The organism is Nakamurella antarctica, from assembly GCF_003860405.1.
Lineage (GTDB): Bacteria > Actinomycetota > Actinomycetes > Mycobacteriales > Nakamurellaceae > Nakamurella > Nakamurella antarctica.
Genome location: NZ_CP034170.1, coordinates 861,600 through 1,322,972 on the forward strand (window position 1 = coordinate 861,600; position 461,373 = coordinate 1,322,972).

At 61.6% G+C, this 461,373-nt stretch carries 406 protein-coding genes, 5 tRNA genes, 6 rRNA genes, 17 pseudogenes, 1 CRISPR repeat array and 3 riboswitches (2 of these 438 running past the window's edge); of the genes and pseudogenes, 296 read left to right on the top strand and 138 right to left on the bottom strand.

Annotated features, from left to right (window positions below; all coding sequences use genetic code 11):
- The 3 genes in view from EH165_RS03730 to EH165_RS03740 are tightly spaced (at most 38 nt apart) and all read right to left on the bottom strand, a layout consistent with a single transcriptional unit that may run on beyond the window.
- Positions 1 to 633 carry the 5' portion of a DNA recombination protein RmuC gene (locus EH165_RS03730; protein WP_124798086.1) on the bottom strand. Its footprint begins 465 nt before the window's first position, so the window shows 633 of its 1,098 coding nt (coding positions 1-633); the start codon lies at positions 631 to 633; the stop codon falls past the left edge of the window.
- Between the two features lie 38 nt (positions 634 to 671).
- Positions 672 to 1,205: a methylated-DNA--[protein]-cysteine S-methyltransferase gene (locus EH165_RS03735; RefSeq protein ID WP_124798087.1), complete on the bottom strand. Its 534-nt coding sequence runs from the start codon at positions 1,203 to 1,205 to the stop codon at positions 672 to 674.
- Positions 1,205 to 2,683, bottom strand: a complete 1,479-nt coding sequence (locus tag EH165_RS03740) for an AlkA N-terminal domain-containing protein (protein WP_124798088.1) — start codon at positions 2,681 to 2,683, stop codon at positions 1,205 to 1,207. The genes EH165_RS03735 and EH165_RS03740 overlap by 1 nt, the downstream gene beginning before the upstream one ends.
- Positions 2,684 to 2,823: 140 nt before the next feature.
- Between EH165_RS03740 and EH165_RS03745 the strand changes: the two genes are divergently transcribed.
- The 7 genes from EH165_RS03745 (at position 2,824) to EH165_RS03775 (ending at position 8,240) form a co-directional block, all read left to right on the top strand.
- Positions 2,824 to 3,495, top strand: a complete 672-nt coding sequence (locus tag EH165_RS03745; protein WP_124798089.1) for a class I SAM-dependent DNA methyltransferase — start codon at positions 2,824 to 2,826, stop codon at positions 3,493 to 3,495.
- Entirely contained in the window at positions 3,489 to 4,763 is a 1,275-nt protein-coding gene (locus EH165_RS03750) for a glycosyltransferase 87 family protein (protein WP_164479113.1), read from the top strand. The genes EH165_RS03745 and EH165_RS03750 overlap by 7 nt, the downstream gene beginning before the upstream one ends.
- A 46-nt stretch (positions 4,764 to 4,809) precedes the next feature.
- A complete protein-coding gene (gene ychF / locus EH165_RS03755) occupies positions 4,810 to 5,889 on the top strand; it encodes a redox-regulated ATPase YchF (RefSeq protein ID WP_124798091.1) in 1,080 nt (359 codons plus the stop codon).
- A 112-nt stretch (positions 5,890 to 6,001) separates the two neighbouring features.
- The gene (locus EH165_RS03760; protein ID WP_124798092.1) at positions 6,002 to 6,235 is read left to right on the top strand and encodes a type II toxin-antitoxin system ParD family antitoxin; all 234 of its coding nucleotides are present in this window, start codon (positions 6,002 to 6,004) and stop codon (positions 6,233 to 6,235) included.
- Positions 6,232 to 6,522: a type II toxin-antitoxin system RelE/ParE family toxin gene (locus EH165_RS03765; RefSeq protein WP_124798093.1), complete on the top strand. Its 291-nt coding sequence runs from the start codon at positions 6,232 to 6,234 to the stop codon at positions 6,520 to 6,522. Before EH165_RS03760 ends, EH165_RS03765 begins: the two co-directional genes overlap by 4 nt.
- 203 nt (positions 6,523 to 6,725) lie before the next feature.
- A riboswitch (SAM riboswitch) is annotated at positions 6,726 to 6,846 on the top strand.
- Positions 6,847 to 7,182: 336 nt separating this feature from the next.
- A complete protein-coding gene (locus EH165_RS03770) occupies positions 7,183 to 7,440 on the top strand; it encodes a hypothetical protein (protein ID WP_124798094.1) in 258 nt (85 codons plus the stop codon).
- A 146-nt stretch (positions 7,441 to 7,586) separates the two neighbouring features.
- On the top strand, positions 7,587 to 8,240 hold the full coding sequence (locus tag EH165_RS03775) for an SDR family NAD(P)-dependent oxidoreductase (RefSeq protein WP_124798095.1): 654 nt from the start codon (positions 7,587 to 7,589) through the stop codon (positions 8,238 to 8,240).
- A 108-nt stretch (positions 8,241 to 8,348) separates the two neighbouring features.
- Here the strand turns inward: EH165_RS03775 and EH165_RS15635 are convergent, their stop codons facing one another.
- From EH165_RS15635 to EH165_RS03785, 4 genes are all read right to left on the bottom strand, one after another.
- Positions 8,349 to 9,119, bottom strand: a complete 771-nt coding sequence (locus EH165_RS15635) for a hypothetical protein (protein ID WP_206426086.1) — start codon at positions 9,117 to 9,119, stop codon at positions 8,349 to 8,351.
- A gap of 147 nt (positions 9,120 to 9,266) precedes the next feature.
- A complete protein-coding gene (locus tag EH165_RS03780) occupies positions 9,267 to 10,703 on the bottom strand; it encodes an amidohydrolase (RefSeq protein ID WP_338418506.1) in 1,437 nt (478 codons plus the stop codon).
- Positions 10,682 to 10,924: a hypothetical protein gene (locus EH165_RS15640; protein ID WP_206426087.1), complete on the bottom strand. Its 243-nt coding sequence runs from the start codon at positions 10,922 to 10,924 to the stop codon at positions 10,682 to 10,684. The genes EH165_RS03780 and EH165_RS15640 overlap by 22 nt, the downstream gene beginning before the upstream one ends.
- A complete protein-coding gene (locus tag EH165_RS03785; protein ID WP_124798096.1) occupies positions 10,921 to 11,649 on the bottom strand; it encodes a TetR/AcrR family transcriptional regulator in 729 nt (242 codons plus the stop codon). The genes EH165_RS15640 and EH165_RS03785 overlap by 4 nt, the downstream gene beginning before the upstream one ends.
- A gap of 238 nt (positions 11,650 to 11,887) precedes the next feature.
- Here EH165_RS03785 and EH165_RS03790 point away from each other — a divergent pair, with 238 nt between their 5' ends.
- The 5 genes from EH165_RS03790 to EH165_RS03810 all read left to right on the top strand — a co-directional run bounded on the left by EH165_RS03790 (position 11,888) and on the right by EH165_RS03810 (position 16,886).
- Positions 11,888 to 12,979: an ABC transporter ATP-binding protein gene (locus tag EH165_RS03790; protein ID WP_124800278.1), complete on the top strand. Its 1,092-nt coding sequence runs from the start codon at positions 11,888 to 11,890 to the stop codon at positions 12,977 to 12,979.
- Positions 12,976 to 13,914 (top strand): ABC transporter permease, encoded by a 939-nt coding sequence (locus EH165_RS03795; RefSeq protein ID WP_164479114.1) that lies wholly within the window; start codon positions 12,976 to 12,978, stop codon positions 13,912 to 13,914. Before EH165_RS03790 ends, EH165_RS03795 begins: the two co-directional genes overlap by 4 nt.
- Complete coding sequence (locus EH165_RS03800) at positions 13,911 to 14,771, top strand: ABC transporter permease (RefSeq protein WP_124798098.1); 861 nt, start codon at positions 13,911 to 13,913, stop codon at positions 14,769 to 14,771. The genes EH165_RS03795 and EH165_RS03800 overlap by 4 nt, the downstream gene beginning before the upstream one ends.
- Positions 14,764 to 15,870 carry an extracellular solute-binding protein gene (locus tag EH165_RS03805; RefSeq protein WP_124798099.1) on the top strand — a complete coding sequence of 369 codons (1,107 nt, stop codon included), beginning with the start codon at positions 14,764 to 14,766 and terminating at the stop codon, positions 15,868 to 15,870. The genes EH165_RS03800 and EH165_RS03805 overlap by 8 nt, the downstream gene beginning before the upstream one ends.
- A gap of 167 nt (positions 15,871 to 16,037) precedes the next feature.
- Entirely contained in the window at positions 16,038 to 16,886 is an 849-nt protein-coding gene (locus EH165_RS03810) for an IclR family transcriptional regulator (protein WP_124798100.1), read from the top strand.
- A 9-nt stretch (positions 16,887 to 16,895) separates the two neighbouring features.
- Here the strand turns inward: EH165_RS03810 and EH165_RS03815 are convergent, their stop codons facing one another.
- Positions 16,896 to 17,135, bottom strand: a complete 240-nt coding sequence (locus EH165_RS03815) for a hypothetical protein (RefSeq protein WP_124798101.1) — start codon at positions 17,133 to 17,135, stop codon at positions 16,896 to 16,898.
- A gap of 258 nt (positions 17,136 to 17,393) precedes the next feature.
- On the opposite strand from EH165_RS03815, the gene EH165_RS03820 reads away from it, so the two are divergent.
- Positions 17,394 to 18,890: an aldehyde dehydrogenase (NADP(+)) gene (locus EH165_RS03820; protein WP_277870545.1), complete on the top strand. Its 1,497-nt coding sequence runs from the start codon at positions 17,394 to 17,396 to the stop codon at positions 18,888 to 18,890.
- A 118-nt stretch (positions 18,891 to 19,008) separates the two neighbouring features.
- On the opposite strand, the gene EH165_RS03825 is transcribed toward EH165_RS03820, so the two are convergent.
- Positions 19,009 to 19,677: a YqjF family protein gene (locus EH165_RS03825; protein WP_206426089.1), complete on the bottom strand. Its 669-nt coding sequence runs from the start codon at positions 19,675 to 19,677 to the stop codon at positions 19,009 to 19,011.
- A 318-nt stretch (positions 19,678 to 19,995) separates the two neighbouring features.
- Positions 19,996 to 21,945, bottom strand: coding sequence for an RCC1 domain-containing protein (locus EH165_RS03830; protein ID WP_164479115.1), 1,950 nt, complete (start codon positions 21,943 to 21,945; stop codon positions 19,996 to 19,998).
- Between the two features lie 268 nt (positions 21,946 to 22,213).
- Here EH165_RS03830 and EH165_RS03835 point away from each other — a divergent pair, with 268 nt between their 5' ends.
- The 5 genes from EH165_RS03835 (at position 22,214) to EH165_RS03850 (ending at position 25,841) form a co-directional block, all read left to right on the top strand.
- Positions 22,214 to 22,780, top strand: coding sequence for a helix-turn-helix domain-containing protein (locus EH165_RS03835; RefSeq protein ID WP_124798105.1), 567 nt, complete (start codon positions 22,214 to 22,216; stop codon positions 22,778 to 22,780).
- A gap of 63 nt (positions 22,781 to 22,843) precedes the next feature.
- Positions 22,844 to 23,203: a hypothetical protein gene (locus tag EH165_RS15645; protein ID WP_206426090.1), complete on the top strand. Its 360-nt coding sequence runs from the start codon at positions 22,844 to 22,846 to the stop codon at positions 23,201 to 23,203.
- 191 nt (positions 23,204 to 23,394) lie between these two features.
- On the top strand, positions 23,395 to 24,453 hold the full coding sequence (locus EH165_RS03840) for a Mu transposase domain-containing protein (protein WP_206426091.1): 1,059 nt from the start codon (positions 23,395 to 23,397) through the stop codon (positions 24,451 to 24,453).
- Positions 24,453 to 25,235 (top strand): ATP-binding protein, encoded by a 783-nt coding sequence (locus tag EH165_RS03845; RefSeq protein ID WP_206426092.1) that lies wholly within the window; start codon positions 24,453 to 24,455, stop codon positions 25,233 to 25,235. The genes EH165_RS03840 and EH165_RS03845 overlap by 1 nt, the downstream gene beginning before the upstream one ends.
- A gap of 39 nt (positions 25,236 to 25,274) precedes the next feature.
- Positions 25,275 to 25,841 (top strand): sigma-70 family RNA polymerase sigma factor, encoded by a 567-nt coding sequence (locus EH165_RS03850; RefSeq protein WP_124798106.1) that lies wholly within the window; start codon positions 25,275 to 25,277, stop codon positions 25,839 to 25,841.
- Positions 25,842 to 25,984: 143 nt separating this feature from the next.
- Here EH165_RS03850 and EH165_RS16755 read toward each other — a convergent pair whose 3' ends face one another.
- The gene (locus EH165_RS16755; protein ID WP_124798107.1) at positions 25,985 to 26,413 is read right to left on the bottom strand and encodes a transposase family protein; all 429 of its coding nucleotides are present in this window, start codon (positions 26,411 to 26,413) and stop codon (positions 25,985 to 25,987) included.
- 34 nt (positions 26,414 to 26,447) lie between these two features.
- On the opposite strand from EH165_RS16755, the pseudogene EH165_RS03860 reads away from it, so the two are divergent.
- A pseudogene (locus EH165_RS03860) lies at positions 26,448 to 26,594 on the top strand (transposase); the annotation flags it as partial.
- 14 nt (positions 26,595 to 26,608) lie between these two features.
- Here the strand turns inward: EH165_RS03860 and EH165_RS03865 are convergent.
- The 4 genes from EH165_RS03865 to EH165_RS03880 all read right to left on the bottom strand — a co-directional run bounded on the left by EH165_RS03865 (position 26,609) and on the right by EH165_RS03880 (position 30,043).
- The gene (locus EH165_RS03865) at positions 26,609 to 27,199 is read right to left on the bottom strand and encodes a suppressor of fused domain protein (protein WP_124798108.1); all 591 of its coding nucleotides are present in this window, start codon (positions 27,197 to 27,199) and stop codon (positions 26,609 to 26,611) included.
- Between the two features lie 29 nt (positions 27,200 to 27,228).
- Entirely contained in the window at positions 27,229 to 28,572 is a 1,344-nt protein-coding gene (locus tag EH165_RS03870; RefSeq protein ID WP_124798109.1) for an HNH/ENDO VII family nuclease, read from the bottom strand.
- A 212-nt stretch (positions 28,573 to 28,784) separates the two neighbouring features.
- Positions 28,785 to 29,420, bottom strand: a complete 636-nt coding sequence (locus EH165_RS03875) for a hypothetical protein (protein ID WP_124798110.1) — start codon at positions 29,418 to 29,420, stop codon at positions 28,785 to 28,787.
- Positions 29,420 to 30,043 carry a hypothetical protein gene (locus EH165_RS03880; protein ID WP_124798111.1) on the bottom strand — a complete coding sequence of 208 codons (624 nt, stop codon included), beginning with the start codon at positions 30,041 to 30,043 and terminating at the stop codon, positions 29,420 to 29,422. The genes EH165_RS03875 and EH165_RS03880 overlap by 1 nt, the downstream gene beginning before the upstream one ends.
- Here EH165_RS03880 and EH165_RS03885 point away from each other — a divergent pair.
- From EH165_RS03885 to EH165_RS16425, 7 genes are all read left to right on the top strand, one after another.
- Positions 30,027 to 30,557: a hypothetical protein gene (locus tag EH165_RS03885; RefSeq protein WP_124798112.1), complete on the top strand. Its 531-nt coding sequence runs from the start codon at positions 30,027 to 30,029 to the stop codon at positions 30,555 to 30,557. The genes EH165_RS03880 and EH165_RS03885 overlap by 17 nt on opposite strands.
- Positions 30,558 to 30,606: 49 nt before the next feature.
- Positions 30,607 to 32,157: a glycohydrolase toxin TNT-related protein gene (locus EH165_RS03890; RefSeq protein ID WP_124798113.1), complete on the top strand. Its 1,551-nt coding sequence runs from the start codon at positions 30,607 to 30,609 to the stop codon at positions 32,155 to 32,157.
- Complete coding sequence (locus EH165_RS03895) at positions 32,139 to 32,708, top strand: hypothetical protein (RefSeq protein ID WP_124798114.1); 570 nt, start codon at positions 32,139 to 32,141, stop codon at positions 32,706 to 32,708. Before EH165_RS03890 ends, EH165_RS03895 begins: the two co-directional genes overlap by 19 nt.
- 68 nt (positions 32,709 to 32,776) lie before the next feature.
- Positions 32,777 to 33,085, top strand: coding sequence for a TNT domain-containing protein (locus tag EH165_RS16760; protein WP_164479116.1), 309 nt, complete (start codon positions 32,777 to 32,779; stop codon positions 33,083 to 33,085).
- Positions 33,060 to 33,626, top strand: coding sequence for a hypothetical protein (locus tag EH165_RS03905; protein WP_164479117.1), 567 nt, complete (start codon positions 33,060 to 33,062; stop codon positions 33,624 to 33,626). The genes EH165_RS16760 and EH165_RS03905 overlap by 26 nt, the downstream gene beginning before the upstream one ends.
- A 753-nt stretch (positions 33,627 to 34,379) precedes the next feature.
- Positions 34,380 to 34,736: a transposase gene (locus EH165_RS16420; RefSeq protein ID WP_124798117.1), complete on the top strand. Its 357-nt coding sequence runs from the start codon at positions 34,380 to 34,382 to the stop codon at positions 34,734 to 34,736.
- A complete protein-coding gene (locus EH165_RS16425; protein ID WP_124798118.1) occupies positions 34,711 to 35,196 on the top strand; it encodes a transposase in 486 nt (161 codons plus the stop codon). The genes EH165_RS16420 and EH165_RS16425 overlap by 26 nt, the downstream gene beginning before the upstream one ends.
- A 44-nt stretch (positions 35,197 to 35,240) precedes the next feature.
- On the opposite strand, the pseudogene EH165_RS03920 reads toward EH165_RS16425, so the two are convergent.
- Positions 35,241 to 35,729: pseudogene (locus EH165_RS03920) on the bottom strand (glutathione peroxidase).
- 167 nt (positions 35,730 to 35,896) lie between these two features.
- On the opposite strand from EH165_RS03920, the gene EH165_RS03925 reads away from it, so the two are divergent.
- The 6 genes from EH165_RS03925 (at position 35,897) to EH165_RS16075 (ending at position 43,424) form a co-directional block, all read left to right on the top strand.
- Complete coding sequence (locus EH165_RS03925) at positions 35,897 to 37,150, top strand: AGE family epimerase/isomerase (protein ID WP_124798119.1); 1,254 nt, start codon at positions 35,897 to 35,899, stop codon at positions 37,148 to 37,150.
- Positions 37,150 to 38,403, top strand: a complete 1,254-nt coding sequence (locus EH165_RS03930) for a glycosyltransferase 87 family protein (RefSeq protein ID WP_124798120.1) — start codon at positions 37,150 to 37,152, stop codon at positions 38,401 to 38,403. Before EH165_RS03925 ends, EH165_RS03930 begins: the two co-directional genes overlap by 1 nt.
- A gap of 8 nt (positions 38,404 to 38,411) precedes the next feature.
- Positions 38,412 to 38,522, top strand: a riboswitch (TPP riboswitch).
- A 44-nt stretch (positions 38,523 to 38,566) separates the two neighbouring features.
- Positions 38,567 to 39,703 (top strand): thiamine ABC transporter substrate-binding protein, encoded by a 1,137-nt coding sequence (locus EH165_RS03935; RefSeq protein WP_124798121.1) that lies wholly within the window; start codon positions 38,567 to 38,569, stop codon positions 39,701 to 39,703.
- A gap of 35 nt (positions 39,704 to 39,738) precedes the next feature.
- Entirely contained in the window at positions 39,739 to 41,460 is a 1,722-nt protein-coding gene (locus EH165_RS03940) for an ABC transporter permease (protein ID WP_124798122.1), read from the top strand.
- A complete protein-coding gene (locus tag EH165_RS03945; protein ID WP_124798123.1) occupies positions 41,460 to 42,473 on the top strand; it encodes an ABC transporter ATP-binding protein in 1,014 nt (337 codons plus the stop codon). Before EH165_RS03940 ends, EH165_RS03945 begins: the two co-directional genes overlap by 1 nt.
- A gap of 72 nt (positions 42,474 to 42,545) precedes the next feature.
- The gene (locus EH165_RS16075) at positions 42,546 to 43,424 is read left to right on the top strand and encodes a (deoxy)nucleoside triphosphate pyrophosphohydrolase (RefSeq protein WP_239020688.1); all 879 of its coding nucleotides are present in this window, start codon (positions 42,546 to 42,548) and stop codon (positions 43,422 to 43,424) included.
- An 88-nt stretch (positions 43,425 to 43,512) separates the two neighbouring features.
- Here the strand turns inward: EH165_RS16075 and EH165_RS03955 are convergent, their stop codons facing one another.
- Positions 43,513 to 43,749, bottom strand: a complete 237-nt coding sequence (locus EH165_RS03955) for a hypothetical protein (protein ID WP_164479018.1) — start codon at positions 43,747 to 43,749, stop codon at positions 43,513 to 43,515.
- Between EH165_RS03955 and EH165_RS03960 the strand changes: the two genes are divergently transcribed.
- The 6 genes from EH165_RS03960 to EH165_RS03985 all read left to right on the top strand — a co-directional run bounded on the left by EH165_RS03960 (position 43,748) and on the right by EH165_RS03985 (position 52,686).
- Positions 43,748 to 44,503, top strand: coding sequence for an ABC transporter substrate-binding protein (locus EH165_RS03960; RefSeq protein ID WP_206426094.1), 756 nt, complete (start codon positions 43,748 to 43,750; stop codon positions 44,501 to 44,503). The genes EH165_RS03955 and EH165_RS03960 overlap by 2 nt on opposite strands.
- A gap of 160 nt (positions 44,504 to 44,663) precedes the next feature.
- Positions 44,664 to 45,458, top strand: a complete 795-nt coding sequence (locus tag EH165_RS03965) for an amino acid ABC transporter permease (protein WP_124798126.1) — start codon at positions 44,664 to 44,666, stop codon at positions 45,456 to 45,458.
- Positions 45,459 to 45,464: 6 nt separating this feature from the next.
- The gene (locus tag EH165_RS03970) at positions 45,465 to 46,316 is read left to right on the top strand and encodes an ATP-binding cassette domain-containing protein (protein ID WP_124798127.1); all 852 of its coding nucleotides are present in this window, start codon (positions 45,465 to 45,467) and stop codon (positions 46,314 to 46,316) included.
- Between the two features lie 228 nt (positions 46,317 to 46,544).
- Positions 46,545 to 48,410, top strand: coding sequence for a translational GTPase TypA (gene typA / locus EH165_RS03975; RefSeq protein WP_124798128.1), 1,866 nt, complete (start codon positions 46,545 to 46,547; stop codon positions 48,408 to 48,410).
- Between the two features lie 33 nt (positions 48,411 to 48,443).
- Positions 48,444 to 50,516, top strand: a complete 2,073-nt coding sequence (locus tag EH165_RS03980; protein ID WP_124798129.1) for an ABC transporter substrate-binding protein — start codon at positions 48,444 to 48,446, stop codon at positions 50,514 to 50,516.
- Positions 50,517 to 50,823: 307 nt separating this feature from the next.
- Entirely contained in the window at positions 50,824 to 52,686 is a 1,863-nt protein-coding gene (locus tag EH165_RS03985; protein ID WP_124798130.1) for an ABC transporter family substrate-binding protein, read from the top strand.
- Here the strand turns inward: EH165_RS03985 and EH165_RS03990 are convergent.
- Positions 52,662 to 52,874 carry a hypothetical protein gene (locus EH165_RS03990; protein ID WP_124798131.1) on the bottom strand — a complete coding sequence of 71 codons (213 nt, stop codon included), beginning with the start codon at positions 52,872 to 52,874 and terminating at the stop codon, positions 52,662 to 52,664. The genes EH165_RS03985 and EH165_RS03990 overlap by 25 nt on opposite strands.
- Positions 52,875 to 52,884: 10 nt before the next feature.
- Between EH165_RS03990 and EH165_RS03995 the strand changes: the two genes are divergently transcribed.
- The 3 genes from EH165_RS03995 (at position 52,885) to EH165_RS04005 (ending at position 57,318) form a co-directional block, all read left to right on the top strand.
- Complete coding sequence (locus tag EH165_RS03995; RefSeq protein ID WP_206426095.1) at positions 52,885 to 54,399, top strand: ABC transporter permease; 1,515 nt, start codon at positions 52,885 to 52,887, stop codon at positions 54,397 to 54,399.
- A gap of 148 nt (positions 54,400 to 54,547) precedes the next feature.
- Positions 54,548 to 55,486: an ABC transporter permease gene (locus EH165_RS04000; RefSeq protein WP_422392127.1), complete on the top strand. Its 939-nt coding sequence runs from the start codon at positions 54,548 to 54,550 to the stop codon at positions 55,484 to 55,486.
- A gap of 143 nt (positions 55,487 to 55,629) precedes the next feature.
- Positions 55,630 to 57,318 (top strand): dipeptide ABC transporter ATP-binding protein, encoded by a 1,689-nt coding sequence (locus EH165_RS04005; RefSeq protein ID WP_206426096.1) that lies wholly within the window; start codon positions 55,630 to 55,632, stop codon positions 57,316 to 57,318.
- A 13-nt stretch (positions 57,319 to 57,331) separates the two neighbouring features.
- Here EH165_RS04005 and EH165_RS04010 read toward each other — a convergent pair whose 3' ends face one another.
- Positions 57,332 to 57,985, bottom strand: a complete 654-nt coding sequence (locus EH165_RS04010) for a hypothetical protein (RefSeq protein WP_124798134.1) — start codon at positions 57,983 to 57,985, stop codon at positions 57,332 to 57,334.
- Positions 57,986 to 58,287: 302 nt separating this feature from the next.
- Here EH165_RS04010 and EH165_RS04015 point away from each other — a divergent pair, with 302 nt between their 5' ends.
- From EH165_RS04015 to dapC, 8 genes are all read left to right on the top strand, one after another.
- Positions 58,288 to 60,057 carry a peptide ABC transporter substrate-binding protein gene (locus EH165_RS04015; RefSeq protein WP_124798135.1) on the top strand — a complete coding sequence of 590 codons (1,770 nt, stop codon included), beginning with the start codon at positions 58,288 to 58,290 and terminating at the stop codon, positions 60,055 to 60,057.
- Positions 60,058 to 60,194: 137 nt separating this feature from the next.
- Positions 60,195 to 61,121: an ABC transporter permease gene (locus tag EH165_RS04020; protein WP_124798136.1), complete on the top strand. Its 927-nt coding sequence runs from the start codon at positions 60,195 to 60,197 to the stop codon at positions 61,119 to 61,121.
- Positions 61,114 to 62,085 (top strand): ABC transporter permease, encoded by a 972-nt coding sequence (locus tag EH165_RS04025; protein ID WP_124798137.1) that lies wholly within the window; start codon positions 61,114 to 61,116, stop codon positions 62,083 to 62,085. Before EH165_RS04020 ends, EH165_RS04025 begins: the two co-directional genes overlap by 8 nt.
- Positions 62,086 to 62,102: 17 nt before the next feature.
- Positions 62,103 to 63,842: a dipeptide ABC transporter ATP-binding protein gene (locus EH165_RS04030; protein ID WP_124800282.1), complete on the top strand. Its 1,740-nt coding sequence runs from the start codon at positions 62,103 to 62,105 to the stop codon at positions 63,840 to 63,842.
- A 66-nt stretch (positions 63,843 to 63,908) separates the two neighbouring features.
- Positions 63,909 to 64,769, top strand: coding sequence for an N-acetyl-1-D-myo-inositol-2-amino-2-deoxy-alpha-D-glucopyranoside deacetylase (gene mshB, locus EH165_RS04035; RefSeq protein WP_124798138.1), 861 nt, complete (start codon positions 63,909 to 63,911; stop codon positions 64,767 to 64,769).
- Positions 64,762 to 65,346, top strand: a complete 585-nt coding sequence (locus EH165_RS04040; protein WP_124798139.1) for a hypothetical protein — start codon at positions 64,762 to 64,764, stop codon at positions 65,344 to 65,346. The genes mshB and EH165_RS04040 overlap by 8 nt, the downstream gene beginning before the upstream one ends.
- 183 nt (positions 65,347 to 65,529) lie before the next feature.
- Positions 65,530 to 65,856, top strand: a complete 327-nt coding sequence (gene fdxA / locus EH165_RS04045) for a ferredoxin (protein WP_124798140.1) — start codon at positions 65,530 to 65,532, stop codon at positions 65,854 to 65,856.
- A gap of 4 nt (positions 65,857 to 65,860) precedes the next feature.
- Positions 65,861 to 66,961, top strand: a complete 1,101-nt coding sequence (gene dapC / locus EH165_RS04050; RefSeq protein WP_124800283.1) for a succinyldiaminopimelate transaminase — start codon at positions 65,861 to 65,863, stop codon at positions 66,959 to 66,961.
- Between the two features lie 30 nt (positions 66,962 to 66,991).
- Here the strand turns inward: dapC and dapD are convergent, their stop codons facing one another.
- Both dapD and EH165_RS04060 read right to left on the bottom strand, forming a co-directional pair.
- Entirely contained in the window at positions 66,992 to 67,933 is a 942-nt protein-coding gene (gene dapD, locus EH165_RS04055; protein ID WP_124798141.1) for a 2,3,4,5-tetrahydropyridine-2,6-dicarboxylate N-succinyltransferase, read from the bottom strand.
- A gap of 62 nt (positions 67,934 to 67,995) precedes the next feature.
- Entirely contained in the window at positions 67,996 to 68,952 is a 957-nt protein-coding gene (locus EH165_RS04060) for a heavy metal transporter (protein ID WP_124798142.1), read from the bottom strand.
- A 136-nt stretch (positions 68,953 to 69,088) separates the two neighbouring features.
- Between EH165_RS04060 and dapE the strand changes: the two genes are divergently transcribed.
- From dapE to nusB, 8 genes and pseudogenes are all read left to right on the top strand, one after another.
- Positions 69,089 to 70,177, top strand: a complete 1,089-nt coding sequence (gene dapE / locus EH165_RS04065; RefSeq protein WP_124798143.1) for a succinyl-diaminopimelate desuccinylase — start codon at positions 69,089 to 69,091, stop codon at positions 70,175 to 70,177.
- A gap of 83 nt (positions 70,178 to 70,260) precedes the next feature.
- Complete coding sequence (locus EH165_RS04070) at positions 70,261 to 71,043, top strand: LOG family protein (RefSeq protein WP_124798144.1); 783 nt, start codon at positions 70,261 to 70,263, stop codon at positions 71,041 to 71,043.
- Between the two features lie 90 nt (positions 71,044 to 71,133).
- Positions 71,134 to 72,336: a chorismate synthase gene (gene aroC, locus EH165_RS04075; RefSeq protein ID WP_422392128.1), complete on the top strand. Its 1,203-nt coding sequence runs from the start codon at positions 71,134 to 71,136 to the stop codon at positions 72,334 to 72,336.
- An 8-nt stretch (positions 72,337 to 72,344) separates the two neighbouring features.
- Positions 72,345 to 72,866: a shikimate kinase gene (locus tag EH165_RS04080; protein WP_124798146.1), complete on the top strand. Its 522-nt coding sequence runs from the start codon at positions 72,345 to 72,347 to the stop codon at positions 72,864 to 72,866.
- Positions 72,863 to 73,978, top strand: coding sequence for a 3-dehydroquinate synthase (aroB, locus tag EH165_RS04085; protein WP_124798147.1), 1,116 nt, complete (start codon positions 72,863 to 72,865; stop codon positions 73,976 to 73,978). Before EH165_RS04080 ends, aroB begins: the two co-directional genes overlap by 4 nt.
- 146 nt (positions 73,979 to 74,124) lie before the next feature.
- Positions 74,125 to 75,210, top strand: coding sequence for a M24 family metallopeptidase (locus tag EH165_RS04090; RefSeq protein WP_124798148.1), 1,086 nt, complete (start codon positions 74,125 to 74,127; stop codon positions 75,208 to 75,210).
- A 124-nt stretch (positions 75,211 to 75,334) separates the two neighbouring features.
- The gene (gene efp, locus EH165_RS04095) at positions 75,335 to 75,898 is read left to right on the top strand and encodes an elongation factor P (RefSeq protein ID WP_124798149.1); all 564 of its coding nucleotides are present in this window, start codon (positions 75,335 to 75,337) and stop codon (positions 75,896 to 75,898) included.
- Positions 75,898 to 76,359, top strand: a pseudogene (gene nusB / locus EH165_RS04100) (transcription antitermination factor NusB); the annotation flags it as partial. The gene efp and the pseudogene nusB, both read left to right, overlap by 1 nt.
- Positions 76,360 to 76,500: 141 nt before the next feature.
- Here nusB and bldD read toward each other — a convergent pair.
- Entirely contained in the window at positions 76,501 to 76,983 is a 483-nt protein-coding gene (gene bldD / locus EH165_RS04105) for a transcriptional regulator BldD (RefSeq protein ID WP_124798151.1), read from the bottom strand.
- 205 nt (positions 76,984 to 77,188) lie between these two features.
- On the opposite strand from bldD, the gene pyrR reads away from it, so the two are divergent.
- The 8 genes from pyrR to pyrF are packed head-to-tail and all read left to right on the top strand — an operon-like array spanning position 77,189 to position 87,193.
- Complete coding sequence (gene pyrR / locus EH165_RS04110; RefSeq protein WP_124798152.1) at positions 77,189 to 77,806, top strand: bifunctional pyr operon transcriptional regulator/uracil phosphoribosyltransferase PyrR; 618 nt, start codon at positions 77,189 to 77,191, stop codon at positions 77,804 to 77,806.
- 26 nt (positions 77,807 to 77,832) lie between these two features.
- Entirely contained in the window at positions 77,833 to 78,750 is a 918-nt protein-coding gene (locus EH165_RS04115; protein ID WP_124800284.1) for an aspartate carbamoyltransferase catalytic subunit, read from the top strand.
- Between the two features lie 45 nt (positions 78,751 to 78,795).
- Positions 78,796 to 80,106 carry a dihydroorotase gene (locus EH165_RS04120; RefSeq protein WP_124798153.1) on the top strand — a complete coding sequence of 437 codons (1,311 nt, stop codon included), beginning with the start codon at positions 78,796 to 78,798 and terminating at the stop codon, positions 80,104 to 80,106.
- A gap of 52 nt (positions 80,107 to 80,158) precedes the next feature.
- Positions 80,159 to 80,716: a PH-like domain-containing protein gene (locus EH165_RS04125; RefSeq protein ID WP_124798154.1), complete on the top strand. Its 558-nt coding sequence runs from the start codon at positions 80,159 to 80,161 to the stop codon at positions 80,714 to 80,716.
- Entirely contained in the window at positions 80,713 to 81,846 is a 1,134-nt protein-coding gene (gene carA, locus EH165_RS04130; protein ID WP_124798155.1) for a glutamine-hydrolyzing carbamoyl-phosphate synthase small subunit, read from the top strand. The genes EH165_RS04125 and carA overlap by 4 nt, the downstream gene beginning before the upstream one ends.
- A gap of 3 nt (positions 81,847 to 81,849) precedes the next feature.
- Positions 81,850 to 85,266: a carbamoyl-phosphate synthase large subunit gene (gene carB / locus EH165_RS04135; RefSeq protein WP_124798156.1), complete on the top strand. Its 3,417-nt coding sequence runs from the start codon at positions 81,850 to 81,852 to the stop codon at positions 85,264 to 85,266.
- Positions 85,257 to 86,363 carry a quinone-dependent dihydroorotate dehydrogenase gene (locus tag EH165_RS04140; RefSeq protein ID WP_124798157.1) on the top strand — a complete coding sequence of 369 codons (1,107 nt, stop codon included), beginning with the start codon at positions 85,257 to 85,259 and terminating at the stop codon, positions 86,361 to 86,363. Before carB ends, EH165_RS04140 begins: the two co-directional genes overlap by 10 nt.
- The gene (gene pyrF / locus EH165_RS04145; protein ID WP_206426098.1) at positions 86,360 to 87,193 is read left to right on the top strand and encodes an orotidine-5'-phosphate decarboxylase; all 834 of its coding nucleotides are present in this window, start codon (positions 86,360 to 86,362) and stop codon (positions 87,191 to 87,193) included. The genes EH165_RS04140 and pyrF overlap by 4 nt, the downstream gene beginning before the upstream one ends.
- A gap of 89 nt (positions 87,194 to 87,282) precedes the next feature.
- Here pyrF and EH165_RS04150 read toward each other — a convergent pair whose 3' ends face one another.
- Positions 87,283 to 88,203, bottom strand: coding sequence for an epimerase (locus EH165_RS04150; RefSeq protein WP_124798158.1), 921 nt, complete (start codon positions 88,201 to 88,203; stop codon positions 87,283 to 87,285).
- Between the two features lie 147 nt (positions 88,204 to 88,350).
- Here EH165_RS04150 and EH165_RS04155 point away from each other — a divergent pair, with 147 nt between their 5' ends.
- From EH165_RS04155 to EH165_RS04170, 4 genes are all read left to right on the top strand, one after another.
- Complete coding sequence (locus tag EH165_RS04155; RefSeq protein WP_124798159.1) at positions 88,351 to 88,587, top strand: type II toxin-antitoxin system Phd/YefM family antitoxin; 237 nt, start codon at positions 88,351 to 88,353, stop codon at positions 88,585 to 88,587.
- Positions 88,584 to 88,955 carry a type II toxin-antitoxin system VapC family toxin gene (locus EH165_RS04160; protein ID WP_124798160.1) on the top strand — a complete coding sequence of 124 codons (372 nt, stop codon included), beginning with the start codon at positions 88,584 to 88,586 and terminating at the stop codon, positions 88,953 to 88,955. The genes EH165_RS04155 and EH165_RS04160 overlap by 4 nt, the downstream gene beginning before the upstream one ends.
- Positions 88,956 to 89,219: 264 nt before the next feature.
- A complete protein-coding gene (ahcY, locus tag EH165_RS04165) occupies positions 89,220 to 90,707 on the top strand; it encodes an adenosylhomocysteinase (RefSeq protein WP_124798161.1) in 1,488 nt (495 codons plus the stop codon).
- Positions 90,708 to 90,735: 28 nt separating this feature from the next.
- Positions 90,736 to 91,383: a dTMP kinase gene (locus EH165_RS04170; RefSeq protein ID WP_124798162.1), complete on the top strand. Its 648-nt coding sequence runs from the start codon at positions 90,736 to 90,738 to the stop codon at positions 91,381 to 91,383.
- 62 nt (positions 91,384 to 91,445) lie between these two features.
- Here EH165_RS04170 and EH165_RS04175 read toward each other — a convergent pair whose 3' ends face one another.
- On the bottom strand, positions 91,446 to 92,309 hold the full coding sequence (locus EH165_RS04175; protein ID WP_124798163.1) for a hypothetical protein: 864 nt from the start codon (positions 92,307 to 92,309) through the stop codon (positions 91,446 to 91,448).
- Between the two features lie 110 nt (positions 92,310 to 92,419).
- Between EH165_RS04175 and mtrA the strand changes: the two genes are divergently transcribed.
- The 8 genes and pseudogenes from mtrA to secA all read left to right on the top strand — a co-directional run bounded on the left by mtrA (position 92,420) and on the right by secA (position 101,911).
- On the top strand, positions 92,420 to 93,097 hold the full coding sequence (gene mtrA, locus EH165_RS04180; protein WP_124798164.1) for an MtrAB system response regulator MtrA: 678 nt from the start codon (positions 92,420 to 92,422) through the stop codon (positions 93,095 to 93,097).
- A 79-nt stretch (positions 93,098 to 93,176) separates the two neighbouring features.
- Positions 93,177 to 95,171: an MtrAB system histidine kinase MtrB gene (gene mtrB / locus EH165_RS04185; RefSeq protein ID WP_124798165.1), complete on the top strand. Its 1,995-nt coding sequence runs from the start codon at positions 93,177 to 93,179 to the stop codon at positions 95,169 to 95,171.
- A gap of 53 nt (positions 95,172 to 95,224) precedes the next feature.
- Positions 95,225 to 96,079: pseudogene (locus EH165_RS16975) on the top strand (LpqB family beta-propeller domain-containing protein); the annotation flags it as partial.
- Positions 96,080 to 96,432: 353 nt separating this feature from the next.
- Positions 96,433 to 96,564, top strand: a pseudogene (locus EH165_RS16770) (hypothetical protein); the annotation flags it as partial.
- A 6-nt stretch (positions 96,565 to 96,570) separates the two neighbouring features.
- Positions 96,571 to 97,044 carry a hypothetical protein gene (locus tag EH165_RS04195; RefSeq protein WP_206426099.1) on the top strand — a complete coding sequence of 158 codons (474 nt, stop codon included), beginning with the start codon at positions 96,571 to 96,573 and terminating at the stop codon, positions 97,042 to 97,044.
- A 246-nt stretch (positions 97,045 to 97,290) separates the two neighbouring features.
- A complete protein-coding gene (locus EH165_RS04200) occupies positions 97,291 to 97,815 on the top strand; it encodes a ComF family protein (protein ID WP_206426100.1) in 525 nt (174 codons plus the stop codon).
- A 246-nt stretch (positions 97,816 to 98,061) separates the two neighbouring features.
- Complete coding sequence (gene hpf, locus EH165_RS04205) at positions 98,062 to 98,706, top strand: ribosome hibernation-promoting factor, HPF/YfiA family (protein WP_124798168.1); 645 nt, start codon at positions 98,062 to 98,064, stop codon at positions 98,704 to 98,706.
- A 328-nt stretch (positions 98,707 to 99,034) separates the two neighbouring features.
- Positions 99,035 to 101,911, top strand: coding sequence for a preprotein translocase subunit SecA (secA, locus tag EH165_RS04210; RefSeq protein ID WP_124798169.1), 2,877 nt, complete (start codon positions 99,035 to 99,037; stop codon positions 101,909 to 101,911).
- A 104-nt stretch (positions 101,912 to 102,015) separates the two neighbouring features.
- Here secA and EH165_RS16775 read toward each other — a convergent pair whose 3' ends face one another.
- Entirely contained in the window at positions 102,016 to 102,822 is an 807-nt protein-coding gene (locus EH165_RS16775; RefSeq protein WP_422392117.1) for an Rv3235 family protein, read from the bottom strand.
- A 70-nt stretch (positions 102,823 to 102,892) separates the two neighbouring features.
- Complete coding sequence (locus EH165_RS04215; protein ID WP_124798170.1) at positions 102,893 to 103,918, bottom strand: LysM peptidoglycan-binding domain-containing protein; 1,026 nt, start codon at positions 103,916 to 103,918, stop codon at positions 102,893 to 102,895.
- Positions 103,919 to 104,075: 157 nt separating this feature from the next.
- On the opposite strand from EH165_RS04215, the gene EH165_RS04220 reads away from it, so the two are divergent.
- Positions 104,076 to 104,633: a hypothetical protein gene (locus tag EH165_RS04220; RefSeq protein WP_124798171.1), complete on the top strand. Its 558-nt coding sequence runs from the start codon at positions 104,076 to 104,078 to the stop codon at positions 104,631 to 104,633.
- A gap of 27 nt (positions 104,634 to 104,660) precedes the next feature.
- On the opposite strand, the gene EH165_RS04225 is transcribed toward EH165_RS04220, so the two are convergent.
- The gene (locus EH165_RS04225; protein ID WP_124798172.1) at positions 104,661 to 104,891 is read right to left on the bottom strand and encodes a helix-turn-helix domain-containing protein; all 231 of its coding nucleotides are present in this window, start codon (positions 104,889 to 104,891) and stop codon (positions 104,661 to 104,663) included.
- Positions 104,892 to 105,276: 385 nt separating this feature from the next.
- Here EH165_RS04225 and EH165_RS04230 point away from each other — a divergent pair, with 385 nt between their 5' ends.
- The 4 genes from EH165_RS04230 to EH165_RS04245 all read left to right on the top strand — a co-directional run bounded on the left by EH165_RS04230 (position 105,277) and on the right by EH165_RS04245 (position 109,508).
- Positions 105,277 to 105,921, top strand: coding sequence for an SAF domain-containing protein (locus EH165_RS04230; RefSeq protein WP_164479118.1), 645 nt, complete (start codon positions 105,277 to 105,279; stop codon positions 105,919 to 105,921).
- Complete coding sequence (locus EH165_RS04235) at positions 105,921 to 107,186, top strand: CpaE/TadZ family protein (protein WP_239020691.1); 1,266 nt, start codon at positions 105,921 to 105,923, stop codon at positions 107,184 to 107,186. The genes EH165_RS04230 and EH165_RS04235 overlap by 1 nt, the downstream gene beginning before the upstream one ends.
- A 47-nt stretch (positions 107,187 to 107,233) precedes the next feature.
- Positions 107,234 to 108,664 carry a WS/DGAT/MGAT family O-acyltransferase gene (locus EH165_RS04240; protein ID WP_124798175.1) on the top strand — a complete coding sequence of 477 codons (1,431 nt, stop codon included), beginning with the start codon at positions 107,234 to 107,236 and terminating at the stop codon, positions 108,662 to 108,664.
- Positions 108,665 to 108,983: 319 nt separating this feature from the next.
- Positions 108,984 to 109,508, top strand: coding sequence for a DUF6912 family protein (locus tag EH165_RS04245; protein ID WP_124798176.1), 525 nt, complete (start codon positions 108,984 to 108,986; stop codon positions 109,506 to 109,508).
- A 131-nt stretch (positions 109,509 to 109,639) separates the two neighbouring features.
- Here EH165_RS04245 and EH165_RS04250 read toward each other — a convergent pair whose 3' ends face one another.
- The gene (locus tag EH165_RS04250) at positions 109,640 to 110,212 is read right to left on the bottom strand and encodes a YceI family protein (protein WP_124798177.1); all 573 of its coding nucleotides are present in this window, start codon (positions 110,210 to 110,212) and stop codon (positions 109,640 to 109,642) included.
- Between the two features lie 360 nt (positions 110,213 to 110,572).
- Between EH165_RS04250 and EH165_RS04255 the strand changes: the two genes are divergently transcribed.
- The gene (locus tag EH165_RS04255) at positions 110,573 to 111,364 is read left to right on the top strand and encodes an SGNH/GDSL hydrolase family protein (RefSeq protein ID WP_124798178.1); all 792 of its coding nucleotides are present in this window, start codon (positions 110,573 to 110,575) and stop codon (positions 111,362 to 111,364) included.
- A 98-nt stretch (positions 111,365 to 111,462) separates the two neighbouring features.
- Here EH165_RS04255 and EH165_RS04260 read toward each other — a convergent pair whose 3' ends face one another.
- From EH165_RS04260 to aroA, 3 genes are all read right to left on the bottom strand, one after another.
- Positions 111,463 to 115,470 carry an FtsK/SpoIIIE domain-containing protein gene (locus tag EH165_RS04260; protein WP_124798179.1) on the bottom strand — a complete coding sequence of 1,336 codons (4,008 nt, stop codon included), beginning with the start codon at positions 115,468 to 115,470 and terminating at the stop codon, positions 111,463 to 111,465.
- Between the two features lie 118 nt (positions 115,471 to 115,588).
- Positions 115,589 to 116,632 carry a ribosome small subunit-dependent GTPase A gene (rsgA, locus tag EH165_RS04265; RefSeq protein ID WP_239020692.1) on the bottom strand — a complete coding sequence of 348 codons (1,044 nt, stop codon included), beginning with the start codon at positions 116,630 to 116,632 and terminating at the stop codon, positions 115,589 to 115,591.
- A complete protein-coding gene (gene aroA, locus EH165_RS04270) occupies positions 116,602 to 117,855 on the bottom strand; it encodes a 3-phosphoshikimate 1-carboxyvinyltransferase (RefSeq protein WP_124798180.1) in 1,254 nt (417 codons plus the stop codon). The genes rsgA and aroA overlap by 31 nt, the downstream gene beginning before the upstream one ends.
- A gap of 288 nt (positions 117,856 to 118,143) precedes the next feature.
- On the opposite strand from aroA, the gene EH165_RS04275 reads away from it, so the two are divergent.
- Positions 118,144 to 120,420: a serine/threonine-protein kinase gene (locus tag EH165_RS04275; RefSeq protein ID WP_206426101.1), complete on the top strand. Its 2,277-nt coding sequence runs from the start codon at positions 118,144 to 118,146 to the stop codon at positions 120,418 to 120,420.
- A 28-nt stretch (positions 120,421 to 120,448) separates the two neighbouring features.
- On the opposite strand, the gene ybaK is transcribed toward EH165_RS04275, so the two are convergent.
- The gene (gene ybaK, locus EH165_RS04280; protein ID WP_124798181.1) at positions 120,449 to 120,931 is read right to left on the bottom strand and encodes a Cys-tRNA(Pro) deacylase; all 483 of its coding nucleotides are present in this window, start codon (positions 120,929 to 120,931) and stop codon (positions 120,449 to 120,451) included.
- Positions 120,932 to 121,369: 438 nt separating this feature from the next.
- Here ybaK and EH165_RS04285 point away from each other — a divergent pair, with 438 nt between their 5' ends.
- Complete coding sequence (locus tag EH165_RS04285) at positions 121,370 to 121,969, top strand: sigma-70 family RNA polymerase sigma factor (protein WP_422392129.1); 600 nt, start codon at positions 121,370 to 121,372, stop codon at positions 121,967 to 121,969.
- Between the two features lie 4 nt (positions 121,970 to 121,973).
- Entirely contained in the window at positions 121,974 to 122,279 is a 306-nt protein-coding gene (rsrA, locus tag EH165_RS04290) for a mycothiol system anti-sigma-R factor (RefSeq protein WP_124798182.1), read from the top strand.
- A gap of 73 nt (positions 122,280 to 122,352) precedes the next feature.
- Here rsrA and EH165_RS16780 read toward each other — a convergent pair whose 3' ends face one another.
- Positions 122,353 to 122,427 (bottom strand): 50S ribosomal protein bL37, encoded by a 75-nt coding sequence (locus EH165_RS16780; protein ID WP_420814074.1) that lies wholly within the window; start codon positions 122,425 to 122,427, stop codon positions 122,353 to 122,355.
- A 163-nt stretch (positions 122,428 to 122,590) separates the two neighbouring features.
- Between EH165_RS16780 and EH165_RS04295 the strand changes: the two genes are divergently transcribed.
- Together EH165_RS04295 and EH165_RS04300 are read left to right on the top strand one after the other, a co-directional pair.
- Positions 122,591 to 122,806 (top strand): biotin/lipoyl-binding carrier protein, encoded by a 216-nt coding sequence (locus tag EH165_RS04295; protein ID WP_124798183.1) that lies wholly within the window; start codon positions 122,591 to 122,593, stop codon positions 122,804 to 122,806.
- Positions 122,807 to 122,879: 73 nt separating this feature from the next.
- A complete protein-coding gene (locus EH165_RS04300; RefSeq protein WP_124798184.1) occupies positions 122,880 to 124,361 on the top strand; it encodes a sensor histidine kinase in 1,482 nt (493 codons plus the stop codon).
- 140 nt (positions 124,362 to 124,501) lie between these two features.
- Here EH165_RS04300 and EH165_RS04305 read toward each other — a convergent pair whose 3' ends face one another.
- On the bottom strand, positions 124,502 to 124,753 hold the full coding sequence (locus EH165_RS04305) for a WhiB family transcriptional regulator (protein WP_124798185.1): 252 nt from the start codon (positions 124,751 to 124,753) through the stop codon (positions 124,502 to 124,504).
- Between the two features lie 420 nt (positions 124,754 to 125,173).
- Positions 125,174 to 126,112: a diacylglycerol/lipid kinase family protein gene (locus EH165_RS04310; protein WP_124798186.1), complete on the bottom strand. Its 939-nt coding sequence runs from the start codon at positions 126,110 to 126,112 to the stop codon at positions 125,174 to 125,176.
- A 72-nt stretch (positions 126,113 to 126,184) separates the two neighbouring features.
- On the opposite strand from EH165_RS04310, the gene EH165_RS04315 reads away from it, so the two are divergent.
- On the top strand, positions 126,185 to 126,616 hold the full coding sequence (locus tag EH165_RS04315) for a hypothetical protein (protein WP_124798187.1): 432 nt from the start codon (positions 126,185 to 126,187) through the stop codon (positions 126,614 to 126,616).
- Here the strand turns inward: EH165_RS04315 and EH165_RS04320 are convergent.
- From EH165_RS04320 to EH165_RS04335, 4 genes are all read right to left on the bottom strand, one after another.
- The gene (locus EH165_RS04320; RefSeq protein ID WP_124798188.1) at positions 126,573 to 127,061 is read right to left on the bottom strand and encodes a GNAT family N-acetyltransferase; all 489 of its coding nucleotides are present in this window, start codon (positions 127,059 to 127,061) and stop codon (positions 126,573 to 126,575) included. The two genes, EH165_RS04315 and EH165_RS04320, sit on opposite strands and share 44 nt — an antisense overlap.
- A 77-nt stretch (positions 127,062 to 127,138) precedes the next feature.
- The gene (locus EH165_RS04325) at positions 127,139 to 127,741 is read right to left on the bottom strand and encodes a histidine phosphatase family protein (RefSeq protein WP_124798189.1); all 603 of its coding nucleotides are present in this window, start codon (positions 127,739 to 127,741) and stop codon (positions 127,139 to 127,141) included.
- 47 nt (positions 127,742 to 127,788) lie between these two features.
- A complete protein-coding gene (locus EH165_RS04330) occupies positions 127,789 to 128,397 on the bottom strand; it encodes a dTDP-4-dehydrorhamnose 3,5-epimerase family protein (RefSeq protein WP_124798190.1) in 609 nt (202 codons plus the stop codon).
- Positions 128,398 to 128,429: 32 nt separating this feature from the next.
- Positions 128,430 to 129,293: an IclR family transcriptional regulator gene (locus EH165_RS04335; protein ID WP_239020693.1), complete on the bottom strand. Its 864-nt coding sequence runs from the start codon at positions 129,291 to 129,293 to the stop codon at positions 128,430 to 128,432.
- A gap of 80 nt (positions 129,294 to 129,373) precedes the next feature.
- Between EH165_RS04335 and hutH the strand changes: the two genes are divergently transcribed.
- The 7 genes and pseudogenes from hutH (at position 129,374) to EH165_RS04370 (ending at position 137,118) form a co-directional block, all read left to right on the top strand.
- Positions 129,374 to 131,002: a histidine ammonia-lyase gene (gene hutH, locus EH165_RS04340; protein WP_124798191.1), complete on the top strand. Its 1,629-nt coding sequence runs from the start codon at positions 129,374 to 129,376 to the stop codon at positions 131,000 to 131,002.
- A gap of 2 nt (positions 131,003 to 131,004) precedes the next feature.
- Positions 131,005 to 132,666: a urocanate hydratase gene (locus tag EH165_RS04345; RefSeq protein ID WP_124798192.1), complete on the top strand. Its 1,662-nt coding sequence runs from the start codon at positions 131,005 to 131,007 to the stop codon at positions 132,664 to 132,666.
- A 41-nt stretch (positions 132,667 to 132,707) separates the two neighbouring features.
- On the top strand, positions 132,708 to 133,937 hold the full coding sequence (locus EH165_RS04350) for an allantoate amidohydrolase (protein ID WP_124798193.1): 1,230 nt from the start codon (positions 132,708 to 132,710) through the stop codon (positions 133,935 to 133,937).
- On the top strand, positions 133,934 to 135,250 hold the full coding sequence (locus tag EH165_RS04355; RefSeq protein ID WP_206426102.1) for a formimidoylglutamate deiminase: 1,317 nt from the start codon (positions 133,934 to 133,936) through the stop codon (positions 135,248 to 135,250). Before EH165_RS04350 ends, EH165_RS04355 begins: the two co-directional genes overlap by 4 nt.
- Entirely contained in the window at positions 135,247 to 136,416 is a 1,170-nt protein-coding gene (gene hutI / locus EH165_RS04360; protein WP_124798194.1) for an imidazolonepropionase, read from the top strand. Before EH165_RS04355 ends, hutI begins: the two co-directional genes overlap by 4 nt.
- Before the next feature lie 104 nt (positions 136,417 to 136,520).
- Positions 136,521 to 136,720, top strand: a pseudogene (locus EH165_RS16785) (toxin HicA).
- On the top strand, positions 136,717 to 137,118 hold the full coding sequence (locus EH165_RS04370) for a toxin-antitoxin system HicB family antitoxin (protein ID WP_124798195.1): 402 nt from the start codon (positions 136,717 to 136,719) through the stop codon (positions 137,116 to 137,118). The pseudogene EH165_RS16785 and the gene EH165_RS04370 overlap by 4 nt, the downstream one beginning before the upstream one ends.
- A 155-nt stretch (positions 137,119 to 137,273) precedes the next feature.
- Here EH165_RS04370 and EH165_RS15650 read toward each other — a convergent pair whose 3' ends face one another.
- The 3 genes and pseudogenes from EH165_RS15650 to EH165_RS04380 all read right to left on the bottom strand — a co-directional run bounded on the left by EH165_RS15650 (position 137,274) and on the right by EH165_RS04380 (position 138,863).
- A complete protein-coding gene (locus EH165_RS15650; RefSeq protein ID WP_338418508.1) occupies positions 137,274 to 137,909 on the bottom strand; it encodes a Type 1 glutamine amidotransferase-like domain-containing protein in 636 nt (211 codons plus the stop codon).
- Positions 137,910 to 137,975: 66 nt separating this feature from the next.
- A pseudogene (locus EH165_RS16430) lies at positions 137,976 to 138,116 on the bottom strand (recombinase family protein); the annotation flags it as partial.
- 387 nt (positions 138,117 to 138,503) lie between these two features.
- On the bottom strand, positions 138,504 to 138,863 hold the full coding sequence (locus tag EH165_RS04380) for a hypothetical protein (RefSeq protein ID WP_124798196.1): 360 nt from the start codon (positions 138,861 to 138,863) through the stop codon (positions 138,504 to 138,506).
- A 67-nt stretch (positions 138,864 to 138,930) separates the two neighbouring features.
- Between EH165_RS04380 and EH165_RS16790 the strand changes: the two genes are divergently transcribed.
- The 5 genes from EH165_RS16790 to EH165_RS04400 all read left to right on the top strand — a co-directional run bounded on the left by EH165_RS16790 (position 138,931) and on the right by EH165_RS04400 (position 140,765).
- Positions 138,931 to 139,323, top strand: coding sequence for a helix-turn-helix transcriptional regulator (locus EH165_RS16790; protein ID WP_124798197.1), 393 nt, complete (start codon positions 138,931 to 138,933; stop codon positions 139,321 to 139,323).
- A gap of 41 nt (positions 139,324 to 139,364) precedes the next feature.
- Positions 139,365 to 139,724 carry a DUF5655 domain-containing protein gene (locus EH165_RS04390; protein ID WP_124798198.1) on the top strand — a complete coding sequence of 120 codons (360 nt, stop codon included), beginning with the start codon at positions 139,365 to 139,367 and terminating at the stop codon, positions 139,722 to 139,724.
- 251 nt (positions 139,725 to 139,975) lie between these two features.
- A complete protein-coding gene (locus tag EH165_RS16435) occupies positions 139,976 to 140,104 on the top strand; it encodes a hypothetical protein (RefSeq protein ID WP_277870522.1) in 129 nt (42 codons plus the stop codon).
- Between the two features lie 57 nt (positions 140,105 to 140,161).
- Positions 140,162 to 140,446 carry a nucleotidyltransferase family protein gene (locus EH165_RS15655; RefSeq protein ID WP_206426104.1) on the top strand — a complete coding sequence of 95 codons (285 nt, stop codon included), beginning with the start codon at positions 140,162 to 140,164 and terminating at the stop codon, positions 140,444 to 140,446.
- Positions 140,447 to 140,636: 190 nt separating this feature from the next.
- On the top strand, positions 140,637 to 140,765 hold the full coding sequence (locus tag EH165_RS04400; RefSeq protein WP_277870547.1) for a HepT-like ribonuclease domain-containing protein: 129 nt from the start codon (positions 140,637 to 140,639) through the stop codon (positions 140,763 to 140,765).
- A gap of 409 nt (positions 140,766 to 141,174) precedes the next feature.
- Here the strand turns inward: EH165_RS04400 and EH165_RS04405 are convergent, their stop codons facing one another.
- Complete coding sequence (locus EH165_RS04405) at positions 141,175 to 141,468, bottom strand: hypothetical protein (protein WP_124798200.1); 294 nt, start codon at positions 141,466 to 141,468, stop codon at positions 141,175 to 141,177.
- A 310-nt stretch (positions 141,469 to 141,778) separates the two neighbouring features.
- Between EH165_RS04405 and EH165_RS04410 the strand changes: the two genes are divergently transcribed.
- The 4 genes from EH165_RS04410 (at position 141,779) to EH165_RS04420 (ending at position 143,393) form a co-directional block, all read left to right on the top strand.
- Positions 141,779 to 142,105, top strand: a complete 327-nt coding sequence (locus tag EH165_RS04410; RefSeq protein WP_239020695.1) for a PadR family transcriptional regulator — start codon at positions 141,779 to 141,781, stop codon at positions 142,103 to 142,105.
- Positions 142,106 to 142,609 (top strand): hypothetical protein, encoded by a 504-nt coding sequence (locus tag EH165_RS04415; RefSeq protein ID WP_124798202.1) that lies wholly within the window; start codon positions 142,106 to 142,108, stop codon positions 142,607 to 142,609.
- Positions 142,610 to 142,846: 237 nt separating this feature from the next.
- Complete coding sequence (locus EH165_RS16440; RefSeq protein ID WP_277870523.1) at positions 142,847 to 142,975, top strand: hypothetical protein; 129 nt, start codon at positions 142,847 to 142,849, stop codon at positions 142,973 to 142,975.
- A gap of 220 nt (positions 142,976 to 143,195) precedes the next feature.
- Entirely contained in the window at positions 143,196 to 143,393 is a 198-nt protein-coding gene (locus EH165_RS04420; protein WP_124798203.1) for a hypothetical protein, read from the top strand.
- A gap of 231 nt (positions 143,394 to 143,624) precedes the next feature.
- Here the strand turns inward: EH165_RS04420 and EH165_RS16795 are convergent.
- The 4 genes and pseudogenes from EH165_RS16795 to EH165_RS15370 form a co-directional block, all read right to left on the bottom strand.
- Positions 143,625 to 143,864 (bottom strand): annotated as a pseudogene (locus tag EH165_RS16795) (toxin).
- A complete protein-coding gene (locus tag EH165_RS04430; RefSeq protein ID WP_124798204.1) occupies positions 143,861 to 144,124 on the bottom strand; it encodes a ribbon-helix-helix protein, CopG family in 264 nt (87 codons plus the stop codon). Before EH165_RS04430 ends, EH165_RS16795 begins: the two are co-directional and overlap by 4 nt.
- 205 nt (positions 144,125 to 144,329) lie before the next feature.
- Positions 144,330 to 144,959, bottom strand: a complete 630-nt coding sequence (locus EH165_RS04435; protein ID WP_124798205.1) for a hypothetical protein — start codon at positions 144,957 to 144,959, stop codon at positions 144,330 to 144,332.
- Between the two features lie 221 nt (positions 144,960 to 145,180).
- Positions 145,181 to 145,567, bottom strand: coding sequence for a hypothetical protein (locus EH165_RS15370; protein WP_164479120.1), 387 nt, complete (start codon positions 145,565 to 145,567; stop codon positions 145,181 to 145,183).
- A 503-nt stretch (positions 145,568 to 146,070) separates the two neighbouring features.
- On the opposite strand from EH165_RS15370, the gene EH165_RS16445 reads away from it, so the two are divergent.
- Entirely contained in the window at positions 146,071 to 146,196 is a 126-nt protein-coding gene (locus EH165_RS16445) for a hypothetical protein (RefSeq protein WP_277870524.1), read from the top strand.
- Between the two features lie 671 nt (positions 146,197 to 146,867).
- Here the strand turns inward: EH165_RS16445 and EH165_RS04445 are convergent.
- The 3 genes from EH165_RS04445 to EH165_RS04455 all read right to left on the bottom strand — a co-directional run bounded on the left by EH165_RS04445 (position 146,868) and on the right by EH165_RS04455 (position 148,348).
- The gene (locus EH165_RS04445) at positions 146,868 to 147,221 is read right to left on the bottom strand and encodes a type II toxin-antitoxin system HicB family antitoxin (RefSeq protein ID WP_124798207.1); all 354 of its coding nucleotides are present in this window, start codon (positions 147,219 to 147,221) and stop codon (positions 146,868 to 146,870) included.
- Positions 147,218 to 147,445: a hypothetical protein gene (locus EH165_RS04450; RefSeq protein WP_239020696.1), complete on the bottom strand. Its 228-nt coding sequence runs from the start codon at positions 147,443 to 147,445 to the stop codon at positions 147,218 to 147,220. The genes EH165_RS04445 and EH165_RS04450 overlap by 4 nt, the downstream gene beginning before the upstream one ends.
- A gap of 294 nt (positions 147,446 to 147,739) precedes the next feature.
- Entirely contained in the window at positions 147,740 to 148,348 is a 609-nt protein-coding gene (locus tag EH165_RS04455) for a hypothetical protein (protein WP_124798208.1), read from the bottom strand.
- A gap of 321 nt (positions 148,349 to 148,669) precedes the next feature.
- Here EH165_RS04455 and EH165_RS04460 point away from each other — a divergent pair, with 321 nt between their 5' ends.
- Positions 148,670 to 149,140: a nucleotidyltransferase domain-containing protein gene (locus EH165_RS04460; protein ID WP_124798209.1), complete on the top strand. Its 471-nt coding sequence runs from the start codon at positions 148,670 to 148,672 to the stop codon at positions 149,138 to 149,140.
- 79 nt (positions 149,141 to 149,219) lie between these two features.
- Positions 149,220 to 149,462, top strand: a complete 243-nt coding sequence (locus EH165_RS04465) for a HepT-like ribonuclease domain-containing protein (RefSeq protein ID WP_164479121.1) — start codon at positions 149,220 to 149,222, stop codon at positions 149,460 to 149,462.
- A 179-nt stretch (positions 149,463 to 149,641) separates the two neighbouring features.
- On the opposite strand, the gene EH165_RS04470 is transcribed toward EH165_RS04465, so the two are convergent.
- Positions 149,642 to 150,412 carry a sulfite exporter TauE/SafE family protein gene (locus tag EH165_RS04470; protein WP_124798211.1) on the bottom strand — a complete coding sequence of 257 codons (771 nt, stop codon included), beginning with the start codon at positions 150,410 to 150,412 and terminating at the stop codon, positions 149,642 to 149,644.
- 419 nt (positions 150,413 to 150,831) lie between these two features.
- On the opposite strand from EH165_RS04470, the pseudogene EH165_RS16085 reads away from it, so the two are divergent.
- Positions 150,832 to 151,883: pseudogene (locus tag EH165_RS16085) on the top strand (GGDEF domain-containing protein).
- 226 nt (positions 151,884 to 152,109) lie between these two features.
- Here the strand turns inward: EH165_RS16085 and deoD are convergent.
- The 3 genes from deoD to EH165_RS04495 form a co-directional block, all read right to left on the bottom strand.
- Positions 152,110 to 152,829 (bottom strand): purine-nucleoside phosphorylase, encoded by a 720-nt coding sequence (deoD, locus tag EH165_RS04485; protein ID WP_124798212.1) that lies wholly within the window; start codon positions 152,827 to 152,829, stop codon positions 152,110 to 152,112.
- Positions 152,830 to 152,931: 102 nt separating this feature from the next.
- Positions 152,932 to 156,717 (bottom strand): multifunctional oxoglutarate decarboxylase/oxoglutarate dehydrogenase thiamine pyrophosphate-binding subunit/dihydrolipoyllysine-residue succinyltransferase subunit, encoded by a 3,786-nt coding sequence (locus EH165_RS04490; protein ID WP_124798213.1) that lies wholly within the window; start codon positions 156,715 to 156,717, stop codon positions 152,932 to 152,934.
- Between the two features lie 167 nt (positions 156,718 to 156,884).
- Positions 156,885 to 160,694, bottom strand: a complete 3,810-nt coding sequence (locus EH165_RS04495; protein WP_239020697.1) for an ABC transporter ATP-binding protein — start codon at positions 160,692 to 160,694, stop codon at positions 156,885 to 156,887.
- A 124-nt stretch (positions 160,695 to 160,818) separates the two neighbouring features.
- Between EH165_RS04495 and EH165_RS04500 the strand changes: the two genes are divergently transcribed.
- Both EH165_RS04500 and EH165_RS15670 read left to right on the top strand, forming a co-directional pair.
- Positions 160,819 to 162,057, top strand: coding sequence for a phytoene desaturase family protein (locus EH165_RS04500; RefSeq protein ID WP_206426107.1), 1,239 nt, complete (start codon positions 160,819 to 160,821; stop codon positions 162,055 to 162,057).
- Positions 162,054 to 162,395, top strand: coding sequence for a hypothetical protein (locus EH165_RS15670; RefSeq protein ID WP_206426108.1), 342 nt, complete (start codon positions 162,054 to 162,056; stop codon positions 162,393 to 162,395). Before EH165_RS04500 ends, EH165_RS15670 begins: the two co-directional genes overlap by 4 nt.
- A 754-nt stretch (positions 162,396 to 163,149) precedes the next feature.
- Positions 163,150 to 166,978: direct repeats of the CRISPR family, unit length 29 nt; unit sequence GGGATCACCCCCGCGTGTGCGGGGAACAT.
- Between the two features lie 44 nt (positions 166,979 to 167,022).
- Here EH165_RS15670 and EH165_RS04505 read toward each other — a convergent pair.
- The 6 genes from EH165_RS04505 to cas3 form a co-directional block, all read right to left on the bottom strand.
- The gene (locus tag EH165_RS04505; protein ID WP_124798214.1) at positions 167,023 to 167,646 is read right to left on the bottom strand and encodes a type I-E CRISPR-associated protein Cas6/Cse3/CasE; all 624 of its coding nucleotides are present in this window, start codon (positions 167,644 to 167,646) and stop codon (positions 167,023 to 167,025) included.
- Positions 167,619 to 168,548: a CRISPR-associated protein Cas5 gene (locus EH165_RS04510; protein WP_164479122.1), complete on the bottom strand. Its 930-nt coding sequence runs from the start codon at positions 168,546 to 168,548 to the stop codon at positions 167,619 to 167,621. The genes EH165_RS04505 and EH165_RS04510 overlap by 28 nt, the downstream gene beginning before the upstream one ends.
- Complete coding sequence (locus tag EH165_RS04515; RefSeq protein ID WP_124798216.1) at positions 168,545 to 169,873, bottom strand: type I-E CRISPR-associated protein Cas7/Cse4/CasC; 1,329 nt, start codon at positions 169,871 to 169,873, stop codon at positions 168,545 to 168,547. The genes EH165_RS04510 and EH165_RS04515 overlap by 4 nt, the downstream gene beginning before the upstream one ends.
- Positions 169,874 to 170,007: 134 nt before the next feature.
- Entirely contained in the window at positions 170,008 to 170,631 is a 624-nt protein-coding gene (locus EH165_RS04520; RefSeq protein WP_124798217.1) for a type I-E CRISPR-associated protein Cse2/CasB, read from the bottom strand.
- Positions 170,632 to 170,667: 36 nt separating this feature from the next.
- Positions 170,668 to 172,410, bottom strand: a complete 1,743-nt coding sequence (locus EH165_RS04525) for a type I-E CRISPR-associated protein Cse1/CasA (protein WP_124798218.1) — start codon at positions 172,408 to 172,410, stop codon at positions 170,668 to 170,670.
- Positions 172,407 to 175,319 (bottom strand): CRISPR-associated helicase Cas3', encoded by a 2,913-nt coding sequence (gene cas3, locus EH165_RS04530; protein ID WP_124798219.1) that lies wholly within the window; start codon positions 175,317 to 175,319, stop codon positions 172,407 to 172,409. The genes EH165_RS04525 and cas3 overlap by 4 nt, the downstream gene beginning before the upstream one ends.
- 314 nt (positions 175,320 to 175,633) lie before the next feature.
- On the opposite strand from cas3, the gene EH165_RS04535 reads away from it, so the two are divergent.
- The 6 genes from EH165_RS04535 (at position 175,634) to EH165_RS04560 (ending at position 181,409) form a co-directional block, all read left to right on the top strand.
- Complete coding sequence (locus EH165_RS04535; protein ID WP_124798220.1) at positions 175,634 to 177,265, top strand: ABC transporter substrate-binding protein; 1,632 nt, start codon at positions 175,634 to 175,636, stop codon at positions 177,263 to 177,265.
- 62 nt (positions 177,266 to 177,327) lie between these two features.
- Positions 177,328 to 178,299: an ABC transporter permease gene (locus EH165_RS04540; RefSeq protein WP_124798221.1), complete on the top strand. Its 972-nt coding sequence runs from the start codon at positions 177,328 to 177,330 to the stop codon at positions 178,297 to 178,299.
- Positions 178,296 to 179,198 carry an ABC transporter permease gene (locus EH165_RS04545; RefSeq protein WP_124798222.1) on the top strand — a complete coding sequence of 301 codons (903 nt, stop codon included), beginning with the start codon at positions 178,296 to 178,298 and terminating at the stop codon, positions 179,196 to 179,198. Before EH165_RS04540 ends, EH165_RS04545 begins: the two co-directional genes overlap by 4 nt.
- Positions 179,195 to 179,971 (top strand): ABC transporter ATP-binding protein, encoded by a 777-nt coding sequence (locus EH165_RS04550; protein WP_124798223.1) that lies wholly within the window; start codon positions 179,195 to 179,197, stop codon positions 179,969 to 179,971. The genes EH165_RS04545 and EH165_RS04550 overlap by 4 nt, the downstream gene beginning before the upstream one ends.
- On the top strand, positions 179,968 to 180,750 hold the full coding sequence (locus EH165_RS04555) for an ABC transporter ATP-binding protein (RefSeq protein WP_124798224.1): 783 nt from the start codon (positions 179,968 to 179,970) through the stop codon (positions 180,748 to 180,750). Before EH165_RS04550 ends, EH165_RS04555 begins: the two co-directional genes overlap by 4 nt.
- Positions 180,750 to 181,409, top strand: coding sequence for a TetR/AcrR family transcriptional regulator (locus EH165_RS04560; protein ID WP_124798225.1), 660 nt, complete (start codon positions 180,750 to 180,752; stop codon positions 181,407 to 181,409). The genes EH165_RS04555 and EH165_RS04560 overlap by 1 nt, the downstream gene beginning before the upstream one ends.
- Here EH165_RS04560 and EH165_RS04565 read toward each other — a convergent pair.
- Both EH165_RS04565 and EH165_RS04570 read right to left on the bottom strand, forming a co-directional pair.
- Positions 181,381 to 182,379 carry a nucleoside hydrolase gene (locus tag EH165_RS04565; RefSeq protein ID WP_124798226.1) on the bottom strand — a complete coding sequence of 333 codons (999 nt, stop codon included), beginning with the start codon at positions 182,377 to 182,379 and terminating at the stop codon, positions 181,381 to 181,383. The two genes, EH165_RS04560 and EH165_RS04565, sit on opposite strands and share 29 nt — an antisense overlap.
- A gap of 30 nt (positions 182,380 to 182,409) precedes the next feature.
- Entirely contained in the window at positions 182,410 to 182,619 is a 210-nt protein-coding gene (locus EH165_RS04570; RefSeq protein ID WP_124798227.1) for a hypothetical protein, read from the bottom strand.
- Positions 182,620 to 182,797: 178 nt separating this feature from the next.
- Between EH165_RS04570 and EH165_RS04575 the strand changes: the two genes are divergently transcribed.
- From EH165_RS04575 to EH165_RS04590, 4 genes are all read left to right on the top strand, one after another.
- On the top strand, positions 182,798 to 183,577 hold the full coding sequence (locus tag EH165_RS04575; protein WP_124798228.1) for an electron transfer flavoprotein subunit beta/FixA family protein: 780 nt from the start codon (positions 182,798 to 182,800) through the stop codon (positions 183,575 to 183,577).
- 14 nt (positions 183,578 to 183,591) lie between these two features.
- Positions 183,592 to 184,548 (top strand): electron transfer flavoprotein subunit alpha/FixB family protein, encoded by a 957-nt coding sequence (locus tag EH165_RS04580; RefSeq protein ID WP_124798229.1) that lies wholly within the window; start codon positions 183,592 to 183,594, stop codon positions 184,546 to 184,548.
- A 125-nt stretch (positions 184,549 to 184,673) separates the two neighbouring features.
- Positions 184,674 to 185,462: a GNAT family N-acetyltransferase gene (locus tag EH165_RS04585; protein WP_206426109.1), complete on the top strand. Its 789-nt coding sequence runs from the start codon at positions 184,674 to 184,676 to the stop codon at positions 185,460 to 185,462.
- A 107-nt stretch (positions 185,463 to 185,569) separates the two neighbouring features.
- Positions 185,570 to 186,451: a lysophospholipid acyltransferase family protein gene (locus EH165_RS04590; protein WP_164479123.1), complete on the top strand. Its 882-nt coding sequence runs from the start codon at positions 185,570 to 185,572 to the stop codon at positions 186,449 to 186,451.
- Here the strand turns inward: EH165_RS04590 and EH165_RS04595 are convergent.
- Positions 186,337 to 186,762, bottom strand: coding sequence for a Fur family transcriptional regulator (locus EH165_RS04595; RefSeq protein WP_124798231.1), 426 nt, complete (start codon positions 186,760 to 186,762; stop codon positions 186,337 to 186,339). The two genes, EH165_RS04590 and EH165_RS04595, sit on opposite strands and share 115 nt — an antisense overlap.
- 145 nt (positions 186,763 to 186,907) lie before the next feature.
- Between EH165_RS04595 and EH165_RS04600 the strand changes: the two genes are divergently transcribed.
- The 4 genes and pseudogenes from EH165_RS04600 to EH165_RS04615 all read left to right on the top strand — a co-directional run bounded on the left by EH165_RS04600 (position 186,908) and on the right by EH165_RS04615 (position 192,018).
- Complete coding sequence (locus EH165_RS04600; RefSeq protein WP_124798232.1) at positions 186,908 to 188,413, top strand: catalase; 1,506 nt, start codon at positions 186,908 to 186,910, stop codon at positions 188,411 to 188,413.
- 156 nt (positions 188,414 to 188,569) lie between these two features.
- Positions 188,570 to 189,772: a cysteine desulfurase family protein gene (locus EH165_RS04605; RefSeq protein ID WP_124798233.1), complete on the top strand. Its 1,203-nt coding sequence runs from the start codon at positions 188,570 to 188,572 to the stop codon at positions 189,770 to 189,772.
- A gap of 76 nt (positions 189,773 to 189,848) precedes the next feature.
- Positions 189,849 to 190,918, top strand: a pseudogene (gene mnmA / locus EH165_RS04610) (tRNA 2-thiouridine(34) synthase MnmA).
- Entirely contained in the window at positions 190,918 to 192,018 is a 1,101-nt protein-coding gene (locus tag EH165_RS04615) for a uroporphyrinogen decarboxylase/cobalamine-independent methonine synthase family protein (protein ID WP_124798234.1), read from the top strand. The pseudogene mnmA and the gene EH165_RS04615 overlap by 1 nt, the downstream one beginning before the upstream one ends.
- A gap of 346 nt (positions 192,019 to 192,364) precedes the next feature.
- Here the strand turns inward: EH165_RS04615 and EH165_RS04620 are convergent, their stop codons facing one another.
- Positions 192,365 to 193,183, bottom strand: coding sequence for a bacteriorhodopsin-like (locus tag EH165_RS04620; RefSeq protein WP_206426111.1), 819 nt, complete (start codon positions 193,181 to 193,183; stop codon positions 192,365 to 192,367).
- Positions 193,184 to 193,329: 146 nt separating this feature from the next.
- Here EH165_RS04620 and EH165_RS04625 point away from each other — a divergent pair, with 146 nt between their 5' ends.
- The 10 genes from EH165_RS04625 to EH165_RS04670 all read left to right on the top strand — a co-directional run bounded on the left by EH165_RS04625 (position 193,330) and on the right by EH165_RS04670 (position 203,843).
- Entirely contained in the window at positions 193,330 to 193,917 is a 588-nt protein-coding gene (locus EH165_RS04625; RefSeq protein ID WP_124798235.1) for a MarR family winged helix-turn-helix transcriptional regulator, read from the top strand.
- A 144-nt stretch (positions 193,918 to 194,061) separates the two neighbouring features.
- Complete coding sequence (locus EH165_RS04630) at positions 194,062 to 194,841, top strand: DUF6928 family protein (protein WP_124798236.1); 780 nt, start codon at positions 194,062 to 194,064, stop codon at positions 194,839 to 194,841.
- A 96-nt stretch (positions 194,842 to 194,937) separates the two neighbouring features.
- Entirely contained in the window at positions 194,938 to 197,214 is a 2,277-nt protein-coding gene (gene ligA, locus EH165_RS04635) for an NAD-dependent DNA ligase LigA (protein ID WP_124798237.1), read from the top strand.
- A 276-nt stretch (positions 197,215 to 197,490) separates the two neighbouring features.
- Positions 197,491 to 198,486, top strand: a complete 996-nt coding sequence (gene fmt / locus EH165_RS04640; protein WP_124798238.1) for a methionyl-tRNA formyltransferase — start codon at positions 197,491 to 197,493, stop codon at positions 198,484 to 198,486.
- Positions 198,486 to 199,898 carry an RsmB/NOP family class I SAM-dependent RNA methyltransferase gene (locus EH165_RS04645; protein ID WP_124798239.1) on the top strand — a complete coding sequence of 471 codons (1,413 nt, stop codon included), beginning with the start codon at positions 198,486 to 198,488 and terminating at the stop codon, positions 199,896 to 199,898. The genes fmt and EH165_RS04645 overlap by 1 nt, the downstream gene beginning before the upstream one ends.
- A 54-nt stretch (positions 199,899 to 199,952) precedes the next feature.
- Positions 199,953 to 200,609: a ribulose-phosphate 3-epimerase gene (gene rpe / locus EH165_RS04650; protein ID WP_422392130.1), complete on the top strand. Its 657-nt coding sequence runs from the start codon at positions 199,953 to 199,955 to the stop codon at positions 200,607 to 200,609.
- Positions 200,610 to 200,738: 129 nt separating this feature from the next.
- Entirely contained in the window at positions 200,739 to 201,416 is a 678-nt protein-coding gene (locus EH165_RS04655; RefSeq protein ID WP_124798241.1) for a riboflavin synthase, read from the top strand.
- Complete coding sequence (locus tag EH165_RS04660) at positions 201,413 to 202,762, top strand: bifunctional 3,4-dihydroxy-2-butanone-4-phosphate synthase/GTP cyclohydrolase II (RefSeq protein ID WP_124798242.1); 1,350 nt, start codon at positions 201,413 to 201,415, stop codon at positions 202,760 to 202,762. The genes EH165_RS04655 and EH165_RS04660 overlap by 4 nt, the downstream gene beginning before the upstream one ends.
- The gene (gene ribH / locus EH165_RS04665; protein WP_124798243.1) at positions 202,759 to 203,253 is read left to right on the top strand and encodes a 6,7-dimethyl-8-ribityllumazine synthase; all 495 of its coding nucleotides are present in this window, start codon (positions 202,759 to 202,761) and stop codon (positions 203,251 to 203,253) included. The genes EH165_RS04660 and ribH overlap by 4 nt, the downstream gene beginning before the upstream one ends.
- 2 nt (positions 203,254 to 203,255) lie before the next feature.
- Positions 203,256 to 203,843, top strand: coding sequence for a PH domain-containing protein (locus EH165_RS04670; RefSeq protein WP_124798244.1), 588 nt, complete (start codon positions 203,256 to 203,258; stop codon positions 203,841 to 203,843).
- Between the two features lie 70 nt (positions 203,844 to 203,913).
- Here EH165_RS04670 and EH165_RS04675 read toward each other — a convergent pair whose 3' ends face one another.
- A complete protein-coding gene (locus tag EH165_RS04675) occupies positions 203,914 to 204,252 on the bottom strand; it encodes a DUF1844 domain-containing protein (protein WP_124800296.1) in 339 nt (112 codons plus the stop codon).
- 406 nt (positions 204,253 to 204,658) lie between these two features.
- On the opposite strand from EH165_RS04675, the pseudogene infC reads away from it, so the two are divergent.
- From infC to EH165_RS04695, 4 genes and pseudogenes are all read left to right on the top strand, one after another.
- Positions 204,659 to 205,330, top strand: a pseudogene (gene infC / locus EH165_RS16800) (translation initiation factor IF-3); the annotation flags it as partial.
- Between the two features lie 571 nt (positions 205,331 to 205,901).
- Positions 205,902 to 206,096: a 50S ribosomal protein L35 gene (rpmI, locus tag EH165_RS04685; protein ID WP_124798246.1), complete on the top strand. Its 195-nt coding sequence runs from the start codon at positions 205,902 to 205,904 to the stop codon at positions 206,094 to 206,096.
- 96 nt (positions 206,097 to 206,192) lie between these two features.
- On the top strand, positions 206,193 to 206,582 hold the full coding sequence (gene rplT, locus EH165_RS04690; RefSeq protein WP_124798247.1) for a 50S ribosomal protein L20: 390 nt from the start codon (positions 206,193 to 206,195) through the stop codon (positions 206,580 to 206,582).
- Between the two features lie 140 nt (positions 206,583 to 206,722).
- Positions 206,723 to 207,583 carry a TrmH family RNA methyltransferase gene (locus EH165_RS04695; protein WP_124800297.1) on the top strand — a complete coding sequence of 287 codons (861 nt, stop codon included), beginning with the start codon at positions 206,723 to 206,725 and terminating at the stop codon, positions 207,581 to 207,583.
- Positions 207,584 to 207,710: 127 nt separating this feature from the next.
- Here EH165_RS04695 and EH165_RS04700 read toward each other — a convergent pair whose 3' ends face one another.
- On the bottom strand, positions 207,711 to 208,178 hold the full coding sequence (locus EH165_RS04700; RefSeq protein ID WP_422392131.1) for a type II toxin-antitoxin system PemK/MazF family toxin: 468 nt from the start codon (positions 208,176 to 208,178) through the stop codon (positions 207,711 to 207,713).
- A gap of 301 nt (positions 208,179 to 208,479) precedes the next feature.
- On the opposite strand from EH165_RS04700, the gene pheS reads away from it, so the two are divergent.
- The 3 genes from pheS to EH165_RS04715 are packed head-to-tail and all read left to right on the top strand — an operon-like array spanning position 208,480 to position 212,733.
- Positions 208,480 to 209,556 (top strand): phenylalanine--tRNA ligase subunit alpha, encoded by a 1,077-nt coding sequence (gene pheS, locus EH165_RS04705; protein ID WP_124798249.1) that lies wholly within the window; start codon positions 208,480 to 208,482, stop codon positions 209,554 to 209,556.
- A gap of 5 nt (positions 209,557 to 209,561) precedes the next feature.
- Entirely contained in the window at positions 209,562 to 212,084 is a 2,523-nt protein-coding gene (gene pheT / locus EH165_RS04710; protein ID WP_124798250.1) for a phenylalanine--tRNA ligase subunit beta, read from the top strand.
- Between the two features lie 34 nt (positions 212,085 to 212,118).
- Complete coding sequence (locus EH165_RS04715; protein ID WP_124798251.1) at positions 212,119 to 212,733, top strand: DUF5998 family protein; 615 nt, start codon at positions 212,119 to 212,121, stop codon at positions 212,731 to 212,733.
- A 41-nt stretch (positions 212,734 to 212,774) separates the two neighbouring features.
- Here the strand turns inward: EH165_RS04715 and EH165_RS04720 are convergent, their stop codons facing one another.
- From EH165_RS04720 to EH165_RS04730, 3 genes are read right to left on the bottom strand one after another with little or no spacing between them, the layout of a single operon-like run.
- Positions 212,775 to 213,794 carry an NAD(P)/FAD-dependent oxidoreductase gene (locus EH165_RS04720; protein WP_124798252.1) on the bottom strand — a complete coding sequence of 340 codons (1,020 nt, stop codon included), beginning with the start codon at positions 213,792 to 213,794 and terminating at the stop codon, positions 212,775 to 212,777.
- Complete coding sequence (locus EH165_RS04725) at positions 213,791 to 214,300, bottom strand: isoprenylcysteine carboxyl methyltransferase family protein (RefSeq protein ID WP_124798253.1); 510 nt, start codon at positions 214,298 to 214,300, stop codon at positions 213,791 to 213,793. Before EH165_RS04725 ends, EH165_RS04720 begins: the two co-directional genes overlap by 4 nt.
- Positions 214,294 to 215,358, bottom strand: a complete 1,065-nt coding sequence (locus EH165_RS04730; protein ID WP_124798254.1) for a type III polyketide synthase — start codon at positions 215,356 to 215,358, stop codon at positions 214,294 to 214,296. The genes EH165_RS04725 and EH165_RS04730 overlap by 7 nt, the downstream gene beginning before the upstream one ends.
- Positions 215,359 to 215,489: 131 nt before the next feature.
- Between EH165_RS04730 and EH165_RS04735 the strand changes: the two genes are divergently transcribed.
- The 14 genes from EH165_RS04735 (at position 215,490) to EH165_RS04800 (ending at position 233,556) form a co-directional block, all read left to right on the top strand.
- Positions 215,490 to 216,335: a UbiA family prenyltransferase gene (locus tag EH165_RS04735; protein ID WP_124798255.1), complete on the top strand. Its 846-nt coding sequence runs from the start codon at positions 215,490 to 215,492 to the stop codon at positions 216,333 to 216,335.
- Positions 216,336 to 216,748: 413 nt separating this feature from the next.
- Positions 216,749 to 217,777 (top strand): N-acetyl-gamma-glutamyl-phosphate reductase, encoded by a 1,029-nt coding sequence (argC, locus tag EH165_RS04740; protein WP_124798256.1) that lies wholly within the window; start codon positions 216,749 to 216,751, stop codon positions 217,775 to 217,777.
- The gene (gene argJ, locus EH165_RS04745; protein ID WP_124798257.1) at positions 217,774 to 218,925 is read left to right on the top strand and encodes a bifunctional glutamate N-acetyltransferase/amino-acid acetyltransferase ArgJ; all 1,152 of its coding nucleotides are present in this window, start codon (positions 217,774 to 217,776) and stop codon (positions 218,923 to 218,925) included. Before argC ends, argJ begins: the two co-directional genes overlap by 4 nt.
- On the top strand, positions 218,922 to 220,007 hold the full coding sequence (argB, locus tag EH165_RS04750; RefSeq protein WP_124798258.1) for an acetylglutamate kinase: 1,086 nt from the start codon (positions 218,922 to 218,924) through the stop codon (positions 220,005 to 220,007). The genes argJ and argB overlap by 4 nt, the downstream gene beginning before the upstream one ends.
- Complete coding sequence (locus tag EH165_RS04755; RefSeq protein ID WP_124798259.1) at positions 220,004 to 221,206, top strand: acetylornithine transaminase; 1,203 nt, start codon at positions 220,004 to 220,006, stop codon at positions 221,204 to 221,206. The genes argB and EH165_RS04755 overlap by 4 nt, the downstream gene beginning before the upstream one ends.
- Positions 221,203 to 222,135 carry an ornithine carbamoyltransferase gene (gene argF / locus EH165_RS04760; RefSeq protein ID WP_124798260.1) on the top strand — a complete coding sequence of 311 codons (933 nt, stop codon included), beginning with the start codon at positions 221,203 to 221,205 and terminating at the stop codon, positions 222,133 to 222,135. Before EH165_RS04755 ends, argF begins: the two co-directional genes overlap by 4 nt.
- 4 nt (positions 222,136 to 222,139) lie before the next feature.
- Positions 222,140 to 222,652, top strand: a complete 513-nt coding sequence (locus EH165_RS04765; protein ID WP_124798261.1) for an arginine repressor — start codon at positions 222,140 to 222,142, stop codon at positions 222,650 to 222,652.
- Between the two features lie 244 nt (positions 222,653 to 222,896).
- On the top strand, positions 222,897 to 224,324 hold the full coding sequence (argH, locus tag EH165_RS04770) for an argininosuccinate lyase (RefSeq protein WP_124798262.1): 1,428 nt from the start codon (positions 222,897 to 222,899) through the stop codon (positions 224,322 to 224,324).
- A 67-nt stretch (positions 224,325 to 224,391) separates the two neighbouring features.
- Positions 224,392 to 225,033, top strand: coding sequence for a DNA-3-methyladenine glycosylase (locus EH165_RS04775; RefSeq protein WP_124798263.1), 642 nt, complete (start codon positions 224,392 to 224,394; stop codon positions 225,031 to 225,033).
- Positions 225,034 to 225,071: 38 nt separating this feature from the next.
- Positions 225,072 to 226,370, top strand: coding sequence for a tyrosine--tRNA ligase (gene tyrS, locus EH165_RS04780; protein ID WP_239020703.1), 1,299 nt, complete (start codon positions 225,072 to 225,074; stop codon positions 226,368 to 226,370).
- Between the two features lie 748 nt (positions 226,371 to 227,118).
- Positions 227,119 to 228,636 (top strand): 16S ribosomal RNA (locus EH165_RS04785).
- Between the two features lie 428 nt (positions 228,637 to 229,064).
- Positions 229,065 to 232,182, top strand: a 23S ribosomal RNA gene (locus EH165_RS04790).
- A gap of 117 nt (positions 232,183 to 232,299) precedes the next feature.
- A 5S ribosomal RNA gene (rrf, locus tag EH165_RS04795) occupies positions 232,300 to 232,416 on the top strand.
- Together the 16S, 23S and 5S rRNA genes form the textbook arrangement of a ribosomal RNA operon.
- A gap of 876 nt (positions 232,417 to 233,292) precedes the next feature.
- Positions 233,293 to 233,556: a hypothetical protein gene (locus tag EH165_RS04800; protein ID WP_124798264.1), complete on the top strand. Its 264-nt coding sequence runs from the start codon at positions 233,293 to 233,295 to the stop codon at positions 233,554 to 233,556.
- 855 nt (positions 233,557 to 234,411) lie between these two features.
- Here the strand turns inward: EH165_RS04800 and EH165_RS16805 are convergent.
- Positions 234,412 to 234,687 carry a recombinase family protein gene (locus tag EH165_RS16805; RefSeq protein ID WP_124798265.1) on the bottom strand — a complete coding sequence of 92 codons (276 nt, stop codon included), beginning with the start codon at positions 234,685 to 234,687 and terminating at the stop codon, positions 234,412 to 234,414.
- A 954-nt stretch (positions 234,688 to 235,641) separates the two neighbouring features.
- Here EH165_RS16805 and EH165_RS04810 point away from each other — a divergent pair.
- From EH165_RS04810 to EH165_RS04920, 25 genes and pseudogenes are all read left to right on the top strand, one after another.
- A 16S ribosomal RNA gene (locus EH165_RS04810) occupies positions 235,642 to 237,159 on the top strand.
- Between the two features lie 428 nt (positions 237,160 to 237,587).
- Positions 237,588 to 240,705 (top strand): 23S ribosomal RNA (locus EH165_RS04815).
- 117 nt (positions 240,706 to 240,822) lie between these two features.
- Positions 240,823 to 240,939, top strand: a 5S ribosomal RNA gene (gene rrf, locus EH165_RS04820).
- A 377-nt stretch (positions 240,940 to 241,316) separates the two neighbouring features.
- The gene (locus EH165_RS04825; protein ID WP_124798266.1) at positions 241,317 to 242,873 is read left to right on the top strand and encodes a hypothetical protein; all 1,557 of its coding nucleotides are present in this window, start codon (positions 241,317 to 241,319) and stop codon (positions 242,871 to 242,873) included.
- Between the two features lie 135 nt (positions 242,874 to 243,008).
- Positions 243,009 to 243,143 (top strand): hypothetical protein, encoded by a 135-nt coding sequence (locus EH165_RS16450; protein WP_277870525.1) that lies wholly within the window; start codon positions 243,009 to 243,011, stop codon positions 243,141 to 243,143.
- Positions 243,144 to 243,154: 11 nt separating this feature from the next.
- A complete protein-coding gene (locus EH165_RS04830) occupies positions 243,155 to 244,168 on the top strand; it encodes a tetratricopeptide repeat protein (protein ID WP_124798267.1) in 1,014 nt (337 codons plus the stop codon).
- Positions 244,165 to 245,223 (top strand): HAD-IIA family hydrolase, encoded by a 1,059-nt coding sequence (locus EH165_RS04835; protein ID WP_124798268.1) that lies wholly within the window; start codon positions 244,165 to 244,167, stop codon positions 245,221 to 245,223. Before EH165_RS04830 ends, EH165_RS04835 begins: the two co-directional genes overlap by 4 nt.
- A gap of 432 nt (positions 245,224 to 245,655) precedes the next feature.
- Positions 245,656 to 246,462 carry a TlyA family RNA methyltransferase gene (locus tag EH165_RS04840; protein WP_124798269.1) on the top strand — a complete coding sequence of 269 codons (807 nt, stop codon included), beginning with the start codon at positions 245,656 to 245,658 and terminating at the stop codon, positions 246,460 to 246,462.
- On the top strand, positions 246,459 to 247,343 hold the full coding sequence (locus EH165_RS04845) for an NAD kinase (RefSeq protein WP_124798270.1): 885 nt from the start codon (positions 246,459 to 246,461) through the stop codon (positions 247,341 to 247,343). Before EH165_RS04840 ends, EH165_RS04845 begins: the two co-directional genes overlap by 4 nt.
- 57 nt (positions 247,344 to 247,400) lie before the next feature.
- On the top strand, positions 247,401 to 249,257 hold the full coding sequence (recN, locus tag EH165_RS04850) for a DNA repair protein RecN (RefSeq protein ID WP_239020704.1): 1,857 nt from the start codon (positions 247,401 to 247,403) through the stop codon (positions 249,255 to 249,257).
- Between the two features lie 88 nt (positions 249,258 to 249,345).
- On the top strand, positions 249,346 to 250,515 hold the full coding sequence (steA, locus tag EH165_RS04855; RefSeq protein WP_124798271.1) for a putative cytokinetic ring protein SteA: 1,170 nt from the start codon (positions 249,346 to 249,348) through the stop codon (positions 250,513 to 250,515).
- Positions 250,515 to 251,456 carry a copper transporter gene (locus EH165_RS04860; protein WP_124798272.1) on the top strand — a complete coding sequence of 314 codons (942 nt, stop codon included), beginning with the start codon at positions 250,515 to 250,517 and terminating at the stop codon, positions 251,454 to 251,456. Before steA ends, EH165_RS04860 begins: the two co-directional genes overlap by 1 nt.
- 254 nt (positions 251,457 to 251,710) lie before the next feature.
- Positions 251,711 to 253,444, top strand: a complete 1,734-nt coding sequence (locus EH165_RS04865; protein WP_124800300.1) for a CTP synthase — start codon at positions 251,711 to 251,713, stop codon at positions 253,442 to 253,444.
- 5 nt (positions 253,445 to 253,449) lie between these two features.
- Entirely contained in the window at positions 253,450 to 254,136 is a 687-nt protein-coding gene (locus EH165_RS04870) for an NUDIX domain-containing protein (RefSeq protein ID WP_239020705.1), read from the top strand.
- A complete protein-coding gene (gene xerD, locus EH165_RS04875; protein WP_206426112.1) occupies positions 254,133 to 255,074 on the top strand; it encodes a site-specific tyrosine recombinase XerD in 942 nt (313 codons plus the stop codon). The genes EH165_RS04870 and xerD overlap by 4 nt, the downstream gene beginning before the upstream one ends.
- A gap of 167 nt (positions 255,075 to 255,241) precedes the next feature.
- Positions 255,242 to 256,398, top strand: a pseudogene (locus EH165_RS15685) (ParA family protein).
- Positions 256,395 to 257,309 carry a segregation and condensation protein A gene (locus EH165_RS04885; protein ID WP_239020706.1) on the top strand — a complete coding sequence of 305 codons (915 nt, stop codon included), beginning with the start codon at positions 256,395 to 256,397 and terminating at the stop codon, positions 257,307 to 257,309. Before EH165_RS15685 ends, EH165_RS04885 begins: the two are co-directional and overlap by 4 nt.
- The gene (scpB, locus tag EH165_RS04890; protein WP_124798273.1) at positions 257,306 to 257,953 is read left to right on the top strand and encodes an SMC-Scp complex subunit ScpB; all 648 of its coding nucleotides are present in this window, start codon (positions 257,306 to 257,308) and stop codon (positions 257,951 to 257,953) included. The genes EH165_RS04885 and scpB overlap by 4 nt, the downstream gene beginning before the upstream one ends.
- A 5-nt stretch (positions 257,954 to 257,958) precedes the next feature.
- Entirely contained in the window at positions 257,959 to 258,759 is an 801-nt protein-coding gene (locus EH165_RS04895; RefSeq protein ID WP_124798274.1) for a pseudouridine synthase, read from the top strand.
- On the top strand, positions 258,756 to 259,466 hold the full coding sequence (gene cmk, locus EH165_RS04900; protein WP_164479124.1) for a (d)CMP kinase: 711 nt from the start codon (positions 258,756 to 258,758) through the stop codon (positions 259,464 to 259,466). The genes EH165_RS04895 and cmk overlap by 4 nt, the downstream gene beginning before the upstream one ends.
- Positions 259,467 to 259,477: 11 nt before the next feature.
- Positions 259,478 to 260,143, top strand: a complete 666-nt coding sequence (locus EH165_RS04905) for a lysophospholipid acyltransferase family protein (protein ID WP_124798275.1) — start codon at positions 259,478 to 259,480, stop codon at positions 260,141 to 260,143.
- Between the two features lie 96 nt (positions 260,144 to 260,239).
- A complete protein-coding gene (gene der / locus EH165_RS04910; RefSeq protein WP_124798276.1) occupies positions 260,240 to 261,703 on the top strand; it encodes a ribosome biogenesis GTPase Der in 1,464 nt (487 codons plus the stop codon).
- Positions 261,704 to 261,854: 151 nt separating this feature from the next.
- Positions 261,855 to 261,989 carry a hypothetical protein gene (locus tag EH165_RS16455; RefSeq protein ID WP_277870527.1) on the top strand — a complete coding sequence of 45 codons (135 nt, stop codon included), beginning with the start codon at positions 261,855 to 261,857 and terminating at the stop codon, positions 261,987 to 261,989.
- The gene (locus EH165_RS04915; RefSeq protein ID WP_124798277.1) at positions 261,986 to 262,576 is read left to right on the top strand and encodes a PRC-barrel domain-containing protein; all 591 of its coding nucleotides are present in this window, start codon (positions 261,986 to 261,988) and stop codon (positions 262,574 to 262,576) included. The genes EH165_RS16455 and EH165_RS04915 overlap by 4 nt, the downstream gene beginning before the upstream one ends.
- Positions 262,576 to 263,007 carry a PRC-barrel domain-containing protein gene (locus tag EH165_RS04920; protein ID WP_124798278.1) on the top strand — a complete coding sequence of 144 codons (432 nt, stop codon included), beginning with the start codon at positions 262,576 to 262,578 and terminating at the stop codon, positions 263,005 to 263,007. Before EH165_RS04915 ends, EH165_RS04920 begins: the two co-directional genes overlap by 1 nt.
- Before the next feature lie 4 nt (positions 263,008 to 263,011).
- On the opposite strand, the gene EH165_RS04925 is transcribed toward EH165_RS04920, so the two are convergent.
- Both EH165_RS04925 and EH165_RS04930 read right to left on the bottom strand, forming a co-directional pair.
- The gene (locus EH165_RS04925; RefSeq protein WP_124798279.1) at positions 263,012 to 263,470 is read right to left on the bottom strand and encodes a DUF2231 domain-containing protein; all 459 of its coding nucleotides are present in this window, start codon (positions 263,468 to 263,470) and stop codon (positions 263,012 to 263,014) included.
- Positions 263,471 to 263,585: 115 nt separating this feature from the next.
- Positions 263,586 to 264,353: an ABC transporter permease gene (locus tag EH165_RS04930; RefSeq protein ID WP_124798280.1), complete on the bottom strand. Its 768-nt coding sequence runs from the start codon at positions 264,351 to 264,353 to the stop codon at positions 263,586 to 263,588.
- A 143-nt stretch (positions 264,354 to 264,496) separates the two neighbouring features.
- Here EH165_RS04930 and EH165_RS04935 point away from each other — a divergent pair.
- Positions 264,497 to 264,570 (top strand) — tRNA-Pro (locus EH165_RS04935).
- Between the two features lie 35 nt (positions 264,571 to 264,605).
- On the opposite strand, the gene EH165_RS04940 is transcribed toward EH165_RS04935, so the two are convergent.
- The gene (locus tag EH165_RS04940; protein ID WP_124798281.1) at positions 264,606 to 265,811 is read right to left on the bottom strand and encodes an IS481 family transposase; all 1,206 of its coding nucleotides are present in this window, start codon (positions 265,809 to 265,811) and stop codon (positions 264,606 to 264,608) included.
- A 435-nt stretch (positions 265,812 to 266,246) separates the two neighbouring features.
- Here EH165_RS04940 and EH165_RS04945 point away from each other — a divergent pair, with 435 nt between their 5' ends.
- Together EH165_RS04945 and EH165_RS04950 are read left to right on the top strand one after the other, a co-directional pair.
- Positions 266,247 to 267,068, top strand: coding sequence for an SDR family oxidoreductase (locus EH165_RS04945; RefSeq protein ID WP_124798282.1), 822 nt, complete (start codon positions 266,247 to 266,249; stop codon positions 267,066 to 267,068).
- Positions 267,069 to 267,294: 226 nt separating this feature from the next.
- Positions 267,295 to 268,962, top strand: coding sequence for a hypothetical protein (locus tag EH165_RS04950; protein WP_124798283.1), 1,668 nt, complete (start codon positions 267,295 to 267,297; stop codon positions 268,960 to 268,962).
- 486 nt (positions 268,963 to 269,448) lie between these two features.
- On the opposite strand, the gene EH165_RS04955 is transcribed toward EH165_RS04950, so the two are convergent.
- The 4 genes from EH165_RS04955 to EH165_RS04970 all read right to left on the bottom strand — a co-directional run bounded on the left by EH165_RS04955 (position 269,449) and on the right by EH165_RS04970 (position 273,951).
- Entirely contained in the window at positions 269,449 to 270,693 is a 1,245-nt protein-coding gene (locus EH165_RS04955) for a sugar ABC transporter permease (protein ID WP_124798284.1), read from the bottom strand.
- A complete protein-coding gene (locus tag EH165_RS04960; protein ID WP_124798285.1) occupies positions 270,690 to 271,508 on the bottom strand; it encodes an ATP-binding cassette domain-containing protein in 819 nt (272 codons plus the stop codon). Before EH165_RS04960 ends, EH165_RS04955 begins: the two co-directional genes overlap by 4 nt.
- Before the next feature lie 40 nt (positions 271,509 to 271,548).
- Positions 271,549 to 272,679, bottom strand: coding sequence for a substrate-binding domain-containing protein (locus EH165_RS04965; RefSeq protein WP_124798286.1), 1,131 nt, complete (start codon positions 272,677 to 272,679; stop codon positions 271,549 to 271,551).
- Positions 272,680 to 272,769: 90 nt separating this feature from the next.
- Entirely contained in the window at positions 272,770 to 273,951 is a 1,182-nt protein-coding gene (locus tag EH165_RS04970; RefSeq protein WP_124798287.1) for an ROK family transcriptional regulator, read from the bottom strand.
- 66 nt (positions 273,952 to 274,017) lie between these two features.
- Between EH165_RS04970 and EH165_RS04975 the strand changes: the two genes are divergently transcribed.
- On the top strand, positions 274,018 to 274,590 hold the full coding sequence (locus EH165_RS04975; RefSeq protein WP_124798288.1) for a cupin domain-containing protein: 573 nt from the start codon (positions 274,018 to 274,020) through the stop codon (positions 274,588 to 274,590).
- Between the two features lie 16 nt (positions 274,591 to 274,606).
- Positions 274,607 to 275,218: a TetR/AcrR family transcriptional regulator gene (locus EH165_RS04980; protein ID WP_124798289.1), complete on the top strand. Its 612-nt coding sequence runs from the start codon at positions 274,607 to 274,609 to the stop codon at positions 275,216 to 275,218.
- 132 nt (positions 275,219 to 275,350) lie between these two features.
- Here the strand turns inward: EH165_RS04980 and EH165_RS04985 are convergent, their stop codons facing one another.
- Together EH165_RS04985 and EH165_RS04990 are read right to left on the bottom strand one after the other, a co-directional pair.
- On the bottom strand, positions 275,351 to 276,463 hold the full coding sequence (locus EH165_RS04985) for a Gfo/Idh/MocA family protein (RefSeq protein WP_124798290.1): 1,113 nt from the start codon (positions 276,461 to 276,463) through the stop codon (positions 275,351 to 275,353).
- Positions 276,460 to 277,272, bottom strand: coding sequence for a sugar phosphate isomerase/epimerase family protein (locus EH165_RS04990; RefSeq protein ID WP_206426115.1), 813 nt, complete (start codon positions 277,270 to 277,272; stop codon positions 276,460 to 276,462). Before EH165_RS04990 ends, EH165_RS04985 begins: the two co-directional genes overlap by 4 nt.
- A 385-nt stretch (positions 277,273 to 277,657) precedes the next feature.
- On the opposite strand from EH165_RS04990, the gene EH165_RS04995 reads away from it, so the two are divergent.
- The 7 genes from EH165_RS04995 (at position 277,658) to EH165_RS05025 (ending at position 285,958) form a co-directional block, all read left to right on the top strand.
- Entirely contained in the window at positions 277,658 to 278,674 is a 1,017-nt protein-coding gene (locus EH165_RS04995) for a LacI family DNA-binding transcriptional regulator (RefSeq protein WP_206426116.1), read from the top strand.
- Positions 278,675 to 278,690: 16 nt separating this feature from the next.
- The gene (locus EH165_RS05000) at positions 278,691 to 280,214 is read left to right on the top strand and encodes a sugar ABC transporter ATP-binding protein (protein WP_124798292.1); all 1,524 of its coding nucleotides are present in this window, start codon (positions 278,691 to 278,693) and stop codon (positions 280,212 to 280,214) included.
- A 167-nt stretch (positions 280,215 to 280,381) separates the two neighbouring features.
- Positions 280,382 to 281,467, top strand: a complete 1,086-nt coding sequence (locus EH165_RS05005) for an ABC transporter substrate-binding protein (protein WP_124798293.1) — start codon at positions 280,382 to 280,384, stop codon at positions 281,465 to 281,467.
- 121 nt (positions 281,468 to 281,588) lie between these two features.
- Entirely contained in the window at positions 281,589 to 283,169 is a 1,581-nt protein-coding gene (locus tag EH165_RS05010; protein ID WP_124798294.1) for a sugar ABC transporter ATP-binding protein, read from the top strand.
- Positions 283,166 to 284,236, top strand: coding sequence for an ABC transporter permease (locus EH165_RS05015; RefSeq protein ID WP_206426117.1), 1,071 nt, complete (start codon positions 283,166 to 283,168; stop codon positions 284,234 to 284,236). The genes EH165_RS05010 and EH165_RS05015 overlap by 4 nt, the downstream gene beginning before the upstream one ends.
- Positions 284,233 to 285,270, top strand: a complete 1,038-nt coding sequence (locus EH165_RS05020; protein ID WP_124798295.1) for an ABC transporter permease — start codon at positions 284,233 to 284,235, stop codon at positions 285,268 to 285,270. Before EH165_RS05015 ends, EH165_RS05020 begins: the two co-directional genes overlap by 4 nt.
- Before the next feature lie 223 nt (positions 285,271 to 285,493).
- Positions 285,494 to 285,958 (top strand): VOC family protein, encoded by a 465-nt coding sequence (locus tag EH165_RS05025; RefSeq protein ID WP_124798296.1) that lies wholly within the window; start codon positions 285,494 to 285,496, stop codon positions 285,956 to 285,958.
- A gap of 58 nt (positions 285,959 to 286,016) precedes the next feature.
- Here the strand turns inward: EH165_RS05025 and EH165_RS05030 are convergent, their stop codons facing one another.
- Positions 286,017 to 286,655 (bottom strand): DUF2249 domain-containing protein, encoded by a 639-nt coding sequence (locus tag EH165_RS05030; RefSeq protein ID WP_124798297.1) that lies wholly within the window; start codon positions 286,653 to 286,655, stop codon positions 286,017 to 286,019.
- A gap of 125 nt (positions 286,656 to 286,780) precedes the next feature.
- On the opposite strand from EH165_RS05030, the gene EH165_RS05035 reads away from it, so the two are divergent.
- Together EH165_RS05035 and EH165_RS05040 are read left to right on the top strand one after the other, a co-directional pair.
- The gene (locus EH165_RS05035; RefSeq protein WP_206426118.1) at positions 286,781 to 287,467 is read left to right on the top strand and encodes a helix-turn-helix transcriptional regulator; all 687 of its coding nucleotides are present in this window, start codon (positions 286,781 to 286,783) and stop codon (positions 287,465 to 287,467) included.
- Positions 287,464 to 288,024, top strand: a complete 561-nt coding sequence (locus tag EH165_RS05040) for a hypothetical protein (protein WP_124798298.1) — start codon at positions 287,464 to 287,466, stop codon at positions 288,022 to 288,024. Before EH165_RS05035 ends, EH165_RS05040 begins: the two co-directional genes overlap by 4 nt.
- Before the next feature lie 27 nt (positions 288,025 to 288,051).
- On the opposite strand, the gene EH165_RS05045 is transcribed toward EH165_RS05040, so the two are convergent.
- The 3 genes from EH165_RS05045 to EH165_RS05055 form a co-directional block, all read right to left on the bottom strand.
- Entirely contained in the window at positions 288,052 to 289,518 is a 1,467-nt protein-coding gene (locus tag EH165_RS05045) for a cryptochrome/photolyase family protein (RefSeq protein WP_124798299.1), read from the bottom strand.
- Positions 289,519 to 289,603: 85 nt separating this feature from the next.
- Positions 289,604 to 290,095 (bottom strand): hypothetical protein, encoded by a 492-nt coding sequence (locus tag EH165_RS05050; RefSeq protein ID WP_124798300.1) that lies wholly within the window; start codon positions 290,093 to 290,095, stop codon positions 289,604 to 289,606.
- A gap of 85 nt (positions 290,096 to 290,180) precedes the next feature.
- The gene (locus EH165_RS05055) at positions 290,181 to 290,399 is read right to left on the bottom strand and encodes a hypothetical protein (RefSeq protein WP_124798301.1); all 219 of its coding nucleotides are present in this window, start codon (positions 290,397 to 290,399) and stop codon (positions 290,181 to 290,183) included.
- A 139-nt stretch (positions 290,400 to 290,538) separates the two neighbouring features.
- On the opposite strand from EH165_RS05055, the gene dinB (EH165_RS05060) reads away from it, so the two are divergent.
- The 5 genes from dinB (EH165_RS05060) (at position 290,539) to EH165_RS05080 (ending at position 295,220) form a co-directional block, all read left to right on the top strand.
- Positions 290,539 to 291,747, top strand: a complete 1,209-nt coding sequence (gene dinB / locus EH165_RS05060) for a DNA polymerase IV (protein ID WP_206426187.1) — start codon at positions 290,539 to 290,541, stop codon at positions 291,745 to 291,747.
- Between the two features lie 51 nt (positions 291,748 to 291,798).
- A complete protein-coding gene (locus EH165_RS05065) occupies positions 291,799 to 293,052 on the top strand; it encodes an alpha/beta hydrolase (protein WP_124798302.1) in 1,254 nt (417 codons plus the stop codon).
- Between the two features lie 162 nt (positions 293,053 to 293,214).
- Positions 293,215 to 293,670 carry a hypothetical protein gene (locus EH165_RS05070; RefSeq protein ID WP_124798303.1) on the top strand — a complete coding sequence of 152 codons (456 nt, stop codon included), beginning with the start codon at positions 293,215 to 293,217 and terminating at the stop codon, positions 293,668 to 293,670.
- A gap of 117 nt (positions 293,671 to 293,787) precedes the next feature.
- Positions 293,788 to 294,555, top strand: coding sequence for a CoA transferase subunit A (locus EH165_RS05075; protein ID WP_124798304.1), 768 nt, complete (start codon positions 293,788 to 293,790; stop codon positions 294,553 to 294,555).
- On the top strand, positions 294,555 to 295,220 hold the full coding sequence (locus tag EH165_RS05080; protein WP_124798305.1) for a 3-oxoacid CoA-transferase subunit B: 666 nt from the start codon (positions 294,555 to 294,557) through the stop codon (positions 295,218 to 295,220). Before EH165_RS05075 ends, EH165_RS05080 begins: the two co-directional genes overlap by 1 nt.
- 90 nt (positions 295,221 to 295,310) lie before the next feature.
- Here the strand turns inward: EH165_RS05080 and EH165_RS05085 are convergent, their stop codons facing one another.
- The 3 genes from EH165_RS05085 to ald form a co-directional block, all read right to left on the bottom strand.
- A complete protein-coding gene (locus EH165_RS05085; protein ID WP_124798306.1) occupies positions 295,311 to 295,946 on the bottom strand; it encodes a 1-acyl-sn-glycerol-3-phosphate acyltransferase in 636 nt (211 codons plus the stop codon).
- A 78-nt stretch (positions 295,947 to 296,024) separates the two neighbouring features.
- Entirely contained in the window at positions 296,025 to 297,500 is a 1,476-nt protein-coding gene (locus EH165_RS05090; RefSeq protein ID WP_422392132.1) for an SDR family NAD(P)-dependent oxidoreductase, read from the bottom strand.
- Between the two features lie 605 nt (positions 297,501 to 298,105).
- On the bottom strand, positions 298,106 to 299,224 hold the full coding sequence (gene ald, locus EH165_RS05095) for an alanine dehydrogenase (RefSeq protein ID WP_124798308.1): 1,119 nt from the start codon (positions 299,222 to 299,224) through the stop codon (positions 298,106 to 298,108).
- Positions 299,225 to 299,365: 141 nt separating this feature from the next.
- Here ald and EH165_RS05100 point away from each other — a divergent pair, with 141 nt between their 5' ends.
- On the top strand, positions 299,366 to 299,911 hold the full coding sequence (locus tag EH165_RS05100; protein ID WP_124798309.1) for an Lrp/AsnC family transcriptional regulator: 546 nt from the start codon (positions 299,366 to 299,368) through the stop codon (positions 299,909 to 299,911).
- 8 nt (positions 299,912 to 299,919) lie between these two features.
- Here the strand turns inward: EH165_RS05100 and galU are convergent, their stop codons facing one another.
- Together galU and EH165_RS05110 are read right to left on the bottom strand one after the other, a co-directional pair.
- On the bottom strand, positions 299,920 to 300,846 hold the full coding sequence (gene galU, locus EH165_RS05105; RefSeq protein ID WP_239020708.1) for a UTP--glucose-1-phosphate uridylyltransferase GalU: 927 nt from the start codon (positions 300,844 to 300,846) through the stop codon (positions 299,920 to 299,922).
- A 139-nt stretch (positions 300,847 to 300,985) separates the two neighbouring features.
- The gene (locus EH165_RS05110) at positions 300,986 to 302,035 is read right to left on the bottom strand and encodes a chorismate-binding protein (protein WP_124798311.1); all 1,050 of its coding nucleotides are present in this window, start codon (positions 302,033 to 302,035) and stop codon (positions 300,986 to 300,988) included.
- A 134-nt stretch (positions 302,036 to 302,169) separates the two neighbouring features.
- Between EH165_RS05110 and EH165_RS05115 the strand changes: the two genes are divergently transcribed.
- The 13 genes from EH165_RS05115 (at position 302,170) to EH165_RS05175 (ending at position 314,962) form a co-directional block, all read left to right on the top strand.
- Complete coding sequence (locus EH165_RS05115; protein WP_206426119.1) at positions 302,170 to 302,751, top strand: NUDIX domain-containing protein; 582 nt, start codon at positions 302,170 to 302,172, stop codon at positions 302,749 to 302,751.
- A gap of 147 nt (positions 302,752 to 302,898) precedes the next feature.
- On the top strand, positions 302,899 to 303,618 hold the full coding sequence (gene clsA, locus EH165_RS05120; RefSeq protein WP_124798312.1) for a cardiolipin synthase ClsA: 720 nt from the start codon (positions 302,899 to 302,901) through the stop codon (positions 303,616 to 303,618).
- Positions 303,611 to 304,516 (top strand): DUF881 domain-containing protein, encoded by a 906-nt coding sequence (locus tag EH165_RS05125; protein WP_124798313.1) that lies wholly within the window; start codon positions 303,611 to 303,613, stop codon positions 304,514 to 304,516. Before clsA ends, EH165_RS05125 begins: the two co-directional genes overlap by 8 nt.
- A gap of 81 nt (positions 304,517 to 304,597) precedes the next feature.
- Complete coding sequence (locus EH165_RS05130; RefSeq protein ID WP_124800310.1) at positions 304,598 to 304,945, top strand: small basic family protein; 348 nt, start codon at positions 304,598 to 304,600, stop codon at positions 304,943 to 304,945.
- Between the two features lie 122 nt (positions 304,946 to 305,067).
- Positions 305,068 to 305,772, top strand: a complete 705-nt coding sequence (locus EH165_RS05135) for a DUF881 domain-containing protein (protein ID WP_124798314.1) — start codon at positions 305,068 to 305,070, stop codon at positions 305,770 to 305,772.
- A gap of 118 nt (positions 305,773 to 305,890) precedes the next feature.
- The gene (gcvH, locus tag EH165_RS05140) at positions 305,891 to 306,271 is read left to right on the top strand and encodes a glycine cleavage system protein GcvH (RefSeq protein ID WP_124800311.1); all 381 of its coding nucleotides are present in this window, start codon (positions 305,891 to 305,893) and stop codon (positions 306,269 to 306,271) included.
- Between the two features lie 238 nt (positions 306,272 to 306,509).
- Positions 306,510 to 306,965, top strand: a complete 456-nt coding sequence (gene odhI / locus EH165_RS05145) for an oxoglutarate dehydrogenase inhibitor Odhl (protein WP_277870529.1) — start codon at positions 306,510 to 306,512, stop codon at positions 306,963 to 306,965.
- Entirely contained in the window at positions 306,962 to 307,687 is a 726-nt protein-coding gene (ftsR, locus tag EH165_RS05150; protein ID WP_124798315.1) for a transcriptional regulator FtsR, read from the top strand. The genes odhI and ftsR overlap by 4 nt, the downstream gene beginning before the upstream one ends.
- Positions 307,688 to 307,806: 119 nt before the next feature.
- Positions 307,807 to 308,334: a bifunctional nuclease family protein gene (locus tag EH165_RS05155; RefSeq protein ID WP_124798316.1), complete on the top strand. Its 528-nt coding sequence runs from the start codon at positions 307,807 to 307,809 to the stop codon at positions 308,332 to 308,334.
- Positions 308,335 to 308,531: 197 nt separating this feature from the next.
- Positions 308,532 to 309,110: a MerR family transcriptional regulator gene (locus tag EH165_RS05160; protein WP_277870530.1), complete on the top strand. Its 579-nt coding sequence runs from the start codon at positions 308,532 to 308,534 to the stop codon at positions 309,108 to 309,110.
- A 170-nt stretch (positions 309,111 to 309,280) separates the two neighbouring features.
- Positions 309,281 to 310,642, top strand: a complete 1,362-nt coding sequence (locus EH165_RS05165) for an MFS transporter (RefSeq protein ID WP_124798317.1) — start codon at positions 309,281 to 309,283, stop codon at positions 310,640 to 310,642.
- A gap of 79 nt (positions 310,643 to 310,721) precedes the next feature.
- Positions 310,722 to 310,826, top strand: a riboswitch (glycine riboswitch).
- A gap of 189 nt (positions 310,827 to 311,015) precedes the next feature.
- Positions 311,016 to 313,877: an aminomethyl-transferring glycine dehydrogenase gene (gene gcvP / locus EH165_RS05170; RefSeq protein WP_124798318.1), complete on the top strand. Its 2,862-nt coding sequence runs from the start codon at positions 311,016 to 311,018 to the stop codon at positions 313,875 to 313,877.
- A gap of 134 nt (positions 313,878 to 314,011) precedes the next feature.
- The gene (locus EH165_RS05175) at positions 314,012 to 314,962 is read left to right on the top strand and encodes a hypothetical protein (RefSeq protein WP_124798319.1); all 951 of its coding nucleotides are present in this window, start codon (positions 314,012 to 314,014) and stop codon (positions 314,960 to 314,962) included.
- 8 nt (positions 314,963 to 314,970) lie between these two features.
- On the opposite strand, the gene EH165_RS05180 is transcribed toward EH165_RS05175, so the two are convergent.
- A complete protein-coding gene (locus EH165_RS05180) occupies positions 314,971 to 316,842 on the bottom strand; it encodes a hypothetical protein (RefSeq protein ID WP_124798320.1) in 1,872 nt (623 codons plus the stop codon).
- A gap of 390 nt (positions 316,843 to 317,232) precedes the next feature.
- On the opposite strand from EH165_RS05180, the gene EH165_RS05185 reads away from it, so the two are divergent.
- Both EH165_RS05185 and pspM read left to right on the top strand, forming a co-directional pair.
- Entirely contained in the window at positions 317,233 to 318,063 is an 831-nt protein-coding gene (locus EH165_RS05185; protein ID WP_124798321.1) for a PspA/IM30 family protein, read from the top strand.
- A 165-nt stretch (positions 318,064 to 318,228) separates the two neighbouring features.
- A complete protein-coding gene (gene pspM / locus EH165_RS05190) occupies positions 318,229 to 319,050 on the top strand; it encodes a phage shock envelope stress response protein PspM (RefSeq protein WP_124798322.1) in 822 nt (273 codons plus the stop codon).
- Positions 319,051 to 319,079: 29 nt separating this feature from the next.
- Here the strand turns inward: pspM and EH165_RS16460 are convergent, their stop codons facing one another.
- A complete protein-coding gene (locus EH165_RS16460) occupies positions 319,080 to 319,181 on the bottom strand; it encodes an MYXO-CTERM sorting domain-containing protein (protein WP_277870531.1) in 102 nt (33 codons plus the stop codon).
- A gap of 108 nt (positions 319,182 to 319,289) precedes the next feature.
- Between EH165_RS16460 and EH165_RS05195 the strand changes: the two genes are divergently transcribed.
- From EH165_RS05195 to rny, 4 genes are all read left to right on the top strand, one after another.
- Positions 319,290 to 319,493, top strand: coding sequence for a DUF3046 domain-containing protein (locus EH165_RS05195; RefSeq protein WP_239020709.1), 204 nt, complete (start codon positions 319,290 to 319,292; stop codon positions 319,491 to 319,493).
- A gap of 245 nt (positions 319,494 to 319,738) precedes the next feature.
- Positions 319,739 to 320,779: a recombinase RecA gene (gene recA, locus EH165_RS05200; protein WP_124798324.1), complete on the top strand. Its 1,041-nt coding sequence runs from the start codon at positions 319,739 to 319,741 to the stop codon at positions 320,777 to 320,779.
- 163 nt (positions 320,780 to 320,942) lie between these two features.
- Positions 320,943 to 321,875 (top strand): regulatory protein RecX, encoded by a 933-nt coding sequence (locus EH165_RS05205; protein WP_124798325.1) that lies wholly within the window; start codon positions 320,943 to 320,945, stop codon positions 321,873 to 321,875.
- Positions 321,876 to 322,222: 347 nt separating this feature from the next.
- The gene (gene rny, locus EH165_RS05210) at positions 322,223 to 324,070 is read left to right on the top strand and encodes a ribonuclease Y (protein ID WP_124798326.1); all 1,848 of its coding nucleotides are present in this window, start codon (positions 322,223 to 322,225) and stop codon (positions 324,068 to 324,070) included.
- Positions 324,071 to 324,173: 103 nt separating this feature from the next.
- Here rny and EH165_RS05215 read toward each other — a convergent pair whose 3' ends face one another.
- The 4 genes from EH165_RS05215 to EH165_RS05230 form a co-directional block, all read right to left on the bottom strand.
- Positions 324,174 to 325,106: an amino acid ABC transporter permease gene (locus EH165_RS05215; protein ID WP_124798327.1), complete on the bottom strand. Its 933-nt coding sequence runs from the start codon at positions 325,104 to 325,106 to the stop codon at positions 324,174 to 324,176.
- The gene (locus EH165_RS05220; protein WP_422392133.1) at positions 325,103 to 325,723 is read right to left on the bottom strand and encodes an amino acid ABC transporter permease; all 621 of its coding nucleotides are present in this window, start codon (positions 325,721 to 325,723) and stop codon (positions 325,103 to 325,105) included. The genes EH165_RS05215 and EH165_RS05220 overlap by 4 nt, the downstream gene beginning before the upstream one ends.
- Before the next feature lie 172 nt (positions 325,724 to 325,895).
- The gene (locus EH165_RS05225) at positions 325,896 to 326,702 is read right to left on the bottom strand and encodes a glutamate ABC transporter substrate-binding protein (protein ID WP_422392134.1); all 807 of its coding nucleotides are present in this window, start codon (positions 326,700 to 326,702) and stop codon (positions 325,896 to 325,898) included.
- Positions 326,703 to 326,992: 290 nt separating this feature from the next.
- Positions 326,993 to 327,721, bottom strand: a complete 729-nt coding sequence (locus EH165_RS05230; RefSeq protein ID WP_124800314.1) for an amino acid ABC transporter ATP-binding protein — start codon at positions 327,719 to 327,721, stop codon at positions 326,993 to 326,995.
- A gap of 387 nt (positions 327,722 to 328,108) precedes the next feature.
- On the opposite strand from EH165_RS05230, the gene miaB reads away from it, so the two are divergent.
- Positions 328,109 to 329,701 carry a tRNA (N6-isopentenyl adenosine(37)-C2)-methylthiotransferase MiaB gene (gene miaB / locus EH165_RS05235; RefSeq protein WP_124800315.1) on the top strand — a complete coding sequence of 531 codons (1,593 nt, stop codon included), beginning with the start codon at positions 328,109 to 328,111 and terminating at the stop codon, positions 329,699 to 329,701.
- A 20-nt stretch (positions 329,702 to 329,721) separates the two neighbouring features.
- On the opposite strand, the gene EH165_RS05240 is transcribed toward miaB, so the two are convergent.
- Together EH165_RS05240 and EH165_RS05245 are read right to left on the bottom strand one after the other, a co-directional pair.
- Entirely contained in the window at positions 329,722 to 330,363 is a 642-nt protein-coding gene (locus EH165_RS05240) for a nucleoside/nucleotide kinase family protein (RefSeq protein ID WP_124798330.1), read from the bottom strand.
- Between the two features lie 6 nt (positions 330,364 to 330,369).
- Positions 330,370 to 331,923 (bottom strand): DUF349 domain-containing protein, encoded by a 1,554-nt coding sequence (locus EH165_RS05245; protein ID WP_239020710.1) that lies wholly within the window; start codon positions 331,921 to 331,923, stop codon positions 330,370 to 330,372.
- 243 nt (positions 331,924 to 332,166) lie between these two features.
- Between EH165_RS05245 and EH165_RS05250 the strand changes: the two genes are divergently transcribed.
- The 5 genes from EH165_RS05250 (at position 332,167) to tatA (ending at position 336,864) form a co-directional block, all read left to right on the top strand.
- On the top strand, positions 332,167 to 333,066 hold the full coding sequence (locus EH165_RS05250) for a class III extradiol ring-cleavage dioxygenase family protein (protein ID WP_124798331.1): 900 nt from the start codon (positions 332,167 to 332,169) through the stop codon (positions 333,064 to 333,066).
- Positions 333,063 to 333,977 carry a tRNA (adenosine(37)-N6)-dimethylallyltransferase MiaA gene (gene miaA, locus EH165_RS05255; RefSeq protein ID WP_124798332.1) on the top strand — a complete coding sequence of 305 codons (915 nt, stop codon included), beginning with the start codon at positions 333,063 to 333,065 and terminating at the stop codon, positions 333,975 to 333,977. The genes EH165_RS05250 and miaA overlap by 4 nt, the downstream gene beginning before the upstream one ends.
- 25 nt (positions 333,978 to 334,002) lie before the next feature.
- The gene (dapF, locus tag EH165_RS05260) at positions 334,003 to 334,881 is read left to right on the top strand and encodes a diaminopimelate epimerase (protein ID WP_124798333.1); all 879 of its coding nucleotides are present in this window, start codon (positions 334,003 to 334,005) and stop codon (positions 334,879 to 334,881) included.
- Between the two features lie 169 nt (positions 334,882 to 335,050).
- A complete protein-coding gene (gene hflX / locus EH165_RS05265; RefSeq protein WP_206426191.1) occupies positions 335,051 to 336,469 on the top strand; it encodes a GTPase HflX in 1,419 nt (472 codons plus the stop codon).
- An 86-nt stretch (positions 336,470 to 336,555) separates the two neighbouring features.
- Positions 336,556 to 336,864 carry a Sec-independent protein translocase subunit TatA gene (tatA, locus tag EH165_RS05270; RefSeq protein WP_124798335.1) on the top strand — a complete coding sequence of 103 codons (309 nt, stop codon included), beginning with the start codon at positions 336,556 to 336,558 and terminating at the stop codon, positions 336,862 to 336,864.
- Positions 336,865 to 336,970: 106 nt separating this feature from the next.
- Here the strand turns inward: tatA and lexA are convergent.
- A pseudogene (gene lexA / locus EH165_RS05275) lies at positions 336,971 to 337,582 on the bottom strand (transcriptional repressor LexA); the annotation flags it as partial.
- 568 nt (positions 337,583 to 338,150) lie between these two features.
- Between lexA and EH165_RS05280 the strand changes: the two are divergent.
- Together EH165_RS05280 and nrdR are read left to right on the top strand one after the other, a co-directional pair.
- On the top strand, positions 338,151 to 338,810 hold the full coding sequence (locus EH165_RS05280; RefSeq protein WP_164479125.1) for a LysM peptidoglycan-binding domain-containing protein: 660 nt from the start codon (positions 338,151 to 338,153) through the stop codon (positions 338,808 to 338,810).
- A gap of 234 nt (positions 338,811 to 339,044) precedes the next feature.
- Positions 339,045 to 339,497: pseudogene (gene nrdR, locus EH165_RS05285) on the top strand (transcriptional regulator NrdR); the annotation flags it as partial.
- Positions 339,498 to 340,203: 706 nt separating this feature from the next.
- Here nrdR and EH165_RS05290 read toward each other — a convergent pair.
- The 3 genes from EH165_RS05290 to EH165_RS05300 form a co-directional block, all read right to left on the bottom strand.
- The gene (locus EH165_RS05290) at positions 340,204 to 340,812 is read right to left on the bottom strand and encodes a GNAT family N-acetyltransferase (RefSeq protein WP_124798338.1); all 609 of its coding nucleotides are present in this window, start codon (positions 340,810 to 340,812) and stop codon (positions 340,204 to 340,206) included.
- Positions 340,809 to 341,087, bottom strand: coding sequence for a hypothetical protein (locus EH165_RS05295; protein WP_124798339.1), 279 nt, complete (start codon positions 341,085 to 341,087; stop codon positions 340,809 to 340,811). The genes EH165_RS05290 and EH165_RS05295 overlap by 4 nt, the downstream gene beginning before the upstream one ends.
- Positions 341,088 to 341,181: 94 nt before the next feature.
- Complete coding sequence (locus EH165_RS05300; RefSeq protein ID WP_124798340.1) at positions 341,182 to 341,445, bottom strand: hypothetical protein; 264 nt, start codon at positions 341,443 to 341,445, stop codon at positions 341,182 to 341,184.
- Positions 341,446 to 341,566: 121 nt separating this feature from the next.
- On the opposite strand from EH165_RS05300, the gene EH165_RS05305 reads away from it, so the two are divergent.
- Entirely contained in the window at positions 341,567 to 341,875 is a 309-nt protein-coding gene (locus EH165_RS05305; protein WP_164479126.1) for an SAV_6107 family HEPN domain-containing protein, read from the top strand.
- Positions 341,876 to 341,922: 47 nt separating this feature from the next.
- Here the strand turns inward: EH165_RS05305 and EH165_RS05310 are convergent, their stop codons facing one another.
- A complete protein-coding gene (locus EH165_RS05310) occupies positions 341,923 to 342,699 on the bottom strand; it encodes a ParA family protein (RefSeq protein WP_124798342.1) in 777 nt (258 codons plus the stop codon).
- A gap of 75 nt (positions 342,700 to 342,774) precedes the next feature.
- On the opposite strand from EH165_RS05310, the gene dinB (EH165_RS05315) reads away from it, so the two are divergent.
- Together dinB (EH165_RS05315) and EH165_RS05320 are read left to right on the top strand one after the other, a co-directional pair.
- Positions 342,775 to 344,061 (top strand): DNA polymerase IV, encoded by a 1,287-nt coding sequence (gene dinB, locus EH165_RS05315; protein ID WP_124798343.1) that lies wholly within the window; start codon positions 342,775 to 342,777, stop codon positions 344,059 to 344,061.
- A 416-nt stretch (positions 344,062 to 344,477) separates the two neighbouring features.
- Complete coding sequence (locus tag EH165_RS05320) at positions 344,478 to 344,852, top strand: DUF3040 domain-containing protein (RefSeq protein WP_124798344.1); 375 nt, start codon at positions 344,478 to 344,480, stop codon at positions 344,850 to 344,852.
- Positions 344,853 to 345,079: 227 nt separating this feature from the next.
- On the opposite strand, the gene EH165_RS05325 is transcribed toward EH165_RS05320, so the two are convergent.
- The 3 genes from EH165_RS05325 to EH165_RS05335 are packed head-to-tail and all read right to left on the bottom strand — an operon-like array spanning position 345,080 to position 350,044.
- Complete coding sequence (locus tag EH165_RS05325) at positions 345,080 to 347,548, bottom strand: transglutaminase TgpA family protein (RefSeq protein WP_124798345.1); 2,469 nt, start codon at positions 347,546 to 347,548, stop codon at positions 345,080 to 345,082.
- Positions 347,545 to 348,936, bottom strand: a complete 1,392-nt coding sequence (locus tag EH165_RS05330; protein WP_164479127.1) for a DUF58 domain-containing protein — start codon at positions 348,934 to 348,936, stop codon at positions 347,545 to 347,547. Before EH165_RS05330 ends, EH165_RS05325 begins: the two co-directional genes overlap by 4 nt.
- On the bottom strand, positions 348,929 to 350,044 hold the full coding sequence (locus EH165_RS05335; RefSeq protein WP_239020712.1) for an AAA family ATPase: 1,116 nt from the start codon (positions 350,042 to 350,044) through the stop codon (positions 348,929 to 348,931). Before EH165_RS05335 ends, EH165_RS05330 begins: the two co-directional genes overlap by 8 nt.
- Positions 350,045 to 350,565: 521 nt before the next feature.
- Between EH165_RS05335 and EH165_RS05340 the strand changes: the two genes are divergently transcribed.
- From EH165_RS05340 to ileS, 17 genes are all read left to right on the top strand, one after another.
- Positions 350,566 to 351,003: a division/cell wall cluster transcriptional repressor MraZ gene (locus EH165_RS05340; RefSeq protein WP_239020713.1), complete on the top strand. Its 438-nt coding sequence runs from the start codon at positions 350,566 to 350,568 to the stop codon at positions 351,001 to 351,003.
- Positions 351,004 to 351,342: 339 nt separating this feature from the next.
- Entirely contained in the window at positions 351,343 to 352,299 is a 957-nt protein-coding gene (gene rsmH / locus EH165_RS05345) for a 16S rRNA (cytosine(1402)-N(4))-methyltransferase RsmH (protein WP_124798347.1), read from the top strand.
- 171 nt (positions 352,300 to 352,470) lie between these two features.
- Entirely contained in the window at positions 352,471 to 353,283 is an 813-nt protein-coding gene (gene ftsL / locus EH165_RS05350) for a cell division protein FtsL (protein WP_124798348.1), read from the top strand.
- Positions 353,280 to 355,391 carry a peptidoglycan D,D-transpeptidase FtsI family protein gene (locus EH165_RS05355; RefSeq protein WP_206426121.1) on the top strand — a complete coding sequence of 704 codons (2,112 nt, stop codon included), beginning with the start codon at positions 353,280 to 353,282 and terminating at the stop codon, positions 355,389 to 355,391. The genes ftsL and EH165_RS05355 overlap by 4 nt, the downstream gene beginning before the upstream one ends.
- 68 nt (positions 355,392 to 355,459) lie before the next feature.
- Positions 355,460 to 357,013: a UDP-N-acetylmuramoyl-L-alanyl-D-glutamate--2,6-diaminopimelate ligase gene (locus tag EH165_RS05360; protein WP_206426122.1), complete on the top strand. Its 1,554-nt coding sequence runs from the start codon at positions 355,460 to 355,462 to the stop codon at positions 357,011 to 357,013.
- A gap of 3 nt (positions 357,014 to 357,016) precedes the next feature.
- Positions 357,017 to 358,480, top strand: a complete 1,464-nt coding sequence (locus tag EH165_RS05365; protein ID WP_124798350.1) for a UDP-N-acetylmuramoyl-tripeptide--D-alanyl-D-alanine ligase — start codon at positions 357,017 to 357,019, stop codon at positions 358,478 to 358,480.
- Positions 358,477 to 359,571 (top strand): phospho-N-acetylmuramoyl-pentapeptide-transferase, encoded by a 1,095-nt coding sequence (gene mraY / locus EH165_RS05370; RefSeq protein ID WP_124798351.1) that lies wholly within the window; start codon positions 358,477 to 358,479, stop codon positions 359,569 to 359,571. The genes EH165_RS05365 and mraY overlap by 4 nt, the downstream gene beginning before the upstream one ends.
- Before the next feature lie 186 nt (positions 359,572 to 359,757).
- Positions 359,758 to 361,533: a putative lipid II flippase FtsW gene (gene ftsW, locus EH165_RS05375; protein ID WP_164479128.1), complete on the top strand. Its 1,776-nt coding sequence runs from the start codon at positions 359,758 to 359,760 to the stop codon at positions 361,531 to 361,533.
- The gene (gene murG, locus EH165_RS05380; protein WP_124798353.1) at positions 361,530 to 362,639 is read left to right on the top strand and encodes an undecaprenyldiphospho-muramoylpentapeptide beta-N-acetylglucosaminyltransferase; all 1,110 of its coding nucleotides are present in this window, start codon (positions 361,530 to 361,532) and stop codon (positions 362,637 to 362,639) included. Before ftsW ends, murG begins: the two co-directional genes overlap by 4 nt.
- Positions 362,636 to 364,063, top strand: a complete 1,428-nt coding sequence (gene murC / locus EH165_RS05385; protein ID WP_239020714.1) for a UDP-N-acetylmuramate--L-alanine ligase — start codon at positions 362,636 to 362,638, stop codon at positions 364,061 to 364,063. Before murG ends, murC begins: the two co-directional genes overlap by 4 nt.
- Positions 364,060 to 364,818 carry a cell division protein FtsQ/DivIB gene (locus tag EH165_RS05390; protein WP_124798354.1) on the top strand — a complete coding sequence of 253 codons (759 nt, stop codon included), beginning with the start codon at positions 364,060 to 364,062 and terminating at the stop codon, positions 364,816 to 364,818. The genes murC and EH165_RS05390 overlap by 4 nt, the downstream gene beginning before the upstream one ends.
- Before the next feature lie 229 nt (positions 364,819 to 365,047).
- The gene (gene ftsZ, locus EH165_RS05395) at positions 365,048 to 366,232 is read left to right on the top strand and encodes a cell division protein FtsZ (protein ID WP_124798355.1); all 1,185 of its coding nucleotides are present in this window, start codon (positions 365,048 to 365,050) and stop codon (positions 366,230 to 366,232) included.
- A gap of 6 nt (positions 366,233 to 366,238) precedes the next feature.
- Positions 366,239 to 367,000, top strand: coding sequence for a peptidoglycan editing factor PgeF (pgeF, locus tag EH165_RS05400; protein WP_124798356.1), 762 nt, complete (start codon positions 366,239 to 366,241; stop codon positions 366,998 to 367,000).
- Between the two features lie 78 nt (positions 367,001 to 367,078).
- Entirely contained in the window at positions 367,079 to 367,744 is a 666-nt protein-coding gene (locus EH165_RS16090) for a cell division protein SepF (RefSeq protein WP_124798357.1), read from the top strand.
- Between the two features lie 38 nt (positions 367,745 to 367,782).
- Positions 367,783 to 368,082, top strand: a complete 300-nt coding sequence (locus tag EH165_RS05410; RefSeq protein WP_124798358.1) for a YggT family protein — start codon at positions 367,783 to 367,785, stop codon at positions 368,080 to 368,082.
- 182 nt (positions 368,083 to 368,264) lie between these two features.
- Complete coding sequence (gene wag31, locus EH165_RS05415; RefSeq protein ID WP_124798359.1) at positions 368,265 to 369,026, top strand: DivIVA-like cell division protein Wag31; 762 nt, start codon at positions 368,265 to 368,267, stop codon at positions 369,024 to 369,026.
- Between the two features lie 420 nt (positions 369,027 to 369,446).
- Positions 369,447 to 372,632 (top strand): isoleucine--tRNA ligase, encoded by a 3,186-nt coding sequence (gene ileS / locus EH165_RS05420; protein ID WP_124798360.1) that lies wholly within the window; start codon positions 369,447 to 369,449, stop codon positions 372,630 to 372,632.
- A 96-nt stretch (positions 372,633 to 372,728) separates the two neighbouring features.
- Here the strand turns inward: ileS and EH165_RS05425 are convergent, their stop codons facing one another.
- Together EH165_RS05425 and EH165_RS05430 are read right to left on the bottom strand one after the other, a co-directional pair.
- On the bottom strand, positions 372,729 to 373,145 hold the full coding sequence (locus EH165_RS05425; RefSeq protein ID WP_124798361.1) for a hypothetical protein: 417 nt from the start codon (positions 373,143 to 373,145) through the stop codon (positions 372,729 to 372,731).
- A 222-nt stretch (positions 373,146 to 373,367) separates the two neighbouring features.
- Entirely contained in the window at positions 373,368 to 374,057 is a 690-nt protein-coding gene (locus EH165_RS05430; protein WP_124798362.1) for an iron-dependent transcriptional repressor DtxR, read from the bottom strand.
- A 174-nt stretch (positions 374,058 to 374,231) separates the two neighbouring features.
- On the opposite strand from EH165_RS05430, the gene EH165_RS05435 reads away from it, so the two are divergent.
- Entirely contained in the window at positions 374,232 to 375,083 is an 852-nt protein-coding gene (locus EH165_RS05435) for a sulfurtransferase (protein ID WP_124798363.1), read from the top strand.
- Between the two features lie 28 nt (positions 375,084 to 375,111).
- Here the strand turns inward: EH165_RS05435 and EH165_RS05440 are convergent, their stop codons facing one another.
- On the bottom strand, positions 375,112 to 375,498 hold the full coding sequence (locus EH165_RS05440) for a DUF3224 domain-containing protein (protein WP_124798364.1): 387 nt from the start codon (positions 375,496 to 375,498) through the stop codon (positions 375,112 to 375,114).
- Between the two features lie 47 nt (positions 375,499 to 375,545).
- On the opposite strand from EH165_RS05440, the gene EH165_RS05445 reads away from it, so the two are divergent.
- Both EH165_RS05445 and EH165_RS05450 read left to right on the top strand, forming a co-directional pair.
- Positions 375,546 to 376,745, top strand: a complete 1,200-nt coding sequence (locus EH165_RS05445) for an acetoin utilization protein AcuC (RefSeq protein WP_124798365.1) — start codon at positions 375,546 to 375,548, stop codon at positions 376,743 to 376,745.
- A gap of 6 nt (positions 376,746 to 376,751) precedes the next feature.
- A complete protein-coding gene (locus EH165_RS05450) occupies positions 376,752 to 379,511 on the top strand; it encodes a bifunctional acetate--CoA ligase family protein/GNAT family N-acetyltransferase (RefSeq protein WP_124798366.1) in 2,760 nt (919 codons plus the stop codon).
- 54 nt (positions 379,512 to 379,565) lie between these two features.
- On the opposite strand, the gene EH165_RS05455 is transcribed toward EH165_RS05450, so the two are convergent.
- The 3 genes from EH165_RS05455 to EH165_RS05465 all read right to left on the bottom strand — a co-directional run bounded on the left by EH165_RS05455 (position 379,566) and on the right by EH165_RS05465 (position 382,888).
- Positions 379,566 to 380,537 (bottom strand): sigma-70 family RNA polymerase sigma factor, encoded by a 972-nt coding sequence (locus EH165_RS05455; RefSeq protein WP_124798367.1) that lies wholly within the window; start codon positions 380,535 to 380,537, stop codon positions 379,566 to 379,568.
- Between the two features lie 319 nt (positions 380,538 to 380,856).
- On the bottom strand, positions 380,857 to 381,282 hold the full coding sequence (dtd, locus tag EH165_RS05460; protein ID WP_124798368.1) for a D-aminoacyl-tRNA deacylase: 426 nt from the start codon (positions 381,280 to 381,282) through the stop codon (positions 380,857 to 380,859).
- A gap of 85 nt (positions 381,283 to 381,367) precedes the next feature.
- Entirely contained in the window at positions 381,368 to 382,888 is a 1,521-nt protein-coding gene (locus tag EH165_RS05465; protein WP_239020716.1) for a DUF7782 domain-containing protein, read from the bottom strand.
- Positions 382,889 to 382,963: 75 nt separating this feature from the next.
- Between EH165_RS05465 and EH165_RS05470 the strand changes: the two genes are divergently transcribed.
- Both EH165_RS05470 and EH165_RS05475 read left to right on the top strand, forming a co-directional pair.
- Positions 382,964 to 383,554 (top strand): HhH-GPD-type base excision DNA repair protein, encoded by a 591-nt coding sequence (locus EH165_RS05470; protein ID WP_124798369.1) that lies wholly within the window; start codon positions 382,964 to 382,966, stop codon positions 383,552 to 383,554.
- A 168-nt stretch (positions 383,555 to 383,722) separates the two neighbouring features.
- Complete coding sequence (locus EH165_RS05475; protein WP_124798370.1) at positions 383,723 to 384,091, top strand: DUF3099 domain-containing protein; 369 nt, start codon at positions 383,723 to 383,725, stop codon at positions 384,089 to 384,091.
- Between the two features lie 29 nt (positions 384,092 to 384,120).
- On the opposite strand, the gene EH165_RS05480 is transcribed toward EH165_RS05475, so the two are convergent.
- Positions 384,121 to 385,032, bottom strand: a complete 912-nt coding sequence (locus EH165_RS05480; protein ID WP_124798371.1) for a carbohydrate kinase family protein — start codon at positions 385,030 to 385,032, stop codon at positions 384,121 to 384,123.
- A 231-nt stretch (positions 385,033 to 385,263) separates the two neighbouring features.
- Between EH165_RS05480 and EH165_RS05485 the strand changes: the two genes are divergently transcribed.
- A complete protein-coding gene (locus EH165_RS05485) occupies positions 385,264 to 385,434 on the top strand; it encodes a DUF3039 domain-containing protein (protein WP_422392135.1) in 171 nt (56 codons plus the stop codon).
- Here EH165_RS05485 and EH165_RS05490 read toward each other — a convergent pair.
- On the bottom strand, positions 385,404 to 386,573 hold the full coding sequence (locus EH165_RS05490; protein WP_239020718.1) for a YihY/virulence factor BrkB family protein: 1,170 nt from the start codon (positions 386,571 to 386,573) through the stop codon (positions 385,404 to 385,406). The genes EH165_RS05485 and EH165_RS05490 overlap by 31 nt on opposite strands.
- Positions 386,574 to 386,926: 353 nt before the next feature.
- On the opposite strand from EH165_RS05490, the gene EH165_RS05495 reads away from it, so the two are divergent.
- Complete coding sequence (locus EH165_RS05495) at positions 386,927 to 388,678, top strand: DEAD/DEAH box helicase (protein ID WP_206426123.1); 1,752 nt, start codon at positions 386,927 to 386,929, stop codon at positions 388,676 to 388,678.
- Between the two features lie 64 nt (positions 388,679 to 388,742).
- On the opposite strand, the gene EH165_RS05500 is transcribed toward EH165_RS05495, so the two are convergent.
- The 3 genes from EH165_RS05500 to EH165_RS05510 all read right to left on the bottom strand — a co-directional run bounded on the left by EH165_RS05500 (position 388,743) and on the right by EH165_RS05510 (position 391,636).
- A complete protein-coding gene (locus tag EH165_RS05500; protein ID WP_124798373.1) occupies positions 388,743 to 389,252 on the bottom strand; it encodes a hypothetical protein in 510 nt (169 codons plus the stop codon).
- 210 nt (positions 389,253 to 389,462) lie between these two features.
- A complete protein-coding gene (locus EH165_RS05505; protein ID WP_124798374.1) occupies positions 389,463 to 389,690 on the bottom strand; it encodes a DUF7455 domain-containing protein in 228 nt (75 codons plus the stop codon).
- Between the two features lie 506 nt (positions 389,691 to 390,196).
- The gene (locus EH165_RS05510) at positions 390,197 to 391,636 is read right to left on the bottom strand and encodes an RNA polymerase sigma factor (RefSeq protein WP_206426124.1); all 1,440 of its coding nucleotides are present in this window, start codon (positions 391,634 to 391,636) and stop codon (positions 390,197 to 390,199) included.
- Between EH165_RS05510 and EH165_RS15695 the strand changes: the two genes are divergently transcribed.
- Positions 391,566 to 392,039 (top strand): hypothetical protein, encoded by a 474-nt coding sequence (locus EH165_RS15695; protein ID WP_206426125.1) that lies wholly within the window; start codon positions 391,566 to 391,568, stop codon positions 392,037 to 392,039. The genes EH165_RS05510 and EH165_RS15695 overlap by 71 nt on opposite strands.
- Positions 392,040 to 392,208: 169 nt before the next feature.
- On the opposite strand, the pseudogene ppgK reads toward EH165_RS15695, so the two are convergent.
- Both ppgK and EH165_RS05520 read right to left on the bottom strand, forming a co-directional pair.
- Positions 392,209 to 392,966, bottom strand: a pseudogene (gene ppgK, locus EH165_RS05515) (polyphosphate--glucose phosphotransferase).
- Positions 392,967 to 393,084: 118 nt separating this feature from the next.
- Complete coding sequence (locus EH165_RS05520; RefSeq protein WP_124798375.1) at positions 393,085 to 393,885, bottom strand: LytR C-terminal domain-containing protein; 801 nt, start codon at positions 393,883 to 393,885, stop codon at positions 393,085 to 393,087.
- Positions 393,886 to 394,463: 578 nt separating this feature from the next.
- On the opposite strand from EH165_RS05520, the gene EH165_RS05525 reads away from it, so the two are divergent.
- The 4 genes from EH165_RS05525 to EH165_RS05540 all read left to right on the top strand — a co-directional run bounded on the left by EH165_RS05525 (position 394,464) and on the right by EH165_RS05540 (position 396,483).
- Entirely contained in the window at positions 394,464 to 394,763 is a 300-nt protein-coding gene (locus EH165_RS05525) for a DUF4193 domain-containing protein (protein ID WP_124798376.1), read from the top strand.
- A 41-nt stretch (positions 394,764 to 394,804) separates the two neighbouring features.
- The gene (locus EH165_RS05530) at positions 394,805 to 395,266 is read left to right on the top strand and encodes a pyrophosphohydrolase domain-containing protein (RefSeq protein ID WP_124798377.1); all 462 of its coding nucleotides are present in this window, start codon (positions 394,805 to 394,807) and stop codon (positions 395,264 to 395,266) included.
- A gap of 63 nt (positions 395,267 to 395,329) precedes the next feature.
- Positions 395,330 to 395,698: an OB-fold nucleic acid binding domain-containing protein gene (locus EH165_RS05535; protein WP_124798378.1), complete on the top strand. Its 369-nt coding sequence runs from the start codon at positions 395,330 to 395,332 to the stop codon at positions 395,696 to 395,698.
- On the top strand, positions 395,695 to 396,483 hold the full coding sequence (locus EH165_RS05540; protein ID WP_239020721.1) for a DUF3159 domain-containing protein: 789 nt from the start codon (positions 395,695 to 395,697) through the stop codon (positions 396,481 to 396,483). The genes EH165_RS05535 and EH165_RS05540 overlap by 4 nt, the downstream gene beginning before the upstream one ends.
- An 18-nt stretch (positions 396,484 to 396,501) precedes the next feature.
- Here EH165_RS05540 and EH165_RS05545 read toward each other — a convergent pair whose 3' ends face one another.
- Together EH165_RS05545 and EH165_RS05550 are read right to left on the bottom strand one after the other, a co-directional pair.
- Entirely contained in the window at positions 396,502 to 397,155 is a 654-nt protein-coding gene (locus tag EH165_RS05545) for a potassium channel family protein (RefSeq protein WP_124798379.1), read from the bottom strand.
- Complete coding sequence (locus EH165_RS05550) at positions 397,155 to 397,820, bottom strand: potassium channel family protein (RefSeq protein WP_124798380.1); 666 nt, start codon at positions 397,818 to 397,820, stop codon at positions 397,155 to 397,157. Before EH165_RS05550 ends, EH165_RS05545 begins: the two co-directional genes overlap by 1 nt.
- A 178-nt stretch (positions 397,821 to 397,998) precedes the next feature.
- Here EH165_RS05550 and EH165_RS05555 point away from each other — a divergent pair, with 178 nt between their 5' ends.
- Together EH165_RS05555 and EH165_RS16100 are read left to right on the top strand one after the other, a co-directional pair.
- Entirely contained in the window at positions 397,999 to 400,011 is a 2,013-nt protein-coding gene (locus EH165_RS05555; RefSeq protein ID WP_124798381.1) for an APC family permease, read from the top strand.
- 81 nt (positions 400,012 to 400,092) lie between these two features.
- Positions 400,093 to 401,420: pseudogene (locus EH165_RS16100) on the top strand (class I SAM-dependent RNA methyltransferase).
- A 29-nt stretch (positions 401,421 to 401,449) separates the two neighbouring features.
- On the opposite strand, the gene EH165_RS05565 reads toward EH165_RS16100, so the two are convergent.
- The gene (locus EH165_RS05565; RefSeq protein ID WP_164479129.1) at positions 401,450 to 402,232 is read right to left on the bottom strand and encodes a glycerophosphodiester phosphodiesterase; all 783 of its coding nucleotides are present in this window, start codon (positions 402,230 to 402,232) and stop codon (positions 401,450 to 401,452) included.
- 236 nt (positions 402,233 to 402,468) lie between these two features.
- Between EH165_RS05565 and dxs the strand changes: the two genes are divergently transcribed.
- Genes dxs through EH165_RS05580 form a run of 3 tightly spaced genes read left to right on the top strand, consistent with a single transcriptional unit; the run spans position 402,469 to position 406,410 of the window.
- Positions 402,469 to 404,445 (top strand): 1-deoxy-D-xylulose-5-phosphate synthase, encoded by a 1,977-nt coding sequence (gene dxs / locus EH165_RS05570; RefSeq protein WP_239020723.1) that lies wholly within the window; start codon positions 402,469 to 402,471, stop codon positions 404,443 to 404,445.
- Complete coding sequence (locus tag EH165_RS05575; RefSeq protein ID WP_124798384.1) at positions 404,445 to 405,119, top strand: response regulator transcription factor; 675 nt, start codon at positions 404,445 to 404,447, stop codon at positions 405,117 to 405,119. Before dxs ends, EH165_RS05575 begins: the two co-directional genes overlap by 1 nt.
- Position 405,120: 1 nt before the next feature.
- Positions 405,121 to 406,410, top strand: a complete 1,290-nt coding sequence (locus EH165_RS05580; RefSeq protein ID WP_124798385.1) for a sensor histidine kinase — start codon at positions 405,121 to 405,123, stop codon at positions 406,408 to 406,410.
- 94 nt (positions 406,411 to 406,504) lie between these two features.
- Here EH165_RS05580 and EH165_RS05585 read toward each other — a convergent pair whose 3' ends face one another.
- The 9 genes from EH165_RS05585 to EH165_RS05625 form a co-directional block, all read right to left on the bottom strand.
- Complete coding sequence (locus EH165_RS05585) at positions 406,505 to 408,619, bottom strand: 3-hydroxyacyl-CoA dehydrogenase NAD-binding domain-containing protein (protein ID WP_124798386.1); 2,115 nt, start codon at positions 408,617 to 408,619, stop codon at positions 406,505 to 406,507.
- Between the two features lies 1 nt (position 408,620).
- Positions 408,621 to 409,859, bottom strand: a complete 1,239-nt coding sequence (locus EH165_RS05590) for a thiolase family protein (RefSeq protein WP_124800328.1) — start codon at positions 409,857 to 409,859, stop codon at positions 408,621 to 408,623.
- Positions 409,860 to 410,018: 159 nt separating this feature from the next.
- Positions 410,019 to 411,275 (bottom strand): HRDC domain-containing protein, encoded by a 1,257-nt coding sequence (locus tag EH165_RS05595; protein WP_206426195.1) that lies wholly within the window; start codon positions 411,273 to 411,275, stop codon positions 410,019 to 410,021.
- Positions 411,276 to 411,378: 103 nt separating this feature from the next.
- Positions 411,379 to 412,038, bottom strand: a complete 660-nt coding sequence (locus EH165_RS16465) for a response regulator transcription factor (protein ID WP_277870532.1) — start codon at positions 412,036 to 412,038, stop codon at positions 411,379 to 411,381.
- A gap of 216 nt (positions 412,039 to 412,254) precedes the next feature.
- Entirely contained in the window at positions 412,255 to 412,845 is a 591-nt protein-coding gene (locus EH165_RS05605; RefSeq protein WP_124798387.1) for a DUF3000 domain-containing protein, read from the bottom strand.
- A 55-nt stretch (positions 412,846 to 412,900) separates the two neighbouring features.
- Positions 412,901 to 413,311, bottom strand: coding sequence for a peptide-methionine (R)-S-oxide reductase MsrB (msrB, locus tag EH165_RS05610; protein WP_124798388.1), 411 nt, complete (start codon positions 413,309 to 413,311; stop codon positions 412,901 to 412,903).
- Between the two features lie 99 nt (positions 413,312 to 413,410).
- Positions 413,411 to 413,752 carry a hypothetical protein gene (locus EH165_RS05615; protein ID WP_124798389.1) on the bottom strand — a complete coding sequence of 114 codons (342 nt, stop codon included), beginning with the start codon at positions 413,750 to 413,752 and terminating at the stop codon, positions 413,411 to 413,413.
- Positions 413,740 to 414,900: an alpha/beta fold hydrolase gene (locus EH165_RS05620; protein WP_124798390.1), complete on the bottom strand. Its 1,161-nt coding sequence runs from the start codon at positions 414,898 to 414,900 to the stop codon at positions 413,740 to 413,742. The genes EH165_RS05615 and EH165_RS05620 overlap by 13 nt, the downstream gene beginning before the upstream one ends.
- A gap of 469 nt (positions 414,901 to 415,369) precedes the next feature.
- Positions 415,370 to 416,116 carry a pyrimidine reductase family protein gene (locus tag EH165_RS05625; RefSeq protein ID WP_164479130.1) on the bottom strand — a complete coding sequence of 249 codons (747 nt, stop codon included), beginning with the start codon at positions 416,114 to 416,116 and terminating at the stop codon, positions 415,370 to 415,372.
- 103 nt (positions 416,117 to 416,219) lie between these two features.
- Between EH165_RS05625 and zapE the strand changes: the two are divergent.
- Positions 416,220 to 417,238 (top strand): annotated as a pseudogene (gene zapE / locus EH165_RS05630) (cell division protein ZapE).
- Positions 417,239 to 417,241: 3 nt separating this feature from the next.
- Here zapE and rocD read toward each other — a convergent pair.
- The gene (gene rocD / locus EH165_RS05635; protein WP_124798392.1) at positions 417,242 to 418,465 is read right to left on the bottom strand and encodes an ornithine--oxo-acid transaminase; all 1,224 of its coding nucleotides are present in this window, start codon (positions 418,463 to 418,465) and stop codon (positions 417,242 to 417,244) included.
- A gap of 234 nt (positions 418,466 to 418,699) precedes the next feature.
- Between rocD and EH165_RS05640 the strand changes: the two genes are divergently transcribed.
- The 4 genes from EH165_RS05640 to EH165_RS05655 are packed head-to-tail and all read left to right on the top strand — an operon-like array spanning position 418,700 to position 421,359.
- Positions 418,700 to 419,662, top strand: coding sequence for a polyphosphate kinase 2 family protein (locus tag EH165_RS05640; RefSeq protein WP_124798393.1), 963 nt, complete (start codon positions 418,700 to 418,702; stop codon positions 419,660 to 419,662).
- Positions 419,663 to 419,708: 46 nt separating this feature from the next.
- Positions 419,709 to 420,422, top strand: coding sequence for a CofC family guanylyltransferase (locus tag EH165_RS05645; RefSeq protein WP_124798394.1), 714 nt, complete (start codon positions 419,709 to 419,711; stop codon positions 420,420 to 420,422).
- A gap of 51 nt (positions 420,423 to 420,473) precedes the next feature.
- Entirely contained in the window at positions 420,474 to 421,007 is a 534-nt protein-coding gene (locus tag EH165_RS05650) for a hypothetical protein (RefSeq protein ID WP_124798395.1), read from the top strand.
- A 40-nt stretch (positions 421,008 to 421,047) separates the two neighbouring features.
- The gene (locus tag EH165_RS05655) at positions 421,048 to 421,359 is read left to right on the top strand and encodes a DUF3817 domain-containing protein (RefSeq protein WP_164479131.1); all 312 of its coding nucleotides are present in this window, start codon (positions 421,048 to 421,050) and stop codon (positions 421,357 to 421,359) included.
- Between the two features lie 99 nt (positions 421,360 to 421,458).
- On the opposite strand, the gene msrA is transcribed toward EH165_RS05655, so the two are convergent.
- The 5 genes from msrA to EH165_RS05680 form a co-directional block, all read right to left on the bottom strand.
- Positions 421,459 to 421,968 carry a peptide-methionine (S)-S-oxide reductase MsrA gene (gene msrA / locus EH165_RS05660; protein ID WP_124798397.1) on the bottom strand — a complete coding sequence of 170 codons (510 nt, stop codon included), beginning with the start codon at positions 421,966 to 421,968 and terminating at the stop codon, positions 421,459 to 421,461.
- A gap of 150 nt (positions 421,969 to 422,118) precedes the next feature.
- Positions 422,119 to 422,193: transfer RNA gene (locus EH165_RS05665), tRNA-Val, on the bottom strand.
- Positions 422,194 to 422,261: 68 nt separating this feature from the next.
- A tRNA-Cys gene (locus EH165_RS05670) sits at positions 422,262 to 422,332 on the bottom strand.
- 69 nt (positions 422,333 to 422,401) lie between these two features.
- Positions 422,402 to 422,473: transfer RNA gene (locus tag EH165_RS05675), tRNA-Gly, on the bottom strand.
- Between the two features lie 113 nt (positions 422,474 to 422,586).
- Complete coding sequence (locus EH165_RS05680) at positions 422,587 to 423,045, bottom strand: SsgA family sporulation/cell division regulator (RefSeq protein WP_124798398.1); 459 nt, start codon at positions 423,043 to 423,045, stop codon at positions 422,587 to 422,589.
- Positions 423,046 to 423,421: 376 nt separating this feature from the next.
- Between EH165_RS05680 and EH165_RS05685 the strand changes: the two genes are divergently transcribed.
- The 14 genes from EH165_RS05685 (at position 423,422) to EH165_RS05750 (ending at position 443,188) form a co-directional block, all read left to right on the top strand.
- Positions 423,422 to 423,496: transfer RNA gene (locus EH165_RS05685), tRNA-Val, on the top strand.
- Between the two features lie 768 nt (positions 423,497 to 424,264).
- Entirely contained in the window at positions 424,265 to 425,296 is a 1,032-nt protein-coding gene (locus tag EH165_RS05690; RefSeq protein ID WP_124798399.1) for a DNA cytosine methyltransferase, read from the top strand.
- 212 nt (positions 425,297 to 425,508) lie between these two features.
- A complete protein-coding gene (locus tag EH165_RS15710; protein ID WP_206426126.1) occupies positions 425,509 to 426,501 on the top strand; it encodes a hypothetical protein in 993 nt (330 codons plus the stop codon).
- Positions 426,498 to 428,012: a hypothetical protein gene (locus EH165_RS05700; RefSeq protein ID WP_124798400.1), complete on the top strand. Its 1,515-nt coding sequence runs from the start codon at positions 426,498 to 426,500 to the stop codon at positions 428,010 to 428,012. Before EH165_RS15710 ends, EH165_RS05700 begins: the two co-directional genes overlap by 4 nt.
- Positions 428,009 to 429,706: a nuclease-related domain-containing DEAD/DEAH box helicase gene (locus tag EH165_RS05705; protein ID WP_124798401.1), complete on the top strand. Its 1,698-nt coding sequence runs from the start codon at positions 428,009 to 428,011 to the stop codon at positions 429,704 to 429,706. The genes EH165_RS05700 and EH165_RS05705 overlap by 4 nt, the downstream gene beginning before the upstream one ends.
- Positions 429,703 to 433,161 carry a helicase-related protein gene (locus EH165_RS05710; protein ID WP_124798402.1) on the top strand — a complete coding sequence of 1,153 codons (3,459 nt, stop codon included), beginning with the start codon at positions 429,703 to 429,705 and terminating at the stop codon, positions 433,159 to 433,161. The genes EH165_RS05705 and EH165_RS05710 overlap by 4 nt, the downstream gene beginning before the upstream one ends.
- 11 nt (positions 433,162 to 433,172) lie before the next feature.
- Positions 433,173 to 435,077, top strand: coding sequence for a DUF1998 domain-containing protein (drmB, locus tag EH165_RS05715; protein WP_124800332.1), 1,905 nt, complete (start codon positions 433,173 to 433,175; stop codon positions 435,075 to 435,077).
- A gap of 410 nt (positions 435,078 to 435,487) precedes the next feature.
- Positions 435,488 to 437,554: a threonine--tRNA ligase gene (gene thrS / locus EH165_RS05720; RefSeq protein WP_124798403.1), complete on the top strand. Its 2,067-nt coding sequence runs from the start codon at positions 435,488 to 435,490 to the stop codon at positions 437,552 to 437,554.
- Complete coding sequence (locus EH165_RS05725; protein WP_239020728.1) at positions 437,547 to 438,089, top strand: HIT family protein; 543 nt, start codon at positions 437,547 to 437,549, stop codon at positions 438,087 to 438,089. Before thrS ends, EH165_RS05725 begins: the two co-directional genes overlap by 8 nt.
- Positions 438,090 to 438,172: 83 nt before the next feature.
- Entirely contained in the window at positions 438,173 to 438,811 is a 639-nt protein-coding gene (gene pgsA, locus EH165_RS05730) for a phosphatidylinositol phosphate synthase (RefSeq protein ID WP_124798404.1), read from the top strand.
- Positions 438,795 to 439,727 carry a phosphatidylinositol mannoside acyltransferase gene (locus tag EH165_RS05735; protein WP_124798405.1) on the top strand — a complete coding sequence of 311 codons (933 nt, stop codon included), beginning with the start codon at positions 438,795 to 438,797 and terminating at the stop codon, positions 439,725 to 439,727. The genes pgsA and EH165_RS05735 overlap by 17 nt, the downstream gene beginning before the upstream one ends.
- Positions 439,724 to 440,854 (top strand): glycosyltransferase family 4 protein, encoded by a 1,131-nt coding sequence (locus EH165_RS05740; protein ID WP_124798406.1) that lies wholly within the window; start codon positions 439,724 to 439,726, stop codon positions 440,852 to 440,854. Before EH165_RS05735 ends, EH165_RS05740 begins: the two co-directional genes overlap by 4 nt.
- Positions 440,854 to 441,837 carry an NUDIX hydrolase gene (locus EH165_RS05745; protein WP_124798407.1) on the top strand — a complete coding sequence of 328 codons (984 nt, stop codon included), beginning with the start codon at positions 440,854 to 440,856 and terminating at the stop codon, positions 441,835 to 441,837. Before EH165_RS05740 ends, EH165_RS05745 begins: the two co-directional genes overlap by 1 nt.
- A 196-nt stretch (positions 441,838 to 442,033) precedes the next feature.
- The gene (locus EH165_RS05750; RefSeq protein WP_124798408.1) at positions 442,034 to 443,188 is read left to right on the top strand and encodes a DUF3048 domain-containing protein; all 1,155 of its coding nucleotides are present in this window, start codon (positions 442,034 to 442,036) and stop codon (positions 443,186 to 443,188) included.
- Positions 443,189 to 443,203: 15 nt separating this feature from the next.
- On the opposite strand, the gene yczR is transcribed toward EH165_RS05750, so the two are convergent.
- The gene (yczR, locus tag EH165_RS05755; RefSeq protein WP_164479132.1) at positions 443,204 to 444,697 is read right to left on the bottom strand and encodes a MocR-like transcription factor YczR; all 1,494 of its coding nucleotides are present in this window, start codon (positions 444,695 to 444,697) and stop codon (positions 443,204 to 443,206) included.
- 61 nt (positions 444,698 to 444,758) lie between these two features.
- Here yczR and yczE point away from each other — a divergent pair, with 61 nt between their 5' ends.
- The 10 genes from yczE to EH165_RS05805 all read left to right on the top strand — a co-directional run bounded on the left by yczE (position 444,759) and on the right by EH165_RS05805 (position 455,796).
- Positions 444,759 to 445,511, top strand: coding sequence for a membrane protein YczE (gene yczE, locus EH165_RS05760; RefSeq protein ID WP_206426128.1), 753 nt, complete (start codon positions 444,759 to 444,761; stop codon positions 445,509 to 445,511).
- A 53-nt stretch (positions 445,512 to 445,564) separates the two neighbouring features.
- On the top strand, positions 445,565 to 446,320 hold the full coding sequence (locus EH165_RS05765; protein ID WP_124798410.1) for a YebC/PmpR family DNA-binding transcriptional regulator: 756 nt from the start codon (positions 445,565 to 445,567) through the stop codon (positions 446,318 to 446,320).
- Positions 446,321 to 446,465: 145 nt separating this feature from the next.
- Positions 446,466 to 447,122 carry a crossover junction endodeoxyribonuclease RuvC gene (ruvC, locus tag EH165_RS05770; protein WP_124798411.1) on the top strand — a complete coding sequence of 219 codons (657 nt, stop codon included), beginning with the start codon at positions 446,466 to 446,468 and terminating at the stop codon, positions 447,120 to 447,122.
- Positions 447,119 to 447,736, top strand: a complete 618-nt coding sequence (ruvA, locus tag EH165_RS05775; protein ID WP_124798412.1) for a Holliday junction branch migration protein RuvA — start codon at positions 447,119 to 447,121, stop codon at positions 447,734 to 447,736. Before ruvC ends, ruvA begins: the two co-directional genes overlap by 4 nt.
- Entirely contained in the window at positions 447,733 to 448,818 is a 1,086-nt protein-coding gene (gene ruvB, locus EH165_RS05780; protein WP_124798413.1) for a Holliday junction branch migration DNA helicase RuvB, read from the top strand. Before ruvA ends, ruvB begins: the two co-directional genes overlap by 4 nt.
- Positions 448,819 to 448,990: 172 nt before the next feature.
- Positions 448,991 to 449,356 carry a preprotein translocase subunit YajC gene (gene yajC / locus EH165_RS05785; protein WP_124798419.1) on the top strand — a complete coding sequence of 122 codons (366 nt, stop codon included), beginning with the start codon at positions 448,991 to 448,993 and terminating at the stop codon, positions 449,354 to 449,356.
- A 192-nt stretch (positions 449,357 to 449,548) separates the two neighbouring features.
- Positions 449,549 to 451,420 (top strand): protein translocase subunit SecD, encoded by a 1,872-nt coding sequence (secD, locus tag EH165_RS05790; protein ID WP_124798420.1) that lies wholly within the window; start codon positions 449,549 to 449,551, stop codon positions 451,418 to 451,420.
- 2 nt (positions 451,421 to 451,422) lie between these two features.
- Positions 451,423 to 452,748, top strand: coding sequence for a protein translocase subunit SecF (gene secF, locus EH165_RS05795; protein WP_206426129.1), 1,326 nt, complete (start codon positions 451,423 to 451,425; stop codon positions 452,746 to 452,748).
- A 3-nt stretch (positions 452,749 to 452,751) separates the two neighbouring features.
- Positions 452,752 to 453,324 (top strand): adenine phosphoribosyltransferase, encoded by a 573-nt coding sequence (locus EH165_RS05800; protein WP_124798424.1) that lies wholly within the window; start codon positions 452,752 to 452,754, stop codon positions 453,322 to 453,324.
- Positions 453,325 to 453,516: 192 nt separating this feature from the next.
- On the top strand, positions 453,517 to 455,796 hold the full coding sequence (locus EH165_RS05805) for a RelA/SpoT family protein (protein ID WP_422392136.1): 2,280 nt from the start codon (positions 453,517 to 453,519) through the stop codon (positions 455,794 to 455,796).
- Positions 455,797 to 456,026: 230 nt separating this feature from the next.
- Here EH165_RS05805 and EH165_RS16470 read toward each other — a convergent pair whose 3' ends face one another.
- Together EH165_RS16470 and EH165_RS05815 are read right to left on the bottom strand one after the other, a co-directional pair.
- Entirely contained in the window at positions 456,027 to 457,961 is a 1,935-nt protein-coding gene (locus EH165_RS16470) for an HNH endonuclease signature motif containing protein (RefSeq protein ID WP_124798426.1), read from the bottom strand.
- A gap of 504 nt (positions 457,962 to 458,465) precedes the next feature.
- Positions 458,466 to 459,425 (bottom strand): peptidylprolyl isomerase, encoded by a 960-nt coding sequence (locus tag EH165_RS05815; protein WP_124798428.1) that lies wholly within the window; start codon positions 459,423 to 459,425, stop codon positions 458,466 to 458,468.
- A 178-nt stretch (positions 459,426 to 459,603) separates the two neighbouring features.
- Here EH165_RS05815 and EH165_RS05820 point away from each other — a divergent pair, with 178 nt between their 5' ends.
- Together EH165_RS05820 and hisS are read left to right on the top strand one after the other, a co-directional pair.
- Complete coding sequence (locus EH165_RS05820) at positions 459,604 to 460,281, top strand: MBL fold metallo-hydrolase (RefSeq protein WP_124798430.1); 678 nt, start codon at positions 459,604 to 459,606, stop codon at positions 460,279 to 460,281.
- Between the two features lie 39 nt (positions 460,282 to 460,320).
- Positions 460,321 to 461,373, top strand: partial view of a histidine--tRNA ligase gene (hisS, locus tag EH165_RS05825; protein ID WP_124798431.1) — the 5' portion only. It continues 213 nt past the right edge of the window; only the first 1,053 of its 1,266 coding nucleotides appear in the window; it begins with the start codon at positions 460,321 to 460,323; its stop codon lies off the right edge, out of view.

The window sequence follows — 461,373 nt, forward strand, 5'->3', positions numbered from 1 at the left end:
CAGTTGCCAGTACGACTTGGCCGCGAGCGCGTCCACGTGAGCGCGGACTGCCCGCGAATGTGCGGTGAGCAAGGCAGCCGCTTCTGGCCCCTCGCCGCGGTCCATCGCCTCGAGCCACGCGGTGAAGGGCACCTTTGCATCGACGGGGATATGCCTATCGCCTGACAGGTGCACCACCAAGTCGGGACGAGATCTGGTGAACGTGCCGTCTGCGTGGGCGACTCCCGTTGTCATCTGGGTATCAAAATCACAATGTTCAGCCATCCCCGCGAGCTCCACGATCCGCTCCAACTGAATTTCTCCCCAGCGCCCCCGCACCTGCGGGGTTCGCAAGGCCCCGGCGAGGGTCTTGGTCTGGTGCGTCAGGTCAGCGGAAGTGCGATGCAGGGCGCCGATTTGCTCTCTCAGTGCGGCGTAGGCACCGACCCGATCGCGTTCGATGTCTCGTATTTGAGACTCCACGCGCACGAGGGCGTCCGCGGCTGGGGCCAACAGCGCGCCCACCGTGACGGCGTCGGTGCGCTCAGCCTCTGTGCGGCCGGCGGCTTGGCCCGAGAGTCGCCCTAGATAGAAGCCGCAGGCAAGACCCACACCCAGCAGGAGCAGCGCAATCACGGCGGTAGAAAGATCCATGGTTGCCAGCATGGCGGGCCGCACCGACAGTCGCAGTTTTATCCCTTGCCGGCGACCGATGTATCGGCGACCCGCTGCGATTCGTGGTCAAGGAGCCACTGCTTTACGGGCAGGCTCCAGCGGAAGCCGCCGAGGCTGCCGTCGAGGCGGAGCACCCGATGGCAGGGAACAAACAGTGCCGCCGCATTGCGCGCGCACGCTGTGGCAGCGGCCCGGATCGCCAGCGGCCGCCCAGACCGGGAGGCGTATTCGGAATAGGTGATGGGAGCGCCAGCGGGAACCATGCGCAGGACTTTCCAGGCGTGCATCATGAACGGCCCGGATTCCTGGTGCACTGCAAAGGAGTTGACCACGTCCAGATCTCCCGAGTGATAGGCGCCAACCGCCTGATCAATGTCCTTCAACTCGGCCACTCGCAGCAAGGTCGGTCTCAGGGTTGAATGCACCTGCGGGAGTAACTGAGCAGTGTCGGCAGTCCAGCCAGCAGCCAGAACCGTCAGTTCGTCATCGGCGGTAATGGTGGTGAATGCGCCCGCCGGGGTGATCTGGGTGTGGGTGAGAGCTGTTGTCATTACGGGCCTTTCGTCGTGGTGATGCTAGCCGCCCGCCACAGATGCATGCCCGCGTAGGAGGAGAAGGGGCGCCAGCGTGCCCCGCGCGCGCGTAGTGCGGCGGGGGAACTGCCAAGCCCCAAGCGATTGGCTCCCTGGCGTTGCACCAGGTCCGTTGCCAGCAGCACATCGGGGTCGCCGAGCACGCGCATGGCAAGGTAGCCAGCTGTCCACGGGCCGATGCCGGTACGGGCGCAGAGTTCGACCTGTAGGTCAGCAGAGCGACGGCCAGGGTCGATCACGAGTGATCCACTGGCGAGGTCGCGGCAGGCGTGCAGCAGTGTTGCCGCGCGCTTGCGCGGACCACCGATGTCGACATCGGCAAGTTCGGCAAGTGCAGCTGAGGTGGGGAAGAGGTGGGTGAGTCCGGTGGCTGTCGCTAGCTCTTCGGGAAGTCGGTGCCCCACCCGATGAGTCAGTTTACTGGCCGCCGTTCGCGCAGCCACAACCGAAACCTGCTGACCCAGAATCGCTCTGACCACAAGCTCGGCGCCGTCGGAGGTGCCCGGCACTCGAATTCCGGGAATCGCGGCGACTCTGGGCGCGAGCACCGGGTCCGCACTGAGAAGTGCATCGATACCGACCGGATCGGCATCGAGATCGAGAATCCTGCGGCAGCGCTCTACCGCCGGTGTGAGGTCAGCCAGGCTGCCCAAGTGAAGTTTCGCGAGCACCGAAGCCTCGGCGCGGGACGGCATGGTCAATTCGACCACAGCTGGCGCTCCCGGCAATTGCATCGACCTCGTGTACGAATGGGTGTGCACTTTCTCGACCCCGGCAATAGCGCGCAGTGCGAAGAAGGCAAGCAGCCCCTTGCCGTCAAAGGGCTGGCGAACGGGCAGTCGTAGCGTGATGACACCGGGACCCCCTGGCTGCGACAGGCGATCGCGTCGAAGCTCGGAGGGCGCTGTGGCAAAAATTTCCTGCACCGTTTCGTTGAATTGGCGAATGCTGGAAAAGCCTGCTGCGAAGGCTATCTCGCTGATGGGTAATGAGGTTGTTGTCAGTAGGAGGCGGGCAGTGTGGGCGCGACGCGCCCGCGCCAGAGCCAATGGCGAGGCGCCCAACTCCGCGAGCAGCATGCGGTTGAGGTGGCGCGAGGTGTAGCCGAGCCGCGTCGCTAACCCGGGGACGCCTTCGCGGTCGATGACGCCGTCGGCTATCAATCGCATCGCAGCCCCGACTGTATCGGCGCGTAGGTTCCACTCCGGCGAGCCCGGCGCGGCGTCGGGAAGACAACGACGGCAGGCGCGAAAGCCCGCGGCCTGCGCGGCGGCTGCGGTGGGGAAGAACGCGGCGTTGCGACGCAGCGGCTTGCGAGCTGGACACGCTGGTCTGCAATAGATTCCTGTCGTCCGCACCGCGAGGATGAACTGCCCGTCGAACCGGGCGTCTCGAGTTTCTACTGCCCGGTAGGCGACGTCGTCATCCAGGATCATGCGGCCTACTGTGCCACCTGCAGACTCGTCCTACTAGCGGAAATCGGACACGGCTTCGTGCCTGTGTGAGCTCACACGTCAGGTGGGAGTTACGCATGAAATTGTGCGTGAAGGAGTATCGCCATGGCACGCTGACACTTATGACCTCCGACTCCAGCCCGGCGACGCCGACCGAGGCATCTGCGTCTGCGGCCACCCGCTGGGAAAACGAAATCGTTGGCGAGCGCTGGGACGACTACGTCGCCAAATTCCAAACAATGTTCGACGAAGGCAGCGACCTAAGCGGTGAAGCGCGATTCGTCGACATGATGGCGCCGCGCGGAGCCGACCTGATGGATGCCGGCTGTGGCATGGGCCGTGTTACCGCGGCGCTGCACGCGGCCGGGCATCATGTAATCGGAGTCGACAAAGACGTGGGGCTGGTAAAAATCGGGCGGGAACGTCATCCGGAAGCCAATCTGATTGCACACGACCTACTCACTGTGAGCTCCGCTGTAATCACCGCCGCCGGGGGCCCTGCCAGTTTTGACGTAATCGCGGTGCCGGGGAACGTGATGGTCTTTCTCGCACCTGGGACCGAGCAGGCGGTGCTGAGCAACTTGCTGGTTCTTCTGAAGCCAGGCGGACGAATCGTGACAGGCTTCTTCACCACAAGGGAATACACGGTTGCCGAATTCGATGACGCAGCAAAAGCAGTCGGTTTGACCCTCGAACATCGTTTTGCGACTTGGCATCTCGATCCGTTCGTTGCCGAGTCGGAATGGGCTGTGTCCGTGCTGCGCGCGCCGGGCGAAGCGAGTGCCGCGTGTTAGGAAAGCCTGAAGCTGATACCGCTGCACGGCGGTTCGTCAGGTGGCTCGGCACGAACTCTGCCGCTGCGTATGCGGGTGCAGCGCTGCTGGTCCTGTTGGCAGCAGTGGCGACTTACGGCGCAGGACGCGGCCTTGGGTCGCCGCGAAACCAGTTCGACCTGCATATTTATTATGACGCGGTCTCCTACTGGGCGCGCGGGGGATACCTCTACAGCTATTCGCAACCGGATGTGCTGAATGGCAGTCTCGGGTTTACCTACCCACCCATCGCCGCCGTGCTGATGTGGCCGATGACGTTATTGCCCTGGCATGTGGTGCAGGTTTTGACGCTGGTGCTGATTATTACGGCGGCCGTGGCTTTCGTGTGGCTCTGTGTGCGAGATTCCGTCCGCATCAACGGGGCCACTGGCCTAGTTCTGCTGGGGCTCATCACCTGCGTCGCGTTTCTTTATGAGCCGATGCGCCTGACGTTGTCGTTCGGGCAGGTCAATATTTTCCTTGGTCTTTTTGTGGCCTTCGATCTGTTGTTCCTGCAGCGCAGGGGATCGAAGTGGATGGGGATCGGGATAGGCCTCGCGGTGGCCATCAAGATCACACCAGGCATTTTTATCGTCTATCTGCTGTGCACCGCCCGCTGGCGGGCTGCCATCGTTGCGTCCGCAACTGCGGCGGTGGCTTCTGTGGTGGCAATAATTTTTGCGCAGAAAGAGGTGTTGAACTTCTACACCGAAGTGCTGTGGGACACCTCCCGAGTGGGCCTGGTCGACACCCGCGGCAACCAGTCGATCAACGGACTCCTCGCTCGGTTGGCCTCGCCCGAAGCGCCCAGCAAAGCGGTGTGGGTGTTACTGGCCGGCATCGTGGTGGCATTCGGATTGTGGCGTGCTCGCAGCGCCTTCCGCGCAGGCGACGAAATGGCGGGGATGGCTTTGGCGGGTATGGCCGGCCTGATGGTCTCGCCGGTGACCTGGGTGCACCACGCGGTGTGGGTGATCCCCGCGGTGATCGTGCTAGCCCACCGACTGGTCGAGTTGCGTGGAGCGCCCAAGACGAGGGAGTTCTACTCAAGCGTGGCTTTGTTGGTGGTCGGTGTGGGGTGGCTGGTGTCGTTGGATAAATACGTGGCCGACTACGCCCCGAACTGGTCTGGCGCGGGTTGGTGGGCTCAGTTGATGGGCAACCTGCCAATATTGTGGATCCTCGCGGCGCTGGCGTTCCTTCCTGCGCGCAAACAAATTCCCTTGCTCAAGCAGTTCCTTCCCGCCTGATCGAGGTGGCCCTGCGCGCCCCGCATCACGCCTAGAATCATCTCTCGTGACCCTGACTCTCGGAATTGTCGGCCTGCCCAACGTTGGCAAGTCCACCCTGTTCAACGCCCTGACCAAATCGGACGTGCTCGCCGCGAACTACCCGTTCGCGACCATCGAGCCCAACGTTGGTGTGGTCCCGTTGCCAGATCCGCGGTTGAACAAGCTCGCCGAAGTCTTCAATTCCCAGAAGCTCGTCCCTGCCGTGGTGTCGTTCGTTGACATCGCGGGCATTGTAAAGGGCGCCAGCGAAGGCGCCGGGCTTGGCAACAAGTTTCTGGCCAGCATCCGCGAAGCCGATGCGATCTGCCAGGTGGTTCGCGCCTTCGATGATGGCGATGTGGTGCACGTCGACGGACGGGTTGATCCGTTCTCCGATATCGAGACCATCAACACCGAGTTGATTCTCGCGGACCTCCAAACCCTGGAGAAGGCAATTCCGCGGCTGGAGAAGGAAGCGCGGCTGTCGAAGGAAAAAAAGGCGATGCTGGAGACAGCTCTGATCGCCCAGACCCTGCTGAACGAGGGCAACACGCTCTTCTCTGTCGGCAAGAAAGTGGACATTGCGCTGCTGCGCGAACTTTCGCTGATGACGGCTAAGCCGTTCCTCTACGTGTTCAACTCCGACGAGGGCGTGCTGACGAACGAAGAGAAGAAGGCCGAACTTCGCGCCGCAGTTGCCCCGGCCGACGCGGTATTCCTCGACGCGAAGGTCGAATACGAACTTCTGGAACTCGATGACGAATCCGCAATGGAACTTCTCGAATCCGTCGGGCAAGACGAACCAGGGTTACATGCGCTTGCCCGCGCGGGCTTTCACACACTCGGACTCCAGACCTACCTGACGGCCGGGCCAAAAGAAGCCCGCGCCTGGACGATCCACCAGGGGTGGACGGCGCCGCAGGCAGCGGGTGTCATCCACACCGACTTCGAAAAGGGCTTCATCAAGGCCGAAGTTATTTCTTTCGAAGACCTTGTCGCGCTCGGCTCGGTTGCCGAGGCGCGTAAGGCCGGCAAAGCTCGGATCGAGGGCAAGGAATACGTGATGGTCGATGGGGATGTTGTGGAGTTCCGGTTTAACGTCTAGTCGCGTTCCGACCTGACGTCTGAGCAGAGGGTATCTCGAGTGCATAGACCCCCGAGATTCACTCACAGAGCGTTGAGATACTGCAACTTACCAACCTTTGGTACTATTCGGCATGGCGCAAAACACCTCAATCAGCTTGGACGACCACTTCGCAAGCTTCCTCTCCCGTGAAGTCGCGACCGGACGGTACCGGTCTGCCAGCGAAGTCGTCCGCGCCGCCCTGAGGTTGCTGGAAGATCAGGAAGCGCAGATGGCGGCGCTCAGGGGCGCATTAGTAGCTGGCGAAGAGAGCGGTGCACCGGAAGAGTTCGACTTCGACGAGTTTGTAGAGTCGAAGAGGTCGTGAAGAGTTACCGCCTCACGCCGGCCGCGCGGCAAGATCTTTCATCGATGTGGGACTTCACTCAGGAGCGCTGGGATTCCAACCAAGCCGAGATCTACATCTTCGAGATTAGGGCAGCGATCGAGCGGATCGCCGCTGATCCACTTCGAGGACGGGCGTGCGACGAAATTCCTGGCCAGTACCGTCGCTACAGCATCGGTAGCCACTTGGTCTTTTACGTCGAGAGCACCGACAGTGTGGACGTGGTCCGGATTCTGCACCAGCGGATGGATCCGACACGGCACTTATAGATGATGACGATGGCTGTTGGCGGGATCGCATGTATCGGTGTGACAGACGGCCGGGTAGAACGCTGACATCGAGCAAGTATTGGTCTTGGGTCTGATTTGGTCCCGTGATCGTTCCTTCCTCCGTGACCGCATGCGCGATCTGTGTTCATCCCCTCCGAAGCTGGGACGCACATTGTCGGTGGCTTCTGTCAGTTTCTGAGTCAGCTCCAGAGCGGATGGCAGTTCGGGTACTTGGCCCGTCATCCCGGCAACCGCGCCATTTCCACTGCACGGTGCCCCAAGGGAAGAGCCGGCGGCTAGCACCTTCAGCCGCAAGAGGTGGGTCAACGTCCGCACGCGACGTTCCCAGAACGGCAAATCATATCGAACGACCATGCGCTGCATATTCTCTGCGGCGGCATCCAAAGAACCAGGACGGTCCCGCAGGGTAGCGACGAACCTATTGTGCGTTTTCAAACCTGCCGCTGCGATGCGGAGAGGGAGAAATGGCCCAAATGTGACGTGGCACGGATGGTTGATGTCTGCACTCTCTGCGCGAGGGATACCGCCGGCGGACCCATCAAATTTTCTTGGCTCGCCTGCAAAACGTGCCGCGACCACAACGATGCTTTGGCTCCCTTCTATGGAAGGAGGCCGCTGCCGCTGGGGAGGCATTCGATCATGAACGGCCGAAGCGTGCCGATGGGATTGGTGGACGAAAGGCTGGAGGTGGCAATAGGGAGCTTGGTAGGAAGCTTTGGAGTGTGGTTGGCATTGAATAAGTGGATTCCGATGCAGGTGCACAAGATCGCCGCTGCGCATGGAATGGATCTGAGTCAATGTGTCAGCCTTGACGAGTGGCTATCGAAAAATCCCTCGTCTCCTGCAACGTCAGCGGCGGCGTTCAGCGATTTTTTCAAGTATCTGTCTGAGAGCTGACGCTGTATTACGCGGGTGCCGAGGGCAGATCAGCCCTCGGCATCTGGCCGGTTCGCTTTTTGGCCTGAATTGACTGCGAGCGATAAGTGCGCCGCCCGCAGCTCGTCTCAGCAACCCCCCACCGCGGCAAGCTCTACCCTGGAGTGATGACAACACTTGAAGGTGCAGTAGTCCTGGTCGCTGGCGCGAGCGGAGGTTTGGGATCTCGTATCTCATCCCAGCTTGAAGCAGCGGGCGCCACCGTAGTACGAGCTTCCCGCTCTACTGGATCCGATTTCCGTACGTCCGCTGCAGCAGAAGAAGCGGTCTCAGGTGTCCTGGCTCAGCACGGCAGGCTCGACGGTCTCGTCGTTGCCACTGGTGTCGTCGCATTCGGCGCCGCCTCGGAACTTGAACCCGCGACACTGGAGGAGCTTTTCGCCGTCAACACCATCGGACCCGTTTTGCTGATCACCGCGAGTGCGAAACATCTTGCAGCGTCAGCGAAAGAGGGCCGCGAGCCTTTCGTGATCACGCTGAGCGGCGTCGTTTCGGAAATGCCAATGGCGGGTCTTGCTGCCTATTCCGCGTCGAAGGCTGGTCTTGCGGGGTTCGTGGTTGCTGCCTCTCGCGAATACCGTCGCGTCGGTGTCCGCTTGGTCGATGCCCGTCCTGGCCATACCGCGACGCAGCTTTCAGAGCACCCGATCGCAGGCTCAGCACCCAAGTTCGGCCAGGCGTTAGACCCGGACCGGGTCGCGGAGCGCATCCTGAAAGCGATTGTGGATGGCGAAAAGGACCTGCCAAGCACGGAGTTCTAACCCCAGGGCGCAGGCACTGATTGGGTGAAAGGTCGGGTGTTCCGGACGGCACGAGCGGCGGCGAGAGCGTTCGTCATCAGCCAGTCACGACGCCGCTGGCGCCCTTGGTCAGAACACATCTCCGGTGTTTTGCACGGTCCAGCTTTTACTCAGGTGAGAGCCGTCGGTGCCGACCAAAGTAATCGTGTAGGTGCTGCTATCCGTCCCACAGGCAAATTGGATCTCGAACGGGAAATCGGCTTGGGTGCCGTTTACCGGGATCTGCATATATCCGGAGTCTGCGGCGTCGCTGGTCCCTTGTACAAACCATGCCTGCGCTGCCTTTGTGCTGGTCCAACTCACCTTCACAGGTGGCCGAGTGGGATCGAAGCCGGGGCCACCCATGGAACAGCTGGCTTCCGTCATCGGTGTGGTGAGAGTTTCGAAAGTGGGGCCCGCGGCGGTTGTCATCGTTGGAGTAGATGTCGTAGCGGTCGGTGTCGTAGTGGTGGTGTAGGTCGCGGCGGTGGATGACGCGGTGGTGAGGGTCGCGGCGGTGGAGGACGCGGCGGTGGAGGACGCGGTGGTGGGGGTCGCGGCGGTGGAGGAGGCGGCGGAAGATGACGGTATCTGGCTGGCTGCGACAGTAGTGCTGGATGAAGCCAAGCTGGCCGGCGGTGCCGCGCTTACCGGAGTTCCCGTCCCCAACCTCGTGGCTGTTGAGGGTGACGTCCCGGGGGAGGCGCTCTCGTCCTTGGTCTTCAACAACAAAACTAGAAGGACGATTCCGGCGACGAGGAGCGCCCCGAGGATCCCCAGAATCACGAAGAGGAGAGTCCGGGACTGCCTTTCGCGAGGGGGGTTCTCGGCGAACGGATCCATCGGGTTGTCGGTGCTCATCGGACCCGCCCTTCGGTCAGTACCGGATGGCTAGCAACCTATAGGCAATCAGTGTCCACGACTAGGAAAACAGACAAACTTCCTTAATCCGTCTGCAGAAATAGGTCCCCTCAACACAAACCCACCCTGGTGGAATCCGCGTTAAGCTCACGCCCTCGGTTCGGCTTCGAAGACGATCTCCCCGTCAAGCGTGGTCAGCACGTTGCGCGTCAGGTAGATGTCAGAAGCCGGGCCAGCAAAAGGATCTCGATCAGCGATTGCCAGATCGCACACTCCGCCGACCTCAATCACGCCACCGGGCATCCCTAGTAGATCGTGCGAACCGCGGGTGTAGGCGGTCAAGATGGAGGCCAACGAAAGTGCTTCGTGGGGGAGCAGGGGCTCCGCCTCGGTCTCCCCAGGGGCGCGGCGATTGACCGCCACGTGCATGCCCTGCCAAGGGTCAGAGGTAGAAACGGGCCAGTCAGACCCGCAGACAATATTCGCCCCAGCACGCTCGAGAGAGGCGAATTGGTACTGCCACTGGCTGCGGAGCTCGCCCATCAGCGGCAACGTCATAGTCGCCATCTGTGCATCTAGGCAGGCCCACAGTGGCTGGATGTTCGCGGTCACGCCCAGGGCGCCAAAGCGAGCGAGATCGTCCGGGTTGATGACCTGGAGGTGAGCAATATGGTTGCGGACGGATGCACGATCTGTTGCGGGCACCCCCTCGACGGCGTCGAGGCAGTAGCGGACAGCCCGGTCGCCAATAGCGTGAAAGTGGGCGGAAATGCCGCGAGCGTTGAGCAGCGGCACCAGCTCGCAGAGTTGCTCGGCATTGAAGTAGGAGAGGCCCCGACCGCCGGTGCACGAACATTCCGCTTGGTAGGGCTCTTCCATAGCCGCAGTTTCGTTCTCCGGGACCCCATCGACCATGATTTTCGCGGTGTCGAGGCGCAACCCGGCGCGCGCGTATTGGTCGCGGCGTCGCTCAAGGTCTGCGACGAATTCAGGAATGGTCATGCCGTCGAAATCGCGCGATACCCACAGCGCTCCGCTCACGCGTCCCCGCAGAAGCCCCTCGTCAAGCAGCTCTCGGTAGTAAGGGGTGAAATCTTCGTAACCCGCGTAGCTACCTAGAATGGCCTCCTCCCAACCGGTGATACCGAACCCGAAAAGGACACGTTCCCCGGTCAACACCCCGGCGCGAACCTCCTCGCTAGTGGTGGTGGGCAGTACGGCTCCGACGATGTCAGCGGCCCCCTCGTGCAACATTCCGCTCGGCACGCCATCGGAGTCGCGGTCGATCCGCCCATCCTCGGGATCGGGCGTCGTCGCATCAATGCCTGCCAGCTCGAGCGCTGTGCTGTTGACCCACGCGCCGTGGTGATCGGTATTGATGAGAAACACTGGCCGATCGGGCACGATTTTGTCGAGATCCTCGCGGCGCGGGCTTCCGCCGGGGAAGAACGGCATCCGCCACCCTCCGCCCAGGATCCATGGGAGGTCGGGCTCCGAAGCGGCGTACCTCGCGATCTCGGCGTACACCTGTTCTGCGCTGGCGCACTTGGTGAGGTCGCACCTCAGTGCCTCGATGCCGCCGATGGCGGGGTGCGCGTGTGCGTCGACAAAACTGGGCGTGACAAGGCCGCCCCCGCGTCGATAACCCGGCTAGCCGCATAGTTTTCCCGAAGTTCCTCTCCGCCCAGCGCGAGGATCCTGCCGCCATCGGCGACGAGCGCCGAGTGCTCCAGCATGGCGCCGTTCGACCAAACGCGGGCAGAGTGGATCAACAATTGCGCAGGGGTACGGGTGGGGTCGGTCACGAGTGGGGTCCTTTTTCCGAGTCGGTGGACGTCATGGGGTGATGCGGAAAGGCGTGGACTGCGGCGTCCTCGAAGTCGCGCCGCAATATGTCGATGTAGCGGTTGAGCAGGCCAAGGAAGCTTGTTTCGGACACTCCGTCTTGGTCCGTGCGGCTCCGAGTTGCCTCTGCGAGTAGCGGCGCACTGAACGTTTCAACAAAGGAGGGGTCGAGCAACACCTCTTCGGCATTCGCTGCGTAAGCGAACCCGAGCGCGAGATTCTCCAGCTCGATCAATGCCCCCAACGCGCGGCCGATCTCACCCCCGCCGCCAACGAAAACCCGGACGAATGTCTCGTACATCCCGACGGTGTCGGCGTCGCGCACCGGGGTCGTACTGAGCACCTGGATGGTGTTGGGATGCGCTGAGAAGACTCGGTAATAGGCAATCGCGAATCGACGGATCGCCTCATCCCACGGCAGGTCGACAATGGTCGGGTCGTGAATCTGGGTGACGATGAGCGCGCGCACCAGAGAGACCAAGGCGCCTTGCCCGTCGATGTGGTGGTAAAGCGAAGGGGATCGGACCCCAAGACTCTGCGCGAGGGCCTTCATAGTGCAGTTGTGCCAACCCTTTTCGTCAATAATCGCGAGCGCCCCCCGCGCAATGTCGGCTTGGGTAAGCAGGGCTTTGGCCGGTCGGCCCGGGCGTCTGGGGGCAGCTGCCGGCTTGTCTTCCTCAGACATGAGCGACCTCCTTGGCTGTATGCGGGAACTGCGCCGACGGCATGTTTCAACTTGGTTAACGAAACTTTCGAATGCTTGCGCGAGTCAATCTAATCGCATTAGGTTTACCGAACACAACAGCACCCCAGGGTGATCACCAAGTTCTCGCGAAGGAGGCAGCCAGGTGCCGACGCCAACGTCTACCCCGACAACAAGAGGGCTCGACCGTAGTGACGCCCCGGAGTCTGGGTCGCAGGACTTGGTTATTGCAGGGGCACGCAAAACCTTCATCACGCCTGAAAAGACGTACGTCAATGCAATCGATGATGTGTCGTTCACCATCCGTCAGGGCGAGTTTTTTGTCATGCTCGGTCCCTCGGGGTGCGGGAAGACCACCCTGTTGCGGAGCATCGCGGGGCTGGACACGCTGGATGGCGGCGAAATCCACTTGGGCGGTCTCCGCATAGACCTGCTTGCCCCACACGAGCGGCCGGTGAATACGGTGTTCCAGTCGTACGCACTTTTCCCGCATCTGACCGTTGCGCAGAATATTGCCTTTGGTCTCGAGATGGAACGTAAACCCAAGGCTGAGATTGCGCGGCGCGTCACTGAGATGCTCGACCTGGTGCGGTTGTCGGAGATGGCCAACCGTAAGCCCGACCAGCTCTCTGGCGGTCAGCAACAGCGGGTCGCGCTCGCCCGGGCGCTGGCAAAGCAACCGAAAGTGCTGTTACTTGACGAGCCGCTGGCCGCGCTCGACCTCAAACTGCGACGGGGCATGCAGGCCGAATTGAAGCGTCTGCAGCGGGCCACCGGTATTACGTTCGTCTTCGTCACCCACGACCAAGACGAAGCGTTGAGCATGGGCGATCGCGTTGCCGTCTTTAACGAGGGGCGGCCCGAGCAGATTGGCACCCCGGAAGAGATCTATGAGCAACCCGTCAGCCGATTCGTGGCCGACTTCGTGGGTGAGACCAATTTTGTAGTCGCACCGGCGACCCGGGTCGGTGCTGGGGCTGACGAACGTCTGGAAGTGCTACTGCCCAGCGGCGATTCGGTGTACCTCAGCTCCGTGGTGCCGACTCCCGACGGCACAGTCACCCTGGCCATTCGTCCCGAGCGCCTTACCTTTTCTCCACGGGAGGTGCACTTCGCCGCCGGTGTCCTTGCCAAGCTCGTCTACATGGGCACAGACCTGCGATGCTCGGTCGAACTGGCGGACGGCACGGAAATCGCCATCCGGGTGCCCCCGCCCTTTGACGTCGACATCCTCCCTGGCGCCGAAGTGGCTCTATATACCGATGTCACGTCGCTGCGAGCTTTGATTCCCGAAACTCAGTCTGCGTCGTGAGCACCGACCTTTCTGTCCGCACCGAGGCAAAGCGGCGCCAGCCGACGCATTTACGCGGACAATTCTCGTGGCCGGGCACAACGCCTGCTCTTCTAGTCGCAGCACTGTTCACTGTGGGCCCACTCGCAATCATTTTCTTGTTTTCATTCTTGTCTCGCCCCGCCCAGGGTGGCGGTGTCGTCTACAAGTTCACGCTGGAGCCCTATATCAGCGCTTTGTATCAGAGTGATTTTGTCGGCAAAACCGTTTTCGACGGACGCTACCTACGCGTTTTCGGAGATTCCTTGCTGCAAGCACTCATCACCACTGCGGTGTGTCTGGTGCTCGCGTTTCCTATCGCGCTATGGATTGCAACTCGGCCCCAACGGCTGCAGAACTTGCTCGTGCTCCTCATCACCATCCCGTTTTGGACGAACCTTCTCGTTCGCACCTATGCCTGGATTCTGATTCTCAATGAAAACGGTATCGTCAACAGTGGTGCGACCGCTCTGGGACTGCCAAAAATGGAACTTCTATACACACCACTGGCATCGCAAATAGGCCTTATTTACACATTTCTTCCATTTATGGTGCTTCCCATTTACGCCTCGCTCGCAGGCTTCGATTTCCGCTTGGCGGAGGCTGCCTACGATTTAGGCGCTAGAAAAGTAACGGTTTTGCGGCGAATTATCGTGCCGTTGGCCGTCCCCGGTATTCTATCGGGAGTCTTGCTGGTCTTCATGCCGGCATTCGGTTCTTATGTCCAGCCGGTACTGCTTGGTGGGGGTAAAGTCTTACTGGTCGGAAATCTCATTGCCTCTCAATTTGGTGACGCTCGGAACTGGCCGTTCGGCGCCGCGCTCTCGGTGATCATCCTGATAATGCTGATGCTCGCACTGATGGGTATCGCTGTCTATTCTCGAAAAGCGGGCAAGAAGGTGGAGATTTCGCTATGAGTTCTCAACCCGTCGAACCCGGCAGCCTTGAGCGTGCCGTGATGCCGGTTCGCAAAGCCGCGCGCGGACTCAGGCTCCGCGACTTTCCCGGCGTAGGCCCAGTCGCAATTTTGGGCATGGTATTTCTGTATGTTCCGATTCTGATCACGTCCGTCTACGCGTTTAATGACGGTGACTCGGCGCTGATTTGGAAGGGTTTCAGTCTTCGCTGGTTCAGTGACGTGGCGCAGAATGCCAACCTGTTGAAGTCCGTTCGAGTGTCGCTGGAGATTGCCACGGTGGCAACGATTTTTGCCACCATCTTTGCCCTGCTTTTTGCGCTCTCGGTAGATCAGTTGCGGGCTAGGGGCAGTGGTATTGCCACCGCTGTCCTCACAGCGCCGCTGGTGATCCCCGAAATTGTGCTCGCGGTCGCGACGTTGGGCTTTATCCGGATCATCGGGTTGCAACCCGGGATGGCTGCTCTGATGCTGGCGCACACTTCGTTCTGCATCCCATTTGCGTTAATGCCGTTGCGTGCACGCCTCAAGAGCCTTGGCACTATTTATTTTGAGGTCGCTACAGATCTTGGTGCGAGCGCGTGGCAGACATTCCGGAGAATTATGTTGCCCTTGTTGGTTCCGGGCATTATCTCCGGAGCCATTCTGTCGTTCGTCATCTCGCTCGATGATTTTATTATCTCGAATTTCTTGGCAGGTTCGGGCTCTACCCCGCTTCCCGTGTTTCTATTTGGCCTTATTCGTAAGGGTGCGAGTCCCGCAGTGAACGTCATTGCTCTGATGCTCCTACTACTCGCAATCATCGTTACCACCATTACATTTTTGCAATCTCAACAAAGGAGAAAACGGCATGGCTAGTACTAGGTTTGGGCGCAGATTCGTCTCCGCTCTCGTCATTCCTGTCGTGGGTGCGTTGGCCCTCGCATCGTGCAGCGGCGGTTCCGACGCGTCGAAAGGCACAGACTCGCCCAAAGGATACGTCGAGGCCACCAGCGGAGAGGTCAATCTCTACACGTGGAGTGACTACTACCCCGCTGATCTTATTAAGAAGTTCAAGACTGATACTGGGATTACGCTTAATGTTGACTATTATGATTCTAATGAGAATCTTGAAGCAAAGCTGCGCGCCTCAAATGGCGCAGGCTATGACGTAGTGGTACCGACCGACTACATGGTGAAGATTCTGGCAGATTCCAATTTGCTTCTCCCTTTCGATGCTAAGAGCTTGCCGAACGGTGTCAACATCAAAGATTCATTCTTTGACGTCTATTTTGATCAGGGCCGTAAGTATACGATTCCTTACCTTTACGGCACGAACTCCATCATGTACGACAGCGCGGTGATCACCGAAAAGATAGATTCATGGGCGGATTACTTCAACCCGCCCGCATCGGCGGGGAAGGTCGGCATCCAGAACGACCAGGTTGAGGCGGTCAACGCTGCCTTGCGCGCCACCGGCGCACAACCCTGCACCAAGGATGGCGCACAACTGCAGGCGGCGCAGGATCTGCTCAAAAGCTTCAAGTCTCGTGTGAGCACCATCAACAGCGACGGCATTCTGGAACGGCTCGCCACCGGCGAGGAGAAGATGGCGATGATCTACAGCGGCGCCGCCTATCGAGCAGCCTTGGAGAGGCCTTCGCTCAAGTACGTCTATCCCAAAGAAGGCGTGAATCTGTGGCAAGACAACTTCGCGATTCCAGTCGGTGCTAAGAATGTTGACCAGGCCAAGACCTTTCTGAACTGGATGCTGAAGCCAGAGAATATGGCGGTTGCGGTGAACTTTCAGGGCTACGCATCGGGTGTGAAAGGTACGGATGAGCTGATGAAACCCGAGCTTGCTAGCAGCCCCGCGATCGTAATTCCGCCGGGCTACGACTTGGCAAAGCCCGTCCCGCCCTGCGACAACGAGGCGACTGCTAACTACTCGAAGATCTTCGAGACGTTTAAGGGCTGACCGGATCAGAAGGAGAGCCCGCGCGATCACTGAGAAAGGTCGCGCGGGTGAGTGGCAGCGCCATATCTACTCAAGCGGTGAACTTCAAGCGTTCATCTTGGTTCCGAAAGCCGTGGTCATCTTGACCTGACCCATTCGCACACTTAGGCTGTTCCATAGGTAAAACAGTGTTCGAAATATCGAACTCGCGAGATGGAGATGGTCATGGGCACGCAGGCAGTGGCTGCGCGGGCAAAGCGCTGATGCGCGTGGTCCCCGCTTTAGACCGCGGTCTGGAGATCCTGGAGTTTCTGGGCTCCGTTGACGGCCCCGTCCGTCCGGCCGAGATCATCGCGCGCCTGGGGTTGCCTCGAACCGCTGTGTACGAACTGATCCACACACTTCGAGAACGCGGTTTTGTGGAACCAGTGGGGGAGGGCCACCTGTGGCTGGGCGCACAACTTTTCTCGCTGGGCAGCAAATACGCAGGAAAACTCGACGTCGCCAGAGTGGGACAAGAGATCGCTGCCTTCGTGACGCAGCAGGTGGAAGAAACCGTGCAGGTAGGCGTGCTCCGAGGGCGAAATGTGCTCTACATCGCGCGATCTGACCCTGATCGAATAGTTCGGCTCGTTTCCGCCGTCGGACGCCAACTGCCAGCTCACTGCACAGCCTTGGGCAAAGTACTGCTGTCCGAGCTGACGACAGCGGAGCTGGAAGCACGGCTCGGCAACGGTGAACTCGAGGCTCTCACCGCTCGGAGCATTACCGATCCTGCGGTGCTCAGGACCGAACTAGCGACCATCCTGCAGACGGGGGTGGCATACGACGATCGTGAATCGAACCTCGAGGTGAACTGCATCGCGGCGCCCGTCAGGAACGTCGTCGGTGATTGCGTTGCTGCTATCAGCATCTCGGTTCCATTGGCCCGAATGACGCCGGATCGGACCGAAATAATTCGGGACGCGGTACTGGCGGGCGCCCAACGAATCTCGTCGCGGCTTGGCTATTCGCCAGTCGCGGGCACGGCTGGCTAATGCGGTCGATCACGCCCCCACCGGGCGCGCCACCAGAGCCCCCACCGGGCACTCTCCCTCCGCGAAAGACACCATGATGTCCGCTGCAGCCGTCTTCGGTGAGCGGCAGCTGGTGCCCGATTCGGGCTGGCGTTTACCCGAGGGCCGCATATGGCCGGTAGAAACCTCCAGCGTCGAAAGGCCACATGCGGTCGAGGCAGTGATCTCGGGCGTAACGACGCCCGACGTCTCGTTCCTATCTCCGGACACCGTTGGCAGATTCCGGCAGTACCACGAGACGGCCGACGCAAACAGCCCCCCCGCACCACCCAATTTGACGTTTAGGCTGCGAAGCGCTTCGAGTAGCTGCCTGAGCGGCGCATATCTCCAAACCCCCCTGCCGTCGATTGCAGTAGATCGCGTTCGGCACCCACGTCTTGGACTGGACATCCTGGAGAGAACCGCACACGCAGGACAAACTCCTCCCACCATGAGTTCCATCGGCTCTCGCGAACCACCATCCCTCACCTGGCTCGGACCCCTTTCACCAACAAAAATCAGGAGCACACCATGACAGCCAGCACCGCTGCGGACACCGCAGCTCTCATCGAGGCAGCGCACTCGGCATTCCTCAAGGGGCAGGCTGCCTCCCCCGCAGAACGAGCCGAGTGGCTCACCGCGATCGCGACCACACTCGATGCCAACGCGGAAGAATTAATCGGGTTGGCCGCCGAGGAAACTCACCTCGCCACAGCGCGGCTCACCGGCGAACTCACGCGGACAGCTTTCCAGTTACGCCTGCTTGCCGAGGAGATCACAGCCGGATTCCACCTCGATGCCACGATCGACCACAGCGACGCATCATGGGGAATGGGACCGAGGCCCGACATTCGGCGAATGAATGTCCCGCTGGGTGTCGTCGGTGTATTCGGCGCCTCCAATTTTCCGTTCGCGTTCAGCGTTATTGGTGGCGATAGCTCATCGGCCCTGGCCGCTGGCGCCGCTGTAGTCCATAAAATCCACAGTGCCCATCTGAAGCTGGGGTTGAGAACGAGCGAGCTGGTCAGCGGAGCCCTCGCCGCGGCGGGCGCTCCGCAAGGCCTCTTCGGCTCGGTGGTGGGCCGCGCGGCCGCTGAGATGCTCGTCGATCATCCCCTCGTGAAAGCGGTGGGGTTCACGGGTTCAACGGCTGGTGGTCGCGCGTTGTTTGATCGAGCTTGCGCTCGCCCCGTCCCCATCCCGTTCTTCGGAGAACTTGGCAGCATCAATCCCGTCGTCGTCACCCAGAAGGCCTGGGCAAGGCGAGGGGACCAGATCCTTCGCGAGTTTGCCATGTCATTCACCATGGGAATGGGGCAATTCTGCACAAAGCCGGGCCTCCTATTCGTACCGGCGGGTGATTGGGATCAGATCAGTAGCGCACTCAGTGGCGCGCTGCTGGGATCTGCGGGGACCGAAATGCTCAGCGACGGGCTCCATGAGGCGTTCGAAGAATCGCTCCGCGCCGTCGCTGCAGAAGACGGGGTATCCGTCATTGTGCAGGGCCGCAACGCACCAGTGCCCTTACCCAGCGTGCTCGGCACGACATCGGCGGTGGTTCGGAATAATCCGAGCATCCTGCACCGTGAAATGTTTGGCCCTGCTTCACTTGTCGTCCAATACGAGACGGAAGACGAGTTGCCAGCGCTGGTTGAACTGCTCGAAGGCCAGTTGACGGCAACGCTGCAGGCCGAGGACGATGACGACCTTGGCGACCTCGTGGGCTTGCTTCGGGAGAAGGCCGGTCGGTTGCTGTGGAACGGCTGGCCCACGGGAGTGACGGTGAGCTACGCACAACAGCATGGTGGACCTTATCCCGCTACTACTTCGGCATCAAGCTCGGTGGGTACGTCGGCGATCGCACGGTTTATGCGCCCTGTGGCCTTCCAGTCGTTCCCGGCCCAACGACTACCAATGGCCCTGCGCGATGACAATCCGTGGCGGGTTGTCCAGCGCGTCAACGGTAGCGTTGCCAGCCAGGGCTAGGCGACGTTGCGCTGGGGCGCAGTGACTCGGTCGGACATTCGTCTTGAATTCCGCTCGGCAGACCGGTGACCGACGTTTCTTGCCACCGCATCCACTGGCGCTAGCGCATGCACTGGTGCTAGCGCAGCTGTGGCGCCGCAAAGACGGTGGTGATCGCGGAGGCGTACAGCACTGATTCGGGGGCTCGGTCGGCTAGGCCTTCGAAACCCGCGGCGGCCATCAGAGAGTCGTTGAGGTACACAAGTTCGGCGCGCTGTAGCGGCCAGGGCTCATGGTGATTTCGGCAGTAAATCGTCCGGCCCAGATGCCTCTCGTGGAACGCCCATCGAGCGGTGAGGAAGGTGGAAATCGGGTCGCTGGCCAGTTCTGCGTTTGCTGCGACGTCGTGACCTGGGCGCACGATGATGTGCGAGGAGGCTGCGGGGTTGCCGTGACGGGAGGTGCGGTAGGCCACTTTGCCGTCGCGCTGGCCGATCCGCATGGAGGCCCACTGGTATTTAAGACCGAAGACGGCCCGGGCAACGAGTACGGGTATGAGGTGCGATGCCTCCAGGCTGGCGAACACCACGCCTCGCCGGCCGTGCTCATCAATGGAGTAGAGGCGCACGTTTACCTCGGGAAAGTTGCCCAGCCACGGCACATTTGGGCTGCCAAAGAACGAACTCTGTGACATTTGGAAAGCGATGATCCCCACCCAGGCGCTCCCGTCGATGACGTCAGGACGGCACCCCGCTGGCATATGCGGCGCCACCACGCTGGGATCAACGCGCCAGTGCAAGAACGTCACTTCGCTCCACCGTTGCTGCAGAACTGGGGAACTGCCCAGTGGCGGGGCATGTGTCGGAATTGAAGCTGGGTGCGTCATTTTCGTCTCGTCGTCACACTCGCGGCAGGGCTGCCTGGAAAAAATTCGCACTGAGAGGGGCCCTAGAGCCCACTTCCTTCGAAGCGGTCGGTGCACCAGGTCTGGGTGTGCTGGCGTGTCCAGGCTACGCGCGCCCCGCGCAGAGGCATTTTGGTTGCAGAGGTCTTGCACCCGGAAATAGGGGTGCCCGCGTGCACCCATTCCGAAGGCGAGGTGAACGCGGGCACGAGAGAGCAAGTGCTAGATGCTGTTTCGGCTCCTGTTCGCAGGCCGGGAGAGGAATGTTGTGGCTCCACCAATGAGTAGCAGAGCAAATGCGGACAGCATGAGCGGAAGTACGGGTGCACCGGTATTAGCAAGCAGGTTGCCAGCATTCGGCGGGCTTGCGGGCTTGACAGGGTCTGCCGGCTTGGGCGGGACCACGGGGTCTGCCGGCTTGGGCGGGACCACGGGGTCTGCCGGCTTGGGCGGGACCACCGGGTTGACGACGGCTGCAGCCACGGTGACCTGAGCGGATGCGGACAAGACCTGTCCATAGCAGTTGGTACCTGCGGCTCGGATAAAAGTCGTGTTGGTGATGGGTAGCGCGGAGTTCGCTGACGTAGCGCCTGCGATGTTGGTCCACGGGTCTGCGCCGGTGACGGAGGACTGCCACTGCACTGCTGGTGCGTCGTCTCCGGAGAAGGCGACGGATGCGGCGAAGTTACCGCCGCCGGCTGGGAGCGCGCCAGCGATTGGCTGTGTGGTGACAGCAGCGGCGGTACCGAAAGTGAACGCAGCCGGGAATACCTCAGCGGGCAGGGTTTGATCCATCAGGCGGTACTGCACGGTGACGTCGACTGGGCCGCAACCGGCCGGGGTTACCGCAGTCCAAGTGGCGTCATCACTATTCGCGAGCGCTGTCGCAGCGTTAGCCCCGTACAGAACCGACGTCGCTACGACATCGGAGATGACGTCCGGAACGATGCTGGCTAATTCGGGGCCATTGCCGAGCGCCCCGTTGGAGTCCTCCCCGTAGGTGTAAATCTTGAGGTCGGAGCCTAGCGCGACGGTATGTTGGTCGCCGATTGCGACCTGGGTGAAGGTGACCCCGGTGGGGGTCTGGACCACCGTGGGCAGAGGCCGATCATCGGAGGTGCCGTCGCCGAGCTGCTGATAGTTACCACTACCCCAAGCATAGTTTTTACCGTCCGAGCCCAAAGCCTCCGAGACATACGGGCCGGTCGTTATTTGGCTGAAAGTTACACCCGCCGGGAGAGTCACAGATTGTGGGGTGGAGTAGTCCGTGCCAACGTTCCCGTTGCCGATTTCGCCGTACTGGTTGTTTCCCCAGGTGTAGGCATTCCCTGCGGCGTCTACTGCCCCGGAGTGGCTGTCACCAGCAGAAACTTGGGTAAAGACGACTCCTACGGGGAAAGGCACAACAGTCGGGTTTTTCACTGAGGTGACCGGGTTGCCATCGCCCAGCTGTCCGTTGACGTTGTGACCCCACGCGTACATTTGGGTGTCTGAACCGAGGGCCAACACAAAGTTGGCACCGGCCGAGAAGGATGTCAATGTGACGCCAACGGGAAGGGGAACCTCGACGGGGACTGCCCGGTTGGTACCGCTGCCACTGTCGCCCTGGCCGAGTTGCCCCAAGAAGTTGTCACCCCACGCGTAGGTTTTCCCGTTTGACCCGCGTGCAACGGTGTAGTAATTACCAGAATCGATGCTGGTGAAAGTTGCGCCTGCTGGAAGCGTAACTTCGACAGGGACGGAGCTGCTGGCGGTGAGCCCGTTGCCCAGCTGCCCGAAGTCGCCGTAGCCCCACGCGTAGGTCTTGCCATTATTGCCCAACGCCACGACGTGCCGTGCGCCGGAGGAAATCTGGGTGAACTTGACGCCCACGGGTGCTGGGACCTTGGCCGGGATAAGACTGTCTCCCAGGGTATTGTTGCCCAATTGTCCGTCATCATTCCAGCCCCAGGTGTAGGCGTTGCCAGCCGAATCCAGTGCTGCCGAAAAATAGGTACCAGCGCTTACCTGGGTGAAGCTGAGAGTGCTGACCGGAACTATCCCGCTCACAGCGGTCCCGCCAGCAGCGGGGCCGGCGACCGGCGCCGGGTCGGCGAATGCTGTTGCTGGTGCGAAGACCAGTCCTAGCGCTGCAGTGACTGCCACCGCGCCGCGCATCAATGATTTGTTCACAAGGACCTTTCGAGGTTTTGCTGCCACCGACGGGTGACATCTCACAATCAAGCAATATTTGCACGGATTGGGCGATTTCCCGGCAGAGTTGCAAAATTTTCGTAAAGTTCGCGGGATCTTTTTAAGCATCCAGAACCGAAGGTGCCCTGTCCCAACGCACTTTTACGGGCTCTCCACCGTTCCGCGTGATGGTGGATCCGTGCCCGTGGCCCTTGCTGTTGACTGCTTGTTACCACACAAAGGAAGTCGACTTCGAAGGACCACGAGCGTGCCCCGTGCTACTTCTGTTCGCCGAGATCCGGCGACGGTGCTGTTCCACCTGCCCGATTTCCACGTGATCGACGCCCGGCGAAGTGCCACCGGGCGGGACGTCGTCATCGGTACCGGGATCACCCAAATGTGTTGCCCTGTATGCCATGTGCCTTCGACTCGGGTACACGTCCGCAAGCTCCAACGGGTACGGGACATCCCGGCCGGCGGCGGCCCGGTCACCGCCTGGTGGTACAAGCTCCGATTCCGGTGCGGCAACACCGGGTGCGCGAAGGCCACGTTCACCGAACACACCCCGCAGGTCCGGCCGTACGCCGGGTCTACCAGCCGGCTCGCCAACACGGTGGTCGACGCGGATGTCCTGTCGGGCCGTTCGATCGCCGAAACCGCCAGGGCTCACCGGATCGGCTGGTGGACCGTCCAACGCGCGTTGACTGCGCGGGCCGCCGTCCTGCCGGACCCCGGCCTGTCGCCTGCCACGGTCAAGGGACCGGGTGGGCCGGATTTCTGCCATTGGGATGGGACCACGGTTTCGCCAGTTATGGGACCACCCGGCGTGTGCTGACACGCTGGGTTTGGGGGTGCCCGTTTGATGTTCATGTCCTGTTTGGTGACATGGAGGTCGTTGATGGCGTTCCGGGAGGTCGACGTGGTTGAGGTTCGTGAGGTGCTGCGGGCTTGGTTGGATGGTGGTGGTCTGCGGACGGTCGCCCAGCGCGCCGGGGTGGACCGGAAAACGGCCCGCCGTTATGTGCAGGCTGCCGGCGAGGCGGGCCTGGCCCGGGGCGCCGGGGCGGCAGCGCTGTCGGATGAGTTGATCGGGGACGTCATTGCCAGGGTCCGCCCGAACCGGCCCGGTGGTCACGGCGCGGCGTGGGATGTGTTGCTGGGCAGGCAGTCCGACATCACGGGGTGGGTGAATCAGGGCTTGTCGTTGGTGAAGATCGAGGTCCTGCTTCGCCGGTCCGGCACGGTGGTGCCGTACTAGGACGTTGCACCGTTTCGCCACCGGTGAGTGCGGCTTCCGACCGCGGGACACCACGGTCCGGGTGGTGGATGGTGATCCGGGGGTGGAATGCCAGATCGACTTCGCCCAAATGGGTTTCATCAACGACGCGGAAACCGGACGCAGGCGGAAGGTGCACGCGTTGATCTTCACCGCAGTGAAGCCAGGCACACATGTTCGTATTCCTATCTTTCTCCCAAACCCTGGCGACGGTGGTCGCTGGCTGCGAAGCAGCCTGGTCGTTCTTCGGCGGTGTGTTCAAGGTTGTGGTGCCGGACAATATGAAACCTGTTGTGGCGAAGGCGGATGCGGTGAATCCGCAGCTGTCTGTGGGGTGGTTGGACTACTCCCAGCACGCCGGGTTTCACACCGATACCGCCCGGGTTCGCTCGCCGAAGGACAAACCGAAGGTGGAACGGGTGGTGCAATACGTGCGGGGGAACTTCTTCGCCGGCGAAAACTTCCTCAGCATGGAACAAGCCCAGGCCGCGGCAACGAAGTGGTGCACCGAAGTAGCCGGGATGCGGATGCACGGCACCATCGCTGCCCGACCACTGGACGTGTTCCGGGAGACTGAACTTGTTGCGATGCAGGATGTTCAACCCGCCTACGATGTGCCGATCCTGCGAGCGGTGAAAGTGCATCGGGACTTCCACATCGAGATCGGCAAAGCGCTGTACTCCGTCCCAGGCGAGTTCATCGGACACACCCTGGACGCCCGCGCCGACAGCCAGCTGGTGAAACTGTTTCACCGCGGACAGCTGGTCAAAACCCACCCCAGGGAAAAACCCGGTGGTCGGCACACCGACCCGGCCGACCTCCCCGCCGAACGCGTCGGTTACGCAATGCGCGACCTGGACAAACTGGTCGCCACCTGCGCAGGTCACGGCACCAACATCGGGATCTACGCCGAAAGGTTGTTGGATGATCCGCTGCCGTGGACCCGGATGCGCGCCGTCTACCGGCTTCTCGGCCTGGTCCGCCGGCACGGACCGCACCCGGTTGATGCGGCGTGCGGCACTGCGCTGGATCTGGATGTCGTGGCGGTCGGGAAAATCGACGCGATGCTCACCAAAGCATTGGAGAACACTCCGCCGGTGTTGCCGGCCGCGGCTGGTCACCCAGCAGGCAGGTTCTCCCGCCAACCCGACGAATTCCAAGCAGGCAGAGCAACTCTCACCCTCGTGCCACCCATCCGCAGCGCAGCCGACCCAGCGAAAGGCAACAACTGATGACCACCACCATGACAGCCCCGGCCGACCCGATCGGCAACGACCTCACCGCACTGCTGCGGTCGTTGAAGCTCTCCGGGATGAAAGACACACTGCCTGAACGACTTTCACTGGCCAAAACCCGCAACCTGAGTCATCACGCGTTCCTGGAGTTGCTGCTGTCCGATGAGGTGTCGAGGCGGGACACCAGATCGGCGGTGCTGCGGGCGCAGAACTCCGGGCTGATGCCGCTGCTGCGGCTGGAAACGTGGAACGAACTGCCCGACCTGACCTACGACCGGCGGCTCTGGTCGGACCTGACGACCCTGCGGTTCACCGAAAACAACACCAACACAATCATCCTCGGGCCCGTCGGGGTCGGCAAGACCCACCTCGCCACCGCACTCGGGCACATCGCAATCCGAAGAAGAAAAACCGTGCTCATGGCCAGAGCTGACCGGCTTTTCACCCGACTGCGGGCCGCCCGCCTGGACAACACCCTGGACGCAGAGTTCCGCCGACTGGTCCGGTTGGATTTGCTGATCCTGGACGACTTCGCCCTCCGCCCGCTGGATTCCACGACCACGAATGACTTCTACGAACTCATCGTCGAACGGCACCGCAAAGGATCCACGATTTTCACCTCAAACCGCGAACCGGTCGAGTGGCTCACCATGACCACAGACCCGATGCTCGCCCAATCCGCCGTCGACCGGCTCACGTCCGGAGCGCACACCCTCATCGTCGAAGGACCGACCTACCGCCAACGAAACACCGTAGCTATTGACCAGCAGCACCAATGAATGGCACCCTCACATCACCACCCAGGTGGTCCCATGCCCGTGGCGAAAGCCTGGTCCTTTCATGGTGGCAAGCGACAAACAGCTTTTTCAACTTTTGCTGTAACATGTATTCACACTGAAATTCGTGACGCTTGGGAAGCAGCCCTACCACTTTCGGTGCCTTTGGGTCGTAAATCTAGAGTTATTAGAGCAGCTGTGGAAGCTTTCGCAGTGAAAAACGTTCCGGTTGATTATGACCAAATCGCCGTAGACGTGAATTTAACCGTGGCAGATGTGAAGGAAATTCAGGCTGTAACCGCTGTTCAAGCGTCCCTGGAGTTTCAATACAGCAATGGGGCGACCCTGAAGGATAGTCTTTCAGGTGTTGCTGACACCACTTGGGATGAGGTGTTAGCTGAAACCGCCGCTGAAACTCTTTATAGCAAGCTTTTGGCAAAATGTGATTTGACCAGTTTACGGTGGCCGGAAGTTTCTGTTGATGCGTTCCGACTGTTTTTCGGCGGCATAACCGATATGGGTTTAATCGGGGCCACTTTGGGGGTTTCAACCCAGCAAGTCAAAGAAGGTGTGGCGGCGATTCAAACCCTTTTACGTGAAGAGGCCTGAATCCAGGCACCCCCTGATTGCTGTGAGGGAAAAGGATGGGCTACCCAGAATATGAGATTTTTGCGGATAGGTAAAAACGAGTTTCAGATTTATTTAACCGAATCTGCCGCCATCCCTACCGTTCGCACCGTTCCGAAGCCAGACTAACCCGCCGAGGGTAGCTCCCGAGTCGTGATCCGGGCCCTGGCTGGGACCTGCCCGTGCAGGTTTTCGGTGAACACCTTCCGCACACACTTAGCGACCCGGCAGTGCCACTTCTGCTTGCGCCACAACAACAACGGGGAATCCGAGCCGAACGGTAGATCCCGCGGCCTGGTAGTCACGCATCCCCGCGGCGACCTCGACTGCTGCCGACACGACGGACACCACCCCTCCAACACCAGTTCCGTCCGGCAACGCACCACCCGCCGACCGGAATCGTCGTGAACGACCCGCTCAACGAGGAATCCGTCAATACCTAGCAGAAGCGAACCACTCTGGCCAATGGCTCGTGGTCTTTCGATCTGGTCGTGTGAGAATAACCAGTCACAAGCGCCGCGATCCCCTATCAGACCCAACACGCCAAAAAGCACATCACCAGTTAAGTCCTACTAAGTCCGAAGGGCCAGTAACGGCCCCACCGAAGCCATCAACGGCCGACTCGAACACCTAAGCAGCATTGCCCTCGGCTTCCGCAACCTCACCAACTACACCGCTCGATCCCTATTCGAAACCGGCGGATTCAGACCAGGCCTACACAGTCAATTGCGATGAGCCCCCTTAAAGACCTACATTATTGATGTTCTGTGCAAGTCAGATACATCGATGCCAGCTTCGACGAATCGATCCTCTAAAGCCTCTGCGCCGAACTTTTCCCAGTAATCAAATTCCTCACTCGAAACCGGCACGGCTTGTAGCCAAGTAATGACATGACCGTCACTCACGATATCTGGAATCTCCATCTCGTCCCATAAGAATGGAGTCACAAAAAGGATATGTTTCATTTCAATATTACCTGCATAGTCGGAGACGATATCTCGAAAAATCACGCCAGGAGCGACGCCAAACTTACCAGTCGCCAGATTGAATGCGCAGGAAGCGAGCATCTGGCCGAATTCGTCACTTCCTGAGCTGCAAACACCTATAATCTCAACTCTCAGTGAGCGATTACCAATCCGATTCTTGGTGCTGAACTTCGACATCCCCACTGTGCCCCAGGAACTAACGCCGACCGTAGGCAGGTCCCGCGACTCGATCACATCGACCCAAACATCATCATTGTGGTCACTAATAAAACGGCGCACCATCGGCCGTGCATCCTGGAACAGCCGGGCCTCAGATTGCGCGATCTTTTTGAGGTCTATGCGCTCATCGGACACGGGGGGCCTCTAACAGCCTGTCGGCAGAATCATGGGCCAAAGTACACGTCATCCGGCGCCTCTCCTTCATGATTTGCATTCGAAGCGGGTAGCTCCGGACGGTAGTGAGTTGGATTATTATGTTCGTCTAAAAATTGGGTTCGCGGAATTCCCCGGACTTCAGAACTGGCTCTGTGCTTTCTAAATTCGAATCCATACTCATGACCCATCTGCCATGGGTCACCTGGGTGAATCACTACGCCCGTCCGGTCGTACACGACGCCGTTGACGTCGCGTGCGTTCTCCCATACAGTACTCCTGACATCCTTTCGGAAGCTGGTTGGGCGCTTGTAACTCACAGGACCCGACGCCCGTGTGGCCACCTGCTTGCTTACTTCTTTTTCGACAGTCTGTGTCGTAGAACCATTTAGGCGATTTACCTGGTTTGTTAGGTCATGTGTGGTTTCTGTGCCGAATTGTTGACCGCCTCCCGCCGCGGCTTTACTTTCGCCCTTCGCAGCGGATCCAGCGTAGCGGGACAGTCCCCTACCCACTGCTCTGTTTACCGCGAAGTCGTCGACGCGTTGGTTGGCTTTGGCTAATGGTCGGCGGGCTGCGGCGAGTGCTTTGGCTGCGCGCGCGGCGGCGGCAGATCCTTTGACACCAGCGCTTGCTGCGGCGAGAGACGTTCTGGCTGCTGCAACGGCTGTGGGGGCGAGTTTCTCAGCGGCGCGTACGCCTTGAGCGGCGCCCTTGGCTGCGAGACCGCCAGCCCGAGCGTAAACGCCGCCCGGGATCACGCCGAGAGCGTCCATGGCAATTTCTCCCCAAGACACGTCTTCGCCGGCAATTTTGCGGCCGGAGTCCACACCAAGTTTGGCTGCACTAGCTGCCATCAACGCACCGAACGCTAAGGGCGCCAAAGCGGGCATCAACACAACTGCCACGACAGCCACCACGATTAGCACAATCGTCAGCTTGCCTAAGGTGTCGGAGACGCCTTCCCAGAAGTGCGACCAACCAGACCTGTTGTGCATCCCCATGTCCTGCGCGTTGTGCAGCGTGCCTTTTACTTTAGAGTCAGCGCTCCTGCGGTCGTCAGCTAAGGCGCGGCGTTGTTCCAGTGCGGCTTGCACTCGGGCTTGCGCGGCGGCTACCTGCTCATCGTGGGGGTTCTTACTGGCTGCCGGATCAGGCGCGGTCAGCAACACCACCGCCGGGTCAGCGGGCGGCGGAGGTCGCCAACCAGCCTGCGCCGAAGCAGCAGATGAGTGAGCGTGTTCAGCGGAACTCAATTCTTGATTGACAACCCCGGCTCGATATTGGATCTCTTCAACATCATTGGCGTAGGTCCGCATCCCCTCGGCGGCCTGAGAATACGAATCATGCAACATCACCAAATGCGAAGGCAGATCCGCGATCCGTCCACGGAACGCGTCAGCGGAGTCGCCCCTCCAAATCGCATCAGAAGTGTTGTCATGCAACTACTGCAAACGCGTCCGAGCCGAATCTGCATCTTCAGCGACAATTCGAAGCTCCTCCGCAACAGCCCACGTAGCATCCACACTGCCCAACTCCGGAACATCCTCAGTCCACGACGCAGCACTCATTCCGCACCACCGGAAACGGAAGTACCCGTCGACTTACTGTCCGGCGGCTGGGCGGTGATGGGGTCCTCGAAGGTGAAGGAGTCCACAATTTCTCCGAAAAGTTCGTTGAAGTCATTTTCAAGGATCACTGACGGTGTGCTTGCTGTAACAACAGCAAAGCCCCGATCGTCAGGGGTCGGGATAAACCATTGCCACACAGCAGATTCGAACTTCCCACCGTATTGCGGGTGAGTGCCCACATCCCGATATCGGGAATGCACTACCGCTGCGTCGATGTCAGTTAAACGCACTACCTCGACTTTGGCCTTGGCCTTGCGAGTGAGTTGTGACATGAGCACCGCCGAATCGTCACCAGAGGGCCTATCCACCATGGCAACGGTCAAGTTAGCGACTATGGGAAGGTCTTCGGACCAGGTGCCCCACATTGCCATGAAGGTCAAGTCCTGTCCCCGCGCGGTCCGCAACGAGTCCCGTACCAGTTTCTCCAACTTCCCCCGGTGGGCAGCTACAGCTGGATCTATCGCAGCGGTCTGATTGAGCAAGCGCTCAACCTGATCAGAAATTCGGTCGGATTCAAGGTCGAAGAGCCACCAGTCATCCGGCAACCAAACACTAAACTGATAGCGCGACATCAGTTGCCACCACTGCGCACCTCTGTGGTCTTGACACCGGACTCAGCAAAGTTCGACGACACCCCAGATTCCATGGCGACGTAGTCGTCTAAAGCACCGTCGACTCCGCCTTTTAGACTCTCGATCTCCTCAATGATTTTCTGTCGTCCGTCTTTCCACCCGTCCTGGAATTCATCGAGGGCAACGGCGACGTCGGTCGAGCCAAAACTGTCCCATTGGCTGCGGAAATCACCGTACACCAGCTCGGGCTCGGAGCATAACACAACATCATCTGCCGAATCCTCTTCAGCGGTGCTCTCGTCTGCCGTTGCCCCCGAATCGGGCGCAGGCAGTGTTAACGCACTGCCCTTGGCGACGGAGGCATCAACGGCGAAAGCTGAAGGCAACGGCATTGAAAAGTCCGAAGGACCATCTATTCTGGCTGCCAGCTTCACTTCTGCTACCCAGACCAAAGGTGTCCATGTTAAGGGCACATATACAGCTTCAGCGGCCGCCTTCGACGAAGCGCTCGGAACCCCCGCCGTACCTACAAGCGCGTTATCACCATTCAGCGGGAACTCGCCTTCGGCTGCGTCGTCGGTGGAGGGCTCAGCGGCTGGAAAGCCCTTGAACTCAGCCGCCATTGATACCAAAGGTACCCAGGACGTATACACGGCAACTTTGGTCATCGGTGACCTTTCCGCTGATGTCATTCATGACGCATCAGGTGTATATGTAAAGGGCAATAAAGAGATGGCAGAGCGAATCGAGCAGCCAGACCTTACGAACGGTTGGGTGCATTGGGCCAATTTGGATCCCCGTGCGCAGAGTCTGATCGCGCTCACTTCTCCCGTGTCTTTGATCGGAATCGCGCTTAACAACCCCGAACCGTTGCTCAGCTATACAACTGGCTCGCTGACCGCCGGAGTTGAGGGGGAGGGAGTTCAGGTGCTGCTTACCGAGCAAAATGTACTTGTCGGAACGATTCTCGTGTCGACCATTGGCGCGCCATGGCCCTTACACGCGTTGATCTCTGATCCCACAGGCTCGATAGACCTGAGCATGACCGAATGGGATACCCCGATCACTGTTGCTGCTCCCACCGCGCTCGTTGAAGCCAAGCCTGATGCGCAATTGAAGCAGGCACCGACATCGTGATTGACAGTGAGCCTGACGGCTCAGGCGAGTCCGTTTCCGGTGGTGCGGAATGAGTGCGGCGTCGTGGACGGAAGATGATCCGGAGTTGGGCAGTGTGGATGCTATGTGGGCAGTTGCGGAGGAGCTTCGAATTGTCGCTGAAGATGCAGATTCGGCTCGGCAGCGTTTGCAACAGTTGCATGACAACACTTCTGATGCGATTTGGAGGGGCGACTCCGCTGATGCGTTCCGTGGACGGATCGCAGATCTGCCTTCGCATCTGCTGATGTTGCATGATTCGTATTCTCAGGCCGCCGATGGAATGCGCACCTACGCCAATGATGTTGACGAAATCCAGTACCGGGCCGGGGTTGTCAACCAAGAATTGAGTTCCGCTGAACACGCTCACACATCTGCTGCTTCGGCGCAGGCAGGTTGGCAACATCCCCCACCTGCTGATCCGGCGGTGGTGTTGCTGACCGCGCCGGATCCGGCAGCCAGTAAGAACCCCCACGATGAGCAGGTAGCCGCCGCGCAAGCCCGAGTGCAAGCCGCACTGGAACAACGCCGCGCCTTAGCTGACGACCGCAGGAGTGCTGACTCCAAAGTAAAAGGCACGCTGCACAACGCGCAGGACATGGGGATGCACAACAGATCTGGCTGGTCGCACTTCTGGGAAGGCGTCTCCGACACATTGGGCAAGCTGACAATTGTGCTAGTCGTGTTGGCTGTCGTGGCAGTTGTGTTGATGCCCGCTTTGGCGCCCTTAGCATTCGGTGCGTTGATGGCAGTAAGTGCAGCCAAACTTGGTGTGGACTCCGGCCGCAAAATTGCCGGCGAGGACGTGTCTTGGGGAGAAATTGCCATGGACGCTCTCGGCGTGATCCCGGGCGGCGTTTACGCCAGGGCGGGCGGTCTCGCAGCCAAGGGCGCCGCTCAAGGCGTACGCGCCGCTGAGAAACTCGCCCCCACAGCCGTTGCAGCCGCGAAATCAACCCTCGCCGCAGCGAGCGCCGGTGTTAAGGGCTCCGCCGCCGCCGCCCGCGCAGCCAAAGCACTCGCCGCCGCACGAAGACCATTAGCCAGCGCCAACCAACGCGTCGGGGACTTCGCGGTAAGCACAGCAGCAGGTAGGTCACTGGGTCGTCTAAGCGGTTTTTCAAACCCTTTCCGGCCAGAGATGGGTGTGCCCTCAGCCTATTCAAGAGGGTACGAGCGCTTCGGGGGGATGACGGAAGCTAAGTTCCGGCAAACTTTTGTTGAGCCAGCCGGGACTCCGGTCTGGCCCGCCCATAACGGATCGGCGCCGGGCACCACCGAAGTTAAGACTCATTTGCCGACCGGAACTCAATTCGACCGATTCGGTAGCGAACGGGGGGCCTTTCTGGGCAAGCCGGGCGACCTCTTCACCGCTCGTTCGATTCCTCCCGAGAGTCTCGGCAAAGCTTATAAAACCTACCAAACAACCGGAAAGGCGCTACCGCCGGGCTCACATGTTGAGCAATCGATAATCGCGCCGTGGTTCGGCCAGGCGGGGGGCGGCACGCAATACGTAGTGATTGATATTTCCGGCGAAAAAGTATCCGTGGAGAAACTGCTCGAGTGGGGATTCATAAAATAATGGTCAAAGATGGCGGCAATTCTACAGTACTTCCAGAGTTTGTGGAAATTGAGGCTCGGCTAGCTCCATGGCGCATGATCGAAACCAGTCGAACTCACAGACAGATCAGTCCACCTACTATAGACAGCGACGGATTCCAGGTCTTTCATTCGGAAGATTTGGAATATGCGATTCAGCCATCAGATACTTCGTTTTATTTAAGGACACAAGAAAGAGGAGCTTCAAGAAACGTCGTGAAATTCAGTCGGCTCTTGGAGCTAGAGAAATTTCTCCTCTGGGAAACGTGTGCCTCCGCAAGGGGTGTTCTTGGGCTTCCGCGGCTCGATGCTGACCTGTACGTGTCAGACATAAACCCAGGAATTGAAGCCACGGACGACGGGGCTACCATATCCCTTGTGCTGCCAGGAGAACCAAAAAGCCTGACGACACTTGGTCACTCAGATGCGGCAAGATTCAGTAACATCATGCCTCTGTCGCTGGACGAGATCGAGGAGCGTATGGGCTCAGGGGTCAGTCGCTGGCAATGGTTCTGGAGTCGGGTGACGGCGTAATAAATCTAACGATCCGACCTAGTTTCCAACCATGGCTCAAACCCTTGCTTACGGGGTAGACTATGTTTATGTTTCGCAAAACCAAAACTTCGTCTTCTCAGTTCGACAGACTAGGTGAAGATACGGGCCGATTTTTCTATCCTAAGGGCGAGCAGCTTCGAATGAGGTCGTTGCCTCCGGACGCCGCCAGTCGGCCGTATCGGACGTACGAATCCACGGATGCCCCATTACCTGAGGGCTACAGCCTCGCACAGTCAGTGATTGCGCCCTGGTTCGCGCAGCCTGGGGGTGGGACACAATTTATGGTAATTGGCCCAGAAGGCTACGAAGCACAAATATTGGACCTGATAGATGCGGGGTATCTTCGTCATGTTTGAGTATAAAAATACGTTCAACGGAGATAACAGGTATGAGGTCCTACCTGAGTTTTTTGAACTCGAAACTAAACTCTCAATGTGGCGAAATTTGGAAAAGCAGTTGGGGCCTGGAGCGAGTGAACCGCCGTTCGTAGACAACGACGGTTACCAGGTATTTTGCATCGGAGGCTTGGCCTACAGGATCGGCACTTCGGAAGACCGACTAAATTTGAGCACGCAGGAGCCTGATCGCGGCACACTCGCGGTTGCCGGCCGATTCAATCGCCGCTTCGAAATTGGAAAGTACCTCGTGTGGAAAGCAGGCGAGTCCTTGCGTGCAGCGGCTGGAGTGACGCGCGTGAGTGCTCCCTGGTTCTCCCAAGGAGTGAACGGGCTGGTCGAAAGTGTCGACGATGGCTACGTGAAAACCATTTTCCTTCAAGGACAAGAGGAAAGTGCTTGTACTTTTGCTTACATGGAAGCGATCCGGTTTAGCCATGTGATGCCGATGTCAATGCCCGAACTGGAAGATGTGCTTCGGGCGGGCCTTCCACACGCCTAGATTGGCACGCACGCATGGCTCCGTACCGCTAGGCGCTGGATGCGGTGCAATTTTGCGCCACAACATTTTTGGACTGCCATAAAACGGAACTTCCAAGCCGAACTCTCGTACATGACAGCGTGCGACACCGGCACAAGTCACTTCTCTCATGGCGGCTCTTCAGCCTTAGTAGGCCTTTGCTGGTGATGTGCGCGTTGGCGTGTTGGGCCTTGCCAAGGCTCGTGGCCTTTGAGGCTGGTTGTTCTCACACGACCAGATCGAAGGACCACGAGCCTTGGGCCAGAGTAGTTCGCTTCTGCTAGGTATTGACGGATTGCTCGTTGAGCGGGTCGTTCAGGACGATCCGGGCGGCGGGTGGCGTTGTGCCGGACCGACCCGGAGTTGGTGGGGTGGTGCCCGTCGTGCTGGCAGTAATCGAGGTCGCCACGGCGGTGGGTGACGACTCGGCCGCGGGATTTACCGATCGGCCCTGATATCCCATTGTTGTTGTGGCGTAAGCAGAAGTGGCATTGCCGGGTCCCGGAGTGTGAGCGGAAGGTGTTCACCGAAAACCTGCCCGGGCAGGTCCCAGCCAAGGCCCGGATCACCACCCGGACCCGGCAGCAGGCGGGTAGGGCGATTGGGGATTGTGGCCGGTGGCTTCGGTCGCCGCCGAGTTAGGGATGGATTGGCGGATCGCGCATAACGCGTTCATCGCCCACACTCAGCAGGTCCTACCCGATGCGCCGCCTGCTGTGACGGTGTTGGGGATTGATGAAACCCGTCGCGGGAAAGGCAAATACGAATTCGCCCCCGATACCGGGGTCAGGGAAGTGGACGGACCGCTTCGACACCGGCCTGGTTGATCTGGGCGGTAACGGTGGACTGTTCGCGCAGGTGAACGGCCGGAACTCCGAGGTGGTGATCTCCTGGTTGCAGGCCCAAGACCCGACCTGGTTGGCCGGGATCACCCACGTCTCGATGGATCCGTCGACTGCATACGCACGGGCGGCGAGGCTTGCGTTGCCGAACGCGGTGGTGGTCGTGCACCGGTTTCATTTGGTGATGCTCGCCATCCGAGCAATCACTTCAATACCGGCGGGAGTTGGCCTGGACCAGGCGCGGCCGTAGGGGCCGAAAAGTTGATCCTGAGTGGGGTCAACGTAACCGGCTGCTGCGGGCCGCGAAGAACCTCACCGAAGATGAGCTGACCAAGATGCTCACCGCAATTCGCGCCGCCGACCCCACCGGTGGGTTGGAAAAGTGTTGGCAAGCAAAGGAAAAGCTCCGCTCGGTGCTGTCCCTCGCTGGGACTAACCCGGGCAGATCTCAGGTCTGGAACCTGCTTATCGATTTTTACCAGCACTGCGCCGACGCCGACGTTCCGCAACTCCGCCGCTTGGCGTGGACCATCACCATCTGGCAACCATCGATCATCGCCGGCATCAACACCGGAATCAGCAACGGCAAAACCGAACGCTACAACCGCATCGTCAACTCCATCGCGGCTACGCCCCCACAGCGACGGCTCGAGCGTAGGCAGTGTCGCATTCGGGTCCAGAAATACCGAAAACCACGAACGACGAATTAGATTCGCTTGCACCCGAGCATCGCGCCGGGAGCCAACCAGAACCGCTAAGTCCTACTAAGTCTGAAGAGCCCACAATCCGGCGCGTCTGGCGAGGTGGCAGGGCGGAACCGAGCGATGACCCTGCCATCGGCACCCACCAGAAACTTTTCACAGTTCCAGGACACATCACCGGCCTCCCCGTCGGCGTCGACCGCCCGGGTGAGCGACGGTTAGATAGCATCGCGGTCAGCGCCGTTGACGTCGATTTTTGCGGACATCGGAAATGTGACCCCGTAGGTAGCGGAGCAGAACTGCGCGATCTCCGCGGACGTTCCGGGCTCTTGGCCGCCGTACTGGTTCGACGGGAATCCAATCACAGTAAATCCGCGGCCTGAAAAGCGCGCTTGCAGGGCTTCTAGCGCCGTGTATTGCGGGGTCAAGCCGCAGCGGCTCGCCACGTTGACGACCAAAGCGAGCCCACCGCGGGTGAGAGCGCCGAGGGTGGTGGCCTCGCCGTGCACGGTGGTGACTGGAAATTCAGAGAAAGACGACACGGGAACAGTCCTTCTTCCATCGATAGGCGCCCGGAGTCGGGCGAGGACCCTTATTCCTGAGCAGCTGCTTGTGGGCGCCGCTGCTCTTTTGAGCCGCCGCCACTGTCCTGGACTGCTGACGTTGCGCAGTGTTTACCCGCCGCAACCCGGTGATAAAGAATGAGTCAATGACCCACCACCTCCAGACCCCTCGCTCGTCGTGGCTGACCCTGCCTTCCCACGTGGCGTGGCTCAATAATCAAGTCAGCCTGCAGTTCCAATTCGCTGCCAACGCACGACTGGCCGAGGGTGGATTCGGGTATTTGGGCGCTGATGGCCGGGTGGATCGTGGTCGGAAGCGCGAGCTTTACATCACCTGCCGCACCACCTATGTCGCGGCGCTGGCGCACCTGCGCGGAGAACCGGGCGCTCTCTCGCTCGTCGATCACGGCATTAGCGCCTTACAGTCGCACTTTCGCGACGCAGAGCACGGCGGGTGGTACAGCGCCATTACTGATGACGGGGCGCCCGTCCCAGGTCGTAAATCTGCTTACGACCATGCTTTCGTCCTCCTCGCCTGCTCGTCGGCGGCCATAGCCGGAAGGCCGGGTGCGGACGAACTACTGCGCGAAGCACAAGGTGTGATCGACGACCATTTCTGGGACGAAGAAGCGGGCCTGGCGCGAGAGTCCTTCGCCGTTGACTGGAGTGACTGCGAGGACTACCGCGGCGCCAATTCGAATATGCATTTGGTGGAAGCGTTCCTCGCAGCTGGCGACGCGCTGGGCGATCCGGCGATCACTGCCCGTACTGTCCGCATCTGTGATTTCCTGATCAACCACGCTGCGAGAGCCAACAACTGGCTCCTGCCAGAGCATTTCGATGCCACGTGGAACGCGTTACCGGACTACAACAAAGATCTGCCAGCGCATCCGTTTCGGCCCTACGGCGCCACTCCGGGCCACTTCCTCGAGTGGGCAAGGCTTCTCGTCCAAGTGGATGCGTCGAATCCGGGCGCGGGGGAGTGGATGATCCCTGCGGCGAAGGCGTTGTTTGACCGCGCCATCGAAACCGGATGGCACGCCGATGGCCGTGACGGCTTTGTCTACACCGTGGGCTGGGACGAAAGCGTCATTATCGATTCGCGGCTGTTCTGGGTGCTTGCCGAGGCGATCGGCGCCGCAGCCCTGCTGCTGCGGGTCACCGGCGATCCTCAGTATTCGGACTGGTATGAAAAGCTTTTCGACCATGCCGCTCGATATTTCGTGGAGCCCACCCGGGGTACCTGGATACATGAGCTCGACAACAATCTCGTCGAGTCCGGATTGGTGTGGCCCGGAAGGCCCGACTGCTACCACGTCACGAACGCTCTGCTCCTCCCGCAGCTGCCGCTGACTCCGGCGACGGCCTTGGCGTTAGCGCAGATCGCCAACCAGTACTGATGCGGCATCTTCGGTGGATTGTGGCATCGTCTTGGGCGCCGTGGGCACTTCTGGCTCTTGCGGTGCTCGCCCAAGTGGGCGCTACGCTTGCCGGCGCGGATCCGTACAAAATGATCGACCTTTCGGTCTACATCGACAGCGTCGGTTGGGCATTTGACGGCTCGCTCTATGACGCCACCAGCAACTCCATTTCTGGGTCAGGCAAGCCGGTCAACTTGCCTTTCACTTACCCACCATTTTCAGCGGTCCTGTTCACGCCGCTAGCGGCGTTGAACCTGACCGTCGCACGCATCGCCTGGCAGTTGGCCAGCCTCGCCGCGCTTGCCCTCATCATCTATTTCACGTTGCACCTGATGGGCCGCGCGGGCAAGGACGCTGCCAAGCCCGTCGCCCACCTGCGCGGTGTCCTAATTACTGCAACCGCATGTGCGTCGTGGTTGGAGCCGGTCCGAACGACCTTTAACTATGGTCAAATCAATGTGTTCTTGGCGGCACTTCTGCTCGCCGGCGCGGTGACCGCGAAGCAGTGGTGGGCAGGGTCCAGCGTCGGGATCGCCGCGGGCATCAAGCTGGTGCCCGCCATCACGGGCTTGTATTACCTGATGCAGCGCAGGTGGCTCGCGGCACTATGGTGCGTCCTCGGGTTTGCCTCTACCGTCGGCTTTGCCGCGATCTTCCTGCCCTCGGAAACCAAGCGCTATTTCACGGAGTTGATCTTCGACCCCGCCCGCACCGGCCCCATATTTGGTGCCATCAACCAGTCGTGGCGCGGTGCGTTGGCGCGCCTTGCTGGCCAGGATGATCTGCCCACCGGATGGATTGTTGCCGTCGTTTCTACAGCGGCGCTTGCTATCTGGGCGCTGATGAGGGCGTTGAAAGCGCAAGATCGGACGGCGGCGTTCCTCGTGGTGCAGTTCTTGGGTCTGTTGGTCTCGCCGATCTCATGGTCTCATCACTACGTCTGGATTGTGCCGCTGCTGATGTGGTGTTTCTTCGGCCCGCACAGCCGAAAGCGCGCGGTGCGAATCCTGGCGATGTCGTGGCTGATCGCCGCCTACAGCTACGTGGTGTCAATTTTGGTCGCACAGCCCAATAATTACGAGATCTCCTCGCGCCCGGGGTGGGCGTCGGGCCTTGCTCTGATCTATGTCGTTCTCGGCATGGCCACGATCGGCGTGCTGGGCTGGGTCAACCGTGGGGTGGCGAGCGCCGCCGCACCCTCCGAGGCTGGCGCCGCCGCGCGCACGCGCTAGCATAGAAGTTGTAATGACACGGGAGTCCGGTGCGCCGGGCTGAGATAGGGGCACGAATCCCCTGACCGTCGAACCTGATCCAGATCATGCTGGCGCAGGGACGTCGTAATCTCGCAGTATTTTTCCCCTCCCGTGCTACCGATGCGACCCGCTAGGAGCACACATGTTGTACAACAGCATTTCTCACAGTTTTCGACGCAGCAGGCCAGCGTCTTCCAGGCATGCCCTGGCGACATCGCTGGCCGTGTGTTTCGCCGCTATCGTGGCCGGATGCGCTAGTTCGGATCCCGCGGTTTCAGCAAACTCCGCAGCAAACTCCCCTGCGAACTCACCTGCAGGAGTGGGGTCCAAGCCGGCGGCGGTCACCCTTGTGACACACAACTCGTTCAGCGTCGATCCGAAGGTGCTCGCTGATTTCGAGGTGGCAAACAATCTCACGGTGACGGTCCTGGCGCAGGATGCACTGGCCAACCAGTTGGTGCTCACCAAAGACAACCCGCTGGGCGATGTCTCTTACGGCATCGACAACACCTTCGCCTCCCGAGCCGTCCAAGCGGGAGTATTTTCCCCCTACACATCCCCGCTACTGCCGATGGGCAGCGACAAGTACGCGTTTGACGCCGACAACTCCTTGACGGCAGTCGACTTCGGCGACGTGTGCGTCAACGTCGACCACGCATGGTTCAGCGCCAAAGGTCTCGCGGAACCGACCAGCCTCGAGGACTTGATCAAACCCGAATACAAGAATCTTTTGGTGGGACAATCTGCTGCGACATCCAGCACCGGTCTGGCGTTTCTGCTCGCAACCATCGGGCACAGCGGCGTCGACGGATGGCAGAAGTACTGGACAGCGTTGAAAGCAAACGGCATCAAAATCGAAGCTGATTGGGAAAGTTCTTACAACGTCGACTTTTCTGGCTCTTCCGGCAAGGGGGACCGCCCGCTGGTGGTGTCCTATGGTTCGTCGCCGCCGGCAGAGGCTCCCCCCGGCGCTGCGACGGCGCCGACCGGCATCGTTGCAGGCACGTGTTTTCGGCAGGTCGAATACGTGGGAGTGCTCGCGGGAGCGAAGAACCCTCAAGCAGCCCACAAGGTGGTCGACTTTATGCTGTCCCCGGAGTTCCAGGCGGGCTTGCCCCAACAGATGTACGTCTATCCCGTCGATAAGGCCACCACGCTGCCAGCCGACTGGGTGAAGTTCGCGCAGGCCCCGGCGGACACTATTGCCCTTGACCCGGTGCTGATTTCGAAGGACCGGGATGTATGGATACAGGACTGGTCGGACTTGGTCGAGGGCTGAGGTCTGAAGGCTGAGGGCGAAAATAAGCGCAGACCATGAACGACAAGCCACCGCTTCGGGCCCACCCTGAAGATCGGGTAGGAAAGCTGCTCCGCCGAATGGGATTGGTGCTGGCCGCGCTGATTCCGCTCGGTATTTTTGCCGCCTTCTTTTTCTACCCGGTGGTGGCCTTGGTGGGCCGCGGACTTGTCGGACCTGGCGGCGGCGGCCCTACCGGAATTGACCTCACGGGCTTTGCCGATGTCGTGGGCAGGCCCCGATTTTTCAAGGTCGCCTGGTTCACGCTATGGCAGGCTGCGGTCTCCGCAGGGCTGTCGGTACTGCTAGGTATTCCCGGGGCACACTTGCTGTACCGGAGGAGCTTTCGCGGTCGTAGTGCCCTGCGGGCACTGGTAACGATCCCATTCGTGCTCCCCACGGTCGTGGTAGGGCTGGCGTTTCGAACCCTGTTCGCCAGCAGCGGTCCGCTTGGATCCTGGGGGCTCGACGGCACCGTGTGGGCGATTCTGCTCGCCCAAGTGTTTCTGAACTACGCGGTGGTGGTGCGGACGGTGGGGACCACCTGGGCGCAGCTGGACCAGCGACCAGAGGAAGCGGCACAAGCCCTCGGCGCGAGCCCGACTCGGGCGTTTTTGACGATTACGCTGCCAGCTCTGGGCCCAGCGATCGCCGCAGCGGGGACCCTGGTCTTCCTGTTTTGCGCTACGAGTTTTGGCATCATGGTCGTGCTCGGCGGCGGAAAGTTCAATTCTCTGGAAACTGAGATCTTCCGGCAGACCACGCAAATGCTCGACCTGCGCACCGCATCGGTGCTCTCCATTGTTCAAATTCTCTTGGTAGGAACAGTTTTGGGGATAGCCGCTCGCATTCGTCATCGCACCGAGTCCACCCTGCGCCTGCAATCGCACGTTGGTGCGAAACCCCGGGTGAGTGCCGCGGATTGGCCGGTCGTGCTCGTGACAGGGGTGGTCGTGGCGTTGCTGGTTGCTCCGATGGTGACTCTTCTGGGCAGGTCGCTGCACACCGAAACAGGTTGGGGTTTCGGTAATTTCGATGCTTTAGCCAGCACCGGCGACTCGCAATTGTTGATCGTGTCGGGCTGGACGGCGCTCGGCAATTCCGCCAGTGCCGCCGCAATCGCGGCGGCACTGGCCATCACACTTGGCGTGTTGCTGTCGATGGTGCTGGCGCGAAAGCCGAGGCAGGCGGCCGCGCGCAGATCACTAACAGTGCTCGATGGATTTTTTATGTTGCCATTGGGGGTGTCCGCGGCGACCGTCGGCTTCGGGTTTCTCATCGCGCTCGACAAGCCGCCCTTGGACTTTCGCGGATCTGCACTGCTCGTGCCCATCGCGCAGGCGATGGTGGCGACGCCGCTCGTAGTCCGGATGATCCTGCCTGTGCTCCGCGCCACCGACGACCGACTTCGTCAGGCCGCTGGCATGCTGGGCGCATCGCCGGTGCGGGTGTGGCTTACGGTTGACCTCCCCATCATGTCCAGGGCGCTGGCCGGGGCCACCGCCTTCGCGTTCGCGGTGGCGCTGGGCGAATTCGGGGCCACCAGCTTCGTCGCGCGGCCGGAACGGATCACCCTGCCGATACTGATTGGCCGCCTCATCTCTCGCCCCGGGGCGGGCAACCTGGGCATGGCTTGCGCGGCGGCCATCATCCTGGCGGCCGTATGTGCCGGCGCTGTCTTCCTCGTAGATAGATCGGTAGGCGCCAGGCGAGGCGCCGCCGGGATAGGAGCATTTTGATGGCACTGCGAGTAGACGGTGTCAGCGTTACCTACGGCCCCCAAGTTGCCGTGGACGACGTCACGTTGGAAGTGTCGAGTGGCGAGATCCTCGCACTTCTGGGGCCGTCCGGTTGCGGCAAATCCACGTTGCTCCGCGCCATAGCGGGCCTGGAGCCCGTGCGCCACGGAGTAATCTCCTACGACGCAACCGATTTGGCCGCAATTCCGTTGCATCGCAGGGGCTTTGGTCTGATGTTCCAAGACGGGATGCTCTTCCCGCAGCAGAACGTCGGAGCGAACGTGGGATACGGGCTGCGAGTAGCGGGCATGAACAAGGCAGACCAACGAGTCCGGGTTCTCGAACTGCTTGAAGTAGTGGGTTTGGGCGGATTTGAAAGCCGGCAGGTGGCCACACTCTCGGGAGGTCAGGCCCAACGCGTGGCATTGGCAAGGGCGCTCGCGCCCACGCCGCGTCTGATGCTGCTGGACGAACCACTTGCTGCGCTGGATAAGTCGCTGCGCGAAAGCCTGCTCATCGACCTCGGCAGCATCCTGCGCACTACCGGCACGAGTGCCATCTTTGTCACCCATGATCAAGGAGAGGCGTTCGGAATCGCGGATTCGGTGGCGTTAATGAACGATGGCCGTATCAGGCAGCAGGGTGCCCCTCGCGAGGTCTGGGATAACCCTGTCGACGAATGGGTGGCGCGTTTCGTCGGCTATACCTCGGTGCTGCCAGCGTCGTTGCTCATGCCCTACCTGTCAGATTCCGAGCTGCGTACAAGCGTGATGCAGGGTGGTGATACTTCCCAGCGAATGGCGCTGCGCCCCAATGCTTTACGCCCGGACCCGGCGGGTCTCATTAACGCGCTCGTTCAGTTCGTCACGCTGGCCCCGGACCACGCATTGGTGCGGGTCGACGTCCGGGGGTGGGGGAATATGACCGTGCTGGTCGATGCTGATTCGGCAGTAGCCCCGGGTGAGCACATCACGCTTCGGCTCGACAGCGCGGGCTGCGCGCTGATCCCCTGACCGCAGCAACCCCCGCGGCTGCGCCGAAGCCCACGAACCATCTGGCGCAGCAAAGAGTGGCACGCTGAAGGCGTGACTTGGCAACTAGCACCGCTGCGTGCTGCAACCCTGCTTGAAGTGGACCCGGAACGTATCCGACGGGGGCTGCTGCGAATCGATGTGTGGCAGCGAACCGCCGGCGCCCTCGGGTTCGAGCTCGATATCGCTCCGAGCTCCGCTGGACCTGCCGCAGCCTCCGCGCCAGGGGGCAGCGAGACTCCGTGGGTAGGCGGCGAGACGGTTCGGTTCCGGCAGGGACATGCCAGCGCCGGGCTGGCTCACGTCGTCATCGTTGATGGATTGCCGCAATTTCAGGTCATTACCGGGACCGCGACTGACGCTTGCGTGCGGGTGCGCATGGGTTCCACCGGCGCGGGAACGGTGGTGACCGTCGAGCTGGTGTCTTCGCGGAGCGCGGGCGCTTCGACAGGTATTTCCCGCGTTCTTCAAGGGCGGTTTCGTCGCCCCGTGGTGTTTGCCCTCCAGACCCTGCTCGGCATCGTGACGCTCGTGATGCACGAGAACGTCGTGGTGGTGGGCGCGGCGGTAATACGCGACGGCGCGGTGCTGGCGGCGCGCCGGACGTACCCACAGTCGTTAGCAGGCAAGTGGGAGCTTCCAGGTGGGAAGGTTGAGCCGGGGGAGTCTGACAAGAGTGCTCTGGTCCGCGAGATGCATGAAGAGCTCGGAATGGCTGTCGAGGTGGGCGAGCAAATCGGCGACGACGTGGCCCTTGACGTTGAGAAGATCCTCCGTGTCTATCGCGTCACGCTACTAGCTGGCGAGCCCCTGCTGACCGAGCACGACGAGGTTCGGTGGTTGCGTGCTGATCAATTGGGTGAAGTGGATTGGCTCCCCGGGGACGTTGTGGTTCTTCCGGCCCTGGCGGCTGCCCTCAATGCGAACCTGTGATGTGCCTGTCATCACTTCGTCACACAACGCATGGCAGGATGCGAGCCACACACTTTTTATGTTCGCGGGGGTCGACCTGACCCCAACATCACAGATTTGGAGTTCTCGTGACCGTTTCCACCACGCGTTCGACCCGCACTTGGCTGATCGCCAGTGCTGCGGCTGGCGCACTGCTGCTGTCCGCATGCGGCTCGTCAGATGCCAAGACAGCCGCGTCGACTCCTGCTTCGAGCAGCTCCGCCATGGCGTCCACGCCTGAGAGTTCCGCCATGGCGTCGACGACGGAAAGCTCCGCCATGGCGTCCACGCCTGAGAGTTCTGCCATGGCCTCCTCAGCGGGCTCCGCCGGTGCTGTCGACCTCGACGCTGCCAAGGCCACCCTGATCGCCAGTGGCAAGCTCACGGTCTGCACCCACCTGTCCTACGCCCCGTTCCAGTTCGACGACGGCACCGGCAAGATTGTCGGCTTCGACGTGGACATCATGGACGCCGTGGCGAAGAAGCTTGGCGTGGAGCAGACCATTGTCGACACCCCGTTCGAAGGCATCAAGGCCGGTGTCGACACCAAGGCTGGCAAGTGTGACGCCTCTGCCGCGGCAATGTCGATCACCCCGGAGCGCGAGAAGGTGATCCTGTTCTCGGAGCCGTACTTCAACGCAACCCAGGCAATGATCATCCGTGCGGCCGATGACTACCCGGACCTTAAGTCGCTCGCCGGCAAGCGCGTGGGCGGCCAAGCTGGCACCGTGGGCCTTGACTACCTGAATGCAAACTCGGCGGCGAACGGCTACGAAGTTGTCGAATACCCGGATCTGCCGTCGCAGGGCACCGCCTTGCTGACGAACCAGATCGATGCCGCAGTCAACGATTCCCCAGTGTGGAAAGACCTGGTTGACAAGAACGCGGGCAAGTTCAAGGTCACCGCTTCTTTCGACACCGGCGATCAGTACGGCATCGGCATGAAGCTTGGTAATGACGCCCTCAAGGCTGTCGTTGATGCCACCCTCGAGGAACTCAAGGCGGACAAGGCTTACGACGATATCTACAAGAAGTGGATCGGCGACGTTCCTGCGAGCTGATTGGTGTACGCCGGGCGGTCCCGGGTGGTGTAAAACCACTCTGGGCCGCCTTTTGTCTCACCCCGCTGCTCGCACCGGTTGCTTTGAGGTGCACCATAACGGTGCGCTCAATGCGTCCCGCCCACCCTGAGCCGTCCTTCGTAGAAATATCGGAGCTCCCATGGCATTGACCAGACGTCAAAAGCTGCGCGTTACCCGCCTCGTTCAAGGTTTAATTGGACTGGCCGTCATAGCCGTAATTGTGACGGTCGCGGATTGGCAGGCTTTCGCGAAGTCTTTCCTGAACTGGGATGTGGCGAGGGGGATGTTCCCGAGGGTCATCACGACCGCTCTGATCAATACCTTGCTCTACACAGCTTGCTCATTCATGTTCGGGTTGGTCCTGGCGATAGTCCTGGCATTGATGCGCTTGTCAAGTTTCATGCCGTATCGCGCTCTCGCCATGGCCTATGTCGAACTCTTCCGCGGATTGCCAGCGCTCGTGGTGCTGTTTCTCATTGCTTACGGGATTCCTATTGCCTTTGCTGGGTTTACGCTGCCGGGAGGACTCCTCGGTTCGGTGACGGTGGGGCTCGGCCTCACCGCTGCCGCCTATATGTCCGAAACCCTGCGCGCTGGTATCCAGGCCGTCCCGAAGGGCCAAGTCGAAGCTGCTCGTACGTTGGGAATGTCCTCGGGGCGCACTCTCGTGACAATCGTTCTCCCGCAGGCCTTTAGGATCGTGATCCCGCCGCTGACCAACGAGATGATCTTGCTTGTCAAAGATTCGTCGTTGGTCTATGTCTTGGGTTTGACCCTGAAGGAGTACGAGCTCACCAAGCTGGGCCAGACCGTCCTCACCTCCCAGGCGAGCGCCACCCCACTCCTGGTCATCGCGATTCTGTACCTTGTCCTCACACTTCCGTTGTCCCAGTTGGTGCGACGGCTCGAAATCAAGCACGCAAGGGCCAGGTGAACCGAAGTGACGACCCCCTCGACTTCAACAGCTAGTGCAATTCCTGCGATTTCCATCCAGGGCTTGCGGAAATCCTTTGGACCCGTAGAGGTGTTGAAAGACATCAGCTTGGACGTTAACCACGGTGAAGTGGTGTGCGTCATCGGGCCCTCCGGTTCAGGAAAATCGACCCTGCTCCGCTGCGTCAACCTGCTCGAACAGCCCACCGCGGGCAAGATTTTCGTCGGCGAGGCGGAGATGACTGATCCCGACGTCGATATCGATGGCGTCCGTCGCAAGATCGGCATGGTATTTCAGTCCTTCAACCTCTTCCCGCACCTCTCGGTCCTGGAAAACCTTACGGTTGCCCAGACCAAGGTGCTCAAGCGCTCCAAGTCCGAGGCGGACACGATCGCTCGGAGCAACCTCGAACGCGTGGGCATGTCGCATAAGGAAGATGCCTTCCCCGCACAGCTTTCCGGCGGACAGCAGCAGCGGGTCGCCATCGCACGATCGTTGTCGATGACCCCAGACCTGATGTTGTTCGACGAACCGACTTCGGCCCTCGATCCCGAATTGGTAGGCGAGGTGCTGGCAGTGATGAAGGGTCTCGCGAAAGATGGGATGACGATGATGGTCGTTACGCACGAGATGGCCTTCGCGCGCGATGTTGCCGACCGCGTCGTCTTCATGGACGGCGGGTATCTCGTGGAGGAGGGCCACCCGGACCAGGTAATCGGGAATCCGCAGCACGAGCGGACGAAGTCGTTCCTCTACCGAGTGCTCAACCCCACCCAGGTCGAAGAGGGCGACGAATTCCCGGCTCCTCCCGTAGCTGTGACGCCCGTTTCGGTGATGAAGCCCGGAGAGCGCATTTAACCCAAAGGATTTCTACGGCTGCCTTCGTGGCGGTAGAGGAACACCGCAGATGCTCCAGTGCAGGTGTGACGTATCTAGCTGCGCCAATGTGGGACCAACACCGGTCACCAACGGGTAGTCTTTGAAAGCTGCGCTGTTCGGCTTGGGCCTGAGAGTAGTGGCCCAACCATGCACCATTACAGCGCTTCCGCGAGTTTCGCGGCGGCCAAACCGCTGGGAGCTTCACGCGTGACATCTGCTTCAACCACGAAAACCGTTCGATCTGATCTGCGAAACGTCGCCATCGTCGCGCACGTCGACCACGGTAAAACCACCCTCGTTGACGCCATGCTGTGGCAGTCCGGCGCATTCCGCGAAGGCAGCCTCCACACAGACCGCGTCATGGACTCCAACGACTTGGAGCGCGAAAAGGGCATCACCATTTTGGCCAAGAACACCGCGGTCCGCCGCGGCGACATGGTCATCAACATCGTCGATACCCCCGGCCACGCTGACTTCGGCGGCGAAGTCGAACGAGCCCTCATGATGGTTGACGGCGTCGTCCTGCTCGTGGATGCGTCCGAAGGCCCATTGCCGCAAACTCGTTTCGTGCTGCGGAAGGCGCTGCAGGCCAACCTGCCAGTCGTATTGGTGATCAACAAAACCGACCGCGCCGATGCCCGCATCGACGAAGTTGTGGACGAGACCTACGCATTGTTCTTGGACCTCGACGCCACTGACAAGCAAATCGAATTCCCGATCGTCTACTGCGCCTCCCGCGCGGGCCGCGCATCGATGAACAAACCGGCGGACGGCGAGATGCCGGACCACGAAAACCTCGACCCGCTCTTCGATACCCTCCTTGCTGCTATTCCCGCCCCGCAGTACACCGAAGGCGCACCGCTGCAGGCGCAGGTTACCAATATCGACGCCTCCCTGTTCCTGGGCCGGATCGGCATGTGCCGGATCATCGAAGGCACCATGCAGAAGGGCCAGCAGGTTGCCTGGATGAAGGCCGACGGCACAGTCGTCAAGACCAAAATCACCGAATTGTTGATCACCGAAGCGCTGGATCGTGTGCCGGTTGATACCGCCTACGCGGGCGACTTGATCGCCGTGGCAGGTTTCGCCGAGATCACCATCGGCGAGACCTTGGCCGATCCGGATAACCCCGTAGCGCTTCCACCCATCACCGTCGACGAACCTGCCATCTCGATGACGGTAGGCATTAACACGTCGCCGCTGGCTGGAAAAGACGGCGGCAAGAAGCTCACCGCACGTCAGGTGAAGAACCGGCTCGACGCCGAACTGATCGGTAACGTCTCTCTTCGGGTTCTCAACACCGAACGACCGGACACCTGGGAAGTTCAGGGCCGTGGCGAATTGGCGCTGGCGATCCTGGTGGAAACCATGCGCCGCGAGAGCTTTGAGCTCACTATCGGCAAGCCGCAGGTCGTCACCCGCGAAGTGGACGGCAAAGTGCATGAGCCGTTCGAGCGCCTCACCATCGACGTTCCCGAGGAATACCTTGGCAACGTCACCCAGCTCTTGGCGGTGCGCAAGGGCCGGATGGAAACAATGACCAACCATGGCACCGGGTGGGTGCGTCTCGAGTTCCACGTCCCCTCGCGTGGCCTGATCGGATTCCGCACAGAGTTCCTCACCGACACCCGCGGCACCGGCATCGCGTCCGCCATCTTTGACGGCTACGGCCCATGGGCTGGCCCGTTGCGCTCCCGCCCCACGGGCAGCCTCGTCGCCGACCGCCCGGGCAAGGCCACCCCGTTTGCAATGTTCAGCCTGCAGGAGCGCGGCACCATGTTCGTGCCGCCGACCACCGAGGTCTACGAGGGCATGGTTGTCGGCGAGAACTCGCGCGCCGACGACATGGACGTCAACATCACGAAAGAAAAGCAGCTCACCAATATGCGGAAGTCTTCTTCCGAGGAATTGGTCCACCTCGTGCCGCCGCGCGCGCTGTCGTTGGAGCAGGCACTTGAGTTCTGTGCCGACGACGAATGCGTGGAGATCACCCCGGTGTCTGCTCGTATCCGTAAGGTCAACTTGAACGCCAACGAGCGGGCCCGTACCCGTAGCCGCACCAAGAAGCAGTAAGTATTGCTGGGCGCAAACCCTAGAGTGACAAGCGTGAACATCACCCGCCGCCGCAGCCTCGAAGAAGGTCGCGGTCGGCGGGTGTTGTTATTCCTCATGCTGTCCGTACTGGTATCCGGATGTACCCCGCCAGGGTTGCCGGCGGCGTTGCCCCCGTTGGTGAGCGACACCGCTCCACGGGCCCCCGTAGTCGACGACCTGATCTCAATCGGCACCGACAGTGTCATTAGCGGATTCAATCCCTATGTGGCGCAACAGTTTTCACCGGCTGCCAGGGCGATTGCAGGTTTGGTGTTGCCCACTGTATTCACCCCCGGCAATGACGGTCCAGGGGCGGCGCCGACTGCGCTGGTGGATCGTGTTGCCGTGACCTCGCTCGACCCCTTCACCGTCACGTATTCGTTGAACAGGGGGGCGGCATGGTCTGACGGGACGCCCATTGCCGCGGAAGATTTCAGTTATCTGTGGCAACAGATGATCGACCCCGAGCTAGCGGGTTCCGTGGTGAGTCCTGGTGGCTACCAGCTGATTTCGGCCATCACCTCGGCTGATGCCGGTAAAACGGTGATCGTGCAGTTCGCGAAGCCCTATGCGCAATGGCGCACCCTGTTCTCACCGCTGCTGCCTGCCCGAAGCGTGAAAGATAATCCGGGCGGCTTTCTCGCAGCGCTGACCGGTGGTTTCGCGGTGGCCGGCGGACCGTACAAAATGACCTCGTATGACGCGGTGGTAGGTGAGATAAAGCTGGCGCGAAACGACAAGTACTGGGCGAAGCCACCCGGGCCGTCAGCGGTCGTCCTGCGCACCGGGTCCAGCGAAGATTTGCTGAATGCATTTACCCGCGGCGACGTCAATGCGCTCTACCTGAGCCCCGACGCCGTCACGGCCAGCACGCTGGAGCAGGCCGCGGCGAACACCGTCGGCGGACCGGGGGCGGTCCGGCTGCAACCCATCCCGCAACCCTCGCTCACCTCCTTGCGGTTCAACACCTCACCCGGGCGGCTGACCGCGAACCCGGCCATCCGCCGCGGTGTGGCCGCGGCCTTGGACGAGGAGAGCCTGCAGTCGTCGATCTCGCTGGGGTGGGCTGCGGGTTCGACGGCTCCGGTGTCCCAGCTGCAACTTCCAGCCGATCCGGTCCACGTCGCAACATCGGCTGGCAACACCGGCAGCGTCGCGTCCGAACTGGGTGATGCGGGCTATCAGCGGTCGGGACTGTATTACCGCCAAGATGCGGCTGTGCTGAGTATCACCCTCGGTTATCCGGTCGACGACATTCACCTGACCGCAGCGGCTGTGCGAATTCAGTCCCAGCTTGCAGAAAACGGCATCGTCGCAAACCTTTTGCCGTTGGCGCCGGTCGATCTTGCAGCGGCGCTGGCCGTCGAAGCCCCGGCGGATGCGCTCCTGCAGACCGTGCCGAGGAGCGCTTCGGACGCAGCGGAGGCGGTGTCGCAATTGGGCTGTGGCGCCGCGCTGAACCCTTCCGTAATAGCGCTACCCTCGCTATCGGCATCGTCCCTGCCACCTTCGTCGACACGGCCGAGCGCGTCCTCGTCCACTGCAGCACCAACACCCACTGCAACACCCATCAGGACCCCTATCGGGACGGCGCCACCTACGACAGTCGCAGGCCCTCTCGGCAACGGCGGCGAGGACCCGTGCCCAGACCCGTTGCCGTTTCAGCTCACGGCCTTGCTGGGCGGTGACCAGCCGATCGTGGTGCAGCCGGAAGTAGGGCTACCGGAAGCGGCGCAATCGGGGGAGTCCCCGGTAGCCGCGACGACCACGGGCACACCGGCCGCGGGCGGTTCTTCCACCGCAAGGGCAGCCGAAAATCCGCCTATGTCCTCGCCCCTCCCCACCGTGGGCACCGTCAGTACCTACGCCCGCCCCGGTACCAGTGCGATCACTGCGGCCCAAGCATTCACACTGATTGATGACGAGTTGTGGCAGCGGATGGATTCGATCCCGCTGGCGCAACCGGTGCTTCTGCTGGCTCTCGGCCCCGCGCTCGCGAAGTTTCAGGTCGAACCCGCTGATGCGTCCGAGCAGTTGTGGGGCGGGCCGCTGCTCGACCTGCCACAGTGGCCGACGTCCAAATAACAGTGCCGTAGAAAATTCCGGCAAACATTTTTGGCGTATGGGGCACCCTCAGCCGCACATTCTTGTGACGATGTGCTACAGGCCCAAAGGTTTTGCGCCGGCATCTAACGGTGTCCCACTTTCGGGGTTCCATTAGTTAGCCAGGGTCACCTTTCGATCACGATCCGAACCCTCGCGTACACAGATAACCCACAAGTTCGTAAGGTTCGGGTGTCACACAGACGAGAGGTTGCTAGTCGGCTCATGCGCTGACGGTCGACGGGGACCGTTCACGAGGATCGATCCGGTAACTCCGGGAGGACAAGAGATGAAAAGAACACGAGCACTCAGCTTGACCGCGCTGGTCGCGGGCACGGCACTAGTTCTGTCCTCCTGCGGGGGTTCGGTAGGAGGGAACTCGGCAGCGACGCCTGCCACCACAGCTCCCAGCGTCGCTGCGACTAGCTCCAGCTCCGAGGCGTCATCAGGTGCGATGTCGAGCGACAGCTCCGCTGCTCCCACGAGTAGTGCGGCATCGGACTCGCTCGCGGACACCATCAACATTGGCTACGAACAGGCCACCGGTGGATATAACTGCAACACCGCAGCCACCAACAGCGTCTACTGCGCCTACGTGGATAACGTCACGCAAGGCGCCTTCGTCCACGTGCAGCCGGATGGCTCGATCAAGCCGGACACCGAATTCGGTACCTACGAAAAGACCTCCGACGACCCGCTGACTGTCAAATACACGTTTGCGGACAAGGCTGTCTGGTCGGACGGCACTCCTATCGACTACGACGATGCCCTCCTGGCATGGGCGGCATACTCGGGCACTCACCCGGGCGGCAAGGACGCCGATGGCAACGCCACCGACCTCTTCCAGGCAGCCAGCACCAACGGCTGGGCCCAAGTCAAAATGCCCGAAGGCAAAGCTGGCGACAAGTCGTTCACCATGGTCTTCACCGACCCGTACGCAGACTGGGAGGTGCTGGGCGCGGGCTTCATGCCGGCGCATATCGCCGCCAAGGGAGCCGGACTAAGCACTGACGGTGATGGGGCTGCGCTCGTGGCCGCGATCCAGAACAACGACACCGCCACCATCACCAAGATCGCTGACTTCTGGAACACGGGGTGGGATTACGAGGTTGACCTACCCAAGCTTCCCGATACCGCGATCCTGCCGTCCTCCGGGCCGTACAAGGTTCAGAACGGCTCCAACGGCAACCTGACGCTGGTGAAGAACGACAAGTGGTGGGGAACACCGGCAAAGACGAACACCTTGGTTTTCAAGCTCGTCAGTGACCAAGAGTGGGTGCAAGCGATGGCCAACGGTGAGATCGACTCGTTCGATCCGTCCAACGTCACGGGCGACATCGTCGACCAGTTGAAGGCGAAGCCGGACGCCATCTCCTACAAGGTGGGTGAGGGCTACACGTTCAGCCACATCGACTTCGACACCTCGCCGGAAGGCAAGCTCGCTAATCCCAAAATCCGCCAGGCTTTCATGAAGTGCGTGCCCCGCCAAGAACTCGTCGACAAGTTCGCCAAGCCAGTTTTTGATGGCGCACAAATTCTTAATCTCCGCGAGTTCCTGCCGGCCCAAGGCAATTACAAGGACATCTTGAGCCAAGTCCCCAGCGCAACGCTGTACGACAAGGTCGACATCGCTGGCGCCAAAGCACTTCTGACCGAGGCGGGAGTTACTCAGCCCTACGACATCCGCTTCATCCGCTCGGGAAAGTCTTCGCTGCGCGGCGATCAGGTCCAGGTCATCAAGGCCTCCTGTGATCAAGCGGGTTTCAACATCATCGACCAGCCGGATGACGATGTCTTCACTACTTTGACCACGCGCGGAACCTGGGACGTTGCAGTGTTCGGCTGGTCCGGCTCGGGGCTCGTAGCATCCGGTCAGTCCATTTACGTGACCGGTGGCAGCCAAAACTTCGGCGGCTACAGCGACCCGATCGTCGACGCGGCGTGGGACAAGGTCGTCCGCACCGTTGATCGGACCAAGGCAGAAGAGCTTAAGGTTCCGATGGAGGAGCAACTGTGGGCTAACCCCTACAACTTGACCCTGTACGCAAACCCGGGCCTCGTGGCCTTCAGCTCCAAGCTTTCGGGGGCTGTCTACAACCCGACGCAGGCCGGGGTCACGTGGAATGCTTACGAGTGGACGAAGACGAAGTAACTGCTTCCTGTCAGATCGGCTGAGTGGCAGCGCTCGCTCAGATGTTCTCGGGACACAGCGGCAGTGCCGGTGGGGCGCCAGATCTTCAGGCGTCCCACCGCCTTCTCATCCACACCCAAGGCAGGCTGGGCGCAAATATCGCGCCCGGCCGGGCCACCCGCTAGGGGGAGACGCGTGCTTGTCTTCATTGGGAGACGTTTGGTCGTTTCCTTTTTCATTATTCTGGCCTCTACTGCTTTGACCTATGTACTGGTGGCGTTTTCTGACAACCCGCTCAAAGATCTGCTCGAACTTCGAGGATCGTTGCGAGAAACGAAGATCGCGGCGCGCACGATCGCGCTCAACCTCGACACCCCGGTACCTGGGAGATATTTCCTCTGGCTCGGCGATGTCGGGAAGTGCCTGTGGCCCTGGTCGGATACCTGCACCCTCGGTTTGAACCGCGACGGGAAACCTGTACTCCCGCAGCTACAATCGGCCATCGGCTCGACCTTGCGGCTCGTTATTGTCGCGACGCTGCTCGCCCTGGTGCTCGGCGTCGTCACCGGCGTCGTGACGGCCCTTCGCCAGTACAGCGTCTTCGACTACACCGTGACATTCGTTGCCTTCCTCTGCTTCTCGCTCCCGGTCTTCTGGGTGTCGACGCTGCTCAAGCAGTACATTGCCATCGACCTGAACACGTGGCTCGGCAGTCCGACGCTGACCTACGGGGGAATAGCGCTGCTCGCCGCAGTGGCTGGACTCTTCTGGGCCCTCATCATCGGCGGAACGCGACGGCGCTATCTCACAGTTTTCGGGGCCGGGTTTGCCGCTACCTTCCTGGTGATCTATCTGCTGCTGTCCACCAACTTTTTCGTCACCCCGTACTTCGGCGTCATCGGCGTCGCGGTGTTCGGGCTTGCGGCAGCTCTCGGGTGGAGCGCGCTCTTTGCTGGTCTCGACGCGCGCAATCGTCCCGTGCTGTATTCCAGCCTTGCAACGGTGGTGGTGGGCGTCGTCATCTCGATAGCGGGGAAGTCACTGCTCGATGAGGCGAACTGGTTGACCGTTATCGGCATGCTGGTCCTGCTCATGCTGATAGGTGTCGTCAGTGGTCGCCTGCTCGGTGGTCAGAGCACCAAGTTGGCCGGAAGAGTGGCTGCCACCACGGGTTTCACCGTGGGCATCCTGATTGTCGTCGACCGGCTTCTTCGGTCCTACCCAGCACTGTTCGCTGCTACCGGGGGCCGGCCAATCAAGACGAATGGCTCGGAAACGCCCAACCTGAACGCAGACTTCTGGACCACCAACCTTGACTACCTGATGTACCTACTACTCCCCACCATCGCGATCATGCTGATCTCCTTCGCCGGGTACACCCGCTACACGAGGGCGAGCATGCTGGACGTAATGAGCCAGGATTACGTCCGTACCGCGCGCGCCAAAGGACTGAACAACAGGACCGTGATCGTGCGGCATGCGTTCCGGAACGCACTGATCCCGCTAGCCACCCTGGTGGCTTTTGATTTCGCGGGAATTCTGGGCGGCGCGGTGATCACCGAGACAGTCTTCGGCTGGAGTGGGATGGGAAAGATGTTCACCACCGGCATCACCAACGTGGACCCGAACCCGGTGATGGCGTTTTTCCTCATCACGGGCACGGCGACGGTGCTGTTCAACATGTTGGCAGATATCGCTTACGCCTACCTCGACCCACGTATTCGATTGGGATGAGCACATGACAGATGACCGCACCACCTCAGATCCACTGGAGCCAGAAGTGGATCCACTAGAACCGGATGCCGTGGCGGCGGCCAGTCGCGTCCCCGTAACGGAACTGGAAATGACGACCCTGGCCAGCCAGGATCAATCGTTGGTCCGAATGGAAGACGGCCCTTCCGACCTCGGCGGTCCGGTTGCAGCGCAGACCGAGTTCCGTTTGGTATTCAAACGTTTCGTCAGGCACAAGGCCGCGATGATCGCGCTGGTGGTCCTAGTGCTCATCGTTATTACGGCATTCAGTTCCATCGGATTTGGGCCCATTGGCGGCTGGTGGAAACACAAGTACACCACCTTCGAACCTGCACTCACCGACGGCGGGAAGCCGACATTAAAGGTCTGGCCGCCAAGCCTCGGTGATCACCCATTCGGTCAAGACTCTTCCGGCCGCGACTACTTCGCGATGACGATGCGGGGGATGCAGCAATCCATCATCATCGCCTTCATCGTGGGCATTGTCGCCACCGTGGTCGGGACCGTCATCGGCGCTTTGGCCGGCTATTTTCGCGGCTGGATCGAGGCGGTGCTGATGCGGATGACGGATGTCATCATCACCATTCCGCTCCTTGCTGTCGCAGCTGTAGTTGGCCACAAAGTGAGCGGCAGCAGCATCGTGTTTCTTGGCCTGTTTCTGGGGCTTCTGACATGGACCGGGCTCGCGCGCATCGTCCGGGGCGAGTTCCTCTCCCTGCGCGAAAAGGAGTTTGTCGATGCTGCGCGTTCGGTGGGGGCATCCAGCCGCCGGATCATTTTTCGACATATCCTGCCGAACACCATTGGCGTCATTACGGTCTCGGCCACGCTGGCGATTTCTGGGGCGATCTTGCTCGAGACTGCTCTGAGCTTCCTCAGTTTTGGCGTCCAAAGCCCGGATACATCCTTGGGATTGCTGCTCGAGCAGAACCGGCAGGCCATGGATGTCCGGCCCTACCTCTTCTGGTGGCCGGGTCTGTTCATCGTGGCGATTTCCCTTGCCATCAACTTCGTCGGAGACGGGCTTCGGGATGCGTTTGATCCCCGCCAAATCCGTTCCAAGGCTTAAGGAACCATGTCATGGTATTTGATCTAGGCCCCGCGGGGCCTCGCGCATCTGCACCCAAGGGGGCGCATCAGACTGGATCGAAGGACCCCATACTCCGGGTTCGGGGGTTGGGTGTCGACTTCTCGGTTGACGGAACCTGGGTGATGGCTTCGGAAGATGTCGATTTCGATATCTTGCCCGGCCAGGTGCTTGCGGTGGTGGGGGAGTCGGGGTCGGGCAAATCAGTGTCCGCGATGGGGATCCTGGGGTTGTTGGCTCCCAACGCGCGGGTGCAAGGTAGCGCCACATTGCGCGGCACGGAGCTGATCAATGCGCGTGAGCCGCTGCTGAGATCCGTTCGCGGAAAAGACATAGGCCTCATTTTTCAGGAACCGATGACGGCACTGAACCCGGTGCTCACAGTGGGTTTTCAAGTTGCCGAGGTGCTGCTGAGCCATTTCGATGTGAGCCCGGCCAACGCCAAAGCTCGCGTGGTCGAATTGCTACGACTGGTCGATCTGCCCGATCCCGAAGGTCGCTACAACCTGTATCCGCATCAGCTCTCGGGCGGGCAACGTCAGCGCATCATGATCGCGATGGCGATTGCCTGTGATCCCGTCCTCTTGATCGCGGACGAACCGACTACCGCCCTCGATGTGACCGTCCAAGCCGAGATCCTTGACCTGCTCAGGGATCTCCACCAGCGCCTCGACTCGGCAATCTTATTGATCACGCACGACATGGGGGTGGTCGCCGACCTCGCAGATCACGTTGTGGTTATGTGCCAGGGACGCGTCGTCGAGGCCGGAACGGTCCGCGAGATCTTCGCTCACCCACAGCAGGAGTACACCCAACAGTTGCTGGCCGCAGTTCCGCATTTGGGCGCGGAAGTGGCTCTTACCGAAACACGGGTGAGTGCCGCTGGCCGGGTGGGGGTAGGTGGGGCGGTCGTGACGGGATCGGCTTCGCTACGTCCGGCAGGAGCCGCAAAGCTCGAAAAGCAAAGCACCGCAACTGTTCCCGCGCTCAAGGTATCGAATCTGACTATTGAGTACCCGGGACGGGGAAGGGTTCCAGCATTCCGGGCAGTGGAGGGCGTCTCCTTCTCCATCGAGCAGGGCCAGGTGATGGGATTGGTCGGCGAATCCGGCTCGGGCAAAACAACTATCGGCCGCGCGGTAGCCGCGCTACTTCCTGTCACGAGCGGCAGCGTCGAGGTAGCGGGCACCGAGATCAAGGGCCTCACCCAAAAGCAGCTCCGGCCGTTGCGAAGCAAATGCGCAATCGTGTTCCAAGACCCCGCGGCTTCGCTGAATCCGCGGATGAGTATCGGCGAATCCATCGGAGAGCCGCTCTACCTGCACGAGAAACTGCGAAAGTCCGCCCTGAATGCGCGCGTTGAGCAACTGCTGGAATCGGTGCGCCTGCCGCAGTCCTACCGAAATCGGTACCCCCACGAGCTCTCCGGCGGTCAGCGTCAACGGGTAGGGATTGCCAGAGCGCTCTCGCTGGGGCCGGAGCTGTTGGTGGCGGACGAGCCAACGAGTGCACTCGACGTCTCCGTGCAGGCGCACGTGCTCGAGTTGTTCAAAGATTTGCAGTCGCAGTACGGGTTCGCATGCCTGTTTGTCAGCCATGACCTCGCAGTGGTGGAGATCCTGGCGAGCACCATCGCGGTGCTGCATCGAGGCTTGTTGGTGGAACTGGGAACCCGGGAGGAGATTTTGCTGCGTCCACGGGACCCCTACACTCGTCGCTTGATAGCAGCAGCGCCGGTACCGGACCCGGACGAACAGGCTGCCCGCAGGGACGAGCGACGAGCGCTGCTGGCCGCAGGCGCCGACTCGGATTAGACCCGGGCGCTCGTTACAGCGCGAGCACCACCACGCTTGCGAGCAATGTTGCCGCCAACGAAACAAGCACGGGGGCCGACCACGAAATAACGACCTTTCCCGGGGTTGGCCCAATCTCGACAAGAGCCGCACGCGCCACCCGCCAGTTTCTACGGACAATGGCGGCAGCGGAACCGGAGTCGCTCCGCAAGCTCGCGCTCGCAGGGACGGGGCCATCGGACTGTTCGTCCCACCCAATGGTTTTCACATCAGATTCGGTGGTTCGCGCGGTGCTGTACCTGCTTGCCGCAGGAGCGGCCCATGCGACAAATTTTTGCCCCTGGGTGGTGAGCAACGTGAGTGCGTACTGCGTGTGGACGGCTTCGAGTTGGCTGAAGGGCACCTCGACGTCACGAATGATGTTGCGAAGCAATACTTTTTCGCTTCCGACAATCACGCATGGTCGGCCGCAGGTGGCGTAGACCAGCACGCCCATGAAGCTGGCAGGGGCAATTTGCCAGAGCCCGGACAACCCAGCATCGCGAATCGCCAGCACAATCCACGCAACTGCTAACACCGCCCACAAACCGCAGGCGAAGTAGCCGACCCGTGGCCGAAAAACGAAGTCTGCGGCCACAGCTGAGTTGGAACCGCGGTCAGGATCAGGGTCGGCGCGAAAGGATTCCACACTTCCCATGCTGCCACGTGCGGATACTCCCCTCGCCCTACGCGGGTAAAGACGAATTTTACGCGTAGAGGGGTGCTTTTGCGGAAAACCTCCCGTGGAGGTTGCCCGGTGGCGGCAGGCTTCCGTAAGTTACCCTTCGGTCACAATGAGTGGCCAGACGGCGCTCTCGGACGCCGTTGTTCGTAGAGTCAAGAAGTCACCAGTCGCCAGAACTGAAGTCGGGCAGTTCGGCTTTGGGCGCTCGGCAGTCAAACAGGCTGCCCCCGCCGCAATTTCGGCCCGTCCAAGGAGGAAATGAGTAGATGAAAAGACAACTTTCAGTCGTCACTGCGCTCGTAGCGGGAGCAGCCTTGCTTCTCAGCGCGTGCGGCAGTGACTCGAAGACCACGAGCAGTGATTCGAGTGGCCCAGCCGCCACCGGATCTTCGGCAGCGGGCACCGAATCTTCCGCAGCGGGCAGCGACGCTGGCAGCAGCAGCGCAGCTCCGGCTGAAGCCACCGGCGGCGTCATTCTCGCCAACGGCACCGAGCCCCAAAACCCCTTGATACCCAGCAACACCAACGAGGTGGGTGGCGGCCGGATCATCGACAACATTTTTGCCAAGCTGGTGTACTACGACGCCAAGGGCGAAACCCACATGGAGGCCGCTGAGTCGATCGAGACCACCGACTCCAAGACCTTCACCGTCAAGCTCAAGGCTGGCCAGAAGTTCACCGACGGAGAGCCAGTAACCTCGGCGTCTTTCATTGACGCCTGGAACTTCGGCGCCGATGTCACCAACGCACAGCTGAGCTCGTACTTCTTCGACCCGATCGAGGGCTTTGCTGACGTCAACTACTGCGAGAAGGACGCTGGCCCGCCGGACAAGAAAGGCAAGGCAACATGCCTGCCGGCGCCGAAGGCAAAGACCATGTCGGGCCTGAAGAAGGTCGACGACACCACCTTCACGATCACCTTGACCGAAGCGCAGTCGGACTTCCCGCTGCGCCTTGGCTACTCGGCCTTCGCTCCTCTGCCCACCTCGGCCTTCAAGGATATAAAGGCATTTGGCGAGAACCCGGTGGGTAACGGTCCGTACATGCTCAGTGGCCCCGGCTCATGGGAGCACAATGTCAAGATCGACCTGGTGCCGAATCCGGACTACACCGGCGATCGCAAGCCGCAAAACGGCGGCTTAACGTTTACTTTCTACCAAGCCTACGAAGCGGCCTACTCCGACTTGCAGTCCAATCTGCTGGACGTCATTGACGGTATCCCGCCAGGCTCGTTGACCAGCTATGAGACTGACCTACCCGGCCGCAGCGTCAACCAGCCAGCCGCGGTGTTCCAGTCCTTCACCGTTCCGGCCCGCGACCCGCACTTCTCGGGTGAAGAAGGCAACCTGCGTCGCCAGGCCATTTCGATGGCCATCAACCGCGACGAAATCACCAAGATTATTTTCAGCGGCACCCGCACTCCCGCCAGCGACTTCACCTCCCCGGTTATTGCCGGGTGGAGTGACTCGCTCAAGGGCGCAGATGTGCTGAAGTTCAACGCGGACGGTGCCAAGAAGGCCTGGGCAGCAGCCAACGCCATCTCCCCGTGGGACGGCAAGTTCACCATCGCCTACAACTCCGATGGTGGGCACAAAGAGTGGGTCGATGCCGTTTCTAACAGCATCAAGAATACTTTGGGCATTGATGCCGAAGGCAAGCCGTACGCATCCTTCGCAGAATTGCGGACCCAGGTCACCGACCGCTCCATCGAGGGCGGCTTCCGCACCGGATGGCAAGCGGACTACCCCAGCGTTTCCAACTTCCTCGGACCGATCTACAAGACCGGAGCCGGCTCGAACGACGGCGACTACTCCAACCCGGAGTTCGACAAGCTGCTCGGCGAGGGTTCAGCTGCCAAGACCGTCGAAGAGGGCAACAAGTTTTACGAGCAGGCCCAGGAGATCCTGTTGAAGGAACTCCCCGCGATCCCGCTGTGGTACTCCAACGTGACCGGTGGATTCTCCACGAACGTCTCCAACGTGCAATTCGGTTGGGATAGCCAGCCGATCTACTACGCGATCCAAAAGAAGGCCTAGTTTTATCCGACCCGGCGCCGCGCTCCCGAAAAGGGAGTTCGGCGCCGGGTTAGTGCTTTGATTGAGGCGGATGCCGCGTTAAGCTGCTGCCTAAACTTCGCTGTCCTTTACATCTGCCTTAAACGGAAGAGGCATCCATGCTGTGGTACACCGGTCGGCGACTCCTGCAGTTCATCCCAGTATTTCTCGGGGCGACGCTGCTGATTTATGCAATGGTGTTCGCGCTACCAGGAGACCCGGTGGCCGCATTATTCGGCGACAAACCGGTGAATCCGCAAGTGGCCGCGCAGATCCGCGCCCAGTATCACCTCGATGTGGGCTTCTTCCAGCAATATTTGTACTACCTCAAAGGAGTCGTGACGTTCGACTTCGGCAAGTCCTTCTCCGGCCGCCCAGTGCTCGAAGTCATGCAAAGCGCCTTCCCCACGACGATCAAATTGGCCTTTATGGCGTTGGCAGTAGAGGGCATTCTCGGTATCGGCCTCGGACTGCTGGCAGGACTGCGTCGCGGCGGATTCTTCGACGGCACGGTGTTGATTTTCTCCCTGCTGATCATCGCCATTCCGGTCTTCGTCCTCGGCTTCGTCCTGCAGTTCGTTTTCGGTGTCAAGCTCGGCTGGGTTAATCCCACCGTGGGTGGCAACGCCACGTTCGCCAACCTTCTCCTGCCCGCGTTCGTTTTGGGCGGGGTCTCGCTGGCCTACGTCCTGCGGCTCACGAGGACGTCCGTGGCAGAAAATCTCACCGCCGACTTTGTCCGCACCGCCACCGCCAAGGGATTATCTCGGCGAAGAGTCGTGACGGTGCACGTGTTGCGGAACTCGATGATCCCAGTGGTGACGTTCCTGGGCGCAGATTTGGGCGCGTTGATGGGCGGCGCCATCGTCACCGAGGGGATCTTCAATATCCCGGGGGTCGGCAACGCCCTTTACCGGGCGGTGAGAGCAGGGGAGGCCCCCACGGTTGTTTCGATCGTCACGGTCTTGATCCTGGTGTTCATCGTGGCCAGCTTGCTGGTCGACCTGCTGTACGCCATTCTCGACCCGAGGATCCGCTATGTCTAACAGTCAAGGGCCAGAAGGCCGCGCACTCCACCGCCCCGGCCAGGAACATTTTGTGGCCAATGTCGACGAAACCCCGCTACTGGCCACCGATTCGCTGGACGAGTCCCGAGCCCCGGCCAGTCTGTGGATGGAAGCCTGGAAGAATTTACGGAAGAACCCAATCTTTATTGTGGCCGCAGTGCTTATCCTGTTTATTTTATTTGTGGTTGCTTTTCCCAGCGTTTTCACCAAGGAAGACCCTCGATTGGGTATTCTTTCCCGGTCCCTCGGCAATCCCGAACCGGGCCATCCATTTGGATTTACCAAACAGGGATACGACGTTTTTGCCCGGACGATTTATGGCGCTCGGGCCTCAGTTGCCGTCGGCGCCCTCACCACCGTGCTGGTGGTGATAGTCGGCGGAATCCTCGGGGCCATCGCCGGATTCTTCGGTGGCATTGTGGACACGCTGATTTCCCGGCTGACGGATATCTTCTTTGCCATTCCGCTGATCCTGGCCGCCATCGTCTTGCTGCAGCTTTTCAAAGGCGGAACGACCATCTATAGCGTGGTGTTAGTCCTGTCCGCGTTCGGATGGCCCCAGGTCGCGCGCATTACTCGCGGCGCGGTGATCTCAGTGCGCAACTCCGAATTCGTGGTGGCGTCAACGGCACTGGGCAACTCCCGGATGAAGAACCTGCGCAAGCACGTACTGCCGAATTCGCTGGCGCCCGTCATCGTGATCGCCACCCTCTCGCTCGGTATCTACATCGTGGTGGAAGCGACGTTGTCGTTCCTCGGGTTGGGCCTGCCGCCAAGCGTGATGAGTTGGGGTAATGACATCAGCACCGCGCAAGCCTCCATCAGGGACCAGCCGATGGTCCTGTTCTATCCGGCGGCAGCGTTGGCGCTGACCGTGCTCGCGTTCATCATGCTGGGCGATGCAGTCCGAGAAGCGCTAGACCCGAAAGCAAGGAAGCGATGACGGATACTTCTGTTTCGATGGCCAAGCAACCCACCCAGCAGCGCGATTATTCCAACGCTGAACCCTTGCTTCAAATTCAAAACCTGGATGTCGGTTTCCAATCTGAGCGCGGGATGATTCCAGCCGTTCGAGGGGCGAACCTGACCGTGTACCCCGGGCAGACTGTGGCCATCGTGGGCGAGAGCGGATCGGGGAAGTCCACGACCGCGCACGCCATCATCGACCTACTACCCGGCAGCGGCCAGGTCACCGGTGGAAAAATCCTGTTCGAGGGCAAAGAGATCACCGGTATCTCCCGGAAGGCAATTGTCGCACTCCGGGGATCGTCCATCGGACTGGTCCCGCAGGACCCGATGTCGAATCTGAACCCGGTGTGGCGCATCGGATTTCAGGTCAAAGAAGCGCTGAAGGCCAACGGATTGGGTAAGGGCAAAGGCGCCGATGCCCGAGTGGTGGAACTCCTCGGCGAGGCGGGCTTACCCGACGCGGCGAGACGCGCCAAGCAGTATCCCCACGAGTTTTCCGGCGGAATGCGGCAGCGTGCGCTGATCGCCATCGGGCTGGCGGCTCGGCCGAAACTGTTGATCGCTGACGAGCCGACTTCAGCGCTCGATGTGACGGTCCAGCAACAGATTCTTACGCACTTGGACAAGCTGACGTCCGAGCTGGGGGTTGCCGTACTCCTCATTACCCACGATCTGGGACTCGCCGCAGAGCGTGCAGAGCAGTTGGTCGTGATGTACAAGGGGCAGGTGGTGGAATCGGGGCCAGCTCTCGAGCTGCTCCGAAACCCGCAGCACCCGTACACGCAACGACTCGTAGCATCTGCTCCGTCGCTCACTTCGAGGCGGTTGCAATCCACGGTCGCTCGGGTCGAAGGCGGTGCCCGCACTTCGACGCATGGTTCCAGCGGCGACGGCTCGGTGTCGGATGCAGCTAAAGCAGCACGCGGCGATAACGTGATCGAGGTCGAAAACCTGACCAAGGTTTTTAAAATCCGCGGCGGCGCCCCGGGCTCCAGTAATTCCTTCACCGCGGTCGACGATGTCTCGTTCGTGGTGCCGCGGGGTACCACCACGGCGATCGTGGGGGAGTCCGGGTCGGGTAAATCGACCGTCGCGCTGATGGTGCTGCGCCTGCTGGATCCCACCAGCGGCAAGGTATCCATTGATGGCCACGACATTGCCGCTTTCAAGGGCAAGGAGCTGTTGGCGATGCGGCGCAAGATGCAGCCGATTTTCCAAAACCCGTACGGCTCCTTGGACCCGATGTATTCGATCTACCGCACAATTGAGGAGCCCTTGCGCACTCATGGCATCGGTGACAATAAATCGCGGGAGAAGAAGGTGCGAGAACTTCTCGATAAGGTGTCGTTGCCGTCCACTGCCATGAGGCGATTCCCCAACGAGCTCTCGGGCGGTCAACGGCAGCGGGTTGCGGTCGCTCGGGCGCTGGCGTTGGATCCGGAGGTGGTGATCTGCGATGAGGCTGTCTCTGCCCTTGATGTGCTGGTCCAAGCCCAGGTGCTGAACCTTCTCAACGACCTGCAGGCCGAACTTGGCTTGAGCTACTTGTTCATCACCCACGACCTGGCTGTGGTCCGACAAATTGCCGATGATGTTTTGGTGATGAAGGACGGGGCGATCGTAGAAAAGTCGAGCACCGATGAGGTGTTTGCGCATCCGAAACAGGAATACACCAAGGCGTTACTCGCAGCGATTCCGGGCTCGGGGCTTGATTTCAGCGGTAATTCCTAAGCCCTTCGGGGCCCTCCCGGGTGGCAGCGGACACAGGTTCGTGCTCGAAGCCTCTAGGCTGCGGGTATGACGTGGCGACTTCTGGCGGTGCATGCGCACCCTGACGACGAATCGATCACAATGGGTGGCAGCCTGGCCCATTACGCCCGAGCGGGAGTCGAAGTCACCATCCTCACCTGCACTCTTGGCGAAGAAGGCGAAGTTATCCCACCCGCACTGGCCGGGCTGGTCGCCGCTGAAGCCGATCAACTCGGCGGCTACCGCCACGGGGAGCTGGCGGCTGCCTGTGTCGCGCTGGGCGTGCGGGACCACCGCTATCTGGGCGGCATCGGTGCGTTCCGTGATTCTGGAATGGTGGGCACACCGTCGGCGCACCACCCGCGCGCATTTACCCATGCCGCAGCGGGGGGAGTCGACCATAGTCGCGCCGTCGCCGCGCTAGCCCGGGTCATCGAAGAGATTGCTCCGCACGTGGTGCTGACCTACGACTCTGACGGTGGGTACGGCCATCCGGACCACGTTGCGGCCCACCAGGTAACAGTCGCAGCGGCGCTCAGCGCCGGGGTACCCCGAGTGTTGGCGGTGGTTCGGCCTGACGAAGCTGCGCGAGCAGCGCTCGCGGCGTTCGTGGTTCCCGATGGCTACCTGCCCGGCGTGCCGGCAGATCTGGGGTACCTGGCGCCTGCAGAGCAGATCGTGGTGGAAATAGATCTTGGCCATGTTGAGAGGGAGCGGCGGGCTGCCTTGGCCGCTCACGCTACCCAGGTGGAATTGCTGACTGACGGTTTTGCGTTGTCGAACCGAATTGCGCAGCCGCTGATGAGCCGGGAGTACTTCAAGCTGCTCGCTGGCGTTCCGGTACCGCGCGTCGACTCGCACACTCAGGTGGCCGCTGACGATATTTTTGCCGGGCTCAGCGATGACTGATCCGCTGGGCGTCATTGAGGTTTCGGCGGCTGAGACCAGCCGGACTGGCGAGGCCAACTCCATGAATGGCGGGGGAAACACGCCCGCACACCCCGGCGCGGCAGGGGCTGATCCGGTTGTGGTGGACAGTGCGCCTGCGGCTTCGCGGAGCGCCCCCTCCCGGGCGGCGGGGATTTTGTTGGCGCTTTTTTTGGCACTGCTGAGCGGGGCTACGGCGCTTTTTGGGGTGTTTTTTCTCCCCTGGTATTGGGCCGGAATTCCGCTTCCCATCACTGCCTTGCTGGGGGCCGGCGTGATCTTCTGGTCCATTCGTTCGGCGTATGCAAGCACTGAATCCCTGCTGCTGGCCACACTCCCCTTCGCATCGTGGTTGCTGGTGTCATGGTGGCTCAGTCGTACCGTGACGCTGGGCTATCCCGTTTTGCCGGGAACTGTGGGGGGAGCTATTCAATGGCGCAGCGTGATCCTTTTGGGCGCCGGGGTGCTGGCCGGGGCGGTCGCGCTCGGAGGGAGCTGGGGCAAGCGTGAGATAGCGAAGTACGCCACCGTGAAGGCCCCACCTACAGCAGTTGCTTAACTCCCCGACGCCAGGCCGGTTTCGCAGCCGGGGCCTCGGAAGGGGATACTGGGAAGTCGGCCAGCATCACAACGCGATCGGGCAGCGCAAAGCGCTTACGTGCGTTAATTTTGGGCGGTGTCCGAGCGTCAGGCCGATGTGATTGAAGAGAAGTAATCCCGAGATAAGCCGTGGAGTGCTGCTGTGACCTATGTGATCGCCGAACCATGCGTGGACGTTCTCGACCGTGCATGCGTCGAAGAATGTCCCGTTGACTGCATTTATGAGGGTGAACGGATGTTGTACATCCACCCCGATGAGTGTGTGGACTGCGGTGCCTGCGAGCCGGTGTGCCCGGTGGAAGCAATTTTTTATGAAGACGACGTGCCCGAGCAGTGGAAAGAGTACTACCGGGCCAACGTCGACTTCTTCGAAGATTTGGGCTCGCCCGGCGGCGCCTCGCGTACCGGCAAAATCCCGAAGGACCACCCCCTGATCGCCGCGCTGCCCCCGATGGGCGAGGGTCATTGATGTGATGGATCCAGACTGGCAATCTCGGTTCCCGGCATTTCCGTGGGATTCGATTGCGGCGGCGAAGGCGAAGGCGTCCAAGCATTCTGATGGCCTTGTCGACCTTTCCATCGGTACTCCGATCGACAAGGTACCCAACGCAGTGCGCGCGGCTCTCGCCGCTGGGTGTGACACGCCCGGGTATCCGACCACCCACGGGAAATTATCGCTTCGCCGGGCTTACTCGGGCTGGCTGCAGCGCACTCACGAGGTTCCCGACCTGGACCCCGAAGCGGTGCTGCCCACCATCGGGTCGAAGGAGCTGGTAGCGACCTTGCCGTTGCAGTTGGGTCTCGGCGCGGGCGACGTTGTCGCTATCCCGGAACTTGCCTACCCGACGTACGAAGTCGGAGCGATCGCCGCTGGCTGCGCCGTGGTGCGAGGCGACACGCCATCCGATTACGGCAATGTCACTGTGGCCTTGCGCTGGATCAACTCCCCGTCCAACCCGACCGGAGCAGTCACCTCTGCTGCAGGATTGCGGGAAACGGTGGCGTGGGCTCGAGCGAACAACACGATCCTCGTCAGCGACGAGTGCTACATCGATCTTGGGTGGGACGCCCACCCCCTTTCGATCTTGAATCCGGAGATCTGCGGCAAGGATCACTCGGGTTTGCTGGTGGCACATTCGCTGTCCAAGCGGAGCAACATGGCCGGGTACCGCGTCGGCTTCCTCGCCGGCGACCCCGATCTGGTGGCGAAACTGCTGCAGATTCGCAAACAGTTCGGTTCAATGGTTCCGTCGCCTATGCAGGCGGCGGCGATTGCCGCGCTCGACGACGATGGACACGTCATCGCTCAGCGCTCTCGTTATGCAGGTCGGCGCGAGGTCTTAATCCGGGCTTTGGGGGATGCTGGTTTCCAGATCGACCACTCCGAAGCTGGGCTCTACCTCTGGTGTACCCGCGGCGAAGATGCGATGAAGACCGTCGACGATCTTGCCGAAATGGGCATACTGGTCGCCCCCGGTACCTTCTATGGACCCGCGGGAAGCAAACATGTCCGAGTGGCTCTGACTGCAAAGGACGAACGGATCGCAGCCGCAGTCCAGCGTCTGGCAGCCTGAGCCTTCCCACCTTCAAGGTGGCTCACGGCGCTATTGACCAGCGTGCAATGCGACGTTGAGTCCCCCCCAGGAGCCAGCGCGAGGCAGGGCTTCGACACTGCCGTTGATGGAGTTGCGGCGAAAGAGCAATCCCGAGCGACCCGACAAGTCGGCAGCCTTCATCACCCTGGTGGATTTGCCTTCCAGGAGGTGCAGTTTTGTGCCGGCTGTGACGTAGAGGCCAGCTTCCACGATGCAGTCGTCGCCAAGGCTGATACCGACTCCCGCGTTCGCACCGAGGAGGCAGCGCTCGCCGATCGACACGACTGTGCTGCCGCCGCCGGACAATGTTCCCATAATCGAGGCGCCGCCGCCGATGTCGCTGCCGTCGCCGACTAGTACCCCTTGCGAAATTCGTCCTTCCACCATGGAGCTACCGAGTGTCCCGGCGTTGAAGTTACAAAAGCCCTCGTGCATGACGGTGGTTCCCGCAGCGAGATGCGCGCCCAGCCGCACGCGATCGGCGTGGGCGATCCGGACCCCGGAAGGCACGACGTAGTCCGTCATCCGAGGGAACTTGTCGACACCGTAGACAGAGAGTCGAGTACCCGCAATCGCTGCTGCCAGACGCACAGTATCGATGTTCTCCGCAGGGACGGGGCCAAGATTTGTCCACACGTTGTTGGGCAGCAGGGCAAAGATACCGTCCAGGTTGATGCTGCGCGGCTTTACTAATCTTGTCGAGAGCAGGTGCAACCGGAGATAGACGTCGGCAGTGTCGACTGCGGCGTCCGCAAGGTCGGTGATCTCGGTGCGGACCACACATAGCCGCACCTCGCGAATGGCATCGGTGCGTTCTGCAGCGGAAAGATCAATGTGGGCATCGGCGGTTTCCCTGCCCAGCACCGGCTTGGGATACCAGACGTCAAGAATTGTCCCGGCGGCGGTGACGGTGGCGAGTCCGACGCCGAAGGCGCCCTGCAGATCGGTCATACGCCGTAGGTTACCGACATCCGGCGCGCCGGCGACACCTACTCAGCTGGGAAGTCGCTGTACTAGCCAGCGACACTAATCCGGACCTGACCAGCAGGCAGCGCGCTTTCCGTTGCGCCCCAGGAACTTCCCTGCCAACGGGCACCCGCGACAGCAACCAAATTAAGTCGTCCGGACGCGGCGTGCGCTACCGTCCACAGCGCCAGCGTCATTGCTGCCCTGTCGCTGTCAGCCAGGACTGGGACATCGATGGTAACGACCACTTCCTTCCCATCTGCTGAGACCGCCACTACCGCAATGGTTCCCAGCTCAGCATTTGCCGCTGCGATCAGGGAGGCCAGACCCGGCGAGGCCGCTGCCATCAAGGTGGGGACAGCTCGTGGGGGCACAGGCGCGGTGGAGGCCGCGGCCCCGTCACGACAGGAGAGTGCCGTGCCCCAACCCCCAGAAAGGGCTCCAACCAGTTGCGCCGCTTCGACTTCCCACTTGGCGTACGCCTCTGGATGTCCTGAGTACTGCACCTCTTGAGCTGCCTCGGTGAGCGGTCGTGACTCCCAATCCGGAACCTGGAGCAGTCGGTCGTAGAATATGCCGGCCGAGTAGACCGGGTCACTGATTTGCTGCACAGTTCCCCAGCCCTGGCTAGGACGCTGCTGAAAGAGGCCGACCGAGTCGCGATCACCGCCTGGCAGGTTCCGTAAAGAAGACTCTTGGAGTGCCGTCGCCACCGCGATAGTCCGGGCCCGGGTACTCAGCTGCTTGGCCAGACCGACCGCATTGATGGTGGATGCATGCTGTAACTGCACCGCAGCCAAGGCAATGGGCGCGGCCACCTGGGTGGCAGATCCGAGGTCAACCACGGGCCGGTCGGTGGCCGGCGCCTTGGGGTCGCTCTGCACCACACATTCTGGGCCAACCGCTGCATCGGAACCCAACAACGCACGAACTCCGAATACTGCGCCAGTGGCGATCAGCGCTAGGACCGCGAGCGCGATCAGGATTTTGGGAAGCGTTCGCATTGCTTCCAGTTTAGTCAGCGAGATCATTTTTCTCAGCGGGATCATTTTTTTCAGGGGCTCATTTTTGACGGACGTGCGAGTGCGCGTGCGGTTGCAAGGACAGGCAGTTCCATCGCCGCCGGTAGGCTCAGATCCCATGAGCCAGTCCGTTTCTGCCGCCCCGAACCTCGACCTCACACTGCAACCTGCAGCTCTCACCCAGGTGTTGGTGGACATTCCGTCAGTATCAGGAACGGAGGGGCCGCTCGCCGATGCCATCGAGGCTGCGCTCAGACGCGCCGCGCACCTGGAAGTAGTCCGAATCGGAAATTCGGTAATGGCTCGGAGCAACCTGGGGCGCGAGCAGCGGGTTCTGCTAGCGGGTCACATTGACACGGTGCCGATCGCAGACAACGTGCCCTCACGCCTGGACGGCGACATTCTGCACGGCTGCGGCACCACAGATATGAAGTCTGGCGACGCGGTGCTGCTTACCCTTGCGGGGACGTTACAACCGTCTGAGATGACCAAGGACCTCACCTTCATCTTTTACGAGTGCGAAGAGATCGAGCACGAACGAAACGGGTTGACCAGGATCGAACGCGAGCTACCGGAGTGGTTGACTGCGGACCTGGCCATCCTGGGCGAACCCACCAATGGCGCCGTCGAAGCTGGATGTCAGGGCACCGCCGCGCTGCAGATCGCGTTCGCTGGCAAACGGAGCCACTCGGCTCGCTCCTGGATGGGCGTCAACGCTATCCACGCCGCGGGGGAGGTGCTTGCCCGGCTGGCGAACTATCAGGGGCGCGACGTCGACATCGATGGCTGTCTCTACCGCGAGGGCTTGAACGCGGTAGATATTGCAGGCGGTGTGGCGGGCAACGTCATCCCTGATGAGTGCGTGATTCGGATCAACTTTCGGTTTGCCCCCGACCGGGACGCCGCCAACGTGACTCGTTATCTTGAAGAATTTTTCGCGGGGTTTGACGTCGAAATACTCGAAATGGCCATGGGAGCCAAGCCCGGACTGGCTGCTGCCGCCGCCGCTGAGTTCGTCGCGGCTGCGGGCGGCGTCGCGGTTGCGAAATTCGGCTGGACCGACGTGTCCAGATTCTCCGCGCTGGGCATCCCCGCCATCAACTACGGACCAGGCGACCCCTCGCTGGCCCACACCCGCGAGGAGCGCGTGTCACTGCAACAAATTGGCGAGATGGCAGCGGTGTTGCGCGCTTATCTGACCAGCTGACGGCGTTTTGCCGGAGGGTATTTTTCGGGGTTGACTACCGTGGCCTCACCAGAGCATTTCTTGACCGACGAATTGAGACGCCAGTGCCAGTGGATGCAGACAAGCCCGGAGCGGCGGAGCTCCCCGTCGAAGAATCGTTTCGTGGGCCCTTGGTGCTCCGCGGCGACCAGCGCACGCAGTCCAGCACCACTGACCAGCGATTGCTCGATACCCGCGGTCAGACCGATTGGGTGCATACCGATCCCTGGCGGGTGCTGCGGATCCAGTCCGAATTTGTCGAAGGCTTCGGATCCCTGGCCGGGCTTCCGCGCGCGGTGTCGGTTTTTGGCAGCGCGCGAACCCCTCGCGACCATCCGCAATACGCGCAGGCCAGGGCAATAGGTGCGGCTCTGGCCAATGAGGGATACGCCGTTATTACCGGCGGCGGGCCCGGCATCATGGAAGCGGCTAATCGCGGCGCCAAAGACGTGGGCGGGCAGTCGATCGGGCTCGGCATCGAGCTGCCCTTCGAGCAGGGGATGAACCGCTACGTAGATCTCGGCATCAACTTTCGTTACTTTTTCGTCCGAAAGACGATGTTCGTCAAATACTCCCAGGCTTTTATTTGCCTTCCGGGTGGTTTCGGCACTTTGGACGAACTCTTCGAATCCCTCACCCTGGTCCAAACCAAGAAGGTCACGAAGTTCCCGGTGGTGCTCTTCGGCTCCGAATACTGGGGCGGCCTCGTCGACTGGATTCGCAACACGGTGCTGGCTGATGGGAAAATCAGCGAGAAGGACCTTGACCTCATCCACGTCACCGACGACGTCGACGATGCGATCAAGGTCGTCCACGACGCCATGGCCGCCTGGGATGCGGCGCACTAGTCTTCCGGGAGGCGGTGGGTGGACTTTCCTACCGCCCGTGGTTGTGCTCACGTCCCGCAGTGGCGGGGACCCACTATTAACCGTGGGAGAATTGACCTCGTGTTGCGTTGGATAACTGCAGGCGAATCCCATGGCCCGTCTCTCATCGCCGTCCTTGAGGGCCTACCCGCTGCTGTTGAGATCACCAGTTCGGAGATCTCGACCCAGCTCGCTCGTCGGCGCCTTGGCTACGGCCGTGGCGCGCGGATGAAGTTCGAGCAGGACGTGGTCAGCGTGCTCGGCGGAGTCCGGCACGGTGTGACCCTGGGCGGCCCCATCGCTGTGCAGGTCGCTAACTCGGAATGGCCGAAGTGGCAGACCATCATGGCTTCTGATCCGGTCGACCCGGAAACCCTTGCAGGCCTTGCCAGGAACGCCGGCTTAACGCGGCCGCGCCCCGGCCACGCAGACCTCGCGGGAATGCAGAAGTACGGTTTCGACGACGCCCGGCCGGTGCTGGAACGCGCTTCGGCGCGCGAAACCGCGGCCCGGGTTGCCCTGGGGACCATCGCGCAAAACTTTCTCCGGCAGGTGCTGGGCGCCGAAGTAGTTTCCCACGTCGTGGCAATCGGAGAAGCCGACGCCGTCGACGGAACGTTGCCGACCCCCGCCGACCGGGACGCCATTGATGCCTCCCCCACCCGCTCGCTCCATCCAGATTCGACCGCAGCGATGTCTGCCGAGATCGAAGCCTGCAAAGAAGACGGCGACACCCTAGGCGGCGTGGTAGAAGTACTCGTCTACGGACTCCCGCCAGGGCTCGGTTCATTCGTCTCCGGCGACCGCAAACTCGATGCTCGGCTCGCGGCGGCATTGATGGGTATCCAGGCGATCAAGGGTGTCGAAATCGGTGACGGCTTCCGCACCGCACGTCGACGCGGCAGCGCGGCCCATGACGAAATGGACCCGGTCCACCCGGGTGTCAGGCGCCGCAGCAACCGTGCCGGCGGCATCGAAGGCGGTATGACGAACGGCGAAGTGCTGCGCGTTCGCGCTGGCATGAAACCGATCTCGACTGTTCCCCGCGCACTGGCCACGATTGATGTCAGCACCGGCGAGAGCGCTGTTGCCAACCATCAGCGCAGCGATGTGTGTGCGGTTCCGGCTGCTGGCGTGGTTGCCGAGGCGATGGTGGCACTCGTGGTTGCGCAGGCGGTTTTGGAGAAGTTCGGTGGTGACTCGGTTCCGGAGACCAAGCGGAATGTTGCCGCCTACCTCGAGACGATCGGCGCCACCGCGCCGGTCGCTCAGTAGGTCCTCTCGTGGCTGGCCGTCCGTTAGTCGTCCTCGTCGGCGCCCCCGGAGCGGGCAAAACAACGGTGGCGGCGGCACTCTCGCGCAGGCTCGGGGTTCCGTTCCGAGACACGGATCGAGATATTGAGAAAGCAGCCGGCCGCGATATCCCCGACATCTTCACCAACGACGGCGAAGCAGCCTTTCGCGCACTTGAAACCCAGGCATTGAGAACAGCTTTGGCCGAACATGACGGCATTTTGTCCCTGGGCGGCGGCGCGATCCTAGCCGAGGAGAACCGGCGGGCGCTTAGTGGGCATGCGGTGATTCACCTTGCTGTGTCGATGAACCAAGGTGTCCGCAGAACCGGCATGGCGGCCAACCGGCCACTGCTGGTCGGGATCAACCCTCGTGCCACGTTTAAGACGCTGCTAACCGCCAGAGTGCCGTTGTATCAAGAGGTGTCAGTATTCGAAGTCAACACTGACCTGTTGGCGGTCGATCAGGTGGTGGACGCCATCGCGGCCTGGTTGGAGGAGCAGAACACATGACATCAACGGCGCCCGTAGTGGTCCGCGTAGAAACCCCTGCGCCCTACAACGTGACCATCGGACGAGGGCTGCTTGGCGAGTTGGTTGAAGCCGCTCGGGGGAGCGCGAAAGCAGCGCTAATTCACACTGAAACACTGAAGGCCACGGCCGAAGTGGTTCGCGAGGCGATGATCGAAGCGGGCATCGACACCAACATGGTGCAGGTGCCCGATGCCGAAGATGGCAAAAACCTTGAGGTGCTCGGGTTCTGCTGGAACGTTTTCGGCCAAATGGGTTTGGGCAGAACCGATGTCGTCGTGGGGCTCGGCGGCGGCGCCGTCACCGACCTCGCCGGGTTCGCCGCGGCAACGTGGATGCGCGGCATCAAGATCGTCCAGGTACCAACAACCCTGCTCGCGATGGTTGATGCTGCGGTCGGTGGGAAGACCGGTATCAACACTGACGCTGGCAAGAACATGGTGGGTTCTTTTCACGAACCCAGCGCGGTGATCGTGGATCTTGCAACACTGGAAACGTTGCCGCGCAACGAGTTGGTTGCGGGGATGGCGGAGATCGTCAAGTGCGGGTTCATCGCTGACCCCATCATCCTGGACATCATCGAGGCAGGCCCCGAGGCCGCCGTTGACCCGACTGGGCCACAGTTGGCCGAACTGGTGCAACGCGCTATCACCGTCAAGGCTGAAGTAGTAGCAAAGGACTTGAAGGAATCTGACCTTCGCGAAATTCTGAACTACGGTCACACCCTTGCCCATGCGATAGAGAAGCGGGAAAAGTACCGGTGGCGTCATGGCGCCGCAGTATCCGTGGGGTTGGTCTTCGCCGCCGAACTCGCTCGCGCAGCTGGCCGTCTGGATGACGAAACCGCCGACCGACACCTCACGGTGCTGCACAGTCTCGGCCTGCCCACCACCTATGACCCGGGTGCGTTCTACGACCTGGTGAAGATCATGGGCTCGGACAAAAAGACGCGCTCGGGCATGTTGCGGTTCGTCATCCTCGACGGACTCGGCAAGACCTCCCGCCTCGAAGGCCCCGACCCGATGTTGCTCGCGGCGGCGTATTCCGTGGTGGCCGGCCAAAAACCGTCGCCGGGCCTCGTCTCCTTGGGCTGACTCGCTTCGTATCCCGCTCCTTGTGACTACATTTGCTCGGTCCTGCCCCACCGCACGCCCAGCGCTGGGTATGAAGTACCGCTGCGTGGCCCATTAGTGCGTTCGGCTACAAGGCGCACCGTCACCGCGCGTGAAAGTATGAAGTAATGCCAGCTATTCACGCCGCCCGCCGCACGACCCTCCGAGCCAAAGCCGCGGCCCTCGGGCTCGATGCTTTCCTTGTCACCGACGTCCTCAACATCCGCTACCTCACGGGGTTCACCGGTTCCAACGCGGCGCTCCTGGTCGGCACGGCGTCCGAGGAAGCAACCGTTTTCTGCACCGACGGCCGGTACGTGACGCAGTCTTCCGAGCAGGTGGCAGACCTGGAGCGGGTCATCGATCGGCCCTGCGATCTGGCTCTGATCACGAGGGCCGCAGGAGGCGTTATTGGTTTCGAGGGTGATGCGGTATCCGTCAACGGACATGCGGAGCTCTTACACGCTGCGGGTGAGTCGGTTGCGCTGCAGGCGGTGTCGTATCTCGTAGAAGATTTGCGTGCGGTCAAGGACGCCGGCGAAATTGAACTTCTCCGACAGGCGTGCGCGGTGGCCGATACCGGACTCGAGGACCTTCTGAGTGCGGGGGAACTTCGCCCGGGCCGCACCGAGCGGGAGGTGTCCCTGGACCTGGACGAGCGGATGCGCCGGCTCGGCGCTGAGGACGTCGCGTTCGAGACCATCGTGGCCGCGGGCGCTAACAGTGCGATCCCACACCACCGGCCCACTGTCTCCGTCATCAACACTGGGGACTTCGTCAAAATCGACTTCGGCGCGCGGTTCGCGGGCTACCACTCCGATATGACGCGCACCTTCGTCATGGGTGAACCCGCCGACTGGCAGCGTGAGGTTTATGACGTGGTGTCCGCAGCGCAAGAGGCAGGTCGGCTGGCCTGTATGCCAGGGTCCGCATGCACCGAGGTAGACGCCGTTGCAAGGCAGGTCATCGAGAACGCGGGCTACGGGGAGTTTTACCTGCACGGCCTTGGGCATGGCATTGGGCTCGAGATCCATGAAGCACCGACGATCGGCAGCGTTTCAACCGGTATTATTGCCTCCGACATGGTCGTCACCGTTGAGCCCGGTATCTATCTGCCGGGCCGCGGTGGTGTCCGGATCGAGGACAGCGGAGTGGTTCGCCCGGGCGGGTATGAGCTGCTGACGTTGACCACGAAGGATCTTGTGGTGCTCTAAGCCACGGGCGCGCCGCACCGGCGCAGCCTGCGCGGCGAAAAGTGGCTTCCCGGTCTGGCGAAGATCCGCAACGCCGGTCGCAGTGACACACCAGCACCAATTTCGTATCAATGAGGAGTGATTAATGGCGTCGACCAACGATTTGAAGAATGGCCTGGTTCTCAACCTTGAGGGACAACTCTGGACTGTCACCGAGTTTCAGCATGTGAAGCCAGGCAAGGGACCCGCTTTCGTGCGGACCACGCTCAAGCACGTGATGACCGGCAAAGTCGTGGACAAGACGTTCAATGCTGGCCTCAAGGTCGACACCGCGACCGTCGATAAGCGCGATATGACGTTCCTCTACCGTGATGGCGACGACTTCGTTTTCATGGATCAAGAAACGTTCGACCAGATCAATATCCCGGCCATGGTTGTCGGGAGCGCGGCGGACTACCTGCTGGAGAACGCACAGGCGATGGTTGCTACCCACGAGGGCGTCGTGCTGTTCATCGAAAATCCGGTTTCCGTTGAACTGATTGTCTCTCATACTGATCCCGGCTTGCAGGGCGACCGTTCCACCGGCGGCACCAAGCCCGCGACGTTGGAAACCGGCGCCGAAATCCAGGTGCCGCTGTTCCTCAACACCGGCGACAAGATCAAAGTGGACACTCGCGATGGTCGTTATCTCGGTCGTGTCAACAGCTAATGTCGGCCAGAACAAAAGCCCGAAAACGCGCCCTTGATGTCCTTTTTGCCGCCGATGCTCGAGATGTTGATCCCATCACGGTTATGACCCAAAGGGCGGAACAGGCCGAGGCGGTCCCCATGGGCGAATACGCAGAGGAAATTGTGCGCGGCGTCGCTGAGCATCATGGCCGGATCGATGCGTTGCTCTCGGAGTACTCGGAAGGGTGGACGCTGAGCCGGATGCCAGCAGTGGACCTCGCGATCCTGCGGATCGCGGTCTATGAACTGCTGTATTCCCTCGATGTGCCCGAAGCGGTTGCGGTGGACGAGGCCGTGGAACTCGCGAAGACGCTCTCGACCGACAACTCCCCGCGCTTCGTCAACGGTGTGCTGGGCCAGATCATGGTGTCCGTGCCGCGAACTTCGCCAAAAACGGTGGGATCCCACGGTGCCGATACCCACGGTGCCGATACCCACGGTGCCGATTCCCACGGTGCCGATACCCACGGTGCTGATACCCACGGTGCTGATTCCTTGGGTGCTAACCCGCAGCAAGACTAAGCAAGAACAACGAAAAGTGCGGCCGTCCCATTGGGGCGGCCGCACTGTGACATTGGGGTGTCAGGAGAGCTCGGAGCCTTCCGGCAGCACTTCCCACCGCACCAGTTGGTCAACGAGATCTTCGGGAGTCATGTCGTAGATCACTGCGAGGGAGCGCAGATCTTCAGCACGGATGGTGAGGATCTTGCCGTTGTAGTCGCCGCGCTGGGACTGGATGGCGGCGGCATACCGAGCAAGGGGGCCCGCCAGATGCGTGGGCAGCTCACCGAGGCGGTGTAGATCGATCTTCAGTTTCTGAGTGGCGGGGCCGCGCCTGGCAGCGCGCGCATCTGGCAGCAACTCGGCAACGGGAACTCCGTAAAATTCGGCGAGTTCGGCTAGTTTGGCCACCGAAACGGCGCGGTCACCCCGCTCGTACGAACCCACCACCACGGCTTTCCAGCGGCCCTCCGATTTTGCCTCGATGCCATGCAAACTCAGGCCCTGCTGGGCGCGGATGGCCCGTAATCTGGCTCCGAGTGCGCGGGCATAATCTTCGGACATGACAGCCTTTCGTTGACGCGGGGAACAATTGCGGTTGCGCTCCGTGATGGTGAACAGTCTCGACAATCACCAAAGCGGGTAACGATTACATAGAGTCGCGCAGGGCTACTGTACGTCATGGTGCGGGAGAGCTAGTCGTGTTCGGTAGAGTCGGTATAGAAAAGAAATCCTTTAAAGCCGTCCAGTGAGGCGGGAAAGGAAATTCATGACGGTTCCACCACGCATCGCCGGTGCTGATCGGTCGCCCCCTCCGGCTAATACCGCTACCGATCCCGCAGAAATTTCAGCGCAAAGACTGCTGCTGACGCCCAGCGAAATCGCCCGCGTCGTCGATCGCATCGCCCATCAAATTTTGGAGCGCACGGCAGATTCATCGTCTCCGCCAATCCTCCTGGGCATTCCCACTCGGGGGAGCGTTCTTGCTGTGAGGTTGGCCCAGCGACTCGAGGTATTCAGCGGAGCACCCCCCATTTGTGGGTCCCTCGACATCACGCTTTACCGCGATGATCTGCGGCATAAGGCTCCTCGAGCTCTGGAGGAAACCTCCATGCCCGTCGGCGGTATCGAAGCAGCGACTGTCATCCTCGTCGACGATGTTCTGTTCTCCGGGAGGACCGTGCGAGCGGCTCTGGACGCGCTGCGCGAGTATGGCCGGCCCAGTGTGGTGCAACTCGCCGTCCTGGTGGACAGAGGACACCGACAGCTCCCCATCAGGGCCGACTATGTCGGTAAAAACATCCCGACTGCGGCGGGCGATTCGGTGGACGTCCGGTTCACCGAAACAGATGGTTATGACGCGGTTGAGCTAAAAAGGGCGCCATGAGCACACCTACAGCCCAATCGCCCGGCTTGCCTCGGCACCTGTTGTCAGCTGGCGACCTGACCAGGGAAAGTGCGCTGCATATCCTGGACACCACTGAGCGGATTGGCCAAGCAATTGCAGGCCGCGAGGTCCGAAAATTACCCACCCTGCGTGGTCGCACGGTAGTCAACCTTTTCTATGAGGATTCGACGCGCACGCGCCTTTCGTTCGAGGCCGCGGCGAAGCGACTTTCCGCAGATGTGATCAACTTTTCGGCGAAGGGCTCGTCGGTGTCCAAGGGCGAGTCTTTAAAGGACACGGCGTGGACCCTGCAGGCCATCGGCGCCGACGCCATCGTGTGCCGGCACTCGTCCTCCGGCGCCCCGCACCAACTGTCCGGCTGGGTGGACGGCCACGTCATCAACGCAGGCGACGGAACTCACGAGCATCCCACTCAGGCGCTTATCGACGCGTTCACGGTGCGCAAGCATTTGGGGGATGTCGAGGGTAAACGAATCGTGATCGTCGGCGACGTCATCCATTCCAGGGTTGCGCGATCCAACGTGCTGCTGCTGAGCACCCTCGGGGCACAGGTGACACTGGTGGCGCCGCCAACGCTGCTCCCGAAAGGGATCGAAAGCTGGCCCGTGACGGTAGATTACGACTTCGACCGCGCGTTAGCGGGGGTGGACGCGGTGATGATGCTGCGTGTTCAACGCGAGCGGATGGGCGACGCGTTTTTCCCGACAACTCGCGAGTACAGCCGCCAGTACGGGCTTGACGACCGGCGTCGCGCACTGATCGCCAATCACGGCATCGTTATGCACCCGGGGCCCATGGTCCGCGGTATGGAAATATCGCCCAGCGTCGCCGACGGCCCCGGCAGCGTCATCGTCGAGCAGGTGGCCAACGGCGTCATCGTTCGGATGGCCGTCCTCTACCTCCTGCTGTCCGCCCGAACCTGAGAACGCCCGTCATGACCACGTTTTCTCAAATGAAAGGAACCGGGCATGTCTGCCGACCTCGCAATTCTGATTACCGGCGCCCTCCCCTACGGGGAAGAGAGCCAGGATCTGCTCCTCGTTGATGGGATCATTGCCGCGATGGGTCAGGACGCGGTTACGCATCCCGATGCTGCGGGTGCCCAACGCGTTGACGGCGCTGGCTTGATCGTGCTGCCCGGGCTGGTGGACTTGCACACGCACCTGCGTGAGCCTGGTCGGGAGGATGCCGAAACGGTCGAAACAGGCTCGGCCGCAGCGGCTTTGGGCGGTTACACCGCAATTTTCGCGATGCCGAATACGGACCCTACCGCCGATACCGCGGGCGTGGTGGAGCAGGTGCTGCGGCTCGGCCAAGCGGCCGGGCTGGTGGATGTACAACCGATCGGCGCGGTCACGGTTGGCCGCAAAGGCGAACGACTTGCCGAACTTGCGGCCATGGCGCATTCCGCGGCGCAGGTGCGAGTGTTCTCAGATGACGGCGACTGCGTGTCCGACCCGCTGCTGATGCGTCGCTCGCTGGAGTACGTCAAGGCCTTCGACGGTGTCATCGCCCAACATGCGCAAGAGCCCCGGCTTACCGTCGGTTCGCAAATGCACGAGGGCGCGGTGTCGGCCACGCTGGGGATGACAGGGTGGCCGGCGGTAGCGGAAGAGGCGATCATTGCGCGCGATTGCCTGCTCGCTGACCACGTCGATTCACGGCTGCACATCTGCCACCTTTCCACCGCAGGATCGGTGGACATCGTTGCCGCGGCGAAAGCTCGCGGCACCAAGGTCACGGCAGAGGTCACGCCGCACCATTTGCTGCTCACCGATCAGGCAGCGGTGGGGTACGACCCCGTGTTCAAGGTGAATCCGCCGCTGCGCACCAGCCCCGACATCGACGCACTCAGGCGTGGTCTGGCCCGCGGTACGATCGACATCGTCGCGACCGACCATGCCCCACACGCTATCCAGGACAAGGAATGCGAGTGGGACCAGGCCAGCCCTGGCATGCTCGGCCTTCAAACTGCGTTGTCGATTGTGGTGCTGACCATGGTCGAACCGGGCCTGCTCGACTGGCGTGGGGTGGCCAGGGTGATGTCGGAGGCGCCCGCCACCATCGGTGTGCTTGCTGGCCACGGCAGGCCCATTGCGGTGGGGGAGCCAGCAAACCTGGTGCTGGTGGACGCGAAGGCGCACTGGACAGTTCGTGGCTCCGATCTCGCGAGCCTCTCGCGCAATACGCCCTACGAGGGGATGGAGTTGCCGGCTCCGGTGATGGCAACCTTCTTGCGGGGACGCCCCACCGTGTTGAACGGCCAGTTGGTCGGCTGAATTTTGGTGGTGCCTGCGGTACGAAACATCTGGAATCACGAAAGAGGTAACCATGGATTGGCCGCGCTTGTGGTGGACGCTGGGTTTGGCGGTGTTGTGCGTTGTGATAGCAGGGCTGCTGCTGTTGGGATGGCGTAACCGTGGGAAGCGTCAAACCGAATTTGGACCGCGTCCGGTAGCACCGCGGGAGGCAGGCGAGCCGCTGAGCCCGGATCTGACCGGGGTCTACATCTCGACTACCTACACCAGTCGCTGGCAGGACCGCGTGGTGGTGCAGACCGTCGGACGTCGTGCCAAAGCCGCGGTGCGAGTCAGCCCGCTCGGAATCCTGATCGACCGTATTGGCGAGGACGCGCTCTGGATCCCGGCGGCCGACGTCGTCGCGATCTCGGCTGGCCCCGGTGTCGCCGGAAAGGTGATGGGGATGCCTGATGCGATCCTGCTCATCACCTGGAACTGGGGCGACACACCTGTCGATAGTGGCATTCGCACTGACGACCTTTTTGCCCAGCGGGGTTGGATCGAAGCGGCAAGAACCCTCGTTACGTCTCACAGCAGCAGCACGACCACCACCGACAGCACACCCGAAAGCAATGGAGCCACAGCATGAGCAAGATCCCGGCCGCCCTCGTGTTGGAGGACGGGAAGGTCTACGGCGGAACTAGTTTCGGCGCCGGTGGCACCACGTTCGGAGAGGCAGTTTTCGCCACCGGTATGACGGGCTACCAGGAAACGATGACCGATCCGTCATACCGCCGCCAAGTGGTCGTGGCGACCGCGCCGCAGATCGGCAACACCGGCTGGGTGGAGCAGGACAACGAGTCGTCGGGCATTCATGTTGCGGGACTGGTGATCCGCGATTTGTCGCCCGCGCCGTCGAACTGGCGGGCGACCGGCACTTTGCCGCAGGAGATGGAGAAGCAGGGCATCATCGGGATCGCCGGCGTTGACACCCGAGCCTTGACGCGTCATTTGCGGACCAATGGAGCACTGCGATGCGGGATTTTCAGCGGGGACGCCCTCGGCACGCCGCAGGAGATGGTGGCTGCAGTGCAGGCTACGCCCGGCATGGTGGGAGCTAATCTGACCAGCGAGGTCAGTACAACAAAGATGTACACGGTGCCAGCGATAGGGGAGCAGCGATTCACCGTCGCCGCCATCGATCTGGGCATCAAAGCCAACACCCCTCGCAGCTTTGCGCAACGCGGGATCACTACCCATGTGCTGCCAGCGGAAACGACCATCGAGGAGATCGAGGCCCTGGGAGTCGACGGGGTGTTCCTCTCCAACGGCCCGGGTGACCCGGCCACCGCCGACGCAGCAGTCGCACTCACAGCTCAGATCCTGAAGCGCCGCATCCCCCTATTCGGCATCTGCTTCGGCAACCAAATCCTTGGCCGGGCACTGGGTTTCGGCACCTACAAGCTCAAGTTCGGGCACCGAGGGATTAACCAGCCGGTGGTGGATCACGCCACGGGACAGATCCTCGTGACGAGCCAGAACCACGGGTTCGCCGTCGACGCTCCTGCTGGCGACGTGCTGCAGACAGCTTTCGGGGGCGTTCAGGTCGGCTTCAGCTCCCTCAATGACGGCGTCGTTGAAGGCTTGACATGCCATGACGTGCCAGCGTTCTCGGTGCAGTTCCACCCCGAGGCCAGCGCTGGGCCGCACGACGCAAGCTACCTGTTCGACCGTTTTATTCTCCTCATGTCCGAGAACGTTTCCACGAAGGCAGTCTGAACTATGCCCCGCCGCACTGATTTGAAGCACATCCTCGTCATCGGTTCCGGTCCGATCGTCATCGGGCAGGCCTGCGAATTCGATTACTCCGGCTCGCAGGCGTGTCGGGTACTGCGCGAGGAAGGCCTGCGGGTCAGCCTGATCAACTCCAACCCGGCCACCATCATGACGGACCCGGAATACGCCGATGCGACGTACGTCGAGCCGATCACCGCCGACTTCGTCGAGAAGGTCATCATGATGGAGGCCGCCGCAGGCTTCCCGGTGGACGCGATCCTTGCAACCCTGGGAGGCCAGACCGCGCTGAACACCGCGATCGACCTGGATCGGGCGGGCATCCTCGCCAAGCACAACGTGGAACTGATCGGGGCCGACATTCCGGCGATCCACCGCGGAGAAGACCGACAGATCTTCAAGGACATTGTTCGCGAGATCGGCGGCGACGTGCCGAGATCGGCTGTGTGCCACAGCATGGAAGAGGTCCGGGCGACAGTGCTGGATCTCGGTCTGCCCGTCGTCATCCGGCCGTCATTCACCATGGGCGGCTTGGGTTCTGGGATGGCCTACACCGACGCGGATATCGAGCATTTGGCGTTTATCGGGCTGTCCGCTTCGCCCGTCACCGAGGTGCTTATCGAAGAGTCCGTGTTGGGTTGGAAAGAGTACGAGCTCGAGTTGATGCGTGACAGTGCCGACAACGCTGTCGTGGTGTGTTCGATTGAAAACATCGACCCGATGGGTGTCCACACCGGAGACTCGATGACGGTGGCGCCGGCGATGACGTTGACCGACCGCGAGTATCAGCAGATGCGCGATATGGGTCTGAAAGTGCTGCGAGCAGTGGGCGTCGCGACCGGTGGCTGCAATATCCAGTTCGCGATCGAACCCGCAACGGGCCGAATGATCGTCATCGAAATGAACCCGAGGGTCTCTCGCTCGTCGGCACTTGCCTCGAAGGCTACGGGTTTCCCGATCGCCAAGATTGCTGCCAAATTGGCCATCGGCTACACACTCGGCGAGATCTCCAACGACATCACCAAGGCCACCCCGGCCGCATTCGAGCCAACGCTTGACTACGTGGTTGTCAAGATTCCCCGGTTTAACTTTGAGAAGTTCCCGGGCGCCGACACCACGCTCACCACCACGATGAAATCGGTGGGGGAGGGCATGTCGATCGGGCGGTCCTTCGCCGAAGCGTTCGGCAAAGCTCTCCGCTCGATGGAGACCAAAAACCTCGGATTTTGGACCACCCCCGACCCGGAAGGCGCGAGCGTCGAAGTGGCGCTGTCCCTCGCGGCGATCCCCACCGACGGTCGAATCTTCCACGTGGAGCGGGCTTTGCGTCTCGGCGCCTCCGTCGCTCAAGTGCATGAGGCCACCGGCATCGACCCATGGTTCCTCGATCAGATCGTGCTGATCCAGTCCATCGGCAACGCGATCAGCAACGCCGAGTCCGTGGATGCCGACCTGCTTCGGGAGGCCAAGCGGTACGGCCTCTCCGATGTCCAGATTGCTTCTTTGCGCGCTGCAGCGGGCGATACCGAGTTGGGCACCGAAGTTGCGGTGCGCGAGCTGCGCTGGAAGCTCGGCGTCCGGCCCGTGTACAAAACGGTGGACACCTGCGCCGCCGAGTTCGAAGCTGCGACGCCTTACCACTATTCGGCCTACGAAACAGATCCAGCCGCCGAGACGGAGGTGGCATCCCAGGCCACTCGGGACAAGGTGATCATCCTCGGTTCGGGGCCGAACCGGATCGGTCAGGGTATTGAGTTCGACTACTCCTGCGTACATGCGGCGATGGCGTTGCGGGACGCTGGCTTTGAGACCGTGATGGTCAACTGCAACCCGGAGACCGTGTCGACCGATTACGACACCTCCGACCGGTTGTACTTCGAGCCGTTGACGGCCGAGGACGTGCTCGAAGTCATTGCCTCCGAACAGGAATCGGGCTCTGTCGCAGGCGTCATCGTGACATTGGGCGGACAGACACCGCTGAAGCTGGCGGGCATCCTCGACGAAGTCACGATCGTCTCGCGCGACGGCTCCGGCGTCCGGATCCCCGTGACCCTGCTTGGCACCCAACCCGATGCCATCGACATGGCCGAGGACCGCGGGCTTTTCGGCGGGTTGTTGAAGGCAGCCGGACTGCCCGCCCCCGCGTATGGAATGGCGACTTCCTTCCCCGAGGCCCGAGAGGTAGCTACTGCTATCGGCTACCCGGTGCTTGTCCGACCCTCGTACGTCCTCGGCGGCCGGGGAATGGAAATTGTCTATGACGAGGCCTCATTGGCTGACTACATTTCGCGGGCGACCGAGATCACCGACAGTCACCCCGTTCTCGTGGACCGCTTCCTGGATGATGCGATCGAGATCGACGTCGATGCGTTGTGCGATGGCACGGAGGTCTACCTCGGCGGCGTGATGGAGCACATCGAAGAGGCGGGAGTTCACTCCGGTGACTCGGCGTGTGTGCTGCCGCCGATTACGCTGGGCCGGGCCGACATTGCGAAAGTGCGCGAGTACACCGAAGCTCTCGCCTTCGGGATCAAGGTGCACGGACTGATGAACGTGCAGTACGCACTGAAGGACCAAACTCTCTACGTGCTGGAGGCCAACCCGCGCGCCTCCCGCACGGTGCCGTTCTCGTCCAAAGCCACTGCTGTGCCTCTGGCGAAGGCCGCGGCGCGCATCATGACGGGCAGCACCATCGCCCAGCTGCGCGCCGAAGGCATGCTCTCGCCGATCGGGGACGCGGGCACGTTGCCACCCGAGGCGCCGGTGGCCGTCAAGGAAGCGGTCATGCCGTTCCACCGGTTCCGCCGCGCGGATGGTGCGGGCATGGATTCGGTGCTCGGTCCCGAAATGCGCTCCACCGGTGAGGTTATGGGGATCGATGCGGCCTTCGGTGCTGCGTTCGCCAAGTCCCAGGCGGGCTCCTACGGGTCGCTGCCGGTGGGCGGGACTGTCTTCGTTTCCGTCGCCGATAAGGACAAGAGCGCCCTCGCCTTCCCGATCAGACGGCTCGCCGATCTCGGATTCACGGTGCTGGCCACCGATGGCACCGCAGAGATGCTGCGCCGCCACGGGATCACGGTTGAATCGGTGCGCAAACATCACGAAGGTCCCGGAAACATCGTGGAGATGATTAAGGCTGGCCGCGTCGACCTGGTGATCAACACTCCTTACGGTCAGTCCGGCCCCCGGATGGATGGGTATGAGATTCGGACGGCCGCAATTTCTGCCGACATCCCGTGTATCACCACCATTGCCGGCGCCGCCGCTGCGGTGCAGGGGATCGAGGCCCTGATGCGCGAGGATGTAGGGGTTGCCTCCCTCCAGTCCATCCAGAAGTTGCTGACCGACGCGGTTCTCGCACAGGCAGCCGCTGCGAGCCAGGACGAAACGTTGTCATGGGAGTAGCCAACTTCGGCTACCAACGGCTGGCGAAACCGATGCTCTTTCGGCTGGGCGGCGGTGACGCCGAAGTGGCCCATCACCGCACCCTCGCCTGGCTGGCGAGTATGTCGGGAAACTCCGGCGGTGTGACGGCACTGCGGCTACTCGGCAGGGCAAACCGTGCGCCGCGCACCGTATTTGGCATTGACTTTCCGTCCGTTGTCGGGCTCGCCGCCGGGATGGATAAAGACGGTGTTGCGCTGAAGGCTTGGCCCGCACTGGGTTTCGGGCACGTTGAGGTCGGCACCGTGACGTCGATGCCGCAACCGGGAAATGAAAAGCCTCGGCTGTTCCGGTTGCGAGATTCCGGCGCCCTCATCAATCGAATGGGATTCAACAACGCCGGGTCGCTGGCGCTAGCTGACAAGCTGGCCGGGATTGGTCCCATCGGTGTGCCCCTGGGGATCTCACTCGGTAAATCCAAGGTGACTCCGGTGAGTGAAGCGAGCGCCGACTATGTGCTTTCAGTTCGCAGGTTGCTTCCCCACGCTGATTACATCGCGGTGAATGTCTCCTCGCCCAACACTGTTGGCCTGCGGTCGTTGCAAGATAAGGAACCGTTGACGGAACTTCTCGCAGCTCTGACGACCGAGGCATTCGACAGCACGGTGCGCGAGCGCGCCATTCCGGTGCTGGTGAAAATTGCGCCTGACCTGACGGACCAGGCTATAGCCGAAGTGCTGCAAGCCTGCTCCGATACGGGGGTGGCCGGCGTTATTGCGACCAATACGACGCTTGCCCGAGATGGCCTGGTGGCCAGGGACGCTCGCGCTGCCGCGGAGGTCGGCGGCCTTTCCGGTGCGCCCCTCACCGTCCGTTCGCGGGAAGTGGTGAAGTTCGTCGCAACCCACTGCGATCTGCCCGTCATCGGCGTCGGTGGCATTATGACACCGGCTGACGGGTTGTCTCTGTTGGACGCGGGCGCCAGCTTGCTGCAGGTGTACACCGGTTTCATCTACGGCGGCCCGGGACTGATCGCCGGCATCAACGAGGCCGTTGCAGCGATGGACAAATTACAACTCGGTTCACCCCGTTCACAGCAAACCTTGGACGACAAATGATCGAGCCTTTTGGCGCCCGGCTGGCGTCGGCAATGGCCAACCGCGGACCGTTGTGCGTCGGTATTGACCCGCATCCAGCACTGTTGGCGTCCTGGGGGCTACCGGATTCTCCTGTCGGTCTCCAGCAGTTTGTCGACATCACGGTGGCCGCGCTCGGGGAGCAGGTGGCGATCTTCAAGCCCCAGTCGGCCTTTTTCGAGCGCTTCGGCAGCGCTGGAATTGCAGTCCTGGAAAGGCTTCTCGTCCAGGTGCGAGAGACTGGGGCCTTGGTGTTGATGGATGCGAAACGCGGTGACATCGGTTCGACGATGGGCGCGTACGCGCAGGCCTATCTTTCTGATGGCTCACCGCTGGCTTCCGACGCAGTGACCATTTCGCCGTATCTGGGCTTTGGCTCCCTGCAGCCCGCGTTAGATATGGCCGCTCAGACGGGGCGCGGGGTTTTCGTGCTGGCGTTGACGTCTAACCCCGAAGGACCTCAGCTGCAGCATGCCGTCCAAGCTGACGGTCGCATGGTGGCGCAGGCGATCGCCGACGCCGCTGGAGCCGCCAACGCTGGAGCTTCTCCGATGGGTTCAGTGGGCTTAGTAATCGGCGCGACCGTGGGGGTTACTGGCGTTGACGTCTCCGGCGTCAACGGCCCGCTATTAGCGCCCGGGCTGGGCGCTCAGGGAGCGACCGCCGAAGATTTGCGGACAGTTTTCGGCTCCGCGCTAGCCAATGTTGTCCCCACCACCAGCCGTGAGGTGTTGTCCGCCGGGCCGAGCGCCGCCGGGTTGCAGGACGCAGCGGCGCGCATGCTTGAGCAGATCCGACAGGTGTTGGGTTAAGGCACTGGCCCAGCGTATGTCTGTGGCCCACCTTGATTCCCTGACCCAAGCGCGGTCCCTGCAGCAACGCCCGCTGCGGGCCGTGAAACCTAGCCCAGTATGTGCGTGACAGCTGTATCAAGATCGGGATACCGGAAGGTGAATCCTGCATCTTTCAGGACCGTCGAGGTGACGAAGCGTCCGGTCAGCGCTAGCGCCGGATCAGTGCGCAGAACGATAGCCCCGAGCGTGACGAGCGCCGAAGGGGTAGGGATACCGCGACGGCCGAGGTGTGATCGCAGAGTCGCCATCAATTCACGGTTACGTACCGGGTGCGGACTCGAGGCAACCACCACGCCTTGGGGCGCTGCGAGTTGCGGGTCGAGGCCAAGAGCCACCATTGCTATGCGCAGCCAGTCCTCAATGTGAATCCAACTCGTCCACTGTTGGCCGCGACCTACGGTGCCGCCAACGCCCCAGCGGACAAGTAGGGTAAGCCGGTCCCAGGCAGGGCATCCCTGCGCGAGGACGATGGATGTCCGCAGGATCGTTTTGCTAGTGGTATTGGCTCCTTCGAGAGCCGCTTCCCACGCTGCCGCAACGCCCGTCATCTGGGGTAGTCCGGGGGAGGGGAGATCTGATAATTCGTCGAGGTGCAACTCACCCGCATCCGAATAGATTGCCGTTGTGCTGGCTTGAAGCCAGTGGGAGACAGGCTCTTTGCGAAGTTGCGACGCCAGCACGAGAACCCGAGTTGCATCGACTCTGGAGGTTCGCAGGGCAGCGATGTTGCTTGCGGTGGGGCGGCAGTCGACAAGTTTCCCGGCAAGGTTCGCGACCGCTACGGGGCCAATTTCGGTCAATGCCTCGGTCCATTGGCCGAGGGTCTTGCCATCCCATTCCAGTTGTTTGAAGGGGACGGCAGGATTCACCGTGCGCGTCAAAATGATCACGTCGTGGCCCGCATCGACGCACCGCCTGGCCAGTTGCCTTCCTAGAAAACCGGACCCCCCGGCGATGATGACGCGCATGTGGCGATGCTACCCACGGTGGAGGGTCAGCGAACAGCGAGCAGCGTGCAGCGGGCGCGTCGAGTCCCATCATCGTGATCCCGATTCGAGATCTGATGCGACTTGACTAGACCTAGTCAAGTCAAGTCAAGTGACGATAATGGGCCAATGGCGGAGACAGTAAACATTTATGACGCAAAAGCGCGCCTCTCTCAACTCATCGCTCAGGTCGAGGCTGGCGAGATCATCACCCTCGCGCGAAATGGGAAACCAGTAGCTCTGCTGACTCCGCTAGGCACCATTCGTCCTGATCGGGTTTCAGGGTCCCTGAAGGGCATGATCGTCATTGCTGAAGGCTTCGATGACCTTGGCCTCGGCGAAGACGAGCAGGGGTATGGCGAATGAAGGTTCTCGTTGACACCCACGTACTGCTTTGGTGGCTTAGCGGGGATGACGCACTCTCGGGATCGCACCGGGAAATCCTCACCGATGGCAGCAACAAAATTTTTGTATCCTCAGTGACGGTTGCCGAGATCTCGATCAAGCGCTCGGTGGGGAAACTGACGGTGCCGGAGGGAATAGCCAGCGCGATTCTCGACGCTGGCTTTGACGAACTTCTATTTACATTCGGGCATGCGGAACTGTTGCGGGCGCTGCCCTTTCACCACCGTGACCCGTTCGACCGGATGCTGATCGCCCAATGTCAGGCGGAAGCCCTGAAGTTCGCGACCGTCGACCCGCGAATGGCGCCGTACGACCTCTCCGTTGTCTAGCAGCATGTGTGGTGCCCGCCGAGTGGTCACCCAGCCCCGGAAAATTGGCGCATCCCGGGTGTGAGCGACCACTCGGCAGAATGTAGGCAGGATCGGCGGGCACGGAGGCGTTATCAAGGCCGGAACGGGCCCCAGGCCGCCCCAGCCGGTATCCTGAAGCCTGACATGCACGCCCCGCGGGGGCGTCCGGTGCAGGGTGAGATCCCGAGTCCGGCCGAAGCGCCGCGATAACGCGGCGCCACACCGTTGAGGGAGTGGACTGAAGTGACGTCAACCATCCCGGCCCCAGTGGCCGACCGCATTGGCAATCTGGACTTTAAGGTTGCCGACCTGTCGCTGGCCGAATACGGCCGCAAGGAAATCAAGCTAGCCGAGCACGAGATGCCGGGCCTGATGGCGTTGCGCCGTGAGTACGCAGAGGTGCAGCCGCTCAAGGGCGCCCGGATAGCCGGCTCCTTGCATATGACGGTCCAAACCGCAGTGTTGATCGAGACCCTCGTCAGCCTCGGCGCCGACGTGCGCTGGGTGTCCTGCAACATCTTTTCGACCCAGGACCATGCCGCGGCAGCCACCGTCGTAGGCCCCACTGGTTCCCCCGAAGAGCCCAAGGGTGTCTCGGTGTACGCGTGGAAGGGCGAGACCCTCCCGGAGTACTGGTGGTGCACCGATCAAATGCTGCGCTGGCCGGCAGGCGATGAGACAGTGACCGGACCCAACATGATCCTGGATGACGGCGGCGACGTCACCATGTTGGTGCACAAGGGACTTCAGTACGAAACCGCAGGAGTTGTCCCGTCCGCTGACGAATCAGATTCCGAAGAATGGACCGTCATCCTCGACCTGCTCCGCGAGTCGCTGAAGACAGATGCCACCTACTTCACCCGGATGGGCCCGAACATCCTGGGCGTCACCGAGGAGACCACCACCGGTGTGCTGCGCCTGTACCAACTCGCTGCCGCCGGCGAGCTCTTGTTCCCGGCCATTAACGTCAACGACTCTGTCACCAAGAGCAAGTTCGACAACAAGTACGGCTGCCGGCACTCCCTGATCGACGGCCTCAACCGCGCCACCGACGTCCTCATCGGCGGCAAGGTAGCCCTGATCGCTGGCTACGGCGACGTCGGAAAGGGCAGCGCCGAGTCCCTGCGCGGCCAGGGCGCACGCGTCATCATCGCGGAGACCGACCCGATCTGCGCGCTGCAGGCCCTCATGGACGGTTACCAGGTCGGCACCATCGACGACCTGATCGGCGACGCCGACTTCGTCATCACCACCACCGGCAACAAGGACATCATCACGACCCAACACATGTTGGCGATGAAGCACCAGGCGATCCTTGGCAACATCGGCCACTTCGATAATGAGATCGATATGGCAGGCCTTGCAAGGATTCCTGGGATTTCCAAGATGGAAATCAAGCCCCAGGTCCACCTGTGGACATTCCCGAGTGGCCGCACCATGCTTGTACTGTCCGAAGGTCGCCTGCTCAACCTGGGCAACGCGACTGGACACCCGTCCTTCGTGATGTCTGCGTCGTTCTCCAACCAGGTGATCGCGCAGATCGAGCTGTACACCAAGCGCAACGAGTACGACCTCGAGGTTTACCGCCTGCCCAAGGCTCTGGACGAGAAGGTTGCCAAGATCCACGTCGAGGCACTCGGTGGCAAGCTCACCAAGCTCACCAAGGAGCAGGCCGAGTACATCGGCGTCGATGTCGAAGGCCCGTACAAGGCAGATCACTACCGCTACTAGCAGTTCGAGCACGCAAAGGGGGACCGCGGTGGGCAGGCTGATCGTTGTCGAAGGACTCGACGGATCGGGTAAAGCAACGCTCACCGCGAGCTTGGCCCGCAAGTGGGGTGAGCAGGGCAGAACCGTTGCCCGGCTTGCATTCCCGCGGTACGGAATGAGTGTCCACGCGGATCTAGTGAAAGACGCGCTGTATGGCCGACTCGGAGATCTCTCCGAGTCGGTCTACGGCCCGGCATTGCTTTTTGCGCTGGATCGCCAAGGCGCTGCCGAAGACATTGAAGCGGCCCTTGCGGAGAATGACATCGTTCTGCTTGACCGATACATCAGCTCCAACGCGGCCTACGGCAGCGCTCGCCTCGGCGGGCCCGCACACCCCAATGACTTCGCGCAGTGGGTCGCGGACCTCGAAGTCGATCGGTTTGAGATCCCGCGCCCGGACCTGCAGATCCTGCTTGACGTGCCGGTGCTTCTTGCCGCCGCACGTGCACGCGGTCGGGCCGCGGGAGACAATAACCGTGCGCTGGATAGCTTTGAATCAGACAGCGCGTTGCAAGCGCGCACGGCTGCGATGTATGCCGAACTTGCTGCAGGGCAGTATCTTTCGCCGTGGCGAATCTTGAAGCCGGAGGCAGATGGGTCCGTCGCCATCCCGGCAGATCTGCTCGGACCGGCCTAGCCGACACCCGTGCGGGATGACCCCGGTCCACACCTGCCCAGACTCCTACCGGAGATCGCTATTTACTGGCGTGCATCAGCGGCCGCCTGCAGGGTAGTGGCCAGGTTCTCCTTGCGCATCCTTGCGTCGATGTACAGCAATGCGATGACACCGGATGTCCAAGGCGTCATAAACGCACTGATGAGCGCGCTAACGCCTAGGCTCAGAGCGAGTGATCCGAGATCGGTGGGTATCGGCAGCACCACCATCGACACGATGAATCCGACCCCCACCGTGATGGATGCGGCGCCGAGAATGCGCCACCGCAGCCCGGAGCTCAGTCGCCAGGATCGCCGCAGCGAATCCCGCACCCCGCTCTTCTCCATCACAGAAATTGGCACGGCAAACGTGGTTGCTGCAAAGATGATGATTCCTGGGATCACGAGGAGGAATATGCCGAGAGCGGTTGCTGCAACGGTGATCACAGTAATGAGAACTAAGGAAAGCCACCTCCCGCGGAGTCTCTCGCGCAATCCAGCCAGGTTAACCCGGCGGCCCAGGGACGCCTCGGTGGCGTACACGGTTGTGATCCCAGAAATGATGCAGTTACCCAGTACGCCCACGATCAAGGAAATCAGCAGCGGCAGGTAGACCGCGCTCGGGATAGAAGTGGACGTTCCATCGGCAATGTTTTGCACCCAGCTGCCGTCGAAGTAGGCGGCGCGGCTATCCAAGTTCGCGACCACCAAAAATTCAGTGGCGGCTCCCAGCGCGCTGACGAGCAGCGCCAAGGGCAGCAAGACCGCTGCGTGCGTTCGCACCAGCACCACAGCAGAGGTCAATATTTCGCTGATTCCCAATGGTCGAAGCGGTATCAACCCAGGCCACGGCGCTCCGAGGTGGTCGATGTGCTTTTTGGGATCGGGGGTATGAGGAGTTGATGTCACCTGGCAATCGTGTCATGATCTCGGCCGCTCCGGGCTCGCGTCGAAGCTGCCCGACTCGCCCGGATTGCCCTCATCTGCACCCATCAGTCCGCGGGTGGCACCATAGGGGGATGAGATCGCGCGTTTTAGTAGTGGATGACGACCCGGCGTTGGCAGAAATGCTCACGATTGTGCTGCGTGGGGAGGGATTCGATACCGCCGTTGTTCGCGACGGCGCCAAGGCAGTGGAAGCTTTCCGCGAAACCCACCCCGATCTGATCCTGCTCGACCTGATGCTCCCAGGGACATCCGGGCTGGAGGTCTGCAAGGAGATCCGCGCCGAGTCCGGCGTGCCGATCATCATGTTGACCGCGAAGACAGACACCGTTGATGTCGTACTCGGGCTTGAGGCGGGCGCTGACGATTACGTCATGAAACCGTTTAAGCCGAAGGAACTCACGGCCCGGATCCGGGCCCGTCTGCGCCAGACCGATGTGGGGGCTGCTGAACGCCTTCGAGTGGCTGACATTGATATCGACGTCCCTGGCCACCAGGTGATCCGAGACGGTGAGCAGATTGCGCTGACGCCACTGGAATTTGACCTGCTCGTTGCGTTAGCTCGCAAACCCCGGCAGGTTTTCACCCGTGAGGTGTTGCTGGAGCAGGTCTGGGGTTACCGTCACGCCGCCGATACCCGTTTGGTCAACGTGCATGTTCAGCGTCTGCGTTCGAAGATCGAAAAGGATCCAGAGCGCCCCGAGGTGGTCCTTACCGTCAGGGGGGTCGGCTACAAGGCGGGTTCGCTGTAGCTGGCAGCATCGCGAAATCAACTGCGAGAGGGCGACGGTGGGAGATGGCAGCTCAACCCGCCGAGGATAATGACGATTGATGAGTAAGAAGCTGCCGAGGGACGACTTTGACGACGTGCCCACTGGGCCGATCGATCTGTCAGCTGTGCGCGCCGAGCTCGCGGCCGAAAGTTCACCGGGGTCCCGCAGCCGGGGGTCCCGCAGCCCCGGGTCACCCAAGCAGTCGCGGGCGGCCTTCTCACGTCGACGGTTTAAAGAACTCTTGTTTTTTTGTGCCCGATCCTTGAGGGTCCGCGTCATCGTTGCCACCTTTATCCTGTCCGGCGTTGTCATCGTCGCTCTGGGGTTTGTGTTGCAGAACGAGATCACCAGTCGGCTTCTGGAAAACAAGCGCGACGCCGCTATCGCTGAATCCGAGGCGCTTCGCCCTGATGTCGGCGCAGCCTTGGATGGCGCGGACACCGACCCCAGCCAGCTCAAGCGATTGATGAACCGGACGCTGGACGTGCTAACGGTGCCCGGAACCGCCGACAGCACCTCGCAGGGTTCCACGGCAGGTGTCTACGAACCGGCGCTGGCCTCTACGCGGGGACTTGTCGGCGAAGTCGATGTGGGGCCAATCGCCGATGTTCCTGCTGCGCTTCGGCAGCGGGTGGTGGAGGGCTATTTGTCGACGCAATACACCTCCGTGGTTCGGAACGGATCGACGGTACCCGCACTCGTCGTGGGGGTACCGGTGGTAGCCCGCGGTGACACCACATTCGAGCTCTATCTGATCTATTTGCTGACCGCCGAAACCGGGTCGGTAGCAGTGGTGCAAAATCTGCTCCTTGCCGGTGGTGGTGTGCTGGTGGTCCTGCTGACCGGTATCGCCGCTCTCATTGCGCACCAAGTCGTTCGGCCCGTTCAGTTGGCCTCCGCCGCAGCCGGACGGCTAGCGGCAGGCGCACTCGACGAGCGAATGCCGGTGCAGGGGCCCATCGAGATCTCCCAACTCGCAGGATCTTTCAATGGAATGGCCGAGGCGATCAAGGTTCAGATTCGGCAACTCGAAGAATTTGGCGCACTGCAGCGACGGTTCACCTCAGATGTTTCCCACGAGCTTCGGACGCCGCTGACGACAGTTCGGATGGCAGCGGACCTCTTATTCGACGCCCGCGCCGACCTCCCGTCCTATCTGACCCGTTCTACAGAGTTGATGGTGGACGAACTTGACAGGTTCGAAGATCTGCTGGCAGATCTCTTGGAGATCAGCCGATACGACGCGGGGATGGCGGAGCTCAGCGCCGAACCCATCGACTTGCGTTCAACGATCGCCAACAGCGTTGCCGCCGTGCGGACCATCGCCGACAATGCTGGCGTTCACATCGTGGTTGACGTTCCAGAGGCTCCCACGCACAGCGAGATCGATTCCCGCCGAATCGAGCGCATCTTGCGAAACCTCTTGGCGAACGCCATCGATCACGCGGAGGGCAACCCCATCCTGATCCAGCTCGCAGCGGATAGTCAGGCTGCGGCCATCTCGGTCACCGATAGCGGAGTGGGACTCAATCCTGGGGAGGCCGGCTTGGTCTTCAACAGATTCTGGCGGGCCGACCCGTCACGGCAGCGTCAAACGGGCGGAACGGGCTTGGGCCTGGCCATCGCCATGGAGGATGCCAAGCTGCACGGAGGTTGGTTGCAGGCGTACGGACGCCCCGGAGTCGGCTCACGCTTCCGGCTAACGTTGCCCAGAGTGAGTGGCACACTGCTCACCGAGTCGCCGCTACCGCTGGCACCCGAAGAATCCGGCGCAGAAGGTGAATCTGAGGACCACACCAGATTCGCCGCCTCCTCGCCGGAACGTCGTTATTTGGAGGACGGTTTGACCTTCGCAGCAGTCTCGCCGGTGGCTCTCGTTGCGTCAGCTGCGGCAGAGCAGCCCAGCATCGTTTTGAAGGCACACATGCCAGCAGAAACTGCGTGGGCACGCTCTCAGCACAACTATGACCCCGAGCCAGCCGCACTCCATGATTCTGGCCTGGACACAGACGCGGAACCTTCTCTGGACGAAGAGCGGAGGGGGACGGTATGACGCACTACCCGTCTCGCGCACAGCAGCGTTCGTGGAAGACGGTAGCGCTGGGGATGCTGATCGCTGCGACTGTGGGTCTTGCGAGCTGTACGGGCGTGCCCTCCGCCGGCGCCCCGGTGGATTACACGCAGCTGCCGGGCGCGGGACCTGCGGCTAATCCCGTGAACGTCGCGCCGGGGCTGACCCCGTTGGAAATCGTGCGCGGCTTCTACCAAGAAGCTATCAAAGTCGACCAGGACCAATATTTGACCTCAGCCCGGGCGTACCTGACGACAGCAGCCAAGGCGAGTTGGCAATTGGCTGATACCAGCAGCAGGGTCATAATTTTAGCGGCCAACCCGCGCATCGAACCTGACGCGAAGGATGAAAATAAAGTTCTTCTGAGCGGGGTCACGGACGGCTATCTGGAGGCTGATGGTTCTTATCAGTCCACTGAAAGCCTGGGGTATCAGGTGACGATGACCTTGGCCCAAGAGGACGGTCAGTGGCGAATCGACACCCTACCCGCCGATCTCATCATGACGGTGGCCGATTTCAACGTTGCTTACACGCAACGCGAGGTCTACTTTCTCGACCACACGGCCTCCGTTGTTGTTCCTGACCGGCGCTGGATCGTGAATGCGAATCAGCAGCAACCCGAACTCGTCGCGGACCTTCTGGTGGACAAAATGCTGCAGGGGCCCAGCGCATTCCTCAAACCAGCTGTGCGGAGCGAGTTCTCGGGTCTGCGGGTTAGCAAAAACATTAAGGCCAATGATCAATCCGTGCTGCAGGTGGACCTGCAGGTGGACACGGCTACCATCAGCGCCCGCCCGCAGTTCACCGCAGCCACGCGCAGAGCGCTTGCGGCGCAATTGGTGTACACACTCTCCCGCGACGCGGTGAACATCGCGATCACTCTGGACGGTGAGCCGCTGGATCCCAAACAGCCGGTGTGGACCGCGAGCTCGCTGAGTTCGTTCAACCCGAGCGCTGTCCCGGGAACCGATGCTGCGCCGGTGCAGGGCTACTACGTGGCAGAGGGTGGGATCGCGTCGCTGGACGGACAACCGGTGTGGGGTAATGCCGGCAGCGGTTACCTCAACCTGACCCAAGCGGCGATGTCCGCGTCCACCGGTGCGCTCGCTGCAGTCGGGGCGACTGGCGACGAATACAGGTTCTATATAGGCGCCCCCTGGAGCGGGAGTCTCTGGAGGTCAGATACACCTCGGCTGCTCCCATTACCGCCCCCAGCTTCAACCGCACCGGTGACGAGGCGTGGATTCTCGTCAACGGTGCGACCAAACCTTCGGTGCAGCGGATGCTCACTTCGGGTTCCCTTTTGCCGGTGGATAGCGCCGCGCTGGCATCAATCAAGGGCCCGTTTACCGCGCTCGCGCTTTCGCCCGACGGTGTTCGAGTGGCCCTCATCGCCGGTCAGCAGCTCTATATGGCTGTCATCGTCTATTCCGACGGGGCAGACGTAAGCGGCGATGGCGCCAGCAGCGGCGAACCGAACGGCTCGCCTGTTGGGCCCGCTGGCGGTCTCGGCTCGAAGGCGACGATCCTGAACGTCACCAACATCCGTTCCGAGCTCCAGGTGGCCTCTATTGCTTGGCAGGACCCTCTCAATCTTCTGGTGGCTGGTTTTGACAGCTCCACCAGCCCCTACCGAATTGTCTTTTCCATCGGCTTAGACGGCAGGCGGCGGACCGCTCTGAGCACCAAGGGACTCATCGGCGACGTCACGGCCATCGGTGCAGGCACCCCGACGCTGGTCGCGTTCGAAGGGCGAATTTGGGCTCTTGTCGGCGAGGATTCGAGCGCCAGTTGGGAAACCGCTGGGTCGTTTGGGCAAGTTCTCACCGGTACGTATCCGTTTTATCCCAGGTAGAAAATTCTCGGGGGGCGGATATCCACAAGGCGGATTCGATCCACATCGGCATCCGAGGCTGCCCGCTCGCCCCGGTGGGGGTGCATCCTTCACAGCGTGATCAAGACGGTTCTCGACCTAGTGCTGCCCCGCACCTGTCCCGGCTGCGGAGCTCCAGTGCCGTGGTGTGCCAACTGCGCGTCGACGCTGTCCGCAAGGCCGCGCCGAGTGCTCGTGCCTGAGTCGTCAGCGATCAGCCTCCCACCCGTGTACGCATTCGCCAGGTACCGGGGGCCGGTGCGCGCTGCTGTCCTGGCGGGGAAGGAAAAAGGTCGCCGCGACCTACCGGCGCTTCTGGGGGAGTCGTTGGGATTGGGCGTACTGAGGCTGCTCAGTATCTCCGTGCTCACTACGCCGCTATGGCTGGTTCCGGCTCCCTCTCGGGCGTGGGCTGCACGGGCTCGCGGCGGTGACCCGGTAACCGCTATGGCGGTGGCGGCAGCCTCGATTCTCTCTCGTCACGGGTCAAATGTGGGAGTAGCGCCCTGTTTGTCGACATCGCGGGCAGCGCGGGACTCCGTGGGTTTGGATGCTGCAAGCCGAGTACGTAACCTGCGGGGCCGGATAATCTGCGACGTGAGAGCTTGCCCCCCGCCCGGCGCTGCCGTGGTGCTGGTCGATGATGTCTTCACCACGGGTGCCACGAGCGCCATTGCGAGCGAGGCCCTAGCCCAATTCCAATTGTCGGTGCAGGCGATTCTTGTCCTTGCCACCGCCGCGCCATTTAGCTGATCCGAAGGTGCTGCCACCCAAGCCCTGCTAGGAGTGAGACCGCAGAAAACTGTTCTCGGTAAAAATGTTTTTACGATGGGCTGGGGCCGGTCTATGCGTTCGTTGAAGGGTCGAGTAGTTTGGGCTGGACATCCCGGATTCTTCTGGCGAGCGTCGAGCCCGGCAGGATGTTTCGGGATCGAAGTTCCATTTGCATGGGTGCACCGACTGCTGAGGTCGGGCAAAGGCTAACGCCAGGAGGCAAAAGTGGACATCGTTGTGACCGGACGTAATGTCGAAGTCCCGGAGCACTACCGCGCCAAGGTCGCGGACAAACTCGATCGCTTGGAACGCTACGACTCCAAAATCGTGCGAGCCGAGATCGAACTTGCCCATGAGACGAATCGCCGGCAGGCCAAAGTTTGCCAAAAGGTCGAAATCACCCTGGTGACCAAGGGCCCCGCCGTTCGCGCTGAGGGCAAGGGAGAAAATTTCTACGCCGCCCTCGAAAAGGCCGTGGACAAGCTAGAGACTCGGGCCCGGCGAGCGGCGGATCGCCGGCACGATAAGCAGCACGAGCGAACACCGATCAGTGCGATGGTGGCCCCAGACGAGGCCCTGCTGGCGCTACCAGAGACCAGCAGCGTCGATGAGAGCGCTGATCACCGTGACCACAGCGCGTTTTCCGATGAGTTAGATGACTCCGATTTCGCACAAGGCGCCGACGGTGGTCCAGGCCGGGTGGTTCGCGTGAAGGATCACCCAGCAGAACCAATTACCGTCGATCAAGCCTTGTTCCAAATGGAACTTGTCGGGCATGACTTTTACCTTTTCAATGACGCTGATACCAGCTTGCCGACGGTGGTTTATCGTCGACACGGCTTCGACTACGGGCTGCTGCGGCTTTCCTGACGCAGGGTGCGAAGGCTGGGAGGCTGAGCGCTGAGAGACGCGCTGTGGGTGTGGGCAAAGGCCGTGACGGTGGCCGCTAGGGTGATTCCATCAGCCGGTAGCTGAGAGGAAGCAGCATTGCGGACCGGCCATCACGGCTTTTGCGCGAATTGGGCCTGACGCCCGTGGGTCATTGGCCCCAATGCGCGGACGCTCATCACGATTGCGCCTACCATGGACAGGCCGGGGTTGCCCTCGGTTGATGGGCCTTTTGCACGTCCAGTGCCTCACCACACGGGTGGTGGTTGCTGACCAAACGAAAATTCACGAATGACGACAGGGTGAACACGTGGTTCTGTCCCGACTGCTGCGCGCAGGCGAATCCAAGACGGTCAAGCGACTGCGATCAATCGCTGACCACATCAACCAGCTCGAGGCTGATTATGTCGACCTCAGCGATGCCGAACTGCGGGAGTTGACCGACAAGTTCAAACAACGCGTCGCCGACGGTGAGACCTTGGACGACCTGCTGCCTGAGGCGTTTGCAGTGGTCCGCGAGGCTGCCAAGCGCACGCTGGGCCAGCGACACTTCGATGTCCAGCTCATGGGCGGCGCCGCGCTGCACTTGGGAAACATCGCAGAGATGAAAACAGGTGAGGGCAAGACACTCGTGTCCACCCTGCCTGCGTATTTAAATGCGCTGTCCGGCAAGGGCGTGCACGTGGTCACCACGAACGACTATCTCGCCAAGCGAGACAGCGAGTGGATGGGGCGCGTCCACCGCTTCCTGGGCCTGAAGGTCGATGTAATTTTGTCGCAACTTTCGCCAGCCGAGCGCAAGATCGCCTATGAAGCCGACATCACCTACGGCACCAACAACGAGTTTGGGTTCGACTACCTGCGCGACAATATGGCGTGGGGCCATGATGGTCTCGTCCAGCGTGGCCATCATTTCGCAGTGATCGACGAAGTTGACTCGATCCTCATCGACGAGGCCCGGACACCCCTTATTATTTCGGGACCGTCAGACCAGTCTTCCAAGTGGTACAGCGAATTTGCTCGGCTTGTCCCGCGGTTGAAGAAGGAAGCCGACTACGAGGTCGACGAATCCAAGCGCACCGTGGGTGTCAGTGAAGAAGGCGTCGCCAAGATTGAGCAAGCGTTGGGGATCGACAACCTCTACGAATCCGTCAACACCCCGCTGGTCGGATTCTTGAACAACGCGCTCAAGGCCAAAGAGCTCTACAAGAAAGACCGCGACTACATCGTGGTCTCCGGCGAAGTCCTGATCGTGGACGAGTTCACAGGCCGCGTGCTGCATGGCCGTCGTTACAACGAGGGTATGCACCAGGCCATCGAGGCTAAAGAAGGCGTGGAAATCAAGGCAGAGAATCAGACCTTGGCCACCATTACTTTGCAGAACTACTTCCGACTCTACGAGCGCCTTTCCGGTATGACGGGAACAGCGCAGACCGAGGCCGCCGAGCTGTCCCAGACTTATGGTCTCGGTGTGGTGCCGATTCCGTCGAACAAGCCAGTGGTCCGTCTCGATGAGGCGGACATGATCTATAAGTCCGAAGACGCCAAGTTTGATGCGGTCGTCACCGATATTGAGTCTCGGCACCAAAACGGTCAGCCGGTGCTCATCGGAACCGCCAGCGTGGAGAAATCCGAGCTGCTCAGCAAAAAGCTGCTCCGCGCTGGAATCCCGCATGAGGTGCTCAACGCCAAGAATCACGCACGAGAAGCGGCCATCATCGCCCAAGCTGGCCGGGCCGGATCCGTCACTGTCGCCACCAACATGGCTGGCCGTGGCACCGACATTATTCTGGGTGGCAACATCGAATTCGCGGCTGACATCGCATTACGCGACAAGGGACTGAGCCCCACTGAAACCCCGGAAGAGTACGAGGCCGGGTGGCTTGATGCTGTGGAAGAAGCCACCAAGAAAACCAAATCAGAAGCGGAAAAGGTCCGTAAAGCGGGTGGCCTTTACGTTCTGGGAACCGAGCGGCACGAGTCCCGCCGCATCGACAACCAGCTGCGGGGGCGCTCCGGCCGTCAGGGGGATCCTGGCGAATCGCGGTTCTACCTCTCGCTGGGCGATGACTTGATGCGCAGGGTCGGCGGTCAGACCGTAGAAATGCTGATGACCAGGTTGCGGATGCCCGAGGACATGCCGATCGAACACAGCTTTGTGTCGAAGGCAATCAAGAATGCCCAGACTCAGGTTGAACAGCAGAACTTTGAGATCCGCAAGAACGTCCTCAAGTACGACGAGGTGATGAACAAGCAGCGCACCGTCATCTATGAAGAGCGTCGCCGCGTCCTTGCTGGCGAGGACCTGCACCAGCAGGTCCAGAACATGGTTACCGACGTGGTGAACGCCTATGTGGTCTCAGCTACCGGTACCGGGTACGCCGAGGACTGGGACACGGACACTCTCTGGGCTGCGCTCAAGACCCTGTACCCGATCAGTGTGACGCCTGAGTCGATCGCCAAGGAGCATGGAGAACTCAGCGCCGAAACCGTCAAGGCCGCTGTCTTGGCCGATGCCCGCGAGGCTTATGCCAAGCGGGAAGAAACGCTGTCCGCACCCATTACCCGTGAACTTGAACGTCGCGTGGTGCTGTCGGTTTTGGATCGCAAATGGCGCGAACATCTCTACGAAATGGACTACCTCAAAGAGGGCATTGGATTGCGGGCGATGGCTCAGCGTGATCCGCTGGTCGAATATCAACGTGAAGGTTTCGACATGTTCCAGTCGATGTTGGAGGCGTTGAAAGAGGAGTCGGTTGGCTTCCTCTACAACCTGCAAGTTCAGGTAACTCAGCCGGGCGAACAAGCTCCTAGCCAAGTGAGCCAAGCCCCCCAGGTATCTTCCACCCAAGGCGCAGCGGCGGCACCAGCGGCGGCGCCGGTTGTCCAGCAGCGCCGCAGGCGCCCGATGGAGGCCCTGCCGACCCAGCAGAAGGCAGCGGTTGCTCCCGCTGCAGATTCTGCCCCGGTATCGTTGCGGGCCAAAGGTTTAGGTGCCCCGGTGGGTAAGCAGCAAGCGTTGACGTATTCCGGACCTAGCGAATCTGGCGGAACCGAGACCACCGGCACCACCAAGTCAAAGTCTGGAAACAGTGGGGCTGATAAGGAAGTCGGCCGAAACGCGCCGTGCCCGTGTGGCTCCGGCAAGAAGTACAAACAGTGCCACGGACGCCCCAGCGGCGAGTGACAATGGCTAGGACGCCCCGCCACCGAAGGAGATCACATTCCACGGCTGGCGGGGCGTTCTGTCTTAACGGAAGTCGCATTCCACGGCTGGCGGGGCGTCCGGCTTTAGCCGATCTGCAGGGCGGTAATTCGCCATCTGCCGTCGATGCCCTGCAGCCTGAATGCAAGAGCTGCGGTGCGTTCTTGACGCCGAAACACCGCACAGGCCTCCACAACGCCGTCGGCGGGTTCGCTAGAGCGCACGGACACAAGCCGGGGCGGCGTGCCTGCCGGCGTGATCATTCGAGCCAGACCGGCGAAAACCGTTGGAGCACAATGGACTCGTAGCTGGGCTAGTTGGCGATAACCTGTCATTACCTCGACCACCGCGCGGGAAAGGACTCCCGCGATTTCACGAGCGGGGGGTAGATCTCGAGTTGGCGTCCGAGTAATACCGCAGTCCGATTCCTCAGACCAACTTGGCACCATCGCATCTATGACGGTCGTAGGCGCCGCTGGCCCTGATTTGACGCCAGCCGACTGCTGGGAAGTAGGTGCGGCCCAACGTGGGGCACTATCTGTCAAAGTTGCTGGTGCACAAGCCTTTGCGTTCGCTGCGGGTGCGGCTTCTCGAACCTGGACCGCAGAAAAGGTCCCTGGTGAATGCGCCGTCACCCCGCGAGGTGGAGGGCTCGGAGCTGCACGCCGGGACGGCTCAGAAAGTGGCTGGAATCGGGAGCTCGGTGGGGCACCGCGCCCCACAGGACCTCGCGGCCATCCAGCGTTCGCGGGATCGTCGTCGAAGGGCGGTTCGCATGCGGGGACAGCGCACAGGTAAGGGCGCGTGGTGACGAGCGTGCGAGGTTGGTGCTCATCCCTGGGCGGTAGCGGAGAACTTAGTAGGGCAGTGGTGTTGAAGGCTGCTGTAGTCATGATGGTTCGCAATCACTAGGAAACGAGGTGACACGTGGTTGGGTGAAGGAGGCGCGCCTCGGGCCGGGAATCATGCGCTCACCGTCGGTGGCATCAGTTTCATTCCGACGTCGATCGCGTCAGGGGAGGGGCCGATCACGGTGCTATTCGCGACATACCATGCCCGCCAACAACTATCGATTTGTTCGTCGCTGGCCCCCGGGGAGAGGTGGTCGGCCGCTATCGACCACAAAGAGTCGCCGGCCAGGACGGTGACGGGGTCTAACGATGTCGCCCCTTCGATCAGAGGGTCTGCGGCGTCGGCAGTGCTGGTGTCACCAGCGCCGCCAGCAAGATCGGTGGCGCCCGAGACCGCTGCCTTTGCTCCGTCGATTCCGTCGGGTGAGGTGGCCTGCGTCGCTGGCGATGTAGGCCAGTCGACGTCAGCAAGTGGAGGAGGTGGTGTTGGCCCGACTTCTGCGGCAGCCGGTTGCGCATCTTGGATGGCAGGCGCTGCCTCGATGCCAACCTGATTAGCCGCCGATGGCCAATCCGCGTTCCACAGGAATGTTTGACGATCAGGTGGGACCCCGCCCGGCCCTGCGTGGCCTAGTGACTCCTCGCCGGCGGTGGCGCTCGCGGATTGGGGTGCTACGAGCGAGAAGCTGTCGTTGTTTGACGCGGGTGCGCACGCTGTGAGGCCTGCCACCGCCCCGGTGCCGATCGCCATCAGAAGCATGCGTCTGGCGGCCAGGGGTGTGACGCGCCGTAGGAGTGCACCCGCGACGACAGCAGAAGTTCGGGGCAGCGCGGTCACCATCAGCGCTAGGCCAGCGCTGAGCGTCAACCAGCAAAGCAGCAACCACACGGTAGCGCAAGCGAGCAGCAGAATTGCGGTCTCGAGGGCTGCATTCGCGCCGTGAACAGCAGTTATGTCCGAGCTTCCAGTGCCCGCGTAAAGGAGTGCGCTCGGCGAGGGCAACTGGGTGGTGATGGCAAGCAGTAGTGCGACCGTCCCTGCAAACGTGGCACGAGCGGACCACGTCTGATGGCGGGGGGTACTGATGTGCTTCTGCGGAGCATGCTGCGAATGATGGTGTATGACATCGTTTGACATAATTTGAAGTAAATAGGTGACGATGAACTGCTGTCAAGGACGGTGGGCGGCTTAACTGAATCGCCCCGTTATCTCGTACTCGTCGGTTCCGTGCGATTAATCCTCATTGAGAACTGCGCATTGACGTGAAGCGCAAAATCTGGTTCGGTGTGGCGTCATGCGCTGGGAACATCTTTTTGCTGACCTCGAGTACCAACTCGCAGAACTGGAGCAGGCCCAGGATCGCTCCGAATTGGCGGATGCCGAACGGGTAGCCGTCGGAGCCGTGAGACTTGTCGAGCGGCTCGCGGGGTCGGTGGGATCGCCGATTCGAATCGGATTGTCCTCCGGAGGCGCCGCATCAGGGGTGCTAATTCGGGCCGGAGTCGATTGGTTGCTGGTGAACGAAAGTCATGGGGTGGACCTGATGGTCTCGCATGCAGCCGTGAATTTCGTGGAAGGTTTGAGGGCGGCTACCGGTGCCGCGCCATCCGGAATTGCCACCAAACTAGATTTCCGCAGAGCACTTCGGGCCGTGGCGCGCGATCGTTCACCCGTCACTGTGTCACTCGGGGGTGGAGGGGAAATTGCTGGCACGCTGGATCGTGTCGGCGCAGATTTCATTGAGGTGGCAGTCCATGCGCCTTGGGAGAGTAGGCGTTCTGCGGCTGTGCAGTCCGTAGTAACGGTTCCGCTAGCTGCAGTGGAGGTGGTGCGCGCCAGGCCTCTGGGTTAACCCCAGATCGGACCGGCGCGCCATGATTTATGCATCAGCTGGAAGTGTCGATGGCAGGTCGTCTAATGCCGCTGCCGATCGGACGTACGCCTGGTCGATGTATTCCTCGAGCTTTGCCCGCTCCACCCGCCACTGATTGCGGCCACCGATTTGGATCCCTCGCAAGTCTCCGGACCGGACGAGTGCATAGGTTTGGCTGGCGGAGATATTGAGAATCTCCGCCACGTCGGCCAGCGTGAGGAATCGCTGTTCTGTCATTGGATGACGGCCGATACGTAGGAATCGCTATGGTCCCCAGCGATTCCGGCAGGAGGTAGGCACGCCGAGGCGGATAGTGGCCGGTGGCCAGGCTCTAGGCGCAGCTGGTCCAGGTGAGCTAGGGTCAGTTTGTGGGTGGGGGGCATTCGGAACTCCAGTGACAGGGTGTCGATTTAAGGTAATCGCGTGACGGTCGGGGACCAGCTTTATTTTCGATTGAATTGATTTGACCGCATTGGAACCCGATCGACCCATTCTTGCACGATCAGAATATGTTTATCGCGTTTTGCGCACATGGGGGAGCCGTCAAGGCTGAATGGGGGAAACAGTGTCAATGCACCGAGAGAGTCCTGGCTCCGCGCTTTCTAGCAGTGGTGCTGAAGGCGTGGGGGAACAGCCGCCGACGCCGCGTCGGTTGGCCTCGCGAAGTTGGTTCGACCCGAGAATCATCGGCGGTGTGGTTTTGGTGGTGCTGGCCGTCGTCATCGGAGCCAAAGTTGTCAGTGCCAGTTCCCAGACGTCTCCGGTGTGGGCGACTACGCGAAGCCTCGCTGCGGGCACCGTTTTGGCAGCTGGTGATTTGGTGGCCGTTGAGGTCAATTTGGCGCACACTGCGCCTCGTTATTTCGCCGCTGTTGACCCGCCCATTGGCGCAGTCCTGGCTGTCGCGGTCGGAGGGGGGGAGCTTTTGCCGAGCAGTGCAATGGGCGAGACCGAGCGTGGCCGGATTGTCGTTATTCCGGTACAGCCCGAGGCGATGCCACCCGGGGTGGGGCACGGATCGACGGTGGATCTGTATTTGACTTCTCCTGCCTCACCGAGCGGTTCGACCGGCGGGGAGCGAACCCGTTTGCTGCAAGCCGATCTCACCGTTCAGTCAGTGACGGCGCCGTCATCCGGAGGGCTTTCGGGTGCTGGCGCCAACCGCTACCAGCTGGCAGTGTTACTCAGCTCCAAGGACGCGGACCGGCTCGTTCGCACGCTGCCCGACGGTAGCGCGGTGGTGGTGCTCGTGGCTGGAGGTAGTTGATGGGCGGCGTCTTGACCGCCGGCAGTGGCCAGGCATGGGAGTCCGAGTTGGTAGCGATTCTGGATCGGCCAGACTCGGCGATGACCGTGGTGCGTAGGTGCGCCGACATAACCGAGGTCCTGGCATCGGCGGCCACCGGTCGGGCCCACATTGCGGTGCTGGACAGCAGCCTGCGCAAGCTGGATACCGAAGCCATTTCGAGACTGCGACTGTGCGCAGTCGCCGCAGTGGGCGTCTATCCAGCGGGAGAGGAATCAGCGCGGGCGCGCCTGCTGGCTTTGGGCATCACCGCACTCGTTGCCGACGACGCGGGTGTCCAGAACATGATTGCTGTCGCAGACGAAGCCGTGGCCGAGTTGGCTAACCACCCCGAAAGTGCCGTGGGGCAGTCTGATTTAAGACGCTCACAGCCGCCCATCAGCCCGGAGGTTGCCCCCGCCAAGGCCGCTTCAGGCAGGGGCGTCGGCATTGTTGTCGCTGTCTGGGGGCCGACGGGAGCTCCGGGGAGAAGCACTGTCGCGATGGGAGTCGCCGACGAGTGCGCACTACTTGGTCATCGCACGCTGCTGATCGATGCAGATGTTTACGGCGGCGTGCTCGCTAGTGCGTTTGGTCTCCTCGACGAGTCGCCCGGGCTGGCCGGTGCGTGCAGGATGGCTGCCAACGGACGGCTGGATGCTGCCGAATTGATCCGACACTGTTGGTCGGTCACCCCTAATCTCCGGCTGCTGACTGGAATCTCGCGTGCTGATCGGTGGCCAGAGTTACGCCCTTCAGCACTACCGAAGGTTCTCGGACTCGGGTCGAAGATGGCCGATCTCACCGTGGTGGATTGTGGTTGGTCGCTGGAAGCGGACGAGGAGATCAGTTTCGACACGATGGCGCCACGACGCAATGGTGCGACTTTGGCTGTGCTGAGCGAGGCTGATGTGGTCCTCGTGGTGGGCTGCGCCGATCCGACCGGGATGGACCGGTTGGTGCGCGCACTCGCCGAGCTCAAGGAGGTGGCCCCGCAGCCGCAGGTTATGGTCGTGCTCAATCGAATCCGCAAAACCGGCTGGTCCGCTGGCCAGGCTAGCGCAGCGCTGGAGCGCTTCAGCGGGGTTCGGCCTCTACAGTCGCTGCCCGAAGACAGGGCGGCAACGGACGCCGGATGGAATCTGGGACTCGCGCTGTCGGTAGCGGCGCCGTCATCCGGTTTGCGTAAAGCTTTGATGTCTTTGGCGCTCCAAGTAGCCGCGGCGCGGTCGGAGTCCGTGGCGTAAATGATGCGACGCGATCATGGTGGGGAGAAATGTGCCACCATGGCGCCATGAGCGAGCGGCTTTCCCCGTCGGATGCGGGATTCCTTTACACCGAGGACCTGACCACACCCATGCACGTGGGAGGGGTGGTGGTGCTCCAACCCAGTCGCGCCGATTTCGACTACACCGATATCTACGACCTGATCGCTTCAAGACTCTTTCTCGTGCCGCGTTACCGGCAGAAGGTGAGATTCATCCCCGGGCGCATTGCCCGGCCAGTGTGGGTCGACGATGAAGAATTCGACCTGACCTACCATGTTCGCCGTTCGGCGCTGCCGCGGCCCGGCACCGACGAGCAGCTTGCAGAGTTGGTGGGCAGGTTGATTTCACGACCGCTGGATAGGTCGCGGCCGCTGTGGGAACTGTATGTGGTGGAAGGCCTTTCGGGTGGTCGGGTAGCACTGATCAACAAAACTCACCATGCGATGGTCGATAGGGTCGGCGCTGTCGACGTTGCTGCGGCGATCCTTGATGTCTCGTCGCACCCCAAGCAGTTGCCCGAGCAGGTTTGGCTCCCGGCACCCTCGCCGAGCGACATTGATCTGGTGGTGGACGCGTTGGCCGACATCACGTCTCGTCCCGCTGAAGTTGTTGACGCTCTCCGCCTTACCGCGTTGGATGCGCGGACCGCCGCATCCGGTGTGGCGAATACATTCTCTGAACTTTTCCGGATCGCTAGCCGAACCATTCGACCCGCCCCGCGGTCGACGCTGAACGTAACGGTGTCCGGGCAACGTCGTTTCCACGGTGTTCACATCAGCTTGACCGAAGTGAAAGCAATCCGGAAAGCGCACGGCGGCACGGTGAACGACGTAATTCTGGCCATCATCGCCGGCGCACTGCGGTCCTTTCTCCTCTCGCGGGGAGAGCCCGTCATTGCTGGGACAACGCTGCGCGCGATGGTCCCCATGTCGGTGCGCCAGCCGGCCGCTGTCGACCCAGCAGCCGAGACGGTCAGCGAGGCCGTGCCGATCATCACCCACTTGATTGATTTACCCGTCTCGGAGCCAAACCCCGTGATGCGGCTCCACCAAGTCTCGTTCGCGATGGCAAGCCACCATGAGTCGGGCCAGGGAATGGACGCCGATTCGCTGATGGAATTGGGGAGATTCGCGCCGCCGACCCTGCACGCGTTGGGGGCCCGCGTGGGTTCCGGTTTGTCCCGACGGCTCTACAACGTGCTCATCACCAACGTTCCCGGACCGCAGATCCCTCTCTATGCGGCGGGGGCCCCGGTAATCGCCATGTACCCCGTGGCCTCGCTTGCCAAGGGGCAAGCGTTGGCGATCTCGATCACCTCCTACAACGGCGGAGTATTTTTCGGACTGACAGCCGATCGGGATGGGCTGCCGGATATCGCAGAGTTGGCTCAGCTGCTGGTCGAGTCGGTGGATGAGCTGTTCGCCATTCGGGGGGATCTAGCCGGCTTCGCGGGTTGAAAACAGGCCCTGCACCGGTGATGGGTGAGGAACCCGTAACGGCCCCGGCCCCGGCCCGCAAAGCTCCAGCCCGTAAGGCCTTTTCACCGGCGACCTCCGGGCCAAAGGCTCCTGTCCCGCAGGGTTCCGGGGCGCAGATCGCAGTATCTCAAATCCAAGCCGCCAAGAAGTCGGCTTCCGTTCGGCCCGCGCCCAAGCCCGCGCCCGCCCGACCTCAGGCGGCCCCGCCGGATCCTGCCGCGGCGCTGTCCACGGCGCCGGATCCGCGACCAGCTACCAGTCGACGTGGCTCCACTGACAGACCTGGAAAGAAGTCAACGTGAGGATTTATTTGCCCAGTACCTTAACGAACTTGGCCGCTGATGTCCGGGATGGCTATCTGCGTCCACCGCATGGAACGGCTTTCGCAGTCACGCCGGGGCTGACCGCCAATTACCCCGAAGCTGATATTGAAGAGCTGGAGTACCTCGCGATGCAGGATGCAGCGCGGGCATCCCTGCGGCTGATCGCCTCGCAGGAAAGCAGCACCGAATTGGGAGAGCCCCGTCTGGCGTTGCGAGTGGTGGTAGCCGCGGACGTCTCCGAGGTAACCGTGCGCGATGACCTTGATCGCGGAGTGGTGCGCGTGGCCGGCCCGGTGCCGTGGAATGTGGTCGCATCCGTTCACGTAGACGGAGCGGACGCCTCAGATGCGGTGGCTGCGGCCGTGACGGTGATCGACGCTGCGGATATGGGCGATTTGGATGCCGAGTTCGTGTTGGGAAGCGCACAGGATTACGAGCTTGGCTGGTATGCCCCGAACGAGATTTCGTACCTCGTAGCTGAACTCGGGTTTGACGGCTGACCAAGTCGCACATCCACGCAAGCCCCCGTTCCCATTTCGTCGGAAGTGGGTACGGGGGCTTACCAAGGCTGTGAGAGTCAGGCGCCGGTGCTCACGAAGGCAAGCAACCGAGATGTCAGGCCCTAGTGAAATCAGGATGCGTCTTTAACAAATTCCAGCTCGAGGGAGATCTCAATCTTGTCGGCGACAACGGCATTACCTGCGCCGAAGCCCATTTCGATGGAGATGCCGAAATCTTTGCGGTTGATGCTCGTGTGCGCTGAGAAGCCGGTGCGGGTCGCGCCGTAGGCATCGACGGTCTCGCCGAGGTATTCGGTTTCGAGGGTGACGGCCTTGGTGACTCCGTGCAAGGTGAGGTCGCCCAGAAGTGAGAAGGTTTCGCCATCAAAGTCTTTGACCTGTGTAGAGGCGAAGGTCATCGTCGGGAAATTGTCGGTGTCCAGGAAGTCGGCGGAGCGGACGTGCGCGTCGCGGTCTGCGTTCTTGGTGACGACGCTCGCGGCATCGATGACTGCGACAACAGACGCGGAAGCGATACCGTCGGCGCCTACGGTGAGCGTCGCGGACGTCAACGCGAAGGTTCCTTTGGCCTTGCCGACAGCCATATGACGAACCTTGAAGGCGACGTCGCTGTGGACGGTGTCAGCGGTCCAGGTGCCGGTGGTCAACGCTGATGATGCGGGTGTCGTTGCGGTGCTTGTCATGGTGAATCCTCCAAGTGATGTGGGCGGTACTGCGCTGGGATATATGAACTCTCAACAACTACTGAGCAACACTATTCCACACGACGCGAGGAAACATGAACTTTCATGCTTAATGCAGGAGTGACTTGGGTCACATGAGATGTTGCGGAAGCGTGCAGGGTGTTACTGATCGGTAACTTGTCGGCTATAGTCACGAATTGTCTTATTCGGCACTGCTGCTGGGTCCCTGTGATCTCAGCGAGGTCGCCAGGGACGCCGCTAGAAATCGGTGGTGCCGCCCATGGGGGTACCGACGCTCGCAGCAGCGGCGTTGGGCGGTCAGCGTGAGCTGACCCACCGAAGGAAAGTGGAGGTAGTTCCATGACGATCAGCAGGTATGTCGCGCTGGGTGACAGCTTTACCGAAGGTGTGGGCGACCCCCGGCCGGATGGAACTATGCGTGGTTGGGCCGACTTGGTGGCGGGTGAACTAGCCAAGGTGGACGCTGTGCAGGACTCCAAATTCCACTACGCCAACCTTTCTATCCGCGGCAAACTGCTCGGCCAGATCGTCGATGATCAAATGGAACTTGCTTTACAAATGGCGCCCGACCTCATTACGTTTGCCGCCGGTGGCAACGACATCCTGCGTTTGGGTTCAGATATCGCCTCCCTCCTTCGCTTGTGCGATCAGGTGGTGGCGCGGATGGTGGACCATGGGATCCGCGTAGTTCTGTTCACCGGCGCCAACCCATCGGGTCATCTACCGCTCGGACGCGTCATTCGTTCCTACGGAGACAGATTTTGCAGTGGCGTCCGAGACATCGCACTCAAACGTGGAACTGACCTGGTGGATATGTGGGACGAGGCGCAACTGCAGGACTCACGATATTGGGACCTAGACCGCCTGCACCTCAATGCAGCCGGCCACCAGCAGGTCGCTGCCCGGGTACTGCGAACGCTGGACATTCCCTACCCGGTGGAATGGACCGAGGAGGCGCCAGCCTTGGCCCTGCCCGAACACCCACTCCTGGCGCAAGCCGAGTATTACCGGGGGCATGTCCTGCCCTGGGTGCAGCGTCGGCTGAGCGGTAAGTCCTCGGGCGATGAGATGGGCGCCAAGCGCCCCGAGCTCGCCCCGGTCGCCAGCGAGGTCCACCACGAAGCGTGCTGAACGCATGTCTCAACCTCCCAGCTTCACCACGTCGCCGAGTGCAACCTGAACAGGGGTGGCGGTCCCCGCATCGACGAATACCCCTCTGCCAGGAGGCGTTACCCCCTTCGCCGCGGCAGTTGGACATCCAGGCTTGCGCCGTCTTGGCCATCAGGCTGCAGCAGAATGCCGCGTCGGTAGGCGGCGACGTCGGCAATGAGCCCCCGAAAGGTCCTGGCGAGCCGGTCGGAGCGCACCCCCATGACGAGGTTCTGGCCCGGACCAGCCGCAGTAAGAAAACGGGTGAGGACTGTGCCAGCAGGATGATCCTGGAGGTCGTGCCCGTCGTCAACAATCACCAGCAGCGGGCCCTCATGCGCGGCGAAAGCGTGTTCGAGTGCTGCTGGGCCAGCCCGCAGATCTACCCAGACAAGAGGATTTCCAGGCCAAGTGAGAGCCTGATTTTCCGGACTCAGCCTCCCCATACCCGTTGCTAGCACTGGAATCGAAGCGTGCAGTGCAGCCTGGGTGATGGTGCGCAGCGCGCTACTGATACCGCTGCGGCGTGGCCCGGCGATCAACATTGATCCTTGATCGATTGCTGCGTTGAAGGCCACGGGGCGCCCGTCGTCATGGCCCAGCCCCCAGTACAGAGCATGCTGTGTGGGGGAGGGCAGGGCGGAGCGTGAGACCGAAGTGGGGAGCGAACGCACCGTGATCACCGCGGTTGCTGGCAGTGAGCCAGTGCCAGGGATGTCGTTGGTGGGCGCCATCAATTGAAATTGCGCACCGCCGGGAGTGCTCCCGCGCCCCGGCACCGCTGCTTCGTCAGGGAGGGGCGCGCCGTCGACGCGGTGCTTCCGGGAGGACGCCCCGGGGTCATCGAAATCCCATCGCGAGGCAAATCCGACCGCTGCTCTGGTGTGCTGAAGCCGAGAGCTGGCACCAGCCGCCACCAGAATTGCACTGGTGGGTCCTCGCGCGGCAAGTTCGGCGAGTTTGGTAGTGCAGGCGCCGAAGTCGACGGGGTCCATGACGGCCGCGGTCGCCTCCCAGTTATCGACAATGACCAGCACAGGTGTGGGGGAGTGCTCGGCACCCGATCGGCCGATCAGCTCCTCGGTGAGCCGGTCGGTGACCCGAGCCAAAAGTGCCGGTTCACTTCCAGTGAGGTACGTAGTGCATGCTGGCCACGAGGCGAGGTCGCGCAGTCCACCAGTGCAGTCCAGCACGATCAATTGGGTCAGCGGATTACGGTGTAGGTGCGCCTGCGCCAGGGTGCGCAGAGCGCTGCTGCGGCCGCTTCCGGCGGGGCCGAGAAACAGTGCTGAGCCGTCGGGTAGGGATAGGAGTTCCTGTCGGCCAGCATGCGGAATGTCGAGCATTCCTAGTGCGCCGCGGGCATCTTCGCCACCCGTGAGATGAGCGGCGGTTGCCCGGTCCAACAGCGGTGGTAGCGGCGGTAGCCAGGGGCGCGGCACTGGTGGAAGGTCGGCAGCGGCACTGAGGCAATGCGCTACTAGAACCCCCAAATCGGTCAGGTCATCCGGCGCGCGAACCGCGCAGTCAGCCTCCGGGTGCATCGTTCCATCCGGATTGCGCAGCCGGACCATCACGGCCTCGGCGTCAGGGTCTGTCCAGGGGCCGGCAACCCGGCCGGTTTGGAAGGCAACCCGCTGGTTTTTGGCGCTGCGCAAGTAAGCGCGGCCTGGTGTAACGCGGGAGATGGAAGCCGCGATGGGTGCGTCGATGACGTCGGTGGAATCCATATCGTCGGCGACACGTAAGCAGATCCGGCCGGTGATGTTTGCCTTAATGGCTGGGCTTACGACGCCTGCCGGGCGCTGGGTAGCAAGGATCAAATGGATTCCTAAGGACCTACCTCGCTGCGCGACGTCGACCAGCCCGGTCAGGAACTCTGGCAGTTCGGCGGCCATAGCCGCAAATTCGTCGACGACGATCACTAATTTGGGCGGACAAGTCTCGGGGCACACAGCGCGCCATCGCAACAAATCGGGAAGGCCCAAAGCAGCCAAATCCTTTTCACGCGAACGGATCTGGGCCCGAAGGCTGGTCAGTACCCTAGCCGCCGAGCGAGGGTCGAGGTCGGTCACGAGACCGGTGGTATGCGGGAGTAATGCGGCGTGCGCGAACGCAGACCCGCCTTTGTAATCCACTAGCAGGAAAGAGGTTACTTGCGGCGGAGCCGCGGAAGCCAGCGACGCCACCAATGTTTGCAACAGTTCGGACTTTCCAGATCCGGTGGTGCCGGCGACGAGAAAATGGGGTCCGTCTGCGTCGAGGTCGAGGGCCAAGTCTGCATCGCGTCCGCGTCCAATGACGCACCGGACGCTGGGCCGAGACCAGCGATTGCGCAACGCTTGAGGGCCAGCGACCTTGTGAAACACCTCGGGAATCAGAATCGACAGGCCGATCTGTTGCGGCAGGGAGCCCCCGGCCGCTTCCCCGGCGCTCAACGGGGTCAGGTTGGCCACGAGATCCAACAGCCTGCGCTGACTGACACCGTCGGCCTCGGCTTCTACCGTCCCCTCGGAGTCAGACACGACGACTCGGCCGTTGCTGACGTGAACCAGTGTCCGGCAGTGGGAAGGAAGCTTCCGGGCATCATCCTCCAGGCAAATAAAGAGGACCCTTGACTCCTCACGGGGAGCCGGCGTAGCACTCCGGGCCCTACCAGCGCTCTCGAGGAGCGCCGCCAAACCCGGGATAGCGCGCAGACGATGCGCATTGTCGAGAATTACGACAGTGGTGCGGCCAACAGGCTGCTCACACCGAAGCGCGGCAATGGTCGCGGCTGCTGCGTCGAGTGAGCTGACCACCGAGCCAAATCCCGCCCCTGGAGCGCGTGAATGGGGCAGATCGCGGAGCGCGTAGAAGTCGGGATCACGGGTGATGATGACGATGCGAAGCTGCGCGGGCGAATGAAGCACGGCCAGCTGGGCCAGGATCGAACGTAGTAAGTCCTGGCTTTCGCCACTCACGCCGACTGTGCCCGCCCGCGCCAGGTCCAAGGTGATGGGAACGTCGGCTACATCGGGCGGCTCCGGCATCGCGCATCGGGTCTTCCGAGTACCGACGCCCACCCGCAGGAATAACCACTCGTCGTCGGAAGGTCCGCGTTCCCAGAGCCGTGCCGAGGGTCCAGCTGCCCGCGTGAGGACTTCTGCCGGATCTGGGAACCGATCCCAGGCATCCTCTCGATCAGATTCCATTGCCGCGTTCAGCGCGCCGATGTGGTTGGCGAGAAGAAGCGTGTGGTCCGCGGTTTCTCGTCTGTGAGATTTGCGGCCGTTGACGCGGTCAGCCACCGCGGTGCTCAGCATCATCAGCGGGCCGAGCGCGGCGAGCAGTAAAAACGTCCAGTAGCCGGTAATGACGGCGATGCCCACCCCTAAAGCTGCGCCCATTCCGGCCGCCAGGAGGGGCAAAGCGCGCCGTGCTCGAGTGGGGGCGGGCCCGGGCACTGTGAGCACGGGGGACCGCCACGTGGTGCTGACCCTGCCGGGTTTGGTCACCTCCCAACGGCCTCGGCCATCGGCTGTCAGGATGGCTGCTCGCTGGCGCATCAATCGAACGCGAAAGAGACTGCCGCCTAGGCGAATGAGCGACTTTTCGGTGATGATCGCGGTATCTGCGATAGCGGCGTCGTTGACGATAACGCCATTGGTGGAACCCGTGTCGCGTATTTCGATGGTGTCTGTGGAGAGGGCGACGCTGGCGTGTCGCCACGACATCTGCGGATCGTTGACACTCAAATCGGCCGCGCTATCGCGGCCGAGAACGAGTTTCCCCGGCTCGAGAGGAACTTCGCCGCCAGCATCGGGGCCGCTGACGCAGCACACACCGATGACGCCCACGGCATCGCCTCGGTGGGTCACAGGCTGCGCAGTAAGTCGAACTCCAGTGAGCAAAGGGGCCGCTCCGAGTGCCCAATCGGGCTGCGCCATTCTGCCTCCGACGAACCACGAAACCCCGGAGGCAACTCCACCCAGCAAGCACACTCGCTCCGACACGCTGCCCCACGTGGTGCCTACCGGGCAGGTGATGACGAGGGACTGGATACCCGTCAAAGACTCGAGCGTGATGGGCAGATTGAAGGAGTGCACCACCTTACGATCCACTCTTGCCAGAACACTGATGGTCGATCGAACAAAGATGTGGACAAACCGCTGGCGGTTTCCTGGATTGTGAACAACCGCGGCGGGTCGAGCTGGAAGGTGCTACCTAGAAGTCTGTTTCGACTCCGGCCAACGAGGACAGCAAACGACGAAACGACGTCAAGCGGGCATCGGTGGCGCCGCCAGATGCGACGAAAGCATCCAATGCGCAGCTCTCGCTTTCGCCGTGCCCACAGCCGGGTGGGCACCGCGTTGTGGCCTGCAGGAGATCCTCGAACGCAACGAGCAGGTCGTCAGCGGTGACGTGCGCCAATCCGAACGAGCGCACACCCGGCGTGTCTACCACCCAGCCGCCTGTGGGTAGCTGCAGTGCGAGCGCGGATGTGGAGGTATGGCGTCCTTTGCCCACCCCGCTGAGTCCACCGACAGCGCGATCGGCATCCGGGACCAACGCGTTTACCAGGGTGGACTTGCCCACGCCCGAATGACCCACTAACACAGAGACTTTGTGCTGCAGCAGCTTTCGAAGATCTTCGATCCCTTCGATCACATCATCGTGTTTGGCGGTGAATTGGATCGAGAGTTTCACATCCGCATAGGCGGCGATCAGCTCGGCAGGGTCTGCCAAGTCGGCCTTTGTCAGCACCAACACCGGATCGAGGTGCCCGGCATAGGCCGCGACCAGGCAGCGGTCGATGAATCCTGTTCGCGGTACCGGATCAACAAGGGCGCAGACAATGACGAGCTGGTCGGCATTGGCGACCAGGATCCGCTCTGCGGTGTCGGTATCGTCGGCGGATCTACGCAATACCGAAGTGCGGTCGGCGATGCGCACAATTCTGGCTAGGGTGTCGGAATTTCCGGATGCATCGCCGACGATGTTCACCACATCGCCGACGGCCACCCCGCGCCGGCCCAATTCTCTGGCGCGCATGGCTGTCACCAGCCGCTGTGATTTCCTTCCTTCGTCGACCAGACAGGTGTAACGGCCGCGGTCGACGGTGATCACAAATCCGTCGACGGCGTCGTTGTGGTCGGGCCTGGTTTTGGTGCGGGGGCGTGAACTGCGCCCAGGGCGGACCCGGACGTCATCGTTATCCCATCGATCTCCGAGGGATTTCAGGACACGCCGCCAAGCAGATCGTCCCACATGCGGTCAAAATCGGGCAGAGTCTTTGCGGTGGAATCGATGTCGTCGATACAAACACCGGGAACCAAGAGGCCGACAATGGCCCCCGCCGTCGCCATCCGATGGTCGGCATATGCGGGCCACGCGCCACCGTGCAAGGCGCGGGGGGTGATGTGCAGCGCGTCGTGATCGGCACGCACATCACCGCCGAGCGCAGTGATGTTGGCAGCGAGGCCTGCGATCCGGTCAGTTTCGTGCCCTCGGATGTGGCCGATCCCCCGCAGGTGGGAGGGGCCAGCGGCGAAGAGCGTCAACGCTGCGATGGTGGGCGTCAGCTCGGCGATGTCGTGTAGGTCGATATCGATGCCTTGCAATTGTGCGGGACCGGTGACCGTCAAATCGCCGTCGACGAGTTCGACGGAGGCGCCCATCCGCTGCAGCACCATCCTGATTTCATCGCCCGGCTGGGTCGTACTTGACGGCCAATTTTTGATAGTCACCGCCCCGCCGGTAATGGCGGCTGCGGCGAGAAACGGAGTGGCATTGGACAGGTCTGGTTCGATGATGGTGGTCCATGGCGACACGGGACCGGGGCGCACCGTCCAGCGGTTGGGTTCACTGTCGTCTACCTCAACACCGACGTGACGCAGCGCGAGGACGGTCATCTGTATATGCGGAAGTGAGGGCACCGGATCGCCCCGGTGAATCACGCTGACGCCACCAGCAAACGAGGCGCCGGAAAGCAACAGCCCGGAAACAAACTGGGAGGACGCGGCAGCGTCAACCGTGACGACGCCGCCAGCGAGCGCGCCGTGGCCAGCAATGGTGAAAGGCAGGCCTTCGCCGGCGATGTCGGCGCCAAGGTCGCGCAGCGCATCTAGCACTGTCGCCATCGGACGCGTCCTAGCGTGTGGGTCGCCATCGAAACGCACCACGCCGCGAGCGGTCGCGGCCAGCGGCGGCAGGAAACGCATCACCGTGCCGGCTAGACCGCAATCAATATCGGCTGGCCCGACAACGGGCCCTGGTGTCACGAGCCAACTACCGTCCTCGTGGTCTTCTATCGAAATGCCCAAGGCCCGCAGCCCGGCAGCCATGAGGTTGCTATCCCGTGAGCGCAGCGGCGCAATCAGTATGGAGGGGCCAGTGGCCTGCGCAGCCAAGATGAGAGCGCGGTTGGTGATCGACTTGGAGCCCGGAACACACACTGTTCCGATCACCGGTCGAGTGGTGGTGGGCGCCATCCAGTCGCCTGCGCGGGAACCTGCGCGGGAAGCCACTACTTGCCCGCTCGGGGGGCGCGGCTGGCAGTGCGACAGCTAGCGGCGCGATACTGAGCAGTGGAAGCGCTGCGGACAGTGGGAGAGAAGGGCATACCGCCATAATCGCGCATCGAGGGCCGTGCGGGCGAACCGATGCTGCCACGCTGAGGGACCAATGGGATCACGGTTGCCGCTTCAAGCACGACAGACCGTCCACGTCTTGGCTATTGTGAACAGGTTCAGCGAACTGGGTGGGAGCAAAAACATACCGTGGATTATTCGCCGGGGCAGTCCTTTGCGGGCTACACCATCGAGTCAGTGCTGGGCGCTGGCGGCATGGGATCTGTCTATCTTGCCCTGCATCCCCGGCTGCCACGCAGAGACGCGCTGAAACTTTTAAGCTCCGCTTTGTCCACCGACGACAGCTTTCGCGCGCGGTTTGAGCGGGAAGCAGACCTCGCGGCGAGATTGATTCATCGCAACATCGTGGCCGTGTACGACCGCGGGTCGTATGAAGGCCAGTTATGGATTGCTATGCAATACGTCGCTGGCTCCGATGCCGCGCAGGTGGCAGCGCTCAACGACGGGTCGATGACGCCAGCGCGAGTGGTGCACATCATCAGCGAAACCGGTGCGGGCCTGGACTTCGCGCACCGCAACGGCCTGTTGCATCGAGACGTCAAGCCGGCGAACATTCTGCTGGCGCCGCCGGATGATGCGGGTGACCCGGAAACTGTGCTGCTCACTGACTTTGGTATCGCGAAGCCCCTCGATGAAACCCAACAACTCACCGGTGGCGGCAACTTGCTCGCGACGCTAGCGTATGCCTCGCCCGAGCAAATTGAAGCAAAACCTGTCGACCGACGCAGTGATATCTACGCCCTTGGATGCGTGCTGTACGAGTTACTCACCAGGAGTGTCCCGTTCCCTGAACAGACCCCGTTCGCGACGATGACGGCGCATCTGAAGAAGCCACCGCCAAGGCCTTCGGAGGCGATTCCGGGGTTGCCTATCGGGTTTGACGCCGTCATTGCCAAAGCACTGGCCAAAAACCCCGAGGACAGATACAGCACCTGTCGCGAGTTGACCACTGCGGCGAAGGCGGCTTTGGCGGGAGGTTCACCGGGCGCGAGCGCTGGTGATTCCCACGCATCGCGGGAGCAAGCACCGATAGCTACCGCTGCTCCCGGGCTCGGTGCGGCGCCCCACGCGCTCGCTGCTGCAGGGGTGGCTGGCGGCGCGAAAGGATATCGTCCGCCGTTTCACATCACGGTGCGCAGGGTGACAAGCAGCACTGGGCCGACTGCGCCCGGGCGAGTCACAGAGCTGGGCCCCATCTTGACGCAGAACCTGCCGGGCGCTGATCGCGATGTGATCGAAGGGTTGATTAATCGCGCTCGATTTTTCGATCTACCACCGCGACTTCCGTTGGAGCGCCTCGTTAATGGTGACGAATTCATCGAAATCACCGTCGGTAGCGGGCAGGATTACAGGAGCGTCGGGTTTGAGAAGTTGGGGTCTCGACATCCCGCGGAACTGGACCACCTCGTTGCCGGGTTGGAGCGCATCCTCCCGTGGCGCGCTGCTGGGGCTGGCTTCGACACGGGCCCCTCCCGCTGGTCTCTGGGGACACCCCCACCGCCCGAGGCCGCACCTTCAACGACGTCCGGGCTCATCAAACATGCGGCTGCCACGAGTGGGGATGACGTCGGGTCCTCGGCAGCGTCGGGGCGCCGGGGTGGCCGTATCAAGTGGCTCGCTCTCGGGCTCGTTGCGGTGTTGGTGATGGCGGCAACGGTGGTCACGTTGGTACTGATCAGCAACAAGTCCGCCACTACCGCTGCCGATATCCCAGCGACGCCATCGAGCGCTGCTCAGGCAATTCCTGCGACGCCCAGTGGGCTGGTGTCTTCCGAGAACGGCAGGACGGTCACGATGTCGTGGGACCTGACCAAGGGCGCCAGTGAGTACGTCGTTATGCGTAACGGCGAGCAGGTCTATTCGGGCGCAGCTAACAGTTTCACCGAAAAGAACTACGTGCCCGGTAGCTACAACTTCCAGGTCGCGGCTAAGAACGCCAGCGGCACCTCGGGTTTCAGCGACATCGTGGCAGTCACCGTGACCGCTCCCTGGGGTGCGCTCGCGTACATGGTCGATGAGTTCAGCTCCTTGCTGCCGGCCACGCCTGACGATAAGGGCTATGCCGGCATGACGTGCGACATCTCCACCACCGCCAACAGCGTGGGCTCGGATGGTTTCATCACCTGCACCGATGTGGATAAAGTCGCCATCGAATTGGTGCACTTTCCGTCGAAGAAAGCCAAAGCGGATTTCCTCGCCACCCAAAAATTCGCTCTTACCGAGCCGTGGACCCGCAATGACGAGACGGCGGGCACTCTTTACCGTTCGGAAGATGCGTCGAAACCCGCTGAACTGTGGACCGATTTCCTCGCCGGTCCCCGCGACTCTTATCTACTTGTCGCGACCTGGAAGGACCACACGACTCGCGAGCTGATCGACAGCTGGTGGACCCCCGCAGTTTTCTAACTGCCCACGGTGAATCACGCCGGAATTGTTAGTCGAATGCTGCTATGGCAGCGCTACGGGCACTGGTGAGGGTGATGAGGTCGGCTGGCCGCAACTCGACTTGGAGGCCCCGTTTGCCGGCGCTGACGAAGACGGTCTCGAAGCCCAGTGCCGAAGCGTCGATGACGGTAGTCAGCGCCTTGCGCTGTCCCAACGGCGAGATCCCGCCGGCGACGTAGCCACTAGACCGCTCGGCTTCGGCTACCGGAGCCATCGCGCCCTTCTTACCGCCTACGGCGCTAGCGAGGGCTTTGAGGTTCAAATGCGCGGCGACGGGCACAATACCGACTGTCAAAGATCCGTCGACCTGTGCGACCAGGGTCTTGAAGACGCGCCGGGCGTCCAGGGCGAGAGCTTGCACCACTTCGTCGCCGAACGCGGTAGAACGAGGGTCGTGCTGGTAGGGGTGGAGAGTGTGTGCGATTTTGGCGCGCACCAGGGCTGCTACTGCGGGAGTTGAAGCGCTGGCCATGAAACCGGATCGTAGAGGCACAGTTGCGTAGTTGCCAATTCAGCCCGTCGGCGGGGCTGCTGTGCGGGGGCGGAATGTCCGGGGGCGGAATGTCGAGGCACCGGTCGACGTTGAACAGAAAGGAAATCATAGGAGGCCCATCACATGAGCGTGGCTAGCACGAAACAGCGTCCGCACGCTGCCGTCATCGATGCCCCAAAGGTCTTTACGCTGCCAAAGGTCTTTACGCTGCCATGTGACGTGGCGCAGTCGATGGCGCGGTTCGAATCTCGGACACGGGTACCCTCGCCTGGTAGGTATCCGCCCGACCTTGGTGGGCGGGCAATCCCAGAGGAGCGGATGGACATTGTGACGGACTCTGCGAAAGCCAGGCATGCTGATAGGCCAGCGAACGGACCGCAGGAATCGGAACTGTCGGCCAGGTTCACTACAGAGGCGATGCCGATGCTGGATCAGCTCTACGCGGCGGCCATGCGCATGACGCGCAACCCCGCCGATGCTGAAGACTTGGTCCAAGAAACGTTTCTCAAGGCCTACGCAGCTTTTGCCTCGTTCCGCGAAGGCACCAACTTGCGGGCGTGGCTCTATCGGATCTTGACGAACACATTCATCAACGGCTACCGCAAGAAGCAGCGCCAGCCCAAGGTCTCGCCGACGGATGAAATCACGGACTGGCAGCTCGCCGCCGCTGAGTCGCACACCTCCACCGGGTTGCGGTCGGCCGAAATGGACGCGTTGGACCGCCTGCCGGATAGCGATGTCAAGAACGCACTTCAGGAACTCCCGGAGGAATTCAGGATCGCTGTCTACCTAGCGGACGTCGAGGGGTTTGCCTACAAAGAGATCGCCGACATCATGGACACACCGCTGGGCACAGTGATGTCGCGGTTGCACCGGGGCCGACGCATGTTGCGGGAACTTTTGACGGACTACGCCAGGGAAGCCGGGTTTATCCGTACCCCCGTGGATTCGACCCTCCCCGCCGCGTCTGAATCACCTGCAAACCTGTCAGCTGCGACTATGAAAAGCGGTGTGTGACCCCATGACGACACATGAGACGAGCGCACTGCCCGAGCCGGAAACTGTGGCGGGAAGCGGCCACACGGTGCTGAAGCCGGAGTGCCTGCACGTACTTTCTGAATTGTGGGTATTTTTGGATAACGAACTAGATCCTGATGAGCGGGCACGGATGCGGGCGCATTTGGATGATTGCCCTCCGTGTCTGGATCACAGCGACGTGGGTGAGAAACTCAAAGCATTGCTGCATCGCAAGTGTGGTGGGGACGCGGCACCGGAAGTGTTGCGAGAGAAGCTTTTGCAGGCTCTGAAGGCTGGCCCTCCGCGCTGAGGTGTAGGTGCCTCCCAGATGCAGAAAACCCCGCTCTCCCCAAAGAGGGGGGCGGGGTTTTTGGCGTCCTCGGTCAGGCGTTGGGACGCTTACCGTGGTTGGCGCCGCCCTTCTTACGGGACTTGCGCTTACGTCCGCGCTTGCTCATGGCTGCTCCCTTCGCTGTTCGAGTGATCTTGGCTGCCTCTATGGTGCCACGTTTGGCGACCCGCATTCGCCATTCGTGATTGGATTGACGACGCTGCCGCAAATTCCTTTCGGCAACGTCAACAACTTTGGTGCGGTGTGATTCCGCGGTGGGAGGTACGGCGATGGCCGAGGAAGTGCGCGCCGAAATGGTAGCCAACGTCTGGAAAGTACTGGTCGAAGTGGGGGACACTGTCGCAGACGGTGACACTCTGGTGATCCTGGAATCCATGAAGATGGAGATCCCCGTTATCTGCGAAGTGGACGGTGTTGTTTCTTCGATCGCTGTCAGCGAAGGTCAGGTCGTCCAAGAAGGCGACTTGATAGCCGAGATCTCCTGATCTCGGATCACCATGGCCCAGCGCACCTACCGCGCCTTCGATGATCATTCGGGCGTCTAGGCGCTGATAACCGATGTCAACTCTCTCGGATCTCCTCGCCGAACACACCACGCTTCCAGGCTCGGCGGTGGCGCACCTCCAACGGCTGGTGTCGGAATGGCAACTACTTTCCGATCTGTCTTTTTCCGACGTTGGCATGTGGGTGCAGGTTTCTGCGGGCCGGTTTCTCTGCGTCGCCCATGTCAGGCCCACCACAGGCAAAACCGCCTGGGTGGACGATTTGGTGTCGAGGGTGGTGTCGGCCAAAAACTATCCGGCGGCGACTCTCGCCAGATCTGAACAACGCATCACCACAGAGCCGGAAGTGGAGTTGCCCGGCGGGGTGCTAGCGCGCCGAGCGGTGGTGCCGGTGCTGCACGAGGGAACGGTGATTGCGGTCATGAACCGGGATACCGTCATCGCGCAGGGCCGGCAGTCGAGCGGGCTCGAACTCGCCTACCGGGAAGCCGCCGACGATCTCTTTCAGATGGTTGCTGACGGGAGCTTCCCGCCGCCGGGGCAATCTTCGGAAATTCTCACCGGGCCGAGGGCGGGCGATGGACTGGTGCGACTCAACGCCGCGGGCTTGGTGACGTACGCCAGTCCCAACGCGGTGTCCTCCTACCACCGGATGGGTCTCCAAGATGCACTAGTGGACGCTGATTTGACCGCTCGGACGCGAAAACTCATCAGCGACCCGTTCGACGGTGCGGAGCTTGCTGCGCGTATAGCGGGGGCTCTCCAGGGCCGTCAGGCTCTTCGGATGGAGGTCGAGGCCCGCGGAACCACCGTTCTGTTTCGCTCGCTTCCGCTCAGGCCACAGCAGCGCAATGCCGGCGCCCTCGTACTGCTGCGGGATGTGACGGAAGTTCGTCGCCGCGACCGCGCGCTTCTGAGTAAGGACGCCACCATTCGGGAGATCCACCACCGCGTCAAGAACAACCTGCAGACGGTGGCGGCGCTGCTCCGGTTGCAAGCAAGGCGGAGTGACCAACCGGCCGTGCAGCGAGCGTTAAGCCAATCCACCCGACGGGTCACGACGATTGCGATGATCCACGAGACCCTGTCGACTTCCGCCGACGACAGGGTTGACCTCGATCACATCGTGGACCGGTTGGTTCCGATGCTTTCCCAGGTCGCCGCTGCGGAGACTTCTGTCAGCGTGCGCCGCGTCGGGTCGTTTGGTGTGCTGAATACCGAACTTGCCACCCCGATGGTGATGGTCTTAGCGGAGGTCGTGCAAAACGCTGTTCAGCACGCTTTTTCTGCGGACCACCCGGGGGGAAGCGTGACACTCACGGTAGATAGGTCAGCGAAATCGCTCGACGTCGTGGTCGCCGACGATGGTGCGGGGATGCCAATCGGATTCTCTTTGGAGAAGGCGACGGGCCTGGGTCTGCAGATCGTCCGCACGTTGGTGGATGCGGAATTGCGCGGTTCGATCAGTATGCGTCCACGCGAGCACGGGGAGGGCACCGAGGTGACGCTGCACGTTCCGCTGCTCCACCGCGGCTGAGGTATTCAACGCGGTAGTCCGTGCACCACCACTAAAGCCGTAGAGACAGTCAAAAACCCCCGACGGCAGAGGGCTATCGGGGGTCCTTGAGTAGTCGATGTTGCGGTATTTCGTGATGAAGCAAATAGAACTTTGACGGGTTACAGGCTGCGTGCGCGTGCGCGAGCGCGGCGACGCTTGAGTGCGCGGCGTTCGTCCTCGCTCATGGCGCCCCACACACCGGCATCTTGGCCGGTTTCGATTGCCCAGCTCAGGCAATCGCTGGTCACGGGGCAGCGCTGGCACACGGCCTTAGCTTCGGCGATCTGCAGTAGTGCGGGCCCGGAGTTCCCGATGGGGAAAAACAGCTCGGGATCTTCGTCGCGGCAGATTGCGCGGTGGCGCCAGTCCATGATGGGTTACTCCTTGGTTGAGACGTGATTGCGGGGATGCCCGCGAGGGTGGGGAATCGCTGGTGGTGGTGCCTAGTACATCGTCGTGAGATTCTCTAGGTGTTCTGTTCTGTTTTGTTCGTGTTCGAGTGGTACGCATCGATGGAACTATGGCAGCTCACGAAGGCTACGACCCACTTCGATCGATGTGCCGAACGAAGCTGGGTTATACCGCTTTGAGTGCGTGGTTCCTAATGCAGACCTTGTGAATGCTTTCACGCTCTCAGCAGATGTCAAGGGTTTTGGTGTTTGAGGTTGCGTATCTCACGTTTGCCCCGCGCTACGGACTTTTAGCGCTAGCAGCCGGTGGGATCGATTCAGCTGGTTTCCAGTGGGCCTGCGGAAGGCCGGTTTCCAGTGAGAAATTTGACAATCAGGACATTAAACAACAACCCGAAGTGCGTTTTTCACACTGACGAACTCGACACGGGAAAATTGACCCAGGTAGTCGCCGTCCATCTGAAAGTCGACGGGGGTGTTGGTGGTCACTTTTACGCCACTGACGTTATCGACCCGAAACAGCTTGCGACTTCGGGGGTTTCCTGCCTTGCGCAACATGGACAGGCCGATACGAGTGAGGGTAATCGGCTTGAGGCTCCGGGAGGCAAAGACTCCTAATCCACCTGCGAGTGTGGTGGTGGGATTCGTCCGGATGGCGCGATTGCCGAAATATGTCCATGGATCCACATTTGAGACAAAGACCATCCGGCAGTCCGGTGCGCTCTCACCGGTTGGTAGCTCCACCTGCAACGAGTGCGGCCGGCGACCCGACCCCAGGTAGAGCTTGATGGCTTCGCGAACGTGCATGGCGTTGGAGATCGATCTGCCCGTGGCACGATGTTTTTCTACCTGGGACACCACGCTGGCGTCGATGCCGAGGCCAGCATTGAATGTGAAATAGCGACTGGCACCGCCGTCCATGCGAGCCAGCCCGAGCGATACGAGAGTGCTGCGCCGTGTCGATAGCGCCTCCAAGATTTGGGCCGTCGCCTCGGTGGGGTCCGCGTCCATCCCCAGAGCTCGCGCAAAGACGTTGGTCGACCCGCCCGGCACAATCGCCAGCTGCGGAACCTTCTCCGGAGCCGTTCCCGACGTCAGCAGGCCATTGACCACTTCGTTCACCGTGCCATCTCCTGCGTGCACCACCACCAGGTCAAATCCGGCTGTCGCCGCGTGTCCAGCAAGTTCGGCCGCATGGCCGCGGTTTTCCGTGTGGGCGATTCGTAGCTTCATTTGGCTGGCCAGCGCATGCGAGAGAAAATCGCGTCGGCGAGCGGTGGTGCCGGTGGCGTGGGGGTTGACTATCAAGAGAGCGCGCATCGAGAGTGAAGTTTATGCGTGGGGCGCAACCGGGAGCAGTCAGGCTCGCTGGCGCGGCGCTAATCTGGACCGGTGAGCGCTCCTGTTGATCCACCGCCGCTGTCCATCCTGCCGCCGCCGACGGTGCGAATCGTCGCACTGGTCGCTGCATTCGAAGCATTCGCAGTCTTAGTGGTGGCGGGCGTGGTGATCGCCGCGCGCAAAGACGCCGACCTCAAATGGGCGTTGGCCACCGCTGCGTACTTTGTGGCACTCACCGTGTTGATCGCAGCTGTCAGCAAGGGATTGTTCCAAGGGCGAAGGTGGGCGAGAACCCCAGCGCTTGTGATCAACCTGATCGTCCTGTTGGTGGGCTTTTATCTAGCTTTCCCGAGCGGGCAGCTGGCTCCGGGGTTGGCGATGATGGTGTTGGGCGGCGCGAGCGTGGGACTTCTCGTCAGCAAATCCAGTTCTGAGTGGATTAAGAGTTTCCCGCCGCTATTTGGGCCAATGGCTGACCAGTGAGCCGGAAGACGCTCCACCCCTGCATCGGCACCGCACCGAGCGAGGAGTAAAAGTCAATGGAGGGGGTGTTCCAGTCCAACACCGACCACTCCACTCGGGCGTAGCCGCGTTCGGCGGCTATCGAGGCGAGGTTGACCAGCAGCGCCTTGCCAAGTCCCGAGCCGCGGTGCGCGGGTGATACATAGAGATCCTCGAGATAGATCCCATGCACGCCCTCCCAGGTGGAGTAGTTGAGGAACCACAACGCATACCCGACGACGACGTTACCCACGACGGCAACGTGGCCGTAGACGGCGGGGGAGTCGGCGAATACGCACGCGATGAGTTTGTCCGTCGTCAGGAAGCACAGCTGGGGCAGCTTCTCGTAGTCGGCGAGGTCGTGCACCAGCTGGACGACCGCGTCCACATCCTGTAGCTGGATCGGTCGAATGCGAGGGTCGGACACGATGAGGCCTTTCGGTGAAAACGGTGGGTGAGTCAGAAAGTTCAAACCTTGGGGCTGCTTCGATTGCGCAGTAACTCTTAGACGACGTGGGTGAGGTCTGGGACATTGGCGTGTTCGATGATCCGAAAGCCGTTGTGGTCTCCGAGAACGGTAATTGCGGCCGGGTCAAGGGCGATGCCTTGTGCTGCCTGAACCGCCAGCTCAATCCACCGAACGGCTAGAACCCGCGAAATGTGGCCATGACAGACCAAGGCGACATCGCCGTTCGCCATTGCCGCCCTGGCCCTGCCCAGCACTCGGTCGGCGCGAGCTTGCGCTTGTGCAGGACTTTCGCCGGTTGGTCCGGCGCCCCCGTCGCGAAACACCGACCACGCCGGGTTCAACTCACGTATCTGGGGTGTGGTGAGGCCTTCGTAGTCGCCGTAGCCGAATTCGACGAGTTCGTCATCGGTCTGTGTCACCGCCAGACCGGCCAGCGCCGCCGTCCGTTGGGCGCGCAACCGCGGGCTGACGAGCACTGTTGTGGGCGCAATACCCAGCCGCTGGAGAACCCAGGGGATTCGTGTGGCCTGCTCCTCGCCGAATGCCGTCAGGTCGATGTCTGTGACCGATGTGTGTCGCCCCGACTGGCTCCACTCGGTTTGCCCGTGCCGAATGAGGGCGATGCGAGAGTTGCTCAAGAATGGCCTTTCTCGGGGTGGCGCCAAGGGCTGAGGGAGTGGTGGGTCTAGTGACCGCGGTGCCGCAGGCTTTCCTCGTACGCCATGCAGACCTCATACGACGGAAGAAGGCCAGAGGCCTGCGCCTGCGCCAAAGTGGGAGCAGCCTCGTCCTTGCCGGACAGGGTGAACTCCATTCCTTCTGGCCATGGCAATTTCAGAGCCGGATCGAGGGGGTGGATCCCGTGTTCGCCGCCGGGGTTGTAGCCGGTGGAGCAGAGGTAGGTCAGGGTCGAGTTGTCCTCGAGCGCTAAGAATCCGTGGCCAAGGCCCTCGGCAAGGTAGACCGCCCGACGGTCCACCGAGTCCAGAAGTACTGCGTCGACAGCACCGAAAGTTGGTGACCCCAACCGGATGTCGACGATGACGTCGAGCACGGCGCCCGCAGGGCACGTGACATATTTGGCTTGGCCCGGGGGAACATCGGCGAAGTGGATCCCGCGCAGGGTCCCGGCTCGGGAAACGCTCAGATTTGCCTGGGCCAGTTCGAGGGGGTGGCCGATAGCGGCGGTGAGATCGGCGATCTTGAACCATTCCATGAACACGCCACGGTCGTCGCCATGCTGCTGCGGGGTGAATTCGAAGGCGCCTTTGACGGCCAACTCGCGAGTAATCATGGTCAAACTTTAGCCGGTGCACCGCGCGGGTCTCACACTGGCGAGTGGCCGCCCAGTGCTGCGGTGACGGCGGCGGTCGCAGCCTGCACGGTGGCCGCGAGTTCGGGCCATCGTTGGTCACAGGGAGTCTGCGCGTCCGCTGGCACATTGGTGGCGGACTCACTTGTTGCCAGCCGGGCCGGCGTCGGCTGGCACAGATGGGCGAAGGTGACCCCGATCGACGCCACGGCCATCGAACGGTGATCGAAAACAGGCGCCGCGACCGACGCCATCCCAGCACTCACCAACCCGTCCTCCACAGCCCAGCCGGATCTTCTCGTTGCAGCAAGCGAACGGCGAAGCTCCGGCAAGGATCGGGCGCCGCGGCCGGTGCGGTCGACAAAACTGTCCGTCCCCGGCAGTAAAGCTCGGACCTGCGCTGCGGGCAGGAAGGCAAGAATCGCCAGACCGGTGGCCGTGAGATGGCTGGGTAACCGGACCCCCACCTCGGTAACGAGAGTGGGCGGCCGGAAATTGCTCGTCGGTTTTTCCTTCACCACATACAGGGTCTGAGCACCGTGCAGCACCCCCAGGTGAGCGGTCATGGAAACTTTGGCGGCTAGCTGGTGCAGGATCGGGCGGGCAACGCGCTCCAGCGGCTCCTGTCGCAAGTATGCGGTTCCAACCTCGAACGCAGAAACTCCAAGACCCCAAAGCCGTTGGGAGGCAATGTGAACAGCGAATCCTGCCGCCGCCAATTCGGTGAGCAAATCGTAGGTGGTGGATCGGGGGAGCCCGAGCTCGCGAGCGATGGTCGCCGCCGATTGCGGGGTCGCGCGGGAGGCGAGATAGTTCAGGACACAGAGCCCTTTCCGCAGGGCCGGAGCTCCGCCCTCCCTGGGGTGCATTGATGCCATACTGCTGATTGTCCGGTATTCCGGACACCAATCTCGCCAGACCCCTTTTGGTAGCCACGTGAAGGGCGTCGAATACAGGGATGAACACCCCCGTCCCCGCAGCCGGCGTTCGCCCCAACACGGTCCCACCGTCACTACCAATTCCCCTCGTGGAGGGTGCGGAGATCTCACTGGGAAAGGTGTCGTTGGGCACGGATGGGGTGTCGCCAGCTGACGTGTGGTCAGTAGCGCGCGCGGGCCTGGGCGTCGTAATCACAGATGATGCTGCGGCCGCAATTACCGCTACCCGCGCTGTTATCGATGCGCTGGCAAGCGATGTCAACCCGCACTACGGGATTTCCACCGGTTTCGGGGCGCTCGCGACAACTCACATTCCTCTTGAGCGCAGGGCTGCGCTGCAGACCTCACTGATCCGGTCGCACGCCGCGGGCAGCGGTCCAGCGGTCGAGGTCGAGGTGGTGCGCGCCATGATGCTTTTGCGGCTGGCGACGCTGGCGAGTGGCCGGACGGGCATCAAGCTGGAAACCGCCACGTTGCTGGCGGGTTTGATCAGTGCGGGCATTACTCCCGTTGTCTCCGAATACGGTTCGCTGGGTTGCTCCGGCGACCTCGCGCCGCTCTCCGCCGTGGCATTGACACTGCTGGGCGAAGGTGAGGTCGACGATGTTCGAGGCGTCCGGATGCCCGCGGCCCAAGCCCTGGCCGCAGCAGGTCTGGCCCCTGTGCAATTGGCCGAAAAGGAAGGTCTTGCGCTCATCAATGGCACCGATGGCATGCTCGGCCAGCTTGTGCTGGCTGGCGCCGATTTACAGATGTTGCTCGACACGGCCGACATCGCCGCCGCCATGAGCGTCGAGGCGCTGATGGGCACCGACCAAGTCTTCAGCGCTGATCTGCAGGCACTTCGGCCGCACCCCGGTCAAGCGACCGCGGCAGCCCGGATCGCCGCGGTTCTGGCCGACTCGCCGATAGTCGCCTCGCACGCCGGTCCCGACGACACACGGGTGCAGGACGCGTATTCGCTGCGGTGCGCGCCAGCGGTACACGGCGCCGCCCGCGACACGCTGGACCACGCAATGACGGTGGCAGGGCGAGAACTTCGCTCCACCATCGATAACCCGGTGGTACTGCCCGACGGCCGAGTGGAATCGAACGGTAACTTCCATGGCGCGCCCGTGGGGTACGTCCTAGACTTCCTTGCTATCGCAGCAGCTGACGTTGCTTCGATCAGCGAACGCCGCACCGACCGGATGCTCGACAAAAGCCGCAGTCACGGGCTACCCGCTTTTTTGGCCTTCGAGGTGGGCGTCGATTCAGGCCACATGATCGCCCAGTACACCCAGGCCGGAATCGTGTCAGAGATGAAACGACTGGCGGTACCCGCATCGGTGGATTCGATTCCGTCGTCGGCGATGCAGGAAGACCACGTGTCGCTCGGCTGGCATGCGGCGCGCAAGTTGCGCAAATCCGTTGACGGACTCACGCGGGTGCTTGCCATTGAGATCCTCACTGCCGCTAGGGCTTTGGACTTCCGCGCGCCCTTGCAGCCCGGCCCCGTGACGGGCGCGGTGCGGGACCTTGTGCGTACCAGGGTGGCGGGCCCGGGGCCGGATCGCCACCTCGGAGCTGAAATTGATCTTGTTGTAGAACTCGTTGCGTCCGGCCGTGTCGCCCAACTTTTTACCCGAACCCAAGAATCAGGAGTTTGACCATGACCTCAGGTCCCCGTCCCGTCCGCGCCGCCCGCGGTACCACCCTCACCGCCCGCTCGTGGGCCACCGAGGCGCCGCTGCGGATGTTCCACAACAACCTCGACCCCGATGTGGCTGAAAACCCGGACGCGTTGGTGGTGTACGGCGGCACGGGTAAAGCCGCACGCGACTGGAAGTCCTTCGACGCCATCACCCGCACCCTGACCGATCTCAAGGAGGACGAAACCCTCCTCGTCCAGTCGGGCCGGCCTGTCGGCGTCATGCGTACCCACGAGTGGGCGCCGCGGGTCCTCATTGCCAACTCAAACCTGGTGCCCGATTGGGCGAACTGGCCGGAGTTCCGTCGGTTGGAAGCCATGGGGCTCACCATGTACGGCCAGATGACGGCTGGCTCCTGGATTTACATCGGCACCCAGGGCATCGTTCAGGGAACGTACGAGACCTTCGCCGCGGTGGCGGACAAGAGGTTCGGCGGAACCCTCGCCGGTACCTTGACTCTCACCGCTGGCCTCGGCGGAATGGGTGGTGCGCAACCGCTCTCGGTCACGATGAACGGCGGTGCGTGCCTCGTCGTCGAATGTGACCCGTGGCGGGCGAACCGCCGAGTCGAGACCCGCTACCTCGATGTGGTCGCCGATAGCCTCGACCACGGAATCGAACTCGCCGTCCAGGCCAAGAACGATCGCAAGGCGCTTTCGGTCGGCGTCATCGGTAATGCTGCGGAGGTCTTCGCGGAACTGTTGAGGCGCGGCGTCCCCATCGATATCGTGACCGACCAGACCAGCGCCCACGACCCGTTGTCCTATCTGCCCACCGGCATCGAGGTGGAGGATTGGCACGAGTACGCAGCGAAGAAGCCGGAAGAGTTCACCGACCGCTCGCGCGATTCGATGGCCGCGCATGTCGAGGCCATGGTGGGCTTTATGGACGCGGGCGCCGAGGTATTTGATTACGGAAACTCCATCCGCGGCGAAGCCCAATTGGCCGGGTACAGCAGGGCTTTCGACTTCCCGGGCTTCGTCCCGGCCTATATTCGTCCACTGTTCTGCGAGGGCAAGGGCCCATTCCGCTGGGCCGCGCTCTCCGGCGATCCTGCCGACATCGCCGCCACCGACAAGGTGATCATGGAGATGTTCCCGGACAACGACAAGCTGCAACGCTGGATGCGGATGGCTCCGGAGAAGATCGCCCATATGGGCCTGCCGGCGCGCATCTGCTGGCTCGGCTACGGCGAACGACACCTCGCCGGGATGCGGTTCAACGAAATGGTTGCCTCCGGGGAACTTTCGGCGCCCCTGGTCATCGGCCGCGACCACCTTGATTCCGGTTCGGTGGCTTCGCCGTATCGCGAAACCGAAGCGATGGCCGACGGTAGCGATGCCATCGCGGATTGGCCGTTGCTGAATGCTTTGGTGAACACCGCATCTGGCGCCACCTGGGTATCCATTCACCATGGCGGCGGCGTGGGAATCGGCCGCTCCATCCACGCCGGCCAGGTCACCGTCGCGGATGGCACCGCGCTGTCCACTCAAAAACTGGAACGAGTGCTGACCAACGACCCGATGATGGGCGTTATCAGGCACGTGGATGCAGGCTATGAGGAAGCAGAGGCCGTGGCTGACGCAAAGGGCGTCCGGATCCCGATGCGCGAGGGCGAATAGCACTGACGTGCCAGAGGGTTTTAGTCAACGAGAGGTGAGAGATGAAGATTGCCGCGGGTTCTCAGAACAGCAGGTTTACTTCGACGTGGTCAGATCTGGCCGCGATTGGGAGGGACCAGACCCGCGGCGGTTATTCGCGCCACCTTTTCGATGACGCCGAAATGGCCCTACGCAGTTGGTTCGTCGAGCAGGCCCAGCGGCGCGGCCTGGAAGTTGAGACCGACCGCAATAGCAACGTCTGGGCATGGTGGGGCAGCCCCGGCCCCGGGGCCGTCGTGACCGGGTCGCACCTGGATTCAGTTCCCGGCGGTGGCGCGTTTGACGGTCCGTTGGGGGTCGTGTCATCGCTGATGGCGGTGGACGAGTTGCGGCTTCGCGGGCATGTCCCCACCAAACCCATCGCCGTAGTCTGCTTTGCCGAAGAGGAGGGCGGTCGGTTTGGCCTGCCGTGTCTGGGGTCTCGCTTGATGGCGGGGATAAGTGATGCCGACCACGTCCGGCGGTTGCGTGATCCGAATGGCATCTCGCTAGCCGATGCCGCTCGCAGGGTGGGCATTGATCCGGCCGAGTTCGGTCCGGATCCGGTGCGTCTGGCGATGATTGATTCGTTCGTCGAACTCCATGTCGAACAGGGGCGCTTGCTGCAGCAGGTCGACCCGCAGGCGGCGATCGCCGTGGGCAGTCAAATCGTGGCGCACGGGCGATGGCGCTTCACCTTTACCGGAACCGGGAACCACGCTGGCACCACTGTCCCGGCGGACCGCAAGGACCCGATGCTGCCAGCGGCCGCAACGGTGTTGGCAACCCGCAGGCTGCTGGCAGAACACGCGGGTGCGGTAGCGACCGTGGGCCGGTTGGTACCCGTTCCGGGTGGCTCCAATGTGATTGCCTCCAGCGTCGACCTCTGGCTTGATGCGCGGGTTCCGGGCGCCGCTGCCACTGCGGCCCTGGTGGATGCGATTGTCGCGGCGGCCCGGATTGAGGCCGAATTGGAAGGGTGCTCGTTGGTGGTGCGGCGCGAGTCCTTCTCCGACGACGTTATTTTTGATCCGGCGCTGGGTCTGGAATTGAATGGAGTGTTGAAGGTTCCCACCATTACCACCGGGGCCGGGCACGACGCGGGGGTGTTGGCGCCATTCCTCCCAACGGCCATGCTGTTTGTACGTAACCCCACTGGCATCTCACACTCTCCGGCCGAACACGCCGAGACAGCGGACGCCCTCGTGGGGATCGACGCGCTGGCAGACGTTCTCGCAAAGCTAACCCGGTGACGGTGTATCGGGCGGAGCTGGCCTGGGTCACTGGGCTGGCGGGCGGCGAACTGGTGGGGCCTATCGACATCCATTGCACCGAAGGCGTTATCACATCGATCGAGCCAGCAATGGCCCCTGCTGCGGTTCGGCTGCCGGGGCTGGTGCTGCCAGGATTTGCCGATGCGCACTCTCACGTTTTTCACCGTGCACTCCGCGGCAGAACTCATGCAGCGAGCGGTGGCGCAGGCAACTTTTGGACCTGGCGCGACGCGATGTACGAATTTGCAGATCGCCTCAACCCGGACACCATGTACGAGTTGGCGGTAGCGGCCTATACCGAAATGGTCTGCGCCGGCATCACCGCGGTGGGGGAGTTCCACTATCTGCATCACGGCGCGGGCGGTGTTCCGTATTCGGACCCGAACGCCATGGGCTTAGCCGTGACTGCAGCGGGCGCCCGGGCCGGCCTTGCCGTCACGCTGCTCGATGTTGCCTACCTGGCAGGCGGTTTCAGCCAGCCGGTCGGTGAGATTCAGCGGCGATTTTCAGACGGCAGCGTTGGTGCATGGGCTGACCGCGTTGCCGCGCTGCCAGCAGATCTCCGGACCGGTGTAGCGATCCACTCCGTGCGCGCGGTGGGCGAAGACGCACTTCCCGCCGTCGTAAGCACAGCGAGCGGGCGAGTGCTGCACGTTCATCTGTCAGAGCAACCGGCCGAGAACGAGGCCTGCCAACAGTTTCACGGCGTCAGTCCCACGCAGTTGTTAGCGCGTAACGGCGCGATCACCTCCCGAACTGCGGCCGTGCATGCCACTCATCTCTCACCGGCCGACATCGCGCTTCTGGGCGATGCCCACGCATCTATTGTCATGTGCCCGGCCACCGAAGCTGACCTGGCGGACGGTATTGGGCCGGCGCGATTGCTCGCCGACGCGGGCGCAGTGATCTCGCTCGGCTCGGATCAACACGTGATCACCGATCCGTTCGCGCAGGCACGTGGGCTCGAGTACGGAGAGCGGCTCGCCACCGGGATTCGCGGACGCTTCTCACCCTCGGAGTTGCTGCACGCTGCAACGGTTTCCTCCCATGACGCCATCGATTCGCCGGCGGGCCGCTTGCGGGTGGGGGCGTCAGCAGATCTGGTTGCCGTCCGGCTCGACTCGGCGCGCACCGCTGGCAGCGACCCCGCCCAAGTTCTGATGTCGGCAAGCGCCGCAGACGTGGCGGTCGTCGTCATCGGTGGTCGGGTGGTGGCGCGGGACGGCATCCATGTCGATCTGGGTGACCCGGGTCCGCTCCTTGGTAAGGCAATCTCGAGGATTAGCCCATGACATCGACTGTGCTGACGGGAATCTCGCGCCTGGTGACGAACGACTTGCAGTTCGGTGCGCCGCTGGGTTTCATCGAGGACGCCGCCTTGGTCTTCGAGGGCGAATCCGTGGTGTGGGTGGGGAGCGCTATCAATGCCCCGGAAGCCGATACCGCCGTGGATCTCGGCGGGCGCTGCGTGTTGCCGGGATGGGTGGATTCCCATTCGCACCTCATTTTTGCCGGCGATAGGTCGGCGGAGTTCTCTGCCCGGATGGCCGGAGCGCCGTACGCAGCGGGTGGGATTATGGCCACCGTCGGGCCAACGCGCGCCAGTTCTGACGGCGCGCTGTTGAGCCGCGCCCAACGCCTTATCGCAGAGATGGCGGCGGGCGGAACCACCTGCGTCGAAACAAAAACCGGCTACGGCTTGACGGTCGAGGACGAGATCCGGTCGGCGCGAATTGCCCGCGCCGCAGGCGTCGACGAAGTGACCTTTTTGGGCGCGCACCTGTTGCCGCCGGAGTACAGCCACGACGCCCAGGGGTACGTGGACCTGGTCTGCGGCCCCATGCTGGAGGGCGTGCGGGAGTACGCGGGCTGGATCGATGTGTTCTGCGAGCAAGGAGCATTCGACGAGGCGCAGTCCCGTCAGGTCCTCACCGCTGGCGCCGCCGCGGGCCTCGGATTGCGGGTCCACGGCAACCAACTCGGCGCTGGACCGGGGGCGGCTTTGGCGGTCGAACTCGGCGCCGCATCGGTGGACCACTGCACCTATCTCAGCTCAGCAGATCTGGAATTACTGGGAAGCTCGGACACGGTGGCGACACTGCTGCCCGCCTGCGACCTCTCCACCCGGCAAGCCGCAGCGCCCGGAAGGGAGCTGATCGACGCCGGCGCCACCGTCGCGTTGGCCTCCAATTGCAATCCCGGCTCGTCGTACACCACGTCGATGGCGCTGGCGGTTGCCCTTGCGGTCCTGCAGTGCCGGATGACGGCGGCGGAGGCAATCTGGGCGGCTACCGCGGGCGGGGCAAAAGCGTTGCGGCGCAGCGATGTGGGCCACCTGGGGGTCGGTGCGCGGGCTGACATCCACGTGCTGGACGCACCTTCGGAGGATTATCTGGCCTATCGGGTGGGTGTTCCCCTGACGCACGCTGTGTGGCGCAAGGGAACTCGCGTGCGCTGATGAGTCAGTGTGATGTGTCGATGGGTGAAAACGCCTGTCACCGTGAGAAGGACCGACCCACTGCTTGGTGGTACCGCGCGCGGCTCCATCGTTGACTCCAAGCGCTGCCAAGATCGTCGGAGGCGTGCGGTGTGTACTTCGGCGAGCTTCGTACGACCGGTGGTTCGCACGCGGTTTTCACGATGCCCTGGTCGGGCGAGCCCAGAGTGAACATCCAAACGACCAAGGCAAAGCGAAGGCGTACAAAGTCCGTCAGGTCTTGACGGCCATCGAGAAGTTAGAAGAGGAAAAGAAGCAGCGATGAGCCAGGCTCCAGTTTCTCCGAGTCTGGTGGATCGGTTTTCCTACTCGGTTTTCTACTCGACAGATGACGGTGGGTTTGTGGCTCCTGTCGCCGAGTTTCCTTCACTGTCCTGGGTAGAGAAGGAGCGGCGGGAAGTTGAGGACGGCCTCCTCGCTGTGGTTGAAGAGGTGCTCGCGGAAATGGAGCACTTCGGCGAGCGAGTGCCGGGGCCTCACGGCGAGCGCGTGTTCTTAGGGAGGTTCAATCTGCGGTGGCCAACCAGTCTCCACCGTGAGTGGGCACTGAGAGCCGAACGTGAGCACCAGAGTTTGAACACCGTCGTGGTCAGCTGCTATCTCGCCGCGGATAAACCCCGCAGCACCTCAACCACGACGTCCGTAGCCGGCGATCGCCAGTGATCAGCTGAATAGTTCGCGGTGGCCCCAATCCCGTGTGTCGGCCTATTCAGGGGCCGGATGTGTCAGTCCCTAGGGGGTGCGGCGCACTTCGGTGATGCGACTTCTTGACATTGACCCGTGCCCGAGAGGACCGCAGCCCGGATCACCCGTCGCGGTCAGGACTGAATGAGCGAGCTGAAACCGTCGACGACTAATGCTTGGCCGTCGCGGAGGGGCCAGTAGCGAATATCCTTCGCGTCATACCGTTTGGCGATTGCCCCAAGGATGTTTGTCTCGGGGTGATCGGACGACTGAAGATGCGGGACAACGGCGCGGTCCAGGACAGCTAATCCGGCGAAACGAACGTCGCCGTATTCCGCACGACAGTCAACGACCGAATCGCAAAGTTCCAGCCCCAGCAGGCTCGGAGCTAGGACGCAGGCGCCCGCGCTAAACCCTGCGTAGACGAGATCGTCGGCGGCGAGCCTGGCGACGATGAGGCGATCGAATGCCGAGCGTGCCATCGCCATGCGAAGGATGAACACATTGCCGCCCCTCACCCACACAAAGTCAGGGTGCCCAAACGCCGCCTCTACGTCGTCGGGAGTGAAGTTCCGTAGGTCGAAGTTCTCAGCGGTGAGCCCGATCGATGAGAGGTTTTGAATCTGACTCTCAACGTCTGCGAGGCGTCGATCGTCATCGACGCCGTCGAGTGCGTTCGCGATCAGCCAGCCCCGTTTGCTTCCCCTCACTAGCGCGGAGAACAGTTCGGGGTGATCACCCAGTTGGTAGGAGGACAGGTAAAGGCGCACGGTCAACAGCGTGGCACCTGATCCGCGATCCCCGAATACTCGAGCCGATCGCGTGCTTACCGCGAGAGTGTTGCCTTCGATCAGCGCGTCGAAAGCTTGAGTCAACTGGGGGCGTAACGCTTGCGCACCGGAGACTCCGTGATCGATGTAGAGGTCATCGCGCCGAATCCCAGCGGTTTTGAGATCCGCTTGTTGACGATTAGTGGAGTGCTGAGATGCTGTCCTACAGGTGTCTCATAAGTAATGGTGTGTTGGCAGTTTCAATCAGAAGGTTGCGAGACATAGTTACGAGAATCGCGGTACGTGGAAACGCGTGCTGAACTGCACGAAAAATGGCCGGTCAGCACCCTGCGTTCTAGGCTGGCCGGTGAGTCACCTCGTATTCCTAGGGTTGTGAGACTGCCTGTTCCCGGCCAGCTCGAGCGCAGGACGCTCGCTCATCGGGGTTAATGTCGAAACGCCTAAACGGGCACCTGTAGGCAAGTCGGTGGGTTCACCCAACCACCAGCGGGGAAGCGTCAGGCTGTCCGGTTTACGGGCGGTCCTTGCAGACAGAACCGCGGGTTGCAATGGAGAATCATCAGGCTCGAGGAGTTATTCGTCCAGCGCGGTGAGAACTGCGATTCTCCACCCATCCTCCGAATTGACCAGTTGGTACATCATCCGTTCGGTGGTGTCGTTGTCGTGATGCCAGGTGACGTCGGCCCACACACTGTGTTGGGTTCGTGCGACCACATTGATGTCGGTGGTGGTGTGCTTGATGCCGTCGTATTGCTCCCACGCTTGGAGGAAGAAGTCGGCGGTCTGGCTGGGTTCGGAAACGGCGATGGATTGACCCGGAAAAAGGATCAGCGCGGGTGTGGCGTACAGGCTGCTCACTACGTCCGCGTCGCGGGCAACGAGGGCGTGTGAGTACGTGTCAAAGAAGTCGTCAGCAATCGTGTCAGCGTTCATGGGGCTAGGCTAACAATCAACCAAGACAAGCCGGTGTCATACTTTAAGAGGGATTCGTATCGACAGCATGATTGCTGCAGCCGCCTCACGCGACAACCATCTGGTGTTGCGCCGTGTGGAGCGACATCAGCAACTCGTCGAGATATTGCACCGCCGAGGCGACCGTGTCTCGTTCCGCGAGCTCAGTGACTGGTTCGGCGTCTCCCGCCGAACGATAGCCCGCGACGTTCAGCGTCTTCGCCACTCGGGTGTTCCCATCGATGTGCGGGCCGGGCGACGCGGAGGCGCAAGCCTCCCCCGCCTGATCCATCGAGCGAATATCTGGTTCGACATTGCGGAGCTGACAGCTCTAATGTCGAGCCTTTCCGCACTCGGTCCAACTGCGTCAGAATCCGCCGCGTCCGCCATGCATAAGCTCGTGACGGCCCTAAACCCTGACCGCGGAGATCTCGCCGAATAATCACCATGGCATTGGTTGGATGCGCTCTCTACAGTCAGGGAATGGCCAATGCTCACTGGGAAGAGTTCACCGACGGACTCGACGAAGACGACCTCGCCAAGATTTGGGCTTTTCGCAGTTTCTGCCGGAAGCTTCCCGATGTCGAGGAACGGATCCACTCTGCCGACGTCACCTATGCACGCAAGCGGTCTTTCACCTCCGCGTACATCAAAAGCCACTACCTCGAGATCGGCATCGAACTCCAGCGCGCTGTCACTAATCCCAAGCCGAGAACATCCTTCTCGACCTCGAAGAAGGTGACAATGCATCGATACAGTCTCCGCCAGCTCGAAGACTTCGATGACTCGATCCAAGACCTCATCATCGAAGCCGCGGAAACTGTCGGTCCAGGAACGCGGTAGACGTTCAGCTTCCGGGCGGTATCAGCTCCGATGAGCCCGAGTTAGGTCCGCCCAGTGTCTCGTAACCGAAGTGTCTCGAAACCTATGGGTTGCAAGACGGCATAAAGCCGATTCATTGTGCCTGGACTACGCCGTGGAGCCCTCAAGCAGGACCCTCATTGCGGCGAGCGCGACCGCCCGTCTGACCAGTGCCTTGTCTACAACGAATAGTCACTCCGATCTACGGATATAGCATTTGCTATCTTGGTCTTATGGCCACCCCGCTGGTGGAGGTAGCTAGTCACGCCGATGAGATTACTGCTCTAGCTCGCGCCGAGCTCGTCCGCGCGGTCAGGCAGGCTGATGCACAAGGCATGACGCAGTCTCAGATTGCCCGGTAAATCGGTCGGAGCCAGCCAGAAGTATCACGGCTGCTGCGTTTCCACGGTAGGACGCCATTGGCACGAAATCTTCGTCGCAACGCTAGCCAGGTTCGGCAGCTCGTCGCCGAAGCGGGCGGCACCCGGGTGCGTGTCTTTGGGTCGGTAGCAGTGGGCAGCGATCACCCCGGCTCCGACGTAGACCTGCTGTTCACGATGACGGGCCCACTCAGCTTGATGCAGCTGGGCCGACTAGAACAACGGATCTCGGATCTGTTGGGCGCGCCGATCGACTTGGTTCCTGAGTCGGCTCTTCGGCCCGATCTGCGTGAGCGTGTCTATGCCGAGGCGGTGTTGTTGTAAGCCGACCGGCGCAGGAACTGTTGCGCGAGGCGCTGGTTCATCTGAGGTTGGCCAACTCGTACGCGGCCGATGAAAAATTGGACCAACTGGTTATTGATGCCATCTGCATGAGGTTGTCGGCCGGAATCGAGGTACTGGCCCGGCTCGAGTCGCAGGTGAGGACCGACCTGTTCGGTGCCAATTGGCGGTCATGTGGGGGATGCGCAATCGCATCGCTCACTGCTACCTCTTGGTGAACTCTGACATCGTTCGTCAGACGATCCAGATAGACCTGCCAGAAACTGTCCGGATGATCGAACGCGAGTTCTCCGACACCTGATCACCTCGCCGCAGACAGCCGGACCTTGATCGGGCACGTGAAGCACACCTTTGCTGCAGTCCGGTGTTTCATCACCTATGCGCCTCGTAACCCATGGGTTGCGACACAATCTGGCCGGCTCACCATCTCCCTAGGCACGGTCAGACATGTCGGTGACGCTTGAATGCTGGTCGTTCTGCAGTCCACATCGACATCCAACTGGGCGACTTCGAACATTGAAATGCCGGGCGCTTTGGCCCGGATTGCTTCGGACCGTAGACACGGCCCTGGGCCACCCCATTCCCAACGGCGCAGTCACCCAGCCACCTAGACTCACGTCAGCCTTGGGGGAGTGTCCTAGAAGGGATCGGCAACCGGGCGCTGATCTGCGGGTCGGCGAGCTGTCCAGTTGTTGCTCAGACGGTCGGCGTTAGGGGGCTCGTCTCGTCGAGCCCACCCGGAAGCCGATAGCACCTGCGAGCATGATCAACCCGAGCACGGCAAGAGAAATACCAACGAGGTGTCCGTCGGTGAAATATGTCGGCGTGGAGTAGTCAGGGCTCGACGACAGCGGCGTGTAGGCGGTCCAGCCGAACGCAGGCACAGTGGTGGGTGCGAGCAGGAAAACTACTGACCCGACAAGGACAGTGACCAAGGCTGCTAAGACCAGGGCGTTTCGTTTCCACCACGACCACATGCTCGTGGACCGGTCCTTGAATGTCATGCGGTCAGTATGGCTGCATCTGAGGCGTGCGATGCGGTTCAGCGCCCCGCGACTTGCTGGCAACTGCAAATGCTGACCAGTTGGTGTAGTGGTTCACTGCGTTCTCCGCAGCGAGATATTCCGGCGTAAATAAGTCCATAGAGTCGTAGGGAGACCTTGGTGACGGCGACGACCGGGTTTGCGCTGCTAGGAGACAGATTTCTTCGGATTTTGGTGTGTCCTCGTACGCTCCCGCGGTTATCGCAGTCCCTCTATCGGGGGGTGGTGAGCATCTACAGATCGAGGTATCTTGTATTACATGGTACCTGGATTGCCGGTCTCGGCTCAAATGCGCAAGGGCGTTCTCGAGTACTGCGTGCTCGCCTGCATGATCTCCGGGCCCACTTACGGGTTGGCGATCGCGAAGCGACTCGCGGTTCATCCGGACCTGTTGACAAGTGAAGGCACCCTGTACCCACTGCTGTCGCGGTTGCGCAAACAAGGCTTGGTCGAAACGACCTGGCAGGAGTCGCCTACCGGGCCGCCTCGGCGCTACTACTCGCTCACAGCACAGGGCCTCACATCCGTGGCCGGTTTCGCTGCCGGGTGGGGGCCGTTCAGTAAAGCAGTTTCCGACGTTCTACGGGAGGCGATGTAAATGAGCGGTACGAGAGCTCGAGAATTGGGTGCGCGCCAACAACAGTTGGTCGATACCTACCTGGGCGACCTTCGACGATCGATGGCCTCCAAGGATCCGGAGGAGGCGACCGAGGTTATGGAAGCGGTCCGTGAGCATATCGAATCGGCTCTTGCTGAAATCGAGTCGCCGACACTTGCGCAGGTGCGAGGCGTCCTGGACGACCTCGGTCCGGTCGAGCGCATTGTCGATCTGTCCACCGACGCCCCAATCGAACTGGGCTGGGGGCGAGTCCTGGCGCCTCTGTCGCTGGTCGTGCTGGCCCTGCTGGCGGTGCTGCTCGCTGGGTTCTGGTTTCTTGCGGTGCCCCTCGGCCTTGCTGCGGCGATCACGGGATTAATCCAAGGCCGGCGCTCCGGAGGGCAGGTTCGCGTGCTGTATCAGATTGCCGCGGCAATCGGTGCGGCCGCGGTCCTTGCGGCGGCGGCCATCGGGGTGCTACTGGTCAGCGGTTCGTCAGGCTGACCCTACATGGGCTGTCGGGGTAGGGGCCTTTGCATCCTTGCTAATGCCGGGTGCCCGCAAAGCAACCTGGCAACAGGGCCGGGAAAACTGAAGAAGGCCATCACGATGAGGAAACTGCTCACCACGCAGTTTGTGACCATGGCGATCGGGCTGGCTAATGTGGTACCGGCTGGTGCAACGAGTTCCGCTCCAGAGGGAGCAAGTGCTGCACGGGGCCTGACGCTCGCTTAAAAGGTAGTGGGCGACACGGATCAGAAGGCCGCGTTCGACAAGCTCAGCGCAGCCGATCAGAAGGCTCTGGTGGACTCAGTGACGCCCGTCACGGACATGCTGTTCGAGGAGCGCGTCTCCACGAGGGCTGACTAGGGGTGCGCTATATCCACTGTTCAGCGATAAGAGATACCTGTTCCACGCGGTTACTGCCTGCGAGGCCGAGCAGATCAGCGTCGCTATTAACGGAGCAGCGCTAAAAACAGGCCTCTTAGCCTACTTCGACGCGACCGCGACGCATGGAAGCAATGAGCCTCTGCTCCTCCAGGCTCCGGCTGTTCTAAGCGACGAAGCTGCGGCCACTCTGCTGCGTGTCGTGGGCGGCGCCGAACCGCGCACCGACCTCAGCGCTCTCCAGCCTGTGATGGCGCCCGATGACCTCGACGCACTCACAGACATTCTCTCGGCAGCGTTTGAGCGAGCGGCTCTTGCCATCGCATCCGGCGCACCCCGCTTGCCCTATGAGCGGACGGTCGAGATATTGATCGGCTACACCGCACCACACCGCATATGAGAAAACGCAACGATGAGACCGCTATTAAGGTGAGCTGACACAGCCACACAGCTACGTCTTCCAGACCGCTTAGAGAGCCAGATGATGCGTCCGCAAGACGTTCGGCTCGCGCGCGATATTGTCTTCTGCCGACTCGAGTTGAGGCCCTCTGCTTCCCCGTAACCCATGTGCCTCGAAACCAATGGGATTCAGGACAGTTGCGACTTAGCACCGCCCTCCGCAGGTCGGGAACTACGGAAGCAGGTCGAGCATTTGGGGTCTTGCTTTCATGGGGTGAATGACGAGTTCGTTTCCGCTGTCACACGTGAGCGCCACCGTCTCGAGGAGCCTGCCCTGGGTGTCGAAGCCTCAACGAAGCTGTCGTGTGGGGGAGTCAACGTCGAGATCCTTGATCCAGATTGGACACGATGCCGCCTGTGTTGCGTCCTCAGGTGAGACCCCATGTTTGAGTGCCGTGTTGTGAACTTTCACGCGGCGTACTTCGCCAGCGCCTCACGAATAAGTTCTGAACGTGTCTTGTGCTCTCGCTCAGCAACAGCGTCGATGCTCGCCAGCTCGTCGATGGTGAGACGCAACGCGACAACCTGCGACGGTTTCGCGCCTCTGCCTGGACGTCCACGGCCGCGCACTTTCAAAGCCTCGATGTTCGGGTTTGCCTCAGCCTCCACGACCCACTCAGAGATCTGCTCTTCAGAGACCGCCACACCATTAGTCGTATCGTCCAGGCTCATAGGTTTAACGTAATACGAAATCAGCGCCGGGACAATGGGGCTGCTTCCTGCTGTGTACCCTCCATCTTTTAAGGTCATCCCCAGTCGGGGTCCCTTGGCCCCAGCGGTGTCTCACAACCAAAGTGCCTCAAAACTCATGGGTTGCGACACAACTGCCCTAGGTCATCATCCGAGCGCGTAGAACGAGACACTTAATTTCCCACGGTTACTGGTTCGGGCCCCTGCCCTGGAGGATGGCTGTGGCTTCTATACCCAATTGAGGATCGTGGGCCAGCGGTTCTACGACCGCTCGCCCCAGCCCTGCTGAGATTCGGTTGCCTATGCGATTGACGGGGCGCAGGAAGTAGATCCGCGAAGTGCCGAGGCGATCCAACTTGAGGAACGTCAACAGGTCTGGGTAGTGCTCCCTCCGGGCGACGAGGCTCATGGCTCCAGCAACCCCGTCCTGTATGACTGTCCTCGTCGAGCTCAGATACAGCTCCCTGAGTTCGACCCAATGCAGCCGTGCAGAATTGTGTTGGAGTGCCGTCGCAATATCCTGAAGCGCCCGATCCGGGTAGTCCCGTTGCAGATGGTCCATCAGGACGGGAAATGCCACGGAGATCGCACCCGGAATCTTGTGCAGGTCCCAGACTGAATCAACGTCGAGTCCCGCGGAGCGAAGATCTTCAACCACGGGTCGAAGCGCAACGTCGAGTGCGGCCCGAGCAGCGCTCCGGTCTGACGCGGCTTGTTCCTGGGCCGCCCGAAACTCGGGGTCAGAACGCAGGCGCTCGGCAACTTCTGCCATAATTTCTGTCGCGGATCTCGGTCCCGACTTCGGTCTGTGCGCCATTCGGCCACATTACTGCCGCGGGTCGCTTCTATCGCGCCTTTGAATCCTCAATTCCGGCAGATCGGTGGATCGTAGTGCCTCGCCTCCCATGGGAATGAGGCATACGGGCACGAGTGTGTTGTGCAGTCGTCTTCGGAAAACGAGAGCTGACGACTGCAGGCAGAAAATATGATTCGACTACGAATATCGGCCCTGCCGATGGAGTCGGTAAGGGGACCTGTTTACGAAATGCGCGAGAGTGGTGCGACGACGACTTGGACGTCGTCGTCGTAAAGCACGCGTCCAGGGTTCGGGGCCTGGCGCCTGATGCAACTAATCTCGTGGCGCTGATGTAGCTGCAGATAGCCGTCGATTTGGTCGAGCAGGTGTGTGGCCGTGTCTTTGAACCAGCAGGTGACTATCGGGTTTTTGGTCCGGTCAAACAGTGTGGGGTCGACAGTGGCTGCGTCCGGGTACGCGGCATTGAACCAGTCGTTGTTTGAACGCCACCACGACCATTCGTTGGCGCTGAGCCGCCCGGATCGAGCGAGGCCGTTAGTCAGAGCAAATATCCCTATATGGGCACCATGACTGTTTGCCGTCGGTGACTCGAAGCGGATATAGAGCACTTAGGCAGTATCGTCTGTCCTCCCAGGAATGTCGCTCTGCCCCGGCGGTGATCGGCCACCGCAGAAGGTTTATGTCCCGGTCCGCACCGAACCATGGGGGCAGGTCATCGCGCGCTTTCAGTCTCCCGATGGCGTATTGCTTGGTGTCTGATTCATACCCACAGCTCGCAGACGCCCAACTTCTCCGCAGGTAGCGGGCGTCCCGCGAAAAGAGTTCCGTGGTCACCGACGACGAACCTGCGCAGCGAGCGAAAAGCACGTCCCTGTACGGCGATCGGCTCAACTGAAGCGACAATTTCCGTAGATCGGTGTCTCATAACCAAAGTGCCCCGTAATCCATGGGTTGCGACACAGTCGCGCTGACTCATCGTCAGCTTAGGCCCGGTAATGCACCTCGTAACCCTTCGGTTGCGTGACTGCCTGACGGACAATTGTTCGCGACGTGAGTGAACGCCCGCACTGATAGAGGGCCCCCACGAATCTTCGATCACAGCAGTGAAGCCATGACCCGGCAGCAGTGCCCTATTCTGGAGGACGCCATGATTAAGGACGCCTCGCTCGTCAGCCACGCCATCGTCGTCTGGACTGGTTGGGACGCTGCTTCATGGCCGTCCCGCGACGATGCATAGTTAGCCCAACGGTTTGGTAGTAATCAGGCAATGGAATTGATTCCAATCGTAAAGCGGTTAACTGAAGAGTTTTATGAGTCTAGCGCGAATAACATTGCCGCCGATCTTGTACAAATGGGCGAAATGGCTGCGGAGCGATTTCGCGAACTGTATCCCGAAATCTCGAACGGTGCCGTTTGCGCCCTCGCTTGCTGTTATACGTTCGATTACAATTAATAAGAATCTCGGTGCGGTATTATGGCTGCTGAATGTTGTTTCCGTAGCTAACGCTGACTGGACCAACTGGTGCAGATGGCGCCGCCCTAAGTGGCCGGTATCGCTTGCCGTTTCGTCGTGAGGACCGCGCTACAAGTTCGGGCATCGGTGTCACCCTGGGTCCCTTCGACGCCTCGCAGCCAACTCCGAAAACGAAGCGCGGCAGACCTGTCTCGTAACCAAAAGTGCCCACCATCCCGAGCGAATCGAGGCGTACGAACAGGAGAGTCCTATGCAGTCGGCTTCGGACTTCGACAATGAGAGATTACCTGAAAACGTTGCAATTGCTCCTGAAACGTCTGCTGGCCGTTCCGCTTGATGACACGTTTCAGTTAAGGTGCGGCAGTTTTGGCAGGTCCCCGGGTATCGAGCCACGGCGAACTATGCATGTAATCGCGGCGTGCAGACCTAGGGGTTTAGGTGCGGCGAGATAGCAGGCTGACCACGACTGTGTTCAAGCTCTGATGCTCACGTTCGGCTCTCAGCGCCAACTCTCGGTGGAGACTGGTCGGCAACCGCAGGTTGAACTTTCCTGAAAACACGCGCTCGCCGAAAGGCTGCGGCACAGACTCGCCGGAGTGCTCCATATCCAAGAGAACTTCCTCGACCACAGCGACGAGGCCGTCTTCCGCTGCACGCCGCTCCTCGGCGATCCAGGACAACGATGGGAACTCAGCGACGGTAGCCACGAAACTACCGTCGTCGGTCGAGTAGGAAACCGAGTAAGAGAACCGATCCGCGAGACGCGGCGTACCTACAGCCTTGCTCATGGCTTCTTCCCATCATCTTCGAACTTCTCGATGGCTGCCAAACCCTGACGGACCTGGTAAGACTTCGCTTTGCCTTGGTCGTTTTGAATATTCATCCTTGGGTCGCCGACCCAGGGCATTTTGAAAACCGCATGCGAACCTCCGGTCGTACGCGACTCGCCGAAGTACTCAACGCAGACCTTCAACAGATCCTGATAATCCACATTTTTCGTACTCCGCTGCATCGCTTCGAGGATCTTGGCGACACTGGGCAGACGCCATGGTACCGCGCGCGGTACCGTCAAGCAATGGGTCGATCAATCCCTCAGCCGAACGCCACATCGGACAAACGCCACATCGGAACTTTGGCCGAATCTCAGCACAGGTGCTTCGTAACCAAACTGCCTCGTAACCTATGGGAGTTAAGTCATACGAACATGAGCGCGCTGTGCAGTCGACTTCGGACATTCGTGCAGGCCTTTTCGAATGTCGACAAAGTGCCGGTAACCGATCTGTAACTCGCCCAGATCGGTGACCGATCAGTCTGGGGGGCATTGTCGGGCGAGCCAGTCCGGTCGCGGATTCAATATGTTGCCGCACCAACTCAAGTCGTCTTCGTACTCGACGACGAACGACTCCAGCCTGACATCAGCAAGAATCGCATCGGTCATGTCCGTCGACCCGGCGACCAACGTGCTGTCCCAATCGATCTCCGTCGCAATGCACCACGAATTGTCCGCCGGCCAGATCAAATTGGCCGACTGCGGCCAGCTGGGACTCATTCCCGGCCACGTCGTGATCGCTGCCTTCGCTGTGGCGAAAAGCCGGTATTCGCGCCCACCCCATCCTGGCAACACGGGTTCGCCATTCCATCGGTAGGTCCAGGTCCCAAAACCGAGCCAGACTCCCTGAACGACGTTGCCATCGCACAAGCAGTGATCGAGAATGGCCGTCAGGGTCCCCACAGGTACCGACCCCTCATCAGGGTCGACGTTGCCGCTACGTCCGTTGCCGTCACGAACGACTCGCTGGAACCCGGTGGGGATTACGGACCGCACCCGCGAACCCATAGAGGACTCGCCGCGAACCAGGCGCGCATTAATCCAGTCCCCGACACTCGGGTCCAGCAGTCGCCGCGGTTCGTCCATTCCTGAATCATTCACGATCCCCGCGTATGCGGGTGTCCCTCAAGCAGCAACAACTATCGGAATTTCGCTGTGCTGTAGAGCGACCGACTATCGGGGCAACTGAAGCGACAATTCCGGAAGATTGGTGTCTCATCAACTAAGTACGTCGTATTCCATGGGTTGCAAGACGGCATAAAACCGATTCGTTGTGCCTGAACTGCGCTGTGGAGCCCTCGAGCAGGACCCTCGTTGCGGCGAGCGCGACCGCCCGCGTGACCAATGCCTTGTCTACAACGAATAGTTGCTCCGGTCGACAGATATAGCATTTGCTATATTGGCCCTATGGCCATCCTGCTGGCGGAGGTAGCTCGCCACTCCGATGAGATTACTGCGCAAGCTCGCGCCGAGCTCGTCCGCGCGGTCAGGCAGGCTAATGCACAGGGCATGATGCAGTCTCAGATTGCCCGGGAAATCGGTCGGAGCCAGCCAGAAGTATCACGGCTGCTGCGTTTCCACGGTACGACGCCCTTGGCACGAAATCTGCGCCGCAACGCTAGCCAGGTTCGGCAGCTCGTCGCCGAAGCGGGCGGCACCCGGGTGCGTGTCTTCGGGTCCGTCGCAATGGGCAACGATCACCCCGGCTCCGACGTGGACCTGCTGTTCACGACGATGGGCCCACTCAGCTTGATGCAGCTGGGCCGACTAGAACAACGGATCTCGGATCTGTTGGGCGCGCCGATCGACTTGGTGCCCGAGTCGGCTCTTCGGCCCGACCTGCGTGAGCGTGTCTATGCCGAAGCGGTGTTGTTGTGAGCCGTCCGGCGCAGGAGCTGTTGCGCGAGGCGCTGATTCATCTGGAGTTGGCCAACACACATATGCGGCCGATGAGAACTTGAACCAACTGGTTATTGATGCCATCTGCATGAGGCTGTCGGCCGGAATGGAGGTACTGACCCGGCTCGAGTCGCAGGTGAGGACCGGTCTGTTCGGTGACAATTGGCAGTTCATGTGGGGGATACGCAATAGCATCGCTCACGGCTACCTCTTGGTGAACTCTGACATCGTTCGTCAGACGATCCAGATGGACCTGCCAGAAATTGTTCGGGTGATCGAATGCGAGATCTCCGACACCTGATCACCTCGCCGCAGACAGTCGGTCCTTGATCGGGCACGTGAAGCACACATTCGCGGCAGCCCCGTGTCTCATAACCGAAGTGCCTCGTAACTCATCGGAATCAAGACAAACGAACACAAGAGCGCGATGCAGTTGACCTCGGACATTCGTGCAGAAATCTTTGGGCACCGAAATGAAGATCAGGTGCCGAGCAGGTCTATCGCTCCCTTGCAGACCGTCAGAAGGCTCCCGCAGTAGGCGACGACGATCAACGCCGTCCGCGCCTGCGCCGGTTTAACCCGCCGCGAGGCCCAGTCGCCAAAGGCCACACCGGACAGTAGCGCGCCGCCGATGAGGGCCCAGATCCACCACTGCAGGGTGGGCACTGAGCCCTCGATGAACAGGTATTTACCCAGGACAGCCGAGAAGGCGGTAACGGCGAAATAGGGCTGGACCGTCGCGGCGAACTTTGTCTGCGGCCAGTTGCTCAGCACCGCATAGACGCTGACTGCCGGGCCGCCCACCCCCGCGGTGTAGCTCATCAACCCGGAGAAAACCCCCGTAGTGGCAAGCGGCACCGTGCCGCTTATGTGCCGGCGCGAGCGAATGAGCAGCGAGATGGAGAGCGAAATGGCGACCATTAACCCAATGATGATCTCGAGCCAGGCGATCGGCGTCGCTTTTGCTACCCCGATGCCGATCCCGAGCCCCACGAATGCCGCTGGCAGGAGCACCGCAACCTTGCGCCACTCCACGTCTGCCCACACTCGCGACAGGATCATCATCGATGACGTTCCGCCGCAAAGGTTTGCGATCAACACCCCGCTGACGGGGCCGAGGACGATCACCAAAAACGGGGCCGCCACCAGCGAGAACCCCATGCCTGTGATCCGTTGCGAACTTCCACCGAAAAATACGAAAAACATGACGAGCCCCATGACGACAGCGTTGACGCCCAGGCCAGTGTGCACCGGCTCAGCGTATCGGGTCGCTGCATCGCTCAAAGGTTCGCCTCTGCCCGCTGTGCATGAGCACAACCGACGTCAGGAACAGGATTTCGGCATCGCTGAAACGTTCAGCAAGATCACAGGAGAAGAGCAAAGTTCGGACCAGCCTTTGCCCACAGCTATATGTAGCCGCGTAGTACTAGCCCGCTGTTGCCTCATCGGGTCCTGCGGGGGGCAAGGAGGTTGTTTACCTGGTGCGTGCGGAATAAGGTTGCACGGTGGTGGGTACTCGTGCACACATCGGCTCTCTGATCAGGAGCTTCGCTGCCCTCGTGGGGGGTCCAGCTCCTGTGCCTGACGGGGCTGCGGTGCATGAAGAGACTGCGGTGCCTAGCGAGACTGCGGTGCCTGAGGAGGTGGTGGCGCTCCGGGTGTTGCAGCAGGTGACCCGGCGGGTCCACGCCAGCCTGGATCTGACTGAGACGTTGGACGCTGTGAGTCGAGGCGTGTTGGAGGCCACCATCTTTTCCGTGGTGGGGATTAACCATCGCAGGCCCTCCGGTGATTTCGAAGTCGTATCGGTAGAAGGATCGGACGAGGCGCGGACAGCGCTGCTGGGCAAGGTGTCACCCGGTGACTACTGGGCGACGATGTTTGGCCGGTTGGCGCAGGAGAGCGATTCTGAGCGGTGGGGGAGACTGCTGTTTTCCGACCACCGGCTCATCCCGCCGGAGGATCAGGCCAGCAATTGGTGGGTACCGGATCTGGAAGCAACCGACGACCCCGAAGCGTGGCACCCGTTGGACGCGCTGTTCGCACCGCTGGTGGCACCGTCCGGCCTTTTGCTGGGAACGGTGAGCGTCGACTTGCCCCGCGACGGTCGCCTCCCCTCCCGCGAGCAGTGCGCGATACTCGAGCTATTTGCCGAACACGCCGCTGTTGCGGTCGAGCACGCCAGGATGACCGAGGCGCTGCAGACCAGCAGGGATGAGATGACCTATGCCGCCCAGCATGATCCGCTCACCGGGCTCGCCAACCGGGCCCTGCTCATGAAGCGGGGCGCCGAGGCCGTCGCAGAAGGTGGCCGGGTTGGGGTGGTCGTAATGGACCTCGACGATTTCAAGGCGGTCAACGACACCTTCGGACACCGTGCCGGCGACGATGTCCTCCGGGTGCTCGCCGCGAGGATGCGTTCCTGTGCCCGTGCGGAGGACCTGGTGGCCAGGACCGGGGGGACGAGTTCGCGGTGATCGTCCCGATGCTCCCGGGGGTGGGCCCTGAAGCCTTGGAGGCGCTCGCGAACCGCCTCCGCCAGGTCTTCGACGAGCCGGTGTCCAGCCACTGCAACCGCCACCTGGTCGGCGGCAGCGTCGGTACTGCGATGATCCAGATCGGTTCGAGCTTCGAGGAGACGCTTGCCGCAGCCGACACCGCCATGTTCATCGAAAAGCACGCCAAGGGCGCCGCACGAAGTGTGCGCACTGCGGCAAGCTGACTACGCTGCGGGTGTCGGCCCCGCACCGCCCAACGGAATGATCAGCTAGCTTTCCTTCGGGCATCGCGGGCGATGCGGACATATCCGTTAACACCGCTGATCGGCCGCGTTGCTGCGCCGCCGTCAGCAAAGAAAAGCAGCCCGCAGCAGACGCAGATCGCTGACATCGGTGTGTCCATTCAAAGAGCTGGACACACCGTAGCGAGTGGGCGCACCTACACCGCTGTCAGGAGTTCTTGAAAGCCGCTAGGCCCAGCGACACTGCCGTGAGAAATTTGGATTCGCGATCATCGGACGACATGCCCTCGCCGGTGGCGATCAAGTCGGTCACAGTGACGATCGCCAGTGCCTCGGCGTCGAACTCGGCAGCCACTGCGTACAGCGCAGCGGCTTCCATCTCCACCCCCAACGTCCCGTACGCGGTGAGTCCGGCCATCAGCTCCGGCCGGGACAGGTAGAAGTGGTCGCTGGAAAATAGTGGACCGGCGTGGACTTTGGACCCATCAGACGAGGCTGCCGAAGCGGCCGCGACAGCTGCGGAAGCGAGGGCGAAACTGGGGGCGTGGCTGTAATGCACGCCGGGGATCCGCGCCGCCGTCATCGCCGAGTCGGTGTGTGCGCTCGTGCCGACCACGACGTCGCCGATGGCCACCTTCGGCGAGAGGCCGCCCGCAGTGCCGATCCGGATAATCCGCTTCGCGCCGAGGAACTGGAAAAGCTCAGTGGCATAGATCGTGATGGACGGCTGGCCCATACCTGATGCCATCACCGACACCCGGCGAGATTCGAACGTGCCTGTGTAGCCGAGGATTCCGCGCACATCGGTGATGAGTCGGGCATCGGTGAGGACGTCCTCCGCGATCCTTTTGGCGCGTCGGGGGTCGCCCGGCATAAGGATGTCGGGTGCAAAATCGCCCAGTTCGGCGGCAATGTGCGGGGTAGCCATGGGGAGCCTCTTTTCGTCGTTTCGGGATACGGATCTGACATAAAGCGAGGGCCCGACCAAACGTGCCTGGTCGGGCCCTCGCCCTTGAAAAACTACAGCGCACTAGCGCGCGAACGCGCCTTCAATAACCTGCTTCTGTTCGACTTCGTGCACGCGAATCGAACCGGCCGACGGGGCTGCCATAGCGCGGCGGGAGACCCGCTTGACGCCGAGTAAGCGCGGTATCGATTCGGGCAACGCCTCGACCATGTACGGCCAGGCGCCCTGGTTCTTCGGCTCTTCCTGTACCCAGCGGAAATCTGTGGCGTTGGGGTAATGGTCGAGGACGTAGGCGAGCTTCCGCTTGGGTAAAGGGTAGAGCTGTTCCACTCGCACGATCGCGGTGTCGGTGATGTTGTTCGCCGCTCGGTGAGCCTCAAGCTCGTAGTAAATCTTGCCGGTGCACATTACTACGGACGTGACGGCTGACGCGTCCTGCACCTGCGGGTCGGCAAGTACGGATTCGAACTTGCCATCGGTGAAGTCGGCGACGGATGAAACCGCGGCCTTATTACGCAGCATCGACTTGGGTGTAAAAACGATCATCGGGCGGTGGACGCCGTCGAGCACGTGACGACGCAAAAGGTGGAAGTAGTTTGCGGGCGTCGAGGGAACCGCAACCGTCATCGAACCTTCGGCGCACAGGAGAAGGAACCGTTCGATCCGCCCCGAGGTGTGATCAGGTCCTTGACCTTCGTGACCGTGCGGGAGTAGCAGCACCACGCCGGACTTTTGATTCCACTTGGCTTCCCCGGACGAGAGGTACTCATCGATCACCGACTGAGCGCCGTTGACGAAGTCACCGAACTGGGCTTCCCACAGCACCAACGCATCCTGGTTCACCGACGAATAGCCGTATTCGAAGCCCAGCGCCGCGTACTCCGTCAAAGCGGAATCGTAGGCAAGGAATCGCTCTTGATCTTCCGAAAGATGTTGCAGTGGAAGGAATTCTGCTCCCGTATGCCAATCAATGAGAGCCGCGTGTCGCTGCACAAACGTGCCGCGCCGAGAGTCCTGGCCAGCTAGCCGCACCAGTCTGCCGCCCATAACGGTGGCGCCGAAGGCGATCAGCTCGCCAAAGGCCCAGTCGATGCCGCCTTCGCGGGACATCTGGACGCGCCTTTCCAGCACAGTCTTTACTCGCGGATGCGCCACGAACCCTTCGGGGAGTTCGAGGTGCGCGTCAGCGATGCGATGAAGTGTTTCGAGGCTGATCTTGGTATCAACCTTTGGCGGTATGGGTTGTTCCTCCTCTACCGAAGGCGAGACCACCGCGACGCTCTTTTCGAGCTCTTTGACCTCGTTGAAGACGCGCTCGAGTTGGCGGTGATAGTCCTTGAGGGCCTCTTCCGCCTCTTCCGGCGACAGATCGCCGCGGTCGATCAGGGCCTCGGTGTAAATCCGGCGGACCGACTGCTTGCCATCAATGATCTGGTACATCAATGGGTTGGTCATCGAGGGGTCATCACCCTCGTTGTGGCCGCGTCGCCGGTAGCACACCATGTCGATGATGACGTCGTTGCCGAAGGTTTGGCGGTATTCCACGGCCAGTTCTGCGGCGAGAACGGCGGCTTCGGGGTCGTCGCCGTTGACATGGAAAACGGGCGCCTCGATCATCTTTCCGACGTCGGTGCAATATTCCGAGGATCTGGAAGCCTCGGGTGCGGTGGTGAATCCGACCTGGTTGTTGATGATGACGTGCACGGTGCCGCCGGTGCGGTAACCGCGGAGTTTGGACAGGTTCAAGGTCTCTGCGACCACGCCTTGGCCGGCGAATGCGGCGTCGCCGTGCAGAGCAATCGGCAGCACGGTGAAACCACTTTCGCCGCGATTGATGATGTCTTGCTTGGCTCGCACAATCCCTTCCAGCACCGGGTCCACAACCTCGAGGTGGGAGGGGTTAGCCGCCAGCGTCACGGTGACCTGGCCTTCACCAAACGGGCGGACGTACTTGCCTTCCGCGCCTAAGTGATACTTGACGTCGCCGGACCCGTGCGTCTGGCCCGGGTCCATATTGCCTTCGAATTCGCGGAAGATCTTGGCGTACGGTTTGCCCACGATGTTGGCCAACACGTTGAGCCGGCCACGGTGGGCCATGCCAATGACGACCTCGTCGAGGTGGTATTCGGTGGCCTTATTGAGCACTGCATCGAGCAGCGCGATGACGGTCTCGCCGCCTTCGAGGCTGAACCTCTTTTGCCCGACGTATTTTGTTTGCAGGAAGGTCTCGAAAGCCTCCGCAGCGTTGAGGCGCCCGAGAATGTATTTTTGGCGCTCGGGCGACGGGTTGGAGCGTTTGGCCTCGACCCGCTGCTGGATCCAGCGACGGCGGGCCGGGTCCATGATGTGCATGTATTCAACGCCAAGGGTGCGGCTGTAAGAATCGCGCAACACCCCAAGAACATCGCGCAACTTCATAAACTGCTGCCCGTTGAACCCGCCCACTGGGAACTCGCGGTCCAGATCCCAGAGCGTCAACCCGTGCGAGAGCACGTCAAGATCGGGGTGTTTGCGTTGCCGGTAGTTCAGTGGGTCGGTGTTCGCCATCAAGTGGCCGCGGGTTCGGTAGGCGTCGATGAGTTCTAGGACGCGTGCGGTCTTGTCGACAGCGCCATTGCGGCCGGGGTGGATGTCGGTGACCCAGCGGACCGGCTCATACGGCACGCGCAGGGCGGTGAAAACATCATCGAAGAAGCCGTGTTCGCCCAGCAGCAACTCGTGAATCCGCTTCAAGAACTGGCCGGATTCGGCGCCTTGGATGATCCGGTGATCGTAGGTCGAGGTGAGGGTAGAAGCCTTGGAAATGCCGAGGTCCGCTAGAGACTGCTCGGAGGCACCCTGGAAAGCAGCCGGGTATTCCATCGCGCCGACACCGATGATGGTGCCTTGGCCCTTCATCAACCGCGGGACGGAATGCACCGTTCCGATGCCACCGGGGTTGGTCAACGAAATGGTGGTGCCCGCGTAGTCCTCGGCGGTCAAGGCCCCAGAGCGCGCCTTGGCGACGACGGCCTCGTAAGCCTTCCAGAACTCGACGAAGTTCATAGTCTCGCAGCCCCTGATGGGAAGCACGACGAGGCTGCGCTGACCGTTCTTGCCGGGGAGATCGATCGCCAGTCCGAGGTTGACGTGACTCGGCGAGACCATGACGGGCTTACCGTCGGTGTCATCGAAGTGCGCGTTCATCCCCGGGAACTCATCGAGCGCCCTGATGATGGCGTAGCCGATCAAGTGGGTGAAGGAAATTTTCCCCCCACGCTGACGCTTCAAAAAGTTGTTGATGACGATGCGGTTGTCCCACAACAGTTTCGCCGGGATGGTGCGCACCGATGTTGCGGTGGGGACCTCGAGGGATGTGGTCATGTTCTTGACCACGGCAGCGGCCATACCGCGGAGCGGAGCGCGTACTTCGGGCTTATCGGGCGTCACCGCCTTGGGCGGTGTCGAGGTAAGGGCGGCAGCTTTGGGTGCAGCGGAATTTGCGGGTGCAGCCGATTTTATGGGCGCAGCCGAGGCTGGTGCGGCTGCTGCTGGTGCTGGCGGCTTTGCTACCTGAGGCGCGGCCGGTACAGCTGCCGCCGGCTTTTCTGCCACGGGCGGAGCAGGTGTAGCGACCGGAGTTGCTGCGGGGGCAGCCTGTGCGGCGGGATCTGCCGCTGTTGCTGGAGAGCCACCGCCTCCGTTTTCACTTCCACCAGCGGGCTTGGCAGCAGCCGACGGCGCCTTGGAATTGGCGAAGAACTCTCGCCAACTCTCGTCGACGCTGTTCGGGTCTGCTGTGAACTGCAGATATTTTTCTTCAACGAACCAGTCGTTGGGGCCGAATTCGGGCACGGTGGCTGACGACACTGTCGTTCTCCGCCTGTTCTGGAATCGAGGAAAGTTGGCCCCCCGAATCTAGCCCTTTTGGCCAGCGGATGCAGGATGGACTCTCCCGTTGTGTCGCACTCGTCACCTTTGGCGCGGCCCGGGGTCAATCGAGACTGAAAAAGGTTCGCGCGTTTCGGGCGGGCTCATCAGTGTCCGAAGGTGTTTCCCCGATCGGTGTTGCTCGCATACAGCTTGGAATAGGGACCACCAGCGGTCAAGAGATCCTGGTGACGGCCCATTTCCACGATCCGTCCGTGTTCCATCACAATGATCCGTTGGGCCGCTGCGGCCGTGGTCATGCGATGAGCGACGACTATCGTCGTCCGGCCGCGGGATAGCCGGCTGGTCGCGTCGAGAACAGCCGCCTCGGCCGCGGGATCCAGCGATGCAGTGGCTTCATCCAGCAAGAGCACATCGGGGTCGACCAATTCGGCCCGAGCCAGCGCGATCAGTTGGCGCGCGCCAGCTGCCAGGTTGCGCCCGCCCTCTTCCACCTGGTGCAGGAAACCGTCACTGAGCCTAGCGATGACACTGATGGCGCCGACGGCACGAGCGGCAGCTTCGACTTCGGCATCCGGTGCGTCCGGCCGGCCGTAGGCAATATTGTCCCGGACCGTCCCGGCAAAGAGGTAGGTCTCCTGCGGCACCAACCCCAATCTGCGGCGGTAGCCGGAGAGCTCGAAGTCCTTGATGTCGATGCCATCCACTTCGATCGTGCCGGAAGAAGCGTCATAGAACCTGGCGATGAGCTTGACGAGGGTCGATTTACCGGCGCCCGTCGTCCCCACGACGGCCACTGATTCTCCGGGCGCTATTCGCAGGTCGACGTCAATCAGTGCTGGGCTGGCTGCGGCGCCGTACTGGAAGCTGACCTTGGTGAGGTCGATCTCGCCGCGTAGTCCTGAAGCCGACACCGGCTGCGTACCGCTGGGGGTGCTGATGGGCGTCGCCAACAGATCACCAATGCGGGCAAGGCCGACACTGGCCTGCTGGTAACCGTCAAAAACCTGCGACAGCTGCTGGATGGGGGAGAAGAAGGAATCCAAATACAGAACGAACGCCACCAGGGTTCCGATGGTCAGTGCCCCGCCGACCACCCGCTCCGCACCCACCCACAAGACCAGCGCTGTGGAACCTTCTGCGAGGAATGCAATGAAGGGGAAGTACACCGAGATTGCAGTCTGGGCGCGCATTCTCGATCGCCGGTAATCATCGCTGCGGGCCGAGAAGGCCGCTGCGTTCGACTGAGACCTACCGAGAGATTGGGCCACCCGCAGGCCAGCGACGTTCTCGGCCAGGTCAGCGTTGACGATGGAGACCTTTTCACGTGCATCGTTGTAGGCCCGAGAGGATATTCGCCGGAAGACAAAAGTCGCAAGAATGATGACGGGGATGGCGGCAAACGCCACGAGGGCGAGCTCAATGTCCAGAACGAGAAGCACGACGATGATGCCCCCGAAGGTCACCAGCGACACCACCGAGGTCGTCAGGCCAGTCTGTAGGAACGTTGACAGAGCATCGATGTCTGTCGTCATCCGGGTCATGATGCGGCCCGTCATCTGCCTTTCGTAGTAGTCGAGGCCAAGCCGCTGCAGGTGGGTGAAGGACCGCATCCGAAGTTGGTAGAGCACCGATTCGCCGGCTCTGCCCGCGGCGATAGCTTGAAGACGCTGAATGAAGAGGTCGGCGACGGTGACGGCCAAAGCGGCCAGCGATGCCCACCAAATGACGGAAAGCACCCCGCCCGCGACGCCGTTGTCGACTCCGGTTCGGATCAGGATCGGCAACGCCAGACCGGCTAGGGCATCCAGGACGACGAGAGCAATAGCGACGAGCAGCAACGGCCGCACGCCGCGCAGCGCACTTCCCAATCTGAACCGTGCGGCCGACTCGTCGACCACATCCACCGGAGGCGGGCTATCGAGGGCCGGAGGGAGTGCATCGACTTGAGCTAACAACTCCGGGGTGGCGGGCAGCCCGCCGAGAAAGCCTCCAGCGAAACCACCCGGGCCGCCGCGACCGCCGCCGCCCCGACCAACTGCGATCTGGTTCGCCGCTGAGGTTCTGGAAACAGAACCCGTCGGGACAGGATTACTTGTTATGGCTGCGGGCCAGAGAACGGCGTCGTCGACGGGAGTGGCCAGGTCAGTGTTATCTGTCGTTGAGGTCGTGCTCATCGCGCCTACCAGCGACCGATACAGAGCCGATCGATGGAGCAATTCGTGGTGGGTCCCGCTGTCAACGACTCGTCCGCGATCGACGACGGCGATGCGATTCGCCAACGACAGTGTCGAGAGGCGATGCGCGATCAGCAGTGTCGTCCTGGTGGCAGTGACAGCGCGGAGTGTCGCGTGGATGGCGGCCTCGGTGGCGGGGTCGACGGCGCTAGTCGCATCATCCAAGAGGAGAACGCGTGGATCTGTCAACAGCGCTCGTGCGAGGGCCAGTCGCTGCCGTTGCCCGCCGGAGAGCGTGAGACCGCGTTCGCCTATTACGCTCTGGTACCCGTGCGGTAGTGCCTGAATGAACTCGTCGGCCTCTGCGCCGCGCGCCGCGGCCTCAATTTCTGCCGCGGTGGCATCCGGCCGGCCGTAGGCAATATTGGCCGCCACCGTGTCGGAGAACAGGAATGCCTCCTCGAAGACCACGCCAACAGCGGCGCGCAGATCGCCGAGCAACAACGAGGCGACTGGGTGGCCGCCCACTTCCACTGCCCCGGACTGAACGTCATAAAAGCGTGGCAGCAACAGCGAAATGGTCGACTTCCCCGACCCGGACGGGCCTACAAGGGCAACAGTTTCCCCCGGTGCGAGTTCAAGGCTAAAACCGTTGAGAACCTTTTCATCTGCTAGATAGCCGAACACTGCGTCGTTAAGTCGCACGCCCAGCGGGCCGTCCGGCAAGGTTGCGGGATGTGCGGGATCGACGATGCCCGCCTTGGAGTCGATGACCTCGAAAACCCGCTCCACCCCAGCTCTGGCCTGCTGGGCAATGATGAGAAGCGAGGCAAACGAGCGGGTGGGTCCGACGATTTGCGCCAGGTATGCGGAAAATGCGGTGAACGTGCCGAGGCTGATGCTGCCCTGATAGGCCAAGAAGCCCCCGAGTGCGAGCACCCCCACCTGGCCCACACCAGTGACCGCCTGCAGAGCCGGGCTGAATTTGGCGGCCAAGCGGATGCTGCGAAGCCGCTGCCGGTAGAGCTCGGATGCGGCTGCTCGGAGTCTGCCGATCTCTCGATCTTCTTGCCCGAATCCTTTGACGACGCGGACCCCGGTGATGTCCTCCTCCACAATTTCGGCGACTTCGGCTGCCCGCTGCTGCGCAGCCCAGGTCGCGGGAAACACCGTTAATCGAGTGGCGCGAGTGAGTACCACCACCAAAGGCACGACGGCGAGCGCGACGAGCGTCAAAAGTGGGGAGAGGAACACCATGATGATGAGAGAGAAGACGAACAGGACTACCTGCCCTGCGGTCAACGGAACCATCGAAAGCAGCCCTTGGACCAGTTGCAAGTCGGAGTTTGCGCGGGAGACCACTTGGCCTGTCCGGAGTCGGTCTTGCATCGCGCCGTCGAGCCGCTGCAGGGCAGCGAAAACAGCCGTCCGCAGATCGTGCTGGACGTTGAGGGAGAGCTTTCCGCCAGACCACCGCCGCAAGAAGGCGGCGCCGAACTGGACGCAGGCGAGGGCGACGAGCGCGGCGATCACCCAGCCCAGCGAGGCGGTGGAACCCGCACGGGCGTCATCGATGACGAACTTTGTCAGTAATGGCCCCAGCGCGCCGATCCCGATTCCGCCGAGTGCAGCGGAGCCCGCGAGCACGGTGATGGCGCGGTGCTGCCAGCAGGCCCGCCACAACCTGCGGATCCAACCGTGGTGTGTAGCAGGGGTCGAAGGGTCGGACTTCTGCAGAGAAGCAGGCACGGGGTTAGCCAAGGCAGTATCAGCAAGCACGTCCGACACTGTAGGCCGGTGGGCCGACAGTTGCCGAGCGGTTGTCTACCCTGAAGGCGAAGCTGCGGCGGACCATTCGCGGCGTATGCACGCGTGAGCATATGCCCTACGGCGCACTAAGAAGGTGAGCAAACCGGTGGCCGGACATGATGTCGTAGTGGTGGGTGGTGGTCACAATGGCTTGGTGGCAGCCATTCTGGCAGCGAGCGGCGGGCAGTCGGTCCTGTTGCTGGAACGTAGTCCGCATCTGGGCGGGGCGACGCTCGGGGAGCCCGTCTTCGCCGGCCGGCCGACCCGGCTGAGCCGCTACTCCTACCTGGTGTCGTTATTCCCGGACGACCTCGCCGCCGAACTCGGCATCGCACTGCCCCTGGCTTCACGAATCACCTCCTCCTACACCCCGACGGTGCGTGACGGCCACGCGAGTGGGCTGCTGGTGGAGCGCTCACCGGGTGCGGCTACCGAGGCATCGTTTGCAGCATTGACCGGCGGCGCCAGCGAGTTCAGGGCGTGGCAGCAGCTCTACGGCGAACTCGCTGCGATGGCGGCGGCCCTCGCCCCGCACCTTCGCGGCCCGATGCTCCGTAGGACGCAAGTGCAAAAACGAGTAATAGGCGCTGCGGGACAACAACTATGGACCGATCTTTTCGAGCAGCCATTGTCGGAAATGCTGTTGCGCAGGTTTGCCGACGACACGGTGCGGGGGATAGTTGCCACCGATGCACTGATCGGCACTTTCACGTCGCTGACGGACGAATCCCTCCTCGCAAACCGGTGCTTTCTCTACCACTTGATTGGTCGCGGAACGGGAGAGTGGCAGGTGCCGATCGGCGGAATGGGCGCACTCAGCGACGCATTATGGGAGCGCGCGCGGGCGGTGGGGGTGCAGATCCGCACTAATTTCTCGGTGGATGCGGTCACGGAGACTGCGGAAGGCGTCGTCGTCACCGGCGAAACGGTCCGCGGTGGCCGGCTGAACTTTCCCGCCGCGTACCTGCTGGCTGCTGTTGCGCCAGTGGTACTGGACGGTTGGCGCGGCGTTGACTCTGTCAAGCCTGTCGGCTCCCAGCTCAAGGTCAACATGTTGCTGGATCGGTTGCCCCAGTTGGCCTCCGGTATTGATCCCGCTATCGCCTTCGCTGGGACCATGCATTTGGAGGAGGGCTACGAGCAGCTGGAACAGGCCTACCGGGCCAGCGCCGCGGGAGAGGTCGGCGAACACCTGCCGTCGGAGGTTTACTGCCACTCGCTCAGCGACACTTCGATCCTCAACGGCGAGAGGGCCCACACGCTCACCCTTTTCGGTCTGCACACCCCCCGTCGTTGTTCGAAACAGACCCGGCGGGGGCCGCTGGTGAGGTGACAGCTGCCGCGCTCGCGGGATTGCAGCGGCACCTCGCCGAACCGCTGGCAGATTGTTTGGCCCGGGACGAGACGGGTTTGCTGTGCGTGGATGTTGCGACCCCACTCGACCTGGAAAAATCGTTGAACATGCCGGGCGGCAACATCTTTCACGGCGACCTGTCCTGGCCATTCCTCGATGACGACGAAGAGGCGTTCGCTCCGGCGCAGCAGCAGGGTGTTGCTGTCGAAGGGAGTAGTCGAATCCTGTTGGCGGGAGCGGGATCTCGGCGTGGGGGTGGAGTTTCCGGGCTTGGTGGAGCCGCGGCGGTTGCGGCACTGAAAGCGATGGTGGAGTAGACGCTAGGTTCCTCAAATAGTGCACTGCCGCACTCGTTGATGGTTCGCGAAGGATCTGCAGGCAGATGCACGCTCAAGCGCATATCGGCCCGAGCGCAGAAGAATGGAGCGTCCCACCATCCATGTTCGAAGGCCCGCCGGGGGATGGGGTTACAGCCGAATAGGAGATGAACATCTCGCCCTGTCCTTTCCTCGATGCTTGACGGGGTATCACTCCTGCGTGTGCAGGGAACATACGTCGATCACCGCGGCAGCGGACGAGCAAGAGGGATCACCCCCACGTGTGCGGTGAACATTCGGTGGTGACACCGAATTGGCCTGTCCAGCGGGGATCACCCCTGCGTGTGCGGTGAAGATTTACCGGAGTCGGCACCGTCGGGACTACCGGCAGGATCAGCCCCGCGTGTGCGGGGAACACGCAGGCACGGACGACGGCCTCAAAGAGGGCCCGGGATCACCCCCGCGTGTGCGGGGAACACAGGGCGACGTCGGCGGACTTGGCGGCGTCGTCGGGATCACCCCGGCGTGTGCGGGGAACGCTGGAGTTTCACATTCCGGCGCTGACTGTAGGCGGGATCACCCCTGCGTGTGCGGGGAACGCGAGCTGGCAGGGCCAGCCGCTCAGGCCGAAACGGGATCACTCCCGCGTGTGCGGGGAACGCGAGCTGGCAGGGCCAGCCGCTCAGGCCGAAACGGGATCACCCCGCGTGTGCGGGGAACATGATCATCGGGACGGGAAGTTTGTGGACTACACAGGATCACCCCCGCGTGTGCGGGGAACATTTGGGCGCCGCCGGGGTGGCCCCGGTGTGGGTAGGATCACCCCCGCGTGTGCGGGGAACATGCGGCCGACTGCCTGAGTAGCACCACTCCGCAGGGATCACCCCCGCGTGTGCGGGGAACATGATGACACCCCGCCCGGATTCGGCGCTGGCCCGGGAGCACCCCCGCGTGTGCGGGGAACATCACGAGGGCCACCGGGAAGGTCCGCAACCGGGGGATCACCCCGCGTGTGCGGGGAACATTGTGCGGGGAACATGGTGGGGGTGTCAGCTTCGGTGAGGATCCGCAGGGATCACCCCCGCGTGTGCGGGGAACATGCCCGCAACCGTTCCAGCTCCAAAGCACTGTCGGGATCACCCCCGCGTGTGCGGGGAACATCACGGACCCGTTGGCAACGATTGTCGCTGACGGGGATCACCCCCGCGTGTGCAGGGAACATGCATTACCTGCCTGCCGCACCTGCTCCCGTTTGGGATCACCCCCGCGTGTGCGGGGAACATTCCTGGTATTGAGTTGAGAAAGAGCGGCGAGCGGGATCACCCCCGCGTGTGCGGGGAACATCGCCAGCTCTAGGGCTGCGACGACGTGGCCTCGGGATCACCCCCGCGTGTGCGGGGAACATCACTCCGCAGACTCGCGGGTCGGGCCAAACGTGGGATCACCCCCGCGTGTGCGGGGAACATTAAGTCCATCTCTGGGCTGGCCGAGGGTGTCGAGGGATCACCCCCGCGTGTACGGGGAACATTCGGTTAGTCAGTCGTCTGAGCTGCCGCCGCAGGGATCACCCCCGCGTGTACGGGGAACATGGTTTCCTTCGCTTCGGTCTTTCCGTCGCGGCAGGATCACCCCCGCGTGTGCGGGGAACATGACGTCCACCCCGGCATGTTCGCTGTAGCCGTTGGGATCACCCCCGCGTGTGCGGGGAACATGGCGGACCGGGCCAGGACTCGGCGAAGATGCTGGGATCACCCCCGCGTGTGCGGGGAACATCGGCGGCTTTCGCTGCGGGATGCTTCGATGGGGGGACAACCCCCGCGTGTGCGGGGAACATGGCAACGTCAGGGCACCGGGCGAGTAGGCACTGGGATCACCCCCGCGTGTGCGGGGAACATGCGAACTCAGCGGCGCCAAGGAAACGGTTTGTGGGATCACCCCCGCGTGTGCGGGGAACATCGGCGCACCACCCGCGACATGGGTGGGGCGCCGGGATCACCCCCGCGTGTGCGGGGAACATCCCTTGCCCAGAGATGCAGCGATGGCGGTCGAGGGATCACCCCCGCGTGTGCGGGGAACATTTCGCGGGCCATGAGTTCATCCATCCAATCTGGGGATCACCCCCGCGTGTGCGGGGAACATCGGGTTGCCTGGGAGATCCGCGACAGGCGAGCGGGATCACCCCCGCGTGTGCGGGGAACATACATCGGCCCCCGACTTGGAGGTACGTGATGGGGGATCACCCCCGCGTGTGCGGGGAACATGACTCCCCGTCGAAGTGGGGCCGCGTTTTTGTGTGGATCACCCCCGCGTGTGCGGGGAACATAGGCCAACCTGTTCCACGGCGACCACACAACCGGGATCACCCCCGCGTGTGCGGGGAACATAACAAGTTCGGGCAGCCGGTCGATCTGGGCGAGGGATCACCCCCGCGTGTGCGGGGAACATAGACCCGACACGCCGCCCGCGCCGTAAGTGCGGGGATCACCCCCGCGTGTGCGGGGAACATTGTTTCCCTCGTCGTTAGGTGGTTGTCATGATGGGATCACCCCCGCGTGTGCGGGGAACATTCGTTAGGTTGCGCTGCAACGGTTTAGCCGGCGGGATCACCCCCGCGTGTGCGGGGAACATGCGGGGCCACCCTCCGGTGTAGAGGGGTCAGGGGGATCACCCCCGCGTGTGCGGGGAACATGGCGTCGGGGACTGACCGGGCCAACCGATCGAGGGATCACCCCCGCGTGTGCGGGGAACATGAGCCGGTTGAGTTTGGCGAGATTGCTTTCTGCGGATCACCCCCGCGTGTGCGGGGAACATCGCAACCTCGGAGACGGCCTCTTCGATGTGGTGGGATCACCCCCGCGTGTGCGGGGAACATCCCTACGCCATCTTCATGCAGATGGTCCAACAGGGATCACCCCCGCGTGTGCGGGGAACATTATCGGCCAACAGGTCCGGCTGGACCGACCGAGGGATCACCCCCGCGTGTGCGGGGAACATCCCAACGACGTATTCGACGCCAACGGCAACCAGGGATCACCCCCGCGTGTGCGGGGAACATGGTAGATGGTGAGTGTCTGCTCAGACTGAAGCGGGATCACCCCCGCGTGTGCGGGGAACATCGGCTGGCGGCACGTGTAGCCGAGAACGTCGCGGGATCACCCCCGCGTGTGCGGGGAACATAAGGCCATCTCGTCGTCGTGCGGCAGCTTGTAGGGATCACCCCCGCGTGTGCGGGGAACATATCCCGTTGTCCTGGTAGGCGCAACCTCCTTTGGGATCACCCCCGCGTGTGCGGGGAACATTGAAATGAGTTCACCACCGACCACCAACACCTGGGATCACCCCCGCGTTTGCGGGGAACATGAGTTCTTTCACCGTCACCGACCCGAACGTGCCGGGATCACCCCCGCGTGTGCGGGGAACATGATGGTGGTTGTCGTCCGGAGAGTTTGGGGGAGGGATCACCCCCGCGTGTGCGGGGAACATTGATCGGCTCTGCGGAAGGGCTGTTCCAGCGCAGGGATCACCCCCGCGTGTGCGGGGAACATCAACAGGTGGCGCTTCCCGGAGAACGTCGAGAGGGATCACCCCCGCGTGTGCGGGGAACATGGATCAATAGATGCGACCATGCGATCCCCGAGGGGATCACCCCCGCGTGTGCGGGGAACATCGACCATCGTCGCGGCTCCAACGGCGAGCGTGGGGATCACCCCCGCGTGTGCGGGGAACATCCTGTGCGATGTAGGTTGCCTTGCGTTCCACCGGGATCACCCCCGCGTGTGCGGGGAACATTTGACCCGCGAGACTACGAGACTCCGGAAGCGGGGATCACCCCCGCGTGTGCGGGGAACATTGCGGTGTGGGCACGCCGGATAGGCCGGCGACGGGATCACCCCCGCGTGTGCGGGGAACATTCGCTATCCGTGGTGATGGGCGTCGTGCTTTTGGGATCACCCCCGCGTGTGCGGGGAACATACTTGCTGCGCCGCGTCGAGGCGGCCGTCGCCGGGATCACCCCCGCGTGTGCGGGGAACATCCAACCTTGAACCGGGCACCCTGCCACGGGGCGGGATCACCCCCGCGTGTGCGGGGAACATCAGCGGGTGTCCGCTGATGTGTTGCAGAACGGTGGGATCACCCCCGCGTGTGCGGGGAACATGCGCCCCGCCGCCATCGACTGGCTCAGGTGAAGGGATCACCCCCGCGTGTGCGGGGAACATACAGGGACCGACACCACCGGGTCCGGGACCGAGGGATCACCCCCGCGTGTGCGGGGAACATTGGGCCGCGATGGTGTTGCGTTGACTGTGGAGGGGATCACCCCCGCGTGTGCGGGGAACATGCATCTACGAACCCCGAGTCCTCTTCGAAGTTGGGATCACCCCCGCGTGTGCGGGGAACATGTGGGCCTGGCTCCGAGGTTGTTGACGTAGTTGGGATCACCCCCGCGTGTGCGGGGAACATCGTTCGTCGCGTACACCGATCTCGTCTGATTCGGGATCACCCCCGCGTGTGCGGGGAACATCATTCCGCAGACTCGCGGGTCGGCCCGAAGGTGGGATCACCCCCGCGTGTGCGGGGAACATGCTTCCTGATCTGCAAAGATACCAGCCCTAGTGTAGTTTTAGCATCACTTTTGGATGGTGAGAAGGCCAGCCCCAAAAGCTTTTGCTCGGCCCACGCCGTTTGTCACAAAGTCAGCCAGTGCTTCCCTCTTTGTGACCGTGGCGATGCCCGTGATGCTGGAAATTACCAGCGCCCCGGACATTGCCGAGGTGGTGATCTTGATGTCTTCAAGTTTGGCGTCCTGTACCCACAGGGCTGGCGCTAACTTCTTCCTCGCCCATTCCACCGGATCGGCTGCCGGGGTTCGGAAGTTGGACCGGGACTTGCTGATGACCGCGTTGACCGCAATCTGGAAAGTGACCTCCGATCCGACATCGGCTACCAGGCCGCCGTCGGTGATCACTGCCGCACCTGATGGCAGGTTGATCGGCTTCACCTTCGACTGCACCAACACAACGCCGCGAGCACCTGGTCCGCTGCGAAATAAGATCCCAGCCTCGGCGCGACGGGTGCTCGGGTCACCTTCGAACTGGCCGAACAGACCCATGACGGTGCGGTGATCAGCTCCGTGATCCCGCCCCCAGTTCATGCCCTGGGTGATCGGGATGGCTGCCAGGAATAAACCCAGGTTTTCCTGAACTATTGATGCCTGTTCGGTGTTCAGCGACTCAATCGTGGCGATACCCATGCGAGTTGCTCCTTCGTATCTTTGACCACCGGAACTTGAACAGATCCGCTGGTGGGGTTGATGTTTGAGGTAATTCGGTGGACTGACAACGATGCTTGTTCCGGTTTGCGGTTCGAAGCGGTGACCCTTTGAATAGCCCCCATCGGGTCAAGTTCATCGGTATCATCGTCGAAGCCTGTCAGCGAGTCACTGGGGGCCTGCGAGAGCAGCTTTCTGAGCTTCTGGTTGCGTCTGGTGGTCGGCAAATCGGTCAGCAGTTGATCAGCGCCGAGATCAGAAACACCCAACACAAATGGGAACCTCGGTAGGCATGCCTTGCGACCCAAATAAGTGGCGAAAACCGGGTTGCTGACCGACTGTAGAAGCTGATCGGTGATGCGATCATCAGGATGCGAAATGGCAACCATGAACTCGGCATCACTGAGATAGTGACGCCGGGAGATGGCGTTTTCACCAATCCATTTCACCCCGGCTGGCGTCAGAACCGTATGGTTGGAAACGGGGTCGAATTTAACAGAAGACAGCTTGGTTCTGTTCTCGGTTTTGTTCTTGTTTTCTATATCTTCGAAATCCACCGAATCGGCTGTAATTTCCAGCCCTTTCCAGAACCCTCTGCTGCCCAGAACTTTTCGGTGCTGCCGAGTGATCAGATGAAAATCCTCCAGCGGGGCACCAAACCGATCGGCTCGCACTGTGATGCTCAATTCGGGGAACCACTCAGGGAAATCGGTCATCCGGGTGGCATCAATGCGGGGGTCGAACTTGCGAAACACCCCCAATCCACAAGCTAGTAAACCTTCAATTCCGCTGCGGGTCGGAACCTTCTCGGTGGGGTAAACCGCGAAAGTTGCTGGGGCTCCCCACGATTGGCGTCCACTGAACCGCAGCAGCAAAGTGCTCACGCGGCTTCTTCCGTGGCAGGCTCCAAGATCCAGTTGGTGACAAACTCAACGAGGTCGTCGCGGCTCTTCTTCTCGGCGCTGATGTCCACGGCCCCATCAGGGGCGGCGAAAGCCGCTAAGTCGGTGCGGCGCGGAACGGTGAAAACATAATCGCCGAAAGCTTTCGGGCTGAAATCGCGGGCCGCATCGAACTCCGAACGTAAAGCCGTCAAAGACGGACCGGAGAAACCACCACCGCCGGTGCCATCAGCGGCGCCGTTAGCTGCGTAAACAGGTGTTTCGAAAGTGTAAGCAGTCGGGCAAGACTGCTGTTCGGCGATCACAATGTGCGGCACTGGGGGAGCGTCAGCACTGTTTGATCCACCGGTCGGCAAAGCCAGGATCAGAGCATCAATGAAGTCAGCCACATCAACCCGATCAGCTTCCGTGTAGCGGCTCCAGGAACGTCGAAGCTGCTCCCGATCAATAGTCATGGTCGAGTAGTACGTGCCGGAAGTTTTGAGCTTGACACCCATGTAGGCGGCGGCGTTGGTTTCACCAAGATTGTCCTCGGTGATGTACTCATCCAAGGTTTCGTCAGCCAGGTGAGTGGTGGTGGCGTTGCCGACACTGACAGCAGCCTCAACGTTGATCTTTGACTGGTTGGCGAACATCCGGCCGAAAGCGGAAACAGCAAGGGACTGAGTTGAGAAACTCATTCCGGATTCGGAAAAAATCTGCTCGACGGCAGCCTGGAAATCAGTGATTTCCTTGGCTGGCACACTGCGGCTTCCACGCCCAGTGAAACGTGAGAGATCGGCGATCCGAGTAGCGATAACACCTGCCAGAGCGTTGATTTCGATCTCGGAAATCCACACCGCAGTTGACTTCGGGTCGTTGTCATTGCCGCCGTTGCTGTTGCCCCCGTCAAAGTCGCCGCCATCGGAGGTCTCCGGCGTTGCTGTGCCCGATTCAGGTGAAACCTCGGCGGACTCTTTACCTTTGGCGTTCTTCGCGGCGGGCTTTTTGGTCTCCTTTTCGCCCGCTGTGAGAGTGCTGACGAACCGCTCGCACAGCTCTTCAACTGCCACCTTGTTTACCGTGTCGGCCGGGTTCTTCCGGGTGAGTTCCGCAGTCACCAGGTCGCACAGAAGTGGAACGAACACCTTGGAGCGAATTGACTTTCGCTGCTCGGTGGTTTCAAACAGAACCCGGGCGTTTCGCTTGATCGACTGGGAAGAAAGGTAGGAGCGGGACACCCCTCCCTCCTCGCACTTCTTCGGGGCGCCATCTGATCCACGGTTGCGTTGATGGCTGGATAGTGACCGCAAAATGTGCAAGGTCATGTAGTTGCGTTTTGACACTGTGCTTCTCCAAATCGTCGATACTGCATAAGTTTTGGTGGGTTTCACCACTGCTGGTCACTGTGTGTGGTGCGGTGCCAAAAATTCTGTTTGACCCGAATGTTGACGGATATTTTCTAGCTGGCCTCGGCGAAATCCTTCGCCGATTTGCTGGTGGGGTAGCTGGCCCGGGAGCAATCCTTAGCCAGCCGATCAAGGGCTCTCTTAGCGGTCTGTCCACCAATGTGGAGATTGATCACTAGGTGACCCAAAGACGCTGCGTTCCAGGGGATTCCGAGGTCTTCGCACCTGCTGAGCATTCGGTTGATGAGCATCACTGCATTTTTTGGGTTGGAGGTGTTCAACATTGAGATCATCGTCTGGGAGGTGTCACTGTTGGTTCGGGTTTGGGCCACAAGCTTGCCGAGCGAGGTTCCGATTGAATCCTTCGAGTCAATCTTCGATCGTGGATGACTGGCAATCAGCCCCAGGGCGCGAACCAGGCCAAGATTTTTGGCATCTGGCCTACCCGGAATACCGTCCACCCTTTTGAGTTCAACCTCGTTGTAAACCTTCGCTGAGATGTGATCTCGTAAACCTCCGGACAACGCCACTCGAACTCTGGCATTGCCGACAGAGTTTCGTGTTCGATGCCCCACCCACATCAGGTATCGGCCCAACTCGGACCAGGGGTTCGCAGTTTGCGTTTCGGAATCACCCCTGGGTACTACCGCGCTTAGTGCGGATTGCGCTGCGGTCATTGGCTTCTCGCTTCCTTTGTTAGTTGATATATGCGTTCAGTTCGAGACCGGAGCGAACCCGGCGGCATGAGCTTCGCCCAGCAGGTGGTTGAGCGCCCTGTACTTCTTTGTGGAAAGTCGCCCACGGTTGAGGCCAGCGGTGTTCTCGTCAAAGATGCGAGCTGTCATTAGTCGCCACTGTTTGACAAGCTCCCTGTCCACCTTCAAGCCCCGCTCCGAGTCTGCGAGAGCCTTATCGAGCAACTGTTCCCCGGAGCTGTAAAAACCGGCCATCACTCGTTCTTTCAACGAGGTTGATTCCGGAGATTTCACCGCCAGTCTTCCGGGGGAAGGAGGTTTCGGTGGGTAGATTATTTCGGCTGCCCTCTCAACACTGAGAACAATCGAACTGGATTTCTCCGTCTCCCCGATGATGTGACAAACCAGCTCCACCAGTGCATCCCGATGTGGTTCGGTCATTGTGTCGGGGTTTTCGATGCCGGCAGAAATGCCCGCCACCAAAGATGCGTAGGTGTACACAGGACCGTTTGAAGTGCCACCACCTATCAGCAGCAGAACTTGTAAATCCGCGCTGGTAGAAGAGGCGACAAATCTGGTGGTTTCCTCCGGTTCCCCCTTGGAAATCTTCAACCATTCCCTCATGTGGTGTGTCGAGTGACCCGGAAGACCAAGTCCGCCCATGAAAACGCGAACCAGCTTCTTATGCTTGTTCAGGCACTGACGGGTCAGATGCAGGGGATCAGAAATACGAGCCAGCTCCAGGAAGGAAGATCCCAGCGACTTGGTTTTGAGGTCAGCACTTTTCGAAGCTGCCTGAGCCACATCGCGCAAGAACGAAACGTGGGGATGAACGGACCCGCCGACACAAACATGCGTGACAGATGATGGATCATCTTTACTAGCCAAAAACTGAACGGAAACACCGGAGAATCCAGCAGCCCACACCGATCTCGGATCGGTGCTCAACTCTTGGCCTGATATTTCCGCATCCCTATCCAGATAGGCGGGGAGCCCTGGTCCCACCCAGCGATCAGGGGTGTTCAACAGAACCGACTGGGCCAGGTTTGAGCCGGTTCGCCAAAACTGATTGATGTTTCTACCAGCGCCGGCCAGAGTTTTGGAGAACCCGATCGACCCCGCTGATTTGATCGCTTCCCCGTCAATGGTTTGCTGCGCATTGCCGGGAGGTGAGTAGAACCAAGCGGTGACAAGCGATTTAGCAAGATCTGCAGGATCTGATGAGGTGAGGGAGTATTTCCCGGTTCGCCAAAACTGACCACTTGCAGTTGGCGCACTTGCATGGAGGGTCAAAAATTTGGGGTTCGCTTTCGCGTCGATCTTGTTGACCTGCATGAAGGGGTTGTCGCCGGTCAGGTTGAATTTACCGGCGAGCTCGTTGAAGAATTCGTCAACCGCATTGGGACAGAAGCCGTTTCGGGAAATCCCTCGGCCATCCGAAACCCCAGGTCGGTCGCTGTTAAGAGACTGCCGGTACACCAGGACCGGAGCGATGGTCATCAGAATCCGGTAGACGGAGAACAACTCCACCGGGTTCGGCAGCTTGATGCCGTTGATCAAATGGGCGTTGCGAAAAAGTTCATGAAGCCCCACCTGCCCGTGAGTGGAATCGAGGTAGGTAACCGGAATCCACGGCGACAAAGCAAAGTTGAAGTCCACCTCGGCCGGGACAATCACGTCGGCTTTATTCTTCTTGTCATCCCTTGTCTCATCCACCGGTGTGTCTTGCACTGGTATGCCCTGCCCTGTTGCCACTGTCATGCCGTTGCCTTTCTGGTAAGTCCGAAAATTGGGTCGTAAAGGAGTGTGGAAACCTGATCTAGTTGCACGGGTCGCAAATTTGAGAGCAACCTGCTTTGGGGCCACCACTTCGCGCCCTCCAAGAGCTTTGCACTTGCCACCGACATCAGCTCCAGCGTTCTTCCCGACACTTTCAGCGAGGCGCCAATAGCGTCATTGACTTGAGCTTTCGACAACTTGCCACCTAACTGGTCCACCGTCATTTTCGAAGCGAACCTGTTGGTGCCACTGGGGTCCAGCAGTACAAAACCGAACGACGGCAAATCTTGAAACCGGGTGTTCTGGTCCTGGTCATCTCCGTTGTGATCACAGTTCGTGGTCATCTCCACCAAGTCGAGATGATCTGTCGAACGAACTGTGTGTGGCGGACTGATCACAATCTTCTTCGCCACATCCCACCGCTTCCACGCACTCGCGAACTCGAAATTGTGAGCCGGATCCTTGCGGTACCGGTTGATGTCGAACGCCGCCGCATCCACCAGTTCTTTCACCCCGGTCGGAATAGCAAGTAGACCGCCGGGCAGGGCGTTCAACGCGTCCCACGTTCGTTCCTGTTCGGCGAACAAGTAAGGAAGCTGATCCCGAACAGACAAAGTCGCCCCGGTGAACGCAGCCGCAACAACCAGCGTTCTCAAAGATGAACTAGGAATCCTGCCGGCGCGAACACCCGCACCACCGAACCGCCACAACCGGCCGGCCCGCTGAATCAACGAGGCGGCCGGGGCCAAATCGGTTCGCATCAAATCGAAGTCGATGTCCAAACTCGCCTCGATGACCTGCGTTCCGACCACCACCACACCTTGACCGTTGCCGTCCTTCCCCAGAAGTGGAACCAGTTTCGACTCCACATCCAGCCGGTGATTTTCAGTCATCCGTGAATGCAGCACCAACGCGGAGATGCCAGCCGCACGAAGCCTGGTGCCGACCTCGATGGCATGATCAACCCGGTTGATGACCACCCCGATCCTGGCCCGGGGGTTTGCTGCCAACTCCTTGATAACCCAGTCAGCGTGGGAGCTGGGCTGGTCGGACACCTGCACAGTGTCGAAGATGAGGTTCTGGACGGGGCCCGGCGCCGTCTGGGTGACAGCACACGAGCCTCCATCCACTAGTGACTGAGATGGGTAGCTGGCTGCGCGAGCTGTTTGCTGCGCCGAAGTATCGCCGCCATACGCCTTCACCAACTTCTGTGACTGCTCGGAAGACAGCGTCGCCGACAGCAGCGTCACCCTAGTGTCAGTGCGCCCGCACCACTGCAGAACCGGCTCCAGCAAACGCATTTGGTAATGGTCGTAGGTGTGAACCTCATCCAGAACGATGTGGTGATTAGCTATTGCCAGCAGCTGCACGGCCTTGTTTCGGCCACGAATGCCAGATTTCAAAACCTGGTCGCATGTGGTGACAGTGATCGGAGCTATCAAGTTCTTCCCCGGACCGGTGAGGAAAGAAAAATCCTCCGGGCAGCCGATGCATCCGCTGTGCGTGTGAGCAGAACCCGGTGCATGCGAGTTCACTGCGCTGGTGCTGGCCGCGTTGATCCCGGACCGGCCATGAACAAGACGAACCGGGAGATTGGCATGGGCGTAAACACCGTCGATTCGTTTCACCATCGAATTGGCGGTAGCCCTGGTCGGCAACGCAAAGATGAGACCCTCGGCGTGCGTGGTGTTCCCATGCCGAATAAGAGCTGCCTCCGTCTTGCCCCGGCCTGTTGGCTCGGCAACAATCCACATACCGCGCACTACTGTGAGAGCATCGGCTTGAATCTGACGGGGACTGGCTGCGTGCTTACCTAAAACCGAGTCCAACAAGTTCGGGATCTGCACCGCAACACCGACTGTTTCAACGATCCGGCGGGTCATCTCCAACCGGCGGAAGGCAACCCAGCCGGGGCCGTCAGCAGCTGGATCCAACTCGCAATCGGGGTCTTCCAGTTGTTCGGACGCAAACGCCGCGTGATCGGATGCAATCCAGTCGGCCAACATGATCAGCCCGGTAATCAGAATCAGCACATCGTGTTTTTGAGGTTCGGTGCCGACCATCGGGCTGAACAAATTGTCCTTGGTCACGCCCACCGAACGCAGCACGTGTTCACGATGAAGATCGGCTTGATCAGTCCAAGGATCAGTGAAAAATTGGGCCGCAATCTTGGAAACCAGGATGTTCTTCAACCCCACCGTCATCTGCGTGTTCTTCCAAGATCCGTGGTGCCCGGCAACCACAAAAGCAGGCCATTCAGAGCCGGTAACCGGGTCGTCCTCGGCAGGGAAAGCCTTCAGAAGGTGATGCAGGCCGAGGTAATCGTGATGGGCGAAAATATCCCGAAGATCCTTGTTCTCAGACCTTGCCGGGGCCAACGTGTAGCCGCCATCAATAAGCCGTGAAGCAGCAGCTTTACTACTGGCCAAGTCATGCCCGGAATGCCAGCTGCGTGTTTGGAACGCCGGGGTGATCTTCCCCAGATCATGAATGCCTGCCACCGCCGCAATCTTGGTTTCGGCCAAAACGACATCACCACCGGCGACAGCGTCAGCGATCATTTGCTTCAAACCTGGACGCAGCCACTTGTCGAAAAGGGCTTGGGCCGCTGCCGCACTATCAAGCAGATGCGCAATGAGCGGATAGTTGACAGCTGAATCGTCGTTGATTTTCCGCACTTCACGGTTCCAGGAGTTTCTCTCCCCGGGTACAGCTTCTTGCCCCAAAGGTCTTGGTCTAGCGTCGTTGGTGTCCTCATCAGGGGAGTATGCATCGATTGACAACGCTGTGGGCCGGATTTTGGGGTGCGTACGTTCTCTCGGCCAAAATTTCTGAGACAGATCGTTCACCTCACATAAATCCAGGCTGGCTAGCTCCAGCGGCATCGTCATGCGGACTGCGTAGGCGCGCTCCTATGAATCCGCTCAGGAAAATCTGGCTGAGAAGCGTGAATTGAGCTATCAGATTCCTTCCGGTTGCACGGCATCGAAGAATGCGCTCAAGACACCGCGACACGCGCCCCGCGCGGCTGGTCCTCCAGTGGCGGTCACCCTCGTCACAAACGTTTGACACTTCCAATGTAACGGCCTTACAGTCGGCCTGTCCGATCGTTGAAAGACCCCAGCGTCGCAGCGCGCGGTGTCGCCATAGTGCAGACATGGGACAACCTCGTGTTCCACCCTTCCCTCGATTGGGGCCTTTAAGAATGTTGGCACTTCCAGGACGCCGCAAGCACTATCGGCTCATCGCCGCGGTCGCTGCCGTGGCCATCTTTGTCAGCGGATGCAGCGGTAGCTCCGACGCCGCTACTAGCGCAGCGCCATCTGGAGCGGCAGATCCGCAGCAACCGGCAGGCAGCAGCGCGTCGGCCGCCGGGACATCTGCTGGCGTTGCGCAGGCCGGTGGCACCATCACGTTCGGACGCACACAGGCTCCCACTTCGCTGGATTTGCATAATCAGATCACCGCCAACAACGCCTTCGCCATCGATAAAATTTTCGAATCTCTGGTGTCCTTCGATGCAGACGGCGCTTTGGAGCCATGGCTGGCCAGCAAATACGAATCCAGCGCTGACGGGCTCACCTGGACGTTCACGCTTCGCGACGGGGTCACTTTCTCCAACGGCGCCCCGCTCACCCCGGCCGACGTCGTATTCTCCCTAAACCGTCACTTCAAGGTTGGCGGGCCGCTTCCGTTGGCGGCGCCCATCACCAGCATTGCGGCGGAAGGCGCTAACACCGTCGTCATCAAGCTTTCTGCTCCTTACACACCGTTTCTCGCGGAGCTGGCAGGCTTTTCGAATGGGATTTTGCCTGCCGACTTTGGTGGGGTGGCCGAGGATAAATTCTTCTTGAAGCCGGTCGGCACCGGACCGTTCGTCGTCGCCACCTGGGACCAGGGGGGCGATTTGACCTTCACGGCAAACAAGAAGTACTGGCAGCCGGGCAAGCCCTACGTCGACTCGCTGATCTACCGCTTGGTGCCGGAAGACACGCAGCTGATCGCCCAGTTGCAGGGCGGCCAAGTTAACGCGATCGACCAAGTCTCACCGGCGAACGTCGCGGAGCTGGAGTCGAATTCGAAGCTTGCGGTGAGCAACACGCCAGGCTGGGAGATCGAGACGCTGTTTTTCAACAATCTGGACACCCATTTCAGCGACCGGTTCGTTCGACGAGCGGTTTCTTACGCGCTGGATCGTCAAGGGTTAGTTCAAGCGACCAGTTTTGGCACCGCCACCGTTGCTGGGTCGTTGTTGCCGCCAACAATTCCGGACTACAACGCGCAGACCAAAACTCTCAACTTCAACGTTGACGCGGCCCAGAAAGAATTGAAGCAATCAGCTTTCCCAGACGGATTCAGCACCAAGCTGATGGTCGCAAGCGGGAACAGCAAGCGCGCTCAGGAAGCCCAGATCATCCAGGCCGCCCTCGCCGAGATCAACATCAAGGTCGAGATTGAATCCATTGACCTTGCGGCTTTCCGGGAACGCTTTCGAGCCTTTGATTACTCGATGATGATTAATAGCGCGCTGAGCGATGTGGCCGATCCTAATGGAATTATCAGCTTTCAGGCCGACCCTGATGCTGGCACCAACGCGTACTGGACGCACTACAACAACCCGGAAGTCACCGCGCTGATCCAGCAGGGCCGCACGAAGGCCGAAGGTCCGGATCGGGCAGCGATCTACGCCCAGATCCAAGATCTCATCGCGGGCGATGCGCCTTACATCCCGCTGGCCTACACGCCCAATATCAAAGCAACCTCTGCCACCGTTCACGGCCTCGTGGTCTTACCGAACGGCAGCGTACGTTTTCAGGACGCCTGGATTTCGAAGTAGGAGTGCAGAGGTAGGAACAGAGTAAGTAGCTCGAAGATGACGTCAGCAGGGGAGGCGCTGCGATGATCGGTGAGGCCTTCACTCTCCCCACACCTGGCGCCCTGCGCTGGGCTCGGCGCACGGCTTTCACCGTCATCCCTGTCGTGATCGGTGTCGTCCTTGCTACTTTCTTCTTACTCCGTCTAGTCCCGGGGGATCCGGCGGCGGCCATCCTGGGGGATCAGGCCAGCGACGCGTCCTTGGCGGCGCTCCGGGAGAAGATGGGCTTGAATAGCTCGATCGGTGCGCAGTTACTCGATTTTATGGGCCAGGTCTTTTTTCACGCTGACACAGGCAATTCGTTGGTGTTCGACGTATCGAGCAGGCAACTGATTGCAGCTCGTGCAGGAATCAGCATGAGTCTCGTAGCACTGTCAGTGGTCTTCACCGCTGTGATCGTGGTGCCGATGGCGCTGCTCGCGGCGACACACCGCGATCGCCTCCTCGACCAGCTGATCCGAATCATTCCAGCAATCGGCCTATCCATGCCTATCTTCTGGATAGGACTCCTGCTGGTCCTGGTGTTTGCGGTGCGCCTCGGGTGGCTCCCGGTCGGGGGGAGCGTCAACGGGTTTGCCTCGCTGATCCTGCCAGCATTGGCAGTGGCGATCACGATTGCCCCCCCGCTGATTCGGTCGTTGCGCGCCCAATTGCTGGAGGTTTTTCAGGCAGATTTTGTGTCCACCCTGCGGGCTGCTGGGCTGCCCTCCCGTCGGATCCTCGTCAGGCATGTTTTGCGCAACGCCGCCCTGCCAACTCTGACATTGTTTGGGCTCAATGTCGCGTACCTGGTCGGTGGCACCCTCATTGTCGAGAAGGTGTTCGCCATCAACGGGTTGGGAGCGCTGATGTTTGAGGCCATTGGCAACAGAGACTTCCCCGTGGTGCAGGGAATAGCCCTGTTCAGTGCGGTGGTGGTTGTCGCCGTCACCCTCGTGACCGACTTCGCGGTGCACCGTCTCGATCCACGCAACAGCCGGCCGGGTGCGCAATGACGGAAAACCAGAGGTCACCACTTCCATCAGCAGCAGCCCCTGCGGGGCCTTCACAGTGGAGCGCAGCCCATCAATCAGACACGGTGATGCGCCGGATGCGCCGCACGCCCGCCTTCGTGGCCGGACTCGTGATGACGGTGACGGTGGTGCTGGCAGCAGTGTTCGCGCCGCTGCTTTCCGGTAGTAACCCTCGCCAGCAAAACCTGAGCGGCGGCTTGCTACCACCTTTCAGTCCCGGCCACCTGCTGGGAACCGACCAGCTCGGCCGAGACATCCTCTCCCGCTTGCTGTTTGCAGCACGGACGGACCTCGCTGTGGCCGGAATTGCAGTGATCACGCCATTTGTCGTGGGCGTCCTAGTGGGGACCCTCGCCGGATATTGCCGGGGCTGGGTCGACTGGATTATTAGCCGAATCGTCGAAACCGTAGTCGCGTTCCCGTTCTACGTCATTGTCATAGCAGTGGTCTTCGCCGTCGGGGCGGGCGAGAGGGGTATCTACGTAGCGTTGGCGCTCGTGGGGTGGGTGACCTACGCACGAGTGCTCCGCGGTACGACCGGAGCCTTGAGAAACTCGGAATGGGTGATCGCCGCACGCGGGGGCGGACTCAGTCACCCCCGCATTGTGCTGCGACACATCTTGCCCAACACCATCACCCAAGCCGTAGTACTCCTGATGAGCGACATGATCTTCGTCATTGTCGCCGTCGTGACCCTGAGTTATTTGGGGTTGGGGATTTCGCCGCCGGTACCCGATTGGGGGACGATGATTAATGACGGGCAGGCTTTCGTCGCGACCAAGTGGTGGATCTGTGCGATCCCCGGTGCCGCCGTGGTCTTCACGGGCATCGGCTTGTCCTTGCTGGGCGACGGAATCTCAGATGTCTGGCGGGTGAAATGAAGGCCGCTTTAGCCACTGCTTCCGTAGACGTCTCGGATCTGTTCGTCTCAGCTGGCAACACAGAACTTATTGCCGGCGTCAGCTTTTCGGTTGCTGCTGGGGAGTCAGTCGCCATAGTGGGGGAGTCAGGCTCGGGCAAAAGCCTGACCCTGAAGTCGATCGCCGGCATACTTCCCGCGGGAGTGCGGATCACCAGCGGCAGCGCGGGCGTCGGCGGCCGCGCTGCTTTGATACCCCAGGAACCGCTGAGCGCCCTCGACCCACTCATGCCCGTCGGAAAGCAGATCACCGAAATCTGCCGTTACGTCGCAGGTCTCGACAGAAAAAGAGCATCCGCACGGACTCGCGAACTCTTGGAGCAGGTGGGGCTGGGATATCTTCAGGCACGCACTGCCGCTTACCCCCACCAACTCTCCGGCGGTGAGCGACAGCGCGCACTCATCGCGATGGCCCTTGCCAGCAACCCAGATGTACTGCTGTGTGATGAGCCCACCACCGCACTCGATGTCACGGTGGCCGCCCAGGTACTTGGTCTGATTGAAAGGCTGCAACGAGATTTGGGCTTGACTATCCTCTTCGTCAGCCACGATATTGCTGTGGTCAGCCATGTGTGCAGCCGAATCTTGGTGATGCGTGCAGGTGTAGTCGTCGAGGACGCGCCCACTGGGCAGTTGGTGGACCATCCTGCGCACCCCTACACCAAGCAGTTGCTGAGCGCGGTGCTGGAAGTTCCCGAACTGGGGCCTCGCCACGAGGAGGGGACCACCCTATGACGAATCCGATGCTCGATATCCGCGGGCTCACTCTCGCCTACGGCGGTGCCATCGCAGTGCGCGGCGCCACACTGAGCGTGGCGTCCGGTGAGATCCACGGAATCGTAGGGGAATCCGGGTCTGGTAAAACGTCGCTGGCCAAAGCGGTTCTCGGGCAACTGCTTCCGGTTGCAGGGCAGGTTCGGCTTGCAGGCGTGCTGCTTCCACCGACGCACCGCTCGGTGAAGCAGCGCCGCGCGGTGCAAATGGTCTACCAAGATCCTTACTCTTCGTTAAACCCGAGAATGACGGTGGGCCAGGTTCTTTCAGAATTACTGCGAGTTCACGACATCGTCGGGAAGAGGCAGATTACCGCTCGCAGCCGCGAACTCTTAGATCTGGTGCAGCTCCCGGCAGGTGCACTGGGTGGTTACCCCGGGCAGTTCTCGGGTGGGCAGCGTCAGCGGATAGCTATCGCGCGCGCTCTCGCGGTGCAGCCCACCGTCCTGGTGGCTGATGAGCCCACGTCCGCGCTGGACGCGTCATCCCAGGCCAGCATCTTGGCGCTGTTTGAGAACCTGCGGAAGGATCTGGGACTGACCGTGCTGCTGATCACCCATAACCTGGCGGTAGTGAACTACCTCTGTGACCGAGTGAGCGTCATGAAGAGCGGGCAGATAGTGGAAACCGCAGACGTAGGAACATTTTTCACTGATCCGCAGCACCCTTATTCCAAACAAATGTTGCTCGCAGTACCCCGGATGCGCCGCACCACTGCTTCTGCCGAAACGGAAATCTGATGTCTACCGCGCCCGACCACACTGCTGCACATGCGGATACAGGCATGTCCGGCCGATCCGAGGAACTTCTTAATGGAATCCTTCGCTACATCAGACTCCATGGGGTGGAGCAATTCTCACTTGCCACGGTGGCTGATTTCCTGGGCACCAGCAGTCGAATGTTGATTTACCATCTGGGCAGTCGCGACGAAATTTTGATCAAAGCAACGTCCCTGCGTCGGATGACGACCAGTGCATTCCTTCGGGAGAGACCAGTAACCGGTCTGGCTGAATCTGCTCGGCGAATGTGGGAGCACTACCTGAATAACTTGTGGGAGATGCAACTGTTTTTCTTCGTCTCGACGCGCGCCTTTGCCCAGCCGGTGGCCTACGCGCGTTTTGCCAGAGATTCCCGAGACGTGTGGATGGAGTACTTGACCGACGGCTGCGCCAAAGATGGAATCAACTACGAGAGTGCAGTTCCCGTAGCTGGCCTGTGCCTTGCGGGCTTGCGGGGATTGTTCTTGGACCTGCTGTTGACGGGTGATCGAGAACGTGCGGAAAGCTCATTCATCGTGCTGGTCGAACAACTCGAAAGCGCTAGAGTGAGCCGATTCAAGAATCCAGAATATCCAGTGAATGAAAACGGATCTATCTCGACGGCGGCGCGAAGGAGCTGAGCCACACGTTGGCATGCCGTTCGCCGTCGACATCTAGGGCAACGTCGATATGTGCACCCACCGTCACAGTGGGATCGTCTGCCTTGTCGCCTGACCAGGCTCGGCGGTCCACTACTGTCTGGCCCCTGGTGTGCATCCCCGACGTCTCGACCCGCACAGAGTAGTTAGAAGTGGTCACACCTTCAGGATCAATGACGGCGCATACCGCGCCAGCATCGCCGATCGTGGCATCGTCCAGGCCGAAAACCCGCATTTGGTTCTCGAGCAGTGCGCCAGCCAACTGAGCCGCAGGGTCGCCGGAGTCACGCATAGCGTGGGCGCGCTCGCGGCCGATCCGCACATCGTTGAAAACATCGAGGCCGTACATGGTGATCGGGATGCTGAGTTCGCCAGCCGCGGCGATGGCTATGGCAGCTGCTTCGGGGTCGGCGAAGACGTTGAATTCGGCAACCGCGGTAGCGTTCCCGGTCTGAGCCGAGCCACCCATAAAGACGATTCGTGCAATTCCCGGGGCAACCTCCGGGTAGGTGCGAAGCAGGAGCGCAATGTTTGTCATCGGCGCGAGGGGGACCACTGTGATGGCGTCCCCTGTTCCGATGGCAGCCATCAGCTCGCGCCGCAAGAGATCGATGGCGTGCATTCCGACTACTCGTCGATCGGATGGCCGGGAGAATCCACCGAGGCCGTCCGGGCCGTGGACGTGCGTGGCGTGATGGGGCGGCACCAGCAACGGCCGTGTGGCGCCTCGAGCGACGGGCACATCCCCGGCTCCGGCAGCATCCAATACGTATTGGGTGTTGGCGACCACTTGATCCACATTGGTGTTGCCAGAGACGCACGTCACTGCTCGCAAGTCGAGCATGGGGTGTCGGACAGCCAGGATCAACGCCAGGGCGTCGTCAACTCCGGTATCCACATCCAGGATTACCGGGATCACGTCGGGTGAGGAGCTGTGCGGTGCGGTCGTCATCGGCCCACCGTAACTAATCGCCGCTAGTAGTTACGGCCGGGGTCCAGTGGGACGGTCGCGGTACCAGATGGCTACCAGCCCGACCAGCGGAATCAGGATGGCGATGGGGATGAGCCAGACATAGAAAGGCGGCTGAAAGGTGAAGCACAGCAGGACGGCGACGAACAGGGACATGAGTAGGACAAAACGCACAAGAGAGATGACGGGGATGACGGCATCTTTGTTTTTCTCGTTGATCATCTATCAAGAGTGACACGTTCCACTGAGTGGGCGCTCGACTCAGCTCGACCTAAGCGATAGCTTAGGGATAGATGGGCAGAAGCAAAGCGATCGCTTAGTTTTCGTCCGAGCCCTTCGCGGGGCGCGCTTCAGGCCTGGCAGATCGTCGGCGCCGACACCTACTGAGAGGACTCACGGCATGGACATCGTGGTTCTGGTCAAGCAAGTGCCCGACACTTATTCCGAGCGAAAGCTGCGTGAGGCCGATGGCATTCTCGATCGCGACGCCGTCGACGCCATCATCGACGAAATCGACTCACGGGGGGTGGAGACCGCCCTACAACTCACCGAAACCCACGGTGGTGAGGTCACGGTTCTCACTATGGGCCCCGACCGCGCCACCGAGGTGCTGCGCAAATCCCTTGCGATGGGCGCGCACAAAGCAGTGCACATTAACGACTCGGCCTTGGCCGGATCCGACGCCCTTGCGACCTCGAAAGTGATTGCCGCCGCCTTGGGAACTCTCACTTTTGACCTTGTCATCGCGGGCAACGAATCCACCGACGGCAGAACCGCCTCCGTACCGGCAATGCTCGCCGAACGTCTGGGAATCCCGCAGGTCACCTTCTCCCGGTCTGTAGAAATTAACGGCACCAGCTTGAAGGCCGAACGCGTGGTCGACGGCGGGTACAGCGAAATTACCGCCACCATCCCCGCAGTCATCTCCGTGACGGAGAAGATCGCCGAGCCGCGCTACCCCAACTTCAAGGGCATCATGGCGGCGAAATCAAAGCCGGTGACCACCCTGACACTGGCTGATCTAGGGCTTTCGGCCGACGAAGTGGGGAGTGCCAATGCGTGGTCAATCGTGATCGACGCGGCTCCCCGTCCGCCGCGCACCGCAGGTGAGAAGGTCGCTGACGAAGGCGAAGCCGGAACCAAAATTGCGGAATTCCTGGCCGCATCGCGATTGATCTGAGAGGCAGGACGAACATGGCTGAAGTACTAGTACTCGTAGAGCATTCTGAGGGCGCACTCCGGAAGGTCACCGGTGAATTACTGACTGCCGCCGCCCGAATTGGCAGCCCGTCAGCGGTAGTGGTGGGGATCCCCGGAACCTCTGATCCACTCGCGGCCGAACTGGCAGCGCTGGGCGCGGAAAAAATCTATGTTGCAGAGTCTGACGACGCGGCGACCTACCTGATCACCCCGGCGGTTGCGGCGTTGGCCGCGGCGTCTGCCCTCGCCTCACCGGCGGCAATATTGCTGTCCGCGAGCGTCGACGGGCGCGAAATCGCGGGACGTCTGGCGGTTCGCCTCGACTCCGGAATGCTTGCCGACGTCGTCGATATCGATTCCGACATCGTTGGCACCCACTCGGTTTTTGGCGGTTCCTACACCGTTCACGCGAAGGTCACTCGGGGCATCCCCGTAGTCACCATTCGCGCGAATTCGATCGATGCGGCGCCGTCCCCGGGCGCCGGTACACGGGTGCCAGTGGAGTTCTCGGTAGACCCAGCGGCTTCGGCCGTAGTTGTCGCCGTGCACGTTGAGCCAGCGGGCGACCGTCCGGAACTCGGCGGCGCAACTGTGGTCGTGTCCGGCGGGCGCGGGGTGGGCTCGGCAGAGAACTTCCCCGTGGTGGAAAACCTGGCTGATGCACTGGGCGGCGCCGTCGGCGCCTCGCGGGCGGCGGTCGATTCGGGGTACTACCCGCACCAATTCCAGGTGGGGCAAACGGGAACCACGGTGTCGCCGCAGCTTTACATTGCGCTGGGGATCTCCGGCGCAATCCAGCATCGGGCAGGTATGCAGACCGCGAAGACAATTGTTGCTGTCAATAAGGATTCGGACGCACCGATCTTCGAAATTGCCGACTATGGCGTTGTGGGCGACCTTTTCAAAGTTGCACCGCAGCTCACCGAAGCGGTCGCGGCGCACAAGGGCTGACCATCGCCAGACAGGGCCCGGCCGATTCGTTTCGGCCGGGTCTTTTCTGTCGTTCATGGAGTTTTCACTCCCTTGACGGGTGGTAGCCAACGGGCGTGCTTGTAGCTCTGTGAACGTTGTCAAGTGTGACCACCAGTGCGCTTCTTCCCGCAATTACTGCTCACCAGTCGACCCCGTACCAGCTCCGGCCGGCCACGTCGTCGGCGGAAGTCCTTGCTGCCCAACGTCTGCGTTTCGTCGTCTTCGAACGTGAGGGCGGGGCATCGACACCGGGCCCGGCGCAAGTGGACGCCGACGAGTTCGATGACATTTGCGACCATCTCATCGTCTGGTTCCAACTAAGCCCAGACATGCAACCCGAGGCGGTCGCGACCTACCGGCTGCTTCCTCCGCATGCCAACGACGCGCACCCGCGCAGTAGCGGCCTGTACTCAGCCGCCGAGTTTGATCTTGCTGCCTTAGAGTCCCTGATGCCCGCCACTGTCGAAGCTGGCCGCTGCGCAGTGCATCCGGATCACCGGAACGGCACAACGATGGCGCTCCTTTGGGGTGGTATTGCCCGGTACATGTTTCTCTCCGGCTACCGCTATGTGATCGGATGCGCATCGATTTCATTGGCTGATGGCGGTGCTCAGGCCGCACATGTGTGGGATGTGGTGCAGGCCAAGCACTTGGATCCTGAGGGAAGGCGATGCGCTCCCAGACTTCGGTGGAATGACCTTGCAGTCACGCGGCCACTGCGAGCGCGCGTACCCGCACTGCTGAAAGGTTATTTACGTTTGGGTGCAGTGGTACTGGGTCCGCCCGCGTGTGATCCAGATTTTAATACGGCAGACCTTTTGGTGCTGCTCGATCTAGAGCGGACCGAAAAGCGTTATCTTGGATATTTTCTCGGCATGGTCGAGGCGGGATGAAGACACACGCCGCTAGTTCTGCGATCTGGCCGACGCGGCGAATGTCGTGCGCCGGAAGCACTACGCATCTACCGACGTGCATTTCACGCTGTGCTGCGGGGGATTTCGTGCGCGCATCGACGCCGCGAGCACTTTTCCGGATAGTGAGAGCTGCAGTTGCGGTAGCCATTTCGATACTTTTGGTCGGAGCTCGGACCGGGTGGCGCGGCCATGGCCGACGCGCCCGCGAGTCTGCGGCGCTGCGGTCGATAGCGGCGCGCATGCTGCGCGCGTTGGGGATCAGTGTCCAATCAATCGGCGCACCGAGGAGTGGTCCTTCCCTAGTGGTAGCCAATCACCAGTCGTGGTTGGACATTCTGGTGTTGAGCGCCGCCGCTCCTATGGTTCCGGTGGCGAAATCGGAGGTCGGGAACTGGCCGGTCATCGGCTGGTTGGCTCGAAAATGCGGAACGCTGTTCGTGCGTCGCAGCTGTTGGCGCGACTTGCCGTCGGTAGTGGCACAGATGACGCTCGCAATGCGGCAGGGCCACCGAGTCCAAATCTTCCCGGAGGCGACCACGCGCTGTGGGGGAGCAGTCGACGAGTTCTACCGATCGGCGTTCCAGGCGGCTATCGACGCGGCCGTGGTGGTGCAGCCCGTGGCGCTGCAGTACCGGCAGGGCCATCAGAGCACTACTGCTGCAGCGTTTGTCGGTGAAATGAATGTGATGGCTTCTGTGCGCCGCGTCCTCACGTGCAGGCAGCTCACAGTCACCGTCAACTGGTTACCGGCGATACCCGCGATCGCGGGTACGGGGGTGGCGGCCGTAGATCGCAGGCGGCTATGTGAGCTCGCATTTAACGCTGTCGCACGGGCGCTCAACCAGGACGTGATCTACCGGCAGCAAGCGCACCGGCCGCGGAATATCACGTCAGCCGATTCGATTACGAATCCGGGGGCAATCGCCGCGACGTCAGCAGTGTTGGCAGACGGCAGCACCTCTGCTTGAACGTCAAAGATCGAACTGCATACTTCGCACACTAAGTGGTGGTGCGTTTTTGCCACATTGGGGTCGTAGCGGGTGACGCGGTCGCCGACGTTGACGGCAAGTACCTCGCCGGCGTCCACCATCTCGCCGAGCGTGTTGTACACCGTTGCGCGGCTGATCTCCGGAAGGACCGCGACCGCACGTTCGAGAACGTCGTCGGCGGTCAGGTGAATATGTTCCGCGCCAGCAGCGTCGAAAACCCGCGCGATGACGCGTCGCTGCGCCGTCATGCGCCAACCGCGGCCAGTCAGCCGCTGCGTCAGGGTTTCCATTCCCTCAACCTACCCGGCAACCCTGCTAGATCCGACCTTGTCCAATTTTGGACTATGTCTAAGATAAGAGACGTAGGTCGGGCTCGGTACGCATTCGCGCTCGTAGACAAGGCTTACTCATTTTCGACATACCAAGGATGTGCTGATGACCGACGCCAGGCTGACCACCGCTGCGGGTACTCCCGTAGCCGACAACCAGAACTCGCAGACCGCAGGCCCCAATGGCCCGATTCTGCTTCAGGACCACCACCTCATCGAAAAGCTCGCGCACTTCAACCGGGAACGCATCCCGGAGCGCATCGTGCACGCGGTGGGTAGTGGAATGCATGGTGAGTTCGTCGTCACTCACGATGTCACGCAGTACACCCGGGCGGCATTCCTGTCTGAGATCGGAAAGACCACAGAGGTTTTCGCCCGCTTCTCCACTGTTGCCGGATCCCAAGGTGCACCTGATACAGCCCGCGACCCTCGTGGTTTCTCGGTCAAGTTCTACACCGAGGAGGGCAACTACGACCTTGTCGGCAACAACACCCCGATCTTCTTCATCCGCGACCCCCTCAAGTTTCCCGACTTCATCCACACCCAAAAGCCCGATCCGCGCACCAAGGTGCAGGAGCCGGACAACGTCTGGGACTTCTTTGGCCTGTCCCCGGAGCTGACGCATCAGTTCACCTGGCTCTTCGGTGACCGTGGTCGGCCGGCCACCTTGCGCCATATGGACGGCTTCGGCTCGCACACCTTCCAGTGGGTTAATGGTGAGGGCAAAGGCGTCTGGATCAAGTACCACTTCAAGTGCAACCAGGGCATCCAAAACCTGCACGACGACGAACTGCTCGAAGTCACCGAAGGTAATCCGGAGTATCACCTGAACGACATGCGCGACGCCCTCGACCGAGGCGAATTCCCGTCGTGGACGTTGAAGGTGCAGATCATGCCGTTCGAGGATGCCCCCACCTACAAGGTGAACCCCTTTGATCTCACGAAGGTGTGGTCGCAAAAGGATTACCCGCTGCACCAGGTGGGGGTGCTGACCCTCAACAAGTGGCCGGACAACTTCTTCGTCAATACCGAGCAGGTCGCCTTCAACCCGGCTCACTTCGTGCCAGGCATTGGTCCGAGCCCGGACAAAATGCTGCAGGGACGTCTCTTTGGATATGGCGATGCGCATCGCTACCGCGTGGGCATCAACCACTTCCAAATTCCGGTCAACGCGCCGCATTCCGCGCCAGTCAACAATCACCTTCGCGACGGAGCCGCAGCCGTCAGCACCAACGGCGCAGGTACCAAAAATTACGAGCCCAACTCGTTCGGCGGTCCGTCTGAAACTGGTGAGGCGCTCTACACCGGCATCAACACTGACGGCCCCGCGGGTTCCTATCCGGCCGAGCACAGGTACGCCAATGACGACTTCTCCCAGGCAGGCGATCTGTACCGGTTGATAGACGAAGACTCCAAGACCCGTTTGGTCAACGCACTTGCTGGGTCCATCAGCGGCGTCTCTCGCCAGGACATCGTTGATCGGGCTGTCGCGCACTTTGCGAAAGCCGATGCCGAGTATGGCGCCCGCGTTGCTGCCAAAGTTGCGGAACTTCGTGCACTACCTGCCAGCAACGACCCGGCCGCCGACCCCGCTGCAGTGCTGGTGCCATAACGCACATGTCTGAACAGGGTCCGGCTTAGCTCCGCGTGGAGCCAAGCCGGACCCTTGTATTTTGCCTTCTTTCGTAGGTGCAATCGCGGTCCGCAGGGGTTGCTCAGCATCAGTAGTTCCACCAAATTCTCGCGGGGCGACTACTCTGGAGCAGCGATGGCCTATCTCGATCACGCTGCGACCACCCCGGTTCTCCCGGCGGTCATAGCTTCCCTGACCCAGGCATTGACCCTGACCGGCAATGCCTCCTCGTTGCACACCTCCGGCCGCGCGGCCCGTCGCCGGGTGGAGGAGTCGAGAGAGTCGATTGCCAAGCATCTCGGGGCTCGCCCCAGCGAGGTCATCTTTACCTCCGGCGGCACAGAATCGGACAACCTTGCGGTGATGGGGATATTCCGTGCGCGCAGAGCCGCCGACCCCGCGCGGACCCGCATTCTGGCGAGCGCCACTGAGCACCACGCGGTACTCGACGTTGTCGAGTTCCTGGAAAAGCACGAGGGCGCCACAGTCGGTTGGCTGGAGGTGGACGATTATGGCCGCGTGCATGCCGACACCCTCGCCGCCGCCATTGCCGAGAACCCCGCTGATGTGGCGGTGGTGTCCGTGATGTGGGCAAATAATGAAGTCGGTACGATCAACCCGATCCGCGAGCTTGCCGAGGTCGCACACTCCAAGCAGATCCCTCTGCACACTGACGCGGTCCAAGCACTGGGGCAGATTCCTGTGGACTTTGCAGAAAGCGGCGCGGATGCCATGACGGTCACCGGGCACAAAATTGGCGGACCCACCGGTGTGGGGGCACTGTTGCTGCGGCGCGACGCGACCATCCAACCGATCGTGCACGGAGGCGGTCAGGAGCGTGGAATACGTTCTGGGACCTTGGATGTCGCGGCCATCGTAGCGTTTTCAATCGCCGTCACCGATGCCGTAACCCAGCAGGCGGCCAGGGCCGAGATGCTCACAGACCTGCGGGAGGCGTTGATTAACGGCATCAGAGAGCAGATTCCGGATGTAGTGCTGGCTGGCGATCCGGGACAGTCGCGCGTCGGTGAAGGTCCCAGTCGGTTGCCCGGCAACGCACACTTGCGGTTTCCCGATTGCGACGGCGATTCGCTCTTGATGCTGCTGGACGCTCGCGGTATCGAATGCTCGACTGGGTCGGCGTGCACTGCGGGTGTCGCCAGACCCTCTCATGTGCTCCTCGCCATGGGCGTGCCCGAGGAAGAGGCAAAGGGCGCAATTAGGTTCTCCCTCGGCCATACTTCGACTATTGCCGACGTCCGGGAGGTTCTCGATGCTATCGGCCCCGTGGTGGAGCGCGCCCGTCGGGCATCCCTAGCAGCTTCTCGCAAGCGATGAGCTGGGCAGGCGGTGCGCAATTTTGCCACCTGATGATCAACGGTCCGCACTCGATCCCGGAAGTGAAGAACACACCATGAAAGTCCTCGCAGCGATGAGCGGCGGTGTCGACTCAGCAGTGGCCGCAGCCCTGGCAGTCGAGGCTGGGTATGACGTCACCGGCGTGCATATGGCTCTGTCCAGGCAACCGGGCACACTCCGCACTGGATCCCGCGGCTGCTGCACCATCGAAGACGCCTCGGATGCGAGGCGAGTGTGTGATTTGTTGCAAATCCCTTACTACGTATGGGATTTGTCAGCTGATTTTGTGGAAAACGTGATCGCCGACTTTCTCTCCGAGTATTCCGCAGGCCGCACACCGAATCCCTGCTTGCGATGCAATGAGAAAATAAAGTTCAGTGCGTTGCTTGATCGGGCGCTGGCTTTGGGCTTCGACGCTGTTGTCACCGGACACCACGTCCGGATCGAAGACGGGATCCTGCGCCGCTCGGTCGACGAAGCCAAGGATCAGTCCTACGTGCTTGCTGTCCTGACGAAGGATCAGTTGGCTCACAGTATCTTTCCGCTGGGGGGCACTAACAAGGAGTGGGTGCGAGCAGAGGCCGCGCGCCGGGGATTTTCTGTCGCTTCTAAGCCTGATTCGTACGATATTTGCTTCATCCCGGACGGCGACACCAGGGGCTATTTGACCGAGAAGCTCGGCGCCAAGCCGGGCCCGGTGGTGGATATTGAGACCGGCGAGGTCTTGGCTCAGCATGAAGGCACCTATGGCTACACCATCGGTCAGCGCAAGGGCCTCGGTCTGGGGCGCCCCGCTGCGGACGGTAAGCCCCGCTACGTGCTGGACATCGAACCAATCTCGGGAACCGTGACCGTGGGTGCCTCGGCGCGGCTTGATGTTTCCGTCATTGTGGCTGGAGTACCTGTCTTCTCGGCAGGGGTGGCCCCCAGTTTCCGCTGCGCACGGTGGTTCAGGTTCGCGCACACGGGGGCACTATTGGTGGCAGCGCCGACCTCGTCGACGGCCAGGTCCGGGTCAGCTTAGACGAACCGGTCCGCGGTATCGCCCCAGGCCAAACTGTCGTGTTGTACGACACGAGTAACGAGTACGTCATTGGGTCGGCCACGATTGTGCGTGCGGCTTGATGGTTTCCCGCCGAAACTCATCAGAGCTCGACGGCTCACCCGCGAGGCCCTGGCATCTCGGCGCCGCGACCGGACTCGGCCCCATGCCGGGAACTGACCCGGCAGAAACCGCGCGGATAGTGGCGGGTGAAATGCCCGAACTTCCCTTCCTTGCCGAACTGCCGGGCCGCGGCGTAGGCGCAGACCAAGTTGGCCGGACCGCGGGGCTGTTGGTCGACATTTATGCCGAAGTGGTGCCGTCAGGATGGCGTATCTCCCGCAGGCCCACGCGAGAAGGTAGGCGTGCCAAGGACTTTCTATCCTGGGACTTGGACGCGATGGAGCAAACGTACGCCGGCGCCGAATACGTGAAAATTCAGATCTGCGGCCCCTGGACACTAGCCGCGATGATGGAAGTGCCTTCCGGGCATCGCGCGTTAGTAGATTACGGAGCGGTGGACGATGTGGCAGCCTCGCTTGCCCAAGGCTTGAGCTCACACGTCGCGGACATCGAGCGCCGGCTGCCTGGGACACGGGTCGTCGTCCAGATCGACGAGCCCGCACTGCCCCAGGTGTTGGCCGGAACGTTGCCCACCGCAAGCGGTTTCGGCACCGTCCGCGCCGTCGCACACCATCGGGCGGGAGAGATTCTCACAGGGTTACGGGATGCGGCGGGAGAGCGGTCAGTGGTGCACTGCTGCGACTCTGCGGCGCCGCTCCGGCTCTTGGCAGAAGCCGGTTTCGCCGCTCTTGCAACGGATTTCACCCTGATCGGATCGCAGACGACTACTCTCGACGCACTCGGCGAATTGATGGAATCCGGCATAGTTTTTTTAGCGGGGACTATCCCAAGCACTCGCCCGGCTGGTCTGCAAGGCGCCGACGCGAAGGATTCCGACCCTCGCATGGGCCGTCGGGATACGGCGACGACTGCACTTGCCGAATGGGCTAAGCCGATAACCGAACCGACGGGCAAGCTGGGGTTCTCAGCGCTCACGGTGGCCCAGCAGGTGGTGCCGACACCTACCTGTGGGCTGGCCAACGCAAGCGCGGATTGGTCTACACGCGCATTAACACTGAGCCGAGATGTCGCGCGGCTGCTGGGCGACGCTCTCAACTAAACCTGCGGCCGGGCCGATGAACATAATCGGTGAGAAGCCGATGTAGGTGTTCGCGGAACCACCGCGCGGCCAGCGGCGTGATTGACGACCTTGCGGCGTTGGCGAGGGGGCAATCGATCAAACGATCCGGTCGAGGGATTGTTGCCAGTGGCCTGATCGGCACTCCTAGAGTGCCCTCTGCCATGCAAGCAACGCTTCGCAGTCGAAGCCCGATGCTGTGCCCATAGGTCTGCGCTTCAGTTGCGCGGGTAAACAAGAGCGCGCCCTCCCCGTTACCGGGTGAGGGCGCGCTCTTAACTATCCGTCATACGGGAGGGTCGAAGAACGTGACCCTGCCTAAAGTTCTTTACTTACGTCCTTTGACAGCGTCTTCGTGTGAGCGCTCTGACGCAGCAAATTCCGAGCTGTCCTCGTAGGACTTCGCCTTGGCCACACTAAAGATGATCAGCGCGTACACGGCCTTGGCAACGATGTCAGCCACCGAGTAGCCCACCTGCTTTGACACCCAAGCGTCGCCGCCGCCAGCGTTGAACAGTGGCAGAACGTAGGCAATGGGGTACACGATCCAGCTGATGACCAACAGGTAGCGAAGGCGGCTCAACGTGGTGCGCACTGATGCGGGCTGGCTTGTCAGCGACTTGCTGAGCTGAACGAACAAAATGTACAGGATGTAGGCGAACGGGATCATGGAGAGCAGGCCGAAGATGATGCGTAGCGAGTTCTCGCCGCTAATTTCGCCGGGGTAGCCGAGCGCGATCATCAAGGCAGCCGCAGGCACGAGGCGCATCAGAAGACCGGACTGAACCTTCCGCGCGAGCGCCAACACCGCGATGAGTTCCACGAGCAGCAGTGGCACCGTCAAGAACCAGTCGACGTAGCGGTAGCCCTCATTAAATCCAGTGCCCACGGCCTGCGTGTAGTCGCCGGTCCCCCCGACGGAGGTCGTCACGAAGGCTTCCTTGAAAGAGTCAAAGATGCGGAAGTAGTGGTAGGCGGCGATCCCACAGACGATGATCGCCACGGTGATCGCTTGTCGGTAGCGGGGCAGGATCCGCGGTAGCGAGATCAGTAGAAACAATGCGGTGAACAACTGCGACGCGATGACGAGCGACAGGAAGTTGTACACGGTGTCGTACTGACCGTGCGACAGGATGTCGGGAATCACTGGATCCTCCTTGAACGGATGGGGAACTGCTGAGGGCTGTAACTTAACTACTAAGTTACTTATAAAGTCAACAGTTTGTCACGGAGTGCGATGTAATCTGCTTCACCCCCGTTAGACTGGGTTTTCGCAAGGGACTGGAGGGCGCCGTGAGTACGCACACCGGGCTCTCCCATACCCTCGTCGGATTTCCAGGAGCGGCAGTCGAGTTCGTGAACGTCATGCAGCGAAATCGCGAGCGAATCGGTCAAAATGCAGAGCTCTCGCCAAGTGAACTCCGAGCATTATTTCGGGTGGCTGCCGAGATCAGCGTGACACCGAAGGAACTGGCTCGGTATCTGGATATGACAACCGCTGCAGTGACGTTTATTTCGCGGCGCCTTGTGGATGCAGGGCTCCTGCACAGAGTGGACCACCCAAACGACAGACGCAGTTTGTATCTTGAACTCACGCCGCAGGCGCACGAGATGATGGCCGAGGTCCACCGCGATTTTGTAGACCTGCTGGAGGCCGCGACGAGTGAGCTCAGTGCCGCGGAGCTCGATACGTTTACCTCAACATTGCAAATGGTCGCGCGTTCGATAGTTCGAATTAGCACCTCGCCTGGCTCCGCCGTTGCTGGAAACCTGAACGGTGCTGGAAACCTGAACGGTGCTGGAAACCTGAACGGTGCTGGAGACGAGAGTGGTGCCGGAAACCTGAATGGTGCTGGGTTAGTGAGCAGCACTCACCTGTGATCTAGTTGCTCGACTCGGCGGCGGTGCGCCACTTCGCCGCTTCGCCGCTTGAGTAGAGCGGACTTGGATTCAGGAATCCCGCGGGAGGTCTACGCTAAGCCTGCGGTAGGAGAGTTCTTTTCGAGCCGGCAGGAGCGTCCAAGAGTGGGTTCGAAGTTTGAGATTCTCGCGTTTTCTGCGCAACTGCCGCGCCTGGATCTGGCTTACCGCCCCCTCGGCACCGAGCAAGTCGCGCGCAGCACTGCGGAGCAGGTCTTCCCGGGAAGGATAGGCGCTGCGAAAGGCACCGTTTCGTTGATCCAAGCGTGTGCAGGAGTGCCAAACACGATCTGTGCAGGGACGTTCGGTGAAACATCGTTGATCGTGGGTACCGATGTCACGGATTTAGTCGATCTGCCGGGATCTACTGCCGTGGTCGCGGGTGGCCGGTCTACCACCAGGTTAATGTCCAGCAGCATCGTTGATGCTGTGGCGCTGGAGGCATGGGCTGCGGGCGGCGCCGTCATTCGAGAGCTTCTTCTTACCCCGGCAGCAGGCGTGGTTATCGACGAAGGCACACAGTCACACTTTGAGGCCCCGTTTTGGGCGGGAGAATACGGCTCCGATTGCGATCTCGAGGCCGAGCTACCTTTCAAGCTCAGTGACTTTGGCGCTGAAGCACTCCGAACCTACTTCGGATTCGCAATCGGCGGGCCACCCCATAGTGACGATATTCCAGCTGATCAGATAATGGTGTACGCATTCACCCTCGCGCCGCAGCAAGCTGGGGCCACATTGTTGGGAGTGGCAGATCCCACGGAACTGGCCAGTGAAGATACAACTGCTCACCCGCGGATCGGCGACAGAGCCACCGCTGCTGAGACAGAGCCGCGGGCGCCGGGATGGTGGCGCCGGTTGCTTGCTACTTTCTTGGGGCAACGATAGAAAACGTTGTAGTCTGCGCCCGACGTTGGTGAGCTGGGTGAGCCTGCGGCGACTGGGCGCTCCACCCTTGTCGGTGCCGACAGATATTCTCGGCAAGTGAGTGAAGATAAACAGCAGCCAGAGTCAGCTGCGGCGCAGGTCGAGGCCGCACGCCGGCATGCCGAGCTAGCGGACCAAATTTCGCGCCATCAGTTCCGCTACTACGTACTTGATTCCCCGGTCGTTACAGATGGCGAATTCGACGTACTGCTCAATGAGTTGGCTGCCTTGGAGCGTGACTGGCCCGCCCTGCTTACCTCCAACTCGCCCTCGCAAAGAGTCGGCGGCGATTTTTCAACAGAATTTGGCTCGGTCGAACATGCTGAGCGAATGCTCTCGCTGGACAATGCGTTTTCACCCGAGGAACTGGCAGCTTGGCTCGAGCGCGTCGCTCGGGACGCCGGTGGCCGCGTCCGATGGCTGACCGAAGTGAAGATCGACGGGCTCGCCATCAACCTCACCTACCGACACGGCAAGTTGGTTCGAGCTGCCACCCGCGGCGACGGCCAGACGGGGGAGGACGTCACGCTGAACGTGCGGACAATTGCCGAAATCCCAGAGCAGCTTCGAGATGACGGTGGCCACGATATTCCCGAATTGGTCGAGGTTCGTGGCGAGATTTTTTTCCCGCTGCACGCCTTTGCAGAACTGAATGCCCAGCTGGTCGCTGCGGGGAAAGCCCCGTTTGCGAATCCCCGAAATTCTGCAGCCGGATCGTTGCGGCAAAAGGATCCTCGCATCACCAAAACCCGCAAACTCTCAATGCTGTGCCATGGCATCGGCGCGCGGCAGGGGTTCGAAATTGAATCGCAGTCGCAGGCTTACGAGCGGCTGCGGGCGTGGGGTTTGCCTATTTCTCCGCACAACCTGGTGGTCGACACTCCAGCCGAAGTGCTGCAACGGGTGGCCTACTGGGGCGACCACCGGCACGACGTCATCCACGATATAGACGGGCTTGTAGTCAAGGTAGATGAGATCGCGACCCAGCGACGCCTTGGTTCAACATCGCGGGCGCCGCGGTGGGCAATTGCCTACAAGTACCCGCCGGAGGAAGCCACGACCACACTCCGCGATATCGCGGTGAACGTGGGCCGTACGGGCAGAGTCACCCCGTTCGCAGTCTTGGAACCGGTACTGGTTGCTGGTTCAACGGTAAGCATGGCGACGTTGCACAACGCCAGCGAAGTAGTGCGCAAAGGAGTACTGATCGGAGACACCGTCGTCATTCGGAAGGCCGGCGACGTCATTCCCGAGGTTTTGGGACCAGTTGCAGACCTTCGAGACGGTTCGGAGCGGGCCTTTGTGATGCCCACCCAATGCCCGGAATGCGGCACAGAACTCAAACCAATGAAAGAGGGCGACGTAGATATCCGCTGCCCCAATGCCCGAAGTTGTCCGGCGCAGCTCAGAGAACGCCTTTACCACCTGGCGGGGCGGGGGGCCTTCGATATTGAGGGAATGGGCTACGAAGCCGCAGCAGCGTTATTGAAGGCGGGCGTCGTCCAAGACGAAAGCGATATTTTTGCGTTGACCGAAGCGGACCTCATCGTAGCGCCGCTGTTTCGCACGAAGGCGGGCGCGCTGTCAGCTACCGGGACAAAATTGCTCAAGAACCTGGAAATCCAAAAACAGCAACCCCTCTGGCGGGTAATCGTTGCGCTTTCTATCCGCCATGTAGGACCCACCGCAGCTCGTGCTCTCGCCCAGCACTTTGGGCGACTGGCTCCAGACGAAGGACTCGCGCAGCTGCGGCTGGCCGGCTCAGATCGGTCTAGCGAGATTGTGAATGGGCCTGATGGATTGGCTGGCACTCCGGATGACCGCGGGATAGCGGAGGTTCGAGGCGAAGCCACGGAGCTACTTCCTGTGCGGTCAGCCTCGATTGCCGAAGCGAGAGAGTCGGAGCTTGCCGCCGTCGACGGAGTAGGCCCGACGATTGCAGCGGCAGTCGTGGAGTGGTTCGGAATCGGATGGCATCGCGCCATTATCAACAAATGGGCCGCAGCCGGCGTCCGCATGCAGGACGAGGTCACAGAGCGGGCCGAACAAACTTTGGCTGGCCTGTCGGTGGTAGTGACCGGCTCTTTGATCACTTACAGCAGAGACGAAGCCAAAGCCGCATTACTCGAACGCGGCGCGAAGGCCGCGGGGTCAGTTTCCAACAAAACGGCGTTCGTCGTGGTGGGCACCGATCCGGGGTCGAAATATGACAAGGCGATCGCCTTGAAGGTGCCGATACTGGACGATGCAGGTTTCACGGTTCTCCTGAAAGACGGTCCGGCGGCGGCTCTGAAGCTGGCGAGAATCGGTGACCAGGAGGCGCCCGCGGGGTGAACGGGTCAGAAATTGTCGGCGCAGCGAGCTCGTCCCCGACAATGAAGGGTGTCAGCTGTTCGGCCCGCTCACCTCGAGTGACAAGGCATCCCATCCCGGTGCCCGGTTCGACACCACTCCACGGCACAGACGATAGCTTGAGAGTCCGTAGACTTTGCGGGCGGCCCTGCCCTGCAGCCCGGGCTGGGCAGAGCTGCGTGTGAGTGGCACTCGTCCGGCCGTTGCCTACCGCTGTCAGCGTTAAAGATCTGACAGCTTCAATGAAGGAGTATCGCCCTGCGCATCATCTTCGCCGGAACTCCCGAGGCAGCGGTACCTGCGCTGCTCGCGCTGATGAGCTCCGCGCACCAGGTGATCGCGGTGGTGACGCGTCCGCCGGCTCGGTCTGGCCGCGGAAGGACTCTCATCCAGAGCCCGGTCGCCGCTGCTGCCGAGGAACTCAATCTTCCTATCCTCACCCCGACATCTGCGAGCGACCCTGAGTTCCTCGCGCAATTAGTCGCGCTAGCGCCTGACGCGGCCGCAATTGTGGCCTATGGAGCACTTCTCCCGCCGGCGATTTTGACAGTACCCACTCACGGGTGGATCAACCTGCACTTCTCGTTGCTGCCCGCATGGCGCGGCGCCGCGCCGGTGTACGCAGCGATTCGCTACGGCGACGAATTGACGGGAGCCACGACGTTTCGACTCGAAGCTGGATTGGATACTGGTCCGGTGTTTGGCACTGTGATCGAGTCAATTCATCCGTCGGACACCGCCGGCGCTCTTCTCGATCGGATCGCGGTATCCGGGGCGCAGTTGCTGGTACACACCCTGGACGGAATCGACAACAATTCGTTGGTTCCGGTTCCGCAACCGTTCGATGGCGTAAGCCACGTGGGCAAAGTGAGCGTCGCCGATGCTGAGATCGACTGGTGTGTTCCCGCTTTTGCGATAGAGCGATTGATTCGCGCACTCACTCCGGAGCCCGGCGCGTGGACTACTTTCCGCGGGCAACGGCTGGGAGTTGGGACGGCCCAGGTCCTCGATGGATCGGCCCCGGAATTACGCCCCGGCGAGCTGCAGATCTCCAAACGAGAAGTGCTGGTAGGCAGCAGTTCTGGCGTTTTAAGACTCGGTTTCGTTCAGCCTCAGGGTAAGAACGTGATGGGTGCGGCGGATTGGGCGCGAGGCGTCCGGCCACGCGAAGGCGAAGCCTTCGCGTCTGTTCAAGAAAAGATAGCCATGAGGAATGAGACCATCGAGTCCAACGAGATCAACGAGGCGAACTAATGAGCAGACCCATCGGTCCGGCCCGTAAGGGAAGTACTCGGCCTCCGCAGCGGCCCAGCACCCAGCAGCCACCGACTCCAGACCCCGCACGGCAAGCCGCCCTCGATCTCCTCAGGGCTGTGCGCGAAGACGGGGCCTATGCCAATCTCGCGCTACCGAAGATCTTAAATGATCGGCGAATCTACGGCAGGGACGCAGGCCTGGCAACTGAACTTGCCTACGGGACCTGCCGGGCCATGGGACTGCTGGATGCCATCCTCGCGCAAGGTTCGGGGCGGCCGCTCGCCGAGTTGGATGGCGCCGTACATGATGCGTTGCGATTGGGCGCCTATCAACTCCTTCGGACGAGAATACCTGCGCACGCTGCAGTGTCGGCGACGGTGAACTTGGTTCGCACTGGGCCGAAACCTGGGGCAGCCGGATTTGTGAATGCGGTACTGCGTCGCGTCAGCGAGCGCGAAGAGGGGGAGTGGGTGGATTTGCTGGCGCCACCTATCGCGACCGACCCGATCGGCCATTACGCGATGCAAACCGCGCACCCCAGATGGATAGCAGAGGCGATCAATGACGCCCTCGGTGCTGAATCTGACGAGTTGCTCGAGGCGCTGACCGCCGACGACCAGCGACCTCAAGTTCACTTGGTGGCAAGGCCCGGGCGGATCAGTGTGGCTGACCTCGTCATAGAATCTGTCGGCGAACTCGCGCGGTATTCCCCGTACGGGGTGTACTTGCCAGACGGCGACCCCGGCCGGTTGCGAGCTGTGGCGACAGGCTTGGCCGGCGTCCAAGACGAAGGATCCCAGCTGGTGGCGCTTGCGCTCATCAACGCGGAAATTGAAGGCCCGGATAGTCGCTGGCTGGATCTGGCAGCCGGTCCCGGGGGCAAGGCGGCAGTGATCGGTGCGCTCGCTGCGGAGCGGGGCGCACAGGTGGACGCGATAGAGATCACCCCGCACCGGGCGGAATTGGTGCGGCAGGCGGTAGCCGGCCTCCCCGTGAAAGTTCACGTGGCGGACGGTCGCTCGACGACGTTGCCGCCCGAGACCTATGACCGTGTATTGCTTGATGCACCGTGCACAGGGTTGGGCGCGCTGCGACGCCGGCCCGAAGCAAGGTGGCGTCGCTCACCCGCATCGGTGGCCGAACTGGTGGAGCTGCAGACGGAACTACTGATCTCCGCGGCAGCCCTCGTCCGTCCCGGTGGCTTGATCGGATACGTCACCTGCTCACCGCATTTGGCGGAAACCGCGGATATCGTCGCAGCTAGGCCTGCAGGACTCGACCTTGTCGACGCCCGACCTTACCTGCCGGGTGTGCCCAAACTGGGTGCTGGACCGACTGTTCAACTGTGGCCACATCGACAGGGAACGGACGCCATGTTCTTGGCGATCATGCGTAAGTCTGTCCGCTGATCATCCGGGCAGACCGAGGGGACGAACTAGGCTGGCATGGTGAGTAAAAATGTGCTGATTGCCCCCTCCATCCTGTCGGCTGACTTCGCCAAACTCGGCGTGGAAGCAGAGTCGGTGCGGGGGGCCGATTGGCTGCATGTGGACGTGATGGACAACCATTTCGTGCCTAACCTGACGCTGGGATTACCGGTAGTGAAGTCTCTGCTCGCCGCCACGGATATCCCATTGGACTGTCACCTCATGATCGATGATCCGGATCGCTGGGCTCCGGCCTACGCCGAGGCCGGAGCGTACAACGTCACCTTTCACGCGGAAGCGGCGTCGAATGCGGTTGCCACTGCGAAAAACCTTCGAGCAGCGGGCGCGAAGGCGGGCCTTGCTCTGAAGCCGGGGACATCCCTGGCGGACTGGGCTGAAATTTTGCCCCATTTCGACACGCTTTTGGTGATGACAGTGGAACCGGGCTTCGGCGGCCAGTCTTTTATTTCTGAAATGGTGCCCAAAATTGCGTTGGCGCGGCACTTGGTGGATACCGGGCACCTCACAATCGTGGTCCAGGTCGACGGGGGTATCGCGGCACACACCATCGAGGCCGCAGCAGAGGCGGGTGCTGATTGCTTTGTCGCCGGCTCCGCGGTATTCGGCGCCCAGAACCCGGCGCTAGCGGTGGCCCAACTGCGCCAGATTGCCCAGGCTGCCAAGATTCCTTAAGTTTTGGATCTCCGTGAGTATTCGACCTAGCCGCACTGAAGTAGTCGGAATTGACGGGCGCACCGAGGCCAGCCACGAACAAATAACGAAAACACCATCAGAGCAGACAGCACCGAGGAAGGCACAGCGATGTTCACGGGAATCGTCGAAGAACGTGGCGAAATCATTGCACTGGCAGTTGCCGCCGACGGCAAGGATGCACGGATCACCGTGCGCGGCCCGCTGGTGACAACCGATGCGGGACACGGGGACTCCATCGCGGTGTCCGGTGTGTGCCTCACGGTGGTGGATCAGTCCGAAGGTACCTTCACCGCTGACGTAATGGCGGAGACACTGATCCGGACCACAGTCGGAGCTCTGAAAGCGGGCGATTTCGTGAACCTGGAGCGATCGGTTACTGCAGCGACCAGGCTTGGCGGGCACGTCGTGCAAGGCCACGTCGATGGCATCGGGCAGATCATGTCTCATGTTCACTTCGAGGCCTATGACGAAATCCGGATTAGCGTTCCGGTGGCGCTCGGCAAATATATTGCGAGCAAAGGATCGATCGCGGTGGACGGGATTTCGCTCACGGTCATTGATGTCGCGGACACCGCACGCGGATCCGAGTTCACGGTTGGCATCATCCCGGAAACACGAGAGGCTACTACTCTGGGACGTCATGGGGTGGCGGCGCTGGTCAATATTGAGGTTGATGTGATGGCCAAGTATGTCGAGCGCTTATTGACCGCCCATCCTGGGCTCGCTGAGCCGCTAGTCGCGTCGGTCGTCGACGAGGACGTACACAGAAACCAGACCACATCATGAGCACACCAGAATCAAGGGGCCAAACAATTTCCGAGCGCGCCTCGACAGCGGCTGGCTTCGACTCGATCGAGCACGGGATCAGCGAAATTCTTGCTGGGCGAGCCGTGGTGGTGGTGGACGATGAGGACCGCGAGAACGAAGGTGACCTCATCTTCGCCGCCGAATTAGCGACGCCGCAGCTGGTCGCATTTACCGTCAGGTACTCCTCCGGGGTGATCTGCGTGCCTCTCGACGCAGCCGATTGTGACCGTTTGGAACTCTCCCCGATGACACGGGTCAACACCGACCCTAAACAAACCGCTTACACCATCTCGGTGGACAGCAAGATCGGTGTGAGCACGGGTATCTCTGCATCGGATAGGGCGCAAACCATTCGCGCGCTGGCAGACCCAGCTACGCAGGCATCTGACCTGAGCAGGCCAGGGCATGTGTTTCCCCTGCGTTCCCGCGAGGGCGGCGTGCTCACGAGACCGGGACACACGGAAGCTGCGATCGATCTGGCAGCTCTCGCTGGCCTGCGACCTGCGTGTGCGATCGCTGAAATCGTCAACGACGACGGCTCGATGGCCAGGCTGCCCGAGCTTCGTATTTTTGCCGAGGTGCACAAACTGGCGCTGATTTCCATTGCCGACTTGATTGCCTATCGGCTCCGTACCGAAGTGCAGGTGGAGGAAGTAGCCAACGCGCGGCTTCCGCTGCCGCAGGGGGAATTTCGGGCCGTCGGCTTTCTCAGCAAAGTGACCGGTAAGGAACTTATTGCTTTGGTCCACGGGGAGATCGGCGACGGGGAGGATGTGCTCGTCCGTGTGCACTCCGAATGTTTGACGGGCGACGTGCTGGGATCGCTGCGATGCGACTGCGGCCCCCAGCTCCATGCGGCGTTGGATGCGGTAGCCGCCCAAGGTCGGGGTGTCGTTCTGTACATCAGAGGGCACGAAGGCCGAGGTATTGGGCTTTTGCAAAAACTACGCGCCTACGAGTTGCAAGATAACGGCGCCGACACAGTAGATGCCAACTTGCAACTCGGCCTACCCGCTGATAGCCGAGAGTATGGCTCTGGCGCCCAGGTCCTGGCCGCATTAGGGATTCGCTCCATGCGCTTGCTTACCAACAATCCTGCCAAGCGTGCAGGGCTCGAAGGGTACGGGTTGCGAATTGTTGAGCGGGTGGCTTTGCCCGTCCACGCCAACCCGGAGAACATCCGCTATCTCACCACTAAGCGAGACCGCATGGGACACGACTTTCTCGACCTGGACGAGCCAGACGAGCTGTGGTTGGCCTCTTCGGACCTTCCGGAAGCAACCACTGTGGCCCACTCACCTCTGACCCCGAAGGAGCGCATATGAGCGGCGAAGGACGTCCGGCGCTAGCTATCCCGAACGCGAGCGGCATCAAAGTGGCGATCGCTGTCGCCCAGTGGCACGGCGAGATCACGGACCAGTTGCTTACCCGCGCACTGGCGGTCGCTCTCGAAGCCGGCACAGCGACTCCGACTGTGGTGCGCGTCGCAGGCTCGGTCGAACTCCCAGTGGTGGTGCAACAGTTGGCGTCCAACCACGATGCGGTGGTGGCTTTGGGCCTCGTCGTGCGCGGTGGGACGCCACATTTTGAGTACGTGTGCGACGCGGTCACCTATGGTCTGACGCGCGTGGGTCTGGATACCGGCGTGCCAGTGGGAAACGGAGTACTCACGGTGAATTCGCTTCAGCAGGCGATCGACCGAGCGGGCGGCGTGGACGCCGCCGAGGATAAGGGCGCTGAATCGATGGTGGCAGCCCTTGCGACAGCACTGACCCTTCGCGAACTTCGCGCGCCTGCGGCACGAGTGGGATTTTAATAATGACTACGACAAACAACCCCGTACTACTGACCGTACGGCCCCGCAAAATCACCTACTTTGCAGGTGTAGGCGCTGCGATCGTCGTCGCTGTCACCGCTGTGGTTGGTGTGACGCTACGGTCGGACACCACCGGCGTCTATTTCCGTACTGCGGACGCGGTTTCCATGATCGTGTTGGGATTACTGTTCGCCGGCGGGATGATGCTGGTCGCTAGGCCCCGTTTGCGGGTGTACGCCGATGTCGTCAAAGTCCGAAATATTTTTGGTGAGAAAACCATTGAATGGCCGTTGATTCACCGGGTGGCTTTCCCCGAGGGGTCGCAGTACTCGCAACTGGAGCTCGCCGACGACGAGATGGTGGCCGTCATGGCGATTCAAGCAATGGATAAGGAGCGAGCAGTCGCAGCGCTTCAACAGTTCCGCGCACTCTTTAAACAATATGGCTCGCCGCCGCCGGTGGTTTCTCCTGAGGCAGCCGCACGAAGAGTGGCAGCGCCAGACCCCCACCGGCCGCTCGGTCGACTGGAGCAAATTGACCTGCAACGGGCTGCCGAGGGAAAGACTAAGAAGCGATTCGGTGGTCGCTGATGTGGCAGCTGTCAGAGCCGCTCCCGGTGTGACCCGCTGAGCGCCGATCCGTCTACAACGCCCTGCGCGTTTAGCGTCGGCGTGTCTCGCCGGGCCCGGATCCGGGCTCGTCTGGGTAGAGCGAGTACTCGCGAAACGCGCCTTGAAGCCCCGCTAGTCCATCCCGGAAGGCCGCAGCGTGTGGCCCCAGGTCTGGTGCTGCTGCATTGACCAAACCGGCAAGAGCGGTAATGAGATGCCGGGCCTCGTCCAAATCCCGATGAGCAGGATTGTCGGGGTCTGGAGAAGAAAGTCCTAACTGTTCTGCAGCTGCGCTCATCAACATCACAGCAGCCCGCGAAATTACCTCCACTGCTTGAATATCGGCAAGGTCGCGAACGTCGCCGCGGTGGCTGTGATCAAGAGGGATCCGCCCGGGTCCGTCAGCTGGAGCACGAAGGCCAACTTCACGGTCCGATCCACGATGCGGATCGATGGGGTCAAGAGCGGCAGGGGTCGGATGTTCGGAGGGGATTCGTTCTTCAGGAGTCACGTGTAGTAGCCTTGCAGGTGCGACCACTCTGAGGGAAACCGAAGAGCAAGCAAGTGGAGTCCGACTCCCACCCGAAGCTGCTCACGCGGCCGGGTACGGTCCTGCAGCTTCACTGCTTTTCTGCTTGTCGCCAAGCAGGGTGCTGGCTGCGGTGCGCGTCCGCCTTTGAGGCGTTCGCCGATCGCGCGCTCGGATCCCGTTGCCAAGGCAGCGGGATTTTTTGTTGTTGAAGGGCAGTACAAGTACAGATGAACGAGAAGGCCCTGGCAGGGTCCAATCGGTCTTGAACCCGGCACGCAAGTGCTGGCAACTAACACACAGTCTTCAGGAGGACTCAATCAGCGTCGAGCCACGCATTAATGACAGGATTCGCGTCCCTGAGGTCCGTTTAGTCGGACCCGACGGCGAAATGGTCGGGATCGTTCCGATCGGTAAGGCGCTGGATATGGCTGTCCAGGCAGATCTCGATCTGGTCGAGGTTGCGCCGACGGCCCGTCCGCCGGTTGCGAAGATCATGGATTACGGCAAATTCAAGTACGAAAACGCACAAAAGGCCCGTGAGGCCCGTCGCAATCAGGTGTTGACCGTCATCAAAGAGATGAAGCTCAGACCAAAAATCGATGGGCACGATTACGAGACTAAAAAAGGTCACGTGGTCCGGTTCCTCAAGGTTGGCGACAAGGTCAAGGTCACGATCATGTTCCGCGGTCGGGAGCAGTCCCGTCCGGAACTGGGCTACCGCTTGCTGCAGCGGCTCGCTGGTGATGTCGCGGAGCTCGGCTTCGTTGAGAGCGCGCCGAAACAAGATGGCCGCAACATGATCATGGTGCTCGCACCGCACAAGGCTCCGGCGAAAACGCCCAGGGCGCATGCAGAGCCGGAAGTTCCTGCGAAGGTGCGCGGGGCTGCTCGGATGCCCGCTCCCGCGGACGCGCCCCCTGCGATGCAGGGTGAAAACGTGACCTCGACTGAGGCGGATGACGGTACCGAAACCGCAGTACTGGAATCCACCAGTGTGGAAACCGAAGCTGTGGAAACCGAAGCTGTGGAAACCGAAGCTGTGGAATCCGAAGCTGTGGAAACCGAAGGTTCCGAGCTAGCCAATGCTGACGCAGAGAACTCCGACTCGCCTGCAGTGGACGTTGGGCCGGAAGTGGCCGAACCGGTCGAGCTCAAAGCTTCGGAAGCTGCTGCGGCGCCATCACTAGCGGCGCCGAAACCGACGGCCGCAAGGACGCCGGCACCTAAGCCCGCAGCCGCAAAGCCCGCAGCCGCAAAGCCCGCAGCTGCAAAGCCTGCGGCCGCAAGGACGCCGGCACCTAAGCCTGCAGCCGCAAAGCCTGCAGCTCCAAAACCAGCGCCCAAGCCCAAACCGGCCGCGAAACCAGCGGCTACACCGGGTAACTAATTCACAATGACTTCAGGGAATGTCCGTCACCGGAGTCTCCCTACCGTGCCGGTGGAATTCATCGGCACCCGTTCCTCGAACTCGGGGGGCGGGATGCACGCAGATCAGCGAGGAAGAAATGCCTAAGCAGAAGACACATTCGGGGATGAAGAAGCGGGTCAAGATGACCGGCTCCGGCAAACTCGTTCGCGAACAGGCCAACAAGCGCCACTTGCTCGAGGTCAAGTCCTCGACCCGCAAGCGTCGTGTTGATGGCATGACCGATGTTGCCAAGGTTGATGTGCCGCGCGTCAAGCGCATGCTCGGTATCTAATACCGCATCAGCAGTAAGTATTTTCCAGACTTCCCCTTCCCGAATGTCCATGCGCGAGTTGCGAAGCTCGCGTCGAAGTAGAAAGACAGGTGTGCCGTGGCACGCGTCAAAAGGGCGGTAAACGCCCATAAGAAGCGCCGCACAACTCTGGAGCGCGCTGCGGGTTATCGCGGCCAGCGTTCCAGGCTGTACCGCAAGGCTAAAGAGCAGATTCTGCACTCGCTCAACTACGCCTACAACGACCGTCGCAAGCGTAAGAACGATTTCCGCAAGCTCTGGATCGCGCGCATCAACGCAGCGGCCCGTGCACACGGCATGACGTACAACCGTTTCATCCAGGGGTTAAATCTTGCAGGCGTTGAGGTTGACCGCAAGGTCCTCGCCGAACTGGCCGTGCACGAAGACGTTGCCTTCGCCGCTTTGGTGAAGATCGCTCGTGAAGCAGTGCCCTCGGTGGGCGATGCAAATGCTGAGAGTGCAGCCTGAGCGCCAATGAGCGCCCCCGCCGACGCCCGACCGGTACTCCGGCCGGGCGTTCGGTTTCTTTGGGCCGCTCCGACTCGGGTCGGGATTTCTCAGGCCTGCCGGTAGGTAAGTCCGCGTCCTCATCAAGGGACGCCGAATTCCTGCATGAAGGACCTGATCTGGAGGCCGACGACGTCGTCGATGGCGCGCTCGGTGAACGTAGCCCGCGGATCGCGGCGGCTCACCGATTGCTCCGTCGATCGCGCAGGACCGAGGCCGGGGAGTTCTTGGCCGAGGGAGCGCAGGCAGTCGGCGAAGCCATTGCCTATGCAAGGAACAACCCGGGCATCGTGCACGAGCTCTACATGACCTCGGATGCTGCGACCAAGCACGTAGATCTGGTGCGGGCAGCGTTCGCGGCCGGCATTGAAGTCACGGTTGTCACCACGCGGGCTGCGTCTTTCCTTTCGGATACTCAGGCACCGCAGGGATTATTCATTCGGAGCAAAGCCATCGATGTTTCGCTGGCCCAGGCGGTCAGCAGCGGCGTCAAGCTCGTTGCTGTGCTCGTGGATGCCAACGATCCCGGCAATGCCGGAACCGTCGTGCGTCTCGCCGACGCCTCGGGGGCAGATGCGGTGATCTTCGCGGGCGATTCGGTGGACTTTTACAATCCCAAGGCCGTTCGCGCCTCCGCGGGTTCAATATTTCACCTGCCGATCGTCCGTGCGGGTGATCCATTGGAGCTCATGGCGGAACTGTCAGCTGCAGGACTAAGTGTTCTGGCCACTACTGGCGGTGCTGAAGTGGATCTGGATCAAGCACGCAATGACGGGCTTTTGGACCTGCCCACCGCATGGATCTTCGGATCGGAAGCCCATGGCCTGCCCGAGTCCGTGATTGAAGCAGCCGACGAGGCAGTCAAGGTCCCAATCCATGGCAAGGCAGAGTCGCTGAACCTGGCGACAGCTGCCGCCCTGTGTCTTTACGCCTCGGCGTCAACCCAAAGACACCAGGGCTGATCGTTCGGAGCTCGCGGAAGAGTTGTCACAGAGGGAGAAACAGCGGTGCGGGCCCCCGGGCGCCGCACCGCTGCACTCTGCACCGCTGCACTCTGCGCCGGGCACCGCTGCACTCTGCGCCGGCCGCCTAGCTCCACCGATAGCGCGTTGTCAATGCCGCCTTCACGAGATCGAATCGAGGCCTGTCGAGCGACGCAGCTTCGCGCCGCATGCCTTGGGGGTGTACCGAGAAGACGCGATCGATGTTGATCCAACTCGGACGGCCTTCGCCGTCCCAGTTGCCCGAACCGATTGATACGAACTCCGAATCCCCGTCATGCTGCTTACTCGTCAGCTGCACAGCCAGTACATTTCCCGTCGGCAGAGTGGCTACTACCAGCACCGGGCGGTCTTTACCGCGGCCATCGCGTTCCTCGAAGGGCACCCAGGTCCACACGATTTCTCCCGGGTCGGGATCTCCATCCACCTTGGGCGAGTACGTCATTCTGACGGCTCCCACGTTCGATGGATCTACCTCCAACGTCGCTGTAGGACCATAGCGACCCGATTCGGCTTGGTCAGCAGGGGATGCATGGGTGGCGCCGGTCGGCTTCACCTGGCCCTGCCTGGGAGCTACCGGGGGCCTAGGTGGTGGCGGCTTTCTCGACGTCGGCGCTGTCAAGGTCTCGACTACGGAGCGAAGGAGTTTGGCCAGGAAGCTACTGGTACTAGACATAATCGACGACCCTACCGGCCGCAAGGAGCAGCGAGTGGGAGTGGTGTGGTGGCAGGATCAATTATGCTCACGCGGTCTGATTAACGCACTAAGCGCTCACGAGGCCGGTGGGTTACGAGCGCGTGATGAAAGTCCTGGTTCGTAGCGATGCGGGAACTAATGTGCGGGGAACGGGAACACGATGACGAGCAATGATGGGTCCCAAGATATTCAGCTGCAGCTGAATGAGGCATCGGAACAGGCGGTGGCGGCGTTTGCGGCTGCGCCTGACCTGTCTTTGCTGACGGCGGAAAAAGTGGCGCATCTGGGCGATCGCTCACCGGTGTTGTTGGCTAGGCGGAACCTGGGAACGCTACCCGGTTCCGAGAGAGCAGCCGCGGGCAAGGCAATTAACGCTGCGCTGGTATACATCACGGCCCAGCACGCGGAGCGTTTGGTGGTGCTCACCGCTGAGCGCGAGGCCAGCATGCTCGTGGCAGAGAAAGTTGACGTCACCCTGCCGTTCGATCGCCAGCCTCGAGGGTCACGGCACCCTATTTCGTTGATGATGCAGCAGACCGCTGACACCTTCATCGCCATGGGATGGGAGGTGGCGCAGGGCCCCGAACTCGAGGCCGAGTTCTTTAACTTCGACGCGCTGAACTTCCCACCGAATCACCCGTCGCGCGCGACCGCTGACACTTTCTATCTCGCTGACTCACTCTCGCAGGTAGGCGCCAGCCCGGACTCGGAATCCGGCTTGGTGCTGCGCACCCACACGTCCCCGGTTCAGGTCCGGGCGATGTTGGAGCGAACTCCGCCCATTTACGTGGTGTGCCCAGGTCGGGTGTATCGCACGGACGAGCTCGATGCGACCCACACCCCGGTGTTCCACCAGATCGAGGGCTTGGCGATTGATCGTCATTTGACGATGGCACATCTCAAGGGAACCCTGGACCACTACGCCAAGGCGATGTTCGGACCCGATTCCCGGACCCGTCTGCGGCCGCACTTCTTCCCATTTACCGAGCCCAGTGCAGAACTGGACGTCTGGTTCCCCGAGAAGAAGGGCGGAGCTGGCTGGGTGGAGTGGGGTGGCTGCGGCATGGTGGACCCGAACGTGCTCATCTCGTGCGGGTTGGATCCAGCCGAGTACAGCGGCTTTGCGTTCGGAATGGGGGTGGAGCGCACGCTCCAGTTCCGCAATTCCATCCCCGACATGCGGGACATGATCGAGGGCGACGTGCGATTTAGCGCGGCCTTCACGACGGAGGTTTGATTTCGATGCGCGCGCCCCTGGAATGGCTACTCAAGTACGTGGCACTGCCCGCTGACACCACTATTGAACAGATCAGTGATGCCTTCATTCGGATGGGCCACGAGGTCGAGGGTGTGCACACGCCGCCGCCCACCGTGGGCCAACTGGTGATCGGTCATGTCCGCAGCATTGAGGAGCTCACCGAGTTCAAGAAGCCCATCAGGTTCTGTCGTGTTGCGGTCGGCGCTGGCAACGGCGAGCTCGGCGAGGATGGCACTGCAACGGACGAGCGCGGGATCATTTGCGGCGCAAGGAATTTCGTCGAGGGCGACAAGGTGGTGGTGGCGCTACCGGGCACCACGCTGCCAGGAGACTTCACTATTGCATCCCGTTCGACGTACGGGCGGATTTCCGACGGCATGATTTGCTCGGCAGCCGAGCTGGGGGTCGGGACCGACCACGACGGCATCATTGTGCTCGACGACGACGCCGAGGTTGGCAGCGACGCCCGGGAACTAATCGGCGGCTCCGACACCACCTTCGAACTGGCGGTGACACCGGATCGTGGCTATGCGCTGTCGATCCGGGGGCTTGCCAGGGAATTGGCTGCAGCCTTTGCGGTTCCGTTCACCGATCCCGCTCGTGTCGCGCTAAAGACAGAGGTGAAGACAGAGGTAACCGGCGACCATGCGTGGCCGGTCCGGATTGACGACCCGCAGGGCTGCGACAGGTTCGTGATGGTCAGGGTTTGCGATGTCGACCCGCAGGCGCGAAGCCCGTACTGGCTACGCAGGCGGTTGGCCGCGGCAGGAATTCGGGCGATCTCGCTCGCTGTCGACGTCACCAATTACGTGATGGTCGAGTTGGGTCAACCACTGCACGCTTTTGACGCGGCAGCACTCTCCGGCGACATCGTGGTCCGGCGAGCGGTAGCGGGGGAGATGCTCAGCACCCTGGACGGGGTCACCCGCACCCTGCGCGACACCGACCTGGTGGTGGCCGACGATTCAGGCGCCATCTCTATCGCCGGTGTCATGGGCGGAGCGAGTACCGAAATTTCTGATGCGACTACAGACGTCCTGATCGAAGCGGCCCATTGGACCCCTCCGGTCATCTCCCGGACTGCCCGCCGACTCAAATTACCCTCCGAGGCATCCCGTCGTTTCGAGCGGGCGGTCGATCCTGCTATCACCGCTGTTGCCGCCGAAGCCGCCGCCGCTTTGCTAGTGGCCCACGGAGGCGGGCGGGTGTGGTCGAACCGTACCGACGTCGGTAATCCGAAGGCTTCGGAAGTCGTCGTGCTTCCTATTGGCGAGCCCGAGCGCATTGTGGGCCGCCCTTTCGGCCCGGGCGTGACAGCGCGCCGGCTGTCTCAGGTGGGTTGCACCATTGAGGCAAAGGCCGACGAGACCGGTTCGTCGATCCTGTTGGTGACACCGCCCACGTGGCGTCCAGACCTGTTGCGCACCGCCGATTTGGTCGAAGAGATCGCCCGGCTCGAAGGGTACGACTCCATTGATTCGATCTTGCCGGTCGCGCCTGCTGGCACAGGGCTGACCCCGACGCAGCGCCGAGAGCGCGCCGTCGCGTCGGATCTAGCTTCCGCAGGTTTAGTGGAGATACTCGCCTTCCCGTTCGTGGGTCCGAAGGACTTCGATCAGCTCGGTTTGCCAGCAGATGACATCCGTCGGCGGGCGGCTTCGTTGCTCAATCCCCTGGATTCGGAACGGCCGTCCATGCGAACGACTCTGCTGCCGGGTCTGCTAGAAACCCTGACACGCAACCTTTCTCGCGGATCCAAAGATCTCGCTCTGTTCGAACTGGGCACAGTGTTCTTACCGAAGTCGAACGCACCCAGGCCGCCGCAACTGTCCGCCGGACAGCCACCAACCCCGCAGGAACGCGCCGTGTTGGATGCGAGCATTCCCGCTCAGCCGCAGCACGTGGCGGCAGTGTTGGTGGGCAACGTTGATCACTCCGGCTGGTGGGGCGCGGGGCGACCGGCCACCTGGTCAGATGCTATCGAATTGGCGCGTCGCATCGGCCGTGCCGCAGGCATCGAATTGTCGGTGGTGGCCGCCGACAATGCGCCGTGGCACCCGGGCAGGTGCGCGAGCATCAGGGTGGGCGACTGGCCGGTGGGATACGCCGGCGAGCTGCACCCCGCCGTAGTGGAGCGCTTAGGCTTGCCACCCCGCACAGTGGTGCTGGAGCTCAACCTGAGCGCACTGCCCGTGAGAACAGCGCCGGTGCCGCCAGCAATCACCAGCTTCCCCGCGGTCAACATGGATGTTGCACTGGTGGTGGATGAGAGCGTGACCGCAGCGGCGTTGACGGCAGTTTTGCTTGACGGAGGGGGTGATCTGCTCGACTCCGTTCGACTCTTCGACGTCTACCAGGGCGCCCAAGTGCCCGTTGGCCAGAAGTCGCTGGCGTTCGCGTTAGTGATTCGATCCAGCGAGCGCACATTAACCGCAGCCGAGGCGACTCAGGTCCGGGACAGCGCCGTTGCCGCCGCTGCAGCTGCATTCAAGGCAACCCAACGATGAACACTGCTGGCGGTAGAACTGGTGGGAGGCTGAAATGAACGAGACATTTACGTTGCCTCGAGAACTGACCAAGCGGATTGACGCGGCGGGGTACTACCCGGCCTTCGTGGCCGATGTCCTTGACATTGCGGTGGCCGGCGAGCAGGTTACGGACTTTCTCGTGCACGGCGAGACAACCTTCGATAGTGAGTCGATTCGTCGCCATCTGTCTGTCTTGGTGCTGACACCCACGCGCCTGGTATTTGTTCACGCAGACGACCACGGAGACGATCTCAATCCCGGCGACGACATGCCGGTGCCCGCGCCAGCGGCGCATGGCGTGGCAACCTCGGAGGCGGTGCCTCTGGACTCGGTGCGGACGGTGATGTTGACCCATGTTGTTGCCGATCCCGCGAAGTATCGCAGCGGTGGATTGGGCCGCGAGATGACGTTAACCATTGGCTGGGGTGGAGTTGCCCGTGTCGATTTGGAGGCGGCGTCGTGTCCGGATCCAAATTGCGACGCCGACCATGGCTACACCGGAACGCTCACGGGTGACGATCTAGCGATCCGGATCAGCGCCGATGCGGAAGGCACGGGCGCCGTTGCTGATGCTCTGCGCTTCACACGTTCGCTCTCAGCGGCGACTGCGCGCACCGCTGGTCGGTGACGTTCCCTGGTGGCCCCCCAGCCTCGCTTCCTCTGATGTAGTCAGCGAGCAAGTCGATTCACCACATGACGAAACACTGCGGGAGCCACGCCAGCGGCCGGCACAATGGCGGGCCGAAGGACAGGATTGCGGGCGACGGCAAGAAGCGTATGGGTAATGCGGCGGTAGTCCCTCGTGGATTTCGCGTAGGCGGCCTCGTAGAGCTCGGGTGAGCCAAGAACGAGGCAGTCAACCAGCTTCTCTGCGCATTTGACGGCGGTGGAGATCCCGTCGCCGGTCAGCGCGTCGATGTAGCCGGCGGCATCGCCCACCAAAAGTATTCGGCCCGCCGTCTGTCCGCTGGCTCGTTGCAGCAGGGGGCCGGCGCCTCTGGTGGTGGTGGCGGCATGGGCGGGCAGGCGCTCCAACAGTTGCGGAAAATCAGCGAGCTGGTCGGAAAACGACCGACGATCGGAGCTGAGAACGGCTACCCCTACCAGGTTGTCGGCAACCGGGGTGACGTACGCTTCGCTCCTCTTGCCCCAGTACACCTGCACCATGTCAGACCAGGGCGCGCATTCGTAGTGTTGGCGAAGCCCCCACCGTTTGCGCCGAGGCGCAGGCTTGAGCGTCATCCCGAGCCGGTCGCGGATGGGGGAGTGCAGGCCGTCGGCGGCGGCGAGATATCGCGCGCTGATACCGCCGGCACTGACACTGCTCGAATTCTGGGTTAACGGCAGTGCCGATGCCCTTCGCACTTCGATGCCAGCGTCTTGGACGGCGTGAAGCATGGCCGTTTGCAGTGTGGTGCGGCGAACTCCCATCCCCGTCCCATCGCTGAAAGGCGCTATGGCGGTGCGGGAGTGGTTCGAGAATTGAATGCCTCGCAGCGGCCGACCGTGAAGCGATATTTTGAGATCCGTCAGCGCGCGCACTCCGGCGGGCATCAGCCCTTCGCCACAGGCTTTGTCGATCGGGGGCTGCCGAGTTTCCAGAACGAGAACCTCAAGTCCGGCGCGGTGTGCGTACAGCGCGGTCGCTAGTCCAGCCGGGCCCGCACCCGCGATCAGCAGATCGATCATGTTCCGGCCAATGCACGGTTCTCGGCCTTGATGCGGACAGTGAGCAAACCGGCGTTGAGCAGGGTGAAAGCTGTTGCGGTGATACGTGCATCAAACACCAGCGGCAGAGCAACGCCTTCGGCAATGACCGCGACGTAGTTGGGGTGGGAGAAATATCGGTAGGGGCCGCTGCGGACTAGCGGCGTGCCTGGTACCACCACGATTTTGGTGCTCCACGAGCGGCCCAACGTGGTGATGCACCACCATCTCAGCCCTTGCGCAAGCACCGCAACGGACAACATTGGCCAGCCTATTCGCGGGCGAAACTTCCTTCTCTTCGCCAGCGCCTCGATGGCGCATCCCGCGAGCAAGCCGGAGTGCAACGCGACCATCACAGGGTAGTGACCCGAGCCGGTTTCGCGCCCGCCCCGAGCCAAGCTCCACGCGATGTTTCGTTTCGAGACACGGAGCTCGATGAGCCGCTCGACGCCGGTTGCAGCGACGAGCGCCAAGTACGGTTTCACCATTGCAGTAGCACCAGTTCTGAGCAGAAACCGGGGCCCATCGCCATGAGCACGCTGGAAGTTCCGGCTTTCGGACGTCTTAGCCGCCACGTGTCGTCCAACACGTGAAGGACGGAGGCGGAGGATAAATTGCCGACCCGGCTCAGGGACTCCCAGGTGAGTTGCAACGCCGCCGGCGGCAAGTCGAGCTCGGTTTCTATTGCTTCGATCACCTTCGGTCCACCGGGATGGGAGACCCAACAACCGATTCCGTCAACTTCCAGATCGTGTTCCTTCAGGAACAAGCGCACATCTTGCCCAAGGTAGCGGTGGACAAGTTCCGGCACTTGGGCGTCCAAAACGATCTTGAGCCCGCTGGTGCCCACGTCCCACCCCATTGTTCGTGCACTGCCAGGGTAAAGATGGCTACGCGAGTCGATGACGCAAGGACCAGTCACTCCTGTCTGAGCTGCCCGGTCGGCGCCTACGGCAACCACTGCAGCCGCGCCATCCCCGAAAAGTCCGCTGGCCACCAGGTTTGCCATGGATCGATCGTCGCGCTGGATGGTGAGCGAGCACAATTCCACCGATAACAACACTGCCACCCCGGTCGGATGCCCCAGCAAAAAGTCGTGCAGACGGGCGATACCCGCGGCGCCGGCGACACAGCCGAGGCCGAAGAGTGGCAACCGCTTCACGTCGGGTCGCAGTCCGACCTGCGAGGCGACGAGCGCATCGATGGAAGGCGCAGCTACCCCGGTGATAGTGGTGAAGATGATGAGGTCTACCTCGTGGGCGCCGATCCCGGCACGTGCCAGGGCTCCGACGACAGCCTGGCTGCCCAAGTCCACCGCAACCGCGATGTAGGCGTCATTAGCCTCGGAGAAGCTATCGAGCTCGCGATATCGGTGCAGGGGCAGCGCTAGGTTGCGGGAGTTGACTTTGGTATTGGTGTGCAGCCTTTTTAGCACTTCAACGTTGTCGCCGGGGCGCATACAAACCTCCGCGAAAGCCTGCGTGAGTTCTTGTTGCGAGTAGCGATGCTGCGGAAGCACCGGGAAGACCGCGGCCAATGACGTCATGCGGTCAGCGTACGCACGTACCCCATTTACAGGTGGTCAGCGATGAGCAGTCGCGCAGAAGTCGGTTTGCCAGAGCGTTCAAGCTGTATCGCGGTCCGGTCACGTAATTCGATAATGCTTATGATCACGGGATGAGCCGGCATCCCCTGTTGCACAGTGCTCGGCTGCTGGCATTGAGTTCACATCCGCTTCCAACGTGCGCGGTGACGGTGTTTGCAGGTGGGTTGGGGCTCCTGGCCGGAAACAGCATCGCGCGTTCGTTGCTCATCGCAGTGTGCGTCTTGGCTGGGCAACTCTCGATCGGCTGGTCGAACGATTTCCTGGATCGCGGTCGAGACGCCGCGGTGCTCCGTGCGGACAAACCCGTGGCTCTGGGCGAGGTTTCCTCTCGGCTGGTTCTCAACTCGGCTATCGCGGCGGCAGTACTGGCGCTGTTATTACCCTTGACCCTGGGGATCGGTGCAGCGGGTGCTGCGTGGGTGATCGTCATTTCGGGGTGGGGTTACAACCTTGGTCTCAAAGCGACGGTGTTTTCATTCCTCCCCTATGTGACCGCTTTCGGCGCACTTCCAGCGATTGCCACGCTCGCCTTGGCCGATCACGCGTTCCCCGTGTGGTGGGCGTGGGCAGCGGGATCGCTGTTGGGAGTGGCGGCCCACTTCGCCAATGTGCTCCCAGATTTACTTGCCGACGAGGCCACGGGGGTTCGCGGATTACCGCATCGACTCGGTGCGCGCGGCAGCGCAATCGTTGGCCCGCTGCTGTTAGTGGCGGCGACGGGCGTTTTGCTGCTGGGACCGTCGACGTCGTGGTCGTGGTGGCGGCTAGTAATTTTGGCTGCGGTCGGAGCGGGCGCTGTCGTCGGTGCGGTCGTGGGCGTGCGGCGGCCCGGGCGCCGTCCCCTTTTTGCGGCAATGATCGCCGTGTGCGCCTTGGACCTGTTGCTCTTTGCGGTCTCCGGGGGAACTCTGCGCTGAGTTCACCCTGCGTTTCACTTGGTGCGGCCGGTGAGCTCGGGCCGGTGAGCTCGATCCGGGTACCTGGCGAGTTACCGGGGCATAGTGTGCGCGGGCCACTCAGGTTCGACGCCTGGTACCAGCGGAACATCGGGGACAGGATTAGGGGTGGGTGCAGATCCCGGCTGGGGGACCTGCGGTGCATCTGGCGGGGGAATGGACGGGGTTGTTTCCGGAGTTTGCGTCATGGTGGGGTTATGCCCTTTCCTGCGGGGCGGGTAAACGTACGCGCAAAAATTGCGGATGACACGCGCCACGACTATGTATGACAATACAGTGAAGTGTATAGTTTGGCGGGTAGACGGGACCTGCGAATGGGCGGTCTCCCGACACCAATGATGGTGTGTCTGGCACCAGGGACGAGGGACGAGTAGATGACGTTGCGTGTCGCGGTTGCTGGAGCCAGCGGATATGCGGGCGGGGAGTTACTCCGCCTTTTGCTGGGTCATCCCGATGTCGAAATTGGAGCGTTGACCGCGAACTCCAACGCTGGCAGCACCCTGGGTGAACACCATCCGCATCTGGTACCTCTCGCCGAGAGAGTGCTGAGCGAAACCTCTGCCGCTGTGCTCGTTGACCATGACGCAGTTTTCTTAGCGCTACCGCACGGGCATTCCGCGGAGATCGCCGCGCAGCTCCCGTCATCGATCGTTGTTATCGACTGCGGCGCCGATCATCGTCTAGTCAACCCAGCCGCGTGGGAGCGCTTCTACGGAGGGGCGCACCCAGGAACGTGGCCGTACGGAATGCCAGAGCTACCGGGAGCGCGGGACAACCTGCGCGGCGCTAGGAGGATCGCGGTGCCGGGCTGTTACCCGACCGCCGCATCATTGGCTCTGGCGCCTGCGTTGGCAGCCGCACTCGTCGAGCCCGCTGTAACCGTCGTGGCGGTTAGCGGGACATCGGGCGCTGGCAAATCTTTAAAGACGAACCTGCTTGCCAGCGAGGTGCTGGGCTCAGCATCGGCGTATGGCGTGGGCGGAACTCATCGCCACACACCGGAAATGGTCCAGAATCTTTCCGCAGCAGCCGGAAAGCCCGTCACGGTATCGTTTACGCCAGTACTCGTGCCGATGAGCCGCGGCATTCTTGCCACGGTGACAGCGCCCGCGATGCCGGGGGTCAGTGCCAGCTTGGTGCGGCAAATCTACGACAATGCCTACGCTGCAGAACCTTTTATCCATTTGCTGCCTGCGGGCCAGTGGCCTGTAACAAAAGCAACCCTGGGGTCGAATGCGCTGCACCTGCAAGTTGCCTTAGACCCTGACGCCGGTGTCCTTATTGCTGTGGCTGCACTAGACAATTTAACCAAAGGGACTGCGGGCGCGGCAGTTCAGTCCTTCAACCTAGCCCTGGGACTCAGCGAAACTGCCGGGCTGACGACAGTGGGGATTGCGCCATGACGGTAACCGGACCAGCAGGATTTAGGGCGGCGGGCGTTACTGCAGGGCTGAAGGCATCGGGGAAACCCGATGTAGCTTTGGTGGTCAACGATGGCCCAAGATATGACGCCGCAGCGGTTTTCACGTCAAATAGGGTCAGGGCTGCGCCAGTCCAATGGTGCGAAAGCATTATCGGGCGCGGCGTCATCTCGGCCGTCTTCCTAAATTCCGGTGGCGCGAATGCGTGCACGGGCCCGGGCGGCTACGGCGACACCGCTGACACAGCAGCGCACGTCGGCGCTTTACTCGCTGTGCCGGCAGAGCAGATTGCAATTTGCAGCACTGGTCTCATCGGTGAACGGTTACCGATGGACAAGATCGCCGCGGGCGTGCTCGCTTCACACGCTGCGCTCAGTGCCACAGGCGGGTCGGACGCCGCCATCGCCATCATGACGACGGACTCCGTGCCGAAGAATATTCTGATCCAGGGCCCGGGTTTTACCGTCGGTGGGATGGCCAAAGGTGCGGGAATGCTAGCCCCCGGGTTAGCCACCATGCTGGTCGTGCTCACTACGGATGCCGAAGTAGGTAGCGCCGACCTTGACGCCGCTCTGCGGGCAGCAACTCGGGTCACATTCGACCGCGTGGATTCAGACGGTGCGACCTCAACCAACGACACCGTGCTCCTGTTGGCCTCCGGTGCGTCCGGAGTTCGGCCTCCTCAGCCCGTCCTACAAGCGGTAGTGACGAAAGCCTGTGCCGGCTTGGCGCATCAATTGATCGCCGACGCAGAAGGCGCCACCAAAGAGATCTCGATTCAGGTGGTCCATGCAGCTACCGAGGATGACGCGGTCGAAGTCGGTCGCGCCGTGGCTCGCAACAATCTGGTCAAGACCGCGTTCTTTGGGGGCGATGCCAACTGGGGCCGGATTCTGGCAGCAGTGGGCACCACCCGCGCTGCTTTCGATCCACACCAGATCGACGTCGCCATCAATGATGTCTGGATCTGCCGGGGTGGCAGCGTTGGCGACGACCGAGCAGGGGTGGATATGAGCGGCCGCGAGGCGAAAGTCACCATTGACCTGCACGCGGGCACTGAACAGGCGAGGATCGTCACTAACGATCTCTCGCACGCCTACGTCCACGAGAACTCGGCGTACTCAACATGAGTGCGAGCTCGTTTGGCAACAGCTCTTCTAGCAATAATGCCGCCCAGGCGGATTCGACCCCTGCCTACGAGCAGGCAACTCCCCGGACCGAGGGACGGGGACGCGTGGAAGCCGTGACGGCAGCAGCGCGTGCCGGCTTCCTGGCAGACTCTCTGCCCTGGTTGTTGAAATGGCGAGGCCAAATAGTGGTCGTCAAGTACGGCGGAAACGCAATGACAGATGAGCATCTGAAGTCCGCGTTCGCAGCAGACATGGTGTTCCTCCGCACCGTGGGGCTCAAGCCTGTCGTGGTCCACGGCGGCGGGCCACAGATCAGCGCCATGTTGAAAAGGCTTAATGTGGCGGGAGAGTTCAAGGGCGGATTCCGGGTCACTACGCCGGAAACCATGGACATCGTTCGAATGGTATTGGTCGGGCAGGTGGGCCGGGAGTTGGTGAACCTCATTAACGCGCACGGTCCATTCGCCGTGGGCATGTCTGGCGAGGACGCCAATTTATTGACCGCCGCACGCCGGACGGTCTCAGTTGACGGCGTCCAAGCCGACATCGGCCTGGTGGGCGATGTAGCCAGCGTCAACCCTGACGCGGTTCTCGATCTGGTCGCCGCGGGCCGGATCCCCGTCATCGCGACCGTGGCGCCCGACATCGACGGTGTCGTGCATAACGTGAACGCCGATACCGCCGCCGCTGCGCTAGCGATCGCGTTGGGCGCGTCAAAGCTGTTGATGCTGACCGATGTTGAGGGTTTGTACTCGAACTGGCCAGACCCCGCTTCGCTGCTGTCCGTGATCACCGCAGATGATCTCGAGGTGCTCCTGCCCACTCTGGAGGCGGGGATGGTGCCCAAAATGGAAGGTTGCTTGCGGGCCGTGCGCGGCGGGGTACCCCGCGCGCATGTGATCGATGGCCGTACCCCGCATGCGGTGCTGCTCGAGATCGTCACCGACGCAGGGGTTGGCACGATGGTGATCGACGGCGCCAGATCAGCGGCCACTCAGGACAACGCCCAGATCCGCACTGCGCCGATCGCCGCAGGACCTCTCAGCAGTGAACTCCCAGTGACTGAAACGGACGAGTCGTGACAACCCAGAACCAAGACGCTGCCGTGCGGTGGCAGCGCTCGTTGATGAATAACTATGGAGTGCCAAAGGTTGAGTTGGTCAGCGGCGATGGCTCTTACGTCATTGACGCTGAGGGCAAGCGCTACCTTGACCTTCTTGGCGGTATCGCAGTGAACGCGCTGGGCCACGCACATCCCGCGATTGTGGAAGCGGTCTCGCGCCAAGTGGCGACACTCGGCCATGTCTCAAACTTTTTTACCCATCCCACTGTGATTGCGCTCGCCGAAAAGCTCCTGGAAATCGCAGGTGCCATCGACGACGGCAAAGTCATCTTCTGCAATTCGGGGGCAGAGGCCAATGAGGCTGCCTTCAAGATGGCGCGGTTGACCGGGCGCCCCCGCATCATCACCGCCGAGGGAGCTTTCCACGGCCGGACAATGGGCGCCTTAGCTCTCACCGGCCAGCCCGCTAAAAGGATCCCGTTTGAGCCGGTTCCCAGCGGAGTTGAATATATTCCTTACGGCGACATCGACGCTCTAGCTGGCGTTGTCGACACAGATGTGGCAGCAGTCTTTCTGGAGCCGATCATGGGCGAGGCTGGCGTTGTCCCGGCGCCGGATGGGTATCTCGCCGCCGTGCGAAAGATCACCGCAGAGCGTGGCATCCTGCTCGTCGTCGACGAAGTGCAGACCGGCATCGGCAGAACGGGGAGCTGGTTCGCCCATCACAGTGCGGGTATCCGTCCGGACGTCATCACGCTGGCCAAGGGGTTGGGGGGTGGCCTGCCGATAGGCGCGGCCATTGGTATTGGCAGCGCCGCCGACCTGATCGGGCCGGGTCAGCACGGTTCGACTTTTGCCGGAAATCCGATATGTGCTGCTGCCGCTCTAGCAGTGCTCGAAACCATCGCAGCAGAGGGACTTTTGGATCACGCCGCGGCGTTGGGGAAGCACTTCATTAGCAGCATCGAGAGCGTGCAGCATCCGCTGATCGACCATGTTCGCGGTGCAGGGTTACTGCTCGGAGTAGTCCTGACATCTCCCATCGCCGCTCACGCGTCGCTCGCCGCCCAGCACGCTGGCTTCATCATTAATGCGCCAGCTGCACACGTCCTCCGGCTTGCACCGCCCCTGAATCTGACGCTTGCGCAAGCGGATACGTTCATTCAGGCCCTTCCAGCCATCCTCGACAGCATCGACACCCCAGGGACTCCTACATGATTCGGCATTTTCTTCGCGACGACGACCTTTCTCCCGAGGAGCTCTTGACCGTCTTGGATCGCGCAGATCTCTACAAGAGAAACCGCACCGGCTTCACCCCGCTGGCGGGTAAAGCCGTCGCCGTCGTGTTCGAGAAGAACTCGACCCGCACGCGGTTGTCATTCGAGATCGGAATCGCGCAGTTGGGCGGTCAGCCCGTAATCGTAGATGGGCGCACCTCGCAGCTTGGCCGCGAAGAAACCATCGAGGACACTTCGCGGGTGCTGTCGCGCTACGTGGACGCCATCGCTATTCGCACGTTCGCGCAACGTCGCATCGATGCTTTGGCCAGTGTTTCCACCGTGCCGGTCATCAACGCGTTGACCGATGAGTTCCACCCCTGCCAGGTACTTGCCGATTTGCAAACCATCAGGGAGCGCAAGGGAGCACTGGCCGGGCTTACCCTCACTTACCTCGGGGACGGCAACAACAACATGGCCCATTCGCTGATGTTGGGAGGCACGAACGCGGGCATGCACGTCCGAGTGGCGTCCCCCGACGGGTTCGAGCCGCTGCCCCAGGTAGCAGTTGACGCCAAGGAGAGGGGCCATCTCACTGGTGGGTCCTACACCCAGATCGTCGATCCACAGGCAGCTGTCGACGGTGCGGACGTATTGGTCACGGATTCTTGGACCTCGATGGGCCAAGAAAATGACGGGCTGGACCGAGTCGGCCCCTTCCGGCCTTACCAAGTCAATGCGGCCCTGCTTGCCCGCGCCGAAGCCGGGGCTATCGTGCTGCACTGCTTGCCAGCCCACCGCGGCTTCGAGATCACCGATGAGGTCCTTGACGGTGCGGCTTCTGCAGTGTGGGACGAGGCCGAAAACCGGCTGCACGCCCAAAAAGCTCTACTCAGTTACCTTCTCGAGATCGCGGACCTGGGGCTGTAATTTTATGACACATGCGCCGGGATCGCCGGGGACCAAAGCCGCCAGGCTTTCTCGGATCACAGAAGTGATTCGGGAGCAGGCCGTCCGATCGCAGGCTGAGCTAGCTGCTCTGGTGGCTGCGCGGGGGTTTGACGTCACACAGGCCACGCTCTCGAGGGATCTCGAGGAATTGGGGGCGATCAAGGTGAGGGGTGTCGACGGTGGCGCGCCGGTGTACGTGATCCCCGAAGACGGCAGCAAAAGACCGATGGCGGGTGGCACATCCCGACTCTCGCGGCTCCTCGCCGAGTTGCTGGTCTCCTACGACGGCGCAGCAAATTTGGCTGTTCTCCGCACACCACCGGGCGCCGCTCAATTCCTGGCCAGCGCAATCGATCGGGCCAGCCTGGATGACGTGGTGGGAACGATTGCCGGTGACGACACCATTTTTGTGGTCGCAAGGGACGGACTTACGGGAGCAGCCTTGGGCCGCAGACTTGCCGATCTTGCGCACCCCCCGGGGGCGGGGGGCGCCTAGATGCGGGGTGTCGATGCTGTCGCGGTGGGCAACAGCTGTCACGATATGGGCAGCCACCACCCGATAGCAGCACCACCCGATCATCAGTTCTTTATCAATAGCACCGAAAAGAATGAGCAGGAGTACACCACCACATGACGCAGTGGACCGCCAGTGTGAGCGGCGACAACGAGCATCAGAGTTATGATTCCGCCAGCCTGATTCCCGGACGTGCAGCAGAAATTGTGCGCTGCCAGGTGGGCGAATGAGTACTCCGGGCCAGCCCTTGAAGCTGTGGGGCGGCCGGTTTGCCGGCGGCCCTGCGCCTGAGATGGTAGCGCTCAGCGCCTCCACTCACTTCGACTTTCGTTTGGCGCCCTACGATATCGCCGGGTCCCGTGCGCATGCCAAGGTGCTCAATGCCGCCGGATTGCTAACGGCGCAGGAGCTTTCAGGGATGCTTACGGCGCTCGATGAGCTCGCTGCCGATGTCGAGTCGGGCAGATTTGTTGCCACGGCAGCGGACGAGGATGTGCACACCGCTTTGGAGCGCGGCCTCATCGAGCGCGCTGGCGTTGATCTGGGCGGAAAGCTTCGAGCTGGCCGTTCCCGAAACGACCAGGTAGCAACGTTGTTTCGGGTGTACCTGCGGGACGCAGCGCGCCGAGTGGCTGTGCTTGTCACCGATTTGCAATCGGCGTTCCTTGACCAAGCTGAGCGACATCACGCAGCTGCGATGCCGGGCCGAACGCACTTCCAGCATGCTCAGCCGGTGCTTCTCGCGCATCACCTTGCTGCTCACACCCAAGCATTGGCCCGCGATATCGACCGGATTCGAGACTGGGACAAGCGAGCGGCTATCTCCCCGTACGGTTCAGGCGCGCTTGCTGGTTCATCGCTGGGTTTAGATCCTGCAGCTATCGCCAAGGAGTTGGGCCTCGACGTTCCCTCCGCTAATTCCATCGATGGCACTGCCTCCAGAGATTTTGCTGCCGAGCTGGCGTTCGTTCTCGCTATGTTGGCGGTCGACATCTCAAGGTGGGCAGAGGAAGTCATCATTTTCACCACCGTCGAATTCGGGTACGCGAAGTTGGATGATTCCTACGCCACCGGATCTTCCATCATGCCGCAGAAAAAAAACCCGGACATTGCGGAATTGGCACGTGGAAAGACGGGTCGATTGATCGGAAACTTGACCGGCCTACTCGCCACACTCAAGGCGCTTCCCTTGGCATATAACCGGGATCTGCAGGAGGACAAGGAGCCACTCTTCGATTCGCTGGAGCAGCTGGAGCTATTGCTTCCAGCGGTCACCGGACTCACTGCCACCCTGACCTTCAACCTGCCACGAATGGCCCAGATGGCTCCGGCGGGCTTTTCCCTTGCGACCGATATCGCCGAGTTTTTAGTACGTGGTGGTGTTCCGTTCCGAGTTGCCCACGAGGCGGCCGGAGAGTGCGTGCAGCTGGCCGAGTCGTCCAACCGGGAGCTGAACGACCTGACCGACGCAGAGTTCGCGGCGATCAATGGGGGACTCACGCCCCAGGTCCGAGAGGTGTTGACTGTGGCTGGTTCGATGGCTTCGCGCGATTCGGTGGGCGGCACGGCGCCAGCGCGGGTTGCCGAACAAGTGGCTGATCTGCGCGTCCGAATCGAAGGGGATCGAGCGTGGCTTGCACGATCCTCGCTGTAGGGCCGGGGCAAGAACAACTGCCCTGAAACGTATCTGCACCCACGGGAGGTAGAAGTTGGCGACACCGATGGGTCCCCGCCTGACTCGGCCGTTCTTCAGCAGGCCCAGCATGGAGGTTGCGGCCGACCTACTTGGTCGCATCATCGTTACCGGCGAGTGGGAGGACCGGGTGGCGGTGCGGATTACCGAGACCGAGGCATACGGGGGTGCAACAGATCCCGCGTCGCATGCCTTCCGAGGACTGACTCCACGCAATGCGGTGATGTTCGGACCGGCCGGTCATCTGTACCTGTACTTCATTTATGGGATGCATTGGTGCGCCAACATTGTGACAGGTCTGCCCGGTGAGGCGAGTGCGGTCTTGCTGCGCGCGGGCGAAGTGATCGATGGGGTTGATACAGCTCGGCGCAGGGGCTCGGCAGGTGTTGCGGACCCCGCATTAGCATCCGGTCCTGCGCGTCTGACGAAGGTCCTGGGACTCGGAGCTGCGCAGGTGTCAAGTGCCCCGAACGGCGGTGACCTGTGTGCGCCGGCGTCGCCCATGAGGCTGATGGGTGGAACCTTCGCAGGGCCAGTGAATACCGTGACCGGCCCGCGGGTCGGAGTTTCTAGTGCCCATGACCTACCTCTGCGTTTTTCGATTGCGGGAGAGGCCTCCGTTAGCCAGTACCGTCGTCACGTTCGCAGGACGCGGCTTAGCTCGCCGTGACGCACTCCAACCGCTAGCTGTGAGGCAGGATAGGACCTGTGAACGAGCAGCAAACACCTCAAGTACCCGTGACCAGCGCACTTTTTGACGAACTCAGTTGGCGCGGGTTGATCTCGCAAACAACGGGAGACGACGATCTCCGCGCGGCTTTCGAAGCTGGCCCCTTGACCTTCTATTGTGGCTTCGACCCCACTGCGCCAAGCCTGCATATGGGAAACCTCGTACAGCTGATCACCGCGCGGCGCATCCAAAACTATGGGCATTTCCCATTGGGCTTGGTGGGCGGTTCCACTGGGCTCATCGGTGATCCGCGGATGTCCGGCGAGCGGGTCCTCAACAGTTCTGAGCAAGTGGCCGTCTGGGTTGACCGCATTCGTTCTCAGGTGGAGCGCTACTTGGACTTCGAGTGCGCCAATGCGGCCCGCATTGTCAACAACCTCGACTGGACAGCGCCCATGAGCGCCATCGATTTCCTCCGGGATGTCGGAAAACATTTCCGGATGGGCCGCATGCTGGCCAAGGACACCGTGGCCACGCGACTGCGGAGCGACGAAGGATTGTCCTTTACCGAATTTAGTTACCAGATTCTTCAGGGGATGGACTTCCTCGAATTGAATAGGCGCTACGGCTGCACATTGCAGACGGGAGGCAGCGATCAGTGGGGCAACCTCACCAGCGGAACCGAATTGATTCACAAGGTTAACGGGGCAGACGTGCATGCCCTGGCGACGCCGTTGATTACGAAGGCTGACGGCACCAAGTTCGGGAAGACTGAAGGCGGTGCCATCTGGCTCGACCCGGATATGACCAGCCCGTATGACTTCTATCAATTCTGGATCAACAGCGATGATCGCGACGTCGACCGCTTCTTGAAGGTGTTCACATTCAGGAGTCGGGAGGAGATCGCCACACTTGCCGAATCAACGGCCGCGCAGCCTCAGGCCAGGCAGGCACATCGGGTATTGGCTCAAGACGTTACGACTCTCGTCCATGGCGAGGACACCACTGCACAGGTGATTGCCGCCAGTACCGCCCTTTTCGGACGGGGCGACATCAACGAGATCGATGAACCAACTCTGGCAGCGGCACTGTCGGCGGTGGGAGTACTCGAGCTCGATGGGGACCTACCGAACATTGTCGCGTTATTGCAGCGAAGTGGATTGGTCACATCGAATTCAGAAGCACGCCGCACCATTGCCGAGGGTGGGGCAAATATCAACAACGTACGAGTCACAGATCCGGACCACGTGCCGGTGATGACGGACCTGCTCCACAGTAGCTGGCTGGTGCTCCGACGCGGCAAGAAATCAGTCGTCGGAATCAAGGTGAAGTACTAGGTCCCTGCCTCGGTTCCCTCTGGCCAGCCACTCGCCTCACGACATGTTGTGTCTGAAGCCACAGTGAAAATTCACCACGCATTAGCCGCTCAGAGCTCATTTGCATCACGGGAGCACCCGGCTGAACTGCAGCGACATGCCGGAGCAATAACCGAAACAGGGGATTTGACTCGCTGTTCATCAGCCCGTAACTTTCTGAGTGCACCACGGATCACCGAGCAAGTGACGCAAGCCGCAAGGCGGGCGGATAGCTCGCGCCGAGGTCCAATCCGCAGTCCAACTCCTGAGGGAGTGGGGAGTCCGCTCCCGTTCGGCGGGGATTGAATTAAAGTTGGCGTTAGGCTTGGCAGTCCGATTAGCACTGGGAATACACTTCCCGGTGTTCGTTTGACACCTAAGGCTTCGACAACTACGTTTGAAAATGAAGTGCACCCCGGATGTGGCTTAGCGGTCATGGGTGGTGTGTGTTTGTTATTTGAGAACTCAACAGCGTACCGAAAGTCAGTGCCAATTGTTTTATCTTGGTGCGCTCTCGTTGTTTTCCTGTCCTGGCTTGTGTGCCTGGGGTGGGTGTGGGGGTGTGTTGGGTTGTTTTTGGTTTCGGATTGTATTGGCGAATTCAATTTTATTGTTTTTGTCAGTGTTTTTTCGATTCAGTGATCGCAGGCTTTTGAGTTGCCTGTTTTCTTTCTTTTGTTGATCATTGCTCGTCTTCCTTTTCTGGTTGGTGGGTGTGGTTTATATACATTCAATGGAGAGTTTGATCCTGGCTCAGGACGAACGCTGGCGGCGTGCTTAACACATGCAAGTCGAACGGAAAGGCCCGCTTGCGGGTACTCGAGTGGCGAACGGGTGAGTAACACGTGGGCAACCTGCCCTCAGCTTTGGGATAACACAAAGAAATTTGTGCTAATACCGGATAATAAACGGCCGCGCATGTGGTTGTTTTGAAAGTTTTTCGGCTGGGGATGGGCCCGCGGCCTATCAGCTTGTTGGTGGGGTAATGGCCTACCAAGGCGACGACGGGTAGCCGGCCTGAGAGGGCGACCGGCCACACTGGAACTGAGACACGGTCCAGACTCCTACGGGAGGCAGCAGTGGGGAATATTGCGCAATGGGCGGAAGCCTGACGCAGCGACGCCGCGTGAGGGATGAAGGTCTTCGGATTGTAAACCTCTTTCAGCAGGGACGAAGCGCAAGTGACGGTACCTGCAGAAGAAGCACCGGCCAACTACGTGCCAGCAGCCGCGGTAATACGTAGGGTGCAAGCGTTGTCCGGAATTATTGGGCGTAAAGAGCTCGTAGGCGGTTTGTCGCGTCGAATGTGAAAGCCCGGGGCTCAACTCCGGGTCTGCATTCGATACGGGCAAACTAGAGTTCGGTAGGGGAGTCTGGAATTCCTGGTGTAGCGGTGAAATGCGCAGATATCAGGAGGAACACCGGTGGCGAAGGCGGGACTCTGGGCCGATACTGACGCTGAGGAGCGAAAGCGTGGGGAGCGAACAGGATTAGATACCCTGGTAGTCCACGCCGTAAACGGTGGGCGCTAGGTGTGGGGGACTTCCACGTTCTCTGTGCCGCAGCTAACGCATTAAGCGCCCCGCCTGGGGAGTACGGCCGCAAGGCTAAAACTCAAAGGAATTGACGGGGGCCCGCACAAGCGGCGGAGCATGCTGATTAATTCGATGCAACGCGAAGAACCTTACCAAGGCTTGACATGTACAGGAAAGTTCCAGAAATGGTTCCCCCGCAAGGTCTGTATACAGGTGGTGCATGGTTGTCGTCAGCTCGTGTCGTGAGATGTTGGGTTAAGTCCCGCAACGAGCGCAACCCTCGTCTTATGTTGCCAGCACGTGATGGTGGGGACTCATAAGAGACTGCCGGGGTCAACTCGGAGGAAGGTGGGGATGAGGTCAAATCATCATGCCCCTTATGTCTTGGGCTTCAAGCATGCTACAATGGCCGGTACAAAGGGCTGCGATACCGCGAGGTGGAGCGAATCCCAAAAAGCCGGTCTCAGTTCGGATTGGGGTCTGCAACTCGACCCCATGAAGTCGGAGTCGCTAGTAATCGCAGATCAGCAACGCTGCGGTGAATACGTTCCCGGGCCTTGTACACACCGCCCGTCACGTCACGAAAGTCGGTAACACCCGAAGCCGGTGGCCTAACCCCTTGTGGGAGGGAGCTGTCGAAGGTGGGATCGGCGATTGGGACGAAGTCGTAACAAGGTAGCCGTACCGGAAGGTGCGGCTGGATCACCTCCTTTCTAAGGAGCAACTGACCAGCAGGCCGGCAACGTTCGTTGTGTGTGTGTTGGTACAGGACGCCATTTCGCAACCGTTCGTGTTGTGGTGGTGCTCATGGGTGGACGCTGACTAGTTCGGGATTTCTCGTAGTTCAATCTGTGTCTAGTACAGGAGCTCTTCTGCTTGCAGGGGGTTTCAGGAACGGGCAGTGTTGGCCGGGGGGTTTCGTAGGTACGCTGTTGGGTCCTGAAAGAATAAACAGGAACTTTCCCAATGCCACTTGTGGCGGCGGGGTTTTTGTTTGTTGTTTCTCGGGCCAACCTACGTGTCACATCGACATACTGTCCTTTTCCCTTTGTGGGGTGGGGGTTTGTGTGTGCTGGTGGTGCTGTTGGGGTTGGGTTCGTCTGTTTTTTGAGAACTGCACAGTGGACGCGAGCATCTTTGTGGTCAAGTTAATAAGGGCACACGGTGGATGCCTAGGCATTAGGAGCCGATGAAGGACGTAGGAGGCTGCGATAAGCCTCGGGGAGCTGTCAACCGAGCTGAGATCCGAGGATTTCCGAATGGGGGAACCCGGCAGGAGTCATGTCTTGTCACCCTGGCCTGAATATATAGGGCTTGTGGAGGGAACGTGGGGAAGTGAAACATCTCAGTACCCACAGGAAGAGAAAGCAACCGCGATTCCGTGAGTAGTGGCGAGCGAAAGCGGATGAGGCTAAACCTGATGTGTGTGATAGCCGGCAGGTGTTGCATGTTGGGGGTCGTGGGACCATTCAGTGGAGGCTGCCGCCTTTGCAGGGAGTAAAAAATTATGGTGTTAGGCGAATGGTTTGGAAAATCCAGACGTAGAGGGTGAGATCCCCGTAGCCGAAAGCACTGTTTCTCCCGAGTGGGATCCCAAGTAGCAGCGAGCCCGTGAAATTCGCTGTGAATCTGGCGGGACCACCCGCTAAGCCTAAATACTACCTAATGACCGATAGCGGACTAGTACCGTGAGGGAAAGGTGAAAAGTACCCCGGGAGGGGAGTGAAATAGTACCTGAAACCGTGTGCTTACAATCCGTCGGAGCGATCAACTTGTTGGTTGTGACGGCGTGCCTTTTGAAGAATGAGCCTGCGAGTTAGTGGTATGTGGCGAGGTTAACCCGTGTGGGGAAGCCGTAGCGAAAGCGAGTCCGAATAGGGCGACCTGAGTCGCATGCTCTAGACCCGAAGCGAAGTGATCTACCCATGGCCAGGATGAAGCGTGTGTAAGAGCACGTGGAGGTCCGAACCCACTTCAGTTGAAAATGGAGGGGATGAGCTGTGGGTAGGGGTGAAAGGCCAATCAAACTTCGTGATAGCTGGTTCTCCCCGAAATGCATTTAGGTGCAGCGTCGCGTGTTTCTTACCGGAGGTAGAGCACTGGATGGTCTAGGGGGCCTACAAGCTTACCGAAATCAACCAAACTCCGAATGCCGGTAAGTGAGAGCGCGGCAGTGAGACTGTGGGGGCTAAGCTTCATAGTCGAGAGGGAAACAGCCCAGATCGCCGGTTAAGGTCCCTAAGCGTGTGCTAAGTGGGAAAGGATGTGGAGTCGCCCAGACAACCAGGAGGTTGGCTTAGAAGCAGCCACCCTTTAAAGAGTGCGTAATAGCTCACTGGTCAAGTGATTCCGCGCCGACAATGTAGCGGGGCTCAAGCACACCACCGAAACCGCGGCATTCACACATACAGATCCGCCTCAACTTGTTGGGGTGCAGTCGTGTGGATGGGTAGGGGAGCGTCGTGTGGGCAGTGAAGCAGCGGAGTGATCCAGTTGTGGAGCCCACACGAGTGAGAATGCAGGCATGAGTAGCGAATGGGGAGTGAGAAACTCCCCCACCGAATGACCAAGGGTTCCTGGGCCAGGCTAATCCGCCCAGGGTAAGTCGGGACCTAAGGCGAGGCCGACAGGCGTAGTCGATGGACAACCGGTTGATATTCCGGTACCCGCGAAGAACCGCCCATGGCGAACGATTTGATGCTAAACGCCCAAAGCTAGTTGGATCCTTCGGGTGAAGGCGACGTGGAGCGCGTGACCCTAATTTCTAGTAGTTAAGCGATGGAGTGACACAGGAAGGTAGCGCCGCCAGTCAGTGGTAATACTGGTGTAAGGGTGTAGGGAGTTCTGATAGGCAAATCCGTTGGAACATTAATCCTGAGACCTGATGCATAGCCGATTGAGGCGAAGTAGCGTGATCCTATGCTGTCGAGAAAAGCTTCTAGCGAGGTTCTAGCGGCCCGTACCCCAAACCGACACAGGTGGTCAGGTAGAGAATACCAAGGTGCTCGAGCGAACTATGGTTAAGGAACTCGGCAAAATACCCCCGTAACTTCGGGAGAAGGGGGGCCGGGTGCTGTGAAATCCCATGCGGGTTAGCGGTGTCCGGCCGCAGAGACCAGGGGGAAGCGACTGTTTACTAAAAACACAGGTCCATGCTAAGTCGCAAGACGACGTATATGGACTGACGCCTGCCCGGTGCTGGAAGGTTAAGAGGACCGGTCAACTACTTCGGTGGTGAAGCTGAGAATTTAAGCCCCAGTAAACGGCGGTGGTAACTATAACCATCCTAAGGTAGCGAAATTCCTTGTCGGGTAAGTTCCGACCTGCACGAATGGCGTAACGACTTCCCTACTGTCTCAACCATAGGCTCGGCGAAATTGCACTACGAGTAAAGATGCTCGTTACGCGCGGCAGGACGGAAAGACCCCGGGACCTTTACTACAGCTTGGTATTGGTGTTTGGTTCAATTTGTGTAGGATAGGTGGGAGACTGTGAAGCGATTACGCCAGTAATTGTGGAGTCAACGTTGAAATACCACTCTGATTGTACTGAACATCTAACTTAGGTCCATGATCTGGATCAGGGACAGTGCCTGGTGGGTAGTTTAACTGGGGCGGTTGCCTCCTAAAGAGTAACGGAGGCGCCCAAAGGTTCCCTCAGCCTGGTTGGTAATCAGGTTTCGAGTGTAAGTGCACAAGGGAGCTTGACTGCGAGAGGGACATCTCGAGCAGGGACGAAAGTCGGGACTAGTGATCCGGCACCACCTTGTGGAAGGGGTGTCGCTCAACGGATAAAAGGTACCCCGGGGATAACAGGCTGATCTTGCCCAAGAGTCCATATCGACGGCATGGTTTGGCACCTCGATGTCGGCTCGTCGCATCCTGGGGCTGGAGTAGGTCCCAAGGGTTGGGCTGTTCGCCCATTAAAGCGGCACGCGAGCTGGGTTTAGAACGTCGTGAGACAGTTCGGTCCCTATCCGCCGCGCGCGCAGGAGTTTTGAGAAAGGCTGTCCCTAGTACGAGAGGACCGGGACGGACGAACCTCTGGTGTGCCAGTTGTTCCACCAGGAGCACGGCTGGTTGGCTACGTTCGGAAGGGATAACCGCTGAAAGCATCTAAGCGGGAAGCCTGTTTCAAGATGAGAACTCCCACCCCATGTGGGTTAAGGCCCCCGGCTAGACCACCGGGTTGATAGGCTGGAAGTGGAAGCACCGCAAGGTGTGCAGCTGACCAGTACTAATAGGCCGAGGACTTACCACAAAAATGCTACGCGTCCACTGTGCAGCTCTGAAAACACAGAGCGAAGCACCCACCTTTCACACTTGACCGTGTGGGTGGGTGCCCAAAAAATCACTCTCACAATGTTTTCGCAAAGTTACGGCAGTCATAGCGTAGGGGAAACGCCCGGTCCCATTCCGAACCCGGAAGCTAAGCCCTACAGCGCCGATGGTACTGCACCCGCCAGGGTGTGGGAGAGTAGGACGCTGCCGGACAAACATTCCCAAAAAAGGGGAAACCACCACGTGGTTTCCCCTTTTTTGCACCCAAAAACACCAACGTCATCCTTGGAATAATGTTGGCTGCTTACTTGTTTGGAATCTGTTATTAATTGCTTCCACTAGCGCGATCTTTGGTCCTAGATATCAGTACCTGTATTTCCTGTTGCTACTGCATGATGGAACTACCAAGCCTCCTGCTAAGAGACTCTGAAGCGGCTGTGTGCTCGGATGAAAGAAGTTTGTCAGGCTACGGTACAACACCGCTGCAATTACGGACGTTGAACGGACCCGCGGACACAGATATCTGATTCAGAAGAATTCATTCGTGCCTCCCTGGCAGATCGGCCCGCTCCGCGGAGCGGTGCTCGCCGGGTTCGAATAAGACAACAAGGTGCGTCTCCCGCTGGCTAAGGTTGAGCCAACGAAGTTGGGCCATACCGAATCCCCGGTTCCTGGCCGTCCCGAAAAATTTGAATGTCGGCACTTGCCACAACTGTGGCTCGCGCTGGCACCGCAGCCGCCAAACGCTCGGTGGCGTAACCACAGAGCCCGTCGATTTTGGCTGTATCCCAGACTGCCCTCACCGGTGCGAAAGTGGCCCCTCGGCACCACTGCCTCCGGGTTGCCGGTGAGACACCGCGTATCCCAGCGGTTACGAGACACAGCCAGTGGTGGGCTTGGCGTCGTCAACCTGATGTCTGCGTCGAAGTGGACGGGGCAGTCGAAGTCAACTGATGCAACCGCTGCGGAGGACAAAGCCGCAGACTCGGTAGTCGAAAGCCTGAACACCGGACAGCGCACGAGGTGCCGTCGAAGTGACCGCCCACCCGCAGCAGCCAATAGTGGTCAGTCGCTGCAAAGGTGACCCGCATGAACGTGCTGGGCGTCGTAGACGGTGTTGGTGTGGTCAGCCCAGCCGAATATATGGGTCCCGGGTTGGAGCCGCCGAAGCCGTCCCTACATTTCACGATCGACGGAGTAAGCCTGCAGGAGCTGTTCGATCTTCCTCACCACTTAACGCGTCTGAGCTGGGGAAATTTTGACAGCGAGACGCGCTCGGAATGCTTGCTGCGACTGCTGGGCGCTCCCGTCGCGGCGCCAGCCCCTATATTCATTCCGCCGCACGCGCCTTGATCGATGGCGTCGATTGCCCGGATGCCACTACGTTCCCAGGGAGTCAGCGTTCGAGGACGGGCGGGTTGGTCTGTTGTTCTGCCCGTGCTCGTCCCTTGGTTGAGGAGTGCTGTCAGCGCGCGTGCCGTTTCAAGAGGACTCTGTTGTCTGGAGCGAGCTCGGTTGGCAGACGGACTACGAACCTTTTCTGCCGCCCGCACCCGGGGATGCAGTGACAACTGCAATATTTGAACGCGCAGTTCGTATGAAGCTGATTCGCTCTCTCCTCGGGCACGATTGGAGCACCGGAAACCCCATCATCGTCAAATGAGGCCCGCACTCGATGATCGATGAAACCCACGCGGACCGATTCTGCCTGTCCCAGCCCGGGGACCTTCCGACGGGATCTGAAGTAGCCCAGAGCCAGACCGGTGACTTGTTTGACCACACTGAGTCGTATCCCAGATGAATCGAGACGCGAGGGCGCTGTGCAGTCGCCTTGGGACTTTCGTGCAGTCGACTTCGAACATGGGCAGTACGTGACGGGGACACGCGGCTTGTGGACCGGTTCGTCAGGCGTTCGAGCAAAAATGCCCGGTCAGATTCTCATCCGGAGAGCTCAAACCATCGTCGATCGGATCCATCACGGTCCCAGACGAACCCATTGGATGGTCCCAGAAGGGTCCAGCCCTCGGGGGTAGGTGGAGAAGCTGCTGGAGCTTGATCGAGATTTCGACAGACAGGGGCTGGTGACACCGAATTCGGCGGCAAACAGGGGGAAGGCACAGTTGGTTTTGCGGACATCTCCGACTTGGTCCTACATCCGCAGCGCCATCTTGATCTAGTGGGGTCTGAGTGAGGGTTTTTACCCTCCGATCAAGCCGCATGCCCCAGCAGCGGTGAGCCCGTTGTGAAGTCCCTCCGACCTGAGGGCACGCTCGAACACGGCAATCGTTCCAAGCATTTGGAAGAGCATCCGGCAGATGGCGATATGGTGTCGATGCTTTGGTCCAGCTGCACCAGGTCGATTCCGCGAGCATATAGCTGTTTGGACTGCCCCGAGTGGTGGTGAATGGATCGACCCAGCCGGTCGCGTTTGTTGACGACAATCTGGCAGCCGGCGCGGTTGGCTGACCGTAACGGTTGATCCAACTGCTGGCGACGGGCTAGTCACCTGCTGGCTGGTGGCTCGCCACCTGTCCCGGCTGGTGCGAAGGGCGGCGATCGCCCTACGCGCGGCTGCGTGGCACTAGGTCCCAGGATGACTCAGGCAGGCAGCAAAAAAACTATTGGCGCTGCAGTGCGCGGGTTTGATGCTCATGAGTGTGTTTGGCCGAGGGGAAGTCAGCTTGACGTTGAGCCATTGCGCTTATTGGTCAAGCGGATCGGCACCTGATATCGATGACACCCCGCTTGCTTCCCTGGCGATACAGGGGCCCATGCTCACAGCGGTCCATGTCCACAGCGGGCAGGCCTGGAGGACGAGCCGACCTAATGACCTGCTGGGTTGACGAAGCCTGGATCACCCCCTAATGTTTAACAAGTTGCCCCGCCCGAGTTCGCGTGAAGACGTCACAGTCTGATCAGCGAGTCGGCCCAAGCGTTAGACGAAAGTTTGGACCATGGGGGTAGCCAACCCCAGGAAGTCGAACTCCGGTCACGGAGTGGGGCGGAGCTTGTTTATGACAAGCTTTGGAGAGCGTCCATAATTGAACTTGCCGGTCACGAAGCATCAGTGAAATCCAGTGTTTGACACTGCAGGACACAGCATGTAACGTCGACAAGGTTGCCCCCAAGATGGCTTAGTTGTCGTTGGTGGTGTGTGTTTGTTCTTTGAGAACTCAACAGCGTACCGAAAGTCAGTGCCAATTGTTTTATCTTGGTGCGCTCTCGTTGTTTTCCTGTCCTGGCTTGTGTGCCTGGGGTGGGTGTGGGGGTGTGTTGGGTTGTTTTTGGTTTCGGATTGTATTGGCGAATTCAATTTTATTGTTTTTGTCAGTGTTTTTTCGATTCAGTGATCGCAGGCTTTTGAGTTGCCTGTTTTCTTTCTTTTGTTGATCATTGCTCGTCTTCCTTTTCTGGTTGGTGGGTGTGGTTTATATACATTCAATGGAGAGTTTGATCCTGGCTCAGGACGAACGCTGGCGGCGTGCTTAACACATGCAAGTCGAACGGAAAGGCCCGCTTGCGGGTACTCGAGTGGCGAACGGGTGAGTAACACGTGGGCAACCTGCCCTCAGCTTTGGGATAACACAAAGAAATTTGTGCTAATACCGGATAATAAACGGCCGCGCATGTGGTTGTTTTGAAAGTTTTTCGGCTGGGGATGGGCCCGCGGCCTATCAGCTTGTTGGTGGGGTAATGGCCTACCAAGGCGACGACGGGTAGCCGGCCTGAGAGGGCGACCGGCCACACTGGAACTGAGACACGGTCCAGACTCCTACGGGAGGCAGCAGTGGGGAATATTGCGCAATGGGCGGAAGCCTGACGCAGCGACGCCGCGTGAGGGATGAAGGTCTTCGGATTGTAAACCTCTTTCAGCAGGGACGAAGCGCAAGTGACGGTACCTGCAGAAGAAGCACCGGCCAACTACGTGCCAGCAGCCGCGGTAATACGTAGGGTGCAAGCGTTGTCCGGAATTATTGGGCGTAAAGAGCTCGTAGGCGGTTTGTCGCGTCGAATGTGAAAGCCCGGGGCTCAACTCCGGGTCTGCATTCGATACGGGCAAACTAGAGTTCGGTAGGGGAGTCTGGAATTCCTGGTGTAGCGGTGAAATGCGCAGATATCAGGAGGAACACCGGTGGCGAAGGCGGGACTCTGGGCCGATACTGACGCTGAGGAGCGAAAGCGTGGGGAGCGAACAGGATTAGATACCCTGGTAGTCCACGCCGTAAACGGTGGGCGCTAGGTGTGGGGGACTTCCACGTTCTCTGTGCCGCAGCTAACGCATTAAGCGCCCCGCCTGGGGAGTACGGCCGCAAGGCTAAAACTCAAAGGAATTGACGGGGGCCCGCACAAGCGGCGGAGCATGCTGATTAATTCGATGCAACGCGAAGAACCTTACCAAGGCTTGACATGTACAGGAAAGTTCCAGAAATGGTTCCCCCGCAAGGTCTGTATACAGGTGGTGCATGGTTGTCGTCAGCTCGTGTCGTGAGATGTTGGGTTAAGTCCCGCAACGAGCGCAACCCTCGTCTTATGTTGCCAGCACGTGATGGTGGGGACTCATAAGAGACTGCCGGGGTCAACTCGGAGGAAGGTGGGGATGAGGTCAAATCATCATGCCCCTTATGTCTTGGGCTTCAAGCATGCTACAATGGCCGGTACAAAGGGCTGCGATACCGCGAGGTGGAGCGAATCCCAAAAAGCCGGTCTCAGTTCGGATTGGGGTCTGCAACTCGACCCCATGAAGTCGGAGTCGCTAGTAATCGCAGATCAGCAACGCTGCGGTGAATACGTTCCCGGGCCTTGTACACACCGCCCGTCACGTCACGAAAGTCGGTAACACCCGAAGCCGGTGGCCTAACCCCTTGTGGGAGGGAGCTGTCGAAGGTGGGATCGGCGATTGGGACGAAGTCGTAACAAGGTAGCCGTACCGGAAGGTGCGGCTGGATCACCTCCTTTCTAAGGAGCAACTGACCAGCAGGCCGGCAACGTTCGTTGTGTGTGTGTTGGTACAGGACGCCATTTCGCAACCGTTCGTGTTGTGGTGGTGCTCATGGGTGGACGCTGACTAGTTCGGGATTTCTCGTAGTTCAATCTGTGTCTAGTACAGGAGCTCTTCTGCTTGCAGGGGGTTTCAGGAACGGGCAGTGTTGGCCGGGGGGTTTCGTAGGTACGCTGTTGGGTCCTGAAAGAATAAACAGGAACTTTCCCAATGCCACTTGTGGCGGCGGGGTTTTTGTTTGTTGTTTCTCGGGCCAACCTACGTGTCACATCGACATACTGTCCTTTTCCCTTTGTGGGGTGGGGGTTTGTGTGTGCTGGTGGTGCTGTTGGGGTTGGGTTCGTCTGTTTTTTGAGAACTGCACAGTGGACGCGAGCATCTTTGTGGTCAAGTTAATAAGGGCACACGGTGGATGCCTAGGCATTAGGAGCCGATGAAGGACGTAGGAGGCTGCGATAAGCCTCGGGGAGCTGTCAACCGAGCTGAGATCCGAGGATTTCCGAATGGGGGAACCCGGCAGGAGTCATGTCTTGTCACCCTGGCCTGAATATATAGGGCTTGTGGAGGGAACGTGGGGAAGTGAAACATCTCAGTACCCACAGGAAGAGAAAGCAACCGCGATTCCGTGAGTAGTGGCGAGCGAAAGCGGATGAGGCTAAACCTGATGTGTGTGATAGCCGGCAGGTGTTGCATGTTGGGGGTCGTGGGACCATTCAGTGGAGGCTGCCGCCTTTGCAGGGAGTAAAAAATTATGGTGTTAGGCGAATGGTTTGGAAAATCCAGACGTAGAGGGTGAGATCCCCGTAGCCGAAAGCACTGTTTCTCCCGAGTGGGATCCCAAGTAGCAGCGAGCCCGTGAAATTCGCTGTGAATCTGGCGGGACCACCCGCTAAGCCTAAATACTACCTAATGACCGATAGCGGACTAGTACCGTGAGGGAAAGGTGAAAAGTACCCCGGGAGGGGAGTGAAATAGTACCTGAAACCGTGTGCTTACAATCCGTCGGAGCGAGCAACTTGTTGGTTGTGACGGCGTGCCTTTTGAAGAATGAGCCTGCGAGTTAGTGGTATGTGGCGAGGTTAACCCGTGTGGGGAAGCCGTAGCGAAAGCGAGTCCGAATAGGGCGACCTGAGTCGCATGCTCTAGACCCGAAGCGAAGTGATCTACCCATGGCCAGGATGAAGCGTGTGTAAGAGCACGTGGAGGTCCGAACCCACTTCAGTTGAAAATGGAGGGGATGAGCTGTGGGTAGGGGTGAAAGGCCAATCAAACTTCGTGATAGCTGGTTCTCCCCGAAATGCATTTAGGTGCAGCGTCGCGTGTTTCTTACCGGAGGTAGAGCACTGGATGGTCTAGGGGGCCTACAAGCTTACCGAAATCAACCAAACTCCGAATGCCGGTAAGTGAGAGCGCGGCAGTGAGACTGTGGGGGCTAAGCTTCATAGTCGAGAGGGAAACAGCCCAGATCGCCGGTTAAGGTCCCTAAGCGTGTGCTAAGTGGGAAAGGATGTGGAGTCGCCCAGACAACCAGGAGGTTGGCTTAGAAGCAGCCACCCTTTAAAGAGTGCGTAATAGCTCACTGGTCAAGTGATTCCGCGCCGACAATGTAGCGGGGCTCAAGCACACCACCGAAACCGCGGCATTCACACATACAGATCCGCCTCAACTTGTTGGGGTGCAGTCGTGTGGATGGGTAGGGGAGCGTCGTGTGGGCAGTGAAGCAGCGGAGTGATCCAGTTGTGGAGCCCACACGAGTGAGAATGCAGGCATGAGTAGCGAATGGGGAGTGAGAAACTCCCCCACCGAATGACCAAGGGTTCCTGGGCCAGGCTAATCCGCCCAGGGTAAGTCGGGACCTAAGGCGAGGCCGACAGGCGTAGTCGATGGACAACCGGTTGATATTCCGGTACCCGCGAAGAACCGCCCATGGCGAACGATTTGATGCTAAACGCCCAAAGCTAGTTGGATCCTTCGGGTGATGGCGACGTGGAGCGCGTGACCCTAATTTCTAGTAGTTAAGCGATGGAGTGACACAGGAAGGTAGCGCCGCCAGTCAGTGGTAATACTGGTGTAAGGGTGTAGGGAGTTCTGATAGGCAAATCCGTTGGAACATTAATCCTGAGACCTGATGCATAGCCGATTGAGGCGAAGTAGCGTGATCCTATGCTGTCGAGAAAAGCTTCTAGCGAGGTTCTAGCGGCCCGTACCCCAAACCGACACAGGTGGTCAGGTAGAGAATACCAAGGTGCTCGAGCGAACTATGGTTAAGGAACTCGGCAAAATACCCCCGTAACTTCGGGAGAAGGGGGGCCGGGTGCTGTGAAATCCCATGCGGGTTAGCGGTGTCCGGCCGCAGAGACCAGGGGGAAGCGACTGTTTACTAAAAACACAGGTCCATGCTAAGTCGCAAGACGACGTATATGGACTGACGCCTGCCCGGTGCTGGAAGGTTAAGAGGACCGGTCAACTACTTCGGTGGTGAAGCTGAGAATTTAAGCCCCAGTAAACGGCGGTGGTAACTATAACCATCCTAAGGTAGCGAAATTCCTTGTCGGGTAAGTTCCGACCTGCACGAATGGCGTAACGACTTCCCTACTGTCTCAACCATAGGCTCGGCGAAATTGCACTACGAGTAAAGATGCTCGTTACGCGCGGCAGGACGGAAAGACCCCGGGACCTTTACTACAGCTTGGTATTGGTGTTTGGTTCAATTTGTGTAGGATAGGTGGGAGACTGTGAAGCGATTACGCCAGTAATTGTGGAGTCAACGTTGAAATACCACTCTGATTGTACTGAATATCTAACTTAGGTCCATGATCTGGATCAGGGACAGTGCCTGGTGGGTAGTTTAACTGGGGCGGTTGCCTCCTAAAGAGTAACGGAGGCGCCCAAAGGTTCCCTCAGCCTGGTTGGTAATCAGGTTTCGAGTGTAAGTGCACAAGGGAGCTTGACTGCGAGAGGGACATCTCGAGCAGGGACGAAAGTCGGGACTAGTGATCCGGCACCACCTTGTGGAAGGGGTGTCGCTCAACGGATAAAAGGTACCCCGGGGATAACAGGCTGATCTTGCCCAAGAGTCCATATCGACGGCATGGTTTGGCACCTCGATGTCGGCTCGTCGCATCCTGGGGCTGGAGTAGGTCCCAAGGGTTGGGCTGTTCGCCCATTAAAGCGGCACGCGAGCTGGGTTTAGAACGTCGTGAGACAGTTCGGTCCCTATCCGCCGCGCGCGCAGGAGTTTTGAGAAAGGCTGTCCCTAGTACGAGAGGACCGGGACGGACGAACCTCTGGTGTGCCAGTTGTTCCACCAGGAGCACGGCTGGTTGGCTACGTTCGGAAGGGATAACCGCTGAAAGCATCTAAGCGGGAAGCCTGTTTCAAGATGAGAACTCCCACCCCATGTGGGTTAAGGCCCCCGGCTAGACCACCGGGTTGATAGGCTGGAAGTGGAAGCACCGCAAGGTGTGCAGCTGACCAGTACTAATAGGCCGAGGACTTACCACAAAAATGCTACGCGTCCACTGTGCAGCTCTGAAAACACAGAGCGAAGCACCCACCTTTCACACTTGACCGTGTGGGTGGGTGCCCAAAAAAACACTCTCACAATGTTTTCGCAAAGTTACGGCAGTCATAGCGTAGGGGAAACGCCCGGTCCCATTCCGAACCCGGAAGCTAAGCCCTACAGCGCCGATGGTACTGCACCCGCCAGGGTGTGGGAGAGTAGGACGCTGCCGGACAAACATTCCCAAAAAAGGGGAAACCACCACGTGGTTTCCCCTTTTTTGCACCCAAAAACACCAACGTCATCCTTGGAATGCGGTGAGAAACCCTCAGCGAACTTTTCAAGGCTCAGTGGGTAAGATGCCAGTTTCGCTGGGAGTTCCCACTTCGGGTGTGTAGCGTCAAGGCGGTCTAGTTTCCGCGCTCGGCGATGGTGTTCCACGTCCAGTCTCGGTGAGGCTAGTGAGCGTCACCAACGGCATCCTGCGGGTACCGCGGGTGCAAGATAGACCCAGACATCGATCTGTATCAGGGTCGTCAGAAGTCTTAAATCAACAGTGCTGGCAGAAAGTTCAGGAGTGAAGTGCTATGAGCCCCTTCGACAAAAACAAGGGTGATCGTGCCCGACGCGATCGTGACGATCGCCCGAGCGGCGGCTACCAGGCGCGAAGCTCCAACAACGACAGGCCCAGCTACGACCGCCCTAGCGCCGACCGCTCGAGTGCCGACCGACCCACTGGTGACCGCCCCACTGTCGACAGGGGCCAGGGCGAAAGGTGGCAGTCCGGTAGAGGTGACGGTGCTCGCTCGTCGTTTGGTGGTCAAACGGGGTCACCCCGCGACTCGGGCTTTCGGCCACGGCGCGATGACACCGACGCCCGCAGTAACGACGGCGGCGGGTATCGAGGATCGGGTGCTCGCGATAGCGATCGCGCTGCAGGCGGATATCGTGGTGGTTCTGGCGCAACCGGGGGATACCGCGGGGCTTCCGGCGGCCGTGATGATCGTTCGGGTGGCGGCTACCGCGGAGCTGGCGCTGGGCGTGACGATCGCACTAGCGGTAGTTACCGTGCACCCGATCAGCGAGATGGTCGCCAAGGTGTCGCGCGGGCCAATGGGTACCGGGACGTCAACCCGGACGGGCGGAATACTGGCCAATCCGCCGATGGCGGATTCCGGCGTGATAGCGGCAGCCGACCGGAATCTGCTGGCTACCCAGCCGGGGCATCTGCGCGGGGTGCGGACAAGCCCCGAGGTGGTGATCGGTCAGCCCCCAGTAGGGGATTCGGCGAGAGAGCGAACGGCCCGCGACGCGATGGCGATCGCCCGACTGGAACCCGCGGACAGGACGCAGGTGCAGGCGGGTACAGGGGGACAAACGGGCGTCAAGGGCGCGAGTCGATTGATGACCGGGCCCCTCACCCCTTCGGTGCGGAGCGAGCCCCGCGCCGTGATGGCGACGGCGGTGGATATCGAGGCACAAACACTTCCAATCGCGGCGATGACCGGCCAGGTTTTGGCGCAAGGAGCGGATTTGACCGTGGTCAGGCAGGCGATGGCGGCGGGTTCCGGCGCGAGGGTGGTGCGGGCGCCGGCCGTAGCAACTCCCATGGCAGTAACTCGACCGGGCGGGGCAGCGAGGGATCTGGTTACCGCGGTCGAAGTGAAGGTTTTAACGACCGGCCGCGACGTGACGGCGATCGTCCGACCGGCGGGAGCTCCTACTCCGATCGCAGCGGTGGCCGTGACGGTGGCGCAGGCGGTTACCGCGGCGCTTCGAGTTACTCCGTCCGACCCCAGCGTGACTCGCGGCCACCTCGTGATGACCGAGGACCGCGGCAAGACTCTACGACCGGCGGGTTCAAAGGCCAAGCAGGTGCGCCTCGCAGTGAGGATGGGGCCCCTCGGGGCCGTTCTGATGATCGCGCTGCACGCGCTCCGTGGCAGGACCGTTCGCCCCGAGATGACCGAGGACCGCAGCAGGATCGCGTCGCACGTAAGGAGCGGTCACCGCGTGAGAGCCACGTGCCGTGGCAGGAGCGAGAGCCACGCGAGGACCGAGCTGTACGGGAGGGGCGACCAGCGCCCCAAGACCGTCAAGCCCCCAAGGACCGGTCTGTCGGTGACGAACAAGCTCGCGCACCTCGGACCCCTTTCGGCGGCGACTTGAGCCAAAGCTTTGCCGCGACTGCGGATTCACCCCGTAGCTTCCAGGTACCGCAAGAAACCTTCCAGGAGCGGGAACCCCACGCTTACCGTCGCGATCAGCGCGACGCTCACGTCCCTTTTAAGGAGCGTCCTCTCCGTGAGCCTTACGCGCCTGAAGATCGTGGCGATCGGGGTCAGCGTCGAGCGCAAGAGCGCGGATCTCGCATTCGCGATGAAGACATTAACGAGAACTGGCCGGAACTGCCTGAATGGGCTGCCCCTGGTGAATTAGATAAAGAAATAATGCGCGACCTTCGCGGTCTGAGTAAGGAAGGCGCTGAATTTGTCGCCGTTCACATGGTCGCGGCCACCGGTCTATCGGAGGAGGACCCTGAATTAGCGTGGCGTCATGCGCGAGCTGCTCGCTCGAAAGGCGGCAGGATCGCGGTGGTTCGAGAGACGGTCGGTTTGGTCGCCTACCGCGCGGGAGAATGGGCCGAGGCAATTTCAGAACTGCGGGCCGCACGCCGGATGGGCGGGGGGCCTGGGCACGTTGCAATCCTGGCAGATTGCGAGCGCGCTCAAGGTAATCCGGAACGCGCTCTAGAACTCGCCCGAAGCGACGAAGCCCTACAGCTTGACGCTGAGGGTGCGGCGGAACTGCGCATCGTAGTTGCAGGAGCGAGGGCGGACATGGGTCAACTGGACGCCGCACTTGCGCACCTTCATCAAGGTAGCGGTTTCGATCTTGCCAAGCCTGAAAGCTTCAGCGCGCGGCTCTATTACGCCTATGCAGATTTGTTGATCGAGGCAGAACGGAACGAAGAGGCTTTGGAGTGGTTCATCCGCGCCAACGACGCCGACTTCGATGAGGAGACTGACGCGCCTGATCGCATTGCCGAATTGCTCGAGGCTCGGGAGGAAGCGGACGCGGCGCTCGCGGCGATGGGTGGGGCTGATAGCGGGCCAGCCTTGCCTGACGTTCGAGAGACCGGAGCAGCGGTCGCCGGCAGTGCAGGTCGAGAAGGCAAATCTTCGACGCCTGACGAGGAGTCAGCAGGTGAGGAGTCAGCTGTGGTTGATGATTTTCATCAAGACTCATCGAATGGCGACAACAGCGACGCAGACCCTGCGATCAGCAACGACATCCACCAAGAGGCGACCGACCATGCGGCACCCTCACACATCGTGAATGCTGCAGAACGGGAGCATCCTGCTGTAGCGGGTTCGGACGCAACCCTGTCAATCCCGCTGTTCTCCGACGCTCCGGGCAGTTATGGGGCGACGGCGGCTGGGGACTCGACGGTAGCTGAATGAGCGGACTGGCAGATAACTTCGACGCCATTTTGCTCGACCTCGATGGCACTGTGTACCTCGGGCACCGACCCATCCCCTTCGTGGCTGACACCCTCAAAACGGTGTTAGCTTCGGGGTCCCGCCCTATGTACGTGACGAACAATGCCTCGCGGCCACCTGCAGTCGTGGCGGCTCAACTCCGCGAAATGGGGCTCACGTTAACTCAAGACGATGTCCTGACGTCGCCGCAAGCGGCAACTGCCCTACTGGTTCAGCGGCATCCTCCGGGGTCGGTGGTCCTTGTCGTCGGAGCTCCCTACCTGGCTGACGAGGTTGCTGCGGCAGGCCTCGTTCCCGTACGAGAGGCGAACGCGGACGTTGTTGCGGTAGTGCAGGGCCACTCGCCGGACACGGGATGGGCGATGCTTGCTGAGGCCTGTGTGGCGATACGAGCTGGCGCGGACTGGGTTGCGGCAAATGTCGACACCACGCTCCCCACGGATCGGGGATTGCTCCCTGGTAACGGCGCAATGGTTGCCGCGCTAATGGCGGCCACGGACTGCCATCCCAGGGTGGCAGGGAAACCAGCTCGGGCAATGATTGACGAGGCCATCCTCCGATCGGCCTCTGTTGCCCCGCTGGTGGTGGGCGATCGTCTGGACACTGATATCGAGGCTGCCGTGTCTGCTGGTGTTGCTGGGCTTCTGGTGTTTACCGGAGTAAGCAGCCCCGCCGATTTACTCACCGCATCGCCCGCGCGCCGTCCGACCTTTGTCAGCTTCGACATGCGCGGGTTGGTCGATTCGCACGCAGTGGTGGAGGTGCTCGGAGGAGGTGCAGGGTGGCAGGTGGATGAGCACGACGACACACTTATCCTGAGGGCCGTGGCAAGCGCTGGCGCCGATTCTTCCGATAGAGCTCAAGACAATGCGGCGCTGCATGCTCTAGCGGCGTTGGCACAGGTCGCATGGAACACCCGGGTGTCAGCGGTGACTGCGGGTGATGAAAGGGCATCCGTGGCACTGGCGCGGTTGGGAATCGGTGCTGACCAGTTCACGGGGTCCGCAGCGCCTTAACACAGCACTGCCACCCGGACCACACCTTCAGATCTGTCGGGGTCACACCGTCAGATACCGTGGGTGCTTCACCAAGTTTGCTCAACGATGGCGACATTAATTCGTCGTGTGACCGACAGATTGACGATGCGAGACTCGACATCCGAGAAAGGGCAAGGCGTGGACCCCAGGCCGCATGAGATGAATCCGTTCACCGGAATCGACGAAGACTTGGCAGCACTAGCTGACCTTTCACTCCAAGACCAAGTGCCAGTCTTCGCGCGCATCCATGCTGGCCTGACCGCAGCGCTGGCGGCGACTGTATCGAACACAGAGGTATCAAACAGAGCGGTATCGAACACAGAGGTCGGCCAACATGTTTCCCTTGGGCAGAAGGCCGCCCGGAACACGCCGAGCCATCGCAGTTTCCCTGCCGGCAGAGGGGAGCGTTAGGTGCGTCGTGCTCGGTTGGATGCCGAGCTGGTACGTCGTGGATTGGCCAGGTCCAGGGAACACGCCGCGGACCTTGTTCATGAGGGTCGGGTGAGCGTCTCCGGCCAGAAGGCGACGAAACCGGCTACCGCAGTAGCGCCAGGCGACGCGTTGCTGGTGACCGATGACCAGACCGATGAGAACTGGGCCTCTCGAGGAGCCCACAAATTGATCGGCGCGCTCGACAAATTCACCACGGTGCAAGTGGCCGGTGCGCGTTGCTTGGACGCGGGCGCCTCGACGGGAGGTTTCACCGACGTGCTGCTGCGGCGCGGAGCGACCCAGGTGGTTTGCGCGGACGTTGGATACGGTCAGCTGGTGTGGAAGCTGCAAACCGATGACCGTGTGGTCATCCATGACCGCACTAACGTGCGGACTCTTACACCTGAAATTATTGGCGGCACAGTAGATCTCGTAGTGGCAGACCTATCGTTTATCTCGTTGACGCTGGTGCTACCAGCGCTGACGGGATGCGTCACTGATGAAGGGGATCTCGTGCTGATGGTGAAACCTCAATTCGAGGTAGGCAAGGACCGCCTCGGCGCAGGTGGTGTTGTCCGAGACCCTGCTTTGCGGGCGGGAGCTGTAGTGCATGTGGTGACCTCCGCGGCGTCGATTGGCCTTGGCCTCGCCGGTGTCGTGGCGTCCCCTCTGCCCGGACCCAGCGGCAATGTTGAGTTCTTCATTCACCTCCGAAAAGACACCCCCATCGAACCCCAAGCTGTTCTCGAAATGGTGGAAACCGCTGTGCGACAGGGACCCTCGTGACCACTACCGATACCGGCCGCAGAGTGCTCCTGGTTGCGCACACCGGCCGCAGGGACATCGAAGAGTTGGCTACCCACGCGAAGGACAGACTGGCGGCAGCGGGCGTCGACCTGGTGGCGCTCCCTGGGGAGGACGAAGCGCTGGGACTGGCCGCAATTGGAGTACCAGCCCAGTCGGTAGAACTCGTGCTGGCCATGGGCGGGGATGGAACATTGCTGCGAGCCGCGGAGGTAGCGCGCGCTATCGGGTCCCCAATTTTAGGGATTAACCTGGGCAGGGTCGGGTTTCTGGCGGAGGCCGATGCCGACGAGGTCGACGCCGTGGTGGATGCCATTTGCTCTCATGACTACTCGGTGAGTAGCCGGATGACGGTGGAGGCAGTCGTTGAGCACCACGGCGAAGTAATCGGTACCGGTTGGGCGCTGAACGAAGTGAGTCTCGAGAAAGCAACGCGTGAACGCATTCTCGACGTGGTCGTTGAAGTTGACGGGCATGGAGTGTCGGCCTACGGCTGCGACGGAGTTTTGATTGCCACTCCCACAGGCTCGACGGCGTACGCCTTCTCGGCAGGAGGCCCCATCCTGTGGCCATCGGTGGAGGCGTTGCTGCTGGTTCCATCAAATGCGCACGCACTTTTTGCTCGGCCGCTGGTGGTCGCGCCGGACGTAGAAATAGGCCTACACATTGATCCGTTGGGACATGCTGCAGTCTTGGCATGCGACGGCAGACGAATCCTCCAGGTTCCCGCTGGAGCGCGAGTGTTAGTGCGTCGGGGCGAGCAGGCCGTAAAAATGGTGCGGCTAGGGGAGCAGCGCTTCTCGACACGATTGGCTCGAAAGTTCTCGCTGCCCGTTCAGGGATGGCGCGATAAACGGCGTTAGGTTGTCAACACTTGGACGTAGACCAGCGCGTTATTCGATCTGGTGTACTACGTTGAAATGGTGCTGACAGAACTCCGGATCACAGGCCTAGGCGTCATCGATGACGCAGTCTTGGAGTTGCATTCGGGGTTGACCGTGGTGACGGGCGAAACCGGCGCGGGGAAAACGATGGTCGTCACTGCGCTCGGGCTAATCGCGGGCGGTAGAGGCGACGCAGCGCGGGTTCGGATCGGATCCGAGAAGACAACGGTGGAAGCGCGTTTCGAGGTCGGGGAGGGCAGCGCAGCCGGCGCCATCGCGGCCGCGGCCGGCGGGCAACTTGACGACGACGGTTCGCTGATTGCGCTTCGGACCGTGTCCTCAGATGGGCGTACGCGTGCTCACCTTGGTGGCCGCTCGGCGCCGGTGGCGTCATTGACCGAGGCCATCGACACCCTTCTCGCGATCCACGGCCAGTCAGAGGCGATCACCCTGCTGCGCCCAACCCAGCAGCGTGCGGTCCTTGACCGATATGCGGGGCTGCACGATCTTCTCGGCCAGTACCGGCAGCTTCGGAAGGAGTGGCTGAGTGCGCGGGCGGAGTTGGCGGACCGGGTCGCGCGGATTCAGGAACGCGCGCAACGCGAGCAGGTGCTGCGGTTGGGTTTGGAGGAGATCGCCAAAATAGCCCCTCTCCCCGCAGAGGACCGCGAGATCGCAGCAGAGTCACGACGTCTGGATAACGCGGACGCATTGCGTTCGGCGGCCGACGAGGCAAGGGTGTCGTTGGTGGGCGGCGAGGATATGAGCGACGCGGCGCAGGCGGTAGGGATGGTTGAAAGCGCCCGCAAGCTTTTGGAATCCTCTGACGACGAGCGCTTACAACAGATCGCAGCAGGGTTGCGGGAATCCAGTGCAATATTGACCGATGCTGCCATGGAGCTGTCAGCGTACTTAGCGGACTTAGACGCAGATCCGGAGCGGCTACAGGAGCTCCTAGCGCGTCAGGCTGCACTCAAGGCCCTGACACGGCGTTATGGCTCCGACGTGGACGACGTGCTGCGCTGGTCAACGGCGGCGGCACAAGAACTGGCAGACCTGGATAGCTCGGAGGAGGTGTTGGAGGGGCTGCGCCAATTGCAGCAGGAAAAGGCGGTCAAAGTGGCGAAGGTAGGAGCCGAGCTCACCGCCCACAGGTCGGCCGCGGCAGCGAAATTGGGCCGGCTCGCGACGTCCGAGCTGGAGAACCTGGCTATGGGTCGGGCCACCCTGCGGATCGGAGTGTCGCAGCAGGAAGTCGCCGTCAGCCACGAGGAGAGCGTGACCGTGGGGAAGAGGCACCTTCTTGCGGGACCGGAGGGTCTCGACAGCGTCGAAATTCTTCTCACATCGCATGCGGATGCACCGGAACTGCCACTTCAGCGCGGCGCCTCCGGTGGCGAACTCTCCCGGGTAATGCTCGCCCTTGAAGTCGTGCTGGCCGAGGCAGAACCGGTGGGCACGTTGGTCTTTGATGAAGTTGACGCAGGTGTCGGCGGCAGGGCGGCTACTGAAATCGGCCGGCTTTTGGCTCGGTTGGGTCGTACGCACCAAGTGATCGTGGTGACCCACCTTGCGCAGGTCGCTGCCTTCGCCGACCGGCAACTAGTAGTCAATGCCACGGAAGATGGGGCCGTGCGCTCCTCGTCTGTTCGGGCGGCCACCGGATCTGACCGCGAAACCGAACTTGCCAGGATGCTCGGCGGCACCGATACGGCAACAGCTCGCGCACATGCAGCCGATCTTCTCTCGGCCGCGCGTGCCCAGATTGCCCGAGATGCTCGCACGGCAGTGGGGGTAGAAAGCCGCGTACCTGCTAACGCGGGGGAGGCGGTCAGCAAGTCGGGTGTTCCCGCAAAGCGCAAGTTGGCCAAGAACCCGGCGTCCCCGCTTTAACGTGCTGGCCTGACCCGGGGTTTCTTTTCTTCAGGACGCGCCCACGAATCTCCCCACTAGACAGGGGGAGAGCTGTCACCATCGGAGCATGAAACTCTTGTCACGCGCGTCCCGCGAGTTGCCAGGAGTCACAGGCGTCGCCCGAGTTGCCCGGCGCAGTGACACCTTGCTGAGCCGTGTAGGTAACGGCGACATTGTGGTGATCGACCACATGGACATTGATCGCAAGACTGCCGAAGCACTGGTTCATGCCGGTGTGACGGCGGTGATCAACGCCTCCCCGTCGATTTCCGGTCGGTACCCCAATCTCGGTCCCGAGATTCTGGTGAGCTCCGGCATCATTCTCGTCGACGAGATAGGCGACAAAGTCTTCTCGCGACTGAAAGACGGCGCAAAGGTGCGTCTCGACGAAGGCACGCTGTACGCGGGCGAGGACATCATTGGCACCGGCACCGTTCAGACTCCGGAAGCAATTGCCGACCTCTTGATCGACGCCAAGACCGGTATGGCGGCGCAACTAGAGGCGTTTGCTGCCAACGCGATTGAGTACATGAAGCGGGAACGCGGACTGCTGCTTGACGGTGTGGGGATACCCGATATCACCACCGATCTGAAGGAGCGCCAAGTTCTTCTCGTCTCCGCCTCGGCGGAGACGGCGAAAGAGCTCAAGGGGCTCAAGAAGTACATCGCCGACTACCGGCCCGTGCTCATCGGCATCGACGCTGGAGCGGACGCACTTCGTGAAGCGGGCTACAAACCTGATCTCATTCTGGGAAATCCGGAGTCGATCTCCTCGGAGACGCTGACGGCCGGCGCCGAAGTAGTGATTCCAGCCCACACCGACGGACACGCTCCGGGTTTGGAGCGTGTCCAGGATCTGGGAATTGGCGCCGTCACGTTCCCGGCTAGCGGCACCAGTGAAGACCTGGCGCTGCTGCTGGTGGATGCGCATGAGGCAGCCCTCATCGTCACGGTGGGTATGCGCACCACCTTGACCGACCTGCTTGATCGCGGTCGCGGCTCCACAGCCTCGACCTTCCTGGTTCGGATGCGCGTTGCGAACAAGGTTGTCGAGGCCGCTGCGGTGTCGAAGCTCTATCGGGCCAGGATTTCCTGGTGGGCGGTCTTGTTGTTGATCGTGGCAGCGGCGACCGCAATTGTGGTGGCACTGCTGGTTTCCGATGTTTCCGGCACCTACGCCGATCTGTTCCGGGATTGGTGGAGCGAATTCACCACCTGGGTTAAGGGACTTTTCTGATGATTTCCATGCGGTACCACATTGTTTCGCTTGCTGCAGTGTTCTTGGCGCTGGCTTTGGGCATCGTGCTCGGCGCGACCAAGATCAGTTCCCCCCTGTTGGCGGGGTTGCAAGGCGATGCCAACTCGTTGACGGCTGAGCGCGATGCGTTGAAGAAGGAAAACGCTACGTTGAGCGCTGGAGCGGCTTCCTCGGAAGATATCGCTGCCGCAGTGGGCGATGTTGCCGTCCGCGGGATATTTCGCCCGAGCCCGACGGTGGTCCTCATTACGACCGCCGACGCTAATTCCGCCGACCGCGACGCTGTGCTCGCTCTGCTGGGCAAAGCGGGCGCAGTCTTGGCCTCACAAGTGCAGCTCACCGCAGACTTCACGGACCCCTCACGGGCTCAGGAAGTACGAAGCCTCGTGACGTCGAATATCCCGGCGGGACAGAAGCTTCCGGAAGTACAGGATGTGGGGACCTTGATGGGATCGCTGTTAAGTCTGATTTTGGTGGCGGACGAGAGCGGCTCCAGCAAGGCGACCGAAGCAGAGGCGACGCAAGCCATGTCTGCGCTGACAACCGCTGGTTTCATTCGATCGTCGGGCGCTCTCAAAGCGGGTCGTCTGGTGGTGGTGCTGACAGGCGGCGCCGCGACCGGCGGATCCGAGGGTGATCGCGCTGCGGCGGTTGCTTCGCTGGCAGCCCAGCTCAAGACGACCGCCAACGGTGTGGTGCTGGCGGGCCGGCAGGGGAGTGCCACAGCGCCGACTGGCGCCGTCGGCGTCATCCGTGCAGACACGGCGGATAGTGCAAGCGTGACGACCGTCGACGATGTCGATCTGGCTTCTGGCAGGCTGGCCACAGTGCTCGGACTTGCTGAGCAAGACCTTGGCAAGGCGGGCCGATACGGAAGCGACGTCACCGCTCAGGCGCGGATTCCCAGCCTCGCAACCTGAACCATCTCCTTGTAGGCCCGCAGGCCCGGTTTCGCGCGAGCGAACCGGGCCTGCGGCGTCAACGGCGACCGGGCGGGCTCGCGCGAGAGACTCGTCACAGATCGTGCTGACCTGGTAGCCACAGGCCTGATCCGAAGGCCTCGCCACGCCGATTGCGAGCTCGGCCTGCCCATAAATTCTCATAGGCTGTTAGGGTGAAACCCCGTAAGTGATTGCCAAAAGGTCGTCGCATTCTTACGGATCCGGGAGTCGTCTTGGCGCCATCAGCGCGTTCGACAAAGCACATCTTCGTCACCGGCGGGGTGGCATCATCGTTGGGGAAAGGTCTGACGGCTTCGAGCCTCGGCCAGCTCCTCACCTCGCGTGGTTTGCGGGTGACAATGCAAAAGCTCGACCCTTATATCAACGTGGACCCGGGCACGATGAACCCGTTCCAGCACGGCGAGGTGTTCGTGACGGAAGACGGAGCCGAATGCGACCTAGACCTCGGTCACTATGAGCGCTTTCTCGACCGGAACCTGACGGCGGACGCCAACGTCACCACGGGCAAGGTCTACTCGCGCGTGATCGCCCGCGAGCGACGCGGTGAGTACCTGGGCGACACTGTTCAGGTAATTCCCCACATCACCAACGAGATCAAAGAGCAGATGCTCGCGATGTCGGCCCCCGACTCGCAAGGCGGTCAACCCGACGTCGTCATCACCGAGATCGGCGGTACCGTCGGCGATATCGAGTCGCTGCCATTTCTCGAGGCAGCGCGCCAGGTGCGGCACGACCTGGGCCGGGACAACGTTTTCTTCCTACACGTGTCGCTGATTCCCTACTTGAAGCCCTCCGGCGAATTAAAGACCAAGCCGACCCAGCACTCCGTGGCCGCACTGCGCAATATCGGTATCCAGCCCGACGCGTTGGTCTGCCGCAGCGACCGCGACATCCCCGAGGGGATGAAAGCCAAAATTTCGATGATGTGCGACGTGGATCTTGAGGCTGTTGTCTCGTGCCCCGACGCAGCCTCGATCTACGACATCCCCAAGGTCCTGCACACCGAAGGTCTCGACGCCTACGTGGTGCGGCGGCTGAACCTCTCGTTCCACGACGTGGACTGGACAATTTGGGGCGACTTGCTTGACCGCGTACACAACCCCACCGAGACAGTCCGAATTGCCTTGGTGGGTAAGTACATCGACCTGCCAGACGCTTACCTGTCGGTGACCGAGGCGCTCCGTGCGGGTGGTTTCGATAACCACACGCGGGTGGAGATCAAGTGGGTTCCGTCTGATGATGCTCTGACGCCAGCGGGAGCAGCGGCAGCATTGGGTGACGTGCAGGGCATTCTTGTCCCGGGCGGATTCGGTATCCGCGGGATTGAAGGCAAGCTGGGCGCTCTGACCTACGCGCGGACCAACCGGATCCCGACGTTGGGGCTGTGTCTGGGGTTGCAGTGCATGGTCATCGAGACCGCGCGCAACCTGGCGGGTCTTGGCGGCGCCAACTCTGCTGAATTCGACGCCAACGCCGCGGACCCCGTGATTTCCACCATGGCCGATCAAGCCGACGTCATCTCAGGCGAACGAGATATGGGTGGCACCATGCGGCTGGGTGCCTACCCGGCGGCACTCACAGAAGGCTCGCTTGTCGCCGAGATCTACGGCAGCACACTGATTTCCGAGCGGCATCGCCATCGCTACGAAGTCAATAACGCCTACCGTCCCCAGTTAGAAGCGGCGGGTCTGCACATCTCCGGTACTTCGCCCGACGGACACCTCGTCGAGTTCGTTGAGCTGGACCGGCAATTGCACCCGTTCTACGTTGCCACCCAGGCGCACCCCGAGTTGAAGTCCAGGCCGACTCGTCCACATCCGCTATTTAGTGCCTTTATTCGCGCATCGCTTGATTACCTCAAGGGCGAGCGGCTTCCCATGGAGTCGGACGACGCGCCTACCGCCGATGCCACCGAATTGGCCTCTGCCGAAACCGTGGCGGGATAGCGCCGGTGGGGACCTCCGACGCTGACGTGGCGCCCGCGATCTTCACCGTCCTCAATTCCCGGCGGGTCTTTGAGGGCAAAATCGCGAAGGTCCGCGTGGATGAAGTCTCGATGCCAGGCGGTGGTAGTGCCCTCCGCGAGGTCGTGGAACATGATCGGGCCGTGGCTGTGGTCGCGGTGGATGACGAGGGCCACGTGGTGCTTGTTGAGCAATACAGGCACCCGTTCCGGCGCCGACTCTGGGAGCTGCCGGCCGGTTTGCTCGATATTGCAGGGGAGGGGCCGCAGGCCGCCGCCGCTCGGGAACTTGCCGAAGAGGTGGGGTACGCCGCGCTCGAGTGGCGGGTGCTCGTCGATGTCGCCGCCTCGCCCGGATTTACCGATGAGGCAGTCCGGGTTTTTCTCGCCACGGGGCTGAGCATTATTGGTCGTCAGGGTGAGATCACCGATGAAGAGGCGGATCTCACTGTGGTGAAGGTGCCGCTGGCCGTGGCCGTGGCGGCGGTGATGAGCGGCGACATCGTCAACGGAGCCACTGTTTCAGGGCTCCTTGCAGCACACCTTGCGATGCATGACGGATTGGATTTACGGCCCGGCGACGATCCCTGGGTTACCGGACCGGCAGTGCCCCGCGAACACCACGAAGAACTGGGTGACGCAGGCGGGATCATTGCCCGCTCTCAGGGTCGGTGACCCTGCCGACGTCGCCAGCGCCGGCTCTGAGTGCCGCACTGGCGACCTATCTTGACCATCTTGCGGTAGAGCGGGGGATGGCGCAGAACACCTTGGTGTCCTACCGCCGAGACTTGGAGAGGTATATCCAGTACCTCACGGCCGCCGGGGTGTCCGAACCCGCCGAGGTTTCCCCAGCTATGGTTGCCCAATTCTTGGCTGGTTTGCGTGCGGGGGACGATGGCCGAGTGCCGTTGGCTGCCTCATCAGCGGCGCGAGCGGTAGTAGCTGCACGCGGGTGGCACAAATTCCTGGCGATGGAAGGTGTGGTGGCACTGGATGCCTCCCGCGATGTGCACCCTCCCAGCCCGGCGAAACGACTTCCCAAGGCGCTGCCGGTGCACGAGATTACTGCGCTGATCGACAGCGTCATCGGGGACGAACCCCGACAACTGCGCGACCGTGCGATCCTGGAGTTTCTCTACGGAACGGGTGCGCGGATCTCCGAAGTGATCGGACTCGATATCGGCGACGTTGATCTCGACCAGCAGTCGGCGAAGCTTCGTGGCAAGGGATCCAAGGAGCGCTATGTACCCGTCGGGTCGTACGCGAAGGCGGCGCTTGCTGCGTATGTGGTCCGGGGTCGCCCCGCATTGCTGGCCGCAGGTGGCCGGAGTAATCATGCGGTGTTTTTAAATGCCCGCGGTGGTCGGTTGACGCGGCAGGCTGCATGGACGATTTTGCGCTCCGCAGCAGAGCGCTCGGGTGTGGTCAGTAGAGTTTCGCCGCACACCATGCGCCACTCCTTTGCCACGCACCTGCTCGAAGGCGGCGCCGATATCCGCTCGGTGCAGGAACTCCTGGGGCACGCATCAGTCACGACGACCCAGGTATACACACTTGTCACGATTGAGGCCCTGCGAGAGGTGTATGCCACTTCGCATCCGCGAGCCCGCTGAGGGTCCCTGCCGCGTGGTCTTGGCCGGGATTATTTTTACATCCGCAGTTGTCGACGCGCCGCGTTGTCTGCGTCGCCCCGACCCGCCTACTGTAGTGAGAGCACGCCCCGCTTGTAATCACGTGACCTGGGGTTTTCTGTTTTCAGGTAGAGGGAGAAGTTACGCCGATGAGCGCACCGGACGACGCATCCTGGATTGCGGCTGCCGGAGCGCCAAGCCGATTCCAAGAGCGTTCCGCCGAGTCCACTCGCTACGAGAGTGCCCCCGCGTCCGCCGCGCCCGAGGCGAATGGCGAAACGGCCACGCGCGAAGCGCGCACGGATGAAGGCGCCAGCGAGCGCGAGAGCCACGAGGACGCCCTCTTCGCGCAGCCGACGGCCATCGCGGGCGGCAAACCCGACCACGCGGGTACGGGGCAGCTCGGCCGCATTGGCGCTATCTCCGCCCGGGCGCGCGAACGAGCAGCTGCGAAAGCCGCGGCCGAAGATCTCGAACCGGTGGTCGGTCCCACAGGCCGACCGATCAAGGTGATCCCGGAGCCGGAGCCGTTGGAGCACCACGGGCCCGCACGAGTGATCGCGATGTGCAACCAAAAAGGCGGGGTTGGGAAAACTACCTCCACCATTAATCTCGGAGCCGCATTAGCCGGCTACGGCCGTCGAGTGCTGGTTGTCGACCTAGACCCCCAAGGCGCGCTCTCCGCGGGGTTGGGGTGCCGTCCCATCAACTGGACCGCACGATCTACAACCTGATGCTGGAACGTTCGACGTCGATTTCCGACATCCTTGTACCCACCAAGGTTCCGGGTATGGACCTGCTTCCCGCCAACATTGATCTTTCTGCAGCGGAAGTGCAGCTCATCAACGAGGTAGGGCGCGAACAAACCCTGGGCCGCGCGCTGCGCCCCGTACTGCACGCCTACGACTACATCCTCATTGACTGCCAGCCATCGCTCGGTTTGCTGACGGTCAACGCGCTGGCCTGCGCCAACGCCGTCGTCATGCCGGTGGCAGCGGAGTACTTCGCGCTCCGCGGGGTGGCGCTGTTGATCGACACCATCTCGAAGGTTCAGGATCGCATCAACCCCGACCTCACGATCGACGGCATTCTTGTCACGATGTTCGACGGCCGCACCATGCACTCGCGCGATGTCATCGCTACCCTCGTGGATCAGTTCGGCGATCAGGTGTACGACACCGTGATCTCGCGGACGGTGAAGTTCCCGGAGACCACCGTCGCCGGTGAGCCGATTACCAGCTACGCGCCGACATCTGCTGCAGCACAGGCCTATTTGCAGTTGGCGCGGGAAGTGATTGCTCGATGATGTTCGCGCCGCCGGATGCATCGCTACCCGCCGGGGCGCTCGCCGAGACGAGAGAGACTGACGCTCGTCACGCATCTGGGGCATCCGGCGCGGCGCTTGAAGCCGTAGTCGGACCGGCGCGAAAGCAGACCAGTAAGTCCTTCCACATCAGTCTTGCAAACTTCGACGGCCCCTTCGACTTGTTGCTGCAGTTGATATCCCAGCACCGGATGGACGTCACCGAAGTGGCACTGCACACCGTGACGGATGAGTTCATCAGCCACCTGAAAGCTCTGGGCAATGACTGGGATCTTGGGCAGGTCACCGAGTTCTTGGTTGTTGCAGCAACCTTGTTGGACTTGAAGGCTGCGCGGTTACTGCCTGATGCCGATGTCGAGGACGAGGCCGATCTGGCACTGTTGGAAGCAAGGGATTTGCTCTTCGCGCGCTTGATGGCTTACAAGGCGTACAAGCAGGTTTCGCTATTGTTCCGCGAACTGGAGGCCACCGCGCAGCGACGTTATCCGCGTGCGGTCACCCTCGAGGCCAGGTATCTCGGTCTATTGCCGGAGGTCAACATCGGCTTAGACGCGGCTGGTTTTCACGACATGGCCTCTCGCGTCTTCGCGCCGAAGCCACCCCCGGAGCAGGTATCCCTACTTCACATCCACAGCTCACCGGTGTCGGTCGGTGAGCACACCCAGATCATCCGGGACATGCTTGTTGCCAGCGGCACCTTGACCTTTTCCGAGTTGGTAGAGGGCTGCACCGAAACACTGGAGGTGATCGCTCGTTTCCTCGGTCTGTTGAACCTGTTCCGGGAGGCTGTGGTGCTCTTTGACCAACCAGAACCGTTGGGGGAGCTGAAGGTTCGCTGGACCGGCGAGGAATATGCCAGCGCCGGAATAACCACCCGTGAGGAATACGAATGATCGAAGCAGACGAATGCGGCGTGCTGCAGGTCGCCTATGGTGAGTTGACAGCCGAGCCGGGCGAGGATGACGACAACGAACTGGTCCCCGAGCCAGACACCGCTGTTGCCGAGGACGATCTGCCGCACGCGATCGAGGCGATTCTGTTGGTGGTCGACAACCCTGTCTCTGAAACCGCGGTGGCGTCCGCGGTAGGTTTTTCTGCCACGCGGGTTCGTGCGGAGCTCGATGCTTTAGCCGCCGAGTACACCAGAACTTCCTCCGGAATCGAATTACGAGAATTCGGCGGGGGTTGGCGGTTTTACACCCGGGACCGTTTCGCACACGTGGTCGAGCGGTTCGTATTGGACGGCCAACAAAGCAGGCTCTCGCGGGCCGCATTGGAGACTTTGGCCGTCATCGCCTACCGTCAACCAGTTACCCGTGCACGTATTGCCGCCGTCCGAGGCGTCAACGTGGACGGCGTCATCCGCACCCTGACGGCTCGCGGACTGGCCGAAGACGTGGGAACGGACGCCGAAACTGGCGGAATGTTGTACCGCACCACGGAACTGTTTCTCGAGCGTTTGGGGTTGTCCTCCTTGGACGATCTGCCAGCGCTCGGACCCTTGCTCCCGGAAATTGATGCAGTAGAAGATGAGTGATCGAGATGGCTGAAAATACAAAGTTCGAGTGGGACGAAGCCGACTTCGCCCACACCAAAAAGGGCGCGAAAGCCCAAGAGCCTGAAGGTGTTCGCCTGCAAAAGGTGCTTGCCCAAGCGGGAGTCGCCTCTCGGCGTCATGCAGAAGATCTGATCCGAGCAGGCCGCGTCAAGGTGGACGGTTTGATCGTCCGCGAGATGGGTATGCGGGTCGACCCAGAGAACGCCGTCATTCATGTCGATGGCAACCGGGTGGGCTTTAGTGAGAGCCAGGTGTACCTGGCTCTGAATAAAGAACCCGGCATGCTGTCGACGATGTCCGACGACCTGGGCCGCCCGCATATCGGCCAGCTGGTGCGAGATCGGACCGAGCGGCTGTTCCATGTGGGGCGCCTTGACGGCGACTCCGAGGGCCTCATTTTGCTGACCAATGATGGTGACCTTGCCCACCGTTTGACGCACCCGTCCTACGGCGTCTCGAAGACCTACATGGCAGAAGTTCCTGGCCCGATCCCGCGCGACCTCAGTAGGAAACTGCTCAAGGGAATTCAGCTCGAAGATGGGCCCGTCAAGGTCGACTCCATTGAGATCGTGGACCAGCACAATGGGCGCGCAGTCCTCGAGCTCGTCATTCACGAGGGCCGGAACCACATCGTCCGCCGGATGCTCGATGAGGTCGGCCACCCGGTCTCGCGCCTAGTGCGGACCAAGATCGGTGACGTGCAACTGGGACACCAGCGTCCGGGAACTATTCGCAAGCTCAACCCTGTGGAGATCGGCCTGCTCTATCGGGCGGTCGGACTGTGACGCAGGCGCCAGGGAATTCTGACCGCTTCGTCATCGCCGTCGACGGCCCCAGTGGCACCGGCAAGTCAACGGTGTCGCGCAAGGTAGCAGCGGCGCTGAACGCTGGGTATCTCGATACCGGCGCCATGTATCGCATCGTCACCCTCGCCGTACTCAACGCTGGCATCGACCCAGCTGACGAAGTCGGTGTGGCAAACCTATTGCCGTCATTGATGTTTGCCTCACCCGTGGACCCGGCCGAGCAAGTTCACACCCTTGCCGGCGAAGACGTGGGACGCAGCATTCGCTCAGTCCACGTCACAACGGCGGTGTCTGAGGTGTCTGCGAATCCGGCGGTGCGGGAGTGGCTCAAGGAACGGCAGCAGCAGCTTGCAGGTGCGGGCCGCATGGTGGTCGAGGGTCGCGATATTGGGACCGTCATTGCGCCCGATGCGGCCCTCAAGATCTACCTGACGGCCTCGGAGGAGGTCCGGGCCAGCAGGCGTTATAAAGAAGTGGGAGCCGCTGGAAGGACCCCGGATCTCGCAGTAGTCCGTGCAGCGATTGCGCACCGGGACAATTACGACTCGAACCGCCTACACGCACCGCTGCAGGCGGCTGCGGATGCGATCGTGATCGACTCCACCGACCTGGATATCGCCCAGTCGGTGGAGGCAGTGCTGGTGCTCGCCGCACAACGCGGCATCAGATGGGACGGCATCAGATGAGGCGGCAGTAGATGCGGTGGCATCACTTGGGCGGTGCGTCCGATCCGGTACCGCCGAACACCAAGGCGCACGCGGTAGATCGCGGACGCCGCATCGGAATCGTGTTGGCGCTGCTGGTCTATCGGATGCGGCTGCAGGGCGTGGCCCGGATCCCGCCCACTGGGCCCGTGATCTTTGCGGTCAACCACTCCAACACGTTGGACGGCCCGATCCTGTTCGGCGCATTACCCCGCCGGGTATCGTTTCTGGTGAAAGCTGAGATGTTCCACGGGCTTCTGGGCTGGCTACTGAAGGCCGTCGGCCAATACGGACTCAACCGCGATGTTCCCGACAGGGCGCCGCTGATGAGTGCGCTGGCCCAGTTGAAGGCCGGCGGCAGCATCGGAATTTTTCCTGAAGGAAGCCGCGGCGACGGCGGTGTCGAGTCCGTGTTCAACGGGGCTGGTTGGTTGGCTGCCCGTTCTGGTGCCTCGGTGGTACCGATCGCGATGCGCGGCACCCGTCGTCCAACCGGAACGAGTCGCCGGTTTCGTCCGAGGGTCGAAGTGCTCATCGGCGAGGCGTTTGCGGTCTTGCCTGGAGCGGGCAGGACGGCAGTGAATGCGGCGACGGCGGAAATTCGTGAGAAACTAAAGAGTCTGGTCGAAGAGTTGGACCAGGCTGAAACATCGCAGTAGGTCTTCACTCAGCTGTACCGCGCCGGCATCGGGTGGCGCGGATTCGGTCGAAACGCTGTCACGGCGTGTTCGAGAACCGCACATTAAGGAAATAACGTGACTGAATTTAGCGAAGCACGCCCGCTCGAAGAAGCGGTGCCCGGAGACGGAACCTGGGCCGACGACGGGGATCTCGCCAGCTGGGAAGATGGCGGCGACTACGAATTAGACGCCACCGGCGAGCACGTCGAGGCTGTTCGAGTCCCCACTCTCGCCATCGTGGGCCGGCCCAACGTCGGTAAGTCCACCCTTGTCAACAGGATCATTGCGCGCCGTGAGGCAGTCGTGCAGGACATCCCCGGTGTGACCCGTGACCGCGTTTCGTACGACGCGTTGTGGCGCGGCCGCCGCTTCACCGTGGTCGACACCGGGGGTTGGGAGCCCAAGGTCGACGGGCTGCAAGCCGCAGTCGCGCTGCAGGCCGAGTACGCGATGAAGACATCCGACGCAGTTCTTGTAGTGGTCGACGCCATGGTTGGCGCTACCGAGACCGACGAGGCCATCGCCCGGGTGTTGCGCCGCTCCAAGAAGCCCGTCATTCTTGTTGCTAACAAGGTCGATGACGAGCGCGCGGTCTCTGATGCCGCGCAGTTGTGGAACTTGGGTCTGGGCGAGCCGTTCGCGGTCTCCGCGCTCCACGGCCGCGGCTCCGGCGACCTGCTCGACATCATCCTCGACAAGCTGCCGGAAACCCCGGAAGAAATCTGGGACGCCGTCGGCGGGCCGCGGCGTGTAGCGCTGGTAGGTAAGCCGAATGTCGGAAAATCCTCGCTGCTGAACAAGCTCACGGGTGAGAACCGCGCCGTAGTCGACTCTGTCGCCGGCACCACGGTCGATCCGGTCGACTCGCTCGTCGACTTGGACAACGAAGTCTGGCGATTTGTCGACACTGCCGGTTTGCGTAAGCGCGTGAAGTTTTCCGGCGGTATGGAGTATTACGCGTCGCTTCGGACCCAGGGAGCCATTGAGTCTGCCGAAGTCGCCGTGGTGCTGGTCGACTCGTCAGAGCCGCTGAGCGAGCAGGACCAGCGGGTAATTTCGATGGTGGTCGACTCTGGCCGGGCCGTCGTGATCGCTCTGAATAAGGCAGACCTGGTGGACGAGGAGCGCCGCGACCAGATCGACAAGGAATTGGAACGGGATTTGGTGCGGGTGCCGTGGGCAGCCGTGATCAATATTTCTGCCATGACGGGGAGTCGGGTTCACCGGTTGGCCCCCGCGCTCCGCACGGCCCTTGCATCCTGGGATAAGCGCATCCCGACAGGTCAGCTCAACTCTTGGCTGGGGGAAGTGATCGCGGCCAATCCACCACCCGTGCGTGGCGGACGTCAGCCGCGGGTGCTGTTTGCGACGCAGGCGGCAAACCGTCCGCCGACATTCGTGCTGTTCACCAGCGGTTTCCTGGAGGCGGGATACCGGCGATTCCTGGAACGTCGACTGCGCGAAGAATTCGGGTTCGAAGGGTCGCCGATCCGCATCAACGTGCGCGTCCGCGAGAAGCGGGAACTGCGCAAGAAGTAGCCCTGTGTGTTGCTGCGCCGATGCACCGCGATGTGCGGGTGTGTTTTTTTAGTTCACATTGTGGTCTCGGCGCAGCTGCCAGGTGTAGTACTCCGTAGGCTGGGTAAGTCGTTCGTGGTCAGTCCAGTTCAACGGAGCAAAGAGGTGCGCAATGGCGTGGTGGGGTTGGTTGATCATCGTGGTGATACTTCTGGCGGTGTCGTTCGCCGGATTCGTCGCGATCCAGAAGAAGCGCAGGCAGGGCGGCGTGATCATCGCCGGACGCACTCCTAAGAAGCGCACATGAGCACGTTGATGCGCGCGAGCGAGATCGCCAAACGGCCCGTGGTGACCTTCGACGGCGAAGACATCGCTGAGATTAAGGACATTGTCTATGCCGCTCACGGCGGTCATGTGGGTGGTTTTAGCCTCAACGGCAGGTCATTCTTCGCCGGAAAAATGAAAACTGCTCTCCCGTGGGCATCCGTTGCGGCCCTGGGACCAGATGCGGTCATGGTCGCCAGCGAGGAGTCCCTCGTGCCGCTGGCCGATGTGCTGGCCGAGGCGGAAGCTTCTGGAACGTCCTCCCGTGGAGACATTCTCGGGTCGCAAGTGTTGACCGAGGACGGCACCGCGCTGGGCAAAGTCGTCGATGTGATCATTGAGGTGGCCGACAACCCGGGCGAAGCCGCAGACGTAGTGGGATATGAAATCGAGCCGTCCGAGGGGATGGGCGAGAGCGGTCGGCTGTTGATCCCATTGCCTGACACGTTGTCAGCGTCCGGGGAGCACCTGATGGTGCCAAACGCCACCCGCGAGTTTGTTTCTCATGATTTGGCGGGGTTTGGCGCTGCGGTCATCGCTTTCCGGGCACGTTTGGAAGGACAGATCTGATGAGATTCTCCGAAGGAAAAGGTCACAAGGTTGTCAGCACCGGCAACGCGGAAACTGTGGGTAAGGTCGCGGCTTTCGTCGTCGATCCTCAGACTGCGACCGTGGCTGCGCTCACCTTGGCGAAGACCGGTGAGTTAGGTACGTCGCTCGCTTGGCCGAATATCACCGGCTTTGGCCCTGATGCAGTGACAGTCGCTGGCGCCAGCGCGCTCCAGATCGCTGATGAGCGCATCGCTTATCTGGCCGACAAAAGCCGCGAGCTTGTGAAGAAGCAAGTGCTGACGCAGGCGGGTCGCCGGCTGGGTGTTGTCCAGGACGTGGATTTCCACCCGGGTACTGGCCAGATCGCGACGCTTCTGCTCGACACCGGCGAGATCGAGGGAAACCGGCTTGCTGGGATCGGATCGTATGCGGTGATAGTCCGTTCTTGACCGGTTAGTTGGTGGTAGAGCCCCACACTGCTTCAGCGCCGCTGTCCCCGGTTCGTACTACATGGACAACAGTGCCGATCCCGCCCACCAGCGAAAGAATGATTGCCGTAATAGGTAGCCATTTGGGTACCAAGTTGGATGATTTCCGCTGCCTGTTCAAGTAATAGACGGCGACGGCAGCCACGAGCAGGCCGAGCGCCCACCACAGCATCGAGTCGCCGAGTTCGGCATGCTTGCCGACATTGATGCCAAGTCGCGACTGGAGGGTTTCGCCTGATTCTTTCGCGACATAGGTAAAAACCACTCCCAGCGTGGCTATAGCCAGTGGACCCCAACCGGCCCATTTGCGAAACCGTGGCCACAGTGACGCCAGGACTACCGAAACTGCCGCCAAGGGGAGGAACACCACTGCGGCGTGGACGACCAGGGGGTGGACCGGGAGTCCGAAGATGGTGTCAAACATGGATGCCTCTCAGGGCGCCAAAGTCACACGCTCAGGCCGCCGTCTCTTTCCCCAGCGTATCGATACTGGGATGTGGTTGGCGCCAAATTGTTCTGTGTTGATCCGGGAACCGGATTTATTCAGGAACTGGTCCGTCCGGTCCTGCTATCCGGCCAGCGGCTACCAGTTCCACAGTGATAACGCTGGCGAGTGAGCTGACCAGTAACAGCGAGATAAGTACCAACAGCTGCGCTGCACCGGCTTGCACAGGGCTGGCGCCGGCGAGGAGCACACCTACAAAAGCTCCCGGTAGCGTCACCAGCCCGACCGTCCTGGTCTGGTCGAGAATTGGTAGAAGTGCAAGAGCGGCAGCGGGTTTGGCCACCAAATGTACGGCGTCCCGGCGAGTGAGGCCGAGAGACAGCGCAGCTTCGTACTCGCCTTTGCGGGCGTGTAGTTCTTCGGTGGCCCGTTTTCCGGTCAACGAGGTCACCGTCATGGCGCCGCCGATGATGATGCCGGCCACGGGCAGCACACCCAGGGGTTTGAACGGCACCGCGGTGCTGAGAAGGATCAGCGCCACTACGGGGATGACGGCCAACGCGATCGGAGCCAGAGTCCACCAGGCCCGCGGGCGATAGTTCCGTGACACTCTGCCTGCCGACGTCCCGGCGGCGATGACGATCATTGATGCGACAAATACCAGCGTCCACAGCATGGACTTGAGCACCCAGGCGATGACGAGGGAAACAGCGGCCAACTGGACGGTGGCACGTACGGCGGCAATGACGATCTCGGAGCCTTTGGTGAGCAAAGTCAGGTGCACCAGGAGCGCTGCCGCTGCGGTGAATATGACCAACAGCGCGATCAGCAGCGGACCAAGGTGGACGTTCGAATCTGACATGCCGGGCCGCTCCCTCAAGTGGATGAGCCGATTGTCCCCGCCCCGGGCGTGATTGTTCAAAGCGTCCGGGGCCGGGGCGCGGTTGGTCAGAATCGGGGTGGCTGCTGAGGTAACCTGGAACACGCCTGGCTTGCCAGGCAGGCCGGGATGTGGCGCAGCTTGGTAGCGCACTTGACTGGGGGTCAAGGGGTCGCAGGTTCAAATCCTGTCATCCCGACAATGTGATGTCTCGGGACATCGGAATGGCTGAACCTACAGATCTGTAGGTTCAGCCATTTGTCGTTGTGGGATGGGTTGGTAGTCGCGGGTCGGGTCCAAGGTGAGATCGCGGATGATGTGCCCGGTGGTGGCGTCGGCGATGCTGATGTTCAGGTCTTGGATGAGCAACTTTATGTAGGTTCCGGCGTAGGTTCGGCCAATTCCAATGTGGTGCAGCTTCCCGTTATGGCGCAGGGTGACGGTTCCTGCTTTGCTGACACGGTCATCGCGGACCCGGTCGTGGGTATCGGCGGTGCGGTTGCTGGTCGGGGTGGCTTTGGGCCGTAGGGCGTATGCCGCCGCGGGGGTGGCGTGGTGCGGCAGCGATCGGTGTGGGCGGTGGTGGTTGTAATCCTTGGCGAACGTGTCCAGCAGGGTTTGCAGGCCCGGGACGGTGGATGGTTGCTGCGTCTGAGCGCGTAACCACTTTTTGAGGGTTTGCTGGAACCGCTCGACTTTGCCTTGGGTTTGCGGGTGGTTGGGTTTGCCGTTTTTCTGGGTGATGTTCAGGCGCCGCAGTTCGTTTTCGAAACCGTTGCGTCCGCCTTTGCCGCCAGCGAATCGAGCGGTGTAGACCATGCCGTTGTCGGTCAGCGTGCACGCTGGGATTCCATGCGCGGCAATGGTTTCGCCGAATGTGGTGGTGACGACCATGCCGGTGATCCTGGCGTGCGCGGATAGATGCAGAACGTAACGTGAGTGATCATCAAGCCAGGTGATGATCTCAACATCTGTCCCGGGGGCACCGTTCGTTTGGGTCAGTCGGTAGTGGGTGAAGTCGGATTGCCAGCATTCATTGGGTTGTTCGGCGGCGAAGCGGATGTAGGAAGATTTCGGTCGCTTTTTTGGCTCGGGGGTGATGAGTCCGGCGCGGGCGAGGTGGCGGCTGATCGTGGCTCGGGACACGGTCACATCATGATGCTGGGCCAGGTGCCATCTGATGGTGTCCGGTCCGGCGTCTAAGCCTTGGCCCGCTAACTGTTCCCGCAGTTTTACGATCAACGTGAGAGTGGACTCCAGTGTGACGTTCGGCGACGACTTCGGCCGTCGAGAAAGCGGTTGGAATGCGATATCACCTTCGGCGTGGTAGCGGACCATCAGTCGGCTGATCCACCCCTGGGACACCCCGTAGGTGCAGGCAACCTCAGTTTGCGAGGTGCCGGTCAGAACGGCGGTGATCACAAGCTTCCTTTTCGACATGTCCTGGATGTACCGGGATGAGTATTCCGATGACGGGAGACACACCCATTCCGATGTCTTGAGACACCCCATTCCGATGTCCTGAACCAAGACACTGTCATCCCGACAACGGCTTCAGGACCGTCCACCGAACAGGTGGGCGGTCCTTTTTTATGGGCGCTGATGGATTGAAGATTGAAGGTGGTTCGAACGCTCACTGATCCCAAACATGGCGCTGGATAGTGCTTCTTGCGGTTCTATCGCTGGTCTTCGGAATAGCTTGTGTTGTCGTTTTTGGATTCTGTCGCGACTTCGAAGGGCGCACTATTGCTTGCGGAGACCTCAGTGATCAATGGCGCCATGGCAGTCCGGTGGCGACGAGAGCGGCGAGCTGGCAACTAGTCGAGACTGGGGCTCTGACCAAAAATAGCTATACCGACGGGATAGGGGATAGTGATGAGCAGGAAGAACACTCGTGGGCTCGCATTGCGCGGAGCCAGGGTCTTAATCACCGGTGCTGGTAGTGGTATCGGTCGGCAGATGGCGCTTGAAGCGGCCCGCCGGGGCGCAAGCGAAGTCATCCTCTGGGATCTCTCATCCGAACGCGCTGAGGCCGTGAAGGGCGAGATCCAGACGGCCGGTGGCGTGGCTTCCGTCGGGATCGTCAACGTCGCCGACCGTGCCGGGGTCGCCGAAGCCGCGAAGTCGATCCTTCCGGTTGATGTGCTTATCAACAATGCTGGCATCGTTACCGGCGCTGACCTGCTGGAGGCCACTGATGAGGACATCATCCGTACCTTCGATGTGAACACCCTTGCCCTGTACTGGACCACGCGAGCGTTCCTGCCGGCTATGCGCGACCGCGACCGCGGGGTTATCGTCACCGTTGCCTCCGCTGCCGGCCTCGTGGGGGTAGCCAAACAGACCGACTACTCCGCCAGTAAATTCGCCGCGTTCGGCTTCACCGAGTCGCTGCGCAACGAACTCCGCGCCCGCGGAAGTAACGTTTCCACGTTGATATTCGCCCCCTATTACATCAACACGGGCATGTTCGACGGCGTCACCACAAAGTTTCCTCGCTTGTTGCCCCTCCTTGACGAGAACGACGTCGCCCGCCGTGTCCTTGACGCCATTGAATCCGGTAGCCAGCAGCTGATCCTGCCGCGACTGGCCCGCATCATGCCAGCCACTCGCCTGCTGCCGGTGCGGGCCTTCGATCGTGTGGTGGACTTCTTCGGAATCAACCAGACGATGGATCACTTCACGGGCCGGCGTTAAATTTTCCCCCGGGTCCATTAAGCGCGCTGTGACTCCGTCGTCCGCGGGGCCCCATCACCGCCGGGGTCTCTGCCCCCGATCTCCGCCCGCGCGGTCCAACGCTGCGCAAGAGTAGAAGGGGGCCGCGTTATGAGTGCGCCGGATCTATCCGCCATCGGCCTTACCTGGAGTCCCCGAAGCCTGCTTCAATAGAAATTAAAATTCCAGACGGAAAAAAAGGGAAATAATGGAGTTCGAAGTCTCCTACCAGTTCGGTGACCACCCTGCGGTGCCCATTGAAGCCCGCGATTCGGCTATTGAGTTCTCGCCTGCTGATGGCACTATCTGCGTCAGCGAAAAAGCGGGTCTGCTGTGCACGCTCGTTGAGAGTGATCTGACTTGGCGATCGGATCTCCTCCTTACCGCCACAATCCGACTCGATGAGCCTCCATCCCGCGCCCTGTGGCCACGGTATGAGGGAATCTTGGAGGAGACCTCAAATCCGGATCGGAGCACCTTCGAGTTCCGAGGACCGGGTTGGAACTCGATACCCCGCAGCGGTGAGCGCCTCGGTATTCCGGCGCTCATTCTCGAGGACGCGGTCGGGTACCTGGTGATCGGCACCGATCCCGGATTTACTACCTTTGTGAGTCTCGACCTGAGCGCATCCGCCGTTCGCGTCACCTGGACGTATCGAAGCGAAGCGGGACCGCACCGCCTGATGGAGCGCAGGGTCTTTGCCCAACGCGCCGAGACGATCGAAGATGCGCTGATGGTGTGGTTCGAGATGGCGACACCGGATGTCCCGGCAGGCCCGGTCTGGCTGCACGATATCGATTGGCAGCACTACGATTTCATGTCAAAGAACGGTCACGGCTGGTTCGCGGACATCGACTCGATGTGTGAGATCGTGTCGCCGGAGGATAGGCACAAAATAGCGTTCACGCTGCATGCCTGGTACGACAGCTGCGGGAGGTACAGCTACGACCGGGACACCGGAATGCTCGACGATTCGTGGACCGTGTTCTCACACATCGCCGACCCCCGCTTGCTTGAGCGAGAAGGCACACCCGAAGCTGGCAATCAACCGACTAGTTATACGTTCCGCAACCTGGCCGATTACCGGCCGTTGCCCATGGACTGGGCCGAGATTGCCCGCCGAATCGCGTACGCGAAGGACCGCGGTTTCCGCGTTGCTTTCTACCTCATCACCGGCCTGATCGACGTCGGTTCCCCGGCCGAGCACGCTGTACTCGGCGATGGGCTTGAGAGTGCGAACGTGCCGCTCTGGATCGGGCCGGACGTCGTTTCTGATACCTACCTGGCCAATCCCCTCCACCCAGATGTCCGCCAGCGCTACCTGGGGCTGACAAAAGCCGTACTCGCGAAGGTGGGCGATCTCATCGATGCTCTCGTCATAGACGAGGCCTATTACATTGGATACGGCCAGCTCGGGCCGACGAGTGCACCGGGGTATGCAGATTTGGCCCAAGCAACGCTGATCAAATCTATAGCGGATCTATGCCACGCCCATCGCGCCGATATTGCGTTGCTTAGCGCGGATCATCTCGGTACTCAATCACTGCTCGGCCAGGCATATCCCTACAGCCTGTACGCGGATGGGATCTACCACGATGCTTGGAACCACGCGCAGGCGCACGAAGCCGCCCGGTTTCCGGCATGGCGCAACACTGTGTGGAGCTGCTTATGGGCTCCTTCAAGCGCGATCGAGAACACCCGCTGGGCTGTTCTGGCCTACGACGCACCGATCAGCACGAGCAACGGCTGCTTCGGAGACGACGTCAGTATTCAGGATATGGGGGAAGCCGAGATGGCCATCCTCCGGGAACTATGGGAGATCAAACGCAGCAGATCCTTCCGCCAGCGTCCGGCCTTGGTGATACCCGACCGCTGAAGCGAAATGAGCAAGTTCGCGGGACGTACTTCGCAGTAGTACATAGGGGCGCAATACGCGAATTGCCCCTATGTAGGGTGCCGTACAGCCGTGGACGGCGTCCACGTCACAACTAGCCTCGATACTTCATCGAATTGAATGGCGGGGGTTTTGCCGGGAAGGAGGGAAGGTGCTCCGACCGTTTCTACCCGCCTTTGCTCGTGGACATCCTCGCGAAGAACTTGGTGTCGTGGGCCTGAGCTGTTGTGCTGGCCTAAACAGCCCGCAAGATCGCCTTGGACCGGGAACTGACTTGTGAGTTGGCCTCGCGGAGGCGACCGTGTGCTCCGGTGTCGCGTTCGGCCACCATTGTGGCCGTCGAGAAAGCCGCCGCAACGACTACAGACGGTTTGAGAGGCCCATTTCATTGCTGATGTCGGCGCCTGCAGAGCGTTGAATCTCCTGGGCCGGTAGGCAGCGCATCGTAATCGCCTTCGAATCGGTCCATCATGTGGTTCCATGACGGGCGCGAGATCGTCGTGAAATCGAATCTATAATGACGGCGAACAGAAGTACGGCGCCTGTGATCATATAACGGACCGACGAATCGAAGTTGAGGAGAGTGAGGCCACTGGAGATTGACTGAATAACGACGATTCCGAGCAGTGCAGCCCACGCGCTGCCTCGACCGCCGAAAAGGCTGGTCCCGCCAATCACCGCCGCAGCGATCGCGTTCAGGTTGACATCGCCCGTCCCACTCGACAGACTCGCCGACGTCAGACGCGCTGCGGCGAGCAGCCCGCCGAGCGCCGCAAATGTTGAGCAGAGGACGAACACGCTAACGTATACCCGGACAACGCGGATACCCGAGCGCCGCGCCGCTTCAACTGAACCGCCCACCGCAAAGACGGATTTGCCCCAGACCGTGCGGGTCAGAGCAAAGTTCATCACTACAACAAGAACTAGAAAGAGCAGAAACATTGCTCCCACGCCGCGTCCGGTTTCGAGGTACCACACCGTCGCTGTGAGGAATAGGAACAGGCCAGAAGCCTTCAGCACGATAGCGGGAATCGATCCCGTGCTCAGGCCGCCCCTCCGCCGCCGTTCGGCCCTCCTCGAGTGAGTCACAAAAAATCCGATCGACGCGATCGCAGCTAGCGCGTAGGCAAGCCACGAAGGAAGGAATGCCGTTTGCGCGAATTGGACGATCCATGATTCGTAAGGAAGGTTAATCGAGCCGTTGGGTCCGAGTATCTTCAGCTGCAGACCTAGAAAGCCAAGCAAACCCGCCAGGGTGATCACAAAACTCGGCACTCCAAAGCGACTGAAGAGCAACCCGTACATCAGGCCGATGGCTGCTCCGGCAAGAATAGCTACCACTACGGCAAGGAGAACCGGCCAGTGGAGTTGCACCATGCCGACGCCAAGGATTGCGGACGATAGGCCACTGACGGAACCCACGGAGAGATCGATCTGGCCCAACAGAAGGACGAGGACGACGCCGATGGCGATTGTGCCGACGGCTGCGCATTGCATGGTCAGGTTGACAAGGTTGTCAGCGGAGAGAAAATTCGGATTCAGCATCTGGAAGACAATCCACACAACGGCCAGTCCTATGACGACGGGCATCGATCCCAAGTCGCCGCCGCGAACCCGACTCTGGAGCGACCTGACGGCACCGCCGAAGCCAACGTAGCGCGTGAGTCGCTCGTCGAGCAGGTCGGTAGGAGTGTCTGCTGGCAGTTTCGTCATTCCGCAGTTTCCTTCTGTGTTGTTGCGCGTGCGCGCCGGGTCACCACGTTGTCGCTCGCACCGGTGATGGCGGAGATTATTTCCTCATAACTCACATCTGGGACTCGAAAATCGCCATTGTTCTTGCCTAGCCTCAGTACGACGACGCGATCGGCAACGGCCTGAACATCGGCCATGCTGTGACTGATCAGCACCACCCCGAGGCCGCGCTCGCGAAGACGCTCAATAAGGTTGAGGACCTCGGCTGTTTGTGCGACTCCGAGCGCCGCTGTCGGTTCATCGAGTATGACGACGCGAGGATCGCCGATCAACGACCGTGCGATGGCAACTGTTTGCCGCTGGCCGCCAGAGAGGGAGGCGACGGCGATCCGAACTGACGGGATCTTCGCCGACAACTGTCGGAGTAGTTCCCAGGCCCGCTGCTCCATCGCCTCCTCATCCAGCGTAAAATTTGCTATTTCGCGGCCCAGAAACAGGTTTGACACCACGTCGAGGTTGTCGCAAAGCGCGAGATCCTGAAACACTGATGCGATCCCCAGCGAGCGAGAGGCTGCTGGCGACCCTATTGTGACTTCTGCGCCGTCAAGGAGAATCGTGCCGGCGTCGGGGCCATGAACGCCGGCCAATATTTTAACGAGCGTGGACTTTCCCGCGCCGTTGTCACCGACGACGGCTACCACCTCGCCGGGGTAGACGTCGAAATTAATCCCCGAGAGTGCGCGCACCGCCCCGAAACTCTTCGAAACGTTCCTTAGCCTCAGCACAGGTTCCAGAGGGTCTTCGCGAGTTTCCTTGAACTCCGGGTCAGTGTTCACATATTTACCGTTCAGCTAGTTGGAATGAGACCCGCCGTTGTTACTTGACGCCCCACTTTGCGCAAGCCTCCGCGTAAGCGCTGGTGCAGATGTCGGTGGCAGCAGAGAACCCGTCACTGACGACTGTGTCCTGAATATTGTTGGCTGTGACCTTCACTGGTGCGAGCACGATTGAAGGTGTGTCGTCGCCATCGCTTGTCTTCAGTGTGGCGTCCGCTTTCTGTTTTTTGCCATTGGTGAGATCAATTGCCAAGCCGGCAGCGCGCTCTGCTTCGACCCTTACCGCACGGTAGATCGTCATGAATTGTTCTCCCGCGAGAATCCTCTGGAGCGCAGCATTCTCGGCGTCCTGACCCGTGATCGGTGGAAGATCCGTGACGCCAGCACCCTTAAGTGCGGCAATGGCACCTCCGGTCATGCCGTCGTTCATGGAATAGATGCCCTTGATTTCGGCGCCGAACTGAGTGATCTGGCCGGTTACCCAGTCCTGAGCCTTCGCAGGGTCCCAACCCGGGGTGTCATACGTGGCCAAAATCTTATAGCCGCTGGCGTCTAGAACCGCCTGAGCACCGACCTTGAAGGCTTTCGCGCTGTCGTCTGGTGCACCGTTGAGCATGAGGATGCCGCCATCGCCAGGTTTCACACCTCGTGCCTTCATCTCTTCAATGAGAGATTCGGCCTGAATCTTTCCGATCTGCTGGTTGTCGAAGGAGATGAAATATTCGAGGTCTGGGCTGTTGATGAATCTGTCGTAGGCAATCACGGGAACATTCTTAGCCTTGGCGCTCGCCACGATGGCTGAAGCAGCTTGGGTGTCGACAGCAGACATGACCAACACGTTGATGCCTTGGGTGAGCATGGACTCGGCCTGCTGTTGCTGCTTGGCAGCATCGCCATCGGAGTTCGCGTACAGCACCTCGCAGCCGCTGCAAATTTCTTTGACCTTCGCTGTGAAAAGTGGGCGATCGGCTTTCTCGTAGCGGGCGGTCAGGGATTCCGGAAGAATGAAGCCGATTTTTGCCGCAGCCGTGCTGGCCGCCTCGCTGGAAGCTCCGCTGCCTATGCTGCTGCTCTTGCCAGAATCGCCGCTACTGCCGCATGCGGTGAGTACGGCGGTCGCAAGGCCTAGCGCGCACATTGCCGCTATGGCTCTCTTCGTAGGTGTTCTCATGCAAGCCTCCCTTGGAGCCACCGTCGTTGGTGACTGAGGCGAGCATGACATTCCTCACTCTTGGCGTCAAGTATTGAAACCAATGATTTTCTAAAGTCGCAGTGCGCTCCGGGCTATTTCGATGTGGTCAATAGCTAGCAGTATGGACCCAAGTACTCCCGCTCGAATTCCGACCTGTGCCTGGATGATTTCGGGGGTTGATCCCTCGCCAGCCAGGAATGATGTCTCGACCTCGCGTCTGATCGGACCAAGCAACAGTTCCCCGGCGCGGCTCATCTCTCCGCCAATGACGATGCGTGCCGGGTTGATGAGCATGCACATGGTCACTGCCGCGACTCCGATACTGCTTCCTGCCTCGGCTATCGCTCGGATGCAAGCGTCATCACCTGCCATCGCCCTCGCCAGTAGGTCGCTGAGCTTGAGGTTCCGATAGGTATCCTTGAGCCGTTCGAGCACCGCGCCTCCGCCGGCCACCGCGTCGAGACAACCTCTGCTGCCACACGAGCACTTTGGCCCGTTCTCCCGGATCGTCATATGTCCGAATTCGCCAGCGGTGCCGGAATTACCGATGAACAAGCGGCCGTCAATAATGAGGCCAGCGCCTACCCCCTCGTTGATGTCGATAAAGATGCCATGCTCAGTGCCTCGCAGCGCTCCCATTCGTAGCTCTGCGAGCGCTGCAAGATTGCTGGCATTCGCGACCCACGCGGGCTTTCCGAGTCCTCTTTGCAGTATTTCTGCGATGGGGACGCGTTCCCAGCCACGGAGTTCACCGTGCGCCATGACAGTTCCCGAGTGTCTTTCCACTGGCGCGTTGATTGCGACCCCGACGCCGAGCAGTTCGTCTGAGGATGCACCGACAGCGTCGAGCATGTCTGCGATAAGGAGCAGGCTCTTCCGCAACTCGTTGTCAGCGCGGTGGTCCTTTCCGAGAGGCATCTCATGCTCGGCGATGACGGTCTTGGCGACGTCCGACAGAACGATTCGAAGGTGCCTCCGTGAGATGTGGATTCCCGCAACCAGCCCGAGTTCCCTAGCCAGCGTTACGAACACAGCTCGTCGACCGCTCTGCGTCGCGTCGACCGTGTGGAGGATGCCAGCCGAAGAGAGCTCTTTTACGATGTTGTGAACGGTGCCCGCTGACAAACCCGATGCTCCCGCCAATTCGGCTTTGCTGAGCCCGCCGTGTTTGTGTAATGCTTCCACAATCCTGCGCCGATTGGCTTCACGAAGTGAAGCCTGCGAGCCCGGAGTGCGCGTCTGATAGGTCACGTTCATAAGGTACCGCCAGCCGCCGCCGCGCGGCGGGGCGAGGTAGAGGAAGGGGAGGGACCCGTTGTGACTATCGATAATGTGCGGGTGATTGTGCTGGGGGAGTCGAAACCTGACGAATCGGAATTCGTGCAGGTCACCCCCGTGAAGCCGTTTCTAATGGGACCAACGCAGCGATGGTGGAACGCCTGGGGATGGGATGCGCCTATTGAGCTGCCGTGGCACTCCAAGGAGGTCTACACGCCCTTGAGCCATTTTCCGCTGCCAGGCGGAGCCCGCGTCATGGTCGCTAGATTTCCTGAAGCCGACATCTATCTCGACGAAGCTCCGGTAACCCCAGAGCACCAAGCCGACCACGACAGGGTGATCGACATGCTCTCTGCTGTTGATGTGGCAATGACCGCTGTTGGTCCGCATCCGGCTATGCATCGAACAGACACCGTCGACCTGGGATTCGTCGCAGAGGGCGAGGTAGACCTCGAAGCGAGCGACGGAACGGTGGTAACCCTCCGGGCAGGTGACATTTATGTCAACAGTGGCGCCGTCCACGCGTGGAAGGCGCGACAATCCGGCGCGACTGTCTTCTTCGTATTTCTGGGGGCAAATCGAAAGTCAGTTCCAGGTCCTGTAGGACCGTGACGCCTACAATCGTGGGATGGCGCCCGAAACGCACACCAAGCAGACTTCGTACGGACGCAAAGGTGAACAGCGACGCATCGAGATAATCGAACGAGCGATCGCGCTTTTTGCTAGGCGGAGCGTAGGAAGTTCGCTCCGCGAGATCGGCGAGGAGATTGGTGTTTCCCATGCGGCCTTGCGGTATTACTTTGCCACGCGCGACCAGCTGCTAGTGGAAATCTATCGGACCCACGAGGCTGCATTCCGGTCGGAACCCATCCCGCTGAAACTTTCCGCAGTCTCGGCGATGGATCGGCGTGCTGCGCAGAATGCTGCTATTCCAGGTCTGGTGGCACTGTACGCAACCCTGTCTACCGACGCGTTGCAGCGAGACAACCACCCTGTGACGCGCGAATTCATTCAGCGCAGATTCGTTCGGGTCCGATCTCAACTCGCGGAACGGGTTCGTGAGGGGCAACGTCTTGGCTTGGTTGCGAACACGCTAGATCCGCATGACGTCGCGGCACTCATTGCGGCAGCGTCCGATGGTCTCCAGCTACAGCAATTACTCGATCCGGAGGCGGTCGACACTCGCAGGTCACTCAGTATCCTGGAGCATCTATTAAGCCCGTCAGCGCAAGCTAGCTGAAGCCGGTTAGTGCATTCAGGGCAGATGCACGCAGTCTCATACCGCGCCGGTTCAAAGTGCAGAATCCGAAATGGTGCGCGTGGACGCCGGCAGAAAACCTTCCCGAGTCCACGCGCTCCCTTCGCCGAGAGACTAAGAGACAGCTTGCGTGGGGTCGAAGTCCAGCGGAAGTAGCGGGACGGCGGCAGCGCTAGATGTGATTTCCACAGCCGAACCAGAATGTGCCGCATCGCTGATCCCAGTCATGATCTCTAAGACATGCGCCGCGAGCGCGCCGGAAGCTCTTTCGGCGACGCCAGCACGAATGGAGCGGACGAGATCTACCACCCCGGTACCCCTGCCACCGCTGGCGCCTTGCGCTGGAATGACGAGTGGTTCGTCGCGACCATAACTCCATAGCAAACTTTCTCCGTCAAACAGGTTCGGATCAGGAAGCGTCAATGTGCCATTTGTACCGTTGACCTCGATATGGCCCGCCTTCCGGCGCGCATGTTGGAAAGAGAAGGTGGACTGCGCTGATCTGCCGCCAGTGAACTCAATCAGCGCTGAATGGTGTGTCGGGACGAGAACCGGAAAACTGTCGCCTGCTCGCGGCCCGGTGCCGATGATGCGAGAGGACTGGGATTGCGACGAGGTCGCGTGTACCCGAGTTGCTGACCCGAACACATGAATCAGGGCGGTGAGGTAGTACGGCCCCATGTCGAGGAGCGGTCCAGCGCCGTCAGCAAATAGGAAGTCAGGGTTCGGGTGCCAGCGATCCGGACCCGGCACGTGGAACGTTGTGATGGCCGTGAGTGGTTCGCCGATGTCGCCACGTGCGATCGCCCGAAATGCCGTTTGCAGACCGGCCCCCAACACTGTGTCGGGCGCGCATGCAACTCGCAATCCTGCGGCGGTTGCAGTGCTGAGAAGCAGTTTCGCAGCTTCGGTAGTCGTCGCGATGGGCTTTTCGACCCATACATGCTTCCCTGCCTCGAGGATGAGTTGGGTTATCTCGGCATGCGCGGAAGGGATGGTGAGATTGACTACGACGTCGACGTCTGTCCTAGCCAGAAGCTCTTCAACCCGGCCCGATTCTGGAACACCGTGTGCTGCCGCCTGCTCTGCCGCGCGCTCAAGGTCGATATCAGCGATGAAACGGACTTCGACGTCCGGGAAGCGCTGAAGATTCGTGAGATATTGCGTCGAGATCACGCCCGCTCCAATGATCCCGACTCCGACCGGTGCATTGTCCACAGGGCTCATGCTGAGACCTCAGTGTCGTTATCGCTCAACCAGACGAATGATTGGGCGATACCGTCGAAGACATCACCAGCGAAGGCGTCAAACTCGATCACTCTCAGCGCGCGCGGGGCCGCAGCCAGAAGGTCGGGCAGGGCGACCTCTCCTTGACCTGCAGGAGTCTGTCGCTCGAGCGCCGCCTGGAAACGAGCCGGATCAAGCGATTGCTGTTCGCTGCGGGGCAAAACATCCCGAATGTCTCCCGTCACATTCCCATCCTTGACGTGCAGCGCGGTGACTTGTGAACCGAGGGAACGAAGAATGTCCATTCCGCTCCCGCCTCCTACTGTCAACCAAAACAGGTCAACCTCGAGCAAAACCTCGGGCGCTAGGTGTTGGACAAAGACCTCATAAGCGGGACGGCCTTCTATCTGGTTTGCAAACTCCCACTGATGGTTGTGGTAACCGACGTTCAAACCGTGTTCAGTCGCTTTGGCGGACAGGGAGTTAAGACGGTCCGCCGTGACTTTGACATCCTCAAGGCTCTTCCATAGAGACGCCGGCACGTGGGGCTCGATCACAGTAGAAATGCCCAACTCAAGTGCTGCCTCGAATATTCTTTCCGGTTCTGATGCCGCGACGAGCGCAGCGTGACCAGTGGGCGCGCTGATGCCGCAATCTGCGAAAGCCTGCCGGTACTCGGGAACGCGGTGCTGAAATCCGTAAGGTTCGACGTGGCGGAATCCGATGTCGGCAAGGCGAGCGACCGTTCCCTGTAGGTCGTCATCGATCGCACTTCGTACGGAAAATAGCTGGACGGATGGGGCTGACACGGTTGGCTCCTGTTCTCCGCGCATGGATGCTGCGGCTCTTCGAGCGATGTTAGCGGATTTTCTTACAATGGAAGAATTTTACGTCCCCAGTTCTGTACCTTCACCGCTACGAGAGTTAGACCCCGGAATAGATCACTCGCCCTGCGCCCACGGCGGGAGTTTGGCCGCGGCAAAGGTCTGGACCGTGTTCTCATGCGACAGCCGAGCGCGCCGCGAAACGACTATGGCGCTACGACTATGGCGCTGATGCATCGACTGGAGTATGGACGAGGGCCGGAAGTCGAAAGCATAGGGTGATTTCGGCGCCGGCGCCCCGCCGTGAAACGGGATCGGATCTCTGTCCAAGTCGTTATACTTGGGGTCACCTATCGCGGTTGGAGTCGACGTGAGTTCAAGTGCACGCCGTGATCCGAGCATCAAAGAAGTAGCGTTGGTGGCGGGTGTGTCGCACATGACGGTTTCGCGCGTCATGAACGACTATCCGGGAATTAAACCGGAAACCCGGCAGCGGGTGCTTGATGTCGTCGAGCAAATGGGATACCGCCCCAACATGGTGGCGCGTTCCCTCGCCACTCAGCGCACCAAACGAATCGGCGTGCTCGTCGAGAGTGCGGTCGAATTTGGCGAGAGCGACATGGTTCGCGCTATCGAGACCGCCGCGAGGGCCGTGGGTTACTCGGTGACATCCGTAGCAGTCCGGGACAACGATATGTCCCCTCAGGACGCAATTGCGCATCTGACGTCGCAGGGCGTGGATGCTCTGTGTGTGGTGGCACCGCGGTCTTCTTCAGTGGCCGCCCTGCGACAGATCACAGTATCTGTCCCCGTGCTGGTGGTGAAGTCTGATAAGGACCCTACTTTTCTCACTGTCTCTGCGGATCAGCAGCAGGGCACCAATCTCGTCGTAGATCACCTTGCAGGCTTGGGTCATCGCGATATTCTGCACATCGCGGGCCCCCTCGACTGGCTTGACGCGCGGGGGCGGGAGCGAGCATTTCACGCTCGGGTGAAGTCATGGGGAATGCGGGAGCGAGCGATCGTCATAGGCGATTGGACAGCCGACTTCGGGTACGACTTCTCCAGGACCATCACTAAGGTTCCGGAGTACACCGCTATCTTTGCAGCAAACGACGACATGGCCTTGGGCGTCATCCATGGGCTGCACGATAATGGAATCAGTGTTCCCAAAGATATGAGTGTCGTAGGCTTCGACGACCTCCCAACTTCGCGGCACTTCTTACCCCCATTGACGACCGTTCGCCAGGACTTTCGCGCTCTGGGCGCGAAGGTGATGGACGTTCTCCGCGCCGCTCTTGAAAATCGCGAGATCCCACAGCGCTCCAAAATTGCCACTGAACTTATCGTTCGCCAGTCCACTGCCCAGCCCAGGCACCTTTCGTGAAGCAGGAGTGAGAAGTATGGTTTCTGCGGTCATAGAAATGTCTGGGATCAGCGTGAGCTTCGCGGGATCGCCAGCCCTTCAGCAGGCGAGCCTGCGGTTGTTTCCAGGCGAAGTCCATGCTCTGATGGGCGAAAACGGAGCCGGTAAATCGACGCTCATTAAAGCTCTCACCGGCGTTTACTCGCTGGACGAGGGCGAGATTCGTATTGACGGCGACCGTAAGCGCATGACTGGGACGGCTGACGCGGAAGCGGCTGGTATTGCGGTCGTCTATCAGGATACGTACCTCTGTTCAAACCTGACGGTGGGTGAGAACGTCATGCTCGGGCACGAGATTCGTGGGCGGGCGGGGATTAACTGGAAAGCCACTCATCAACGGGCGTCCGAGGTTCTGGGGGAGCTGGCGCTTGACGATTTGGACCCACGCCAGAGGTTGTCGTCACTTCCGATTGCGGTGAGACAGCTCGTAGCCATTTGTCGAGGGATGGTCACACGTCCTCGCGTACTTGTTCTGGACGAGCCAACCTCGAGTTTGGACGATGGAGAAGTAGCCAGACTTTTCACGGTACTTCGGAAGCTGTGTACGCAAGGGGTAGCCATCCTCTTCGTCTCACATTTCCTCGAGCAGGTCTACACGATCAGCGATCGCATGACCGTCCTCCGCGATGGAGAGATGGTGGGTGAGTTCCTCACTAGAGAGCTTGACCGCTCCGAACTCATCTCCACGATGATCGGGAAGGACATCGCAACACTGCGAGCAATAGGCTCAGAGAGGCGCTCTCATCGTGAGGAGCCCACCGGGCCCGCGATCTACCGCGCCGAGGGTATCGGTCGGCGAGGGGTGCTCGTTCCGACGAACATCGATATTCATCAGGGCGAAATTGTCGGGTTCGCAGGGCTGAGGGGCTCCGGACGAACCGAATTTGCCCGGCTTCTTGCGGGCGCGGAGCGATCCGATTCGGGAACTGTGACACTTCGTGGTCAGGTCGTCACATTGCCTTCTCCTTCCGCTGCCCTCGCACATCGAATTGCTTATTCGAGTGAAAATCGACGCGATGACGGAATCATCGAAGATCTCAGCATCAGAAAGAACATCCTGCTGGCACTTCAGGCTGTTCGCGGCTGGTCACGACCACTGTCCAAGATGGAGGGCGACGCGCTCGTCGGTGACTACATGGAATCTCTCGGCATCGTTCCGGGCGATGCGGACATGCCAGCGAAATTTCTGTCCGGAGGTAATCAACAGAAAGTACTGCTCGCCCGCTGGCTGGTTACACGACCCCGCGTCCTCATTCTTGATGAACCAACTCGCGGTATCGACGTCAGCACAAAGGTGCAGTTCCAAGCTCGCGTTGCCCAACTGGCGCGGGAGGGGGTGGCGGTGGTTTTCGTATCTTCCCAGCTCGAAGAAGTCGTGCGCTTGAGTGATCGGATCGTAGTGATGAAGGATCGGCAGAAGATCGGCGAGGTCAGCAACGGTCCCGGAGTCAACGTGAACACGATCGTCGAAATGATCGCGGGGGATACCGAAGACACCTGAATTCGACATGAAAAAAACCCTTGTGGTAATCAAATGTTCGCGCTAACATTTCGAACAACACGCAGTCAGCGTGTTTTTCAACACAGCGTCTCGCCACATCGGCGACAACATGTGGCGACAACATGTAGGGCTCGCAATGGCTGCCCTATATCTCAAGGAGGAGATTCATGTCCATAGGAAAGCGATTCGGTCGAATGATCGGTCTAGCGACGGTGGGCGCTCTGGCCGTCGGGCTTTCGGCTTGTTCGTCCAGTGACGCGCCAGCGGCAAACTCGTCGAGTGCAGCGCCAGCCGCCAGCTCGTCGAGTGCAGCGCCTTCGAGTGCGGCCCCGGCCGCAAGTTCGTCCAGTGCAGCGCCAGCTGCCAACGGCAAGCTCATCACAGTCGGCTTCGTGGCGGTGGGCCCTGAGGGAGCGTGGCGCAAGGCCAACGAAGCGAACATTCAGGACACCTTTACGAAGGAGGCAGGATTCGACCTCAAGTACGCACCGGCGACGAACTTGGATCAGAAGTCGCAGATCGACGCTTTCACGTCGTTCGTCGACGAGGGTGTCGACGTGATTCTGTTCTCTGCCACCGAGAGCTCGGGCTGGGAAGCGACGCTCAAGCGCGCCAAGGAGGCTGGTATTCCGGTGATTCTTCTCGACAGAGGAATCACGCCAGACGACCCGAGCCTGTACACCAGCAAAATTGCACCTGACAACATCGCCGTGAGCAAATCAGTTGCCAACTGGGCACTCGGAGCTTTCCCGGAGGGCGCCAACTACTTCACCATCGAGGGTCCCGCTGGCGTCTCTGGTGTGAACGAGCGCAACCAGGGCTGGAACTCCGTATTCGATGGTAAGGACAAGTTTAAAAAGCTCGGTGCTCAGACAGCCAACTGGTCAACTGAGGAAGCGAAGAGCGTCTTCGAGACAGTTCTGAAGTCCAACAACAACAACGTCCAGCTCGTGTTCGCTCAGAACGACGAGATGGGACTGGGCGCAGTTCAAGCTGTAGAAGAAGCTGGACTGGTTCCCGGAGTTGACGTGAAAATCGCAACGATTGACGGTACCAAGAATGCTCTTCAGGCACTGTCCGACGGCAAACTCAGCTTTGTAGCTGAATACAACCCGCTGTTTGGTGAGACCGCCTTGGGTGTCGTCAAGAAGGTTTTAGCTGGCGAAAAGGTTGACTCCGCCATCGTCGTTCCGAGCATTACCTTTGATTCGCCTGCGGCAGCGGCAAAAGCGCTCCCCACGCGCAAGTACTAAACACGCCCGACCCGCAAGGGTCTCGCACAAGTAGTGCTGGGTGGGGTCACCATCAGGTGGCCCCACCCAACTATGCGCGCTGGCTTTTGCGCCACGCCCAAGGCAAAGAAGGGTCAGAGAAATGACGGAGACGGTCCCGATCGTCGAGATGACCAACATCTCAATCTCGTTTCCCGGAGTAAAGGCGCTTGATGCTGTCGACTTCCGGCTGTTTCCCGGCGAGGTCCACACACTCATGGGAGAAAACGGAGCCGGTAAATCGACGCTTATCAAAGCGCTCACCGGCGTGTACAGGGTTGATGATGGTCAGATTCTCATTGCCGGCGCGGCTCGCAGGCTAGGTGGAACTGCGGACGCGCAAGCCGCAGGCATCTCGACGGTGTATCAGGAAGTAAATCTGTGCACAAACCTCACCATCGGCGAGAACGTCATGCTGGGCCACGAGGTACACGGCCGCTTCGGTATTAACTGGTCAGCAACATTCCGAGCGGCTACTGACGCGCTTGACAAACTCGGACTGGGCCATCTTGATCCTCGACAAGCGCTCTCGAGTTTGTCGCTAGCGCTACAGCAACTTGTCGCCATAAGTCGAGCCATGGTTGCTAACTCCAAGGTCCTTATCCTCGACGAACCGACGTCCAGCCTTGATGCGAACGAGGTCGAGGGACTCTTCGTCGTTATGCGTCGGCTGCGCGATCAAGGTGTCGCCATTCTCTTCGTCTCCCACTTTCTGGACCAAGTGTTCGCAATCAGCGACCGTCTCACGGTGCTGCGAAACGGCCAGTTTGTCGGTGAGTACCTCACACGAGAGCTTGATCGCACCACTCTCATCTCGCGCATGCTCGGCAAAGATCTTTCTGCCCTCCAGTCACTCGAATCCGAGCGTGCTGTGCAAAACCACGTCATCACGTCCGAGCCCCTCTATAAGTCGGTAGGGATCGGCCGGAAGGGGTCTGTCGAGGCCATGGATATCTCGCTGCATCGCGGGGAAGTGGTCGGTTTAGCGGGATTGCTGGGCTCGGGACGCACCGAACTAGCCCGCCTCATCTACGGCGCAGACAGGCCCGACTCCGGTGAAATCTGGCTCCGCGGCAAAAAGACAGATGTTTCGAGTCCCTCGGCGGCGCTTAGTAAGAAGATTGCATTTTCGAGCGAGAACCGGCGGGACGAGGGCATCATCCGCGATCTGAGTGTTCGCGAGAATCTCGTTCTTGCGGTGCAGGCTAAGCGCGGCTGGGCCCGGCCCCTCTCGCGCAAGGACAAGGATGAGATTGTCTCTAAGTATTTGGTCGAGTTGAACGTGCGCCCGGCAGATCCAGAGCGCCCCATCAAAAATTTGTCCGGCGGAAATCAGCAAAAGGTCCTCTTGGGCCGGTGGCTCGCTACCAAACCAGAATTGCTCATACTGGACGAGCCGACGAGGGGCATTGACGTGGGGGCAAAGGCAGAAATTCAGGAACAGGTTGTCGCCCTTGCAGGGGAGGGGGTTTCAGTCGTATATATCTCTTCTGAGCTCGATGAAGTGGTCCGCCTGAGCGATCGCATCATCGTATTGAAGGACCACCGTAAGATTGCAGAGATTACAAATGGGCCCGGGGTGACCGCAGCGGCAATTGTTGACACGATAGCTGCGGATGGAACGGGCGACGAACTCGCGGGTAACCGAGTAGGCGCGATGTCTAAGGAGATCACTCAGCCATGATGGAAAAGAGTACTGGTATTCGGACAGTTCTGGAGGTTATTCGCAAGCCCTACTTCTGGGGAATCATTGCAATTGTATTGCTTCTTGCGATCAACACGGCAAAGGATTCCAGCTATCTCACCGTCACCATCAACCCCGTAACGGGGAATCTTGTCGGAAATCTCATCGACATACTGCGGGCGTCCGCTCCGGTGATGATGGTTGCCGTAGGTATGTGCCTCGTCATTGCTACGGGAGGAATTGATCTATCCGTGGGGTCAATCATGGTAGTAGCGGGAGCAGTATCGATGGAGTTTCTCAAAAATTTCGATAACTCCACTTCGACCATGGCTGCATTCAGCGCAGTGGGTCTCGCTCTCCTTATCGCGACCATTCTTGGCGCTGTCAATGGATTGCTCGTCTCCGTAGTCGGTCTTCAGCCGTTCATCAGCACTCTCGTGATTATGCTTTCGGGGCGAGGTCTTGCGAAGGTCATTACCTCTGGCCAGAATACGACCGCGTCCAATGATTCATTCCGATGGATCGCCAACGGATATTTGGTCGGTGTCCCAGTGGTCTTTTTGCTCGCCGTGTTGATAGTAGTAGCGGTCGGCCTACTTGTCCGAAGGAGTGCACTGGGACTGATGATCGAAGCAATCGGGATGGATCCCAAAGCGGCGCGGCTCGCGGGCGTAAATCGTCGGGGTCTCCTGATCACGGCCTACGTTACTAGTGGTTTACTCGCCGGAGTTGCTGGCATATTTGCTACTGCGAGCGTCATGACGGTGGACGTTTCTAGAACCGGATATCAGCTCGAACTCGATGCCATCCTTGCTGTTGTTATCGGGGGAACTTCTCTTGCTGGCGGTAAGTTTAATATTCTTGGATCTGTAGTGGGCGCTGTTCTCATCGCCACTTTGGACAAAACAGTAGTCTTCCTTGGCGTGTCCTCATCTGCTACTCCGGCGTTCAAAGCGATTGTGATTGTTGTGCTATGTCTGCTCCAGGCTGATCGCGTGCGTGCACTGTTCGAGAAACGTCGTCTTCCGAGTTCGTCTACTCCGAAAAGGGAGGCTCAGACCATATGAAAACCACTGAAATTCAGACTTCGCCCCTTGATCAGAAGCTTGGTGACCACAAAACTCATCGCTTCCAGCTTCGGCTCGAGTCTTTGCCGACTGTCGCGGCACTCGTCATTTTCGCTGCAATGATCGTTTACGGGGAACTTTCCTACGGTCGTATTCTCCAGTACAACACTTTGTCAAACCTGCTTATCAACAATGCGCACCTCGTGATAATTGCCGTGGGAATGACGTTTGTCATTCTCTCGGGAGGCATTGACTTATCGGTGGGTGCTGTGATTGCTTTCACCAGTGTCTCCGGTGTGATGCTGATGAACGCGGGTCTCAATCCATGGATTGCCACACTATTTATGATCGTGGTTGGAGGAATATTCGGTCTCACATCCGCGATATTAATCCAATATTTCAATGTGCAACCCTTTATCGCCACGCTCGCGATGATGTTCTTAGCGCGTGGACTCGCGTCGATGCTAAGCACAGTTCCTGAGCGTCTTCCTGACGACTCGCCATTTCGGTTTCTGGGCAAGCAAGTCAAAATAATCGACGGCCCAAAGGTTAATGACCTAGTGCTCACCGCCGGCGTAGTTATCGCAGTTGTCGTTGTCTTGGTTGCATTTTTTGTGCTCCACCGGACACGTCTCGGACGCACGGTCTACGCGACCGGTGGCTCCGAGCAGTCTGCAGTCCTCATGGGCCTGCCCGTCAATAGAACTAAAATCTGGGTCTACGTCATTAGCGGTGCTCTCGCTGGTCTTGCCTCAGCCGTCTATACCGCGAGACTGGGCATCGCCCAAAACATCACTGGCAACGGTTGGGAGCTCGACGCAATCGCAGCCACAGTGATTGGAGGAACCCTGCTCACCGGAGGGGCTGGATATGTGCTGGGCTCCGTAGTGGGAGCTTTGGTACTGGGGCTGATGAACGTGCTGATTACCCGCGACGGCAGCATCCCGCCCGAAGCAACGACCATCATTACCGGTGGGATCCTGCTTGTATTCGTGCTGCTCCAGCGAGTAGTAGGGGCTCGGCAACGGAAATGACGTAGCAGGGTTGCTGCCGGAATCACGTTGTCGGGCTCCTGCTGGCTGAATTGCTCACACAACGCTGAGCGAAAGCCACGGCCCCACAGGTGTGGTGGCGTCACATCTAGCGGTCCGAGCAGGTCGCAAGCAACGAGCCAATGGTGACGGAAATTCTTGGTTCCGACAGGCTATGAGACCCTAGCCGGTACCACTTTTTCCCGGCACTTCGAGGGGGCAAACAATGAGCAAACCCACCTTCACCTCCAGCCTGCATTACCGGGATCCCCAGACGGCGGTTCGGTGGCTGGAACGGGTCTTTGGCTTCGAGACAGTCATGTCGATAGAAGGGCCACCGGACGCACCCGAGATGTGCCACTACGAAATGGCCATCGACGGCGATGGCCGCGTCATGATTGGCGCCGAATGGGCTGAGTTCACTAAGAGCCCGGGCGCCGTCGGCGGCGCCAATACCCAGCGTGTGCATGTGCAGCTCACGCACAGCGTCGACGAGCATTACGAACACGCCAAGGCTGCGGGCGCCGTCATCGTCCAACACCCAGAAGATCAGTTTTATGGTGACCGGGCGTACCGGGTCATCGACCTCGAGGGTCATCATTGGACCTTTGCCCAAACCACTCGAGAGGTCAGCCGTGAGCAGGCTGAGCGGGCACTCGGATTGCCAATTATCGCTACCCAGTGGCCGTGAAAAGCGTTTCAGGGCAACTGCTTTCGTAAACGGTGAAGATTGAGCTGCCGAGGTGCACTCACTCTGCGGCAGGCGCGCTCACCCTGCTCGCTCCGAGCACCAGGGACTGGCGACGTTGGTGCACGGTGAAATACCGCAGGCCCTGCTCGCCGGCGGTGAATTGACGGCGCGAACGGCGCGGCATCCACAGCAGGACACCCGGGGTGAGATCGATAGCGCCGAGCTCAGTCGTGAGCTGGCCGCTGCCAGCTAGAACATGGATGATGACGTCGAGTTCCGGCCCCGTGTGCGCATCGATGGTCCCGCCAGGTGGCAGCGCGATGACGTTGGAATCCAAATCTCGCTGCCTGGCCTCGAGCTTCCACACCGCCCCGCTGACATCGGCCGCAGATGTGTCGTTCGTGATTGTTGTGGTGTCTACCAACACTCGGGGCAGAGGCGTGCTGGCTAGTTTGGTGATCTTGATCCGCCAGTCACGTATCTCCCGGTTGACGTAGTCCCAGTTAAAACTGCCAGCATGGTCCGCCTCGAATTCTTCGCGCAAGTGCTGCGGATCGTGGTCGTTTACCAAAACTAGTGATTTTCCCACCGCCAACGCGGCGTACGCGGCAAAGATCGTTGGGTGCTTGTCCGGTTTCTTCATCCCTCGGACGTCCAGTTCGAGCGAGCCAGGTGCGTTTGTGATCGAGGACGACATCAAAATCCCTTCGATAGTTTCTACAAGTTTCGCTTGTGTAAACTCTAGGGCACGGCAATCACCTTCACTGCAGCGGGAGGAAGACTCGTCCCTTTGCCTCACTCCTACTTTCCCTGGGGAACTTGATGAACACGTCGACCGAATCGGGCAATGCCCTGGCACGACGCCGCGACCAAGTACTGCACAGATTGCGGGACTCAGCCGATCCTTTGACAGTCACAGACCTCGCGGGGCAGCTGGCAATTCACGTCAACACCGTGCGTTTCCACCTCGGCACCTTGGTGAGCGCAGGCCAGGTCGAAACAGTGCGAGCGGCGCAGGGTGGTGCGGGTCGGCCACCTCAACTTTTCCGCCCTGTGCGCGGAATGGATCCGAGGGGCCGCCGAGACTATCAAGTGCTGGCAGGGGTTTTGGCCATTACTCTCGCAAACCAGTCCAATCCCGCTCAGCGCAGCGCGGAAGCGGGACGGGCGTGGGGTAGCAAGCAGCGAGGTGGCGCAGCTGGCCTGAACCCGCTCGAAGTGACACCTCTCGATCCTGCCGACGCGGTGATCCGGCTGACAGACATGCTTGATGAGTTCGGATTTTCCCCCGAACAGCCTCCGAATGGCGTGCCGTCACACATCAACCTCAGGAACTGCCCTTTTCTTGAGCTGGCAGTGGATCGCCCTGACGTTGTGTGCAGCATTCACCTGGGAATCATGCAAGGAGCGATCGAGGCGTGGAGTGCGTCCCTCGCTGTGGAGCGACTGGAGCCATTTGCCGCGCCAGATCTCTGCGTCGTACACCTCAGCGTGATTGATGCGCCATGACGAACGACCCGCCAAAGGTGACGCCCGCCGATCTGGCGGCCATTGACTTGCAAGCCAGGGTCGGGTCCGAACGCGCAGAATCCAACACCAACCGGCGGTGGGTTCCAGCTGTCGTGTTGGCCGGAATTGGTTGGTGTTGCATCATTCTCGGCGGGTTGGTTGCCGCTGTGACAAGCCCGTTGGCCCTGGAGCACGGAAGCTGGCTAGCCGCGTATTTGGTGCTGGTCGCCGGTCTCGCACAATACGTCATGGGTGCTGTTCGCCGCTTATACCGCCATGAAGCTGGCACGCAGCGAGGGGGTTGGGCGCAAGCCGGAGCATGGAACCTCGGCAACGTCGGGGTCATCACGGGGGTGCTGGTGAGCGCGCCCTTGCTCGTCGACCTAGGCTCCGTGCTCTTGGTCATTGCACTGGCGATTGCGTTGCGCGCAGACTGGGGCCGACCCGACTCCCCGCGGCAGGTCACGGTGGTTGATTGGACCTATCGGACACTGTTACTCGTGTTGGCGGTCAGTATCCCTATCGGCATCGTGCTCGCGCACCTGAGGAACCCGTAAAGGCCCGACGGTGGTGGCGAACCAGGCCTAAAGACCTTCGCGATATCGCTCTTGCTCGACGACCTGCTCCCGGTCGGAAAGTCGCGCGAGCCCGGCGAGTGGTTGCGCCATCCGGAAGTTACCGCGCAACGAGGGCGCGGTGCGGTCCAGAAACGCCCAATACCCCGCGGTGTAGGGGCAGGCCTTGTCGCCCAGGCGCACTTTCGGGTCGAACCGGCAGGAAGCGCAGTGGTCAGACATTTTTTTGATGTATGCACCGCCGGAGGCATACGGCTTCGTCGCCACGATTCCGCCGTCGGCGTGCTGTGACATGCCGATCACGTTGACCGGCATCACCCACGGCGTGCCATCGACGAACATGTCGGTGAACCATCGCTCAAGTTGGCGCGGATCGTAGCCGCGTTGCAGGGCCCAGTTCCCGATCACCATCAAGCGCTGGATGTGGTGCGCCCAGCCGTTCTCGCGCACCCCCTTGATGGCGTGGTGCAGACAGTTGGCCTCGATCGCGGCGTCGTCGAGTTCGATGAATTCGCGGGGCAGATCACGGTGCGCGCCCAGGTAATTGTTCTCGGTGCGGTATCCCTCACCCAAGTGCCAGTACAGGTGCCAGACGTAATCGCGCCAGCCGATCACCTGCCGAACGAAGCCTTCGACGCTCGCGATCGGGGCGCGGCCGGCGTGGTACTCGGCGACGACGGTTTCGACCACGTGGCGCGGGTCAAGCACCCCCAGGTTCATAGGGGCGCTCAGCAAGGAGTGCGCCATCGTCCAATCCCCGGCCAGGGTCGCATCCTCGAAGGGGCCGAATTGCTGCAGCCGCTCGCCGACGAATGCAGTGAGCGCAGCTTCGGCCTCTGCGCCGGTGACCGCGAAACGTCGAGGCCCGTCATCTCCCACGAGATCGAGAAAACCTTCCGCCTGCCAGCGGTCGAGGTCCTCCCGTACGCCGGCGTCGATGTCGTCTTCTTCAGGCCACCACGGCTCAGGCAGTCCGAGCGTTCGGGCGCCCTTCGGCGGAGCGCCCCGATTGTCGTGGTCGTAGTTCCACTGCCCACCGGCAGGGCTCTCGCCCTCCATTAAAAGGCCGGTACGTACTCGAACCTCCCGGTAAAAGTCCTCCAACAAGAGCCTGCGTTTGCCGCGCTTGCCGGCCCATGCGGCGAACTCCGCCTCGGTGGTGACGAACCCGCGAGAGGGCAGCACTGCCATCCCATGCGCCCGCACAAAACGGCGGGCGCCGTAGGAGGTGGGGTCGATCACCTCGAGATTGCTTCGGCCGTCAACTACTTCGGCGTAGTTGTTGACTTGGTGGAACTCGACGCGTGAGCCGAGCTCGTCGGCGCGATGGCGCAGCGAGGACAGGATGAGATGCGCCTTTGCGCGGTGCATGCGGCGTCGAGCGAAAACAGACTTGGCCTCGATGATCATCATTGGTCCGCCGTCGTCGAACTCGGCGCCCAGCTGACCGACCATGATCCAGCGAGTGAGCGTCATGGGACGAGTTTAGGACGATGTGCGGTGGTCGGGGACGGAGGCAACTTGTGCTTGTGGTGGTGATGCAGATGCAGCCGCTGGTCCATTACCGAATGGGACGTGTGCTCCGGGTCCTACTGCGTAGTCCGCGCGGCCGGACGGATGAAACCGGGATCCGCCGCTGAGCTAGGTCCGCGGATCCCAGCACGCTGATCCCGCCCGAATGACTGAGGTACACCCCGTGCACTTCCAGCGTTGAGACAAAGGCGAGTCTGTGGATTGCCGCGGCCCACATCCGGTCGCTAGCAGTGACAGAGCGAGAGCCCATGCGCTCTAGGACGTAGACGATGCTAGCAGCGCCGGCGGGAGGCAACGTCTCTCGCACGGACATCATCAGGTTGTGCATCATGGTGGCTGTAGGGCGCTGCGGTATCCCGGCGACGGGAATGATAATCGGCAGCTGGCAATGATTTTCGTCCAGCGGCAGGATCCATAACTGGCCGGGATTGCACGCTTCGCCAACGATATCGGTGAGGCGCTCGATAGTGTCAGCTTCTGAGATGAGTGGGCGAACTGATGCTTCTTCGGGGGTGATCATGTGCCAGATACTGGCTTAAAACTCTAAAGCCACTTCGGACTTATCCACACCGAGGGGGAAGCGGGCTTGGCGGCGGCGTGGGGCTTCAGGCCAGAAATGTGATGAGTGAGGCGATGAAAAGCAGCGCCACCACGAGGCTCAACGAGCCGACAACAATCCACCGGCGAGGGGCCTTTCGTGCGGGCTCGGGGACACCGACAGCCGTTGCTTTCACGGCGCGAGCTCTGCTGGCCCCCGGGTTGTTCCGCCGTGAGAGCGCCACACTCGAGGACCTTTTTGGCTGACGCTTTCGGGGTGAGGGCATGCATCGCAGTTTATCCCGCGACCCTTTTATCCCGTGGCGCGAGAAGTTGCCGTGGCACGTAGTCGCAGTTCGGAGCGCCATCGGGTTGCGCTTCTCACCGTCGGCAGCGCTATTCAACAGCCGCCAAGTGTGCGAACATGTGTTCGTGTCCGGCACCGCGAGCATCCTCCATGCCGACCTTGATGCATTCTTCGCCTCCGTCGAACAGCGCGATAATCCATCCCTGCGGGGCCGCCCGGTAGTAGTGGGGCTGGGGGTAGCGATGGCCGCGAGCTACGAAGCGAAGCGCTTCGGGGTTCGGACGGCGATGAGCAGCTATCACGTCCGCAGGGTCTGCCCGCAGGCGATTTTTGTTCCGCCGCGCATGGACGCCTACGCCGCCGCCTCACGGGCTGTGTTTGACGTTTTCCGGCAGATTTCACCCCTGGTAGAGGGGGTTTCCATCGATGAGGCTTTTCTCGAGGTGGGCGGTCTTTGGCGGACTCGCGGCACACCTGAGGCCATTGCCGCGGATCTACGCAAGCGCGTTTTCGATGAAGTGGGTCTGCGCATCACAGTAGGGGTCGCCCGAACCAAATTCTTGGCCAAGGTCGCCAGTGGTGTTGCCAAACCGGACGGTCTGCTGGTGGTTCCGGTAGCGGGAGAGAGAGATTTCCTCTACCCATTGCCGGTGGAGAAGCTCTGGGGCGTCGGCACGGTTACAGCGCAGAAGTTGCATTCCCACGGGCTGCGAACAGTCGCGCAGATAGCCGATATTGACGAGATGACGCTCGCCTCTATCGTTGGCAACGCCTCGGGGCGACACCTTTACGCACTGGCGCACTTTGAGGATCCGCGGCAGGTGGTCACCGGCAAGCGACGTGGGTCCATGGGGGCGCAATCGGCGATGGGTCGCGGGCTTAAATCGCCGGGAGACATTGACACCACGATGGTGGCGCTGGTGGACCGAGTCACGCGGCGCTTGCGTGCGAGCGAGCGGCGGGGACGAACCATCCTGCTGCGCCTGCGGTTTGATGATTTTACGCGGATCACCCGGTCTCACACGCTTTCGCGTTCCACCGATCAAACCGCCCCGATCTTGGCAGCGAGTCGGCAACTCCTCGCCGAGTCGATGCCCCTGATCCGGGAACAAGGACTGACTCTCGTCGGAATCTCAGTCCACAACTTTGACGATGACGAAACCGCGGACCAGCTGGAGCTTCCGTACGAATCCTCGCCGGGCAAAGCTCTGGACAAGGCGCTGGATGAAGTGCGACTAAAATTTGGCGACGCTGCGGTGACACGAGCGGTGTTGCTCGGGCGAAGGGATGGCATCACACTGCCGGTGCTGCCAGAACATCAGGATTAAGACGGGAGCGCCACGGAAGAAGGGAGCGGTGTTGTGGGGGAGACTAAAAGCATGCCGAATGCCCGCTCACCGCGAACGTCTTCGGCCTATCGCAACGCGCTGATTGCTGCGGGGTCGATGCGACAGGTGTCAACGGCGGAGTGTGCGACGTCAAAGACGATAGCGGGTGCGAGAACGGAAGCCGCCCAACGGAAGTCTCGTGCTCGAAGATCGTGGTGGTACCCGCTGCAGTTGGTGGTCCTGACATTTGCTGTCCTGCTCGGCGGTCTCCAGCTTGACCAGCGACTATCCGAGCTTCTGATCTGGCCGACCCAAGGCGCGAAGTTCGTCGAAATCGGTCAGCACTATGACGCAGCGGTCCAGTTACCCAAGATGGTCATTGTGGTGGCTGGTTTCAACCGCCGCGACGCTGATGCGATTGCGAGGGCGTTATTGCCGTCCCTGCAGGATTCGCAGACCCGGGTCTTCTCGCTGCAGTACGGGTCCGGAATTTACGAAGGTGACTTTGCGCGGAAATTTGATGCGCTGTACGAGCTGTACAGACCCGAGCGGATTAGTTTGTTCGGCTCCTCGATGGGGGGCGACGTGGCCCTGCGATTGGCAGCGCATATCAACCGTACTTATCCCACCGGACTATCGCCCGACACTTCGGGGACGGCGGTGACCAACTCGGCAACCGCGGGTGGCTTGACGACAGCGGCTGCACTGAAAACCAAAGAGGAGCCACCAGCACCGCTGCGACTGGACACGATTTATCTGGATTGCACCCCGCTGTCGGACCAGAATTTGCGGTCGGAAAGTAGGTCGAAGGCGGAGCTTTTACGCGGACTCACTGAAGGTTTGCAGACAGACGGGGGAGGGCTGACCCGAATCGCGACGGAAATGTTGGCGCAGAAAAACAGCTGGTTGCACGGGTTTCCACCATCGGTTCAGATCAACGGCGACAGATTCTGGTACATCTTCCACGAGATTCGGCGCGAGAAAGTGAATCTACGCGGTGCCTCGACGTTGCTCATCAAGGATCAATACGCGGTAATCCGGCAGTTCGACGCAGCCCAAACGCTCGGCGCACTGGACCCGGCTACCGACATCGTGTATTTCTTGCCCCAAAACCGAGAAATGGACACCACGGTTAATGTGGCAGCGGCGACGTCCGACCTTGCTGGGTTCGCGGACGAGTTCGGCCTGCCGGTGCAGATTGTGGCTATTGAAGGTGGTTTTCACGCCAGCGCTACCCGTAACGCACCGCAGTACAACAAGGCGATTGGGAGCTATCGGGCTGCCTCCGACCGACTCGCCCACTAGGTCCGCTGGAGTGCCCTTGTCGCGTCGAGCGCTCATGTCGGGCCAGCGATCTTTCGGGCGGCCTCACGGTCACTGGTAGCGTCCAGCTCCGTCTTGGTCGCGCTTGGGTGGATGCACAAAGCGAGGCTGCCTCAGGGGCCCAACAACAGCAAGGAGTATGACGTGAGCCGGCTGACCGAGGTGGGCGAGCGGGAGAATTGGCGATGTTGGATCTGCGACCGCCCAGTGGACGAAACGATATCCTCCAACGACTCTCGCGGTCCGACGATAGACAACATCAACGCGGCCACCAAGGGCTCTAAAAGCAAAGCTGGTGACGAACGGCTGGCGCACTTGGGATGCAACACCAAGCGGGGCGCCGTCAAACCGGTGATTCCATGGCCGAGCGAACTCATCGTGGCCGATCAAGCAGTCATCTTGACCACCGTTGAGCGCCTGTCCCGAAAGGGCGGCCGTGAAGTTGTCGGCAGATGTATGGACCGTAAAGATGCCCAGGAAGCCGCAGAGTGGTTGCTGGACCGGATCTCTCGGTTGGCTCCAGAATTGGCGCTCGAGTTCACGATCGAACAAGGCGGAGGCCAATACATGATCGCCTTAACGGCGGGCCGCGGCCGCTGAGTGCGTAGCCCCCTTGACGGCGCTGCGGGTAGCTCGGTTTAGGCTCGGGGTTAACGGGGTCTTCGCGTCGCTCACCGCGGGCTTCCCCTGACGGGTGACGAGGACTGGAGCTTCACGGTGGACAAAGTTGTCGCCAGCGCTGCCGACGCAGTAGCGGATATCCCTGCAGGGGCGAGCCTGGCGGTGGGTGGCTTCGGCTTGTGCGGTATCCCCACCGTGCTGATCCGTGCGCTTCTGGCTCAGGGCGCAGACCGCCTGCACGTGGTCTCCAACAACTGCGGCGTGGATGGTGCTGGCCTGGGCCTCTTGCTGGAGGGCAACCGAATCTCGCGGGTCATCGCGTCCTACGTCGGCGAGAACAAAGGGTTTGCTCGCCAATTTCTCTCCGGTGAGCTCGAGGTCGAGCTCACCCCCCAGGGCACGCTGGCTGAGCGGTTGCGTGCCGGCGGCGCCGGCATCGGCGCCTTCTTCACACCCACCGGAGTCGGCACACAGGTCGCCGAGGGTGGCCTGCCGTGGAAATATGCAAAGGACGGGTCGGTCGCCGTAGCCTCACCGGCCAAAGAAGTCCGAATCTTCGGCAACAGACACATGGTGCTGGAAGAGGGCATCGTCACCGACTACGCATTGGTGCGCGCAGCGAAGGCGGACCGGCAGGGAAACGTGGTGTTCCACGCATCGGCGCGGAACTTCAACCCGCCCGCAGCGATGGCGGGCCGCATCACCATCGTGGAGGCGGAGGAAGTGGTCGAATTGGGTGTGTTGACGCCGGACGAGATACACCTGCCTGGCGTATTCGTGCAGCGGGTGGTAGCGCTGACTGCCGCGCAGGCCGCGGATAAGAGCATCGAGAAGCGCACTGTCGCGCCCCAAGGCGCGCTGTGATGCCCCGCACCCGCAGCGAGATGGCGGCCCGCGCGGCCGCAGAACTTGTCGATGGTCAGTACGTCAACCTGGGAATCGGGTTGCCTACCCTCGTGCCGAGTTTTCTTCCGCCGGGTATGACGATCATGATGCAATCGGAGAATGGCATCCTCGGCGTCGGGCCCTACCCAGACGATGCCGACGTGGACCCTGACCTGATCAACGCTGGCAAGGAAACGGTGACAACCGTTGCGGGAGCATCATTTTTCGACTCAGCTCTCAGCTTTGGCATGATCCGCGGGGGGCACATCGACGTGGCGATCCTGGGAGGGATGCAGGTCTCGTGTTCCGGCGACCTAGCCAACTGGATGATCCCGGGAAAGATGGTGAAGGGGATGGGCGGCGCCATGGATCTTGTGCACGGCGCGCGCACGGTGATCGTCATGATGGAACACCGTGCCAAGGACGGCGCTGCCAAGCTGCTGACTGTTTGCGACCTCCCGCTGACCGGCCGCGGCGTAGTGGATCGAGTGATCACCGACCTTGCCGTGCTCGACGTTGCCGGCGATCACTTTGACGTTGTTGAGATCGTCGACGGGGTGAGTTGGGGCGAATTAACGGCAGCCACTGATGCACCGTTGGTCGACTGCCGCGGCTCCCTTCACGGAGTCACCGCGGTCCCCTAGCAGAACTCCTTACACCCGGAGCGCTCGGATATTCGGCGCCTGCCCGGATATTCTGCGCCTGCAGCGGCGGCTGATCAGACGCGCACTCGATCAGCCAGGCGGGGTATCGCCGGCGCGGCCGCTCTCGTCGCGCAGGCGCGGTTCGGTGCGATTCTTTGGGTGGATGCCGAATTTGTCGGCGTAGTACGCCCGAATCAGGTCCATATCGGCGCCCACATTGCCCGTGGGCATGAAACTCGGGCCCAAGCCACCGCTTTTCGTGGTGCGGTCAACAAAACCTAGGGTGATCGGCATCCCCGTCTCCAGAGCAATGCGATAGAAGCCAGACTTCCAGTAATCACCGCGAGCCCTCGTGCCTTCAGCTGCCACGACGAGGTAGAACTGGTCGCCAGCTTCGACTCTGCTCACAATCTCCGACACGACCTTGCTCGGGTCTTTGCGATCGACAGGGATGCCCCCCGTCGCGCGAGCGAGGAAGCCCATCGGGCCACTGAAGAGCTCCTGCTTACCTAAGAACTTCGGCGTCAGGCCAAGGCGCCACGTGATGGCGAGCATCACGACGTAGTCCCAGTTTGAGGTGTGCGGGGCGCCCAGCAGGATGCCGTTCTTCGCCGAGGGAACCTCGCCTACAAAGTGCCAGCGGCTGAGCTTCCAGGCGAGCTTGACCAGCTTCGCACGGGCACCCTTGGCGGGGGCCGGCGGTGGGATGGCGCTGGGGGTGTTCATTGCCGAAGGCTACCGGCGTGACGTAGCTACTCGTAAGTAACTTAGCCTGCAGAACTTGACCGCGGGTGTGATCCGGCACTACCAGGCTGAAGGCTCAAAATCTTTGAGGAAGCAGCCGTGCAGATCTTCCCCCGCCTCCCCGCGAACGATGGGGTCGTAGACCCGCGCGGCACCGTCGACCAAGTCTAGAGGGGCGTGGAAACCCTCGTCTGCCAGCCGAATCTTAGTGAAATGGGGTCGCTCATCAGTAATCCAGCCCGTGTCGACGGCGGTCATCAAAATGCCGTCGGTAGCAAGCATCTCGCCGGCGCTGGTCCTCGTGAGCATATTCAACGAAGCCTTCGCCATGTTGGTGTGCGGGTGGCCCGGCCCCTTGTAGGCGCGGCTGAATTGGCCCTCCATGGCCGACACGTTAACAACGTACTTGCGCCGAGCTGTCGAGCCCGCCATCGCCGGCCGCAGCCTGCTGACCAATATGAACGGAGCGGTAGCGTTGCACAGTTGTACCTCCAACATCTCTAACGCATCAACCTCGTGCACCACCTGGGTCCAGCTGTTCTCGGTGTGCAAGTCCGGAACCAAGCCGCCTGCATCGATGGCCAGGTCTGCGGCGATTCGCTCGGCTGTGGTTGAACCAGTAGTGAGGGCCAGTGCAGTGATGTCGGCGGCAGTGAGTTTCGACCCGGGAGCGGGAGTCGACGTGCCCGGGCCCGACGTCAACGCACGCTGCGCGTAGGTCGATGGCAGGTCGTCATGGGGGACGGTGCCGTTCAGCGCAACCGGGTGCGCGTCGTTGGTGTGGCCAAAGCTGATCACCTCAGGTAGCGGGCCGCTTGGCAGTGCTTCCGATTCCGCCTGCACCAACGGAGCATAGGAGCCGGGGGAGCGGCGAACGGTCTGCGCGGCATTGTTGATCAGGATGTCCAAAGGCCCAGCTGCCGCCACCGAATCTGCCAGCGCGATTACCTGCGCCGGATCGCGCAAGTCAATACCGACAATCCGCAGCCGATGCAGCCAGTCGGCGCTGTCCGGCATCGCGGTGAATCGACGGGTGGCATCGGCCGGGAAACGCGTGGTGATAGTGGTGTGTGCCCCATCGCGCAGGAGCCGCAGGGCGATGTACATGCCAATCTTTGCCCGACCGCCGGTGAGCAGCGCTCGCCGCCCGGTGAGGTCGACACTCGCGTCGCGGCGGCTGCGGTTCTTCGCCGCGCAGTCTGGGCACAGCTGATGGTAGAAGGCGTCGACCTGGGTATACCGCTGTTTGCAGGTGTAGCAGGGGCGGGCTCTGATCAACTCGCCGGCGCTGGCCCCGGCGACCGCAGAAACCAGCGGGATACCCTGGGTCTCGTCATCGATGCGGTCGGGGGAGCCGGTGGCTGTTGCTTGGATGACGGCTCTATCCGCGGTGGAAATTGCATCGCGTTTCTCAAGACGCCGTCGTTTCTTTATCGATTTGAAGAGCTTCGCGGTGGCGCGCCTGATGGTGATGTAGTCAGGGTGCTCCTCGTCGAGGGCGTCAATTTCGGCCAGAACATCCAGGGCCAGCGCCATCCGTTCGGGAGCCACCCGGGCGCCGACATCACCTGCCGTGCAATGATTCTCGATAGTAGAATCGGCGGCCGGAGGCGGCTGCTTACAGGTACTGGAAGGGTCCGTCATGGGTGTCTCAAATTTCGTATCTGGAACGTGGGTAGCTCGAGGGTTCGCCAACCTGGGGCAGTAGGTCGGGCCCAGGGAACTCTACGGGGACAATGAAAGGGGCGAGTGCCCCGCTCTTCCTCAAGGCCCCCATTCCAGGAGGCCGGGATCCCACTCCCCGCACACCGAGCCGATGCCGTGCCAGGTGATCCACTCGGGGTGGTAGGCACACGGCGGCCAGACAAGAACCTCGGCGCAGCTCGTGCACATCCAGAGGCGGTGTGAGAGCCCGGAGTGAGCGCCCGGGGCGACCGAACACAGACAAGGCGAGGAGCCCACCAGCACCTTTCCAGGGCCGAGTGCGTGGCCACGTGGGCAAGCCTCCGGCGCGAGTTCTGCCATCCCCTGGCCCGCGCGTTGAAAGTGCCGAAAATCCATAACGGAAGGTTAGGCAGGCTCACCGACAATCGGCCCCGACCTGGTCAGGGCGGACCCGATCATCAGTGTGCCGAGAGTGTCTACATCGAGAGCGCGGCCGACACATCGCTGCAAGGAAGACCGTGCGCCTGCGCCACCGGTTCGTTCGTGAGGTGGCCAGCATGTGTGGTGAGACCAAGGGCTAACGCGCCGTCAGCCTGGAGAGCTTTCGACCACCCGTGGTTGGCCAGCGCGGTGACGTAGGGCAGCGTCGCGTTGGTCAAGGCGTAGGTAGAGGACCGCGGCACCGCGCCTGGCATATTGGCCACGCAGTAGAACACAGAATTGTGCACGGCGAAGGTGGGGTCATCATGTGTGGTCGGGCGAGTGTCCTCGAAACACCCGCCCTGATCGACAGCGATGTCGACGAGCACGGATCCGGGCTGCATCTGGGCAACGAGTTCGTTGGTGACCAGCTTCGGTGCTTTGGCGCCCGGGATCAACACAGATCCGATCACCAGATCTGCGGCCTTCACCGCCTCCGCGATGGTGAAAGCGTTGGAAGCCAGCGTCTTCACCTGGCCGCCGAATTGGTTGTCCAGCCGCCGCAGAGCCGGCAGCGAGACATCGAGAATCGTGACATCGGCGCGCATACCGAGTGCGATCGCCGCTGAGTGCATTCCGGCGACACCGCCGCCGAGCACCACCACCTTGGCGTTATCGACTCCGGGGACGCCCCCGAGCAGCACTCCGCGGCCGCCTTCGTTGCGCATGAGATGGTAGGCGCCGACCTGCGGTGCGAGTCGACCGGCAATCTCGCTCATCGGGGCGAGCAACGGCAGGCTGCGATCGGGCAGTTGCACCGTCTCGTAAGCGATGGCGGTGGTGCCGGCTTCCATCAGGCGGTCGGTCAGTGGCCTGTCGGCGGCCAGGTGCAGGTAGGTGAACAGGACCAGGTCTTCCCTGAGCTGGTGGTATTCCGACGCAATCGGCTCCTTGACCTTGACGAGAAGCTCAGCGCTGTGCCATACCTCGTCCGCGGTGTCGACGATGGTGGCTCCTGCGGACCGGAAATCGTCATCCGTTATTTGCGACCCAGCACCAGCCTGGGTCTGGACCATCACCTCGTGTCCGGCTTGAACCAAATGGTGGGCACCGGCTGGCGTCATTGCCACGCGGTATTCATGGTTTTTGATCTCGCGAGGAACGCCAATTCTCATTTATGTACCTTTCGGGGGGTGCCGCTGTTCGATGCTGACGCCAAGTGGCCAGCTTCGTATCTGCTTAAGGAGCGAAGCAATTATGAAACTTAGAAAAACCAAATCGGAATACTTCCGCTGATAATTCGGTAGATTGCCCCTATGACGTCGCAAGGTTCGACAGGCGCGCAACGACCAGCGCCTGGTTCGCAGAATATTCGCCCCACGAACGGTCTCGCTCGGGGTGAGCAAAGTTTGTCGGCCGTCGATCGGCACATTCTGCTGCTGTTGGCGCGAGATGCCAGGATGCCCAACAATGCACTTGCGGCGGAAGTAGGCATCGCTCCGTCGACCTGCCTCGCGCGGATCAGGGCGATGCGCGAGAGCGGGACCATTCGCGGGTACCACGCCAACATTGATCAAACCGCGCTCGGTCAGGGACTCCAAGCCCTGATCGCGGTCCGGCTGCAGTCCGGGGCGCGGGATCAAATCGAATCGTTTGTGGCGCGGATCCGTGAATGTCGGCAGGTGCAGAGCGTGTTCTTTCTAGCCGGGGCGAACGATTTCCTCCTGCATGTCGGGGCTGCCGATGCGCAGGATCTGAGAGACTTTGTGGTGCAGGAACTTTCGGCTCATCCGGAGGTGGCGCTGACCGAAACCAATTTGATCTTCGAACATCAGCGAGGGGTCAACGCCACGACGAGATGAGCGCGCCATCAGCCTTTTTCAGCGATGAACTCCTTGAGCCAATCGGTGAAAGGCACACCGAGATCCTCTCGCTCGGATGCCAAGGTGACGATGGTTTTCAGGTAGTCGAGTTTGTCGCCAGTGTCGTACCTGCGCCCACGAAAGACGATTCCAATGATGCCACCACCAACCGCTGGAGGCAGGTCCATCAACGTGGCAAGTGCGTCTGTCAGCTGGATCTCGCCGCCTCTTCCGGCCTCGGTCTCGTGCAGGACATCAAATACTTGCGGTGTCAGAACATAACGACCGATGACGGCGAGGTTGCTCGGCGCGCTAGCGGGATCAGGCTTCTCCACCAACGCCGTGACTTGGGAGACCTCAAGGCTCCGCAGCTCTTCTGGTAGGGGCAGCGAAAGTGGCGCCACCGCAGCACATCCATACATCCCGATCTGAGACGGCGGTACCTCGATCAGCGCAATAACGCTCTGACCCGTGGCTTCATGTACCGCGATCATTGACGCAAGCAGCTCATCCCGGACGTCAATCAGATCGTCGCCAAGAAGCACAGCGAACGACTCCCGCCCCACATGTTGTTCCGCGCAAAGTACCGCGTGACCAAGACCTTTCGCATCCCCCTGCCGAACATAGTTAATGGTTGCGAGCTCACTGGATTGATTGACCAGCGCGAGCTTGGCGTCCTCACCTTTGGCTTTGAGCAGCGTCTCCAACTCGAAATTTCGATCGAAGTGGTCCTCCAAGGCTCGCTTATTTCGCCCACTGATCATCAAAATGTCGGAAAGACCCGCATTCACCGCCTCTTCCACGACATATTGAATAGCTGGCTTGTCGACGACCGGAAGCATCTCTTTAGGGACAGCCTTAGTAGCTGGCAGAAATCGGGTTCCCAGCCCGGCAGCAGGGATAACAGCCTTGGTGACGGTGTGCTGTGAAGCCACAGGTATTTCCTCCCCTAAGGTCGCCGCATTCTGGGCGAGCGTTGTGAGCGAATGAGGCGGCAGACGAAAACTTACCGCGAGAGCGAATCGTCCCATAAGGGCGTGGATGTGGCAGGTTTTGCCACTGTTGAGCTCAATGTCACCCAGATGAACGCGGCTCCTGAGGTGGCTGCACCAGTGCCATGAGGCGCGCGGCCTTCAGCTCCGTTTCCTCCCATTCGGCGAGCGGATCCGAAGGAAAGGTAATGCCAGCGCCGGTTCCGAAGTTGATCCGCCGCCTTCCTGCGTCATCTGTCGTACTGAAAAATGAGCGGATTCCCACAGCCAATTCTGCCGTGTGATTATCGGCGTCGACATACCCCACGGCGCCGCAGTAAGGACCCCGCGGAACCGGCTCGAGATCCGAGATCACCTGCAATGCGCGGATTTTTGGAGCACCCGTCACCGAGCCAGGGGGGAAAGTAGCGGTAAAAATATCTGCCCATCCCACCCCGCCGCGCAGGGTGCCAGCGACTGTGGACACCAGGTGCGCCAGTCCCGGATGGGACTGCGTCTCCAGCAGCGTTTGCACCCGCACGGATGTGGGTGTGCAGATTCGATTCAGGTCGTTTCTTACCAAGTCCGTAATCATGATGTTTTCCGCAATGTCTTTGTAGGCGAACGTATCGGGCGTTGGCGCAGTGCCTTTGATGGGCGCCGACGTGATCGCGTCGCCGTTCCTGGAGAGATACAACTCGGGCGAGGCCGTCACCACCCACTCTGCGCCGTTGAAAATCGTCCCTTGGTACGGTGCCGGATTCCCATCGGCAAGAATCGCGGCGAGGGCGGCGGGGTCGGCGTGGTCAGCGGGCGGTAGCTCTGCGGATAGCACCCGGCACAAGTTGACTTGGTAGACGTCCCCGGATCGGATGTTTTCCCGGATCGCCCTCACACCGGCCAGGTACGCGGTGCGGTCCAACGACGACCGCCAACTCGCCGAAGGAATTCCCGACCAAGTTCCCGAAGCAGCGGGGAGGGGGCCCGGAGCTACCCGCGCGAAACGATAAGCGCGCAGCTCACCTTCAAATGTTGCGGCCACCGCCCACCACCCGCCGCGCTCCAAAGCCTGCGGATTTTTTTGTAGGTCGACCGAGTCAACGAGGTCGGTGGCAAGCAGACCATCGAAGTACGCCCAAGGCCTTGCTGCCATGGAACGTGAGGCTAGTTGGCCGTGATTGCGATCAGCGAATCCACGGGCAGGACCGCCTCGAGAAATGTGGTTGATCACTACCTTGCGATAGCGGTGAAGCAGTGCGGGACACTCGGGCGCGGGATACTCGCACCATGACCACAAGCGCTGCGACAGGACCGAGCACCCCGCCAATCCGGCAGGTCGATTCGAAAGTCGTGTACTCCAACGACTGGATGACCGTGTGCGAGGACAGCATCGAACTGGCAGATGGCAGCAGGAGCATCTACTCGCTCGTGGTGAAATCTGACTTCGCCGTCGTTATCGCCTACCAGGACGGCCACTTTCACTTGGTGGAACAGTATCGGTACGCAGCGGGGATGCGTTCGTGGGAGTTTCCCATGGGCAACTGGCCAGCGGGGAAAGGCGGCACTCCCCTGGAGCTGGCGCAGGCGGAGCTTCGGGAAGAGACCGGTTACACCGCAAAGACTTGGACCCATCTGGGTCGGATTCGGCCGGTTGGCGGGTACAGCGCTCAGCGATTCGATACCTATCTGGCCACCGGCCTGACGCCCGGGGCCAGTGCGCTGGAAGACACGGAATCAGACTTGATTACCGCCCGGGTGAGCGAGACTCAGTTCCGCGCGATGATTCGCAGCGGACAAATCTGCGATGGTCCCACTCTCGCTGCTTACGCACTTTTCCAGCTCCATCGCGAGCTACCCGAGGAGTTCTGACACGCAGCGGCCAGCAATCGGCTGCTGCTGTCGGTCAGCGGCTTTAGACTGAGCCGAAGATGGATGGGCAAACCTAGCCGTTGGGGCGTTGCTGACTTGAGCGCTGGCACCCGACTAAGAGCGTAAGAAGAACGGGGGGCTGGGAGAATGTCTCACCACTCCGAGACCGACCCGCTTGCGGTGGCCCCCCATGTCGGCGCAGGGGTTCACGAGGCTGGCGCAGGGGTTCACGAGGCTGGCGCAGGGGTTCACGAGGCTGGCGCAGACCGGATTCTGACAGTCCCCAACGCTCTGTCCTTCCTGCGGCTCCTGGGCGTACCCCTGTTCCTGTGGTTGTTACTCGGACCAGAAAAGGACGGCTGGGCGTTCACGGTCTTGGCGCTGTCCGCTATCAGCGATTGGGCCGATGGGAAACTGGCGCGACTGCTCAACCAGTACAGCCGCCTGGGCGCCATTCTTGACCCGGCAGCTGATCGCCTCTACGTGATCGCGACTCTTGTGGCCTTTGTGATCCGAGGGTTCATTCCATGGTGGTTGGCAGCGCTGATCATCGGCCGCGACGTCATTTTGGCGATTGCGCTTCCCGTCATGCGCCGTCATGGCTATCCGCCTTTCGAAGTCCACTACCTCGGTAAAGCCGCCACTTTCTGCCTTCTGTACGCGCTCCCGCTGTTGTTGCTGGCCCAGGGCGATTCGTCTGTTGCCGCGGTGGCCAGGCCTCTTGCATTGGCTTTCACCGGTTGGGGCGTCCTGTTGTACCTGTGGTCGGCCGCGCTCTATCTGCGGCAGGCTGCCTGGGTAATTCGTAACACGCCGGTGGTGCCGATCGAAGCGCGACCAACGGTGAAAAGCGTGACGGGTGGCTGAGGAATCGAAGGAACGAGCGCAGCGCGAGGCCGCCGGAGGAAATCCCCGGGTGGCTCGGACTGCGCCGCCGCCGATGCTCGACTCTCTTCTCAACGACATCCTTGACCCTGGCTATGCAAAAGCCGCAGCGCGCAAAGCCGCGCCCCAGACGCACGCAGCCCGTTCGCCACGCTGGCCCGCCATCGTGTGGATTGTCGTTGGTGCGCTGCTGGTGGGGTTGTTGCTCGGCGTTGCCGGGCGGAACACGAGGGACAATGCGCCAGGTATCCAACAAGCGCGTGACGCGCTGAACCTCGACGTTGCCCAGGCTCAGGCGGATGAGTCCGGGCTGGCCGCGTCAGCCAGCTCGCTGGCCACCGAGGTGCGCTCGCGCCAAGCCGCAGTGGGTGGTGGGAGTGGACAACGCACCCTGGACATATTGGAGGCCATGAATGCATTAACCCCGGTTGCGGGGCCGGGACTCCGGGTCAGCGTTACTGACCCAGATGCAGCAGCAGGAGAGGGCGCGGTCTTCGACCGAGATATCCAAGTGTTGGTCAATAGCCTGTGGGCCAGCGGCGCCGAGGCTATTGCGATCAGCGGCGTGCGCCTTCGGTTGACGAGCGCGATCCGGCAGGCGGGCGGCGCCATCTTGGTCGACAATCGACCCGTCGTGTGGCCCTTGGTGATCGAGGCTATCGGCAACCCCGCTTCGATCCACCAGAAATTCATTAGTACCACTGGATACGGACGATTTCAGGGCTTCGGCCAGCTTTACGGGGTGGGCTTCGACGTACTTGCTGTGGATTCCCTGACGCTGCCGGCTGCAGCGGCTATTGACAATCGGTACGTCGAGCCCCCGCCTGCTCAGACTGCTCCAGTCAGCGCAGCATCGACCCAGACCTCACCAACCCGATGAAACACCCTCGCTGTGCTGGAAATCCACCTCAATCCCATCGAGACTTACTCGGTGGAGTGGTTGCAGAACATTCGCTCAACCATGGGAGACGATAATTTGTACGCCGTCATAGCGTTGGCCATCGGTATTGCCATCGGAGTTATTACCTCACCCACGGTTCCGGATTGGCTCGGGCCGTATCTGCCCATTGCCGTGGTAGCTGCACTCGATGCCGTACTCGGGGGACTACGTGCCAAACTGGGGAACATTTTTGATGCCAAGGTTTTTGTCACCTCCTTCGTTGCCAACGTCCTTGTAGCCGCGTTCATTGTTTTCCTTGGTGACCAGTTAGGTGTCGGATCGCAGCTGTCGACCGCTGTCGTGGTGGTGTTGGGGATCCGAATTTTCGGAAATGCAGCGGCCATCCGACGCCACCTGTTTAACGCCTAATGGGCCAGCACACGTCCTCTCGCACCCCGGAGACGCCGAACCAGGCGCGGGGAGAGGGGGCGAATGAAGAAGAGACACAGAGTGCGACGGCACGAGAGCAGCCGCTCGAAGAGGACCACGAAATGCCGGCGGCGTCGCCCTCTCGGCGTTCGCGCGCGGCGTCACACTTACTGATTGCGGCGCTGTGCGCCATCCTGGGGTTCGGCATCATCGTGCAGGTCCAGCGAATCTCCGACGGCGATTCCCTCGCCACTGCCCGCCCCCAGGATCTTGTCGTCATCCTCGACGGCTTACAGCGGCGCAGCGCCGATCTGACTTCTGAGATAGCCGAGCTCCAAGCCACGTTAACCACCCTAAAAAGTGGGGGAGCCACGTCGGCAGCGGCGCTCGCGGAGGCACAACGAAGGGCTCAAACCCTCGCAATTTTAGCTGGCACGGCCACGGCTGTTGGCCCGGGTGTTCAAATGACGATCGCCGACCCAGGCAGTGCCATTCCACCGGAAGTGCTTCTGGCGGCGCTCCAAGAGCTTCGCAACGCTGGCGCCGAAGCCGTCCAGGTGGGGGCGGTGCGCGTGGGGGTCGATTCCGCCTTCACCGGAACCAATGGCCAGATATCACTCGACGGGGTACAGCTCACTGCCCCTTACAAAATTATGGCCATCGGGGATCCGCCAACATTGACAGCTGCGATGAACATTCCGGGTGGCGTCAGCGACACGGTGCGAAGAGCCACCGGGACTATCGAAATCACCCCTTCGGATCGAGTCGTCGTTGACGCCTTGCGGCCACTGCGCTCTAACACCTACGCTCAGCCAGCCGGAGGCTAGTTTTTTTTCGCTGCTCTTGGCGGAGGCAGAGATGGTCGCCGCGTTGTCAGCGAAGCCAGCACTTGTGGCAGGCAATAATGGGAAATAGATGCCACACACTTCAGAGAGGTCAAAACCCGTGATACCTGATGAGCTGCGGTACAGCGCCGAGCACGAGTGGGTCCGTACAGGAGAAGAAAACGTGGTGCGAGTAGGCATCACGGACTTTGCGCAGGGCGCCCTGGGGGACATCGTGTTTGTGCAACTGCCAGACCTCGGCGCCGCAGTGACGGCGGGGGATTCAGTTGGCGAGGTGGAATCAACTAAGTCTGTCTCTGAACTCTTCACCCCGCTGTCAGGGACTGTCGTTACTCGCAACGAGTCGCTGGACTCCGCGCCGGAACTGGTGAACTCCGATCCCTACGGCGAAGGATGGATGTTCGAGCTAGAGATCGGCGAAGTCAGCGCAGTCGATGACCTGCTGGATTCCGACGCGTATGCGGAAATCACTGGGGAGTAGGGCTTCCCCTTAACAGCTTCGCCACAGGGCCCCGCTTGCTACCCAGCGCGACCGGCGGTGCGCTGGACTCGGACGGCACTGTACGGTCGGTACCTGACAGTATTGGCGGCGCACGGCAAAAATCTGGTGTGCGCCGAAGATTCTCGCCCCGTTTCCGGACCCGGTTCGGAATCGAGGGGATCGAAGAAAGCTAAAGATCATCGCGGGAAACTGCGAGTGACGATAAGAGGAGCACCGCGTGACGGAAAGCGATCGCGACAACCCAGTGGAATCGACTTCGATCTTCGCGGGTGGATTGTTGGGCCAAGCAGAACGCGAAGCCGCCGAACCAGTGGCTGCCCCGGAGACGATGACAGGTTTGGAATCGTTGGCGAGCGGCACTGCGCTGCTGGTGGTGAAACGAGGACCGAATGCAGGGTCCCGCTTCGTCCTGGATAAGCAGGTTGTCACTGCGGGCCGACACCCGGAAAGCGACATATTCCTAGACGACGTCACAGTCTCGCGCAGGCATGCAGAGTTCACCCGGACCGACCAGGGCTACGAAGTCGCCGACACCGGATCGCTGAATGGCACTTACGTCAACCGCGAAGCGGTCGAGTCCTCCGCCTTGGCCAACGGCGACGAGGTCCAGATTGGTAAGTTCCGTCTGGTGTTCCTGTTCGGAAGCCCGGCGGAGAACAACAGCGGCTCATGACCGCAGCGGGCCTCCCCGCTGGTGGGGTGCTGAGCATAGGCGCTGTGCTGTCCCGCTTGCAGCCCGAATTTCCTGACGTCACCATTTCCAAGATTCGCTTCCTGGAGTCTGAAGGGTTGGTGACACCTCAGCGAACACCGGCTGGATACCGGCAGTTCTCGCATGCTGATGTGGAACGGCTGCGGTATGTGCTTGCAGCGCAGCGGGAGCAGTATTTGCCCCTCAAGGTGATCAAAGATCACCTTGAAGCGATTGACCGAGGAGTGACACCGGATTCTGGTGGCGGCCGTGTGCCCCGCGGTTTGGCGCTGGCGGGCGCAGCAGACCTTCCAGACTTCGCCTCGCGTTCCATCGTGCGGATGACCCGCGCCGAGTTGCTGGCCGAATCTGGATTGGCGGACGCCCAACTGTCCGAAATCGAGCAGTTCGGTCTGCTCCATCCCGGTGCGGGCGGCTTTTATGACGCTGATTCGGCGATCCTGGCCAGAACAGTGGGAGAACTGGTCGAGGCGGGGATCGAACCACGGCATCTGCGACCGTTCCGGGCTGCCGCAGATCGCGAAGCTGCATTGGTGAGCCAGATGGTTTCAGCGCAGGCGCGGCAGAAAAATCCGGACGCTCGCGAGCGCGCTGAACAAGCCGCCGGCCAACTAGCGGCGTCCTTGCTCAGGTTGCACGCGCTACTGGTGAAATCCGGTATCCACCGAGAACTGGGCAACTGAAAGCCAGCTTCGCGACTAAGCGTTGAGCGAAAGCGGGCCGTTGCCCGGATTTTCGCCTGCGGGAGGAGAGCGCGGTTGTGTAGCGTTGTGTTTGCCAAGCGGGAGGTGAGCACTACCTGATGATCAAAATGCGTATCGTCGGCGTTCGCGTCGAAATGCCCAGCCAGCAGCCAATTCTGATCCTGGTCGAAGAGGAAGGGCAGCGTAGTCTGCCGATTCTTATCGGCTCCTCAGAAGCAACTGCCATCGCGATGCATCTGCAGGGGGTCCGGCCGGCCCGTCCGTTGACTCACGATCTGCTGGGACAGGTGATCACGGCACTCGGCCGCACGGTTTCCCAGGTGCAAATCGTGGATTTCCGTGAGGGCACGTTCTTTGGCGAGCTAGTTTTCGACGATGGAACGACCGTGTCCGCCCGCCCGTCGGACGCCATCGCCCTGGCGGTCCGCGGCGAGATTCCAGTCTTCGTCAATGCGGCAGTTTTGGATTCGGCGGGCATCGTGGTCACCGAATCCGATGATGACGACGCCCTAGACGATGAGGCGGCCCTCGACGAAGAGCAGAGCGAAGAGGAAGTTGAACGGTTCAGGGAATTTCTTGACACCATCTCTCCCGATGATTTCGGGGCAGAGAAAAACGAAGAATGATTGCTCCTGCCGGCTCGACGAGAACGACTGATGACTTGCGGGTTGAAAGTAACCCTAAAGTTAAGGTTTAGGACACGCCGAGGCTGACCGTTGACCGACATGCCCATGGCGCCTAGCGTCAACCGCACAAGGTCATCGCTGCGATGACTGATCGGTGAATTCTTTGCCGAGGCTGCAGATCTCTGGCAACTCGGACCATGACAGTGATGGCGGAAGGCGGCTGCGCGATGCGCGAGAGCGAACAAGGTGCGCTCTTCGAGAACACCGCATTGCCCGACGAGTTTGTTGGATACCGCGGCCCCACAGCGTGCCAGGCAGTGGGTATCACCTATCGCCAGCTCGATTATTGGGCCCGCACCGACTTGGTAGCACCCACAGTGCGAAGCGCAACCGGCTCGGGTACCCAGCGGCTCTACTCATTCAAAGATCTGCTGGTTCTCAAGATCGTCAAGCGACTGTTGGATACGGGCGTGTCACTCCAAAACATCAGGGTTGCGGTAGATCATTTGCGGGCGCGGGGGATCGAGGACCTGGCCGGGGTCACCTTGTTCTCCGACGGAACAACGGTTTATGAGTGCACGTCTGCTGAAGAAATTGTGGACCTGCTGCAGGGCGGCCAAGGCGTATTTGGTATCGCCATCGGCGGCACCATGAAGGAAATGACAGGACACCTCGCGGACTTCCCCAGCGAACGAATCGAAGGCAGCCCGCCGGTCACCACACCTGCTGCTGATGACGAACTGGCGCGGCGACGCCGCATTCGATCTGCGGTCTGACGACACACTTTATGACTAGCCCCGCTGCCCCTGTGGGCGGCGGGGTTTTCTTCTGCCGTGCCGAAGCCACTTTGTTAGCGAAGGTAAGGAGATAAGGTGGCGACAGCGCGCGTGACGTGAAGGCGCGACTGGTGAAGCCAAGAATACGAACGATGTGAAACGGCACGAAGATGACCCTGCAGAAGAAAACGACAGCCGCAGACGGTAGCGGATACCGGCGCCCGATTGACGATCCGCTTCAGGAGCAGACCTCCACGCAGATATCAGGGGAGCGGCAGCACACGTTCGCGTCTCTGAAGGTGCGGAACTACCGCCTCTACTACTCAGGGCAGGCAGTATCCAATATCGGCACCTGGATGCAGCGAATCGCGCAGGACTGGTTGGTATTGGAATTAACCAACAGTCCTTTTGCCGTTGGCGTTACCACCGTGATGCAGTTTGCGCCGACAATGGTTCTGGGCCTTTGGGGTGGTGTACTCGCTGACCGCTACCCCAAGCGCACCTTGCTGATGTGGTCCCAAGCCGCGATGGGGGTGATGGCTGGCATTATCGCGGTCCTAACGCTCACCCAAAATATCAGCGTCGCGGCGATATATGCGACCGCCCTGGGCACCGGCTTTGCCACCGTATTCAACAACCCGGCTCGGCAAGCCTTCGTCAACGAGCTTGTGGGGCCCTCCCTGCTTGCTAACGCGATCGCCTTGAACTCGGCGTTGTTTCAGGCTGCGAGATTGCTCGGGCCAGCCCTTGCCGGCCTGCTTATCACCGCGGTTGGGTCTGGATGGGCCTTTGCATTCAACGCAGTGAGTTACATCCCGTCCGTGGGGGTCCTGCTTTTGATGCGCCGCTCGGAGCTGTATCCGAGCAAGGCAATACCGCGGCGGGCCGGGCAGCAAATCGAGGGCCTTCGGTATGTCGCCAAAACCCCGGCATTGCGCTGGCCCATAGTCCTGGCACTGTTCACTGGAATCTTCGGCACCAACCTCGCAGTGATGTTAACCGCGTACACCAAAAACGTATTCCACTCTGGTGCGGGCGTGTACGGGCTCCTGAACAGCGCGGTTGCGGTGGGAGCGGTCGTGGGAGCCGTCGCTGCTGCTGGCCGCCGGGCGCCACGGATGCGTGCCCTGTTCGTGGCATGCGGGCTTTTTGGACTCGTCAACATTGCGGCCGGCCTCACCCCCTGGCTCTGGGCTTTTATGGCAGTGCTCATCGTTTTAGGGTTTTGTTCGACGACCTTGATGACCATGACCAACACCAGCGTGCAGCTGGCCGCAGACCCCCAGTTCCGTGGACGAGTACTGAGTCTTTTCGGCCTTGTCCTACTGGGCAGTACTCCGGTGGGTTCCGTGATGTTGGGCGCGATTACGGAAGTGTGGGGACCGGCCGCAGCGATGATCTCCGCTGGATCGGTGTTGGTAGCGGCAGCAGTAGTACTCGCCTGGTTGGTGAGCCGCGAGTCTGGGCTTCGGCTTCAGGTCGACATGCATCGCGCTGCCACCCACGTTCGGATTGTGGACTCTGGGCACTGACAGTGCAACCCGTAAACCTGGTGTGAGCAATCCGTCTCTGGGTCGAGATGATGAAGACTGGTAGATTGTGGACTGTTGACGACTCCCTGCGGGAGAGTCCACTCGGTGAAAATGGTCCGCCGATCGGCGCCGAAGGAGCAATTCCTCCCCGGAATCTCTCAGGCCCACAAATCGCAGGGAAGAGACATCTCTGGAGAGAAGGCGGCTCGACCGTCTCGCCGACGGGGCAAACCGAGGCTTCTCGGCGACACTCTCAGGTGCCCGTGACAGAGGGGGAGGATCGGGTGCTTCCTGCACTCGGTGGATCCCGTCCCGTCGACCGCACCGGTCTACGGGCGCAAACCCCGGTTGCGGCCGGACCGGAGAGGCCGACATGAGCGACCAGAGATTTGTATCGCCAGTATTCGCTGATAGGCATATCGGCCCGGATGACGATTCACTCGCCACCATGCTCACTACCCTGGCTGTGCCAGACCTTGAGGCACTAGCCGACGCTGTGGTCCCGTCGACCATTCGGGAGACCGGATCCGTGGAGGTGCTTGATCTCCCCCCCGCCGCATCCGAAGTGGAGACACTAGCCGAATTGCGCGCCTTCGCTGCAAAGAACCGTCAGATGGTTCAGATGATCGGACTCGGCTACCACGAGACCGTTACACCAGGCGTCATTAAGCGCAATATTCTCGAAAACCCGGCGTGGTACACCGCTTACACGCCCTATCAGCCGGAAATCTCCCAAGGAAGGCTGGAAGCGCTGCTCAACTTTCAGACCGCGGTCGCAGACCTGACCGGCCTGGATATTGCCAACGCATCGATGCTTGATGAGGCCACTGCGGTGGCGGAAGGTATGACGCTCGCGCTTCGGTCCTCTCGCTCGAAGTCGCGTCGATTTGTCGTGGATGCGGATACCTTGCCGCAGACGCTTGCCGTGTTGAAGACAAGGGCCCAGCCCATTGATATTGAGTTGGTCATCGTGGATCTGGCAGGCGGTGTTGATTCGCTCCCCGTGGGTGACTTCTTTGGCATCTTGCTGTCCTACCCAGGGGCATCCGGCGCCATCGCCGACCACACCGACATTATCGCCGCGGCCCACGAGAGAGATGCGAAAGTGGTAGTGGCAACGGATTTGCTGGCGCTCACGCTTCTGCGTGCACCGGGCGACATCGGCGCTGATATTGCTGTTGGCAGTAGCCAGCGCTTCGGTGTGAGCCTAGGCTTCGGCGGGCCGCACGCGGGGTTCATGGCCGTCAGGCTTGATCTGCAAAGGCAACTCCCCGGCCGCTTGGTGGGCGTCTCCCATGACGCTGATGGCAATTCCGCCTACCGGCTGACGCTACAAACCCGCGAACAGCACATCCGTCGCGAGAAGGCGACGAGCAACATCTGCACCGCGCAGGTGTTGCTTGCAGTCATGGCGTCCATGTACGCGGTTTATCACGGGCCGGATGGCCTAACAGCTATCGCGCAGCAGATCAACGGCAAGGCTGCTAGCTTAGCGACCGCCTTGGCTGCAGGTGGCGTCACGATGGCCAATGAGCATTTCTTTGACACCGTGCGCGCGCAGGTTCCCGGCAAGTCCGCGGACGTGGTCGCCGCAGCGCGCGACGCTGGCATTAATCTGTGGGCTGATGGCCCGGACTTCGTGCAGGTCGCGATCTCGGAAACGACTACGGATGCGCACCTCGCAGCTGTGCTGAGTGCCTTCGGTGTTTCGGAACCAATCGTCGCAGCCTTGGACGTGATTCCAGCAGAGTTGGCCCGTACCACCGACTTCCTGACCCACCCGGTCTTCCATAACCACCGCAGCGAGACCGCCATGCTGCGCTACATCCGCAAGCTCTCCGACCTCGATTTGGCGCTCGACCGCACGATGATCCCGTTGGGTTCGTGCACGATGAAGCTCAATGCGACTACTGAAATGGAAGCCGTCACGTGGCCTGAATTTGCGGGGCTGCATCCCTTTGCGCCCGCTGACGATGCCGCTGGCATGCTGGAACTGATTGCGCAGTTGGAACATTGGTTGTGTGAAATTACCGGATACGCGGCTGTTTCCCTGCAACCCAACGCAGGATCCCAGGGGGAGTACGCGGGGCTGCTGGCAATTCGGGCCTATCACGCCTCCCGCGGTGAAGAACACCGAAACATCTGTCTGATCCCAGCATCTGCGCACGGCACCAATGCAGCCAGCGCAGTGATGGCCGGGATGACGGTAGTGGTGGTGGGTACGGATGAGGCCGGAAACATTGATCTTGCCGATCTGCACGCCAAGATAGACGCCAACGCTCGCACGCTTGCAGCGATCATGGTCACCTACCCCTCGACCCACGGGGTGTATGAGGAGACCATCAGCGATATCGCCGAAAGCGTGCATGCTGCTGGCGGCCAGGTGTACGTCGATGGGGCCAACCTCAATGCATTGGTCGGGCTAGCCCGACCCGGTGTTTTCGGCGGCGATGTTTCGCACCTGAACTTGCACAAAACCTTTTGCATTCCGCACGGCGGCGGCGGGCCCGGAGTCGGCCCAGTGGGAGTCCGCGCCCACCTTGCGCCTTTCCTGCCTAACCACCCTATGCAGCCTGCGGCAGGCCCTGTCACCGGTGTGGGCGCCGTCTCCGCAGCGCCCTGGGGAAGCGCCTCCATTCTGCCGATCTCGTGGGCCTACATCCGGATGATGGGCGCCGACGGATTGCGTCGCGCCACCCTCACCGCCGTGGCCGCTGCCAACTACATCGCCGTCCAGCTCCGGGACTACTTCCCTATCCTTTACACAGGACACGGTGGGTTTGTAGCGCATGAATGCATTCTGGATCTTCGTCCGATGACGGCGCAGACCGGGGTGAGCGTCGATGACGTCGCAAAGCGCCTGGTGGATTACGGGTTTCACGCGCCAACCATGTCCTTCCCGGTCGCCGGAACTTTGATGGTGGAACCCACCGAAAGCGAAGACCTGGTCGAGATCGACAGGTTCATCGCCGCCATGATCGCCATTAAGGGCGAGGTAGACAAGGTCGCCGCGGGCCACTGGCCTGTCACTGACAATCCGCTCCGTGGGGCTCCGCACACGGCAGCAGCGCTGGCAGGGGAGTGGGACCATCCCTACACCCGAGCGGAGGCAATCTTCCCGCAGGGGGTTGTGCCCGCTCACAAGTACTTCCCGCCGGTGCGCCGGATCGATGGCGCTTATGGCGACAGGAACTTGGTCTGCTCGTGCCCGCCGATCCAGGCGTACGCCCAGTAAAACAGTGCTCTGTGGTGGTACCTGTGGTGGTACCTGCGGCCGCCGCGCCTGATGACTGTGAGCGTGGCGGCCTCCGGTCGGGAGATGCGGTCCGCCGAGCAAAGTAGGAACTCGTCCGCTGGCATCATGGACGTATGTTCAAGTCCCACCAGTACCTACGTCGACTCGCCGGCATAGTGAGTTTGCTGGTGGCCGCTACTGTGGCGCTAGTGGTACCCGCAGTACTAGAACCAGCGGTGACCGGCAGGCCTGCTCCCGTAGCACTGCCAGTGGCGCCCCCGATTGGCGCCTGCGTGGTCGTGGCCCTTGGCCGCGTGACGCAGGTGGATTGCGACGAAGTGCATACCGGAGAGATCGCTATGAGCTGGGGCCGCGGCGTCAACCCGTGGGCCAAGTACCACGTAGGCGGCGCCGGCCCGAGTGCGGTCGATATGCCGTCTGCGGGTCAGTCGACTGACGCTGTGTGCCAGGATTGGGCGCGGGATTACGTGGGCGCCGTGGTGGATTCCGATGCTGCGGCACTTGGCTCGTGGCGACCAGTTCCTCCTTTCTTCACCGTGACTCTCATCAAGGGACCAGGAGGTAGCCCGCAGCTGGATTGGTCTGCGTGCATGGTGGGCGCCACTCGCTCAGAGCTCTACGTAGGGGCCGTGGGTGGGGCGGGTGTCTCGATCGACCGGGCGCGTCCCGATGCCTTCACCACATGCTTGGATTTGGGAATCCAGGCATTGCGTGAACTGCGCTACGTTGCGTGCGACCAGCCGCACCGGATCGAATTTTTGGCCACGCTTCAAGTTGATCAGGCGATGGTAGATGCAGGCGAGGTGTACACCGCAGGATCTGGCGGACTAGCCGCCGACTGCAAGCAGCTCATCTCCGCGATGACGGGAAACGACGACCCCACGTTCGGCGGCAGAATCGAGGTGCGTACGGAAGCGTTATGGCAGCGCGGAACTACGCCACAACCTGCGGTGCCCGGTTCAGGCCAGTTGGCGATTCCCGATTGTTTTGTCGAGCTGTCAGGCTCGGGGCAGCTGATTGGCAGCGTTGTAGGACTGGGGGATGCCGCTCTCCCGACGGGCTGAAAGCGTAGCTATCCCGCGAGGAAGGGTGCGATGGTGGCCGGCACGTCAGATGCCACGGGGACAGAAGTGTAGGTCCCGCCGCCTGCGCGAGCGATGTCTGACAGAGCAGCCTGGGGCGGGTCGCTGCCGAGGCCCACGATTTCCAGAGTGACGTTCTTGCCCTGGGCGGCCGAGGCGGCGATAGCACTGACTACCGAAGCGCGCGAGGTGCTCGGCGTGAGGTCGGGCCCATCCACGATCACAATCACCCGATTAACACGGCCAGCAACTGCGTTAGCGACCGCCTGCTTATATGCTTCCACGATCGCTGCGTACGACCAGCGGGCCCCACTGGGCGCCAAGCGGTTGATAGCGGAGTTCAGCGCATCGAGCCTGCTCACCGCACCAACAGTGTCGGACACCTCGCCCGTAGGCACCAATTGGGTGTATCCGGGGCCGGCACTATTACTAATCGAATAAAGCCCGAAGCCATTCTCAGGGTTTTGAGCCAATGCGCCCGTGAGTGACTCTTGGACCCACGCCATCAGAGTTTTGCCGTTTTCGATGCTGGACATTCCCGCGGAAGCATCAACCACCAACGTGATGATGGGTCCCGTGGGTGGGGTCGGCGCAGGGGGCTCGCTACCTGCTGGGCTGAGCGGCGCCTGGCTAGATGCTGCTTCGCCCAGAATCGGCACACCCGCCGATTCGGGCACGCTTGGTGCGGCACTCTCGGTGCTGGCTGGTGTGGTGTCGGTCGAGGGTTCTCCTGGGGCCGCGTCGGTGGTCGCGGGGGGCGCAGGTTCGGGCACGGGTTGAGAACCGGCAATTGCTGCTGCGAAGTCGAAGGCGAGTGCGCGGGCCGCGCTGGGCAAAGTGGTGATGGCCACGCTGGGATCGATCCCATGGGCTTTGGCCGCTGGCGTAGCGTCAACTACGCGAAAGCCCGCCGTCTGTAGAACCGTGGTTGCTTGACCCTTGAGGAGATAAGCGATGAAGGTAGCGGCGCCATCTTGTGCGGTTGCATCTACCCACGGGGCCGACAACGCGATGGCACTGATAGCGGTACCCACCGTCGGTCCGCCGGGGTAAAGCGCCTCGAGCGGGTCTGCGTTCGCTGCATTGAACGCAGCCAGATCGGCCTCTATTACGGGGACAGCACTGAACGGCGCGTTACCCGCTGCTAGGGCAGCCATCGCGGCGTCGGCCCCGGTCGACGGGGCGGAGACGGCGGCGAGAGAACTGATCACTTGCTTTGATGCTGTGAGATCGGCGGCCGAAATGGCAGTCGTGGCGCCGCTGTTGGCGATGAAGGATTGCAAGGCGTAGTAGGCCGCGGTGTCCTTAGCGGGGTTTGCGAGTGCAATCTTGCCACCGGCGGATTTAGTGCCCAGGTCAACCCAGCCGAACGTGTTGGGGGAAGCGACCGATCCACGCTTCACTGCCAACACGACTGGGCTGTAAGCAAACGATTTATCGTTCATTCCGGCCGTCATACTGGGCATCTTTGATGCTAAGTCCGCTACGTCGCCGGGCACATCGGAAATCCAGACGGACGGTTGAGGTGCAGCAACGGTCCACCCGGATGCGAGCGCACCAGCCGCGTCTGCCGATTCCATGGTCTGAACGGAGACGGTGATGCAGGCTCCGCGGGTCGCTGGCTTCGTTGCGTTGTAGGCGCTAGCAATTTCCGAGATCGACGGCGCGAGCGCGGCATCGGTGACGACTCCCACCGTGCGATCTGACGCGCACCCCACGGCCGTCACGCCGGTGTTGCCGTCGCTTCGAAGCCACAGGATCCAGGCTGCTAGGGCGCCACCGATCACGAGCACGGCGACCGCGGTAATTATCGGCCACGCTGCGATTCCGCGGCGGCGCTTATCGTCGGCGTGGCGACCCATTGCCTGCCTCTCCTAGAAATTTCCGGTGGTGGATATGTTGTGCGCTCTGAGATCGCTGTGATGGCAATGCGACCACACCTGGATTGCAGAGCTCGCAAGTGAGCCCAACGCCGTAACGACAGCCCCGCCGAGGTGCGGCTCAGAAGGTCACTCTATGGCAGTAAAGGGGTGAACTGCGCGACTGCGAAGACACTGCGGCCTTGATCACCGTGGGCAGACCATCGTGAAGTTTGCGTTGCTTCTTTGCTTTTTAGTGGCCGCCATCGGACTTTATGGTGGAAGCTGGCAGGATCACCTGACACGATGGTCATGGGCAGGGGCTTTGCCGCTGCTCTGCCCGGTGCGAACATGAGCTCCGAAGCAGTCACACATGTGAGAGGAATACGACCGATGGCAAACCCGTTTGTGAAGGGTTGGAAGTACCTGATGGCGCTGTTCTCGTCCAAAGTGGACGAATACGCCGATCCCAAGGTTCAGATCCAGCAAGCGATTGAAGATGCGCAACGGCAGCATGCGGCGCTCTCCCAGCAGGCGGCAGCAGTCATCGGTAACCAGCGCCAGCTAGAGATGAAGCTGACCCGGCAGATGGGCGAAGTGGAGAGGTATCAGGCCTCGGCCAGGCAGGCGTTGGTTCTGGCGGACGAAGCGCGCGCGAAAGGCGACGTCACCAAGGCCTCCGAATACGAGCAGACGGCTACCACGTTTGCGACCCAGCTGGTCGCTGCCGAAGGGCAGATGGAAGACCTGAAAAAGATGCACGACCAGGCGCTCCAAGGGGCGGAGCAGGCTAAGAAGGCCGTCGAGAACAACGCTATGCAGCTGCAGACCAAGTTGGCAGAGCGCTCCAAGCTGCTCTCGCAGCTAGAGCAGGCAAAGATGCAAGAGCAGGTCTCCGCATCGCTCAACTCCATGTCAGAACTGTCCGCACCAGGAAACACGCCAAACCTTAACGAGATTCGCGACAAGATCGAACGTCGTTACGCGAACGCGTTGGGGTCGGCAGAGTTGTCCCAGAACTCGGTCCAGGGCCGAATGCTCGAGGTGGAGAAGTCCACGCTCGATATGGCGGGAAGCTCGCGGTTGGAGCAGCTACGTCAGCAATTGCACCCGGAACTCGCCGGCCAGCAGGCACGCGCCATTGACGGGGCGTCCGACCCGCTCAACGCCATCAAATCGCCACCGGTGACGAACCCGACAGCGTTGCCCAACTCCCAGGGCTGATTTTCCTGGTGGTGATCGGACTCATCTCAACGAGCCCGCGCAGCTGTGGTGACCAGTGTGTCCAGCTGTGCGGGCTCGTTGCTGTTTTGGAATGATGGAAGTGGCGGGGCCTTTACCGTCAGACCTCTTGTACCCCCCGAGCGCTCCTTAACGAGCTCGATCACAGTGAGTAGCTTCGACATGCGTAAAGACACCGTTCGAGCCGTGGCAAGCAAAGCTGTCAGTGTCGGAACGAGCGATGTGGTGGGCCACGTCACCTCGGCGGCTGGTGAGGCTATGCGCACGAGGCGTGATCCATCGAATGTTGCGCGCCGACGCGTCCGAGCGGCGAAGCGTCGAGTGTCCCTGTGGTCGGTGGGAGCAATTCTGCCGGCAGCAGGCCTGGCCACATCATTTCTGGGTGGCGGCACAGCGGTGGCACTCGCCGGATTCGGCGTGGCCCGAACGGTCCTCTACGTAGCGATCCTCATGGTGTGTCTCGTGGCTCTCGTGCGCTCGGTCGTCGATCTGCGCGCGCGCCAGCGAGTGGTCGCGGCCTTACCGAGTCCGCCCCCGGCCCGGCGCGCGGTGAACTCGCGCATCCGGCCGGAAATTAATCAGCTCGGTGGCTATAGCGACAGTCTTCGCCAGTTGGCGCAAATGACGGGAATCGACCGGGAGTCGGCGATGGCGATGGAGCTGCGGCGCGACATCATCTCCGCGGCCGACTCGGCAGAACGAACCATCCGCGCTCGTGCCGCTGACCTGAGCGGTATCTACGACACCATTCGGGCCTCACCGCCGAGTGCCACGGCTGGAATGAAGCAAATGGCGCTGTCGCTCACGACGGAGATCCGAGACGGCGTCGCTAGCTACGGAGAGCTTGTTGCGGCGGCCAGCGAGATCGTCGTAGCCGCGAATGCGTTGCGCAGCAACAACCTTGAGCTATCTGACCCCGTCGACCAGCTCAGGGCTCTGGCATCGGGGATGCGTGAGCTGGCTCGCTGAGTGGTGAGCCAAGCCGCTCTGCCCGGTTACTACTTGCCCTTCCGTCTTCGCAATAGCATCGCCAAGGTGACGAGCAGCATCGCGAGAAAAATAACCTGGCTCAGCGGGGAGTTCAGATCTGTGAAATCCATCTGCCCAGTGTGGCATTCGATAGGTCGAATTGTTCGTCGCGAGATGCGTTGACGCACCTCGGCGCAACACTGCACGGAGCTGCTCGAGGGTAGGATTCACCCGTGCGAATGACTGAGTTTCGACTCCTGATGGAAGAGTACTTTGGTCCCGTGAGGGCTGCATCGGTGGCACAGGATCATGTGTTTGGTTCGCTTCAAGGGCTGACGGCGAACCAGGCGCTCCGAGGTGGTTATGAAGCTCGACAGGTGTGGGTCGCAGTGTGCGAGGCATTCGAAGTGCCGGACACGCTTCGCTGGGGGCTGCCGGATTGATCGCAGTAGTGGAGGAGACGGCGCAGGCTCCTTCGCCGGGTTTGTTCCGACACACCCGGTTGATAAACAAGCGCTCGAACACCTGTACGTCTACTCTTATCCACAAGAGGTTAAGCATCCACAATGTGCCGGAGAAAACAGCGACTGTCGGTGCCGCGACTTAGCCTCATGGAACAAGAGCGAACGAACACCGGTTGGGCCGCACACGCATCCCGCCGATACATCAGGGAAAGGCACGAATAGCCATGGCGGCAGCACCGGATCGCGAAAAAGCACTGGGCATTGCGCTTGCGCAGATTGAGAAGCAGTTCGGCAAAGGCTCGGTGATGCGCCTCGGTGACGAAGTGCGTGCACCGATCGAAGTGATCCCGACGGGATCCATTGCGCTGGATGTTGCGTTGGGGATCGGCGGACTTCCTCGCGGCCGCGTTATCGAGATCTATGGTCCGGAATCCTCCGGTAAGACCACGTTGACGCTGCATGCGGTAGCAAGTGTTCAAGCCGCTGGCGGCATCGCAGCGTTCATCGATGCCGAGCACGCGCTCGATCCGGAATATGCAAAGAAACTGGGAGTAGACACCGATGCGTTGCTGGTGTCCCAGCCAGATACAGGCGAGCAGGCACTTGAGATCGCGGATATGTTGATTCGCTCGGGCGCCATCGATCTCGTCGTTATCGACTCTGTCGCCGCACTGGTGCCGCGTGCGGAAATTGAAGGCGAAATGGGAGACAGCCACGTAGGTCTTCAGGCTCGACTGATGTCGCAGGCGCTGCGGAAGATCACCGGCGCATTGAGCAACACGAACACCACGATGATTTTTATCAATCAGCTGCGTGAAAAGATCGGCGTCATGTTCGGTTCCCCCGAAACGACCACCGGTGGTAAGGCGCTGAAGTTCTATGCTTCGGTACGTCTTGACATCCGACGTATCGAAGCCTTGAAGGACGGCACCGACGTTGTCGGCAACCGCACCAGGGTCAAGGTCGTGAAGAACAAGGTTGCCCCTCCCTTCAAGCAGGCGGAGTTCGACATCATCTACGGCCACGGTATTTCGCGTGAAGGCTCGTTGATCGATGTCGGCGTCGAACAGGGCATCGTCCGCAAAGCTGGCGCGTGGTACACCTACGACGGCGAGCAGCTGGGGCAGGGTAAAGAAAACGTCCGAACGCATCTCACGGACAACCCCGACATCGCTAACGAGATCGAAAAGAAGATCAAGGAAAAGCTCGGGGTCGGCGCCCAGGTCAACCTGGACGCGCCGGTGGCTGCCCCCGTCGACTTCTGATCACCCTCTGCGCTCCGAAGTGAGCGTGCTAATTGCTGTAGTCCCCGTGCTGGCAACTGTCTGCTCGGGGGTGTAGCTGGCCGGTCCTCCTCAGCGGGGACCGGCCAGTTTCAACTGCGGGCCGCGCATCATTACGCCTGCCTGAACGCGATAGGTGAGCTCTATGCCAAGACCGTTGTTGGGCGCCGACAGCTCCCCAGCGAACGAAGCCCACTCAGTTCACGAAGCCCACTCAGTTCACGAAGACGCCAGCTGGGTGCCTTCGGTGCCCGCTAGTCAACGAGCAGATGTCATTGCAGCGCTGCGTCTGCAACTTCAGCAGGTAATGGACGCTGACAGGATTCCTGCCCCAGACAGCATTGCTGCATCGGGCTCACCTCCACGAAGCGCTGAACGAGAAGGTGCACGGCCGCGAACCGCCGTCGATGGTAAGCGGCTACCCGAGGACCCATCGGGCAGCGAATATCGGTCGCTTTTTGGCAGCGACAGTGGTTCGGCCAGGCGAGAGCGCGGCGAGAAAAGGGCGGGACGATCAGGCGCCGCAGAGCGTTCGAGGAGAGATCAGGTCCGGGGTCAGCAAGTCGCGGCTGGCCCGCCGAGCGACCCAGACACCGAGGCTAGGGCCATCTGCCTACGACTTTTGGCCACTTCCGCTCGGCCACGGGCAAACCTCGCCGACGCCCTCCGGAGGAAAGAGATACCCGACTCTGTGGCTACTCGGGTGCTTGATCGGTACGCCGAATTAGGGCTTATCGACGATGCTGCTTACGCCCACGCTTACGTGCGAACAAAGCACAAGGAGCGGGGGCTCGGTCGGCGTGGATTGGCGGTGGAGCTAAAACGCAAGGGTATCGACGACGAGATCGCCATCGAAGCTCTCACCGAAATCAACAGCGACGATGAATACGAGCGGGCGCGGACCCTCGTCGAAAAGCGGATTGCGGCCGCAATGGTTGCTGGCCCGGTAGCCGCTCGCCGACGGTTGGTCGCACTGCTGGCAAGGCGCGGGTATTCCGCGGAAGTGAGCTACCGAATTGTGGGTGAGGCGCTCAGCTCCCATGGCGCAGAAATATTGGACGAATTAAGCGCTGACTAGTCCGAATCTAGACGATCTGATCTGGGAATACAGGGTTGGTACGACGATGACGGGCTGGTTCTCAGCAGTGTCGAATCACTCCGAGTGGCTCTTGACCGCGGGGCGGCTTGACCCACAGTGATCGCGAACATAATCTCAATGTCACAGGAGGATCACAAAACTTTCGAATTATCTGCACTTTCAACCGATAGCGGCGTTCTGCGCCGTACGTACCCCCGATTTTGGGAATTTGTGGACTACGACAGTTCACCCGGTGCCATGGGGATCCCCCAGCGGCGCCGGACGTGTTCGTGGCAGCGACCGATCCTCCACCTCGCCGTATCGGCGTGAATGTATGAGGAGGTGTCATGGATAACCCAGTTCTGATCATTCTTGAAGTGCTTGTAGTCGTGTTGCTGGCGGTACTGATCTATACACAGTTCCGACGACGCCCCGAACAGCAGTCTCAAGCTCCCGTCCTTAATGACGAATTCGCCCGCCAGATGATGGCTCAGATCACCGCAGCCCAAACCAAGCACACAGGTTCGATGCCATCGCCGGCCGAGTTGGAGCAGGCCAAAAAGGAAGCGGCGGAACTACGACGGCAGGCAGCTCTGGATGCTGATAAAGCCAGAGCAGCGGCAACAGCAGCAGCCGAGGAGCTCAGAGCCGCGGCCGTAGCTCAGGCCGAAGCAATCCGGTCTACTGCCCGCGACGAAGTGAGCCGCGAGCGTAAGGAAATCCGAGTCGAGCTTGACCAAATCCGCCAACGTGCGCAGGACGAGGGCTTGCGAGCGGCCGAATTAGCTTCGGTAGCGTTGAAAGCTGACCGTGCTGATCTGCTGGCGGCGCAACAGGCATTCACCGAGTCGAGCGCTCAACTGGCGCGCGACTTACGGGCTTTCGACAGCGAACGAGCAGCTTCGGTCGCTGCTCGAGCTGAGGTGGACGCCGGACGCACCGCGCTCGAGGTTCGGCAGGAGGCATTACACCGCGACGCAGCGGCACTGCAGTTGCGTGAGGCAGAACTTGCGGATCAGGCAAGCGTCGTGACAGCTCGGGCCGTCGAACACGAACGTGAGCTTGAACGAATCGGCGGTCTCACTGTGGATGAGGCGAAGAATCAGCTGCTCACCAAGGTGGAGGTTCAGGTTAGGCGCGAAGCAGCCATTATGACCCGTCGGATAGAAGCTGAAGCCGAAGCCACCGCCAAGCAAAAGGCTCGGGTAATAGTTGCCGATGCGGTGCAGAAAGTGGCAAGCGACCAGACTTCTCAGTCGGTGGTCTCGGTGGTACACCTCCCCGCTGAAGAGGTGAAGGGGCGAATTATCGGCCGCGAAGGCCGCAATATTCGAACTTTCGAAACTGTCACCGGCGTCAACGTCATTATCGACGACACGCCGGAGGCTGTTCTGCTGTCATGTTTCGACCCGGTCCGCCGCGAAGTCGGTCGCGTCACGTTGATGATGTTGATCGAAGACGGGCGCATTCACCCGCACCGGATCGAGGAGGCGTACGAGCGCGCTCAGGATGAAGTCGAGGCTTTGTGTCACAGGGCGGCCGAGGACGCGATGGTCGAGGTCGGCATTGCTGAGGTACACCCGGAGCTGATGAAGCTGCTGGGGCACCTGAAGTACCGCACGTCCTACGGGCAGAATGTGTTGGGTCATATGGTCGAAACCGGCCATATTGCCCGCGGTATTGCGTACGAGATGGGTATCGACCCGGCAATTGTGGTGCGGGGGGCTTTCTTGCACGACATCGGAAAGGCCCTCACCCACGAGGCTCGGGGGTCCCACGCGATCGTGGGTGCGGAGCTGGCACGGCGCTACGGCGAGAGCGAAGAGGTGGCGCACTGCATCGAGGCCCACCATGACGAGGTGAGCCCCAGCACGATCGAGGCTGTCCTCACGCAAGCCTCTGATTCGTGCTCCGGCGGCCGGCCGGGTGCACGGCGCGAATCGTTGGAATCCTATGTCCAGCGCATGGAGCGGATCGAGGCCATCGCGAGCGCCAAAAACGGTGTGGAGAAGGTCTTCGCTATGCAGGCCGGGCGTGAACTACGGGTGATGGTGAAACCGGACGTGGTGGACGATATTGAGGCGCACATGATTGCCCGTGAGGTAGCGAAACAGATCGAAGAGGAGCTGACTTACCCAGGCCAGGTTCGCGTCACAGTTATCCGGGAATCGAGAGCGACGGAAATCGCGCGCTAGTCTGCGCCGATGTCAGCATTATTACAGCGTAGAGAACACGGAGGCGGGGCCAGCGAAGATATTCGCTGGCCCCGCCTGCGTGTGTGAGGTGCGTGGGGAGCTGCTATTTCGTCAGCCGCGGTGGGTCGGTTTCTGTGATTCCCGGGGCATTGAGGACCTCAGTCTCCGTAGCTGTCTCAGTGCTTCCAAGGAGGGGCTTGGAGCCTTTTCCGCCGCTGCGCCGATTACGCAGATACTTTTCCAGCTGCGATGCGATCGTCGTCAACGTGAGGTTGAGCGCGATGAAGATCAACGCTGCGACAATGAACATCGGCACCACGTTCTGGAAATTGGAGAACGCCGTCTTCGACGAACGTAGCAACTCGGGGTACTCGATAGTGAGCAAACCGCCGAGTGCGGTGTCCTTGACGATAACCACAAGTTGGCTGACGATAGCGGGCAGCATCGCGGTCAAGGCCTGGGGGAGCAGGATGATCGTCATGATCTGACCTTTTCGTAGCCCAATGGCCAGCGACGCTTCCGTCTGACCGCTTGGCAGCGACGCAATTCCCGACCGAAATACCTCGGCGAGCACGGATGCGTTGTAGAGCACCAAGCCCGTCACCACCGCTAGCAGCGGGCGGAGCTCTTCGCTGCCCACCTCTGCAGCGACGAAGATCACCTTGGCAAAAACCATTAAGAGAAGGACGGGGATAGCCCTGAAAAACTCAATAATGACGGTGCACGGCGCGCTGATCACGCGGTGATCGGAGAGCCTGCCCACTGCCAACAGTGCGCCCACCGGCAGCGCAATCACCAGTGAGAGCAGCGCGGCCCGCACTGTTTGCCAGAGACCGGGGAGCAGGTAGGTACTCCAAATCTCGGCGTGGAGGAACGGAGACCACTTCTCGGAATCGAGTTGCCCCTTGTCGTTCAAGGCGACAAGAACGATGTAAACGACCCACAGCAGCAGGACGGCGAATATGACGGAAAGAATAAGGTTGCGCCGCTTGGCTTTGGGGCCGGGCGCGTCATACAACACGTTCAGAGAGCTCATCGCTTCACCGTCATTCGTTTGGCTACTGCGCCGAGGATGAGACCCATCGGCAGGGTGAGGAGGACGAACCCCGCCGCAAAAGTAAGGAACGCCGCCGTCCTACCGTCGGCTTCGAATTCGAGGATGTTCGACATCAGGAGCGACGCTTCGAGAACGCCGACGCTGGCAGCCACCGTCGTGTTCTTCGTGAGAGCGATCAAAACGCTTGCCAGCGGGGCGATCACCGAACGGATTGCCTGCGGCAAGATGATGAGCGTCAAGTTCTGTATGAAGGTGAGTCCGATGGCGCGGGCGGCTTCAGCCTGGCCCGGGGGCACCGTATTGATGCCCGAGCGGATCGCTTCACACACGAAGGTGGCGGTGTAAGCAATAAATCCAAGGATGGCGAGTGCGAAGGCGTTGGTGTCAAAACGGTCTGACAGTTCGATCAACATCGTGTCTGCGAGAACGATGGAAGTTGCCGTAATCAGCACGGTCAAGGGCGTATTGCGGAAGATATTGACGTAAACAGTGCCAAAGCCCCGCATCAACGGAACTGGTGAGACGCGCATCCCAGCGAGGACGATTCCCCAGACCAGCGCCCCCAGGGCCGACCAGAAGGTGAGCTTGATAGTCATCCAGAAAGCGGCCCAAAGGTCGTAATCGGGGTTAGAGAGAAAATCGAAGTTCACTCTGCCTCCCTGGCGAGGTGTTGATGCGGCGCGAATTCCCCTGGCGAGGATTGTCTGAAGACAATGGCGACAGCCAGCCCAGGGGTGAACCTGGGCCGGCCGTCGCCGCTATCTGGTGCTACTTCTGGGTGATCGCCGGGGGAGCCGGGATGCTGGCGAGCGTGGAACCGATGGTCTTTTCCAACGCGGCCTTCCACGAACCGTCCGCAAACGCGGCCTCTAGCGCAGAGTTGATTGCTGCCTGGCCAGCGGCATCGCCCTTGGCAAGCCCGATGCCGTAATTCTCATCGGAGAATGCCTTGCCAACCACCTTGAACTTGCCGGGGTTCTGAGCGGAAAGGCCGGCCAGAATGGTGTCGTCGGTGGTGACTGCGTCAACTGCGCCGGACTCGAGAGCCGGCAGGCACTCGGAGTAGGTGCCGTATTCCTTGAGCTGAACTTCAGATGCCAGGGTCTCCTTGACCTTGGCAGCGGAGGTTGAGCCGGTGACGGAACACAACTTTTTGCCGTTGAGGGCTTCTGGGCCGGTGATGTCGGTGTTGCCTGCCTGAACTAAGAGATCTTGGTGGGCAACGAAGTACGGTCCGGCGAAGGAGATAACTTCCTTGCGCTTGTCCGTGATGGAGTAAGTGCCGACGATGTAGTCGACTTCGCCGTTTTCGATCGCACTTTCACGGGATTTGGAGGGGGTTTCCTTCCAGGTGATTCCGGCTTCTTCGACGCCGAGTGTTTTGGCGACGAGTCGCGCAATTTCAACGTCGAAACCGGAGAAGGTGCCATCCGGGTTCTTGAGTCCGAGGCCCGGTTGGTCGAACTTGATGCCGATGGTCAACTTTCCGGCGGCCGCGTTCTGCAGAAGTTTGGAGTTGCCCGGATCGACCGCGCCGCCAGCAGCGGGGGTCATCGCTTCGGTGGCGGAAGACATTGCGCTGGTGCCCGACTCGACGGCGCTTGACACTGCACTGCTAGCTGCGGCGCCGGCGCTGGAAGCTGCGCTGGTGGCCTTGGATCCGTCACTGCTGCCACAGGCGCTCAGCGTGAGCGCGAGTGCGGCAACACCCGCCACGATTGGCGCGAGTTTACGAAAATTCATTTTCTACCTCCGTGTATCTGCCCAAAGGACTCTCCCTTGAGATCTAACGGTCTGGGTGGTGTGAACTCCGGGTCGCACTGCGGGCTACCAGGGTCATCAAGATTCCCCCTCGAGGGGAGAGGTCAGTGGGTCAAAATTTTTGACAGGAAGTCCTTGGCTCGCGAGGACTGTGGGTTGGTGAAGAAGCTCTCTGGCGTCGAGTCCTCGACGATTTCGCCCTCGGCCATGAAAATGACCCGGTCTGCTGCTTTGCGAGCAAAGCCCATCTCGTGGGTCACGCAGACCATGGTCATGCCTTCCTTCGCGAGGGAGGTCATCACGTCGAGTACTTCGTTAACCATTTCCGGGTCAAGAGCGGAAGTGGGCTCGTCGAACAACATCACCTTGGGCTGCATGGCGAGGGCGCGAGCGATGGCGACGCGCTGCTGCTGACCGCCGGAGAGCTGTGCGGGAAGTTTGTCTTTTTGCGAGGCAATGCCCACGCGCTCGAGAAGCGACACGGCTAGCTTTTCCGCGTCTCCCTTTTTCATCTTGCGCACCTTGACCGGGCCGAGCATCACGTTGTGCAGGATGGATTTGTGCGCGAAAAGGTTGAACGACTGAAAGACCATGCCGACGTCCGCGCGAAGTTGCGCCAGCGCCTTGCCCTCGTCGGGCAGAACGACACCGTCGATGGTGATTTTTCCGGAATCCACAGGCTCAAGCCGATTGATGGTGCGACACAGCGTGGATTTTCCGGAGCCCGAGGGACCGAGGACCACCAGAACTTGACCGGCCGGAACTTCCAGCTTGATATTTTTCAGTACGTGTAGAGAGCCGAAGTGCTTCTCGACGTCGTACATGCCGATCATGGGCTGGGTGGTCGCACCAGTCACAGGGTTTCCCGTCCGTCATTGGATCTTGCGTCAGCACTGCGGCGCCTCGTGCACGCCGAATCCCCCAAGGACTGTTCCCAGGAGTCTCAGGGGAGTTTTGCACAGCTTTACTATCCGAGGCAGTCTCAGAAGGGTTCTGCAATCCAAGCTTTACCTAATGGAGACCTCGCAGATTCAGATATTTGTCGTCCGCGCGCCGCGCAAGAAGGCTCTGAACTGCGATAAAGCGGGGTGCTTGCGACGCAGAACGTCAGGAGCGCGCACCCTCGGTGCGCGCTCCGCCCCTAGGCCTTCCCCAGCCGAGGTCGGCGCCAGGATGGGACGGACGTTGCCACCGAAGCCAGTAGGCTCGCTCCTGTGAGTATGTCTACCGTCCACCACCCCGCGGACCCCCAGAGCAGCGCAAATCCCGCCTTCGGCGCTTCAGTTGCCGCTAGCGGCGGTGCATCACTCGAGGCCGATAGCACCCTGACTCCCCGGGTACGCACCTACCAGGTGCGTACCTACGGGTGTCAAATGAACGTCCACGACTCGGAGCGACTTTCGGGACTTCTCGAAGATGCGGGATACGAGCGCGTCCTGGCGGACGACGTTGCCGACGTGGTTGTTTTCAACACCTGCGCCGTCCGTGAGAACGCGGACAATAAGCTCTACGGCAACTTGGGGATGCTGGCATCGGTCAAGGCCACACGGCCCGGGATGCAAATCGCGGTCGGCGGATGCCTCGCGCAGAAGGACCGCAGCGAAATTCAGCGCAGAGCCCCCTGGGTAGATGTGGTCTTCGGTACGCACAACGTTGGCGCGTTGCCCACGCTGCTGGAACGGTCCCGGCACAACGAAGAAGCTCAGATGGAAATCCTCGATTCGCTTGAGGTGTTCCCGTCCTCCCTGCCCGCACGCCGCGAATCCGCCTATGCGGGCTGGGTGTCTATCTCCGTGGGGTGCAACAACACCTGCACGTTCTGCATCGTGCCGAGCCTTCGCGGTAAGGAAACCGACCGCCGCCCGGGCGACATTCTCGCCGAGGTGAAAATGTTGGCCGCCGACGGGGTTCTCGAGGTGACGCTGCTCGGGCAAAACGTCAATTCCTATGGAGCCGAGTTCGGGGACAAGCAAGCCTTTGCCAAACTCCTCCGCGCATGTGGCGCAGTGCCCGGCCTTGAGCGCGTTCGATTCACCTCGCCGCACCCAAAAGACTTCACCGATGACGTCATCGATGCGATGGCCCAGACCGCCAACGTATGTCCGCAACTGCACATGCCGCTGCAGTCGGGTTCTGATCGGATCCTCAAATCGATGCGGCGCTCCTACCGCGGTGAGAAATACCGCGGCATCATCGGCCGGGTGCGCGAGGTGCTTCCACACGCGGCGGTCACCACCGACATCATCGTTGGCTTCCCCGGCGAGACCGAGGATGATTTCCAGCAAACCCTTGACATGGTGCGCTTCGCCAGGTTCAGCACGGCTTACACCTTCCAATATTCCCCGCGCCCCGGCACCCCCGCCGCCACGATGCCCGATCAGGTACCGGCGGAGGTCGTCTCTGATCGCTATCGCCGGCTGCACGCCGTGGTTGAAGAGGTTGCGCTGGAAGGCAACAGGGAGCAAGTCGGGACAATCGTAGAGTTGCTGGTCGCATCAAACGAAGGTCGCAAGGACTCTGCGAGCGAGCGGCTCAGCGGCCGAGCTCGAGATGGTCGCTTGGTGCATTTCACGCCCCAAGGCGCCGCGGTCCAGGGGATAATTCGCCCCGGGGACGTCGTCACCACGACGATCAGTTACGCGGCGCCGTATCACTTGGTCGCCGATGCAGCGGTGCTCACCCACCGCCGCACCATCGCCGGTGATCGTCATGAGGCTGGGATCAGGCCAAAAACACCCGGAGTGGGCCTCGGGCTCCCATCTTTCGGCCGACCCGCCCCTGTTGCCGCTACCGCGCCAGCCTGCGCGGGGTGAGTTAGCTTCCTCCGGTTCGCCTATTCGTGGAGCAGAAGGTCCGCGCGTTGCTGCGTGGCGAGCACCAAGCGGCCGTTGACGCCGTCGGTGCCAGTGGTCGCTCGCTCCCATGATTGGTCTTCCGGGCGCCCGTACCGGAGATGACGCGCGACTAGTCGATCAAGCCGGACGTCCTCAGGGGTGAGAAGGAACCACGCTTCGTCGAGCAACGCCGGGATCCGGTCCCAGGGATGTTGGTCAAGCAGAAGGTAGTTGCCTTCGGTGACGACGTATTGGTGGTGGGGTTTGACCTCGATGGCGCCAGCAATGGGCTCTTCGATTTCACGACGGAACTGTGGCGCGAAGACCGATTCTGTCTTCGGGTGCGCCCTGATCCGTTGCAGGAGGGATACGTAACCGGCGGCATCGAAGGTCTGCGGAGCACCCTTGACGTCCGTCAGCCCGGCTTGGTCGAGCACTGTCTGGGCTAGATGGTAGCCATCCATCGGTACATGGACCGCCGCGGCACCCAACATGGCTACTACGGCGGCAGCAAGCGTCGATTTCCCGCCACCGGGCGCGCCGACGATACCCACTATTACCCGTGCGTGAGCGATGTCGGACAGAGAACAAATCCGTCGGGCCAGCGCCGACGGTTCGGCGCTGGCCCGATTCGGTGACATCAGCCGTTACTCCACAGCGCCTTCCGCGGCCTGCAGCCATTCAAGCCACTGGGCTGCCTGCGCGGACGCTTCCTTGGCTCGGCGCGTGTCGCCCGCAGCAGTTGCCTTCGCCGCCTGAGCTGCGAAGGTTTCGTACCTGGTGCGGAACTGGGCCAGTCGCGCGGTCGTCTCTGGGTCTGTCTTGCGCCACATCGACTCTTCCGCGCCCTTCACCTTTTCTTCCACTGCGCGAAGCCGTGAATCGAGGTCGCGGATACGTTCGCGCGGCACCTTGCCCGCTGCTTCCCATCGGTCTTGAATACTGCGCAGAGCAGCTTTGGCTGCGTCCAAATCCGCTGCGGGATCAATCTTCTCGGCGTCGAGAAGAAGCGCTTCCTTGACGACGGCATTTGCTTCGAACTCCGAGTCACGCTCGGCGAATGTCTGCAACCTACGCGCAAAAAACTTCTCCTGCGCGGCCCTGAAGCGATCCCACAACGCGTCCTCAATTTCACGTGGAGCGCGACCCGAAGCTTTCCATTGGACCATCAGCTCGCGGTATGCCCCCGCGGTCTCGCCCCACTCGGTGGAGTCGGACAGAGCTTCCGCCTTCACGATGAGCAGCTCCTTGGAGTCCTTGGCTGCGCCTCGCTCCTTATCCATCTCTGCGAAGTGGGATCCACGCCGGCGGGTGAAGGTGTCGCGGGCGCGGGCGAAACGCTTCCACAACACATCATCAGTCTTGCGATCGATCCCGCGGATGGCTCGCCATTCGTCCACGATCGTCTTAAGTCTGTCGCCTGTGCTCTTCCATTGCGCCGACTCTGCGAGTTCTTCTGCTTCAACGCAGAGCGCCTCTTTGGTAGCGACGGCCGCCGCCTTCGCGCTGGCGCGATCGGCCGCCGCATGTGTCACCGCTGTCTCGGCAGCGGCGATGACAGTCTCCAGCCGCGCTGCAGCGGAATCCAGGTCGCCCACTGCGGCCAGCGTGTCCACGGTTTCGCGCAATTGCTGAGCCTGGGTCCGGGTGGCTTTCGGATCACCTGATTTGGTGGCCAACCGCTTTTCTAGCAGGCTGATTTCGGTCACGAAATCGTCGTACCTGCGGCCGTAATGGGTGAGTCCAGCTTCGGGTTCGCCAGCCTGCCAGCTACCTACTTCACGCTCACCGGTGGCAGTGCGGACGAAAACGGTGCCAGCCTCGTCAACGCGGCCCCACAGGGTCGGATCCGAGGTCTCGATCAGGGGTTCCACAGGCGCCACAGGAACTGCGGACTTATGTGGTCCGCGACCAGCGCTGGGGCGGGGAATCGGGGACGGACGGGGGCCCGGGTTCGGCCGTCCAGCCGAGGGAGTTGCCGCTGCTCGCACAGCGTCAGCCGTTGCGGGGGCAGTTTCCGCAGGTTCGGATTCCTTCTCCGGAATAGGCTGCGTTTCGGCAGCGGCTTCTGCTGCGAGGGCGTGCTCAACAGATTCTTCGCCAGGCTGATCCGCAGCGGGCATCGCCGCTTGCTCGGTCTCAGTCACATCGGAAGCAACTGATGTGGAACCGGTCGATACGGACGAGATTTCCTCGGTCATTGCGAGAGGCCTTCCTACTGCTCAGCGATGGGGTGAATCCCCGGGCGCACGGATGCGCTCCCAAAAATTGCGTGGTGCCGGTCTGTACTCGACGGATTCGGGTACAGGCTTGTGCATAGTCTGCCTGTTGCTCACCAATTCTCGCAGTCCGCCCCAGAATTCGCCGACAAATTCTGGCTGGCTCGCACCACAGCACCCCGATGTCGGTCTGCGGCGCCCAGGACAGGCCGTTATTCTCAAGAGGTGATCATCGGCTCCGTCGTCTGGCCAAGCGCTCCGATATTTGCGCTCCACCAGCGTCACCCCAGCTCGTTACAACTTCCAGATTCCGAGGCGTCATCGCTGCGCGAGATTGCAGGGGTGATGCGCGCCAGCATGGACCTGATCGACGGCGCTGATCGCGTGGTCGTTGTCGGGCCCGCTGCGCCGCGCCCGGTCAACACCGTCGCAAGCGACGTTGTCGCTACCGGATCGTTGTACGACGTCTCGGACGCCGACGCGACACCCTATTTCGCGCCCTCGCGCACGGACAGGGCCACTGCACCCTCTGACGGGTCAGTCCAGATTCCTTCTCTACCCACCTCAATTCTGGTCCAGCTGCTACGTGGCTGGGGATACGCACGTCCGCTGACGGCGATCGAGGTAGGGGTCCTCCCGCGGGTGGGTCAAGCGAGCTTGCCAACACCAAGCCCGATAGAAGTGAGCGATGCCATGGCCAAGCTGAAGATTGGGTGCGCTCAGGTGCACGCTCTGCCTGAGCGGGTCGTACTCGTCGTGGCCGGCGACGGAGCTGCGGCCCACGGAGGTCACGCGCCGCTGGCGCAAGATGATCGGAGCGCAGCATTTGACCTCGGGGTTGGCGAAGCGTTGCGGCAGGCGGATCCGGCTCAACTTCTCGCATTCTTGGGCCAGAGCGCTGAGCATCTCCCCATTGGGATACAGCTCGCGAGCGCGGCATACTTTCCGCTCCTCGCTCTGGCAGCACTGGTCGAACCCGGCACCGCGCGCGCACTGAGCTATGGATACGCACAGCCGTACGGCGTCGGGTACCACGTTGCAGCTTGGGAAGTCGGTGCCGAGACCGACCAGCAGGGGAAGACTCACCAGCAGGGTAAGACCGAAGCGCACCAGCACACTCCATGACGGCGCTGTCCCGGTTGATCGTCATTGCTGGTCCGACGGGAGCCGGGAAATCCGACCTCGCTGTAGACGTGGCCGAAAAGCTCGATGGCGAGATCGTCAACGCCGACGCCCTCCAGCTTTACCGCGGAATGGACATCGGGACAGCAAAACTCCCCGTTGCGCAGCGCCGCGGCATTCCACACCACCAACTCGACGTGCTTGACATCACCGAATACGCGACGGTAGCGGCGTACCAACGTGCGGCCCGCGCGGATGTAGAGGACATTTTGCGGCGCGGCAAAACCCCCATCCTGGTGGGCGGTTCCGGCCTCTACCTCCAATCCGTGGTCGACGACTTGGAGTTCCCGGCTACTGACGCACACGTACGCGCTGGCCTGGAGGCTGAGCTGGTCGAGGTGGGTGAGTTGGCCCTGCACGCCCGCTTAGCGGCGCTCGATCCCGTGGCCGCTACGGCGATTGAGCCTCGGAACGGCCGCAAGGTGGTGCGCGCATTGGAAGTGATCAGCTTGACCGGCCGCCCGTTTTCCGCCACCATGCCAACCCGCGGCGAATTGAGGTACCGGGGAATCTGGTTCTGTGTGGATCGCGACACTGCTGAGCTGGACCAACGAATTGAGCGCAGGGTCCGCGCGATGGTCGAACAGGGGCTGCTGGAAGAAGTGCGAGGTCTGGAGAAAGTCGGTCTGCGGCAAGGCATTACCGCCTCTAGGGCGCTCGGGTACCAACAAATGCTCGATGTGCTCGATGGAGTCCTGAATCTGGAACAGGCGATGCTCGACACAATGGCGGGCACCCGCCGCTACGTACGCCGTCAGCGCAGCTGGTTCCGAAGGGACACGCGGCAAATTTGGTTGCGTGCCGACTCGACCGGTCTCCTCGCGCAGGTGATCACCGCTGTGAAGGCTCCTTAAGTGCATGAGTAGTTACCCTTGCGGGATGAGTACGCGCGCAGAAGTCGGGCTGACTAACGCATCTTCCGCAGGTAACGCACCTTCGGCAGGTGTCCCGTTCCTCAAAGGCCACGGCACTGAAAACGACTTCGTGCTGCTCCCCGACCCGAGCGGCTTACTCCAGATCAGCGAAGCGCAAGTGCGGGCGGTATGCGACAGGCACGCCGGAATTGGCGCTGATGGCATTGTGCACATCGCGCCCGGAGCAGACGGCGCCTTTTTTATGGACTATCGCAACGCCGACGGCTCGCTGGCCGAGATGTGTGGCAATGGGGCCCGGGTGTTCGCTCGGTTTTTGGTGGACAACAGGTGGCTCCCAGCGGGTGAGTTCAGCTTCGGCACTCGCGGCGGAACTCGGCGCGCGATCGTTCCGGACGCCGGTGATGTGACGATCAGTATGGGACCGGTAACTCTGGGCGTGGCCTCACGGGTGCGGGCAAGTCTGCTCTCGGGTCAGAACCTGGAGTTCCCTGGCACTGCCGTGGACGTCGGAAATCCGCACTTGGTCGCGATCACCGATTGGGACATTACACAGCTGGATCTCACCCGAGCACCCTCGTACGACCAGCAGGTATTTCCGTCAGGTGTGAACATAGAGTTCGTCAACATCCGTGGCGTCGATGCGGTCCAGATGCGGGTTTTTGAGCGTGGGGTGGGTGAGACTAGGGCCTGCGGCACGGGAACGGTCGCCGTTGCCGTTGCCTATTTAGCCGCGTCGGGGCGGACCGAGGGCCTTATCGTCGTCGGGGTGCTGGGCGGCCAGGTGCACGTACGGATCGAGGCCGGCGAGGCGTACTTGACAGGCCCCGCCGTTATTATGTCGTCGGGGTTTATAGATCGTGAATGGTGGGATTTGCATCGCTGAGACCGCGCGTAGTGAGTTCGGGAGATTTGTGCGCCCACTGCGAAATTGAGCCCACAGCCTTTAAACCGCTCGACAGGCGTGGCATCCTGGAAGACATATGACAAGCGAAGAGTTTGAGTCAGAGACCATTCTCGGCGAAAGCGCCGCCTCGACTATCCCTGGGCGGCCGATGCCCGCGCGGGATCCGTCTCAGTCGCGCTTCGACGAAGGTACCCAGGGCGACAAAGACCTATCCGACCGAGCTGCGCGGCGACGGATACAGAGCTTGTCTACCGAGCTTGAGGACATCACCGAGGTCGAATACCGCAAGATCCAACTCGAAAGAGTGGTACTGGTGGGAGTATGGGCCGGCGGCACCACCGCTGAGGCGGAAGCTTCGATGGCTGAACTGGCTCGACTCGCCGAAACCGCGGGTTCCACCGTCCTTGACTCATTGATCCAGCGCCGCGATAAGCCCGATGGCGCAACCTATATCGGCTCAGGCAAGGTTCTCGAACTCCAGGAAATTGTGGATTCCACCGGTGCCGACACTGTAATTTGCGATGGTGAGCTCTCACCCAGTCAACTTCGAAATTTGGAGGAGCGACTCAATATCAAAGTCGTGGACCGCACAGCGCTCATCTTGGATATTTTCGCCCAGCATGCGCGCAGCAAGGAAGGCAAAGCTCAAGTGGAGCTTGCTCAGCTCAACTACATGTTGCCGCGACTTCGCGGCTGGGGGGACGCGCTGTCCCGTCAGCGAGGAGGCCGGGTTGCTGCCGGTGCGGGAATCGGATCCCGAGGACCGGGTGAAACGAAGTTGGAGATTGACAAGCGTCGTATCTACAAAAAAATCGCTTTGCTGAAGGACGAACTCGCTGCCATGCAGGTGGTGCGCGATACGAAGCGCTCGCAGCGGCAGGCGAACTCTGTCTCCGCAGTAACGATCACCGGGTATACCAACGCCGGCAAGTCATCATTGCTCAATAGCATCACCGATGCGGGTGTCCTCGTAGAAGACGCACTATTTGCCACTTTGGACCCCACCACCAGAAAACATCGCACCTCTGATGGGCGGGTTTACACCCTCACGGATACCGTGGGGTTTGTCCGGCACCTTCCGCACCAATTGGTGGAGTCGTTCCGTTCCACTCTGGAAGAAATCGCTGACTCCGACCTGATGCTGCACGTTATTGATGGCACCGCAGAAAGGCCCGAGGACCAAGTGAGCGCAGTGCGCGAGGTCCTAGAGTCCATCGACGCCGGCCATGTCCCGGAGTTGTTGATCGTTAACAAAATTGATAGCGCGGACGAAGTCTCTCTCGCGCGTTTGCGTCACCTTTTGCCGGACGCGATTTTCGTGTCGGCGTGGACGGGCGAGGGCATGGATGCCCTCCGAGAGCGAATCGGAGCAATGCTTCCGAATCCCGCCATCGAGATCGATGTGTTGCTGCCTTTCGCGCAAGGCGCCTTGGCTGGTCGCATCCACTCGGAGGGAACGGTCTTGAGCCAAGAACACACCGAAGCAGGCACCCGAGTGCAGGCCCGCGTGCAGCCCAACCTGGCTGGCCTGCTTGAGCGGTACGCTGCAGTAGCCCTGGATCGCTAACACCGGAACAATCCGAGTAACCTGGGGATACGAATAACCGTTGTACCAGTTGAGTGACCGGCACATACTTGAGGAGGTCCACCGTCATGGGTGCTTTGGCGTGGTGGCACTGGGCCATCATTTTGATTTTATTTGTACTTCTTTTTGGCGCGAAGAAGCTTCCAGACGCGGCTCGCGGTGTCGGTCGTTCGTTACGGATTCTGAAGGCCGAGGTAGGTGCGATGAGCGAGGATAAAAAGGACGACCCCGCGTCAGCTGTCGTGATCGCTCCGCCCGCAGCGACAGGCATGTCGGCCGCACAGTTGTCTCCGAACGCGGTCGAGCCGATCGAGCCAGCGCAGCCCCTTCATTCCGCACAAATCACTATCAACGGACGCCCGCTCGACCAGAACTAGCGGTCAATACCTCGGGTTGAGCAAAAAGATGCTGGGACTCCCTCCTAGGGCGTCACGGCCTCTTTCTCACTGTCCGGGGGCGACGGCACTGCAGGTGAGGACGGGCTCAGACCTTGCGTAGCAGCGCGACGACTTTGCCCATAATGATGGCTTCGTCTGCAGCAATTGGGTTGAAAGCTGGGTTATGGGGCATCAGCCACACGTGGCCATCGCGCCTGCGAAAGGTCTTGATCGTAGCCTCGCCATCTATCATTGCCGCCACAATCTCGCCATTATCCGCGACCGATTGTTGCCTGATCACCACCCAATCGCCGTCGGCGATAGCGGCTTCGATCATGGATTCGCCCACCACTTTGAGCAAGAAAAGGTTACCTTCGCCAACGAGTTCCTTTGGGAGGGGGAAAACATCCTCGATCGCCTGTTCGGCGAGAATCGGGTTGCCGGCGGCGATTCGACCCACGACTGGAACAAAAGACGGGGTGGGCCGGTTCGCCCACTCTTCAGTGGTTTCCTCCATGGGGCGAATATCGACAGCGCGAGGGCGGTTGGGGTCTTTACGTAGCAATCCTTTTCGCTGAAGCGCTGTCAGTTGGTGCGCGACCGACGACGGGGACTTTAGTCCGACAGCTTCACCAATCTCCCGAACGCTGGGTGGGTACCCGCGACGAGAGACCGATTCACGGATGAATTTCAACACCTTCCGTTGGCGAAGGGTCAAAACGACCGGCTCGTCGTTTTCGTCGACAACAGACTCTTCGGGCGTTGCGACGTCGAGGTCGGCGGGATCGACAACCTGAGCATCTGAAGCATCTGAAGCATTAGAGAGGTCCGCAGCCTCGTCCAGATCGGTCTCGAAGTCGGACCGCGCTGATGGGCGGCCACTTTTTGCGTCAACCATAGTGTGTTGCTCCGGATTCTCGTCACCAATTCTCGTTACCGTTCCGGGCCTGAAAGCCCCTTCACGGATGACTCCAGACTAGGCCCGCCCACATCACAATTCAAACATTCGTTCGATCAACACGCCGATAGGTATTTCAATTCTGTCGGTTTGGGTGTACAAATCGAGCAAGCGTTCGATAGAACGCCCGTTCGATGTTCGATCACATGTACTGGAATTTTCCCACTGAAGCATCCGGGCAGGGATGGCACGTCGACTTCCTGCCCCTTTCGAAAAGCGGTTGTCGGTGCTAGTGCGGATACTTCGAAATGCAGGACACCGGACACAAGTAAACGGAGCAATTCGACCTGGCGCGGTAGAGAGTTTCGGCCTGGCCAGCGACAGGGAGATGGGACGAGAAGAGGATGGCGCAGCGATGAACGGGCAGGTAGCGAGCAGGCAGGAACAGGACGAGAGCGGGCAGATGATGAGCGAGCAGGGTAGGAGTGATCGGGGAATCAGATGGCAGCGCTTGCGCGATGTGCGTGTGAGCTCGTACGCAGTCGGCGGTGGTCGCTCGCCCGCACGCTCTTCGCTGCTCGAACTGGAAGGCGGTTCGTGGGTCGGTGCGTCTATGGAGCAGGGGACAGCAACGTCTCTACCCATCGCCCCAACTCGTCGTCGGGCACGCACGGTCGGTACTCGGCGCCCACCCATCGCTCCCATTGCCACCGCCTTTGAGCGGTCGACGATTTCGGGCAGCCGCGGTTGTGCTCGGCAGGCGACATCAGATTCTGGGTATCGCATGAGCCAGTGGGCTCGTCTGTCGATCACCATCTCCGTAGCCGCTACTGGGGTGCTGCTGCTGCTTGGCGGATTTGGCCCTAGTGCTCACTTGCCGACTGAACAGCTCACGGTCGCGCCCGGCCAGAGCCTGTGGACCATTGCTCAAACAGTGGCGCCCGACGTCGATCCGCGCATCACCGTCAACCAGATTATGGACATCAACGGTATGGATTCGGAAGTACTGGCTGCGGGCGAAGTGCTGCTCGTACCCGTAGCGGGCTGACCACCACCTCGCCCTGAGGCAGGCTCGCAAAAATAGCGACTGTTGGCCGGTAAAGTGACAGACGGTGGGTTTCTGGCGGCTGACGAGGTGCTGCTGCCGCGAGACCAACCAGGAGAAGGCTCCGTGTGCAGGCGCTCTCCTGTCCGCCTCAACGATGCCAGGCTAGTGCTGCCCCTCCTCCGATCTCGTCACGATCTTGACGGCGAAGGGGCGAGGGAAGGGTGCAACCCCACCATGAGATGCCCGTTCTGCCGATATTCCGATTCAAAAGTGATCGATTCCCGCGAAGTGGACGACGGCCAGGCGATTCGGCGCCGCCGTTCCTGTCCAGAGTGCTCACGCCGTTTCACCACAGTGGAAGAATCCGTCCTCGCCGTTGTGAAGCGGAGCGGTGTTACCGAACCCTTCAGTAGGGCAAAAGTGGTGGTAGGAGTGCGCCGGGCCTGCCAAGGCAGGCCGGTTGATGAGGACGCCTTGGCATTGCTGTCACAGCAGGTTGAGGACGCTATTAGGGCCACCGGCTGCGCAGAAATCAGCAGCCACGAGGTGGGCCTAGAGATCCTAGAACCGCTGCGAAATTTGGACGAAGTCGCCTACCTGAGGTTCGCATCGGTCTATCGATCCTTCGACTCCGTGGACGACTTCGAGAATGAGATCGACCGGCTGCGTACCGAGACGGCTGAGCGAAGTGCTGCGGGTCGATCGAATCTTGCTCACACGGAAGGGGGCGCTGACCCCGAGACGGATGGGGCAACCCTAGAAGCGGAGGGTGATGTGAGGTGCGCAGCCACTAGCGTCGCGGCTAAGGGCCTTGCCCCGTCGTGAACGACGTCGGCGTGCCTGAATCTTTCCTGCGCCCCTGACTGCTCAGTGGCGGATTAGATCCTGCCGAGCATTTATCGCTGCCCCCGCCCGATCGCAACTGCTTGCGGTTCTGCCGGGACCACGCAGAGCTAGCCGAAAGATCTGCTGTGGGCCTGCGCTGTCGAATTACTACAGATGGCGGTAGCGTCGCAGCGGCGAGCTCCATTACCCGCATTTCCGATCAGTGGCAGGCAGACAGCTTCCGGGCGCCAAGCTCCCGGCGGTCGTGCCAGCGTCGGATGCCGGGCACCACCGTCAGGTCCACGGCCTGGATGGACGCCAATAGCGAATGCACAACCTCGCGGACCGGGCTCTTTAGCACTTGGGCGCCATGCACCTCGTCCTACCGGGTGAACAGTGGGCGAGCGCGTGCGGCTTCAAGTCAGGAATGTTGCGGTGGCCCGCCAGGGTCCTGGATGTGACCGCACCACCCGCCGCAAGCACGCGCTCAATAGGGGTGCCAAGGGGCTGGACCAGCTGCGGGCCCATTTGGCAAAGTCCCGAGCGTTCAGCAAGTCGGTCCGGCGTTTTAGGTGCCGCCTACTGCTGCGCCGCCACCCGCATCATCGGCTGACAGGCCGCGGTCCGCTGGTAGCGGTAGGGCTCGGCCGAGGATCGCGAAAGGTCGAGGGTCACCGGCAAATTGATAGCGCCGCAGGACGTCGACGAATCCCAGACGACGATAAAGGCGCCAAGCGCGATTCTCGCCCTCGGGAGTGGAGAGTAGGACCACGTCTTCCGTGGAAGGTGCAAGAAAAGCGCGGACGAGGGCCTCGCCGATGCCCGCACCCTGGGTATCCGGGCGCACATGCAACTCGGTGAGTTCGCGGTACTGGGTAAACCACTCCCGGACGAGCGTGTCGGTCAGACCACGCCGCACTTCGCCGTGCCACCACTGGTCCGCTGCGCCGGTGTACCCAAAGCACATGCCTAAGACGCTGCCCTGTTTATCCAGCGCCACCACCCCATGGAAACCGACACGGTTACTGTGGTCTAGCCACAACGGGCGCCGCTGCCCGTGCGTGTAGGCCGGGTAGCCCATTGCGGCAACATAGACGCCGAGAAGTTCGTCCACCCTGGCGCGGAACTGGGCGGGTGTCAATGCCATCACTCGATACGGCTGGGCCGCGACCGTCATATCGAATCCTCATTACTGGGCCGCACGACCAGAGTGTCGGGGGTCAGCCCTAAGGTGCAATTGTCTGCACTCGAGACCAGGGTGTGCCGCATGATCTTCAATCCCAAGACTTCGTCGCGAACCGTGCCGGCGCGAACCGTGCCGGCGCGAACTGTGCCGTCGCGAATGATGATGGCAGTGGTGCAAGAGCGGGACCGCTCTGCGAATTCGACGGGCGCCCCCGAAGCCACTTTGGGCGGGTGCTCGGCACTAGATGCATTTCTCAATGAGAACACGCCAACCTCCATTGTCGGTGACAGGGCGTACTATCGAACGCACGTTCGATGAATGGAAAGAGGTGCTTCACATGGTGACAACAACTTCAGTCGGTCAGATCTCTGAGCGCTCGATCTTGGACGGGTCGCTCGACCTTGCAGGGGATGGGGAGGGGGAGGTCGCTGTGCCGTCAGCTTCGAAACTAGGCAAGCGCATGCGGCGGTCGGCGGTGGGTAGCACCTCTGCCATGACGACGGCTACTGCCACGGTAGTGAGCGTGCGCATCCCAGCAACACCGGCAGCGCGAACTGCACGAATCCGCAGCGGCGCCGGGGTACGCCCGAGCTCTGCCGCTTCACCCTCCATGCGCGTTCGCACAGCAGCGAATTCACCTCGAACAGCGCAGCCAGAGGTAGCTTCACGTGTCAGCGTTACGGGGCCTGTATCGGCCCATGCTCTGGCGCAATGCGCGGGTGCGCGCGCGGGTCTCAATCACGCGATGGGACTAAGCGAGCCCGCAGACCGGTTCGCAGCTGCCCACTTGGCCGCACTGAAAATGGCCGCCGCCATTTTGGAAACGCGTCCTCGTCCAACATCCAGGTCCTTTAAGCACGCGAGCGCATGGGTGCTGTTAACCAAGGTGACACCAGAACTGGAAAACTGGTCGAACTATTTTGCCGCAGGCTCGGCCAAGCGAAAAGCGGCAGAGGCAGGAATTACCCGATTCATTTCGGCGCAAGATGCCGACGACATGGTGCGGCAAACAGCGGCTTTTCTTGAGATTGCTGAATCGATGGTGGGGGCATAGATCGAAATCCTCAGACTGCTCCTCGCTGCTGGACCGTAGCGACTGGATCAGGTCGCCCGGGACGCTGATCGCAACAACCGGTCCAGCAGCGTGTCGAAAACAGCCGCAACCTCGCGGGCGCCTGCAGTGGGCCAGTCGTGGATCGGGATACCTGCGCCTTGGGCCTGCTGAATCGCAGACCGGTCTGGCAAGTTGGGGCTCAGGACAAGAGGGCCGAAAAGGTCTTTCAACTCCGTGTACCGATATTCCTGCTCGACCGAGCGAGTCCGAGCGCGGTTCACTACTACACCGAGAGGTCGCAGGCCCGGATTACTCCTGACCCGTTCGTCGTGCACAGCTTCAAGCGCGCGCTGAACACCTGTAACCGCGTAAAGGGCTGGCTCTGTCACCAAGATTGCCCTATCGCTTGCAACAAGGCCGTTGCGCGTCAGCTGCCCGAGGGAGGGCGGGCAGTCAATGAGAACCAAGTCCGGCGCAGGGTAGATGCGGCCCACACCGATTCGAAGCCGGTTAAGCCGTGTCCTGCTTGGATCGGGATTGTTGTGACGTTCTGCTGCTTCGCTGCCAGCGAGAACGCGCACAGATTCGCCCCACGCGCTGGGACGAATCGCCAAAGCCATCACAGCCACGGTGGGGTTGCCCAAAACGTCAGCGATCGTCGCTTCGAACCCTTGCGGCTCCAAGGTCGTCGTCGCGTTGCTCTGGGGGTCTAGATCGACCACGACGGTGGAGATGCCTCTCTGCCGTGCGGCGGAGGCCAAACCGAGGGTGACGGTGGTTTTCCCCACACCACCTTTGAGAGATAACACGCTGGCTACAAGCACGCCGGTTACCGTACAGGTAACGCTGCTTCACGCGAGTTCGCCCACGACCTCAGCAGCCCTATAGAAGGGACTTTGATGGGTGCAAGCACCGGGAAGCGCCGGCTTGTCACCGAAGACCTGAGCCTGGTCGATGACAGCGAATGCACCATTCTGCACGCCGATATGGATGCATTTTTTGCGGCTGTGGAATTGCGCCGACGGCCGGAACTTGTGGGCCTGCCCATGATGGTGGCATCTACGGCTGGTCGCGGCGTCGTGCTGTCGGCCACCTATGAGGCGCGGGCCCACGGGATCAGATCAGCAATGCCGGTGGCGACGGCCCGATCGATGTTTCCGCAGATCATCATCGTGGAGCCCGACCACCGGGCCTACTCCGAGGCATCAGCTCGCATCATGGAAATTTTTTCCACCGTTACCCCGCTTGTGGAAGCGCTATCAGTTGACGAGGCATTCTTGGATGTAGGTGGGATGCGCCGCATTGCCGGGAGCCCCGGCGCCATCGCCGCGAAGTTACGCAGCCGGATCTCGAGCGAGCTGGGCTTGACCTGCACGATCGGTGTCGCTGCCACCAAATTCATGGCCAAACTCGGTTCAGGTTTGGCCAAACCCGATGGCCTGCTTGTTATCCCACCTGCCAGCGTGCTTTCGGTACTGCACCCGCTGGGAGTGGAATCGCTGTGGGGCGTTGGCCCCAAAACAGCCCAGACACTCCGCAAAATCGGGCTAAGAACTGTGGGGGATATCGCCCAGTTGGATAAGGCCAGCTTGGTGAGTGTCGTGGGCGTCGCCGGAGCTGAAAAGCTGCACGAGCTGGCCTGGGGCCGAGATCCGCGCAGTGTTTCCGAGCGGCCGCCGGAGTCTTCGATGAGCGCCGACGAGACATTCTCCAGTGACATCAACGACAGAGATGAACTGGTTCGGGAATTCCTGAGGCTGTCGGACAAACTTGCCCGACGAGTGCGAGCTACCGGGCAGCGGGCGAAGACGATAGCCGTGCGGGTCCGTTTCTCCGACTTCACCACGGTCACTCGTTCACTTACCCTCGCGGCGCCCACTGACCTGTCTCGAGACATTCACGCAGCCGCTGTGCTCTTGTTCGACAAGCTCGGGACAGGCCATCGGACCCTACGGCTCGTGGGGGTGCGATTGGAGCAGCTGGTGGCGGCAACCGAGGTGACCCAGCAACTCGCATTTGGCGATGAAAAATCTGCCGGATGGCGCCAGGCGGAGCAGGTCGCCGATGAGGTCACTGCGCGATTTGGAGCAGGAGCCGTACGGCCAGCATCGTTGATGCGCCCTCATTACCCAGGGCTGCGTGGCGGCCCGAACCGGCGGATTACATCAGTCGACACCCAGTCGTAAACACTTAGTGCAGGTGTGATGCATTCACCTTTCCTCCCTGGGCGAACGCAGTTTCTCGCCACGGAGGCAAACTCGCCTGTCGGGCTCTGAGATACGAATGACAGAAACAACCAGTAACGGTCGCCGTACGCGGTAGCTCCGCTGCAGCCCGTCGACAGTGATCACCGCAGGTGGTGGCTTGCTGGAGGGTCGCGTCGCAGTCAAAATCTGGGCAGCCTTCAGCGCAAAGAGAGGGGCAGAACGCTCCTGTTGGTGGCTCCGCCACCGGGGCCATCTATGATCGGAAGAGTCACCGAAAGGGGCGAATGTGAGGCTTGGTCTAGAAGTCCGCGCCGCGTGCTCGTATCCTGGTGATAAGTCACAATTTGTGGCGCCAACCAGCCCTACACGCCGATATCGGTGCCGGAGGAGGACCCATGCCGCTCTCCGAGCATGAGCAACGCATGCTTGATGAAATCGAGCGCGCACTTTACGAGGACGACCCGAAATTCGCTAACAGTGTTGACGAAAAGCGAATTCGCCGCCGTCGCCCCGTAATCGCGCTGATCGCGTTTATCCTGGGCCTGGTTTGTCTCGGCGCAGGCGTTATTTTGGCGCAAGGCGCGCCCGGTTTTGGTATTCCTTTGAGCGTTGTCGGTTTCCTGGTGATGGTGGGCGCGGTAGGCCTCCTTGTATTCGGTCAGCCGGCACGCTCAGGCGTGATGCAAGTCGAGGCTCCGTCTCGGCGAACGACATCTAACTTGTCCGATCGCATGGAAGAGCGCTTCCGCCGCAGGTTCGACGAACAGTAACTGCCTCCGTCTATGGCCCAGTTCCAACCGTGTCGGTGGAACTGGGCCATAGCTGTGTCAGGACCTCACCAAGGGCTTCTCTGCGTATACAGCCCGCCAGGTATCAGCGCTCTTACTGATCAGGTATCAGCGCACTGACTGATCAGCTACCAGCGCTCCGACTGGACAGAGGGACTCGCGCCCCGGGCCTGCCACCTGCGGTGTTCCGCCAGACGAGTTGCGCTCTCCTACCGGCGTACCCGCGAGCGAACCGAGCGGGGCACGAGACGATCCAGAAGCGATAGCGGAGCGGTATGGGCGAATTCTGTCCTGACCAGAGCGACACTCGCGGTTAGGTCGCTATTTGCAGCACCATCCACCCGCGCAGCGTCACTATCCACCCGCGCAGCGTCACCATCCACCCGCGCAGCGTCACCATCCACCCGCGCAGCGTCACCATCCACCCGCGCAGCGTCACCATCCACCCGCGCAGCGTCACCATCGGGCCGCACCGCGCCAGCATGGTGAGCAGCTGCGCCTACCGACACGGCAATGTTCGCGGAATACCAGGACTCTTCTGTGGCGAGCGCCACACGTCGAAGTCCAGCCCTCGCGGCCTGGCCCAGAGCGGCCTTGGTCGCCAGGGAGTTAGCAACACTTCGTACTGTTGCAACCCGGTCGAAGCTGAAGCCGTGATCAACGGCGAGATCCTCGATCTCCGACCAGGCCGCGGGCGCAGCATCAGCACCGCCGCGCGCCGCGACCTGAAGGCGCAATCGGCTACGCCGCCGACGTAGAAGGGAAGGGGCGGCGCCCAGTCCGATAAGTGCGAGCACGAGCAGCAGGCCTACCCAGAGCCAGGTGGGAACTCTTCCTGGCGAGCCAGTGGCAGCCCCACCGGCGTCGAACTGGGTGCTGGTCACGGTGTTGGTCTGAGTAATTCCCGAGGGGCGACCGGTGTCGTCTTGGCCGGACTGGCTGGGCGTTGCCGAGGGCGTGGGGGTTGGTTCGCTGGGCGCGGCAGGTTCGGCAAAACCTTGCTGACCGCCGGTGGCTACACCAAGCGGCGTCGGGTCGAACCGCACCCAGCCAGCTTTATCGAAACGCACTTCGACCCACGCGTGTGCGTCATGGCTGGAGATTGTGTAAGCGCCCGGGGCGGTCTCTGTTCCCTGGGTGAAGCCGATGGCCACTCGGGCGGGAATCCCCACGGTACGAAGCATCACCGTCATGGCCGTGGCGTACTGCTCGCAGTAACCCTGTTTGTTTTTCAGAAAGTCGACCAGGGCGTCCCCGCTGCTTCCAGAGGGCACTTCCAAAGAATATTGAAATCCGTTGGAGGGAGTGGTGAAGTACTGCGTGAGCGCGAAGGCTTTGTCGAAAGCTGATGTCGCCGAGGCGGTGACCGATCGTGCCAGTTCGACGACACTGATCGGTACGCCGGCTTGGTCGGTGAGATTTCCGCCCGCGGTCACGGTGTCGGCGCGCAACGCTTCAGGACTGATCTTTCCCAGTGCCACAAGCATCGAGTACCCACCGGGGTTCACTGACTCTGGACGGAAGATCGATCCAAGGCTGCGGTTGTAGTTCCATCCCGGACCAAGGTCGCTGACCGTCGCGGTCCCCGGGTAAATGGGGAGGTATCGGTCGCTGAAGTTGGGGGTTTGTACGGTCACGACCGAGAGCGCCGCGCTGGGGTTGTCGGCGAGCGGAGCCAACGGGAACTCCGGTGTTACGGGCTCAGTCCCCGTTCCCGGGTCGCCTTCGGAAAACCCTTCGCCGGCCGTCCATACTTCGAGACCGGCGGTTCGCAGATAGTCGGGACTGGTGAGCCCTGCGACTTGCAGTACGTCCACCGGATCGCCGCGTTGGAGGTTCCCTTTCAGGGAGGTGAAGGGTGAAAGCCCGACATCCTTGCCTGCGCTGTTGGCGTTGGAGCGCGGCAATCTGCCCTCGGTACCGATTGCTGTAACGCTGTCGGCAACCACCAGGCTGACGGTTACGGCCACGACGACGGCGATGGCGCCGGTCACCGCGACACCAACACCCGCACGTAGGCTCGTGGGCTTGCCTGCGTGGTCTGACGCGGCTAGTAAAGCGGCGTAACTCACAGCGGGGACCGCGAACGTCCACCACGGCAGGAGTTCGTTCGAAATCGACGCTGGGATGGAATACATCACCAACAGCGGGAGCGCGACCAGTGCGGGCGCCTGCAACTCTGTAACGAGGAAATCGACAACCAACGCGACGAGAGCCAACGTAATGGCGATGAGAAACCCGAGTTGGGGCGTTGACTCAGCGGGGGGCGCGCTGTTCTGAATCTGGCTCCAAGCACCCCGGATGAGTTCCTGCGCTTCGGCAAGGACACGCGAGTTCGGAATCAGGCCCCAAGACCCGCTATCAGTGAAAAGGCTTGTCAGGCTAGTGATGACACCCAAGATCTGGACCCCCAGCACCACCGGTGACGGCAGGCGGAGAAGACGGCAGCCGAACCCGATCAGCCACACGAGCGCCACCACCTGAAGCACCGCGGGGACCCAACTGCTGCCCTTGAGCGTCGTTGTCAGCGGCGAAGCGCCCGCAACGACGGTGAGAGCACCGAGGAGCCCGATCAGCGGATAGGCGGAATCGGAGGTGGAGCGGGAATGCGGCGGTTTTTTCGCGCGCGCTCCGGTCGCAGTTTTAGGCGCCGCGGCTGGCTGGGTGCTGGTGCTCATCGGAGGGCCCGAGCAGCGTCGGGCGCGTCCACGGGTTCGCCGGTCGGCACCGCTCCGTCGGCAAATCCGCCACCGGAGAAACCAGCGGAGAAACCACCGGAGAGACCACCGGAGAGACCACCGTTGAAGTCACCAGCTGAACACGCACGCTGCCAGATCGCGGCGAGACTGTCCTGTGGGTGAACCTCGACTACCCGCCAGCCGGCGGCTCGGAGCAACCCCACCATTTCGATGGTGGTCTCGAAGTCGCGGGCCGCTGTAGCACTGTGACGGTCCCATTCGCCGGCCGCGATGACCAATGCAATGGCGTTGCTGGCCCGTCGCCTTGCAGCAATGAGGAGCTTGGTGGTGTCTCGGTCTGTTTGCCCGAGAACCGCGACGAGCAGGCCTGTATCGGTCGTTGCCGAGGCTGCGATGGTGCGCTGCGGGTCTGTCTCCAGGAGTGCCAAGCTAGCCAACACGTCATCGGTGATGTCGTGGCCATCAGCGAGCACTTTCCCTGTATGAGAAACCAATCGCACCTGATGGTCGCCTGCGAGTAGATGCAAGGCCACGGATGCAGCCAGGCTCACGGCGGTTTCGAAGCTGGAGTCTTCGCCGGTGCCGTGGTGCGCGCTTGCGCGGTGGTCAAGCAGCACACTCGCGCCACCGTGGGAAACGGGTTCGGTAAGTCGGACCATCAAATCGTCGTGCCTGGCGGAGGCCCGCCAATGAACCGAGCGGATATCGTCGCCTCGCTGGTACTGCCTGATCCCGATATCGGGGGAGCCGCCGACGGTTCCCTGCGCGGCTCGTCCTGACGCAGCAGATTTGGAGCCACCGCTGGAGGGAGTGCCGGTCAGTGGAATTACGGAGGGGACAACGAGCACCTCGGTGGTGGCGGGCAAAGATCGAGAGTCCTCCCACGTACCGAACGGGTCGGCAATATGGACGTGGGGCGGTCCGATAACGAATCTGCCGCGGCGTTTGGCGTGCACCGGATAGCTGGTCACTGCGCTGCGTCCTCGCCCCAGGGCAGGGATGAGGCAGTGGGCACCGGGGGATAGATCAGGGGTGGCCGCCTCCTGTAACTCGATGGGGCGCGTCTGCGAAGAGCCGGTGTTGGTGATGATGAGGTCGACGCGTCCGGTCAAGCCGGGGCTCAGCCTCGCGGGGGCGACTTGGTGCGTTGCCGACAACTGCGTCCGCCGACTCGCCGACACGACCCAGGCAACCAACGGCAAGAGCGTTGCCACAAGGCCTATCCGAAGCAAGTCACGTTCGTCGAGGATTACCGCGCAGACGCACGCGGCCAATCCGCCGGCAAGCAGGCATCGACCGCGCGTGGTGAGTCCGCGGTGGCTTCGACCGAAGCTAGAAACAGCGCCACCGGCGTCGGACTTAGGCACCGGGTTGCCGTGGCGCCCGAATGGCGTGCAGGAGACCAGCGATGATGTCAGCTTCGGAGCGACGATTCGCGTGCGCCTCCACCGTTAGCAAGAGGCGGTGGGAGAGCACGGGGATCGCCATTCTTGCGATGTCGTCAGGCACCACGAATCCTCGTCCTTCGAGGGCGGCAGTGGCCTTGGCCGCGCGTGCCAAATGCAAGGCTGCGCGCGGGGAGGCTCCTAGTCGTACTTCAGGCAGGACGCGGGAAGCGGCCACCAACTCCACGATGTAGTGCTGCAGCTCGGGAGCGAGGTAGATCGCTCTCGTGCCGCGGATCAGCGCTTTCACGGTCGCCGCATCTGTCACGGGGGTGAGCGAGTCCAAGGGATCGACGCGGTCGTGGTCGGCCAGCATCGCCACCTCGCTGCGGCGATCGGGGTAGCCGATCGCTGTACGCGCCAGGAAGCGATCCCGCTGGGCCTCCGGGAGGGGATACGTTCCTTCCATCTCCACCGGGTTCTGCGTGGCCATGACGAGAAAGGGCGATTCGAGGGGGTAGGTGGTTCCGTCAACCGTGACCTGCTGCTCCTCCATCGCTTCAAGAAGCGCTGACTGGGTTTTGGGCGATGCCCGGTTGATTTCGTCCGCGACCAGAATGTTGGCAAATACCGGTCCGGGGCGAAAGTCGAACTTGCTTGTCTGTCGGTCGTAGACGCTCACACCGGTGACATCACTGGGCATCAGGTCAGGGGTGAACTGAACGCGGTTGACGGTGCCGTCCACGGTCTTGGCCAGCGCTTTGGCCAAACTGGTCTTGCCAACGCCTGGGACATCTTCGATGAGAAGGTGCCCTTCGGTGAGTAATGCGATGACGGCCAGCCGCACCACCTCGGGTTTTCCCAGCAAGACCTTGTTGACGGCCGCAGCGATCTGGCCGCCAACCGTGGCAATACTGGCCGGATCAGCAGCCGCAGGGGCGGATTGCGGGAGGCTGCTCGCGTGCGAATGGGTACCAGCGTCCCTGGCCCCGGAAGGACCGGCTTCATGACCGCGAGGCGGTGTAAAACCGTCGGTTCGCGGTGCTGCTGAACTGCCGACTGGTGCCGAGGCGCCAAGGTCCTGAGTCACTGAAGTCCTCCTGGTTCGGTGTCTACGCCACGGGCGCGCACACCGGTTGTCCGGCCACGCAACGACCTGTGCGGCCTTGCGTCATTGACCAGTCTGCCAAAGGCGCGGCCGGATGCGAGGTTCCTGCGCGGGTTTGGCGGGGTTCTTCCATGGATCTACATCCGTCCCCACATTGCCCCACTTGTGAGCAGGAAATGGAACCAGAGGTGGTGATGAGGGATAAATCGTCGGTTTGTGGAGCAGATGAGACCCGTTACGACGTGTCAAGGTCCGAAATCGGACTTCCGGACTACCAGCGGAGCCGAGAGAACGAGAATTTCCCCCACCTGGCGAAATGAGCGTCCAACTGCGGCGATGGCGTCGTCTCAGAGAAATTTGGGCTACAAGGAGGTGGAAAGTGGGGCAAAGTGGGGTAGCGTGGCGCCCAATGGAGAGTGGTGGGTGCCACAAAGGGCGCATTCCAGTGGATGTACAGGTTTTGATCCGGTTGGCGGCGATGTCGAGAACGAGGGGGTGGCAGCGTGGAGGACTTCACTTTCGTTGGCAACTTCACCCCTCGGATGGACGAGAAGGGACGCATTACGCTGCCGGCAAAGTTTCGGGATCGAACTGCGGGCGGAGTAATGCTGCTGCGTGGCCAAGACCGCGCCTTGTTCATCCTGACGCTCGCGGGATTCGCGAAATTTGCCCACAATGCCATTCACGCTGACATCACCGATGAGCGACAGATCGGTTTCCAGCGGTACATGCTTGCCAACGCTGAGGACCAACACCCCGACGCGCAGGGCCGCATCACTATTCCGGCCAAAATGCGCGATTACGCGCAACTCACCAAAGACATCGTCCTCAACGGCGCAGGTCTTCGCATGGAGGTGTGGGCGGCCGATCGCTGGAACCAGTACCAAGCTGCGCAGGAAGAGGCGTACGCCACCCCTGCCCGGGGGGTCTTCGATGCCTAGCTAACCGACGAGCCTGTTCCACGACGGAACTCGAATCAAGCAGTGCGCGATTTGCAAAAACTCAATGGCACCACCGCAGATTCACCGGCCATGCTGCCCGGCCTGCACCCGTTCTGGCGAAAATCTTGGCACGACTTCCCCCGCGCCAAGCCTTCGACCACATCGGCCCCCCTGAAGCGACTTCCCCCGCGTCAGGTGTGCCAACGGGTGGGGACCAGACGACATGGACACGCGAATGATGCATGATGCCCGCTTCACAGATGAGCACCCCGCCCCAGTCACCTCTGGACCGCAACCACCACGTACCGCAACCACCGCGTACCGCAAGAAGGGTTCCCCATGGTCGACGAGCACGTTCCGGTGCTAGCCGAACGCGTGGCGACGTTGCTGGGACCAAGCCTGCAGGCTCCGGGCTCGGTTCTCGTTGACTGCACCTTGGGCCTTGGCGGTCACACCACGCTGATGTTGACGATGTATCCGAACTTGCGGGTGATCGGGATCGACAGGGACCCCACTGCTCTACTGATGGCCACGGAGCGGGTGGCTGCCGCCGGATTCTCCGAACGCTTCGACGCCGCGCACGCCGTCTATGACGAGATCGGTTCCGTGTTGAGCGAGCGCGGGATTTCTAGCGCGCAGGCCATCTTGTTCGATCTTGGAGTTTCTTCCATGCAGCTGGATCGCACAGAGCGCGGATTTGCCTACGCCGTCGATGCTCCGCTCGATATGCGGATGAACCCGACCACGGGCATCACCGCAGCCGACGTGCTCAACACCTACGCACCCGGAGACATCGTGCGGTTGCTCCGCGAATACGGCGATGAAAAGTTCGCCACCCGCATCGTTTCCGAAGTCGTCAAAAGACGCCGGGAGGAGCCTTGGACCACGAGCGGACCACTCGTGGAACTGATCCGCGCTGCGATTCCGGCTGCGGCTCGGCGGACGGGCGGTCATCCGGCCAAACGCACCTTCCAGGCGCTGCGGATAGAGGTCAACGACGAACTTGGCGCCTTGCGCAGGGCGATCCCGGCTGCGGTCACAGCGTTGGCGGTGGGGGGCCGGCTTGCAGTCATTTCCTTCCAGAGTCTGGAAGACCGGATCGTGAAGAAATTGTTGGCGCCGCAGACACAGTCGTCTGCTCCCTTGGACCTCCCGATGGACCTGCCCGAATTTGCTCCGCACCTCACGTGGATTACCCGCGGCTCCGAAGCTCCCACCGATGACGAGGTGCTGGCCAACTCGCGCGCGGCATCGGCGAAAATCCGCGCTGTAGAACGCATTCGGGCCTCGGTATGACGAGGACGGAAGCGTTCCCGGCCCCAGGCGTGACAGCCCATGTCAGTGACGGCGTCACTCCCATTCGCGTCAGCACCCGGAGAGTTCACGCTCAGCGGGGCTGCGCACCGAAGTCCGTAGTTCCACTAGATCGGTTCGTTTCAGTTATTACAGCGTGGCGGGGGAATCACCATGGTCATTGAGCAATCACTTGCGCCGGCGAAGCAGGCTGGCCGGAGCGGCGCCGCACAGAAGGCGTACGAGAAACGCGCGAGGCGGAGCGGCAAAATGGTGCCAGCGGCCGCCATCGAGCACCGCACCGTCCGTCAGCAGCTGGCGCGGGTGCCATTCGTGGCGGTTCTTTTGACCATCCTGGCGGCAGGAATTGTCGGAGTGCTGTGGCTCAACACGATGACGGACGAGGCCGGCCTACAGGCAAACAAGGCCACGGCGAGCTCTGCCAGCCTGCGGTTGGAAATCGAAGCGCTCAAGCGCGACATCGCCGATAAAAACGCGACCCCTGCGATTGCAGCTGCTGCCAAATCGCTGGGTCTGGTGCCCGCTGGCGACTCGGCGATCTTGGTCGTCGGCGACGATGGCAGCGGGCGGGTGGTCGGCACGCCGACAGCAGTGCCAGACCCCGTTGTCACGGCGGCGCAAGCGGCTTTGGCTGCGCAAGCAGCGGCTCAAGCCGCCGCAGATGGCCAGGCTGCGGCCGCCGCTAAGACTGCTGCCGATGCACAAGCTGCAGCTCAAGCCGCCATAGCAGCGCAGGCAGCAAGTGAAGCGCAGGCAGCCATAGCAGCGCAAGCAGCCAGTGAAGCGCAGGCAGCAAGTGAAGCGCAAGCAGCAAGCCAGGCTCAGGAATCGGCGGCTGCTGGGGCCGCGGTGCCCCCCGCCGCGCCAGCTGAGGTGCAGCCAGCAACCGAGGTTCCGCCAGTGCAAACCCCACCGGCTATCGAGGCTCCACCCGCTGCCGTCACCACCGCAGCGAGTGCCGGATGACTTACGAAAAGAGAACGGACAGCACCCGGATCGGCCGTCGGCCAGCCGAAGGTCAGTTCGCAGCCGGGCTGCGCGCTCCGGTGCGCCGCGTCTGGGCGGGCGCTGCTGGCGATGGTGGCACCCCGGGGAGCAACCCGCGCCGCGAGGGTGCGGCCGCGCCGCGCCGCGCAAGTGCGGGCGCACGGCCGCGACGCTCATCCGCTGAAGCGGCGGCTCAGCCACGGCGGGGAGCGCGTCCGGCAGGTCGCGAAGTTCGCCCTGCCAACCCGCAGCCCACGGCCAAAGGCGCAGCTGCCCGATCGGCGCAGGCAAAGGCTAAGTCGGTCCGTGGTCGCAGGCAACGTCGCACACGCATGGCACCCGGCGACTCCAACAGGCGGATCAAGATTGCGTTGAGCGTGTTGTTGGTGATGTTGGTTGCCGCAATCGTCAAACTCACGTTCGTTCAAGGGGTCAGCGCAGCGGAATACGCGGCAAAGGCCGAGAGCCAGCGGGCAGACAAGATCACGCTCTTCGCCGATCGCGGCGCCATAGTCGACCGCAACGGAACTCCGCTGGCCTTCACCGTCGAGGGGCGAATGATCGCGGCCAGGCCAGCCCTGTTCGTCTCGGATGTGCAGCGTCACCAAGTTGCTGACATCCTGGTGGCCGCGCTGGGTCCGGCGGTGTCCGCAGATGCCATCATGGAACAGCTGTTGTCGGGTAAGAAGTATGTGTATCTGGCGAAGAACCTCATGCCTGCCCAAACCGACGCCATCATGGCTGACATTCGCACAGTGACGAAAGATCAAGTCAACGCGGTCGTGACAGAACGGCAGGATATTAGGCAGTATCCAGACGGCGGAGTCGCTCGTTCGATCGTTGGAAATACCGGCTGGGATGGTCACGGCACCATGGGCATCGAAGTCATGTACGACTCGGTGCTCTCGGGAACCGACGGCAGTCGGGTGGCCGATGTGGATGCCCGCGGCGGCGTCATCCCCGGTACCAATCGCGACGAGGTGCCAGCTAAAAATGGCACCGACATCAACACCACGATGGATGCGGACTTTCAGTACCAGGTGCAGCAGTACGTCACCGATTACGTCGCTGCGACCGGTGCAAAAAAAGGCATGGCGGTCGTGATGGATGTGAAGACCGGCCAGGTGTACTCGTTGGCGTATTCGGTGGCGGGTCAGGACCCGGCGCACAGTGTGTCGAACCCGGTGATGAGCGAGACCTTCGAGCCGGGATCAGTGAATAAGGTCGTCACCTTCGCTGCGGCGCTCGAGGCAGGCTTGATTACTCCCGAGTCAGTGTTGCAGGTCGACGGCGATATCAAAATGGGCGGTATCACCGTGCATGATGCGTGGAAACACGGCGAGATCGATATGACGGCCACGGGCATCCTGGCTAAATCGTCAAATGTCGGCACCTTGATGATTGCGCAGAAGGTGGGCGAGGCGGCATTCGCCGATGAGCTCAAAAAGTTCGGCCTGGGTAAGAAGACCGGAATTGAACTGCCGGGGGAGGAGAAGGGCATCGTTCCGGAAGAGGGCGATAGCCGGTGGTCCTCCACCACGTTCGCCAACCTGCCGATCGGGCAGGGTCTGACGATGACGCTGGTGCAGCTTGCATCCATGTACCAGGCAATTGGGAACGGCGGCGTGCGGATTCCGCCGACCGTGATTGCAGGTACGACAACGAACGGTGTGTTCACGCCAGCTGTTGCCAAGCCAGGTGTCCCTGTCATGTCTCCAGCCACCGCGGACACGCTGCGGGACATGTTGCGCGCCACAACGCAGGACGGCGATATCTCCCATAAGGGCACCGCTGCCGGTGCGGCGATCACGGGGTATCAGGTGGGTGGCAAGACGGGCACCGCTCAGCAGGTGGACCCAGAGACCAACCAGTACTCGGCCACCAAGTACAACTCGACGTTCGCTGGCCTCGTCCCGGCGGATAACCCTCGCTTCGCGGTGGCGATCATGTTAGATGCTCCGACGATGGGAAAGAACGCGGTTCCACTCTTCAAAGATATTGCCGCGTATGCCATGCGCGCCTTTGACGTTCCGCCGTCGGCCACGCCCGCACCGGTATATGACCTCTACAAGAACTATGGCGGGTAGATTTTCTCCTCGTGTCATCAAACCCGAGCCCTCGACCTCGCCATCTGGCGCCGTTCCCTCTGGAAGCAGTGCGCAGAACTGTTGGTGCGTCCGTCGTCCCGGCCTCGAGTGGTGCGCTATCGCGTACGTCTGGCGACAATTCGAGCAATGAGGAACCGCTTGGCGAGGTTGTCACCGGTATAACGCTGCGTTCCGGAGAGGTCCTACCCGGGGACGTGTTTGCCGCGGTTGTGGGGAGCAAAACCCATGGCGCCAGGTCGATCCCGGAAGCTGTCGCGGCGGGCGCGGTTGCAGTTCTGACGGATCAGGCCGGGGCCGAGATCGCTGCCGAATATGCCTGTCTCGGCGTGAAAGTACCCACGGTTCTCGTCGTTTCCGACCCCAGAGTGGTTCTCGGCGCCGCCGCGTCGATGATCTATAGAAATCCGAGCGAGAAGCTCACCATCATCGGCGTTACTGGGACGTCGGGTAAGACGACCATCACGTACTTGGTCGAGGCCGGGCTGCGGGCCTGTGGGCAACGCACCGGGGTCATCGGGACGGTCGAAACTCGCATCGGTGATGAGGTAGTGCCCAGCGACTTCACCACGCCCGAAGCGCCAGACCTGCAGGCCCTGTTGGCGGTCATGGTTCAGGCCGGTGTCCAGTCGGTGGCTATGGAGGTCTCGTCCCACGCTCTGGCCCTGGGCCGAGTGGCCGGCATTGAGTTTGCGGTGGGCGCGTTCACCAACTTGTCCCAGGACCACCTGGATTTCCACGGCGACATGGAGTCGTACTTCCAGGCTAAGGAGCTTCTCTTCGATGGACGCTCGCGCGCTGGCGTTGTCGACATCGATGACGAATATGGGCGCCGGTTGGCAGCCGGCCATCCCGAATTCACCACCGTGTCGGCGGCGGGCGCGACTGCCGATTGGCAACTTGAACACAGCGAGGTAGCGCCGAGCGGGGTGTCGCTCCTGAAGATCAACGGGCCAGCCGACCTCACTGTCGCAGTAGCCCTGGCGCTGCCGGGGACCTTTAACATTTCGAACACGCTGATTGCACTCGGGGCGGTGGCGGCGGCCGGTTTCGATCCGGTGGTGGCCGCCGCAGCGATTTCTGGTGTGGTGGTGCCCGGAAGGATGCAGGCGGTGGATGGCGGGCAGTCGTTTCTGGCCGTAGTTGACTACGCTCACAAGCCTGCTGCGTTGAAGGCGGTGCTCTCTGCTATCCGGGAATCGGTGCGCGGCAAAGTGATTGTCGTTTTCGGCGCCGGCGGGGACCGGGACATCGGAAAACGCCAAGTCATGGGATCGGTTGCCGGTGAGTCCGCGGACTTGATCTACGTCACCGATGACAATCCTCGATCGGAAGACCCGGCGTCCATCCGGCAGGAGATAATGCTGGGCGCGTTGACACACCCGAACACCGCTGGTCGCCTCCACGAGATCGGTGATCGTCGGCAAGCCATCCGAGCCGCGGTTGCCGCCGCGGTGCCGGGCGATGCTGTCGTCATTGCTGGCAAGGGCCACGAGCTCGGCCAATATGTTGGCGAGAAGATAATTCCGTTCTCCGATGTGGCGGAGCTGACCGCTGCTTTGGTGGATGCGCGCGCGAAACTGATTACGAACGAGGGCGATTAACAGATGAAGAGCATGACAGTGTCCGAGGTTGCGGAAGCTATCGGTACCCCCATTCTCGGCAGCGCGAAAGATGCCACCGACGACTCTGGGGTTACGTCGGTGGAATTCGATACGCGAAAGGTGAGCCCCGGCGCGCTGTTTGTGGCGCTAGTCGGAGAGCGCGTCGACGGTCATGATTTTGTGGACGCAGCGGTGGCGGCGGGTGCGGTGGCTGTGTTGGGCAGCAAAGATCTCGACATCGACGTGCCGTTGCTGCGCGTTGCAGATAATGACGCCGTGCTACAGGCACTTGCAGAGCTTGCCGCCCGATCTGCCGCAGCGTTGACCGCGCAGGGTCAGCTCACCACCATCGGCATCACCGGTTCGGCGGGCAAGACTTCGACCAAAGATCTGATTGCCGCGTTGGCATCGGCCGCTGGCAGCACGATTGCGCCCCCGGAGAGTTTTAACAACGAGCTGGGCCACCCCTACACGGTGCTCCGCGCGACGGAGCAGACCCGCTTTTTGGTGCTGGAACTTTCTGCTCGCGGACCTGGCCACGTTGCGATGCTGGCGAAGGTGGCGCCGCCGCGGATCGGGGTGGTGCTGAACGTCGGCAGCGCCCACATTGGCGAGTTCGGTTCGGTCGACGGCATCGCGCAGGCAAAGAGCGAACTGGTGCAAGCGTTGCCCGCTGCAGCCGATGGCGGCGTCGCGATTCTGAACGCGGATGATTCACGGGTAGCTGCGATGGCCACCCGTACGAGGGCGCGTGTTGTCACTTTTGGCACCCACCCAGGAGCTGATGTCCGCGCCGAGAACGTCACCGAGGACCACCATGCGCGCGCGGGATTTACTCTCATGACGCCGCGAGGTGCGGTCCCAGTTCAGTTGGCGGTATCAGGGGTGCACCAAGTCAGCAACGCGCTGGCTGCGGCGGCGGTGGGGCTGGAGATTGGGGTGAGCCTTCAGGACATCGCTCAGGTACTGGGAGCCAGTGGCCCCGCTTCGAAGTGGCGGATGGAAATCACTGATAGGGCCGACGGCGTCACCGTCATCAATGATGCGTACAACGCCAACCCGGAAGCGATGAAAGCTGCATTGAAAGCGCTGGTCACGATCGGCACTGGCCGCAGAAGATGGGCCGTGCTCGGCGAAATGGCCGAACTGGGCGAGATATCTCGAGCCGCCCATGACGAGATCGGTCGGTTGGTGGTTCGGCTCGGCATCGAAAGATTGATCGCAGTGGGTGCGGGGGTGCGAGGGTTGCACTTGGGCGCGCAACTCGAGGGCTCATGGGACGGCGAATCCGAGCACGTACCGGACTGGGAGGATGCGGTGCGGATCCTCGGGGACGAGCTTCGTCCTGGCGATGTCGTTTTGGTGAAAGCTTCGCGTGCGGTTGGGTTGGAGCGCGTAGCTCATGCTCTACTTCACGGGAACCCGCCTGCATCCGGCGACGCAGATGAGAATGGAATTTCTGAGTGAAAAGTATTTTGATCGCCGCGATCGTGGGTTTGGCGGTTGCGATCCTGCTCACCCCGTACTTGATTAAGGTGTTCGCCCGGCAGGGTTTCGGCCAAGAGATTCGCGAGGATGGTCCGCAGAGCCACCAGAAAAAACGTGGCACTCCCACCATGGGCGGCGCCGCGATCCTGATCGCGATGTGGGTGGGATATCTTTCAGCCCTCGCCGTGAGCATGATGGACGGCGGCGGCGGTCCGACGGCGTCGGGCTGGCTGTTGTTGTACTTGACCACGGGTATGGGGCTTGTGGGATTCCTCGACGATTTCGTCAAGATCCGGCAGCAACGCAACCTCGGTCTGAACAAACGGATGAAGTTTCTGGGACAGACGTTCATCGCAGTGTCGTTTGCCGTGTTAATTTTCCTGTTTCCGGGTGCCAACGACGAAACGCCAGGTTCGAAGTTTCTGTCCTACACCAGAGACCTGCCGTGGTTCTCCTTCGGAATCATTGGCGCAGCGGTGTTCGTGGTGCTGTTAATCGCGGCCTGGTCCAACGCCGTGAACTTCACCGATGGCCTCGACGGACTTGCTGCCGGCTCCTCTGTGATGGTGCTGGGTACATATGTGGCAATCGGCTTCTTCCAACTGCGCAACTCCTGTTACTCCTCGACGCTCAGCGCAGCAGCGGAGGCCGGTTGCTACGCCACGCGGGACCCGCTGGATATCGCGATGGTGGCAGCGGCCGCACTTGGTGGTTGCATCGGGTTCCTCTGGTGGAACGCACACCCGGCCCGGATCATGATGGGCGACACTGGCTCGTTGGCCCTCGGAGGCCTGATCGCGGGCCTGAGTGTGATGACGCGAACCGAGCTTTTGTTGATCGTCATCGCCGGGCTGTTCGTCGTTGAAATGATGTCGGTGGTGATCCAGATCGCCGTTTTCAAAGTCCGCCATGTCCGAGTGTTCCGGATGGCGCCTTTCCATCACCATTTTGAACTGTCCGGGTGGGCCGAAACCACCGTGATGGTGCGGTTCTGGTTGCTCGCGGCGATATCGGCAGCTTTGGGCCTCGGATTGTTTTATGCAGAGTGGCTCAGTCTCACCGGCGGATGATCCTCACTCGGGGGATAGCGGGGCATTCGCGCAGGTCATCACTCGCGTAGGGGACAGTGGATGCGACACGCGCCCGGATGTCCCGCCGATCATCTGCTCGGGCAAGCACCATGGACAAATGATGACGGTGGGGCGCGTGGGACTGATGGTCCGTACGCAAGAGAGTTGTGGGCAAGGCAGCGCACGGTGAGCGCCCCGACAAAGAACAATCCCACGGCTAAAACGCCGAAGCCAGGTGGACCTCCCGCACCTATGACGGGCGCCGAACGGGCCCGCGCTGCTGTCGCTGCTCGGCAGCGCGCCCGCACCCCGACGGCGGCGCGACGCTATGCCGGGGCGGTCAAGGCTCGCTTCTCGGACTGGCTTGACCGCCCTATGACGTCACTGCACCTGTTGCTTGCGGTGTTCTTCCTGCTTCTGGCCTATGGCCTGCTGATGGTCCTTTCTTCCTCCTCTATCAAGTCCTTCAAGACAGAGGGTTCGTCCTTCGGAGTTTTTAAATCCCAGTTGCTGTTTGCCGGACTCGGACTCGTGGGCTTCTACGCCTGCATGCGGATCAAACTGAGCTGGCTCCGCGGAGTTTCCACCACGGGAATGATCATCGCGCTGGGTCTACTCGTGGTGGTGCTGGGCGCTCCCAGGGTGAACGGTGCTCGAAGCTGGATCAACGTCGGCGCGTTCACGGTGCAGCCTAGCGAGATCGCTAAATTTGCCATGGTGATCTGGGGCGCCCATGTTCTGGCGGCCCGGCGATCCAACCTCGGTTCGTGGCGAGAACTGTTGATCCCGGTGTTGCCCATCGCGCTCCTCATGGGCGGCCTGATCATGTTGGAGCCCGATATGGGCACCACGGCGGCGCTGATGATCATCGTGTTCGGGCTCTTCTTTTTCGCCGGAGCTTCGTGGTGGCTTTTCTCAATCCTGGCCTCCTGCGGCATTGGTGCGTTGGTGCTCTACGCGTTTACGACCCCTTACGCGCTGAAGCGACTGGTGTCGTTCGCCAACCCCGAAGCGAATGCACAGGGGTCGGGAATGCAGCTGCTGCAGGGGCTTTATGGCATGGCGGACGGCGGCTTGTTCGGAGTCGGGCTAGGACATTCCAGCGCTAAATGGCAGTACCTGCCGCACGCCGAATCCGACTTCATCTTCGCCATTGTTGGTGAAGAGCTGGGGTTGATTGGCGCAGGGCTATTGGTGGCGTTATATGTGACGCTGGCGCTGGTCGGGCTCCGGATCGCGCGACGCAATATGGATCCGTTCGTCAAACTCGTGGCCGCCACATCGACCGCGTGGCTCGTGGGACAGGCCGCGATCAATATTTTCTACGTCATCGGCCTGCTGCCGGTGACTGGTATTCCGCTGCCCATGATCTCGGCGGGCGGAACGTCGCTCATTGTCACGATGGCGATATTTGGTCTGCTGGCTAACTTCGCGAGGCGTGAACCCAAGGCGATGGCGCTGTTGCAAGAAAAGGGCCCAGGCAGGCTCTCGCGCTTCTTTGGAATCGGTATTCCGGGCACTGCAATCGAGGAGGCAAAGGCGCTCGCGGGCAAGGCCGCCAAGCAGCAAAACCGTGAATGGGCCAGGACTTCGGCGCGGAAAGCCGCGCAGGAAAAGAAGGAGAAAAAGGCAGCTGCCCGAGGGCAGGTGATTGCTTCCACACGTCGTGAGCAGCGTGGGGACCGCCGGCCCGTGCCCCCGCCGCGGAGTCGGTTCGGCGGGCTTGATTTTGACCAAGATAATCGCGGCGCCCCGGCGGGCGGCGGCCGGGGTTCTGGCATCCGTGCCCGCAGCACCCCCATCCGCAGCACCCCCACCCGTTCCACCCCCACTCGAACTCGACCCGCCACGTCAGCGCGCAGCCGCGACGAATCACCCCGCAATCGTGACGGGTCACCGCGGACCAGGGGGCAGCGACAGGAAACCCGCCGTCAGTTCCGCGACGATCAGGACTACCGATGAAGACTGTGAGCGTGTTGATTGCCGGCGGCGGCACCGCCGGCCATATCGAACCGGCGCTTGCGACGGCCGATGCTTTGAGAAGGCTTAATCCGAACATTCGGATCACTGCTTTGGGTACCGCCCGCGGCCTCGAGACGACGCTGATCCCGGAGCGCGGTTACGAGCTGGTGCTCGTGCCAGCGGTGCCATTGCCGCGGAAACCGTCAAAAGACCTGCTGTTGCTGCCATTTCGGCTGTGGAAATCCATTCGAGCCACCCGCGCCATCATTGAGGAGCGGCAGGTGGATGTGGTGGTCGGGTTCGGCGGGTACGTCTGCCTACCCGCCTATCTCGCTGCCCGCAGACGGGTACCGGTGGTGGTGCACGAAGCGAACGCCCGCGCGGGGATAGCCAACAAGATCGGCGCGCGCTTTGCAGCCGCCGTCGTGGCTGCCGTTCCCGGTTCCGGGTTGAGATCGGCCAAGGTGATCGGAATCCCGGTGCGGCGATCGATTTCCATCCTGGACAGGGCCGGATTGCGCGCTGAGGCGAGGAAGTTCTTCGGGCTTGACCCCGACGCGCCCACCCTGCTGGTGTACGGCGGATCGCAGGGCGCGGTGCGCATCAACGACTCGGTCCTGGCTGCTGCGCCGGAATTGGCCGCCGCCGGGGTGGGGGTGTTGCACGCGTTCGGGAAGAAGAATTCGTTCGAGGCACCGACCAACCCGGGACCCGCCTATGTCGCTGTTGCCTACCTTGACCGAATGGATATGGCGTACGCCGCGGCCGACCTCACCCTGGGCAGGTCCGGCGCTCTGACGGTTGCCGAACTCGGCGCTGTCGGGATGCCGGCGGTCTACGTCCCGCTGCCGCACGGGAATGGAGAGCAACGCCTGAACGCGAGCGCACAAGTAGCAGCTGGATCGGCGATCATTATCGACGACGCCGAGCTGACGCGTGAATCTGTGGTGGCGCAGGTGCTTCCGCTATTGACAGACCCAGCAAAGCGGGAAGCGATGGCTGCTGCTGCGACCGCCTCGCCGACAGGGCGTGCGGACGCGGTGCTCGCCACGATCGTGGCAAATCTCGGTGCAGAGCACGCCGCAGGCAGGGGAGAAGGCACGTGAGCAACAACATTCCGGCTGGGCTCGGCTTCACGTTGGAGCGCGCCCACTTGGTGGGGGTGGGCGGCGCGGGTATGAGCGCCATCGCGAGAATCCTGATCGACCGCGGCTTCGTCGTCTCCGGCTCTGACGCCAAGGGTTCGCACGTGCTCACGGGGTTGACGGCACGGGGGGTGAAGACCGCTATCGGACAGCGGGCCGAGAATCTCGACCTTCTCACCGGCGGTCCCACGGCAGTCGTGATCTCAACAGCCATCAACCCATCCAACCCGGAACTAGCCGCGGCCCGGGAGCGCGGCATCCCCATCGTCAGAAGAGCATCGGCCCTAGCCGCGCTGATGGACGGCTACCGAAGAGTGTGTGTTGCTGGCACCCACGGCAAAACGTCGACGACGTCCATGTTGACCGTCGCCCTGCAACACGCGGGGGTGGATCCGTCGTTTGCGATCGGCGGCGAACTGAACGAGTCCGGAACCGGCGCGCATTCCGGGTCCGGCGACATCTTCATTGCCGAAGCGGACGAGTCGGATGGGTCGTTCCTCGCCTACAGCCCGCACGGCGCGATCATTACCAATCTCGAACCCGACCACCTTGACCACCATGGCAGCGCCGAGGCATACACCGCCGTCTTCGATCAGTTCGCACAGCGCATCGCGCCGGGCGGGTTTCTCATCGCCTGTGTTGACGATCCTGGTGTGGCAGCACTTGTCGGCAGGTTAGGGGTGGGATCACCCAGGGTGATTGGCTACGGTCGCAGCGCCACTGCCGATGTTTTATTGCGCGACAGTGAGCAGTTCGGGCACGGCAGCCGCATGACGATAGAGACTCAGGGGCGCTCCCACACTCTGACGCTCGACGTTCCGGGCGAACACATGGCCCTCAACGCGGTGGCCGCGTTTGCGGCCGGCTTAGCCTTGGGCATCGACGCGGAACCTCTCATCGACGGACTCGCCCGATACACCGGGGTCCGGCGACGTTTTGAGTTCAAGGGGCGGGCGGCGGGAGTCGTGGTCTATGACGACTACGCCCACCACCCCACCGAGGTCTCGGCCCAGATCGCCGCAGCACGAACGATTGTCGGCCAGGGGCGGCTCGTGGTTATCTTCCAGCCGCATTTGTATTCGCGAACCCAGACCTTTGCGGTGGCTTTCGGGCGGGCCCTTGCTGGTGCCGATTTGGTGATTCAAATGGATGTATATGGAGCTCGCGAGGAGCCGCAAGTGGGGGTGTCTGGGCAGCTGATTGTTGATGCCATCCCAGCAGGGACGGCCATCGTTGTGTACGAACCCTCGATGGCCGCCACGGCGACCACGGCCGCTGCGCTGCTCGTCCCCGGTGACGTCGTTATCACCATGGGCGCGGGCGATGTCACGATGATTGGACCAGAACTGCTGGAGCTTCTCACGGCGGGAGAAGAGTCGAGATGACGTCAACGCTGGAAACTGGCCGGTCCACGCTGACCCGTGATGAGCGCACGAAATTGAGAATGGTCGCAGCGAGGCGGCGCCGCAGAAACGGTTGGATCGCTTGTCTGCTGGTCCTGCTGATCGGGGCGGGCGGCGCCTACGTGTTGTGGGGGACACCGGTTCTGGGCGTTAAAACAGTCTCAGTTACGAGCGCGTCCGGGCAGGAGCTACCGCCCGAGCTGGTGGCGCAGGTCGAAAGTGTGGCGGCGATTTCCGTTGGTGCGCCGCTGATCTCGCTGGACATTGCAAAAGTACGCGAGGCCGTGCTGACCGTGGGCTCAGTGGCTGCGGTTCAGGTTAGCCGCCGGTGGCCCAGCTCGGTCATTATCACCGTGACGCCGCGCGTTCCCGTGGCGGTGGTTGCCGCGAACAGCGCGTTGTTTTTGATGGACGATTCGGGGTTCCCGTACCTTGAAACCCCCTCTGTACCAGCGGGTTTGGTAACGCTGCGGCTAGCTACCCCCGGACCCGAGGATGCTGCCACCCGCGCCGGACTCACGGTGATTTCTGCTCTGCCCGCGGAGATCTCTGCGCGATTGACGTCGGTATCGGCGAGATCTGTCTATGACATCAGCCTCGACCTGGCAGACGGACGAGAAGTGAAGTGGGGCAGCGCAGACAATAGTGCGCGCAAGGCCGCGGTACTGCCCGCTGTGCTTGCTCAACCAGGGACTAAGTTCGACCTCTCGGACCCTGCCATGGTGACGGTGCGGTAACTAGCGCAGGTTCACATTGTCGGCGCAGACCCGTTTTTTCAATTGCACGTGGTGCGCTGCGGCGCGCCTACCACCGGCAGGTACCAGCCGCCCCCTACCGTCGTCAGTACAGAACAGCTTGACATAACTATAACGTTCTTGTTCAGGTTTAGGGTTGCAGTGCTGTTCCACTAGCTCGAACGCTGTACTTCGATTTTTCACTCAGCAACGAAAGAAGGGCCACCGGGCCATGACGCCACCGCATAACTACCTCGCCGTGATCAAGGTTGTCGGCATCGGCGGCGGCGGCGTGAACGCCGTCAACCGGATGATCGAGGTCGGACTCCGAGGCGTGGAGTTCATCGCGATTAACACCGATGCGCAGGCGCTGCTGATGAGCGATGCCGACGTCAAGCTCGATGTCGGGCGGGAGCTCACCAGGGGGCTGGGCGCCGGCGCCAACCCGGAGGTCGGGCGACAAGCCGCCGAGGACCACCGCGAGGAAATCGAAGAAGTTCTTAAGGGCGCGGACATGGTGTTCGTCACCGCGGGCGAGGGAGGCGGAACCGGGACTGGTGGCGCCCCCGTCGTCGCTTCTATTGCGAAAAAGCTTGGCGCACTGACCATCGGCGTTGTTACCCGACCCTTTGCCTTCGAGGGAAAGAGGCGCGGTGGGCAAGCGGAGGTCGGCATCCAGGAACTGCGCAACGAGTGCGACACGCTCATCGTGATCCCGAACGACAGGCTGTTGCAGTTAGGTGATCTGGGTGTGTCGCTGATGGACGCGTTCCGCAGCGCCGACGAGGTCCTGCTCAATGGGGTCCAAGGCATTACCGATCTGATCACCACCCCGGGTTTGATCAACGTCGACTTCGCGGACGTCAAGTCCGTGATGGCTGGCGCCGGTACCGCACTGATGGGTATTGGATCTGCACGCGGCGAAGGTCGCGCCGTTCAAGCAGCCCAAAAGGCAATCTCATCACCCTTGCTGGAGGCGTCCATGGAGGGCGCCTACGGGGTGCTGTTGTCAATCGCGGGAGGCAGCGACCTCGGCCTTTTCGAAATTAACGAAGCGGCTTCGCTGGTGCAAGAAGCGGCGCACGAAGACGCCAACATCATCTTCGGGACCGTCATCGACGATTCCTTGGGCGACGAAGTTCGTGTCACCGTCATTGCGGCAGGTTTCGACGCAGCCCCCAGCCGCGCACCTTTACCAACCCGACACAGTGCTTCGGCCGTTGCTTCGGCCTCCGCTGGTGACGTGCGCGCGTCGGAAGCGCCAGCGACGCCGCCAGCGCGACCCATCACCTATGCGCCAGCCGAGACCCCGGCAACCCCACCGTCTTCTATGGGTCAGTCCGGTTCTTCGCGTGGCGGCCGCATGATGGACGAGGACGATGATGACGTCGACGTTCCCCCCTTCATGAAGCGGTAAGTACCCATGCGAGTGCAGTACTTTTTCTCCGGCCGGGAGGGTGGCGTTTCTACGCAGCCCTTCCGGTCGTTGAATATCGGCACCCACGTCGGCGACGATCCCACATCCGTTGCTAGGAATCGGGTCACGCTGGCTGAGTGCGCGGGGCTGGGCGTGAACAACGTGGTCTGGATGGACCAGGTGCATTCGACGAAAATTGTTCAGGTGGATGCGGCAGGCGATGTCCTCGTCGCTACTGATGGGGCTGTCACCAGCGCCCCCGGTGTGGGTCTTGCTGTGATGGTGGCCGACTGCGTGCCGATCCTCGCATACGACGAGCAGGTGGGGGTGATCGGTGTGGCGCATGCGGGGCGGCAAGGCGCTGCCGCCGGAATCGGGCCAGAGTTGCTGCGCTGCATGGTTTCTGCCGGGTCGTCGGTGTCGGGCATCTCAATCGTCCTCGGACCCGCCATTTGTGGCCGCTGCTACGAGGTGCCCGCTTCGATGCGAGACCTCGTCGATCGAGCATTGCCCGGAAGTGCCTGCGAGAGCGCCGTCGGGACTGCGGGACTCGATCTTCGCGCCGGGCTTGCCCGTCAGTTTCGGGCGCTGGGTGTATCCGGCGTAGTTGTCGACTCCTGTTGCACCGCAGAGGATCCAGCCTTCTTCAGCCACCGGCGAGATGCGCCGACAGGTCGCCAGGCGGGGCTGCTGTGGCTGGAACTCAGCGCCGCCACACATTCGACTGCTGTGACGGATGAGAAAATTGTGAACCGTCTGCCGCACTAGGCGTGTCGCTGCATCGCACGCGCCGCTCGTGGCGATAACGTCAGCACGGTCAGCAAGAACCGCAGGAAGGGAATTTCCATGGGATTTGGGCGCAAGGTCGGTGCCTTCCTCGGGCTGGTACCAGAGGACGTCAGGAACGACGCACATCACGACGATTACCAAGACTTTGACGGCCCTGATTACGCCGGCGAGTACAGCTCGGACTACGACGCGGATGCCGACTACCGCTCTTCTCGCGATGCCACCTACGCGGGTGCTTCTTCGAGTTACGGCCGGCGAGATTCCTACGCCGGGAGTGCCGCGGAAGGTGCTTCGTACGCGCCGCGCTCCAGCCAGAGCGACTACCGCCAGCCGACTGCCGGAGCAACCTCACGCAGCACCGGCCACAGTTTCGCAAACGAGCCCGTCACCCAAGGTTCGCTGGCAATGCAACCACGGCTGGATGTCCGACGCGACGCCGACTCAACGGCCGCTGCGCGCCCTGTCACCATCAAGCTCACCGGATTCGGGGAAGCCCGTGTCATCGGCGAGAAGTACCGCGATGGTCAGTCGGTCATCATGGACATGACAGAGATGGCCGACGCCGACGCGCGTCGCCTCGTTGATTTTGCTGCAGGGCTGGCGTTCGCCAAGCGCGGCTCGATCGACAAGGTCACGACCAAGGTTTTCATGCTGTTACCCCCCGATGTTGATTTCTCCGCGGAGGACCGTCGTGAGTACGCGGGGGCCTACAGTCGCCGCTGAGTGCGGCGTCCCCGAAGCGTCGAAGATACTGTAGAAGAGTGAATATTCTCTGGCAGGCTCTGTACCTGACTCTGTGGTTTTTCTATTTACTGATGATCGCCCGCATCGTGGTGGAGTTCGTCCGGATGCTGGCGCGTGGCTGGCTCCCTTCCGGGCGGTCCGCCATCACGGTGGAAGTCATTTACACGGTCACGGATCCGCCACTGCGGGCTTTGCGTCGGGTCATTCCGATGGTGCGGATCGGCAACGTGGGGATCGATCTGAGCCTGTTCTTACTGCTCATTGTGATCCAGATCCTGATTCTCCCGCTGCTTTTCAGCCTGGCAGCAAACTCCTAATCGGGTGATGCTGACTTGAGGCCCGCTGGCATCGGGGTGAATAATCTTCGTGGCAAGGTAGGGTTCAACGTCAGCATGAGGTTGCACTGCATGCCACAATTCCAGGTAGTAACGAAGGCTTTGAGCCGTTGGCCACGAGGTCGACGTTTTCCAGGCGAGTGATTCACAGCGGAGGACAAGCAATGCGGCTGACGCCAGCAGAAGTGCACAACGTTGCCTTCAAGAAGCCGTCGATCGGCAAGCGCGGTTATGACGAGGACGAGGTTGATGCTTTCCTCGACCTGGTCGAAGACGAGCTTGCACGATTGATTGAGCTAAATAACGAACTGACCTCCCGCCTCGCTGCCTTCGAGTCCGGACAGACGCCGCCGCCGCGCGAAGTAGCGCCGGAACCGGCAGCACCTGTGGAGCTTGTGAAGCAGCCGAGCGAGCCAGAGCCAGAGGCAGTGGTGGCACAGCCAGCTGCTCCCGCTGAACCGACCTTCCAGGCCGGGGGAGACAGTCACATCCAGGCAGCGAAGCTGCTTGGCTTGGCGCAGCAAACAGCCGAGAGGTTGACGGCTGACGCCGCACAGGAGGCTAACGAGACCCTGACAACTGCGCGTGCGGAGTCCGAGCGTTTGCTCGCCGAAGCGCATGCCGAGTCGGAGCGCTTGGTTACCGAGGCCACCAGCCACTCGGAAACAATGGTCACCGAAGCCACCGCGCTTGCCGAAGCCACCGAACGCGATTCGCGGGTCAAGGCCGAGTCGATGGATCGGGAGTCCCAACGCAAGTACACCGAAGTGATGACGCAGCTCACCACTCAGCGGACGGCTTTGGAGCAGAAGATCGACGACCTTCGCACCTACGAGCGTGATTATCGTTCACGGTTGCGGGGCTGGATTACCGAGCAGCTCGAGCAGCTGGACGGCTCGAACGATGGACCGGAAACGGAACAGTAGTTCGTAGCGAAAAGGTGTACGGCCCGGCCCCGGGTAACTGGGGTCGGGCCGTTTTTTGTGTACCGGACAGATGCAGTTCTGATATGGAAAAATTGGCGTGTGCGCGCGTGTTACTCACCTGATAAGCCCGCGTATTATGAGCTTGTTAAGGCACTGACCCGGCCATCACCGGTGAGCCTTTTCGGAAGAACGGGCCTTGCAGCCTCAGTAGAACCGAACGTCCGCGGCACGACAAGAGCCGTCAGTGGCAAAAAGTGGTCGACCGCTCTCCCTGGCGGTTGTCAACGCGGGGTGGTACCGCGGATCGGGTAGTTGCCGGTTCGTCCCTGCACCTTCGTCTCGCCTACCCGGGCGCGGCGGATGCGCAGCATCGGTACCCGCCGAAGTTGCCTCATCACCAGATGACGAGGAGCGCCGCGAATGACCCACGCGAGTGAAGCTGAGCAGTACCCGAAGGCCGGCGCTCTGAGCGTCGTGGCCCACCCCAACTTTCCTGCATTGGAAAATCAGGTCCTCGACTACTGGGCCACCGATCACACGTTCCAGGCTTCCGTCGATGCGCGCCCCGCAGGTGAGAACGGCGCCAACGAGTTCGTCTTCTACGACGGTCCGCCGTTCGCTAACGGCCTCCCGCACTACGGGCACCTACTTACCGGGTACGTCAAAGACCTGATCCCGCGTTTCCAGACGATGAAGGGGCGGCGGGTCGAGCGCCGCTTCGGCTGGGATTGCCATGGGTTGCCAGCGGAAGTGGAAGCCGAACAGCAACTCGGCATCAAGCACAAGTCCGAGATCGAAGCGATGGGCATTGCCAAGTTCAATGATGCGTGCCGCACCTCGGTGCTGGCGTACACCAAGGACTGGGAGGAGTACGTCACCAGACAGGCGCGATGGGTCGATTTTGCGAACGATTACAAAACTCTCGATCTGGACTACATGGAATCGGTCATGTGGGCCTTCAAGACGTTATGGGACAAGGGTCTGGTGTACGAGGGCTACCGGGTCCTCTGGTACTGCTGGCGCTGCGAAACGCCGCTGTCCAACACGGAAACCAAGATGGACGATAGCTACCGGTCACGACAAGATCCTGCCGTCACAGTGGCGTTCGCGCTCAAGGCTCCCGGAACCGAACTTGATGGTGTGAAGGCGTTGGCATGGACCACCACGCCCTGGACTCTGCCGTCGAACTTGGCGCTCGCAGTCGGCGTCGACATCGACTACGTGGTGGTCGCTCCCGCTTCCCGGCCCGGTGAGAAGTTCCTGTTGGCCGAGGCCCGCGTGGGCTCCTACTCCCGTGAGCTGGGCGAAGATGTTGCGGACACGGTGGTGCTGCGGCGCAAGGGCGCCGAGTTGCTCGGCCTTCACTACAGCCCGCCGTTCGACTTCTTTCTGGGCCGCGATAACGCGCACCAGATCCTTGCCGCCGACTACGTCACCACGGAAGACGGCACCGGGCTTGTGCATATCGCGCCGGCGTTCGGTGAAGACGACAAGGCAGTCACTGACGCGGCGAACATCGAAGTGGTGAACCCGGTCGACAAGTCCGGAGTTTTCACGTCCGAAGTGCCGCCGTACGCGGGGATGCAGGTCTTCGATGCGAACAGCCACATCATCGACGACCTGAAAACCGCAGGGTTGCTGCTGCGCCGCGAAACCTACGATCACTCCTACCCACACTGCTGGCGTTGCCAGAATCCGTTGATCCAGCGGGCCGTTTCCTCGTGGTTTGTGGCGGTGACGCAGATCCGCGACCGGATGGTTGAACTTAACCAGCAGATCACTTGGACGCCGGCGCATATCAAGGATGGGCAGTTCGGCAAGTGGTTGGAGAACGCGCGCGACTGGTCGATCTCGCGCAACCGCTTCTGGGGTTCCCCGATCCCGGTCTGGGTATCTGATAATCCCGACTACCCCCGCACCGACGTGTACGGCAGCCTTGACGACATTGAGCGCGACTTCGGCGTTCGCCCCACGGATCTGCATCGGCCGTTCGTCGACGAGCTGACGCGAGCCAACCCGGACGACCCGAGCGGCCAATCCACGATGCGCCGGGTCCCGGAGGTGCTCGACTGCTGGTTCGAATCGGGTTCCATGCCGTATGCGCAGGTCCACTACCCGTTCCAGAACAAGGAGTGGTTCGACAACCACTACCCCGGCGATTTCATCGTTGAGTACAACGGCCAAACCCGCGGGTGGTTCTACACACTGCACGTGTTGGCGACGGCGCTGTTCGACAGGCCAGCGTTTCGGACCGTGTCGGCGCACGGGATCGTATTGGGCGACGACGGCGCGAAGATGTCCAAATCGATGCGCAACTATCCGGATGTCAACGAGGTGTTCGACCGGGATGGCTCAGACGCCATGCGGTGGTTCCTGATGTCGTCGCCGATCCTTCGCGGCGGCGATTTGGTGGTGACCGAAACCGGGATCCGCGACAGCGTCCGGCAGGCGGTGCTACCCCTGTGGAACGCCTGGTATTTCCTCTCGCTCTACGCGGGAGCCGCGGGCGTGACCGGCAACTCGTCCACCGACTCCACCGACCTTCTGGACAGGTACGCCCTGGCCAAATTGCAGGTATTGGTCGAGGAGGTCACCGCCGACCTGGACGTGACCGACATCGCGGGCGCCTGCGCGAAGGTGCGGCTCTTCCTCGAGGCGCTCACCAACTGGTACGTGCGGCGTTCCCGTCAACGGTTCTGGGACGGCAACACTGACGCCATCAACACCCTGCATACGGTGCTCGAGGTGCTGACGCGGCTCTGCGCACCGCTGCTGCCGCTGACCGCCGAGATGATCTGGCGGGGGCTGACGGGAGGGCGCAGCGTGCATCTGACTGACTATCCATTGGCAGCAGATCTGCCTGCGGATTCCGCTTTGGTAACCGCGATGGATGCGGTGCGCGAGGTTGCATCAACCACACTGTCCGTTCGGAAGGGCGCGAAACTGCGCGTGCGGCAGCCGCTGGCATCGGCCACGGTGGTGGTCAACGATTCTGCGGCCCTTGCGCCCTACCTGGAACTATTGAAGGACGAGATTAACGTCCGCGAAGTGCTGCTCTCCAATCTTGCCGACGGCGGCGAGAGTCGCGTCAAGCACCAGTTGACGGTGAACGCTCGCGCCGCGGGACCGCGATTGGGTAAGCAGGTACAACAGGTAATCAAGGCCTCCAAGGCTGGCGACTGGGCAGTGGCCCCCGACGGATCCGTGACCTGTGGTGGCATCGACCTTGCCGCTGGCGAGTTCGCACTTGACTTGGTAGCTGCAGGCGATGGGTTGCACGAGGAAGCGATTGGCATGCTGCGCGGTGGCGGGTTCGTGGTGCTCGATATCGAACTCTCCGACGACCTTCGGGCCGAAGGTGTGGTGCGTGACGTCATCAGGGTCGTGCAGCAGGCCCGCAAGGACGCAGGACTAGACGTCTCGGATCGCATCGAAGTGTCGCTGTGTTGCTCGGGACTGGTATGGGCCGCGGTTCAGAGCCGGCTCGAGCTCCTCCGAGGCGAGACGCTGGCGCTGCGGGTGCTGCGGACTGAAACCGAAGGCGCCACAGAAGGAGTGGTGGGAGACGGCGAGAAGCTCACTGTCACAGTGGTGAAGACTTCCTAGGTTGCGGGCCGGCGCGGGGGTTACAAGCTCCCGCGCCCCACGTACCTTGTGTAGCGGATTAGCTAGCCCTGGCCCAGTGCGTTCAGCCCAGTGCGTTCAGCCCAGTGCGTTCAGCCCAGCGCGCGGGTAGCGCAGCGATCGCCGAGCCTGCGCTCGGCTCGGGCGCTTTCCCGCGAGCGCTGCGCCCGCAAGAATGAACGAGCGGTCTGCCAAGGCTTTCTTATCCGGCGCGAGTGATTGATCCGCAGTGGACAGTGCCATGTCCAGGTCGGCCCACTTCGACCGAGCCAGATCCAGGTCGTCATCTTGGCCTCGTCGACTTCGCCCCACCAAGGGCACAACGGCGCTGGCGGCCAAGATGGCGGCGCCGTCGGCGAGCGACTTTCGCAGCAGTAGTTGACTGGCGATACCGCCCGCGATGACGAGGGACGCGAGAATGCCAGCGAGGAGGTACCGATCAAAGCCAGCGGAGAAGGTTCGGGTCTGCGACTCGATCTTCTTATTGTCAACCATGAAGTCGTACAGGCGCCCCGTCCATGATGGCGATATCACTTTTGCTCAGCGCAGCCAGCGCGCTGTCCACGGTCCACATCGCTGTTTCGGCCTGGGCCGCGGGTAGGGAGCCGAAGATGCCGCCAACTAGCCCTGCCACCACTAACGACAGCGCCAGAAGGTACCGGGCCGACCGTGCGTGCAGGATGCCTCGATGGTGAGCTCGAATCGAAGGGTGGGAGATCAGATCTCGGCCCGAACCTGAATGCCACGCGCAACATCGCGGGCGAGCTCGGTGGTGGTCGGTCCATCGATGACGACCAACGTGTCGTGCCGGACTGCGAATTCCAGCACAGCGCCCGGGAGTATCCCTCCACGCTGCAGTCGGTCCATCACCTCTGGAATATTCTGGATGGGCTCGATGATCCTGCGTACCTGAAACTTTCCACCTTTTTCGGCCGCCTGTTCTGCTGAGATCAGGTCAGCGTGGGTTTCGCCGCCGACATGTGCTTCCATGCCTAGTTGCTCCAAGCCGGGGATGGGGTTGCCGTACGGCGAAAACTGCGGATGCCCCAGCAGCGCAACAAGTTTTTGCTCTACTTGCTCGCTCATCACGTGTTCCCAGCGGCAGGCTTCGACATGCACCTCGCGCCAATCCAAACCGATAACGTCGAGCAACAACCGCTCCGCGAGCCGATGTTTGCGCATCACGCTCGTCGCCCTATCGCGACCGAGGTCGGTCAGTTCGAGGTGCCGGTCGTCTGAGACGACGAGCAAACCATCGCGCTGCATCCGAGCCACTGTTTGGCTCACGGTGGGGCCACTTTGCAGCAGCCGTTCAGCAATACGCGCCCGCAGCGGGACGATTCCCTCTTCCTCTAATTCGAATATGGTGCGCAGGTACATCTCAGTCGTGTCGATAAGGTCGTTCACTCTGGGGTTCCCCTTCATTGCTTGCTGTGATTCTAGCCCGCTGGCTCTGACCCGCGCGGCTGTCTGAGTTGGGCACCGCGCAGACTGGTCCTGGTTGACCAACAGCAAGAGCTGTAACGAACATCAGTCAATCTTTATGCCCGGCATCGGGCCGGCGACGAAACGGAAGTAACCATGGACAACGTACTGGTGGCTGCTGCAGACCTGGTGGAAGAGATGCTCGGCGAGCGCCCTCCGGTAGTCCTGGATATACGTTGGAGCCTAGCCGGTTCCGACTTCGAGGGTTTCGCGGCCGGACATATTCCCGGTGCGCTGTTCGTGGACCTCGATACCGACCTCGCCGGGGAGGTCGGCGACGGTGTGCAGGGCCGACACCCGCTGCCGAAACCCGAAGCGCTGCAAGCGACGTGGCGCAAGGTGGGAATTAAACTGGGCGATTCTGTCGTCGTGTATGACGCCCGAGATTCTAGTGCCGCAGCAAGGGCATGGTGGCTGCTGCGGTGGTGCGGCATCAAAAACGTCCGAGTGCTTGACGGCGGGTTGGCGGCTTGGGAGGCTGCGGGCCTGCGGGTCAAAGCGAGCGCCGGGACGCCGAACGTGCCCGGCGGGGTCAGAGTTACGGCGCCGGCGATGCCAACCGTCGACGCATCGCAAGCGGGCGCGTTGGCAGCGGGAGCGGAAACGGCCCTCGTCGATGCGCGGGGGGCGGCACGTTTTCGCGGGGAAGCTGAACCGGTGGATGCGGTTGCCGGCCACATCCCGGGGGCGGTCAACCTGCCGTTCACCGAACTCCTGCACTCGGATGGCACATTCAAACCGGCGGGCGAAATTGCGGCACTTTTCCGGGCGGTGGGAATCACACCCGGAACAGAAGCTGCGGCGAGTTGCGGGTCGGGCATCACCGCCTGTCACCTCATCCTCGGCGCTGCTGTCGCCGGGATCGACATGGCGCTGTACCCCGGTTCCTGGTCGTCATGGGTGGCGCAGGAACTGCCCGTTGAGACCGGGCCAGCGCGCGCCTCGTAGAACGACAACTGCTCGGAAGAAGGCCATTTCAGCTGAGCTGGTAATCCAAAATCAGCTGGTGGTCGTCAGTGATACGGCCCGACCCGGTTATCCCAGCCAGCTCGCCGGTGCCAGACCCTTCGACGATCCGCCACTCCGCCTGCTGGACATCGTCCAGCGTTGAGGCACGATGGGTGAGCACGAAGGTGCCCGTGCGGCCGTCGAGTTCGCAGTCGAACCTTTCGATGGCCACGTAGATCGCAGGTCCGTCCGTCACCATGCAGTACACGGCCTCGACGACACTGTTGCCGTTGAGCGCGCCCACAAACTGCTTCTCCCAACGGGTGTGTCCGAGCATGCCGCCGGCCCATTCGTCCGGGGCGGAATCCGATTGCTGGATCTCGAAGGCGCAGGTTGCTTGAAGTCGATGAGTCATACCCGTAGTGCTATCACCTCTGTTAAGCCCTGCACTAGCCTGGGGCGATGGGGACACCGTTGGTTGTCTGGGATCGGAAGCTGCTCGCCTACAATCTGGGCGCTGAGCACCCACTTCACCCGTTGAGGTGGGAGCTGACGATGTCGTTGGCCGACCAGCTGGGCGTCTTGGAGGGTATCGAGCTGCTCACCCCGACCCAGGCAGATGACGAAACCCTGGGTACCGTGCACAGCGCCGCCTATATTGCCGCGGTTAAGGCGAGCTCCGTGGCGGGGGCCCGACCCCAGGGGATCCACGGTCTTGGTACGCCGGACAACCCGATCTTCGAGCACATGCATTCGGCCGCTTCTTTGATCGCGGGCGGTAGCGTCCAGGCGGCTCGGGCCATCGCCCGCCGAGAGGTGGATCGGGCGGCGAACATCGCTGGGGGACTGCACCACGCGATGGCGGATTCGGCGTCCGGCTTTTGCGTTTACAACGACGCTGCGCTGGCGATTAAGGAACTGCTCGCCCAAGGTGTCACTCGCGTTGCCTACGTCGATGTCGACGTGCACCACGGCGACGGTGTCCAAGCCGCGTTCTACGATGACCCGCGGGTGCTCACGGTGTCCATTCATCAGTCGCCACTGGCGCTGTGGCCGGGTACGGGCTGGCCGTCGGAGCTCGGTCGGGGAGCCGCCGCTGGCACGTCGGTCAATATCACCGTCCCAGCCGGGACCGGAGACTCCGGCTGGCTACGGGCATTCCACGCGGTGGTGCCAGCCGTGGTGCAGGCATTTCGGCCGGAGGTCCTCGTCACGCAGAGCGGCGCAGACTCGCACGCCGAGGACCCGCTGGCCGACCTGAAGTTGAGCGTTGACGGGCAGCTGGCGTCCTATCTGGCGCTGCGAGATTTGGCCGAGAACGCGGCGGGGGGGCGCTGGCTGGCGCTGGGGGGCGGCGGATACGCACTCGCGCGGGTGGTGCCCCGTGCGTGGGCGCATTTGTTGGCGGTGCTTGCGGACAAAGATGTCGCCCCCAGCACCGAATTACCGCAGGCCTACCAAACCGAAGCGGCCCAGTACGATCCATTCGGCGGCGACCCCGCGCGCCCCATGCCCACAACGATGAGTGATTCTGACGGGAGGCCTGCCGAGTACACGCCCTGGCATGGGGAACACGAATCGTCGGTGGATCGGGGAATAGCGCAGGCCCGCGCGGCAATTTTCCCCCTGCACGGTCTTGACCCATTCGACGCGAGGGACTGAACCGATATGGCCGAGAGCCGCTCAGAACCAGCCGCACCCGCTTCGCAGTACCCCCAGCACTGGGAGGCCGATGTTCTGTTGGCCGACGGCGGCACGGTACACATCAGGCCCTCCGGCCCGGCCGACACGGAAGCGTTGCGGGCCATGCATTTTCGATCCAGCGGGCGCACCAGGTACCTCCGGTATTTTTCCGCGGTGAACGAGGTGAGCGATTCGCAGCTCGCTATTTTTACCGACATCGATCACGACAGCAGGGTGGGGCTGGTCGCAGAGTTGGGCGGCGATTTGATTGCGGCGGGTACCTACCATCGCGCCGCGGGCTCGACGGCGGCGGAGGTGGCCTTCCTGGTCGAAGATGCGCACCAGCGACGCGGGCTCGGCTCAATCCTGTTGGAGCATCTTGCGGCAGCGGCGCGCGAGCGCGGAATCACCAAGTTCACTGCCGAGGTGCTCACCGACAACTCCTCCATGCTGCGGGTTTTTATCGATGCCGGTTATGTGGTGACGCGCGAATTTTCGCAAGGGGTGGTGGAAGTCGTCTTCGATATCGCGCCTACCGAAGCGTCGCGGTCGGTCAGTTACTCGCGGGAGCAACGAGCTGAGGCGCGTTCTATCCAGAGGCTGTTGAGCCCGCGGTCGGTTGCGGTCATCGGTGCGTCGAATGACAAGACGAAAATTGGCCACGCGGTTTTGATGAACCTGTTGCGGGCAGGATTTACCGGCCCGGTGTTTCCAGTCCACCCCGAAGCCCGGTCGGTGCAGGGAGTTCGCGCCTACGCGCGGGTAACCGACATTCCGGATGCGGTCGACCTGGCCGTGGTAGCCGTGCCGGCGGGCAACGTTAACGAGGTGGTCGAATCGTGCCGGGCCAAGGGGGTCCATGCCTTGGTGGTGGTGACGGCGGGGTTTGCCGAGGCAGGCTCCGATGGCGCCGACGCCCAGCGCCGGTTGGTGACGTTAGCCAGGGCGCACGGGATGCGGGTGCTCGGACCGAATTGCCTAGGATTGGTCAACACCGATCCTGCCGTCCGCCTCAATGCCACGCTCGCGCCCGTGGTGCCGCCCCCGGGCCGGGTCGGATTCTTTTGCCAGTCCGGAGCGCTCGGCATCGCCATCCTCGCCGACGCCGCGTCCCGAGGGCTCGGCCTGTCCACGTTCGCTTCCGCTGGCAACCGCGCCGACGTATCCGGGAATGATCTGCTGCAGTACTGGTACGACGACGTCCGAACCGAAGTGGTGATGCTGTACCTGGAGTCTTTCGGCAACCCTCGCAAATTTGCTCGCCTGGCCAGGGTCCTCGCGGGCCGCAAGCCAGTGATCGCGATGAAGTCGGGCAGGCACGCACTGGTGACCCCGGGGCTGGCGCTCTCGTCAGCTGCCATCTCGGAGGCGTCGGTCGGGACATTGTTCGCGCAGTCCGGGGTGATCCGGGTTAACACGCTGGCCGAAGCGTTCGACGTGGCGTTGTTGATGTCCACCCAGCCCCTGCCCACCGGGAACAGGGTGGCCATCATCGGCAATTCCACTGCCCTGGGTGTGCTCGCTCTGGATGCATGTATAGAGGCAGGCCTGCTGGTGGCTGGCGGGGAACCCGTCGACCTTGGCGTCGCCGTCAGCCCGGAGGTTCTTGCTGCGACGGTGGAGGCCGCGCTTGCCGACGGCATCGCGGACGCGGTCGTCGTGGTGTACGTACCGCCTGTGGCAACTCCGGGGCTGGCGCACGCTGCGGCGTTGCGGGCTGCCGTTGCTGGAGCGACGATTCCGGTGGTCTCGACGTTCCTCGCAGTGGAGGGAGTGCCCGCCCAATTAGCCGTCATCGATGATCACGGTGGCGCCGGGCGCGGATCCGTCCCGTCGTATCGCACACCCGAACGTGCGGTGGCCGCGCTCGCGCACGCGGCGCGATACGCAGCGTGGCGGCAGCGCGATGCGGGGCAGCTGCCCGCACTCGAAGGGCTGGACCGCGGCCGAGCTCGCGAGCTGGTCGACGCCATACGAGCCTGTGACGCGAGCGATGGCGTCTCAGGGCAATCAGGCGCGGCAGGGCAATCAGGCGCCTCGCGCCCTGACACCCGAGCGTTGACCGACGGTGAGTTGGTCGACATTTTGGGGTGTTACCGGATCTCGATTGCCGACTTCGAGTTGGTTTCCACCAAGGATCAGGCGGTAGCGGCGGCCGCCGTCATCGGTTACCCCGTGGGGCTCAAAGCTTTTGACGAATCCTGGCGGCACCGCACCGACCAGATCGGGGTGCGTCTGAATCTTCGAGATCCTCATGACGTCAAAGCCGCCTACGCAGATTTGGCGGCCCAGAGCGATGGGCAGGTCTACGTCCAGGCGATGGCGCCGGTCGACATGGCGACCGTGTCCACCGTGTTCGAGGTCACCTCGGACCCGTCATTTGGGGCGCTCGTCTCGTTCGGACTCGGTGGGGTTGCCACTGAACTACTCGACGACAGGGCGTACCGGACGGTCCCGCTGACCGACGTGGACGCCGCGGAGCTGATCGAGGGACCCCGTACAGCTCCGATCCTGCACGGCTACCGGGGTAGCGAACCGGTCGACATTGATGCCTTGCAGATGCTGGCACTGCGGCTCTCGGCGCTGGCGGATGATCTGCCGGAGGTGGTGGAACTTCGCCTGCGACCCGTCCTGGTGGGACCCGCGGGGTTGCAGATTACGGGGGCGCTGGGGCGCATTGGTCGGGCGCCTGCCCAGGTGGACCCACGACGCAGGATGCCAGAAACCACAACAGCCCGGATATAGCGAAGTCCTGATACCCCTTGCAGGTATCAGGACTTCGCACACATGTTGCTCAGATCAGCTTGCGTAACTACGCAGCGCCTCGGAGCGGTCGCCCACTCGCAATTTCGCCATCGAATCGCGTTCGATCTGCCGAACGCGCTCGCGGGAGATCCCGAAAACCCGGCCAATCTCGTCCAACGTGCGGGGCCGACCGTCTTCGAGGCCGTACCGCAGCCGCACCACAGTCCGCTCGCGCTCGTCGAGGGTGTCGAGCACCCTGGCGATATCAGCGTTCATAAAGCGGGCTACCACAATCCCCTCGGCAGAGGTTGCCTCGCCGTCCTGGATGAAATCGCCGAGTGGGGCGTCCTCATCCGTGCCGACCGGCATGTCGAGGCTCACCGGGTCACGAGCGTGGTCCAGAAGATCAGCGATCTTCTCCTCAGGAATGCCGGACTCCTCTGCCAGTTCGGCGAAGGTGGCATCCCTGCCGAGTGCCTGGTGTAGTTCGCGCTTGAGCCTGGCCAGCTTGTTGACCTGCTCGACGAGGTGCACTGGGAGCCTGATCGTGCGGCCCTGATCGGCCATTCCGCGACTGATGGCCTGGCGGATCCACCAGGTTGCGTAGGTGGAGAATTTGAAACCCTTGGCGTAGTCAAACTTCTCGACGGCGCGAATCAAGCCGAGGTTGCCCTCTTGGATGAGGTCGAGCAACGGCATTCCGCGGCCGGAGTATCGCTTTGCGAGCGACACCACCAGACGAAGGTTTGCTACCAGCAGGTGCTGACGCGCGCGCTCGCCATCGCGTACTACCCACTTAAGGTCGGAGCTCTTCTTGGCCGTCATCCGTTTTCCGGCATCAAGTTTGTGCTGCGCATACAGGCCAGCCTCAATGCGCTTCGCGAGATCGACTTCTTCCTCCGCCGAGAGCAGCGCCGTTTTGCCAATTCCATTGAGATACACCCGGACCAGATCCGCGGATGGACTTTGTGCGTCCAGGTCAGCGGCAGTGGCGGCAGCGCGTACAGCGCTCGGGGAGGTAACCATGTCAATCTCCCATCAGTGACAACGACCGGCTTACCAGTGGTGTAAACCAGCAAAATTTAAACGGCTTGTTCTCTTCATTCGTTCCCGAGGTCGCAGTGGATGGCTCCGGGTTTGTAACGCGAGTCACTTCCGTGGTTTCGCTTGCCCCAGTAGCTAATCGCGGTCGGAACTGGCTGGTTCTATGTGCCGGGTGGGAGTCGGATGGGAGCTGTCGACAGGGCCAAAAACTGCGCGCCCGCGGACAAGGGGGAGCCACGCCATGAGTGGCGGAGGGCAGGGCTGATGTCAGCGATTCCGGCTATCACTCGAGTACCTCCGGCTATAACTCGAGTAACACGGTGAAGGGTCCGTCGTTGATGCTGGACACCTGCATGTCTGCGCCGAAAACACCGGTCATCACCTGACAATCGTTGCGCCGCAACTCTTCTACTAGTGCGGTGATGATTGGTTCGGCAACCTCTCGGCCTGCTGCTGCACCCCAACTCGGCCGCCGCCCCTTGGTGGTTGAGCCGTACACAGTGAACTGGCTAACCACGAGAATGGGGACGGAAAGCTCCATCATGGACAATTCGCCGCGCAGGATCCGTAGACCCATGAGCTTGCGGGCCATGGCGGCAGCCACCTTGGTGGTATCGGTATGTGTCACCCCGACCAGGGCTAGTAAACCTGGTTGTGTGATCTGGCTCACAGTGCTTCCGGATACGGATACTGAGGCCTGTAAAACGCGAGAAACGACGGCTTTCACAAGACCGCTTTCACCGCAGGGCAGACCGCTTTGATCGCAGTGCACGCTGTGCTGGCACCCTTGACCGGCGCCAACGACATACCCGTCACGAGATGGGATGAATGATGCCGCGGGTGATCGCTTGCCGCACGGCTGGCAGCACCAATTCGGTCAGCGACTTCTGGTCAAATCCGTGAGCGGCAGCGAGTAACCCGATCAGCATCGAGAGTGGAGCGTCGCCGCGGCAGCCGGCGAGCAGCGACTGGCTGTACTCGTCGAGCTGCAATGTTGCCCCCACGCCACCGGCCCGCTTAATCACCCGCAGCACGGTGGTCCAGCCGTCCGCACTGGGAAGCGAACGCTGCTCAAGGTAAACAGCGGGGGACAGCGAAAGTGTGGTGCCCAGAAGGGCGTCGTCATCGGTGTCGCGAAGCCACTGTCGACGTGCCAGGAACGCGGCGGCTTCATCGCCGGTAACCTCGTCGCCGGCGAGGAGCAGTTCGTCGAGAACCACATCGGGGGTGGCGCTACCGCTCTTGCGCAGCGTAATTAGCCCCATCCCGATACCGCTGACCTTGTTGTCGGCAAAATATTTCAGCCACTCGCCGGCGACGCTTTCGCTTTCACCGCTTTGAGCGTCACCGCTTTCCTCACCCGCGTCCTTGAGCCACATCGCCACATATTCAGCTGGGTCGGCGAGCTCACGCTGCACGACCCACGCATCACATCCGGTGGCCTTCACCCATGAACCCACGCGCTCGCGCCAATCGGTGCCCTCGAAAACCATCCAGTTGGCGAGCAGCTGCGCGGTCCCGCCGATGTTCAGGTGCGCGGGGATGCCTGCCACGATCTGCTGGACCAATCCGTCGCCCGCGATTCCGGAGTCGCGGTAGCTGAACCGCTGCTCGCCGGCGGAGATCACGAACGGCGGGTTGGACACGATCTGGTCAAAGGTGCGGCCCGCCACGGGCTCGAACGCCGAACCGGCGAGCAGCTCCCACTCCTGGCCGTTGAGCCGCGCCGTCGCCGCGGCCAGGGCCAACGCTCGCGCACTGGTGTCAGTGGCTGTCACTGTGTGTGCGTGCTGGAAAGCGTGCAGCGCCTGGACACCGCAGCCGGTTCCCATATCCAATACGGAGCCCACCTGTTGGCGCACCGTGGCGCGCACCAACGAGATTGACGCCGCACCGATACCCAGCACGTGATCGGGATCCACCGGTCCCGGTCGCATGTCCGAATCGAGATCCGAGACCACGAGGTAGGAGTTATCCTCATCGGCGTACGGCCGGATATCCAACGCGGCTCGAACCTCGTCAGCACCAGCTTCGTGGGTGGCCAACTCGATAGCCCCGGCGCCCACCGCCGCCTCGATTCCGGTGGCGGCGAACGCAGCTTCTGCCGCCGCCCGTGGCACCGTGACACCCAGCAGGAAAAGCCGGATCAGCGTGGACAGGGGCGAACCATCCGACGTCTGCCTCAATGACGGAACTTTGTCGCCGCGGCCCAGCGCCAGATGCGCCTGTTCGCCGAGAAATGCTGGGACGTTTTCAGCGTCGAATCCGGCTGCTCGAAGGTCGGAGCCGATCGAATCGACGATGGTCAGGTCGGCGAGGGGGTGGGTGTTCACGGTGTTGAGGGTATCGGGAATCGGTGTCGTCGCAGCCCGCGGCAGCACGCTCGCGAGCTGTGCAAAACTGGCCAGATGAGCCAGCGACAAGAGTTCTACCTGACCGGCATCCCCGAAGCCGACGCATTGTTAGCGCGCGATGCCAACGCGTTGCTGTTGGGCATGGTGCTGGATCAGCAAATAATGATGGAAAAGGCATTTGCTGGTCCCGCCGTCATTGCTGAACGGATGGGCGGAACCCTCGACGTCGCCGCAATCGCCGGAGCCGCGCCGGACGAATTCGCGAGCCTGTGCTCGGCGAAACCTGCCATCCACCGGTTTCCGGGCTCGATGGCGGGGCGTCTGCAGGCTCTCTGCCAGGTGTTAGTCGACGAATACGGACGTGATGCGAGCAACATCTGGGCAACCGTGAGCTCTGGTGCAGAGCTGAAAAACAGAATTGCCGCACTGCCCGGATTCGGAGACGAGAAGGCCTCAATTTTTATTGCGTTCTTGGGTAAGCAATATGGCGTCACTCCCGATGGTTGGCGTGAAGCCGCAGGTCGATACGGGATCGAGGGCACTTTCATCTCTCTCGCAGATGCGTGCGATTTGGAGTCAATCACGCTGGTTCGGGCTTCCAAAAAGGCCGCCAAGCTGGCTGCGAAACAGGTCACAATCGCCTAGTCCTGCACGATGATCGGGTGTCGGCGGCGTTTCCAGCTACCTGTATTCCGCGCCCCGAGCGCGCTGGCGAGTACCGTCGGAAACTGACACCCGATGAGGTGTTCTACGAACGGAAGAAGGCCTGTTGTGTCGTCATATGACGCAGATGTAGTGGCGGGACCGTCCACCATGCGAGCAGCCAAGGCGGGTCGCACTGGCGATGCCTTGCTGATCACGGACGCCCCTGTCTCCTATACCGACCAGGTGGCCTCGCGCAAGAAGCGCTACGTGATCATGATGCTGCTGCGGATCCCTTTCTTGCTTGCCGCCGCCGCCAGCTATCAGACGCTGTGGCTTTCCCTCATCTTTATCGTCGCGTCGGTGCCGCTGCCGTGGATGGCGGTGTTGATCGCCAATGACGCGCCGGCCAAGAAGAATCGCATCCGCAAGATCGTCCCCGGAACGATCAGTTTTGAGCGCGCGATCGCGCCGGTGTACGACGTGGTGGAAGCTATCGATGCCGCCGACGACGAGCCGAAAAAGACCGCACACAGCTAGCCCGACAAGAGCGTTAACGCTGGTGGACCTCAATTCTTCGGACGCGCTCCGATGGTGGCCGCCGCGGCAGAACCTGCTCGGACGCCCGCCTCCAACGAGGCAAGTTCGCCCCCACCGGTCAGCCAAGAGCTCAATAGGCCAGCGTTAAAAGCGTCCCCCGCGCCCGTGGAGTCTGTCTCGTGGACTGCTGGCGCAGGGACATTGATGCGGTGCTCGGCCGAGTACCAGGACGCTCCGTGAAAGCCATGGGTAACGACCACGCAGCGGGCGACCTCGAGTGCGGCATCTACGCCGCCGAGCACCGCGAGTTCCGTATCGTTGGGCAGCAGCAAATCCGTGCCCTCGATCCACGAAAGAAAATTTGCTGCTCCCACCCCGGCGATGTGGGTGGCCGATTGGGGGTCCACGCTTGTCGTCCATCCGGCGGCCTTGGCTTTTGCTAACGCGGCGAGGCCAGCGGGCCGGGACTGCTCATCGAGGAGCACATACCCGGAAAGGTGCAAATGCTGCCTTTGATCACTGTCCGGCAGCACCACGTCTTCGGGGCTCAATGCGCGGTTGGCACCGCGGTCGGGCAACATGGTGCGCTCGCCGTCCAACGCAACCAGCACCACCACGCAGCACGTGGGCAACGCCTGGTCGACCGCGAACAAGCAGGTGATGTCGGCCGCGGTGAGTTCGGCGGCCGCGGTGCGTCCGGCCTCGTCGTCCCCGACGCGGGCGATGAGCGAGACGTCAACGCCATAGCGGGCCAACCAGGCCGCGGTGTTACCGCCGGCCCCACCCGGGGTCACGGTGACGGCGGCTCGGGTGTCCTGACCGAACACGACGGCGCCACTGAGCTTGGCGACCACATCCAATCCGACGTCGCCGATCACGGTGACGCGCGGCGAATCTCCGGCGCGGTTCGGTTGGGTAGCGGGGACAGCGCTCGCGCTCACTGCGGCTCACTTCTGCTCGTCACATCACGGTGGGGGGTTGCCTCATCGAAGTCTGGACCATGATGGGCCCACGGCCCCCATTGAAGCGGGCGCAGCCAGAGACATCAAGCCGCTACAGAGCCATGGGGCATGATGGACGCGGTACCTAACAGCGAAGGAGAGTTACTGGTGAGCACGTCGACTGAGGTTCTTGAAAAAGGACAGGACACTACGACCGATGACGCACCGAAAATGTTCCACTACGTGCGCAAAGCCAAAATCGCCGAAAGCGCGGTACTGGGCAATTACGTCGTAGCGCTCTGCGGCGAGACCTTCCCGGTCACCAAGTCGGCGAAGCCGGGGTCGCCGGTGTGCCCGGACTGCAAAAAGATCTATGAGTCCATGCCCAAAGGCAAAGACTGATCTAGCCGCTGCCATTTGGCGCGCTCGCGCCGAGAGCGTTTCGGGGGGTAGTACTCGAGGGTGGCGTTATTGAACTGCGCCCCGAGGATGATGGCGATGCCAACGAAATAGGCGAACAGCAGGAACGCGATTGGGGTGGCGAGCGCCCCGTATGTCAGTCCGTGGGTGGTCACGTAGCTGATGTACACCCGTAGTCCGAAGCTGGAGACGATAAAAACGGTAGCCGCAAGGATGGCACCCGGGAGACCGCGCCGCCAGGGGTGTTTGTGTCTCGGCGCGACCTTGTAGAGAGTGGCTATGCCCAACACCAACAGCAGCCCGATTGCCGGGTAGTAGGCGATCCCCACGATGTAGGTCACCTGGCTGGTCCAGTTGTCGGGGAAGAACGTGGGCAGGTATTCCGGTCCGACCGCCAAGAGCGGCAGTGCAAAAATCCCAAAAATCAGCGCGAGCAGATACAGCCCCAACGCGAAGAATCGTTCCGCAACGGGGTGTCGTACTTCGTGCTGGCTGTAGGCGATGGTGATCGACTCGACAAATGACGACATAGCGGACGACCCGGCCCACAGCGCGATGACGAAGCCGACGGACACCACGTCCGCTTGCCCCCGATGCAGGATGGAATCCACGGTGGGTTCGATCAGGGTGCCGCTGACGTCTGAGGAGAAAGCGGTGCGCAGCACCGTGACAATGCGCTGTTGGACCGTGTTGACGGTGTCGGGCCCAAACCAGTTGCCGACGAATCCGATGGAACCGAGGAGGGCCAGCAGCAGTGGCGCGGTCGAGAGCGCCTGCCAGAAGGCAGCTTCCGCGCTCATCCCAAACAGCCCGTCGTCCCACGACTTGCCAAGGAACCGCTTGAAGACCTTGCGCCAGCGGTGGTGGGGTACCGGTGGGGGTAGGACGATGGCACCGCTACCCGGGTGATGCCAGGGCCTGGTGTCGGCATCCAGCGGCGAACTTGGGTCTCGGCGGGGCATGAGCTGGGTGGCGTTGTCGTCGAAGGGGGAGGTGCCTTCAGCCGCCGGTGCCGACTGATGGGTCGCGGGAAGTGTCGCTATTATGTCCGATTCCAGGTCGCTGGCAGCCTTTACCCCGGGCAGGCGTTGCCCGCGCACAGGGGAACTCGGTGTGTTCATTGGCTCCAGCATGCCCGGTTGGTGCCCGTCGGGCTGGTTAATTAGTCGGCCAGTCACCAATTTGTGATCAGGTGGCGGGATATCTCACACCCTGGCACCCCCGGCTGGACATCCATTGTTACCGCTGTTCAGAGCGTTGTCGAGGCGGGGGCGGGGAGGTTAGTGCTGCCCTGGGCCCCTTCCACGCCTGCCAAGTACCCCGTCTCTCGAGCGGTAACATTGCCAAGGCCCTCCTGCCGCTGCGCGATGCTCTGGCGCCGTCTGTGGCCGCCGCAGTGGAGCCGAGCCGGGCTACCAGGCGGGTACTCAAGTGGTCAGCGAACGTGGAGTCGAGGAAGGTGGGGGCACAGCAGGTGAGTCTTGCTCCGGCAGCCCCACACCACGCCAGGCTTCGCCTCTGGCAGCGCCAGGCGCTCGCCGCCTATGACGAAGCCAATGCAGCCGATTTCCTGGTCACCGCTACCCCGGGCGCGGGTAAGACCACGTTTGCGCTGGTACTGGCCGGAAACTTGCTGCGGCGGCGGGTAGTCGACCGAGTGATCGTGGTTGCCCCCACCGACCATCTGCGGACCCAGTGGGCGGACGCCGCCGCGGAGTTCGGCATCTTCCTAGACCCGACGATGTCAAACGCCCAAGGCCCCGTTCGTGACGGTGCCCACGGCTACGTCACGACCTATGCGCAGGTGGCGGGCAGGCCCGCTATCCATGCGGCCAGGTCGCGGCGTAAGAAGTCGTTGGTCATCCTTGACGAGATCCACCACGCCGGGGACGGTTTGAGTTGGGGTGACGCGGTGGCCGAGGCGTTCGACGAAGTGCATCGCCGGCTCAGCTTGACCGGTACCCCATTCCGGACCAAATCGGAGGAGCGCATTCCCTTCGTCACCTACGAGGTGGACGGCGACCTGCTCCGCTCGCAGGCTGACTTTGCCTACGGGTACCGGCAGGCGCTCGGGGATCATGTGGTGCGCCCCGTGGTCTTCGCGGCCTACACGGGCGTTTCGCGGTGGCGGAACTCGGCGGGAGAGGTAATTGCCGCGTCGTTGACGGACGCCGGGACGAAATCCGTCGAAGCCGCGGCATGGAAGACCGCGCTCGACCCGTCGGGCGGCTGGGTACCGCACGTCATTGCCGCCATGGATGAGCGGATCACGCACCTGCGCGAAACTGGGATGCCCGACGCGGCGGGCTTGGTGCTGGCCAGCGACCAGGAGGACGCGCGGGCCTACGCGGAAGTGGTGCGACGGCTGACGGGGGAGAAGCCCGCCCTCATCCTTTCCGACGATCCCAAGGCGTCGAAAAAGATTGAGGCATTTAGGGTTTCGGACCAGCGCATGGCTGTGTGTGTGCGGATGATCTCGGAGGGGGTCGACGTCCCGCGAGCCGCGTGCTTGGCCTGGATGACGTCGTACCGGACGCCGCTGTTTTTCTCCCAAGCGGTGGGACGCGTGGTCCGAGCGCGGGGTAAACACGAGTCGGCGACAGTATTTTTACCCGCGGTTCGGCCACTGCTGGCGCTGGCCGCGGAGATGGAAATCGACCGGAACTTCGTCATGATGCCGCCCACGTCGACGGCGTCGGACGACGATTTGGCTGACCCGTTGGATATGCCGCAGGGGCCGGAGGATCACCCCGACGCTGTCCCGGGTATGGAGATTCTCGAATCCGACGCCAGTTTCGCCCACGTGCTGCATTCGGGCAAAGCGGTGACGGCGTCAGAACACAGCAGCGAGGTGACGGGCGACGAGGCGGACTATCTCGGGCTGCCCGGTCTGCTCAGCCCGGAGCAGACCGCATCGCTGCTCGCCCAACGCGACTCCGATTTGCGCCGTCGGGTTGATGCGGCGAGCCGCGACCATGGCCCGGTGCGCCAAGCAGCACAGGCCACCCGCGCCGAAGATCTGGCGGCGGGACAGGCAGGCTGGCGAGCTGCGAAGGCGCTGCGTACCGACGTCAACCAGCTGGTGGGGCAGCTTTCGGCGCGCACCGGGACGCCCCATGCACAGGTGCACGCGCAGCTGCGCCGGGCGGTTCCAGGTCCGGCTTCAGCGTCGGCAAGTGCGGATCTGTTGGAACGTCGACGCGAGCACCTGATGGGGCTGCTGTAGTTCCCTCGTACTGAATTGGTGCCGCAGTGGGTATGGCCGGCAACCTTGAGTGGGGTGCGGTGGTCTAGCGCCTCGCCAACGCCGCCACGGACCCTAAACCGCCGAAGACAGCGGTCGCCACCATCAAATACCAGCCGGGGTCGCTGGAGCTGAGTAACGAGGAAGCCGCCGACCCCAAGACCTCGCTGGCCTTGCTGATGGTCCACACAGCCGACACCGCCGCGCCGGCGGCGAGGACCAACCCGGCGACACCGAGCGGCCGGTGGTTAACGGGGAGCAGCATCGCGAGCGCCAGAATCACGATTCCGCCACCGCCGATCGTGACAATCAGGAGTGCGACTCTGGTGATGGCGAAAGCAGTCTCGCCGGAATACTCCTGAAGGTTGGCCAACAGCGCCGAGCCCGAGTAGCTCGAGCCGCCCACCGGCTGCAGCTGGCCGACCGGGTACCCCTTGATGAACCACTGGGTGACCCCACAGGCGCCGCCGATTATCAGCAGCACCGCTGCAAGCCCGTGGGGCCGCGGCTGGTCGTACACGCGTGGGGCGGAATCGCTCGCGACGGGCCAGCTCATCGGCCAGCCCAGCGACGTGGATAAGTCTGTTCGTGCGCAACCATGACTCCATCATTCCGTACGCGCTTCGCCCCCCGCGCGCGCAGTCCGAATCAGTGCCACAAGCCTGAGATAAGAGCAAAAAAAGGGACGCATCACGTGAGTGGTGCGCCCCTTTTTCGATCTGAATTCCAACGCTAGCTTCGCCAGCAAGCAGCGCCGCACAACGACTCAGAAACCGGAATTGACTGACGTCGCGACAGCGACATTTTCCTTCTCCGAAAGGTGAATCTGGGCTGCGAGCTGTTCCAGTTTGGTCGAGTATTCACGGGCGTGGTGGCCGCAAAACAACAGCTCACCACCTGAGGCCATCACGGCACGCGCCGAAGCGGCTGCGCCACAGCGGTCGCAGCGATCAGTTGCGGTTAGGGCCAGCGGACTGGCTACGGATCCGGTCATTTTGTCCTCCCGTCCGCCTGTCACCGTTGCCGATGTCAGGACAAAAGTTGGATACCACCGCGATGGCGGCACCCGCGAGCAAATTTCACTCGCTCGTATGGCAATTCGTTACCCCTGTACAGACAGATGGGTGATCGAATCTGTTCCCTTGAGAGGGACCACCCTTCCCATGGTGTCACCATCTTCGAGTCCGTCGAGCGCATTCCCGACATGACGGCGCACCGAATGCGCAATTGTGACCTGGTCTTGATCCGACTGCAACACGTTATTTCCGCAGTTCCCGGCGCGATGAGGGCTGCACATCCACTTGCGGCCAATGGCGACCGGGTAAGCCTGAGTCGGGCGCCACGGCACCGGATGTTCGCTATGGGCAGACCTGCAATCGACAGCACTCCCCGCGAATCCGACCTTTCCGCGTCACAGCTCCGCCGGGTCAACGCAACCGGAGAAAAAATAACAACCCCGGCAGGAGCCCCGCCGGGGTTGTGTCGTGAAAAGCGTCAGGCTTATTCCAGGTAGTCGCGCAAAACCTGCGAGCGCGACGGATGGCGCAGCTTCGACATGGTTTTGGACTCGATCTGGCGGATTCGCTCGCGGGTGACCCCGTAGACCTGGCCAATTTCGTCCAGCGTGCGCGGCTGGCCATCGGTCAGACCGAAACGCAACCGCACCACCCCTGCCTCACGCTCCGAGAGCGTTTGCAGCACGGCTTGCAGCTGATCCTGGAGCAGGGTGAACGACACCGCGTCCACCGCGACCACTGCTTCGCTGTCTTCGATGAAATCGCCGAGCTGGGAATCTCCCTCGTCACCGATTGTCTGGTCCAGGGAGATCGGCTCACGGGCGTACTGCTGGATTTCCAGCACCTTGTCCGGGGTGATGTCCATTTCCTTGGCAAGCTCTTCGGGCGTGGGTTCGCGGCCCAAGTCCTGAAGCAACTCCCGCTGGATACGTCCGAGTTTGTTGATCACTTCGACCATGTGGACGGGGATTCGAATGGTCCGAGCCTGATCGGCCATGGCCCGGGTGATGGCCTGCCGAATCCACCAGGTTGCGTAGGTCGAGAACTTGAAACCCTTGGTGTAGTCGAACTTTTCAACCGCGCGAATCAACCCGAGGTTTCCCTCCTGGATGAGGTCCAAGAAGGCCATACCGCGACCCGTGTAACGCTTTGCTAGCGAAACGACCAGCCGGAGGTTCGCGCCGAGCAGGTGGTTCTTTGCGCGTTCCCCATCGCGCTTGACCCAGTTCATATCCCGGCGCACCTGGGTGGTGAGTTTCTCGCCGGCCTCGGCCATGGCGCGCATCCGCTCGGTGGCGTAGAGCCCGCCTTCAACGCGTTTAGCCAAATCAACTTCTTCTTCGGCGTTGAGGAGCGCGACCTTACCGATCTGTTTGAGATAGGCGCGGACGGAGTCAGCCGACGCTGTGAGCTCGGCATCGCGGCGCGCCTGCTTGAGGGCCTCGGATTCTTCCTCGTCGTCCCAGGTGAACTCGTCGCCGGTCTTGGCGTCCTTCGCCACGGCGGGCTTGGGGTCGTCGTCCTCGTCATCCTCATCGTCGTCATCCACCACAATGACGACGCCGTCTGCGGCTACGTCTTCGAGATCGTCGGCAACGGGGCCTACCAAACTGAGTCCGACCACCTCGGCGTCGTCCTCGCCGCCTGGCTCATCGGAACTTTCGACCACCTTCTTAGCGGCGGGCCTGCGTCGGGCGGGCTTGGCAGCGGCGCTCGCAGAATCCGGTGCTGCAGCTCCAGCTGCGGCTTTGGCAGCTGCGGTCGCAGCGCGCTTGGCTGCTGCTGCGAGGCGCTTTGCTTCAGCCGCGGTCACTGTGGGTGCGGTTACTGCTTCTTTTGGTGCTGCCGATTCGATGGCTGCCGATTCGTTGGCGGCTGCTTCGGCTGTCGAAGCGTTCGCTGCCTTCGCTGCGGCGGCGCTCACCTTGGCGGGAGCCTTGGTAGCGGCTACTCGGGCAGGCTTAGTGGCTGGCGTAAGTTTCGCTGCGGCAGCAGGCTTGGCAGCGGCCCTGGCCTTCGCCGTTGCGGTGGTGGCGGCCGCTGGCGCCGTCTTTGCGGCTGGCGCTGCCTTTGCTGCTGGCGCCGTCTTTGCGGCTGGCGCTGCCTTTGCTGCAGAGGCTGCCTTTGCGGCTGTGGCTGGAGCGGCTGTGGCTGGAGCGGCTTTGGCGCGGCTGGCCCGCGGCTTGGCAGGCGCCTTCACTGAGGCTGGTACTGCGGCGGGGGACTCAGACACGTCGGTGCCGGAGTCTGAGGGGCTGGAGGATGCTGCGACTGCCACGGAAGACCTTTCACGAATGACGACCGCCCACCAAGAAGCGAGGAGGTGAGGTGCTGAAGGGGGCGGATCCGCCGGATGGGAGCCAAATGTGCTGCACTGCGAGCGTTTGGATCGTTACCTTGCGGACCCTGTTGGGACGGCGACGCTTTAAGTGTAACGGCGCGGTGAGCTGCGCGAGGACAGAAAGCGGATTTTCGCGCGCCGCGTGTGGGCCGCTCTCAGGCGTCAGCGGCCTCGGACGCGGCCAAGGCAGCCCCCACGATTCCCGCGTTATTCCGCATGGACGCCACCACCAGTGGGGTGCGGGTCTTGAGCAGTGGGACCCACTTTTCGGGCTTCTTCGAGACACCGCCACCGAGAACGAAAAGCTCTGGCCACAAAAGGTTCTCGAGGGTTTTGAGGTAGCGGTCCGCGCGTACGGCCCATTCCTGCCAGGTAAGCCCTTCGGCATCTTTCGCAGAGGCCGCCGCACCGTCTTCAGCGTCCTTGCCGTCAATCTGGATATGGCCAAGTTCCGCGTTGGGAACCAGTTTTCCGTCGTTGAGCAGCGCGATTCCAATTCCGGTTCCGAAGGTCACCAATATGACGGTGCCACGGTGCCCTTTCGCCGCGCCGTATCTGACCTCAGCAAGCCCGGCGGCGTCGGCGTCGTTGAGGGCCGTGACGGAGCCGGGAACGTGCGGGGACACCGAGTCGACCAACGAGGTGCCGATCCATGCCTCGTCGACGTTCGCGGCTGTTTTCACGACGCCGCGCTGCACCACGCCGGGGAAGGTGACACCGCACGGGCCGCGATAGTCGAACTGTGAGGCGACGACGCCCACGGTCTGCGCTACAGCGTCGGGGTGGATGGCTTGGGAGTGTCGAGCCTGAAACGATCGCCTACGAGGGTCCCGTCGCGCAGATCGACTATGCCACCCTTGATTCCGGTGCCACCGATATCAACGCCGAACGCGTGGTGCTTGTGGCTGGACATGTGGGATCTCCTCCGATGGCAGGTGTGAGCTCGACGAGTCGGCTCAGTCGTCTAGGCAGTTCAGTCGATTGCACGCAGCAGATCCTGCGGGAGCTTTCCAACGGGGGACTGTACCGGTTCAGCTTGGGCAGGTGGCCTGCGGGAGCGCGGGCACCGTGGAGAGGGTTCGCGCCGCTGTCTGGCCTTCGATCACGTTCGGCGGCTTGGCGTCGTTGGTGGCCTGCTTGAGCTGCGCCAGCGTTTCCGGGCTCAATTCTGCCTGTTGGTAGAGAGCGCCGATCGAGAGCTCCACGGAGTCGTCAATGCGACTATCCACCACCAGGGTGGCGCAGGGCGCGACGATAAGAACTGCTCGCGCAGCAGCCAAACCAGCAGCGCCATAACGGATCTCGCCGTAGCAGCGGAGGTCGCGAGCCGGGTACAGGTTGTCGTCCTTGGCTTGCTGAATCGATTGGAACCCGGCTTTGCGGAACTGTTCGGTGACGGTGCCAGCGAGACCGTTGATCAAACTCGCGTTGAGGACACGCAACGGCACGGTTGCGGGGTTGGCCGGCCGGGTGGCTGCCAACGTGTTTTTGTCGGTGATGGTGCCCAGTGTGGTAGTAATCGTGACCTCGCCAGAGCTGGCACTCGAGCCATCGGTGCTGGCAGCACCAGCAGAAGCAGTCCCACCAGAAGCAGTCCCACCAGAAGCAGCACCCCCAGAAGCAGCACCCCCAGAAGCAGCACCCCCAGCTGAGCCAGACGCGCTGCTGCTCGTCGGAAGCGCCGGTTCGTTACACGCGTTGTTGACCACGGGCTTGGGTTGCAGCGCCGTAATCCAGATCACCGCAGCAGCGATGGCCAACAGCGTGATGACCGTCAGGGCAGGCCAGCGCCTGCGCCTGCGGTAGCGAACAGGTGCGCTATCGGTGCTCAACGGTGATGCCTCCTGTAAAAAAAACCGCGTTTAGATTTCTCAGCGTCAAGATTGAACAGCGTCCGGTGCCTGCTGCAGAGGCCATCCGGACCCTCATGCGTGGGTGGCGCCCTTAAAAAGCGCACCTGCAGGATCGTACAAGCGCCGCTGCAAGGGTATGCGGCATTTGCCCAAGACTGGCAATGCTGGCGTTGGCCGTGTGCCAGCGACAGCGCAAATAAGGCGCGATTGTGTGCACAAGGGGGTTCGAGAGGACCCAAGGGGGCGTCGGACGGTGCATTTCTCGCAGAAGTCAGTTACCCTCCCGCCGAGTGCAAATTTGCGAGCCCGCAAGGTGTGATGCACAGGTCAGTGGTTTTCGCGCTCAAAAGGTCGTGGTCGGGCACAAAATACGGGTCTGATGCGTTACTGCACGGGATGGTCCGCAGGGGCGACCGACGCCAAGTGAAAAGTCGCCTGAGTCGGGAATCACCATGCGGGCGATGTGAGCGTGCGGGTTGCGCCGTAGTAAGTGGTTCGGAAATGAGAAGTTCGGACGAACTCGCCCGAACGCGATAAGCAGGAGAAAAGGAAACACCATGGCACAGGACTACGACGCACCGCGACGTAACGAAAGCGAAGAGCCCAGTGAGGATTCGCTCGAAGAGCTGAAAGCGCGACGCAACGAGGCCCAGTCAGCGGTCGTCGACATCGACGAGAGCGACACCGCAGAGTCTTTCGAGCTGCCTGGCGCTGACCTTTCCGGGGAAGAACTCACGGTCAAGGTGGTGCCGAAGCAGGCGGACGAATTCACCTGCACCAATTGCTTCCTGGTACAGCACCGAAGCCGACTTGCCTCCGGGAGCGAAGGTCACGAGATCTGCGTCGACTGTGCCTGACGGCGGACTCTGATGGCTGCGATTACTGGCGAAGAGATCCGGTGACCGCGCCATCGGAGCCCAGCTCGCACGCGGGCAGTCTCGCAGCCAGGCAGGTCGGACAGTTTCACCGCTCGTTTGAGCTCCCGCTGCGGACCCTGCCGACCATGGACATCGGCGCCGATCAGGTTGACCTGCGGTTAGCGCTGATCGAGGAGGAGGTCGGAGAACTACGCGCGGCGGCGTTAGCGGGCGACCTCGTAGAGGTCGCTGACGCGCTGGCCGACATCGTGTATGTCGCCTACGGGACCGCTCACGTGTACGGCATCGACTTGGATGCTGTTCTCACTGAGGTCCATCGGTCGAATATGACGAAGCTCGGGGCCGGGGGAAAACCGGTTCGCCGGCTCGATGGCAAGGTGCTCAAAGGCCCCGATTACGAACCGCCCCGGGTGGCAGCGATCCTTAACCAACACTATGGCGCTGGCGGCGACGCGGGCCAGGGGGATGCGCGCCGCGGCTAGCATGGAGGTTGCCGGGCGGTTTTTTTGAGTGAGTTCTACGTTCCTACGTGAGGTGAGAAGCGCATGGCTGGTTCCCTGTCTCGGTGGCTCAAGAAACTTGGCAGCGATGACGATCAGTTGGAGGCAGCAGCCCTCACCACATCCTCGGAGGCTAGCGGCGCGCAGCACGCCTCGGTGTGCACGCAGGGCCAGCGGGTAACGGTGCAAGGAAGGTTGCGTTCTGTGGATCTGCGGCCAGCTGATGCGCTCGCCACCCTCGTAGCGGAGCTGTACGACGGCACCGACGCGGTTGAACTGGTCTGGCTCGGCCGACGATCCATTCCCGGAATAGAGCCGGGCAGGACCATCCAGGTCACCGGGCGCATCTCCGTGCGTAATGGACGTAAATGCATTTACAACCCGAATTACGAGCTCAGGCCGGTCCGCTTATGACGACACCACGAGGCAGTGGGGAAGAGTCGGCCCGGCAGGACCCAGATGCCGCTCTAGTCGCTGCCGGACTAGCCGATGCCGAAATAGTGGCTGCCGAAATAGTGGATGCCGAAATAGTGGCTGCCGAACCCGCTGCCAAGCTGCCTCCATTGTGGGAGCAAATGGGCGGTCCCATGGGCATGGTCGACTCGGGATTGCCAGTCGTGGTGTTCGTGGCAGTCAACGCGCTCGCTGGTCTGAACGCCGCGATTTTCTCGGCAGTGGGCGCAGGCATCGTGATTGCCCTGTTCCGGCTAGTCCGCAAGCGTCCCGTTATCCATGCGATCACCGGATTGTTTGGCGTGGCGATAGCCGCTTTTATTGCGCACCGATCCGGCTCCGCCGGGGGATTCTTCAAATTGGGAATTTGGTCGTACCTGATCTACGGCGGCGCACTGTTGGTGTCGTTACTCGTGCGATGGCCGCTGATCGGGGTGATTTGGGAAAGCATCAACGGCCGTGGCCAAGGATGGCGATCGAATAAAAAGTTAGTCCGCCGATACGATTACGCGACGCTGGTGTGGCTGGCAATCTTTGCGCTGCGGTACTCGGTGCAGAATTTCCTGCTCAACCGCGACGAAATTGGCTGGCTGGCCGCTGCCCGCCTGTTGATGGGCTACCCCCTCTATCTCTTGGGAATAGCAGCCACCGTGTGGATAGTGGCGCGGGGGACCGGTTGGAAGTTTCCGACGCTCGCCGTCATACTCGGCAAGAAGAAATCCACAGCTTCCGAACCGGCCCCCTAGCTATGAGCGGCCCAGCCGTTAGCGCAGGGCCTCTCGCAGCAGGTCTTCCACCTCGGTGGAAGCGACAAACAGTAACTCGTCGCCCGGCTCCAACGGGATGTCCGGCGCGGGCACAATGACGCTGCCACCGCGCAAAATAGTGACCAACGCACAGTCGCGCGGCAACCGCAGGTCTCGCACTGGTACGCCGGCCAGCGGCGTGGTTTTCGGCAGGGTGACTTCGACCAAGTTGGCCTGACCCTGGCGCAGTGTGAATAGCCGCACGAGATCGCCCACGCTGACGGCCTCCTCGACGAGGGCCGCCATGATGCGCGGTGTGGAGACCGAGACGTCTACGCCCCAAGCGTCGGTGAACAACCATTCGTTGCGGGGGTCGTTGACTCGCCCGACCACGCGGTCGACGGCAAATTCAGTCTTGGCCAGCAGCGCCACGACGAGGTTGACCTTATCGTCGCCGGTGCAGGCGATCATCACGTCGCAGGTGTGCACACCCGCTTCCTCCAGTGACGAGACCTCGCAGGCGTCGGCAAGCACCCACTCCGCGTTCTCGATCAGGTGGGTGCGAATAGCGATGGGGTCGCGGTCGATGAGCATGACCTGGTGACCGTTCTCGATCAGCTCACCGGCAATGGAACGTCCGACGGAGCCGGCTCCGGCAATAGCGATGCGCATTACAGGCTCTCTTCCGGTACTTCGAGGGCTGACGCGGCGAAGCGGGTGACGTCATCGGCCAGCACGATGGCGTAGACGAGATCGCCCTGCTGCACCACTGTTTCCGAGGTCGGCAGGATTCCCGCGCCGAACCGGACGATAAACGCGGTGCGCATTTCCAGGTCCGCTTCCAGCTCTGTCAACGGCTTTCCGAGCCAGTGCGGGTGGTAGGGCACCTGCACCACGGTGACGGTGCCAGAAGGATCGCGCCACTCACTGATCAGGCCGTCGGGGATGATGGCGCGCAGCAGCCGGTCGGTGGTCCATGGGACGGTGGCGACCGTCGGAATGCCGAGGCGTTCGTACACCTGGGCACGTTTGGGATCGTAAATTCTCGCAACCACGGTGGTGACGCCGAATTGTTCGCGGGCCACGCGTGCGGCGATGATATTCGAGTTGTCGCCGGAGGACACCGCGGCAAACGCGTGCGCCTCTGGGACGCGCGCTTCGATCATCGTGTTTCGGTCGAAACCGACGCCGACCACCTGCTGGCCCTTGAAGTCGGGTCCCAACCGGCGGAACGACGAGACCTCGCGGTCGATCACGGCGACAGAGTGTCCCCGCTGGTCAAGTAGTCGGGCGAGGGAGGAACCGACACGGCCACACCCCATGATGACGATATGCACTCTTCAGCACTCCTTTTGCGGCAAAAACCAGGTGGCTTTCGCAGGTCGGCGCTTAGCGACCCTACAACCAACTTCTCTCGCCGTCAGCTGATGGGTTCACTGCCATACCTTCATTGTGGTCAGTTCGTAATACCGAGAATGCACGCAATGCCGCGCGAGGGAACTATGCTCCTGCCCTGTGTCTAAGGCAACCAGGGCGTTCAAGCGCATCCTCGTAGGTCGCGCATTTCGAAGCGACAAGCTCTCGCACACATTGCTACCCAAACGGATAGCGCTTCCGGTCTTCGCCTCCGACGCGTTGTCGAGCGTGGCGTACGCGCCGCAGGAGATCTTCACGGTGCTGTCGGTCGCGGGGTTGGCCGCCTACTCCTATGCGCCCTGGATCGCCGCGCTGGTGGCGTTTGTGATGATCGTCGTGGTGCTTTCCTACCGACAGAACGTGCATGCCTACCCCAGCGGCGGGGGTGACTACGAGGTTGCGACCAAAAACTTGGGCCAGCGGTTCGGCCTGCTGGTCGGGAGCGCGCTCATGGTCGACTACATCCTCACCGTGGCCGTGTCGACGGCGGCGGGCGTTGCCAATATCGGGTCAGCCATCAGAGTGGTCGGCGACAATCCGGTGGCTTTCAGCGTGGGCATCATTGTGTTGGTAACAGCGGCGAACCTGCGGGGCCTCAAGGAGGCTGGCGCGGCGTTCGCCATTCCGGTGTACGCATTTATCCTCTCCGTCTTCGCCATGCTGATCACCGGTCTTATTCGCTACGCCAGCAATTCCGAGATGCGCGCTGAGAGCGCGGGTTTCGAGATCGTAGCCACCCACAGCCTGTCGGGGGTGGCGCTCGTGTTCCTTCTCCTGCGGGCTTTCTCGTCGGGGTCGGCGGCGTTGACGGGGGTAGAGGCAATCTCCAACGGAGTCCCCGCCTTTAAGAAGCCGAAGTCGAAGAACGCCGCAACGACGCTGGCAATGATGGGGGTGATGTCGGTAACCATGCTGTTGGGCATTGTGGCCCTCGCGCGCATCACCCAGGTGCACATCGCCGAGCCTGGATTGACCCTGGTGGGAATGCCGGAGGATTTTCACGAGAAGACGCTGATCGCACAGATCGCGCAGGCAGTGTTCTCGGGCTTCCCGATCGGCTTCTACATCGTCTCGTTCACCACCGGCTTGATCCTCGTGCTTGCTTGCAACACCGCCTTTTCTGGCTTTCCCGTGCTGGGCTCAATTTTGGCCCAGGACCGCTTCCTGCCCCGCCAGCTGCACACCCGCGGCGATCGGTTGGCTTTCTCGAACGGCATCGTCGGATTGGCCCTGGTCGCCGTCGTGTTGATAATCGCGTTCAAGGCTGATGTCACCTCGCTGATCCAGCTCTACATCGTCGGAGTGTTTGTTTCCTTCACCACGTCCCAAGCGGGGATGATCCGGCACTGGAAGCGCTTGTTGGCGACGGAGAAGGACCCTGCGAGGCGTCGGATCCTGCGGCGGAGCCAGATCATCAGCTTCACCGGTTTCGTCATGACCGGCACGGTGCTCGTCATCGTGTTGATCACCAAGTTCCTCTCCGGTGCGTGGATCACGCTGCTGGCGATGGCGGTGATCTACTCGGGAATGGTCGGTATTCGCAAGCACTACGACCGGGTGGCAAGCGAGGTTGCTGCCGACGAGGACGACCTGATCCTGCCGAGCCGCATCCATGCGATTGTGTTGGTATCCAAGCTGCACCTACCGACCATGCGGGCGCTGGGCTACGCCCGAGCTACCAGGCCGGACACTCTGGAAGCCGTCACCGTCAATGTCGATCCGGTCGAGACCGCAAATCTGGCGCGGGAGTGGGAGGACCGGGGCCTCCCGGTTCCCTTGAAGGTGATTGATTCGCCGTTCCGGGAGATCACGAAGCCAATCCTGGATTACGTTCGCCGTGTCCGAAAAGATTCGCCACGCGATGTGGTTGCCGTCTTCGTTCCGGAGTACGTGGTGGGACATTGGTGGGAGCAAATTTTGCATAACCAATCCGCGCTGCGCCTCAAGGGCCGGTTGCTGTTCACCCCCGGCGTGATGGTGACATCCGTGCCGTGGCAGACGGCCAGTTCTGAAGCGGCCAAGGCTCGGATGAAGGAACGTTCGGACAGGGAAGTAAGCGCCGCAGGTCGGCGCAGCGCGGCTACCCGCTTCGAAGAAAACGAAGACGACTAACTCACTTATTTCTGTTTTGAGGGGAATCACATCAGCGTGGCAGTTAACCGAGCTTTACCCGCCCGCGGCGCATTCGAGGGTTTGCAGGTCGACGACGTCGTCGAGGTCACGGTGGGCCTGGTGGCGCACGGTGGCCACTGCGTTGCCAGGTATGACGGCCGGGTGGTCTTCGTCCGGCATGCCCTGCCCGGTGAGCAAGTACTGGTGCGGATTACCGAGACGAAGCGAGATTCCTTTTGCCGCGGGGATGCGGTGGAGGTGCTTCAGGCGTCCCCAGGGCGCCGTGAGGCCCCGTGTGCGCACTTTCGGCCTGCGGTGTGCGGCGGCTGCGATTTTCAGCACGCTGAGCCAGAGCTGCAGCGGGAGCTGAAGGCTTCGGTGATTTGTGAGCAACTGGAGCGTCTGGGCGGCGTCGAGATGGCGGTGACGGTCGAAGAGTTGCCGGGTGGAGAGTTCGACTGGCGCACGCGGGTGCGGTGGGCGACCGACCGGGACGGGAATGTAGGCCCGCGCGTCGCCCGATCCCACGACGTGGTTGCCCTGTCGCCGGCGGCGCCGTGCCTGATCGCTGCCCCGGGTTTGACGGAGCTGGCTCTGAGCCCGGCGGTGTCCGAACTCGCCCGAAGGGCCCAGCAGCAGGTGTCCCCGGGCACGGTGCCCGGCAAGGGCCATCGTGGCGGCCGAGGCCGCAGCCATGGGCAAAAACTCTCTGACCGGCCGGTCACCGGCGGCGGCCGACGCGACGCCGAAGCCGAGATTGTGTTGACCGCCGCCGGGGATGGCAGCGTGCTGGCAGCCGCCGCGGGAATGGGGTTGGCGTCGCCATCGTCACACCCCGCGTATCCCGACACGGTGACAGAAACCGTGCACGGCCGCGCATTTGACGTTGCGGTAGATGGCTTTTGGCAGGTGCACCCAGCTGCGGCAAGCACCCTGGTCGACGCGGTGATGGGCTTCGTTCCGGACGTCCAGGGCGGGATTGCCTGGGATCTGTACGGCGGTGTGGGGCTGTTTGCAGCCTTCCTCGCGGATGCGGTCGGTCCGTCTGGGCAGGTGGTGAGCGTCGAATTCGACGAGCGCGCCAGCGAACTTGCGGCAGCGAACCTGCGCGATGTGCCGCAGGTGCAGGTGGTGTGCGGCAAGGTCGAGGATGTCATCACCAGGCTGGACCGCAAGGCCGACGTGATCGTGCTGGACCCCCGCGCTCCGGCGCGGGCCGGATCATCTGCGCCGCTATTGCCGACCGCGACCCCGCCGTCATTGTCTATGTCGCCTGCGACCCCGCGGCGCTGGGCCGCGACACCCGAACGCTGGACGAACTGGGCTACCTCCTCGAGGAGGTGCGTGCGTTCGACGCCTTCCCGCAGACGGCGCACGTGGAGTGCGTCGCGAAGTTTGTTAGGGCCTGAGTAACCCTCCCTGGTGGCGCGCAGCCCGGTCAGGTGGCGACGGCGTAGGTGGTGACGGCGCCTTTTTGCCATGCGATCAGCGCAGCAGGGTCATTGGTGATGATCCCGTCGACCCCGATCGCGGTCAGTGCCTCCCACCCGTCAGGTTCGTCGCAGGTATAGACCAGCACCGAAATTCCCTCAGCATGCAACTGCGCAACTATCTGCGGCGCTGCCAGCAGGGCCTGGTAGTCGGGGTTGTAGGAAATAGCGCCATATCGGAAGCACGCGGCCACCGGGTCTTCGTGGATGTGCTCGACCAGAAGCCCGACCGCTGAGTCGCCGACGAGAGGCCGGAGGTCGAGCAGCGCTTGGGTTTCGAAGCTTTGGAGAAAGACCCGGTCAGCCGCACCGGCGCTGTCGATTACCGCAAGTTCGGCGGCGAGCTGGGCGGGGGTGTGCGGGCCCTTGATCTCCAGCAGCACTTGCCCGCCAGTGGGCATCTTCGTCAGCAGGTGCTCCAGGGTCGGCACCGGGCAACCGGCGAAGCTTTCGTGAAACCAACTGCCTGCGTCCAACTGGGCAAGCTCGGCGGCGGTGAAGGATCCGATGGGTCCCGGCGCTCCCGCTGTGCGGTCGGCGGTGTCGTCATGGATGAGGACCGGGACGCCGTCGATGCTGACTTGGACGTCGGTCTCTATCCACTGCGCCCCTGCCGCCCACGCAGCCGCAAAGGCGGGCGAGGTGTTTTCGGGGGCGTGGGCGCTGGCCCCGCGGTGCGCGATGACGAGGGGGAGTGCGCCGAAGCGCAACAGGGGGGAGGGGGAGGTCACGAGGAAGAAGATAACCTGCCCCCGTTTCACCGCCCGAGGCCGAGGCACCGAGGTGGCTCGCAGCTGGTGCGACAGGCGGCACCCGTTGTGTCATTCTGTGGCCTTGCGGTGGCCGCAGAAGGTACCGTCGAAGGTGAGAGACCGGGGTTTCCGCGCCTGGAATACTTGCCTGACTGTCGTGACTACCGGTCATGGCTGGCTTGATCACTACGTCCGCGGTGTTGCAGGAGGAATTCGTGTCTGAGCCGCTGTCCGGGATCTCGCCGGCCTATCTGCGAAGCCTCGACGCTGATCAGCTATCCGAGTTGAGCGCCCAGATCCGGACCTTCCTGGTGGACAAGGTTTCTCGCCGCGGCGGCCACTTGGGGCCGAATCTGGGCGTGGTGGAGCTGACGATCGCGCTGCACCGGGTGTTCGATTCGCCGAACGACCCCATCATCTTCGATACCGGCCACCAGGCGTACGTGCACAAGATCGTGACCGGCCGCGCAGATCGGTTTGACGATTTACGCACCAAAGATGGACTGTCCGGCTATCCGGCGCGGCTCGAATCCGTTCACGACTGGGTCGAGAACTCCCACGCATCAACATCTTTGGCATATGCAGATGGGCTCGCGAAGGCCTTCCAGGTGCTCGGCGAATCACCGCGAACCCCGGTTGCAGTGATCGGCGACGGCGCTTTGACGGGCGGCATGGCATGGGAGGCGCTCAACAATATCGCCGCAGCAAAAGATCGCCCGCTGGTCGTGGTGTTGAACGACAACGGTCGCTCATACGCCCCCACCGCTGGCGGCATGGCGGAAAAGCTCGCGAGCTTTCGAACCCGCCCGGGCTATGAGCGAACATTGGATCAAGTCAAGCGGACGCTCCCGCGGGCGCCGGTGGTCGGCCGCCCGCTCTATGCAATGCTGCACGCGTTTAAACGCGCGGCCAAAGATTGGGCGCTGCCCCAGAGCATGTTCGAGGATTTGGGCCTGAAGTACATCGGACCGGTCGACGGGCATGACGTTGCCGCGTTGGAACTGGCGCTGACGAAAGCTCGCAATTACGGTGGGCCCATTTTGGTGCATTGCCTCACACACAAGGGTATGGGCTATTCGCCCGCAGAAAACGACGACGCCGAGCAGATGCACTCACCGCCCGCATTCGACCCATTGACAGGTCGCCCCATCGCTTCCGCGGTCACCACTTGGACGTCCGTGTTCAGCCGCGAAATGGTGCGGGCTGGTGCCGAGAACCCGAAGGTGGTGGCCATCACGGCCGCGATGTCAGGGCCGACCGGGCTAGACGCTTTCGGGCGCGCTTTTCCGGGCCGTCTGTACGACGTCGGGATCGCCGAACAACACGCCCTGACCTCCGCTGCGGGAATGGCGATGGGTGGTCTACACCCGGTAATCGCGCTGTACGCAACGTTCCTCAACCGCGCCTTCGATCAATTGCTGATGGATGTGGCGCTGCACAAGCTGGGTGTGACGATTGTGCTGGACCGCGCGGGTATCACCGGCGAGGACGGCCCGAGTCACCATGGCATGTGGGACATGTCGCTGGCGGCACTGGTTCCCGGGCTTCGACTGGCGGCGCCGCGCGATGCGGTGACGCTGGCCGACCTGCTCGCGGAGGCGCTGCTGATCGACGATGGCCCGACAGTGATTCGCTACCCGAAAGGGGCTGTGCCGCAGTCGATTCCGGCCCTTCGTCAGGTGAGCGGCCTGGACCTGCTCGCCGAGCCCGGCGCGGGGCATACCACTGATGTGCTGATCGTGGCGGTCGGCGCCTTTGCCGGGATGGCGGTGGAGGTTGCCTCGCGCTTGGCAGACCAGGGCATCGGCGTCACGGTGGTGGACCCGCGGTGGGCGCTGCCCGTACCAGCGGGCCTCAACGAGCTCGCCCGTCAGCACGGTCTGGTGGTGACACTGGAGGACGGTGGCCGTCAGGGCGGCGTCGGAGCTGCGGTGGCCGATGCGCTTGCTGGTGGCAACGTGCCGGTGAGTGTGATGGCCATCGGTCAGGAGTTCCAAGAAGCTGCGGCTCGCGGTTATCTGCTGGGCGAGCTGGGTTTGACAGCTCAGGCGGTCTCGCGCACCATCACCGAACAGGTCGTTGCTACGGCAGCAGACACAGCCAGGCACAGCGGCGGCTCCGATTCTGAAGGCGCCGGTGGATATGGCGAAGCTGCTGATTCCGGCGACTCAGGGATGACAAGGGAGAACTGATGCGCGTTTTGGTGATCGAGGACGAGCAGCGCCTCGCGGACGCGATTGGCCGCGGCCTTCGGGCCGTGGGCATGGCGGTCGACGTGTCGTATGACGGCGTGGACGGGCACGAAAAAGCGACCATGACTCGCTACGACGTCCTCGTGCTGGATCGCGATCTGCCGGGCATGCACGGCGACGACATCTTGGCCGATCTTGTCGCCTCGCAGGCACTGACGCGGGTGTTGATGTTGACGGCCGCAGCAGATGTCACCTCCAAGGTCGAGGGACTTTCGCTGGGCGCCGACGACTACCTCACGAAGCCGTTCGCCTTTGACGAGCTGGTGGCGCGGGTCCGCGCACTGGGTCGACGGGCCACCCCGGCGGCGCCGCCTATTCTGCGGGCGGGAAATATAGAACTTGACCCGGCTAAGCGCACTGTCACTCGGGATGGTCACTTTGTGGAGCTCACGCGCAAGGAGTTCGGCATCCTCGAGGTGTTGCTCGCCGCCGATGGTGTGGTGATCTCAAGCGAGGAGCTGCTGGAGCGGGTGTGGGACGAGAATGCGGATCCGTTCACCACCACAGTCCGCGTGACCATGATGACGTTGCGCCGCAAACTGGGCGAGCCAGCAGTGATCGACACGGTTGTCGGCGCCGGCTACCGGGTGGCCAGCAGCCCCGCGGCGACGTGAAATGGGCGCGCCCGCCGATGCTGATGCGCACTGGTTTCCTGGGGAGTGGGTGGAAGTAGCCGAACGGCAGACCGGGCCGCGGAAGGCCGCCCCCGCACTACGTCGCGCCCGAAAGCCCGCTCCCACACCGGAGCCCGTTCCCGCACCGGAGCAGCATCCGCAGCAGCGCTCTGGGCGCGGCAGTCTGCGGCTGCGGCTGACGCTCCTGTCGACGGCGATCCTCGCCTTGGTTGGCCTGTTCTTGCTCTTGCTGGCCTACATCTTGGTGGGCCGCATCGCAGCAACGATCCCCGAGCAGATCGCGGGGCAGGAAGTGAATGTCGGCGGCGCGATGATGGCTGCGGGGGATGTCGCGGCGATGGTGGCGGACCAGGCGCAGCGGTCAGTGTTGGTCTTTGGGTGCGTCGCATTCCCCCTGCAATTGATTACCGGCGCCTGGGTGGCCTGGGTGCTGATCGGGCGCACTCTTCGCCCGCTCTCGACGTTGACCAGGGCTGCAAAGGGGTTGTCCGAGGCGTCCTTGGACCGCCGTATCAATTTGTCCGGTCCGCATGACGAGGTCGCCGAGCTGGCAGACACCTTCGACGAAATGACGGCGAGGCTGCAGCGGGCGTTTGCCGCCGAGCGGCGGTTCGTCGCTAACGCCTCTCACGAGATCCGCACGCCGCTCGCCGTGATGCGAACAGAGGTCGACGTGACCTTGGCGGATCCGAATGCTTCGGTGAGCGAGCTGCGCCAGATGGGCGAGGTGGTGCGGGAGGCGACCAAACGGGCCGACAGACTTCTCGAATCGCTGCTGGTCCTGGCCAGGACCCAGGCCAGCGGCCTATCGGAAATTACCTCTGTCAACCTGGCGACGCTGATCGCCCCCGCTGTCGCCGACATCGAGCCGGAGTGGCGGGCGAAGGGCTTGAAGATGGACCTGCTGCCCCACAAGGCGTTGGTGCAGGGCGATCCGTCCCTGCTTGCCAGGCTTGTCGGTAATTTGGTGGAGAACGCGGTGCGCCACAACGTGTCAGGCGGCTGGGTGGACGTCCGCACCGGGGTGGAACAGGGGCATGTCCACCTCACGGTGCGCTCGAGCGGGCCGGTGATCGGGGCCGCAGCGGTGGCGGAGCTTTTTGAGCCATTTCGGCAGGGCGCGAGGGCGCGCACAGCCCACACCGGAAGCGGGTTGGGGCTCTCTATTGTCAAGGCGGTGGTCGCGGCGCACGGCGGTGTGGTCACCGGAGTGCCGGTGCCGAACGGCGGCTTGGAGATCCGCGTGAGCTTGCCGCTGGCTGCGCACTAAAAACGAAGCCCGGCGAGCATCGTGTCGATGCCTGCCGGGCCGCGTTGTGTGTGGGCCGCTCGCGGTGCGGCGCTTGCCTTCCCGAGCTTCTGGGTTACTGCGCTGGCAGCGTTGCCTCGCCGGCCGGGGCAAAGCGCTTGCCGAGTACCTTTTCGGACACGCCGGTGCGATCCAGGTAGGGGGTAATTCCGCCTAGCCAGAACGGCCAGCCGGCGCCCGTCAGGATCGCGAGATCGATATCTGCTGCCTCGGCGACTACACCTTCGTCGAGGATCAACTGGGCTTCCACCGCAAGTGCGGCGAGTGCGCGGTCCTTGACTTGCTCTGCAGTGGAGGGTTTGTCGCCTTGTTGCCACAGAGCGGCGATTTCTGGAGCGAGGGTCTGCTTGCCATCGTCATCCCAGGTAACCAGTGCTCGGTGCCCGCTCTCGACGATGCGAGCCAGGTTGGCGCTCAGGGTGAATCGATCCGGGAATGCCTCGTGGAGCCGCTCTTGGACGTGCAGGCCGACGGCGGGTCCGACGAGTTGCAGCAGCATGATCGGCGACATCGGTAACCCCAGGCAGGCGAGCGCGCTGTCGGCCACATCTGCTGGTGTGCCCTCGTCAATGGTTGACAAAATCTCACCCATAAATCGCAGCAGCAGCCGGTTAACAACGAACCCGGCGGTGTCTGTCACCAGAATGGGGCCCTTCTTTAGGCCCTTGGCAAGTGCGAAAGCTGTTGCGAGCGCGGCGTCATCGGACTTCTCAGCCTTCACGATCTCGACCAGCGGCAGCACGGCAACGGGGTTGAAGAAGTGGAATCCAACTACCCGCTCGGGGTGCTCGAGGTCGGCGGCCATCGCCGAGACCGAGAGTGCGGAGGTGTTGGTGGCGAGAATAGCCTCGGGCGTCACGTACTTCTCCAGCTCAGCGAACACCTTCTTTTTGACGTCAATTTCCTCGAAGACCGCTTCAATGACGAAGTCGGCGTCGGCAAAGGCGGCGTAGTCGAGGGAGCCGGAGATCAGGCCGTTGAGCCGGTTCGCCTCGTCGGGGGAGATGCGGCGTTTCTTCGCCAAAGCGTCGATGTCCTTGCGGACTCCGGCGATACCCTTGTCAAGGCGAGCGCCATCTACATCGGTGAGAACCACTGGTACGTGGAGGTTCCGGGCGAAGAGCAGGGCCAGTTGGGCCGCCATCAGCCCGGCTCCGATGACGCCGACCTTGGTGATTTTGCGAGCCAGTGACGCATCGGGCGCCCCTGCGGGTTTGCGGGCGCGCTTTTGGGTCAGGTTGAAAGAGTAAATCCCCGCGCGGAACTCGTCGGTGTGGATCAGGTCCGCCAGCGCGTCCCCCTCGGCCCGTAAGCCTTCGTCCAGGGGCGCGGTGCGCGAAAGCTTGATCATCTCCAGCGCTTTGTAGGGGGCCGGCGACGCACCCTTGGTGCGCATATCGGCCAAGAGCTTTCCGCGCTCCAGCGCCTCTTCCCATTCGGTGTCGCTGGCCGGTTCCGGGCGCGTCACCGTGACATCGCCTGCGAGCACGCCAGCCATCCAGATAAACGACTGCTCGAGGAAGTCGGCGGCATCGAGGACGACATCGACAACCCCCAAGCCCAGCGCGTCCTTCGGCTTCATCGATCGGTTTTGGCTCAGGGAGTTTTCGATGATCACCGTGACAGCGTTTTCAGGACCAACGATTTGGGGGAGTAGCTGTGTGCCGCCCCACCCGGGAAGGATCCCGAGGAACACCTCCGGCAGTGCCATCATCGCGGCGTTGGAGGCCAATGTCCGGTAGTGGCAATGCAATCCGACCTCGACACCGCCGCCAAGGGCAGCGCCGTTGATGAAAGCGAAGGTCGGGATGCTGGTTTCGCGGAGTTTGCGGAAGGTCGCGTGTCCGAGGTGACCGAACGCGCGCCCGGTCTCCCAACTTGCCAGGATGCCGATGCCCGAAAGGTCGGCGCCGACGGCGAAAATGAACGGCTTTCCCGTAACCGCGATGGCGGCGGGGGAGCCGGCGATGGCCTCGTCGATTGCCGTCGACAGGGACGCCAGCCCCGCGGGTCCAAAGGTGGAGGGGCGCGTGTGGTCCTTGCCGTTGTCCATCGTGATGAGCGCGACCTTGCCGGAAATGCCGGGCACGGTCAGGAATCGGGTCGTCGACCGGGTGACGACCTCTTGCGGGTAGAGCGATGTCAGGTCGGTGAGCGGTGCCTGTGTCATGTCAGTTCCTCGGTTCTGTGGTGATCGTGCTCGCGGCGTCAGCGGCTCCGGCGAAGTGCGGGTTCTCCCAAATGACGGTTCCGCCCATCCCCAGGCCTACGCACATGGTCGTAATACCGAAGCGGACGCCGGGGCTTGCCTCGAACTGTCGGGCCAACTGGATCATCAACCGGACGCCGGACGAGGCCAACGGGTGGCCCATGGCGATAGCGCCGCCGTAGGGGTTGATCCGAGGGTCGTCATCGGCGAGATTGAAGTGGGAGGTAAAGGCCAACACCTGGACTGCGAAGGCTTCGTTGATCTCGATAATCCCGACCTCATCGAGCGTGAGACCCGCTTTGGCCAAGGCCTTCTCGGTCGCGGGGATGGGTCCGGTACCCATCACTTCGGGGTCGACTCCGGCGAACGCGAACGACACCATCCGCATCCGAATGGGCAGTCCGAGCTCGGCGGCAGCCTCCGCGGAGGCAAGGATGCAGCCGGTAGCGCCGTCGGTCAGCGGGGAGGCGTTGCCTGCCGTAACGCGCCCGTGCGGGCGGAACGGAGTCCGTAGGTTCGCCAGCGATTCCACGGTGGTTTCAGGGCGGGCCAACTCGTCGGTGGTGGCTAGGCCCCAGCCGTTCAGCGTGGAGGCGGTGGCGACAGGCACCAGATCAGGAGAGATGTTTCCGTCTGCATAGGCCTTGGCGTACTTGGCTTGGGAGGCTGCGGCGTACGCGTCTGCCCGCCCCTTCGTCAGCTCGGGCCAGCGATCGTGCAGGGTCTCGGCGGTATTGCCCATATTCAGGGCGTCCGCGTCCACCAAGCGATCTGCGACAAAGCGCGGATTGGGGTCGGCGCCCTCACCCATGGGGTGGTGGCCCATATGCTCGACGCCGCCGGCGATGACGACGTCGTAGGCGCCCGCAGCGATGCCGGAGGCAACGGTGGTGACGGCCGTCATCGCGCCAGCGCACATCCGATCGATGGCGAAGCCGGGAACCGACTTGGGAAGCCCTGCCAGGATGGCGGTGGTGCGGCCGATTGTCAGCCCTTGGTCGCCGGTCTGGGTGGCCGCGGCAATGGCCACCTCGTCGATGCGCTCCGGGGGAAGCTCGGGATGACGACGAACTAATTCGCGGATCACCTTCACCATCATGTCGTCGGCGCGGGTCTGGGCGTACTGACCCTTGTCGCCAGCCTTGCCGAACGGTGTTCGGACTCCTTCGACAAAAACCACATCGTGCAGGGTGCGGGGGATAGATGACACGGGTGCTCGCTTCCTCGTGATCGGGATGGACGAGAGTCAGCGTGGGTCATGAAAGAAACGACCGGGCAGCGCTGGCCTCGGATGCTGCGCTGAGCCTACCCCGCGGAGCTACTGGTGAGTAACTTAGGGCACCTTCTTGGGAATGCCCTGCTACGCGGTGGCCGCGTTTGCCTTCGCCAGCAGCGAGGCGGTCAGCTGGATCTGCCACGGCCTGGCGTAGGCGTCAGTCAATATCTGTTCGATCTCCGGCGCTGAGTTGATCCCTGCCCAGCACACCCGCCGCACCAACTCCGGGGACAGCAGGTTCTCCACGGGGGTGCTGACTTCTTCGCTGAGAGCGGCCAGTGCTTCCCGGGCAACTGCGAGTCGGGCCGCTGCTTCCGGGTGCTTGTCCTTCCAACGGTTTGCTGGCGGGGGGCCGTCTAAGACCAGCTGGACCGGCGGCAGGTCAACCTCGGGGGTGCGAAAGGCGAGGTCGATGGCCTGCATCCACCTGTCGGCCTGACGCCGTTGGACACGGCCGGCGAAGACCGGGAGGGCTATGAGTGCGGCCACGGAAGCCGGCTTGGCGGCAGCGGCGGCGGCTATCGCTGTGTCTGGCAGGATCCGGTGCGGAGCGATGTCGCGCCTACGGGCTGTGTCGTCTCGGCCAAGCCACAGCTGACGCACTATTTCCAGCGACCGACGATCCCGGATTTTGTGGATACCGGAGGTGCGACGCCAAGGATCGATTCGCGGCGCAGCCTGCGGAGCCGCGACGATGGCGGCGAACTCCTGGTGCGCCCACTCGAGCTTGTCCTGCCTGGTGAGCTCTGCCTCCATGGCGTCGCGCAATTCGATCAGCACCTCGACATCGAGGGCGGCGTAATTGAGCCAGTTCGCTGGGAGCGGCCGGATCGACCAGTCTGCTGCGCCGTGGCCTTTTTCCAGATGCAGTCCGAGCATCTGCTCTACTAACGGTCCGAGCCCCACGCGCGGGAGGCCAGCGAGGCGGCCTGCCAGCTCGGTATCGAAAAGTGTGGTCGGGCGCAAACCCGCTTCGGCCAGGCACGGGAGATCCTGGCTGGCAGCGTGCAGAACCCATTCCGCTGCGGCGAGCGGGGCTTGAAGGCACGTGAGATCGCCCAGAGCTATCGGGTCCAGCAGGACGTTGCCGATGTCGGCGCGTTTGAGTTGTACAACGTAAGCGCGGGAGGAGTAGCGAAAACCGGATGCGCGCTCGGCGTCCAAGGCGATGGGGCTCGTACTGCCGCCCATCGCCTGCGCCAGCCTACTCAGCGCGATGGGGTCTGTGACGGGGGTTACTGGGCCGTTGCGCGGGGCCAAAAGAGGAATGGCTGTGGGCGCAATCTCTACGGTGGGCCCCGCGCCGTCGGAGTCTGCAGTGTCGGAGAGTGCGCGGTCGATAGTGAGCGGTGCCTGACCCCCGTTGATTGATAGCGCTATTTCAACGTCGGTGTGTGGAACCGCTCGATCGCCAGAGGTGACTGGCGCAGGTGTTGTTTCCAGTTCAGGAGATGACACCGGCTCGCAATGCCAAAGCGACGATATGGGCCCGGTCGCCTGTTTCGAGTTTGCGACCAATGCGAGCGAGGTGGCTCTTTACCGTGAGGGCCGAGAGCGAAAGCTGCTCACCGATCCACTTGTTTGAGCGCCCCTCGGCCACCAGCTGAACCACTTCCAGTTCGCGGGCCGAAAGATCGTGGATGGCGGCCGGCACGTTGGCGGCTGCGGGATTGGCCCGGCGGCCGATGAGTACGCCGTGCACTCCTGCGCCGACCGCGTCGATGACGGGACCGATGTCGGACGTGGGCGAGAGGGCGATGACGCGGTTCCACCCCGACTGTCGCAGCGTGGTGATGATGCTTCGCACGCTGGAACCGAGTGTGAGACTGACCAGCGCAAGGTCGTCCGGAGCTTCGCCGGAAACCAGGGCGCGGATGTCCTCAAGGCAGGAAGCCTCGCGGACGCGGCCGATTCCAGTCACCAGCAGCGTTTTACGCATCGCTTCGCGAGTAGTGGAATCGGGGTCAACAAGCAGGACCGTCGACGGCAGCAGTCCGGAGGAAAGGGAGTCGTCCAGTGCTGGTCGAGGTCCGGGCAGGCCGGTCGTGGCGGGACGTACGTCTTGGCGCAGATCCAAGCCGCCCATGATGTTGAGGGTAGACATGATGACTCCCGTACCTTCCTTTCACCGCAAAACAATCAAGAATTGAAACAGTTATCGACTCGTTCGACCCTAATGCTACCGGGTCTTTACCCGTGTGGCGCATTAAGACGCGGCGGTCAACGGTAAAAATGTCTGTTATGAGCATAACCCGGAGTAGCCCAAAGTGCTGAACATCATCCGGATGAAGTTTGTATGACCCGAATAGCCCCACGGGCGCTACTGATCACCAGACTGCTTCGCCGCGCTCAAAGTCACCACGCCCTCCGGGGGGAGGCCCGCCGCTATCGCAAGCAACCCGATGAAGGCTCGCATGTGAGAGGCGGAATCGTTGCCAACAGCTGTCCACGAAGCCCGGATCTCCACGTCGTCCGTGCGGTCCGACCCGGCAATATCTCCGAATCGCACTGAAGATGTAGCCGTGACGGTACCCCCCAAGGCGGTGAAATTGACGTCATGCTGATCGAGCACTTCAGCCAACCAACTCCACGCCACGTCGGGCAGCAACGGATCGCGCGCAATTCCTCCCTCTACTTCGCAGCTGAGGAACGCCACGTATCGGAACGTGCCCTCCCACGCCGCAACACCCTCGGGGTTGTGCAGCAGTACAAGACGACCGGAACCGATTTCCTCATCGGTGTCCGTGTCGTGAATGAGGGCAGATACTGCGTGTGTCCACGGGGCTAGGCGAGCCGGAGCGGGCAACGTGCTCAGTTCAATCTCGCGGCGCACGTGGGCCACATCAAGGCCAGCCACCGCGGCGAGAAACTCGTCGGGTGCTCCTACCAGGGGAGAAGTGGGGCTGGCCATACCGGCAAGGGTACGACCGAGGACCGACAGCCCGCCCGCACCACGCCGCCCATCGTTAGCCGGCGGCGGGTGGCTCCATCCGCAGGGCGACCGAGTTGATGCAATAGCGCTGGTCAGTGGGGGTGGCGTAGCCCTCGCCCGCAAAGACGTGCCCCAGATGGGAGTCGCAGGTGGCGCAGCGAACTTCGGTACGGACGGACCCAAACGATCGATCTTCGAGCAGGATCACGTTATCGGCTTCGGTGGGCGCGTAGAACGATGGCCACCCGCAGTGCGAGGAGAACTTCTCGTTCGAGGTGAAAAGACTAGCTCCACACGCCCGGCAGAAGTAGGTGCCTGGGGCGGTGGTGTCGGTGTACTCGCCGGTAAAGGCCCGTTCCGTGCCGGATTTGCGAAGAACCGCGTACTCCTCCGGGGTCAGTTCGGCTTTCCATTCGGCATCAGTTTTTCTGACTTTGATTCCCATACCTTCACGGTACCTTCGCGCTGCTTTTACCGAGCGGCGAAGGCAGGTCGTCACTCGCGCGCGCTCACCACCACAGGCATCACGCACCACAGGCGCGAGTTAGTACAGGCGTGCAAGAAAGGCCAGCGCGAACCCCACGAGGATGAAGAACCCCACCGCCCGGATGGCCCAGATCTTTACTGGGCTGTGGTGCGGAGACACAGAAGCGGTCTCCAGTAGCGTCATTTGGCCTTCGAAAGTCAACGCGTTATGGATACGCGTCGTGCGATCCATGTGGGCGATGAACGCGCGAACTTCCGGGTCGGGGTCATTGCGGTCGAGGTCGTCAGCGTCCCAAGGGGCGTACCGAAATTTCGCGTCGTTTTCGGCATTGCGTTCGCGGTTGGCTTCTGGAATCCAGTCGGGGAAACGACGGCGGCCCTCATTGTTCATGCCGGACATAGCGTCCCCCCGTTCGGTATTTGGCCGCTCTCGAAGTAACTGTCGACGGCTGCAGCGATGCACTTACTCCGAGTGTAGGAGCCATGTTCGTCGCCTTGCCAGCTCAGCAGGACCGCGGACGAAAGTTGACTGGCCAGGGACTTGACCCCGGGGTACGGGGCTACCGGATCGCCCGCGCCACCGATCACCACCACCGGGGCCGCACCCCGGCCGCGCATACCTGCGAGAGCTTGGTCGGCGGCGGGCCACGATTGACACAGCGCAGCGAGCTCCAGGGTGAAGGGGCCAAATAGCGGCGCCGTCGTCTTGGACGCCTCGACCGCCGCGGTGAAATCCGCGCCAGTAAGCCTTTCTGCCGTGTCGTTGCAGCCGATAATCAGTTGCAGCGAAAGGTCTTTGCCGCCCTTTCCGATCAGCTCAGAGAGTAGGCCCGCTACCACCGTGTAGTTCTGAACTTCCGCCGCGGCGAGGGCGGATGCGAGAGCGGACCAGCGGCCCCGGTCAGGCAGCGCCAGCGTGAGCGTGAGTAAAACCGTCCCCGCATACACGACGGAACTGTCGAGTTTGGCGCGGGGATCGCCCAGATCAGCCAGTAGCGCGACAATTTCGGCCCGCGCATCTTTGCCCAGTGAGCAATCGGGTTTCGCGGCGCAATCGGCGGCAAATGCATCCAGCGAAGCCTCGAAGGCCTGCGCGGAAGTGAGCGCCAGCGCGGTGCTCGTGGCCAGATGATCCTCGGGGGCGTCCAGTACGACCTTGCCCGCTCGGCCAGGGTAGCGGTCGACATAGACAGCGCCGACGGTGGCTCCGTAGCCGGCGCCGAAGAGGTTCAGGGTGGGCGCTTTCAGGGCCGAACGCAGCGAATCGAGGTCGTCGGCGACGCGGACGGTGTTGAAATGCACAATCTGGGGGCCGATGTAGTCCTGGCAGGCGAAGGTGAAGTTTCGACTCGCCGCTTCCAAGGTGGTCGCTCCGGGTGCTGTTGTCGGGTCGCGGGGAAGCGAGGTGAGAGTCCGCAATACGTCAACTTCGGCGCGGGCGTCGAAGCAATTGACCTCGACGGAGTTGCCGGATCCTCGCAGGTCCATTCCGACAAGCGCATACCGCGAGGTGATGCTGGGGGGTAGCGCGCTGGCGGCGATGAGCAACTGGGAGGCGCCTGCAGCGGGCGAACCCGCGGGGCCGGCGGCGAGGATGACCAGAAGTGTTGGCGCATCGGCAGGTAGCCCGGGGCTTGGGCGCGACTTACTGCTAACTCAATGGTGTCGCTGGTAGCCGCGGCGTTGTAGTCGACGGGCACGCCGATCGTGTTGCACGCGACGGTGAAACCTGTCGTCCCCGCAGCGGGTGCGGGGGGTTTTGCGCAGGCCCGCCAATCGCCGTCGAAGGAGGCGTCCTGGCCGGGGCCGCCGGGGCCAGTGGGGGCGGGTGTGGGCTCAGATGCGGTGGAAGCAGGAGGGGCGACGGACCCCCCGTACACGGCGAGATCACCGCGCTGAGACGGACCGAGGGTGCAGCCAGCAAGCAGCAACCCGACGATGGTCAGGGTGATGAGCAGACGCCGGGACACTCGGAGCTCCAAAAGGTTAATACGGCTGGCAGGGCTGGTGCAGCAACTCAGCTGCTAGATCGAACGTAGCGGGAGAACAGCTGACCAGAACCCATGAGCAGGCTGGCCAGTGTCCATTTTGCCGGGGCCGGTAGCTCTGTGTCGCCGAGCAGTGTGGTGCTGCTGGCATTGCCAATCAGCAGCGGCGCCGTGGTCAGGCATAGTTCATCCACCATGCCGGCAGCCACCATGAGGCCAAGGAGAGAGGGACCGCCCTCGCAGTGCACGCGGCTAAAGCCTTTGTCCCGCAATGCTTTCAGTGCAACCTGCAGGTCGACATCTTCATCGCCCGCGATGATGATGCTGGCCGCGCCCGCGCGTAATCCGGACATGGCCTCGGCGCCCGCAGTGGTAGTGATCACCAGTGGCTGCACCTCAGAGGCGTTGAAAAAGGAGAGCTCCGGGTCGAGCCCAGATTTGGTGACGACCGCGTAGGGCGCCTGCGCTCTCCCGGTCCACCGTTGGCGCCGTTGGGCGCGATCGTTGGGGAGCGGCGACGGCCCGTACCCCTCCTTCCGGACGGTGCCGGCGCCGACCAGGATCACGTCGGCGAGGTCGCGCTGGATGTTGAATACTCGCCGATCGGAATCGCTTCCCAGGCCCGCTGAGACACCGTCGATCGCGGCGCCGCCTTCGAGGGAGATGACCATATTGGCGCGCACGTACGTGCCGGGTGACTCGGGGGGAAATTGGTAAATGGCGGCGAGGTCGTCATCGGTGAGGTTCGCGGCTGGCGCTGGGAAGAGGGTGTCCACGCCTTCCATCAGACCACGCCCCGCCGACAGCGGGCGCGATCTGCCTCACACGGGAGGCTTTGGGTATCACCGGCGCGCGCTCAGACCCTTAGGCTCAGCGATCGTGCCTCTCGCCCATCTAGTTGATATTGAACCCGTGATCAGCGCCGACGAACTCGTCGCGTCGCTCGTTCCGCCGCCCCGGTTTTCGCAAGTGCGGTTTGAGACCTATATCCCTGATCCCGCCGAATCGAGCCAGAGCGCCGCGGTTACCGCGTTAAAAGATTTCGCCGACCGGATCGCCGCGCCGCCGAAGAAGGCAAGTTTGTTCCGCCGCAGCGCCACCCCCGAGGGCCCCACCGGTGTCTATCTCGACGGTGGCTTCGGTGTGGGCAAAACCCACCTGTTGGCCTCGCTGTGGCATGCCGTTCCCGGCCCGGCGCCGAAGGCCTACGGAACGTTTGGCGAATACACCCAGCTGGTGGGTGCGCTTGGTTTCATCCCGACGATCCAGCGGCTCTCCGGCCACAAGCTCATCGCGGTGGACGAGTTCGAGCTTGACGACCCGGGCGACACGATGTTGATGACGCGGCTGATGGGGGAGTTGGCAGACGCGGGCGTCTGGATCGCGGCGACCTCCAACACGTTGCCCGACAAGCTCGGCGAGGGCCGGTTCGCCGCGGAGGATTTCCGCCGGGAGATTTCCGCGATGTCCGCCCGGTTTGCCACCGTCCGGGTCGATGGGCCCGATTTTCGTCATTCGGGGATGGAAGAAGCGCCGCCTCCGCTCAGCGAGGCGGACCTCCAAGTGGCAGCCGGCGAAGCACTTTCCGGAAGCACGGTCGACCCGTTTGACGCGGTGTGCAAAAAATTGTCCACCTTGCATCCGTCCAAGTACGGGAAGCTGCTGGACGGCGTCTCCTCGGTGCACCTATCGAAGGTGCACCCTGCGCCCGACCAGGGGTGGCGCTGCGGCTGGTGACCTTTATCGACCGGCTGTACGACCGCTCGATCCCGGTCTTGGCATCAGGCGGATCGCTGGGCGAGTTGTTCACCCCGGAAATGCTGAAAGGTGGCTACCGGAAGAAATATCTCCGGGCCACCTCTCGCATTTTGGCGCTCGCCCGGGAGGGCCAGCAGTAGTCGTTACTCGGCGAGGATGTCGGCCAGGGTGTCGACGGCGCCGGTGAGTTCTGCTTCGGTGACAACGATCGGCGGCGCGAACCGCAAAGTGGTGATCTGAGTTTCCTTGACCAAGATTCCGCGCTTGGCGAGCGCCTTCGAGACCTCCTTGCCGGACCTGCCGCCGGGGCTCAACTCGACGCCTGCCCACAGGCCGCGGCCGCGGACTTCGGCAACGCCGTGACCGACCAAGCCGGACAGCTTATCGAGCAGAACATCGCCCAAACGTGTTGCACGCTCCTGCATCTCGCCCGTCTTTAGCAGCGTGATGACGGCGCGGCCCACGGCTGCGGCCAGTGGGTTACCGCCAAAGGTGGAGCCGTGGGTTCCGGGCTGGAGGACACCGAGGACGGCGCGGCTGCCGACGACGGCCGAGACGGGGAGGATACCGCCGCCGAGCGCCTTACCCAGGGTGTACAGGTCGGCGCGGACGCCTTCGTGATCGAGGGCAAGGGTGGCGCCGGTGCGGCCTAGACCGGACTGGATTTCGTCAGCGATCATCAGCACGTTGTGCTCGGTGCAGAGCTTGCGAACGGCGGCCATGTATCCCGCTGGGGGGACAACCACGCCCGCTTCGCCCTGGATGGGTTCGATCAACACGGCCGCGGTATGCGGGGTGATGGCCGATTCGAAAGCTTCGATGTCGCCATACTTGACGCCGACGAAGCCGGGGGTGAAGGGGCCGTAGTCGGCGGTAGCGACGGGGTCGTCAGAGAAGGACACGATCGAGATGGTGCGACCGTGGAAGTTACCGCCCGCGGTGATGATCTGCGCTTGGTTCTCGGGAACGCCCTTGACCTGGTAGGCCCACTTGCGGGCTACCTTGAGCGCGCTTTCGACCGCTTCGGCTCCCGAATTCATCGGGAGCACCATTTCGGTGCCAGTCAGCTCCGCGAGCTCCTCGCAGAAAGGGCCGAGCTGGTTGTGGTGGAAGGCGCGGGAGGTCAAAGTGACGGTGTTGAGCTGTTCGATGGTCGCCGCGATCAGTGCGGGGTGTCGGTGACCAAAGTTGAGAGCTGAATAGCCAGCGAGCATGTCGAGGTACTTCTTGCCCGCCACGTCGGTGATCCAGGCTCCTTCAGCGGAGGCGGCGACGACAGGCAGCGGGCTGTAGTTGTGGGCGCACCATTTATCGTCCAGGTCGAGGAAAGTCTGCGGGTCGTCGAGGGCGGGATGCGCGAGTGACACGGTGCTGATCTCCGAACGAATGATGGGCGATTGTTCGCCGACGTGGTCTATCTGGTACTGACCACTCTACGTGCAGAACAAGGGCCGCAAAGAGGGCTCATAGGCCGTCTTACCAGCCCAAACCTCCGTCTGGATCGTCATTTGTAGATGTTTATTGCGCCAAACGATGGTTTCGAAAGCACAGTGGGGGAGCCCCCCTGCCCGTCGCCGCCGCGGGCGTGCCAGAGTGTGCCCATGGGAAACAAGTCAGCTAAGAAGTCCGGCCGCAAGTCCGCACACAAATCAGATTCCAAGGCGACCGCGAAGGCAGCTTCCACAGCAGCCGCGCACGCAGCCGACAAGGCAGCCAGCGCCGCACTGGTGGCGGTGGGCGACACGTTCTCGGTGCAGCCCATCCAGGTGGACCTGATGGCGATCAGCACCGAACAGGCGAAGGTGGGCCCGGCCGACAAGGACGAAGCGGCCTCGATGATGGCCGATCTCGGCGAACGGCTGGCGAGCTTGCAGGAGCGGCTCTTCGCCCAGTCGACAGCGGGCGATCCGCGCGCGGTGCTGTTGGTGCTGCAGGGGATGGACACCGCTGGCAAGGACGGCGTGATCAAGGCCGTGGGCGGGTTGCTCAACCTCGGTGGGATGCGGCTTGCGTCCTTCAAGAAACCAACCTCCGAAGAGCTGGCGCACGACTTTTTGTGGCGCATCGAGAAGGCACTGCCGGCAGCTGGCGCGATCGGGATCTTCAACCGCTCCCATTACGAGGACGTCCTGATCGCGCGGGTGCACAACCTGGTGCCCGAGGAGGTCTGGTCGCAGAGATACGACACGATCAACGAATTTGAGGCTCGGCTCACCAATCTCGGCACCACAGTCGTCAAATGCTTCCTGCACGTGTCCAAAGAGGTGCAGAAGGAGCGGTTGGCCGCACGCCTTGATGACCCGACGAAGTTCTGGAAGTTCAACCCGGCCGACATCGACGAGCGCGGATATTGGAACGACTATCAGCAGGCCTACGCTGCGGCGCTGACCAAGTGCTCCACTGCGAACGCCCCGTGGCATGTGATTCCCGCCGACCACAAGTGGTACCGAAACTGGGCGGTGGCAGCAGTTCTCACCGAAGCGCTCGAGAAAATTGACCCGCAGTATCCGCCGGCAGATTTCGACGTGGAAGAGCAGAAGCAGCGGCTGGCCTCGGAGGTTTAGGCTGCGCGTTTTGTGACGTGCAAGGTAGTGGGACGACAATGGGCCGGTGCAGCCAACCGAGGGTGACGGCCCTGCCGTGGACGGGGTTTCCTATTGTTTTGTCATTCCGTTTAAGTCGAGCGCCCGCGGAAAATCCCGGATCGACCTGCCGCCGCCACTGCGTGCTCGGCTGGCGTTCGCCATGTTGGCTGACACGGTCGCAGCGCTCGTCCGCAGCCCGCAGGTCCACGCGGTGCTGCTCGTCGTCGAAGTCGCAGATGATGTTGCTGCCCTTGAGACCGTGGGGGAGGGCGACGGCGCCCCGCGGGTTCGGGTGATCGCGACCTCCGCGGATGGACTCAACCCGGCCATCGAGGACGGGGTTCGACACCTAGCGGCCGGTGGCTGGGCCGGCGGCGTGGCCGCAGTGCTGGGCGACCTGCCAGGACTGACGCCACGAGACGTAGCTGCCGCGTTGTTCGAGGCGGAAACTCAAGCAGCCCAGGGACACTCGGTATCGGCCGTTCCTGACGCTCTCGGCACGGGTACCACGGTGCTGATCGCCGCGCATGCTCGCGATCTGGTGCCCCGGTTCGGCGCGGGCTCGTACGCGGCGCACCTTCACGCAGGGGCAACCGGGATCGGCCTTTCAGCAGACAGCGGCCTGCGCCGGGACGTGGACGTGATCGCCGACCTCACAGGCGCGCCGTGGCCTCAGGGTCTTGGGCCTGCCACCAGCGCCTTAGTGGCCGAAATTGGCCTGGCCGAAATCACAGACTAACCAGCTCAGCGAACCGGCGGGCCATTACCCCGCGGTGTTACCGTGAAAGGCGTGTCCCGACGCTTCCTCACCCCAGGCTGGCTGTTCGGCCACGTCTTGGTAGTGGCGTCAGTGTTGCTGACTTTGCGGCTCGGATGGTGGCAACTGGAGCGCAGCCATGAAAGCACCGGCGGGGCCCAGAACTTCGGCTATGCGCTGCTGTGGCCAGCGTTCGGCGCAGCCTTTATTTACATGTGGTCGCGCTTCTTGAAGCTCGAGACCCTGCGCGCCGAGGGTGAAGAGGAAGCGCATGCCGCGGATGTGTCGAGTATGTTGGCCGAGGCCGAAGGGCTGACCGCAGCGGCTGCGCAGGCTTCAGCCTCGCCCACCCAGGCGGCGGCGACCCCCACGGCTGCTGACCCAATGGCGACCCAGATCCCCGTCAGCCAGAAGAACCACCTACAGACGATTCACACCGAACCCGCCCCAGTTCCCGTCATCGGCATGGGTACCGTCGGTGATGAAGATAATGATGACCCAGAACTCATTGCGTACAACCGCGCGTTGGCCGCACTCGCTGAACAGGACCACCGTCGTGCCCGCTGATTTGCCCGCATCATCACCCGCTACCCCTGCACATTCACGGATGACGCCCAAGGTCGCCACCGCGCTGCAGCGCTTCAAGATTTTGTCGATCGCCGAGAGCATCGCGCTGATCATTCTGGTGGTGCTGATCGTGCTGAAGTACGGCTTCGACAAGGATGTGTTTCCGCTCTGGCCGCAAATTCACGGCCTGATTTTCTTCGTGTACTTTTTGCTGACCTTGGACCTCGGTTTTAAAGCGCGATGGAAGCCGCTCAGCACCCTGCTGGTGATCTTGTCGGGCATCATTCCGCTGGTGTCGTTCTGGGCAGAGCGCATCGTCGCCCGCAAGGTCAACGCCGGCGAGCGACTGTAATTCGGTAGTCGCCACAAAGGAGCTCACCCCCGCTGTTTGCGGGGTGAGCTCCTTTGTTGCTTATGACTTCTGGTTGGCGCTGTTGATGCCTGGCGCTGTTTATGCTTGGCGCCGGGGCAGCTTCCAGTTCGGCCGCGGGTAGTGGCAGGTGTAGCCAGCGGGGAATTTCAGCAGGTAATCCTGGTGCTCGGGTTCTGCCTCCCAGAAGTCGCCGACGGGGACTACTTCGGTGACGACCTTGCCGGGCCAGATCCCGGAGGCGTTGACGTCGGCAATCGTGCTTTCGGCCACGAGCCGCTGGTCGTCATCGGTATAGAAGATCGCCGAGCGGTAGCTGGCGCCCACGTCGTTGCCTTGGCGGTTCTTGGTACTCGGGTCGTGGATTTGGAAGAAGAACTCCAGTAGGCCGCGGAACGATTCCTTTTCCGGGTCGTAGATAACTTCGAGGGCTTCGGCGTGGTTGCCGTGGTTGCGGTAGGTGGCGTTGGCGACTTCGCCGCCGGTGTAGCCGACTCGGGTGGAGATGACGCCTGGGCGCTTGCGCACGAGATCTTCCATGCCCCAGAAGCAGCCGCCCGCTAAGACTGCTCGTTGTGTTGCTTCGCTCATGGTGTTATCGCCTTCTGTAGTAGACGTCTGGGTTAACAATCTTGATGCCCGCTGTGTTCCGGCGGGCTCCTTACAGTGTGCCTGGCTTGGAGGCAGGTGCTCTGAAATGAGAAAAGCCCCACCTCAGCGGGCTGAGATGGGGCTTTCTACTGGTGGGCGATACTGGGATTGAACCAGTGACCCCTTCCGTGTCAGGGAAGTGCTCTCCCGCTGAGCTAATCACCCGGGAACCTTGCGCTAGCGCAAGCCTTCAAACTTTACTGCGTATTCGTTGCGGGGCATTTCTCACTGCGAGGTGGGAACGGGATTTGAACCCGTGTAGACGGCTTTGCAGACCGTTGCCTCGCCTCTCGGCCATCCCACCCGATTCGCTCTCCAGGCTCTGAAACTCTTGAAGCTATGAAACTTGCGAACTTGTCTAACTGTAAATCCGAGCGGACGACGGGATTCGAACCCGCGACCCTCACCTTGGCAAGGTGATGCGCTACCACTGCGCCACGTCCGCATACCGCGTTTCTGCGGTGCTGAGCAACCATATCCGAGGTACGGCGCCACCTCCAAACCGTGCAGGCCAGAATAGGTCTCGGCGAGCTTTCGGTGGGTTCTGGGCGCAGTCGGTCAGGCTCCGTCGTGACCTTTGGCGCGGTTTGCAGAGCGGGTGTAGCTGGCCAGCATGTCGAGTTCGGCGTCGATGGAGAAGAATTCATTCTCGTGACTGTCCGGCACTGCCTGGCACGTGCGGGTGACAAAGTCGACCAGGGGAGCGACGTCGCCGAGCAGAATGGCACTGCCCTGCGGGGACACCAATTCGATGGCGATTCCGTCGGCGGTGGGGCGGATTCGGATGTCGCCGAGGCCAGCGGGCATCACAAGGCCTTCGCGCAACAAGTCGCGAGCCATCACCCATTCGACGGCTGGGCTGCCGGGGAGGGCGAAGGAGGCGCGCACGGCGTAGGGCTCCAGAACGTTGTAGCGGAAGTCGGCAGTTACCACGTCGGCGCTGGTGCCGCCTGCGAGTGTGAGAGTCATGTGGGTGTGGATGACGTCGGTGCTGGTGTGGAATGGCTGAATGCTCATGTTGGCGTCCTGGCGGGGTGAAGACCGGAGAGGTGAGTCGTCCGGGCTGCGGTTGGCTTACAAATAGTGAGACGGGCCAAAGTGGCGCCGATCACGCGGCTTTTATCAGTTCACTCAATTGGAGCCATCCAGAGTCGTGATCACAAAACCTTCTCAAGATTTGGCACCTCCGGGCTAGCAAAGTGGCACACAGCTTTGGATGCTCATCACTCCAACAGGGGAATCAAAGCGGTTCTGCTTCGTTTTTGGGCTACTAGCTGGCGCTTGATGGGCTTGTTGATGGCGCTGGGTGGGCTTGGCTGCAAGCCGGTGCGCGATCGGGTATCGTAATTTCCGGCGCTGCTAAGCGGAGCCAGGCAGTCAGATTTACCCGTCAGGTCGATTAGCTCAGCGGGAGAGCACTTCGTTCACACCGAAGGGGTCACTGGTTCAATCCCAGTATCGACCACCAGTTAGTGCGTGATGCTGAGGCCGAAGGGTCTCGCGTTCTTAAGAGTCAGATAGTTGAAACGTCGCGGCTATGTCTTCGCCCGCCCGCGTCCGACCTTTACGGCCCGTCGGCCAACACCAAACCTTGTTCTCCGCGTCCCGGTATGCGCGCTTTTCGGCGTTCCGCACCCGGACGGTGCCGTGGCCGACAGCGCAGAGTTCTTCTTCAGCCATTTTGGTCCTGACGGTAGAGGTAAGCGGGCTTGGAGCTCATGTTTGGTGATCGTAGCGAGGCGATAGTCCGCGAGGGGGGAAGTAGATGTCCGAACCTGCTCTGCGTATTCGGATTGTCTGAGAGCACCGGCTATGTTCGAGCCACTGCTCAACAGCTTGGAAAGGCCTACCCGCGTGTCAGCGGCCAGTCGCTTGAGCTGGTTGAAGAGTTCGGTGCTGAAGTGCCCGGCAGTGTCTGTTCGAGACGCAACAGCTACACTGGTCAGTGCCTTTTGAGCAGCGAGTTTCGCATTTGATCGAAACGGACTACTTCCGGTAGGACGAGCAGCGCGATGACGCATTAGTGACTCAGGGACCGTTGCCGCCGGTGTGTGTGACGCAGGCTTGCGGATGTCCTGCTGAGGGCAAGGGTTCGACAGATTGGGTCATCATTCAATGGACGCCGACCGTGGCACCTAGTAAGCTCCGGCCGAGTCGGATTGTCCGGCGCGTGTTGCGGGGCCTCGCTTAGCGAGCAAGAGGTCTCCGCTCGCTGAGCTCGACGATAGGATAAGAGATGGCACTGCCGAGAGTTGTCAGCTTGTTCTCCGGGGCCGGCGGACTGGATCTCGGTTTCCAACAGGCCGGATTCGAATTGGCATTCGCCGTCGACAATTCAGCGTGGGCTATCAAAACCCATCAACGAAACTTCAAAAAGACCAAGTCCGTCGCCGCAGATCTAATCGAGTTGCAGCCTGCGGGGGTACTCGCACAACTCTCTCGAGTCCTCGAAGATGGAGTATCGATAGGCGTCATCGGTGGACCGCCGTGTCAAGGCTTCTCGCGTGCCAACCCAGCAGCTCTCGCAACTGATCCGCGAAACAACCTGCCGATCCTCTATCTCGAGATAGTAGAAGCGCTGCAAGAGAAGTACGACGTCCAGTTCGTGCTCTTCGAGAACGTGGTGGGTATAAAAGATCTCAAGCATGAGACTGCATTCAAAAGCATCCTCGCCAAGTTCCTGGAGCTCGGCTTAACACAGAAGGTCGATGAGTACTGTGCCCTCGACTTTGGTGTGCCGCAGAACCGACGGAGGGTGATCATCTCGGCGTTTGCGTCACCGACCGCCGCGAACGCATTCGCTCCTCAGACTGTGCCTCGCGAACACCTCGACGCGAGGACGGCGATTAGCGGCCTACCTGACCCCGCCTTTTTCGATCGCGACCTGAGCCCGGAAGACATCCCGCACCATCCGAATCACTGGACGATGCGTCCTATTTCCAAGCGTTTCAATGATCCTGATAGTTCGATGAACAGCAGCAGGAGTTTCCGACGTCTCGCCTGGGATAAGCCGAGTCCGACCGTGGCGTACGGGCATCGTGAGATCCACATCCATCCCGACGGTCGTCGTCGCCTGAGCATCTACGAGGCGATGAGGTTCCAAGGATTCCCTCATGAGTTTGTTCTGGAGGGACCATTGTCAGCCCAGGTCGAACAGGTATCAAACGCTGTCCCGCCGCCTTTGGCGCAGGCGCTCGCTCACGCAACTATTGAGGCTATGGACTTATCGGCGCGAACGACTGAGGTTAGTAGTACGCTTGTTGCATAGGTCAAGCGGACACGTTTCACGTGTTTACCAGATTTCACCGGCTTCCATTCCAAACCTATCCAAGCGACCACTTGGCATTCCGTGAGATGCACAATGAGCTGAGCAGCGCATAAGTCATTTACGTCGTTATTCGTTTGTAGTCATTGCAGCAACACTACAGAAACAACAATACGGGTCACTCGGCCAGACATGCGCGATGGAGGGATGTGTCCGTGGCCGAGTCTTCCGGGAATGCGAAGCTCAGGTTGGCTCTTTCCGACAACCCACGTGGCCAAGCAGAGCCAGCAGAGTGGATAGGTCGCCTGGTCGCGCTTGGCGCTCGCGTTTCACGATTTAGTAGTCAGCTACGTGGCCGACAATTAGTCGTTGTCCTCTCTGTTCCTCGTCGTGACTTCGCTGCCGCTCTGATCGGCTGTGGCTGGGTCATGGCAAGTGCTGAGCCCATGCGAACCGACACACTTGAAGTTTTCCGAGGCCTCAAGGCGCACACGCCAGTTCGAGTGGTGACCAATCGAGAGGTCATTACGGACTACTTCATGCGCCTGCACGAAGCGACAGATCCACCTCGGGCGCAACTGGGAGGTTCGCAGTGGCCAGTGCCACGGATCAGGGCGGTCAAGGTGCTTGAAGACCTTTCCTTGTCGGCGAGAACACCTCGTCCTTTCCCCGGTGCTCTTGGCCGACTTGCTTGCGTTGAAGATAGCTGGGACTTCCGCCTCGCCTACCCGGCAGCTGACCTTGCGATCGTTGGTACGTTGAGCTGGTTGCGCGAAGAGCTCGATGCACTCGTGAGTCGTGAGGACGAAATCGTAATCCCCAAACATTCTGCTTGGGGAAGGAATTCCGATGACGTTGGAACGGCTCAAGGTGTCGGTTCGCTGAATAACGTCTTATTACCCTATGGACCGAAAGCAGCGACGTGGTTCACCCGCCTCTATTCAAGCGCAAAATTCGCGGATCAGTTTCCGTTTCCCGCCGACATTCGATCGATTGTGCTTGACGGAGCTGGAGCAATCAAGTATCTCTCGCAGATCGAAGTGCCGGTTGTGGTCTGCGTCCTCGATCGGTCGGTGGCGGATGAAACATCGGCCGAGATCGTCGTCCAGCTTCGGAACTCTCGTAGTGAGCCGCTTTCTCTTCGCGCGGAACTTGGGTGGACTCCTCCCGGCGGTGTAGAGGCTCTCGCCTTTACGGTGGCGCTATGAGTCGAGTCGAGGCTCTAAACCTGCGTTATGCCGCGTCGGTAGCTCTTGCCCGCAGCGGGGTCGAGATTGTCGCCGTAGGCGATCCAGTCGGTGCGCGTCTCAACACTGTAGTTCGTGGTCTTCTCGATGTCGTTCGGGACGATGGATCGGATTTTTGGGAGGATCTCGTAGGCGCCGCCAAGGCGCTGCGTTGGAGACTGCTGACCCAGCCGGAGCCTCTTCAATTCAACGCCGACGTAAGAAGCGCGGTTGAACAGATCTCTCGTCAGGTGCTGCGACTGCGGGGGGTAATGGCACATGAGGCGCTCCTCGACAACTTATTAGCCGCTGCCTATGCGGTTGGGGAGACGGATCCCCCGGTGGGGCCAATTCTTTTGCGTTCGATCGAGGAGGTCGGGTCTGGTTCGTGCCTGGTAGTAGCCGCGAGCACGACTGCGCGGGCGGGTCTTCAATCCTGGTTGGAGGGATTTGATGTGGACGTTGCGACTGCAGGCGACTTGGAGGGTGTGCGGTCAGGCACCAACCAGGCATACGTAGTCGGCCCACCGCGTTTCTTTCATTCTTCGCTCTTAACTGCTCCCGTCGTTGAGGAAATGAGTTTCATCATGCCCGCATGGTTTGGAGACAGATCGATCCCGCGTTCGGCAATCGCGCCGTATGCCGATGGCGCGATAACGATCAGGGCGCGTGTTTTCACTGAGGGAGATGTTGACGGGTCGGACTTTGAGGTGCGGACCGATGAAGTCGAGAGCGATTTTCTGCCACAGTTCGTGTGGGGGAGTGGTAAGTCCGCTGATCGTGAGCCGGGCAGCGAGGAGGTGGTGGCGCGAAAGGTGATCCTGAGTGGAAACCTGGCGATCTGGCTCGACGATGGCGATCGTATCCGCGTACTTGATCCGGCTCAACCTGCCGGCGAACGGGTGCATTATACCGACGTAGGTCTTGTGCGTGCTGGGATCTACCTCCTACTGCGCAGGGGGGAGACTGAAAGAGGCGTGCTCTACCAAGCTGCTTTGAGCCTGCTTGGTGACAAAGGAAATGCAGCGGCCACCACGCAAATAACCTGGAAGGCGGCACTAGCCCAGTGCCTAGTAGATCGCGGGTACCCGCAGGTTGTGGGGGAGCTGCGAAAGCGCGGCGTCAAGGCAGCCGACCGAGCACGCGCTTGGACGGATTCGAATCTGGTGCGTCCTAACAGCGACCACGATTTCGAAGCCATGTTGGAGTGGCTGGGGATTGCGCTTCAACCGACATCCAACTACGCGCTGCTGGTCCGCCGAGCGCTCTATAAAGCCAGTTCCGAGGTTCGCGATCAGCTAGAGAAGGCCGTTTCAGTTGCGGATCTCGCGGCGCTCGAACACAACGGCCACTTGAGTCTCGATGTCGAGACGGCAGGCCTTCGGGGAATCCTGGCAACGCGAGTGCTCGCGGTGTCGCCCTACACGGAGATTGTGTCACGACATGAAGCCAGGTTGCCCTATGAGGATCGGAGTTTGCAGTGGCGCGCATGATGCCGCCATATTGCCCGGACACTGCGCCCCCAGGCGAAAAATCTCTGTACGCGGCGCTAGCGTCGAGTAGGAATACTGACGATTGGATCGTGCTGCACTCGATCGGGATCGCTGACCATGTCCGTCAAGTGGAGGGAGAGGCCGATTTTGTGGTGATCGTCCCGGGCCGAGGGGTGCTGGTCATCGAAATAAAGTCGCATCTATCAATCGACCGGCTTGATGACGGGCGATGGAAATTGGGAAACGATGCGCCCACCTCGCGCGGTCCGTTTCAGCAGGCCAGCGAGGCGATGTACAGCCTCCGCAACTTCCTCACGCGAAAAGAGGTTGATTTCCGATCGATCCCGATGCTGAGCGCGGTCTGGTTTACGAGCGTGCGTGCAAGCACGATGCTGCCATCGACGCCGGAGTGGCATCAGTGGCAGGTACTCGATTCAGAGGACTTGCGGAAAGGTGCTGATTCAGCGGTCTTGCGGGTACTGGCGGCGGGGGCGGCGCATCTCGACCAGAAGATCCACCACTTCTCACATGGCGGTCCTGGTCCAAACGGTGCGGTTGCACAGCATGTCGCTTCGGTACTGCGCCCTCGTTTCGAAGTAGCGATCGTTCCAGGCGACGGGCGTCGTGCTCGTGACGCGCAGCTGGTGACATTCATCGAGGAGCAATACCTTGCCCTTGATTCTATGGCGGAAAATAATGCTGTCCTATTCGCCGGTCCCGCGGGCTCAGGCAAGACTCTTCTCGCAGTCGAGGCAGCCCAGCGCGAGGCTGCGATGGGTCGATCAGGTCGGCTTCTCTGCTTCAATCGACTCCTCGGCAAACGACTCGCAAGCGAATTGGGCCAAGTTGAGGGTCTTAGCGTCGGAACTCTCCACCAGGAGCTACTGCAACTCGCGAACGTCCGTCCTCCTTCGAACGGCGGCTCAAGTTTCTGGGAGCGAGAACTTCCGAACCTCGCGATCGAAGTGATGCTTGCTGGTGAATTTCCACAATGCGATTTCCTGGTCGTTGATGAAATTCAAGACATCGCGACGGACCTAGTTCTTGATGTACTCGACCTTATGGTCGTCGGTGGTCTTGCGGGCGGTCGTCTTCTTTTCTTCGGGGACTTCGAGCGTCAAGCGATCTTCGAGAGCGGCGACGGCCGCAAACTCCTACGTCAGCGATCTCCGCAGCTGGTGAGCCGAAAGCTCACCGAAAACTGCCGCAACCTACCTCGGATTGGGTACCAGGTCAACCTCATCAGCAAGCTGGACCCGGGATACCAGCGGTTTCGGCGCCAAGACGATGGCGTGGACCCCTCATTCACTCCCTACACGGCTGGACAAGATCAGTCGGAGAAGTTGGTTCAGGCGGTTCGACAGCTACGAGATGATGGCTTCGACCTGAACGAGATTGTGATCTTGAGCCCTCTCCGATCTGGATCGACGGCAGAAACCACCACCGATCAGTGGCTTCGTCAGGTTTTGCGTTCCTTCGGTGGGGAACAGGCTCGACCAGGCCAACTGCAATACGCCACTATCCATGCATTCAAAGGGCTTGAGGCGCCCGCTGTGGTGGTCACTGATCTCGATCGGTCCGCAGTGCCTGGATTTGAGTCCCTTCTGTACGTAGGACTGACGCGAGCGACAGACCGCTTGATCGCGCTGATCGAATCCAGAACCATCCGGGCAGTTCTAGGAGGAAAAGCATGACGGGCTCTGAAGCGCGTGACATTGTCGAGGCGGCGGTCCGTCGTGAACTATTTGGCCCGGCCCGCGGCGAGACTCCGGTGGGCGCTCCGCTTGACTGTTCCAGTGGCTCAGTCCGATTTGAGTCGGCCCAGGCAAGCCGTGGTCAATTCCACGAGGCGGCATCGCTGGAGGAACTCCTTACCCAATCAGATCCACTACGAAGGTATGGGATCGGTGTCCTGTACAACGGCGCAGCGCAGCGGGGGAGCGCGATCGCTATTTCAGGTGAAGACGCTGGGGATATTGATATCGCCTGGGTGTCAGGCATCGCGGAGAGTGAGGAGAGCCTCGGTGAAGCCCCGGTCGAGGTAAAAGGCACGCTCAGACATGACCAGGCCGATTCTGATGACTTCGACCTCACGGACGCGAACACATTCAAGCCGTCAGCGATGGCGGTGTCTTTCAAGTGCCGGGTCTCGGTCGGCGGTTCTATCAAGATCACAGTAGAAGGAGCCGCGTACCAGAAGATCAGCGCTCACATCCCCGGGCTCAAACGGCCGCGAGACTGGTGGCTACGAAAGCCTTTTGAACTCACGGGCAGCGTGCCTAGCCAGGTCTTGCTAGGGCAAAACAACCGTCTCAAGCACGTCGAGATGTCTTCGGCGGTACCTAGCGGACATGTGAAACCCACGACCCAGATTTACAGCCGTACCGTCCCAAACGAATCTGATCCGGAGCTCCGTTTGGTGACTGTCGCGCTTGTGAATAATTCAGTCGGGTCTGGCGCGAGCAGCGCGCTCTTTCAGATGGGCCTGACGGTTACGGCCATGGAAGGGCTCACGATCGAGCCTTACCCGGAAGCCGAACCATTGGATAGCGACGAGGAAGAGCAGTCAATTGAACTGCTCTATCGGAACAAGCGCACGTATGCCATTGGGCACGGGTGCGCCGCCGAATGGAGCGACGAAGGTCAGACCACAACGGCTTGGGTGCGGGCTGACCCACTCCCCTCATATGAGGTGGTTAGCCTCACGCCCGACGTCTACGTAACGAACGCCTCGGGCACCCGTGAACGGGTGACCGTCGGTATGGCGGAGCTAGCCGCCGGAAGCCAAGTCGGCCGTGACCAGGTAGAGACGGTCTTGCGTCTCTACGACGAGTGGATCACGCGACAAGACGCATTGATTCCCGACTTGCTTCCGCGCTTCCAGGAGGCGGCTTGTCGCCATTTGGAGCTTTGCCGTGAGGCCCTGGAACGGATGCAGACTGGCTGGAGTCTCGTCGGGTCGAGCTCCGTAGCTCATAGGGCTTTTAAACTCGCTAACGAGGCGATGCACTTCCAGCAGATCCGCTCGCGGCTGCCGCTTCGGGCAGTAGAGGGCGGCAGAGACGGTGTACTGCGACCAGCTGGCCCGCACCCGGCTGCAACTCCGCAGCCGGGCCAAGGGAACTGGCGTCCTTTTCAGATTGCATTTCTTCTAGCCAGTCTCCCGGAGCTTGTCGAACCGACGCGGCCGACCCGGTCCATCGTTGACCTGATCTTCTTCCCAACCGGTGGTGGCAAGACCGAGGCATACCTCGGAGCCTCAGCGATTAGTCTGCTGGCAAGGCGACTACGCGATCCTAATGACTCTGGCACGGACACGCTGATGCGCTACACGCTTCGTCTGCTCACCGCGCAGCAGTTCCTTAGGGCGGCAGCGCTCGTGTGCGTTTTGGAAGACATCCGTGCAAGACGTGTTGATGAGCTTGGTGACTCGCCGTTCGGAATTGGAATTTGGGTCGGAGGTTCGTCGACGCCAAACAGCTGGAAGCAGGCGGTAAAAGTGCTCACCCAGCTACGGAAGAATCCGCAAACCCAGAACCTCTTCCTCCTTCTACGCTGCCCGTGGTGCGGCACTCAGATGGGCACCAAAGCTCGAGGACGTACAGGGCAGGATGTCATCGGATACGAGCAGGTTGGACAGAAGGTTATATTTCGTTGCGTCGACTCGCAGTGTCGTTACTCAGACCGCAAGGGTCTGCCGGTTCATGTGGTCGACGAGGATATATACGAGGTGCGGCCAAGCATAATCATTGGCACTGTCGACAAGTTCGCGATGATGGCATGGAGGCCACAGGTAGGGAGACTGTTCGGCCTCGGCAATGATGGCAGCCGTGTGGCCTCGCCACCAGGTCTGATCATCCAGGACGAGCTGCACCTGATCTCCGGACCACTCGGTTCAATGGTCGGACTATATGAGCCTGTGATCGATGAGCTTTGCACAGATCGACGATCAGGAGAGCCGATACCGGCCAAAATCATCGCTTCAACCGCTACCATCCGGCGCTATGAGGATCAGATCCGAGGACTCTTCGGACGTGAGCAGGTCGCGCTCTTTCCGCCGCACGGACTTGAGGAGGGTCACTCGTTCTTCGCCGAGCCCGCGACCGACACCGATGGGCGTCCTGAACCTGGCCGAAGATACGTCGGAATCATGAGCGCCTCGCTCGGCTCGATGCAGACTGTTCAGGTGCGAGTGACTGCCGCAACGCTGCAAGCGGCTACCAAAATCCCGGAGCTTGATCGTGACGGCTACTGGACCAACGTTAACTTCCTGAACAGTCTGCGAGAGCTCGGCAACACAGTCTCGCTCTTGGAGTCCGACGTGCCGGACTACCTGACCGGTCTGCGCCGCAGAGACGGCATTGATCCACGCTGGCCGCGCCATACGATGGAGTTGACCTCTCGGCGTCGAAGCGACGAGATTCCAAAAGCCATCGAACAACTGCAGGTGACCTATGGGCAGCAAGGATGTGTGGACATCTGCTTGGCCTCAAACATTATCGAGGTTGGGGTGGACATTGATCGTCTTGGACTAATGACCATCGTCGGTCAACCTAAGACCACAGCGCAGTACATTCAGGTCAGCGGCCGTGTCGGTCGCCGTGCGGATGTGAGCCCTGGCCTAGTAGTGACGATCTATGGGGCAGCCAAGCCCCGGGATCGAAGCCACTATGAACGGTTCCGTACCTACCATCAACAACTCTATGCCCAGGTGGAGCCGACATCGGTTACGCCATTCGCGACGCCGGTCCTGCGCAGGGCTTTACACGCCGCCGCTATCGCCTACATCCGCCAGGTGTCACCCTCGTTGAACCCGCACCCATTCCCTCATGCGGAGTATGACGACGCGATCTCACTGCTTCGTGAGCGTGCCGCCATAGTTGATCCGCAAGAGATTGGGGTGTTCGATCAGATGGCCCAACGCCGAGCGCATCAATGGGGTAGCTGGGAACGGACGACCTGGGAAGCCAACGTTATCGGTGGCGATCCGAAGCAAGGACTGATGCGCCGGGCAGGAACGCTGCCAGATCTCGACAGGCGAGCAATGATTTGGGACGTGCCGACCAGCGTGCGAAATGTGGACGCCGAGTGTCAAATACGAATTTCGATCGCCTACGCCCAAGAGGATGGCGAGGAAGGTGTCAAGTGAGTACAGGCAACATGCGCAGGGCTCAGCTAGTAACTCCGTTTGGCGTCGGCGCAATGAGCGTACTCGTCAACGGAACTTCCGTTATTACAGCGGGCTTGGACCACTGGTATGCGGCGGACGAAGCCAGCACACTGGCTTTGGAGGAATACCAGGAGCACGACTGGCGATTGGAAGCACGACTCCGTGTCTCGGAGTTCCGCCTACCGCCTGACTACCGATATCAAGGAGGGAGCAGCGATCAGCGCAATGTCAAGCTCACCGTACCGGTACTGCGGTTTCCGCGGTGGTGCTTCTGTATTTACTGCAAGCGCCTCGAGCTGAGTACGCTCACGATGCAACAGCAGGTGATCTGTATGGATAAGACGCACGCGAGCAAGTCATACAAGCCGCGGATGTCGCAGGTGCCTTTCGTTGCTACATGTACGCAGGGGCACCTCGACGATTTCCCCTTCAACTGTTGGGTTCACCGTTCCCACACACCCTCTTGTCCTGGGACTTTGCGCCTGGTCTCGCGCGGCGGCGGCGGACTAGAGGGTCAGGTAGTGACGTGCGATTCTTGCGGTAACGAGCGGTCTCTTAGGGGAATCACGGAGGCTCGTTACGACCGCAATGGTGCTGAGCACACAAACTTGACAGATCAGTTGGTCTCGACTGCCAACCCATACCTTTGTCATGGAGCGCGGCCGTGGCTGGCCCAGATGGAAGGTGCTTGCGGCGAGCCACTACGCGGTGCCCTCCGAGCCGCCGGAAACGTTTACTTCCCAAAGGTCGAATCGTCTATTTATCTGCCGCGAAAGGAGGGCGCCGTTAGCGCAGAGATGCATGAGCTCATGCGCCACCCCGCTGTTAGTGGCACAATGCGGACCCTGTACGACATATTTGGGGCTGATCTCAAGGTCGAAGTGCTGCGCAAGAACTTACTTCGGAACCTGCCCCCGGAGTTGTTTGGTCCGATCCCCGACGATGAACTTATGGCCGGCTATCTGGACTTGTTTGGGTCTGGGGAACAGCTGTCGACTGCGGCTGAAGAGAGCGGCAACGAGCTGCTCACTGGTGACGACGAGTGGCGCTACCCGGAGTTCAAACACATCCGCGAGACGCCGCAAGATGACTATCTGTCTGCGACTGATCCAGGCATCCATTGCGACCTTGAAACGAGCTTGGAGCGGGTCCGGTCCGTGGATGTGCTGAGGGAGACTCGAGCACTCCGTGGCTTCACGCGAGTGCGGGATGACGTGCTCAAACTGAGTTCTGGAAAAGCTCTATTGAGACGCAAACCGTTACCACCGGATCAAGATTGGCTCCCTGCGTACGTCGTCAAAGGTGAGGGGATCTACTTCGAGCTTGACCCCGACCGACTGGCAGCTTGGGAGGGACGTGCGGAGGTGCAAAAGCGAGCCGGCAAAATCGCTACTAACTTTAGTGCCGTCGCGTCGCAACGCGGTCTGCAAAACCGCACTCCGAGTGCTCGCTTTGTGTTGTTACACACTCTGGGACATCTGCTGGTGAACCAATTGGTGTTTGCGTGTGGCTACAGTTCTGCCTCCTTGCGGGAGCGCATTTACGTTTCAAATGCCGACGAGCACGAGATGGCTGGAATCCTAATTTACACCGCCGCTGGCGACTCCGAAGGGACCATGGGAGGCCTTGTTCGAATGAGCCGCCCTGATGACCTCCGTTCGGTCTTCGCCTCGGCGCTGACCGATGCCAAGTGGTGCTCCACCGATCCCGTTTGCATGGACGCCGGCGAGAAGGGGCAAGGGCCCGATTCGTGCAATCTGGCCGCATGCCATGGGTGCGCGCTGCTTCCGGAGACGAGTTGCGAGGAGTTCAACAGGTTTCTGGATCGGGGACTGGTTATCGGCACCTTTTCTGACCCAACGCTGGGCTATTTCTCCGACCTGAACTTGGCTTAGGAGTGCAACGCTTGCCTCCTTGAATGTGAACGCGACGGGCATAGAATACCGAAGTCTGAACCGTAGTCACCACGGTGGTCACCACAGCCGCTTCCGGCGGCGCTGGAGTCCCGCCAATCTGGCGCTGCTCGCTCACACTCGCAGCAGGGTAGGCACTGCCGTAGCGCTGCCACTGCTTACCTGGTTGCAGCCCGCAAGCGTCAGAAGGCTGGCGGCCAGCACGAATCGGAGAGTTGTACGCAAGGTTCGACCGCACTTCCAGTTCAGATATTCAGGGCCTTAGCGGCAACAGTGCATCAGCCAACAATGTTTGTCCACCAACACAGCGCACCAGAACCCTGTAAAGACTGTCAACCCCCACAGATAACATCAGTGGCAACAGTTTCCGCCATGCCTTAGGAGTGTTCATCGTGTCCGCAGCCGCCCAGTCCAGCCCCTTCGCCCTCGTTCGGGTGGCTGCGGGAACCACGGCCTCGGCCGCGATCGGCGCGGCCGAGCTGCCCCGCAGCGGCGCCGACGCCGTCATCGTGGTGCAGGACGCCGACGGGCAACTCCGCGACCTGGCCTTCACCCCAGACGTCGACACGGACGTTTTTGCCGTCCCGGCGTCCTCGGACATTGGCCGCTCCGTCATCCGGCATTCCGCGGCGCATGTACTGGCCCAAGCCGTGCAGCAGGCGTTCCCCGAGGCCAAGCTCGGCATCGGCCCGCCGATCCGCGACGGCTTCTACTACGACTTCCAGATGCCGCGCCCGTTCACCCCGGAAGATCTCGCGGACCTTGAAAAGCGAATGAACAAGATTGTGAAGGCAGGCCAACGGTTCTCGCGCCGGGTCTTCGCCTCCCAAGCCGAAGCTGTTGCCGAGCTGGCAGATGAGCCGTTCAAGATCGAACTGGTCGGCATCAAGGGCGGCACGGATGACGCCGAACTGAACGCCGTCGGCGCAGGCGATCTCACCATCTACGACAATGTGCACGCCCACACCGGTGACACCATCTGGAGCGACCTCTGCCGGGGGCCGCACCTGCCCACCACCAAGCACATCCCGTCGTTCAAGCTGCTGCGCTCCGCCGCCGCGTACTGGCGCGGGAGCGAGAAGAATCCGCAACTGCAGCGCATCTACGGCACCGCCTGGGAGTCGAGCGAGAAGCTCGACGAGTATCTGACCCAGCAGGCCGAGGCCGAACGCCGCGACCACCGCCGCCTCGGCACCGAACTGGACCTGTTCAGCTTCCCGGACGAGATCGGTTCCGGCCTACCGGTTTTCCACCCTCGCGGCGGGATTATCCGCAACGAAATGGAGAGCTACTCACGCCTCAAGCACATCGAAGCCGGCTACTCGTTCGTCAACACCCCGCACATCACCAAGGGCGACCTCTTCCAGACATCCGGCCACCTCGATTGGTACAAGGAGGGCATGTTCCCGGCCATTCACGTGGACGCGGAACTCAACGAGGACGGAACTATCAAGAAGCCGGGCCAGGACTACTACCTCAAGCCCATGAACTGCCCGATGCATAACCTCATCTTCGACTCCCGCGGCCGCTCCTACCGCGAACTGCCGCTGCGGCTCTTCGAGTTCGGCACCGTCTACCGGTACGAGAAGTCCGGCGTGATCCACGGTCTCACCCGGGCGCGCGGCTTCACCCAGGACGACGCCCACATCTATTGCACCCGCGAACAGATGAAGGACGAGCTGACTTCGACCCTCAACTTCGTGCTGAGCCTGCTCGCCGACTACGGGCTGGACGATTTTTACCTCGAACTCTCCACCCGCAACCCGGAGAAGTCCGTCGGCAACGACGAGGCCTGGGAAGAGGCGACCAACACCCTCGCCGAGGTCGCCACCGCGTCCGGCCTAGACCTGGTGCCGGACCCGGAAGGCGCAGCCTTCTACGGCCCGAAGATTTCCGTGCAGGTCAAGGACGCTCTCGGCCGTACCTGGCAGATGTCGACCATCCAGCTCGACTTCAACCTGCCGGAGAAGTTCGACCTGCAGTACACCTCGTCCGATGGCTCGAAGCAGCAGCCGGTGATGATCCACCGGGCACTGTTCGGTTCCATCGAACGCTTCTTCGGCGTCCTCACCGAGCATTACGCCGGCGCCTTCCCTGCGTGGCTCGCCCCTGTCCAGGTGGTGGGCATCCCCGTCGCCGAAGCCTTCGGTGAGCACCTCGATGCTGTCGCGAAACTGTTGCGCAGCAAGGGAATCCGGATCGACGTCGACCACTCCGACGACAGGATGCAGAAGAAGATCCGCAACCACACCACCGGCAAGGTTCCGTTCCAGCTGCTGGCCGGAGCTGCGGATGTCGAAGCTGGCGCGGTTTCGTTCCGGTTCGGCGACGGCACCCAGGTCAACGGTGTGCCGGTCCAAACAGCGGTAGACGCGATCGTCGATTGGGTGGCTCGCCGGGTCAACACCGTCCCCACCGCGGCGGCCCCGGAATTCGCCGCACTGGTAGCAAGTGCCTGAAAACCTCGAACTCCAGGACGGGGTCGGCGAGTCCGACGGGCTCGGCCGGCTCTGGACGCCGCACCGGATGGCCTACATCCAGGGTGCGTCGAAGCCCGCCGATGACGGCGACGACGAATGCCCGTTCTGCCGAATCCCGAAAAGTGGCGACGACGCTGCGGCGCTGATCCTGGCCCGCGGCACCCGGGTCTACGCGGTGCTCAACTTGTACCCGTACAACCCGGGCCACCTGATGGTCGTTCCCTACCGCCATGTGGCCGACTACTCGGACCTGACGGACGAGGAAACCCACGAGCTCGCCGCGTTCACGCAAAAAGCGATGCGGGTGGTGCGTTCGGTCTCGGCAACCCACGGCTTCAACATTGGGATGAACCAGGGGAGTGTTGCGGGCGCCGGAATCGCCGCGCACCTGCACCAGCACGTGGTGCCGCGTTGGGCCGGGGATGCGAACTTCATGCCGGTGCTCGCTCAGACGAAAGTGCTGCCCGAGTTGCTTGGCCAGACTCAAGCGATGATCTCCGCCGCCTGGAACTAACTGTGGTTCCACCGCCCGCCGAGGGCGGATAAAGTAGAACATCCCTCGATGCACAGTTTCACCCCGGTACTGATAGGACGTAGATGCTCAACGGCTTGGCGCGCGACGCAGTTTCACGCGTCACCGACCCCGTTGGCAGAGGCCTGCTCAAGCTCGGATTGACGCCCGACGCGGTCACCGTTATCGGTACCGTCGGCGCGGTAGTCGGCGCGATCTGGCTCTTCGGAATCGGCCAGCTGTTTGCCGGCACCATGGTCGTCACGTTCTTCGTCCTGTTCGATTTGTTTGACGGCGCGATGGCCAGGGCCAGGGGATACGGCACCGATTTCGGTGTCGTGCTGGATGCCTCCTGCGACCGGATCGCCGACGGCGCTGTCTTCGGGGCGCTCGCCTTCTACAGTTTTGTCTACCTGGACCAGCCCAGCGTCGGCGTCGCCGCACTGCTCAGCCTTGTTACAGGCCAGGTTGTCTCCTACATCAAGGCCCGCGCCGACTCGGTGGGGCTCACCATCTCGGGTGCGTTGGCCGAACGGGCTGAGCGCAACGTCCTCGGACTGGTGGGAGCCGGTCTGCAGGGGCTCGGCGTGCCGCACGCCCTGGAGATCTGCCTGTGGATCCTCGCTGCCGCCAGCGTATTCACCGTGGTGCAACGTCTGCTGCAGGTCCGCGCCGCCTACCAGCAACGTCCGGTCGGGGTGACCCGCGATGAGTCGAGCAGCTGAGAAGCTGGCCGACCTGGGCTACGGCGCCGGGTGGTCCCTGGTCAAGAAAATGCCGGAGCCGCTCGCCAAGTTCACCTTCGATCAAGCAGCAGACCTCGCCTTCCGCCGTCGCGGCCCCAACACGGTCCAGTTCGCGCGAAACTTGCACCGCGTCCTGGGGGACCAGTCAACACCCGAGTCGCTCGCCGCGGTGACCCATGCGGGTCTGCGCTCCTACGCCCGGTACTGGCGCGAAACCTTCCGGCTGCCCGCAATGGATCTGACCGAGGTCGCGCAGCGGGGTCGGGACGGATACATCGGGCTGCACAACATCACCGACGGCCTTGCCTCCGGCCGCGGGGTTATCGTGGCGCTCCCGCACTGCGGTAACTGGGACATCGCCGGCCTCGTCATGGCGCAGTTCTACGGCGGGATCACCACGGTGGCCGAGCGACTCAAGCCAGCCAGCCTGTACGACAAATTCCTTGCCTACCGCGAATCGCTGGGTTTTGAGGTGCTGCCATTAACCGGCGGCGCGGTGCCGCCCTCGCAGGTGCTGCAAGAGCGTCTCAAACAAGGCCGGATGGTCTGCCTGCTCGCAGATCGTGACCTGTCGAGTAAGGGCATCCCTGTCACATTTTTCGGCGAACCCACCACGATGCCCGCGGGCCCCGCGATGTTGGCGGCGCTGACCGGCGCAGACCTGTTGCCAGCCAACCTCTTTTTCACCGACAACGGCTGGACCACCGAGATCGGCGCACCTATTCAGGTGCCCGGAGTCAGGCTCCGAGACCAAGTACACGGCGGCACCCAACTTCTCGCCGATTTCTTCGCGTCCAGAATCGTCGAACACCCCGCCGATTGGCATATGTTGCAGCCGCTCTGGGCGGCAGACCGCCGGCCCCCCAAGGCGGGCAAGGCCGAGGCCACGCCGTGAAAATCGGTCTCGTCTGTCCGTATTCGGTCGACTCGCCCGGCGGCGTCCAAGTCCACGTCATGGACGTCGCGCGGCACCTGATCGCCCTCGGCCACGATGTCTCGGTATTGGCCCCCGGCGATGACGACAGCCCCGTCCCCGACTTTGTGGTGACCGCGGGCCGCAGCGTCGGTATCCCCTACAACGGCTCGGTGGCCAGGCTCTCGTTTGGGCCGGTGTCGTACTCCCGAGTGCACCGCTGGATCCGGGCCGGCCACTTCGATGTGCTGCACGTCCACGAGCCGGTGGCGCCCAGCCTGTCGATGTTGGCGCTGATCGTTGCCGACGGTCCCATCGTCGCGACATTCCACACTGCAAACCCAAAGTCCAGGGCCCTCAACGCTTTTCAGGGTATTCTGCAGCCCTTCATGGAAAAGATCACCGGCCGGATCGCCGTCAGCGAGTTGGCCCGGCAGGTCCAGGTCGAGCACCTGGGCGGCGACGCCGTCATCATTCCCAACGGAGTGGACCTCGAGCACTACGCCGGCGCCAGCCCGCTGGCGGATTACCCGAAACCTGGCCGCACCATCGGCTTCCTCGGCCGCTATGACGAACCACGCAAAGGCATGGCGGTCCTCCTCGCCGCCATCCGGCTGTTGCTGCCGAAATACCCGGAACTGACGCTGCTGGTGGCGGGGAAGGGCGATCCGGCGGCGCTGCTGGAACTCGCCGGACCAGATCTTGCCCCGCACCTGCACCTGCTGGGGTTGGTGAGCGAAGAAGACAAGGTCTCGATGCTCGCATCGGTCGATGCGTACTGCGCGCCGAACACCGGCGGCGAAAGTTTCGGGATGATCCTCACCGAAGCGATGGCCGCCGGCACCCCCGTTGTCGCCAGCGATTTGGACGCGTTCAAGCGGGTTCTCGAAGGCGGCAAAGCCGGCCGGCTATTCCCAGTGGGGGACGCGGCCGCCTTGGCAGCGACGCTCGATGGCGTCCTTTCAGACCCTGCGGCAACTGCTGCGATGGTCGTGCGGGCCACGGCTGTGGTCGCCCCGTACGACTGGAAAGTGGTGACGGCCCGCATCCTTCAGGTCTACGAGACCGTGATCGCCGCGGACCCCCGCTCCGTGATCGAGGCCGACTGATGGGCTTTGTCGTCGCGATCGTCATTGCACTGCTGTTGGTGGCAGCGCTGCGGCTGTGGAGAATCGCTGTTCGTGTCGATCGCCTGCATCGGCGTACCGAGGCAGCATGGGCTGGCCTGGAAGTCGCGCTGGCCCGCCGCGCCGTCGCTGCCAGAGCATTGGCGGCCGCCGGGGGACTCGACCCCGACCTGGCAGCAGTCCTGCGGTCGAGCGCACTCGCGGTCGAGTCGGCCAGCCGGCCCGATCGTGCTGACGCGGAAAACGAGCTGACCAGGGCTCTCCAGCTACTCCCAATCAGCATCGACCCGGGCCTTGCCGCCGAGCTGTTCGAAACAGCAGATCGCGTCATGCTGGCTAGGCGCTTTTACAACGATGCGGTCCGCGATACCCGTGCGCTGCGCAGTGACCGCTTCACCAGGATGTTCCGGCTCGCAGGCCGCGCATCCCTGCCGCAGTACTTCGAAATCGCGGAATATCAGCTGCCGAAGGCGGTGGCCCGCGTGTCCGCCCGGGTCGTGCTATTCAACGAGGACGACAAGGTCCTGCTCATGGAGGGCCACGACCCGTCGGCACCTGGCGCCAACTGGTGGTTCACCCCCGGGGGCGGCGTCGAAACCGGCGAATCCCTGGTGCAGGCGGCGGTGCGTGAGCTGCACGAGGAGACCGGCCTAGCTTTGGCCGAGAGTGATCTGCACGGGCCGATCTGGTGGCGCGTCGCGCGCATCTCCTATGACGGCGCCATCTTCGAGCAGACCGAACACTTCTTCCTGGCCAGAGCCCACCCCGATCCCGACAAGTGGCTCAGCCGAGCAGGTTTCACCGATCTGGAGCGGCTCGCCATCGGCGAACTTCGGTGGTTTGACAGGGCCGAACTGGTGGGCGCGGACAGTCCGGTGTACCCGGTGGAGTTAGCCGCCAAGCTGCCCGCCGCGTTAGCAGTGCTACAGGCGCCGACCGACGCCTCGCCCACCCAGATCCATTAGCTTTCATCATCATCTCGAAGGCCGCGCCCGCGCGCTGATGTTCACATTCCGCCCATCCCATGGCATAGCGTGGGATGCGGGTGGGGTGAACACGGTCGCGCCCTGCGAAGAAGAACTAGCACCCCGGCCACAGACGTAGCAAAATTTACGCGCAGCACATGAGCAGTGGAGGTATCTCACGTTGTTGACTTCAAGGTTGTCCCCGTCCCAGCGGACATTTTCCAGACGCGCCCCGAAGCTCGCTGGTTTTGCCGCGTCAGTGGTGGCAATGACGGTGCTGGCAGGGACGGTGCTGGCAGCCTGTGGCTCCGCCGACGTCGCCGTCGAATCCAGCGCGGCGCCCAGCACTGTTTCCACGTCGAGCACCACGAAGACCACTCCAAAGACCACCTCCACGACGACGACGCCCACCCCTACCCCCACCCCGGTTCCGGAGTCCACGCCGGAGCCTGCTCCGGCACCACCCGCGGCCCCCGCACCGATCAACCCTCTGACCGGCTTAGATTTCTCCGCTAACCCGGTGCTCGCGGTCAAGATCGACAACACCGACTTCGGCGGGCTGCAATATGGCACCTCCGCAGCCGACATCGTCTACGTCGAACAAGTCGAAGGCGGTCTCACCAGGCTCGTTGCCGTGTTCCACAGCACCCTGCCCGAAGAGGTCGGCCCAGTCCGCAGCGTTCGAACCACCGACGCCGAACTGTTGCGGCCGCTGGGAAAACCCGCGTTGGTGTTCTCCGGCGGTTCGGGAGTTCCCGTCCAGGCTCTGCGGGAATCACCCGTCATTGACGCGTCCCAAGGCGCCATCGGCGGGGCCTACTGGCGCTCGTCGGTCGCGTCCGGCTCGTACAACTTGCACGCGAACTTGGCACAAATCTCCACCTCGATTCCGGATATCAGCCAACCCAACAACATTGGCTTCACCTTCGGCGCCGACTACCCGGCCATGGCCGCCGGGCGCGACGTCACCAGCCTGGCAGTCAGCATGAGTAGGACCATCAAATTCACCTACAACGACGGCGCCTACCAGTACATCCGCAAGGACAAGGTGTCAGTGGACGGTAACGACGGCGCCACCATCGCGCCCGTCAATCTGCTCGTGCAGAACGTCCAAAACCAGCCGGACGGCGTCGTCGATACCAATGGAAGCCCCTCGTACAAGACCGACACCGTCGGCTCGGGCACCTTCACGCTGTATCGCGACGGCAAGGCTATCGACGGAACGTGGAGCCGCACCGAACTCGACGGCGCCACCAGCTACCTCGATGGCGCCGGCGCGCCCGTCCTGTTCAAGCCGGGCAAGACCTGGGTGATGTTGGCGCCGCAGAACTCTTCCGTTTCGGAGGGCTAGGGCGCCGGCCGGGGATCAGGTCATCCAGCGTTCGGGGATGCCGGGCCGGGCCGCCGCGGCCGCAGCGTCGATACTCGCAAGCCGGATGACGGCTGCCGTCAGTTGCTCGGGCGCGGCGGTGAACGGCAAGCGAAGGTAGGAGTCCATGGTTCCGTCTGGTCCGAACCGTGGTCCCGGAACGATGTGCACTCCGACGCCGGGGGCCATCCTGGCCAGTTCGCTGGCATAGGGCCCGGGAAGTTCGACCCACAATGACGCCCCACCGCTGGGCGTGGTCGGGGTCCACTTCGGTAGATGTTCCGCCAGTGCCTCCAACAGTGCCGCGCACCCCGCCGCCAGCCTCGTTGCTTGAGAAAGCATTGCGGTGCCTGGGTTTTCGAGGATGGCGAGAACCACAAGCTGATCCAGAACCGACCCGGCCATGTCGCCGAGCGAGCGCGCCTCGCCGAGCCTGTTGACCAGCGTCCGGGTGGTGCGGATCCACCCGACCCGAAGCCCGCCCCACAGCGATTTGGAGATCGAACCGATTGTGAGCACGCGGCTGGCGTCATCGAAGGCGGCCAGGGGCGGCGGCAACTCTCCGGTGCTCGGGAACGGGACTTCGCGCAGCGACTCATCGACCACCAGCAGCGTTGACGTGCCCGCACACGCTGCGATCACACGTGCCCTAGTGTCCGCATCCATCAGTGCGCCGGTCGGATTGTGAAAGTCGGGGATCAGGTACGCCAGCCGCGGGCTTGCCTGCCGCAGGGACGCCGCGATCAGGTCGATATCCCACGCGTGTGACGGGTCCGCACGCACGGGGATCGGTACCGGAACCCGGCGCGCCGCGCGGACGGCGTCCAAGGCGAGCGGATAGGTCGGGCACTCCAGCAGCACCCGGTCGCCGGGAGCGGACAGCGTCGCCAGAATCAGCGACCACGCGTGCTGCGCGCCGTTGGTGATCAGTATTTCGTCTGCGCTGGTGGGCAGATGAGCGTCGGTGTAGCGGCGGGCGATCCCTTCACGAAGCTGCCGCAGGCCCAAGGGGTGGTAGCCGTCAGCTCGGAGCAGCGCAGGCAATTGCTGGGCGGCGGCGGCAACGGCGGTGAGAATTTCGTCCGCCGGTGCTGGGGAGGATGCGGTGGTCAGGTCGATGGCGCCCGAGTCATCCGTCGCGATTTTTCCGCCAATCGCCCACGCGCCAGCCGATTTCGTATCGGCGGGGAACGTGAGCCGGCTACCGGATCCGCGCACACTGCTCAGCCAGCCGTCATCGCGTAGCAACCCGTAGGCAGCCGCCACCGTAGTGCGCGACAGGCCCGCGGCGGTGGCAAGTTCGCGCTCGCTGGGGAGCCCGGTGGACACCGCGAGCCTGCCCTCAAGAAGTGCCGATCGAATGCGCCGCGCCAGCTCTCGGTAGCTCGGGCCCACGCGCGACAGGTCGTCGGCGAGCCGATCGGGAGTGACGCCGACGCTGACCTGGCGAACAAGGCTTGGCGCGGAAATGCGCAACTGTGGCATCGACATCAGTCCACTTTCCCGTAATTGGCACTGGCTGTCCAGGCCACTTTTGATCAAAATAGCGAATATGACAGGCCAATTACCTCGAGCTGCACACGCGCAGCCCGCACCCGAACCCTCATATTTCGTCCACCGCGGTATCTTTCGCGCCGTGCAACCCATTCCCCGCGATCAGCTGGTGCGAAGGTTTGGACAACTCTCGGTCGGTCTTCTGCTGTACGGGCTATCGATGGCGCTCATGATCCAATCCAGCCTTGGCCTCGGCCCATGGGATGTATTCCATCAAGGTGTGGCCAAACGTGTACCGGTGAGTTTCGGTGTGGTCGTCATTGCCGTCTCCCTCGTCGTGCTGCTGCTCTGGATACCGCTCAAACAAAAGCCCGGCATCGGCACCGTCGCGAACGCGTTCGTGGTCGGAGCCGCTACCGACTTGGGCCTGTGGCTCTTTCCCGTCATTCACCAGGTGGCATGGGGGATCGCGGCTATGGTCCTGGCCATCGGAGCCAACGCTCTCGCTGGCGCCCTATACATCGGCGCCGGGTTGGGACCGGGCCCGCGTGATGGGCTGATGACGGGGCTCGTGCGGCGCGGAGTCGGATCGGTGTTCGTCGTCCGAAGTTGCCTCGAGGGCACCGTGTTGCTGATCGGCTGGTTACTCGGCGGCACCGTCTTCGTCGGCACCGTTCTCTACGCCGCAACGATCGGGCCCTGCCTGCACTGGATGATGCCGATCTTCCACATTAAACCGCGACCCCCTGCAACTGAACCCGCTGGGGCTGGCCCGGAGCAGCCGCGCGCGGGTGCCCCGGAGTCCCGATAGAATCAACCCTCGGCCATAAGGTCGGCATCTCGATCTAAAGGGGCATCAGCGCTATGAGCGGCCACTCAAAGTGGGCAACCACCAAGCACCAGAAGGCAGCCAAGGACGCCAAGCGGAGTAAAAACTTCGCCAAGCTGATCAAGAATATCGAGGTGGCGGCTCGTTCCGGCGGCGGCGATGTTAACGGCAACCCCACGTTGTTCGACGCGGTCGCGCGCGCGAAGAAAGAGTCTGTTCCCAAAGACAACATCGACCGCGCCGTCAAGCGAGGCTCGGGCGCCGACGGCGGCGGCGTCGAATACACCGCCATCACCTACGAGGGCTACGGTCCGAGCGGGGTCGCGATCATGATCGAGTGCCTCACCGAGAACCGTAACCGGGCAGCCTCCGAAGTTCGTGTCGCCGTTACGCGCAACGGTGGCAATATGGCCGAAATCGGTTCGGTGTCCTACCTTTTCAACCGCAAGGGCAGCATTGTCCTGCCCAAGGGCGACCTCAGTGAGGACGACCTTCTGATGGCGGTACTGGACGCCGGCGCCGAAGAAGTGATCGACCAGGGTGACACCTTTGAGGTGCTGGCCGAGACCACTGACCTCTCTGCTGTCCGCGCCGCGCTGATCGAAGCGGGCATGGAATATGACTCCGTCGATCTCACCTTCATCCCCACACTCCACGTGGCGGTGGATGTGGAGGCGGCCCGCAAGGTCCTGCGATTAGTGGACGCCATTGAAGACCTTGACGACGTGCAAAACGTCTACACCAACGTTGACATCTCCGACGAGGTGGGCGCGGCGCTCGAAGAGGACTGAGCGGGGCCCGGCCATCCGCCGCGCCAACCCGGCGTGGCGCTGCGGCCAGCTGTCGGTGCTTGCCGGTAGCGTCCTAACACGTACACCTGTTCGGGTCATCCGTTCGCTTGAAACTGCTCGGCAATCAGTACTGGAGGTCCGGCCCATGCGCGTGCTCGGCGTGGATCCCGGGCTGACCAGGTGCGGGGTGGGCGTGGTCGATGAGGGTCTGGGCAGACGCTGGAAGCTCATTGACGTCAGCGTCGCGCGGACGCCATCGGGCTCGGATCTCGCGCACCGGCTGCTGTCTGTTGCCTCCCATGTCGAGGCCGCGATGGACCTCCACCGGCCGGATGCGGTCGCCATCGAGCGCGTCTTCAGCCAACAGAATGTGCTGACGGTGATCGGGGTAGCGCAGGCCACCGGCGTGGTGGCGCTGGCTGCCGCTCGGCGCGGAATCCCGGTCGCTTGGCACACGCCCAGCGAGGTGAAGGCCGCCGTCACCGGAAGTGGCGTCGCCGACAAGGCGCAGGTCACGTTTATGATCACCAAATTATTACGCTTGACGGCAGCGCCCAAGCCGGCTGACGCTGCGGATGCGTTGGCATTAGCCATGTGTCACCTGATGCGGTCGCCGCTGATCGGACGGTTGGCTGCCGTCCAGCAGACGGGCAAGATCGCCGCGGCCGAGGCTAAAGCCGCGGGCGCGCCGCCGTCCCGGTGGGAGCTCGCGGAGCGCGAGGCGCGCAAGCAAGCACCCATCGCGCTTGCCCGTCGCCGAGCGGCGCTGCAGGCAGAAACGAAGAAGGCAGGGTTACGGTGATTTCGTCTTTACGCGGCACGGTCCAAGGCATCTCATTGGACAGGGTGGTGATCGAAGTGGGCGGCGTCGGAATGTCGGTCCGCGCCACCCCCGCGACGCTGGCAACCCTGAAGCGGGGGACCGAAGCCTACCTCGCGACCACGCTGGTGGTGCGCGAAGATTCGCTCACCCTCTACGGTTTCGCCGCCGACGATGCGCGCGACCTCTTCGAATTGGTGCAGTCAGTGTCCGGCGTCGGTCCCAAAATTGCGATGGCGTTGCTCGCCGTTTTCCCGCCGGACGAGCTGATCCAAGCGCTGGGGACGGGTGATGTCAAACGTTTGACCAGAGCGCCGGGCATCGGCACCAAGGGTGCGGAGCGCTTAGTGCTGGAACTGCGCGACAAGGTCGGCCGCCTCGCCACTGCAGGAGGCGCGACCTCGCTCTCCGCGGGCTCCGGGTTGGGCTGGACCGACAAACTGACCGAGGCTTTGGTGGGGCTCGGCTGGAGCGCGAAGCAAGCAAGTGACGCCGTCGAGTCAATTGCTGCCGAAACCACCGATGCCGCAGTCGTTTCCGGTGACGTCGGCGTATTGCTCCGTCGCGCTTTGGCGTTGCTGGGGCGTTCCCGATGACGGATATTCCGGAGTTCCGGTCCGAATTTCACGAACCCGATCTAGACCCGCACGCCGACACTTCTGTCGTGGTCCCCGACGAAATCCCCGGCGACGAACTTGAAAGCTCCTTGAGGCCAAAGAATCTCCGGGAGTTCGTGGGGCAGCACCGGGTACGCGAACAATTGGAGCTGGTGCTTTCCGGCGCGAAGCAGCGCGGCGCAGTACCCGACCACGTTCTCCTCGCAGGTCCGCCCGGGCTGGGCAAGACCTCGCTGGCAATGATCATCGCCGCCGAGTTGGGTACTTCGTTGCGGATCACCTCGGGGCCGGCGCTGGAGCGAGCCGGCGACCTGGCGGCGATGCTGTCGAACCTGGTGGAAGGTGACGTCCTGTTCATCGACGAAATCCACCGGATCGCCCGCCCCGCAGAAGAAATGCTCTACCTGGCGATGGAGGATTTCCGAGTGGACGTCATCGTCGGGAAGGGCCCCGGTGCTACCTCGATCCCGCTCGAGATCGCGCCGTTCACCCTGGTCGGCGCAACAACCCGCTCCGGGCAACTGACCTCGCCCCTGCGTGACCGGTTTGGGTTCACCGCCCATATGGAGTTCTACTCGCCGGAAGAGTTACAGCACATCATCACTCGCTCCGCCGTCATCCTCGGCGTCGACCTTCGGGCCGCGGGCGCGGAGGAAATTGCGCGTCGCTCGCGAGGAACCCCTCGCATCGCCAACCGCCTGCTGCGGCGCGTCCGCGACTTCGCCGAGGTCCGATCAGACGGCGCCGTCACCGTCGATATCGCCCGTCAGGCACTCAAGGTCTACGACGTAGACGAACTCGGGCTGGACCGACTCGACCGTGCGGTCCTGCGGGTGCTGTGCGAATCCTTCGGCGGGGGGCCCGTGGGCCTGACCACGCTGGCCGTCGCGGTCGGTGAGGAGCCGACCACGGTAGAAGAAGTGTGCGAGCCCTTCCTCGTGCGGGTGGGAATGCTGGCGAGAACCCCGCGCGGCCGGGTAGCAACATCCAGAGCCTGGGAACACCTCGGCCTGAGCCCGGACACCGGCGCCTTCGCCCCGACACCGCTCTTTACTGACTAATTCCGACATGTGCGTCCGGTACTCTCAGACTCGTATGCCCTGATCTGGGCGGACAGCATGCTCTCAAAATACTCCGGAGAGCCACGCGTGCGTGCGCTCTGACCGGCACTCATAGCCCAGCAACACGTTCGAACCGAAGGTGCCGCGAGGCACCACCGAAAGAGGTAACGAGATGGACCAACTTTTGCTGCCAATCATCCTGATCGGCGCGCTCGTGGTGGTGATGTACTTCTCCTCCAAGAAGCGCAAGAAGATGCTTGCCGACGACAAGGCCATGAAGGACTCGATCGTCCCCGGCACCCGCATCATGACCACCTCCGGTTTGCACGCAACGGTCACCGCGATGGCTGACGACACCGTCGAGCTGGAAATTGCCCCCGGCGTCCGCACCACGTGGATCAAAGCTGCAATTCGTGAAGTTGTCGTGCCGGTCCTCGATGAGCCGCTGGACGGCTTCGAGGACGATTACGCCGACCTGGGCGACGACACCGATTCCGACCAGACCAATGTGGATCTGCGGAAGAAAGACCTCGGCTAAACTTCCCGATCGGTACCTGTCCAGTTTCTTGCCTTCCCGACGCCGTCGACGATGCGAGATGGTGGATTCAGCTGTGCAAAATGTATTCAAAACGGGCGACACCTTCACCCGGATACCAGCGTAAGTATGGTGGCCCGGCCTGCAATGCGGCCGGGGAGCCAACTGTGCGTGTCATGAGGAGATAGACGAAACGTGGCAACACCGGCCGGGCAGTTCCGACCATGGCGACTGATCATGAGCTTCATCGTGATCACCCTTGGTCTATATTCATTGGTTTTCTTCACAGCTGGATCCAATTCCCCCAAGCTGGGAATTGATCTCCAGGGCGGAACGCGGATCATTCTGACCGCGCAGACCGGTGATAAGACCACCCCGGATCGCAACTCGATGGCCTTGGCTCGGGATATCCTCGAGCGCCGCGTCAATGGCTCCGGTGTGGCCGGCGCGCAGGTCCAGATAGACGGCGCCAACCAACTCGTGGTGACCGTTCCCGGCACCGAGGATCTGAGCAACCTGACGCGTAGCGCGCAGCTCAACTTCCGTCCGGTCGTCGGGCAGGGCCTCTCGGCCAGCTTCGCTCAGCAGGCTCAGGCCAGTGCTGGCGCAACTGCACCCGGGACTCAGGCACCTGCGTCGGCCGATGTTTCGGGCGCAGCCACCGTCGGATCGGACCCCGCGAGCGCACCCGCCACCACCAGCGCCCCTGCAGAGACCGCAGCGCCCAGCAGCCAGGGCTTGCGCAACCCCTACATGGCCGCCCGGACCAGCGAAAGCGGCGCAGTTCCGTCTGATGCAGCTGTCACTTCTGGCACTGGCGCCGCTGTCACTTCTGGCGCCGCTGTCACTTCTGGCGCCGCTGGCACCGACGCCGCTGGGGCCAGCGCTCCTGTGGCAACCGGTACCGAAGCCGCCGCCGCTCCCAAGTCCGTGGACTTGCCTGTCGGCGGCGATCCGAACAACCCCACGCAACCCGCAAGTTCGGTAGCCGGCGACTGGGCTCCCTGGATCACTGCGGCGACCACAGCTATTCAATCCGGCGGCTTGTCGTGTGAGCAGCTGGCGCCCTACGAAGGAATCGATGATCCTGCGAAGCCGCTGATCGCCTGCGACTCCAAAGGCGTCTACATTTACCTGCTGCAGGCCACCATCATCCCGGGTAGCGAAATCAAGTCGGCTACTTCGTCCCTGAGCCCGGTAGACGGCTGGACAGTCAGCCTTGACTTCAAGACCACGGGCTTCAACAACTGGGCCGCTTACACCACCGCCAACATCGGCAAGCAGGTTGCGTTCGCCCTCGACGGCCGCATCGTGGTGGCACCCCGAATTAACAGCGCCATCACCACTGCCACCGCCATCACCGGCAGCTTCACACAAGCCGAGGCCGTCGACTTGGCGAACTCGCTGAAGTACGGCGCGCTCCCGCTGGCATTCGAACGGTCATCATCCGACAGCGTTTCCGCCGAGCTCGGGCTCGAGTATCTGAAAGCTGGCTTGATCGCTGGCGGTATCGGTTTGCTGCTTGTGGTGCTGTACTGCCTGATCTACTACCGCCTGCTGGGCGTCATCACCATCCTTTCGTTGCTGCTCTCATTCGGGCTGGTGTACGCGGTTCTGGTCCTGCTGGGCCGTTGGATTGGTCTGGCACTGGATATGTCCGGTGTCGCTGGGTTGATCATCGCGATTGGTATCACCGCTGACTCGTTTGTCGTTTATTTTGAGCGAATAAAAGACGAAGTCCGGGAGGGGCGGACGTTCCGCTCCGCGGTGCCTCGCGGGTGGGCCAGGGCAAAGCGGACCATTCTTTCCGCGGATGCCGTCTCGTTCCTTGCAGCGGCGATCTTGTACGCATTGGCGGTCGGTGAGGTCAAGGGCTTCGCCTTCACCCTCGGGCTGTCCACAGTCCTCGACCTGGTGGTCGTGTTCTTGGTAACGCACCCGCTGGTGGCGCTTGCCTCCGGCAACAAGATCTTCGCTTCACCGCGGTGGTCTGGCCTTGGCGCGGTCGCTGCAGCCGGTAACCGGTTGCGCGTCAACCAATCCAAGCTCGTCAAGAAGGAGGCCTGATCATGGGTATCGATCCCACCAAGGAGGACTTCAGTATCACCTCCGCCGGTTCAGAGGTGAGAGCCACCGGCCCCGCTCCTTTACCGGTGGGGTTCATCGCCCGGCTTTCGACGGGCACCGGCGCTTTCAATATCTTGGGCAAGCGGCGTTATTACTACATCATCGGAGTCGCCATGGCAGCTCTGGCGATTTTGCTGATCCTGGTGCGAGGATTCAACCTCGGCATTGATTTTGAGGGCGGCACCAAGCTGCAGTTCCCACCCGGAAATTCCACGACCACCCAGCAGGTCACCGATCTCGTCGCCGATAGCGTTGGTATCAAAGATGCCACCGTGCAGACCGTGGGCACCGGCACTGCCTCGGTGATTCAGGTCCGCGTCAAGACGCTGTCAGCTGATCAAATCGTGGCGGTAAAACAAGCTCTGACCGCCTCCTTCGGAATCGCCGAAAATCAGGTGTCAGATTCAGCCGTCTCCGAGACCTGGGGCGGCGAGATCTCGCAGCGAGCGTTGATCGCTCTCATCGTGTTCCTTGTGGTCGTCTCGCTGTTCCTCTGGATCAGGTACGAGAAGCGCGTGGCCGTCGGGGCCGTTGTCTCTGTCCTTCACGATTTGCTCGTCACCGCCGGTGTGTACGCATTGGTCGGCTTCGAGGTCACGCCGGCAACCGTGATCGGTCTGCTGACGATCCTCGGGTTCTCCCTGTATGACACCGTTGTCGTGTACGACAAGGTGCAGGAGAACACCAAGGGCCTTACCAGCCTGATCCGCCGCAACTATTTGGAAGCGTCGAACCTGGCGATCAACCAAACCTTGATGCGGTCGATCAACACCACCATCATCGCGCTGCTGCCCGTCGGCGGTCTGCTGGTCGCGGGCGTAGTGATTCTGGGCTCTGGAACCTTGAAGGACCTCGCGCTGGTGCAACTCGTCGGCATGATCGTGTCTGGTTACTCCTCGGTCTTTATCGCCGTCCCGTTGGCCGTTGACCTGAAAATGCGTGACCCGTTGATCAAGGCGCACACCGCTCGGGTGGCTGCCAAGCGCAAGTCGGAGGGACTCGTCGTTGATGCTGACGGCGACCTCATTGGCCGGGTAGCGGTGCCGGCGAAAGCGCACTCCACAGGCGCGAAGTCCGCCAGCGGTCCGGCGGCAGGCTCGGTAGCGCTGCTGGAGCGCGAAACGGATTCGGGTGCAGCGGCTGGTACCCCTACCGCGGCGTCCACGAAAACAGCTCCGCTCCAGTCGGGCCAGGCACCTCGACCCGGCGTCAAGCCGCAGCGGCCCAGCGGCAAGGGACAACGTCCCGCTGGCAAACGATCTCGCTGACCTATGACGCATAGCAGCCCAGCTCCCACGCGCGCGGAGCTGTTGGGCTCTGCCGTCACCGCTCTCGAGCAGCTGACGCGTGTGGTGTCGGATTTTCCCAGCGCCGGTGTGGTGTTTCGTGACATCACTCCGGTCCTGGCCGACCCTGGGGGGCTGATGGCGGTGACTCAGGCACTCTCGGTAGCCGTGACTCAACCCTTCGACCTCGTCGCCGGCCTCGATGCCCGCGGGTTCTTGTTGGGCGCGGCTGTTGCAGTGCACACAGGCTGCGGGGTACTTGCAATCCGCAAGGCTGGCAAACTCGCCGGCGCCGTCATCGGGAAGGACTACTCACTCGAGTACGGGACGGGTCGACTCGAGTTGCATCCCGACGACGTCCCCGCTGGCGCCCGTGTTCTGGTCGTCGATGACGTCCTTGCGACCGGGGGAACCGCCGCGGCCGCCTGTTCGCTGCTGATCCAGGCAGGCGCGAGGATTGCTGGTGTTGCTGTCGTGATGGAACTCGTCGACCTAGGCGGACGCGCCCGGGTGGAGGCCGCCACGGACGCTCCGGTGGTCGCCATCTGTGCGCTGTAGCCGCTGCCCACTATCGTCATCCGGCCGTAACGCCCGGCGACTATGATTAGCCGTAGCCAACCCCGCCGTAGCCTGAGTCTGTGCGGCGCGATCCGGTCTAGCGCGTAACAGAGGGAGGGCCCGTTGAGTTCAGACGTCGCGGGCGTGGAAAAGACCATGCTGGATGGCGCCGATGTCGGCGCGGACCCGGTGATGCCTGAGCCTGTACCGGCAACTCCTGAGACCATCTCTGCCACGCGGCGGGTGCGAAACCGACTCACCCGCCGGATGAGCGGCCAGCGACTGGCTTCCGGTCCGACTACGGTCTTGGAACCCTTGTTTGCGGTGCATCGGTCCTACCACCCAAAAGCTGATCTGAAGCTGCTCCAACGGGCTTACGAAGTTGCAGATGAGGCGCACAACGGTCAGTTCCGGAAGTCGGGCGACCCTTACATCACCCACCCTCTCGCGGTAGCAACCATTTTGGCCGACCTGGGCATGGACACCACGACTGTGGTGGCGGCGTTGCTGCATGACACGGTGGAGGACACGCCGTACAGCCTCGAGCAGGTGACGGCGGACTTCTCCGCTGAAATAGCGCATTTGGTCGACGGGGTGACCAAGCTGGACAAGGTCAACTTCGGTGAGGCAGCCGAAGCAGAAACCATTCGCAAGATGGTGATCGCCATGGCGCGGGATCCCAGGGTCCTCGTCATCAAACTCGCTGACCGCCTGCACAACATGCGGACGATGCGATTTCTGGCACCGGAGAAGCAGGCGAAGAAGGCTCGCGAGACCCTGGAAGTGTTAGCGCCGCTGGCGCATCGGCTCGGGATGGCCACCATCAAGTGGGAATTGGAGGATCTAGCGTTCGCGATCCTGCACCCGAAACGCTATGGCGAAATTGTCCGACTTGTTGCTGATCGTGCGCCGTCGCGGGATACGTATCTAGCGACCGTGACCTCGCAGCTGTCGATGGAGATGAGTACCGCAAAGATCACCGCGGAGATCGTAGGCCGCGAAAAGCACTACTACTCGATTTACCAGAAAATGCAGGTCCGCGGCCGCGACTTCGACGAGATCCACGACCTCGTTGCGGTCCGAATTCTGGTTGGATCGCTGCGGGAATGTTACGCGGCCATGGGGGTGGTGCACGCGCTGTGGCAGCCCATGCCGGGGCGGTTCAAGGACTACATCGCGCAACCTCGGTACGGGGTGTATCAATCGCTGCACACCACGGTGATCGGCCCCGGCGGCAAGCCGCTGGAGGTGCAGATCCGGACACACGAAATGCACCACACAGCCGAATACGGGATTGCTTCGCACTGGCGGTACAAGGAGACTCGAGGCACCCATCAGGGCGGCGCCGCTGGTGTCGACGAGATGGCATGGATGCGACAGCTGCTCGATTGGCAGCGGGAGGCGGGCGACCCGGGGGAGTTCCTTGACAACCTGCGCTACGAAATGGCGTCCCGCGAGATCTTCGTCTTCACTCCCAAGGGCGACATCATCACGTTGCCCGCCGATTCGACACCTGTGGACTTGGCGTATGCCGTCCACACCGAAGTCGGCAACAGGTGCATCGGCGCCAAGGTCAATGGCCGGTTGGTGGCGTTGGAGCGCACTCTCGACAACGGGCAGATCGTCGAAATTTTTACATCGAAGGCCGTCGGTGCCGGACCGAGCAGGGATTGGCTGAACTTCGTCGTCTCCTCGCGAGCGAAGAATAAGATTCGGCAGTACTTTGCCAAGGAACGCCGCGACGAAGCGATTGAGGCTGGCAAAGAAGGCATCACCAAAGCCTTCCGGCGCGCTGGGTTGCCGGTACAGCGAATGATTTCCCACGACAGCCTCGCGGCTGTTGCTCATGAGTTGGGCTACCGCGATATCGCGGCGCTTTACGCTGCAGTTGGCGAAAGTCACGTAGCAGCAACCACTGTCGTTTCCAAGGTTGTGTCAATGCACGGCGGGGCCGAAGAGGCCGGCGAAGAAATGGCCGAAAGGTCGGCGCCGCTGCGCCCGCGTCGCAGCACTGCCGTCGGGGATGCCGGCGTGCTCGTCAAGGGTGTATCCGACTTGCAGGTCAAGCTTGCTCGGTGTTGCACCCCGGTGCCCGGCGACGAGATCTTGGGCTATATCACCAAAAGTGGAGCGGTGTCGGTTCACCGCGAGGATTGCACCAACGCCGAGTTCTTGCAGGGCGCGCCCGAGAGGCTGATCCCGGTTGAATGGGACCCTAGTTCGGCCTCTGTGTTCTTGGTGGCCATCCAGGTGGAGGCCCTCGATCGGCACCGGTTGCTTTCCGATATCACCAAGACTTTGGCGGATGAGAAAGTCAACATCCTGTCTGCGAACCTTCAGATGACGAAGGACCGGATGGCGATCACCAAGTTCTCCTTCGAGATGGCCGATCCCAAACATTTGGGCCATCTCTTGCGAGCCGTCCGCGGGGTCGAGGGCGTCTACGACGTGTACCGGGTCACCAACGCCTAAAGGCGTGAATGCCTGAATGCGTGGTCTCGTGTCGTGGCTAGAGCGGCAGTGATGTTTTCTTGATGAGGAATAGATAGCGGGTTGCTGCTGGTGCAGTGCCGCTGGTCGTGACCCTCGACTTCTGACCTGCGATTTCTGGTTAATCCGCGCTGGCGTGACGGTTATGGATGACCTGCCCTGTGAGCTTCGGGAATCAGCGGCATACGCCAGCTCCGGATAACCACCTCCCGTCAGAATGGCGGGAGGTCATATTCACACTTTGCGAGTTGGTGCTGTGTGGACTGTTCCTCACTCACCGGTTTGGTCCCGACGATGGTCGCCTCCGCTTCGGCTCCACGCTCGTCAGTAGCTGCGTTGGCACTTTTGGCGTGCAGGGGCAGTGTGTTGGGGAGGGTGGTGTTCCAGTCGTGGGGGTGGCTGGTGTGGGTGTGTCCGGTGGGGGTGGTCCAGTTCAGGGTGTGGTCGTGTTGGTGTTGGACGGTGTGGGTGGTGCGGTGTTTGGTGAGGTGATGGGTTCGGCAGAGGCTGGCGAGGTTGCAGGGGCAGGTGGGGCCGCCGTTGTCATTGGTGGGGGTCCATGGCTTTTGGTGGTCGATGTCGTTTTTGGTGGCTTTGCGGTTGCATCCGGGGTAGCGGCAGGTGTGGTCTCGGGTTTTGATGAATTTGTCGACTGTGGTGGTCGGGTATCTGACGGTGCGGCCGAGGTCGAGGAGGGTGCCGCAGTTGTTGAGTGCGAGGACGGTGATGGTGGCTGCTGATGCGGCGATGGCTCTGGACATTCCAGCGGGGAGGTAGCCGTAGTTGTCGAGGTGTCCTGGGTTGTTTGCCAAGGCAGCGAGGGTGTCGAGGTTGAGGGTGATCTGTAGGGACGGTGGTGGTCGTAGTGGTCGCCATATGGGCGTGGCTGTCCCAGGATTCGGGGTCGGGTCTGGGGCTGATGGGGCTGGGATTGGTGTGGCGGGGGTTGGTGCTGGTGGGGTTGGTGCTGGTGTGGCTGGGGCGGTTGATCTGGTCTTTTTGCGCTGATTTGATTCGGTGCCGGTTTGCGAGACAGGTCTTGGTTTGGGCTCAAGGTTGGCGGCGGGTGTGGGGTTCGGCGCTGGGCCAGATTCGGTGGGTTTTTTCCGAGGTGTTTCTCGTTCGGTCCTTGCCTGCTGACCTGTCGCCTGCAGATCTGTTGTGGTGCTGTCGGTTTCACCGGTCGGTGTTGTTGTCTTTGGTTTTGGGGTTGGTGGGGTTTGGGTGGTGAAGGGGAGGAGGTTGATGGTGCCGGTGTCGGCGATGTGGTTGATGAGGTCGCTGAATGCGTCTGCGCGGTGTTCGCCGATGCCGCGCAGGGGGGTGGCCGGCGTGTCGGCACCGTCGCTCACGTTGCTGGTGGTGGTGGTGTGGGTGCGTTCGTGGCTGTAATTGTGATCGGCGAGGGTGTTGATGAGGTGGTAGGCGGTGGCGGCGTCTTGGGCGGGTAGGAGTGCCCAGAACTTGGCGAGGCCGTATTTGTCGGGTGTGATGCCGATGGTGCGGTTATGGCTGGCTTGTTCGTAGAGAGTTTCGGCGGTGTGGGGGTCGAGGTTGATGACGATGCGGTCGATGAGGTGTCGTAGTTTCGCCGGTGGGAGTTGGGTGCCGGTGGCGAGGAGGTGGTTTTCGGCGGTGCGTTTGTGGGTGGGGCTGAGGGTGGCGGTGCCTTCGGCGATGAGGGCGGCGCGGTAGCTGTCTATTTTTCCGGTGGTGAGTGCGGTGAGGGTGGCGGGGAGTTGGGTGACGATGGTGTGGGCGGCGTCGACTTTGATTTGCGCGGTGATGCTGGCGATGGTGAGGGCTGGGGCGAGTTGGATGGCGGTGAGTCGGCGGCATTGTTCTTCGATTTTGGTGCGGAGCAGTTCGGGGTGGTTGCGTTCGAGCTTTTCGAGGTTGAATGCGGTGTGGGCGGCGAGCATGTCGATGGCTTCGTCGCGGGTGGTGACGCGGTCGGGTTTTGCTGCCTCGTGGAGGACTTTGTGCTGGAGGGCTTGGGTCCAGGAGGCGAGGCGGTTGAGTGCGACGGCGGCGTCGATGAGCTCGGTGGGGGTGGCGTTGGGAAGGTTGAGGGTGTGCAGCGTGGCGGCCAGTTCAGGTCCGGGTGCGGCGTTCAAGTCGCCTGGTGCTGGGTTGCCGCTGTGCATGTCTGTCACCCCCCGGTAACGATTGCCCCTGTGTCGAATATATGTTCGATTCTACCTCTTGAACACGGGAAATGATTTCCATCATAAGAGTGATGAGGGAATGCACTCCGAAGGCTACAGATTCAAGTCCGGATCGAAACTAATCGAGCTCAGAGAGATCTGCAGGGCGCTCATTGGCGTGATGTTGTGATTCGTCGCCACGTTCGTTCGCAGTGCATGAGAGCAGTGCCTGAGTTTCGCAGTGCCTGGGTTTCGCAGTGCATGAGAGCAGTGCGTGCGTCGAGCAGGGGCCGACGAGAAAGCGTCATTGTTGATGCCACGCAGTCCACAACCCGATCCCACGCAGGCCACAAGCCGAGCTAGCACCAGATGAGCAGCAGCGCGGGCGCTGGTAGGACCCGCAGATCCACAGCGTCGTCACCTGAGGCTGCCAAGCCAGCGCAGAAGGGGGAGAGCGCAGGTGAAAGCGGCATGCGTGCAGCTTTCATCGGCCCCCGTGACAGCTCAGCCAGAGGAGCTTGTCGTCGATACTGCGGGCTCCGACGTGACGGGCCGCTCGGTCAACGAAGGATCGACCGACAATTCGGCAGCCGACGTCGTAGGTGCCGGAACGGCAGTGGCGACAACCGAATCCTCCGGCACGGCGAAAGTTTTGATCTCGACGGCCTCAGCTGGCGCATCCTTCAACCCGTTGGGACCAGCCTTCGTGCCCTTCTCTGCTATTGCGGAAATCACCGACAACCCTGCAGCGTCAACGGTTCCGATCTTGGTAAAGGCATCCTTGGCAATGGTGGAGTCGCCGTAAACGATGAAGAACTGGGAACCGTTCTCGCCGCCTCCAGCATTTGACAGTGCGACGGTGCCTACTGCGTAGGCAGGCCCAGCGGCGGTGGCGTCAGCGGCCGGTGCAGCTGTTTCCAGCGCGTACTGGAAACCCGGTCCGCCTCGCCCAGTCTTCGACGGGTCACCACATTGCAAAACCTTGAGGTCGTCATAGTCGGTCAGGCGCCAGCATTCGGTGTCGTTGTAGAAGCCTTGCGTCGCCAGTGAAATCACGGCATTGACGCCGCACGGAGCCAAAGCCCGATCCAAGGTGACGGGGATCACGCCGGAGCCGAGTGTCAGAGTGGCGTCCACAGTCCCCGTGACCGCCGGGTCCGTGTTTGTCGGAGCCGATACCGCCTTGACTGGGCCTTCCGTCGAGTTCGGGTAAGAACACGGGGCGGCTGCCTTCGGGGCTGATCCGGAAGCCCCGTCAGAGGTGGTGGTCGCCGAAGAGGCCTGCGTATCGGAGGTTCCCCGCGCAGTGGCAAACCAGATCACGCCTGCGACAACCACAACCGCGCCGATGACGCCTGCCACCAAGTTCCGCTGATGCCTGGAGCGGGAACGCTCGGAGCGATTAACGAGCTGATGCTCCAGCTTGCGCTTCGCGGCTTCTCGGCGTTGTTGGTTCGTCGACACTGGTGGGTCCTCCTGTGAGCATTATGGCGAGCAGGGCACGAAGTGCGACGAGCTCGGGCAAAGTCTAGGTGACGAGCCTGTGTGTTCGCCCCACCGCAGTTGGGAAGTGAGTGAGTGGACGAGCCTCAAGCCGGCGAGATCGATGTATCCAGCGGTGGGCTGCCGATAAGCTCAGAACGTGTTGATCGCCGGATTTGCCACAGGAGCCTTGCAGGCCAATTGTTACGTGCTCGCCCTCGACGAAGGCGCGGAGTGCGTCATTGTCGATCCCGGGGAGGGCGCTCTTGCGTATGTGAAAGAGCTGGTTTCCGACTGCTCGCTGCGACCTGTTGCGGCCGTTCTCACTCATGGGCACCTTGATCACGCAGCGAGCCTGGGGGCGGTCTGCGCCGAGTGGGCCATTCCGGGCTATATTCACGCCGCAGACGAATACATGCTTGACGACCCGATGGCGTCGTTGTCGCCGGAGTTGAGAGCGATGATGGCGGGTCAATTGATGCCCAACATGCGCCCCGCAGATCTGCGTCACTTGCACCCTGGCGCAGATCTGTGCGTGGCAGGGTTGACCTTGCACGTGGATCACACCCCAGGACATACCGGCGGCGGCGTTGTGTTCCGGTTCGACGCGGACGTAGAGGCGGAGCGCCCCGAGGTGCTGCTGACGGGCGACACGCTGTTCCAGGGCTCGATCGGCCGGACGGATCTTCCAGGGGGCTCGATGGATGAGCTCTTGTTGTCGCTGAAGACTAAGTTGCTGACTCGGCCAGATGACGCAATGGTCCTGCCTGGCCACGGCCCCTCCAGCACCATCGGTGCGGAGCGAGCCGAGAACCCCTTTTTGGCGAATCTGGCTTGATTCCGCGCCGACTACCTCACCACACAGAAGGACAAAGAAATGCCTGATTTTTATGCGCCAAAAGGCGTTCCTGACTACGTTCCGCCAGTATCGCGCGAGTTTATTGCCGTCCGAGAGGCTCTTCAGAACGCTGCCATCAGGGCCGGCTATCAGCCAATTGAGCTGCCAATTTTCGAAGACACCGGTCTCTTCGCGCGAGGGGTGGGCGAATCGACCGATGTCGTTTCCAAAGAGATGTACACCTTCGCCGACAAAGGTGACCGAAGTGTGACGTTGCGTCCCGAGGGCACGGCCGGTGTGATGCGGGCTGTTATCGAACACGGCTTGGACCGTGGCGCTCTTCCTGTCAAGGTTTACTACTCCGGGCCCTTCTTCCGATACGAACAACCGCAGGCAGGCCGCTATCGGCAACTGCAACAGGTCGGTATTGAGGCCATTGGTGTCGACGATCCCGCGCTGGATGCCGAAGTGATCGCCGTCGCCGATGAGGGCTTTAGATCGTTGGGGTTGAAGGACTTTCGACTCGACATCACCTCCTTGGGTGATGCGTCCGAGCGCCCGGCCTACCGCGAAAAGCTGCAAGCATTCCTTGGCAAGCTGCCGCTTGACGAGGCGACCAAAACCCGTGCCCAGCTCAACCCGCTGCGCGTGCTGGACGACAAGCGTCCGCAGGTGCGGGAGATGTTGGTTGACGCGCCCCTGATGATGGACAACCTTTCCACGGAAAGCTCGGAGCATTTCGAGGCGGTGCTGGCGGGTCTGCGGTCGCTGAAAGTGCCCTTCGTTCGCAATCCGCGCATGGTGCGCGGTCTGGACTACTACACGAAGACGACCTTCGAGTTTGTGCACCCGGGATTGGGCGCACAGTCCGGGATCGGTGGTGGAGGCAGGTATGACGGTTTGATGGCGGAGCTGGGCGGACAGGCGCTCTCCGGTATTGGTTTCGGTATCGGCGTTGATAGAACAATGTTGGCCGCGCGTGCAGAGGGGCTGACCGTGGCAGACCCGGCTCGGGTGGACGTCTACGGTGTCCCGATGGGTGATGCTGCGCGCGCCGAAATGATCCGCTTGGCTGGCGAGTTGAGAGCCGCA

Bases quoted from the DNA above. Each gene is read 5' to 3' on its own strand.
- EH165_RS03805 (WP_124798099.1), top strand. From the start codon at position 14,764: ATGGCTAGTACTAGGTTTGGGCGCAGATTCGTCTCCGCTCTCGTCATT.
- scpB (WP_124798273.1), top strand. From the start codon at position 257,306: ATGATCGAAGCAGACGAATGCGGCGTGCTGCAGGTCGCCTATGGTGAG.
- EH165_RS05580 (WP_124798385.1), top strand. From the start codon at position 405,121: ATGGGCGCGCCCGCCGATGCTGATGCGCACTGGTTTCCTGGGGAGTGG.
- EH165_RS04335 (WP_239020693.1), bottom strand. From the start codon at position 129,293: ATGGCATCAATGCACCCCAGGGAGGGCGGAGCTCCGGCCCTGCGGAAA.
- EH165_RS05455 (WP_124798367.1), bottom strand. From the start codon at position 380,537: ATGGTTACCTCCCCGAGCGCTGTACGCGCTGCCGCCACTGCCGCTGAC.
- EH165_RS04380 (WP_124798196.1), bottom strand. From the start codon at position 138,863: ATGAACGCTGACACGATTGCTGACGACTTCTTTGACACGTACTCACAC.
- carB (WP_124798156.1), top strand. From the start codon at position 81,850: ATGCCCCGCCGCACTGATTTGAAGCACATCCTCGTCATCGGTTCCGGT.
- EH165_RS03740 (WP_124798088.1), bottom strand. From the start codon at position 2,683: ATGATCCTGGATGACGACGTCGCCTACCGGGCAGTAGAAACTCGAGAC.
- EH165_RS05445 (WP_124798365.1), top strand. From the start codon at position 375,546: ATGGGGACACCGTTGGTTGTCTGGGATCGGAAGCTGCTCGCCTACAAT.
- EH165_RS05390 (WP_124798354.1), top strand. From the start codon at position 364,060: ATGACGTCAACGCTGGAAACTGGCCGGTCCACGCTGACCCGTGATGAG.
- EH165_RS04285 (WP_422392129.1), top strand. From the start codon at position 121,370: ATGCCGATGCTGGATCAGCTCTACGCGGCGGCCATGCGCATGACGCGC.
- EH165_RS05180 (WP_124798320.1), bottom strand. From the start codon at position 316,842: ATGGGTCGCCACGCCGACGATAAGCGCCGCCGCGGAATCGCAGCGTGG.
- yczE (WP_206426128.1), top strand. From the start codon at position 444,759: ATGACAGGCCAATTACCTCGAGCTGCACACGCGCAGCCCGCACCCGAA.
- EH165_RS05575 (WP_124798384.1), top strand. From the start codon at position 404,445: ATGCGCGTTTTGGTGATCGAGGACGAGCAGCGCCTCGCGGACGCGATT.
- dinB (WP_124798343.1), top strand. From the start codon at position 342,775: ATGGGTGCAAGCACCGGGAAGCGCCGGCTTGTCACCGAAGACCTGAGC.
- EH165_RS03735 (WP_124798087.1), bottom strand. From the start codon at position 1,205: ATGACAACAGCTCTCACCCACACCCAGATCACCCCGGCGGGCGCATTC.
- EH165_RS04950 (WP_124798283.1), top strand. From the start codon at position 267,295: ATGGAGTTCGAAGTCTCCTACCAGTTCGGTGACCACCCTGCGGTGCCC.
- EH165_RS03965 (WP_124798126.1), top strand. From the start codon at position 44,664: ATGGCATTGACCAGACGTCAAAAGCTGCGCGTTACCCGCCTCGTTCAA.
- EH165_RS16420 (WP_124798117.1), top strand. From the start codon at position 34,380: ATGAAACCCGTCGCGGGAAAGGCAAATACGAATTCGCCCCCGATACCG.
- EH165_RS04765 (WP_124798261.1), top strand. From the start codon at position 222,140: ATGACACATGCGCCGGGATCGCCGGGGACCAAAGCCGCCAGGCTTTCT.
- yajC (WP_124798419.1), top strand. From the start codon at position 448,991: ATGGACCAACTTTTGCTGCCAATCATCCTGATCGGCGCGCTCGTGGTG.
- EH165_RS04310 (WP_124798186.1), bottom strand. From the start codon at position 126,112: ATGCGCGCTCTCTTGATAGTCAACCCCCACGCCACCGGCACCACCGCT.
- steA (WP_124798271.1), top strand. From the start codon at position 249,346: ATGAAACTCTTGTCACGCGCGTCCCGCGAGTTGCCAGGAGTCACAGGC.
- EH165_RS03935 (WP_124798121.1), top strand. From the start codon at position 38,567: ATGTTGTACAACAGCATTTCTCACAGTTTTCGACGCAGCAGGCCAGCG.
- argC (WP_124798256.1), top strand. From the start codon at position 216,749: ATGACGTTGCGTGTCGCGGTTGCTGGAGCCAGCGGATATGCGGGCGGG.
- msrA (WP_124798397.1), bottom strand. From the start codon at position 421,968: ATGAGCGAAGCAACACAACGAGCAGTCTTAGCGGGCGGCTGCTTCTGG.
- EH165_RS05485 (WP_422392135.1), top strand. From the start codon at position 385,264: ATGTTCCACTACGTGCGCAAAGCCAAAATCGCCGAAAGCGCGGTACTG.
- dapE (WP_124798143.1), top strand. From the start codon at position 69,089: ATGAGCCAGTCCGTTTCTGCCGCCCCGAACCTCGACCTCACACTGCAA.
- EH165_RS04455 (WP_124798208.1), bottom strand. From the start codon at position 148,348: ATGGACGAACCGCGGCGACTGCTGGACCCGAGTGTCGGGGACTGGATT.
- EH165_RS05185 (WP_124798321.1), top strand. From the start codon at position 317,233: ATGGCAAACCCGTTTGTGAAGGGTTGGAAGTACCTGATGGCGCTGTTC.
- EH165_RS04895 (WP_124798274.1), top strand. From the start codon at position 257,959: ATGGCTGAAAATACAAAGTTCGAGTGGGACGAAGCCGACTTCGCCCAC.
- EH165_RS05700 (WP_124798400.1), top strand. From the start codon at position 426,498: ATGAGTCGAGTCGAGGCTCTAAACCTGCGTTATGCCGCGTCGGTAGCT.
- EH165_RS03875 (WP_124798110.1), bottom strand. From the start codon at position 29,420: ATGTCGCGCTATCAGTTTAGTGTTTGGTTGCCGGATGACTGGTGGCTC.
- aroB (WP_124798147.1), top strand. From the start codon at position 72,863: ATGACATCAACGGCGCCCGTAGTGGTCCGCGTAGAAACCCCTGCGCCC.
- hutI (WP_124798194.1), top strand. From the start codon at position 135,247: ATGACATCGACTGTGCTGACGGGAATCTCGCGCCTGGTGACGAACGAC.
- murG (WP_124798353.1), top strand. From the start codon at position 361,530: ATGAAGACTGTGAGCGTGTTGATTGCCGGCGGCGGCACCGCCGGCCAT.
- EH165_RS04520 (WP_124798217.1), bottom strand. From the start codon at position 170,631: ATGACCGCAGCGCAATCCGCACTAAGCGCGGTAGTACCCAGGGGTGAT.
- EH165_RS05065 (WP_124798302.1), top strand. From the start codon at position 291,799: ATGCCGAATGCCCGCTCACCGCGAACGTCTTCGGCCTATCGCAACGCG.
- ruvC (WP_124798411.1), top strand. From the start codon at position 446,466: ATGCGCGTGCTCGGCGTGGATCCCGGGCTGACCAGGTGCGGGGTGGGC.
- EH165_RS05220 (WP_422392133.1), bottom strand. From the start codon at position 325,723: ATGACTATCAAGCTCACCTTCTGGTCGGCCCTGGGGGCGCTGGTCTGG.
- EH165_RS04450 (WP_239020696.1), bottom strand. From the start codon at position 147,445: ATGCAGCGGAGTACGAAAAATGTGGATTATCAGGATCTGTTGAAGGTC.
- EH165_RS03960 (WP_206426094.1), top strand. From the start codon at position 43,748: ATGGCCTCCTCAGCGGGCTCCGCCGGTGCTGTCGACCTCGACGCTGCC.
- EH165_RS04940 (WP_124798281.1), bottom strand. From the start codon at position 265,811: ATGTCGAAAAGGAAGCTTGTGATCACCGCCGTTCTGACCGGCACCTCG.
- EH165_RS04535 (WP_124798220.1), top strand. From the start codon at position 175,634: ATGTTGGCACTTCCAGGACGCCGCAAGCACTATCGGCTCATCGCCGCG.
- EH165_RS04800 (WP_124798264.1), top strand. From the start codon at position 233,293: ATGAACGTGCTGGGCGTCGTAGACGGTGTTGGTGTGGTCAGCCCAGCC.
- efp (WP_124798149.1), top strand. From the start codon at position 75,335: ATGGCGTCGACCAACGATTTGAAGAATGGCCTGGTTCTCAACCTTGAG.
- wag31 (WP_124798359.1), top strand. From the start codon at position 368,265: ATGCGGCTGACGCCAGCAGAAGTGCACAACGTTGCCTTCAAGAAGCCG.
- EH165_RS05205 (WP_124798325.1), top strand. From the start codon at position 320,943: ATGCCAAGACCGTTGTTGGGCGCCGACAGCTCCCCAGCGAACGAAGCC.
- EH165_RS05435 (WP_124798363.1), top strand. From the start codon at position 374,232: ATGGACAACGTACTGGTGGCTGCTGCAGACCTGGTGGAAGAGATGCTC.
- EH165_RS05425 (WP_124798361.1), bottom strand. From the start codon at position 373,145: ATGGTTGACAATAAGAAGATCGAGTCGCAGACCCGAACCTTCTCCGCT.
- EH165_RS16435 (WP_277870522.1), top strand. From the start codon at position 139,976: ATGGCCACCCCGCTGGTGGAGGTAGCTAGTCACGCCGATGAGATTACT.
- EH165_RS16470 (WP_124798426.1), bottom strand. From the start codon at position 457,961: ATGCACAGCGGCAACCCAGCACCAGGCGACTTGAACGCCGCACCCGGA.
- dapC (WP_124800283.1), top strand. From the start codon at position 65,861: ATGGATCCAGACTGGCAATCTCGGTTCCCGGCATTTCCGTGGGATTCG.
- EH165_RS05680 (WP_124798398.1), bottom strand. From the start codon at position 423,045: ATGAGCATTCAGCCATTCCACACCAGCACCGACGTCATCCACACCCAC.
- EH165_RS05615 (WP_124798389.1), bottom strand. From the start codon at position 413,752: ATGTCCGGCATGAACAATGAGGGCCGCCGTCGTTTCCCCGACTGGATT.
- EH165_RS16760 (WP_164479116.1), top strand. From the start codon at position 32,777: ATGTTTCGCAAAACCAAAACTTCGTCTTCTCAGTTCGACAGACTAGGT.
- EH165_RS05540 (WP_239020721.1), top strand. From the start codon at position 395,695: ATGACGACACCACGAGGCAGTGGGGAAGAGTCGGCCCGGCAGGACCCA.
- msrB (WP_124798388.1), bottom strand. From the start codon at position 413,311: ATGGGAATCAAAGTCAGAAAAACTGATGCCGAATGGAAAGCCGAACTG.
- EH165_RS04515 (WP_124798216.1), bottom strand. From the start codon at position 169,873: ATGACCTTGCACATTTTGCGGTCACTATCCAGCCATCAACGCAACCGT.
- pyrR (WP_124798152.1), top strand. From the start codon at position 77,189: ATGACGGTTCCACCACGCATCGCCGGTGCTGATCGGTCGCCCCCTCCG.
- EH165_RS05030 (WP_124798297.1), bottom strand. From the start codon at position 286,655: ATGTCGTCCTCGATCACAAACGCACCTGGCTCGCTCGAACTGGACGTC.
- EH165_RS03930 (WP_124798120.1), top strand. From the start codon at position 37,150: ATGCGGCATCTTCGGTGGATTGTGGCATCGTCTTGGGCGCCGTGGGCA.
- EH165_RS04025 (WP_124798137.1), top strand. From the start codon at position 61,114: ATGTCTAACAGTCAAGGGCCAGAAGGCCGCGCACTCCACCGCCCCGGC.
- EH165_RS04945 (WP_124798282.1), top strand. From the start codon at position 266,247: ATGAGCAGGAAGAACACTCGTGGGCTCGCATTGCGCGGAGCCAGGGTC.
- aroA (WP_124798180.1), bottom strand. From the start codon at position 117,855: ATGGCGCCCACCACCACTCGACCGGTGATCGGAACAGTGTGTGTTCCG.
- EH165_RS05240 (WP_124798330.1), bottom strand. From the start codon at position 330,363: ATGTCACCGAATCGGGCCAGCGCCGAACCGTCGGCGCTGGCCCGACGG.
- EH165_RS03955 (WP_164479018.1), bottom strand. From the start codon at position 43,749: ATGGCAGAACTCTCAGGCGTGGACGCCATGGCGGAGCTTTCCGTCGTC.
- pgsA (WP_124798404.1), top strand. From the start codon at position 438,173: ATGCTCAACGGCTTGGCGCGCGACGCAGTTTCACGCGTCACCGACCCC.
- EH165_RS04460 (WP_124798209.1), top strand. From the start codon at position 148,670: ATGGCCATCCTGCTGGCGGAGGTAGCTCGCCACTCCGATGAGATTACT.
- EH165_RS03800 (WP_124798098.1), top strand. From the start codon at position 13,911: ATGAGTTCTCAACCCGTCGAACCCGGCAGCCTTGAGCGTGCCGTGATG.
- ruvB (WP_124798413.1), top strand. From the start codon at position 447,733: ATGACGGATATTCCGGAGTTCCGGTCCGAATTTCACGAACCCGATCTA.
- EH165_RS05325 (WP_124798345.1), bottom strand. From the start codon at position 347,548: ATGAGCACCAGCACCCAGCCAGCCGCGGCGCCTAAAACTGCGACCGGA.
- mtrB (WP_124798165.1), top strand. From the start codon at position 93,177: ATGAGTAAGAAGCTGCCGAGGGACGACTTTGACGACGTGCCCACTGGG.
- EH165_RS04575 (WP_124798228.1), top strand. From the start codon at position 182,798: ATGGACATCGTGGTTCTGGTCAAGCAAGTGCCCGACACTTATTCCGAG.
- EH165_RS05545 (WP_124798379.1), bottom strand. From the start codon at position 397,155: ATGCGCATCGCTATTGCCGGAGCCGGCTCCGTCGGACGTTCCATTGCC.
- EH165_RS04435 (WP_124798205.1), bottom strand. From the start codon at position 144,959: ATGGCGCACAGACCGAAGTCGGGACCGAGATCCGCGACAGAAATTATG.
- EH165_RS05585 (WP_124798386.1), bottom strand. From the start codon at position 408,619: ATGACACAGGCACCGCTCACCGACCTGACATCGCTCTACCCGCAAGAG.
- EH165_RS04545 (WP_124798222.1), top strand. From the start codon at position 178,296: ATGACGGAAAACCAGAGGTCACCACTTCCATCAGCAGCAGCCCCTGCG.
- EH165_RS05015 (WP_206426117.1), top strand. From the start codon at position 283,166: ATGATGGAAAAGAGTACTGGTATTCGGACAGTTCTGGAGGTTATTCGC.
- EH165_RS04005 (WP_206426096.1), top strand. From the start codon at position 55,630: ATGGCTTCGGAAGATGTCGATTTCGATATCTTGCCCGGCCAGGTGCTT.
- EH165_RS03840 (WP_206426091.1), top strand. From the start codon at position 23,395: ATGTTCGTATTCCTATCTTTCTCCCAAACCCTGGCGACGGTGGTCGCT.
- EH165_RS05490 (WP_239020718.1), bottom strand. From the start codon at position 386,573: ATGAACACACCGAGTTCCCCTGTGCGCGGGCAACGCCTGCCCGGGGTA.
- EH165_RS05640 (WP_124798393.1), top strand. From the start codon at position 418,700: ATGGGAAACAAGTCAGCTAAGAAGTCCGGCCGCAAGTCCGCACACAAA.
- pheS (WP_124798249.1), top strand. From the start codon at position 208,480: ATGACGAGCAATGATGGGTCCCAAGATATTCAGCTGCAGCTGAATGAG.
- EH165_RS03890 (WP_124798113.1), top strand. From the start codon at position 30,607: ATGAGTGCGGCGTCGTGGACGGAAGATGATCCGGAGTTGGGCAGTGTG.
- EH165_RS05655 (WP_164479131.1), top strand. From the start codon at position 421,048: ATGACGCCCAAGGTCGCCACCGCGCTGCAGCGCTTCAAGATTTTGTCG.
- EH165_RS04300 (WP_124798184.1), top strand. From the start codon at position 122,880: ATGTCAACTCTCTCGGATCTCCTCGCCGAACACACCACGCTTCCAGGC.
- secF (WP_206426129.1), top strand. From the start codon at position 451,423: ATGGGTATCGATCCCACCAAGGAGGACTTCAGTATCACCTCCGCCGGT.
- EH165_RS04730 (WP_124798254.1), bottom strand. From the start codon at position 215,358: ATGACGTCATTGGCCGCGGTCTTCCCGGTGCTTCCGCAGCATCGCTAC.
- ybaK (WP_124798181.1), bottom strand. From the start codon at position 120,931: ATGGCCAGCGCTTCAACTCCCGCAGTAGCAGCCCTGGTGCGCGCCAAA.
- deoD (WP_124798212.1), bottom strand. From the start codon at position 152,829: ATGGCTACCCCGCACATTGCCGCCGAACTGGGCGATTTTGCACCCGAC.
- EH165_RS05710 (WP_124798402.1), top strand. From the start codon at position 429,703: ATGACGGGCTCTGAAGCGCGTGACATTGTCGAGGCGGCGGTCCGTCGT.
- EH165_RS04030 (WP_124800282.1), top strand. From the start codon at position 62,103: ATGGCCAAGCAACCCACCCAGCAGCGCGATTATTCCAACGCTGAACCC.
- EH165_RS04735 (WP_124798255.1), top strand. From the start codon at position 215,490: ATGAGCCGGCATCCCCTGTTGCACAGTGCTCGGCTGCTGGCATTGAGT.
- EH165_RS05100 (WP_124798309.1), top strand. From the start codon at position 299,366: ATGACGTCGCAAGGTTCGACAGGCGCGCAACGACCAGCGCCTGGTTCG.
- mtrA (WP_124798164.1), top strand. From the start codon at position 92,420: ATGAGATCGCGCGTTTTAGTAGTGGATGACGACCCGGCGTTGGCAGAA.
- EH165_RS05450 (WP_124798366.1), top strand. From the start codon at position 376,752: ATGGCCGAGAGCCGCTCAGAACCAGCCGCACCCGCTTCGCAGTACCCC.
- EH165_RS05805 (WP_422392136.1), top strand. From the start codon at position 453,517: ATGCCTGAGCCTGTACCGGCAACTCCTGAGACCATCTCTGCCACGCGG.
- EH165_RS16775 (WP_422392117.1), bottom strand. From the start codon at position 102,822: ATGACTACAGCAGCCTTCAACACCACTGCCCTACTAAGTTCTCCGCTA.
- EH165_RS05080 (WP_124798305.1), top strand. From the start codon at position 294,555: ATGCCCCGCACCCGCAGCGAGATGGCGGCCCGCGCGGCCGCAGAACTT.
- EH165_RS04020 (WP_124798136.1), top strand. From the start codon at position 60,195: ATGCTGTGGTACACCGGTCGGCGACTCCTGCAGTTCATCCCAGTATTT.
- EH165_RS04980 (WP_124798289.1), top strand. From the start codon at position 274,607: ATGGCGCCCGAAACGCACACCAAGCAGACTTCGTACGGACGCAAAGGT.
- EH165_RS05155 (WP_124798316.1), top strand. From the start codon at position 307,807: ATGATCAAAATGCGTATCGTCGGCGTTCGCGTCGAAATGCCCAGCCAG.
- EH165_RS04505 (WP_124798214.1), bottom strand. From the start codon at position 167,646: ATGGGTATCGCCACGATTGAGTCGCTGAACACCGAACAGGCATCAATA.
- EH165_RS04955 (WP_124798284.1), bottom strand. From the start codon at position 270,693: ATGACGAAACTGCCAGCAGACACTCCTACCGACCTGCTCGACGAGCGA.
- ftsR (WP_124798315.1), top strand. From the start codon at position 306,962: ATGACCGCAGCGGGCCTCCCCGCTGGTGGGGTGCTGAGCATAGGCGCT.
- EH165_RS04090 (WP_124798148.1), top strand. From the start codon at position 74,125: ATGCCAGCTATTCACGCCGCCCGCCGCACGACCCTCCGAGCCAAAGCC.
- EH165_RS04330 (WP_124798190.1), bottom strand. From the start codon at position 128,397: ATGATTACTCGCGAGTTGGCCGTCAAAGGCGCCTTCGAATTCACCCCG.
- EH165_RS05355 (WP_206426121.1), top strand. From the start codon at position 353,280: ATGACTTACGAAAAGAGAACGGACAGCACCCGGATCGGCCGTCGGCCA.
- argF (WP_124798260.1), top strand. From the start codon at position 221,203: ATGATTCGGCATTTTCTTCGCGACGACGACCTTTCTCCCGAGGAGCTC.
- EH165_RS03905 (WP_164479117.1), top strand. From the start codon at position 33,060: ATGCGGGGTATCTTCGTCATGTTTGAGTATAAAAATACGTTCAACGGA.
- ftsL (WP_124798348.1), top strand. From the start codon at position 352,471: ATGGTCATTGAGCAATCACTTGCGCCGGCGAAGCAGGCTGGCCGGAGC.
- EH165_RS05800 (WP_124798424.1), top strand. From the start codon at position 452,752: ATGACGCATAGCAGCCCAGCTCCCACGCGCGCGGAGCTGTTGGGCTCT.
- EH165_RS05230 (WP_124800314.1), bottom strand. From the start codon at position 327,721: ATGATCGGCATGTACGACGTCGAGAAGCACTTCGGCTCTCTACACGTA.
- rsrA (WP_124798182.1), top strand. From the start codon at position 121,974: ATGACGACACATGAGACGAGCGCACTGCCCGAGCCGGAAACTGTGGCG.
- EH165_RS05055 (WP_124798301.1), bottom strand. From the start codon at position 290,399: ATGCCCTCACCCCGAAAGCGTCAGCCAAAAAGGTCCTCGAGTGTGGCG.
- cas3 (WP_124798219.1), bottom strand. From the start codon at position 175,319: ATGACGATGCCGCTGGAGCTAGCCAGCCTGGATTTATGTGAGGTGAAC.
- EH165_RS05035 (WP_206426118.1), top strand. From the start codon at position 286,781: ATGAACACGTCGACCGAATCGGGCAATGCCCTGGCACGACGCCGCGAC.
- EH165_RS04920 (WP_124798278.1), top strand. From the start codon at position 262,576: ATGAGATTCTCCGAAGGAAAAGGTCACAAGGTTGTCAGCACCGGCAAC.
- EH165_RS04860 (WP_124798272.1), top strand. From the start codon at position 250,515: ATGATTTCCATGCGGTACCACATTGTTTCGCTTGCTGCAGTGTTCTTG.
- EH165_RS04250 (WP_124798177.1), bottom strand. From the start codon at position 110,212: ATGACAAGCACCGCAACGACACCCGCATCATCAGCGTTGACCACCGGC.
- EH165_RS05745 (WP_124798407.1), top strand. From the start codon at position 440,854: ATGGGCTTTGTCGTCGCGATCGTCATTGCACTGCTGTTGGTGGCAGCG.
- EH165_RS05000 (WP_124798292.1), top strand. From the start codon at position 278,691: ATGGTTTCTGCGGTCATAGAAATGTCTGGGATCAGCGTGAGCTTCGCG.
- EH165_RS04125 (WP_124798154.1), top strand. From the start codon at position 80,159: ATGGATTGGCCGCGCTTGTGGTGGACGCTGGGTTTGGCGGTGTTGTGC.
- EH165_RS04390 (WP_124798198.1), top strand. From the start codon at position 139,365: ATGGCCAATGCTCACTGGGAAGAGTTCACCGACGGACTCGACGAAGAC.
- EH165_RS05500 (WP_124798373.1), bottom strand. From the start codon at position 389,252: ATGAGCTGGCCCGTCGCGAGCGATTCCGCCCCACGCGTGTACGACCAG.
- EH165_RS16090 (WP_124798357.1), top strand. From the start codon at position 367,079: ATGGGATTTGGGCGCAAGGTCGGTGCCTTCCTCGGGCTGGTACCAGAG.
- EH165_RS05160 (WP_277870530.1), top strand. From the start codon at position 308,532: ATGACAGTGATGGCGGAAGGCGGCTGCGCGATGCGCGAGAGCGAACAA.
- EH165_RS04560 (WP_124798225.1), top strand. From the start codon at position 180,750: ATGTCTACCGCGCCCGACCACACTGCTGCACATGCGGATACAGGCATG.
- EH165_RS04835 (WP_124798268.1), top strand. From the start codon at position 244,165: ATGAGCGGACTGGCAGATAACTTCGACGCCATTTTGCTCGACCTCGAT.
- EH165_RS03985 (WP_124798130.1), top strand. From the start codon at position 50,824: ATGAAAAGAACACGAGCACTCAGCTTGACCGCGCTGGTCGCGGGCACG.
- EH165_RS04415 (WP_124798202.1), top strand. From the start codon at position 142,106: ATGAGCGGTACGAGAGCTCGAGAATTGGGTGCGCGCCAACAACAGTTG.
- EH165_RS03940 (WP_124798122.1), top strand. From the start codon at position 39,739: ATGAACGACAAGCCACCGCTTCGGGCCCACCCTGAAGATCGGGTAGGA.
- EH165_RS04155 (WP_124798159.1), top strand. From the start codon at position 88,351: ATGGCGGAGACAGTAAACATTTATGACGCAAAAGCGCGCCTCTCTCAA.
- EH165_RS04715 (WP_124798251.1), top strand. From the start codon at position 212,119: ATGAACGAGACATTTACGTTGCCTCGAGAACTGACCAAGCGGATTGAC.
- argB (WP_124798258.1), top strand. From the start codon at position 218,922: ATGAGTGCGAGCTCGTTTGGCAACAGCTCTTCTAGCAATAATGCCGCC.
- drmB (WP_124800332.1), top strand. From the start codon at position 433,173: ATGCGCAGGGCTCAGCTAGTAACTCCGTTTGGCGTCGGCGCAATGAGC.
- yczR (WP_164479132.1), bottom strand. From the start codon at position 444,697: ATGTCGATGCCACAGTTGCGCATTTCCGCGCCAAGCCTTGTTCGCCAG.
- clsA (WP_124798312.1), top strand. From the start codon at position 302,899: ATGTCTCACCACTCCGAGACCGACCCGCTTGCGGTGGCCCCCCATGTC.
- EH165_RS05215 (WP_124798327.1), bottom strand. From the start codon at position 325,106: ATGAGCTCTCTGAACGTGTTGTATGACGCGCCCGGCCCCAAAGCCAAG.
- EH165_RS05040 (WP_124798298.1), top strand. From the start codon at position 287,464: ATGACGAACGACCCGCCAAAGGTGACGCCCGCCGATCTGGCGGCCATT.
- EH165_RS05765 (WP_124798410.1), top strand. From the start codon at position 445,565: ATGAGCGGCCACTCAAAGTGGGCAACCACCAAGCACCAGAAGGCAGCC.
- EH165_RS04660 (WP_124798242.1), top strand. From the start codon at position 201,413: ATGAGCACACCAGAATCAAGGGGCCAAACAATTTCCGAGCGCGCCTCG.
- EH165_RS04645 (WP_124798239.1), top strand. From the start codon at position 198,486: ATGAGCAGACCCATCGGTCCGGCCCGTAAGGGAAGTACTCGGCCTCCG.
- EH165_RS05365 (WP_124798350.1), top strand. From the start codon at position 357,017: ATGAAGAGCATGACAGTGTCCGAGGTTGCGGAAGCTATCGGTACCCCC.
- pyrF (WP_206426098.1), top strand. From the start codon at position 86,360: ATGATCGAGCCTTTTGGCGCCCGGCTGGCGTCGGCAATGGCCAACCGC.
- EH165_RS05440 (WP_124798364.1), bottom strand. From the start codon at position 375,498: ATGACTCATCGACTTCAAGCAACCTGCGCCTTCGAGATCCAGCAATCG.
- EH165_RS04555 (WP_124798224.1), top strand. From the start codon at position 179,968: ATGACGAATCCGATGCTCGATATCCGCGGGCTCACTCTCGCCTACGGC.
- EH165_RS16465 (WP_277870532.1), bottom strand. From the start codon at position 412,038: ATGTCTACCCTCAACATCATGGGCGGCTTGGATCTGCGCCAAGACGTA.
- EH165_RS05165 (WP_124798317.1), top strand. From the start codon at position 309,281: ATGACCCTGCAGAAGAAAACGACAGCCGCAGACGGTAGCGGATACCGG.
- EH165_RS04965 (WP_124798286.1), bottom strand. From the start codon at position 272,679: ATGAGAACACCTACGAAGAGAGCCATAGCGGCAATGTGCGCGCTAGGC.
- EH165_RS04295 (WP_124798183.1), top strand. From the start codon at position 122,591: ATGGCCGAGGAAGTGCGCGCCGAAATGGTAGCCAACGTCTGGAAAGTA.
- EH165_RS03785 (WP_124798096.1), bottom strand. From the start codon at position 11,649: ATGTCTGAGGAAGACAAGCCGGCAGCTGCCCCCAGACGCCCGGGCCGA.
- EH165_RS04570 (WP_124798227.1), bottom strand. From the start codon at position 182,619: ATGATCAACGAGAAAAACAAAGATGCCGTCATCCCCGTCATCTCTCTT.
- EH165_RS16455 (WP_277870527.1), top strand. From the start codon at position 261,855: ATGGCGTGGTGGGGTTGGTTGATCATCGTGGTGATACTTCTGGCGGTG.
- EH165_RS04215 (WP_124798170.1), bottom strand. From the start codon at position 103,918: ATGTCAAACGATGTCATACACCATCATTCGCAGCATGCTCCGCAGAAG.
- EH165_RS05110 (WP_124798311.1), bottom strand. From the start codon at position 302,035: ATGGCAGCAAGGCCTTGGGCGTACTTCGATGGTCTGCTTGCCACCGAC.
- EH165_RS03745 (WP_124798089.1), top strand. From the start codon at position 2,824: ATGACCTCCGACTCCAGCCCGGCGACGCCGACCGAGGCATCTGCGTCT.
- EH165_RS04445 (WP_124798207.1), bottom strand. From the start codon at position 147,221: ATGAGCAAGGCTGTAGGTACGCCGCGTCTCGCGGATCGGTTCTCTTAC.
- EH165_RS04140 (WP_124798157.1), top strand. From the start codon at position 85,257: ATGGGAGTAGCCAACTTCGGCTACCAACGGCTGGCGAAACCGATGCTC.
- hutH (WP_124798191.1), top strand. From the start codon at position 129,374: ATGAACACCCCCGTCCCCGCAGCCGGCGTTCGCCCCAACACGGTCCCA.
- EH165_RS04430 (WP_124798204.1), bottom strand. From the start codon at position 144,124: ATGAGCCTGGACGATACGACTAATGGTGTGGCGGTCTCTGAAGAGCAG.
- EH165_RS04615 (WP_124798234.1), top strand. From the start codon at position 190,918: ATGGTTTCCCGCCGAAACTCATCAGAGCTCGACGGCTCACCCGCGAGG.
- rsmH (WP_124798347.1), top strand. From the start codon at position 351,343: ATGGTCGACGAGCACGTTCCGGTGCTAGCCGAACGCGTGGCGACGTTG.
- EH165_RS05245 (WP_239020710.1), bottom strand. From the start codon at position 331,923: ATGACCGAGGAAATCTCGTCCGTATCGACCGGTTCCACATCAGTTGCT.
- EH165_RS04670 (WP_124798244.1), top strand. From the start codon at position 203,256: ATGACTACGACAAACAACCCCGTACTACTGACCGTACGGCCCCGCAAA.
- EH165_RS04525 (WP_124798218.1), bottom strand. From the start codon at position 172,410: ATGACAGTGGCAACAGGGCAGGGCATACCAGTGCAAGACACACCGGTG.
- EH165_RS05020 (WP_124798295.1), top strand. From the start codon at position 284,233: ATGAAAACCACTGAAATTCAGACTTCGCCCCTTGATCAGAAGCTTGGT.
- EH165_RS04305 (WP_124798185.1), bottom strand. From the start codon at position 124,753: ATGGACTGGCGCCACCGCGCAATCTGCCGCGACGAAGATCCCGAGCTG.
- EH165_RS05085 (WP_124798306.1), bottom strand. From the start codon at position 295,946: ATGAACACCCCCAGCGCCATCCCACCGCCGGCCCCCGCCAAGGGTGCC.
- miaB (WP_124800315.1), top strand. From the start codon at position 328,109: ATGTCTACCGTCCACCACCCCGCGGACCCCCAGAGCAGCGCAAATCCC.
- EH165_RS04225 (WP_124798172.1), bottom strand. From the start codon at position 104,891: ATGACAGAACAGCGATTCCTCACGCTGGCCGACGTGGCGGAGATTCTC.
- EH165_RS03925 (WP_124798119.1), top strand. From the start codon at position 35,897: ATGACCCACCACCTCCAGACCCCTCGCTCGTCGTGGCTGACCCTGCCT.
- bldD (WP_124798151.1), bottom strand. From the start codon at position 76,983: ATGTCCGAAGATTATGCCCGCGCACTCGGAGCCAGATTACGGGCCATC.
- EH165_RS03945 (WP_124798123.1), top strand. From the start codon at position 41,460: ATGGCACTGCGAGTAGACGGTGTCAGCGTTACCTACGGCCCCCAAGTT.
- EH165_RS16460 (WP_277870531.1), bottom strand. From the start codon at position 319,181: ATGGATTTCACAGATCTGAACTCCCCGCTGAGCCAGGTTATTTTTCTC.
- hflX (WP_206426191.1), top strand. From the start codon at position 335,051: ATGCCCGCGCGGGATCCGTCTCAGTCGCGCTTCGACGAAGGTACCCAG.
- mshB (WP_124798138.1), top strand. From the start codon at position 63,909: ATGACGTGGCGACTTCTGGCGGTGCATGCGCACCCTGACGACGAATCG.
- EH165_RS15635 (WP_206426086.1), bottom strand. From the start codon at position 9,119: ATGAGCACCGACAACCCGATGGATCCGTTCGCCGAGAACCCCCCTCGC.
- EH165_RS04720 (WP_124798252.1), bottom strand. From the start codon at position 213,794: ATGATCGATCTGCTGATCGCGGGTGCGGGCCCGGCTGGACTAGCGACC.
- tatA (WP_124798335.1), top strand. From the start codon at position 336,556: ATGGGTGCTTTGGCGTGGTGGCACTGGGCCATCATTTTGATTTTATTT.
- EH165_RS04925 (WP_124798279.1), bottom strand. From the start codon at position 263,470: ATGTTTGACACCATCTTCGGACTCCCGGTCCACCCCCTGGTCGTCCAC.
- EH165_RS03880 (WP_124798111.1), bottom strand. From the start codon at position 30,043: ATGGCGGCTGAGTTCAAGGGCTTTCCAGCCGCTGAGCCCTCCACCGAC.
- EH165_RS03770 (WP_124798094.1), top strand. From the start codon at position 7,183: ATGAACGGCCGAAGCGTGCCGATGGGATTGGTGGACGAAAGGCTGGAG.
- EH165_RS05025 (WP_124798296.1), top strand. From the start codon at position 285,494: ATGAGCAAACCCACCTTCACCTCCAGCCTGCATTACCGGGATCCCCAG.
- EH165_RS15695 (WP_206426125.1), top strand. From the start codon at position 391,566: ATGGCTGCCGATTCGTTGGCGGCTGCTTCGGCTGTCGAAGCGTTCGCT.
- EH165_RS04120 (WP_124798153.1), top strand. From the start codon at position 78,796: ATGTCTGCCGACCTCGCAATTCTGATTACCGGCGCCCTCCCCTACGGG.
- EH165_RS05735 (WP_124798405.1), top strand. From the start codon at position 438,795: ATGAGTCGAGCAGCTGAGAAGCTGGCCGACCTGGGCTACGGCGCCGGG.
- gcvP (WP_124798318.1), top strand. From the start codon at position 311,016: ATGAGCGACCAGAGATTTGTATCGCCAGTATTCGCTGATAGGCATATC.
- EH165_RS03775 (WP_124798095.1), top strand. From the start codon at position 7,587: ATGACAACACTTGAAGGTGCAGTAGTCCTGGTCGCTGGCGCGAGCGGA.
- EH165_RS03870 (WP_124798109.1), bottom strand. From the start codon at position 28,572: ATGTTGCATGATTCGTATTCTCAGGCCGCCGAGGGGATGCGGACCTAC.
- EH165_RS04830 (WP_124798267.1), top strand. From the start codon at position 243,155: ATGCGCGACCTTCGCGGTCTGAGTAAGGAAGGCGCTGAATTTGTCGCC.
- EH165_RS04000 (WP_422392127.1), top strand. From the start codon at position 54,548: ATGGAAGACGGCCCTTCCGACCTCGGCGGTCCGGTTGCAGCGCAGACC.
- EH165_RS04655 (WP_124798241.1), top strand. From the start codon at position 200,739: ATGTTCACGGGAATCGTCGAAGAACGTGGCGAAATCATTGCACTGGCA.
- EH165_RS05045 (WP_124798299.1), bottom strand. From the start codon at position 289,518: ATGACGCTCACTCGCTGGATCATGGTCGGTCAGCTGGGCGCCGAGTTC.
- EH165_RS03990 (WP_124798131.1), bottom strand. From the start codon at position 52,874: ATGAAGACAAGCACGCGTCTCCCCCTAGCGGGTGGCCCGGCCGGGCGC.
- carA (WP_124798155.1), top strand. From the start codon at position 80,713: ATGAGCAAGATCCCGGCCGCCCTCGTGTTGGAGGACGGGAAGGTCTAC.
- EH165_RS04930 (WP_124798280.1), bottom strand. From the start codon at position 264,353: ATGTCAGATTCGAACGTCCACCTTGGTCCGCTGCTGATCGCGCTGTTG.
- EH165_RS04605 (WP_124798233.1), top strand. From the start codon at position 188,570: ATGGCCTATCTCGATCACGCTGCGACCACCCCGGTTCTCCCGGCGGTC.
- EH165_RS04060 (WP_124798142.1), bottom strand. From the start codon at position 68,952: ATGCGAACGCTTCCCAAAATCCTGATCGCGCTCGCGGTCCTAGCGCTG.
- EH165_RS05115 (WP_206426119.1), top strand. From the start codon at position 302,170: ATGACCACAAGCGCTGCGACAGGACCGAGCACCCCGCCAATCCGGCAG.
- EH165_RS05005 (WP_124798293.1), top strand. From the start codon at position 280,382: ATGTCCATAGGAAAGCGATTCGGTCGAATGATCGGTCTAGCGACGGTG.
- EH165_RS05280 (WP_164479125.1), top strand. From the start codon at position 338,151: ATGGGACGAGAAGAGGATGGCGCAGCGATGAACGGGCAGGTAGCGAGC.
- EH165_RS05705 (WP_124798401.1), top strand. From the start codon at position 428,009: ATGATGCCGCCATATTGCCCGGACACTGCGCCCCCAGGCGAAAAATCT.
- dapD (WP_124798141.1), bottom strand. From the start codon at position 67,933: ATGACCGATCTGCAGGGCGCCTTCGGCGTCGGACTCGCCACCGTCACC.
- EH165_RS05690 (WP_124798399.1), top strand. From the start codon at position 424,265: ATGGCACTGCCGAGAGTTGTCAGCTTGTTCTCCGGGGCCGGCGGACTG.
- EH165_RS05290 (WP_124798338.1), bottom strand. From the start codon at position 340,812: ATGACGGTCGCGGCCCAGCCGTATCGAGTGATGGCATTGACACCCGCC.
- argH (WP_124798262.1), top strand. From the start codon at position 222,897: ATGAGTACTCCGGGCCAGCCCTTGAAGCTGTGGGGCGGCCGGTTTGCC.
- EH165_RS05175 (WP_124798319.1), top strand. From the start codon at position 314,012: ATGTTCAAGTCCCACCAGTACCTACGTCGACTCGCCGGCATAGTGAGT.
- EH165_RS15645 (WP_206426090.1), top strand. From the start codon at position 22,844: ATGGCGTTCCGGGAGGTCGACGTGGTTGAGGTTCGTGAGGTGCTGCGG.
- EH165_RS04985 (WP_124798290.1), bottom strand. From the start codon at position 276,463: ATGAGCCCTGTGGACAATGCACCGGTCGGAGTCGGGATCATTGGAGCG.
- EH165_RS05010 (WP_124798294.1), top strand. From the start codon at position 281,589: ATGACGGAGACGGTCCCGATCGTCGAGATGACCAACATCTCAATCTCG.
- EH165_RS05320 (WP_124798344.1), top strand. From the start codon at position 344,478: ATGCCGCTCTCCGAGCATGAGCAACGCATGCTTGATGAAATCGAGCGC.
- EH165_RS04160 (WP_124798160.1), top strand. From the start codon at position 88,584: ATGAAGGTTCTCGTTGACACCCACGTACTGCTTTGGTGGCTTAGCGGG.
- EH165_RS04600 (WP_124798232.1), top strand. From the start codon at position 186,908: ATGACCGACGCCAGGCTGACCACCGCTGCGGGTACTCCCGTAGCCGAC.
- EH165_RS05525 (WP_124798376.1), top strand. From the start codon at position 394,464: ATGGCACAGGACTACGACGCACCGCGACGTAACGAAAGCGAAGAGCCC.
- EH165_RS05090 (WP_422392132.1), bottom strand. From the start codon at position 297,500: ATGGCGCTGGCCCTGGATGTTCTGGCCGAAATTGACGCCCTCGACGAG.
- EH165_RS05195 (WP_239020709.1), top strand. From the start codon at position 319,290: ATGACTGAGTTTCGACTCCTGATGGAAGAGTACTTTGGTCCCGTGAGG.
- EH165_RS05225 (WP_422392134.1), bottom strand. From the start codon at position 326,702: ATGTCTTCCGCCACCGAAGCGATGACCCCCGCTGCTGGCGGCGCGGTC.
- dapF (WP_124798333.1), top strand. From the start codon at position 334,003: ATGAGTACGCGCGCAGAAGTCGGGCTGACTAACGCATCTTCCGCAGGT.
- EH165_RS04550 (WP_124798223.1), top strand. From the start codon at position 179,195: ATGAAGGCCGCTTTAGCCACTGCTTCCGTAGACGTCTCGGATCTGTTC.
- EH165_RS05605 (WP_124798387.1), bottom strand. From the start codon at position 412,845: ATGGCCAGCCCCACTTCTCCCCTGGTAGGAGCACCCGACGAGTTTCTC.
- EH165_RS05475 (WP_124798370.1), top strand. From the start codon at position 383,723: ATGCGAGCAGCCAAGGCGGGTCGCACTGGCGATGCCTTGCTGATCACG.
- EH165_RS05050 (WP_124798300.1), bottom strand. From the start codon at position 290,095: ATGATCACCCCCGAAGAAGCATCAGTTCGCCCACTCATCTCAGAAGCT.
- EH165_RS04150 (WP_124798158.1), bottom strand. From the start codon at position 88,203: ATGCGCGTCATCATCGCCGGGGGGTCCGGTTTTCTAGGAAGGCAACTG.
- EH165_RS05535 (WP_124798378.1), top strand. From the start codon at position 395,330: ATGGCTGGTTCCCTGTCTCGGTGGCTCAAGAAACTTGGCAGCGATGAC.
- EH165_RS04725 (WP_124798253.1), bottom strand. From the start codon at position 214,300: ATGGTGAAACCGTACTTGGCGCTCGTCGCTGCAACCGGCGTCGAGCGG.
- EH165_RS04240 (WP_124798175.1), top strand. From the start codon at position 107,234: ATGAGCGAGCGGCTTTCCCCGTCGGATGCGGGATTCCTTTACACCGAG.
- ribH (WP_124798243.1), top strand. From the start codon at position 202,759: ATGAGCGGCGAAGGACGTCCGGCGCTAGCTATCCCGAACGCGAGCGGC.
- EH165_RS05470 (WP_124798369.1), top strand. From the start codon at position 382,964: ATGAGCCAGCGACAAGAGTTCTACCTGACCGGCATCCCCGAAGCCGAC.
- EH165_RS04015 (WP_124798135.1), top strand. From the start codon at position 58,288: ATGAAAAGACAACTTTCAGTCGTCACTGCGCTCGTAGCGGGAGCAGCC.
- EH165_RS04350 (WP_124798193.1), top strand. From the start codon at position 132,708: ATGAAGATTGCCGCGGGTTCTCAGAACAGCAGGTTTACTTCGACGTGG.
- EH165_RS05135 (WP_124798314.1), top strand. From the start codon at position 305,068: ATGCCGGCGGCGTCGCCCTCTCGGCGTTCGCGCGCGGCGTCACACTTA.
- EH165_RS16790 (WP_124798197.1), top strand. From the start codon at position 138,931: ATGATTGCTGCAGCCGCCTCACGCGACAACCATCTGGTGTTGCGCCGT.
- rny (WP_124798326.1), top strand. From the start codon at position 322,223: ATGGATAACCCAGTTCTGATCATTCTTGAAGTGCTTGTAGTCGTGTTG.
- EH165_RS04775 (WP_124798263.1), top strand. From the start codon at position 224,392: ATGGGTCCCCGCCTGACTCGGCCGTTCTTCAGCAGGCCCAGCATGGAG.
- EH165_RS04565 (WP_124798226.1), bottom strand. From the start codon at position 182,379: ATGACGACCGCACCGCACAGCTCCTCACCCGACGTGATCCCGGTAATC.
- EH165_RS04345 (WP_124798192.1), top strand. From the start codon at position 131,005: ATGACCTCAGGTCCCCGTCCCGTCCGCGCCGCCCGCGGTACCACCCTC.
- EH165_RS05130 (WP_124800310.1), top strand. From the start codon at position 304,598: ATGGGAGACGATAATTTGTACGCCGTCATAGCGTTGGCCATCGGTATT.
- EH165_RS04915 (WP_124798277.1), top strand. From the start codon at position 261,986: ATGAGCACGTTGATGCGCGCGAGCGAGATCGCCAAACGGCCCGTGGTG.
- ald (WP_124798308.1), bottom strand. From the start codon at position 299,224: ATGAGAATTGGCGTTCCTCGCGAGATCAAAAACCATGAATACCGCGTG.
- recA (WP_124798324.1), top strand. From the start codon at position 319,739: ATGGCGGCAGCACCGGATCGCGAAAAAGCACTGGGCATTGCGCTTGCG.
- EH165_RS05305 (WP_164479126.1), top strand. From the start codon at position 341,567: ATGGGACTAAGCGAGCCCGCAGACCGGTTCGCAGCTGCCCACTTGGCC.
- rpmI (WP_124798246.1), top strand. From the start codon at position 205,902: ATGCCTAAGCAGAAGACACATTCGGGGATGAAGAAGCGGGTCAAGATG.
- EH165_RS04220 (WP_124798171.1), top strand. From the start codon at position 104,076: ATGCGCTGGGAACATCTTTTTGCTGACCTCGAGTACCAACTCGCAGAA.
- EH165_RS03845 (WP_206426092.1), top strand. From the start codon at position 24,453: ATGACCACCACCATGACAGCCCCGGCCGACCCGATCGGCAACGACCTC.
- ftsZ (WP_124798355.1), top strand. From the start codon at position 365,048: ATGACGCCACCGCATAACTACCTCGCCGTGATCAAGGTTGTCGGCATC.
- EH165_RS04540 (WP_124798221.1), top strand. From the start codon at position 177,328: ATGATCGGTGAGGCCTTCACTCTCCCCACACCTGGCGCCCTGCGCTGG.
- recN (WP_239020704.1), top strand. From the start codon at position 247,401: ATGGTGCTGACAGAACTCCGGATCACAGGCCTAGGCGTCATCGATGAC.
- EH165_RS04580 (WP_124798229.1), top strand. From the start codon at position 183,592: ATGGCTGAAGTACTAGTACTCGTAGAGCATTCTGAGGGCGCACTCCGG.
- EH165_RS04235 (WP_239020691.1), top strand. From the start codon at position 105,921: ATGGGCGGCGTCTTGACCGCCGGCAGTGGCCAGGCATGGGAGTCCGAG.
- EH165_RS04370 (WP_124798195.1), top strand. From the start codon at position 136,717: ATGAGCCAGGCTCCAGTTTCTCCGAGTCTGGTGGATCGGTTTTCCTAC.
- pheT (WP_124798250.1), top strand. From the start codon at position 209,562: ATGCGCGCGCCCCTGGAATGGCTACTCAAGTACGTGGCACTGCCCGCT.
- EH165_RS16445 (WP_277870524.1), top strand. From the start codon at position 146,071: ATGACCCGGCAGCAGTGCCCTATTCTGGAGGACGCCATGATTAAGGAC.
- miaA (WP_124798332.1), top strand. From the start codon at position 333,063: ATGACGGCGCTGTCCCGGTTGATCGTCATTGCTGGTCCGACGGGAGCC.
- EH165_RS04400 (WP_277870547.1), top strand. From the start codon at position 140,637: ATGTGGGGGATGCGCAATCGCATCGCTCACTGCTACCTCTTGGTGAAC.
- EH165_RS04905 (WP_124798275.1), top strand. From the start codon at position 259,478: ATGCGGTGGCATCACTTGGGCGGTGCGTCCGATCCGGTACCGCCGAAC.
- EH165_RS05505 (WP_124798374.1), bottom strand. From the start codon at position 389,690: ATGACCGGATCCGTAGCCAGTCCGCTGGCCCTAACCGCAACTGATCGC.
- pgeF (WP_124798356.1), top strand. From the start codon at position 366,239: ATGCGAGTGCAGTACTTTTTCTCCGGCCGGGAGGGTGGCGTTTCTACG.
- EH165_RS04595 (WP_124798231.1), bottom strand. From the start codon at position 186,762: ATGGAAACCCTGACGCAGCGGCTGACTGGCCGCGGTTGGCGCATGACG.
- EH165_RS04255 (WP_124798178.1), top strand. From the start codon at position 110,573: ATGACGATCAGCAGGTATGTCGCGCTGGGTGACAGCTTTACCGAAGGT.
- EH165_RS04885 (WP_239020706.1), top strand. From the start codon at position 256,395: ATGATGTTCGCGCCGCCGGATGCATCGCTACCCGCCGGGGCGCTCGCC.
- EH165_RS04405 (WP_124798200.1), bottom strand. From the start codon at position 141,468: ATGACATTCAAGGACCGGTCCACGAGCATGTGGTCGTGGTGGAAACGA.
- EH165_RS04040 (WP_124798139.1), top strand. From the start codon at position 64,762: ATGACTGATCCGCTGGGCGTCATTGAGGTTTCGGCGGCTGAGACCAGC.
- ileS (WP_124798360.1), top strand. From the start codon at position 369,447: ATGACCCACGCGAGTGAAGCTGAGCAGTACCCGAAGGCCGGCGCTCTG.
- EH165_RS03760 (WP_124798092.1), top strand. From the start codon at position 6,002: ATGGCGCAAAACACCTCAATCAGCTTGGACGACCACTTCGCAAGCTTC.
- argJ (WP_124798257.1), top strand. From the start codon at position 217,774: ATGACGGTAACCGGACCAGCAGGATTTAGGGCGGCGGGCGTTACTGCA.